The sequence below is a fragment of the Glutamicibacter sp. Je.9.36 genome (assembly GCF_051129975.1).
Classification (GTDB): Bacteria; Actinomycetota; Actinomycetes; order Actinomycetales; family Micrococcaceae; genus Glutamicibacter.
On record NZ_JBCPSN010000002.1, the window covers coordinates 57,672 to 519,044 of the forward strand.

At 61.0% G+C, this 461,373-nt stretch carries 420 protein-coding genes, 11 tRNA genes, 1 other RNA gene and 5 pseudogenes (2 of these 437 running past the window's edge); 192 read left to right on the forward strand and 245 right to left on the reverse strand.

Translation table 11 applies throughout. The features are described 5' to 3' along the window. From AAZQ98_RS04615 to AAZQ98_RS04625, 3 genes are all read right to left on the reverse strand, one after another. A protein-coding gene (locus AAZQ98_RS04615) for a hypothetical protein (RefSeq protein ID WP_434690184.1) crosses the window boundary here: on the reverse strand, nt 1-902 show its 5' portion. The gene continues 511 nt to the left of window position 1, outside the view; 902 of the gene's 1,413 nt are visible here — the first part of the coding sequence; it begins with the start codon at nt 900-902; the stop codon falls past the left edge of the window. Nucleotides 903-1,188: 286 nt separating this feature from the next. Further along, the gene (locus AAZQ98_RS04620) at nt 1,189-3,135 is read right to left on the reverse strand and encodes a heparinase II/III domain-containing protein (protein ID WP_434690187.1); all 1,947 of its coding nucleotides are present in this window, start codon (nt 3,133-3,135) and stop codon (nt 1,189-1,191) included. 1,001 nt (nt 3,136-4,136) lie between these two features. Beyond that, entirely contained in the window at nt 4,137-4,328 is a 192-nt protein-coding gene (locus tag AAZQ98_RS04625) for a hypothetical protein (RefSeq protein WP_434690189.1), read from the reverse strand. A 1,293-nt stretch (nt 4,329-5,621) separates the two neighbouring features. Here AAZQ98_RS04625 and AAZQ98_RS04630 point away from each other — a divergent pair. After that, entirely contained in the window at nt 5,622-7,469 is a 1,848-nt protein-coding gene (locus AAZQ98_RS04630; protein ID WP_400342293.1) for a hypothetical protein, read from the forward strand. Nucleotides 7,470-7,568: 99 nt separating this feature from the next. Here the strand turns inward: AAZQ98_RS04630 and AAZQ98_RS04635 are convergent, their stop codons facing one another. From AAZQ98_RS04635 to AAZQ98_RS04650, 4 genes are all read right to left on the reverse strand, one after another. Beyond that, a complete protein-coding gene (locus tag AAZQ98_RS04635) occupies nt 7,569-8,498 on the reverse strand; it encodes a hypothetical protein (RefSeq protein WP_434690192.1) in 930 nt (309 codons plus the stop codon). A 31-nt stretch (nt 8,499-8,529) separates the two neighbouring features. Next, nucleotides 8,530-9,654, reverse strand: a complete 1,125-nt coding sequence (locus AAZQ98_RS04640; protein ID WP_434690193.1) for an ATP-grasp fold amidoligase family protein — start codon at nt 9,652-9,654, stop codon at nt 8,530-8,532. Between the two features lie 8 nt (nt 9,655-9,662). Next, nucleotides 9,663-10,379, reverse strand: coding sequence for a DUF6270 domain-containing protein (locus tag AAZQ98_RS04645; protein WP_400342296.1), 717 nt, complete (start codon nt 10,377-10,379; stop codon nt 9,663-9,665). A 229-nt stretch (nt 10,380-10,608) separates the two neighbouring features. Next, nucleotides 10,609-11,466: a serine hydrolase domain-containing protein gene (locus AAZQ98_RS04650; protein WP_400342297.1), complete on the reverse strand. Its 858-nt coding sequence runs from the start codon at nt 11,464-11,466 to the stop codon at nt 10,609-10,611. A 104-nt stretch (nt 11,467-11,570) separates the two neighbouring features. On the opposite strand from AAZQ98_RS04650, the gene smc reads away from it, so the two are divergent. Together smc and AAZQ98_RS04660 are read left to right on the forward strand one after the other, a co-directional pair. Next, nucleotides 11,571-15,143 (forward strand): chromosome segregation protein SMC, encoded by a 3,573-nt coding sequence (gene smc / locus AAZQ98_RS04655; protein ID WP_434690198.1) that lies wholly within the window; start codon nt 11,571-11,573, stop codon nt 15,141-15,143. Between the two features lie 74 nt (nt 15,144-15,217). Beyond that, nucleotides 15,218-16,663: a glycosyltransferase family 2 protein gene (locus AAZQ98_RS04660; RefSeq protein ID WP_105657691.1), complete on the forward strand. Its 1,446-nt coding sequence runs from the start codon at nt 15,218-15,220 to the stop codon at nt 16,661-16,663. A 136-nt stretch (nt 16,664-16,799) separates the two neighbouring features. Here AAZQ98_RS04660 and AAZQ98_RS04665 read toward each other — a convergent pair whose 3' ends face one another. Both AAZQ98_RS04665 and AAZQ98_RS04670 read right to left on the reverse strand, forming a co-directional pair. Continuing rightward, entirely contained in the window at nt 16,800-18,869 is a 2,070-nt protein-coding gene (locus AAZQ98_RS04665; RefSeq protein ID WP_181148854.1) for a cell wall-binding repeat-containing protein, read from the reverse strand. 285 nt (nt 18,870-19,154) lie between these two features. Next, entirely contained in the window at nt 19,155-20,390 is a 1,236-nt protein-coding gene (locus AAZQ98_RS04670) for an MFS transporter (RefSeq protein ID WP_105657693.1), read from the reverse strand. Between the two features lie 176 nt (nt 20,391-20,566). Here AAZQ98_RS04670 and ftsY point away from each other — a divergent pair, with 176 nt between their 5' ends. Both ftsY and AAZQ98_RS04680 read left to right on the forward strand, forming a co-directional pair. Continuing rightward, entirely contained in the window at nt 20,567-21,748 is a 1,182-nt protein-coding gene (ftsY, locus tag AAZQ98_RS04675; protein ID WP_105657694.1) for a signal recognition particle-docking protein FtsY, read from the forward strand. A 440-nt stretch (nt 21,749-22,188) separates the two neighbouring features. Beyond that, nucleotides 22,189-24,321 (forward strand): acyltransferase family protein, encoded by a 2,133-nt coding sequence (locus tag AAZQ98_RS04680; protein ID WP_434690204.1) that lies wholly within the window; start codon nt 22,189-22,191, stop codon nt 24,319-24,321. A 64-nt stretch (nt 24,322-24,385) separates the two neighbouring features. Here AAZQ98_RS04680 and AAZQ98_RS04685 read toward each other — a convergent pair whose 3' ends face one another. Then, nucleotides 24,386-25,060 carry a DNA-3-methyladenine glycosylase gene (locus tag AAZQ98_RS04685; protein ID WP_133833471.1) on the reverse strand — a complete coding sequence of 225 codons (675 nt, stop codon included), beginning with the start codon at nt 25,058-25,060 and terminating at the stop codon, nt 24,386-24,388. Between the two features lie 378 nt (nt 25,061-25,438). On the opposite strand from AAZQ98_RS04685, the gene AAZQ98_RS04690 reads away from it, so the two are divergent. From AAZQ98_RS04690 to AAZQ98_RS04710, 5 genes are all read left to right on the forward strand, one after another. After that, complete coding sequence (locus AAZQ98_RS04690) at nt 25,439-25,753, forward strand: hypothetical protein (RefSeq protein ID WP_105657697.1); 315 nt, start codon at nt 25,439-25,441, stop codon at nt 25,751-25,753. Between the two features lie 220 nt (nt 25,754-25,973). After that, entirely contained in the window at nt 25,974-27,194 is a 1,221-nt protein-coding gene (locus tag AAZQ98_RS04695; protein WP_105657853.1) for an ammonium transporter, read from the forward strand. Nucleotides 27,195-27,428: 234 nt separating this feature from the next. Next, nucleotides 27,429-29,531 carry a catalase gene (locus AAZQ98_RS04700; protein WP_434690207.1) on the forward strand — a complete coding sequence of 701 codons (2,103 nt, stop codon included), beginning with the start codon at nt 27,429-27,431 and terminating at the stop codon, nt 29,529-29,531. 132 nt (nt 29,532-29,663) lie between these two features. After that, a complete protein-coding gene (locus tag AAZQ98_RS04705) occupies nt 29,664-30,794 on the forward strand; it encodes a YihY/virulence factor BrkB family protein (RefSeq protein WP_332727418.1) in 1,131 nt (376 codons plus the stop codon). A 102-nt stretch (nt 30,795-30,896) separates the two neighbouring features. Further along, a complete protein-coding gene (locus AAZQ98_RS04710; protein WP_434690209.1) occupies nt 30,897-31,373 on the forward strand; it encodes a pyridoxamine 5'-phosphate oxidase family protein in 477 nt (158 codons plus the stop codon). Between the two features lie 128 nt (nt 31,374-31,501). Here AAZQ98_RS04710 and AAZQ98_RS04715 read toward each other — a convergent pair whose 3' ends face one another. Beyond that, nucleotides 31,502-31,693, reverse strand: a complete 192-nt coding sequence (locus AAZQ98_RS04715; RefSeq protein WP_105657701.1) for a CsbD family protein — start codon at nt 31,691-31,693, stop codon at nt 31,502-31,504. A gap of 261 nt (nt 31,694-31,954) precedes the next feature. Here AAZQ98_RS04715 and AAZQ98_RS04720 point away from each other — a divergent pair, with 261 nt between their 5' ends. From AAZQ98_RS04720 to AAZQ98_RS04730, 3 genes are read left to right on the forward strand one after another with little or no spacing between them, the layout of a single operon-like run. Beyond that, a complete protein-coding gene (locus AAZQ98_RS04720) occupies nt 31,955-33,016 on the forward strand; it encodes an acyl-CoA dehydrogenase family protein (protein WP_434690212.1) in 1,062 nt (353 codons plus the stop codon). Beyond that, nucleotides 33,010-34,380 carry a PIG-L family deacetylase gene (locus AAZQ98_RS04725; protein ID WP_434690215.1) on the forward strand — a complete coding sequence of 457 codons (1,371 nt, stop codon included), beginning with the start codon at nt 33,010-33,012 and terminating at the stop codon, nt 34,378-34,380. Before AAZQ98_RS04720 ends, AAZQ98_RS04725 begins: the two co-directional genes overlap by 7 nt. Beyond that, nucleotides 34,373-35,107 carry a glycosyltransferase gene (locus AAZQ98_RS04730; RefSeq protein WP_434690218.1) on the forward strand — a complete coding sequence of 245 codons (735 nt, stop codon included), beginning with the start codon at nt 34,373-34,375 and terminating at the stop codon, nt 35,105-35,107. Before AAZQ98_RS04725 ends, AAZQ98_RS04730 begins: the two co-directional genes overlap by 8 nt. A gap of 106 nt (nt 35,108-35,213) precedes the next feature. Here the strand turns inward: AAZQ98_RS04730 and AAZQ98_RS04735 are convergent, their stop codons facing one another. The 7 genes and pseudogenes from AAZQ98_RS04735 to AAZQ98_RS04765 all read right to left on the reverse strand — a co-directional run bounded on the left by AAZQ98_RS04735 (nt 35,214) and on the right by AAZQ98_RS04765 (nt 40,330). Continuing rightward, complete coding sequence (locus AAZQ98_RS04735) at nt 35,214-35,540, reverse strand: hypothetical protein (protein WP_434690221.1); 327 nt, start codon at nt 35,538-35,540, stop codon at nt 35,214-35,216. A gap of 359 nt (nt 35,541-35,899) precedes the next feature. Further along, nucleotides 35,900-37,327 carry a phytoene desaturase family protein gene (locus AAZQ98_RS04740; protein WP_105657706.1) on the reverse strand — a complete coding sequence of 476 codons (1,428 nt, stop codon included), beginning with the start codon at nt 37,325-37,327 and terminating at the stop codon, nt 35,900-35,902. Then, nucleotides 37,324-37,854 (reverse strand): hypothetical protein, encoded by a 531-nt coding sequence (locus AAZQ98_RS04745; protein ID WP_105657707.1) that lies wholly within the window; start codon nt 37,852-37,854, stop codon nt 37,324-37,326. Before AAZQ98_RS04745 ends, AAZQ98_RS04740 begins: the two co-directional genes overlap by 4 nt. A 120-nt stretch (nt 37,855-37,974) precedes the next feature. Then, a pseudogene (locus AAZQ98_RS04750) lies at nt 37,975-38,515 on the reverse strand (flavodoxin family protein). Between the two features lie 118 nt (nt 38,516-38,633). Further along, a complete protein-coding gene (locus AAZQ98_RS04755; protein WP_105657708.1) occupies nt 38,634-39,269 on the reverse strand; it encodes a cyclodeaminase/cyclohydrolase family protein in 636 nt (211 codons plus the stop codon). Continuing rightward, the gene (locus AAZQ98_RS04760; protein WP_105657709.1) at nt 39,259-39,462 is read right to left on the reverse strand and encodes a DUF6480 family protein; all 204 of its coding nucleotides are present in this window, start codon (nt 39,460-39,462) and stop codon (nt 39,259-39,261) included. Before AAZQ98_RS04760 ends, AAZQ98_RS04755 begins: the two co-directional genes overlap by 11 nt. Nucleotides 39,463-39,604: 142 nt before the next feature. Beyond that, nucleotides 39,605-40,330 carry an alpha/beta hydrolase gene (locus AAZQ98_RS04765; RefSeq protein ID WP_286134214.1) on the reverse strand — a complete coding sequence of 242 codons (726 nt, stop codon included), beginning with the start codon at nt 40,328-40,330 and terminating at the stop codon, nt 39,605-39,607. Between the two features lie 917 nt (nt 40,331-41,247). On the opposite strand from AAZQ98_RS04765, the pseudogene AAZQ98_RS04770 reads away from it, so the two are divergent. Next, a pseudogene (locus AAZQ98_RS04770) lies at nt 41,248-41,571 on the forward strand (M23 family metallopeptidase); the annotation flags it as partial. 197 nt (nt 41,572-41,768) lie between these two features. Here the strand turns inward: AAZQ98_RS04770 and AAZQ98_RS04775 are convergent. Beyond that, nucleotides 41,769-42,215, reverse strand: coding sequence for a hypothetical protein (locus AAZQ98_RS04775; RefSeq protein WP_434691340.1), 447 nt, complete (start codon nt 42,213-42,215; stop codon nt 41,769-41,771). A gap of 22 nt (nt 42,216-42,237) precedes the next feature. On the opposite strand from AAZQ98_RS04775, the gene AAZQ98_RS04780 reads away from it, so the two are divergent. The 4 genes from AAZQ98_RS04780 (at nt 42,238) to AAZQ98_RS04795 (ending at nt 47,061) form a co-directional block, all read left to right on the forward strand. Beyond that, a complete protein-coding gene (locus AAZQ98_RS04780) occupies nt 42,238-42,798 on the forward strand; it encodes a hypothetical protein (RefSeq protein ID WP_434691342.1) in 561 nt (186 codons plus the stop codon). A gap of 194 nt (nt 42,799-42,992) precedes the next feature. After that, complete coding sequence (gene ffh, locus AAZQ98_RS04785; RefSeq protein ID WP_105661194.1) at nt 42,993-44,558, forward strand: signal recognition particle protein; 1,566 nt, start codon at nt 42,993-42,995, stop codon at nt 44,556-44,558. After that, nucleotides 44,545-45,768 carry a hypothetical protein gene (locus tag AAZQ98_RS04790; protein WP_434690228.1) on the forward strand — a complete coding sequence of 408 codons (1,224 nt, stop codon included), beginning with the start codon at nt 44,545-44,547 and terminating at the stop codon, nt 45,766-45,768. Before ffh ends, AAZQ98_RS04790 begins: the two co-directional genes overlap by 14 nt. Nucleotides 45,769-45,867: 99 nt before the next feature. After that, nucleotides 45,868-47,061: a hypothetical protein gene (locus AAZQ98_RS04795; RefSeq protein ID WP_434690231.1), complete on the forward strand. Its 1,194-nt coding sequence runs from the start codon at nt 45,868-45,870 to the stop codon at nt 47,059-47,061. Between the two features lie 78 nt (nt 47,062-47,139). On the opposite strand, the gene AAZQ98_RS04800 is transcribed toward AAZQ98_RS04795, so the two are convergent. Beyond that, the gene (locus AAZQ98_RS04800; RefSeq protein ID WP_434690234.1) at nt 47,140-48,852 is read right to left on the reverse strand and encodes an AMP-binding protein; all 1,713 of its coding nucleotides are present in this window, start codon (nt 48,850-48,852) and stop codon (nt 47,140-47,142) included. A 295-nt stretch (nt 48,853-49,147) separates the two neighbouring features. Between AAZQ98_RS04800 and AAZQ98_RS04805 the strand changes: the two genes are divergently transcribed. Next, nucleotides 49,148-49,951, forward strand: a complete 804-nt coding sequence (locus AAZQ98_RS04805) for an IclR family transcriptional regulator (protein ID WP_434690237.1) — start codon at nt 49,148-49,150, stop codon at nt 49,949-49,951. Between the two features lie 49 nt (nt 49,952-50,000). Here the strand turns inward: AAZQ98_RS04805 and AAZQ98_RS04810 are convergent, their stop codons facing one another. From AAZQ98_RS04810 to AAZQ98_RS04820, 3 genes are read right to left on the reverse strand one after another with little or no spacing between them, the layout of a single operon-like run. Continuing rightward, on the reverse strand, nt 50,001-50,963 hold the full coding sequence (locus AAZQ98_RS04810) for a hydroxymethylglutaryl-CoA lyase (RefSeq protein ID WP_434690240.1): 963 nt from the start codon (nt 50,961-50,963) through the stop codon (nt 50,001-50,003). After that, nucleotides 50,960-52,201: a CaiB/BaiF CoA transferase family protein gene (locus AAZQ98_RS04815; RefSeq protein WP_400342319.1), complete on the reverse strand. Its 1,242-nt coding sequence runs from the start codon at nt 52,199-52,201 to the stop codon at nt 50,960-50,962. The genes AAZQ98_RS04810 and AAZQ98_RS04815 overlap by 4 nt, the downstream gene beginning before the upstream one ends. 25 nt (nt 52,202-52,226) lie before the next feature. Beyond that, a complete protein-coding gene (locus AAZQ98_RS04820; protein ID WP_434690242.1) occupies nt 52,227-53,648 on the reverse strand; it encodes a GntP family permease in 1,422 nt (473 codons plus the stop codon). 684 nt (nt 53,649-54,332) lie between these two features. On the opposite strand from AAZQ98_RS04820, the gene AAZQ98_RS04825 reads away from it, so the two are divergent. Together AAZQ98_RS04825 and AAZQ98_RS04830 are read left to right on the forward strand one after the other, a co-directional pair. Next, complete coding sequence (locus AAZQ98_RS04825) at nt 54,333-54,497, forward strand: hypothetical protein (RefSeq protein ID WP_286172108.1); 165 nt, start codon at nt 54,333-54,335, stop codon at nt 54,495-54,497. Then, nucleotides 54,497-55,270, forward strand: coding sequence for a hypothetical protein (locus AAZQ98_RS04830; protein WP_133833451.1), 774 nt, complete (start codon nt 54,497-54,499; stop codon nt 55,268-55,270). The genes AAZQ98_RS04825 and AAZQ98_RS04830 overlap by 1 nt, the downstream gene beginning before the upstream one ends. 394 nt (nt 55,271-55,664) lie before the next feature. On the opposite strand, the pseudogene AAZQ98_RS04835 reads toward AAZQ98_RS04830, so the two are convergent. Beyond that, nucleotides 55,665-57,373, reverse strand: a pseudogene (locus AAZQ98_RS04835) (AMP-binding protein). Nucleotides 57,374-58,128: 755 nt separating this feature from the next. Here AAZQ98_RS04835 and AAZQ98_RS04840 point away from each other — a divergent pair. The 3 genes from AAZQ98_RS04840 (at nt 58,129) to AAZQ98_RS04850 (ending at nt 60,107) form a co-directional block, all read left to right on the forward strand. After that, complete coding sequence (locus AAZQ98_RS04840; protein WP_434690245.1) at nt 58,129-58,377, forward strand: type II toxin-antitoxin system Phd/YefM family antitoxin; 249 nt, start codon at nt 58,129-58,131, stop codon at nt 58,375-58,377. Continuing rightward, nucleotides 58,374-58,640 carry a Txe/YoeB family addiction module toxin gene (locus tag AAZQ98_RS04845; RefSeq protein ID WP_434690247.1) on the forward strand — a complete coding sequence of 89 codons (267 nt, stop codon included), beginning with the start codon at nt 58,374-58,376 and terminating at the stop codon, nt 58,638-58,640. Before AAZQ98_RS04840 ends, AAZQ98_RS04845 begins: the two co-directional genes overlap by 4 nt. 597 nt (nt 58,641-59,237) lie before the next feature. After that, entirely contained in the window at nt 59,238-60,107 is an 870-nt protein-coding gene (locus tag AAZQ98_RS04850) for a VOC family protein (RefSeq protein ID WP_434690248.1), read from the forward strand. Between the two features lie 78 nt (nt 60,108-60,185). On the opposite strand, the gene AAZQ98_RS04855 is transcribed toward AAZQ98_RS04850, so the two are convergent. Both AAZQ98_RS04855 and AAZQ98_RS04860 read right to left on the reverse strand, forming a co-directional pair. Beyond that, the gene (locus AAZQ98_RS04855) at nt 60,186-60,977 is read right to left on the reverse strand and encodes a CatB-related O-acetyltransferase (protein ID WP_434690250.1); all 792 of its coding nucleotides are present in this window, start codon (nt 60,975-60,977) and stop codon (nt 60,186-60,188) included. 78 nt (nt 60,978-61,055) lie between these two features. Further along, a complete protein-coding gene (locus AAZQ98_RS04860) occupies nt 61,056-62,864 on the reverse strand; it encodes a glycosyltransferase (RefSeq protein ID WP_434690253.1) in 1,809 nt (602 codons plus the stop codon). A gap of 358 nt (nt 62,865-63,222) precedes the next feature. On the opposite strand from AAZQ98_RS04860, the gene AAZQ98_RS04865 reads away from it, so the two are divergent. Continuing rightward, on the forward strand, nt 63,223-63,351 hold the full coding sequence (locus AAZQ98_RS04865) for a hypothetical protein (protein WP_286134218.1): 129 nt from the start codon (nt 63,223-63,225) through the stop codon (nt 63,349-63,351). A gap of 118 nt (nt 63,352-63,469) precedes the next feature. On the opposite strand, the gene AAZQ98_RS04870 is transcribed toward AAZQ98_RS04865, so the two are convergent. Next, complete coding sequence (locus AAZQ98_RS04870; RefSeq protein ID WP_434690256.1) at nt 63,470-64,477, reverse strand: ABC transporter substrate-binding protein; 1,008 nt, start codon at nt 64,475-64,477, stop codon at nt 63,470-63,472. Between the two features lie 253 nt (nt 64,478-64,730). On the opposite strand from AAZQ98_RS04870, the gene AAZQ98_RS04875 reads away from it, so the two are divergent. From AAZQ98_RS04875 to AAZQ98_RS04885, 3 genes are all read left to right on the forward strand, one after another. Then, complete coding sequence (locus AAZQ98_RS04875) at nt 64,731-65,678, forward strand: FecCD family ABC transporter permease (RefSeq protein ID WP_286134219.1); 948 nt, start codon at nt 64,731-64,733, stop codon at nt 65,676-65,678. Further along, entirely contained in the window at nt 65,675-66,730 is a 1,056-nt protein-coding gene (locus AAZQ98_RS04880; protein WP_402472936.1) for a FecCD family ABC transporter permease, read from the forward strand. Before AAZQ98_RS04875 ends, AAZQ98_RS04880 begins: the two co-directional genes overlap by 4 nt. Nucleotides 66,731-66,793: 63 nt before the next feature. Next, nucleotides 66,794-68,530 (forward strand): HNH endonuclease signature motif containing protein, encoded by a 1,737-nt coding sequence (locus AAZQ98_RS04885; protein WP_400342328.1) that lies wholly within the window; start codon nt 66,794-66,796, stop codon nt 68,528-68,530. A gap of 46 nt (nt 68,531-68,576) precedes the next feature. On the opposite strand, the gene AAZQ98_RS04890 is transcribed toward AAZQ98_RS04885, so the two are convergent. Beyond that, entirely contained in the window at nt 68,577-69,206 is a 630-nt protein-coding gene (locus AAZQ98_RS04890) for a LysE family translocator (RefSeq protein WP_400342329.1), read from the reverse strand. Between the two features lie 250 nt (nt 69,207-69,456). Here AAZQ98_RS04890 and rpsP point away from each other — a divergent pair, with 250 nt between their 5' ends. The 17 genes from rpsP to AAZQ98_RS04975 all read left to right on the forward strand — a co-directional run bounded on the left by rpsP (nt 69,457) and on the right by AAZQ98_RS04975 (nt 84,047). Further along, complete coding sequence (gene rpsP, locus AAZQ98_RS04895; protein WP_013348861.1) at nt 69,457-69,867, forward strand: 30S ribosomal protein S16; 411 nt, start codon at nt 69,457-69,459, stop codon at nt 69,865-69,867. A 2-nt stretch (nt 69,868-69,869) separates the two neighbouring features. After that, on the forward strand, nt 69,870-70,112 hold the full coding sequence (locus AAZQ98_RS04900) for an RNA-binding protein (protein WP_038991490.1): 243 nt from the start codon (nt 69,870-69,872) through the stop codon (nt 70,110-70,112). 154 nt (nt 70,113-70,266) lie between these two features. Further along, nucleotides 70,267-70,809 (forward strand): ribosome maturation factor RimM, encoded by a 543-nt coding sequence (gene rimM / locus AAZQ98_RS04905; RefSeq protein WP_133833441.1) that lies wholly within the window; start codon nt 70,267-70,269, stop codon nt 70,807-70,809. A 3-nt stretch (nt 70,810-70,812) separates the two neighbouring features. After that, a complete protein-coding gene (gene trmD / locus AAZQ98_RS04910; protein ID WP_105657732.1) occupies nt 70,813-71,637 on the forward strand; it encodes a tRNA (guanosine(37)-N1)-methyltransferase TrmD in 825 nt (274 codons plus the stop codon). A gap of 250 nt (nt 71,638-71,887) precedes the next feature. Next, nucleotides 71,888-72,247, forward strand: a complete 360-nt coding sequence (rplS, locus tag AAZQ98_RS04915; RefSeq protein ID WP_332489221.1) for a 50S ribosomal protein L19 — start codon at nt 71,888-71,890, stop codon at nt 72,245-72,247. Nucleotides 72,248-72,260: 13 nt separating this feature from the next. Further along, nucleotides 72,261-72,908, forward strand: a complete 648-nt coding sequence (gene lepB, locus AAZQ98_RS04920; protein WP_434690262.1) for a signal peptidase I — start codon at nt 72,261-72,263, stop codon at nt 72,906-72,908. A gap of 424 nt (nt 72,909-73,332) precedes the next feature. Continuing rightward, on the forward strand, nt 73,333-75,669 hold the full coding sequence (locus AAZQ98_RS04925; protein ID WP_434690263.1) for an LPXTG cell wall anchor domain-containing protein: 2,337 nt from the start codon (nt 73,333-73,335) through the stop codon (nt 75,667-75,669). Between the two features lie 173 nt (nt 75,670-75,842). After that, nucleotides 75,843-76,430, forward strand: a complete 588-nt coding sequence (locus AAZQ98_RS04930) for a hypothetical protein (protein ID WP_434690265.1) — start codon at nt 75,843-75,845, stop codon at nt 76,428-76,430. 164 nt (nt 76,431-76,594) lie between these two features. Then, a complete protein-coding gene (lepB, locus tag AAZQ98_RS04935) occupies nt 76,595-77,299 on the forward strand; it encodes a signal peptidase I (protein ID WP_434690267.1) in 705 nt (234 codons plus the stop codon). 10 nt (nt 77,300-77,309) lie between these two features. Next, nucleotides 77,310-78,035 carry a ribonuclease HII gene (locus tag AAZQ98_RS04940; protein ID WP_105661214.1) on the forward strand — a complete coding sequence of 242 codons (726 nt, stop codon included), beginning with the start codon at nt 77,310-77,312 and terminating at the stop codon, nt 78,033-78,035. Further along, nucleotides 78,035-78,355, forward strand: coding sequence for a DUF2469 domain-containing protein (locus AAZQ98_RS04945; protein WP_105657739.1), 321 nt, complete (start codon nt 78,035-78,037; stop codon nt 78,353-78,355). The genes AAZQ98_RS04940 and AAZQ98_RS04945 overlap by 1 nt, the downstream gene beginning before the upstream one ends. Before the next feature lie 161 nt (nt 78,356-78,516). Further along, nucleotides 78,517-78,879: a YraN family protein gene (locus AAZQ98_RS04950; protein WP_332595130.1), complete on the forward strand. Its 363-nt coding sequence runs from the start codon at nt 78,517-78,519 to the stop codon at nt 78,877-78,879. Beyond that, on the forward strand, nt 78,876-80,435 hold the full coding sequence (locus AAZQ98_RS04955) for a YifB family Mg chelatase-like AAA ATPase (RefSeq protein ID WP_434690271.1): 1,560 nt from the start codon (nt 78,876-78,878) through the stop codon (nt 80,433-80,435). The genes AAZQ98_RS04950 and AAZQ98_RS04955 overlap by 4 nt, the downstream gene beginning before the upstream one ends. An 8-nt stretch (nt 80,436-80,443) precedes the next feature. Continuing rightward, a complete protein-coding gene (gene dprA, locus AAZQ98_RS04960; protein ID WP_434690274.1) occupies nt 80,444-81,688 on the forward strand; it encodes a DNA-processing protein DprA in 1,245 nt (414 codons plus the stop codon). A gap of 33 nt (nt 81,689-81,721) precedes the next feature. Further along, on the forward strand, nt 81,722-82,717 hold the full coding sequence (locus AAZQ98_RS04965; protein ID WP_434690277.1) for a tyrosine recombinase XerC: 996 nt from the start codon (nt 81,722-81,724) through the stop codon (nt 82,715-82,717). 141 nt (nt 82,718-82,858) lie between these two features. Further along, a complete protein-coding gene (locus tag AAZQ98_RS04970; protein WP_105657742.1) occupies nt 82,859-83,362 on the forward strand; it encodes a DUF3145 domain-containing protein in 504 nt (167 codons plus the stop codon). A gap of 298 nt (nt 83,363-83,660) precedes the next feature. After that, nucleotides 83,661-84,047, forward strand: a complete 387-nt coding sequence (locus tag AAZQ98_RS04975) for a VOC family protein (RefSeq protein ID WP_434690280.1) — start codon at nt 83,661-83,663, stop codon at nt 84,045-84,047. A gap of 6 nt (nt 84,048-84,053) precedes the next feature. On the opposite strand, the gene AAZQ98_RS04980 is transcribed toward AAZQ98_RS04975, so the two are convergent. From AAZQ98_RS04980 to aceE, 6 genes are all read right to left on the reverse strand, one after another. Next, nucleotides 84,054-84,629, reverse strand: a complete 576-nt coding sequence (locus AAZQ98_RS04980) for a dihydrofolate reductase family protein (protein WP_434690282.1) — start codon at nt 84,627-84,629, stop codon at nt 84,054-84,056. Nucleotides 84,630-84,822: 193 nt separating this feature from the next. Beyond that, nucleotides 84,823-86,070, reverse strand: coding sequence for a beta-ketoacyl-ACP synthase II (fabF, locus tag AAZQ98_RS04985; RefSeq protein ID WP_105657745.1), 1,248 nt, complete (start codon nt 86,068-86,070; stop codon nt 84,823-84,825). Nucleotides 86,071-86,190: 120 nt separating this feature from the next. After that, on the reverse strand, nt 86,191-86,436 hold the full coding sequence (locus AAZQ98_RS04990; RefSeq protein ID WP_105657746.1) for an acyl carrier protein: 246 nt from the start codon (nt 86,434-86,436) through the stop codon (nt 86,191-86,193). Nucleotides 86,437-86,655: 219 nt separating this feature from the next. Continuing rightward, a complete protein-coding gene (locus AAZQ98_RS04995; RefSeq protein WP_434690286.1) occupies nt 86,656-87,579 on the reverse strand; it encodes an ACP S-malonyltransferase in 924 nt (307 codons plus the stop codon). Nucleotides 87,580-87,755: 176 nt separating this feature from the next. Further along, nucleotides 87,756-88,967, reverse strand: coding sequence for a PucR family transcriptional regulator (locus tag AAZQ98_RS05000; RefSeq protein ID WP_388021900.1), 1,212 nt, complete (start codon nt 88,965-88,967; stop codon nt 87,756-87,758). Nucleotides 88,968-89,123: 156 nt separating this feature from the next. Further along, nucleotides 89,124-91,868 (reverse strand): pyruvate dehydrogenase (acetyl-transferring), homodimeric type, encoded by a 2,745-nt coding sequence (aceE, locus tag AAZQ98_RS05005; protein ID WP_434690289.1) that lies wholly within the window; start codon nt 91,866-91,868, stop codon nt 89,124-89,126. A gap of 362 nt (nt 91,869-92,230) precedes the next feature. Between aceE and AAZQ98_RS05010 the strand changes: the two genes are divergently transcribed. The 8 genes from AAZQ98_RS05010 (at nt 92,231) to AAZQ98_RS05045 (ending at nt 96,326) form a co-directional block, all read left to right on the forward strand. Beyond that, the gene (locus tag AAZQ98_RS05010; protein WP_105657750.1) at nt 92,231-92,647 is read left to right on the forward strand and encodes a DUF3052 domain-containing protein; all 417 of its coding nucleotides are present in this window, start codon (nt 92,231-92,233) and stop codon (nt 92,645-92,647) included. Next, nucleotides 92,647-93,099, forward strand: a complete 453-nt coding sequence (locus AAZQ98_RS05015; RefSeq protein ID WP_434690291.1) for a redoxin domain-containing protein — start codon at nt 92,647-92,649, stop codon at nt 93,097-93,099. Before AAZQ98_RS05010 ends, AAZQ98_RS05015 begins: the two co-directional genes overlap by 1 nt. A 115-nt stretch (nt 93,100-93,214) precedes the next feature. Continuing rightward, nucleotides 93,215-93,290: transfer RNA gene (locus tag AAZQ98_RS05020), tRNA-Val, on the forward strand. Nucleotides 93,291-93,972: 682 nt separating this feature from the next. Further along, nucleotides 93,973-94,048, forward strand: a tRNA-Val gene (locus AAZQ98_RS05025). A 112-nt stretch (nt 94,049-94,160) separates the two neighbouring features. Further along, nucleotides 94,161-94,769, forward strand: coding sequence for a class I SAM-dependent methyltransferase (locus AAZQ98_RS05030; protein WP_434690293.1), 609 nt, complete (start codon nt 94,161-94,163; stop codon nt 94,767-94,769). Nucleotides 94,770-95,027: 258 nt separating this feature from the next. Then, nucleotides 95,028-95,690, forward strand: coding sequence for a hypothetical protein (locus AAZQ98_RS05035; RefSeq protein WP_332489097.1), 663 nt, complete (start codon nt 95,028-95,030; stop codon nt 95,688-95,690). Beyond that, on the forward strand, nt 95,677-95,970 hold the full coding sequence (locus AAZQ98_RS05040; protein WP_402734985.1) for a transcriptional regulator: 294 nt from the start codon (nt 95,677-95,679) through the stop codon (nt 95,968-95,970). Before AAZQ98_RS05035 ends, AAZQ98_RS05040 begins: the two co-directional genes overlap by 14 nt. Nucleotides 95,971-96,131: 161 nt before the next feature. Continuing rightward, the gene (locus tag AAZQ98_RS05045) at nt 96,132-96,326 is read left to right on the forward strand and encodes a CsbD family protein (RefSeq protein ID WP_332595170.1); all 195 of its coding nucleotides are present in this window, start codon (nt 96,132-96,134) and stop codon (nt 96,324-96,326) included. Between the two features lie 86 nt (nt 96,327-96,412). Here AAZQ98_RS05045 and AAZQ98_RS05050 read toward each other — a convergent pair whose 3' ends face one another. Beyond that, nucleotides 96,413-97,639, reverse strand: coding sequence for a methyltransferase (locus tag AAZQ98_RS05050; RefSeq protein WP_434690298.1), 1,227 nt, complete (start codon nt 97,637-97,639; stop codon nt 96,413-96,415). A 285-nt stretch (nt 97,640-97,924) separates the two neighbouring features. Between AAZQ98_RS05050 and argE the strand changes: the two genes are divergently transcribed. After that, the gene (gene argE, locus AAZQ98_RS05055) at nt 97,925-99,094 is read left to right on the forward strand and encodes an acetylornithine deacetylase (RefSeq protein ID WP_434690301.1); all 1,170 of its coding nucleotides are present in this window, start codon (nt 97,925-97,927) and stop codon (nt 99,092-99,094) included. Continuing rightward, nucleotides 99,091-100,365, forward strand: coding sequence for an MFS transporter (locus AAZQ98_RS05060; protein ID WP_105657759.1), 1,275 nt, complete (start codon nt 99,091-99,093; stop codon nt 100,363-100,365). Before argE ends, AAZQ98_RS05060 begins: the two co-directional genes overlap by 4 nt. Before the next feature lie 83 nt (nt 100,366-100,448). On the opposite strand, the gene trhA is transcribed toward AAZQ98_RS05060, so the two are convergent. Continuing rightward, nucleotides 100,449-101,138, reverse strand: a complete 690-nt coding sequence (gene trhA / locus AAZQ98_RS05065) for a PAQR family membrane homeostasis protein TrhA (RefSeq protein WP_434690303.1) — start codon at nt 101,136-101,138, stop codon at nt 100,449-100,451. Nucleotides 101,139-101,248: 110 nt separating this feature from the next. On the opposite strand from trhA, the gene AAZQ98_RS05070 reads away from it, so the two are divergent. Next, complete coding sequence (locus AAZQ98_RS05070; RefSeq protein WP_434690306.1) at nt 101,249-102,181, forward strand: zeta toxin family protein; 933 nt, start codon at nt 101,249-101,251, stop codon at nt 102,179-102,181. A 93-nt stretch (nt 102,182-102,274) separates the two neighbouring features. Here the strand turns inward: AAZQ98_RS05070 and AAZQ98_RS05075 are convergent, their stop codons facing one another. Next, nucleotides 102,275-102,535, reverse strand: a complete 261-nt coding sequence (locus AAZQ98_RS05075) for a GlsB/YeaQ/YmgE family stress response membrane protein (protein ID WP_434690309.1) — start codon at nt 102,533-102,535, stop codon at nt 102,275-102,277. Between the two features lie 323 nt (nt 102,536-102,858). Here AAZQ98_RS05075 and AAZQ98_RS05080 point away from each other — a divergent pair, with 323 nt between their 5' ends. Both AAZQ98_RS05080 and AAZQ98_RS05085 read left to right on the forward strand, forming a co-directional pair. Beyond that, nucleotides 102,859-103,365 (forward strand): gluconokinase, encoded by a 507-nt coding sequence (locus AAZQ98_RS05080; protein ID WP_434690311.1) that lies wholly within the window; start codon nt 102,859-102,861, stop codon nt 103,363-103,365. Nucleotides 103,366-103,431: 66 nt separating this feature from the next. After that, the gene (locus tag AAZQ98_RS05085) at nt 103,432-104,847 is read left to right on the forward strand and encodes a GntP family permease (protein WP_434690314.1); all 1,416 of its coding nucleotides are present in this window, start codon (nt 103,432-103,434) and stop codon (nt 104,845-104,847) included. A 90-nt stretch (nt 104,848-104,937) separates the two neighbouring features. Here AAZQ98_RS05085 and AAZQ98_RS05090 read toward each other — a convergent pair whose 3' ends face one another. Then, the gene (locus AAZQ98_RS05090) at nt 104,938-105,672 is read right to left on the reverse strand and encodes a FadR/GntR family transcriptional regulator (protein WP_434690316.1); all 735 of its coding nucleotides are present in this window, start codon (nt 105,670-105,672) and stop codon (nt 104,938-104,940) included. A 208-nt stretch (nt 105,673-105,880) separates the two neighbouring features. On the opposite strand from AAZQ98_RS05090, the gene gndA reads away from it, so the two are divergent. Beyond that, on the forward strand, nt 105,881-107,320 hold the full coding sequence (gene gndA / locus AAZQ98_RS05095; RefSeq protein WP_105657765.1) for an NADP-dependent phosphogluconate dehydrogenase: 1,440 nt from the start codon (nt 105,881-105,883) through the stop codon (nt 107,318-107,320). A gap of 500 nt (nt 107,321-107,820) precedes the next feature. Here the strand turns inward: gndA and AAZQ98_RS05100 are convergent, their stop codons facing one another. After that, entirely contained in the window at nt 107,821-108,399 is a 579-nt protein-coding gene (locus AAZQ98_RS05100) for a TetR/AcrR family transcriptional regulator (protein WP_434690319.1), read from the reverse strand. Between the two features lie 92 nt (nt 108,400-108,491). On the opposite strand from AAZQ98_RS05100, the gene AAZQ98_RS05105 reads away from it, so the two are divergent. Both AAZQ98_RS05105 and AAZQ98_RS05110 read left to right on the forward strand, forming a co-directional pair. Continuing rightward, entirely contained in the window at nt 108,492-108,884 is a 393-nt protein-coding gene (locus AAZQ98_RS05105) for a DUF1304 domain-containing protein (protein WP_434690322.1), read from the forward strand. A gap of 51 nt (nt 108,885-108,935) precedes the next feature. Then, the gene (locus AAZQ98_RS05110) at nt 108,936-109,946 is read left to right on the forward strand and encodes an NADP-dependent oxidoreductase (RefSeq protein WP_434690324.1); all 1,011 of its coding nucleotides are present in this window, start codon (nt 108,936-108,938) and stop codon (nt 109,944-109,946) included. Here AAZQ98_RS05110 and AAZQ98_RS05115 read toward each other — a convergent pair. From AAZQ98_RS05115 to AAZQ98_RS05125, 3 genes are all read right to left on the reverse strand, one after another. Beyond that, entirely contained in the window at nt 109,943-110,218 is a 276-nt protein-coding gene (locus AAZQ98_RS05115; RefSeq protein ID WP_434690327.1) for a hypothetical protein, read from the reverse strand. The two genes, AAZQ98_RS05110 and AAZQ98_RS05115, sit on opposite strands and share 4 nt — an antisense overlap. Nucleotides 110,219-110,358: 140 nt before the next feature. Further along, on the reverse strand, nt 110,359-110,859 hold the full coding sequence (locus AAZQ98_RS05120; RefSeq protein WP_434690329.1) for a GNAT family N-acetyltransferase: 501 nt from the start codon (nt 110,857-110,859) through the stop codon (nt 110,359-110,361). A gap of 2 nt (nt 110,860-110,861) precedes the next feature. Beyond that, nucleotides 110,862-113,123 (reverse strand): ATP-binding cassette domain-containing protein, encoded by a 2,262-nt coding sequence (locus AAZQ98_RS05125; protein ID WP_434690332.1) that lies wholly within the window; start codon nt 113,121-113,123, stop codon nt 110,862-110,864. A 129-nt stretch (nt 113,124-113,252) separates the two neighbouring features. Between AAZQ98_RS05125 and AAZQ98_RS05130 the strand changes: the two genes are divergently transcribed. Both AAZQ98_RS05130 and AAZQ98_RS05135 read left to right on the forward strand, forming a co-directional pair. Then, nucleotides 113,253-113,765: a hypothetical protein gene (locus AAZQ98_RS05130; protein WP_434690335.1), complete on the forward strand. Its 513-nt coding sequence runs from the start codon at nt 113,253-113,255 to the stop codon at nt 113,763-113,765. A gap of 297 nt (nt 113,766-114,062) precedes the next feature. Continuing rightward, the gene (locus AAZQ98_RS05135; RefSeq protein WP_400342347.1) at nt 114,063-115,343 is read left to right on the forward strand and encodes a dicarboxylate/amino acid:cation symporter; all 1,281 of its coding nucleotides are present in this window, start codon (nt 114,063-114,065) and stop codon (nt 115,341-115,343) included. Between the two features lie 182 nt (nt 115,344-115,525). Here the strand turns inward: AAZQ98_RS05135 and epsC are convergent, their stop codons facing one another. The 3 genes from epsC to msrA all read right to left on the reverse strand — a co-directional run bounded on the left by epsC (nt 115,526) and on the right by msrA (nt 117,843). After that, nucleotides 115,526-116,110 (reverse strand): serine O-acetyltransferase EpsC, encoded by a 585-nt coding sequence (epsC, locus tag AAZQ98_RS05140; RefSeq protein ID WP_105657773.1) that lies wholly within the window; start codon nt 116,108-116,110, stop codon nt 115,526-115,528. Nucleotides 116,111-116,252: 142 nt separating this feature from the next. Beyond that, nucleotides 116,253-117,188 (reverse strand): cysteine synthase A, encoded by a 936-nt coding sequence (cysK, locus tag AAZQ98_RS05145; protein ID WP_105661227.1) that lies wholly within the window; start codon nt 117,186-117,188, stop codon nt 116,253-116,255. A 127-nt stretch (nt 117,189-117,315) separates the two neighbouring features. Next, nucleotides 117,316-117,843 (reverse strand): peptide-methionine (S)-S-oxide reductase MsrA, encoded by a 528-nt coding sequence (gene msrA, locus AAZQ98_RS05150; RefSeq protein ID WP_434691310.1) that lies wholly within the window; start codon nt 117,841-117,843, stop codon nt 117,316-117,318. Nucleotides 117,844-117,975: 132 nt separating this feature from the next. Between msrA and AAZQ98_RS05155 the strand changes: the two genes are divergently transcribed. Further along, a complete protein-coding gene (locus AAZQ98_RS05155) occupies nt 117,976-118,929 on the forward strand; it encodes a Nif3-like dinuclear metal center hexameric protein (RefSeq protein ID WP_286172103.1) in 954 nt (317 codons plus the stop codon). Between the two features lie 12 nt (nt 118,930-118,941). Next, nucleotides 118,942-119,325, forward strand: coding sequence for a VOC family protein (locus AAZQ98_RS05160; protein ID WP_434691312.1), 384 nt, complete (start codon nt 118,942-118,944; stop codon nt 119,323-119,325). 74 nt (nt 119,326-119,399) lie between these two features. On the opposite strand, the gene AAZQ98_RS05165 is transcribed toward AAZQ98_RS05160, so the two are convergent. Continuing rightward, nucleotides 119,400-120,179, reverse strand: coding sequence for a YaaA family protein (locus AAZQ98_RS05165; RefSeq protein ID WP_434690339.1), 780 nt, complete (start codon nt 120,177-120,179; stop codon nt 119,400-119,402). A gap of 117 nt (nt 120,180-120,296) precedes the next feature. Between AAZQ98_RS05165 and AAZQ98_RS05170 the strand changes: the two genes are divergently transcribed. The 4 genes from AAZQ98_RS05170 to AAZQ98_RS05185 all read left to right on the forward strand — a co-directional run bounded on the left by AAZQ98_RS05170 (nt 120,297) and on the right by AAZQ98_RS05185 (nt 125,213). Then, entirely contained in the window at nt 120,297-121,739 is a 1,443-nt protein-coding gene (locus tag AAZQ98_RS05170) for a dihydrolipoyl dehydrogenase family protein (protein WP_434690341.1), read from the forward strand. Between the two features lie 72 nt (nt 121,740-121,811). Further along, nucleotides 121,812-122,167, forward strand: an RNA gene (gene rnpB, locus AAZQ98_RS05175) — RNase P RNA component class A. A gap of 219 nt (nt 122,168-122,386) precedes the next feature. After that, nucleotides 122,387-123,844 (forward strand): glyceraldehyde-3-phosphate dehydrogenase, encoded by a 1,458-nt coding sequence (locus tag AAZQ98_RS05180; protein WP_105657779.1) that lies wholly within the window; start codon nt 122,387-122,389, stop codon nt 123,842-123,844. Between the two features lie 322 nt (nt 123,845-124,166). Further along, complete coding sequence (locus AAZQ98_RS05185; protein WP_434690344.1) at nt 124,167-125,213, forward strand: winged helix DNA-binding domain-containing protein; 1,047 nt, start codon at nt 124,167-124,169, stop codon at nt 125,211-125,213. Nucleotides 125,214-125,225: 12 nt separating this feature from the next. On the opposite strand, the gene def (AAZQ98_RS05190) is transcribed toward AAZQ98_RS05185, so the two are convergent. The 8 genes from def (AAZQ98_RS05190) to orn all read right to left on the reverse strand — a co-directional run bounded on the left by def (AAZQ98_RS05190) (nt 125,226) and on the right by orn (nt 132,153). After that, on the reverse strand, nt 125,226-125,798 hold the full coding sequence (gene def / locus AAZQ98_RS05190) for a peptide deformylase (RefSeq protein ID WP_105657783.1): 573 nt from the start codon (nt 125,796-125,798) through the stop codon (nt 125,226-125,228). Nucleotides 125,799-125,822: 24 nt separating this feature from the next. Then, nucleotides 125,823-126,971: an acyl-CoA dehydrogenase family protein gene (locus AAZQ98_RS05195; RefSeq protein WP_434690347.1), complete on the reverse strand. Its 1,149-nt coding sequence runs from the start codon at nt 126,969-126,971 to the stop codon at nt 125,823-125,825. Between the two features lie 831 nt (nt 126,972-127,802). Next, nucleotides 127,803-127,878: transfer RNA gene (locus AAZQ98_RS05200), tRNA-His, on the reverse strand. Between the two features lie 1,451 nt (nt 127,879-129,329). Then, nucleotides 129,330-129,524: a hypothetical protein gene (locus AAZQ98_RS05205; protein ID WP_434690349.1), complete on the reverse strand. Its 195-nt coding sequence runs from the start codon at nt 129,522-129,524 to the stop codon at nt 129,330-129,332. A 549-nt stretch (nt 129,525-130,073) separates the two neighbouring features. Next, a complete protein-coding gene (locus tag AAZQ98_RS05210; protein ID WP_434690352.1) occupies nt 130,074-130,625 on the reverse strand; it encodes a site-specific integrase in 552 nt (183 codons plus the stop codon). 61 nt (nt 130,626-130,686) lie between these two features. Further along, nucleotides 130,687-131,208 (reverse strand): hypothetical protein, encoded by a 522-nt coding sequence (locus tag AAZQ98_RS05215; protein WP_434690354.1) that lies wholly within the window; start codon nt 131,206-131,208, stop codon nt 130,687-130,689. Between the two features lie 102 nt (nt 131,209-131,310). Then, nucleotides 131,311-131,383 (reverse strand) — tRNA-His (locus AAZQ98_RS05220). Nucleotides 131,384-131,541: 158 nt separating this feature from the next. Then, entirely contained in the window at nt 131,542-132,153 is a 612-nt protein-coding gene (gene orn / locus AAZQ98_RS05225; RefSeq protein WP_434690355.1) for an oligoribonuclease, read from the reverse strand. A 233-nt stretch (nt 132,154-132,386) separates the two neighbouring features. On the opposite strand from orn, the gene mptB (AAZQ98_RS05230) reads away from it, so the two are divergent. The 7 genes from mptB (AAZQ98_RS05230) (at nt 132,387) to AAZQ98_RS05260 (ending at nt 140,920) form a co-directional block, all read left to right on the forward strand. After that, complete coding sequence (gene mptB / locus AAZQ98_RS05230; RefSeq protein ID WP_286134545.1) at nt 132,387-133,886, forward strand: polyprenol phosphomannose-dependent alpha 1,6 mannosyltransferase MptB; 1,500 nt, start codon at nt 132,387-132,389, stop codon at nt 133,884-133,886. 5 nt (nt 133,887-133,891) lie between these two features. After that, nucleotides 133,892-135,367: a polyprenol phosphomannose-dependent alpha 1,6 mannosyltransferase MptB gene (gene mptB / locus AAZQ98_RS05235; RefSeq protein WP_434690358.1), complete on the forward strand. Its 1,476-nt coding sequence runs from the start codon at nt 133,892-133,894 to the stop codon at nt 135,365-135,367. Nucleotides 135,368-135,424: 57 nt separating this feature from the next. Continuing rightward, nucleotides 135,425-136,528 carry a VanZ family protein gene (locus AAZQ98_RS05240; protein WP_365946120.1) on the forward strand — a complete coding sequence of 368 codons (1,104 nt, stop codon included), beginning with the start codon at nt 135,425-135,427 and terminating at the stop codon, nt 136,526-136,528. A 130-nt stretch (nt 136,529-136,658) separates the two neighbouring features. Further along, a complete protein-coding gene (locus tag AAZQ98_RS05245; protein ID WP_434690361.1) occupies nt 136,659-137,429 on the forward strand; it encodes a DUF2637 domain-containing protein in 771 nt (256 codons plus the stop codon). A gap of 84 nt (nt 137,430-137,513) precedes the next feature. Beyond that, nucleotides 137,514-138,617, forward strand: a complete 1,104-nt coding sequence (locus AAZQ98_RS05250) for a GTP pyrophosphokinase (protein WP_105657790.1) — start codon at nt 137,514-137,516, stop codon at nt 138,615-138,617. Nucleotides 138,618-138,803: 186 nt separating this feature from the next. Continuing rightward, nucleotides 138,804-140,405, forward strand: coding sequence for an ABC-F family ATP-binding cassette domain-containing protein (locus AAZQ98_RS05255; RefSeq protein ID WP_105657791.1), 1,602 nt, complete (start codon nt 138,804-138,806; stop codon nt 140,403-140,405). A 68-nt stretch (nt 140,406-140,473) separates the two neighbouring features. Beyond that, the gene (locus AAZQ98_RS05260; RefSeq protein WP_434690364.1) at nt 140,474-140,920 is read left to right on the forward strand and encodes a hypothetical protein; all 447 of its coding nucleotides are present in this window, start codon (nt 140,474-140,476) and stop codon (nt 140,918-140,920) included. A 78-nt stretch (nt 140,921-140,998) separates the two neighbouring features. Here AAZQ98_RS05260 and AAZQ98_RS05265 read toward each other — a convergent pair whose 3' ends face one another. The 3 genes from AAZQ98_RS05265 to AAZQ98_RS05275 are packed head-to-tail and all read right to left on the reverse strand — an operon-like array spanning nt 140,999 to nt 142,575. Beyond that, nucleotides 140,999-141,907, reverse strand: coding sequence for an SURF1 family cytochrome oxidase biogenesis protein (locus tag AAZQ98_RS05265; RefSeq protein ID WP_434690366.1), 909 nt, complete (start codon nt 141,905-141,907; stop codon nt 140,999-141,001). Beyond that, on the reverse strand, nt 141,908-142,153 hold the full coding sequence (locus AAZQ98_RS05270) for an acetone carboxylase (protein ID WP_105657794.1): 246 nt from the start codon (nt 142,151-142,153) through the stop codon (nt 141,908-141,910). Then, entirely contained in the window at nt 142,153-142,575 is a 423-nt protein-coding gene (locus tag AAZQ98_RS05275; RefSeq protein WP_133833403.1) for a DUF3099 domain-containing protein, read from the reverse strand. The genes AAZQ98_RS05270 and AAZQ98_RS05275 overlap by 1 nt, the downstream gene beginning before the upstream one ends. Nucleotides 142,576-142,756: 181 nt before the next feature. Between AAZQ98_RS05275 and AAZQ98_RS05280 the strand changes: the two genes are divergently transcribed. Together AAZQ98_RS05280 and AAZQ98_RS05285 are read left to right on the forward strand one after the other, a co-directional pair. After that, nucleotides 142,757-143,515 (forward strand): beta-ketoacyl-ACP reductase, encoded by a 759-nt coding sequence (locus AAZQ98_RS05280; protein WP_434690370.1) that lies wholly within the window; start codon nt 142,757-142,759, stop codon nt 143,513-143,515. A 34-nt stretch (nt 143,516-143,549) separates the two neighbouring features. Next, on the forward strand, nt 143,550-144,299 hold the full coding sequence (locus AAZQ98_RS05285) for an SDR family oxidoreductase (RefSeq protein ID WP_105661240.1): 750 nt from the start codon (nt 143,550-143,552) through the stop codon (nt 144,297-144,299). 149 nt (nt 144,300-144,448) lie between these two features. Here the strand turns inward: AAZQ98_RS05285 and AAZQ98_RS05290 are convergent, their stop codons facing one another. Then, nucleotides 144,449-146,197, reverse strand: coding sequence for a VanW family protein (locus tag AAZQ98_RS05290; RefSeq protein ID WP_434690373.1), 1,749 nt, complete (start codon nt 146,195-146,197; stop codon nt 144,449-144,451). Between the two features lie 161 nt (nt 146,198-146,358). Then, nucleotides 146,359-147,279, reverse strand: a complete 921-nt coding sequence (serB, locus tag AAZQ98_RS05295) for a phosphoserine phosphatase SerB (protein WP_434690374.1) — start codon at nt 147,277-147,279, stop codon at nt 146,359-146,361. A gap of 187 nt (nt 147,280-147,466) precedes the next feature. On the opposite strand from serB, the gene AAZQ98_RS05300 reads away from it, so the two are divergent. The 4 genes from AAZQ98_RS05300 (at nt 147,467) to AAZQ98_RS05315 (ending at nt 150,321) form a co-directional block, all read left to right on the forward strand. Beyond that, nucleotides 147,467-148,252 carry an ABC transporter ATP-binding protein gene (locus AAZQ98_RS05300; protein ID WP_105657799.1) on the forward strand — a complete coding sequence of 262 codons (786 nt, stop codon included), beginning with the start codon at nt 147,467-147,469 and terminating at the stop codon, nt 148,250-148,252. A 28-nt stretch (nt 148,253-148,280) separates the two neighbouring features. Beyond that, nucleotides 148,281-149,078, forward strand: a complete 798-nt coding sequence (locus AAZQ98_RS05305) for a sulfite exporter TauE/SafE family protein (RefSeq protein WP_434690377.1) — start codon at nt 148,281-148,283, stop codon at nt 149,076-149,078. 4 nt (nt 149,079-149,082) lie between these two features. Further along, nucleotides 149,083-149,916, forward strand: coding sequence for a TrmH family RNA methyltransferase (locus tag AAZQ98_RS05310; RefSeq protein ID WP_434690380.1), 834 nt, complete (start codon nt 149,083-149,085; stop codon nt 149,914-149,916). A 147-nt stretch (nt 149,917-150,063) separates the two neighbouring features. After that, nucleotides 150,064-150,321 (forward strand): type B 50S ribosomal protein L31, encoded by a 258-nt coding sequence (locus AAZQ98_RS05315; protein ID WP_013348950.1) that lies wholly within the window; start codon nt 150,064-150,066, stop codon nt 150,319-150,321. 146 nt (nt 150,322-150,467) lie between these two features. Here the strand turns inward: AAZQ98_RS05315 and AAZQ98_RS05320 are convergent, their stop codons facing one another. Continuing rightward, nucleotides 150,468-151,622, reverse strand: coding sequence for an IS1249 family transposase (locus AAZQ98_RS05320; RefSeq protein WP_434690382.1), 1,155 nt, complete (start codon nt 151,620-151,622; stop codon nt 150,468-150,470). 751 nt (nt 151,623-152,373) lie between these two features. Next, nucleotides 152,374-153,972 (reverse strand): DUF222 domain-containing protein, encoded by a 1,599-nt coding sequence (locus AAZQ98_RS05325; RefSeq protein WP_434690383.1) that lies wholly within the window; start codon nt 153,970-153,972, stop codon nt 152,374-152,376. A gap of 172 nt (nt 153,973-154,144) precedes the next feature. On the opposite strand from AAZQ98_RS05325, the gene AAZQ98_RS05330 reads away from it, so the two are divergent. Beyond that, on the forward strand, nt 154,145-155,200 hold the full coding sequence (locus AAZQ98_RS05330; protein ID WP_434690386.1) for a lipoate--protein ligase family protein: 1,056 nt from the start codon (nt 154,145-154,147) through the stop codon (nt 155,198-155,200). Nucleotides 155,201-155,374: 174 nt separating this feature from the next. On the opposite strand, the gene pepN (AAZQ98_RS05335) is transcribed toward AAZQ98_RS05330, so the two are convergent. Together pepN (AAZQ98_RS05335) and AAZQ98_RS05340 are read right to left on the reverse strand one after the other, a co-directional pair. Continuing rightward, the gene (gene pepN / locus AAZQ98_RS05335) at nt 155,375-158,020 is read right to left on the reverse strand and encodes an aminopeptidase N (protein ID WP_434690389.1); all 2,646 of its coding nucleotides are present in this window, start codon (nt 158,018-158,020) and stop codon (nt 155,375-155,377) included. Between the two features lie 43 nt (nt 158,021-158,063). Continuing rightward, nucleotides 158,064-158,822 carry a FadR/GntR family transcriptional regulator gene (locus AAZQ98_RS05340; protein WP_434690392.1) on the reverse strand — a complete coding sequence of 253 codons (759 nt, stop codon included), beginning with the start codon at nt 158,820-158,822 and terminating at the stop codon, nt 158,064-158,066. Nucleotides 158,823-158,925: 103 nt separating this feature from the next. On the opposite strand from AAZQ98_RS05340, the gene AAZQ98_RS05345 reads away from it, so the two are divergent. From AAZQ98_RS05345 to AAZQ98_RS05385, 9 genes are all read left to right on the forward strand, one after another. Beyond that, nucleotides 158,926-160,536 carry an ABC transporter substrate-binding protein gene (locus tag AAZQ98_RS05345; RefSeq protein ID WP_434690394.1) on the forward strand — a complete coding sequence of 537 codons (1,611 nt, stop codon included), beginning with the start codon at nt 158,926-158,928 and terminating at the stop codon, nt 160,534-160,536. A gap of 108 nt (nt 160,537-160,644) precedes the next feature. Further along, the gene (locus AAZQ98_RS05350) at nt 160,645-161,601 is read left to right on the forward strand and encodes an ABC transporter permease (RefSeq protein WP_332488901.1); all 957 of its coding nucleotides are present in this window, start codon (nt 160,645-160,647) and stop codon (nt 161,599-161,601) included. A 2-nt stretch (nt 161,602-161,603) separates the two neighbouring features. Then, a complete protein-coding gene (locus AAZQ98_RS05355; RefSeq protein WP_434690396.1) occupies nt 161,604-163,625 on the forward strand; it encodes a dipeptide/oligopeptide/nickel ABC transporter permease/ATP-binding protein in 2,022 nt (673 codons plus the stop codon). Then, nucleotides 163,622-164,416: an ABC transporter ATP-binding protein gene (locus AAZQ98_RS05360; RefSeq protein ID WP_332488897.1), complete on the forward strand. Its 795-nt coding sequence runs from the start codon at nt 163,622-163,624 to the stop codon at nt 164,414-164,416. Before AAZQ98_RS05355 ends, AAZQ98_RS05360 begins: the two co-directional genes overlap by 4 nt. A 43-nt stretch (nt 164,417-164,459) precedes the next feature. After that, nucleotides 164,460-165,407, forward strand: a complete 948-nt coding sequence (locus AAZQ98_RS05365) for a dihydrodipicolinate synthase family protein (RefSeq protein WP_434690398.1) — start codon at nt 164,460-164,462, stop codon at nt 165,405-165,407. 11 nt (nt 165,408-165,418) lie between these two features. Continuing rightward, entirely contained in the window at nt 165,419-166,354 is a 936-nt protein-coding gene (locus tag AAZQ98_RS05370; protein ID WP_434690400.1) for an ROK family protein, read from the forward strand. Between the two features lie 12 nt (nt 166,355-166,366). Then, entirely contained in the window at nt 166,367-167,053 is a 687-nt protein-coding gene (locus tag AAZQ98_RS05375) for an N-acetylmannosamine-6-phosphate 2-epimerase (RefSeq protein ID WP_332498801.1), read from the forward strand. Between the two features lie 76 nt (nt 167,054-167,129). Beyond that, nucleotides 167,130-167,690: a hypothetical protein gene (locus tag AAZQ98_RS05380; protein WP_105661251.1), complete on the forward strand. Its 561-nt coding sequence runs from the start codon at nt 167,130-167,132 to the stop codon at nt 167,688-167,690. Nucleotides 167,691-168,031: 341 nt separating this feature from the next. Continuing rightward, complete coding sequence (locus tag AAZQ98_RS05385; protein ID WP_434690404.1) at nt 168,032-168,523, forward strand: hypothetical protein; 492 nt, start codon at nt 168,032-168,034, stop codon at nt 168,521-168,523. 182 nt (nt 168,524-168,705) lie between these two features. Here AAZQ98_RS05385 and AAZQ98_RS05390 read toward each other — a convergent pair whose 3' ends face one another. Further along, complete coding sequence (locus AAZQ98_RS05390; protein WP_434690406.1) at nt 168,706-170,109, reverse strand: PLP-dependent aminotransferase family protein; 1,404 nt, start codon at nt 170,107-170,109, stop codon at nt 168,706-168,708. Here AAZQ98_RS05390 and AAZQ98_RS05395 point away from each other — a divergent pair. From AAZQ98_RS05395 to AAZQ98_RS05405, 3 genes are all read left to right on the forward strand, one after another. After that, a complete protein-coding gene (locus tag AAZQ98_RS05395) occupies nt 170,108-171,052 on the forward strand; it encodes a DMT family transporter (RefSeq protein ID WP_402473053.1) in 945 nt (314 codons plus the stop codon). The two genes, AAZQ98_RS05390 and AAZQ98_RS05395, sit on opposite strands and share 2 nt — an antisense overlap. Further along, nucleotides 171,049-171,987 carry a dihydrodipicolinate synthase family protein gene (locus AAZQ98_RS05400; RefSeq protein WP_434690408.1) on the forward strand — a complete coding sequence of 313 codons (939 nt, stop codon included), beginning with the start codon at nt 171,049-171,051 and terminating at the stop codon, nt 171,985-171,987. Before AAZQ98_RS05395 ends, AAZQ98_RS05400 begins: the two co-directional genes overlap by 4 nt. Nucleotides 171,988-172,080: 93 nt before the next feature. Beyond that, nucleotides 172,081-172,527 (forward strand): VOC family protein, encoded by a 447-nt coding sequence (locus AAZQ98_RS05405; RefSeq protein WP_434690409.1) that lies wholly within the window; start codon nt 172,081-172,083, stop codon nt 172,525-172,527. Nucleotides 172,528-172,584: 57 nt separating this feature from the next. Here the strand turns inward: AAZQ98_RS05405 and AAZQ98_RS05410 are convergent, their stop codons facing one another. Together AAZQ98_RS05410 and AAZQ98_RS05415 are read right to left on the reverse strand one after the other, a co-directional pair. Next, nucleotides 172,585-174,600 (reverse strand): acyl-CoA dehydrogenase family protein, encoded by a 2,016-nt coding sequence (locus tag AAZQ98_RS05410; RefSeq protein WP_434690412.1) that lies wholly within the window; start codon nt 174,598-174,600, stop codon nt 172,585-172,587. 52 nt (nt 174,601-174,652) lie between these two features. Beyond that, complete coding sequence (locus AAZQ98_RS05415) at nt 174,653-175,312, reverse strand: TetR/AcrR family transcriptional regulator (RefSeq protein ID WP_105661260.1); 660 nt, start codon at nt 175,310-175,312, stop codon at nt 174,653-174,655. A 75-nt stretch (nt 175,313-175,387) separates the two neighbouring features. Between AAZQ98_RS05415 and AAZQ98_RS05420 the strand changes: the two genes are divergently transcribed. The 3 genes from AAZQ98_RS05420 to AAZQ98_RS05430 are packed head-to-tail and all read left to right on the forward strand — an operon-like array spanning nt 175,388 to nt 178,875. Next, a complete protein-coding gene (locus AAZQ98_RS05420; RefSeq protein ID WP_434690416.1) occupies nt 175,388-176,683 on the forward strand; it encodes an acetyl-CoA C-acetyltransferase in 1,296 nt (431 codons plus the stop codon). After that, complete coding sequence (locus AAZQ98_RS05425) at nt 176,683-178,020, forward strand: 3-oxoacyl-ACP reductase (RefSeq protein WP_332595399.1); 1,338 nt, start codon at nt 176,683-176,685, stop codon at nt 178,018-178,020. Before AAZQ98_RS05420 ends, AAZQ98_RS05425 begins: the two co-directional genes overlap by 1 nt. Beyond that, nucleotides 178,021-178,875, forward strand: coding sequence for a MaoC family dehydratase (locus tag AAZQ98_RS05430; RefSeq protein WP_434690419.1), 855 nt, complete (start codon nt 178,021-178,023; stop codon nt 178,873-178,875). It abuts the gene before it with no gap. A gap of 62 nt (nt 178,876-178,937) precedes the next feature. Here the strand turns inward: AAZQ98_RS05430 and AAZQ98_RS05435 are convergent, their stop codons facing one another. The 6 genes from AAZQ98_RS05435 to AAZQ98_RS05460 all read right to left on the reverse strand — a co-directional run bounded on the left by AAZQ98_RS05435 (nt 178,938) and on the right by AAZQ98_RS05460 (nt 183,626). Further along, on the reverse strand, nt 178,938-180,131 hold the full coding sequence (locus AAZQ98_RS05435) for a glycosyltransferase (RefSeq protein ID WP_434690420.1): 1,194 nt from the start codon (nt 180,129-180,131) through the stop codon (nt 178,938-178,940). Between the two features lie 67 nt (nt 180,132-180,198). After that, entirely contained in the window at nt 180,199-181,176 is a 978-nt protein-coding gene (locus tag AAZQ98_RS05440; RefSeq protein ID WP_332727066.1) for an alpha/beta fold hydrolase, read from the reverse strand. Nucleotides 181,177-181,308: 132 nt separating this feature from the next. After that, nucleotides 181,309-181,392: transfer RNA gene (locus AAZQ98_RS05445), tRNA-Leu, on the reverse strand. Beyond that, nucleotides 181,375-181,575, reverse strand: a complete 201-nt coding sequence (locus AAZQ98_RS05450) for a hypothetical protein (protein ID WP_434690422.1) — start codon at nt 181,573-181,575, stop codon at nt 181,375-181,377. The genes AAZQ98_RS05445 and AAZQ98_RS05450 overlap by 18 nt, the downstream gene beginning before the upstream one ends. Before the next feature lie 45 nt (nt 181,576-181,620). Next, nucleotides 181,621-182,265, reverse strand: coding sequence for an NADPH-dependent F420 reductase (locus AAZQ98_RS05455; protein ID WP_434690423.1), 645 nt, complete (start codon nt 182,263-182,265; stop codon nt 181,621-181,623). 80 nt (nt 182,266-182,345) lie between these two features. Further along, a complete protein-coding gene (locus AAZQ98_RS05460) occupies nt 182,346-183,626 on the reverse strand; it encodes an Nramp family divalent metal transporter (RefSeq protein WP_434690425.1) in 1,281 nt (426 codons plus the stop codon). A 243-nt stretch (nt 183,627-183,869) separates the two neighbouring features. Here AAZQ98_RS05460 and AAZQ98_RS05465 point away from each other — a divergent pair, with 243 nt between their 5' ends. From AAZQ98_RS05465 to AAZQ98_RS05485, 5 genes are all read left to right on the forward strand, one after another. Continuing rightward, nucleotides 183,870-184,538: a response regulator transcription factor gene (locus AAZQ98_RS05465; RefSeq protein ID WP_434691314.1), complete on the forward strand. Its 669-nt coding sequence runs from the start codon at nt 183,870-183,872 to the stop codon at nt 184,536-184,538. Then, on the forward strand, nt 184,535-185,971 hold the full coding sequence (locus AAZQ98_RS05470) for a sensor histidine kinase (protein WP_434690427.1): 1,437 nt from the start codon (nt 184,535-184,537) through the stop codon (nt 185,969-185,971). The genes AAZQ98_RS05465 and AAZQ98_RS05470 overlap by 4 nt, the downstream gene beginning before the upstream one ends. 4 nt (nt 185,972-185,975) lie before the next feature. After that, nucleotides 185,976-186,935, forward strand: a complete 960-nt coding sequence (locus tag AAZQ98_RS05475; protein ID WP_434690428.1) for a TAXI family TRAP transporter solute-binding subunit — start codon at nt 185,976-185,978, stop codon at nt 186,933-186,935. A gap of 84 nt (nt 186,936-187,019) precedes the next feature. Further along, the gene (locus AAZQ98_RS05480) at nt 187,020-188,336 is read left to right on the forward strand and encodes a M20/M25/M40 family metallo-hydrolase (protein WP_434690430.1); all 1,317 of its coding nucleotides are present in this window, start codon (nt 187,020-187,022) and stop codon (nt 188,334-188,336) included. A 47-nt stretch (nt 188,337-188,383) separates the two neighbouring features. After that, the gene (locus tag AAZQ98_RS05485; RefSeq protein ID WP_434690432.1) at nt 188,384-189,523 is read left to right on the forward strand and encodes an acyl-CoA dehydrogenase family protein; all 1,140 of its coding nucleotides are present in this window, start codon (nt 188,384-188,386) and stop codon (nt 189,521-189,523) included. A 65-nt stretch (nt 189,524-189,588) separates the two neighbouring features. On the opposite strand, the gene AAZQ98_RS05490 is transcribed toward AAZQ98_RS05485, so the two are convergent. Then, nucleotides 189,589-189,822: a DUF5703 family protein gene (locus tag AAZQ98_RS05490; protein ID WP_105657828.1), complete on the reverse strand. Its 234-nt coding sequence runs from the start codon at nt 189,820-189,822 to the stop codon at nt 189,589-189,591. A 44-nt stretch (nt 189,823-189,866) separates the two neighbouring features. Here AAZQ98_RS05490 and AAZQ98_RS05495 point away from each other — a divergent pair, with 44 nt between their 5' ends. From AAZQ98_RS05495 to mshC, 3 genes are all read left to right on the forward strand, one after another. Next, a complete protein-coding gene (locus AAZQ98_RS05495; RefSeq protein ID WP_105657829.1) occupies nt 189,867-190,076 on the forward strand; it encodes a hypothetical protein in 210 nt (69 codons plus the stop codon). Nucleotides 190,077-190,154: 78 nt separating this feature from the next. After that, a complete protein-coding gene (locus AAZQ98_RS05500) occupies nt 190,155-190,979 on the forward strand; it encodes an undecaprenyl-diphosphate phosphatase (protein ID WP_332486266.1) in 825 nt (274 codons plus the stop codon). Between the two features lie 127 nt (nt 190,980-191,106). After that, the gene (mshC, locus tag AAZQ98_RS05505) at nt 191,107-192,369 is read left to right on the forward strand and encodes a cysteine--1-D-myo-inosityl 2-amino-2-deoxy-alpha-D-glucopyranoside ligase (protein WP_434690435.1); all 1,263 of its coding nucleotides are present in this window, start codon (nt 191,107-191,109) and stop codon (nt 192,367-192,369) included. Nucleotides 192,370-192,402: 33 nt separating this feature from the next. Here the strand turns inward: mshC and AAZQ98_RS05510 are convergent, their stop codons facing one another. After that, nucleotides 192,403-193,311 (reverse strand): PAC2 family protein, encoded by a 909-nt coding sequence (locus AAZQ98_RS05510; RefSeq protein ID WP_332498551.1) that lies wholly within the window; start codon nt 193,309-193,311, stop codon nt 192,403-192,405. An 83-nt stretch (nt 193,312-193,394) separates the two neighbouring features. Between AAZQ98_RS05510 and AAZQ98_RS05515 the strand changes: the two genes are divergently transcribed. The 16 genes from AAZQ98_RS05515 to AAZQ98_RS05590 all read left to right on the forward strand — a co-directional run bounded on the left by AAZQ98_RS05515 (nt 193,395) and on the right by AAZQ98_RS05590 (nt 212,175). Then, nucleotides 193,395-194,108 (forward strand): HAD family hydrolase, encoded by a 714-nt coding sequence (locus AAZQ98_RS05515; RefSeq protein ID WP_402734839.1) that lies wholly within the window; start codon nt 193,395-193,397, stop codon nt 194,106-194,108. Then, nucleotides 194,105-195,232: a site-2 protease family protein gene (locus AAZQ98_RS05520; protein ID WP_434690437.1), complete on the forward strand. Its 1,128-nt coding sequence runs from the start codon at nt 194,105-194,107 to the stop codon at nt 195,230-195,232. Before AAZQ98_RS05515 ends, AAZQ98_RS05520 begins: the two co-directional genes overlap by 4 nt. A 42-nt stretch (nt 195,233-195,274) precedes the next feature. Continuing rightward, a complete protein-coding gene (locus AAZQ98_RS05525; RefSeq protein WP_133833378.1) occupies nt 195,275-196,336 on the forward strand; it encodes a tRNA (adenine-N1)-methyltransferase in 1,062 nt (353 codons plus the stop codon). Between the two features lie 220 nt (nt 196,337-196,556). Then, a complete protein-coding gene (gene arc, locus AAZQ98_RS05530; RefSeq protein WP_332498560.1) occupies nt 196,557-198,194 on the forward strand; it encodes a proteasome ATPase in 1,638 nt (545 codons plus the stop codon). Next, entirely contained in the window at nt 198,191-199,807 is a 1,617-nt protein-coding gene (gene dop / locus AAZQ98_RS05535; protein ID WP_105657837.1) for a depupylase/deamidase Dop, read from the forward strand. The genes arc and dop overlap by 4 nt, the downstream gene beginning before the upstream one ends. A gap of 66 nt (nt 199,808-199,873) precedes the next feature. After that, nucleotides 199,874-200,059 (forward strand): ubiquitin-like protein Pup, encoded by a 186-nt coding sequence (locus tag AAZQ98_RS05540; protein WP_133833376.1) that lies wholly within the window; start codon nt 199,874-199,876, stop codon nt 200,057-200,059. A gap of 78 nt (nt 200,060-200,137) precedes the next feature. Then, on the forward strand, nt 200,138-201,511 hold the full coding sequence (gene pafA, locus AAZQ98_RS05545) for a Pup--protein ligase (RefSeq protein ID WP_434690440.1): 1,374 nt from the start codon (nt 200,138-200,140) through the stop codon (nt 201,509-201,511). Between the two features lie 119 nt (nt 201,512-201,630). After that, complete coding sequence (locus AAZQ98_RS05550; RefSeq protein ID WP_332728099.1) at nt 201,631-202,566, forward strand: FKBP-type peptidyl-prolyl cis-trans isomerase; 936 nt, start codon at nt 201,631-201,633, stop codon at nt 202,564-202,566. A 16-nt stretch (nt 202,567-202,582) separates the two neighbouring features. Continuing rightward, nucleotides 202,583-202,978 carry an FKBP-type peptidyl-prolyl cis-trans isomerase gene (locus AAZQ98_RS05555; protein WP_013348985.1) on the forward strand — a complete coding sequence of 132 codons (396 nt, stop codon included), beginning with the start codon at nt 202,583-202,585 and terminating at the stop codon, nt 202,976-202,978. 93 nt (nt 202,979-203,071) lie between these two features. Continuing rightward, nucleotides 203,072-205,075, forward strand: a complete 2,004-nt coding sequence (locus tag AAZQ98_RS05560; RefSeq protein WP_434690443.1) for a helix-turn-helix transcriptional regulator — start codon at nt 203,072-203,074, stop codon at nt 205,073-205,075. Between the two features lie 102 nt (nt 205,076-205,177). Continuing rightward, complete coding sequence (locus AAZQ98_RS05565) at nt 205,178-205,438, forward strand: hypothetical protein (protein ID WP_133833372.1); 261 nt, start codon at nt 205,178-205,180, stop codon at nt 205,436-205,438. A gap of 32 nt (nt 205,439-205,470) precedes the next feature. Continuing rightward, nucleotides 205,471-205,686, forward strand: a complete 216-nt coding sequence (tatA, locus tag AAZQ98_RS05570; protein WP_105657843.1) for a Sec-independent protein translocase subunit TatA — start codon at nt 205,471-205,473, stop codon at nt 205,684-205,686. Between the two features lie 9 nt (nt 205,687-205,695). Then, a complete protein-coding gene (gene tatC / locus AAZQ98_RS05575; protein WP_105657844.1) occupies nt 205,696-206,562 on the forward strand; it encodes a twin-arginine translocase subunit TatC in 867 nt (288 codons plus the stop codon). A gap of 28 nt (nt 206,563-206,590) precedes the next feature. Further along, nucleotides 206,591-209,374, forward strand: a complete 2,784-nt coding sequence (locus AAZQ98_RS05580; RefSeq protein ID WP_434690445.1) for a DEAD/DEAH box helicase — start codon at nt 206,591-206,593, stop codon at nt 209,372-209,374. Nucleotides 209,375-209,430: 56 nt separating this feature from the next. Next, a complete protein-coding gene (locus AAZQ98_RS05585; protein WP_434690448.1) occupies nt 209,431-211,035 on the forward strand; it encodes an amidohydrolase in 1,605 nt (534 codons plus the stop codon). A 411-nt stretch (nt 211,036-211,446) separates the two neighbouring features. Continuing rightward, entirely contained in the window at nt 211,447-212,175 is a 729-nt protein-coding gene (locus tag AAZQ98_RS05590) for a polyprenol monophosphomannose synthase (RefSeq protein WP_105657847.1), read from the forward strand. Nucleotides 212,176-212,532: 357 nt separating this feature from the next. On the opposite strand, the gene AAZQ98_RS05595 is transcribed toward AAZQ98_RS05590, so the two are convergent. The 6 genes from AAZQ98_RS05595 to zapE all read right to left on the reverse strand — a co-directional run bounded on the left by AAZQ98_RS05595 (nt 212,533) and on the right by zapE (nt 217,181). Then, the gene (locus AAZQ98_RS05595) at nt 212,533-212,880 is read right to left on the reverse strand and encodes an RNA polymerase-binding protein RbpA (RefSeq protein WP_105657848.1); all 348 of its coding nucleotides are present in this window, start codon (nt 212,878-212,880) and stop codon (nt 212,533-212,535) included. A 184-nt stretch (nt 212,881-213,064) separates the two neighbouring features. Next, nucleotides 213,065-214,003 (reverse strand): SPFH domain-containing protein, encoded by a 939-nt coding sequence (locus tag AAZQ98_RS05600; RefSeq protein ID WP_105657849.1) that lies wholly within the window; start codon nt 214,001-214,003, stop codon nt 213,065-213,067. 55 nt (nt 214,004-214,058) lie between these two features. Then, nucleotides 214,059-214,535, reverse strand: a complete 477-nt coding sequence (locus AAZQ98_RS05605; RefSeq protein WP_105657869.1) for an NfeD family protein — start codon at nt 214,533-214,535, stop codon at nt 214,059-214,061. A gap of 104 nt (nt 214,536-214,639) precedes the next feature. Beyond that, nucleotides 214,640-215,491 (reverse strand): putative RNA methyltransferase, encoded by an 852-nt coding sequence (locus tag AAZQ98_RS05610; RefSeq protein WP_434690450.1) that lies wholly within the window; start codon nt 215,489-215,491, stop codon nt 214,640-214,642. Further along, nucleotides 215,491-216,132: a peptide deformylase gene (gene def / locus AAZQ98_RS05615; protein WP_434690452.1), complete on the reverse strand. Its 642-nt coding sequence runs from the start codon at nt 216,130-216,132 to the stop codon at nt 215,491-215,493. Before def (AAZQ98_RS05615) ends, AAZQ98_RS05610 begins: the two co-directional genes overlap by 1 nt. Then, entirely contained in the window at nt 216,129-217,181 is a 1,053-nt protein-coding gene (zapE, locus tag AAZQ98_RS05620; RefSeq protein ID WP_434690453.1) for a cell division protein ZapE, read from the reverse strand. The genes def (AAZQ98_RS05615) and zapE overlap by 4 nt, the downstream gene beginning before the upstream one ends. A gap of 318 nt (nt 217,182-217,499) precedes the next feature. On the opposite strand from zapE, the gene AAZQ98_RS05625 reads away from it, so the two are divergent. Further along, a complete protein-coding gene (locus tag AAZQ98_RS05625; RefSeq protein WP_434690454.1) occupies nt 217,500-217,862 on the forward strand; it encodes an ArsR/SmtB family transcription factor in 363 nt (120 codons plus the stop codon). A gap of 172 nt (nt 217,863-218,034) precedes the next feature. Further along, nucleotides 218,035-218,502 (forward strand): SRPBCC domain-containing protein, encoded by a 468-nt coding sequence (locus AAZQ98_RS05630; protein ID WP_434690456.1) that lies wholly within the window; start codon nt 218,035-218,037, stop codon nt 218,500-218,502. A gap of 55 nt (nt 218,503-218,557) precedes the next feature. Here AAZQ98_RS05630 and AAZQ98_RS05635 read toward each other — a convergent pair whose 3' ends face one another. Next, the gene (locus AAZQ98_RS05635; RefSeq protein WP_434690457.1) at nt 218,558-219,145 is read right to left on the reverse strand and encodes an HAD family hydrolase; all 588 of its coding nucleotides are present in this window, start codon (nt 219,143-219,145) and stop codon (nt 218,558-218,560) included. Nucleotides 219,146-219,372: 227 nt separating this feature from the next. Here AAZQ98_RS05635 and AAZQ98_RS05640 point away from each other — a divergent pair, with 227 nt between their 5' ends. After that, nucleotides 219,373-219,834 carry a DUF3817 domain-containing protein gene (locus AAZQ98_RS05640; protein ID WP_434690459.1) on the forward strand — a complete coding sequence of 154 codons (462 nt, stop codon included), beginning with the start codon at nt 219,373-219,375 and terminating at the stop codon, nt 219,832-219,834. 149 nt (nt 219,835-219,983) lie between these two features. On the opposite strand, the gene AAZQ98_RS05645 is transcribed toward AAZQ98_RS05640, so the two are convergent. Next, the gene (locus tag AAZQ98_RS05645) at nt 219,984-220,952 is read right to left on the reverse strand and encodes a bile acid:sodium symporter (RefSeq protein WP_434690460.1); all 969 of its coding nucleotides are present in this window, start codon (nt 220,950-220,952) and stop codon (nt 219,984-219,986) included. Nucleotides 220,953-221,100: 148 nt separating this feature from the next. Here AAZQ98_RS05645 and AAZQ98_RS05650 point away from each other — a divergent pair, with 148 nt between their 5' ends. Continuing rightward, nucleotides 221,101-221,475: a DUF3054 domain-containing protein gene (locus AAZQ98_RS05650; RefSeq protein WP_434690462.1), complete on the forward strand. Its 375-nt coding sequence runs from the start codon at nt 221,101-221,103 to the stop codon at nt 221,473-221,475. On the opposite strand, the gene AAZQ98_RS05655 is transcribed toward AAZQ98_RS05650, so the two are convergent. Then, the gene (locus tag AAZQ98_RS05655) at nt 221,464-222,006 is read right to left on the reverse strand and encodes a hypothetical protein (RefSeq protein WP_332486223.1); all 543 of its coding nucleotides are present in this window, start codon (nt 222,004-222,006) and stop codon (nt 221,464-221,466) included. The two genes, AAZQ98_RS05650 and AAZQ98_RS05655, sit on opposite strands and share 12 nt — an antisense overlap. Then, on the reverse strand, nt 222,007-222,603 hold the full coding sequence (locus AAZQ98_RS05660) for a sigma factor-like helix-turn-helix DNA-binding protein (protein ID WP_105661274.1): 597 nt from the start codon (nt 222,601-222,603) through the stop codon (nt 222,007-222,009). Nucleotides 222,604-222,767: 164 nt separating this feature from the next. Here AAZQ98_RS05660 and AAZQ98_RS05665 point away from each other — a divergent pair, with 164 nt between their 5' ends. Continuing rightward, the gene (locus AAZQ98_RS05665) at nt 222,768-223,049 is read left to right on the forward strand and encodes an Lrp/AsnC family transcriptional regulator (RefSeq protein ID WP_105658354.1); all 282 of its coding nucleotides are present in this window, start codon (nt 222,768-222,770) and stop codon (nt 223,047-223,049) included. An 85-nt stretch (nt 223,050-223,134) separates the two neighbouring features. Here the strand turns inward: AAZQ98_RS05665 and trpD are convergent, their stop codons facing one another. After that, nucleotides 223,135-224,202 carry an anthranilate phosphoribosyltransferase gene (gene trpD, locus AAZQ98_RS05670; protein WP_434690463.1) on the reverse strand — a complete coding sequence of 356 codons (1,068 nt, stop codon included), beginning with the start codon at nt 224,200-224,202 and terminating at the stop codon, nt 223,135-223,137. 286 nt (nt 224,203-224,488) lie between these two features. Here trpD and ctaE point away from each other — a divergent pair, with 286 nt between their 5' ends. From ctaE to qcrB, 4 genes are all read left to right on the forward strand, one after another. Further along, nucleotides 224,489-225,127, forward strand: coding sequence for an aa3-type cytochrome oxidase subunit III (ctaE, locus tag AAZQ98_RS05675; protein ID WP_105658353.1), 639 nt, complete (start codon nt 224,489-224,491; stop codon nt 225,125-225,127). Nucleotides 225,128-225,203: 76 nt separating this feature from the next. After that, a complete protein-coding gene (qcrC, locus tag AAZQ98_RS05680; protein ID WP_105658352.1) occupies nt 225,204-225,998 on the forward strand; it encodes a cytochrome bc1 complex diheme cytochrome c subunit in 795 nt (264 codons plus the stop codon). A 71-nt stretch (nt 225,999-226,069) separates the two neighbouring features. Continuing rightward, a complete protein-coding gene (qcrA, locus tag AAZQ98_RS05685; protein WP_434690467.1) occupies nt 226,070-227,119 on the forward strand; it encodes a cytochrome bc1 complex Rieske iron-sulfur subunit in 1,050 nt (349 codons plus the stop codon). Between the two features lie 2 nt (nt 227,120-227,121). Further along, nucleotides 227,122-228,792: a cytochrome bc1 complex cytochrome b subunit gene (qcrB, locus tag AAZQ98_RS05690; protein WP_332728100.1), complete on the forward strand. Its 1,671-nt coding sequence runs from the start codon at nt 227,122-227,124 to the stop codon at nt 228,790-228,792. Between the two features lie 1,057 nt (nt 228,793-229,849). Here the strand turns inward: qcrB and AAZQ98_RS05695 are convergent. The 6 genes from AAZQ98_RS05695 to AAZQ98_RS05720 form a co-directional block, all read right to left on the reverse strand. Next, on the reverse strand, nt 229,850-230,632 hold the full coding sequence (locus AAZQ98_RS05695; protein WP_434690470.1) for a GntR family transcriptional regulator: 783 nt from the start codon (nt 230,630-230,632) through the stop codon (nt 229,850-229,852). 113 nt (nt 230,633-230,745) lie between these two features. Continuing rightward, entirely contained in the window at nt 230,746-231,147 is a 402-nt protein-coding gene (locus tag AAZQ98_RS05700; protein ID WP_332504116.1) for a cytochrome c oxidase subunit 4, read from the reverse strand. A gap of 2 nt (nt 231,148-231,149) precedes the next feature. After that, a complete protein-coding gene (ctaD, locus tag AAZQ98_RS05705; protein WP_105658346.1) occupies nt 231,150-232,868 on the reverse strand; it encodes an aa3-type cytochrome oxidase subunit I in 1,719 nt (572 codons plus the stop codon). A 2-nt stretch (nt 232,869-232,870) separates the two neighbouring features. Further along, nucleotides 232,871-233,752, reverse strand: coding sequence for an aa3-type cytochrome oxidase subunit II (gene ctaC, locus AAZQ98_RS05710; RefSeq protein WP_105658345.1), 882 nt, complete (start codon nt 233,750-233,752; stop codon nt 232,871-232,873). A gap of 214 nt (nt 233,753-233,966) precedes the next feature. Continuing rightward, nucleotides 233,967-234,341, reverse strand: a complete 375-nt coding sequence (locus AAZQ98_RS05715; RefSeq protein WP_105658344.1) for a HesB/IscA family protein — start codon at nt 234,339-234,341, stop codon at nt 233,967-233,969. Nucleotides 234,342-234,475: 134 nt separating this feature from the next. Next, nucleotides 234,476-235,885: a dipeptidase gene (locus AAZQ98_RS05720; RefSeq protein ID WP_434690473.1), complete on the reverse strand. Its 1,410-nt coding sequence runs from the start codon at nt 235,883-235,885 to the stop codon at nt 234,476-234,478. A gap of 69 nt (nt 235,886-235,954) precedes the next feature. Here AAZQ98_RS05720 and AAZQ98_RS05725 point away from each other — a divergent pair, with 69 nt between their 5' ends. Further along, entirely contained in the window at nt 235,955-236,548 is a 594-nt protein-coding gene (locus tag AAZQ98_RS05725) for a DUF3043 domain-containing protein (protein ID WP_434690475.1), read from the forward strand. A 404-nt stretch (nt 236,549-236,952) separates the two neighbouring features. Here the strand turns inward: AAZQ98_RS05725 and AAZQ98_RS05730 are convergent, their stop codons facing one another. Beyond that, nucleotides 236,953-238,017 carry a quinone-dependent dihydroorotate dehydrogenase gene (locus AAZQ98_RS05730; protein WP_434690478.1) on the reverse strand — a complete coding sequence of 355 codons (1,065 nt, stop codon included), beginning with the start codon at nt 238,015-238,017 and terminating at the stop codon, nt 236,953-236,955. A gap of 60 nt (nt 238,018-238,077) precedes the next feature. Here AAZQ98_RS05730 and AAZQ98_RS05735 point away from each other — a divergent pair, with 60 nt between their 5' ends. Then, on the forward strand, nt 238,078-239,124 hold the full coding sequence (locus AAZQ98_RS05735) for an alpha/beta hydrolase (protein WP_434690479.1): 1,047 nt from the start codon (nt 238,078-238,080) through the stop codon (nt 239,122-239,124). Here AAZQ98_RS05735 and AAZQ98_RS05740 read toward each other — a convergent pair. From AAZQ98_RS05740 to AAZQ98_RS05775, 8 genes are all read right to left on the reverse strand, one after another. Then, nucleotides 239,121-239,927 (reverse strand): isoprenyl transferase, encoded by an 807-nt coding sequence (locus AAZQ98_RS05740; RefSeq protein WP_434690482.1) that lies wholly within the window; start codon nt 239,925-239,927, stop codon nt 239,121-239,123. The two genes, AAZQ98_RS05735 and AAZQ98_RS05740, sit on opposite strands and share 4 nt — an antisense overlap. After that, complete coding sequence (gene recO, locus AAZQ98_RS05745; protein ID WP_105661281.1) at nt 239,924-240,673, reverse strand: DNA repair protein RecO; 750 nt, start codon at nt 240,671-240,673, stop codon at nt 239,924-239,926. Before recO ends, AAZQ98_RS05740 begins: the two co-directional genes overlap by 4 nt. A gap of 49 nt (nt 240,674-240,722) precedes the next feature. Then, on the reverse strand, nt 240,723-241,304 hold the full coding sequence (locus tag AAZQ98_RS05750; RefSeq protein ID WP_434690485.1) for a serine O-acetyltransferase: 582 nt from the start codon (nt 241,302-241,304) through the stop codon (nt 240,723-240,725). 141 nt (nt 241,305-241,445) lie between these two features. Further along, on the reverse strand, nt 241,446-243,185 hold the full coding sequence (gene leuA, locus AAZQ98_RS05755) for a 2-isopropylmalate synthase (protein WP_434690486.1): 1,740 nt from the start codon (nt 243,183-243,185) through the stop codon (nt 241,446-241,448). Nucleotides 243,186-243,662: 477 nt separating this feature from the next. Further along, nucleotides 243,663-244,625, reverse strand: coding sequence for a GTPase Era (gene era, locus AAZQ98_RS05760; RefSeq protein WP_105658337.1), 963 nt, complete (start codon nt 244,623-244,625; stop codon nt 243,663-243,665). After that, nucleotides 244,618-245,904 carry a hemolysin family protein gene (locus AAZQ98_RS05765; RefSeq protein WP_105658336.1) on the reverse strand — a complete coding sequence of 429 codons (1,287 nt, stop codon included), beginning with the start codon at nt 245,902-245,904 and terminating at the stop codon, nt 244,618-244,620. Before AAZQ98_RS05765 ends, era begins: the two co-directional genes overlap by 8 nt. A 4-nt stretch (nt 245,905-245,908) precedes the next feature. Next, nucleotides 245,909-246,382, reverse strand: a complete 474-nt coding sequence (ybeY, locus tag AAZQ98_RS05770) for an rRNA maturation RNase YbeY (protein WP_434690487.1) — start codon at nt 246,380-246,382, stop codon at nt 245,909-245,911. Then, nucleotides 246,379-247,407, reverse strand: coding sequence for a PhoH family protein (locus tag AAZQ98_RS05775; RefSeq protein WP_105658334.1), 1,029 nt, complete (start codon nt 247,405-247,407; stop codon nt 246,379-246,381). The genes ybeY and AAZQ98_RS05775 overlap by 4 nt, the downstream gene beginning before the upstream one ends. A gap of 309 nt (nt 247,408-247,716) precedes the next feature. Here AAZQ98_RS05775 and AAZQ98_RS05780 point away from each other — a divergent pair, with 309 nt between their 5' ends. Next, the gene (locus AAZQ98_RS05780) at nt 247,717-248,628 is read left to right on the forward strand and encodes a GerMN domain-containing protein (RefSeq protein WP_434690490.1); all 912 of its coding nucleotides are present in this window, start codon (nt 247,717-247,719) and stop codon (nt 248,626-248,628) included. A 331-nt stretch (nt 248,629-248,959) separates the two neighbouring features. Here the strand turns inward: AAZQ98_RS05780 and AAZQ98_RS05785 are convergent, their stop codons facing one another. From AAZQ98_RS05785 to hrcA, 3 genes are all read right to left on the reverse strand, one after another. Beyond that, the gene (locus AAZQ98_RS05785) at nt 248,960-249,733 is read right to left on the reverse strand and encodes a 16S rRNA (uracil(1498)-N(3))-methyltransferase (RefSeq protein WP_434690492.1); all 774 of its coding nucleotides are present in this window, start codon (nt 249,731-249,733) and stop codon (nt 248,960-248,962) included. 2 nt (nt 249,734-249,735) lie between these two features. After that, the gene (gene dnaJ, locus AAZQ98_RS05790) at nt 249,736-250,860 is read right to left on the reverse strand and encodes a molecular chaperone DnaJ (protein WP_105658331.1); all 1,125 of its coding nucleotides are present in this window, start codon (nt 250,858-250,860) and stop codon (nt 249,736-249,738) included. 65 nt (nt 250,861-250,925) lie between these two features. Next, a complete protein-coding gene (gene hrcA / locus AAZQ98_RS05795; RefSeq protein ID WP_434690495.1) occupies nt 250,926-251,939 on the reverse strand; it encodes a heat-inducible transcriptional repressor HrcA in 1,014 nt (337 codons plus the stop codon). A gap of 127 nt (nt 251,940-252,066) precedes the next feature. Between hrcA and AAZQ98_RS05800 the strand changes: the two genes are divergently transcribed. Together AAZQ98_RS05800 and AAZQ98_RS05805 are read left to right on the forward strand one after the other, a co-directional pair. Continuing rightward, a complete protein-coding gene (locus tag AAZQ98_RS05800; protein ID WP_434690496.1) occupies nt 252,067-252,936 on the forward strand; it encodes a DUF3097 domain-containing protein in 870 nt (289 codons plus the stop codon). A gap of 90 nt (nt 252,937-253,026) precedes the next feature. Beyond that, nucleotides 253,027-253,428: a DUF4870 domain-containing protein gene (locus AAZQ98_RS05805; RefSeq protein ID WP_105658328.1), complete on the forward strand. Its 402-nt coding sequence runs from the start codon at nt 253,027-253,029 to the stop codon at nt 253,426-253,428. A 16-nt stretch (nt 253,429-253,444) separates the two neighbouring features. Here the strand turns inward: AAZQ98_RS05805 and hemW are convergent, their stop codons facing one another. Beyond that, nucleotides 253,445-254,674 carry a radical SAM family heme chaperone HemW gene (gene hemW, locus AAZQ98_RS05810; RefSeq protein WP_434690499.1) on the reverse strand — a complete coding sequence of 410 codons (1,230 nt, stop codon included), beginning with the start codon at nt 254,672-254,674 and terminating at the stop codon, nt 253,445-253,447. Further along, nucleotides 254,675-256,522 carry a translation elongation factor 4 gene (lepA, locus tag AAZQ98_RS05815; protein WP_105658326.1) on the reverse strand — a complete coding sequence of 616 codons (1,848 nt, stop codon included), beginning with the start codon at nt 256,520-256,522 and terminating at the stop codon, nt 254,675-254,677. A 112-nt stretch (nt 256,523-256,634) separates the two neighbouring features. On the opposite strand from lepA, the gene AAZQ98_RS05820 reads away from it, so the two are divergent. Further along, a complete protein-coding gene (locus tag AAZQ98_RS05820; protein WP_105658325.1) occupies nt 256,635-257,204 on the forward strand; it encodes a type II toxin-antitoxin system PemK/MazF family toxin in 570 nt (189 codons plus the stop codon). Nucleotides 257,205-257,374: 170 nt separating this feature from the next. Continuing rightward, nucleotides 257,375-257,635 (forward strand): 30S ribosomal protein S20, encoded by a 261-nt coding sequence (rpsT, locus tag AAZQ98_RS05825; protein WP_105658324.1) that lies wholly within the window; start codon nt 257,375-257,377, stop codon nt 257,633-257,635. Nucleotides 257,636-257,810: 175 nt separating this feature from the next. On the opposite strand, the gene holA is transcribed toward rpsT, so the two are convergent. The 5 genes from holA to leuS are packed head-to-tail and all read right to left on the reverse strand — an operon-like array spanning nt 257,811 to nt 265,202. Further along, on the reverse strand, nt 257,811-258,803 hold the full coding sequence (holA, locus tag AAZQ98_RS05830; RefSeq protein ID WP_434690501.1) for a DNA polymerase III subunit delta: 993 nt from the start codon (nt 258,801-258,803) through the stop codon (nt 257,811-257,813). Between the two features lie 34 nt (nt 258,804-258,837). Then, a complete protein-coding gene (locus tag AAZQ98_RS05835; protein ID WP_434690504.1) occupies nt 258,838-261,105 on the reverse strand; it encodes a ComEC/Rec2 family competence protein in 2,268 nt (755 codons plus the stop codon). After that, the gene (locus AAZQ98_RS05840; RefSeq protein ID WP_388022070.1) at nt 261,102-261,749 is read right to left on the reverse strand and encodes a helix-hairpin-helix domain-containing protein; all 648 of its coding nucleotides are present in this window, start codon (nt 261,747-261,749) and stop codon (nt 261,102-261,104) included. The genes AAZQ98_RS05835 and AAZQ98_RS05840 overlap by 4 nt, the downstream gene beginning before the upstream one ends. A gap of 15 nt (nt 261,750-261,764) precedes the next feature. Further along, nucleotides 261,765-262,703 carry a DegV family protein gene (locus tag AAZQ98_RS05845; RefSeq protein WP_434690506.1) on the reverse strand — a complete coding sequence of 313 codons (939 nt, stop codon included), beginning with the start codon at nt 262,701-262,703 and terminating at the stop codon, nt 261,765-261,767. A 9-nt stretch (nt 262,704-262,712) separates the two neighbouring features. Then, the gene (gene leuS, locus AAZQ98_RS05850; RefSeq protein ID WP_434690509.1) at nt 262,713-265,202 is read right to left on the reverse strand and encodes a leucine--tRNA ligase; all 2,490 of its coding nucleotides are present in this window, start codon (nt 265,200-265,202) and stop codon (nt 262,713-262,715) included. Between the two features lie 290 nt (nt 265,203-265,492). Here leuS and AAZQ98_RS05855 point away from each other — a divergent pair, with 290 nt between their 5' ends. Then, nucleotides 265,493-267,385 (forward strand): hypothetical protein, encoded by a 1,893-nt coding sequence (locus tag AAZQ98_RS05855; RefSeq protein ID WP_434690511.1) that lies wholly within the window; start codon nt 265,493-265,495, stop codon nt 267,383-267,385. Between the two features lie 111 nt (nt 267,386-267,496). Here AAZQ98_RS05855 and glpK read toward each other — a convergent pair whose 3' ends face one another. Genes glpK through AAZQ98_RS05870 form a run of 3 tightly spaced genes read right to left on the reverse strand, consistent with a single transcriptional unit; the run spans nt 267,497 to nt 271,502 of the window. After that, on the reverse strand, nt 267,497-269,017 hold the full coding sequence (gene glpK, locus AAZQ98_RS05860; protein WP_105658318.1) for a glycerol kinase GlpK: 1,521 nt from the start codon (nt 269,015-269,017) through the stop codon (nt 267,497-267,499). Between the two features lie 17 nt (nt 269,018-269,034). Continuing rightward, nucleotides 269,035-269,763: an MIP/aquaporin family protein gene (locus tag AAZQ98_RS05865; RefSeq protein WP_434690515.1), complete on the reverse strand. Its 729-nt coding sequence runs from the start codon at nt 269,761-269,763 to the stop codon at nt 269,035-269,037. Nucleotides 269,764-269,822: 59 nt separating this feature from the next. Continuing rightward, nucleotides 269,823-271,502, reverse strand: a complete 1,680-nt coding sequence (locus tag AAZQ98_RS05870) for an FAD-dependent oxidoreductase (RefSeq protein WP_434690518.1) — start codon at nt 271,500-271,502, stop codon at nt 269,823-269,825. Nucleotides 271,503-271,608: 106 nt separating this feature from the next. Between AAZQ98_RS05870 and AAZQ98_RS05875 the strand changes: the two genes are divergently transcribed. Then, the gene (locus AAZQ98_RS05875; protein ID WP_332486174.1) at nt 271,609-272,616 is read left to right on the forward strand and encodes a sugar-binding transcriptional regulator; all 1,008 of its coding nucleotides are present in this window, start codon (nt 271,609-271,611) and stop codon (nt 272,614-272,616) included. A 10-nt stretch (nt 272,617-272,626) separates the two neighbouring features. After that, complete coding sequence (locus AAZQ98_RS05880) at nt 272,627-273,523, forward strand: alpha/beta fold hydrolase (RefSeq protein ID WP_434690521.1); 897 nt, start codon at nt 272,627-272,629, stop codon at nt 273,521-273,523. Here AAZQ98_RS05880 and AAZQ98_RS05885 read toward each other — a convergent pair. From AAZQ98_RS05885 to AAZQ98_RS06015, 27 genes are all read right to left on the reverse strand, one after another. Continuing rightward, entirely contained in the window at nt 273,520-275,481 is a 1,962-nt protein-coding gene (locus AAZQ98_RS05885) for a primosomal protein PriA (RefSeq protein WP_434690523.1), read from the reverse strand. The genes AAZQ98_RS05880 and AAZQ98_RS05885 overlap by 4 nt on opposite strands. A 9-nt stretch (nt 275,482-275,490) precedes the next feature. Further along, entirely contained in the window at nt 275,491-276,696 is a 1,206-nt protein-coding gene (gene metK / locus AAZQ98_RS05890) for a methionine adenosyltransferase (RefSeq protein ID WP_105658312.1), read from the reverse strand. A gap of 76 nt (nt 276,697-276,772) precedes the next feature. Continuing rightward, nucleotides 276,773-277,999: a bifunctional phosphopantothenoylcysteine decarboxylase/phosphopantothenate--cysteine ligase CoaBC gene (gene coaBC, locus AAZQ98_RS05895; RefSeq protein ID WP_434690527.1), complete on the reverse strand. Its 1,227-nt coding sequence runs from the start codon at nt 277,997-277,999 to the stop codon at nt 276,773-276,775. Between the two features lie 102 nt (nt 278,000-278,101). Next, nucleotides 278,102-278,362, reverse strand: coding sequence for a DNA-directed RNA polymerase subunit omega (rpoZ, locus tag AAZQ98_RS05900; RefSeq protein WP_286134300.1), 261 nt, complete (start codon nt 278,360-278,362; stop codon nt 278,102-278,104). An 8-nt stretch (nt 278,363-278,370) separates the two neighbouring features. Then, complete coding sequence (gene gmk, locus AAZQ98_RS05905; protein ID WP_105658309.1) at nt 278,371-278,937, reverse strand: guanylate kinase; 567 nt, start codon at nt 278,935-278,937, stop codon at nt 278,371-278,373. 3 nt (nt 278,938-278,940) lie between these two features. Then, nucleotides 278,941-279,276, reverse strand: a complete 336-nt coding sequence (mihF, locus tag AAZQ98_RS05910; protein ID WP_013349055.1) for an integration host factor, actinobacterial type — start codon at nt 279,274-279,276, stop codon at nt 278,941-278,943. A gap of 147 nt (nt 279,277-279,423) precedes the next feature. Continuing rightward, nucleotides 279,424-280,266: an orotidine-5'-phosphate decarboxylase gene (gene pyrF, locus AAZQ98_RS05915; protein ID WP_434690531.1), complete on the reverse strand. Its 843-nt coding sequence runs from the start codon at nt 280,264-280,266 to the stop codon at nt 279,424-279,426. Continuing rightward, a complete protein-coding gene (gene carB / locus AAZQ98_RS05920; protein ID WP_133833340.1) occupies nt 280,259-283,537 on the reverse strand; it encodes a carbamoyl-phosphate synthase large subunit in 3,279 nt (1,092 codons plus the stop codon). Before carB ends, pyrF begins: the two co-directional genes overlap by 8 nt. Beyond that, nucleotides 283,537-284,706 (reverse strand): glutamine-hydrolyzing carbamoyl-phosphate synthase small subunit, encoded by a 1,170-nt coding sequence (gene carA / locus AAZQ98_RS05925; RefSeq protein WP_133833339.1) that lies wholly within the window; start codon nt 284,704-284,706, stop codon nt 283,537-283,539. The genes carB and carA overlap by 1 nt, the downstream gene beginning before the upstream one ends. Then, complete coding sequence (locus tag AAZQ98_RS05930; protein WP_105658305.1) at nt 284,707-285,213, reverse strand: hypothetical protein; 507 nt, start codon at nt 285,211-285,213, stop codon at nt 284,707-284,709. Then, nucleotides 285,206-286,510 carry a dihydroorotase gene (locus AAZQ98_RS05935; RefSeq protein WP_434690534.1) on the reverse strand — a complete coding sequence of 435 codons (1,305 nt, stop codon included), beginning with the start codon at nt 286,508-286,510 and terminating at the stop codon, nt 285,206-285,208. Before AAZQ98_RS05935 ends, AAZQ98_RS05930 begins: the two co-directional genes overlap by 8 nt. An 11-nt stretch (nt 286,511-286,521) precedes the next feature. Next, the gene (locus tag AAZQ98_RS05940) at nt 286,522-287,484 is read right to left on the reverse strand and encodes an aspartate carbamoyltransferase catalytic subunit (RefSeq protein ID WP_105658303.1); all 963 of its coding nucleotides are present in this window, start codon (nt 287,482-287,484) and stop codon (nt 286,522-286,524) included. Further along, on the reverse strand, nt 287,481-288,050 hold the full coding sequence (gene pyrR, locus AAZQ98_RS05945) for a bifunctional pyr operon transcriptional regulator/uracil phosphoribosyltransferase PyrR (RefSeq protein WP_105658359.1): 570 nt from the start codon (nt 288,048-288,050) through the stop codon (nt 287,481-287,483). The genes AAZQ98_RS05940 and pyrR overlap by 4 nt, the downstream gene beginning before the upstream one ends. 697 nt (nt 288,051-288,747) lie before the next feature. Beyond that, nucleotides 288,748-289,158 (reverse strand): transcription antitermination factor NusB, encoded by a 411-nt coding sequence (gene nusB / locus AAZQ98_RS05950; RefSeq protein ID WP_105658302.1) that lies wholly within the window; start codon nt 289,156-289,158, stop codon nt 288,748-288,750. Then, nucleotides 289,158-289,718: an elongation factor P gene (gene efp, locus AAZQ98_RS05955; protein ID WP_013349066.1), complete on the reverse strand. Its 561-nt coding sequence runs from the start codon at nt 289,716-289,718 to the stop codon at nt 289,158-289,160. The genes nusB and efp overlap by 1 nt, the downstream gene beginning before the upstream one ends. 110 nt (nt 289,719-289,828) lie before the next feature. Continuing rightward, entirely contained in the window at nt 289,829-290,359 is a 531-nt protein-coding gene (locus AAZQ98_RS05960; RefSeq protein ID WP_400342396.1) for a tetratricopeptide repeat protein, read from the reverse strand. A gap of 4 nt (nt 290,360-290,363) precedes the next feature. Further along, a complete protein-coding gene (aroB, locus tag AAZQ98_RS05965; RefSeq protein ID WP_105661293.1) occupies nt 290,364-291,455 on the reverse strand; it encodes a 3-dehydroquinate synthase in 1,092 nt (363 codons plus the stop codon). Between the two features lie 79 nt (nt 291,456-291,534). Next, nucleotides 291,535-292,023 carry a shikimate kinase gene (locus tag AAZQ98_RS05970; protein WP_105661294.1) on the reverse strand — a complete coding sequence of 163 codons (489 nt, stop codon included), beginning with the start codon at nt 292,021-292,023 and terminating at the stop codon, nt 291,535-291,537. Nucleotides 292,024-292,036: 13 nt separating this feature from the next. Next, complete coding sequence (aroC, locus tag AAZQ98_RS05975; RefSeq protein ID WP_332486132.1) at nt 292,037-293,236, reverse strand: chorismate synthase; 1,200 nt, start codon at nt 293,234-293,236, stop codon at nt 292,037-292,039. Between the two features lie 29 nt (nt 293,237-293,265). Next, nucleotides 293,266-294,105: a shikimate dehydrogenase family protein gene (locus AAZQ98_RS05980; RefSeq protein WP_434690539.1), complete on the reverse strand. Its 840-nt coding sequence runs from the start codon at nt 294,103-294,105 to the stop codon at nt 293,266-293,268. A 73-nt stretch (nt 294,106-294,178) separates the two neighbouring features. After that, nucleotides 294,179-295,630, reverse strand: coding sequence for an endolytic transglycosylase MltG (mltG, locus tag AAZQ98_RS05985; protein WP_400342398.1), 1,452 nt, complete (start codon nt 295,628-295,630; stop codon nt 294,179-294,181). 45 nt (nt 295,631-295,675) lie between these two features. Then, the gene (gene ruvX / locus AAZQ98_RS05990; RefSeq protein WP_219844133.1) at nt 295,676-296,149 is read right to left on the reverse strand and encodes a Holliday junction resolvase RuvX; all 474 of its coding nucleotides are present in this window, start codon (nt 296,147-296,149) and stop codon (nt 295,676-295,678) included. Continuing rightward, entirely contained in the window at nt 296,142-298,832 is a 2,691-nt protein-coding gene (gene alaS / locus AAZQ98_RS05995) for an alanine--tRNA ligase (protein WP_434690544.1), read from the reverse strand. Before alaS ends, ruvX begins: the two co-directional genes overlap by 8 nt. A 19-nt stretch (nt 298,833-298,851) precedes the next feature. Further along, a complete protein-coding gene (locus AAZQ98_RS06000; protein ID WP_105658293.1) occupies nt 298,852-299,061 on the reverse strand; it encodes a hypothetical protein in 210 nt (69 codons plus the stop codon). Between the two features lie 80 nt (nt 299,062-299,141). Next, entirely contained in the window at nt 299,142-299,513 is a 372-nt protein-coding gene (locus AAZQ98_RS06005) for a DUF948 domain-containing protein (protein ID WP_105658292.1), read from the reverse strand. A gap of 125 nt (nt 299,514-299,638) precedes the next feature. Continuing rightward, on the reverse strand, nt 299,639-300,265 hold the full coding sequence (gene rpsD / locus AAZQ98_RS06010) for a 30S ribosomal protein S4 (protein WP_105658291.1): 627 nt from the start codon (nt 300,263-300,265) through the stop codon (nt 299,639-299,641). Nucleotides 300,266-300,449: 184 nt separating this feature from the next. Then, nucleotides 300,450-301,856 (reverse strand): replication-associated recombination protein A, encoded by a 1,407-nt coding sequence (locus tag AAZQ98_RS06015; RefSeq protein WP_400289235.1) that lies wholly within the window; start codon nt 301,854-301,856, stop codon nt 300,450-300,452. 55 nt (nt 301,857-301,911) lie between these two features. On the opposite strand from AAZQ98_RS06015, the gene dtd reads away from it, so the two are divergent. Then, nucleotides 301,912-302,349: a D-aminoacyl-tRNA deacylase gene (dtd, locus tag AAZQ98_RS06020; protein WP_434690547.1), complete on the forward strand. Its 438-nt coding sequence runs from the start codon at nt 301,912-301,914 to the stop codon at nt 302,347-302,349. Here dtd and AAZQ98_RS06025 read toward each other — a convergent pair. The 4 genes from AAZQ98_RS06025 to hisS all read right to left on the reverse strand — a co-directional run bounded on the left by AAZQ98_RS06025 (nt 302,346) and on the right by hisS (nt 307,164). Further along, nucleotides 302,346-302,675, reverse strand: a complete 330-nt coding sequence (locus AAZQ98_RS06025) for a PadR family transcriptional regulator (protein WP_434690548.1) — start codon at nt 302,673-302,675, stop codon at nt 302,346-302,348. The genes dtd and AAZQ98_RS06025 overlap by 4 nt on opposite strands. Beyond that, entirely contained in the window at nt 302,668-303,789 is a 1,122-nt protein-coding gene (locus AAZQ98_RS06030) for a hypothetical protein (protein WP_434690551.1), read from the reverse strand. The genes AAZQ98_RS06025 and AAZQ98_RS06030 overlap by 8 nt, the downstream gene beginning before the upstream one ends. A gap of 163 nt (nt 303,790-303,952) precedes the next feature. After that, a complete protein-coding gene (aspS, locus tag AAZQ98_RS06035) occupies nt 303,953-305,752 on the reverse strand; it encodes an aspartate--tRNA ligase (protein ID WP_434690552.1) in 1,800 nt (599 codons plus the stop codon). A gap of 89 nt (nt 305,753-305,841) precedes the next feature. Further along, nucleotides 305,842-307,164: a histidine--tRNA ligase gene (hisS, locus tag AAZQ98_RS06040; RefSeq protein ID WP_434690554.1), complete on the reverse strand. Its 1,323-nt coding sequence runs from the start codon at nt 307,162-307,164 to the stop codon at nt 305,842-305,844. 143 nt (nt 307,165-307,307) lie between these two features. Between hisS and AAZQ98_RS06045 the strand changes: the two genes are divergently transcribed. Together AAZQ98_RS06045 and AAZQ98_RS06050 are read left to right on the forward strand one after the other, a co-directional pair. Then, entirely contained in the window at nt 307,308-308,666 is a 1,359-nt protein-coding gene (locus tag AAZQ98_RS06045; RefSeq protein WP_434690555.1) for a DUF349 domain-containing protein, read from the forward strand. 60 nt (nt 308,667-308,726) lie between these two features. Continuing rightward, complete coding sequence (locus tag AAZQ98_RS06050; protein WP_400289242.1) at nt 308,727-309,350, forward strand: hypothetical protein; 624 nt, start codon at nt 308,727-308,729, stop codon at nt 309,348-309,350. A gap of 26 nt (nt 309,351-309,376) precedes the next feature. Here AAZQ98_RS06050 and AAZQ98_RS06055 read toward each other — a convergent pair whose 3' ends face one another. The 9 genes from AAZQ98_RS06055 to pdxT all read right to left on the reverse strand — a co-directional run bounded on the left by AAZQ98_RS06055 (nt 309,377) and on the right by pdxT (nt 319,005). Continuing rightward, the gene (locus AAZQ98_RS06055; protein ID WP_434690557.1) at nt 309,377-311,644 is read right to left on the reverse strand and encodes a RelA/SpoT family protein; all 2,268 of its coding nucleotides are present in this window, start codon (nt 311,642-311,644) and stop codon (nt 309,377-309,379) included. Nucleotides 311,645-311,882: 238 nt separating this feature from the next. Beyond that, entirely contained in the window at nt 311,883-312,851 is a 969-nt protein-coding gene (gene secF / locus AAZQ98_RS06060; RefSeq protein ID WP_388022111.1) for a protein translocase subunit SecF, read from the reverse strand. Then, nucleotides 312,844-314,568, reverse strand: a complete 1,725-nt coding sequence (gene secD / locus AAZQ98_RS06065; RefSeq protein WP_388022113.1) for a protein translocase subunit SecD — start codon at nt 314,566-314,568, stop codon at nt 312,844-312,846. The genes secF and secD overlap by 8 nt, the downstream gene beginning before the upstream one ends. Nucleotides 314,569-314,628: 60 nt before the next feature. Next, nucleotides 314,629-315,039 (reverse strand): preprotein translocase subunit YajC, encoded by a 411-nt coding sequence (gene yajC, locus AAZQ98_RS06070; protein WP_434690559.1) that lies wholly within the window; start codon nt 315,037-315,039, stop codon nt 314,629-314,631. A 187-nt stretch (nt 315,040-315,226) separates the two neighbouring features. Beyond that, entirely contained in the window at nt 315,227-316,276 is a 1,050-nt protein-coding gene (gene ruvB / locus AAZQ98_RS06075; protein ID WP_105658278.1) for a Holliday junction branch migration DNA helicase RuvB, read from the reverse strand. Nucleotides 316,277-316,302: 26 nt separating this feature from the next. After that, complete coding sequence (ruvA, locus tag AAZQ98_RS06080; RefSeq protein WP_105661371.1) at nt 316,303-316,920, reverse strand: Holliday junction branch migration protein RuvA; 618 nt, start codon at nt 316,918-316,920, stop codon at nt 316,303-316,305. A gap of 108 nt (nt 316,921-317,028) precedes the next feature. Next, entirely contained in the window at nt 317,029-317,628 is a 600-nt protein-coding gene (ruvC, locus tag AAZQ98_RS06085) for a crossover junction endodeoxyribonuclease RuvC (RefSeq protein ID WP_105658276.1), read from the reverse strand. 3 nt (nt 317,629-317,631) lie between these two features. Further along, on the reverse strand, nt 317,632-318,390 hold the full coding sequence (locus tag AAZQ98_RS06090; protein ID WP_105658275.1) for a YebC/PmpR family DNA-binding transcriptional regulator: 759 nt from the start codon (nt 318,388-318,390) through the stop codon (nt 317,632-317,634). A 3-nt stretch (nt 318,391-318,393) separates the two neighbouring features. Then, complete coding sequence (gene pdxT, locus AAZQ98_RS06095; RefSeq protein WP_105661372.1) at nt 318,394-319,005, reverse strand: pyridoxal 5'-phosphate synthase glutaminase subunit PdxT; 612 nt, start codon at nt 319,003-319,005, stop codon at nt 318,394-318,396. Nucleotides 319,006-319,164: 159 nt separating this feature from the next. Here pdxT and AAZQ98_RS06100 point away from each other — a divergent pair, with 159 nt between their 5' ends. After that, nucleotides 319,165-319,998, forward strand: a complete 834-nt coding sequence (locus tag AAZQ98_RS06100; protein ID WP_434690562.1) for an aldo/keto reductase — start codon at nt 319,165-319,167, stop codon at nt 319,996-319,998. A gap of 43 nt (nt 319,999-320,041) precedes the next feature. Beyond that, nucleotides 320,042-320,677 (forward strand): DUF6226 family protein, encoded by a 636-nt coding sequence (locus AAZQ98_RS06105; RefSeq protein WP_434690564.1) that lies wholly within the window; start codon nt 320,042-320,044, stop codon nt 320,675-320,677. Nucleotide 320,678: 1 nt separating this feature from the next. On the opposite strand, the gene AAZQ98_RS06110 is transcribed toward AAZQ98_RS06105, so the two are convergent. Next, nucleotides 320,679-321,896, reverse strand: coding sequence for a CapA family protein (locus AAZQ98_RS06110; protein WP_434690567.1), 1,218 nt, complete (start codon nt 321,894-321,896; stop codon nt 320,679-320,681). A 76-nt stretch (nt 321,897-321,972) separates the two neighbouring features. Here AAZQ98_RS06110 and AAZQ98_RS06115 point away from each other — a divergent pair, with 76 nt between their 5' ends. After that, a complete protein-coding gene (locus AAZQ98_RS06115; RefSeq protein WP_434690570.1) occupies nt 321,973-323,985 on the forward strand; it encodes a M3 family metallopeptidase in 2,013 nt (670 codons plus the stop codon). Then, entirely contained in the window at nt 323,985-324,752 is a 768-nt protein-coding gene (locus tag AAZQ98_RS06120; protein ID WP_105661377.1) for a GNAT family N-acetyltransferase, read from the forward strand. The genes AAZQ98_RS06115 and AAZQ98_RS06120 overlap by 1 nt, the downstream gene beginning before the upstream one ends. Nucleotides 324,753-324,825: 73 nt before the next feature. On the opposite strand, the gene AAZQ98_RS06125 is transcribed toward AAZQ98_RS06120, so the two are convergent. From AAZQ98_RS06125 to AAZQ98_RS06165, 9 genes and pseudogenes are all read right to left on the reverse strand, one after another. Next, nucleotides 324,826-325,386, reverse strand: coding sequence for a dihydrofolate reductase family protein (locus AAZQ98_RS06125; RefSeq protein WP_434690571.1), 561 nt, complete (start codon nt 325,384-325,386; stop codon nt 324,826-324,828). 920 nt (nt 325,387-326,306) lie between these two features. Beyond that, on the reverse strand, nt 326,307-327,167 hold the full coding sequence (locus tag AAZQ98_RS06130; protein WP_434691343.1) for a tetratricopeptide repeat protein: 861 nt from the start codon (nt 327,165-327,167) through the stop codon (nt 326,307-326,309). Between the two features lie 15 nt (nt 327,168-327,182). Further along, a pseudogene (locus AAZQ98_RS06135) lies at nt 327,183-327,323 on the reverse strand (DUF4236 domain-containing protein); the annotation flags it as partial. Between the two features lie 161 nt (nt 327,324-327,484). Next, nucleotides 327,485-327,730, reverse strand: a complete 246-nt coding sequence (locus tag AAZQ98_RS06140; protein WP_434690573.1) for a hypothetical protein — start codon at nt 327,728-327,730, stop codon at nt 327,485-327,487. Nucleotides 327,731-328,007: 277 nt separating this feature from the next. Beyond that, entirely contained in the window at nt 328,008-328,910 is a 903-nt protein-coding gene (gene pdxS / locus AAZQ98_RS06145; protein ID WP_105658267.1) for a pyridoxal 5'-phosphate synthase lyase subunit PdxS, read from the reverse strand. A gap of 196 nt (nt 328,911-329,106) precedes the next feature. Next, on the reverse strand, nt 329,107-329,721 hold the full coding sequence (locus AAZQ98_RS06150) for a hypothetical protein (RefSeq protein WP_434690575.1): 615 nt from the start codon (nt 329,719-329,721) through the stop codon (nt 329,107-329,109). A gap of 154 nt (nt 329,722-329,875) precedes the next feature. After that, entirely contained in the window at nt 329,876-330,442 is a 567-nt protein-coding gene (locus tag AAZQ98_RS06155) for an HIT family protein (RefSeq protein ID WP_105661379.1), read from the reverse strand. 23 nt (nt 330,443-330,465) lie between these two features. Continuing rightward, nucleotides 330,466-332,481, reverse strand: coding sequence for a threonine--tRNA ligase (thrS, locus tag AAZQ98_RS06160; protein WP_105658264.1), 2,016 nt, complete (start codon nt 332,479-332,481; stop codon nt 330,466-330,468). A 120-nt stretch (nt 332,482-332,601) separates the two neighbouring features. After that, nucleotides 332,602-333,237: a winged helix-turn-helix domain-containing protein gene (locus AAZQ98_RS06165; protein ID WP_434690579.1), complete on the reverse strand. Its 636-nt coding sequence runs from the start codon at nt 333,235-333,237 to the stop codon at nt 332,602-332,604. Between the two features lie 80 nt (nt 333,238-333,317). On the opposite strand from AAZQ98_RS06165, the gene AAZQ98_RS06170 reads away from it, so the two are divergent. Both AAZQ98_RS06170 and AAZQ98_RS06175 read left to right on the forward strand, forming a co-directional pair. Continuing rightward, nucleotides 333,318-334,685: an MFS transporter gene (locus AAZQ98_RS06170; RefSeq protein ID WP_434690581.1), complete on the forward strand. Its 1,368-nt coding sequence runs from the start codon at nt 333,318-333,320 to the stop codon at nt 334,683-334,685. Nucleotides 334,686-334,944: 259 nt separating this feature from the next. Further along, the gene (locus tag AAZQ98_RS06175) at nt 334,945-335,385 is read left to right on the forward strand and encodes a VOC family protein (RefSeq protein ID WP_105658261.1); all 441 of its coding nucleotides are present in this window, start codon (nt 334,945-334,947) and stop codon (nt 335,383-335,385) included. Between the two features lie 45 nt (nt 335,386-335,430). Here AAZQ98_RS06175 and AAZQ98_RS06180 read toward each other — a convergent pair. The 3 genes and pseudogenes from AAZQ98_RS06180 to AAZQ98_RS06190 form a co-directional block, all read right to left on the reverse strand. Next, nucleotides 335,431-335,772 (reverse strand): annotated as a pseudogene (locus AAZQ98_RS06180) (nucleotidyltransferase family protein); the annotation flags it as partial. A 103-nt stretch (nt 335,773-335,875) separates the two neighbouring features. Then, nucleotides 335,876-339,331 carry a DNA polymerase III subunit alpha gene (locus tag AAZQ98_RS06185; protein WP_434690584.1) on the reverse strand — a complete coding sequence of 1,152 codons (3,456 nt, stop codon included), beginning with the start codon at nt 339,329-339,331 and terminating at the stop codon, nt 335,876-335,878. A 36-nt stretch (nt 339,332-339,367) separates the two neighbouring features. Next, nucleotides 339,368-339,676: a hypothetical protein gene (locus AAZQ98_RS06190; RefSeq protein WP_434691319.1), complete on the reverse strand. Its 309-nt coding sequence runs from the start codon at nt 339,674-339,676 to the stop codon at nt 339,368-339,370. A 414-nt stretch (nt 339,677-340,090) separates the two neighbouring features. Between AAZQ98_RS06190 and AAZQ98_RS06195 the strand changes: the two genes are divergently transcribed. The 5 genes from AAZQ98_RS06195 (at nt 340,091) to AAZQ98_RS06215 (ending at nt 346,104) form a co-directional block, all read left to right on the forward strand. Then, complete coding sequence (locus AAZQ98_RS06195) at nt 340,091-340,567, forward strand: hypothetical protein (RefSeq protein ID WP_434690586.1); 477 nt, start codon at nt 340,091-340,093, stop codon at nt 340,565-340,567. 847 nt (nt 340,568-341,414) lie between these two features. After that, on the forward strand, nt 341,415-341,624 hold the full coding sequence (locus AAZQ98_RS06200) for a hypothetical protein (RefSeq protein ID WP_434690587.1): 210 nt from the start codon (nt 341,415-341,417) through the stop codon (nt 341,622-341,624). Nucleotides 341,625-341,965: 341 nt separating this feature from the next. After that, nucleotides 341,966-343,147, forward strand: coding sequence for a hypothetical protein (locus AAZQ98_RS06205; RefSeq protein WP_434690590.1), 1,182 nt, complete (start codon nt 341,966-341,968; stop codon nt 343,145-343,147). Between the two features lie 246 nt (nt 343,148-343,393). Next, nucleotides 343,394-344,263 (forward strand): hypothetical protein, encoded by an 870-nt coding sequence (locus AAZQ98_RS06210; protein ID WP_434690593.1) that lies wholly within the window; start codon nt 343,394-343,396, stop codon nt 344,261-344,263. A 377-nt stretch (nt 344,264-344,640) separates the two neighbouring features. Continuing rightward, entirely contained in the window at nt 344,641-346,104 is a 1,464-nt protein-coding gene (locus tag AAZQ98_RS06215; protein WP_434690596.1) for a zinc-ribbon domain-containing protein, read from the forward strand. Between the two features lie 460 nt (nt 346,105-346,564). Here AAZQ98_RS06215 and AAZQ98_RS06220 read toward each other — a convergent pair whose 3' ends face one another. Next, nucleotides 346,565-346,894 (reverse strand): hypothetical protein, encoded by a 330-nt coding sequence (locus AAZQ98_RS06220; protein ID WP_434690597.1) that lies wholly within the window; start codon nt 346,892-346,894, stop codon nt 346,565-346,567. A gap of 120 nt (nt 346,895-347,014) precedes the next feature. After that, nucleotides 347,015-347,410: a hypothetical protein gene (locus AAZQ98_RS06225; protein ID WP_434690598.1), complete on the reverse strand. Its 396-nt coding sequence runs from the start codon at nt 347,408-347,410 to the stop codon at nt 347,015-347,017. 600 nt (nt 347,411-348,010) lie between these two features. Here AAZQ98_RS06225 and AAZQ98_RS06230 point away from each other — a divergent pair. The 3 genes from AAZQ98_RS06230 to AAZQ98_RS06240 all read left to right on the forward strand — a co-directional run bounded on the left by AAZQ98_RS06230 (nt 348,011) and on the right by AAZQ98_RS06240 (nt 350,334). Further along, a complete protein-coding gene (locus AAZQ98_RS06230; protein ID WP_434690601.1) occupies nt 348,011-349,096 on the forward strand; it encodes an S-(hydroxymethyl)mycothiol dehydrogenase in 1,086 nt (361 codons plus the stop codon). Then, the gene (locus AAZQ98_RS06235) at nt 349,096-349,725 is read left to right on the forward strand and encodes an MBL fold metallo-hydrolase (protein WP_105658255.1); all 630 of its coding nucleotides are present in this window, start codon (nt 349,096-349,098) and stop codon (nt 349,723-349,725) included. Before AAZQ98_RS06230 ends, AAZQ98_RS06235 begins: the two co-directional genes overlap by 1 nt. 96 nt (nt 349,726-349,821) lie before the next feature. Further along, nucleotides 349,822-350,334 (forward strand): hypothetical protein, encoded by a 513-nt coding sequence (locus tag AAZQ98_RS06240; protein ID WP_434690604.1) that lies wholly within the window; start codon nt 349,822-349,824, stop codon nt 350,332-350,334. Here the strand turns inward: AAZQ98_RS06240 and AAZQ98_RS06245 are convergent. Further along, nucleotides 350,331-351,059 carry an SOS response-associated peptidase gene (locus AAZQ98_RS06245; RefSeq protein ID WP_434690607.1) on the reverse strand — a complete coding sequence of 243 codons (729 nt, stop codon included), beginning with the start codon at nt 351,057-351,059 and terminating at the stop codon, nt 350,331-350,333. The genes AAZQ98_RS06240 and AAZQ98_RS06245 overlap by 4 nt on opposite strands. A gap of 127 nt (nt 351,060-351,186) precedes the next feature. Here AAZQ98_RS06245 and AAZQ98_RS06250 point away from each other — a divergent pair, with 127 nt between their 5' ends. Continuing rightward, the gene (locus AAZQ98_RS06250) at nt 351,187-351,465 is read left to right on the forward strand and encodes a glutaredoxin domain-containing protein (RefSeq protein WP_105658252.1); all 279 of its coding nucleotides are present in this window, start codon (nt 351,187-351,189) and stop codon (nt 351,463-351,465) included. Between the two features lie 59 nt (nt 351,466-351,524). Here AAZQ98_RS06250 and AAZQ98_RS06255 read toward each other — a convergent pair whose 3' ends face one another. Continuing rightward, the gene (locus AAZQ98_RS06255) at nt 351,525-352,262 is read right to left on the reverse strand and encodes a lipoate--protein ligase family protein (protein ID WP_434690609.1); all 738 of its coding nucleotides are present in this window, start codon (nt 352,260-352,262) and stop codon (nt 351,525-351,527) included. 95 nt (nt 352,263-352,357) lie between these two features. On the opposite strand from AAZQ98_RS06255, the gene AAZQ98_RS06260 reads away from it, so the two are divergent. Further along, the gene (locus AAZQ98_RS06260) at nt 352,358-352,972 is read left to right on the forward strand and encodes a uridine kinase family protein (RefSeq protein ID WP_332595147.1); all 615 of its coding nucleotides are present in this window, start codon (nt 352,358-352,360) and stop codon (nt 352,970-352,972) included. On the opposite strand, the gene AAZQ98_RS06265 is transcribed toward AAZQ98_RS06260, so the two are convergent. Both AAZQ98_RS06265 and AAZQ98_RS06270 read right to left on the reverse strand, forming a co-directional pair. Then, nucleotides 352,969-353,787, reverse strand: a complete 819-nt coding sequence (locus AAZQ98_RS06265; protein ID WP_332595148.1) for a thioesterase family protein — start codon at nt 353,785-353,787, stop codon at nt 352,969-352,971. The genes AAZQ98_RS06260 and AAZQ98_RS06265 overlap by 4 nt on opposite strands. Nucleotides 353,788-353,859: 72 nt before the next feature. After that, on the reverse strand, nt 353,860-354,435 hold the full coding sequence (locus tag AAZQ98_RS06270; RefSeq protein WP_434690612.1) for a helix-turn-helix domain-containing protein: 576 nt from the start codon (nt 354,433-354,435) through the stop codon (nt 353,860-353,862). Between the two features lie 76 nt (nt 354,436-354,511). On the opposite strand from AAZQ98_RS06270, the gene AAZQ98_RS06275 reads away from it, so the two are divergent. Both AAZQ98_RS06275 and AAZQ98_RS06280 read left to right on the forward strand, forming a co-directional pair. After that, nucleotides 354,512-355,447 carry an NAD(P)/FAD-dependent oxidoreductase gene (locus AAZQ98_RS06275; RefSeq protein WP_434690615.1) on the forward strand — a complete coding sequence of 312 codons (936 nt, stop codon included), beginning with the start codon at nt 354,512-354,514 and terminating at the stop codon, nt 355,445-355,447. Nucleotides 355,448-356,126: 679 nt separating this feature from the next. Next, a complete protein-coding gene (locus tag AAZQ98_RS06280; protein WP_013349123.1) occupies nt 356,127-356,330 on the forward strand; it encodes a cold-shock protein in 204 nt (67 codons plus the stop codon). A gap of 293 nt (nt 356,331-356,623) precedes the next feature. Here the strand turns inward: AAZQ98_RS06280 and AAZQ98_RS06285 are convergent, their stop codons facing one another. The 10 genes from AAZQ98_RS06285 to AAZQ98_RS06330 form a co-directional block, all read right to left on the reverse strand. After that, on the reverse strand, nt 356,624-356,842 hold the full coding sequence (locus AAZQ98_RS06285) for an FAD-dependent monooxygenase (protein WP_434690620.1): 219 nt from the start codon (nt 356,840-356,842) through the stop codon (nt 356,624-356,626). Between the two features lie 99 nt (nt 356,843-356,941). Further along, on the reverse strand, nt 356,942-358,213 hold the full coding sequence (locus tag AAZQ98_RS06290; protein WP_434690621.1) for an MFS transporter: 1,272 nt from the start codon (nt 358,211-358,213) through the stop codon (nt 356,942-356,944). 450 nt (nt 358,214-358,663) lie between these two features. Next, entirely contained in the window at nt 358,664-358,822 is a 159-nt protein-coding gene (locus tag AAZQ98_RS06295) for a hypothetical protein (protein WP_434690623.1), read from the reverse strand. A gap of 733 nt (nt 358,823-359,555) precedes the next feature. After that, nucleotides 359,556-360,530 carry a class 1b ribonucleoside-diphosphate reductase subunit beta gene (gene nrdF / locus AAZQ98_RS06300; protein ID WP_105658533.1) on the reverse strand — a complete coding sequence of 325 codons (975 nt, stop codon included), beginning with the start codon at nt 360,528-360,530 and terminating at the stop codon, nt 359,556-359,558. A 214-nt stretch (nt 360,531-360,744) separates the two neighbouring features. Beyond that, nucleotides 360,745-362,883, reverse strand: coding sequence for a class 1b ribonucleoside-diphosphate reductase subunit alpha (gene nrdE / locus AAZQ98_RS06305; RefSeq protein ID WP_105661397.1), 2,139 nt, complete (start codon nt 362,881-362,883; stop codon nt 360,745-360,747). Then, nucleotides 362,880-363,365 (reverse strand): class Ib ribonucleoside-diphosphate reductase assembly flavoprotein NrdI, encoded by a 486-nt coding sequence (gene nrdI, locus AAZQ98_RS06310; RefSeq protein ID WP_105658531.1) that lies wholly within the window; start codon nt 363,363-363,365, stop codon nt 362,880-362,882. The genes nrdE and nrdI overlap by 4 nt, the downstream gene beginning before the upstream one ends. 42 nt (nt 363,366-363,407) lie before the next feature. Beyond that, nucleotides 363,408-363,638, reverse strand: a complete 231-nt coding sequence (gene nrdH, locus AAZQ98_RS06315; protein ID WP_013349130.1) for a glutaredoxin-like protein NrdH — start codon at nt 363,636-363,638, stop codon at nt 363,408-363,410. Nucleotides 363,639-364,152: 514 nt separating this feature from the next. Continuing rightward, nucleotides 364,153-364,890 carry a YggS family pyridoxal phosphate-dependent enzyme gene (locus AAZQ98_RS06320; protein ID WP_434690626.1) on the reverse strand — a complete coding sequence of 246 codons (738 nt, stop codon included), beginning with the start codon at nt 364,888-364,890 and terminating at the stop codon, nt 364,153-364,155. Between the two features lie 75 nt (nt 364,891-364,965). Next, on the reverse strand, nt 364,966-366,690 hold the full coding sequence (gene poxB, locus AAZQ98_RS06325) for a ubiquinone-dependent pyruvate dehydrogenase (RefSeq protein WP_434690628.1): 1,725 nt from the start codon (nt 366,688-366,690) through the stop codon (nt 364,966-364,968). Nucleotides 366,691-366,927: 237 nt separating this feature from the next. Next, entirely contained in the window at nt 366,928-367,410 is a 483-nt protein-coding gene (locus tag AAZQ98_RS06330) for a hypothetical protein (protein ID WP_434690631.1), read from the reverse strand. 9 nt (nt 367,411-367,419) lie between these two features. Between AAZQ98_RS06330 and AAZQ98_RS06335 the strand changes: the two genes are divergently transcribed. Beyond that, nucleotides 367,420-367,779: a cupin domain-containing protein gene (locus AAZQ98_RS06335; RefSeq protein WP_434690633.1), complete on the forward strand. Its 360-nt coding sequence runs from the start codon at nt 367,420-367,422 to the stop codon at nt 367,777-367,779. Here the strand turns inward: AAZQ98_RS06335 and AAZQ98_RS06340 are convergent. After that, a complete protein-coding gene (locus AAZQ98_RS06340) occupies nt 367,776-368,837 on the reverse strand; it encodes a PLP-dependent cysteine synthase family protein (RefSeq protein WP_332488758.1) in 1,062 nt (353 codons plus the stop codon). The two genes, AAZQ98_RS06335 and AAZQ98_RS06340, sit on opposite strands and share 4 nt — an antisense overlap. A gap of 59 nt (nt 368,838-368,896) precedes the next feature. Between AAZQ98_RS06340 and AAZQ98_RS06345 the strand changes: the two genes are divergently transcribed. Then, a complete protein-coding gene (locus AAZQ98_RS06345; protein ID WP_434690636.1) occupies nt 368,897-369,685 on the forward strand; it encodes a hypothetical protein in 789 nt (262 codons plus the stop codon). A 117-nt stretch (nt 369,686-369,802) separates the two neighbouring features. Continuing rightward, nucleotides 369,803-370,150 carry a hypothetical protein gene (locus AAZQ98_RS06350; RefSeq protein ID WP_434690637.1) on the forward strand — a complete coding sequence of 116 codons (348 nt, stop codon included), beginning with the start codon at nt 369,803-369,805 and terminating at the stop codon, nt 370,148-370,150. A gap of 73 nt (nt 370,151-370,223) precedes the next feature. Here the strand turns inward: AAZQ98_RS06350 and AAZQ98_RS06355 are convergent, their stop codons facing one another. Next, nucleotides 370,224-372,767 carry an esterase-like activity of phytase family protein gene (locus AAZQ98_RS06355; protein WP_434690640.1) on the reverse strand — a complete coding sequence of 848 codons (2,544 nt, stop codon included), beginning with the start codon at nt 372,765-372,767 and terminating at the stop codon, nt 370,224-370,226. 178 nt (nt 372,768-372,945) lie between these two features. Between AAZQ98_RS06355 and AAZQ98_RS06360 the strand changes: the two genes are divergently transcribed. Further along, nucleotides 372,946-373,791 (forward strand): 3-hydroxyacyl-CoA dehydrogenase, encoded by an 846-nt coding sequence (locus tag AAZQ98_RS06360; protein ID WP_434690642.1) that lies wholly within the window; start codon nt 372,946-372,948, stop codon nt 373,789-373,791. Here AAZQ98_RS06360 and AAZQ98_RS06365 read toward each other — a convergent pair. Continuing rightward, a complete protein-coding gene (locus AAZQ98_RS06365; RefSeq protein ID WP_434690645.1) occupies nt 373,788-374,198 on the reverse strand; it encodes a hypothetical protein in 411 nt (136 codons plus the stop codon). The two genes, AAZQ98_RS06360 and AAZQ98_RS06365, sit on opposite strands and share 4 nt — an antisense overlap. Before the next feature lie 30 nt (nt 374,199-374,228). On the opposite strand from AAZQ98_RS06365, the gene AAZQ98_RS06370 reads away from it, so the two are divergent. Then, on the forward strand, nt 374,229-375,911 hold the full coding sequence (locus AAZQ98_RS06370) for an ABC-F family ATP-binding cassette domain-containing protein (protein ID WP_105661405.1): 1,683 nt from the start codon (nt 374,229-374,231) through the stop codon (nt 375,909-375,911). Here the strand turns inward: AAZQ98_RS06370 and AAZQ98_RS06375 are convergent. Both AAZQ98_RS06375 and AAZQ98_RS06380 read right to left on the reverse strand, forming a co-directional pair. Further along, entirely contained in the window at nt 375,908-376,528 is a 621-nt protein-coding gene (locus tag AAZQ98_RS06375) for an AmiS/UreI family transporter (protein ID WP_434690649.1), read from the reverse strand. The two genes, AAZQ98_RS06370 and AAZQ98_RS06375, sit on opposite strands and share 4 nt — an antisense overlap. Before the next feature lie 99 nt (nt 376,529-376,627). Beyond that, nucleotides 376,628-378,352, reverse strand: coding sequence for an FAD-dependent oxidoreductase (locus AAZQ98_RS06380; protein WP_434690651.1), 1,725 nt, complete (start codon nt 378,350-378,352; stop codon nt 376,628-376,630). 78 nt (nt 378,353-378,430) lie between these two features. Between AAZQ98_RS06380 and AAZQ98_RS06385 the strand changes: the two genes are divergently transcribed. Beyond that, nucleotides 378,431-379,351 (forward strand): LysR family transcriptional regulator, encoded by a 921-nt coding sequence (locus AAZQ98_RS06385; protein WP_434690654.1) that lies wholly within the window; start codon nt 378,431-378,433, stop codon nt 379,349-379,351. Here the strand turns inward: AAZQ98_RS06385 and AAZQ98_RS06390 are convergent. The 4 genes from AAZQ98_RS06390 to AAZQ98_RS06405 form a co-directional block, all read right to left on the reverse strand. Then, nucleotides 379,335-379,961, reverse strand: coding sequence for a pentapeptide repeat-containing protein (locus tag AAZQ98_RS06390; protein ID WP_434690656.1), 627 nt, complete (start codon nt 379,959-379,961; stop codon nt 379,335-379,337). The genes AAZQ98_RS06385 and AAZQ98_RS06390 overlap by 17 nt on opposite strands. 9 nt (nt 379,962-379,970) lie before the next feature. Beyond that, nucleotides 379,971-380,969, reverse strand: coding sequence for an epimerase (locus AAZQ98_RS06395; protein WP_434690659.1), 999 nt, complete (start codon nt 380,967-380,969; stop codon nt 379,971-379,973). Between the two features lie 10 nt (nt 380,970-380,979). Continuing rightward, nucleotides 380,980-381,855, reverse strand: coding sequence for a VOC family protein (locus AAZQ98_RS06400; protein WP_434690661.1), 876 nt, complete (start codon nt 381,853-381,855; stop codon nt 380,980-380,982). Nucleotides 381,856-381,930: 75 nt separating this feature from the next. Further along, nucleotides 381,931-382,779 (reverse strand): SDR family NAD(P)-dependent oxidoreductase, encoded by an 849-nt coding sequence (locus AAZQ98_RS06405; RefSeq protein WP_434690663.1) that lies wholly within the window; start codon nt 382,777-382,779, stop codon nt 381,931-381,933. A gap of 135 nt (nt 382,780-382,914) precedes the next feature. Between AAZQ98_RS06405 and AAZQ98_RS06410 the strand changes: the two genes are divergently transcribed. The 3 genes from AAZQ98_RS06410 to AAZQ98_RS06420 all read left to right on the forward strand — a co-directional run bounded on the left by AAZQ98_RS06410 (nt 382,915) and on the right by AAZQ98_RS06420 (nt 386,065). Beyond that, nucleotides 382,915-383,421 carry an Lrp/AsnC family transcriptional regulator gene (locus tag AAZQ98_RS06410; protein ID WP_400342431.1) on the forward strand — a complete coding sequence of 169 codons (507 nt, stop codon included), beginning with the start codon at nt 382,915-382,917 and terminating at the stop codon, nt 383,419-383,421. Between the two features lie 209 nt (nt 383,422-383,630). Next, nucleotides 383,631-384,692, forward strand: coding sequence for a histidinol-phosphate transaminase (gene hisC, locus AAZQ98_RS06415; RefSeq protein WP_105661417.1), 1,062 nt, complete (start codon nt 383,631-383,633; stop codon nt 384,690-384,692). Then, nucleotides 384,689-386,065, forward strand: coding sequence for an amino acid permease (locus AAZQ98_RS06420; protein ID WP_434690666.1), 1,377 nt, complete (start codon nt 384,689-384,691; stop codon nt 386,063-386,065). The genes hisC and AAZQ98_RS06420 overlap by 4 nt, the downstream gene beginning before the upstream one ends. Nucleotides 386,066-386,098: 33 nt before the next feature. On the opposite strand, the gene AAZQ98_RS06425 is transcribed toward AAZQ98_RS06420, so the two are convergent. The 15 genes from AAZQ98_RS06425 to AAZQ98_RS06495 form a co-directional block, all read right to left on the reverse strand. Next, entirely contained in the window at nt 386,099-386,773 is a 675-nt protein-coding gene (locus tag AAZQ98_RS06425) for a DNA alkylation repair protein (RefSeq protein WP_434690668.1), read from the reverse strand. 14 nt (nt 386,774-386,787) lie between these two features. Further along, nucleotides 386,788-387,447 carry a GyrI-like domain-containing protein gene (locus tag AAZQ98_RS06430; protein WP_434690670.1) on the reverse strand — a complete coding sequence of 220 codons (660 nt, stop codon included), beginning with the start codon at nt 387,445-387,447 and terminating at the stop codon, nt 386,788-386,790. Further along, nucleotides 387,429-388,448 carry a magnesium and cobalt transport protein CorA gene (locus AAZQ98_RS06435; protein ID WP_332488796.1) on the reverse strand — a complete coding sequence of 340 codons (1,020 nt, stop codon included), beginning with the start codon at nt 388,446-388,448 and terminating at the stop codon, nt 387,429-387,431. Before AAZQ98_RS06435 ends, AAZQ98_RS06430 begins: the two co-directional genes overlap by 19 nt. Before the next feature lie 179 nt (nt 388,449-388,627). Continuing rightward, nucleotides 388,628-390,364 carry a DUF222 domain-containing protein gene (locus AAZQ98_RS06440; protein WP_434690673.1) on the reverse strand — a complete coding sequence of 579 codons (1,737 nt, stop codon included), beginning with the start codon at nt 390,362-390,364 and terminating at the stop codon, nt 388,628-388,630. A 111-nt stretch (nt 390,365-390,475) separates the two neighbouring features. Then, a tRNA-Ala gene (locus tag AAZQ98_RS06445) sits at nt 390,476-390,548 on the reverse strand. Between the two features lie 72 nt (nt 390,549-390,620). Next, nucleotides 390,621-391,001, reverse strand: a complete 381-nt coding sequence (gene rsfS, locus AAZQ98_RS06450; protein WP_105658500.1) for a ribosome silencing factor — start codon at nt 390,999-391,001, stop codon at nt 390,621-390,623. Between the two features lie 57 nt (nt 391,002-391,058). Beyond that, nucleotides 391,059-392,435, reverse strand: a complete 1,377-nt coding sequence (locus AAZQ98_RS06455; RefSeq protein ID WP_434690675.1) for a hypothetical protein — start codon at nt 392,433-392,435, stop codon at nt 391,059-391,061. Between the two features lie 82 nt (nt 392,436-392,517). Beyond that, nucleotides 392,518-393,123 (reverse strand): nicotinate-nucleotide adenylyltransferase, encoded by a 606-nt coding sequence (gene nadD / locus AAZQ98_RS06460; protein WP_105658499.1) that lies wholly within the window; start codon nt 393,121-393,123, stop codon nt 392,518-392,520. A gap of 2 nt (nt 393,124-393,125) precedes the next feature. Further along, nucleotides 393,126-393,338, reverse strand: coding sequence for a hypothetical protein (locus tag AAZQ98_RS06465; RefSeq protein ID WP_105658498.1), 213 nt, complete (start codon nt 393,336-393,338; stop codon nt 393,126-393,128). A 118-nt stretch (nt 393,339-393,456) separates the two neighbouring features. Next, nucleotides 393,457-394,743, reverse strand: a complete 1,287-nt coding sequence (locus AAZQ98_RS06470; RefSeq protein WP_105658497.1) for a glutamate-5-semialdehyde dehydrogenase — start codon at nt 394,741-394,743, stop codon at nt 393,457-393,459. Nucleotides 394,744-394,759: 16 nt separating this feature from the next. Further along, on the reverse strand, nt 394,760-395,917 hold the full coding sequence (proB, locus tag AAZQ98_RS06475) for a glutamate 5-kinase (RefSeq protein ID WP_434690678.1): 1,158 nt from the start codon (nt 395,915-395,917) through the stop codon (nt 394,760-394,762). Between the two features lie 3 nt (nt 395,918-395,920). Continuing rightward, nucleotides 395,921-397,510 carry a GTPase ObgE gene (gene obgE, locus AAZQ98_RS06480; protein ID WP_434690680.1) on the reverse strand — a complete coding sequence of 530 codons (1,590 nt, stop codon included), beginning with the start codon at nt 397,508-397,510 and terminating at the stop codon, nt 395,921-395,923. A 124-nt stretch (nt 397,511-397,634) separates the two neighbouring features. After that, on the reverse strand, nt 397,635-397,889 hold the full coding sequence (rpmA, locus tag AAZQ98_RS06485) for a 50S ribosomal protein L27 (protein WP_013349162.1): 255 nt from the start codon (nt 397,887-397,889) through the stop codon (nt 397,635-397,637). A gap of 48 nt (nt 397,890-397,937) precedes the next feature. Continuing rightward, complete coding sequence (rplU, locus tag AAZQ98_RS06490) at nt 397,938-398,246, reverse strand: 50S ribosomal protein L21 (RefSeq protein ID WP_013349163.1); 309 nt, start codon at nt 398,244-398,246, stop codon at nt 397,938-397,940. Between the two features lie 228 nt (nt 398,247-398,474). Beyond that, a complete protein-coding gene (locus AAZQ98_RS06495; protein ID WP_434691323.1) occupies nt 398,475-401,318 on the reverse strand; it encodes an Rne/Rng family ribonuclease in 2,844 nt (947 codons plus the stop codon). A 606-nt stretch (nt 401,319-401,924) separates the two neighbouring features. On the opposite strand from AAZQ98_RS06495, the gene AAZQ98_RS06500 reads away from it, so the two are divergent. Then, nucleotides 401,925-402,548, forward strand: a complete 624-nt coding sequence (locus AAZQ98_RS06500) for a vitamin K epoxide reductase family protein (protein ID WP_434690682.1) — start codon at nt 401,925-401,927, stop codon at nt 402,546-402,548. Nucleotides 402,549-402,808: 260 nt separating this feature from the next. Then, entirely contained in the window at nt 402,809-403,396 is a 588-nt protein-coding gene (locus AAZQ98_RS06505; protein ID WP_332489126.1) for a GNAT family N-acetyltransferase, read from the forward strand. 75 nt (nt 403,397-403,471) lie between these two features. Here AAZQ98_RS06505 and AAZQ98_RS06510 read toward each other — a convergent pair whose 3' ends face one another. Next, a complete protein-coding gene (locus AAZQ98_RS06510) occupies nt 403,472-403,732 on the reverse strand; it encodes a hypothetical protein (RefSeq protein ID WP_434690684.1) in 261 nt (86 codons plus the stop codon). A gap of 201 nt (nt 403,733-403,933) precedes the next feature. Between AAZQ98_RS06510 and AAZQ98_RS06515 the strand changes: the two genes are divergently transcribed. Both AAZQ98_RS06515 and AAZQ98_RS06520 read left to right on the forward strand, forming a co-directional pair. Continuing rightward, on the forward strand, nt 403,934-405,223 hold the full coding sequence (locus tag AAZQ98_RS06515; RefSeq protein ID WP_434690687.1) for an AI-2E family transporter: 1,290 nt from the start codon (nt 403,934-403,936) through the stop codon (nt 405,221-405,223). Nucleotides 405,224-405,575: 352 nt separating this feature from the next. Further along, nucleotides 405,576-405,782: a hypothetical protein gene (locus AAZQ98_RS06520; RefSeq protein WP_402473329.1), complete on the forward strand. Its 207-nt coding sequence runs from the start codon at nt 405,576-405,578 to the stop codon at nt 405,780-405,782. Between the two features lie 63 nt (nt 405,783-405,845). Here AAZQ98_RS06520 and ndk read toward each other — a convergent pair whose 3' ends face one another. From ndk to ileS, 4 genes are read right to left on the reverse strand one after another with little or no spacing between them, the layout of a single operon-like run. Beyond that, complete coding sequence (ndk, locus tag AAZQ98_RS06525) at nt 405,846-406,262, reverse strand: nucleoside-diphosphate kinase (RefSeq protein WP_434690689.1); 417 nt, start codon at nt 406,260-406,262, stop codon at nt 405,846-405,848. Between the two features lie 40 nt (nt 406,263-406,302). Then, nucleotides 406,303-406,737, reverse strand: a complete 435-nt coding sequence (locus AAZQ98_RS06530) for a DUF4233 domain-containing protein (protein WP_434690691.1) — start codon at nt 406,735-406,737, stop codon at nt 406,303-406,305. Further along, nucleotides 406,737-408,032, reverse strand: coding sequence for a bifunctional folylpolyglutamate synthase/dihydrofolate synthase (locus AAZQ98_RS06535; RefSeq protein WP_434691325.1), 1,296 nt, complete (start codon nt 408,030-408,032; stop codon nt 406,737-406,739). The genes AAZQ98_RS06530 and AAZQ98_RS06535 overlap by 1 nt, the downstream gene beginning before the upstream one ends. 56 nt (nt 408,033-408,088) lie before the next feature. After that, nucleotides 408,089-411,349, reverse strand: a complete 3,261-nt coding sequence (ileS, locus tag AAZQ98_RS06540; RefSeq protein WP_434690693.1) for an isoleucine--tRNA ligase — start codon at nt 411,347-411,349, stop codon at nt 408,089-408,091. A gap of 428 nt (nt 411,350-411,777) precedes the next feature. Between ileS and helR the strand changes: the two genes are divergently transcribed. The 7 genes from helR (at nt 411,778) to AAZQ98_RS06575 (ending at nt 419,201) form a co-directional block, all read left to right on the forward strand. After that, the gene (gene helR, locus AAZQ98_RS06545) at nt 411,778-413,937 is read left to right on the forward strand and encodes an RNA polymerase recycling motor ATPase HelR (RefSeq protein WP_434690695.1); all 2,160 of its coding nucleotides are present in this window, start codon (nt 411,778-411,780) and stop codon (nt 413,935-413,937) included. A gap of 30 nt (nt 413,938-413,967) precedes the next feature. Further along, complete coding sequence (locus tag AAZQ98_RS06550) at nt 413,968-415,215, forward strand: sensor histidine kinase (RefSeq protein ID WP_434690698.1); 1,248 nt, start codon at nt 413,968-413,970, stop codon at nt 415,213-415,215. Then, complete coding sequence (locus tag AAZQ98_RS06555; RefSeq protein WP_434690700.1) at nt 415,212-415,829, forward strand: response regulator; 618 nt, start codon at nt 415,212-415,214, stop codon at nt 415,827-415,829. The genes AAZQ98_RS06550 and AAZQ98_RS06555 overlap by 4 nt, the downstream gene beginning before the upstream one ends. A gap of 112 nt (nt 415,830-415,941) precedes the next feature. Further along, a complete protein-coding gene (locus AAZQ98_RS06560) occupies nt 415,942-418,044 on the forward strand; it encodes an MMPL family transporter (RefSeq protein WP_434690703.1) in 2,103 nt (700 codons plus the stop codon). Then, nucleotides 418,037-418,480: a DUF2871 domain-containing protein gene (locus tag AAZQ98_RS06565; RefSeq protein ID WP_105658480.1), complete on the forward strand. Its 444-nt coding sequence runs from the start codon at nt 418,037-418,039 to the stop codon at nt 418,478-418,480. The genes AAZQ98_RS06560 and AAZQ98_RS06565 overlap by 8 nt, the downstream gene beginning before the upstream one ends. A 176-nt stretch (nt 418,481-418,656) precedes the next feature. Further along, nucleotides 418,657-418,782: a hypothetical protein gene (locus AAZQ98_RS06570; protein ID WP_434690706.1), complete on the forward strand. Its 126-nt coding sequence runs from the start codon at nt 418,657-418,659 to the stop codon at nt 418,780-418,782. Nucleotides 418,783-418,919: 137 nt separating this feature from the next. Continuing rightward, nucleotides 418,920-419,201 carry a BRCT domain-containing protein gene (locus tag AAZQ98_RS06575; RefSeq protein ID WP_434690708.1) on the forward strand — a complete coding sequence of 94 codons (282 nt, stop codon included), beginning with the start codon at nt 418,920-418,922 and terminating at the stop codon, nt 419,199-419,201. A 90-nt stretch (nt 419,202-419,291) separates the two neighbouring features. Here AAZQ98_RS06575 and AAZQ98_RS06580 read toward each other — a convergent pair whose 3' ends face one another. The 11 genes from AAZQ98_RS06580 to AAZQ98_RS06630 all read right to left on the reverse strand — a co-directional run bounded on the left by AAZQ98_RS06580 (nt 419,292) and on the right by AAZQ98_RS06630 (nt 430,445). Beyond that, nucleotides 419,292-420,746, reverse strand: coding sequence for an FAD-dependent oxidoreductase (locus tag AAZQ98_RS06580; protein WP_434690711.1), 1,455 nt, complete (start codon nt 420,744-420,746; stop codon nt 419,292-419,294). Nucleotides 420,747-420,763: 17 nt separating this feature from the next. Further along, nucleotides 420,764-421,543, reverse strand: coding sequence for a uroporphyrinogen-III C-methyltransferase (gene cobA, locus AAZQ98_RS06585; RefSeq protein ID WP_434690714.1), 780 nt, complete (start codon nt 421,541-421,543; stop codon nt 420,764-420,766). After that, a complete protein-coding gene (locus AAZQ98_RS06590; protein WP_434690716.1) occupies nt 421,536-422,393 on the reverse strand; it encodes an ABC transporter permease in 858 nt (285 codons plus the stop codon). The genes cobA and AAZQ98_RS06590 overlap by 8 nt, the downstream gene beginning before the upstream one ends. Beyond that, nucleotides 422,365-423,108 carry an ABC transporter ATP-binding protein gene (locus AAZQ98_RS06595; protein ID WP_434690718.1) on the reverse strand — a complete coding sequence of 248 codons (744 nt, stop codon included), beginning with the start codon at nt 423,106-423,108 and terminating at the stop codon, nt 422,365-422,367. The genes AAZQ98_RS06590 and AAZQ98_RS06595 overlap by 29 nt, the downstream gene beginning before the upstream one ends. Further along, nucleotides 423,108-424,205 carry an ABC transporter substrate-binding protein gene (locus AAZQ98_RS06600; RefSeq protein ID WP_434690720.1) on the reverse strand — a complete coding sequence of 366 codons (1,098 nt, stop codon included), beginning with the start codon at nt 424,203-424,205 and terminating at the stop codon, nt 423,108-423,110. Before AAZQ98_RS06600 ends, AAZQ98_RS06595 begins: the two co-directional genes overlap by 1 nt. Next, on the reverse strand, nt 424,192-425,487 hold the full coding sequence (locus tag AAZQ98_RS06605) for a sulfate adenylyltransferase subunit 1 (protein ID WP_434690722.1): 1,296 nt from the start codon (nt 425,485-425,487) through the stop codon (nt 424,192-424,194). The genes AAZQ98_RS06600 and AAZQ98_RS06605 overlap by 14 nt, the downstream gene beginning before the upstream one ends. A 1-nt stretch (nt 425,488) precedes the next feature. Then, nucleotides 425,489-426,412 carry a sulfate adenylyltransferase subunit CysD gene (gene cysD, locus AAZQ98_RS06610; RefSeq protein ID WP_105658472.1) on the reverse strand — a complete coding sequence of 308 codons (924 nt, stop codon included), beginning with the start codon at nt 426,410-426,412 and terminating at the stop codon, nt 425,489-425,491. A 10-nt stretch (nt 426,413-426,422) separates the two neighbouring features. After that, nucleotides 426,423-427,145 carry a phosphoadenylyl-sulfate reductase gene (locus AAZQ98_RS06615; protein WP_434690725.1) on the reverse strand — a complete coding sequence of 241 codons (723 nt, stop codon included), beginning with the start codon at nt 427,143-427,145 and terminating at the stop codon, nt 426,423-426,425. Further along, nucleotides 427,142-428,842 carry a nitrite/sulfite reductase gene (locus AAZQ98_RS06620; RefSeq protein WP_105661442.1) on the reverse strand — a complete coding sequence of 567 codons (1,701 nt, stop codon included), beginning with the start codon at nt 428,840-428,842 and terminating at the stop codon, nt 427,142-427,144. The genes AAZQ98_RS06615 and AAZQ98_RS06620 overlap by 4 nt, the downstream gene beginning before the upstream one ends. 67 nt (nt 428,843-428,909) lie before the next feature. After that, on the reverse strand, nt 428,910-429,650 hold the full coding sequence (locus AAZQ98_RS06625; RefSeq protein ID WP_434690728.1) for a sirohydrochlorin chelatase: 741 nt from the start codon (nt 429,648-429,650) through the stop codon (nt 428,910-428,912). A 30-nt stretch (nt 429,651-429,680) separates the two neighbouring features. Further along, a complete protein-coding gene (locus AAZQ98_RS06630) occupies nt 429,681-430,445 on the reverse strand; it encodes an SDR family oxidoreductase (protein WP_434690731.1) in 765 nt (254 codons plus the stop codon). A 458-nt stretch (nt 430,446-430,903) separates the two neighbouring features. Between AAZQ98_RS06630 and valS the strand changes: the two genes are divergently transcribed. After that, the gene (gene valS / locus AAZQ98_RS06635) at nt 430,904-433,525 is read left to right on the forward strand and encodes a valine--tRNA ligase (protein WP_434690733.1); all 2,622 of its coding nucleotides are present in this window, start codon (nt 430,904-430,906) and stop codon (nt 433,523-433,525) included. A 321-nt stretch (nt 433,526-433,846) separates the two neighbouring features. On the opposite strand, the gene AAZQ98_RS06640 is transcribed toward valS, so the two are convergent. The 12 genes from AAZQ98_RS06640 to AAZQ98_RS06695 all read right to left on the reverse strand — a co-directional run bounded on the left by AAZQ98_RS06640 (nt 433,847) and on the right by AAZQ98_RS06695 (nt 443,875). Then, nucleotides 433,847-434,854, reverse strand: coding sequence for a trypsin-like serine peptidase (locus tag AAZQ98_RS06640; RefSeq protein ID WP_434690735.1), 1,008 nt, complete (start codon nt 434,852-434,854; stop codon nt 433,847-433,849). Nucleotides 434,855-435,754: 900 nt separating this feature from the next. Then, on the reverse strand, nt 435,755-436,363 hold the full coding sequence (locus AAZQ98_RS06645) for a mycothiol-dependent nitroreductase Rv2466c family protein (protein WP_400342447.1): 609 nt from the start codon (nt 436,361-436,363) through the stop codon (nt 435,755-435,757). Between the two features lie 40 nt (nt 436,364-436,403). Further along, nucleotides 436,404-437,696 (reverse strand): ATP-dependent Clp protease ATP-binding subunit ClpX, encoded by a 1,293-nt coding sequence (clpX, locus tag AAZQ98_RS06650; protein ID WP_105658464.1) that lies wholly within the window; start codon nt 437,694-437,696, stop codon nt 436,404-436,406. Between the two features lie 167 nt (nt 437,697-437,863). Continuing rightward, nucleotides 437,864-438,523, reverse strand: coding sequence for an ATP-dependent Clp protease proteolytic subunit (locus tag AAZQ98_RS06655; RefSeq protein ID WP_105658463.1), 660 nt, complete (start codon nt 438,521-438,523; stop codon nt 437,864-437,866). Nucleotides 438,524-438,570: 47 nt separating this feature from the next. Beyond that, nucleotides 438,571-439,194, reverse strand: a complete 624-nt coding sequence (locus AAZQ98_RS06660; RefSeq protein ID WP_286134321.1) for an ATP-dependent Clp protease proteolytic subunit — start codon at nt 439,192-439,194, stop codon at nt 438,571-438,573. Nucleotides 439,195-439,417: 223 nt separating this feature from the next. Further along, nucleotides 439,418-440,749, reverse strand: coding sequence for a trigger factor (tig, locus tag AAZQ98_RS06665; protein WP_434690737.1), 1,332 nt, complete (start codon nt 440,747-440,749; stop codon nt 439,418-439,420). 87 nt (nt 440,750-440,836) lie between these two features. Next, nucleotides 440,837-440,911 (reverse strand) — tRNA-Pro (locus tag AAZQ98_RS06670). A 156-nt stretch (nt 440,912-441,067) separates the two neighbouring features. Continuing rightward, a tRNA-Pro gene (locus AAZQ98_RS06675) sits at nt 441,068-441,142 on the reverse strand. Between the two features lie 142 nt (nt 441,143-441,284). Then, nucleotides 441,285-441,359 (reverse strand) — tRNA-Pro (locus AAZQ98_RS06680). Between the two features lie 811 nt (nt 441,360-442,170). Beyond that, nucleotides 442,171-442,244 (reverse strand) — tRNA-Gly (locus AAZQ98_RS06685). Between the two features lie 186 nt (nt 442,245-442,430). After that, nucleotides 442,431-443,399, reverse strand: coding sequence for an Fpg/Nei family DNA glycosylase (locus tag AAZQ98_RS06690; protein ID WP_434690738.1), 969 nt, complete (start codon nt 443,397-443,399; stop codon nt 442,431-442,433). A gap of 2 nt (nt 443,400-443,401) precedes the next feature. After that, nucleotides 443,402-443,875, reverse strand: coding sequence for a ribose-5-phosphate isomerase (locus AAZQ98_RS06695; RefSeq protein WP_434691327.1), 474 nt, complete (start codon nt 443,873-443,875; stop codon nt 443,402-443,404). A gap of 289 nt (nt 443,876-444,164) precedes the next feature. Here AAZQ98_RS06695 and pepN (AAZQ98_RS06700) point away from each other — a divergent pair, with 289 nt between their 5' ends. From pepN (AAZQ98_RS06700) to AAZQ98_RS06710, 3 genes are all read left to right on the forward strand, one after another. Next, on the forward strand, nt 444,165-446,720 hold the full coding sequence (gene pepN, locus AAZQ98_RS06700) for an aminopeptidase N (protein ID WP_434690741.1): 2,556 nt from the start codon (nt 444,165-444,167) through the stop codon (nt 446,718-446,720). An 81-nt stretch (nt 446,721-446,801) separates the two neighbouring features. Further along, nucleotides 446,802-447,278 carry an OsmC family protein gene (locus AAZQ98_RS06705; RefSeq protein ID WP_434690744.1) on the forward strand — a complete coding sequence of 159 codons (477 nt, stop codon included), beginning with the start codon at nt 446,802-446,804 and terminating at the stop codon, nt 447,276-447,278. A 12-nt stretch (nt 447,279-447,290) separates the two neighbouring features. Then, nucleotides 447,291-447,809 (forward strand): globin, encoded by a 519-nt coding sequence (locus AAZQ98_RS06710; RefSeq protein ID WP_434690747.1) that lies wholly within the window; start codon nt 447,291-447,293, stop codon nt 447,807-447,809. A 56-nt stretch (nt 447,810-447,865) separates the two neighbouring features. Here the strand turns inward: AAZQ98_RS06710 and AAZQ98_RS06715 are convergent, their stop codons facing one another. Beyond that, entirely contained in the window at nt 447,866-448,525 is a 660-nt protein-coding gene (locus AAZQ98_RS06715) for a hypothetical protein (protein ID WP_434690748.1), read from the reverse strand. 173 nt (nt 448,526-448,698) lie between these two features. On the opposite strand from AAZQ98_RS06715, the gene AAZQ98_RS06720 reads away from it, so the two are divergent. Continuing rightward, on the forward strand, nt 448,699-449,592 hold the full coding sequence (locus AAZQ98_RS06720) for an acyl-CoA thioesterase (protein ID WP_434690750.1): 894 nt from the start codon (nt 448,699-448,701) through the stop codon (nt 449,590-449,592). A gap of 31 nt (nt 449,593-449,623) precedes the next feature. Here AAZQ98_RS06720 and AAZQ98_RS06725 read toward each other — a convergent pair whose 3' ends face one another. Then, a complete protein-coding gene (locus AAZQ98_RS06725; protein WP_434690753.1) occupies nt 449,624-451,360 on the reverse strand; it encodes an MOSC domain-containing protein in 1,737 nt (578 codons plus the stop codon). Between the two features lie 109 nt (nt 451,361-451,469). Continuing rightward, complete coding sequence (soxR, locus tag AAZQ98_RS06730; RefSeq protein ID WP_434691329.1) at nt 451,470-451,976, reverse strand: redox-sensitive transcriptional activator SoxR; 507 nt, start codon at nt 451,974-451,976, stop codon at nt 451,470-451,472. A gap of 132 nt (nt 451,977-452,108) precedes the next feature. Here soxR and AAZQ98_RS06735 point away from each other — a divergent pair, with 132 nt between their 5' ends. Further along, the gene (locus tag AAZQ98_RS06735; protein WP_434690756.1) at nt 452,109-452,615 is read left to right on the forward strand and encodes a flavin reductase family protein; all 507 of its coding nucleotides are present in this window, start codon (nt 452,109-452,111) and stop codon (nt 452,613-452,615) included. Nucleotides 452,616-452,683: 68 nt separating this feature from the next. Here AAZQ98_RS06735 and ettA read toward each other — a convergent pair whose 3' ends face one another. The 3 genes from ettA to AAZQ98_RS06750 all read right to left on the reverse strand — a co-directional run bounded on the left by ettA (nt 452,684) and on the right by AAZQ98_RS06750 (nt 455,896). Continuing rightward, nucleotides 452,684-454,366 (reverse strand): energy-dependent translational throttle protein EttA, encoded by a 1,683-nt coding sequence (gene ettA, locus AAZQ98_RS06740; RefSeq protein ID WP_105661447.1) that lies wholly within the window; start codon nt 454,364-454,366, stop codon nt 452,684-452,686. Nucleotides 454,367-454,479: 113 nt separating this feature from the next. After that, nucleotides 454,480-454,929, reverse strand: a complete 450-nt coding sequence (locus tag AAZQ98_RS06745) for a single-stranded DNA-binding protein (protein WP_434690760.1) — start codon at nt 454,927-454,929, stop codon at nt 454,480-454,482. A 91-nt stretch (nt 454,930-455,020) separates the two neighbouring features. Next, nucleotides 455,021-455,896, reverse strand: coding sequence for a lysostaphin resistance A-like protein (locus AAZQ98_RS06750; protein ID WP_434690763.1), 876 nt, complete (start codon nt 455,894-455,896; stop codon nt 455,021-455,023). A 126-nt stretch (nt 455,897-456,022) separates the two neighbouring features. On the opposite strand from AAZQ98_RS06750, the gene AAZQ98_RS06755 reads away from it, so the two are divergent. Both AAZQ98_RS06755 and AAZQ98_RS06760 read left to right on the forward strand, forming a co-directional pair. Then, nucleotides 456,023-456,096, forward strand: a tRNA-Arg gene (locus tag AAZQ98_RS06755). A gap of 306 nt (nt 456,097-456,402) precedes the next feature. Next, nucleotides 456,403-456,624 carry an HIRAN domain-containing protein gene (locus AAZQ98_RS06760; RefSeq protein WP_434691331.1) on the forward strand — a complete coding sequence of 74 codons (222 nt, stop codon included), beginning with the start codon at nt 456,403-456,405 and terminating at the stop codon, nt 456,622-456,624. Here the strand turns inward: AAZQ98_RS06760 and AAZQ98_RS06765 are convergent. From AAZQ98_RS06765 to AAZQ98_RS06785, 5 genes are all read right to left on the reverse strand, one after another. Then, a complete protein-coding gene (locus tag AAZQ98_RS06765) occupies nt 456,614-457,957 on the reverse strand; it encodes a tyrosine-type recombinase/integrase (protein WP_434690764.1) in 1,344 nt (447 codons plus the stop codon). The two genes, AAZQ98_RS06760 and AAZQ98_RS06765, sit on opposite strands and share 11 nt — an antisense overlap. 79 nt (nt 457,958-458,036) lie before the next feature. Beyond that, the gene (locus AAZQ98_RS06770) at nt 458,037-458,420 is read right to left on the reverse strand and encodes an ImmA/IrrE family metallo-endopeptidase (protein WP_434690767.1); all 384 of its coding nucleotides are present in this window, start codon (nt 458,418-458,420) and stop codon (nt 458,037-458,039) included. Nucleotides 458,421-458,524: 104 nt separating this feature from the next. After that, nucleotides 458,525-459,046, reverse strand: coding sequence for a hypothetical protein (locus AAZQ98_RS06775; protein ID WP_434690769.1), 522 nt, complete (start codon nt 459,044-459,046; stop codon nt 458,525-458,527). A gap of 5 nt (nt 459,047-459,051) precedes the next feature. Then, nucleotides 459,052-459,978, reverse strand: coding sequence for a hypothetical protein (locus AAZQ98_RS06780; protein ID WP_434690772.1), 927 nt, complete (start codon nt 459,976-459,978; stop codon nt 459,052-459,054). 1 nt (nt 459,979) lies between these two features. Next, nucleotides 459,980-460,588 (reverse strand): hypothetical protein, encoded by a 609-nt coding sequence (locus AAZQ98_RS06785; RefSeq protein ID WP_434690775.1) that lies wholly within the window; start codon nt 460,586-460,588, stop codon nt 459,980-459,982. A gap of 226 nt (nt 460,589-460,814) precedes the next feature. Between AAZQ98_RS06785 and AAZQ98_RS06790 the strand changes: the two genes are divergently transcribed. After that, on the forward strand, nt 460,815-461,084 hold the full coding sequence (locus AAZQ98_RS06790; protein WP_434690778.1) for a helix-turn-helix transcriptional regulator: 270 nt from the start codon (nt 460,815-460,817) through the stop codon (nt 461,082-461,084). A 92-nt stretch (nt 461,085-461,176) separates the two neighbouring features. Beyond that, a protein-coding gene (locus tag AAZQ98_RS06795) for a helix-turn-helix domain-containing protein (RefSeq protein WP_434690780.1) crosses the window boundary here: on the forward strand, nt 461,177-461,373 show its 5' portion. Its footprint extends 91 nt past the window's final position; the window shows 197 of its 288 coding nt (coding positions 1-197); it begins with the start codon at nt 461,177-461,179; its stop codon lies off the right edge, out of view.

Consider the following 461,373-nt stretch of genomic DNA (forward strand, 5'->3'; position numbering starts at 1 on the left):
TCGTCAGATCCGTCGTAGAGCACGTCTACTCCAGCTATATGGATATTTGGGAGAACGCGCACTGCTCGTATCGCGGCTTCCTTGATAGCATCAGGAATAGTCTCTGTTACGTCCTGGACATCGCCACCGGCAGATGCATTTGCAACCCTGCGTAATGTCACTTGTTGATTTTTCCGTGGAATAGTGTCAATGGTCAGTCCTTGGTCCGTCAGACACTTGCGGACCTCGTAATCAACTTTGATTAACCCAGAACCCAAAAATGGATTTCTGGTCCGACGGTTGTTTTTGATGGCGATTAGTTCTTCAATGGTGGATCTTCCATCACCAACAATATTGGCGGGTATCCGCTTGACCGCGCCGACAACACGATTTCCTATCACAAGTAGACGGTAGTCGTCTCCTCCATGATGACGCTCTAAAAGGATCGTATCTTGTTTAAGCATGACAGTCAGTTCATGGAAAGCATCCCGAAGTTCGTTCCAATCGTTGAGGTTCGAGAAGACACCACGGCCCATTGAACCTTGATTTGGCTTCAAAACGAGAGGATATCCCATTATTAAACCGAGTTCACGCAGCTGTTCGTATGTTGTGTTCGATGTCTCTAGCAGAATACTCCGTGGCGACGGTATTGCGTGTCTTGTGAGTATCTGGTTGGTTTCTCCCTTTCTATCGAGGCGAAGATAGTCTGCTCGTGGGGTAAGTGAGTCGGGCCTAGCGAAATTGAAGTCGATCTTAGTGGTGCCATCTGAAATGGAGTAGAGGTGTAGCTCGGGCGCCGTGAATGTCACTTCTAGTCCTCGTCGCCATGCTTCTAAAGCGATCGCGAAACTTGAAAGGCCACTACTCCCCAAGCGCCGGCCCATCAATCGAGATGAGAAGTGAACGGGCCAAACTACTACCATGCTTATCTCCTTCGAGGGGGGGGCACCCAACTAATCTATGTTCTCGTAATCATTGTTTCACGGATGGTCGTCAACTGAATCGTGACCCAACGCGTTCGTCTCCCCCGAGTTTGGCTGAAGATATTCTATTCGTAAGTGACACAGCTGCGCGATTTATTCTTCCTATATTTTTGATTGTAGAAGTGCGAATCTTAAGCTATCAGCTGGGGACACACATCGCCTATAATCAATAGTTCTACGCCACCACTTGCGCGGTGGAGAACCCGCATTCAACAATGTTGCTAACCTAGGGGACAAGAACCCAGTCGGACGTGAAAGCCTTCATGGCATGGTTTGCACCCTTAGGAAAAATTCTGGCTCGGTATCTACCTTTCCGCGTTACAGTGAAGGCCATACTTTTAACCAACCCTCGGTGCTCGTGTATTAGTTCGTTTTCGTAGTAAATACGGATCACTGCTCGTGTGTCTTTGCTGCAACGATCAAGTCGAAGAACATGGTTAAGGCAAAGCAGAGTACCAAACTGTGATCTTTGACGATCCTTCACTTCGACTCCTTCATGTGGAATGGAAGGGAGGGCGCTAGAAACCTTTGGAGTCTCCTGTAGGCTAGTTATTTGCTTTGGGGTGGAGTTTCCAAGCTTCTTCGCTTCAAAGTCGAAGGTTGTGATGAGGGTAGTTACACTTTCCGACCGGCCCTCGAATATAACTTGAATCTGTGAGCCAGGGACTTTGTGACCAAAACTCGGAAAGCGCCATCCTCGCGGACGAGATCCACTTAGCCCGGTAAAGCGAACGATCTTCTGGATATCGACGCCAGAAAAATCGAGCCTGATGACAGGTAAGGAATCGATACAACCTATGACATAATTCTCAAAGATTTCTACTCTGAGAAACGGAACAAAATTCCAAATTAATGAGTAGATATGGTTAGATTCTGAACTTAGTTTGTCTACCACTCGGATGCGTTGCAGATCATCGGACATGAATAATGATCGATTATGGGTAGTGCCGGTGAACCTGGGGTTTGATGCTCTTACATAAATTTCCCCGAGTTCTCCGACTCGGCTGCGAGTCATCGAAACATGGTCATATTTTCTGTCATGCCGGGGTAAAGATTTATAGTCCAGCGCAATTGAATTGTGTGCAAATTGACTGAAAGCATACTTTGTCATGGCATCTTGCATTTGATAGCCGAAAGGTCCAGCTTCAGTCAGTAATTCGTAGCCATATTTCCAAAGGTACACGTGGAGATCATCCGAATGTTTGTGGTAGGCCCCGTTGTATGCAGCTATAAACGCCAGATATCCAGCCGAACTATCGCTCCAAGACGTGCGATGAAAAAAGTATCCAGAGACCGGTTCCGACAATGTGCGGGTACCGGGTTCACTACCTCGCGAACCGCAAGAAGACACGTAAGCAAACTCCTCGCTATTGAAAACGTTGTTCCGTGCTCCTGAAAGAGCAACTTGCGCAGTATCACTTAGTGGGAGAAATTTCCCGTCTGGTTGAACACAATGAATCGTATGCGATTCGGCACTCGCGAGTATCTTGCTTAACTCAGGGGGAATAACACCGAAAGCAGCCTCCATGAACAATGAGTGTTCGTGAATATGTCTAGCTATCATTAGGTGATAGGACGGACTGTGTTCGATATGCACTCCTTCGGACGTGAAGGAATATGCAAAATACTCAGAAATACGCGTCAGGGAGCGGGCTAAGAAGTTGGATCGAGTGGCATGCTCTGCCCAGTCAGCATAGACTGCATAGTCTCGCAGAGACTTTGCCTGGAACATACCGTGATTGTTTTTTCCAGCATAGAAATCGTCTGTGTACAGGAGTGCCGCGGTTTGGTCCATTAAACGTTGTAGTTCACTGATCAAACGGGTTCTTTTATGCCTCATACAAAGGTGATGTAAATGGATAGCTGCAGCTAATCTTTGCGCGGTGGTTTCATCATGATAGACAGTCTTGTAGCTTAAATCGGATTCCTGCAATGAGCCATATTGTTCAATCCAGATTAGAACGAAATTTTCAACATGGTCGAAGTCTTTGGCGGAGGACTCCAAAGCTGCGTACCACCCAGAAAGAAATATCCACCCCTGTACAAAACGATTCACGCTATTGTTATTCGATAGTTGAATAGTTCCATTCACTAATATCTCCACAGATCCCCAGTTGGGATGTGAGAGCGAGCCGGACAGAGTAAAATTCTGGAGATTCCTGAGGGTGCTCATGGTTGAACTTGATTTAAAACGATTCACGATGTACTGACGAATTTGGATTTGGTCCAGAGAATCGAAGACGTCAGGATCGTTGATATTTCTCTCCAATGAAAACAACTTTCTACGTGATCCTCTGGAAGTTCAGGGAGGAGTGCTATCTAGTGAATGTAGAGTCAAATGCGAGATATTGACACTTCAATAAATTTTATCATTGAGTCACCAGCATACATATTTTTCTGAAAGTGATGGAGTACTATTTCCATTCAGTAATAAGTACCCGCGCGGAAACACTAAGGATTAATTTGGGCGAAAGAACTTCTCGAAGCTCACAAAAATCGAGAGGTGCTTGAAGGGTTGATAGCAGACTAGGGCGTCAAGATCTACACAAGATCACGAAAAGTCGACCACTGTTTACCGTACGCGGTTTGATGCCACTGTCTTTCGAGAGAAAGATGACACCATACCCAAGAAGTAGCCTTCCGAAGATCGTGACCGTGCCGTACAGCTGGTCCTGGATCGTCTCCCCGAACACCCATGCGTGCACGCGGCTTGCAAGGTCTTTGCTCCGATACTGGATGCCGGTCCCGAGTCCTTGCGTCGTTGGGTGTTCCCGACCCATGTTGACACCGGAGTGAAGGATCGGTCAACCACCGATTATCAGGATTAGCGCAAGCGCCAACCTGCCCAAAACCGGGATCTGAAGGAAGTCAATGAAACCCTGAAGATTACATCGATTCTCTTCGCGGTGAAGCTGGACCCTCGCCGACGCTGATCTGCGCCGTCCTCCGTCAGCAGGCGTGCGGGTCGATGCACGAACCAGCGGGTCTGGAAAACAAGACAGCGGGCACTGCGCGCCATCGAGGACGCCTAGATCATCGACTCGTGGCGCGGGCGCCGCGATCCAGATGCTGGGGGAGCGGCTTGGGCCGGAAATCCTCTACAGTCGTCAGAAGATTGCCGCATAGCTGCGCCGCAGCGGCTTCCCCGAGCTCTCCAAACACACGGTTGACCGGCTAATGCGGGACACGGGCACGAACGGCCTGGTCAGAAGACACGCCCTGCATCGCCACCCGTGACGGTGTATGTTCAAAAGTCAGCTCGGTGAGCTTTATCTGGTTAATTTCAGGTCGCAATCCAGCCCGTTGATCTGTTGTGCGCTGGACGTACAGCTTCACCGAGGGCGATACCAGTGCCAAGTGGCTCATCTCGTTCGCGCCATGTTGTCATACTCTTGCTCTGCATTGCGCTCAGCGGCTTGCGGGCATTCATATTTGAATCATTCGCCCGTATCAGCCTCGCCAGTGCGTTATTGACTCGAAGCCGATCAGTAATCATCTGGTCGCGCCTTACGCTATGTACTCTAAGCGCGGTCTGCACATCGCCTGCTCGACGGTCACACAGCTTTTCAAGATCCATTACTAGTGCCGATCTAGTTACTGTATTTTCGTCCAGATTGTCTGTGTTCCCTTGCCTCGGAGCCATTTGGCTGATGGAGCGGGTGCTTCAACCACACCACATATCTTTTCGGCGTTAGTCGTTCGGATATGTCGGCTCCGTAAGAACCGGTGGACTCGCCCATGATAAGAACAGAGTCGATATTGTCCTCGGTTCGGCGCCTGATCCAGGTTGCTACATGGGTGAGGCCGGTGGAACTGGTCGAGAAGGTTTCTTGAGCCAGAACCCGACCTGAAGCCGATTCGAAAATCGCGTATGCATGCGTTGCTGCGTGAGTGTCCACGCAGAAATTAAATTGCTAGTGATCAGCCGTAATTGGCATAAGATGCCGCCTTCTTGTGAGCCGTGTCGTGTCCGATATCGGCCCGGGAGAAGTTCACTACGAGGCAGGCCTGTATGGGGCCACAATCCACGAAGATTGGGTTGGCTTCTAGTCAGGCCGTCGCGGTAGGCGGGGTCGATGCCTGTCCGTCCAGCCAGACGGACAGATACCGGAAATGACACCCTTTAGGAGTCAATCGGTTCATGAGTCACATCGGGTCCGAAGAACCAATATCACCCTGCCAGCTAGTCCCAGGCCAGCCCCTACAAACAGTTACAGACGGTTCAGAAGGGATTGCGAGCCCTACTTTTCTTTCAGGTTCACCTCGCTATAAGTCGAAGAGGGCTTACCGCTAATAAACTAGTATTCTGCTGGCGCACCAGCAGTATTCGCTTCTATGATCCTATGGATAGATAAAGGCTAGACGTCGTGACACGGATGGATAGCCGAGAGTAGAAATGTCCCCTCCTTCAGGAAGTATGCAAGATACCGGAAACGTCTGAGAATACTTCGTTGTTCTCTGGAAATTTCCTGGTGCCTATCGAAACCTGCATTGCTGAAAGTGTTTCTAACTTTCAATAAAGTAAAATTCTGCTCGAAGTGGAGATGTTCTATGGATCGCAGATGGCCGGATGATGACTAATTTGTATAAGCAGCTGCTGCTGCTATGAACTTCAGGTGCATTTCGAAAGATAAGTTATCAAGGTGTTATATTGGGCGAATGGATAATATTTCTGTCCCAGAAGCTGCGGATTCCAAAACGATAACTGGCACCGTTGCGCCCGTCATCAGATATGACCCATTGCGACAAGACGGCGCTAAAATGGCTCTCCTGAACGGGCAGTCCACAAACGTTGTCGGAGATAGAAGATACACGATAGACGGAGCGGCTATATTCGACGGCCGCGTCATTTCGGCTCGTGAGAATCTAGATTCTCTCGTCCCGTTGATCGCTGGTAGTGATACCCTTCGGAGCACCGGAGCAAGCTGGATATCTCGGACCCGCAACCCCAATGCTCTATTTGTGGTGGACGAGACGAACCAAGAAGCCGTAGTGGTGCCAGACCCGCTCGGCGGCGCGATAGTCTACTACTACAATGTAGAAGGGAAATACTATGCTTCAACAGATATAGCTTCATTGAACAGCGCATTGCAAGCTGACGGTGTTCGAACGACTAAGTCATACAACTTCCAAGTCGAACGACTTTTAATTGGTAATTGTGGTACTACTGATTCTAGCTATGACGAGATTAAGACACTAGATTCATTTGAATTCATCCAGATCAAATCTGGAACATTCCAAATAGTTAATATGAGAAATGAACTTTTGGAAAGCAACTCAGACTCTTATTTCGAGTTGCTCAGGAAGACGCGGCAAGACATTATCGAGAACGTTGTTGCTGTCGCAGGGTCTCGTTCTCAGATGAAAATCGCTCACATTACCGGCGGGTTTGATTCGCGTCTGGTGCTAGGAGCAATCACCCACGCAGGAGTAAAGGATAAGTTCAGATTTTTCTGTTCCGGTCCCGAGAAAACTCGGGATCGAATCATCGCGGATGGCTTGACCGAGCAATACGGATTAAAAAGGACAACTGGTCCAGGACTTGTCCCTGGACCAGCGCATTCCATCACTGAGCGACTTTTAGGTCCGCTATTTCACAGTGGGGGAATTCTTACCACAGGTCCTAATGGTAGAGAGATCCCAGTCGATGTTGTTGCTGTCGGTGGTGGATACGGCGAAATGTACCGAACCGTCTATGCAGACCGATTCGCCGAAATTGACAGGAATGATCCGAATGCAGCTATGCGGTCGATGCTTCCATGGTCTAACAAAGATTCTACGTATATTTCAGAGGAAGCCTGGGCCTCCTTATCACGGTCGATCAACGCAAAATGGCAGTCGGTCGCCGATCAGTACGAAGAAAAGGATTTCCGGGGTGATGCCCTTTGGATACATCGTCGCGCTAGGTTTCACTTTGGACAAGGTTCGATGGCCTGGAGCCGCGTAGGGACCCGAATCGATCCGGCTTATTCCCTCCATGGATTCAGGCTCGCAATGTCAACACCAATTCTCCTACGTTCGGGTAATGCCCTAGGCTACGATCTCATGCAATCATTCGATCCGGATCTGGTTAGCTTCGAGTTTGATAAACCGCGCTTTGAATCTGACGAATTCCAGAACTTGAGACGATTCAATGGTGTGCGTTCGTTGCCTTTGGGCAGACCGAGTTCTTATGAAAATGCTCCCAGCACGCCTCATACCAAGAATCGTGTCATTCCTAACACGTTGGATCCATTTATTTTGGACGATAAGAATCCCACTGCCGCGGAGAGAGCACAATTCGTCGAGCAGGCAAACCGTCTTGGCGTTAATTTTTGGCAGTCCGCTAGCTATACTGATGCTCAATCTGTTTTGACCAGGATGTTAGCGGATAAACAAATTCGTGGAGCGGCACCGGACTTAAACTGGGCGTATGTAAACGACCTATTGAAAGACAAACCCTTAACTCGTGGACGAATCAGGGATATATATTCGGTAGTCGCCTTAATCTCCTGGCATGCATCATAACAAAACTGGGCACCGTTCTTTACCCCTTTTCTCGTATAAATCGTGGGGTAAAGAACGGTCCATGGCATATCAACCCAAAATATTTAATATTTAGGGTAGCTAGATAAATTCATCTAGAGAGGTCAAATCCTTAACCGCGAGGGTTGTATTCATCAACTCCCGTAGGACAGACCCAATGAGCGTCCCGGATGGCGGAGCATGGCCCAATGCGAACTCTGCTAGGTAGACACCATGGTCATCTCCCAATAGATTTTTCCCTTGTACCAACTCACGCGTTGTCGTCTTGAACCAAAGCGGCTGCAAATGTTCTATACGGTGTGAATCACCTAGATTTTGAAGGTAAACCAATCTGCGCGGTCTATGTAGAGTTGATTCAGTGACCACTGACGTTCGTGACGCACGATCAGTACGGATTCGGCAGTATTCTTTCCAATCATCGCGGCGCAAAGTGTCGTGCGAAAAATTGTATTGACTACGAAGATAGTCCTTGACGAATCTGGGGGAGTATTCGAATATATCTGTTTGTGGGTTCCAAACCAATGTCGTAGTTCGGCTCGAAGTGTCCAGCCCGGCGTTCAAAGCAGCATATCCACCACCGGATCCACCAACCAGAATCAGTTCAGTCTCTAAAATCTGATGCAAGGCATCGAGAGTTGCGGACAGGTTTTCTCCGAAATTGTCGGTTGCGTCCCCTAAGTACCAGGCCAGCTTGAGATCGCGATCAGCATCGAGAGCTGGATCCGCAATCGCAATCAATGGTAGCCCAAGCCTCTTAGTCATGCCGAGACCGGAAAAAAATGGTCCTAATTGAGTGGTTCGATTCGATATCGCTCCACTGAAAAATATCGGAGTAGCCTTATGAGTAGTCTCTTTAATATTTTCGTTGATGTAGAGGTCAATGTTTTTCTGCCCAGCGGCAAACTGGATAGTGTGAATTCCCGGAATGCGATTCCACGTATTCCTAAAATGCTCTAAAGAATCCCACAAATAGTGAAACTGTTTCCATTGTGCGTAGTTCGAATAGTTCATATTAAAATCTCACCATACCTAAATTTTTTGATTAAATATCAGTGCGATGTTTTTGGATCGATTTAAAATGCTCAAATTTCTTACCCGAAATGAGGTCCGTTCTCAATCGGGCATCTGCGCTCACCAAGTGGTTGCCTAAAGAATTGTCGATCGATGCAGCGAATAGATGTGCACCCCCAGGCTTGGGAGTAATTTCATTAACAACGGCACCGCTTGGTGAGGCCAACAAATCAACTCTGACAAATGGTGCTGGAATGCTATGACCTATTCGCTCAGCGATTTCGTAGAATTCTGGAGGAATCCCGTGCCCAACAAAAAGTTCCTTCGAGTATTTACCTGTGTTAACTAGGTTTGAATAGTTGTCGTACCAGCAACGTTGTACTTTAGGAATGCGAACGGTCTCCAGCGCAAGGAGCGGCTGACCGTAAAAGGTGTAGAATTTAATGTCGCGAGCAGGCTGGTCTACGACTTTATCATCAAGAATCAAACGTTCGCGGATCCACTGATCTTCCTTGATCTTACCGCTCGTTATAAGATTCTTCATACACTGGCGTAAGTCAGTGAAATTAGAAATTATATGATTATTAACAAGGTCTATGATGGAATCAGCGGTTATGAGAAATACGCCCTGCGACATGACTCCTGCGAGTGGCTTTACGACAGTATTTCGCTCAAGGGGTATTTGATCGTGGTTAAAACTCCTCAATTCTAGTGCAGGGCTAGACAGTCCAAGACTTTCAGCGAAGGCATAGGCATTTAGTTTCTCGTCCAATAGCCACGCACTATTCTCTCGGTGGCCGAAAGCTTTTCTGCTCTCCCAATAGAGTAATGAATGGAAAGAAGCAGGAGGCTGATGGGCAGGGCGTGGTTTTAAAGTCCGCGGCCTTATCATCTGTTTGTTAAGTCCGAAGTCAAAAGGTAGGCTCGAAACTACTTCCATGGAAGAATTGGTTCGAATCATGCACGTAAAATGGTATTTGCCAGGAGCTAGAGATGGTGGCGTTTCCCATGTGTTCGAACTGCCTGCTTTGGACGTCGCGGTGACCTCGTTGCCACGGTGCAGTTTGAACGTGTATTCGGCGTCGTCAGGTCCGCCCGTCAGCCGCGCGTTGACTTTTAGGCCCAAACCTCTTGTCAATAATTTATAATTAGTCATTTAGTGTCCTAGCCCTTAGCGAGTTCTTCAATTATTTTATTGTAGAAGTCGTTTTGGTAGTGGTATTGAGAAGGGCCCCATTTGTGATTTTTGTCAGATAGAGAAATCTCAGGTCCTGGTTCTATGGTTGCGAAACCTAATCCAGAAAGGTAATCGTAGTATCGTTGGTATAGGGTGTTCGCCGTTGCTGAGTCCATGCCCCTGAATTGCGGAGTTGGAGTTCCCTGTATCGTTATGTCTGTCCAATTTGCCTTGATTAAGCGCGATTTTTCCAAGAGCCCCTTAGCCTGCAATAGGATCTTTAGTTGATCCGCGGATTTTGACCAAATATCAAAATGCCTATCGCTACCAAATCGAATTAGCGTTCGTGGAATCTTAAACGTTGACAGTAGATTTGAGCTAACAAGTTCAGTGGAATTCGTTATATAAGTTCCGCCGTGTATGCGGTATGCGCCTAGGCGCTCACTCAATATATCGAACAGGAAGATATCAATTTCGTCACTGTTTTGGATGATTTTAGGGAAAAGGGAGGACTGGATGTCTCCTCTAACCATTCGAGAGTTAAAGTTTAGCGGCAATGACTGAACTGGAATTCGTTTTTCGGGCTTAGATGCCGCACTAATTAGCGATTGCCTCGCGACATAGTGCGTTAAGGAGTTTTCATTTTTTATTAGCTCGTATGTGTCGCGCGAAACGCAACCGCCGTATACGAAAAATTTCTTCATTTCGTCCTGGAAAGTCGTTTAGATATCGTAAACATTCATATCTCGTCTGTATTGGCATGTATTCTTGTTGCTATAATACCGGTATTCTGATGTGCGGTCGCGAAGGGGAGACTCTGTGTCAGGCTTGGACCTCTTGGAGGGATCCAGTCGGACTTGAGAAATTCGAATGTCACTTAACCTTAGGGTGTTGGAAGTACATCGGATTCAGAACCGCAGGAAGTACGGAAAACTACGTTAGCTCAGACAAGATTTGCTCATTGAACGGCGCCCAAGCGTCAACAGCCCACTGGCCAAAGCCTTTGTCGGTGAGCGTCACACAGGCCAGACGATGTTCCGGGTCCACCCAGAGGAATGTGCCGGACTGGCCAAAATGCCCGAAAGTGGTACCGGGATGGTTTGCACCTGTCCAGTGCGGCGCTTTGGATGAACGGATTTCAAACCCGAGTCCCCAATCATTCGGGTTCTGCCGGCCATAGCCGGGCAGAATTCCAGCCAGGTTCTCGAAATGCACACGCGTTGCCTCGCTCAATGTTTCTTGCGCCACGATAGTTGGTTGCAAAAGTTCGGCAGCGAATTTTGCTAGGTCCGCAGCGGTGGAGCGGCCATCCTTTGCGCAGCTGCCGGCAATTTCCGTATCAGCCATGCCCAGGGGAGCGAAGACCGCTTCCTGGGCATACTGGGCCATGCTGATTCCGGTCTGTTGTTCCAGATGCTCTGCGAGCTTTTCAAAGCCGTAGTTGGAGTATCCGCGTTTAGTCCCTACAGCAAAGCGGATGGTTTCCGAATCAAAATCGTAGCCTGCGGTGTGCGCCAACAGGTGGTGCACGGTTGAACCCTCTGGCCCTGCAGGGTCTTCGAGGGTGATGGCTTCTTCTTCCAGAGCAACCAAGAACGTGTAGGCACTGAGCAACTTGGTCACCGAAGCCAAGGGGTAAACACGTGCAGTATCACCGTGCTGGTCAACGATTGCACCATTGCCGTTCACCACCACGGATACCGCGTTGTCACTTGGCCACTGGTCAATCTGCGTCAGAATGCTCATAGAATGATCTATCCCTCGATTTTCTTCCTCGGATTTTGCGAGCACAACCAGATAATCCCCAGTGCGCTTCGCTAGAATTGCGACAAGGATTGGGTTTGATTGCCCAACCCAACTTTAGCGATTTGGCCCAAACATAGGAACTTCACGCCGTGCATCTCAAGACTCTCACCGTTCGCGGATTCAAGTCTTTCGCATCGGCGACCACTTTTGAGTTTGAACCGGGTGTCACGGCTGTTGTAGGACCTAACGGTTCCGGCAAGTCCAATGTGGTTGACGCGCTGTCCTGGGTCATGGGTGAACAGGGTGCCAAGACGCTTCGCGGCGGCAAGATGGAAGACGTGATCTTTGCTGGCACTTCTGGCCGCCCACCACTGGGACGTGCCCATGTGTCCCTGACAATCGATAACTCTGATGGCCAGCTGCCTATCGACTATGCAGAAGTCACTATCTCCCGCACGCTGTTCCGTACGGGTGGATCCGAATACGCCATTAATGGAAGTTCGTGCCGTCTTCTGGACATTCAAGAGCTGCTTTCGGACTCCGGTCTGGGTCGAGAAATGCATGTGATTGTCGGACAGGGGCAGCTGGACCGCATCCTGCACGCTACCGCTGAAGATCGGCGTGGCTTCATTGAGGAAGCGGCCGGCGTGCTCAAGCACCGCCGGCGCAAGGAGAAAACACTGCGCAAGCTGCAAGCGATGCAGGGAAATCTGGATCGTCTTGAAGATTTGAGCGCCGAGGTTCGCCGCCAATTGGCCCCACTGGGCCGGCAAGCGAAAATCGCTCGCCGTGCGCAGACGGTGCAGCTTGATGTCAGGGATGCAAAGTCCCGTCTTCTGGCAGATGATTTGGTAACACTGAACAACAAGCTTGCACAGGATATTGATGACGAATCCAAGATCCAAGCTCAGCAAGAAGACGCTGCGGCACGTCTGGAACGCATCAAGAAGCACATCGCTGAACTGACTGCCCAGATGGAAACCATTACCCCGCGCCTGGTTCAAATCCAGGAAACGTGGGTTTCGTTGAGCACGCAGGCAGAGCGTTACCGATCGCTTGCCGCGTTGGCTCGTGAACGCGGGAAATTGCTGGAAAGCAATGAAACCCATTTCGATTCCAGCCGTGATCCTGAGCGTTTGGAAGCTCAAGCTGAGCGAATGAGCGAAGAACTTGAGGAACTTGAAGAAGCTCTTGAAGACCGCCACGAGATTCTTGCTGAAGCTGTAGAGGCTAAAGAGCAGGCCGAGGAAGCATCACGCGCCGAACAGCAGCGGATGGCTGCCATGCTCCGTGCCGCGGCGGACCGTCGAGAAGGCATGTCACGGCTCGCCTCGCAGGTGGCTTCCGCACGCAGCCGTGTCGACGTGACCCGGGCCGAAATATCCCGACTCCAGGAAAGCGTCCAGTCCTTCGACTCGGACCTTGAACTGGATTTGCGCTCTCACGCAGAAGTTGCCAGTGATCTTGAAAAACAATTGGCTGGCGAAGCCCAACTGAATATCGATTTTGAGAGTTCAGATCGGGAACACGCAGCAATGTCAGAAGAACACAATGCCGATAGCCAGTGTGAACGCGAGCTATCTGTGCGTGTTTCCGGATTGCGTGCTCGCCTTGAAGCCCTGAAGTTGAACTCCAAACCAGATGATCAGTCGTCACAGCTTCTTGGATCAACATCCGGACTGCTCCTCGGTCGTTTGGGGGAGCTGATTACGGTTAATCCGGGATATGAACAGGCCGTCGCCGCGATTTTGCGTGACAGTGCAGAAGCTTTGGTAGCCAAGAACCTCGGTGATGCGTTGGATCTCATCGAAGACCTCCAACAGCAGCAGGCCAGCCAAGTATTCCTGCACGCCGAAGTTCTTCCAAGTGGTGCAAAGGCTCCTGCGATGCCTAATGCCGTCAGCGCTCGTGAAGTTGTAGCTGCCGATGGCCCGCTGAACAGTTTGCTTGATCAGCTTCTTGATGGCCATTACATCATTGAGGAAATGAGCCAAGCTCCTGCGGCTTTGGTGCAGAACCCATCTGCGCTGCTCACCACCTTGGATGGCATAACTGTTTCGGCAGTTCGCAGTTCCGTGGGGGACTCAGCAGTTGCTTCCCTGATCGCGCAGCAGGCCTTAGTGGAACAGACGGAAACTGAACTATCCCAGTGCCAGGAAGAACTTTCTACAGTCGAGCAACGATTGGCTCAGCGGGGACCAGAGCTTTCCATCGCTCAGCAACAGCGAGATGAAGCCCAGTCGGCGTTGGCTGAATCTGATGCCACCATTGATGAATTATCCACGTATCTGGCACGTCTTGGACAGAAACTTCGCAGCGCGCGATCGGACAAAGCCAAGCTGGAAGAAAAGCTCGAAGCAACGCTGGAGAAGCTGGAAATCGAGCAGGAATCTCTGGAAGAGATTACCGAGCGCATGGAGCTAGCTTCAACGGATCAAGATGAAGAAACCGTTGATGACGCGGCACGAGCAGCTCTTGCAGATGCTGCAGCCGCGGCACGACAGCAGGAATTAGAAGCCCGGCTTGCCTTGCGCAGTAGTGAAGAGCGCGTTTCTGCGTTGCGTTCGCGCGTTGAGGGGCTGCGCCGCACTGCGGCCGCTGAGCGCAATCACCGTGATGTTGCAGCTCGTCGAGCTGAGCAACGCAAGGCGCAAGCAGCCAATGCGATCCGTATTGAGCAAGCTGCTGAGCGCGTCCTGCGTTTCATTGAAGTATCGGTATCGATGGCTGGCCAAGAACGCGAAGAGCTGGCCGGAAAGAAATCCGAACTGGAATCCATGCTGGGCAGTCAACGCAAGGAAGCGGAGCAACTCTCCGCCGAGCTGGCCCGTCTTGCTGATGCTGTGCACCGTGATGAGATGGCCCGTGCGGAACTGCGGATGCGCATTGAAAATCTTGAGACCAAGGCCCTGGAAGAACTGGGATACACCCCTGATCACCTCATCGCCAACTACGGTCCAGACCAGCTGATTCCGGAGGCCCTCGACGAAGATGACAAGTGGGGCGCGCTGCGGCAGAACGTTGATGAAGAAGGCAATCCTGTCGGCACCCGGGCATATGATCGCGTCGAGCAGGAAAAGCGGCTGAAGAAGGCCGAACGCGACCTGGCGGCCTTGGGCAAGGTCAATCCGTTGGCACTTGAAGAGTTCGCTGCCTTGGAGGAACGCCATAAGTTCCTTTCCGGCCAGCTCGAGGATTTGAAGAAGTCCAGAGGGGATTTGCAGCAGATTATTGCCGACGTTGATTCCCACGTCGAGCGGGTGTTCACCGAGGCCTATAACGACACAGCCGTGCAGTTCAGGCGGATCTTCGATCGCCTCTTCCCAGGCGGCGAGGGCCAGCTGGTGCTCACCGATCCCGAGAATATGCTCACCACAGGCATCGAGGTGGAAGCGCGTCCGGCCGGCAAGAAGATCAAGCGGCTCTCGCTGCTCTCCGGTGGCGAGCGTTCGCTGACTGCTGTCGCGTTGCTGGTCGCCATTTTCAAGGCTCGCCCATCGCCGTTCTACGTGATGGACGAGGTGGAGGCGGCCTTGGACGATATGAATTTGGGGCGCCTGATCACGATCTTCGAAGAGTTGCGCGAGTCCTCGCAGCTGATTGTGATTACCCACCAGAAGAAGACCATGGAAGTAGCTGATGCCCTGTACGGCGTCACTATGCGCGGCGACGGGGTTTCTACGGTGATTAGCCAGAAAATGGAACGAGCTGTGACGACGTAGCTATTGCGGTAAAGTAGGGAATTGCAGGAGCGAGCTTGCTTGCTCTGTAATTCACTGTCTCTACTGAGGATGACATGGCATTTTTCCGTAAACGTATCAATGATAACCCTGCTGTTACGAAGAGTCCTGTGCATCGGGAATCAAGGCAGGAGGATGTCCTCCCGAGCGGGTCGGTGCTCCAGGGACCTTCTCCATTGGTGAGTGTGGTTATTCCCGTTTACAACGCCATGCCATTCCTTACGGAACTGCTTAATTCTCTGGAAGCCCAGGACCTGAAGCCAGAAGAATTCGAAGTCATTGCCGTTGATGATGGCTCGACGGATTTTGGCGGAGAGATTTTGGATGTCTATGCGAAGCGAAATTCGAACTTCATCGCCCTGCATCAAGAGAACAGTGGTTGGCCGGGCAAGCCGCGCAATGTAGGCATTGAGAATGCGCGTGGAGAATATGTTTTCTTCATCGACAGTGATGACCGGCTCGGGCCTCAAGCGCTAAGGCGCATGACTTCATTTGCGCTGGAGCACGACGTGGATGTCCTCGTGCCGAAAATGGTCGGTTTGGACGGCCGGAGAGTTCAAGCGAAGCTGTTTGAAAAAACAATTCTCGATGTCGACTACGACTTTATTCTGCGGACCCTTTCGCCGCAAAAGATGATCAGGCGACGGCTTCTCAATTCGCATGGCATCCGCTTTGTCGAAGAAAAAGTCAGGCTTGAAGATGGCATCGCCATGGTCGAAGCATATTCCGCTGCTCGGCGAATCAGCATCCTGGGCGACTACAACTACTACGAGATCCGGCTAAGGTCGGACGGCCAGAATATTAGTACGCAGCAAATCGATCCTGCCGGTTATGTAGGTTCCTTGACCAAGATCGCGCAGACTATCGCGACGTACACGGGGCCGGATCTGGAAGTGGCAAGGAAGCGCATTGCCGGATTGTTCGTTCGCAAGGGTTTGCGTTTCTATGACGGACAACGTTTCCTGCGTTATACCGCAGAACAGCGCGCAGCATGGGTGTCGAGCCACAAGAGTTTCTTGGAAACCTTCCAACTGGATAATTCTGCAGCGCTCTTCAAGCCGCAAGAGGCAAAGCTGGTCGATGCCATCCTCGCCGGCGACTTGGAATACCTGGAGCAGCTTGCCCAGAATAAAATGGAAGCTGAGAAAGCGCCTGCAGTTGTTTCGGTCGAGAATACTGCTGAACGCATCTGTCTGGTCGTCGATTTTCCAGTCTCGGGACCGTCGCCAATCGGCATTCATATAAGGGATCGAGACACCGAAACCGTGGCAAGAGGCGAGCTTGCAGTTGACGAAAGCGGATCGCGGCTCACTGCATCTTTCCCGCGTGCCGCCGTGCTTGAATCGATTTCTCGCTTGGGCAACATCTTCATCGAGTATCAGGGCGTTCCTGCAAAGCGGATCAGGATGGGGAAAAGCGTTGCGAGCCAGGAATTCTCGGGTTTGCTGGTCTACGCAACGGCCAATGGATATATGAGCATAGATGCTCGCCAAGCTAAGTAGCACCGCGCTATAGGGAGCCGGGGTGCCAGCCTTCCCTGGGACAGGCTCCCTCCTGCAGAACACAGAGAGGCTCGTAGTTGCCTCAAACAGCAACTACGAGCCTCTGTGCAGCTAGGCGAACCCTAACTCGCAACGCCTACGAACACGTATTGAGGATTCCGTCATTTCGGTAGGCAACAGTCTCGTCGAGAACCAGCGGACCACCTATGAGCACGTTAGTCCAACCTTCCATGCCGGTCAGCGCTGAGCCTATGGACTTAGGCAGGCAGGACTTTTTAGCCAGCAGCATTGGCGCGCCGTTGTAGCCTGCAGCAACGGCACCGCTCAGTCCGTCGGGGAAGCTCTTGCCGTTGGCAATGAACTGGCGCTGCGCACCATTTGGCCAGAAGGCCTTGGCGATGACAGCACTGGTGTCATAACGCGTTTCTCCGCCGTAGCGAGCGATCCTGGCATTCGGAAGCGCTTTTCGGATCTCGTTTTCCGCATTTCTGGAGATCGCCAGAGGTCCACCAGCCAAGTACACGGTGGAGGGATTCAGGCGCTTGAGCTGCTTCAAGATGGTGCTTGGCACGTATTTCTTGCTGCTCAGCAGCAATGGAGCCTTGCGGTCTGCCGCGACAGCTGCCATGGACAGGGCATCAGGGAACGAGCGTCCAGATGCCACAAACACGTTCTTTGCAGAAGACCAATTCGTAGCAATCTCTGCGCTGGTTCCATAGCGCGTGTTTCCTGCTTCTCGGGATACCGGTGCATACTTCTTCAGCTGCGTGAACGTCTTGCTGCTGACTGCGGTCGGGCCACCTGCAATGATGATGCGGGACGGATTGAGCCGCTTGATTTCCGCAGCCACTGCGCTCGGCAGATAGGCCTGCTTGGTCAGCAACAGCGGTGCATTGTGGCGGTTGGCCAGCGAGGTAACTGATAGTGCGTCAGCGAAGTGCTCGCCGGAAGCCACGACAACAGTTTTGGCCCCGTAGGGGAAGGTGCGCTTGGAGATCGCAACAGGCGTTCCATAGCGGTTGGAGCCAGACATGCGTGATGGGCCCAAGCGGGTCGGCCAGACATCCATATTGCCAAAGTAGCTGGTAGTCAGCTTGTACTGCGTGCTGCGGCGGTTCTTCGCAAAGTCGCGCAGCGACGTCAGATCGCCGTTCCACACGTTGGCATCCACATTCTTCGTTGACCCCAACAAATTGGAGTTGGAAGAATACTGCCAGACATTGAACGTGGTCCAGCCTTCAGGAAGTTCGCGGGGATTCTTCGCAACGTCAGCGGTGGGGAAGATCGAGACGTGCAGTGGCCAGGACTTGAACGCTACAGAATCGCCCGTGCACTCATCCCACCACGACTGGGCCGTGTAGATCATCGGCAGGCGACCGGTCTTGGCCTTGACAGTATTGCCGAAGTCCTTGATCCAGGTAACCAATTGGGAGGGCGTCATGCCGTAGCACATATCGCCCTTGCCCTGCGGATAAGCGGTCTTGTTGTACGGGTTCCACTCGATATCCAGCAGTGGGGGCATGGTGTACCCGTCATTGGTCCAACCGCCACCGTTGGCCATGAATTCCCTGGCCTGAACGGCACCGGAAGAATGGGCAGGCATGGCGAAATGGTACGCACCGCGAATCAGGCCGGCATTGCGCGACTTGGTGTAGTTCTGGCTGAAATTCGGGTCCTTGTACAAGGAAGAAGGCCACGACTGGGTGGCCTTGATGTAGGCGAAACGTGCCCCGTTTGTCTTGGCAGTGGACCAGTCCACGTCGCCCTGATGGCGGGAAACATCGATCCCAAGGGTGCCGGGTGGACGCCAGGTCCGCAACTCATCAAGTGAAGCCGGCGCACCCACCTGGAACGGAACGGATGCCGCAGAATCATTTGAAGACAGCTTCGCGAGATCCGCTAGCTCGTCCATGGTAGGGATCGTCGCGTCACCGGTTTCGGCAATTCGCTTGGCTCCCTGGCCCAGCTGGGCATCGAGGTGCTCGAGCTCCATTTCGGCCAGCGCCTTGTCGGCTAGCCGTACGCGTTCTTTCTTGGAAAGATCATCGTCTTTGGACAGTGCCTTGGAAATTTCTTCAGCTGCTGGAGTGGCAATAGCAGCCGGCGCACTTGGTGCTGGCGCCTCGGACTCAACTTCGCTGGTGCTGGTCCCAGTGGCCTCGGCCTCGCGAGACGGCGTAGACGATGGTTCCGGCGCATCAGCCACGGTAGCAGTGGGCGAGGGAGACTGAACAGTTTGAGCGGAGGGCTCTTCTGTTGGCGAGGCGAACCCCGGACCAGCAGAAAGCGGGATGGAAAGTGCGGCTATAACCGCAATTGATAGAGCTTTGGATCGTCGCGTCCGGATAGCCGGCATGGATTCCCCTGAATAATCGAGTGCAAGTGAAATGGCGAAAGCCTTTGCTAGTATATCTACCCGATGTTTCCCGGCAAGATTCCGGGAATTAATATCGCCGCCGATGCCAAGGGAAATCTAAAACTGCGGAATTGCTTAATCGGCCAATTCCACCGGTTTTATGGTCTTTGGAACCAACAGCCAGGCAATCACTCCGACCAGGCCCACGACAGCCGAAATGTTGAAGGCCAATTGGAAGCTGATCATGTCGGCCATGGCCCCGGCCAGCAGCGGGCCGATGATGGAGCCTAGATCGGTGCACATCTGGAATCCGGCCAGTGCCTTGCCGCCGTTGCGGCCGGAACCAATCACGTCAGCCACGGACGCTTGCTGTGCTGGGCCCAGCAGCCCGCCGCCAATGCCTGCCAGGACCGAGAAGACGATGAAGCCAGCCAGGGAGGTCGAATACCCCATCGCGCCAATGGACACGAGCAGGACACTCATGCCAATGACCACGGGGATCTTGCGTCCAATGCTGTCTGTCAGGCGACCGGAGAACACCAGTGCGCAACCATTGCCGATGGCAAACACCGTCATGGAGATTCCGGCGGCCGTGGCACCCATGGTTTGGCCGAACACGGCCAAGGCGAAAAGCGGGATCATGCTGTTGCGCACGCCGAACGCCAGCCAGCCGTAGCTGAACCCGGAGAACAATGCCGCCCGGTAGGCGGGGGAGACCAGCGCCTCGCGGGTGGTCACCACTTCAATATCGGAATGCCTTGATCGCGGGTTTGCCGCATCTGCATCCAGATCGCGGCGACGGCCCAAGGCCATGTAGACCACGCCTGCGGCAATCACCAGGGCGGTACCGTAAATCAAGAACGGAATACGCATGCCCAGCGGGGCAAGCAAGGTTCCAAGAACCGGGCCGAAGACGTTGCCCAAGAGGAATGAGCCGGCGTACAAGCCTGAGATGCGTCCACGGGATTTCTCCGGAGCCAGGCGCGCAATTAATGCCATCGCTGAAATGGTGAACATGGTCGAACCGAACCCGCCCAGTCCACGAGCAATCAATAGCTGCGTATAGTCCTGGACCACCGCGCAAAGCAAAGTCGATACCGCAACCAGCAGAACGCCAGTGACGTAGATCTTGGGCTCGCCGAGCTTGCCTACCAGAACGCCTGCTACCGGTGCGAAAATCAAACGGGTAAAGGCGAAAATGCTGACAATAATCGTGGCGGCCGCATTGCCGACATCAAAGCTCACTGCATACTGGGGCAAGATGGGGGCGATGAGCCCGAAACCCAATGCGATGATGAATGCCGCAACCAGCAATACGCTGATCTCTTGGGGGATGGGCGCCTTGGCAGCACGGGTGGTTTTCAATGCCATATCAATTGAACAGATGGTTCTGCCGCTCAGCGAGCAGTAACCCTCAGCCTTTCTGGAACGACGAGCGGGGCTAAGCAACCCACCTGCCAGTCTAGCCTTGAATGCAAAATGTGCTGATGCTGGTGCTGCCTGCCATATGATCCCTAAATCGTTGGAGATATGAGACGATTTAGAGCGTGTCTGATTCGCTTATATTAACCATCATCATTGTCGCGGTTGTTGCCGTGGTGGCCATTGGCGTCATTGCCTTCGTCACCAAGGGCCGCAAGCCCAAGACTCCGTATACGTCAGAGCGCGATGCAGACGACTTGCCAGCTGGCCAGAGCGCTGAGGGCGATACTGATGCCGCAGCGGACACTGCCGGTGCAAGCGATGCGCCTGTCGCGGTCCAAGAGCCTGCCGCACCTGCTGCGCCACAGCTCGATGTTCCAGAACCAGTGCAGGGCCGTCTGGCCCGGCTGCGTGCGCGACTGACCAAATCCAACAGCATGTTCTCCAAGGGCCTGCTGGCCCTGCTCAGCCAAGACTCGATTGACGAGGATGTCTGGGAAGAGATTGAAGAAAATCTGCTGATGGCAGACCTGGGTACCGAGCCTGCGCTTGAGCTTGTTGACGCACTGCGTGAACGAGTGAAGATTGAAGGCAGCAAGGACCCGGCTCGCGTCAAGGCAATGCTTCGCGAGGAACTGCTCAAGCTGGTGGATCCTAGCCTGGACCGCAGCTACCTGCCTGAACCGCATCCGGACCGCCCAAGCATCATCATGGTGGTCGGGGTCAACGGTGTTGGCAAGACCACCACCATCGGCAAGCTGGCGCGAGTACTCGTTGCGGAAGACAAGGACGTCCTGCTGGGCGCCGCCGATACCTTCCGTGCCGCCGCCGCCGAGCAGCTGGCTACCTGGGGCGACCGCGTGGGCGTGCCTACCGTGCGTTCCGAGATCGACGGCGCCGACCCGGCCTCCGTTGCCTTTGAAGCCGTTTCCGCGGGCATCGAGCAGGAAGTCGACATTGTCATGATCGACACCGCCGGCCGCCTGCAGAACAAGGTCGGCCTGATGGACGAGCTGGGCAAGATCAAGCGTGTGGTCGAGAAGAAGGCCACCATTGACGAAGTCCTGCTGGTGCTCGATGCGACTACCGGGCAGAACGGCCTGCAGCAGGCCAAGGTCTTCTCCGAGGTTGTCAACGTTTCGGGTATCGTGCTGACCAAGCTCGATGGCACGGCCAAGGGCGGCATCGTCGTGGCTATCCAGCGTCAGCTCGGTGTTCCGGTAAAGCTCGTGGGATTGGGCGAGGGCCCGGATGATCTCGCGCCATTCAATCCGGAAGACTTCGTGGACGCACTGCTCGAAGGCTAATCGATAATTCCATATTTTCTTGATCTCCCCGTCGTCTCCTGCGGCGGGGAGATCTTGTTTAAGCGGGCGCTGCGCATCTGCAATTCCTGCACAGAGCGGTTTTGTTCCTGTTGGGCCATGGGGCGCACACAGGGGTTGGAATCAAGGAAATCTTGCAGTGAGGTCAGTCACACCACTCGATCCCGGGTCCGAAACTCTCCTTGGGGCCTCCACGGAAAAGATCTAGTCAGTGAGTGAATGGAACTTTTCCGGCGCCTTCTGGCCGCAGGTCACCCAAGGAAGCAGTGACCAGCGCTACAGAAAACGTCCAGATTACTTGGGTAAAGATGTTTTCTGGGGAAGTGTGTCCCTTCAATCTGTACGCACTGCATGAGGGATACTCCGGTTGATTCTGGACACCCCCGTGCGGCCAGACCAGCCGGTAAAGGATCCATCCAGAAGTGTCGTCGAACCAAGACCTGCCCATACCAGTCAAGCAGGACCCTAAGCCCAGGGCTTTCCGCATGGACATCCAGGGCCTGCGCGCCATCGCCGTAGGTGTTGTTGTGCTGTACCACTTCTGGGGGCACTATCTGCCCGGCGGCTTCGTCGGAGTCGACGTGTTCTTCGTGATCTCGGGATTCCTGATCACTTCGCATCTGCTCGCCAAGCCGCCGAAGAACATTGGCGATGTCGTCAATTTCTGGATGAGGCGAGTCAAGCGGCTGATCCCCGCCTCCTTCTTGGTGATCCTGGCCAGCGTCTTGGGCATCTGGCTCTTCGCACCGTCCACGGTGTGGCAGGACTGGGGACTGCAAGCGATGGCCGCGACGTTCTACTTCCAGAACTGGTACCTGGCACTGACCAAGGTCGATTACCTTGCCGAAGGCGAAGCTCCAAGCCCCTTCCAGCATTTCTGGTCCCTGTCTGCAGAAGAGCAGTTCTATTTCGTATGGCCAATTCTGATCGGCCTGCTGATCTTTGCTGCCATCAAGTCCGGAATCAAGCCGGCAACCGCCGCGTTGGCCGGGATCAGCGCCGTCTTCTTGATTTCCTTCGGATACTCGCTATACGCAACCGCGACTGAACCGGGCAGCGCGTACTTCTCGACCTTTACCCGAGTCTGGGAATTCTCGGCAGGCGCCCTGGTGGCGGCTTTGGGAGCGCGTGCGCATGCGGCCAAGAAGGATGCGATGAGCTTGATCGGGTCGTGGGGCGGAGTCCTTGCCATCGCATTCAGCGCGGTGGCCTTTACCGGGCAGATGCCGTTCCCCGGATACATCGCAGCGATTCCCGTATTCGGCACCGCACTGATCCTGCTCTGCCATTCCACGCATAAGTACTCGCCGAACATGTTCTTGAGCAGCAAGCCGTTCCAGTTCTTCGGTGACAATTCCTATGCCATCTACCTCTGGCATTGGCCGCTATTGATCCTGATGCCGTTCATGGTGGATGACTTCAAATGGCCCCAGAAGATCATTGCCCTGGCCTTGACGCTGGTTTTGGCTGTTTTGACGCAGAAGCTTGTCGAGGTTCGATTCCGTAAGTTCATTGACGCCTCGGTACTGCTCACGGCGCCACGCTTCCTTGCCACGGGCAGCCTCGTCTTGGCTTTGGTTGCCGGAGCTTTCTACCTCAACACCGAACGCATTATCAATGACGCCCAAGACGTCGACAAGGCCTTGGCCCAGGTCGAAAAGGAGCTGGGCGAAGACTGCTTCGGTGCCGCGTCGCTCAGTGAATCATGCGGTGAAGCAGTGAATATCGAGACGGCCTACCAGCCGGTGGCTCCCGCCCCGGTAGTTGCGAAGACCGACAAGCCGGTTGTCTACAAGGACGATTGCTTCGCCAGCCAGGACGCCGACTACAAGGACCGCCTGGTATGCAACTACGGTGATGGCAAGATCAAGGTAGCACTGGTTGGAAACTCGCATGCAGGCCAGTGGATTCCTGCCTTGGAACCTATGGCGAAGAAGAATGGCTGGAGTATTGATACCTATTTGGCCAGCCGATGCGCCGTCATGGGCGAACCCCAGGTCTTTGACTCCAAGGCACGGGAAAAGGGCTGCGCTGATTATGGCAGCTGGGTGACCAAGCAGATCGAAAAGGAAGACTATGATCTGGTGATCAGCTCCAACCGCCAGTCCCTTCCGGTTTCCGGATACGAAATGGAAAACACCGCTGAGCCTGCCCAGAAGGCCTACGAAAAGATTCTCCAGGACTGGGCCGGCACCGGCGCCGCTGTAGCGGTCATCCGGGATACGTCCTTCCCGGGGGAGACCGTGGAGAATGTGCCTGACTGCGTGGCCTCCAGCGATGGCGAATTCAGCGAATGCAGTGGCGAGGCGAAGCAATGGATTCCGATGGATCCGCAAGCCGACGCGGTGAAGGCCCTGGATAAGCCGAATATTATCGACGTCGACATGAATGACCAGCTGTGCGAGGACGGACGCTGCTTTGCGGTAGTCGGTGGCATCGTGGCCTATTGGGACCACTCGCACCTGACCGAAACCTTTGCCGAGTCCCTGTCCCAGACCCTGGAATCCCGGCTGAAGAAGGAACTGGATTCGAAGGAACTGTTCCCGGCAGCATAGGGCTTTGCGGCACCTTGCTCGATAGGCTCTGGCTTCAACGCATTAATTGCGTTGCAGCCAGAGCCTATTTCTGATTCCTGATGCCCGTGACTGCCCCAGGAGCATCGCGGCCCGGGCGAAAAGCGGAAACGCTTGGCTCATCGGGCAGCCAGAATCGCCAGGGGAACTGCGGACCGCCGGCTATCCCCGCGACGCCAACACGGGGTCCGGTGCGCAAAGCCTCCGGGGGACCAGAGGCAGCATGGAGGGTAAAGGGTGCAGCGAACAGATCCAGCCCGTCATGTTCCAATCTCGTGAGTCCCAATGCGGTGGCCAAGTTCCCCGGTCCACGGGCCAGCTGGATTTCCGGGATGGGATTGCGGGCGTAGCGGATGGGCCGCTTCTCCAGTCTTCGTGCGTGGGCCAGGTCGGCGCCGGAAATAATTTCGCCAGAACGTATCAGCACCCCGGACGCAGCTCCTGGCGGTGAGCAAACGAAATTCAGGGCGTAATGCATTCCATAGGTGAAGTACACGTACGCGTGCCCGGGTTCCAGGAACATGGACGCGTTGCGATCGGTTTTCCTGTCCTTCGAGTGGCTGCCCGGATCATAGGGCCCTGCGGTTCCCAGGCCCATGTACGCTTCGGTTTCGGTGATGCGCACGCTGACCGGTCCATCACTGGAATCCACGGTGAGTACTGCCCCGAGCAACCGGGGCGCAACGTCCAAGGCATCGGGCAAGAAGAAAGATCGGTCCATGCTTCCAGTGTGCCTGCTCCAGCTAAATTGTCCCCGGCCCCTGTAAGGATCATGGTTACTTGAAACTTGGGGGTTCAAGCAACTCGCACTCGTGAAATGGGGAATGAGCATGAAAAGGTTCTTAGCAACTGCAACCGCACTGGCCGGAATTCTATCGATGGCTGACTGCGGGGTATCGGCAGAAGAGTTTGAGGCTGCGCAAACCTCGAGCGCAGCCATAGCTGCTGAAAAGGAAGCACTGCAAGCCCAGCTGGCAGAAGCAGAAGTGCAATTGGCCCTGGCCCCAAGGAAGAAGCAGCAGAGCTTCGCGCAGCCGCGGCTGAGAAAGCCACGGCCAACAAGGCCAAGAAGGTCACCAAGCGTGCTCTGGCGCACATCATGAAGCAACCGGACTCGCACATTGATCAGAATGTGATTCTCTACGGGCTGGTCACCCAGTTCGACTCCGCGACCGGTCCATGCACCTTCCATACCGAGCTGAGCCACGCGCAGGTGGGCAAATACGACTACGAGCACAATCCGATGTTCACTGCCGGTGACGGCCTGGCGGACTGCGAGGCGCCGGATGGCGTCGTGGCCGAGGGCATCGTCCAAATCACCGCCACGGTGACCGGATCCCTGAGCTACGACACGAGAATCGGCGGATCCCCTACGGTGCCGAAGTCCCGAGTCGTGAAGATCAAGCGGCTATAGCCGCTGCCGGCGTCCGCCCCGGGCTGTTCTTTTGACCGTCGGCCAGCAGCACCGTGAACTGTTCGAAACGGCGGCGAAACATTGCCGAGAAGCAAACGTTACCCCCGGCAGGAACTTGATACACAGCGGAAACGAAGCAGCGAGTGTTCGGAAACATCGGGCGCGTTAGATAGTCATAACACCACCGATACACCGAATACCTTGAGGGGAAGTGATCCAGATGGAGTTGGATGTAGCCAGCTTATGGATCCTGATAGCTGCCGCACTCGTATTGCTGATGACACCGGCACTGGGACTTTTCTACGGCGGCATGACTCGCGCCACCGGCGTGGTGAACATGATGCTGATGAGTTTCTCCGCCGCGGCGATCACCGCCGTTGTCTGGGTGCTCTGGGGCTACTCGTTCTCCGCCGGGGAACCAGCCATCGCCGGAATCGTCGGCAATCCAATCAGCGACTTTGCCATGCACAATACCGAGCAGTCCGAGCTGCTCGCCGCCGGATTCGCCGGTACCTTCGCCATGATCTCGGTAGCCATCATCTCCGGAGCCATCGCCGACCGTGCCCGCTTTGCGCCATGGCTGTTCTTCGTCCCGCTGTGGGTCACCCTGGTGTACGCACCGGTGGCCTTCTGGGTCTGGGGTGGAGGCTTGCTCTCCGCAGACGGATTCCTGGGCAGCATCTTCGGCGAAGCCATTGACTTCGCCGGCGGCGCAGTGGTCCACACCAACGCAGGTATCGCAGCCCTGGTCCTGGCCCTGAAGTTGGGCCAGCGCCACAACTTCCACGACCGTCCGCAGCCGCACAACACCCCGCTGGTCATGCTCGGTGCCGGCCTGCTGTGGTTCGGCTGGTTCGGTTTCAACGCCGGTGCGGCGACCACCGTCGAGCAGGCTGGACTCATCTGGGTCAACACCCTGGCAGCTCCGGGTGCGGCCGTCCTTGGCTGGATCCTGGTTGAGAAGCTTCGCGGTTCCCGCCCCAGCTCGCTGGGTGTCGCCTCCGGCCTGGTGGCCGGCCTGGTCGCCATCACCCCTTCCTGCGCAGATGTGGCCCCGTGGGCCGCGATGCTGCTGGGCGTACTGGCTGGCGCCGGTGCAGCCTGGGCAGTGAACTTGAAATGGAAGCTGGGCTACGACGACTCGCTGGATGTTGTCGGCGTGCACCTGGTCGCCGGCTTGATCGGAACCCTGTTCCTGGGCTTCTTCGCCCTGCCAACCGAGGAGAGCGCTGGCGGACTGTTCTACGGCGGAGGCGTCGCCCAGCTGATCGCCCAGGCAGCCACCCTGATTGTGGTCATGGTCTTCTCCGCGGTGATGACCTGGGTCATCGCCACGGTCATTGGAAAGTTCAGCCCATGGCGTGTCGCGGCAGATATCGAAATTGCCGGCATCGACGAGGCGGAGCACAACGAAAATGGATACCAGCTGGTTTCCAAGTAAGGAGCGGAATCTGGAAAATAACGCAGCACAAGCACGAGGGGCAGGGCGTTTCTGAAACGTCCTACCAGGACCGCCGGTGGGCCATGCAGCCACCGGCGGTCCTGGCGTGTTCACGCCCGGGGGCGGGCACATGTGTAAATCATGGGAATCGCCTAGTTCGCTGGCATCAGCGGTGCACCGGCCCCTAGCGTGGCATTCACCAGCCGATTATTCCCAAGCAGCTAGGAGAGTGCCATGGCCAGCGAACCACAACAGCAAGCAAGCCCGGGAGGGGAACCGGTCTTGTCCGGCCCCGGCCAGGACAGCGAATTCCTGACCACCAACCAGGGAGCTCCCGTCAGCGATACCGACCACTCGCTGAAAGCCGGAGAGCGCGGGCCCACCTTGCTGCAGGATCACCACCTGCGCGAGAAGATCATGCATTTCGACCATGAGCGGATTCCGGAGCGCGTGGTCCACGCCCGCGGGGCTGGCGCCCACGGCTCCTTCATCAGCTACGGCAACGCCTCCGAGCTGTGCCGGGCCGATTTCCTCAAGCCGGGAAAGCAGACCCGGGTCTTCGTGCGGTTCTCCACCGTGGTCGGTTCCCGCGGCTCGATGGACACGGCCCGCGATACCCGCGGCTTTGCCACGAAGTTCTATACCGAAGAGGGCATTTTCGACCTGGTGGGCAACAACATCCCGGTGTTCTTTATCCAGGATGGCATCAAGTTCCCGGATCTGGTCCATGCCGCGAAGCCGCACCCGGATACCGAGATCCCGCAGGCGCAATCGGCCCACGATACCTTCTGGGATTTCGTCTCCCTGCATACCCCTGCCCAAGCCCACGTGATGTGGCAGATGAGCGACCGCGCGATACCCCGCTCGCTGCGCATGATGGAAGGCTTCGGCGTGCACACCTTCCGCATGGTCAACGAGGCGGGCAAAGCGTCACTGGTGAAGTTCCATTGGAAGCCCAAGCTCGGCGTGCACTCGCTGGCCTGGGAAGAGTCCCAGCTGGCCGCCGGCGCGGATCCGGACTTCCACCGCCGCGATCTGGCCGAAGCCATTGATGCCGGAGCCTACCCCGAATGGGAACTGGGCGTGCAGATTTTCCCCGACGACGGTTCGGGGGTCTTCGAGGGCATCGACCTGCTGGATCCGACGAAATTCGTGCCAGAAGAACTGGCCCCGGTCCAGCCGCTGGGCAAGATGGTGCTGGACCGCAACCCGGAGAACTACTTCGCGCAGACTGAACAGGTCGCCTTCCACCCCGGGCATCTGGTTCCGGGCATCGATATCAGCGACGACCCGCTGCTGCAGGCGCGGCTCTTCTCCTACCTGGACACCCAGCTGACCCGGTTGGGCGGACCGAACTTCGCGCAGATCCCGATCAACTCGCCGGACTCTCCGGTCAACGACATGTTCCGCGACGGCTTCCACCAGCACCGGGTGCCCAAGGGCATCGCGCCGTACAAGCCGAACTCGCTGGATGGCGGCTGCCCGTACATGTCGCAGGTGGTTTCTGGCCAGCAGCCTCCGCTGGACTTCCCGCAGCCTGTGGCCTCCGGAAAGAAGGTGCGTTCCGAGCCGGCCAGCTTCTCGGACCACTACAGCCAGGCGCGCCTGTTCTACATCAGCCTCTCGGCCGTGGAGCGCGCCCACGTGCAGCAGGCCTACTCCTTTGAACTGGGCAAGTGCACCGATACCGCGATCCGCCAGCGGCAGGTGGAATGCCTGGCGAAGATCGATACCCAGCTGGCCGCCGGGGTCGCCCAGGCACTGGGCCTGCCGGCGCCGGCCGCAGTGCAGCTGGATGATCCGGTGGCCAGCCCCGTGCTGTCCCAGATCGGAAAAGCCTGGCCAGTGGACGGGCGCAAGGTCGGGGTGGTATTCAACAGCGGAAACCACCAGCACGTGCCGGCAATAGCCCAGGCGCTGGCCGAACGGGGCATGTCCCCGCTGCTCGTTTCGGCCTCCGGCGGCGAGGTGGCCCCGGACCTGCCCATTGACCGCACCTACCTGACGGCGCGCTCCATCGAATTCGATGCGCTGGTGCTCATCGGCCCGTTGCCGCCGGCCCCGGACGCCGCGGTTGCGCTGGATGCCAAGGCCGGCGCCTTGGGGGCAGGCGGGGTTCCCATCGACCCGCGCGTGGCGTTGCTGGTTGCGGAGGCCTACCGGCACAACAAGGCCATCATCACCCTGGACGGGCTCTCCGATGGCCTGCTGCAAGCGGTGGGCCTGGAAGATGACGCGCCGGGCATCGCACTGGTCGAGCTTTCGGCGGTGGCCGAAAGCGCGGAGCAGCTGCTGTCCACCCACCGCGCGTGGGAGCGTTTCCCGGTCGCCGAGTAGCAGCGCGGCCCAGCTGGCCTAGCAGGTGGCGCGGCAGGTGCATGATTCGATTTGCCTGCCGCGCCGGCCTGGCCCAGCAGCAGGGCCGGCGGCAATCAACTGGCACAGATAGCTGATGAAAAGAGGTGCAAGATGCCTTCAGGAACCGATAGTCATGCCGGGAACGGGAACGCGGCCGAAACCGCTGCCAAAGCCCGGCACGCTCCTGGACCCGATGCCGAATCCAAACCCGATTCCCCGCCGGATATGCACTCCAGGTCATGGAAATACGCGGCCAAGCGCTCCATCAGGGAATTCTCCCGGAAGAAATGCACGGACATGGCGGCCTCGCTGACCTATTTCGCGATGCTCTCCATTTTCCCGGCCCTGCTGGCGGTAGTCTCCCTGCTCGGAGTTGCCGGCCAGGCGGAGAACATGACCCGCAACATCCTCTCGCTGATCCAGGAACTGGCCAGCAAGGAAGTGGTCGAAACCCTGCGCCAGCCCATCGAGCAGCTGGCCTCGGCCCCGTCGGCAGGCCTGGCGCTGATTGCCGGTCTGCTCGGTGCGCTATGGAGCGCCTCGGGGTATGTCGGGGCGTTCGGACGGGCAATGAACCAGATCTACGAGGTGGCCGAAGGCCGGCCGTTCTACAAGCTGCGCCCGCTGATGCTGCTGCTGACACTGGTGCTTCTTGTGGCCGTGTCCGTGCTGGGGATGCTGCTGATCGTCTCCGGTCCGCTGGCCCAGGCGCTGGGCAACGCCATGGGGCTGGGCGAGGGCGCGGTGGCGATATGGAATATCGCCAAATGGCCGGTGATCGTGCTGTGCGCGATTGTGCTGGTGGCCGTGCTCTACTACGGTGCTCCCAATGTGAAGCAACCGAAGTTCCGCTGGATCAGCCTCGGCTCGGCCATCGCGCTGCTCGTGCTGGCGGTAGCGACCGTAGGCTTCTTCTTCTACGTTTCGAACTTCGGCAACTACAACAAGACCTACGGCGCCATCGGCGGGGTCATCGTGCTGCTGCTGTGGCTGTGGATCGCCAACCTGTCGCTGCTGTTCGGCGCGGTCTTCGACGCGGAAGCCGAGCGCGGGCGCCAGCTGCAGGCGGGGATTGCCGCCGAGCGTTCGGTCCAGCTTCCGCCGCGGGATACCAAGGCCAGCATGAAGCAGGAGGAAAAAGAAGAGCAGGACATCAGCGACGGGCGGCAGCTGCGTTTCGCCAGCGAGCTGGACGCCGAAGAGCAAGCGGATCCGGATTCCAGGCGGAACCCGGAAAGCTGAGCAGGAGCCGAAGCTGGCAATCGCCTGGGCGCCCCTTGGCGCGGGCCGGCACCTCGGTAGCGTGTGAAACGAACAGATCATTCCAAGACAAAGGAGCTCATCATGGCCAACGACGAAGCAAGCAAAGTCATCAGCATCATCAAGGACCTGCGGATCGCCATGGTCACAACCCTCAGCTCTGGACGGCTGGCCAGCCGCCCCCTGACGCTGATTGAAGCCACCGACGAAGGAGAGCTCTGGTTCTTCTCTGCCGCCGACGCCGGAATTGTCCAGGAAATCCGGGCCCAGGGACTGGTCAATGCCGCGTTCAGCGGATCCAAGGCGTGGGTGTCGGTCAGCGGCCACGCCGAGGTGGTGCTCGATGTCGCCAAGAAGAAGGAACTGTGGAACGCCGCGGTGGAGACCTTCGCCAGCGAAGGCCCGGAATCTGCGCAGACGGTGCTGCTGCGCATCGATGCCGACTCCGCCGAATACTGGGAGAATCCCGGCGGGGCGGCGAGCCTGGTGGCCGGCTGGGTCAAGCAGAAGCTCACCGGAAAACCTGCCGAGCCCGGGGACTCGAATAGCGTCGAACTCTAGGGCGCCGGAAACCAGCAACGGCCGCTGCTCCGAATTCTCGGAGCAGCGGCCGTATTGCTGTGCCCGTGGCCCGGCACAGAGCTATGCCCCATGGATTCGCATCCATGGGGCATAGCTGGTGGTGCGGTTTAGGACAGGTCGTCCTTGACATCCTTGGCGGCGTCCTTGACGTGTTCTCCTGCTTGCTTTGCCTTGGCGGCGGCCTGGTCCTTCACGCCTTCGGCTTGCAGGCGCTCATTATCAGTGGCATCGCCGTAGGCCTCCTTGGCCTTGCCAGATGCTTCCTGGGCCTTGTTCTGGATCTTGTCTCCAATTCCCATGATTCTTACCTCCTGTGTGGATCTGGTTACTGACAATTTGAACTATAGGGCAGATTGCAAATTGGGGTCCCGAAGCTGAAAGTTTGCTTGCGGCCAACTTTGCAGATCATCACAGTGCCGCCTTCGCGGCGGCCAATCCCATAAGCTGCCTCGCCGCGTTGCGTGGTCCTTTGCGGTTATCAGGAGTCATTCAGCTGGGGCCGGGCACGAATGGGCCGTGACCTAGACTGGCCAAAAGTTCCGCGCAGAGAAGGAGAGCCGATGGACCAGCGTCCGGTGTCGTTTAGAGCAGCCGAACCAGGATCCCGCCCCCGCAACAGCGAGTCATGGTGGGGCGCCGAAGAAGCGGTGCGCGCGGCCGCCGTGCGCTGCGAGGGCAACCCGGAAGCGATGCTGCGTACGCTGGAAAGTTCGGGGGAGGACCCTCCGGTGCCAGCGGCCGGACAGACCCAGCGCCTGTGGGAACTGCTGGCCTCCGTGGCCGCCACCGACCTGGTCGCGGCCAGGACGCTGGAACCGCATTTGGATGCCGCGGGAATCCTGAGCCAGGCGGGCATGTCGTGGCCGGCCGGCACTGCATGGGGCGTTTTCGCCGCGCAGCCGCCCAACGCCACCCTGGAAGCGGTTCGCCAGTCCGGCGGGGGATGGGAGCTGAACGGCACCAAGACCTGGTGCTCATTGGCCGCGCAGCTGACGCATGCCCTGGTCACCGCCCCCACGCCCGATGGCGGCCGGCTGTTCATGGTTTCCTTGCGGCATCCGGGCGTTGAACCGGCACCGGATGCTTGGGTCAGCCGCGGCATGGCGCAGCTGCCCAGTGGCAGCGTGAACTTCACCGGCGTGCCGGCCCAACCGGTGCAGGACGCCGGCTGGTACCTGTCCCGTCCCGGGTTCGCTGTCGGGGGCGTTGGCGTCGCCGCCTGCTGGTTCGGGGCAGCGGTGGGAATCTACCGCCATCTGCTGCGCAGCGCCCAAGCGCGCACCCCGGATCAGCTGGCCCTGGCCTGGCTCGGCGAAGCAGACCGCTTGCTGGCCGGCTGCGCCGCACTACTGGAACAGGCCGCCGGGCTGGCCGATGCCGGAGCGCTGGATGCCATTTCGGCCCATCGGATCCGCGGCCAGGTGGCCGGGGCGTGCGAGCGGGTTTTGCAGCTCAGCGGCCAGTCCACCGGCCCGGGCCCGCTGACCGCCGATGAGGAGCATGCGCGGCGCGCAGCAGACCTGGGCATCTATCTGCGCCAGCATCACGCGGCCCGCGACGACGCGGCGCTGGGCCAGTTGATTGCGGACCGCGCCGGCACGGAAGGCGGCAGCGCATGGTGAACTTCACGCATCAGGACCAGGGAACATCTGCAAGCTGCTGGCAGCAGGCTGGGTTAGAGCGGATCGCCGCACTGGATCCGGAGAAGCTCTTCCACGCAATGGCATCGGTGATTGTTCTGGCCGCCCACCCGGATGACGAGACGCTGGGAGCTGGAGGGCTGATCCGCATGGCGCTTGGCCGGGGGATCGATGTCCACGTGATCGTCTGCAGCTTCGGGGAAGCCTCGCACCCGGACTCCACCACACACTCCGCCGCCCAGTTGGCCGCGCTGCGCCAGGCCGAACTGGCCGAGGCCATGGACACACTGCGCGCACAGGGACCGCGCAGCGGAACGCTGCATCTGCACTGCTTGGGCCTGGGCGACGGGAAACTCGAAGCGCAGCAGGAGCCGATCCGCGCAGCCCTTGAGCAGCACGCCGGCGAGCGCTGCCTGATCGCCAGCACCTACCGCGGCGACGGGCACCCGGACCACGAAATTCTGGGCCTGCTCGCCGCGGACTGCGCCCTGGCGCACAATGCCTGCCATCTGGAATTCCCCATCTGGTTCTGGCACTGGGCGCAACCGGGCCGGCAGCCCAGCTTCAGGCATTGGCGCCGGCTGGCCTTGGATGATTCCAGCGCGAACGCCAAGGCCCGTGCCCTGGAGGCCCACCGTTCCCAAACCAGGCCGCTGTCCGCCTTGCCAGGAGACGAAGTCCTCCTTGACGAAGGCTTCCTGCAGCATTTTTCCCACGGCGCCGAGATCTTCCGCGCCACCTGGCCTGGCCACAAGGACGCCGCGTCGGCTCCGGCGGTCTTCGACGAGCTCTACGGGCAGCGCGAAGATCCGTGGGAGTACCGCAGCAGCCGCTACGAGCAGCGCAAGCAGCAAATCCTGCTCGCCTCCCTGCCCCGGGAACAGTATGCGGCGGTTCTGGAGCTGGGATGTTCCATCGGGGTGCAGAGTGCCGAACTGGCCCGCCGCAGCACCAGCCTGCTGGCGGTGGACGCCAGTGCTACCGCGTTAGCCCAGGCCCGGCGAGCCGTGGCCGGAATGGAGCACGTCAGCTTGCTGCAGGCCACGGTGCCCCGGCAATTTCCGCAGCTGGAGCCGGGAAGCGTGCAGCTGGTAGTGCTCAGCGAGATCGGCTATTTCTTGGCCGCCGACGAACTGGAACAGGTGCTCGCCGCCAGTGCGGCCGCACTGGAAGCCGGCGGAGAGCTGGTGCTCTGCCACTGGCTGCATCCCATTGAAGGCTGGCCGCTGGACGGGGAAGACGTGCACCGGATGGCGGGAGACCTGGGGTGGGAGCGCATGGTGGAGCATCGCGAGGCCGATTTCCTGCTTGAAATACTGCGCAAGCCCGCTGGTGCCCATGGGTAGGCAGCTGGCGGCCATGGCGGTCATCATCCCGGCCCATGACGAGGAAGAACGCCTGGGCCGGTGCCTGGATTCGGTGCGAGCGGCCATGGACCGGTTGGCGCGTGCCCGCCCGCAGGTGCAGGTCCGGGCCATCGTGGTTGCCGATAGCTGCACCGACCGCACGGTACAGGTTGCCCAGCGGCAGATCAGCGCAGATCAGCGGATCAGCTTGCTGCAGGCCAGTTTCGGCAATGTCGGAGCCAGCCGGGCTGCCGGGGCACGCCACGCCCTGGCCAGCTTCGGCGCGTACGCGGACCCGAGCGCCATCTGGCTGGCCAGCACCGACGCGGATACCTGCGTCGCCGAGCATTGGCTGGAGGGCTTTGCCACCCTGCACGCCGGCGGGGCCGATGCGGTGGCCGGAACCGTGGAACCGGACCGCGGCGAACTCGATGAGCATATCTTCGCCTTATGGGAGCAGGCCTACCAGCCGATCGAGGGGCATGGCCATATCCACGGCGCGAACTTCGGGGTGTGCGCTGCTGCCTATCTGGATGTTGGAGGCTTCGAGCCCTTGGCGGCCCGGGAGGATGTGGCCTTGGTCGAGGCGCTGCGCCGCGCCGGCTACCGGGTCCAGGCCACGGCCCGGCTGCAGGCGATCACCTCGGGGCGCTTGCGCGGGCGGTTGCGCGAGGGCTTCGCGGACTATCTTGCCGCGCTGGATCACCAGATGCTCCACGCCCGGTAGCGCCCAAGTAAGGGGTCCCGGTCCCTGGCATAGGAACAGCCCCCGGGGAATCTGCGCGGATGCGCGGTTTCCCTGGGGGCTGTGCCCGTTGCGGCGGTGCTTGCGGTTACACGCTGCTGCCGGACTCCTGTGTGGCGTACCTGTGTCCCAGCTTGCTGGCGTCGAAAGGTGGAACCGCGTGGGCGAGCGCAGTGTATTGCCAGTACTTCACACGGAATGCAGCCATTCCGCTGTGCTCGGCCTGGCCGAACAGATCCTTGATCTTGCTGCGCGGCGCGCTGGCCTGAACCACTTCCAAGACTGGAGACGGCTCGGAAATGTGCAAGAACTTCAGTTCCTCGCTCTGCGGTTCAACCATCGCGACCAGCACCGGCCGCTTGTGCACCGAGACCAGGCCCATCACATCATCGAGCGCTTCCAAAGGCTGTGTCATGACCACTGGCATTCCTTGGCTCCAGCCATAGCTGCTCAGATGCCTTCTTCCCTCGCGTGATCCCAGCAGCTCTGCTACGCGCAACGCGGTCTGGGACCTGACTAGCCTTCCTGGCATGTGAACTACCCTCCACTTCTAGACGATACTTCTCACTTCAACAATGCAGTTATCCGTCCCTCCGGACTGGGCAGCGTGGCCCTTAAAATACGCTGTGGACCATGCGGCCAGCGGTGGGGGACTCGATAAGAAATTATCATTGGCCCACCAAGTTGTTGCGAAGAGGCCGCGATTCTGAGGGAATTCCCAGACTTTATTCTCTACTAGTCAGTATCCCTATTCAGCTACCGTGATTGCGCGGCTCAGTCCCGCCCAAGATCACGCAGCGCCCGGTGCGCCGCATGCCAGCCGGCCATGCCATGCACCCCGCCGCCCGGAGGGGTGGAGGAGGAGCACAGGTACAGTCCCGGCACGCCCAGCGAATAGGGATTCAGCGAGGGCGAGGGGCGGAAGAACTGCTGGGTGCCGGCCAGTGATCCGCCGCCGATATCCCCGCCGACCAGATTCGGATTCCAGGCCTGCAGCTGAGCCGGGCCGGTGACTACCCGCTGCACGATCCGGTCCTTGAAGTCCGGCGCGAACCGCTGGATCTGCGCATCGATGAGCGCCCCGGCATCCCCGTCATAGCCTTGGGGCACGTGGGCGTAAGACCAGATGACCTGGCGGCCGGCCGGGGCGCGCGAGGCATCGGCGCTCGAAGGCTGGACCACCATCACGAACGGGCGTTCGGGCATTGACCCGGCGGCGACCTGGCGCTCGGCCCGGGCCAGCTCGGCGGCATCGCCGATCACATGCACGGTGCCGGCCTGCGCGGTGCGCGCATCCTTCCAGGGGATCGGTCCATCGAGCAGGTAGTCCACCTTGTAGGCCGCGGTGCCATAGCGCCAGCGCTCGAACCGCCGGCGCAGGCGTGCCGGGAGCTGGTCGCCGGCGAGCTGCACCGCTTGGCGGGGCGTGGCATCCAGGAAGGTGAGGTCCGCATCGGGAAGCTGCGCGAGGTGGGTGATCTGGTGCCCGGTATGGATCTGCACCCCCAGCCCGTCGAGCACCCGCAGCAGCGCGTCGATGATGCTGCCGGTGCCCCCGTGCGCCACCGGCCAGCCCCAGGATTGGCCCAAGGCCCCGAAGAGCGCGCCGAATCCCGAGGTGAACGGGTGGGAGAGCGGCAGCATGGAATGCGCGCTGGATCCGGCGAAGAGCGCCGCGGCCTGCCGGGTCCGGAACGCGGCGGAAGCCAGCAGCTTCGCCGGCGGCAGCGCGCGCAGCCCGAAGCGTGCCATGAGCACGGGATGCGGCGGGATGCCCAGCAGCGGGCTGGTGGCGTTGTCCAGGATCTCCTGCGGATGGCGCACCAGCGGGCCATGCAGCAGCTGCCAGATCTTCCGGTCTGCGGGGAACTGCGCCATGGTGGCTTCGAGGTCCTGGTGCAGGAAGACCGACTCGGCGTCGTCCAGCGGGTGGGCCAGCGGATAGCCGTGGAAATCCCACTGCAAACCATGTCCGGCCAGATCGAAATGCGCGAAGGCGCGGCTGCCATAGGCGAAGGGGTGGGCGGCAGCTCCCAGGTCCACAATGGTGCCTTCGCCCAGCGTGCTGCCGGAGGCCGCGGCACCGCCGGGACGGGCGTTGCGCTCGAAGACCTGGACGTCGAATCCCTGCTCGGCCAGGACCGCCGCGGCGACCAGCCCGTTGGGCCCGGCGCCGACAATGTTCGCTTTCCTGCCGGTCATGGGCGGTGTTCCCCCTGCTCATCGTTCACTGGCGGGGCGAAGCGCTCGGGCCAGGTTTCGTCGCTGAGCGCCTTGAGCTGGCTGATCTGCGACTCGGCCCGGTGCGACAGGTCCTGCAGCAGCGTCTGGTCCAGGCGCGGATCATGGGGCAGCATCAGCAGCAGCGTCTGCCACATGCGCAGCTTGGCATTGAGCAGCCCGGTGAGCACATCGAGCTGCACCTGCGCGGCAGCCAGCTTGCGCATGCGCAGCGGATTGAACGGGTTGACGTGCCCGGCCAGCTTGGCCGCCGGAGCGAGCAGGCGGGCCATCGGCCGCTTGGTGCAGCCCAGCCGGTCCATGATCCGTTTCAGGTCATCCTGATCCGCTTGGACCTGCTGGTGCAGCGATTCGAAGCGCTGGGCATAGGCGGTGTCCGCCCAGGTGCCGTGGGCGGCCTTGAAGTGGTTCAGTCCCGATTCGGAACCCAGCAGGTGTTCGCTCAGGTACCGGTGCAAGGTCGTCTGGTCGATGGTGTTGTGCGGCATGGGCCCGTCCTTAGTTCTCGCCTGGGGTCGCAGTCTTCTGCTGGCTGAAACGCTAGGGCACCGGCCGCCGCTGGCCAATGGCCGGGCACTGATCCGCAGGCTGCACCCAGCATCCGGCGGCTATCGGGCGGGGAAAGGCCGGGCTTCGAGCAGCCGCGCCAGATGCGCCGCGTTGCGCGTGGCGATCTGCGTGGCGTTCGCCGTGACCTGCGGGGTCTGGTCCAGATCCTGGTAGTCGGTGGTGTGCATGGCCTGCCCCACCCAATAGGTGGAGCCCTGGGCCGGCAGGGTGAACCCGACATCGGCCAGGCCCTGGCCCAGATCCGCAATCACGTGGTGCGCGCCGTCCTCATTGCCCACCACGGCCACCACGCCCACCTTGCCGAAGAGGATCGGGCGGCCCTGCTCGTCGGTCTGGGACAACTCGGCATCCAGCCGCTCCAGCACTCGCTGGGCCAGACTCGAGGGGTGGCCCAGCCAGATCGGGGGTGGCCAGCACCAGGATGTCCGCGGCCAGCAGCTTCTGCCGGATCCCCGGCCACTGGTCGCCGCCTCCCATGTCCTTGAGCACTCCGGGCCTCACGTCGAAATCGGCAATGCGCAGGATCTCGGAGTGGACCTGGTGCCCCGTGAATTCCGCCGCCACCTGCCGGGCCAGCAGATCGCTGCTGGAGGCTTTGGGCTAAGGGGAAAGGGTGCAGACCAGGATCAGTGCATTGATCGGTGTCTGGGCCATGGCTATCATTCCTTGTCATCGAGGGTGCTCCCGGGCAGCCGGATCAGCGCTTGATGCGTGCATCAACGCGTGCGGCCAGCTGCGTGGCGGTCTGCATCGCCCGCTCCAGCGATGCTGCGGTATCCCATAATCCGGAGTGCTGCGCGTGCGCCGGGCCGAAGGGCAGCTGGGACAGGTCGTAGCGCAGGTTGCTGCTGGCGGCCTGCAGCACTGCGCGGACCATGCCCAGCGCTGCGGCGACATCGGCCACCAATTGCGGTTTCGCATGCTGGTCAAGCCAGCGCAGGTCATTCACTGCGGTCATGGCCAGCGCGCCGAGTGCGGCTGAGGATTTCGCGGCCTGCAAGCAGGCCTCGGCGAGCTGGCGGTCGCGCTGCTCCGAGGGCGGTTGCGCGGAGGCTTCCCCGAAATCCGCGGAGGCCTTGGCATCCCGGTCGGCCAGGCCCAGCGCGTCGATCCGCAGCTGCTTGGCCCGGGCCTGCAGGCCGGCGAGCTCTGCGTGGGCGGGTCCGGAGGCCGAGACGTAGCCGGCGGACATGGACATCAGCGCGGCGGCAGCACCGAGCATTAGTGCCGCCGCCGCTCCGCCGCCCGGGTTCCCGTCCGATTCGGCCAGTTCTTCAAGCCAGCGTCCTATGCGCGCCTCGCTGATCGGACGCTGCGGGCCGCTATTCGCCATGCCCCTGGTCTTGGCTCATCGAGCCTTCACCGGGAGGGGTTTCGCCCGGCGGCACCGAACCGCCCGGCTCCAGTCCGGTAATCAGTTGCTGCTCTGGGTCGGGGTTGGATGTGGCTGCGGCTTCGCGATTGGCCTCTTGGGCTTCATCCAACTGTGCGTCGGGCTGCGACGCGGAGGATTCCTGCGGGTCCATCGGCTGCTCCTATTCTGCATCTGGGCTGCGGGCTGGGGATCCAGCCCTTGTCCGCTCACGCTAGGCCAGGGCCCCGGCGGGCTCAACAGCACCGGGCGATTCACACGGAACGCACGGATTGCGGTGCGCTGCCTGCCGGAATTCAGCTGGCCGGCGGCAGTCCAGGCGCCAAGTGCTTGAGCACTGCGGCGTGCAGGCGCGCATCGCCCAGCAAGCGGAAATGCCCCAGTGTAGGCAGCTTGATGTTGGTGGCTCCGGCCAGGTCGCAGCCGCCGGGGATGTGCGGGTCGAAGCTGCTGTAGATGGAGATGATCCGGGAATTCACGCTCAGGTTGGCCGAGAGCTTGAGCAGACCCTGGTCGTTGGGCGACAGGGAACGCAGGGAGCGGACCGGCGCATAGCGTGCATAGCGCGAACCGGAGAAGGGGGTGCCAATGGCGATCATCCGATTGATCCGGTAGCCCTGCGGCGAGGCGGACATCAGGTACTTGCCGATCAGACCGCCCTTGCTGTGCGCCACCAGCACCGCATCGTCGAGCTGCGCCCGGCCCAGGTAGCTGGAGACCACCTGGGACATCTCCGGCACCGTGCCGCGGTTGAAGCCGAGCTGCGGGATCACGTGCACCGGGTGGCCGGCCTGGTGCAGCGCGTCGGCCAGCGGGAGCAGGAATTTCCAGGATTCCCAGATACCCGGAATCAGCACCACCGGTTCGGCTGCCGGATGGCTGCCGGAGCGCAGCCGGCCGGCCTCCGTACCTGGCAGCAGCGAACGCAGCTGCCAGGCACCGGCATAGAGATAATCCTGCAGCCAGGCGCGGGACAATACCGCCCACCGCGATAGCCTGCTGGACAGGGTGCTGGTCTCCACCGGTGCTCCTTTGCTGCGTGTTGCGCTGTGGGACCGGTTGCGCCGCGGCGCGGTCCCAAGAGCATTATCACCACATGAGTAGGGCTGAGTCCGGCAGTGACATCGCCCGGCCTGGGAAATTCCGGGACTCGGGCCGCCCGCCAGACCGCTGCCGCGGCGAGCTGAAGCCCTCTTCACGGCCCATGCCAGCCCACGTGCCATGTGGGGGCTTGAAATGCTTCAGCCCGAATCGGGTTACCAGCAGGTGTTGGCTGGCCTGGCGAGGCATGGTGCTTTGGCGGATCCCGGGGTGCGTCGGGCCTCGCCCAGGTCCCGAAACCGCATCGGACCGGTGCGGGATTTCCACGCGCGTGGCGTGGCCGCGATGGCGCAGGGGGGAAAGCGGTGGTGCATGGAATCCTCACGCTGCTGAAGAGGCTTCAACTAGCCATGGATTAATCATCGTGCCGGGGCTATTCTGAGGTTCTGTTGAGTAGTTGCAGTTTTTGGGGGACTGGCAAGTTATGAAACGACAACATCATGGTTTAAGCAGCTCTGTGCCGCGCGGCGTTTTGGGGAATGGCCGGCGGCTTCCGTATGGGGCGCTGGCCATTGCCGCGGCTTTCGCTTTAAGCAGTGCATTGGTTTGGCCCGGGGCGGCCGGTGCAGTGCCAGCCAGAGCCCAATCGAGCACACTGGCCTTTCCCGCCGCGCCAGCGCTGGCGCTCGGGAGCGAGGCTGTCACCGCACCGGATCTGGGCGGAACATCCGCTATCCAAGTCCTCGGACTGAGTTCACTTGGCGGAAGGACCGGAGGGTCCGCGCCCGACCCGCTGGCCCACGTGGCCGCCAATCGGGCGGCGATGACAGCAAAGACAAGCCCTGGAGCGCTGGCACAGCCCGCGCCGCTAGCTGCCAACCAGGGCATTCGTCCGGCAATGCTGAGCCCTGGTCTGCTCTTGGAGCATCCAGTGGCCACCCGCCGGATTTCCAGTCCGTACGGTTGGAGGTTCAACCCGACCGGGTTCGGCCGCCAAATCCATATCGGCCAGGATTATCCAATTTCCTGCGGTTCGCCCGTGCGCGCCAGCGAGTCGGGCCGGGTGGTCGTCGCGGGCTGGGCCGGCCATTCGGGCCAGCGGGTCACCATTGACCACGGGCATGAGGTGCAGACCGGGTACAGCCACAACTCGCTCTTGCTCGTCAGAGTGGGCGAGCTTGTCGTCCAAGGCCAGATCATCGCCCTGGCCGGGACCACCGGCAACTCCACGGGGTGCCATGTGCACTTCGAGGTCATCGTCAATGGCCAATGGCATAATCCGCGCAACTACCTTCCTTCAGGCGGAGGGCAGCGCCAGGCGTTGTTCACTTCGACGCAATTTGCAGTCGATGCCGGCAGTGCGATGCGCCATCAACCGGCAACAGGAAGAAGCGGGCAGTACGACGGGGCGGCCAGGCATCACGGATCGACCCGAACGGAGAATCCAGCGCCGCCGAAGACCACGAGGCACTCCCACGCGGATCCGCTCCAGCGGCCAGCGGCGAGCAAGAAGAAACCAGCCGCGCCAGCCAAGCCGAAGGCCCAACCGAAAAAGGAAGCCGGCAAACTCCGCCCGACCCCGCGTCCCGCGCAACCGGCACCAGAGCCGAGCAAGAAACTCGAGCCGCCACAGAAGTTGAATACCGGAAGCCCGAAGGCCACGCCATCTGCATCAGCGTCACCGGCACCCGTTTCGGCCAAGCCGAGCGCGCCGAGCGTAGCGCCGACGCCCAGCACTGCACCAGTTGCTGAGCCGAGCCCGTCGAGGGCGCCGACCGCGTCGCCAAGTCCTTCGGCACTACCTTCCAGCGTGTCGCCATCAGCTCCGGATAGCGTTCCGGAGGCATCGGAATCGACCAACGCCACGCCAACCTCTGAACCAACCCAAGTGCCTGGACCCAGCGAGGAAACAGGCGTTGAACCCCGGGAGGACCAGGACCCAGACGGTAAGGATGCTCCAGCCAGCGAGGAACCCACGGACCCTGCGGCCCGCGTCGAACGCCAAATAGGTGCAGCCCAACCCAAGACCGTGGACTTGCAAGCACAAGAGCCGGAGAAGAAACCGCCAGTGGCCAAGGCCCTGCCGCCGGCCAAGTCCGCAACTGCGAAAAAGCCGGCCGCGAAGGAAGTACCGGCTGCGAAGCCCAAGCCAGAGGTTGCAGTGCCGGCTGCGAAAAAGCAGGCCAAGCCACCAGTGAAGCCCAAGGCCGCGGCCCCGGCCAAGCCTAAAGTTGCAGCGCCCGTGAAGCAGGTCGCCAAGACGCCGGTAGCAACCCTGCCCAAGCCCAAGCCTGCTATCGCAGCGCCGGCTGTGCAGAAAGTTGCCCCGGCACCGGCCAAGCCGAAGCCTCAGGCGACAGCCGCGGTGAAGCCCCAAGCGGCCGCCCCGGCCAAGCTCCCGCAGGCACCGGCAGCAGCCGCACCACCTGCCAGCGAGGGCAAGCCGTAGTCCGTGGCTGCCCGGTTCCCTGATGCTGCTCCCGTCCCTTTGGGCGGGAGCAGCGTGGCGCTGGGGAAGAGACAACTGGTGAAACGCTGCACAGCTGGTTAGTCCAGCGCCCGATTATTGATATTCTTGGGAGTTGAGTCCTGTGCGATTTTCCAATGCGCACCACAAGACCTATCGAAAGAAGTGCCCGGCACGTGTTTAATTCACTTTCCGATCGCCTGACAGCAACCTTCAAGAACCTGCGCGGCAAGGGCCGCCTGACTGAAGCGGATATCGACGGTACCGCACGCGAGATCCGCCGCGCCCTGCTTGACGCCGACGTTGCCGTACCGGTGGTCCGCGGCTTCGTGGCCCAGGTGAAGGAACGCGCTCTGGGTGCCGAGGTCTCCGAGTCGCTGAACCCGGGCCAGCAGGTCGTCAAGATCGTCAACGAGGAACTCGTTGGCATCCTGGGCGGGGAAACCCGCCGCCTGAACCTGGCCAAGAACCCGCCGACGGTGATCATGCTCGCCGGCCTGCAGGGTGCCGGCAAGACCACCCTGGCCGGCAAGCTGGCCAAGCACCTGAAGTCCGAGGGCCACACCCCGTTGCTGGTGGCCTGCGACCTCCAGCGCCCCAACGCCGTCAAGCAGCTGCAGATCAACGGCGAGCGTGCCGGGGTGCCGGTCTACGCACCGCACCCGGGCGTCTCCTCGGAATTCGACACCGCCACCGGCGACCCGGTAGCGGTAGCTCGCGACGGCGTGGCCGAGGCCAAGGCCAAGCTGCACGACATCGTGATTGTCGATACCGCCGGCCGCTTGGGCGTGGACACCGAGATGATGGCCCAGGCCGCGAACATCCGCGCCGCCATCAACCCGGATGAAGTCCTCTTCGTCATCGACGCGATGATCGGCCAGGACGCGGTCAACACCGCCCAGGCCTTCCACGAGGGCGTCGACTTCACCGGTGTCGTGCTCTCCAAGCTCGATGGCGATGCCCGCGGCGGTGCCGCGCTGTCGGTCGCCTCGGTCACCGGCAAGCCGGTCATGTTCGCCTCCACCGGCGAGAACCTGGACGACTTCGAGATCTTCCACCCGGACCGCATGGCTTCGCGCATCCTGGACATGGGCGACGTGATGACGCTCATCGAGCAGGCCGAGAAGAACTGGGACAAGACCGAAGCCGAGCGCATGGCGAAGAAATTCGCCGACCAGGAAGACTTCACCCTGGACGACTTCCTGGCCCAGATGGCCCAGATCAAGAAGATGGGCTCGATGAAGAAGCTGCTGGGCATGATGCCCGGCGCGCAGATCTCCCGCCAGCAGCTCGAGCAGTTCGACGAACGCCAGATCGACCGCGTTGAGGCCATCGTCCGTTCGATGACCCAGCACGAGCGCGTGGCTCCGAAGATCATCAACGGCTCGCGCCGCGCGCGTATCGCCAAGGGTTCGGGCGTTTCGGTCTCCGAGGTGAACCAGATGCTGGAGCGTTTCGCCGAAGCGCAGAAGATGATGAAGAAGATGGCTGCCGGCGGCGGCATCCCGGGCATGCCGGGGGCCGGCAAGGGCGCTGCCCGCAAGGCGAAGGCCAAGGGCAAGGGCAAGAAGCAGCAGAAGTTCGGCAACCCGGCCAAGGCCGCGCAGGCCGAGCTGGAGGCCAAGAACAAGAAGGCCGCCGCCCCGAGCGGTGCCGCCTTCGGGCAGGGCGCCAACCAGGACTTCGATCCTTCGAGCCTGAACCTGCCGGCGGGCTTCGAAAAGTACCTTGGCAACAAGTAGCAACCAGTCCTTGCAGGGCGGCGACCAGGAGCACACGCTGGTCGCCGCCCTGACTCTTTTCTTCGAAGAACCCCAGGCGCAGCAGGCCGAAGCCACGGTCCGCGAGCTGCTGGCCGGACGCGAAGTGATCTCGCTGGTCTCCGTGCCGGTGCCCTGGAACGGGCTGGCGATGATCGAGGCCAGCCTGGCGGTGAACCACGAGGGGCTCTTGCTGCTCGCTGGCGCCGCGGGCGCCATCCGGCTGGGCCAGCAGGTCGAGGACTTCGCATTGGCGCTGAAGCTGGGCACCGGTGCGCTGTACATCGACCAGGACGACGCCGAGGTGCAAACCGGGGAGCCCATCGAGGATCCGCGGCTCGATGCCATGCCGCCGGGGCGGACCGTGGCCATCGGCGCGCTGAACGAGCCGGACATGGGGGTGTGGGCCGCCTCGAGCAAAACCAGCTGGCAGCTCCTGCCGCCGGAATCCGCCGGCGCCGCCGTGGCCGTGCACGAAGGCTTCCTGGTGGGCGGCGTGCTGGCTGCCAGCCAGCATCCGGCGATCATGCTCAGCCGCACCGGCGCGCGCTTCACCGCGAGCTTCTGGTTCGACAAGCAGCCGGCCAAGCTCGGCGGGCACCCGGCCTGGGTGCACATCTGGCCGGTCGCGGCCAGCCCCGCCTTCTGGCCGCAGGCCTCCACACCCGCCCGGCGCGAACTGGACTGGCTGATCGCCAACCAGGACAGCGTGGATGGCCAGGAACTCGACGAGCTGGCCGGGCTTGTGGTCGGCGCCGAGAACATCGAGCGGCTCAAGCAGGCGCTGGTGGGCACCGGCAGCCTGCAGTCGGCCCAGCGGGTGCTGGAGACCTTCGGGCATCCACCGGTCCTGGCCCGCTATCTGGACGACGCCGATCTTCCCGAGGGCGCGCGGCGGATCGAACCGGTGTCAATGGCCAGGGCAGTGGGCCGTGCACTGATCGCCGAATCCCGCACCTCCGGTGCCCGGCCGCGATGGTACAACTCGTTGTCGTGGAAACCCGCCGCGCAGCTGGCGCTGGGGCTCATCGAGGCCCTGGTATTCTCGCTGGTGCTTGCGGCCACCCATTGGCAGCAGCCCTGGGCGCCGCCCTGGGTGATCGTGCTGCTGCTGGTGCTCGGCTATGTTGATGCCACCGGGAATACCGTCCTCGGCGCGGTCCGCTGGTTCCGCGCCCGGCGCCGGCGCTAGCGCCAGGCCACCGCCCGGGCGCTGCCTGCCAGGACGGCACGGGTTACCGCCTATGATTGACTTATCGTCATATCCAAATAACCAAAGGGGTCACTTTTCGTGGATTCAACCGGGTTCAACTACCTCAACCTAGAGTTCATTTTCATGGGCGACAAGCCTGAATCTGCACAACTGGTACGCACCGCGCTGGCCGATCGCCGCCTGCTGGGTTTCATCGGCGGAGCTGTTGAGCGCGAGAACTCCACTGAAGTAGCCGCCGAGGTGGCCACCGTGAGCGAAGCCCGCGATGCGGTGCTCTACCGCATCGATGCCAAGGGCAAGCTGCGCGAAGGCTCGCGCGTGACCAAACTGGTCCACGAACTGAAGAACTCCACCGGTGCCGACTACGTGCTGGTTGACGGGGATGAGATTGACGGCCCCAACCCGGATGACGAGCAGCTCGGCGAGTACGGCGGCACCAACGAGCTGCTGCACGGGCCAAAGCTCAAGGGTTCCGAGCTGGTGCTGGCAGCGGGCTTTGCCGAGAACGAGATCACCGTTTGGGAGAACGCATCCGGGCTGATGGCCATGCCCAAGGAACCGGTCTATGCCCCGAGCATCTCGCGCTCGAACCGCCCGTACCTGTCCTTGGACCGTACCGGCAATGCCATTACCGCAACCATCGAGGCCAAGGGCCCGCGCCGGACCATGTTCGGTTCGTCGGTGTCCATGGTGGTGGACCTGGAACGCACGGCAATCCTGGAACCGGAAGCCGGCTCGCCGGCAGCGGTGCGCCTGGACGAGCTCAACAGCTTGCTCTTTGGCTGGGACGAAGAAGAAATGCAGATCATCGAGCAGCTGATATCGGATCCGGCCGACCGCGCCGAGGCCCAGCAGCTGCTGTGCAGCAGCGGGGACCTGAAGGACATGAAGCGCCTGGTCGCGCTCTTCGGCTTCGACCCGCGCAGCATCGATTACCTCACCGGCCGTCCGCTGCCCGAAGACCGCAGGGTCATTGCCACCGGAGGCCCGTTCAAGACCTTGAAGTCCGCACTGGCTGAGCAGGAGCGCGAGGCCAAGGGCCTGGAACGGCTGCTGTACCGGCACAACTGGAATCCGAAAGCGCTGATGGGTTCGGGTGCCGCCGTACTGGCCTCCGGCGCGGCAGCGCACCTGGTCCTGGCCAAGAGCGGCAAGTTCGCCTGGCTGCCCAAGCCGGCGCGCCAGCTGCTGATGCTGGCCTGGTACGCCGATGGCGCCTTCTATCTGGGCAAGGGCATCGTCGATGCGCTGAAGGCCAGGAACAAGAGCTAGGCGCCCACCGCAGTCAAAAGGACAGCCCGGCGGGAAGCTGGATCCGCTTCCCGCCGGGCTGTCTTCTGCTTTTCGTTCCTAGCCGCGTTCCCTCAGCTCAGGGAAGTCGGTATCGCGGTATTCGCCGCTCGGGGTCGTGCCGGCCGCATGCTGCTCTTCCTCGGCCAGGCGCAGCTCCACGCGGCGGATCTTGCCGGAAATGGTTTTGGGCAGCGCGGAGAATTCGAGCCGCCGGATCCGCTTGTACGGAGCCAGGTGCTCGCGGCAGAAGCCGAGGATGTCCTTGGCGACCTCCGCGCCGGGCTCGACGTGCGATGCCAGCACCACAAAGGCCTTGGGCACCGAGAGCTTCAGCGGATCCGGCGAAGGCACCACCGCCACCTCGGCCACCGCGGGATGCTCCAGGACCACTGACTCCAGCTCGAAGGGGCTGAGCTTGTAGTCGCTGGATTTGAAGATGTCGTCGGCACGCCCCACATAGGTCAAGACGCCCTCATCATCGCGTTCGGCGATATCTCCCGTGTGGTACACGCCGCCACGCAGCGCCTCGGCGGTTTTCTCCGGATCGGCGAAATAGCCCTTCATCAACCCGGCAGGCCGGGGATCCAGTCGCAGGCAGATTTCCCCGATTTCGGCCAGCTGCCCTGTGGTCGGATTGCGCAGCTCCACCGCATAGCCCGGCATCGGGCGGCCCATCGCGCCGACCTTCACCTCGGTACCCGGCGAATTGGCAATCTGCACGGTGGTCTCGGTCTGCCCGTAGCCATCACGGATCACCTGCCCCCACGCGGTGCGCACCTGGTCGATGACCTCGGCGTTCAACGGCTCGCCGGCAGAGACCAGCTTGCGCGGGGGAGTCTGCAAGCTGCCTAAGTCCGCCTGGATCAGGTAGCGCCAGACGGTGGGCGGCGCGCAGAAGCTGGTGACCTTCTCCGTATCCATCTGGTTCATCAGCGCCAGCGGATCAAAGCGCTCGTAGTTGTAGACGAAGACCGTCGCTTCGGCGATCCACGGGCCGAAGAAATTCGACCAGGCGTGCTTGCCCCACCCGGGGGACGCCACATTCAGATGGACATCGCCTGGTTCCAGGCCGATCCAGAACATGGTCGCCAGGTGGCCGATGGTGTACGAGGTATGGGTGTGCTGGACCAGCTTCGCCAACGAGGTGGTGCCCGAGGTGAAGTAGAGCAGCATGTTCTCATCGGCCAGGGTCGGGGAGTCCAGGCGGAATTCGGCCGGCGCGTCGTGGGACTGGGCATAGTGCAAGGTCCCTTCGGCGGCCTGCCCGCGGACTTGCACGATCCGGTAGTCCCCGGGGACTGCTTCGAATTTGGCGACCTGGTCATGGCTGGTGATCACCCAGTTCGCGTTGCCGCGCTCGATGCGGTCGGCGAGGTCCGCGCTGACCAACTGCGTGGTGGTCGGGATGATGACCGCACCGAGCTTCATGCCGGCCAGCATCACTTCCCAGAGGGCCACCTCGTTGCCCAGCATGACGATGATGGTATCGCCGCGCTGCAGGCCTTCGTCGGAAAGCCAGCGGGCCACCTGGGTGGAGCGGCGCGAAAGCTCGGCCCAGCTGTAGCGTGCCGAGCTGCCATCGGGTTCGGTGAGGATCAGTGCCGGTTCATTGGCTCGCGCCGGGTCCTTGGCTACCTCGTCGAACCAGTCGTAGGCAAAGTTGAAATCGGTGAATTCCGGCCACGTGAACTCTGCCCGAGCCCGGTCGTAGTCATCGCGTGCCGCCAGCAGCAGATCGCGTGCTGCCCGGAACTTCTCGGTATTGCCCATGGGGGTCCTTTGCGTGATGGGCGCCTGCGCCCGGCAGAATTCTTCGGTCTTCAGGATTCAATATACTTCAGTGCACAGTTCTGGCGAATTGTTGCGCCACCATGCGTGGTGCAGGTGCTGAACTTCACGAATTTTGTCCAGTAGCTTCCAATACGGGCATGCATAGTGACCGAACGCCCGATCCGGCTGAACCCGCTGGCGGGGACGCTGCCGGTGGCAGGCTGGCCAAGGCGCCTGCGAGCAGTGCCGGGCAGGCAACTGGACTCGCAGTTGCCGATGGTCTAGCGTCTGGACTATGCCAAAGGAAGAGACCCCCGCCAAGAAGCACAACCCCCTGTTGGTCTTGGGAAAAATCAGTTCCATCCTCGATTCCTTTTCACTGCGCCAGCCCGTGATGTCCTTGGCCGATATCCGTGAAGCAACGGATTTGCCTGCCTCCACGGTGCAGCGTCTTGTCGCGAATTTGGTGGGGCAGGGTTTCTTGGACCGCGAGGATGACGGCTTCCGCATCGGGATGAAGATGGCCTACTGGGCCGCGCCGGCGACCCGGGGGCGGGAAGTGTTGGACGTCATCAGCCCGTCGTTGCGCGAACTGCGCGACTTCACCGGGGAAACAGCCTGCCTTTTCCGTGCCGAGCAGCAATTCCGCGTGTGCGTGGGCATCGCCGAAACGCGCCACGCGCTGCGCAGGGAAATGCACCTGGGCGAGCTCGCCCCATTGCATGCCGGATCTGCCGGCCGCGTGCTGCTGGCCTGGAAGCCCGAGCTCATGCAGCGGTTGCAGGAATCACAGCTGCAGCCGCTGACCGATGCCACGATTACCGGCATGGCCAGCCTGCAGAAAGCGGTTCAGCAGACCCGCGCCGATGGCTTCGCGATCACCACGGGGGAGCGTGAAAGCGGGGCCTCGGGACTGTCCGCACCGGTGTTCGATTCCGCGGCGGGCCTGGTGGCGGCGGTGACCATCAGCGGCCCCACCCTGCGCATGCCGCGGGAGATCTGCCAGAGCTGGATCGAGCCGTTGCTGGACACCGCTGAACGGATGACCCGGCTGATCGGCGGACGCTTCCCGGGCGAAACCCACCGGCCTTCCGCCTAGCGCCGCCCGCCCGGTCCGAGGGCCGCGGCGGCACCAGGCAGCAGCGGCACTAGAGGCTGGTGCCGCAATCCGGGGTGGCATCAGAGGGGATCACCCAGGCAAAGGCTTCTGCCTTGGAACGCGCCCCCTGGGCCGACTTGGAACGGTTCGGCTCGCCCAGCTCCTGCAGCAAGGATTCAGAGAGCCCGACGAGCCCGGCAAAGCGCTGCGGCGTGAGCCATGGCGGCTGGGTGGCGAACAGGATGTCCTCGCTGGAAGTGTTCCCGCTGGCCCCGGGGGCGAAGGGACAGCCTCCCAGGCCGCCGAGCGCTCCATCAACCAGGGTGGCTCCTGCCGAAATGGCTGCCAGCGTATTGGCAACACCCAGCCCCCAGGTATCGTGGCCGTGGAACACGATGCGCCGTTGCGGGGTTTCGCCGCGCACCCTGGAAATGAGCGAGGCGACCTGTGCCGGAACTGCTTGGCCCAGGGTGTCGCAGATGACGATGTCGCAGGTGCCCTCGGCCCGTGGATCATTGGCGATGTCCAGCACGCGCTCGGCGGGGACCTGCCCCTCGAAAGGGCAGGTGAACGAGGTGGCCAGGCACAGCTGGATGCGCCCGCCGGCTTCCTGGGCATAGCGCACGGCTTCTGGCAGGGCGGCAAGGCTTGCCTCCGTGCTGCGCCCGATATTCGCCTGGTTGTGCGCATCGGAAACAGAGAGGCAATACTGGAAGTTCCGGATGCCCGCCTTGGCCGCCTTGGCCACATGCCCCGGGGTCGCCACCCAGATCCAGCAGCGTTCCAGCTCGTCGGGGCGCAGCCCCCGGGCAACATCGAGGGTATTGGCCATGGGCGGCACCAGGTCGGCACGCGCCATGGAGCCGAGCTCGATTTCCTGGACTCCGAGCCGGATCAACTCGCGCACGGTCCTGATTTTCTCCGGGGTGCTCAAAAGCTTCCCGGTCAGCTGCAGCCCGTCACGCAGCGTGACGTCGCGCAACGCGGCTGCGGGGGTGAATGAGTAGCTCACGCGATATTCCTTTCGCCAGCCGAGGCTTGCGCAATTTGCGCATCGGTCATTCCCAGCAATCCGCCCAGTACCTGTTCGGTATGCTCCCCGAGGTCGGGGCCGAGATTCCGGATGGGCAGCGAGGTGCCTCCCATGACCGGCACGATGCCGGGGAAGCCGACACCGTGCAGGGTTTCCTCGCCGGTGGAGACATCCAGATGCTGGATCATGTTCCGGCAGATGTATTGCGGCTCGTTGGCAATGTCCTTGGCGGTGTAGATCGGGCCGGCAGGAACTCCTGCCGCATCGAGGATGGCCAGGGCCGTGCTCGAATCCACGCTTGCGGCCCACTGGCCAATGGCGGCATCCAGCATTTCCCTGGCCTCCCAACGCTGGGCATTGCCCTGCAGACGCGGATCGGCCCCGAGCTCCGGCCTGCCGATGGCTTCCATGTAGCGGCGGTAGATCCCGTCACCGTTTCCGGCGACCACAATGCTGGCCCCATCGGCGCAGACGTACGCATTGGATGGCGCAATGCCTTCCATGCGTCCACCGGTGCGGGTCCGGGTTTCGCCGTAGGCGCCGTGGTCAGGGAGCAAAGATTCCATCATGGAGAACATCGCCTCGTGCAGCGCCACATCGATCACGCGATGGTCCAACCCGAGGGAGGCCTTTTCCCCGCGCGCCATCTCCCGCTGGTAAAGCGCCATCACCGCACCGAACGCGGCGTACAGTCCGGCAATGGAATCGCCAATCGATACGCCGACACGAACCGGCGCGCGATCCGGATCGCCCACCAGATTGCGGAAGCCGCTGAAGGCCTCGGCCACGGCGGCAAAGCCCGGGCGCTCGGAGAGCGGCCCGGTCTGGCCGAAGGCCGAGATGCGGGTGATCACCAGGTCCGGATTCACGGCGCTGAGTTCTTCGGGGCCCAGGCCCCACTTCTCCAAGGTGCCCGGACGGAAGTTTTCCAGCAGCACATCGCAGTGCTTGGCCAGTTCCAGCACGGCCTCCCGGCCGGCGTCGCTGCGCAGGTCCAGGACGATGGACTTCTTGTTGCGGTTGATCGTCCGGTACAGCATCGAGACGCTGCCCTTCTTGAGCCGCCAATTTCGCAGCTCGTCCCCGGTTCCCGGGCGTTCCACCTTGATGACCTCGGCGCCGAAGTCCGCCAGGAGCCGGCCTGCAGTGGGGGCGGCAATGTAGTTGCCCAATTCGAGAACGCGGACACCCTTCAATGGGGCGATGTGCTCTGACATGTTCTGCCGTTCCTTTGCTGTCGCGCTAAATGAAGATGTTGAGGATCATGACCATTCCAAGGGCCACGATGGATGCGACCGACACGCCTACGCTGACGGTCTTCAGCGCACCGCGCACGGTCTGCCCGAACAACGACTGCAGGAGCCAGAAGGTGTTCGAGGTGACGTGGACCATGAACAGCGCTCCGGAACCTGCCGCCAACGCGATGAGCACCGGGTCGATGCCCAGGCTCGGGGCGATCGGTGCCAAGAGGCTTGCCGCAGTAATCCCGGAAAGGGTCACCGAGCCAACGGCAATGTGAAGCAGGGCCGCGATGCCCCAGACCACTACCAGTGGTGCAACGGTGCTGGCCGAGAAGAACTGGCCCATGATGTCGCCCAATCCAGCCGTGGAAACCGTGGCTGCCAAGGAGCCGCCGACACCGGTCAGCAGCAGGATCTGCCCGCTTTCCCTGAACCCGCTGGCCACGCCGCGGTCAATCGCCTTCTGGCCGATGGTGTAGCGTGCCACGGCAATCGTTCCGACCAGGCCGATGAGCAGGGCAACTACCGGATTGCCGACCAGCTGGATCCAGCTGGCCTCATAGCCGAGGATCTCGGCCAGCGCGCCGCTGGCGATGAGCAGCAAGGATGCGAGCAGCGGCAGGAAGAGCAGGAACAGGGGCGCCTCGCGGCGCTGCCCGGTCTGCACCGCGGTGGCCGCGGTGGCTGTTCCGGCGTTGCCGGTGCGTGCCGCATCCTGGCCGGTTCCTTCGCCGCGCTCCAGCTTGCGGGTACCCGGTGTCGGCTCGTCTTGCGCCAGCAGCTGCTCATCGCTCTCGGCTTTCCAGAAGCCGCGGTCGAAGAAGAAGGACATGATGGCGACGGAAATCAAGACCGTGGGCACGACGACCAGCAGGCCGAAGATCAGCATCTTGCCCAGGGGAACTTCAAGCATGCCGGCCAAGGCGACGGCGCCGACGCCAGGGACCATGAGGACGATGCCGACCTCGCCGGCGATGGCCATGGCCGTGGCAATGCGCGCGGTTCCGTGCTTGCCGATTTTCGGCGCCATGCGCCGGGCCAAGGGGGCCGCGATGACCAGCAGCACATCGAGGAAAATGGTCTGCAGCGCGGTGCTGACAGCCAACGCCATGGTGTAGGGCAGCCGTTTGGGGCCGAAGGTGTTCAGCAGGTGCTCGACCAGGCGGCGGATGGCGCCGGTCTCATTGAGGATGGAACCCATCAGCACGCCGAAAGCCACCAGGAGTCCGACTTCCACCATGATGTCGCCGAAACCCTGGGTGATGGTCTCGATGGTCTTGGTGACTCCCAGGCCGGTGGATAGGCCCAGGTAGAGCGAGCCAATGACCAAGGCGATGACTGGGTTGACCTTGAATCTCACGATAAGCACCACGGCGGCAAGCACGGCCACCGCGGTATTTATCAGAATCGCGATATCGGACATGTTGGATCCGTTCTAGAGGAATCGGGGAGCAGTGTGACATAAGCCACGGCATGAGAACTCATAGTATGAGTGTCAGCTCACGATGTAAACTATTGGCTTCTTAAGCGGGAAACCTCTGGAAATAAACCCGCGGCGAACCCTGGCGGCTTGACGCGAGGAAGGGGAGCGGTGATGGGCTGGCGGACGTTTCGAGGGAAGAGAAAAATCCAGGGCGCCTGCCGAAGTCATGTCCGGAATGCGCCCTGGATGCTCGATCCGGTTGCAGCCGCTGGCGAAGACGCTGCTGGTGGCGGGCTCTCGCAGCGGGCTTCGGGGTCGGAGTGCCGGTTGCCAATGCAGCAGCACCGGCGCTCATGTTGCGTCTTAGTCCCTTTGATGCAGGAGAATCATGCTTATTTTAGTGGTAAATCGGTGGTAAGGTCGTGGTATCAGGGAATCTCGGCGAGAAAGGCAAGGGGCCTGCAGGTGGGAATCACAACGACGATTGGAACGGCTCACGCGGAAACGTCTCGCATGGATTTCCGTGAGATTGTGCGGAGATTGAACGCATCCCTCGGAGCCGCAATGGTATCCGCGATAGCGGGCGCGAAGGACCCTAAAGCAAGCTACCGCTGGCAAAAGGAGAACGGAACGGTCCCCTCGGATGCGTCCCAAGCTCGTATTCTGCTAGCTCACCGTGCGTGGATGATGGTCTCGGATGTTGATGGAGAACAGGTAGCTCGCCAATGGTTCCTCGGCGCTAATCCCTGGCTCGACGAGATTTCACCCGTCGAAGCCATTTACCAGGATCGGTTCAAGGCTGTGATCGATGCAGCCGAGGCCATGTCCTCAGGTGGGTACAACGGATAATGAACGGCACATCGGAAGAAGTGGACGGTCAGCCGAGCATTGTGCGCGAACCCCTGGCCGGCTTCCGCATCGCAGCTGAAAGCTACGGTGCGATTAATCCCCCGAAGCGGGGTTACTTCTTCCCTGATGATGTCGGAGTATGGAACAGGTATGACACAACCGGCCGCACTCTGTACGCGGCGTCCACGCGCCAGGGCGCCTTTACTGAATGCCTTGACGGTTACCGGCTGGACCGTAAGTCCCGGACTGCCATCGACTTCATGGCAGAACTGTTCAACATCACACAGGCAGAGGCCCACGCTCTACACATCGAGGAGCAGAAAGCGCTGGGGCACGATGAACCCGGAACGTTTCCTAGAAATTGGCGCGAAGGCCGCCGGCTCTACGAACTGACGAGCAAGACCGACCTGCTGTGGTTCGACCTGAACACAGCGCATTCGCTGGCCTATATCGACCGGACCTTAGGCTCCGAAATAGCCAATACCTGTGGTGTGAACGCCGTTGACCTATCTCACCTGCTCGGAGCAGATCGCAAACTCACCACCTTGATTTCCACGAGATTGCGTAACTTGCGGCTCCGCGATGGTAGCTTCGCGGACGGGATCCGCTTCACTTCCCGCCACGGCGTCGGTACTTGTTGGGCGTTTTGGATGAGGCGTACCGATGACGGGCTCGACAACGAACTGGTCTTCGCAAGCGAGGGCCGGAAGATACGCGCAGACGATCGGGATCTGCTGAATGTCTCTGAACGGTTCAACATCCGTTTTAGCTAAACGGCTATTCTGCTTCTATGTCTTCTTCTGATCGTGCAGCCTGGGCCGTTAGCTTATCCGTGCTTTCTGATAGCGATCCCTGCAGTTTGTTGCACTGGTGGCCAACGTGCAGCACTAGAAAATGCCCTCACTCTCAGGGCTTTCGCGGCGGTTGCCATTGGACGCAATGTTTCAATGTTCTCGGAAGCTTGGCGTGGCGCGGCAGGCTATTTACTTCTGGTGCGGAAAAGCTCGGGAAACAAACCCATAGGAACCAGCATCGTCGACTCCGAATGAAGTGCACTGCCCTCGAACTTCGCGCGCAGACAGAATCTGTTGGATGCTCTCATCGCAAGGCGAATCCAGGGCACCTGCCGAAGCCATGTCCGGAAGGCGCCCTGGATGCTGGAGGTCCCTATCCCTTGAGATTCGGGAAGTCGGTGTCCCTGTATTCGGTGCCCGCGGGGGCGCCGGCGCGGTGCCGGTCCTCTTCAGCCTGGCGCAGCTCCACCCGGCGGATCTTGCCCGAGATCGTCTTGGGCAGGTCCGCGAATTCCAGCCGGCGGATGCGCTTGAAGGCCGAAAGGTGCTCGCGGCAGTAGGCCAGGATCGATTCGGCCAATTCCGGTCCGGGCTCATGCCCGCCGGACGCGACGATGTAGGCCTTGGGCACCGTGAGCCGCAGCTCATCCGGTGCTGGAACGACGGCCGCTTCGGCCACGCCCGGATGCTCAATCAGAACCGATTCGAGTTCGAAAGGGCTGATCTTGTAGTCGCTGGATTTGAAGACGTCATCGGCGCGCCCCACATAGGTCAGGACGCCGCGTTCGTCCCGCTCGGCGATATCCCCGGTGTGGTAGACCCCGTCCCGGAAGACCTCATTGGTCTTTTCCTCGTTCTCGAAATAGCCTTTCATCAGCCCCAGCGGGCGCTGGGCGGTGACCAGGCAGATCTCGCCCACATCGCCTTCTTCCCCGGTGGCCGGATCGCGCAGCACGATCTCGTAGCCGGGCATCGGGCGCCCCATGGCGCCGATGGTGATGGGCTCTGCCGGGGGATTGGCGATCTGCACCGTGGTTTCGGTCTGCCCGAACCCGTCGCGGATCACCTGCCCCCAGGCCTTGTGGACCTGGTCGATGACCTCTGCGTTCAGCGGCTCGCCGGCCGAGACCAGTTTCTGCGGCGGATGCTCCAGCGCACCGAGGTCGGCCTGGATGAGCAGGCGCCAGACCGTCGGTGGCGCGCAGAAGCTGGTGACCTGCTGGGCGTCCATCTGGTTCATCAGGGCCACTGGGTCGAAGCGGTCGTAGTTGTAGATGAAGACCGTCGCTTCAGCGATCCACGGGGTGAAGAAGTTGGACCACGCGTGCTTTGCCCAGCCCGGCGAGGCGACGTTCAGGTGGACATCGCCTGGTTCGAGGCCGATCCAGAACATCGTGCTCAAGTGCCCGACCGGATACGAGGTATATGCGTATGCTCGACCAGCTTGGCCTTCGAGGTGGTGCCGGAGGTGAAATAGCGCAGCAGCGTTTCATCGGCGCGGGTCGGGTGCTCCAGGGCGAAGGCCGCTTCTGCCGAGGATGACTGGGAGTAGTCGAGGATTCCGGCCGGTGGCTGCCCGCCGATCTGGATCAGCGTGTAATCGCCCGGCACCGATTCGAACTTGGGGATTTCGCCCTCGTTGGTGACGACCCATTGGATATGGCCGCGGGCAATGCGGTCGGCCAGATCGGTGGGCGTCAGCTGCGTGGTGCAGGGGACCATGACCGCACCCAGCTTGATGCCTGCCAGCATCGATTCCCAAAGCTCGACCTGGTTGCCCAGCATGATGGCGATTGAATCCCCGCGCTTGATACCCTGGTCACTGAGCCAGCGCGCAAGTTGGGTGGACCGGGTTGATAGTTCTGCCCAGGTCCGCTGGGTGCAGCTGCCGTCGGATTCGGCGATGACCAGCGCTGGGCGCTCGGAGCGCTGCGGATCCCGGGCGACGTGGTCGAACCAGTCGAAGCCGAAATTGAACTCGGTGAATTCCGGCCATGCGAACTCGGCGCGAGCCTGGTGGTAATCCTCCCTTAGCTCCAGGAGACGGTCACGGGCTGCTCTGAATTCTTCGGTAACGCTCACAACTAACCTTCCGTAGCTCTGGGTAAACCACCAAAACCCAAGGTGAGGTGGATCACCAGTCAATATACTTGGAAGTCCTAGCGAGTGGAAGATCGCCACCGATATAAAACCGTGCCACCCCATGATGACTGTGCAAAGTTCCCGGTCCCTGGTTACGCGGTGACCAGAGTCCAGCTAGCAGTTTATTGCCGATATCCCGTCTGCAGCGGCGGCGTGTGGCCTTGCATTATTTCTGGGGTCCGACTGCCCGGACGCAGGCTTCGTTGTTTTTGGCCTTTGAGGCCTTCGACCAGGGCTGTTAGGGGCTGGTCGTGCTGCATTTCCAGGGCAGTGGTTTTCTAATCCTCGCGGACGCAACCCGTACCGCCGGGGCAAAGGCATAGCGCAGTGGCTGCCGCGTGGCCCGGGGGAACCTGCGGAATCTGCCTGGTTGGCGAGCTCGTTTGCCTGTGCGATCGTTATCGCATCGGCGGTTTCGCTCGCGACCGTAGTAGTGGAAGCGGGTAGAAACGTGCTGTTGATCGATCTGGATCCACGAACAGTCCAGGCCTATCCGCTATAAGGTGCCGACCAAGAAATGGGACTGGGTGACCCATGGTTAAAGCCAGGCGGCTTTGTCCGGGTAGCCCATTTTCCGTGAAATCTGAGGATTAACTACGATGCCCCATGCAAACAGGGGTCGGGTTGTTCTTGGAGATAAAATCTCGCAAGGCCGACTAAAAGTGGTACCATATCCAGTACTGCTAAGGAGGGGTATGGCAATCACAGCGAGTGAGGCGCGCCGCGATCTTTTCGGCTTGATCGAACGAGTCAATCTTGACCATGCCGAAGTCGAGATCTTGTCAAAGCGCGGATCTGCAGTCCTCATGTCAAAAGAAGAGTATGACTCTCTGGTGGAAACGAGCTACCTCCTGCGCTCACCGAGGAATGCGATTCGCCTGCTTACTGCACTGGAAGCGGCACGCGGTGGCCAAGTGTCCGAGCGTGGACTTATTGATCCGTGAGCGAAAGACTGCTGACCTGGACGGCGGTCGGCTGGGAAGACTATCTCCACTGGCAGGCCCAAGATCGCAAAACGCTCAGACGCATCAATATGTTAATAGGGGATGTGCTGCGTGGTGACCCATTTGAGGGTATTGGAAAACCTGAACCGTTGAAGCATGCCCTGGCTGGCGCATGGTCGCGCCGCATCGATGAAGCTAATCGACTGGTCTATATTGCCGATGATCGCGCAGTGACAATCCTGCAGGCCAGATATCATTACTGAACGGTTTTAATCACACGGCCGCCTGGCAAGCGCGCGTTATCGCGGCGCTTCGAGGGGAACGTGCGGGCGAAATCTCTATTGATGGGCAGATCGCTTCCATGGATAGCTGCAAGGGTCCGGCACGCATGATCCGTGCAGGGCACGTTGTAATCCCAAGCTGACTCTTTGTCCTGCCGGCAGGGCGCGCTCAAGATATTCGGCAGCCGCTGGCCCGAGGCATTCGACCCCATTGCCCGGGTGAATGGCTTCGGGGATGTCGATGTTCAGCAGTTGGACTCGAGTTTCTGCGCCCGCCACCCTGGCGTCCATGGTGTCGCCATCGGCAACCCGGATGGCCGTACCGCGATTCTCCGATCCGCCACCGCTGGTGAGTTCTATGGCACAGGCAATCAGTGGCCCGGCCGCCGCATGGAAATCCAGATGGCCTTCGTGGTTTTGTCAGCGGGGTTCTTGATGTGCGAGTGGGCGAGGCTAACGCCATTCCGGAATAGAATTCGCTGTGAGCGGCTGAACACCCCAATTTCATTGAAGCATCAAGTAATTTGCGATAGGCTGTTAATCAATAGGGAATCGATGCACTTGGAAAAGGAGCTTGCCATGTCAGTACTCCAGCAAGACAAACTAGCGGCCAACACCCACATGAACGCAGTCCAGCTCAAGGTCGGCGACATGAAAACCATGAGCGAGTACTACCAGAAGGCCCTGGGCCTTGAAGTGCTGGCCGAATCAGCCGAAGGCACCCGCCTGGGCCGCGGAACCCAGGAACTGGTCAACCTGCAGAACGCGCCAGGACTGCAGCTCCCGTCGCGCAACGAAGCGGGCCTGTTCCATACCGCGCTGCTCTTCGACACCAAGGCTGATCTGGCTGCGACCGTCCTGTCGGCAGCCCAGTTCGACCAGAGCCGCTTCGTGGGCAGCTCCGATCACCTGGTATCCGAAGCGTTCTACTTCACCGACCCGGAGGGCAACGGCATCGAGCTGTACTGGGACCGCCCGCGCGAGACCTGGAGCTGGAACGGCGGCGAGGTGGCCATGGACACCATCTACCTGGATCCGAACAAGTTCCTCAATGAGCACCTGACCGAGCAGTCCATTGCCGGACAGCGCAAGGCCGCCGCGGATGTAGGCCACGTGCACCTGCAGGTGGGCGATGTCGCAACCGCCCGCCAGTTCTACGTCAGCACCCTGGGCTTTGACGAAACCACCACCCTGGGCGAGCAGGCACTGTTCGTCTCGGCCGGCGGCTACCACCACCACATGGCCATGAACGTCTGGAACTCGCGCGGAGCCGGCCCGCGCAAGGACACGCTGGGGCTGGGCGAAGTGCTGATCAACGTCCCGACCGAAGAAGAAGTCGGCAAGCTGGCCGAGCGGCTGGCCTACGCCAAGGTGGTAAACCACCACACCGGAGCCGAACTTCGCTTCCGGGATCCTTGGAACAACGAACTGCGCGTCGCCGTAGGCTAACGCGGATCCGGCACACCGAGGCTTCATTGCCCCCGGGCGCTCGCCGAATCGGCGAGCGCCCGGGGGCACTTCCTGTCTTCACCCGGTTCCGGTGCCCAGGGCCTCCAGGTGCTCGGCAATGGTCTTGGCGGTCAATGGACGCGTCCGGAATGGCCGAACATTCCCTGCCCCGGCCTGCTTGAGCACCTGCTGGGCGAAGGCGGCCGGGTTGGCCACGTCCAGGTGGGTCAGGTTCTCCGGGGCGTACTGCCACCACTGCGATGCCTGGAGGGCCTGGACGGTCGGCGCATCGAAGCGGTCGCGGATCTTCTTGGCCGGCAGGCCGCCGACCACGGTGTACGGCTCGACGTCGCTGGTGACTACGGAATTCGAGGCGATGACCGCGCCGTCGCCGATGGCGACCCCATGGCCCAGCGTGACCTTTTCGCCGATCCATACATCGTTGCCGATGGAGATCTTCCCCGGCGTGTAGCCGTACTTCGTCGTGCCCAGTTCCGCGCCGTGATCAGCCGCGTAGGTGCGCATCAGCAGCCGCTGGTTGTAGAACACCGGGCTGGTCGATGCCCACTCCAGGGGGTGCTTGGCTCCCATGACCGTCAGGCCCTTGGCGATCGAGGTGAACCGTCCGACGCTGATGGCCTTGTTGAGCTTTGAATGGGTGTAAGAGAACGCGCCCATGCGCGGAAGGGCTGTTCCGCTGGTTCCCCAGAAGGTGGTGTAGGGATCCAGCGCGAGGTCTTCCTGGTAGCTGATCCACGCCTCGGGATTGCAGGTGCTTCCGGTGTCCTGGAAATCCTTCATGCCCGGAACCGTCATCAGGATCCGGTGGCTTTTGAGCAGCGGTCGCAGTTGGGACATCTGAATTCGCATGCGATCGACTTTATGGGACCGGACTTGGAGAATTGTCAGCAAGTCCCGAACGCGCGCTGGATGCGAGCTGCTGCCCGGCTACTGCTTGGGGCGGAAGGAGAGGTTCTTGTGCGTGGTGAAGTACGGCAGGATCATTGTTTCGGGCAGACCCAGGCGCTTCATTTCCATGGCCTTGCCCACGCGCAGGCGCAGGTTCACGTCCACCGCTGCATCCTGGTCCTGGGTTTCGCCCAAGAGCTGCGGTTCCACATCGAAGACCGCCAGCTGCTCGTCCACACTGCTGCTGGCCACGGCCGCGATTTCTTCCTTGCTGTCCCGGTTGGAGAAGACCAGCTCGAAGGTTGCCGGTTCGGGCAGGTCTTCGGTGTGGGCCCGATGCTCCACCCGCACCTGCAATCCCTGGCCGTCGGGGAAGTCGACGCCCCGCAGCCTTGCTTCGAAATGCGGGACGCGGTTCTTCGCGCCCAGCTTCTTGAGCATCTTCGCCATGGACATGGTGTCCTCCCAAAGTGAGACTAGATCGCGAGCTTGGTACTCGCTGGCAAAAGTGCGGGCCTGCTGCGACATCCGGGCGGCCAGGGCGGGATCGTCCATGAGCTGCTGCACCCGGTCGGCCATGGCCTGGATATCGCCATGGCGGACCAGGAAGCCGTTATGCCCATCGGTGATGCTGTCGGCAGGGCCGAAGTTGATGTCGAAGGACACCGGGATGCATCCCTGGGCCTGGGCCTCGAGGATGACCAGCGCCTGGCCCTCGTTGGTCGAGGTGAATAATTGGGCCGTGCAGGAAGCGAAGTGGCGGGGGAGCTGGTCGGAGTAGCCGTGGAAGATGACCGACTCGCGCAGGCCCAGCTCGGCGGCCCGTTCCGCCAGCGCGGCGTGTTCGCTGCCCTCGCCCACAACGTGCAGGGTCGGCCGCTTGCCGCGAAGGGCCAGCTCGTGGAGGACATCCAGGGCGGCGGCTACGTTCTTGTTGGGGGTCAGCGAGCCGGCCACGACCAGGCTGGTCGAGCTGCGTTCCGGTACCGGCGGTTGCACGGTGGACGGGTTCAGCGGGTTGGGGATGACGAATGCCGAGTCGGCTTCGCCGAAGCGGTCGACATAGGCCTGGCGCTGGGCCTGGGTCAGGAAGACAAAAGCATCCCAGTTGGAGCGTTCTTCGATGATGGGTTCGTGGCCCTTGGAGAGCTGGCCGCTGGCAAGGTCCTGCCCCTTGGCCACATGGATGCTGTGGAACGCGAACACCTTGGGCACGTGCACCGGTTTCCAGGAAGCGAGCATGGCCGCGGTGTACTTGCTGTCGATGACCACCAAGGAGTTCGGGTGGTCGACGATCTGCGACAGCCAATGGCGGTAGAAAGCCGCCGCGCTGGGGAAGCGGGCCACCAGGGTTCCGCTGCGGTCAAAAGCCTCAACGATACGGCGGGCCTTGCCGTCGTGGAACTTCATATCGGACAAGAAGACGGTGCCATCGGCCCGGTAGTACGTGGTCTTCTTGACCCCGCCTTCGGGGCCGGCAACGCTGTGCTCGCAGAACAAGGTGGCATCCTGGCCGGGGTGGTGGACGGACTTGCGTACCGTGAAGTCCAGGCAGGCCGGTTCGGCCTTCCGCTCGGGGATACTGGCCTGCGGCTGCAGGTCATGCTCCGCCAGGTGGAGGTAGGGATTGAGCACCCGGACCTTGGGCGAAAGCTTGCCGCGCTCGACGAGTTCCTCGACAATCTGCGGGAGCTGTTCGTTGGGGCCGAAGGTCACCACCGCGGCAGAACCGTGCCGCTGGGCGAACGCGGCCGCGCGCTGGGTGCAGACGGTGGTCATCCCGCCGAATTCGCGCTCGAGCTTCCACGTGACCATGTAGGCGTCCAGCTGCTGTTCCCTGATATTCACGGAGAATGATCCTTAGTTTGACCACGGCAAAGTTAATTTCGCGCGAGGATATGCAGTTCCTCGCGCCACATTCCAGACTACGCGGTGAAGCTAGGCGGGCGCTGGGAAGACACCGTCGTGTCGGCCTCGATTTCCCTGAGCTGCACCGCAGGGCCGGCCCAGTGGCCAAAGAGGCGGCCACCGCGGATTCGAACGCATCTTCGAAAACGCCGTGGCGCTCGCCGAACGCCGTGGGGGAATCGCCGGGAAGGCTCCAGCCCTTGCTCTTCGGTGCGAAACTTCCTATGGTTCAGGTTATGGGGTACTCTCCCCACACTTGTTGGAGGCGCAGCGCGTCTCCGGTAAAGGACGGCACGTCATGTCGAGCAAATCCCCACGCAAGGGCGAAGCGAAAAAACCAGGCAAGAGCATCAAGGAAAAGCGCGCTGAGAAGCGGCTGAAGCACGCGGAGGTCGCTGTCGATCCGGTGCGCAAAGCTGCCAGATAACCACTGATTGGCATCGGCTCCCGCGCACGGAGCCGGTAAATGAATCGAGTCCCTGCCTACGGCGAATGACGCCGGGCAGGGACTCGAGTATTTTAATTGCCGGTATTCCGGGCGCCGCTTAGGGCAGCTGCGGATCGACCTCGAAGTGCTCGGCCACCTGGGTGATGACCTCATGGGCGCCCTGCAGCGACACCGAGGAGAGGAAGATCGAGTCGTCGACCTGCATGACCTCGCCTTCCAGCTTCTTCCACAACGGGTTGGAGGTGAACTTGTCTTCCTGGGCGCGCGACGCGTCGCCCTCGGCACCTTCCGGGGCCCAGGTGGACTGGAAGATCACTTCGGCGTCGGCCTTCAGGATTTCCTCCGGCGACAGCGGAACGAAGATCGACTCGGTGGTATCCGGGGCATCCTCCGGGCGCGGAATGCCCATGTCCACCATGATCTCGCCGATGAACGAATCGGTGGCGTACAGGCGCGCGGTGTCCTCGCCGGCGAAACGCACCAGCGAGTAAGTGGTCTCGGGCTTCTTCGCCAGGATTTCCTTGCCCACCGCGGCGGCGCGGGCCTCGTACTCAGCCACGGCCGTTTCCGCCTGCTCCTTCTTGCCCAGGGCCTCGCCCAGCAGCACCACGTTTTCCTTCCAGGTTGGTCCGGTGGACTCGGAGAAGATGGTCGGGGCGATCTTGTTCAGCTGGTCGTACATGGCGCCCTGGCGCACGTCGGCGGAGATGATCACGTCCGGCTCGGTGGCCAGCAGCTTTTCCAGATCCGGTTCGGTGATGGTGCCGACGTTCACGGCTTCGTCGGTCTGCTCGGTGATGTCGCCGAGGTACTCGGGGAAGGGGTTGTTGCCCTTGCGGTATTCGGTGTAGGCCACCAGCTCGGCTCCCAGCAGCATGGCGGCATCCACGTAGGAAGGGTCCAGTGCGGCGACGCGCAGCGGCCGTTCGGCCAGCTCGGTGGTGCCGCGGAAGTGCTTGATGGCCGCCGGGAAGCTGGAATCGGCTTCCGCGGTGGCGGCGGTTTCTGCTGGCTCGGTGCTCGGGGAAGAGCTGGCGCAGGAGGACAGGGCCAGTGCGGCCGCGGCCAGTGCGGCGCTCAGGGCGAGAATGCGGGGAGTGTGCATGCGAGTGCTTTCCATGAAGGTGATTGACTAATTAGCGCATGATGTATTTTTGCTTGCCCCACTTAGGCAAGGGTAAGGTTAGCGCGCGAGAAGAACAGTAGCATGGATCCGGCCGTCCTGGTCAAGGTCCTGCGACATCATTGCTTCGCATATCCTGCACGCACCCGCCGCGCACCGCGCGGCCCGAGAAAGGCCACCGACCATCGACCGCACCACACCGCGCATCAGCTCGCTGCTGGCCCTGGCCGCCGGCGTGGGCGCCGCCATCGGGCTCAGCCTGTGGATCGGCAGCACCACCTCCAGCTTCGCCGAGCTGCGCCACGCGCTGCTGGCCCCCGACGGCCAGGTCAGCGACATCGCCATCCGCGAGATCCGCTGGCCGCGCACCGTCACCGCGCTGGCCGCCGGCGCCGCTTTGGGGATGGCCGGCACGCTGATCCAGGGCCACACCCGCAACCCGATAGCCGAACCCGGCCTGCTGGGCATCAACCAGGGCGCGGCCCTGGCCATCGTCTCGGTCGCCGCTTTCACCGGCCCGCTGCCGGCGTGGACCCAGGCGCTGCTGGCCCTGGGCGGAGCGCTGCTGGCGGCCCTGGTGGTCTTCGGCATCGGGCGCATCGACGGGCGCGGGGGATCGCCCATCACCTTGCTGCTGGTGGGCGCGGCGGTCACCGCGCTCTGCGCCGGAGTGGTCTCGGCCATCGTGCTGCTCAGCGAGGCCGCCCTGGAAACCCTGCGCTTCTGGCAGGTCGGCTCCGTGGTCCAAGGCTACGAATCCTTCTTGTCGCTGTGGCCGCTGCTGGTGGCCGGCACCGTGCTGGCGCTGGCCAATGCCCGCGGGCTGAACGCGCTGACCCTGGGCGAGGATTCCGCCCGCAGCCTCGGGGTCACCGCCCTGCATGCCCGCGGGCTGGGGCTGGCGGCGATCGTGGCACTGTCCGGGCTGGCGGTCACCTTGGCCGGGCCGATCGCCTTCCTGGGCCTGCTGGTACCGCATATTTCCCGGCGCATCTTCGGCGCCGACTACCGCTGGGTGATTCCCGGCTCGGCCCTGTGCGGCGCGCTGCTGCTGTGCGTGGCCGATGTGCTCGGCCGCATGCTGGCCCGCCCCGGGGAACTGCCCGTGGGCGTGGTCATCGCGCTGCTCGGCGCGCCCTTCTTCATCTACGTGGCCCGGCGCCGCAAGGCGGTCACCGTATGAGCGCCCCGGCGATCCGCACCCCCGCTTCCGCGGTGCGCGCCCGGCGCGCTGTGGCTACCGGCCTGATCCTGCTGGCCGTGGCCCTCGCGGCCTTCTGCCTGCACCTGGCCATCGGGGGCACCCCGATCGCGCTGGGCGATGTGGTGGCCACGCTCTTCGGCGCGGCCCCGGATCCGCGCACCGAGCTGACGATCATCGAGTTCCGGCTGCCGCGCAGCGTGGCTGCGGTGCTGGCCGGGGCCGGCTTCGGAGTGGCCGGGGCGCTGACCCAGAACGTGGCGCGCAACCCGCTGGCCAGCCCCGACATCCTCGGGGTGACCAACGGCGCGGCCCTGGGCGCAGTGGCCGTGCTGGCCCTGAGCGTGCACGCCGGCGGGCGTTCGGAACTGCTGGTGCACTACGGGCTGCCCATTGCCGCCACCTTGGGCGGCTTGCTGGTCTCGACCCTGGTCTTCGCGCTGGTCTGGCACAGTTCCCTGGAAAGCAACCGGCTGGTGCTGGTGGGCCTGGGCTTCTCCGGGCTGTGCGCCGCACTGACCTCCTGGATGCTGACCCTGGGAGAAATCTACAACGCCCAGCAGGCGCTGACCTGGCTGGCCGGGACCATCAACGCGATCTCCTGGGCCGACCTGGCCTTCGCGCCGGTGGTCATCGTGCTGGGACTGGCCGCGGCCGCGCTGCTGCGCAACCAGCGCGAGGTGCTGGCGCTGGATTCGGATACCTCCCGCGCGCTGGGCATGAACCTGGGGCGCGACCGGGTCCTGATGCTCGGCATCGCCTCGCTGCTGGCCATTGCCGCGACCGTGATCGCCGGGCCGCTGGCCTTCGTTGCGCTGGCCAGCGGGCATGCCGCGCGGCTGGTGGCCCGCGGCACCATCCCGCCGGTGCCCCATGCCGCGCTGATCGGGGCGATCTTCGTGCTGCTGGCCGACCTGGTTGCGGCCCGGGCTTTCCCGGTGATCCTGCCCGCCGGGGTGGCCACCGCGGTGATTGGCGCCCCGTACCTGATCTTCCTGGTCATCCGCCAATCCAAGGTCCGCCAACGCGGCTAGCGGTTTATCCACAGCTGGCGATGGCTGCCAGCTCGGGCCTCTGGCCGCGCCCATGATGGGTCCATGGGCATCCACCAGCTAGCCGCAGCGATCCAGATCCTGCGCGAATCCATCACCGGGTCGCTCCCGCGCGGAGCGATCCAAGTGCTCCTTGAGCTGATGGCTTCCTGCTGCGCGCTGCTGGCCAAGCTCTCCTGCACCCTGCGCGAGTCCGATGACCCGCGGGTGGCGGCGGGGCATGCACGGCTGATTGAAACGCTCTACCGCTACACCCTGCGGGAGCAATTGCACTGCGCTATCCATCTCGAATCAACCGGCGCCCACCTGCTGGAAGACGATGAGCTGGCGGCCGTTTCCGCATCGCGGACCAGCTACGACCGCCCCGCCCGACAGCATTCAGGCCGCGCCCACTACCAGAACACCGGCGACTTCCTGGCCAGCTGGCTGGGGATCAACGCCCATGAGGGGCAGCACCGGGTGAATGACGCGCACCTGCTCATCGCCCGGCGCCTCATGGATGGCAGCACCGCCGCCCCGCGCTTGTCCCAGCTGGCCAGGCTCTACGCCGAAGCGCCGGATCTGGACCCGCGGCTGATTGCCCGCACGGCCCGCGCACTGGACAAATTCGAGCCGGCTGACACGAGCTTCCAAGGCCGGCCGCTGGAACCGGCCGCCCGCAATGAACAGGGCCAACTGCTCGATCACCAAGCCGCGGCCCTGCTGCAGGAACCTGACCGTGCCACCCGCGAGACCCAGCTCGCGGCGATGCTTTCCGCCGAGCGCAGGGCCCGCAAGCAAACCAGGAACCCGGCACCCGGAATCTATCCGCGAGGCACCGTGGGCGACTGCGACAAGTACGAGCTCTACATCGCCGGGACCCAGCGCGAGGAATTCCGCTCCACCCTGGCCCAGGCCGATAACCCGCGTACCAAAGCAGGCAAAGCCGCCCGTGCCGCCAAATCCGGTTCAGGCGCTGCCCCTGATGATGGCCAGAACGCCTCAGAGGACCAGCAGGAAGCGGATCCCGGGGCAAATGCCGGGCAATCAGCCACCGATGACCTGTTCAGCAGCAAGGAACCACCACCGCCATGGGCCCAGGACGGGCACGGGGAGGAAGAATCCTTGTCCGGAGCGCAGCAACAACCTGACAAGCTTGTTGATGAGCAGGAAACGCGCGGCGCAGGCGGAGCAGGCGAAGGCCTCCAAGCGTCCCTGCTGCTTGGCGATGGGGAGGTTCCGGTGGCCCAGCGCCGGCTCAACGCACTATTGGCCGCGCTGAGAGGGCGCACGGCAGGTGCCGCGCCCAATGGAATCATTCCAAGGATCGGCATCCATATCCAGTTGCGCGATCCGCAGGATCTTGGAGATCCGGCCAAGCTTCGCGCCACCTCCGACCACGGGGTGAAACTCGATTCCGTGGACACCGCACAGCTGATCTGCCAAGGCGAGATCTACCGGGTGGTCTTCGGACCCGATGGGCAACCGCTGGATGTAGGACGCAAGGAACGCTTCTTCACGGATGCAATGAAGCGCGCAATTTTCGCCCGCGACCGCGGATGCATCGTCCCGGGATGCACCGCACCGCCTGAAATGCTCGAATACCATCACGACAACTGGTGGGAACGTGGCGGGTGCACTTCATCGCGCAATGGCAGCTGCCTGTGCCGGAGGCACCACCATGCCATTCATGCAGGATTGCTGACCCTGGTTACCGTTGGGGGACTGGCTCACATCCTGCTGCCCAAGCACCTGGACCCGATGCAGGTACCGCGAAGAAACAGTGTTCCGGTGGCCGCCTGAGCACCCGGAGCCGCGAACTGCTGCACCTGCCGGCGTGGCCAAGATGCTATGGGCGCGAGAGCGCGACCTTCAGTCCGAAACCGATCAGCACCGTCCCGGTGATCCGGTCCATCCAGGACACCGACTTCGCTGAGCCCAGCCAGCGGCCAGCGATCCGAACCCCGTATACCAAGGCCACTGCCCACACCAGGGTCAGTGCAACATGCACCGCCGATAGCCCCATGCCCATGAATAGGGCGTTGGTGCCCGCCGGGGTGAACTGCGGGATCGCAGCGATATAGAAGACGCCGATCTTCGGGTTCAGCACGTTGGTCACCAGCCCGGTCAGGTAGGTTCGATACCTGCTGTGCGATACCGGGACATGGATCGTGGCCAACTGCTTGCCCCGCAGGCTCCGATGGATCATCTGCCCGCCCAGGAACACCAGATAGGCTGCGCCGGCATAGACCAGCACCTGGTAGGCCAGAGATGAGGCGGCCAGAATTGCCGAAGCTCCCGCGGCCGCGGCCACACCCCAAGCGAATACTCCCGTGCAGATCCCCAGCGCCGCCAGCAGCGCTTCACCGCGTCCCCGGGCAATGGCCGATCGCAGGATCAGCGCGGTATCGACACCCGGAATCAACGTCATCAGGGCGGCAACTATACTGAAACCCAGCAAGGCGGAAGCAACGGTCATGCACTCAATGCTAGAAGCTGCAGCTGGGCGCAGGCCCCAGGGTGAGCAAGCTCATGATCTTCGCCCGACGCGCGGGGCCAATTAGAGTTGGCCACCGCGCACGCTCTCTGGCATAATTGCAGGGTACTCGATTCGCAGTGGCCCCTCTCTCCGCTATGAGTCCTGTCCTTTTAGAATCCGACCAGTAAGGCCTGCCCCACAGGTGCTAAAAATTGGATTCGACCATGTTGAGAAACAGGAGACCACAAAAGTGGCCGTAAAGATTCGTCTGAAGCGCTTCGGTAAGATGCGCGCACCTTTCTACCGCGTTGTCGTCATGGACTCGCGCGCTAAGCGCGATGGCCGTGCCATCGAGGAGATCGGCAAGTACCACCCAACCGAGAACCCATCGGTTATCGAGATCAATTCGGATCGTGCACAGTACTGGCTGTCCGTTGGCGCGCAGCCAACCGAGCAGGTACACGCACTGCTGAAGATCACCGGTGACTGGCAGAAGTTCAAGGGCATCGATGGCCAGGAAGGCACCTACAAGGTTGCCGAGCCTAAGCCAGCATTCGTTGCTCCTGACAAGGGTTCGGTGATCCTCCCAGAGGCAATCACCAAGAAGGCTGAAAAGCCAGCTGCTGAAGAGGCAGAGGCCGAAGCTACCGAGGCTGAGTAACAGTGCTCGTTGACGCGCTAGACCACCTGGTACGCGGGGTTGTCGAGGAACCGGAAGACGTCAAGGTCGCCTTGAAGTCCACCCGCCGCGGCGACCTGCTCGAAGTACGTGTGAACCCTGAGGATCTCGGTCGTGTGATCGGACGCCAGGGACGCACCGCACGAGCACTGCGCACCGTAATGGCAGCGTTGGCCAAGGAGCCGGTACGTGTCGATGTAATCGACACCGACCGTCGCCGAGGCTAAGCAACTTAGAGGTCTGGCTTTTAAGTTGGCTTCGAAACGAAAGGAGTTTCCGTCCTAACTAGTGACGGAAACTCCTTTCGTGTTTACCCCTAGAATTTCCATTCCAGTCTCCCGGCACACGCCACGGAACACAGTGCAGAAAGAGCAGCAGACTATGCGATTGCAGGTTGCCCGCATCGGCAAGCCCCACGGCATCCGTGGCGAAGTCACCGCCCAGGTCATGACCGACACCCCGGAAGAGCGCTTCACCGCTGGCGAAGAACTCATCGTCGTCGACGGCCCGGTCAAGACGCTGACCATCGCCAATGCGCGCTGGAACAAGACCATCCTGCTGCTCTCCTTCAAGGAAATCGCCGACCGCAACCAGGCTGAAACCCTGCGCGGCGCGCGCCTTGAGATTGAAGTTTCCGACCAGCCGGAAGACGACTCGGACGAATGGTACGAGCATGAACTGCTGGACCTGAAGGTCATGCTCGATGGCGAGCAGGTCGGTACCATCACCGCACTGCGCACCAACCCCGCCCAGGACCTGCTGGTCTTCGAAGACGCTGACGGCCAGGAGATCTACCTCCCGTTCGTCGACGAATTCGTCCCAGAGATCGATCCGGAAGCCGGCATCGTGGTCATCACCCCGCCGGCAGGCCTGCTGACCTTGAACAGCGATGAAGACGGCAGCGACGAAGAGGGACAAAAGTAAGCCATGCGTCTTGACGTCATCTCGATTTTCCCTGAGTACCTCCAGCCGCTCTCGCTTTCGCTGATTGGCCGCGCCGCCGAAGACGGCATCCTGGATCTGAACGTCACCAACCTGCGCGACTTCACTGCCGACAAGCACCGCAAGGTCGACGACACCCCGTACGGTGGCGGCGCCGGCATGGTGATGATGCCGGAACCATGGGGACAGGCACTGGACGCGGTGCGCCCAGCCGATGCTGGCGGCCCCAAGCCAACCCTGATTGTCCCTTCGCCTGCAGGCGCCGTCTTCAACCAGCAGATGGCCTACGACCTTGCCGAGGAAGAGCACCTGGTCTTCGCCTGCGGCCGCTACGAAGGCATCGATGAGCGCGTCATCGAATACGCGCACGAGAACTTCAACGTCATCCCCGTATCCATCGGCGATTACGTGCTCAACGGGGGAGAAGTGGCCGTGATGGTGATGGTGGAAGCCATCGCCCGGCTGATCCCAGGAGTCATCGGCAACCCGGAATCGCTGGTAGAAGAATCCCATTCGGATGTTCTGCTGGAATACCCGGTGTACACCAAGCCGGCCTCCTGGCGCGGCCGCGACGTCCCCGAGGTGCTGCTCGGTGGCAACCACCAGCGGGTGGGACGGTTCCGCCGCGACGAGCAGATCAAGCGCACCGCAGAGCGTCGCCCCGACCTGATCACGCAGCTGGATGCCGAGAGCCTGAACCGCAGGGACCGCGATGCCCTATGGCACAGCGGATTCGCGCTCGTTGACGGTGCCATAACCCCCAAATCCGAATTGGACTGGGCTACCGGCGCTGGCACCGAGAGCGACTAAGAGTCCAAAATCACTCGAAAGCCATTTCGGGCAAACTCGCATCGGCTTCGCTGATACGGCATAATTGTTTCTTGGTGTGTTTTTGTTCGACTCCTGCCGCAGGGGGAAGTTCGAGCCACAGAAGACCACCGCACCGTTTGCTAGAGGCAATCGGTGGTACAACGTTCCGGGGATTTCACTGGTTTCGACCGGTGTCGGGCCCCGCTACGAGGATTCGGTGACCTGCGGCATTGATCCTAGGAGATGCACTATGCATATTCTTGACTCTGTTAACGCAGCCTCGCTGCGCTCCGACGTTCCAGCCTTCGGCCCAGGCGACACCCTGAAGGTTCACGTCAACATCATCGAAGGCAAGAACTCCCGTGTTCAGGTCTTCCAGGGCTACGTCCTTGGTCGCCAGGGCCAGGGTATTGGCGAGACCTTCACCGTTCGCAAGGTTTCCTTCGGCACCGGTGTTGAGCGTACCTTCCCAGTTCACTCCCCAATCATCGAAAAGATTGAGGTTGTGACCAAGGGTGACGTTCGTCGTGCAAAGCTGTACTACATGCGCGATCGTCACGGCAAGGCTGCTCGCATCCGCGAGAAGCGCGACTTCAGCGCAAAGAAGTAATCTGCGTTCTTCAATGAACCGGATTGCACGCACTGAGCGGGCAACAATGAAGCGCCGGGCCTTTTCATGGGTCTGGCGCTTCGCTGTACTCGCTATCATTCTTGGTCTGCTGGCCACCATCGTCATTCGCGCCACCCTGATCGACGTCTTCCATATCGAGTCGAACTCCATGGAATCCACGCTCAATCCTGGCCAGAGCATCGCCGTAGACCGCCGCGCTTACTCGGATGCCGAACCGCAACGCGGAGACGTCATCGTCTTCGATGGCCGCGGCTCGTTCCTGCCCTACGCCAAGGCCAGCTTCGCTGATGATCTGCTGGGGGCGTTCAGCCTCACCGGGAGCAGCAATAAGTACGTCAAGCGCGTCATTGGTGTTGGGGGAGACACCGTGGAATGCTGCAGCGCCGATGGGCGACTGCTCGTCAACGGCGAGCCTGCAGACGAGCAGTACATCTTCGCCGGGGATGCTCCGAGTGAACAGAAATTTTCCGTAGAAGTGCCGGTTGGCCGCTTGTGGGTCATGGGCGATCACCGCTCCACTTCCAAGGATTCGCGGGCATTGCTGGGCGCAAGCGGCGGCGGAATGATCAGCGTCAAGCGCGTCACGGGCAAAGCGACCGAGGTGATTTGGCCGCTCGATCAGCGGTCAGTAATCAGATGACACGCCGTAACAACCGGCGATTTTGATAGCGCCAGATGGGTAGAACTACCCATCTGGCGCTATTTTTCTAGGTTAATGGAATTAATTCGGACGGATTTCCATCCCACCCGATTTGCTGTGCAATTGGTGTGTAAATTTCGCGACAACACTCAGGATCCACCAAGCTGACTAGGGATTAGAAAGAGAAGTCCAATCTTAAACCAATACTACTGGCACGTAAGTTGTAACCAAGCTCGATGAGAGTAGAGCTATTTGACTAGGTGAAACGGGTTCTGGAATTTATATTTTTGTTGGATTCGATGGTTGAAAAGCTGTGTCGGAACCAAGTATTGTTTCATTTTGGTAACAACACCTGTGCTTACGCGCGCGCCCTTAGGTAAGGGGACGCGCGGGCACTCGCACCATAAATCTGGGAGAAGCATTAATGCCACATCCAAAAAAGAAGACTGCGCAACGCGGCATCGTTGCAGCAGCCGCGACCGCCTTGGTGGTCGGCTCTAGCTTCCTGCCTGCCGCGGCAGCTCCGACGGTGTCCGAATCGCCGTCGGCCGCGTCCGGCGAGAAGCCAGCCGTTATCGAAGGGCCGGTGGATACCGCTGGCCTGGCCGAAGCAATTGAGCGCGACCTGGGCGAGACTCCGGGAGAGTACCTGGAAGATGCCAAGGTGTCAGCCAAGGCCAGCAAGATCAAGACTGCTCTTCGAGCTGCCGAGATTAATAACAATGTGGTCGTCGAAGATGGCGTCGTTGTCGTACAGGTTGGAAAAGCTGATCTGAGCGCATCCAAGAAGATCATTGCAAAAGTTGAAGCAGCGGAGTCTCCCGAAGCTGGCGAAGATCCGGTAGCGGCAAGTGCAACTGCGACGGCAAAAGCTGAAGAGGCGTCTGCTTCCGCTACCGTTGCTCCAACTGAGACCGACAAGAAGGCGGAAGGTTCAGAGAGGCATTCAGCTGCACCTTCAGCAGTAAAGAAAACGGTCGAGAGCGCACCCGTCGAGTTGCAGACAGAAGACGTCTCAACCATTGATGAAGTACTGGTAGAGCTCAAGAACACTGCTTCGCCCGAGGCGCTGAAAGAATTGACCTCGGTCACTATTGATGAGGCAGGACTAGTTATTATCCGCGCGGGTGGAGCGGGTAAGACTAAGGGTACTGAAGCTTCCAAAGCTGCCTCGAAGAGCAACCACCCGCAGCTTTCTCTGAAAGACGCGGTTGAGCGCCTTGACGGTGCCAAGCTTAAGCTGTCGAAAGATGGCGGACCAGCTAAGCCAGCCGCACTTGAAGACGTATACGGTGGCATGGGCTACGGAACAACCCCTGACGGAGACTACTCGGGAAATATCGGCTTTTGCTCGGTAGGTCTCAACGCTTGGAACGCAGACGGCAAAGATGCAGTCATCACGGCTGGACACTGCACGATCGACGGTTCGATGAAGGACGTTAAAATCGTCGAACATGACGCTGTTGATGCGGCTGCCGGAATTGGTATTCATTTGGGTACCTTTGGATTTAGCCAGTTTGGAACCGCCGGCAATGGCGGACATCCTTGGGATCCAGAAAATGTAGCCGACTGGGAAATTGGCACTGATATCGCAGTAATTGATGCAATTAACCCGGATGCAAACCTCCTTCCAGGTGTTTCTAAGTGGGCAGAGGGCAAGGACGAGCGCGACGAAACCATTAACATCACCAGTGCTGGCGAGGGCGTTGTAGGTGAGTCTGCATGTAACTCCGGACGTACGACTGGCTGGCAGTGCTCTGAGCTCCTTGAAGAAGGAGTCTTCTTCGTAGCTGGTTTCGATGAGAACGGTAAGCCGAGCGAAGACAGTGTTCGTGCCGTTTGGGGCTACACGGGCGCTAACCCTGACGGAAATACTCTTCTTCCCGGTGACTCCGGTGGCTCGGTCGTCCAGGGAACCCGGGCAATTGGCGTTAACAGTGCTTACGGTGGAGGCGTAGCTTTGTATACCTCGTTGGTAGACGGACAGTCTAAGACGCCAGTTAGCGAATACGCTGTCAAACTCTTCATTTCAACTCCCGAAATTTCGGTGGCTAACGGAACTGAGGTTGAAGCTGGCGAAGCAATTACCGGTACTGTCCAAAGTGCAGTCACCGGTACCAAAGTAGACGTCATCGTTGACGGCAAGGTTATCGACACCGTATCCGTAAGTAATGGAAAATTCTCCTTCCAGGCGCCGGAAAATCTGGGTGATTTCAGCTTCGCTGTGCAAGCCAAGAAGGGCTTCGACAAGTCCGCAACTGCTAACGGCGCTGTGGTCATCGTGGCTGCTCCAATTCCGACTGAGGAACCGACTCCGACTCCAACCGAGGAACCGACTGTGGAGCCTTCCGAGGAACCAACTGAGGAGCCAACCGAGGAACCTACTGAGGAGCCAACCGAGGAACCTACTGAGGAACCAACTGAGGAACCAACTGAGGAACCAACTACGGAGCCTACCGAGGAACCAACTACTGAGCCTTCCGAGAGCACCTCGCCATCGCCTTCCGAGGATGAGAGCGACAAGCCATCGGAGAGCACCTCTCCTTCCGCTTCGGAGGACGACGACAAGTCGGAGGCTCCGAAGGACCAGAAGGACGGCGAGCCAAGCAAGTCTGCAACTCCAAAGGAAACTCCTAAGAAGGACGATCCTTTGGCAGATACCGGTTCGAACAGCGTTCCGCTGATCGCCGCCGGTGGCGCAATGGCCCTGGCCGGTGCGGCATTCCTGCTGTTCCGCCGCAACGCACGTCGCCACGGCTAAGGGATTCTGTTCCGGCGGGACTGGGTCCTGCTGAAAATGCCCCGCTACTTGAGAACAAGTAGCGGGGCATTTTTACTTGGCACACATGTAGCTCCTTGGTTGCTCTACGATTTCGGCACTAGTCTCAAAGCTAAGATCGTTGCGGCAACGTGAATATCACCGAGGTGTAAATTATGAATTTCAACGCTAGAACTTCACGCACGCCAATCATGCTGGCCTCTACTGCCGCCATGGCTGCCCTATTGCTAACCGGCTGCGGCCAGGGAACCGATCCAGGTGCGCAGGCCACGGCCAGTGCCACGGGATCGGAATCCTCGCAGCAAACAGAGAACTCGGGCGGGAACACCGTGGATCAAGACGCATTGCTCCAGACCAATGACCAGCTCTCCGAAGCCTTGGGCGATGAATACGTCCAGGGTTGGATCAAGGACGGGCAGCTGAATGTTTCGACGACCAGTGAAGAGCAGCTATCCGCTATTGAAGAAGCCGGGGCCATCGGGCACCTGGTCCAATTCAGCAGCGAGGAGCTTCGTTCGGCGATTTCCGAAATCATGAAGTGGCAGGGCAAGCAGGAAAACCCCGTGCGCACTGCCATCCATGCATACACGCTGAATCCTGAAACGGGAGGCATCACCCTGTCGGTGGATAAGAGCCAGCTGGACGAAGTCCAAAAGCTGATTGAAGCTGAGAAGCCCATCGGCGAAATCCCCGTGGACTTCAAGCAGAGCGGTGGCATCATGTCGCCTGCTGCCACCCAGTAGCCCGCAGTCCGCTTGTACGGACGCACCAATGGCGAGGCCCGGCGACGGACCTGGCCATTGGTGCGTTTCTGGGCAACTGGCCGTGGCTATGCAATGATCCGTTGCGCCTGGCAAGACACGTAAGATGGGGATTACACGCGACAATGGAAGGTACTAATCGAATCGTGAGCGCAGCATCAGCAGAGACTCCTCCAAGCAGGGGACCCCTATACAAAATATGGCGCTTCGTCCGCGAGATTGTCATCATTATCGCGATCGCGCTGTTGCTCTCGTTCGTGATCAAGACCTTCTTCTTCCGTGCCTACTACATCCCGTCAGGCTCCATGGAGCATACCCTCGAGGTCAACGACAGGATTTTCGCCAACCTCATGGTTCCCGGGCCGTTCGAGCTGGAACGTGGCGACGTCGTCGTCTTCCGCGATGACCAGGAATGGCTGCCACCGCTGACCGAGTACCCCACCGCGTTCCAGAATGTGCTCTCCTTTGTCGGCGTGCTGCCAGCGGCTGATGAGCAGTACTTGGTCAAGCGCATCATCGGCATGCCCGGTGACACCGTGGAATGCTGCACCGCGGAAGGCGCCATCACGATCAACGGCGAGCCCATTGAGGAGCCGTACATCTTTGACGGCGACAGCCCGTCAGACATGGAATTCAAGGCGACCGTCCCAGAGGGAAAAATCTGGGTGATGGGTGATCACCGGGGTGCCAGCGCGGATTCCCGCTTCCACGCCGATCGCCAGGGCGGTTTCGTCGACCTCGAATCCGTCCAGGGCCGCGCTTCGGTGATCTCTTGGCCAACCTCGCGCTGGGGCATCGTCGACTCGCACGAAGAAGTCTTCGCCAACGTCCCGCACGCAGTGGCAAAGTAGGGCACCGCCCATGGCCGTTTTGAAGAGCAAGGCAACCACGCTAGAACATGAGCGCGCCCTGGCAGCCAAGCATGGGTTCCGCTATATCGCAGCGGTCGATGAGGTGGGACGCGGCGCCTTGGCTGGTCCGATTACCGTCGGAATGACGGTGATAGATATTGAGCAGGTCACGGAGTTCCCAGCGCTGCGCGACTCCAAGCTGCTGAGCCCGGAAACCCGTACGGAACTGGTCGATCCAGTTCGCCAGTGGGCCGTGGGCTACGGCGTCGGGCATGCCTCTGCGGCTGAAATCGATGAGCTGGGAGTTACTGGCGCCCTGCGCCTGGCCGGATCGCGGGCCATGGAGCTATGCGCGGTACAGCCCGAGGCGGCGCTTCTGGATGGCAGCTACGACTGGCTGACCGCACCGGAACCGGACCTCTTCGACATCCTGGCCGATGACCGCGAACCCGTGGGCCTGCACATCCCGGTGACGACCATCATCAAAGGCGACATGACCTGCCAGGCGATCGCCGGAGCTTCCATTCTGGCCAAGGTCGAACGCGATGGAATCATGGTTGATCTGGCCACCGAGCATCCGGCCTTCGGCTGGGAGATCAACAAGGGGTATGCCACCGCTGCGCATCGTGCCGCGATCGTTGCGCAGGGTCCCTGCGACTACCACCGCAAGAGCTGGAACTTGACTTCGGGTGCTGATCAGGCCCAAGGTGAAGCCACGACAAAGAAAGCAAAGTGATGGCTGCCGACGACCTGGAAAACTACGAGTCCGACATGGAACTGCAGCTATACCGCGAGTACAAGACCGTGGTGGGGCTGTTCAATTACGTGGTCGAGACCGAGCGCCGCTTCTACCTGGCCAACCAGGTGGACGTGAAGACCCTGTCCAACGCCGGGGAAGTGTACTTCGAGTTGAACCTCACCGACGCGTGGGTCTGGGACATCTACCGGCAAGGGCGCTTCGTGAAGTCCGTCAAGGTGCTGACGTTCAAGGACGTCAACGTCGAGGAACTGAACCCTGACGAGTTCCAGATCCCGAAGGATGGGCTGGGCTCCTAGCACGAGTCACTGCGGCATTCGATCGCCGGCTCTGTTCCTGGAACAGCGCCGGCGATCTCGTTTAAAGCGAATTGTCCACATTCCGCGGCGGGCGCCGCCGCTGTGGACCATAATTCTCCGACGATGTTTCCATTACGGATCGCAGACATCGAGGAGCAAACATGCAGACCGCGAAGCAACGCCTAGGGGCCGATGGCGAACAAGCTGCCGCCGCATTTCTCACCGGGCAGCACTACGAAATTCTCGATCGCAATTGGAGATGCCCAGCAGGGGAGCTGGACCTGGTAGCAAGAGCCGGCAACGGCCAGATCACCGCCGTCGAAGTCAAAACGAGGTCCTCGCAACGCTATGGATCGGGCTTCGAGGCGATCAGCGCGGCAAAGTTCCGCCGGCTCAACAGGTTGCTGATTTCCTGGGCCCAATGCCATCGCATGTTTCTCGCCGAACTTCGCGTGGACATCGTCGAGGTCTATCTGACAGCAACAGGGTTCGAATGCCGGCTGCATGAGAACGTGCGCTCATGAGCACCGCCCGCACCAGCGCAGTGGCCCTGCACGGGGTCAGCGCCTCACTGGTGGAAGTCGAGGCCGACCTCGGCAACGGCATCCCAGGATTCGTGTTGCTGGGCTTGCCCGATGCATCTTTGAGCGAGGCCCGCGAACGAATCAAAGCCGCGGCAAGGAATTCAGGGATTCCTCTGGCAAACCGGAAACTGACGGTCAATCTTTCGCCAGCCACCCTGCCCAAGTATGGATCAGCTTTCGATCTGGCCATCGTCATCGCCGCCTTGGCCGCTGATCAACAGCTGTTCGCGTCACCGAGCACGATGTACATGGCGGAACTCGGCTTGGATGGCACCTTGCGGCCAGTACCCGGGGTGCTGCCAGCGGTGCAGCTGGCCAAGGTCCATGGTCTTGACCGGGTGATCGTGGCTGAGGCTAACGGTGCGGAAGCGAGGCTGGTGCATGGAATCGAGGTCATGGCGCTACGCCATCTGGGACAGGTCCTCACCTGCTGCGGTGCCCCAGCCGAACAGGTCACCACTTACCTGCGCCACCGGCAGCCGCAGGCGCCCACCGAATCTGCCGGCCCTGCCGCAGGAACTGCTGCCTCGGGCGATGCGGACCTGGGCCTGGTCAACGGGCAGCAGGAAGCTCGGCTCGCCTTGGAACTGGCCGCGGCCGGTGGGCACCACCTGATCATGGTCGGACCGGCCGGCGCCGGCAAAACCATGCTGGCCAAGTGCCTGCCATCGATTCTGCCGCCACTTGATGACCTGCAAGCGCTTGAAGCCACCGCGGTGCATTCCATTACTCGGGGCGGATCCGGGGAATTGGACCAGCTGCAACGCACCCCGCCTTTCGTGGCGCCGCACCACACCGCGTCCCGCTCAGCCCTGATTGGCGGCGGAACCGCACAACTCATTCCCGGGGCCATTACCCGCGCGCACCAGGGCATTCTATTCCTCGATGAAGCAGCGCAATTCCACACCGGAGTACTTGATGCGCTTCGCCAACCGATCGAGGAAGGCTATATCAACCTTGCGCGGATACGCGGCCACCAGCGGCTGCCGGCCCGTTTCCAACTCATCATGGCCTCCAATCCGTGTCCCTGCGGAAAAAACTTCGGCACCGGTACCGGGTGCACCTGTACGCCCATGGCCCGCCGGCGCTATTTCGCCCGGCTCTCAGGACCCATCCTCGACCGTGTAGATCTGCAAGTCAGAGTCAATCCGGTAGCGCAAGCACAGCTTCTGAGCGGGGTACCAAATGAATCCAGTGCACAGGTGCGTGAACGCGTCTTGGCCACCCGGGCACGCAGCAAGGAGCGGCTGGGAAAGTTCTCCATTGCTTGCAACGCGCAAATACCAACTCAGATCCTCAGGAATGAACTGGAATACCCGGCCAAGACCCGGGCGGCGCTTGAACAACTCGCCACACGACGCGGGCTCTCTGCGCGTGCCATCCACCGCCTCCTGCGGGTCGCGTGGACGGTTGCAGACCAGCAAGGGCATGCAGCACCTACCGAGGATGATCTGGCCATCGCCGCTCACCTTCGCCAGAACTTGGAAAATAGCTAGGTAAGGCCATGACTTTCAACGATGTGAACACTGCCGGAAAAGCCTCGGCTCCAACCAGCCAGGAGCGCCGGGTCTACGCCCATCTGAACCAACTTATCGAGCCCAACGACTATGTGGCCACGGCCTTGCTGGAACTGATGAGCCCACAGGAACTGCTGCGCCTGATCCAGCGGGAGGATTTCTATCCGGCCGCGCTCAAAGCGCCGGTCGACGGAATCCTCGGATTCCACCCGCCCGGGGATGGCGCACAAGACTTGAGGGTAGCCTTGGCCCGATGGAGAAAGCGCCTGTCGCTGAGCAACCCGGCGGGAGCCTTGGATGCCGCTGCGCGCGCGGGTGGCGGATTGCTGATCCCGGACGATGCTTCGTGGCCGCGACAGCTAGCCGACCTGGAACTGGGACGTCCCTTGTGCCTGTGGTGGCGTTCAGCGAACCCGCAGTTGCTCGAAGGCCAAGAGCTGGCCCGCAGCGTCTCGATTGTCGGCTCCCGCGATGCCAGTGACTACGGTGATCAAGTCACCTTCGATCTTGGCCGGACCCTGGCCCTGAACGGGTACACCATCGTCTCGGGTGGCGCTTACGGCATTGACGCCAGCGCGCACCGGGCCGCTCTGAGCGTGGACGATTGGCAGCATCCGAACCCGCCAACCATCACGGTTATGGCTGGCGGCATCGATCGGCTCTACCCTTCGGGCAACAGCAACCTGCTCAACCAGATTATTGCTCGCGGCGTGCTGATCTCAGAGGTGCCTCCCGGAACCACATCAGCACGCTTCCGCTTCCTGAACCGCAACCGGCTGATCGCGGCATTGAGCAGGCTGGTCATCGTCAGCGAAGCGCGCCACCGCTCAGGAGCGCTGAACACCGCCAGCCATGCAGTCGAGCTGGGACGCGATGTAGCGGCCGTTCCCGGAAGTGTTTTCGCGCCCAACTCCGCAGGGTGCCACCGATTGATTGCAGAAGGCAGTGCGGCCCTGCTCGCCAGCCCGCAAGATGCGCTGGGCCTGGTTGGCCACCACTGCCAAGCGGAGCCGCGGAGTGCCAAAGTTCAGCAACGCCCGACGGACATCCTGGGTAGGGACGAAGCAATGGTGTACGACATCATGTCCTTCATCAAAGGAATGCTGGTCGATGAGATCTCTGCCCGCAGCGGGGTGCCACTGATCCAGACGCTACGCGCCATCAACCGATTGGAGACACTGCAAATGGCTGCCACTGATGGCCTGGCATGGAAGTTGGTGCGCCAAAACTGACCGGTGACGCAGGTGAGGGTATCCTCAATAGTGATGAAGCAAGAATCAACGACGCACGCCAGCAATGCGATGTCAGCAAAATTCGCTGAGCCGGTGGCGGACTACCTGGAGTACCTGCAACGCGAACGCGGCCGCAGCACTAATACCCTGCGAGCCTACGAAGTGGATTTGCGGAACCTCGGCCAGTTTTTGCTCCACCATGCGCAGGATCCGAGCCTCAAGCAGATTTCAGTTGATACGCTCCGCGATTGGTTGGCGCAGCTTCATGAATCGCAGATTTCCCGCACCACCTTGGCCCGCAGGATCTCTGCGGTGAAGAACTTCTTCGCGTGGGCGCTGAAGCATCAGCTGATCGACGCGGATCCTGCCCTGCGGCTGGCCGCGCCCAAGAAGGAACGGCGTCTTCCGCATGTTTTGCAGCCAAGCCAGATCGACCGCTTGCTCTCCGAAACAGCCCAGCCGCCTGCTGGAAAAGAAGTCAGCGAGAGCAAGCCGGAACCTGCCCCCGATGCCAAGAGCCAGGCCGTAGCGGCACGCGATAAAGTCATCGCCGAGTTGCTGTACGCATCCGGCCTGCGTATCAGCGAGCTCGTGGCCTTGGACGTTGACGACATCGACTTCGAACGACGCACCGTCAAGGTTCTCGGCAAGGGCAACAAGGAACGGGTTGTTCCGTTTGGCAAGCCCGCAGAGCGCGTGATCATCGGGTGGATTCGGTCGCATCGCAAGGTCCTGGCCCGCCAGGAAGCTCAAGGCGCTTTGCTCGTAGGGGTGCGCGGTGCGCGCTTGAATGTCCGCCAGGCACGCGAGGTCATTTCCAAGGCGTTGCAATCGCTGGGGGATACCGCTGCCAGCGGCCCGCACGCGTTAAGGCACACCGTAGCAACGCATCTGCTGGATGGCGGCGCAGATTTGCGTGCCGTCCAGGAATTCCTCGGGCATGCTTCGCTGGCAACGACCCAGCTATATACTCACGTTTCGGTTGACCGATTGAGGCAAAGCTACCGCCAGGCCCATCCGCGAGCCTGACTATTTGGTACCAATCTACAAAAATAGCCTTTCTGGGTGGCGAAAGGCCTCTTCATCGGGCAAAATGGAAGTATCGGCGGCGATGGCACCGGAACGATGTTGACGTAGGGGAAGACGATCAACACCGCAACGGAGGATGGCATGTCTGCACCGATGTCCAGAGGCGTGATTTATATTCATTCCGCCCCTGCAGCGCTATGCCCACATCTGGAATGGGCAATCGGGTCCGTGCTCGGTACTCCAGTAAAAATGGAGTGGACCGAACAGCACGTCGCACCCGGATTTTGTCGCGCCGAAATCGAGTGGGTAGGTACGCAAGGTACCGGCGCTTTGCTGACCAGTGAGATGCATGGTTGGCAGCATCTTCGTTTCGAAATCACCGAAGACCCAAGCCCGGGTGCCGACGGCAGCCGTTGGTCCGTGACCCCTGATCTTGGCATCTTCCACGCCACCGTTGATTGCGCTGGCAACGTCATGGTCAGCGAAGAACGCATCCGGTGGGCCTATGAAAAGGGCGACGGCAATCCCTCGGTCTTCTACCAGGAGATGTCCATCGCTCTCGGCGAGCCCTGGGATGAAGAACTTGAACCCTTCCGTCACGCAGGCGAAGACGCGCCTGTTCGATGGCTCAACCAGGTGGTTTAGCAACTGGTTATCTAGTCCCTGAGTGACTTCTCAACAGGCACTCAGATACAACCCCGATGGTGCGGGGTTGTTACCCAAAAGAAGTGGGATCCCATGCCGGGGATCCCACTTCTTGCTTTAAAAACTGCGGTTGTGGAGAAGTGCCGAAGGGCAGTGCTATGCTCGATGGCGATGAAGACCAGTCAGGCCATATGCGGCCACTCCCGGAACGGCAAACTGGTCGTTCCCTGATCCGCGGCCCTCCCGTGCCAGATGCATTTCACCAAAGAACAGCACATCTGAACCACGAAAGGGAGACATGACCGCACAGTTCAACCACACCATCATCGCTTCACTCGACCCGCAACGCATGGCAAAGTTCTATCTTGAGCTGCTCGAAGCCCGCGCGGAATCAAGCTGGGGACCATTTACCAACATCAGCCTGGCCCACGGGGTGCTGCTTCAATTCGCTGCACCACCGATGGACTTCCCAGCGCAGCACTATGCCTACCTGCTCGATGACGAGCATTTCGACCGCGCCTACGCGACTATCCGCGAGGGGAATATGGAGCATTGGGCCGATCCCCAACGGCAGCTGCCAGGGCAGATTAATCATGAACACGGCGGCCGGGGAGTCTACCTGCTTGATCCTTCCGGGCACTACCTGGAATTGATCACCCGGCCTTACCTGTCCGCAGCCAGCTAGGACCAGCTAGCGCTGAACCTTGAACACGTTCTTCTGGATGCCGTTGGAGTAGACCTGCGAATCAATGAGGGCCAGCTTCTGCGCGTCCAGGCTCGCGTCGCTGAAAAGGCGCTTGCCTGCACCAAGCAAAACCGGGAAGACCAGCAGGTTGTACTGGTCGATGAGCTGATGTTCTTGCAGCGAGTGGACCATCGTTGCCGAACCATGGATGCTGATCGGGCCGCCGTCGCCGGCTCGAAGCCGCGCCACATCGGCGACCGAGCGCAAGATCGCAGTCTCGCCCCAGTTCCCGGCCAAGTCCTTTTCCTGCAAGGTAGTGGAGAGCACGTACTTGGGCATCGCGTTGTACTGCGGGAACTGCTCGGTCATCGAGGGCCACACCGCGCAGAAGGCCTCGTAGCTGTTCCGGCCCAAGAGCATGGCGCTGGCTTCTTCTTGCTCGGCGCCCTTCAGTTCGTAGGCAGCGGGGTCGAACTCGACCGAGTTTATCGTCCAGCCTGAATTGCGGTAGCCGGGTTCGCCGCCCGGGGCTTGGACGACACCGTCCAAAGAGACGAAGGAAGTGGCGATCAGGGTGCGCATGGGAAGGGATCCTTTGCTCGTGGCAAGTACCGGCAGTTGCCTCCGACATGAGGCGGTACTTGAGCTTAACGAACCTGTCAGGACCGAAGCAATGGCTCTGAGCCAATTCTTTCGGGGTTAAAGACCACTGGGCTGGTTGAAGAGTAATCTTCAACCAGCCCAGTGGCGCGCTCGCCTGCAGCTGCCGGAACGGCTAGACGCTGCGGATGGCGACCACGGCGTTATGGCCGCCGAAGCCGAAGGAGTTGTTCAGCGCAACGATGGAGCCCTCTGCAGGCAGCTGCGCAGGCTGGCCGGTGACGACCTTCAATGGGATCTCTGGATCCTGGTTGTCCAGGTTAATGGTCACCGGGGCCTTGCGGTTGTAGATGGCCAGTGCGCACAGCACGGACTCCACGGCACCGGAGGCGCCCAGCAGGTGGCCCATCTGCGACTTGGTCGCGGATACCCACACGTTCTCGAGGTGATCGCCCAGGGCGTTCTTCAGCGCAGCGTATTCCGGCTTGTCGCCAACTGGGGTGGAGGTTGCGTGGGCGTTCACATGGACTACGTCCTCTGGCTGGATGCGGCCATCGAACATGGCAGCCTTCAGCGCACGGGTTGCACCCATGCCTTCTGGATCCGGTGCGGTGATGTGGTGCGCATCGGAGGTGACCGAGGAGCCTGCCAGCTCGGCGTAGATGCGGGCACCGCGGGCGATTGCATGCTCTTCGGCTTCCAGTACCAGCGCGCCAGCGCCCTCGCCCATGACAAAGCCATCACGGTCGGTGTCGTAGGGACGCGAAGCCTTGGTCGGATCATCGTTGCGGCGGGAGAGTGCATGCATGGACGCGAAGGCGGCCATCGGCATGGGGTGGATCGCGGCTTCTGCGCCACCGACCATGACCACATCGGCCTTGCCCGAACGGATCAGCTCCAGGCCAACGTGCATCGCCTCGGTACCCGAAGCGCAAGCCGAAACCGGGGTATGCGCGCCACCGGCGGCACCCAGGTCCAGCGACACGGCAGCTGCTGGGCCGTTAGGCATCAGCATTGGCACGGTCATGGGCAGGACGCGGCGTGGGCCCTTTTCGCGCAGGGTGTCCCAGGCGTTGAGCAGGGTCCAGACGCCGCCGATGCCGGTAGCGAAGGCAACGGCCAGCTTGTTCTGGTCCATCTCTTCCTTGACCAGGCCGGAGTCGGCCCAGGCTTCACGGGCCGCAACCACAGCGAACTGGGTCGATGGGTCCATGCGCTTGGTCTCCGGGCGGGAGAGTACCTCGGTCGGCTGCACAGCAGCGCGGGCGGCGAAGGTGACCGGCAGGTCGTATTCCTTAACCCAGTCATCTTCCAGGGTTACGGCGCCGGAGACGCCCTTGAGGGCGTTTGCCCATAGGGTGGGGACATCCCCGCCGATTGGGGTGGTGGCTCCGAGACCGGTGATCACTACTTTGCGCGCCATCATCAAACTCTCTACTGTGCGAATAAGAACTGTGCTTGGAAATTCAGGGGGCCGGCTTGACGTACCGGCCGGTGTGCGCGGCTTGCCCGCACAACGGTGTGGCGAAAAACGCCGGGAAGCTTAGGCCTGTGCCGCAGCGATGAAGTTGACGGCGTCGCCGACGGTCTTCAGGTTCTTGACCTCTTCGTCAGGGATCTTGACCTCGAACTTTTCCTCAGCCTCAACGACGATGGTCATCATCGAGATCGAGTCGATGTCCAGGTCCTCGGTGAAGGACTTGTCCATCTGCACGTCTGCTTCGTCCAGGCCGGTCTCGGAGTTGACGATTTCGGCGAGGCCCGCCAGGATTTCTTCGTTGCTAGCCATGGATGGCTCCTTTTCTTCTTAGCCGGAGGACTCCGGTCATTTTTGTGGCTGGGCGCGGATCCTGTTTCCAGGAACCGGTTCCAGCCGGCTTAGTGAAACTTTGGTGGCGCATCAAGAATGCGCGGCACGTTTCGTCGGTTTAAAGCTTAGGCCAGAGACGCGCTCGGTGGACGCAACATGACGTTCCCGGCGTGCACAATCTGTGAACGGCGCAAAAGCCTAGTTGGCGGTGTGCTCGGCGATGAACGCCTTGGCAGCTTCCAGATCCGCCGGACTCTTCACCGCCAGGGTCTTCACGCCCTTGAGACCACGGCGGGCCAATCCCACAAGGGTTCCGGCCGGTGCCAGTTCCAGCACTCCGGTCACGCCAGCTTCGGCCAGCGTCTGCATGCACAGGTCCCAGCGGACCGGGCGCGATACCTGGGCGACCAGCGAATCGAGGTTCGCCTGGCCATCGGCTACGGCCCTGCCGTCGAAGTTCGAGAGCAGGGTTGCCGCTGGTTCCTTCGGGGTGATGGTTCCGGCCAGTTCCTCCAGGATGCCAACTGCTGGTTGCATGTGCGCGGTATGGAATGCGCCGGCAACCTTCAGTGGGATCACGCGAGCCTTGGCCGGCGGGTTCTCGCCCAGGGCCGCGAGCTTCTCCATGGTTCCTGCGGCCACAATCTGGCCGCCGCCATTGGCGTTGGCCGGGGTCAGGCCCAGTTCGTCGAGCTTGGCCAGGACCTCATCCGGGTCGCCGCCGAGCACTGCTGCCATGCCGGTCGGAGCCGCCGCAGCGGCTTCGGCCATGGCGTTGGCGCGGACCTTCACGAAATTCATGGCGTCAGCTTCGTCCAGCGCACCGGCCAGGGCCGACGCGGTGATCTCGCCAACCGAGTGGCCGGCCACCACGGCGCCTGCCGGCAGCGAGCTGCCAAAGAGCGCACGGGCGGTGACCAGGCCGGCGGCGACGATCAGCGGCTGGGCGACGGCGGTGTCCTTGATGGTTTCTTCATCGGAGGTGGTGCCGTGGGCGGTGAGGTCGCGCTCGGTGATCGAGCTGAGCGCCTCCAAATGCTCGGCCACGCCATCGACGTCGAGCCATTCGGTGAGGAAACCTGGGGTCTGGGAGCCCTGTCCGGGGCAAACGATTGCTAACACTCTTACAGCTTTCCAAATGTTGGGAGCTTTTGGCGCTTCATTTGAGTACCAAGCTCGTGGTGACTGTTTGTAGGATCTCTACAAAAGCCTAGCGTATCCAGAAGCTGAATTCCGCTGTAATGCGCGATCAACTCGGAAATATCGGTGTCGGGAGCTCGACGCTCTTTGGTTGAAGCCTACAAGTTCGATTCGTGAAGCCGTCCGAAAAGCAGCGCGGTTTGCAGGACGAAGGCATCCCGGGGAACCAGCGGATCCCAACCGGTGACTTCGCTGACCCGCTTGAGCCGGTAGCGCACCGTGTTTGCATGGACAAACAGTTCCCGGGCGGTGCCTTCGAGCGAGTGGCCGAGCGCCAAGTAGCTGGAGAGCGTTTCAGCCAGGCCATTGGAGGCCTGCTGCAGCGGCATGTAGACCTGGTCCACCAGCGCCGTGCGGGCCAGTTCATCGCCGTTGCAGGCGCGCTCTGGCCACAGGTCATCGGCACCGACCGGATTCGGTGCTTGCGGCCAGGCCTTGGCGGCGCTGAATCCGGCCACGGCTGCCACCGCGGCGTGGTGCATTTCCTTCACCGTCGGAGCCATGGGGGAGTAGACCAGCGGGCCGGGCCCGAAGAACCGGGTCAGCCGGCTCAGATCCGCTTCTTCGAATTTGGTGTCCGAAAGCATCAGCACCGAGCGGTCGCCGAGCACGCCCACCAGCGAATCGCGCGAGTAGCGGATGGCAATACGGCGCAGGGCCGAGACGAAGGTGGCCGGGTTGGACGAAGGGGTGGTGCCCACCAGGATGCGGATATTCTTCTGCGACTTCCAGCCAATGGCCGCAATGCGCGAGGAGAGCGAGTCGTGGGCCTCGCCGTGCAGCACCGCGTCGACCACGTGGGCCTCCAAGCGCGAGTCCCAGGCGCCGCGGGTTTCGGCGGCGCGGGCATAGACATCGGCGGCGGCGAAAGCGACCTCGCGCGAATAGCGCAGCACCGCTTCGCGCAGGGCTGCCTGCTCGTGCTCGGCGGCGATGTCGGGCACCTGGGATTCGACCACTTCCACGATGGTGCGCAACAGGCCCAAGGCCTTCTGCAGGGAGATGGAACGGGTCAGCTCCGTGGGAGCGGCGCCGAAGACGTCGGTCACCACCCAGGACGGGGTGGAGGAGGGATCCTCGTACCAGGTAACGAAGGTGGAGATGCCCTTCTGGGCGATCAGTCCCAGGGCGGCGCGCTCATTGGGCGCCAGCGATCGGTACCAGGGCAGTTGCTGGTCCAGGTACTTCAGCGCGGTGGTGGACAGGACGCCAATATGGCTTTTGAGTCGCTTGAGCGTTTCACTGCTGGGTGCCTGGGATCGGCTGGGACGGTTCTTCGGAGCTGCGGCGGCATCCATTTCAGGACTCATGGGTTCCAGCTTAGTTTCTTTTCTTCCCCCGCGCCCGGCACAGCAGGTAAAGGTGAGATTAAATGAGCCAGCTGCCCGGCAACGAGGAAATCCTCGTCATCGGGCAGCTGCTCAATGCTGCGCCGGAGCAAGCTCCGGGCACCTGGGCCTTGGGGCCTAGGCGTCGCCGCCAGCGTTGCCGGACTGGCCGGCGTTGGCGTTGTTCAGGTCGTACTTGGCGTGCGCCTTCACTGCGGTGTCCGCAGGGATTTCGCCGCGCTCAACCAGCGACTGCAAGGTCTGCACTACCAGCGAGTGCGCATCGATCTTGAAGAAGCGGCGGGCTGCGGCACGGGTGTCCGAGAAGCCGAAGCCGTCCGCGCCCAAGGTGTGGAATTCACCTGGCACGTACGGGCGCAGCTGCTCGGGCACGGCGCGCATGTAGTCGGTGGTCGCGATGACTGGGCCCGGGGTGGACTCCAGCTTCGAGGTCACGTACGGGGTGCGGCGCGGCTTCGATGGATCCACGAGCACGTCGGCGTCGGCGCGCTGGCCGTCGCGGGCCAGTTCGTTCCACGAGGTGACCGACCAGACATCAGCCGAAACGCCCCACTCCTCGGCCAGGATGGCCTGGGCTTCCAGCGCCCATGGCACGGCCACGCCCGAGGCCAGCAGCTGTGCGCGCGGGCCGTCGGTGGTAGCTTCCTTGAGCAGGTGGATGCCCTTGATGATGCCTTCGATGTCAACGTTCTCCGGCTCAGCTGGCTGGCTGATCGGCTCGTTGTACACGGTCAGGTAGTACATCACGTTCGGATCGGCGTGGGTTCCGCCGTACATGCGTTCCAGGCCGGAGCGCATGATGTGGCCGATTTCGTAGCCGTAGGCCGGATCGTAGGTGATCACAGCAGGGTTGGTCGAGGCCAGGATTGGCGAGTGGCCATCTGCGTGCTGCAGGCCTTCACCGGTCAGGGTGGTGCGGCCGGCGGTAGCGCCGATGATGAAGCCACGGGTCATCTGGTCCCCGGCTGCCCAGAACTGGTCGCCGGTGCGCTGGAAGCCGAACATCGAGTAGAACACGTAGATCGGGATCAGCGGTTCATCGTGGGTCGAGTAGCTGGTGCCGGCAGCGGTGAAGGCTGCGACAGCGCCGGCCTCGTTGATGCCCGGGTGGATCAGCTGGCCCTGAGGGGATTCCTTGTAGGCCAGGACCAGATCGCGGTCCACGGACAGGTAGTTCTGGCCGCCCGGGTTGTAGATCTTCGCAGTCGGGAAGAACGAGTCCATGCCGAAGGTACGGGACTCATCTGGCACGATCGGCACGATGCGGTGGCCGAATTCCTTGTCGCGCATCAGGTCCTTGAGCAGGCGCACGAAGGCCATGGTGGTGGCCGCCTGCTGCTTGCCCGAACCGCGCTTGGCGATCGCGTAGGTCTTCTCGCCTGGCAGGGACAGCTTCTTCGAAGCTTCCTGGCGGCGGGTAGGCACCGAACCGCCCAGGGCCTCGCGGCGCTCCATCATGTACTTGTACTCAGCCGAATCCTCGGTTGGGCGGTAGTACGGAGGAGTGTAGAGGTCCGCTTCGAGCTGCTCGTCGGTGATAGGGATGCGCAGGTGATCACGGAACTTCTTCAAGTCCTCCATGGTCAGCTTCTTCATCTGGTGGGTCGCGTTGCGAGCCTCGAAGTGCGAACCCAGACCGTAGCCCTTGACGGTCTTGGCCAAGATAACGGTCGGCTTGCCCTTGAACTCCGCGGCAGCCTTGTAGGCGGCGTAGACCTTGTGGTAATCGTGGCCGCCACGCTTCAGGTTCCAGATCTCGTCGTCGCTCATGTCGGCAACCAATTCCTTGGTTTCCGGACGCTGGCCGAAGAAGTGCTCGCGAACGAATGCGCCGGACTCGGCCTTGTAGGTCTGGTAGTCGCCATCCGGGGTCTGGTTCATGATGTCAACCAGCGCGTTGGTCTTGTCTGCTTCGAGCAGGGCATCCCACTCGCGGCCCCAAGCAACCTTGATGACATTCCAGCCGGCACCGCGGAAGAAGGCTTCCAGTTCCTGCATGATCTTGCCATTGCCGCGAACCGGGCCGTCAAGGCGCTGCAGGTTGCAGTTGATGACGAAGTTCAGGTTGTCCAGCTTTTCGTTGGCAGCCAGCTGCAGGAAGCCGCGCGACTCCGGCTCGTCCATTTCGCCGTCGCCCAGGAAGGCCCAGACCTGCTGGTCCGAGGTGTCCTTGATGCCGCGGTTCTGCAGGTAGCGGTTCAGCTGCGCCTGGTAGATGGCGTTAGCTGGGCCGATGCCCATCGAGACGGTGGGGAATTCCCAGAAGTCAGGCAGGGAACGCGGGTGAGGGTAGGAAGGAAGCGCGTGGCCTTCCTTCGACTTTTCCTGGCGGAAGCCGTCCATGTCCTCTTCGGACAGGCGGCCTTCGAGGAATGCGCGGGCGTACATGCCTGGCGAGGCGTGGCCCTGGAAGAAGACCTGGTCGCCGCCGCCTGGGTGGTTCTTGCCGCGGAAGAAGTGGTTGAAACCTACTTCATACAGGGTCGCTGCACCGGCGTAGGTGGAGATGTGCCCGCCAACGCCGATATGGGGGTTCTGGGCGCGGTGCACCATGATGGCGGCATTCCAGCGCATGAAGGCGCGGTAGCGGCGCTCGATGGCCTCATCGCCCGGGAATTCTGGTTCCTGGTCCACAGGAATGGTGTTCACGTAGTCGGTGGTGGTCACGTGAGGCACGCCCACGGACTTTGCACCTGCACGCTGCAGCAGCGAGCGGATAATGAACTGGGCACGCTCGGTGCCCTGGGTCTCTACGAGGGAGTCAAACGAGTCCATCCATTCCTGAGTTTCCTCAGGATCCCGATCGGACAGCTGGTAAGTCAACCCGCTACGGATCTGGGAGATGTGTTCCTCTACAGCCACGGAAGCTCCTTGATTGAATTGCGGCTCCGACGCTGTGCAGTTTTGCGCTGCGGTGCATCGGTATTGGGACAACGGGTGCAGTAGCACTGGAATGATGTGCACTGCCGGTTCATATGCAACTCTAGTGTTAAACGATCCAGTTTTGTGGCGCGTTTTCCAGCAAAAACCGGTTTAAATCAGATATTTGAAGTGACTTGCGCAACTAGGTACGGGAGCTAACTTCCCGATGGCCATGTCAATATGATGCGGGTCACTGGAATGTGGGTTATATTTGTTCGGCGTGTTATCGCTGTAGCGCTTGAACGGAGCGGCAAAACCGTGTTTCGTTGGTAGTAACGCTTTGCACCAGCAGGAGGAATGAAGTGAGCGACGCCGTATCGGCAAACTTGGAGCCCGCCAAAAAATTGGGCTTCGCTAATGAAGACCTTATTCAGGAACTGGGTTACGACGATGACGTGGATTACGATCTGCGCGAATCGATCGAGGACCTGATTGGTTCAGAGCTGCTCACCGAAGAGGACCATGACGTTGTCGACGCAGTCATTTTCTGGTGGCGCGACGGCGATGGAGATCTAGTTGACGCATTGATGGACGCGCTGAACTGCTTGGACGAGAGTGGCATCGTTTGGCTGCTTACTCCTAAGCAGGGCCGCGAGGGACATGTATCCCCAGCACTTATCCAGCAGGAGGCGCCAACCGCTGGCCTGCATGTAACTACTAGTGAAGGCGTTTCGGAGGATTGGTCCGCAATCCGCCTCGCCCCGCGTAAGAAGAACTAATGATTCAAACAGGTTCACGCCTGTTCGACTTCTCGCTGGAAAATCAGTACGGCGAAACGATAACCAGTACCGGGCTGTCTAGCGGCCGGGTGCTGGTTGTCTTTTATCCCTGGGCATTTTCGCGGGTATGCGGGTCGGAACTGGCAACACTCCAAGAGCACTACGAATTCTTCACGCAGCACCAGGTTCGCATCGTGGCCATTTCGGTGGACCATAAATTCACCCTGCGCAACTATGCGCAGTCGCTTGGCCTGGACTTCGAGCTGCTGGCCGATTTTTGGCCGCATGGAGCGGTGGCGCAACAAGCCGACGCCTTTGACCAGGAGCGAGGGGTCGCTGCCAGATTGACGCTGTATCTGGTTGACGGTGAAGTGCGCGATATTTTCCGCAGCGAGATGACGCAGCCAAGAAGCATTGATGATTACAAGGCGGCAGTGGAACGCGCCGTTTAGCGTGCCGATATGGGCTGTGCTCCAGTTCACGAAAAAAGTCGGCTCACCGATTTGCCCGGACGCAAAAACCTGTGTAGAGTTATTCCTCGTTGGCTTGCAAAAGCGAACATGGTAAGGGCCTTTAGCTCAGCTGGTAGAGCGTCACGTTTACACCGTGAATGTCATCGGTTCGATCCCGGTAGGGCCCACCAAATAAGAATCCTCGATCCATTCGGATCGGGGATTTTTTGTCTTCTGGAGGCGATTTTTGGGGCTTAATCCCGTTTTTCCACTCGGGCAAGTCCTGCGGTGCCCATAGTGCCGGCTTCATGGAATATTTGATCCCCGATGACGCTGGACTCCTGGCATTATCGTCCGAAGCCAGTATTGCTGAACCGGTGGCCCTTGCGCGGCACCGGAGGGTGTTTCGAATCTGCGAACCCGGTACAGCGATCTGGCATCGCTGTTTTCCATGGCCCTGTGGAGGGTGGCGGCACCGTCTTCGATCACCGCTTCTTGGTACGTGTCATCGCTCATCGGGTTGCTTCGCTTCCACCTGCCGGGCAGGTCCGCAGATCCGGGCGCCTCATGTTCTTACGCGCAGGACTGAGCTCGCGCCTCGGTGGCGCTGGTCCCAGCGGTGCAGCGTGGAATAAGTAGGCATGGGGGGCAAAGCTGGCAGTTGCGGATTGCCGATGCACGCGAACTACCTAGACCGTGCCTACGGCAGCACTGGAATGCTGGTTCCGGGATCCGCCGATGTGGTGACGCTCGGCACTCTTTCGCGAAAACCTCCATTTCAATTTGCCAAGTCAGTTCGGGATGCATTAGATTATTACTTGTTGCAGCGAAGGAATGACGGAAAGAAACTTCCCGATTTTACACACTGCAGGAGGGCCTTTAGCTCAGCTGGTAGAGCGTCACGTTTACACCGTGAATGTCATCGGTTCGATCCCGGTAGGGCCCACCAAAACGAAGACCGCTTCAAGCACTCTTTCCAGAGTGATTGAAGCGGTCTTCTTCGTGTTCCCGGCCGACACCAGCCAATCGCCGAATGCCAGCGAAAGTGCGAAACTGGATTCATGACTGCACCAGAAGAAAACCTTTGGCTCGCCACCGTTCGCAAGAACCCGGACCACTCGCAGAATTTCGCCGAGCGCTGGCGCACGCTTGCCGCCGAAGGCCAGGATATTTTCGGGGAAGCTCGCGCCGTTGACGCGATGGTTGCCCGGGGCAGCAGAATCCTGGATGCCGGATGCGGGACCGGGCGCATCGGCGGCTGGCTTTCCGAGCAAGGGCACCAAGTGGTTGGCGTGGACCTCGACCCGCATTTAATCGATGTTGCCCGGGCGGATTATCCCAAAGCCCAATGGCAGGTCGGCAATCTGGCTGACTTCACCATCGCTGACTCAGCGGGGGAGTACCAGGAGTTCGATCTGATCGTTTCGGCCGGCAATGTCGTCACCTTCCTCTCCGAGTCCGAACGCCGCCCGGCACTGCAACAACTGCGCAGGCATCTGGCCGCAGACGGGCGCGTGATCATCGGCTTCGGCTCGGGACGCGGCTACGAGTTCGATGACTTCGAGGCCGACGCTTTGGAGGCGGGGCTGGCACTGCAACAGCGCTATTCGACCTGGAGCTTCCATCTGCCTGCCGACGATTTCCTGGTCGCCGTACTCGGGCGCAAATAGCTCCAAGCGCGACCCGAACACTGCAGGAAAAAGGCCACTTCGCTTCCATGCGACGTGCAATTGCTCTTGAAAGGCCTCTGGCCTGCGGCTTCTTCCGTGGGTCGAAAACGGCGGGGTGCGATTAGGCGCAGCTGCCAGAATGCGCCTCTTGCGGTAAGCCGTCGTTAGCGCTATCTTGAACTTTGTAATGCAAAGTGGTTTTCATCACGTACTGCTTTGCGGCTCGGAGGCGGTGATCGCCGAAGGAGGCAGTGCGCCATGGACAACACGAACAGCAATGACATCGACCCGGCTCGCATTCTGCGTGGAATCGAATCGGATGCACAGCAAGCCCGCGAGGGCATGAGCCCGAACCAGCAACTGCTGTTCTCCATCTGGGGCGGTGCCTGGATCATTGCCTTCCTCGGGCTCTACTTGGCACTCGCGCCACAGGGCTCGCCGCTGCTGCCGCCGGCGGTTGGCATCGGCACCGCAGTTGCCTCATTCCTCATCGCGATCGTGACTTCCGGCGTGCATTCGGCCAAGCGCGGTTCGGGGACCAAAGGTCCGTCGATGGCGCAAGGGGCGATCTACGGCAACACTTTCAGCCTGGGCATGATCATCACCGCCCTGCTCGGGTGGCGGCTGCATGCCGAGGGGCTGAGCTCAATGGGCATGGCGACTTTTGCCCTCACCGGCCTGTGCCTGGTGATCGGCGTGCTCGTGGTTGCCGGCTCAGTGCTCTTCAACGACCGGGCCCAGCTGGTCTTCGGGTCCTGGATCCTGGCTATTGCCCTGCTCTCACTGGCCGCGCCGGCACCGCATAACCTCTTGGCCGGTGCAGTTGGCGGGCTGGGATTCATCGTGCTGGGCCTGCTGCACGGCAGCAAGCCGGAACTGGTCTCAGGAGCGTTGATCCGGGGTGGGCATGCAGGAGCTTGACCCGCTGATCCACGCCCAGGCACGGCTGAGGACCGTCACGGTCCTGGACACCTTGCGGGCCGGGGACAGCATCTCGTTTCCCAAGCTGCAGGGCCTGCTGTCGATGACCTCGGGTAATCTGGCCACGCATTTGCGCAAGCTGGAAGACGGTGACTACGTGAAGGTGGACAAGATCCTGGAGGGGCGCAGCCCAGTGACCTACATTGCCTTGACCCGCGCTGGGCGAACCGCCTTCGAAGAGTACAAGGAACAGCTTCGCGCATTGCTGGATACGGTGTGATCGCCGGACGAACGTGCAAGGCTACACGCAATTGCGCAGCCGGGGAGGAACCGGGAAAATCTGCCAGCTAATGCAGAGGCCCGTGACAGGTGAATCATCTGCGCGGCCGATTAGGCTGGAGAAGGTACGCTGTCGAATCAACTGCAGAAGGAGATTTTCCAATGGGCCTAGGCGATAAGATCCAGAACAAGGCGCAAGAAGTTTCGGGCAAGGCCAAGGAATCCGTAGGCGATGCGACCGGCAATGAGCGGCTGCAGGCTGAAGGCGTAAAGGACCAAGCCGCTGCGAAAGCCAAGCAGGCCGGCGAGTCAGTCAAGGATGCGGCCAAGGACGTACGCGACGGCCTGGACAAGTAGCAACCGGCACGCAGGAGCTTAAACGGCAAAGGTGCCCGCGAATACCGCGGGCGCCTTTGCCGATTCTGTCTGGAACGCACCCGGGGCTACTTGGCCTTGAGCCTCCACAATGAAGTGGTTTCCTTCGAACGGGCCGCATGCAGCACGTCCTGGGCATCCTGTGCGCGGTGGTGCCTTGGCGCGGTGTCGATCTTGTCGATGACTTCCAGGCCTGCCGCCTCGATGGCCTCCAGCAGCAACGCGCGGGTACGCAAGCCCAGCAGCTCGGCGAGATCCGAGATGATCAGCCATCCTTCGCCGTTCTCGGTCAGGTGACCGGGCAATCCGCGCAGGAACTGCATCAGCATCTTGCTCTCGGGATCGTAGATGGCCGCATCCAGGGTGCTCGGCGCGCTGCCCGGAAGCCACGGGGGATTGCACACGACCAGCGGGGCCCGGCCTTCGGGGAACATGCTGGTCAGTTGCGCACGGGCGGCGCCGGAAATGCCCAAGCGCGCGAAGTTGTCGTTGGCGCAGTCCACCGCGCGCTGGTGGATGTCGGTTCCGATGACCTGCTTGACTCCGCGGCGGGCCAGCACGGCCGAGAGCACTCCGGTTCCGGTGCCGATGTCGAAAGCCAGCGAGAGGTCCTCCAGCGGGGCTACCGCCACCAGATCCACATATTCCTGGCGGGTGGGCATGAACGTCCCGTAGGCCGGGTGGATCTTCGCTCCCAAAGCCGGAACGTCCACGCCGCTCAGGAACCACTGGTGGGCACTGAGCATGCCAGCTAGTTCCTGCAGGCTGGCCACAGCCCGGTGACCTGCCAGGTCCGCGGCCTGCTCGTAGCCGAATGCCACCGCCGGACCGACGATCGGCGCCCGGGGCAAGTCCAGGACGGCCAGGCCGTCCTCGGCCTGGAAATCCAAGGGAACCAGGATCAGCGACAGCATCCGCGAACGCTGGGCCCGGGCCTGCCGGATGGCGTAGAACTTCTGCGCATCATCCAGGACCTTTTTCTTGGCCTTCGCGCTGCTGGCCTTGGCCGCGTTGGCGGACGCCATGCGCCGGTCCATGGCGGCGAGCAGCTGCTTGGCGTTGTGGAAGTCGCCGGTCCACAGCATGGCCGTGCCGCGGGCCGCGTGGCGCATGGCCGCATCAGCGCTCAACCGGTCATCGGCCAGCACGATGTGTGCTGGTGCCCGGCGGGAGTTGGCAGACAGCCAGATGGCCGTAGTGCTGGTTCCTTCGTGGTCCCAGGAAACGGTCCCAGGGGCGGTGGCTGAATGGGAAGCGATGGGATGGCCCTGTCGATCAGCGTTGCTCAAGCGCATGGCAACCGCGCATGAGCTGTTCTGTTGCGAGGGGCTGGAGTTCCAATTCTACCGGTCCCGGCCAGGCTAGCTGGGCCGGTGCCTGGCGCCCAGCTGTTCGAGGATCCTCTTCACGGCAATCTGCTCGCCAGCAAGCCGCCTCCGGGAAAGCGATCCTGCACTATCTGCGTGGTGCCGGTGTTATTCCCCACTAGCCAGAGGCCATTCTTTGACATCTTCTAGGTGGCGCGGGAGCAATATGGAAACATGAATCCATAGCATCATCGCCTAGAACCAGGAGCTGAAATGCCCGCGCCCAGCGAAGCAAGCATGAAAGAAATCCACGAGCTCATCGCCGTGGACACCACTAGCCGCGACAGCAACCTTGCGCTGATCGGGAATGTCGTGAAGAAGCTGGACGCCTATGGCATCAGCTCCCAGCTGATCCACAACGAAGAGGGCACCAAGGCCAACCTGCTGGCCACCATCCCCGCCGCCGATGGAACCCGCACCGGCGGCATTGTGCTTTCCGGGCACACCGACGTGGTGCCAGTGGACGGGCAGAAATGGAGCAGCGATCCATTCGACGCCCAGGTGCGCGCAGACAAGCTCTATGGCCGCGGCACCTGCGACATGAAGGGCTTCCTCGGGGTGATCCTGGCCAAGCTGGACCAGTTCACCGGCGCAGAACTTGCCGAACCAATCCACCTGGCGCTGTCCTATGACGAAGAAGTCGGCTGCGTCGGCGCGGTGTCGCTGGTGCAGAGAATTGTTGACGAGAACCTGGCGCCTCGCGGATGCTTCGTGGGGGAGCCATCGAGCATGCGGGCGATCCGCGGCCATAAGTCGATGAACGTTTTCCGCGCCGAATTCAACGGCGTCGCAGCGCACTCCTCCCTGCCTTCCGAGGGAGTCAACGCAATTTCCTATGCGCTGCGCTTCGCGAATTTCGTCGAGGAGGTTTCAGCCGAGCTGCGCAACCACGGCCCGCGCGATGAAGCGTTCATCGAACCGACCACCACCATGAACGTGAACAAATTCGACGGCGGCATCGCGGTGAACACCATTCCCTCGCAGGCGGTCGTGTTCTTCGAGTACCGCTCGCTCGCGGTGGTGGACCGCGAGGCGCTGACCGCGCGCTTGCGCGAAGAAGCGGCCAAGCTGGAAGCCCAGATGCGCGAGCAGAACCCGAGCTGCTCCGTGGAGTTCTCCCAGCAGGCGGGCGCTCCGGGACTGGATACCGCTGCGGAGGAAGGGATCGTGTCCTTCGCGGCCGCCTGCGGCGCCATTGCCACCGATGAAAAGGTCACCTATGGCACGGAGGCCGGGCTGTTCGCCGCGGCTGGCATTCCCACCGTGGTGTGCGGTCCTGGTGATATCGCCCAGGCCCACGCTCCGGACGAATACATCGAGCTGGAGCAGATCGTGGCGTGCGAGAACTTCATCGATTCGCTGATTGCGCAGGTCAGCTCGTGAGCGCCGAGGTGAAGGCGACACCCGAGCAGATCGTCAAAGCCCGCAAGGCGGTCATCTCCAGTTCCATTGGCGCGGCGCTGGAATGGTTCGACATCATTGTCTATGCCACCTTCGCGACCACCATTGCCAAGGTGTTCTATCCCGAATCGGACGGCACGTTCGCGCTGATTCTCACCTTCGCCACCTTCGCGATTTCCTACCTGATCCGCCCCCTGGGCGGCATGGTGCTAGGCAGCTACGCCGACCGCAAGGGACGCAAGAACGCACTGACCCTCACCCTGGGCTTGATGATGCTCGGTACGCTGATCATGGCCGTGGCGCCGCCCTATGAGGTGGCGGGCGTAGCCGGTGCCTTGATCATCCTGCTCTCGCGCATGATCCAGGGCTTCTCTGCCGGTGGCGAGTTCGGCACGGCCACTGCATTCCTGATCGAAACCGCACCGCACAAGAAGGCGTTCTACTCTTCGTGGCAGGTCGCCAGCCAGGGTGCATCCATGCTGCTGGCTTCTGCCTTCGGCTACTTCCTGACCACCGGCCTGAGCCAGGAAGCCCTGGAGAGCTGGGGCTGGCGCGTGCCGTTCTTCGTTGGCCTGCTGATCGGGCCGGTAGGCCTGTACATCCGCGCCAAGCTGGATGAAACCGACGAGTTCGTTTCCGCCGCCAAGGAGAAATCGCCACTGGGCACGCTGTTCACCCAGCACTACGGCCGCCTGCTGGCCGCGGCGGCAACCATTGGCGTGGCCACGATTTCGGTGTACATGATCCTGTACATGCCGACCTTCGCCGTTACGAACCTGAAGATCCCTGCCGACGCGGCTTTCCTGGGCGGCATCTCGGCGGGCATCATCACGTTGTGCGGCGTCCCGTTGGTGGGCCATCTGGCTGACCGCATTGGCCCGGCCCGGGTGATGACCTACGCCGCGGTCGCGGCGTTCGTGCTGGCCTATCCGCTGTTCAAGCTGATGACCTCGAACCCGAGCGTGATCGTGATGGTGATCGTGATCGCGGTTCTCGGCGTGATCATGTCCTTCTACTTCGGTCCGCTGCCGGCGTTGCTGTCCAACCTCTTTCCGGCTGCCATCCGTGGTTCGGGCCTGTCGGTGGCCTACAACGTGGGCGTGACCCTATTGGGCGGAATCGCCCCGCTGGTACTGACGTGGCTGCTGGACCTGACCGGGTCGCTGGATGCACCGAGCCTGTACTACATGGCAATTGCCGTGATTTCCCTGATCGGCCTCGTGGTCGTGCGAAAGCGCTACGGCCAGCGCTAGTCCGGCCTGGGATTCAGCGAAAGATCGCCGCAAGCTTCCTCGTGGAGCTTGCGGCGATCGCTTTTTCCAGCGGGTTCGCGCGCTTACAGGGCCACCAGAAGCACAGCCGTCCAGTGGCACAGGAAGGCCATGACGGTGCAGGCATGGAAGAGCTCGTGGAATCCGAAAATGCTCGGCAACGGATTTGGCCGTTTGGTGGCGTAGAAAACCGCGCCGATCGTATAGGCCAGGCCACCAGCGAGAATCAGGATCATCACCGCGGGGTTCGCGGCCCAGAACGCTGGCAACTGCATCAATGCGCCCCACCCGAGCAGGATGTAGAGGCTGACTCCAACCCAGCGGGGTGCCGTGGGCCAGAATGACTTGATGGCAATGCCGGCCAGTGCACCGGCCCAGATGACGGACAGCACGATGATCGCCTGCGGACCGGGTAAGGTCAATGCCGCTACCGGAGTGTAGGTGCCGGCAATGAGCAGGAAGATGTTCGCATGGTCGGCCCGGCGGAAGAGCCCCATGACCTTGTCGGTCCAGTTGCCACGATGGTAAAGCGCCGAGGTGCCGAAGAGCAGGATCGAGCAGAGCGCGAAGACCGCGGTGGTCCATTCCGCCAAGCGTCCGTTAGCCAGCACGACCAGCACCAGGCTCATGATGATGATGCCCGGGGTGGACCAGGCGTGGATCAACCCGCGCCAGCGAGTGCGCTCGGTGCCGATGTGCGCGAAGGTTCGCCCGGCTCGGCCTTTGCCTGCAGATGGTAGCGGTGCGGTAGCCATGGGTCTCCTTAACGTCGTGCGCGGGCACTGGGCCCAACATCGAACTATACGATAACCGGCTGTCAGCGTGCTGTGGGGTCATCGCGATAATTCCCGATTAGGATTCGAATATGGCAGATGACCAAGAAATCACCGACCACCTGAAGACTATTGCTCAACTCAATGAGCCCGGAGAAGTGCTGGCCAATGATTCACCGTTCATCTCCGTGCGCAACCCTGACTGGTTCGAAGAAGTCGCCCCGGGCTCGTGGAAAGCGATCGGGGAACGCGATCAGTTGCACCGGCGGTTGATCGACCAGGAACTGCGGGCAGCGGGCAGCGCCCAAGCGCAGCGCCAAGCTGTTGTGCTTGCCGGGGCTCCGGGAGCCGGCAAGAGCAGCCTGCTGCGCGAACTGCTTGGCGGGCACGAGGATGACTATGTGGTGATCGATGCCGATGAATTCAAGGCGAACCTGATGCGCGAAGCGCAAGAAGATGGAACCTACGAAGGATTCTTCAAGCCTCGGGAAGTCAGGGAGCGCGAGCAGCGCGGTGAGCAGTTCTTCCCGATGGACATGGCGAGCCTGGTGCATGAGGAATCTTCCATGCTCAGCGAGAACCTGCGTGCCGCATGCTTCGAGCAAGGACTGAATGTCGTCATCGACAAGGTCCTTGCGTCCGAGGATTCAGCGCAGAAACTGGCCGCTCAGCTGCAGGAGGCCGGATACGAGATTCGGATCGTGGAGGCGTACGCGCCGCAGGATGTCTCGGAAGAACGGATTATTGAACGCTGGGAAAAGCAGCAGGAAGCGTCCCTGGATGGCGACGACAACCTTGGTGCACGCTGGGTTCCCGAAGGATTTACCGATATGGTCTTCGACGCCCCGGGCCAGCGCTCCCGGCCTGCTGCCGTGGCCCAGATGTTCGCACGCAACTGCCCCGCGGTACTGAGCTTCAAGGTGTTCCATACCGCGCTTGGGGAAGCCTCGGACACTGAGGGGAGCCTTCTGCTTTTCGAATTGCGCAGGGAAGCCGTGGGCGCTGAGCTGCTGCGGGTGAAGTAGCCAAGGCAAGAGAAAAACCCGCCGAGCAGCAGTTGGCACTGCTGCTCGGCGGGAATTCAAGATCCGCAGGATAACGATCCCTCGGGAGGTGCCTTAGGCCCGTCGTTTGGTGATGAAGCCCCAAATGACCAGGACGATCAGGGCGCCGCCGATGGCAAGAAGCCAACTTGAGATCGAGAAGAACTCATCCACGCCCTCTCCGAAGACAGCACTTCCGATCCAGCCTCCGAGTAGTGCGCCTACGACGCCGAGAACCAGGGTAGCGATCCAGCCGCCACCTTGCTTGCCGGGCAGAATGGCCTTTGCGATCGCTCCGGCAATCAAGCCCAAAACTATCCATCCAATGAATCCCATGATTCGCTCCAATGGTCAGACTGTGCAGTGGTCGGGTTCGATCCACTTAAAAACCGAGAGTACATGGCATTGAGCTGGGGTTCTACAACGACCTCGCAGAAATTCAGCATTTTCAAAGGCTGGGTTCAAGCCATGCTTGAACCTAGGGTCGATTAAGTCGGGAATTCGCTCTCTGGCCACATGCTTTGCAGAATCATCCGCGATGGACCAAATGCAACCTGTTGACAGCATCGGCTGCCGCTCCTACTCTAGTTAAATCATACTTTATGACTTTGGATACAGCATAAGTCATATATTAGGTTCACGTACGACGGAGTAAATGGATGAGTGAACAGGTCCCGCCCCTTGTCGTGATGGGTGTCTCGGGCAGTGGCAAGACCACCATCGGAAAGATGCTGGCTGACCAGCTGCATCACGAGTTCATCGATGGTGACAGCCTGCACCCCAAGGCCAACAAGGAAAAAATGGCCGGCGGACAGTCTCTGGATGACGCTGACCGCGAGCCGTGGCTGCAGCTGATCGGCACCAAGCTGGCCGAAAGCAAGCAAAGCCAGGCGCCGCTGGTGATCGCCTGTTCCGCACTCAAGCGCAGCTACCGGGATCTCATCCTCAGCTTGGAGCCAGCAACGATCTTCGTCCACCTCACCGGTGTTCCGACCCTGATTCGCGATCGGATGAACGCGCGCTCGCACGAGTACATGCCCACCAGCCTGCTCGACAGCCAGCTGGCCACGCTGGAGGCCCCAGATGCGGACGAGCCAGTGCTCAGCGCGGATATTGCCGATAGCCCCGAGGACATCGTTCGACAGCTGATCGCTAAACTGTCCTAGCGCAGTGCGCTGGCAGCAATCCACAGACCACCCATGGCATGAAGCCCCCATTGATCAAGGAAGACAATGACAACTGAGCTTGAACTGAACTGGACGTTAAGTACGCCCGGGCTCCTGATGCTGGCGGTCGGTGCGGTAGCGCTGCTGCTGGTGCTGATTATCCGCTTCCGCGTCCACGCGTTCCTCGCACTGGTGCTCACCAGCTTGCTGACCGCGGTCGCCTCCGGTATCCCTGCTGAATCGGTCTTTACCACGCTGACCAGCGGCTTCGGATCCACCTTGGCCAGTGTGGCCTTGCTGGTCGGCCTTGGCGCAATGCTCGGACGCATGCTGGAAACCAGTGGCGGCGCCGATGTGATGACCAGCTGGCTGATCTCCAAGTTCGGCGAGAAGCGCGCACCGCTGGCCTTGTCGGTTGCGTCGCTGCTCTTCGGCTTCCCGATCTTCTTCGATGCCGGGCTGGTAGTCATGCTGCCGATCATCTTCACCGTGGCCCGCCGCTTGGGCGGCTCGCTGCTGCTCTACGCCATCCCATCGGCCACCGCATTCTCGGTGATGCACGTCTTCGTTCCGCCGCACCCGGGCCCAGTGGCCGCCTCTGGCCTGCTGGAAGCCAATGTCGGGCTCGTGCTGGTGCTCGGCCTGGTCGTCGCGATTCCAACGTGGTTCGTTGCAGGCCATCTCTTTGGAAAGTTTGTCGGCAAGAAGTTCAACATCCCGGTACCGAATATCCTGGATGCGGCACTGGGCAACGGCGCATCGAAGGACGAGTTCAAGTCCTCTCCTTCCGTGGGCACAGTGTTCAGCCTGCTGCTGCTCCCGCTGCTGCTGATCTTCATGAACACGGGTCTGAACATGCTCGGCTCCGCCGGCGTCGTGGACCCGGAAACCTCCTGGGTGCGCTGGCTGCGCCTGCTGGGTGAAACTCCGGTGGCCCTGCTGATCACCGTGCTGCTGGGAATGTTCCTTCTGGGCTTCCGCAAGGGCAAGGACAAGACCCTGACCGAGACCATCGTGGACTCCGCGCTGGGCCCGGTCTGCTCGATCATCCTGATCACCGGCGCTGGTGGCATGTTCGGCGGCGTGCTGCGTGCCAGCGGCATCGGCAACGCCATTGCCACGTCGCTTGAATCGGTGGGCATGCCGCTGATTGTCGCCGGCTTCCTGATCGCGGCCATCGTCCGACTGGCCCAGGGTTCGGCAACAGTAGCACTGACCACTGCGGCCGCCATCGTCCAGCCGGCGGTACTGGCGGATGCCTCGCTGACCGCTTTCCAGATCGCCGCCATAGTGCTGGCGCTGGCAGCAGGCTCGGTCTTTGCCGGCCACGTCAACGACTCCGGCTTCTGGCTGATCTCGCGCTTCCTGGACATCGATGTGCCAACCACCTTGAAGGTCTGGACCGTTGGCCAGGCGCTGGTATCGGTGGTCGGCTTCGCCTGCGTCATGGTGCTCTACGGCCTGGCGACCGCGCTGGCCTAACTAAGGGCAGCGAGCAGGACAAAAAATCCGCCGGGGCAGCGATGCAGATCGCTGCCCCGGCGGATTCGCATTTAAGTCGGGAATGCCGGGTTACTGGGAGCTCTTGGCCGGGTCCACGAACAAGCGCGGCGCGCCGTCCCAGAGGCTGCAGATCTCGTTGTGCGTCCGGCGCATGATGCTTTCCATGTTCCTCCGCGCGCTGGCGGAGTCCGAATTGGAGATGGCATCGGCGACCGACTGGTGCCAGAGCAACGCTTCCTCGTGCGGGCGTTCAGGCATCAGGCCCAATTCGGTGCGGCCGCGCAAAATCGCTCCGATCGGGGTGGAGAGGTTCGCAAACATCTCATTGCCGGAGGCGGCCAGCACCACAGCGTGGAATCGGATATCCAGTTCCAGGAAACGTCGCAAATCGCCTTGACGCCCGTAATGGTTCATCTGCGCCGAGAGCATCATCAGCTCCTTGCGCATCGCTTCGGGGGCGAACTCGGCAGCCAGTTCCGCGGCCATCGGCTCTACGGAAATGCGCAGCTCGGTCAGCGAGCGCAGCTGTGCGCCCTTCTGGTCGCTGGCCAGCCGCCAGCGGATGACATGATCGTCGTAGGGGTTCCAGCGCTCCGCTCCCAGCACGCGGATGCCCACGCGCTTGGTGCTGGTGACTAGGCCGCATTGGGCCAGAACGCGGATCGCTTCACGGATCACCGAACGCGAGACCTGGAGTTTCTGCTCGAGGTCGGCGGCGAGGATAATGGAGCCGCGCGGAATTTGCCCGCTGATAATGCGAGAGCCGAGGTGCTCAACCACATGAGCGTGCAGACTAGTTGCCATGGGGTCAGTTTAGCCAATGACTTGCGCCAAATCAGACTATGGCGAGTCGATCCGCGAAATAAATATGCTTTAATTTACGCGATCCTCTGTAAAACACGGGCGTCGCCCTTGTAGGATGGAAAGGTCACGTGGCCGTGAACAGGGATCGTGACTCATCCGGTCTCTGCTTGGCGGTTCAACTCCCCGTAATCGATGGAGACTTATTTTTATGCCTGCACAGATTGGTGTCACAGGTCTGGCCGTCATGGGCGCAAACCTTGCCCGTAACTTCGCTCGCAACGGATACACCGTCGCCCTGCACAACCGCTCGGTCGGCAAGACCGATGCGCTGCTTGAAGCACATGGCGATGAGGGCGATTTCATTCGCACCGAAAGCCTGGAAGAGCTGGTAGCAAACCTCGAAACCCCGCGCCGCGTGCTGATCATGGTCAAGGCCGGTGGTCCAGTGGACTCGGTCATCGACCAGCTGGTGCCGCTGCTCGAAGAGGGCGACGTGGTCATCGACGCCGGCAACTCGCACTACACCGACACCCGCCGTCGCGAAGCTGCCCTGGCTGAAAAGGGCCTGCACTTCGTGGGCATCGGCGTCTCCGGTGGCGAAGAGGGCGCGCTGCTCGGCCCATCGATCATGCCAGGCGGTTCCGCTGAATCCTACAAATCGCTGGGCCCGATGCTGGAGAAGATCTCCGCCAAGGCCGACGACGGCGCACCGTGCTGCGCTTGGATCTCCACCGACGGCGCGGGCCACTTCGTGAAGATGGTCCACAACGGCATCGAATACGCCGACATGCAGGTCATCGGCGAAGCCTACGATCTGATGCGCAGCGCCGCCGGCATCGAGCCAGCCAAGCAGTCGGAGATCTTCAACGAATGGAACCAGGGCGAACTGTCCAGCTTCCTGATCGAGATCACCGCTGAAGTGCTCGGCCACGTCGATGCTTCCACCGGCAAGCCGCTGGTCGACGTCATCCAGGACTCCGCAGGACAGAAGGGCACCGGCCGCTGGACCGTGCAGTCCGGCCTGGATATGGGCTCGCCTGTTTCGGCCATCGCCGAATCGGTCTTCGCCCGTTCCCTTTCCTCGCAGCGCGATATCCGTGCCGTGGGCCAGAAGGTGCTGACCGGCGAAACTGCCGAGGTTACCTTGCCGGAGAACTTCGTCGAGGATGTGCGCCAGGCGCTGTTCGCTTCGAAGCTCGTCTCCTACGCGCAGGGCCTTGACATGCTCACTTCGGCTGCCGGCGAATACAACTGGGACCTGAAGCTCGACGAGATCGCTGGCCTGTGGCGTGAAGGCTGCATCATCCGTGCAGCCCTGCTCAAGGACATCACCGCTGCCTACTCGGCAGGCGAGAAGCCTTCGAACCTGCTGTTCGCTCCGGCATTCGCTGAAGCCATCAACAAGGCAGTTCCAGCATGGCGCCGCGTGGTTTCTGTTGCTGTCCAGCTGGGCATCCCTGCACCAGTGTTCTCCTCGTCGCTGGCCTACTACGATGGCCTGCGCCGCGACCGTCTGCCAGCAGCCTTGACCCAGGGCCTGCGCGACTACTTCGGTGCGCACACCTACCGCCGCACCGACAAGGAAGGCACCTTCCACACGCAGTGGAGCGGTGACCGCACCGAAATCGCTGCCGAGGACACCCACTAAACGGCGAGACTTGGCGCTAGCAGCTGCTGGCTGATCCGAAGCCCACCAGTTCAATTCGATTGAACTGGTGGGCTTCTGCCTTTTGAGCCCTGATGCACGCTGTCTTGCTCCGCTGGAACTGGCAGCCGTGGGGCGTGATCAGCAGAATGCTGGGTGGGACAGGCGCAGGTTCCGGCCGGTGCCATGCGTTCAGGGGCGAATGGATCCCAGAGGTGCGGAAAATCGGCGCGGCAGCCAAAGGCGGTTGGATTTTCCGTGGCGAGCGCGACGATTAATGCCTGCTGCGTGCAAACTGATCTGCCAAGCATGCGCCGGTGATTGCAGAACGACCTGCCGCTGGCAGCAGTCGGCGGAGCCCCCGCGCATCGAGCCGGCAGCCCTCCGCAATCCATTCACTGAATGGATCCGTGGATCAGTGCCTGGCTAGAAGCAATCCGGACAACAGGTGCCCCGGGGCTTGCGCCTTAAACCCGGAAAGGAGTAGGGGCATAAGGCCGGTCCTAGTCTTCCAGCAAGTTCTCGGCGCATTGCAACAAGCGAACAGCTTCGCTGGGGGAGATGCGCACCAGTGCGAAGGCCGCTACCACCAGACCGGTGATGGTGTCGCTCAGCAGGGCATGGCGTTCGACTGAAAGATCCGGACGAAGGGCATGCAAGCCGCGGCCCATGGCTTCATCAAGTTCTTCCCGGTACGCGGAAATGATGGCGGCGATGTCGTTCTCTGCTGCAATCGGTGCGCTGGCGGTGTTGATCAGCAGGCACCCATGGGCTGCAGGCAGGGACTCTGGCTTCGCGAAAACGGCAGCGAGCCCACGCAGATAGTCTCCCAATGCCTGTGAAGGTACTGGGTTCTGGAGCAGCGGACGCAACCGCGGGCGGACAATTTCATTAAGGTAGCTGTCTACTGCGGCATCGAACAGGCCGCGCTTGGAGCCGAAGGAGTTGTAGATGCTTGAACGGCTCAGGCCGGTGGCATTTTCAAGTTCGGGAATGGATGTGGCCTCGAAGCCCTTGGACCAGAACACCGATCGGGCGTTCTGGATAGCCGCTTCCTTGTCGAATGCAGATGTACGCGCCATCACACCCACCTCCTCTTTTCGTAACGACCATTCCAGTATATATTGAAATGGTCGTTACAGAATAGTTGCCTTCCCAACACCAAGGACTAGCCATGATCATCGCCGCGCAGATCTTCGCAACCGCCGCTGCCCTGCTCCACGTCTACATCTTCTCGATGGAGTCCATCACCTGGACCACTGGAAAAACCCGCGCTTTGTTCAAGACCAGCGAGGCTGAGGCAGAAGCAACGCGAGAAATGGCCTTCAATCAGGGCTTCTACAACCTCTTCTTGGCAGTTGCCGCACTTGCCGGGGTGATTGCCTTGGGCATGGGCCACTTGGCTGTGGGTGCCACGCTGGTCTTCGCCGGGGCCGGCTCCATGCTGGCCGCCGCATTGGTGCTGGCACTGGGGAGCCCGGGCAAAGCCAAGCTGGCCGTCAAGCAGGGGATTTTCCCGCTGCTGTCAGTTGCGCTGCTGGTCCTTGGCCTGGCGCTGGGCAACTAGAACGACACCGAGAGTTTCCAATATCACCGAGAATTGAAAGAACTGGTAACCATGACTGAAGCAACCAGCACGCAGATCCTGCTCGCCTCCCGTCCGTCCGGTTGGCCAACGCAGGAGAACTTCACCGTCCAGACCGTTGAGTTGCCGGAGCTGAAGACCGGTGAAATCCGGGTGCGCAACGAGTTCATTTCCGTGGACCCGTACATGCGCGGACGCATGAATGACACCCGTTCCTACATCCCGCCATTCAAGATTGGCGAGCAGATCCTCGGCGGCGCAATTGGCCGTGTCATCGAGACAGCGGACGAAGCGTTCCCGGCAGGCACCTTGGTCCAACATCAGCTGGGCTGGTCTGACACCGTGCAGGCCGACTCTGCCAATTTCAAGTCCGCACCTGATCTGCCCGGCGTTTCCTCGTCGCTGCGCCTGCACATCTTGGGCATGACCGGCTTGACCGCCTATGTAGGCCTGAGCGCAGTCGCCAATCTTGCCGAGGGCGAGACCGTCTTCGTCTCCGGCGCTGCAGGTGCCGTGGGCACCGCTGCCGGGCAGATCGCCAAGCTCATGGGTGCCAAGCGCGTCATCGGCTCGGCCGGCAGCGCAGAGAAGGTTGAACTGCTGACCAGCAAGTACGGCTACGATGCCGCCTTCAACTACAAGGATGGCGATGTGCGCGGGCAGCTGGCCGCCGCAGCTCCGGAAGGCATCGATGTCTTCTTCGACAACGTGGGCGGGGACCACCTCGAAGCTGCCCTGGCAGCGTTCAACGATTCCGGTCGTGCTGCCCTGTGCGGCGCTATCGCCAGCTACAACACCACCGAGTCGACTCCGGGCCCGAAGAACATGGCCAACCTGATCACCCGCGGCCTGAAGCTGCAGGGATTCACCCTCTCCAGCTACCTTGACCTCGCCCCGGAGTTCGGCGAGCGCATGGGCAAGTGGTTCTCCGAAGGCAAGATCGCCTACGACGAGACGATCGTTGACGGCATCGAGAATACCGTGGACGCCTTCCTTGGCATGATGCGCGGTGCGAACACCGGCAAGATGCTCGTGCGCATCTAATTCCGCCAACCCGAAGACTGCTCCGGCCCGACCCCCGATTCAGAGGCTAGGACCGGAGCAGGACCGGTTAAGGTGGTGGCTGGAGCGCGGGGCGGGGAATCCTGCTCTCGCTCGAAGCTGGATACCCGCCAGGCAATGGTCGCTGCGCGTGCAGTACCCCCATTGCCCGGCGGATGTCCCTTGGCATCACCGAGCAGAACGTCGGTACCTCGATGCTCGACCGGCTGCAAGGCCTCGGCGAGCTGCCCGAAGCCCGGGACAAATTGCGCCAACTCAACTCCACGGGAATTCGCCCACCCCCTGGCCCCGAATACGGCGCGCTGTTTCGCCAGGCGCAGCTGGTGCTGCAGATCGACGCGGAACTGGGCCGTGGGAGCGACCCGGACATCGTCGGGATCTGTCCGCTTGCTAACTACCTGAGCATTCGTGCGTCGGTAATTTTCGGAGCAGCCGGGTCGTCCTCGCTCACGCCGTCGAAGGCGAATCCGTTGCGTTCGTAGAATCGGATGGCACGCGGATTCTGGGCCGCCACCCACAGTACGGCCGGCTCATTGCCAAGGACTGCATCAAGCAGCGCCTGCCCTGTTCCGTCGCCATGGAAGTCTTCCAGCACATACAGGTTGTAGAGCTGGCGAGAGACGTTCTCCGGTATCCCGTCGATATTGCCGGTGGGAGGTGCGCTGAGGGCGAATCCGACAAGCTTCCCGTCCTCATTTTCCGCCACCGAAATCCTGAAGAGCGGATTCGGGTCCTCCAGAACCCTGTCCCACATGCGCAGCCGCTGCTCACTGTGGGCAGGGTCGAAGAAACCATCTGGCAGCAGCTGCGTGTAGGTTTCTTTCCAGCATTCGACATGCAGCCTGGCAAGCTCCTGCGCGTCGGCAGGCAGCGGTTTCCTGAGGTTCTGGGCCATGGCTATCCCTCGATGTAGTCGGACAGATGAACTCCGGTCAGGGTGCCGGAGGCGGCAAGGTCAGCCGGGGTCCCTTCGAAGACAATGCTTCCTCCTTCGTGCCCTGCCCCGGGACCCAAGTCAATGACCCAATCGCAGTGGGCAACCACCGCCAGATGATGCTCGATGACCACGACGGTATTGCCTTCATCGACCATCTCGTCGAGCAGACGCAGCAGGTTCTGCACATCAGCCATGTGCAATCCTGTGGTTGGCTCGTCCAGGATGTAGGTACCGGCGCCCTGGCCTAAACGGATAGCCAGCTTGATTCGCTGCCGTTCGCCGCCCGAAAGCGTGTTCAGCCGCTGTCCCAGTTTCAGGTATCCCAGCCCCACCTGGTTCAGGCGTTCGAGCACGGCCTTCGCCTTGGGCACTTTGAGCTGCTCCAACGCTTCTTCCATGCTCAAGTCCAGGACTTCGGCAATGTTCAACCCATCGAGGGTGTATTCCAGCACATCAGCGGTGAATCGCTTGCCGCCGCACTGCTCGCAAGGCAAGGCCACTCCAGCCATGGAAGCCAAATCCGTATAGGTGTATCCGACACCGCTGCACCCCGGGCACGCTCCGGCCGAATTGGCGCTGAACAGGGCAGGCTTCACGCCGTTGGCTTTCGCGAACGCCGCACGGATCGGATCCATGATCCCGGTATAGGTGGCCGGGTTCGAACGCCGGGAGCCCCGGATGGCGGTTTGGTCCACCACCGCCACGTCATCGCGTTTGGCGATCGTCGAATGGATCAGCGTGGATTTGCCGGAACCGGCGACACCGGTGATTGCGCACATCACGCCGGTAGGGATATCCACGGAAACATTCTTCAGGTTGTGCAAGGAGGCACCGCGCACTTGCATGGACCCCTGTGCCTCGCGCGGGTTCGCATTGAGCGCAGCACGCGTGGTGAATTGCTTTCCGGTCAGCGTATCGCTGGACAGCAGGCCGTCCACTGGACCGCTGTAGCAAATGGTGCCGCCATGGGTACCAGCGCCCGGGCCCAAGTCGATCACGTGGTCCGCGATGCCGATGACCTCGGGCTTGTGCTCCACCACCAGTACGGTATTGCCCTTGTCCCGAAGGCTAGCCAGCAACCCGTTCATCCGCTGGATGTCATGGGGATGCAATCCAACGGTGGGCTCGTCGAAGACATACGTGACATCACTGAGCGCTGATCCAAGATGCCGGATCATCTTCACGCGCTGGGCTTCGCCGCCCGAAAGGGTCCCCGCCGGACGGTCAAGGGACAGGTAGCCCAACCCCAAATCCACCATGGATTTGAGCACGGCCTTCAAATTGGTGGTCAGTGGCGCGGCATCCGGGATCTGGATCGTCTCCAGGGTTTCGAGCAGCTCGGAAACCTGCAGGGCAGTCATGTCCGCGATTCCCAAGGAATTGATCTTCGAAGCGCGAGCGGCCTGGCCGAGCCGTGATCCGGCGCAGGCAGAGCACGGTGCGGTCGTGGAGATGCGTTCGATCCAGGCACGAATATGGGCTTGCTTGATCTCCCTGCCCGAATGGATGTAATTGGACTTGATGCGCGTGACCAAACCGGAGTAGCTCATGTTGGCCCCATTGAGCTTGACCTTGCCTGCTTCCTCGTAGAGCAAGCGGTCCAGCATGGCACTGGGCATGTCCCTGAGCTTCATGTCCAGATCTGCCTGCGTGCCGGCAGTCAGCGTCTGCCACAGCCAGGAATCCGGGGCAAAGTTCGGCGCCTTGATGGCTCCCTCGTTCAGCGACTTGTCCCAATCCAGCAGCTCATCAAGGTCGATGCTCGCCTCGGTGCCGAAACCCTCGCACACCGGGCACGCGCCCTGGCCGAGATTAAACGAGTACGCGCCAGCGCCGCCGGCGCTCGGAGTGGAATAACGCGAATACAGAACGCGCAAGAGCGAGTAGGCGTCGGTCGCCGTGCCCACGGTAGAACGCGAATTCGCGCCCATGCGTTCCTGGTCTACCACGATGGCCGTGGAGAGATTTTCCAGCACTTCTACATCAGGCCGGGGCATCGAGGGCATGAAGCTCTGGATGAAGGTCGTATACGTTTCATTGATCAGGCGCTGGGACTCTGCGGCAATCGTGCCGAACACCAGGGAGGACTTGCCCGAACCGGAAACACCGGTAAACGCGGTAATGCGCCGTTTTGGAATATCGACGTCAACACCTCGCAAGTTGTTTTCCCGGGCTTGGCGTACTCGAATCGTGTCATGGCTATCGGCAGGGTGCTGGCTCATGCCCCAAGCCTACTGAGAAATGCCCCAACCGACACCTGCCATAGGACAGCGGACTTGCAATCGCTGCCGATTCGCGTGGAGTATCGAACCCACAAGGAATCAGTGCCCCCTGCGAGAACGGAGAAAGCCATGCCGGATAGAACTACGAAACGACTCAAGCTCAGCTCGGTGGCGGCACTGGCCGGCTGCCTTGCGCTCGCCGGTTGCGGCAGCACTGCAGGTGGCACCGCAAGCCAGGAGCCGTCAACTCCTGAAGCCAGCCCGACGCAGTCCGCGTCGCCAACGGCATCCACTCCGGGGGAGGCCGGGGAGTCGGAGCAATCCGAAACTATCGGGGGCCAAGAGCTGGGCAAGCTCCCATCGAGCGCCACGGAGTATGCAGATGCCCTGGTCGTTGCTTGGGGCAACGGAAATGAAGCCCAGATGAAGCAGCTGGCCACCGTTCAGGTGGTCGACTTGCTCACTGGCCATTCGGCGGCGGGCGGACCGAACTGGTCGCAAACGGGCAGCGATGCCGGAGCCGGGTCGGTCTTCGTGAGCTATGAAAATGCCGATGGCGGATCCGTGCTCAACCTCCGCGTGCAAAGCCAGGTGGTGGGCCAGGGCCAGGAGCAAGGCGTAGTCGAAGCGAACTTCGAATAATCAATGAATCCAAGCCAGGGCGGGACTGCTTAATGGGGCAGATCCGCCTTGCTGCCGTTAAATCGACGAATATTCAACTCCTGAACCCTTGCCGCACCAGGGATCGAACCTGATTGAACGTGTTGCGATTTACGGTAGAGAATATTCGGCAAGAGGGCGTATTCTCGTAACACTCAATCCATTCACAGGATTTCGGTGTAACAAAAATTACGTCTATCATGATTGAGGCGTGCGCCACGACACACTTGTGGCCCGTCCAACAGTGCGCTCCGATCCCTAACCGTTTAAAGGACATTCATGAAGCTGCTGAAATCTATCCCACTGCTTGGCTGGGTGCTCGTTGCCATCCTGCTGGGTATTCTGCTTGGCCCGGTTATGCCGGTGTGGCTAGGAAGCGTATTCCTGACCTACAACTCGATCTTCTCCGGATTCCTTGGGTTCATCGTGCCGTTGATCATCTTCGGCTTGGTGGCACCGGCTATTGCTGAACTCGGCAAGGGCGCAGGAAAGTGGTTGGGCATCACCGCGGTCATCGCCTACACCTCCACCCTGTGCGCGGGACTGCTCGCGTACTTCGTGAGCCGTTGGCTATTCACCAAGTCGCTTTCCGGCGGCGGCGTCGAGGAAGTTGGCGCAGGCGAAGGATCAGGTTTCGAACCGTATATTTCCCTGGTCGGCAGTGCGGGCGAATCGGCAACCGAAATCGTGCTGACTCCGCTGATGGGCGTCATGACTGCACTGGTACTGGCATTCATGCTGGGCCTGGGCCTGACGGCCTTCCGATCCACCGTGATCTTCCGCGGGACAGTGGAGTTCCGCAGCATTATCGAGATGGTTATCCGCCGTGTGATTGTTCCAGCCTTGCCGCTGTTCATCTTCGGAATCTTCCTGGATCTGTCCGCCGCCGGGGACGCCGTCACCGTGGTGCAGAAGTTCCTCTTCGTCGCCGTGGTCTCCTTCGCGCTGACCCTGGTTGTCCTGCTGGTGCAGTACTCCATCGCTGGGGCGATGAACAAGCGCAATCCGCTGGCCGCACTGTGGGGCATGCGCAATGCCTACTTCACCGCCTTGGGTACCTCATCCTCGGCTGCAACCATTCCGGTGACGCTGGAATCAGCCAAGAAGAATGGTGTTTCCGACACGGTAGCCGGCTTCGTCGTTCCGCTGTGCGCCACCATCCACCTCTCAGGCTCGATGGTCAAGATCACCTGCTTCTCCATCGCGGTGCTCCTGCTGACCGGTGGCGACGTTTCCTTCGGCACCTACTTCCCATTCATCCTGATGCTCGGCGTCATGATGATTGCGGCACCAGGCGTGCCAGGTGGCGCCATCGCCGCCGCTGCCGGACTGCTCGCACAGATGCTGGGCTTCGGCGAGGTCGAAGTCGGCCTGATGTTCGCAGCCTACATTGCCCTGGATAGCTTCGGCACCGCAACCAACGTGACCGGTGACGGCGCGCTGGCCATGATCATGCACAAGCTGACCCGTGGCAAGCTCGGCGCCCAGCCCCAGGATCCTGAGGACGAGGTCGTAGAGCTGGCCGATGGCACCGAAGCTGCGGACCACAAGCTGGCCTAAGCGGCTTCCATCACTCGCAGAGGCATCGATGCCCGGTACCAGACTCGCAATGGTACCGGGCATCGATGTTTTGCTTTGCCCGCAAATATCGGGGCCAAAGCGAAAACCCGCCCAGCAGGCGGACCGTGGCCGGTCCGTGTGCTGGGCGGGTTTGTTCTGCCGCAGTGGCAGGAGCGTAAATGCTAGATCCACATGGCCGGGTCGATGTACTCGGCCGGGTCTACAGCAGGCTTGCGCTCTTCGGGCCTGCGCGGACGGTTCTGTGCGGGGATTCCGGTGACAATCGAGCCTTCCGGGGCATCCTTGACGACCACGGCGTTCGCGCCGATGGCGGAATCCGCGCCGATCACGATCGGGCCGAGCACCTTGGCTCCGGCACCGATGACCACGCGATCACCGATGGTCGGGTGGCGCTTGACCTTGGCCAGTGAACGGCCGCCGAGGGTCACCCCGTGGTACAGCATGACGTCATCGCCGATTTCGGCAGTCTCGCCAATGACGATGCCCATGCCGTGGTCGATGAAGAAGCGGCGCCCAATGGTGGCGCCGGGATGGATCTCGATCCCGGTCAGGGCGCGGTTCGCCTGGGATAGCAAACGCGCTGGCCACTTCAGCGAGGGGTTCTGCCACATCTTGTGGGCCAACCGGTGCAGCCAGATCGCGTGCAGTCCGGAATACACGAAGAAGTTTTCCGGATCGCTTCGCGCTGCCGGATCGTGCTGGCGTGCGTTGGCCAAATCCTCACGCAGGCGGGAGAAAAAACTCATGAATACTACCTTAGGGGTTGCGGTTCGCTCGGGGACAATCCGCAGATGTCACACAGCAAATCGGCGCGAGCTGCACCGATACAGGTCTCTCAATAGACCCAACAGTGGCTCGCGCCGATTTATTCTGTTTCTGCAAATTTACTTAGCCGCGGATGTCGTCGAAGAGCAGGGTGGAGATGTAGCGCTCACCGAAGTCCGGGATGATCGCAACGATCTGCTTGCCGGCGTTCTCTTCACGCGCGGCGATCTGTACCGCACCCCAAACGGCTGCGCCAGCGGAGATGCCGCCGAGGATGCCTTCCTTGACGCCCAGCGCGCGAGCGGTCGATACCGAATCCTCGATGCTGGCATCCAGGACTTCGTCGTACAGCTCGGTGTCGAGCACCTCGGGGATGAAGTTCGCTCCCAGTCCCTGGATCTTGTGCGGGCCGGGCTTTCCGCCATTGAGGATCGGGGAATCCTTGGGCTCAACGGCCACGATCTTCAGGTTTGGATTCTTTTCCTTCAGGTAGCGGCCTGCACCGGTGATAGTGCCACCGGTACCGATGCCGGCAACCAGGACATCGATCTTGCCTTCGGTATCAGACCAGATCTCCGGACCGGTGGTCTCTGCGTGGACCTGCGGGTTGGCGGTGTTGGCGAACTGCTGCGCCCAGATAGCGTTCTCGGAAGTCGCAACAATTTCCTTGGCCTTCTCCACAGCCCCGCGCATGCCGTCGGCGCCCGGGGTCAGCACGATCTCGGCGCCGAAAGCGCGCAGCATCACACGGCGCTCGGTGGACATGGTTTCAGGCATGGTCAAGATGACCTTGTAGCCGCGGGCTGCACCGACCATCGCCAGTGCGATGCCGGTGTTGCCCGAAGTGCCCTCAACGATGGTGCCGCCTGGCTTCAACGCACCAGAGGCCTCGGCTGCATCAACGATGGCCACGCCGATGCGGTCCTTGACGGAGTTCGCCGGGTTGTAGAATTCCAGCTTCACAGCGATGTTCCCTGGCAGGCCCTCGCCGACGCGGTTCAGCTTCACCAGCGGGGTGTTGCCGACGACTTCGGTGACGTTGTTGTAGATCTTACCCATCTTGTATGCAATCCTTACGTGACTCTATGCGGCCGCAGTTAGTTGCGGCGAAATAATTGCCGGAATCTGGCGTAACCGCCGGAGACCTATGAGGTTCACAACTAACCCTAGTAGGCCAAAAGCGCGACTAGGCTTCGTTTAGCCATTGAGCGTAATATTTCCTGACTTTCGCGATCTTTGGATCGATAATCACGCGGCAATAGCCCACTTCCTGGTTTTCGGAGTAATAATCCTGGTGGATTTGCTCGGCAGGATAGAAATCTTTGGACTCTTCCAGCGTAGTGACGATCGGATTGGGGTATACGCGCGAGAACTTCTCGATGGCCTCCTGGAAGAGGCCGCGCTGCTGGTCATCGAGCGGGAACATCGCCGAACGGTACTGCGTACCCACGTCGTAGCCCTGGCGGTTCAGCGTGGTCGGGTCGTGCACGGTAAAGAACATATCCAAGATGACTTCGGCCGGAACCACTTGCGGGTCAAAGATCACGGCGACACCTTCGGCATGGCCAGTGGTGCCGCTGCAGACTTCGCGGTAGGCCGGATCCTTGGTGTGGCCACCGATGTATCCGGAAATCACGGCGTGGACGCCACGGGTTCGCTGGTACACGGCATCCAAGCACCAGAAGCAGCCGCCGGCTAGTACGAAGGTGCTCAGCTTGGTGTCCTGGACTTCCAGGATCGGGCTGAATTGATGAGGGGACTGAAGGCTGGGAATACTCACACAGTTCACAACGTTGCGGCGTTGCATTCTGTTCCATCCCCATACCCACCGCGTAGGGTGGTGGGTATGCAGAGCAAGGCAGATAACTCGCAAGACCTGGGGAAGAGCAGTGATTCCCTGGACGCCTCGACGCTCAAGCCCGTTACCGGAGAAACGCCAGAGCAACCGGTGGAAGACACCTCGGTTCCGCAGACCACCTTGGGTAACGTCCTTGAAGCAGCTGAGGAACTTTGGCCAAAATCATTGGCCGAAGATTGGGATGCCGTTGGCCTGGTGACCGGACGTACCAGCCAGCAGATTTCCAAGATCGTGATGGCTGTAGATCCAACGCTGGAGGTGATCGAGGATGCAATCGAGCGTGGGGCCGATCTGCTGATCACTCACCACCCGTTGCTCCTGCGCGGAGTCACCCAGGTTGCCGGCACCAATTTCAAGGGCGAAGCCATTCACCGCCTGATCGAATCCGGAACCGCATTGCTTACGGCGCACACCAATGCCGACAGCGCCATCGGGGGAGTCAACGATGCTCTCGCCGATGCCTTCGGGCTGAAGGACTGCGTGCCGTTGATCGAGTCCAAGGACGGACTGCCAGAAGAAGGCTTGGGACGAGTTGGCTTCTTGGAGAAGCCGATGAAGCTCGAGGATTTCGCTGAACGCGTTTACACCGTGCTCCCAGCGGTGGCTGGCGGTGTACGTGTCGCCGGAGACCGAACGGGCATCATCCGGAAGGTCGCCCTCTGCGGCGGTGCCGGCGATTCCCTGTTTGACGCGGTGCGCTCGCACCAGGCCGATGTCTACGTGACTGCTGATCTGCGCCACCACCCGGCAAGCGAAGCGCGCGAAGCTGCCAACGGCGGGTTCCCTTACCTGATCGATGTCTCCCACTTCGCTTCGGAATGGGTCTGGCTGTCGGCCGGTGCCCGCGCCTTGGGCAACGTGCTCAACGACCTTGGGCACACCGTGGAGATCGAAGTTTCCCAAGTGAATTCCGATCCATGGGACTTCGTGCTGACTCCTTAGTCAGTGAATTCCATGCTGCATCATCTGGAAATATGGGTTGAGGATTTGGCAGCCAGCACAGCTTCCCTGGGCTGGCTGCTCACTCGCCTTGGCTATGTCGTGGATTCCCACTGGGCTGATGGCATCAGCTATGCCCTCGACGGATTCCATATAGTCCTGGAATCCGGACCGGATGCCAAAAAACAACGGCATGACCGCCTGGCTCCCGGGCTGAATCATTTGGCTTTCCAAGCTGGCTCCAGGCAAGCGGTGGAAACGTTGGCATCCCAGGCGCTGGATCACGGATTCACCCTCATGTTCCCGGAGCTGCACCCGTACGCCGGGGGACCAAAGCACTACGCGGCCTATTTGGAAGATGCTGCCGGATTCGAGATTGAACTAGTCGCAGCGCATTGACGAAGCCGCATTAGCCATGCCAGCACCCTTCATCGACAAGGCGCCAGCCGCCTTCGGCGACTTGCCCAAGGACGCTAACTCACGGTAGTGAACTGGTGGTCCTCCGGCAGCAGGATGTTCAGCGCCAAGCCCTTCTTGTCTTCGACGAGGGACGCTTCCCACTTGGTCTGGACCAGCTCGAGCAATTCTCCAGGGTTTTCCGGTGCGACCGGTTGCTGGACCAGGAAACCGGCGACCTCTCCGCGGGTGTGCTTGGCAAAGTGCGAGACCACCTTCGGGACCCCATTGCGCATCTGGAAGACGTTGACCGCAACGGTGTTGCCATTGGCCGGCTTGTAGGCGGCCGCATAGGTGCTCGATCGCGCGTCCACGATCAGCTGGTCGCCGGCCACCGCATCCAGCACCGGAGCCAGGCGCTTCTTCCACCAGGTGGCCAGCTTGCCCAGCGGCGCGAGCTTGACCGACATGGACAAGCGGTAGGGCGGAATGCGATCGCCAAAACGCACGGCACCCCACAGGGCGGAGACCACGATGATGGATTCATCGGCGCGCCGCTGCGCTGCTTCATCCAGATTCGCGTAGTCCAGGGCCTCGAAGAGCACCCCCGAGTAGATATCCTGCGCCTTGGCTGCGGGCTCGGTGTGCAGATTGATATTCCGCGCTACTTCCTTGGCCAGCGACGCTCCGACTCCCAGCAGGTCCATGGCATCTTCGCGTGCTGAAACTTCAGCAAGGGCGTCAAGCACCAGGCGGCGTTCCCCGGAAAGCTCCGGAAAAGACAGATCCTCGATTTCGAACGGAGAACCTTCGGCGTGGACGGTCTTGCCTTCGGAAGGCGGCAACAAAATAAGCACGCGTTCCAGCTTATCGGAGTTCACCTGATCTTCTGCCCAGGGCATATACCCGCAGCGCAGATCTGGCTAGGCTGAACCCACGACCCAGCAGCGCTTCACGCAGAGCAAGGACAGAGCATGCCCCAGCAGAACTCAAGAGCAAGCCAAACTGCCTCCGGGCAGCACTGCGACTTCGACGTGATCGTGATCGGCGCCGGGCCGGCCGGGGAGAACGCCGCCGACTATGCCACCCGGCAGGGCCTGAAGGCGGCCATCGTCGAATCCGAGCTGGTGGGCGGGGAATGCTCGTACTGGGCATGCATGCCTTCCAAGGCCCTGTTGCGCAGCGGCGATGCGCTGCGCGCGGCACGCCGGGTTCCCGGGGCCCGCGAAGCGGTGATCGGTGCGCTGGATCCCGAGGCGGTGCTCGCGCGGCGGGACGCCTTCACCAGCAACTGGGATGATGCCGGGCAGGAACGGTGGCTGCGTTCGGCCGGCATCGAATTAATCCGCGGCCGGGCGCAGCTTGCCGGGCGCGGCCTGGTGCAGGTGGCGGATCGCGAGTACTCGGCCCGGGCCGTAGTCCTGGCCACCGGATCCACTCCGGTTCTGCCTGGGATCGAGGGTTTGGCTGAAGCCAGGCCGTGGGGCACCCGGGAGGCCACTGCGGCTAAGGCGATTCCGCCGAGGCTGGCCATCATCGGTGGCGGAGTTGCCGGGGTGGAGCTGGCCTTCGCTTTCGCCTCCCTCGGGTCCAAGGTCACCATCCTTGCCCGCGGCCAGCTTCTGGGCCGCGAAGAGCCGTTCGCCGGCGAGCTGGTGGCCCAGTCGCTGGCCGAGGCCGGGGTAGTGGTGCACCAGGACACCACGCCGTTGCAGGTCCACCGCGATGAGCACGGGATAGCCGGCCTCCAGCTGCCCGGAGGATCCCTCGTGGAAGCCGAGGAAGTGCTGGTCTCCACCGGGCGGCGGCCGGAGATCGGGAACCTGGGACTCGAAGCACTCGGGGTGGACCCGTCCCGGCGGCTGCAGGTCGATGACACGATGCTCGTGGCGGGTACCGACTGGCTCTACGCCGTGGGAGATGCCAGCGGGCGCAGCCCGCTGACCCACCAGGGCAAGTACCAGGCCCGGGCCGCGGGCGAGGCCATTGCCGCGAGGGTCAATGGAACCGGGGTTCTCGATGCGCCCTGGGGCAGGCATGCGGCCACGGCGGACCACCATGCGGTGCCGCGCGTGGTCTTCAGCGATCCGCAGATCGCCGCGGTCGGACTCACCGAACGCCAGGCCCGCGACGCCGGCTTGCAGATTTCGGTTATCGAGCACGATCTGGGTGCGGTGGCCGGGGCGAGCTTGCACGCCGATGGGTATTCCGGGCGGGCCAAGCTGGTGATAGACCAGGCGCGTTCGGTGATCGTCGGCGCCACTTTCGCCGGCCAGGATGCCGCGGAACTGCTGCATGCGGCCACCATTGCGATCGTCGGCGAGGTCAGCCTGGACCGGCTGTGGCATGCGGTCCCCGCCTATCCGACGATCAGCGAAATCTGGTTGCGGTTGCTTGAGGCGCAGCGGTTCGGGTGAAGCCGGCTGTGACCGAATCAGCGTTCGGAAGTGGTCTGCAGGCCGCGCCCAACGCATTAGACTGGTAGTGAATGGGATGGCCAGACGGTCGCGTGGCAAGCAATTGCCCCGAGGAACGTCCGGGCTCCGCAGAACAGGGTGGTGGGTAACGCCCACTCGGGGTAACCCGCAGGCTAGTGCCACAGAAAATAGACCGCCAGGTTTTCCTGGTAAGGGTGAAACGGTGGTGTAAGAGACCACCAGCACCCCAAGTGATTGGGGTGGCTAGGTAAACCCCACTCGGAGCAAGGTCAGACAGACTGCGTTATGAGGGCTGTTCGCCCCATGCAGTCGGGTGGACCGCTAGAGGCTGCCGGCAACGGCAGTCGTAGATAGATGACCGTCCCGCTTCGGCGCGACAAAACCCGGCGTATCGGCCATCCCATTCACACTCTTCCTTCCTGCGATTGCGCCGGCATCAGCCCTTGGTGCGCTGGTGAGATGATTCACAGTCCCCGATCCTCAGTTTTTCTGCGCACGGTCTAGAATGGATCATGTACTTACGAGGATGATCCTGTTACCTCGTGCCACCGCAAAAGCAATGGTGCTTCCCACGGTGCCAACCGACTTTATGGATCTGCGAGTCGGCTGAATTGGAAGGATTTTCTGTGACCCAGCAGTCTGTCGTTGCCCAGCAAGAATGGAGCGGGCGCGAAGAGCTCGCCGAGGCCATGATCCCACTGATCGGACGTCTGTACCGCAAAAACAATGTGGTGACCTCCGTCTACGGCCGCAAGCTGATCAACCAGTCCGCCATCGACATCATCAAGGCCCACCGCGTAGTGCGCCGCATCGATGGCGAAGAGCTCGACCTGAACGACACCAAGGCCATCCTGGATGCTATTGAGGCCCTGAACGTCGGTTCGGTAGCAGTTGACCTCGGCCGCGTGAACAAGAAGTTCAAGGAATCCGGTTCCGCTGATCTGAACGCTTTCCTGGCCGATGAATTGGGCGAGAAGGTTGGCCAGGCCGGCGCAACCGACGCTGAACCACAGGACGTTGTCCTCTACGGTTTCGGCCGTATCGGACGCCTGCTGGCCCGCATCCTGATCGAGCGTGGCGGCTACGGCCTGCGCCTGCGCGCCATCGTGGTCCGCAAGGGCTCGGATGACGACATCGTCAAGCGCGCTTCGCTGCTGCGCCGCGACTCGGTGCACGGCCGCTTCGAAGGCTCGATCACGGTCGACGAGGAAAACAGCACCATCCTCGCCAACGGCACCCTGATCAAGGTCATCTACTCGAATGACCCGACCACCGTCGACTACACCGAACACGGTATCGACAATGCCATCGTGGTGGACAACACCGGCCGCTGGCGCGATGAGGCCGGCCTGTCCCAGCACCTGGCCGCCAAGGGCGTTTCCCGCGTTCTGCTGACCGCACCGGGCAAAGGCGATCTGAAGAACATCGTCCACGGCATCAACGATTCGTGGATCACCGCAGAAGACAAGATCGTCACCGCTGCCTCGTGCACCACCAACGCCATCACCCCAGTGCTCAAGGCCCTGAACGACAAGTTCGGTGTCACCCACGGGCACGTCGAGACCGTTCACTCGTTCACCAACGACCAGAACCTGATCGACAACTTCCACAAGGGCGAGCGCCGCGGCCGTTCGGCAGCGCTGAATATGGTGATCACCGAAACCGGTGCCGCCAAGGCAGTGGCCAAGGCCCTGCCGGAGTTCGAAGGCAAGCTGACCGGCAACGCGATCCGCGTACCGACCCCAGACGTCTCCATGGCGATCTTGAACCTGAACCTGGAGAACGGGACCACCAAGGAAGAGCTCAACGCCTACCTGCGTGAAACCTCGCTGACCTCCAGCCTGCACAAGCAGATCGACTACATCGATTCGCCTGAGGTTGTCTCCACCGACTTCGTCGGCTCGCGCCGCGCCGGCATCGTTGACGGCCTGGCCACCATCGTGTCCGGCAAGAACGCTGTCGTCTACGTTTGGTACGACAACGAGTTCGGCTACTCCTGCCAGGTTGTCCGCGTCATCGAATCGATGGCCGGCACCCACCCGGCAGCAGTGCCGGCAGTGAAGGCTGAAGCCGTCACCGCCTAGGACCCCGCTGCTTGCAGCTGAAGGGACCATCCCAACGCATTGCGCGCTGGGATGGTCCCTTTTGCTATTCCATCCGGACGGCACGAAGCCCTCCAAAGGACCTTCCGGGTCCAGGGGGCCAACGAGAGCCAGCACCTGGCCAGCACCTGGCCAGCAAAGTCCAGGCAGGTCTCGACCTTTGCGCGCATCCGGGCTTGGAGGTCCGTTTCCACCTGCGCCGCCCCTGCATCAACGGCGGCTGCAGGTGCGCCGCTTCGCGGGCATCTCTGTACCTCCGCACTGCTAGGCTTTAGGCCATCAAGCATTGGATCGAGGTTGCTTAATGGACAGTACCCGGACGTTGGCGGCGCGCATGGCGAGCCAGCTGCTACTGGAGCCGGCAGAATCCGTACTGCAGGCCGCAGAACACATGCTCGCGTTCCAGTCCCAGGACTTCGCTGCAGGACGCTACGCGCTGGCTCAGCGCTCCGCAGCGCAAGAATCCCGCCAGCAAGTCGATGCGCTCTTCAGCGAAGGCCGGCTCGTGCGGTCATGGACCATGCGGGGCACGCTGCATATCTGCTTGGCCGAAGATGCGCGCTGGATGACTCGCGCAGCGCGTGAACGCACCTTGCGCTCCTCGGCCACACGGATGCGGGGACTGCAGGTCGGCACCCAGGACATTGACCAGGCAGCTGGCATCATCAGCGCGCATCTGCAGGAGCACGGGCAAGCCAGCCGCTCCGCGCTCTTCAAGGCACTGAACCAGAATGGAGTGGAGACCGGCCAGCAGCGAGGACTGGTTATCCTGCAGGTCCTCGTCCTGGACGGGGTGATCTGCCAGGGGCCCATTCCACGAGATGCGAAGCTCATCGCGCAGGACTTCGTGCTCGTGGATGAATGGATTGCACGTCACCGGGAACCAGAAGATCCGTTGGCGGAACTCTTGCGCCGGTACCTGCACTCGCATGGGCCAGCTACCCTTCGCGACGCAGCCTGGTACACGGGACAGACGCTGACCACCATGAGAACCGCCGCAGAAGCACTCGGCGGCTTGCTGGTGGACGCAGGAAGCGATGAGCGCGGAGAGGGCTACTGGGTCATCGCCGGCAGCCGCGCCCACCGGGAGCTTGAAGCGATGGAGCCCGCCGGGCTGCCACTGCGCCTGCTCGGTCCCTTTGACGAGTACTACCTGGGCTACGCGAATCGCACGCTGGTAGCCGACGAGCAGATGGCTGCGCAGATCCTGCCCGGCAAGAACGGCATGTTCCTGCCCTTCTGGCTAGAACAAGGCAGGGCTTCGAAGGTCTGGAACGCAGAAACAGCGCCCACCGGCAAAATCGGTGCGGCGCTGCATCAGCGGTATCTGGACTTCAAGACTGCCCGGTAGGCGGCGGGAGGCCTAGTGGCCGAATGGATCCTCATCGGTACCCGGCAACCAGGTATTGCCAGGCACGCCCCAACCCAGAGCTTTCTTGGCCTTCTTCCACTTCTTCTCCCAGCGTGGCTGCAACTTGTCCACGTAGAGGTAGCCATCAAGGTGGTCGTACTCGTGCTGCATGATGCGCGCGAACCAGCCGTGCGCTTCGAAAGAGATCGGATTGCCGAACTCGTCGAAACCCTCCACCTTCGCATAGTCGGCACGCTGCAGCGGGTAGTTCAGCCCGGGCACGGACAAGCAGCCCTCGGAGTCGTCATCAGCATCCGCAGGAGCCTGCGACACCTTTGAAAGGGTCAGCTTGGGGTTGATCACTACGCCCCGCTCGGGAGCATCGTCCTGGTCCGCGAAGACGTAGGTGAACATGCGCAGGCCCAAACCGATCTGCGGAGCCGCCAGGCCCACGCCGTGCGCTTCATCCATGGTGAGGTGCATATCGGCAACGAGCTCGCGCAAGGCGCCATCAAACTCGGTGACCTCCACCGCACGCTTGTGAAGTACAGGTTCTCCGTAAACAGTGATCTGCCGAATAGGCACGTGATCGGTTCCTTTCAAAAGTGCTTAGAGTGCTCGTCCAATAGTTTCACGCATGATCTCGCTTGTGCCACCGAAGATGGTCAGCAAGCGGGAAGCAGTGAAGGACTGGGCAATCGGGTACTCCATGATGTAGCCATAGCCGCCATGCAGCTGCAATGCCTGATCGGAAAGCTTTTTAGCGCTCTCACTAGCCCAAAGCTTGACCTCGGCAGCTTCGGAAGGATCCAGCTCGCCGTCGTTGAATGCCAGGACGGCCCGGTCCACGAAGCTCTGGGTGACATGCGCCTCAGTCTTCAGGTTAGCCAGCTCGAAACGGGTGTTCTGGTACTCGGTCAGCGCCTGGCCAAAGGTCGAGCGGTTCTTCGCATGCTCCAGCGCCTGCTCGAAGGACGCGGTGCAGATCGCCGAGGCAGCCACGGCAATAGCCAGACGGGCCTGGGGAAGCTGCGCCTTGACATAGGACAGGCCCTGTCCAGCCTCGCCAACAAGATCCGCAGCCGAGACGCGGACATCGTCGAAGAACAGCTCAGCGGTATCAGAAGCCCGCAGCCCGATCTTGTCGAAGGGGCTGCCGTTGGTGTACCCCTCGGAACGCTCGACCATGAACAGCGAGAATGACTGCTCGCCCGCACGTCCGCTCTCGCCATCGGTGCGCGCAAGCACCAAAGCGGCATCGCCAAACGCAGCATTGCCGATGAAAGTCTTCTGGCCGCTAATCAGCCAGTCATCGCCATCGCGTACCGCCTTGGTGCGCACCGCACGCAGGTCGGACCCCGCTCCAGGCTCGGTAAACGCGCAGGAGGTAATGGTGGAGCCATCGACCATGCGTGGAAGCCACTTGGCCTTGAGCTCGGCAGAGCCGTAGGAGAGCAGGTATGGCAGCACCAGGTCGTCGTGCAGGTGGAAGGCCAAGGCTACGGACAGATGCCCCGAACGCACTAGCTGCTCATCAAGCACTACACGGAAGCGGTAATCATCGATGCCCATGCCACCGAACTGCTCAGGCACGGCAAGACCCAGCAGGCCGTTTTCACCGGCAGACTGCCACACCTCGCGGGGGATCTGATGATCCTTTTCCCACTGAGCGTATTTACCGGAAATCTCCCGGGCGTTGAATTCCGTAGCCAGCTCACGGAACTGCTCGTGGTCCTCTTCAAAGAGCGCGCGTTTCACAGGGGGAGTACCTTTCGGTGGATGGAACGAAGGCATAAAGCTCACTGGCTTGCCGAAGTACATCATCCATTATGGTTGCTCAAGCCAATTCGTGCCTATTCGCCAGGGCAAACAACGATTCAAGTCACTAGATAACGCAAAAAGTCTCGAAAAACACGGGGATAGACCCCAAAACACAACCCATTCGAACATAGTTTCGAATCGGTGTTCCTAGCCACCGAAATATGACTTAACACCGCACCCGGGCAGCACTGCGCTCGCCGGTAGATTCGAACTGCCTGTTCAGCCGGTGCTGTCGGCGACGGGTCTGCAACAGGCATCCGCGCATAATGGCGTTGGCTTCACCGGAGCCAGCGATAATTCGGATCGGGGCCTAAGGGAGGCAAGTGGCCCGTTGTGCAGGGGCGGGCAGTGCCAATGATGCAACCCTGGAGCCGTCCCGCAGGTTGCGCATTCCTCAGCGTGGAATTGATTCCGTTGCCGCTTGGCGGAATCTGTTTGTTTCGAGACTGCTGGCAGGGTTGCGTGCGATCGCGTCGAGGCGCCCGACCTGTGCCATGGAAGCGATCTTTTCAGCGTCGGCACGGTGCCTGGGCATCTGATGGTTCCATGCGGTGGCCATGGCCGGCGGTGAAGTCTGGTTGGCGGCTAGCGGCGCGATGCTGAACGCCGTGGGGGATTCGCTGGCGGGGACTGGCGGAGTGTGCCTCTGGATTCCAGGTGTTCGTCTGGAATCAATGAGGCCCGGTGCCTTGCCGATTGCGATTCGGGGCATTGGAAACGAGAAAAGACCTGGTTCGGAATTTTCATTCCGAACCAGGTCTTTCGATCTGGGGTGAGTAACGGGGTTTGAACCCGCGACCTTCTGGACCACAACCAGACGCTCTACCGACTGAGCTATACCCACCATGTCTACTTCGTTACTAGTCAGAAGCTGTAGTGCTCATGATTTCGTACCGGGCAACGAGAAATACTATACACGTATCCAGGCCGGAAATACCAATTCGCACGGCGCCATCTCCGGGATTGTGACGGGATGCTCATTATTCGTGGCCTTGGGGCTGTTGCTCGCCGCTGAACTGCCACATGAGATGAATCCCCGTGCCGTGATCATGCCTTCGCCGGCAGTACCTGAGGGAAAGGCTTTGCCGCAGGTCCAGGGCGCTCCTGCGCTAGGCAGCGAGGGCAGGGGCGACATGGCTCGAGCCACTGTGAAGAATGGATGGTGAGGGAATTCTTGGGACTTGGTGATCTTCTGGAAGCCTTGAATGCTGGCCAGAGAATTACCGCCGGTTCGCCGCTGCATGCGCTCATGCATCGCTCTAGCCAGAACACGCTGCGCATAACGCCTACCGCAGCCCAGGGCAGGTGCGGGATTTGCTGTGGCAGCTGACCGGGACGAACGTTGTCGAGTCAGCGGTGCTATTCGCGCCGTTCAACTCGGAGTTTGGACGCAATATCGAACTGGGGAAAAGCGTCTTCATCAATGCTGGCTGCAAATTCCAGAGCCAAAGCGGTATCAGTATCGCGGATGAGTGCTTGGCATAACGTCGTTGTGGCTGCACTCAATCGCGATCTTGATCCTGCTCGGCGGGGGATATGATTCCGGCTCCAATGATCTTTGGGCGCAACGTCTGGGTTGGCGCGAACGCGACCATAATTTCCGGCGTCGCGATCGGCGAGCGGGGTTGTCGCTGCCGCCGCGGTCGTAACGAAAGACGTACCTGCAGGCGCTGTTTTGGTTGGCTCGCCAGCCAGGTGGTGCGCACGGTCTAATTCCGCGGCGCGCCAGCTGTGCGGCGGCGTTGCAAGGCGTGCGGGTAAAGCAAAAGGCTCGATCCAGAACTTTCGTTCTGGATCGAGCCTTTGTCTCTGGGGTGAGTAACGGGGTTTGAACCCGACTCATTTCCACCTAAAAACCCCGGAATTACACGGTTACTTGCCTAGGAAATCGCCCCTAGCTAACGCTGGGGGCGATTTTTCGTTTAAGTTCATCCGGACTTGGATACCATTTCCAACCGGTTTTTTCGTACCGGACAATTACCGGGGTCGGAGCAGATTCGAAATCGGAAAGATCGGCCAAGATTTCTTCCGCCACGATTTCGCCATCGCTGCCCCATTCAGGGGATCATTTCGGATTCCTCACGCTTGCCACCGAGCAGGGAAAGGCCAATTGTCATTGTTGCTTTAGTGGCGTGCCCGACTTTAGAACCGAGCTTTTCTCTTCGATTCGGTCACCGTAAATTGCGACGGTTGCGTTCTTGCCGGCGGTGAGTGACGTGAATTCGTAGATAGGCGCAGGCATGGGGAATTCCATTCGAATGATGATGAAGCTAATTGGGCGATGGCCAGCTTTGACTATCGACGGTAATCGCGTACTTGATACAACCGCGCCCGCGAAAGACCGGTTATTTCGACGATTTCTTTTGTCTTGATACTTTCTGATTTAAGCGCCGAACGTATGGCATCGTTCAACTCGACTTGCGCTTGATCTGCAATTTTCCGCGCCGTGGTGGCCTTATCCGCTACGGCGCGCAGTGTTTCAAGATCCATTATTCTTTTGACCTCCGAGTGATTACGGCATTTAGGATTCCAAGCACGGCCAAGACCGCCCACGCGAAGATCCAAGCGATGTTTGGGTTACTCAGGTTAGCCCAAGCCACGATCAGGACGATTATGGCGTACCCGATCCATAGATTCTTTACCCGGTTCATAGTGCGCCCTTTCGTTGATATTGTTGGGGTGAACCCCGGGAGGTTTTGAGATGCTAACGACTTCTCAAAACTCCCGGGGTTTTTCACTCCTTACGGTGTTTCCCGTTTCCCTTTCTGGCATTCCATCCGTTGATGGTCTGAATGATTCCTAGAATCAATGCCAGCGTTGCGATTACGTCTGCATATTGCATCTTCCCCTTTCTCTATTCTTTTTCGCTGTACCTTAAGTACAGCGCGCTTTACTATCTAGCGTCAAGCGCGCTACACTTAATTGTTTGAGCGGAGGGTGCGCCGATCATACGATTTCGGCCAGTCCGATTGGCGGTGGCTCGATGGCCATCGTTTCGATTCCCGGTTCGTTCAAGGCCGTCGCGACGGCGCCGTGCTGTTAGGTTCTCAATAGCAGGCGGGCATACGCATTGGACGTTGTGGCCAAGCTGGAATGCCCCATGCGCATTTGAACGACCTGCGGCGGGGTTCCTGCCATCAACTGCCATGACGCAAACGTGTGGCGCAGTGAGTGCGGGTTTAAGTGCTTGTTGATCCCAGCGCGTTCCATGGTTGGCCACCAGTGCCGTTCGTTGAACCGGTGCGGGTGGATTTGTCCGCCATGGGGCGCGACGAACGGCAGGTCCGACGGATCTCGACCGGCACACGGATCCGCGATTGCGGCCATGGTCTTGGAATCAACCATGACCACACGGCACGACCTGGCCGACTTTGGCGCGCCGATTACGCGACCTTTGGCCACCTTTTTCCATGCGCGCACCACGGAAACGGTGTTCGACTTGAAATTCAGATCACCGATTCGAACCGCTGTTGCTTTGCCGATGCGGCAGCCTGTAACCAACAGGAACGCCACGAATGGCTTGTAATAGTCGATCGTTGCCGAGTAGAACGCGTTCCATTCGTCGCGGGCAAAGATCGGCTTTTCTTCCACGACCGATTCCCTTGGCAGATCCACGCCCTTGGCCGGGCTGTTCGGGATTGCGGGCGGTTCCTCATGGGTCGCAGTTTCCAGTACGCGCGACAGTAGCGCGTGGGCGTTTTGGATCGTTTGCGGGGGAAACGCGCTTGATAGGCGAAGGCTTTTTCATGCCCGCCGATTTTTCCCGCACCCGACGCTGTTTCGAACGGTGCGTTTCCTGTTCAGCTTGCCAGCGCACCCAATCGTAAACGTCGGTGCGCGTGATCGCTTCGATAGGCAGATCACCAAGGCGACCCAACCATGTTCGTTCGGCTTCCGCTTGATAACCGGCAATCGTGCCAGCTTCCAGAAACAGCGATTTGCGTTCCAGGTATTTCGCGAACCATTCACGCAGTGTCACGGCATTGCTTTTGGGTTTTGCGCCGATTAGTCGCAACGCTGCTTCCGCGCCACGGGTGTCGACGATGTGCGCAATTTTTTCAGCGCCAGCCTTATTTTTGAACGTTGGCGTGAATTTGAGTTTGCCGTTTTCGTCGTAATATCCGACGCGATACGTTTCGCCCGTTTTGTTCTTTCGGGTTTGGATAGTTGCCACAATGTGCCCTTATGTCGTGTTGAATCCGACTAGGTACTACCATGTTGTGCTACCAAGAAACCCCTAGCCGGATCCTTGCGGATCTGACTAGGGGTTTTAGAGGGTGAGTAACGGGGTTTGAACCCGCGACCTTCTGGACCACAACCAGACGCTCTACCGACTGAGCTATACCCACCATGTTTGCTTCGTTACTAGTCAGAACGCTTTTGCGAACCAATTCCGTATCTGGCAACGAGAAATACTATACACACAATTCCGCGCTTGATGCCAATCGGAAGGCCCCTGGGGCACTGTGCAGTGCATCACCAATGCGCCGGGGCCTTCGTTTAGCGGCTAGCCGGCGCTTTGGGTGATCCCTACGGCGATCTTCCTGGCCTCATCGGAGGTTGGCCCCGGCGCCGGCACCATGATGGCGTCGCGGTAGTAGCGAAGCTCGTTGATCGAATCCTGGATGTCGCCCAGTGCACGATGGTTGCCGGTCTTGGCTGGAGCGCCGTAGTGCGCCTTCGGGAACCAGCGGCGGCTCAGCTCCTTCAAGGTCGACACGTCGATAATGCGGTAGTGCAGGTGCTCAATGACCTCGGGCATATCGCGTGCCAAGAAGTTCTTGTCCGTGCCCACCGAGTTGCCGCCCAGCAACGCCTTGTTCGGCTCCGGAACGTGCTTCTTGATGTAGTCGACCACCAGGCGCTGGGCTTCCTCCATGGAAATGCCGTTCTCCAGCTCGGGCAGCAGGCCGCTAACCACATGCATATTGCGAACGAAATCATCCATCTGCGCCAGAGCTGCCGGCTCGGGCTTGATGACTACCTGGATGCCTTCGTCGACGATCTCCAGATCGGAGTCGGTAATGAGCACTGCTACTTCGATCAATGCGTCGTTAACCAGATCCAAGCCGGTCATTTCGCAATCGATCCATACAATTTTTTCTGAGTTACTAGCCACGTAACCAATCTACACTTCAAGCAGCGCTGTGGGGGAGCGCACCCCCGTCACGGCGGAGGGACAGTGTTTCAACCGGCTTGGACGCGTGCTCGATGCTAAAATCGTCTGAGATTTCCGGCTGTTGAATTGCCTGCTTGCAAGGGCACGGCACATGCGACGCTGGCTTAATTACTCTCGAACTCATGTCCGTTACAGCCCGAGGTGTCAGTGTGTCAGCCAGCAAGCCAGCAGCAGTGAGCTCCCCGCCCTACGCTGGAGTGAATAGGACCCTTCTCAGCGGCGTCATCGGTTCCTCCCTGATCCTGTTCGGCTCCTTCGGTACCGGGTGGCTGGCCAGCGTATCCCCGCTGAACCGCGACCCGTTCTTCATCATGCTGCGCACCGAACCCGCCGGCGTGATCACCTGCGTGATCCTGCTGGCCCTGGGTTGCTGGGTCCTCTTCCGTTCCTGGTGGCGCCTGGGCCAGAAGCTCAAGGGCTGGGGCGAGGGTTCGCTGAAGGTGGTCCGCCGCGCGGTCTGGCTATGGAGCATCCCGATGTTCGTCACCCTGCCGATCATGAGCCGGGACGTGTTCGCCTACATCGGCCAAGGCCGGCTGGTGGATGCCGGGCAGGATCCTTATGTTGACGGAATATCCTCGCTGAATAACTGGTTCCAGCTCGGTGCCGATACCATGTGGGCGCAGGACGGCACCCCCTACGGTCCGCTCTACCTGAGCATCGAATTCCTCGTGGTCAAGCTGACCGGCCCTTCGACCGACGCGGCGGTCCTGGCCTTCCGCGCCATTGCATTCATCGGCGTGCTGCTCTGCCTGCGCTACGTGCCCAAGCTTGCCGAACTGCACGGTGTTTCCGGGGCCAAAGCCGCCTGGATGACCGTGGCGAACCCGCTGTTCCTGGTGAACTTCGTGGCCAGTGCGCACAACGATGCCCTGATGACCGGCCTGTCGGTCTGGGCCGTCTACCTGGCATGCAAGCGCTACGGCTTCTGGGCCATCGTGGTGCTGGCGGCCTCGGTGGGGGTCAAGCCGATTACCCTGGTGCTCCTGCCGTTTATCGGCCTGCTCTGGGCAGGGCCTAACGCTGCCTGGCCGCGCCGCATCCTCTACTGGTTCTACACCGGCATGATCTTCCTGGCCCTGATGACCGTGGTTGGGTGGCTCAATGGCTACTGGTTCGGTTGGCTGAAGGTCATGCTCTTCACCGGTACCGGATACTCCATCTTCTCCCCGGTAGGCATCGCGGTCATCGCGCTGAGCGGGCTGGTCTCCGCCATCGGGCTGTCCACCGAATGGATCCTGCCCGCGGCCAAGCTCTTCGGCCGCCTGGTCGGCGTAGCCATCGCCTTCGTCTTGATCTTCCGCGGAAAGCATTCGCACCTGGTGCAGCGCATGGCCATCGCCTTCGCGGCGATTGTCGTGCTCTCCCCGGTGATCCAGCCGTGGTACCTCCTGTGGCTGCTGCCGTTCTTCGCCGCTACCGGCCTGCGCGATGACTGGCAGATGCTCTGGCTGCACCTGACCACCATCTTCTTCCTGGCCTACCAGGCCGCTGACCAGATCTTCGTCTGGCAGTTCCTGCAGGATTCCCTGGTTCCACGCGTCCAATTGATTTCCTGGGGCATCTCCATCGCCTGCGCCCTGTACCTTGTCTTCTTCGATCCGAAGACCAAGAACATCTGCGCTGATCTGCTCAGCTCGACCAACTGGCTGAAGAAGAGCAAGAAAGCCTAGTGGCAGTGGAGCAGCCGAAGCTGGCACCGCAGCGCGCAAGCCTGCGGTCACTTTCTTGGCAAGGGTTCACTGCCTCGGCCATGATCACCGTTGCCTCCTGGGGGATCGGCTGGTTCCCGCGCACCCAGCTGTCCCCGCTGGCACGCAGCGGCTTCTTCATAGAATTCCGAACCGAAGTGCCAGGTGTCATCAGCTGCATCGTGCTGATGGCCGTGGGAATTGTCTGGTTGACCCGAACCTGGATCCTGGCCCGGCCATGGGTCCAGGCTGCCGGGGAGATCACCGGTCGGGAACTGGCCCGCGTGCTGGCCATGTGGTCTGCTCCGCTGATGCTCAGCTTCCCGATCCTCAGCCGCGACGTCTACTCCTACCTGGCCCAGGGCCGCATGCTGCACGCCGGCAAATCCCCGTATGCCGAAGGCGTGTCCGCGCTTCCGGGCTGGTTCGATGGCGGATCCGACAGCCTGTGGGCGCAATCGCCCTCGCCCTATGGCCCGTTCTTCCTCGTGCTCGCCCGCATCATCTACTTCGCCTCCAACGGCATTCCCGAAATCGGCGTGGGCCTGCTGCGCATCATTGCCGTGCTCGGTGTTTGGGGCTGCTATCACTTCACTGCGAAGCTGGCGCAGAAAATGGGGCAGAGCGCCAACTGGGCCAACTGGGCCATCGTGGGCAATCCGCTGTTCCTGCTGACCATGATCGGCGGCGTCCACAATGACGCGCTGATGATCGCCGGTGTCTTCAGCGCCTTCGCCTATGCCTACGATCGCCGTCCCATGGCCGCCACGATGGCGCTGGCCATAGCCGTGTCGGTCAAGCCGATCGTGCTGCTGGCGCTGCCTTTTATCGGCTTGGTCCTGCTGGGCAGGAGTCCGTCGATGCGCGAGAGGTGGAAAATCTGGGCCAAGGTCGCAGCGCTTTCCCTGACCTGGCTGCTTTTGATCGGTGCGGTCACCAACCTCTGGTTCGGCTGGCTGCTTGCCATGTTCACCGCGGGCGATGCGGCGTTCCCGTACGCTCCCGTGGGTCTGATCGGCTGGTCGCTGAGCAATCTGGCTGGCGTATTCGGCGCCGACATCTCCTTGGTGAATGCCATCGTGGTGGGCGTCTTCCAGGTCATCGCGCTGGCCATTGTGGCGCGCCTGGCGCTGGCCAAGGACACCTCCAGCCCGGTGCGCCTAGCGGCGTGGGCGCTCTCGGCGGTGGTGCTGCTGGCTCCGATTATCCAGCCGTGGTACATCCTGTGGCTGATGGCGCTGTTCGCCATTTCGCACAAGGTGTCCTGGGGATCGGAAAAGCTGATGATCTATGCATCCAGCCTGATCCTGGTGGCGGTTTTCGTCGACCAGCTCTCCATCGAGCAGTGGCACTCGGCCTGGGTGATGAAGACCCTGGCTGGAGTGCTCGTAGCGGGCTTGTTCATCGGCCTCTTCACTGCCGATGCCAGAACCAGGCAAGTGCTTCGCGGGCCGAAAGCATAGCCAAGGTCACATTCTGCAGCCCAGCTTTCTCCCGGAAAATTCCGCTTAGATAGAAATATGCAAACAATGTTCTGGCCAGCGGCAATCGCCATTCTCGGCGGCGCCCTCTTCTTGGCGTCCGCTGGCGTTTTCCTGCTGGCCGTGCAATACCGCCGGCATGGACGGTTGTCCTGGCGCCGCACCATCACCACCACAACCGCAGCCGTCTACGGATTCGGCCTGTTCAGCTACACCATGCTTCCGCTGCCGTCCACGCGCGACGAATTCTGCCGTCCCGGGGTGGCCATCCCGCAGCTGGTGCCCGGCCGTTTCGTCGATGATTTCAGGCTGGCCATCGTGGAACGCGGACTGAGCGGATTCGCCACCAGCTTCACCCTGTGGCAGGTGCTGTTCAACATCATCTTGTTCATGCCCCTGGGCATCTTGGCCGTGCGCTGGCTGCGCGGCAATATTTTCACCGGTGTCCTGCTCGGCTTCGCAGCCTCGCTGGCCATCGAGCTGACCCAGTACACCGCTATTTGGGGGTTGTACACCTGCGCCTACCGCGTGGCCGACGTCGATGACCTGATCACCAACACTGCCGGCGCACTGCTGGGCGCGATGATCGCCTACCTGCCGATGTTCCGCTTCCTGTCCGGCCCGGTGGAAGCGGACGCGGCCAATGCGCCGGCGCGGCCGGTGACCCGCGCCCGCCGTGCGCTGGCCAACATCTTCGATGCAGGCTTCACCGCCGGCGCGCTTCTTGTCATCGGCGCTGCCCTGGAACTGCTGGAGCGCTTGGGCGCCCCGGAGTTCGGCCAACAGTGGATGAACTTCTGGCTTCCGCTGTTCGTGGTCTTCTGCGTCTTCTGGCTGCCGAGCCTGGCGCCGGGACGGGCTACCCTCGGCCAGCGCTGCGCCTGGCTGATGCTCACCGACGGGCAGGGGCAACCGGCTCCGGCAGGCCGGGCCTTGCTGCGCAGCCTGCTCGGATTTGGCGGGATTAACTTCCTCTTCCAGATTTCCACCAGCATGGTCGACTTCACGCCATACCCGCTGCTGAACATGCTCGTTGTGATCTATATCGCGATCAGCGCCTTCTACTTCATCTTCGAGGCGAATCACCGGGGACTGGCCGGAAAAATAAGCGGTACCGGTTTCATCGACCGTCGCGCCCTTTGAGCCAAGGCACCCCAGCACCGCAAGGCGCACGCTAAAATGGAACGCGGTGGTCTGCGCCTCGGGTGCGGTCCAGCAAACTCGCGTTTGAAGACATACCGATAATTCCCAAAAGTTAGGTCTGCTCAGCAGCATGGAAGATAACAAACCAGAGGTCCCGGCCGAACCGCACCGCGCCGTCCTAGGCACGGCCGTAGGCGCGACGGTCCTCATTGCCATCGGCGCATTCGTGCTCTCGTTCGCTGCATTGACCGACCTGGCCGAGCGCTCGGGCATCAGCCCGCGCCTGGCCTGGATCTGGCCAATCATCATTGACGGCATGATCGTGGCCGCCACCGTGGCCATCGTGGCCCTGAACGGCTTCCATCGCAAGGCCATGATCTACCCGTGGTCGCTGCTGTTCTTCGGTGCGATCGTTTCCACCGCGGCGAACTCCACCCACGCAATCTTGACCGTGGACTCGATCGAAAACGGAGTGCCGCCGCTGGTTTCCGCGCTGGTTGCCGCCATGCCGCCTATCGTCTTGCTGGCCATCACCCACCTGACCGTGCACATGTACCAGAAGAAATCCGAAGCCGCGAAGCTGCGCGCTGAGCTGGAATACAACGAAGAGCAGGAAAACGCCGAGAAGTACGGCGTCGCTTATGATGATGGCTACAACGCTGCGCTGACCGACACCAAGACGGCCGAGGAAGAACGCCTATCGGTCCTGGAACAGGATCACCAGGACGCGCTGGCCCGAGCCCGCGCCGAAGGCATCGCGGCAGGCCGATCGGACTCGAAGGTCACCCCGATCAAGCAGAACGCGCAGCCAGCCAAGGAAGCCAAGCCTGCAGCGCAGAAGAAGACCGAGGACAAGGCACCATTGTTCGACGACATGGCTAAGCGCCTTTCCCGCCCATAAGGGCCGTCGACGCACCCGGCTGGCGCCAGGGCATGAGCATGAGGACAGCATTTTCAGGAACGCTTTAGCATCCAGGAGGCATCAATGATGGATCCGGCGCAGGGCCAGGCGAACGACGAGTTCTCCGAACAGATTGCGGCCGCCGTTGAGCAGTACAAGTCTGTGACCGGCGAACTCAATACCGTCATGTCGGCCATGAAGGCGAAGATCCGCCGGTTGTTCGCGAATTCCGAGGTGCAACCGCTGTTCATTACCGGCCGGGTGAAATCGCCGCAGTCCTTCGCGGCCAAGGCCTCGCGCCGGCTGCAGGAAAGTTCCGAGACCGCCCCGGTGCTGGAATTCCCCAACCCGCTGCGCGAAATCCACGACATGGTGGGCATCCGCATCATCGTGATGCTGCCCCATGAAATCCAGCAGGTTGCCAGCCTGATCAAGTCGCACCGCGACTCCTTCGACTGCCGCAGCGACCGGGAGAAGGACATCGGCTCGGTGGAGTCCGGCACCTACGGCTACTCCTCGCGCCACCTGCTGCTCAAGACCCGCAGCGAGCCGATCGTGCGCAAATTCCAGGAGGCCTTGGGCAAGCCGGTGGTAGCCAGCGGCAACTTCGTCTTCGAAGTGCAGATCCGCACCGTGCTGCAGCATGCTTGGTCCGAAATGGAGCACGACATCCGCTTCAAGCATCCCGGCGAGGCTGCCTGGAATCCGCAGATCGACCGCCACTTCACCGCCACCGCGGCGATGCTGGAAACCGTGGAGGACTACTTCACGGACATCGACGAGCTGTACCACCGCCTGAACGGCTACCACGACCAGCAGGGCGCCGGATCCGAGCCGTTGACCGGCGAGAAGATCGGCGAAATATGGCAGACGCTGTTGCCCCACGTCGACCGCAAGCGCGATGACGATTGGTCCTGGGCCGCCGAGCTGCTCGGCTCCCACGGCATCGACCAGACCTGGCAGCTGGCGCAGCTGCTGGATGCGAATGTGGTCACCGATGTGCGTGCGGCGCTGGACCACCGGTACTCGCCGGGCCCGGACCGCTTGCTGGACGATGTGCTGCTCTGGCGCTTCGGCAAGGACCACATCGACAAGACCAGCGGCGGGGACCTGCGCCGCGAAGCCTCCTTGCGCCGCCGCCTGATCCAGATGATGGATTACCGATCGCAACCCAGCGACAAGGAATAATTTCGATTCGAAGCCCGGATTTCCACTGCGGTGGAAGTGCGGGCTTCGATTCTTTAGCCAGCTCAACCCCAAACTGTTAGTTTGTGCACGTTCCGCAGGCCACGGCGTGGTTGGCCGGTAGAATAGTCAAGTTGCCCAATTTGTGGGCCGCACAATTCTTGTACCCGCATGAAAGGGCCACACCATATGATTTCCGTAGCCAACCTTGAGCTACGCGTCGGCGCCCGCTTGCTGATGGACGAAGTGAACTTCCGCATCGACAAGGGCGACAAGATCGGACTGGTGGGACGCAACGGTGCCGGCAAGACGACGATGACCAAGGTCCTCGCCGGCGAAACCCAGCCAGCCTCGGGTGAGGTCACCTTCAAGGGCTCCATCGGCTACCTGCCGCAGGACCCCAAGACCCCTGACATGGAGCAGCTGGCGCGCAATCGCATCCTCGGCGCCCGCGGCCTGGACGTGGTGGTCACCAAGTTGGCCCAGAACCGCGAGGACATGGCCAGCGAGGACGCTGCCGTCTCCGCCAAGGCCATGCGCCAGTACGACCGGTTGGAAGCAGAATTCATCGCTGCCGGTGGCTACGCTGCCGAATCCGAAGCGGCCGCCATCTGCGCCAACCTGGATCTGCCGGACCGCATCCTGGACCAGCCGCTGCGCACCCTGTCCGGTGGACAGCGCCGCCGCGTCGAGCTGGCCCGCATCCTCTACTCGGACGCCGAGACCCTGCTGCTCGATGAGCCGACCAACCACTTGGACGTCGATTCGATCATGTGGCTGCGCGACTTCATCAAGAACTACCCCGGCGGCGTGCTGATGATCAGCCACGATACCGGCCTGATGGAATCCACCGTGAACAAGGTGCTGAACCTCGACGCGAACCGCGGCGTGGTGGATGTCTACAACATGAACTGGAAGCGCTACAAGATCCAGCGCGAAACCGATGAGCGTGCCCGCAAGCGCGAGCGCGCCAACATCGAGAAGAAGGCTTCGGTCCTGCTGACCCAGGCGAACAAGATGAAGGCCCGCGCCTCCGGCGCCTCGGCGGCGCAGTCCATGCTCAAGCGCGTGGATCGCATGCTTTCCGGGCTGCAGGAAGAGCGTGCTTCGGATAAGGTCGCAGCCCTGCGCTTCCCGGATCCGGCTCCCTGCGGCAAGACCCCGCTCATGGCCGAAGGCCTGTCCAAGGCCTATGGCTCGCTGGAGATCTTCAACGATGTCTCGCTGGCCATCGACCGTGGTTCCAAGGTTGTCATCCTGGGCCTGAACGGTGCCGGCAAGACCACCTTGCTGCGCATGCTCGCCGGCGTCTCCGAACCCGATACCGGAAAGATCATTCCGGGCCACGGCCTGAAGATCGGCTACTTCGCCCAGGAGCATGACACCTTGGATCCGGAAGCCAGCGTGCTGGAGAACATGCGCCGCAACGCGCCTGACCACCTGAACGATGCCGACGTCCGCTCGATCCTCGGCTCGTTCCTGTTTGTCGGCGACGACGTGACCAAGCCGGCCGGTGTGCTCTCCGGCGGCGAGAAGACCCGCCTGGCCCTGGCCACCATCGTGGCTTCCAGCGCCAATGTGCTGCTGCTCGATGAGCCGACCAACAACCTCGACCCTGCCTCGCGCGCCGAGGTGCTGGGCGCGCTGTCCACCTTCCCGGGTGCCGTGGTCATGGTGTCCCACGATGAGGGCGCAGTGATGTCGTTGCAGCCTGAGCGCGTGGTCATCCTGCCTGATGGCGATGAGGACCTCTTCAACGAGGATTACCTGGAATTGGTTTCGCTGACTTAAATCCTGACAACGCGCAATAGCTCTCGTAGGCTTGGCAGATCACCATCATCAAGGGGATAGGCCAAGCCATGAGTGTTTTTGGACGCAAATTACCGCGGATCGCAGGCGCTGGGCTGCTGCTTGCCAGCGCGCTGGCCGGCTGCGCAGCACAGGTTCCCGATGAGATCAACGCCCAGTGGACGCTGCTGGACCCTGCCGGGGTGAACTCATCGAGCACCAGCCTCGAGCTCGGGGTCATGCGGCTTGCCTGTTCCTCCGGGGTCACCGGCGAGGTGACCGCCACCCAGGTGGAGCTGTCCAATGACCAGATCGCCATCGGGATCGTGGTTGAACCGCTGGACGGCGAAGCGCACACCTGCCAGGGCAACGAGACCGCGCCCTACACGCTGGAACTGCAGGAGCCGGTGGGGGACCGCACCCTCATCGATGCCTCCTGCCTCGAAGGCGAGGGGCACAAGGCTCCTGGGTGCAGCGACAGCGGGATCCGCTGGACTCCGCCGGCCAACGGCAGCTGAAAGAAAACTGCATTAAGCAGGGAACCGCGCGGCAACTGGAATATTCCAGCTGCCGCGCGGTTCCCTTGTTTCCCGCAGCTACTTCGGGAGGCCGCCTGGCGTGTGGTCGGCCTGGTCGAGCAGCGCATCCTCGATGGCTTCATCGGTCGGCGTGCCGTCACGGCGGAACTTCTTATCCGGCTTGGCGCGAATCTTGCGCACCTTGTGCAGCGGCTCGTCCAGGCCCAGCGCCTCGGCTTCGGCTTGCTCGGCGGCATCCTCGGCGTTCAGCTTCTTCTGCTGGCGAGCGGCGTACCAGAAGCCGATGAAGGCCAGCACGCCAAAGATGTACCACTGGATCTCGTAGGAAAGGTGCGGACCTTCGTCCATATCCGGAGCGTCCAGCTGCAGTGGCGCAGTGGCCGGGGCCGGATCCTCTTCGTACATCAGGCCGTAGGCGCCCTGGGCGATCTCATAGTCCAGGAGCTTGGCGTAGTCCTCGAGCTGGATCGAAGCCAATTGGCCCTCCGGGGCGCCGCGGTCCAAGCGGATTTCCGATGGCTTCAAGCGCACATCCACGGTGACTTCTCCGGCAGGCGGCGCTGGAACCGCGTCCGGGTGGCCGTCTTCCTGGTTGCCGATCGGCAGGTAGCCGCGGTTCACGACGACAGTTGCGCCCTCGGTGGTCCTGAACGGCACCAGCACCTCGTAGCCGGGGTTGCCGGCCTTAATGCGGTTGCGCACGATCATGGTATCCGCGGGGAGGTATTGGCCTTTCAGCTGCGCGGTCATCCAGGTCTTTTCCTCGTCCAGGTCCTGGAAATTTTCCAGGGCCTGCGTGCCGGTGACCGGCTCCGCGAAGTAGTTGCGGTTGACCCGTTCGATGCCCTCGAGGACATCGGCGCGGCGGTCGGCTTGCCAATTGCCCAAGCCAATGCACGCGGCGGCGAAGATCGCCACCAGAATGAGCCAGCCGACCCACCGGGTACTGGCTAGAAAACGATACATCTACTTGCTTTCTCCTTCATTGCCCGGCATCGGCAGCGTTTCCTTGTAGAGCAGGCGTTCCTTCAGGTACGTTTCGAGCCAGTCGCGATGCTCTTCGCAGGCCAGCCAGATTTTGCGCCGGTCCGGGGTGTGGATCTTCGGATTATTCCACAGCAGCTGGTGGCTGGCGGCGTTGCGGCAGCCCTTTCGCGAGCACTGGATTTCGGCGGCGGCAGGGGAGCCGCCGAGCGAACCTAGCAGATCCACTAGTCCTCCTTGGGAGCAGTTGTTGGCTGTTGCACCGGTTCAGCTTCTTCGGCGAAGCTTCCGTCGATCACTTCTGGCTCCGGTGCCTGCTGCGCGGCCGGCGCGGTTTCGTCCGGTGCGGCGATAGCCTGGGCGCCGGGAGCCTTGTAGAACTCGGCGGGCGGTTCGCGTTTGGTCAGATCCGCCCCGCCGTTGGCGATCACCACTGCGATATAGGGAAGGATAATTGCGCCCGCGAGCAAGACCCAGCGCAGCCAGCCATCGAAGAAGAAAGCGAGAACGAAGCAGATCAGGCGCACGGTCATGGAAATCGTGTATTTGCGCACACGTGAATCGCGCTCGGTGGTATGGGACTCGCGCGCTTCGGTAATGCGGTGAACTTCCGGTTGGCTGGAACCGTGATTCGTGGGCTGTGGGGACATGTAAAAGACTTCGCTTCGCAGTACGGGATCTGCTCCCATTGTCTCACCTGCGGCACGAAGAGTGTAATTTCTACGCGCTGTCGAAGCGGTAAAACTGGGTAGTAACTAATAGGATTGTTCACGGAGTAGCTACTTAACTAGGCAAAGTGCGCTTTTCGGCTGGCCCTTGGAGAGATTTACCATGCCAGGACAGCGAGCGCATGAACGGAGAAATACATTGACTACGGAACCAACCACTGGCCGCAGTGTCCTCGTGACCGGCGGCAACCGCGGCATCGGACTTGCTATTGCGCGCGCATTCGAAGCCAACGGCGACAAAGTGGCCATTACCTACCGCAGCGGCGAGGTTCCCGCCGGACTGCTCGGTGTCAAGGCCGATGTCACCGACGGCGAATCGATCGACGCGGCCTTCAAGGAAGTTGAAGCGGCCCACGGTCCGGTTGAAGTCCTCGTCGCCAATGCCGGGGTCACCAAGGACACCCTGCTGCTGCGCATGAGCGAAGACGACTTCACCTCGGTGATCGACACCAACCTCACCGGCGCCTTCCGCGTGATCAAGCGCGCGTCCAAGGGCATGATCCGGCTCAAGCGCGGCCGTGTTGTGCTGATTTCCTCGGTCGTCGGCCTTTACGGCTCGCCAGGGCAGATCAACTACGCGGCGTCCAAGGCCGGCCTGGTGGGCATCGCCCGCTCGCTGACCCGTGAACTGGGCTCACGCGGCATCACCGCCAACGTTGTGGCTCCGGGCTTCATCAACACCGAGATGACCGCAGTGCTGCCAGAGGACACCCAGAAGGAATACCTCTCCAGCATTCCGGCCAACCGCTTTGCTGAGTCTGAAGAGGTTGCCAACGTGGTCCGCTGGATCGCCAGCGACGAAGCAGGCTACATCTCCGGTGCCGTGATCCCGGTTGATGGCGGCCTGGGCATGGGCCACTAGAAGATTTAAGCAAGAAATCCAAAGGAGTACCACCATGAGTGAATTCAAAGGTGCCGTTGTAACCGGTTCCTCGCGCGGCATCGGTGCGGTGACCGCGCAGCTGCTGGCCGAGCAGGGCGTTGGCGTAGTGGTCAACTACCGCGCCAAGGCCCCGCGCGCCAACAAGATTGTTGCCGCTATTGAAGAAAAGGGCGGCAAGGCCGTTGCCGTGGGCGCCGACCTGACCACCGTTGAGGGTCCGCAGGCTCTGGTTGACGCGGCCGTTGAGAACTTCGGTTCGCTGGATGTCGTCGTGCTCAACGCTTCGGGCGGCATGGAAACCTCCATGGGCGAAAACTATGCGCTGCGCCTGAACCGCGACGCGCAGGTGGCCATGCTGGAAGCCGCGCTGCCCCAGCTGAGCGAAGGCGGCCGCGTGGTCTTCGTCACCAGCCACCAGGCGCACTTCATCAACGAAGTAACCACCATGGATGCCTACGACGCTGTGGCCAAGTCCAAGCGCGCCGGCGAAGATGCACTGCGTGAAATGATCCCGAAGCTGGCCGAGAAGAACATCACCTTCGTGGTGGTCTCCGGTGACATGATCGAAGGCACCATCACCGCAACCCTGCTCAACCGCATGGAGCCAGGTGCTATCGACGCCCGCCGCGAAGCTGCCGGCAAGCTGTACTCCGTCGAGGAGTTCGGCGCCGAGGTAGCCAAGATGGTCTTCGCCGACGTCGAGACCGGCCACACCGAGCTGGTTGGCGGCGCAGGCGACTTCCTGGAGCAGTCGGGCAAGTAAGCCCCCGCAGCAGCGCGCATCAGCTGGCGGCAGTTACCCCGTGCCGGGGTTCCGACCGCCAGCTTTTCCGTGCCTGGGGCAAAATGCGCCGGGTTAAGCGAAATCGCCGGGCACCTCCGAAAGGGAGGCGCCCGGCGATTTCGCTTGGATCAGTCCTTGGGCTTGTCGCCGCAGACGATCTTGTGCCATGGGCTGTAGGTCCAGCTCTTGGTTTCAGCTGGCAGCTTCTTGGAACCATCGAAGGCTTCCCGGTAGCGGGTGATATCGATGCTGAAGCCCTTCTTGCCACCAGATTCCGAGACGCACTTTTCGGCCGGGTTGTACTTGGTTTCGGGGTTGGTCTGGTTGTACTTGCCCGAGCTCTTCTGCGAGACGTCCCAGTACTTGGTGGACCACAGGCGGGTATTGACCTTGTCGCCCGAAACCCAGGCCTGGATCATCACGCCGTAGGGGGTGTTGTTCTCCCAGATCATGTCGATCTGGCCTTCCCACAAGGTGGCTTCGCGTCCTGCGGGGTAGCGCTCGAACCAGCGCGAATGCGGCTTGTGGGTGATGTCGTCGTATCCGGCCAGGAAGCCGACGTTGTACATCTGGGTGGAGATCTGCGAGAGTCCGCCGCCTACGGCTTCGGTGCTGAAGCCGCTTTCCACGACCCCGGAGCTGTAGTAGCCGTTGGCCACGGTGATCGGGCCCAAGGCCTGCAGCAGCGAGAAGCGTTCGCCGGGCTTGATGATATCGCCATTGACGCGCGCCGAACCGGCATGCAGGTTCTTGGTGCGCACGGTATCGGAAGCCGGGTAGGGAGTGGAGAAGGTGACGATCGGTTCCTTGATGCCGAGCTTCTTCGCATCTGCGGTGGTGAAGTCGGCTTCCTTCTCGGTCATCTCAACTTCGGCAGTGCGGTTCTTGGCAGCGGTGGCGGCCAGGACCTTGGCGCCCAGGCCCTTGGTCTCCAGCGAGATGCCCTTGGAGGACTTGATGATGGACGGCTTGCCGTCCTTCAAGACGATCTGCGCATCCTTGGCAGTGCTGGAAAGGTCGGAATTCTTCGTCGCAGCCTTGTAGAGCTTCTCGTCATCCAATGCGATCGCTGGGGCGCCATCCTTGGGCGCGTACTTTGCCGCCGCGGCAATCGACGCGGCCGAGATGGACGCCTTCTTGTCATCCGATGCCAGGATGACCTCGTCCTTCAGCAGCGCCTTGACGTCCTTGTCGTAGAACGCCTGCAGGGCGTCGGCAGAGATCGCCGGCTTGCTGACCTCAGCAGGAAGGTCGATCGCCGCGCCGGCAATTTCCCATTCCTCGCTGATCAGTGTGGCGGCTTCTTCGGTCTTCAGCGCTACGCCGTCGACGGGCTTGGTCAGCTTCGAGGTGCCATCCTTGAAATCGATGGTTCCTTCGGCGACCTCGGCATTGGCCTTCTTGGCCAGCGCTTCAAGCTGCGCGCCCAGTTTTTCCTGATCCACGTCTACCGCTGGGGTGACGTGGAATTCGCCGGTGAGCCGCTCGTAGAGCTTGACCGGGTTGATTTCGTAGGAAGTCAGTTCGTTGATGGTTTCATCAACGTTCAGTTCCAGGCCGGCCTTGGCCGGATCCAGGGTGTACTTTTCACCGTTGACGGTGACATCCATTGGCTTTTCAGCCAGGGGGAGTACCTCGCGTTCCAATTCGGCGCGAGCCTGGTCCTTGTTCATGGATCCGATGTTCACGCCCGCAATTGACGCGTTGGCTGGAACCTGGGAACTGACATAGGCGGCTCCGCCGAAATATGCTGCGGCTACGGCTGCAACACAAGAACCGGTAATGATCCAAGGCTTGGCCTTGCTCTTCGGCTTCTTCTTGTCTTGCGCGGAGTGCGTAGGCGTAGTTGAGGAACTGTCCGGGGAGGGGGTCTGCACTGGTCTGGTAGCTCTTTCGAAAGCGATAGGGGCTACGCGCGCGGCTAGGACTCATGCCGCCAGCCGTTAAACGCGTCAATAGAAATACTAACCGCTGGAACAACCGATCAAGTTACCGAAAGCCGCTATCGGCAGAATTGTTATGCAGTTGTTGGATTCCGCTAAGCCAAATCATTGAGTACTAGGTCGGCGATGACGTCCAGGCGCGAGAAGTCCAGGCGCACGTCCGCCTCATCACGCAGGGCAGGCTTCGCATTGAAAGCCACGCCCAAACCCGCGGCAGCAACCATGGCCAGATCATTGGCGCCGTCACCGGCGGCGACGGTCGCCGTCATCGGGATGTGATGTTCCTCGGCCCAGGCGCGCAGCTTCGTTTCCTTCATGCCGCGATCGACGATCTGGCCGTGAACGGTTCCGTCAAGAATTCCTTCGGAAATGCCCAAGGTGTTAGCCAGCGCATGGTCCAGGCCCAGATGGGCAGCCAGCGGATCCAGGATCTGCTGGAACCCGCCGGAAACTACGCCGACCTTGTGCCCAGCCGCGTGGAACCGCTTGACCAGGGCTTCGGCGCCGTCCGAGAGGACAATGCGCTGGCCTACCTCGGCAAGGACAGTATCTGGCAGATCCTTCAAGGTAGCTACTCGCTGGATCAAGGACTGGGCGAAATCCAGTTCACCGCGCATCGCGGCTTCGGTCACCGCAGCCACTTCTTCTTCCCGTCCAGCGTGAGCGGCGAGCAGTTCGATGACTTCCTGCTTGATCAAGGTGGAATCGACATCCATCAGCAAGAGCAGCTGCGGAGCATCGACGAGTTCGGCCGGTACCACCGCTACGCACATGTCCGCGTATTCCAGTGCGCCGTCGGCGACCTGCGCATCGACGAATGCCGCAGCGGCCTGCTGCAGCTTGGCCTGATCGGCCTGTTCAAGGCGGAACTTGGCGACCAGCCGCTCTTCGCTGGCTTTGATCTGGCTTTCGTCCGCGGCGGGAATGAGCCCGGCGGCGGCCGCTTGCTGCAATACAGCGTTGAAGTCGGTGCGGGAGAAAGCGGGGCGGGATGCGAAAACCAATGATGAAGCCATGCAACCATTTTTCATTGCTTCGGTGTTTACGACCAAACATGACGTGTTGGCGCAAAGTTGCTGACCAGGCCTGGGGGAGCGAACTAGTATTGCCGTTGGACGCAATACAGGTCAATCCGGCGATCTCAGGCCCCGTTCGGCATTTCCAATTAGTGAAACAGGGGCGAAAAGTCTAATCTTGAATACCATGAGCGAAGTGCTAACTTTCAAAGATGTCAGCGTTGTACGCGGGCGAAAAGACCTGCTCAAGGACGTGTCCTGGGAAGTCAAAGAAGGACAGCGGTGGATTGTGATCGGCCCCAATGGCGCCGGCAAGTCGACCTTGATGAACATTGCGGCCACCCGGCTGCACCCAACCCGCGGTACCGCGGATATCCTTGGCGAACGCTTGGGCAAGGTGTCGGTCTTCGATCTGCGTCCGTTGATCGGCCTGAGCTCAGCCCTGGTGGCCAACTCCATTCCAGCCAACGAAACCGCGCTGAACGTAGTACTCACCGCGGCTTACGGCATGACCGGTCGCTGGCGCGAGAAGTACGAGAAGCTCGATGAGCGCCGTGCTTTCCATCTGCTGCACAACTGGGGCATGTCCACCTTCATGAACCAGCCTTTCGGCAAGCTTTCCGAAGGCGAGCGCAAGCGCGTGCTGATCGCTCGTGCCTTGATGACCGATCCCGAACTGCTGATCCTCGATGAGCCTGCAGCAGGCTTGGACCTTGCCGGACGCGAAGACCTGGTTGGCAAGCTGGCGGAATTGGCAGCCGACGAGGATGCCCCGGCGCTGGTTCTGGTAACCCACCACCTTGAAGAGGTGCCAGCGGGATTCACCCACATCTTGATGATGCGCGACGGCGAAGTTGTCGCTGCCGGCGAGATCGAATCCACGCTGAACGAAGCGAACCTGGAAGCAACCTACGGCATGCCGCTGAGCCTGCGCCGTGAAGGTGGACGCTACTCTGCTTTCGCACGCAGCTAACAGCAATAACTAAAGGGGAAAATTCCACGTGATCGAATTTTGGCGCGAAGCCCTGGTCTTCATTGGCGGACTGTGGGCCGGAACTATCAACACCGTCGTCGGTTCGGGCACGTTGGTCACTTTCCCCATTCTCGTGGCGTTGGGCATGGCTCCGGTGAATGCCGTTGTCTCCAACGCCATGGGTCTGGTTGCTGGTGGCTTCTCCGGTGCCTGGGGGTACCGTCGAGAAGCTGCCAGCGTCAAGAAGACGCTGCTCAAACTCGTGCCGGTTTCACTGGTCGGCGGGTTGATCGGTTCCTTGCTCCTCCTGAACCTGCCGGAGTCCGTCTTCGGCATCGTTGCGCCGGTGCTGCTGGTTTGCGCGCTGGTGCTGGTGATCTTCCAGCCCCGTCTTGCCAAGTGGGCGAAGACCCGGCAGGCCGCTTCCGGCGGCACCGACCCGGATGATGCCGATCGCGCCCAGATTCCAATGGTCCTCTACATCCTGGTGTTCATCATCGGTGTCTACGGCGGCTACTTCACCGCCGCGCAGGGAGTCCTGCTGATGGCGGTATTCGGTGTGTTCTTGCAAGCATCCTTGCAGCAGTCCAATGCAATCAAGGTCATCCTCTCCTTGATCGTGAATCTCGTGGCGGCCGCGATGTACCTGATCATTGCGCCGGAACGCATCAATTGGCTCATCGTTCTGCTTATCGCTGTCGGCTCGCTGATCGGCGGATTTGCCGGCGCCAAGATTGGCCGCAAGCTCTCACCTGGGCTGCTGCGCCTGGTCATCGTCATCCTGGGCCTGGTCGCCCTGGGCAACATGCTCTACAAGTTGGTGTAGCTTCGTGGCTGAAATTCTCAACCCTGAACGGATCCTGCCGGTAGCGGATCTGGCTGATTCCCGCCTCGACGAGTACCTCCGGCTCTCCGAAGCGAACCTGCGCATGCGCAGCGACGTGGAAAACGGCCTTTACATTGCCGAGAGCACCAAAGTGGTTCAGCGTGCGATCAACGCGGGACACGTGCCGCGCAGCTTCTTGCTCGCCGAAAAGCATCTGGACCAGCTAACCGAGGAGTTCAACCGTTTCCCGGACGCACCGATTTTCATTGGAGATGATCGGCAGCTGCAGGATCTGGTCGGCTTCCACTTGCACCGCGGCGCCATGGCAGCGATGAATCGTCCCGAACCGCTGGATCTGGACGAGGTGCTTGAAGCCAGTTCGCGCGTTGCCATCTTGGAAGACATCGCCGATCATACGAACCTCGGCGCAATTATTCGTTCGGCTTCAGGGCTCGGCGTTGACGCTGTGCTGCTCACCCCCAAATGCGTGGACCCCTGGTACCGACGCAGCGCCCGCGTTTCTATGGGGACGGTCTTCGACCTTCCCTGGGTACGCATGCTGTCGTGGCCAGAGGACATCCAGACCTTGAAGAAGCATGGCTACGAGATGCTCGCCATGGAACTGACCGATGACGCGATCCCGCTAAACGAAGTAGAGATCAAGTCTGGCCAGAAGGTCGCCATGATCTTGGGCAACGAAGGCAGGGGAGTTACCGATGAAGCTCTGGCCGCCGTTGACCGGACAGTGATCATCCCTATGTACCGCGAAGTGGATTCCCTGAATGTTGGTGCCGCTAGCGCAATTGCATTCTGGCATTTGTGCTCCGCGCCACGCTAAGAAGGTTTCAGCCGCCGCCGCTTTTGCGATAGGATGGACTGTCTGTGCATTGAGGTCTCTTCATGGAGCCCTGAATGCGGGACACAATTTCCGAGTAAGTAGCTACTGGCAAAATCCAGTGGCCATAAACAAAAAAGGTGTATAGCTATGAAGGCTGATATCCATCCACAGTACGGCCCAGTTGTCTTCAACGACCTGGCATCCGGCGAGAAGATCCTGACCCGTTCGACCGCTAAGTCGGACAAGACCATCGAATGGGAAGATGGCAACACCTACCCAGTAATCGACGTCGAAATCTCGGCAGCTTCGCACCCGTTCTACACCGGCAAGCAGCGCATCATGGACACCGCTGGTCGTGTCGAGCGCTTCAACGCCCGCTTCAAGGGCTTCGGCGGCAAGAAGTAATACTTCGCCCCTAGCAAGCTTTCGCGGCGTGTTTCCAATTCTTGGAAACACGCCGCTGCTGCTTTAACGGGACACCTGTCCATCAGTGACTGAAAAATGTGGGTGATGTCCCAAAAAAGGTGTACAGATGTCGCGAGGAAGTGGATTCATCTACGTCCTCCCCAGCCTTTTCGGATGCCATTGCCGTCTCCCCAGCTGAAGTGCTGGCCGTAAACCGCTGGCCCGATCGGTTCCTCCGCCCGGGGTTTCGGCTTGGGTTTTTCTGCCCAATGATGTCGCTGCACGAACGACCAAGGATCTTTGGGGTTCTCGGCGTATCGATACAAATGCCAGCGCACCAGCGCCATGGAATGCTGCGGTGTCAGCCCTCGGTGCAGCCGTAGCTGTTCCTTGATTCCGGCGTTGATGCCACCTTCCAAGGGACTTGTGGTCTTGGGCAGCAGCTCTCCGGGCTGAGCGAGGTCAAGCCATTGGAACAGGTGGTCTTTCTTGAGCAGGTCATGCAATAGCCGCTCAGTGCGACGCAGCCCGATATGCGTGTACCACCAGGTCTGGTGCGGCTTGACTCGGGTGGGCCTGGACGCGGTGCGGTCCTTCGCGTAGGTGCGTTCCTTGAGCGTCACTTCGTGCATGGACTGCCAGTGGATGAACTGCTCGGACCAGTTCGCCGCTTCGTCTTTCGTACTGACTTTCATCAGTGCACGGGTGAGTGCAAGGAGCTGTTGACCTGGGACGGTGCGTGGATTCAAGGTCAGATGCTTGACCATGGACTGGCGGATGTGGAAGTAGCAACGCTGGATTTTGGTGTCGGGCCAGAGCGCGGTGAGCACGGATTCCAGGGCGCCGTTGCCGTCGATGAGCGCAATTTGTGGTGGGGTCATGCCTTGGAGCAGGTGGGTCCATGACGCGATCTTTTCACGGTCGCAGAATTGCCAGTCGATGATGTGCTTTCCGTTGAACGCGGTCAGTGCGCAGTAGCCGTTGAAGTAGGTGCCATCGAGCATGAGGTATCGATGTTGCTCGCCGGTTTGTTCCAGGTGTGGCTGGACTTGCCAGCACCATGCTGTGGTGCGGTGAAAGGTGCTGCGCGGGGTTCCCAGTTCGGCGATGCTTTGTTTTCCGGTGGCCCATCGGTGGAAACTGGTGAACTGTTTCTTGGCGGTGATGTCGGGGCGGGAAACGGTGGTGGACGCGCCGCAGTTCTTGCATCGCCAGCGGGTGCGTCCGGCACTGTTTTTGCCGTTCTTGACGAGCTTGTTTCCGCATACATCACAGCGGGGTTGATTTGCAATTGTTGCCACGGTACATGCTTTCAAAGCATGTGTTCGTGGTGTTGTTCCTAGTGGTTATATGTTTTTGGTGGGTTCTGTACACCTTTTTTGGGACTTAACCCAAAAATGTTTTCACGGAACCGTCTAAGAGGTCTCGTTTTTCGCGCCACGATGCGCATCACGGCATCTTGGCAGTTGCCTGGATGCGCCAGTGACTGAAAAATATTGTCAGCAGCGTTCGCCCCAGCGTCTTCCGGCGCAATAGCCGTCGGGGCGGCAGGAGATGACTGAAAAGTGTTCTCACTTAACTGACTAAGAGGATTCCTTTTTTCGCGCCACGATGCGCAAGGGGCATTTTGGTAGTCGACTCGATGCGCCAGTGACTGAAAATTATTGTCAGCAGCGTTCGCCCAGCGTCTTTCGGCACAATAGTTGTCGGGGTGGCCGGAGACGACTGAAAAATATTTTCATGGAACTGTCGAAGAGGTTTCGTTTTTCGCGCCGCGATACGCATCGGGCATTTTGGCAGTTGCCTGGAGGCGCCATTGACTGAAAAATATTGTCAGTAGCGTTTGCCCAGAGCTTTTCGGCGCAATAGCCGTCGGGGCTTCCCGTGGTGGCTGAATAAAGATTCGCTGACTCGTCGAAGCAGACCTCCTGGCCGCACGGCTCCAAGCAACAGGCTTTATCGCCGTTGCGTGAATGGTGTTATTGGTGGTGTGGAGGTGCTGGTGACTGAAAAATTCTGTCACCCAAAATCCGGTCAATCGGGATAGCGTCCTCAGCCTGTTTCCTTCTGGCCGTCATCTGGCGGCGATTCAGGACCGGGATCCTGGTCTGGAATTTCGACGCGAGGTTTGAGCCCAAGTACCCTGCGTACTTCTGCCGTGAGTCGAATATGCGGCAAAGGAATGACCTTAGGGCGCTCTGGGCAATGATCATTTACATGATCAAATTGGTCCACACGCTTTACGCTTTCCGGAATAACGAGTGCGCTCAGCCCGTGCGGAGTCACCCACATCTTGGATCCGTCAGGTCGCGGAACGACTTTCCAGCCCAATGCATGCTTGAACATTTGATGCTGCTTGCACAGCAGATGCGTATTGTCCCTGGTCGTATGCCCTCCGTGAGCCCAGCCATTTATATGGTCAATCTCGGAGCGGTCAGCTGGACGGCGACAGCCGGGGAAGCAGCAATGCTCATCGCGGTGCCGTAACAGATCCTTGAGGCTCTGTGAGGGCCGGTAGCGCCTGCGCTCGACATCTATCGCGGCGCCAGTCCATGGATCGGTCAGCACGCGCTGGAACGAAGGCGCATCCTTTGCCAACGCCAATGCGACCCCCAGTGGGATGGGGCCGTAGCCTTCCAAGTCAGCCACGGTCCTTGTAGGATCCGCCAGCATTTCCACCGCGGGAATCGTGATGGATACCCGTGGCTTGAGGGGCGTGCCTTCCCGGTCCGGCCAGCCGTTGAGGATGATGTCTGCAAAGGCGTCCGCTTCTATTTGCTCCCGGGTACGGGGATCCTGAGGATCGTTATGCTGATCAGCTAGCCACTTCACGGAGTTCTTGATGGAATGAATCACTGCGGCACTGTTGTAGTACTTGAGGGTGGACATGCCATTTTCGTTATCCCATAGCGTGAGCTTGCGATTCTTTTCAGACTTCTTGTGCCTTTGTTCGGCGGCCTCCGGGCACATCCGGTCATGGAACCGGCGTGCGCGTTGGTATATCGCGTCATCAGACGCAGTCTTCGCCATGGGCAACAGCACGCGTTGCATCTGCGTGATTTGTTCGGGGAGCAAGTCCTGCGAATGCTTCACGATGTCATGCGCTGCCTTGGGCGTGATCTCTCCTGCAGCCAGAGCCGTGAGAGTTTCCTTGCAGGCGTAGCGAAGACCCTTGGCATAGAACATCCGCTTGCCTACCATTCGAGGGGTCTCACGCAGCGCGACAGCCGCTTCTGCGATGAAGTTGGAGTTGATGACCTGGTCACTGCCGCGGTCAACGCCATAGTATTGAGCACTTTTCCGAGCTTCGCGTTCCTCCTCCTCGGTAGTGGTCCCCTCGGTGGCGATCATATCGGCAAATGATTCACTGACTTGTTCTACTGAATCGGCCAGCAGCACAGATGTCATTGCATCGAGGGTGCTCTGGATGCGCTGGATCTTCTTCAGCCGTTCGAGGGCGTCGCCGGGGCCATTGAGCGGGCCCGCGTCGTAGAGCTCATCTGCCAATTGCTTCAGCGGACCATGGAACAGGTGATGTTCGAGATGGTCGCTGAATAACGAATCCTTGTGGGATTCTGTGCGAGTGCCAGCTGGGAGTAACGGTAGACGATGTTCATCATCGTCGTCATGGATGAAATCGGGTATAGCCATAGTTAATTATCCTGCCGGCAACAGACAGTTTGGCCCGGAAATCCGCGGAATGTGGAAGTATTCTCGAATATTTATTCGATTGTTATCCCGGGTCGAATTTTGCCACTGCGAACCACCGAATCCGGGGGGCGCGTGGATTCGACTAGTGGGTGGCCGGGGATAGAATGAAACCATGAAGCATCATGGTGAATACAAGGTAGTCGGTGGCAAATTAGTCGTTGTAGATCTGGATACTTCCGATGGCGTGATCACCGAAGTGTCATTGAATGGCGACTTCTTCCTGGAACCAGATGATGCACTCGATGACTTGAACGATGCGCTACGCGGTTTGCCAGCGGACGCCAGCCACAGCACCATGCGCAATGCGGTAACCGACAATCTGCGTGAAGGCGCAGTGATGTTCGGTTTTGACGAAGACGCCATCGCGCGCGTCGTCCGCCGCGCGCTGGGACACGCCACCAAGTGGGAAGACCACGAGTGGGAAGTCCTGGGCCCGGAGATCATTCCAATCACGGAGCAAGTGGCGCTGGATGAGGTGCTGACCCGGCAAATCGCCAAGGGGACCCGTAAGCCGACCATCCGCTTCTGGGACTGGAGCGAAGGCGCCGTCGTGATCGGCTCCTTCCAGTCGCTGAAGAACGAAGTGGATATGGAGCAAGCCGAAAAGCACGGCATCCAGGTGGTTCGCCGCATTTCCGGAGGCGGCGCGATGTTCATGGAAGCTGGCAACTGCATTACCTACTCGCTCTACGCTCCAGAATCCCTGGTGGACGGCATGAGCTTTGCCGATTCCTACCCGTACCTGGACGCCTGGGTGATGGAAGCGCTGGAAAGCATCGGCCTGGAAGCGTACTACAAGCCGCTGAACGACATCGCGACCCCTGCCGGCAAGATCGGCGGCGCAGCGCAAAAGCGCCTGGCCAACGGTGCGATGCTGCACCACGTCACGATGAGCTACGACATCGACGCGGAGAAGATGACCCAGGTGCTGCGCATTGGCCGGGAGAAGATCTCCGACAAGGGGATCACCTCAGCGGTCAAGCGTGTTGATCCCCTGAAGTCGCAGACAAAGCTGGATCGCATGGAGATCATCAACGTCATGATGGACACCTTCGCCAAGCGCACCGGGGCCAAGCCGGCACAGCTGGATGCCGAATCCCGTCTGGCGGCGAAGGAATTGGCCGAGGCCAAATTCGCTACCGCGCAATGGACTGCGCGGGTTCCGTAGCGAGCCAAGATCCAAGGGCCTGTTCTCGATCAAGTTCGAGGCCAGGCCCTTGTTTGGCTTAAGGCCATGGTGCTGTGGCCCTGCCATCGCCGCTGCGCCGGCCGCGTGCTGCGGCACGGAAAAGCCGGCCCGCTGCGTGGATAAGCAGCGGGCCGGCCTTCGGAGGGCCAGCGCCTAGCGGCTGGTGCGGCTGTAGGCCTGGGCCTTCAGCGAGCGTTCCAGTTCTGCGCGTTCCTCGAGCAGGATGCGCTTGAGGGCGGCCGGTGCGCTCTCATGGCGTTCCAGCCATGCGGTAGCGGTAGCCAGTGCATGGTTCTGCTCGATGGCGCCCTGGAGATCCTGGTGCCCTGGATACAGCCCCTCGATCACGCGCGTGGCGAATTCCATGCCCATGGTCTCGAAGACCGGCAGGATCGCGGCCCAGTAGCGTTCCTCGAACGGTGCCAGCAGGGCGGAGGAACCCATGGTGAAGCCCAGTGCGGTGGCCGAGAGGGCATCGTTGGACAGCTCTCCATGCTCATCGCGCGCCATCAGCACGGTGTCGAAAGCGGTGTCCTTGGCCTGCGGATCCGGGCGCGCCGCCAGCGCGGTGCGGACCGAGTTCTGCGCCACGCTGGTGGGGTTGGCCTTGGCCGCTTCGTGCATGGACGCCTCGGCGGCCTCGTCGAGCCGGCCGGAAGCGGCCAGCGCGATGTAGGAACCCCACAGCAGCTGCTCATCGACGGTGACCTGGTAGGCATTGGGCTGCTCGCCCAGGAAGGCGTCGAGCACCTCCGGAGCCACGCCGGCACGGGCCAGGCGAACCAGGGTGCGCGCGGTGGTGGTCTGCTGGTCTCCGCCGGCCTCGAACCGGGTGAGCCACCCGGTGAGGGTTGCGGCGGCCTTATGGCGCAGCTCCGCGCGCAGCTCGGGGGCAACGTACTTGGAGATCGAGGTGGCCAGCTGGTCGGTGAGCACCCCGAAGACGCCCGCGTCGGTGACGGCGTGCGCGTGATCGAGGATCGCCTGCACGTAGCTTTGCGCATCCAAGGTGGCCGAACGCACCGCGTCCCACAGCGACGCCCAGCAGGTGGCGCGGGGCAGCGAGTCGCCCAGGCCCGAGAGGTGGCCGAGCAAGGTGGCACGCGAAACCGGGTCGAATTCGATCAGCGCATAGGTCTCATCGCCGTCGTTGGGCAGCAGCAGATCCGGGATCCGGCGTCCGACCAGGAAGTCCAGGGCCGCCGATTCGCCGGAGAGCTCCACGTCCACCGAGTCGGTGCGCACCAGCTGGCTCCCGTCCAGCTGGTAGGCGCCGACCGAAAGCACATGCGGGCGGGCGATCTTCTGCCCGGTGACCGGATCGGTGCCCGACTGGATCAGCGATGCCGCGGTGATGGTGCCGCCGGCGTCGGTGGTGTACTCGACGTGCAGCTTCGGCACGCCGCTGGTCTTCAGCCAGGCATCCGCCCACTGGCCCATATCGCGGCCGCTGGCCGCTTCGAGCGCTTCGAGGAAGTCATCCAGCGAGGTATTGCCGTAGGCGTGCTTGCGGAAGTAGGCGCGGGCGGCGTCGCGGAAGGCCTCGGCGCCGACAAAGGCGGCCAGCTGCTTGAGCACGCTGGCGCCCTTGGCGTAGGTGATGCCATCGAAATTCTGGTCCGCGGCCAGCAGGTCCGGGATGTCGGCCACGATGGGGTGGGTGGTGGGCATCTGGTCGGCCACGTAGGCCCAGGCCTTGCGGCGCGCCGCGAAGGTGGTCCACGCGGTGGTGAAGTCGGTGGCTTCGTCATTGGCCAGGGTGCCGATGTAGTCGGCGAAGGATTCCTTGAGCCACAGGTCATCCCACCACTTCATAGTGACCAGGTCGCCGAACCACATGTGCGCCATTTCGTGCATCAGGGTGTTGCCGCGCTGCTCGTACTGGCCTTCGGTGGCATGCGAGGTGAAGACGTAGCGTTCGGTGAAGGTGACCAGGCCCGGGTTTTCCATGGCGCCGAGGTTGTACTCCGGCACGAACGCCGAGTCGTACTTGCCCCACGGGTAGGGGTAGTCGAACAGCTGGTGGTAGTAGTCCAGGCCCTGGCTGGTCAGCTTGATGATCTCGTCGCCGTCGAAGTGTTCGGCCAGCGAGGCGCGGCAGGTGGCGGCCATCTCGATGCTCAGCTCTTCGCCGTCCTCCAGCCGCTGGAGGTGCTCGCCGCGCGCCACGTGGTACGGTCCGGCCAGCACCGCGGTGATGTAGCTGGAAATCGGGGGAGTCGGGGCGCAGGCCACGGTCTTGGTGCCGTCATCGTGCAGTACCTCATCGACGATCGGCTGGTTGCTGGCCAGGTGCCAGGAGGCTGGGCCGGTGAGGGTGAAGCGGTAGCTGGTCTTCAGGTCGGGCTGCTCGAAGCAGGCGAAGACCCGGCGTGCCTCGGAAGGCTCGAACTGGGTGTAGAGGTAGGTTTGCCCATCCTGCGGATCCACGAAGCGGTGCAGCCCCTCGCCGGAGCGCGAGTAGATCGCCCGCCCGCTGATCTTCACGGTGTTCGGCACGTCGGTGCGCAGCTGGTCGAGGTAGATGCGTGCATCGAGCACTGCGGATTCCAGGTCGATCGCGGTGCCGTTGACCAGTACCTCGTCCACGGATTCGTGGATGAAGTCGATGAAGGCTGCCGGATCCTTGGAGCTGAAGTTCAGCGTGGTGATCGAGCTGAAGCTGGTGGCTGTGCGATCGGTGGCATTGGAAAGATCGAGCTGGACCTCGGCGAAGTGCCATTCGATATTCCGTGCGCGCCAGGCCGCTTCGTCGCGCCTGAGGTTTTCATTGGGTGCATAGCGTTGAAGTGTGTCCACCACCCCAGCTTAGCTGTGAAAGGAATGCTTTAGGGTTCTTTTGCTAAACTTCCCGGCTCGCCAGCAGGGCGCGAATCCCATGGAAGTGCTCGGAGATCAGCTGCCGGGCGGTTTCCACATCCTTGGCGCGTACCGCGTCGAGGATATCGCGGTGGTCCTGGGCGGTCTTGGCCGGCTGGGTGATTTCCAGATCGGAGTCGATCGCATCGTAGATGGTGCGGTAGACATCCCAGAACACTCCGAGCAGGTTGGTCAGCAGCTGGTTGCCCAGCGGCTCGAAGAGGATGCGGTGGAAGGCCTTGTCCTGCTCGACGAAGGTCTCCTCGCGCGCCGCGTGCTGCTCCATCTGGATTACGCACTGCTCCAGGGCCTCCAGGTGCTCGTCGGTGACCGCGCGGATGGCCAGGCCGATCAGGCCGGTTTCCAGCGCCTGGCGGACGTCGACCAGCTCGCTGGCCTCATGGCCATGGTGGCGCAGCGACATCTGCCCGCGGAAGGCCAGGGAGTCATGCAGGGCGTTGAGGTTTTCCTGGGCCACGAACATGCCGAAACCGTGGCGGGTGTCGATGATGCCCAGGGCCTGGAGCACCTTGATCGCCTCGCGCAGGGAGTTGCGCCCCACACCCAGCTCGGCCATGAGTTCCTGCTCGGTGGGCAGCGGGTCCCCGGGCAGCAATCCGCGTTCCAGGATCAGCGCGGTGATGTCATTGGTCAGCGCGCGCAGGCGGGCACGGGCATCTGATCGGCGGGCTGGCATCGTGCTCAACGGATCCTGCTTTCCTCGGCGGTCGGAGAAGTTCATGTGACGCAGTTGACCATGCGGCGTGACGTCCACTACAGTCTAGACCATAGATCGGACATCCTACGTCCTACAACACTCACTCATTTTCCTGGAGGTGGCAAGAATGGCTTTGAACGAAGTAGCCAACAAGCCCTTTGCACGACGAGATTTCCTGAAGATCACCGGCATGGTTGGCGCTGCTGCGGCATTCTCGGCCAGCCTGGCCGCCTGCTCCCCAGGAGCCAGCGGCGGCGCGGGCAGCACCGCAGCTGCCGGCACGGGCACCATCGAGGCAGGCATTTCCTACGCCCTGTCCACCGGTTTCGACCCGATGACCTCCTCCGGTGCGACGCCGTTCGCCGCCAACATGCACATCTTCGAGGGCCTGGTGGACCTGCACCCGGCCACCCGCGAACCCTACCTGGCGCTGGCCGCGGCAGAACCGAAGCAGATTGACGACACCAGCTGGGAAATCACCCTGCGCGACGGGGCCACCTTCCACAACGGGGAAGCGGTCACCATCCAGGACGTCGTCTACTCCTTCGAGCGGGTGCTGGACACCGGCAACGCCTCGCTGTTCGCCCAGTTCATCCCCTTCATCAAGTCGGTGAAGGCCAAGGACGAGAAGACCGTGGCGTTCACCCTGAACTACGCCTTCCCGCTGTTCCCGACCCGCATCTCGGTGGTCAAGATCGTGCCGAAGGCCGTGGCTTCCAAGGACCAGGCTGCCTTCGACGCCGCGCCGATCGGCACCGGCCCGTACAAGCTGGTCTCGGCCACCAAGGACGACAAGATCGTCTTCGAGAAGTTCGAGGACTACAACGGCAAATACCCGGCGACCGCCAGCGGCATGACCTGGTTCCTGCTCTCCGACGCGGCCGCCCGCGTGACCGCCATGGAATCGGGCCGCGTGCAGGCCATCGAGGACGTGCCGTACCTCGACATGGACCGCCTGGCCTCGAAGGCCACGGTGAAGAGCGCCGATTCCTTCGGCCTGCTGTTCCTGATGTTCAACTGCGCCAAGAAGCCATTCGACAACGCCCTGGTCCGCCAGGCATTGCACTACGGCCTGGACACCGAGTCGATCATCAGCACCGCGCTGCTGGGCAACGCCAAGGCCGCCAGCTCCTATGTGCAAGAAAGCCACCCGCAGTACATCAAGGCGGACACGGTCTACGGCTACGACGCCCAGAAGGCCGAGGCGCTGCTGGCCGAAGCCGGCGTGGACAAGCTGGAATTCGAGCTGCTGACCACCGACACCTCGTGGGTCAAGGACATCGCCCCGCTGATCCTCGAATCCTGGAACAAGATCCCGGGCGTGAAGGTCACCATGAAGAACCTGCAGTCCGGCGCGCTGTACACCGACAACGTGGACAGCGGCACCTTCTCGGTGGTGGCCGCCCCGGGCGACCCATCGGTCTTCGGCAACGACCTGGACCTGCTGATGAGCTGGTTCTACCGCGGCGATGTCTGGCCGAAGAACCGCTTCCGCTGGAACGATACGCCCGAATACAGGCAGCTGCAGAAGCAGCTGGACGCGGCCATCCAGACCGATGATTCGAACAAGGCCATGGCGGCGTGGGGCAAGGCGATCAACATCGTCGCCGACCAGGCCCCGCTCTACCCGGTGCTCCACCGCCAGCTGCCATCGGCCTGGGACGAAAACGCGCTGGAAGGCTTCGCGCCGCTGCCAACCACCGGCATCTCCTTTGTCGGCGTGAACCGCAAGGCCTAGCCGGCCCCGGCCCCGCGCAGCAGGCCGGGAGGCACGGCACCCACGCCGTGCCTCCCGGCCCGCCCAGCGCAATGACCTGCACACTTCGATACTCGACGGAGCTACTCCATGGGGAATTTCCTCAACCTGCTCTTACGCCGCCTGGCCGCGCTGCCGGTGATGGTCCTTGGCATCTCCGCCATGGTCTTCATCATCATGAAGCTGGCCCCGGGCGATGAAGCCACCTCCGCGCTGGGCGAGGGCGCCTCCGAGGCCGCCAAAGAGGCCTACCGCGAGGAACGCGGCCTGAACGACGCGCTGGTGGTCCAGTACATCAGCTTCATCGGCCGGCTCATCCGCCTGGACTTCGGCCTGACCACCCCGCCAGCCCAATCGGTCTCCCAAATGATCGCCGGCGCATTCCCGCTGACCTTGCAGCTGACCTTCCTGGGCGTAGTCATCGCCGTGGTCATCTCGCTGGCCTTCGGCCTGCTCGGTGCACTGTACCGCGATGGCTGGCCGGACCAGCTGGTCCGCATCTTCTCCATCGCGGCGATCGCCACCCCGTCCTTCTGGCTGGGCATCCTGCTCATCCAGTGGTTCGCCCTGGGTTCCAGCCCGCTGTTCCCCTCCGGGGGAGCGGCCCCCGAAGGATCGGGCCCGGGCACCTGGCTGCTGCACATGGCGCTGCCGGCCCTGGCCCTGGCCATCCCGGTCTCCGCTTCGCTCACCCGCGTGGTGCGCACCTCGATGGTCGAGGAACTGGACCGCGACTACGTGCGCACCGCCATCGGCAACGGCGTGCCGCGCGGCGAAGTGATCTCCAAGAACGTGCTGCGCAACGCCCTGGTCACCCCGGTGACCGTGCTCGGGCTGCGCATCGGCTACCTGCTGGGCGGTGCGGTGGTCATCGAGATGATCTTCTCCCTGCCCGGCATGGGACAGCTGATCATGAACGGCATTACCAACAAGGACACCAACCTGGTCCAGGGCGTCACGCTGACCATCGCGATCACCTTCGTGCTCGTGAACATCATCGTCGACTTGCTCTACCTGCTGATCAACCCGCGAATTAGGACGGTGTAGGGATGAGCATCATGGCCCCACGCAACAACCTCGTGAACCGCCTTTCCGAGTCCGGCGCCCGATTCAAGGCGCTGCCGGCAGGCTCCAAAATCGCCTTGGCCTTCCTGCTGGCCATCGCCGCGGTGGCCCTCTTCGCCCCGCTGATCGCCCCGCATGACCCGCTGGCCACCGGAATCCCGGCGCAGAAGCCGAGCGCCGAGCACTTCTTCGGCACCGACCGGCTGGGCCGCGACATCTACTCGCGCCTGCTCTTCGGCGCCCAAGCCTCGCTGCTGGTCGGCCTAGGGTCGGTAGCGCTGGCACTGGTCATGGGCGGGCTGCTCGGCGCGCTGGCCGCCACCAGCGCCAAGTGGGCCAATGAGACGATCATGCGCATCATGGACATGGTGATGGCCTTCCCGGGCATCGCCCTGGCCGCCGCGCTGCTGGCTTCGCTGGGCAACACCTTGCCGGTGATCATCTTGTCCATTGCGATCATCTACACCCCGCAGATCGCCCGGGTGGTCCGTGCCAACGTGCTGGCCCAATGGGGCGAGGACTACGTGCGCGCCGAACGCGTGATCGGCGCCGGGCGCTTCTACATCCTGGGCACCCACGTGCTGCGCAACTGCGCGGCCCCGGTGATGGTCTTCGCCACCGTGATGGTGGCCGACGCCATCATCCTCGAAGCATCCCTGTCCTTCCTCGGTGCAGGCATCCAGGACCCGGCCCCGAGCTGGGGCAACGTGATCTCCTACGGCCGCACCCTGGTGCTCAACGGCGCGTGGTGGGCGACCACCTTCGCCGGCCTGGTGATCCTGCTGACCGTGCTGGCGCTGAACATGCTGGCCGAAGGCATGACCGATGCGCTGGTGAACACCAAGGGCTCGGCCAGGAAGCAGGCGAAGAAGAACGGCGAGCCGGCGCTGGCCAAGGCCAAGGCGGCCGCGGACCCGCAGGCCGCCGAGCGGCTGCGCGGGGAACTGGACCTGCTGGCAGCGGCCGAGGCCCAGCGCACCGACCGCCTGGTGCTCGATACCTCCCAGGGCGCGCCGCGCACCATCCTGGAGGTCAAGAACCTGTCCATCCGCTTCCCGGAGCGCTACGGGGACACCCCGATCGTGCAGGACGTCTCCTTCGCGGTGCGCGAGGGCGAAACCATGGCGCTGGTGGGCGAATCCGGCTGCGGCAAGTCCATCACCTCGCTGGCCATCATGGGCCTGTTGCCGGGGAGCGCCCAGCTCTCCGGTTCCATCACCTTCGAGGGCAGGGAACTGCTGCCGGCTACCTCCGATGGCGGCACCCGGGCCGGGGACGACAAGGTCTACAAGGGCCTGCGCGGCGAGCAGATCGCCATGGTCTACCAGGACGCGCTGTCCAGCCTGAACCCCTCGATGCTCATCGGCGACCAGCTGCGCCAGCTCACCCGCCGCGGCGGGCGCAAGACCCCCGAGGAACTGCTCGCCCTGGTCAAGCTGGATGCCAAGCGCACCCTGCGCTCCTACCCGCATGAGCTCTCCGGCGGCCAGCGCCAGCGCGTGCTGATCGCCATGGCCCTCTCGCGCAGCCCCAAGCTGGTGGTCTGCGACGAGCCGACCACCGCGCTGGATGTCACCGTGCAGAAGCAAGTGGTCGACCTGCTCAACGAGCTGCGCGAGCAGCTGGGCTTCGCGATGGTCTTCGTCTCCCACGACCTGGCACTGGTGGCCTCGCTGGCCCACCGGGTCACCGTGATGTACGCCGGCCAGGTGGTGGAGTCCGGTCCGATCAGCGAAGTGCTCTCGGACCCGCATCACGAATACACCCAGGGCCTGCTCGGCGCGGTGCTCTCCATCGAGTCCAAGGCCGAACGCCTGCACCAGATCCCGGGCACCGTCCCCAGCCCGTATGATTTCGCCGCCGGCGACCGCTTCGCCGAGCGTTCGCAGCGTGCCGGCGCCGACCCGGACCAGCACCTGTCCTTCGTCCCGGTGGACGCCGGCAGCGAGCACCGCTGGGCCAGCCACCAGGGCAATGGCAGCCACCTTCAAGGAGCCACCAAATGAGCAACGCGATCATCGAGCTGCAGGATATCCACGTGCACCACAGGATCCGCGGCGGCAAGCTGTTCTCCCCGCGCCTGATCAAGGCCGTCAACGGGGTGGACTTCGCGGTGCACCGCGGGCAGACCGTGGGCATCGTGGGCGAATCCGGTTGCGGCAAGTCCACCCTGGCCTCGGTGCTGGTGGGACTGCAGGAACCCACCAGCGGGCAGGTGCTGTTCAACGGCAAGCCGGTGGGCAAGCGCAACGCCGCGGGCCGCAAGGAGTTCGGGCGCAGCGTGGGCGTAGTCTTCCAGGACCCGGCCACCGCGCTGAATCCGCGCATGCCGATCATGGACACGCTCACCGACCCGCTGCGCGTGCATGGCATCGGCAGCGATGCTTCGCGCAAGGCCAAGGCGCTGGAACTGCTTGAGGTGGTGGGCCTGCCGGCTTCGGCGGCCTCGGCCCTGCCCAGCCAGGTCTCCGGCGGCCAGCGCCAGCGCGTGGCCATCGCCAGGGCGCTGGCCCTGGAACCTGCGGTGATCGTGGCCGATGAGCCCACCAGCGCGCTGGATGTCTCGGTGCGGGCGCAGGTGCTGAACCTGCTCACCGACCTGAAATCCGAGCTGAATCTGGGCATGGTGTTCATCTCCCACGATATCCAGACCGTGCGCTATGTTTCGGACACCATCTGCGTGATGAACTCCGGGCAAATCGTCGAGCGCGGCGATGCCGCACAGGTGTTCGACGCGCCCACCAATGACTACACCCGCACCCTGCTGGGTGCTGCCCCGGCACTGCTGGAGCACTAACCATTCGCCGCACTTGCGGCACCTAGAGAAAGACCGAATTCCCGTGGCTTACACGAACAACCCGAAGTACTCCGGCGTCATCCCGCCGGTCATCACCCCGCGCACCGCCGATGGCGCCATTGACGCCGCCGGCCTGGATGCCGTGGTGGAACACCTGATCGACGGGGGAGTGGCCGGCCTGTTCGTGCTCGGTTCCTCCGGCGAGGTGCCCTACCTGGCCACTGCCGAACGCGACGCGGTACTCGCCCGGATCGTGGCCGCCAACGCCGGCCGCGTGCCGGTCCTGGTCGGTGCCAGCGAGCAGACCACCGCCCGCGTCATCGACGAGGGCCAGCGGCTGATCGCCCTGGGCGCCGACGCGCTGGTGGTGACCACCCCGTTCTATGCCATCTCCAACGGCCCGGAGATCGAAGCGCACTTCACCGCCATCCACGACGCCCTGCAGGTCGACATCTTCGCCTACGACGTGCCGGTGCGCACCCACCACAAGCTGCCGCTGGATGTGGCCATCCGGCTGGCGCAGTCCGGCGCCATCGTGGGCGTGAAGGACTCCTCGGGCGACGACGTGTCCTTCCGCCAGCTGCTGCTGGCCACCAAGGACATCGAAGGCTTCTCGGTGTTCACCGGCCATGAGGTCGTCGTCGACGGGGCACTGCTGGGCGGAGCCCACGGCGTGGTCCCGGGCCTGGGCAACGTGGACCCAGCTGGCTACCGCCGCCTGTTCGACCTGGCCGTGGCCGGCGACTGGGCCGGCGCCGCGGCCGAGCAGGACCGCCTGGCCCGCGTCTTCGACATCGTCTACACCCCGGATGCTTCCCGGGTGTCGCCAGGGGCTGCGGGCCTGGGCGCCTTCAAGACCGCCCTGGTGGAACTGGGCATCATCGCCACTAACGCCATGAGCGCCCCGATGGCGTCGCTGGATGCCTCCGAGGCCGCCGCGATCCGCGGGATCCTTGCCGAAACCGGCCTGCTGCCGGTGGCCGCCAAGTAGGCCCTGGCCCAGTGCAAGAACAACTAGCAGGCGCCGGCGAGGTGCTCGCCCTGGATCTGGGCGGCACCAAGATCGCCGGCGCCGTAGTGCGCCGCGATGGCACCATCACCGCGCGCAGCCAAGCACCCACACCGGCCTGCGAAGGCTCTGCCGCGATCATCGCGGCCATGGCCGGCGTGGTGCAGCAGCTGCGCGGTGCATGCTCGGCGCGGCCGGCCGGATTGGGTATCGGCGCCGCCGGGGTCATCGACCCGGAAACCGCGAAGGTGGTTTCGGCCACCGATACCCTGGCGGGCTGGGCCGGCACCGACATGGCGGCCGAACTGGGACGGCTCACGGGTTTAGCGGTGCGCGCGGTCAATGACGTGCACGCCCACGGTTTGGGCGAGGCCCGCTTCGGCGCGGGCCGGGGAACCGGCCAGGTGATGCTGTTGGCCATCGGCACCGGAATCGGCGGAGCCTACCTGCACGGCGGCCAGCTGGTCACCGGCTTCCACCACGTGGCCGGGCATATGGGGCACATCGATTCGGCTTACGCCACCGGGCTGGAATGCTCCTGCGGACGCACCGGGCATGTGGAGGCGATCGCCGCCGGGCCGGCGATCCACCGGCACTACCAGCGACTGGCCGGCAACCCGCAGGTGCGCGACACCCAGGCGGTCACCGCGCTGGCCGAAGCCGGCGACGCCTTGGCCTATCGGGCATTGCATACCGGAGGCTTGGCCGCAGGCGCCGCCGCCGGATCGCTGGCCAACGTGCTGGACCCGCAGAAAATCGTCATTGCCGGCGGGATGGCCGGGGCGGGGAAGATCTGGTGGGAGGGTGTGCGCGAGGGCTTCGCCTCCAGCGCCATCGACCTGGTGCGCGGCACCGCGCTGGAACCTGCCCGTTTGGGAACCGATGCCGCCCTGATCGGGGCAGCCAGCCTATTCTGGCCACAAGACTAAGAGGAGAAAGACATGTTGCTTTCGGCAGCAGCACTGCAAGCCCTGCGCGGGCGGCTGATCGTTTCGGCGCAAGCCTATCCGGGGGAGCCGATGCGCCACCCGCAGACCATGGCGCAGGTGGCGGCCTCGGCGGTGATCGGCGGCGCCGGCGCGGTGCGCGTGCAGGGCATCGCGGATATCCAATTCACGCGTTCGGCCGTCGAGGTGCCGGTCATCGGGCTGTTCAAGGACGGCCATGAGGGCGTGTTCATCACCCCCACCATCCACCACGCCTTGGCGGTGGCCAACGCCGGGGCGCACATCGTGGCCCTGGACGGCACCCGCCGCGAACGGCCCGACGGCAAGAGCCTGGAACAAACCATTAGCGCGGTTCACGAACGGTCTGCCGCCTTGGTAATGGCCGACTGCGGGTCGCTGGACGACGCGCTGGCCGCCGCGCAGGCCGGGGCCGATCTGATCGGCACCACGCTGGCCGGCTACACCGGGGAACGGGACAAGACCGAGGGGCCTGACCTTGAGCTGCTGGAACAGATCGCGGCAGCGGGCCTGGAGCCGCCATTGATTGCCGAGGGCCGGATCCACACCCCGGCGCAGGCCAAAGCCGCGCTGGATGCCGGCGCGTTCGCCGTGGTGGTGGGCACCGCGATCACCCATCCGGCGAGCATTACCGGATGGTTCGACGCCGCCCTGCGAGGCTAGGCGTTTTCTTCGTGGCTGGCAACTGGCCTACGCTTAAGCGCAGAACCTAATTCCTGCAGAATCGGAGAATCACCCCGTGGACGTCTTTATCAAGGGCCCTTCCAAGCGCGATGTAGCCGGCATGAAAGCGGCCTTCGGCGAGGTGGAAGCCGGGGACGTGATCTCGGTGCTCTACAAGACCGCCCGCTTCGGCAACTTCCTGATCACCGGTGCCGCGCACGCCACCGTGCTCGACGACGTCATGGTCGGCGGGCTGAACGCGGCCGCTGCCAAGAAGAAAGCCAAAGACGCCGACGGCGGCGAAACCATGGCCCGCCAGCCTGATAAGGACGTGCGCGCCTTCCCCGCAGTCTTCGAAGGCGAGTTCGCCCCGGAAGACGTTGAAGTTTCCGAGCTGTCCCACGGCGATTTGGTTGCCGCATCCTTCAGCCAGGAACCCTACGGTGATTTCGTGATTACCGGCGTGGTCACCGAGGCCGAAAATGATCGCGGCTACCTGATGGTCGGTCCGTGGATCCTGCAAACCGCCGACGGGGCGCCGCCGCGGTTGCTGTCGGTTCAGCGTGTGGCGGCCAACGGCACGCACGTGGCCCCGGTGCCTACGCGCCGCGGCCTGGTCGAGGTAGACGGACTGTAGCCAGCAAAGAGTTCAACAGGCCCCGGTGGATGAAATTATTTTGAACTGCTCCCCGAAAGTTGGACTGTAAAAGTCAACAACTTTAGGGGAGCATTTTCATGCACGCACTAAGCACACTATCTGAGTACCAACGCGAGCAACTCACCGGGGCCTGTGCCCTTATTCGGGTCGTTGGGGTGCAGTGAACTGACTATTGCTTTCAAAACCTACGAGGCGCGCGCATGATTATGGCTAACTTAGCCAAGTGAATCGTCCCGCGTTTCGTGCCGCTTGTATCTTGGGCTTTCCAGACGGACTCAGGATGTGTCTTATTTGTCCTTCCTCATCGCTACGATCCGAATATGGATAAGGTGATGGACTCAATCGGGCAGCTGCGTTTGAGCAGGAAGTTCAACTGGTTTAACGCCATCGAGCTTGATGCCTTCTTGGAGGATGAAGTGGCTCCGGAGGAAATCTGGTGGGGCACCAGCCGGCATGACGAGCTGCATAAGCTCGAATCGGTGGCCCAGATCCCCTCAATATTGCGCATGGTCCGTGAATGGGGAGAAAACTATTCCTTTGAAAACGATCCGATGACCAAGTATGCCCAAGGCACCAAGCTTTCTGATGGGAACTACACTTTGGAGCTCTCTATCGTTGGCCATCAGGCATGCAACATCAGGGTCGGCTACGGTGCCGACCCGGACTCTCAGTCGAGCAATCCTGATACGGACGTGGAATTCGAAGGCCCACAATCCTTGAACATCGCCCAGGTCACCGAAGTGCTCGGCCAGTGGTTGCTAGGCCGAGGTCTTCCCGCCGGGTATGGCGGCAGCATCCATATCTACGGGTAGCCCACAACGCTGAAAACGGTACTGGGATGCCTTCTGGCATCCTGAGTACGAGGACCATGCCGCGACGCTGGCAAATGCCTTGCCGGTCCAAACGGAGTTGATGATCGCAGGCACTGTCCTCGACCAACGGACCTCGCAGCCCCACGAAGACCAGAAATGTTGGTTAGCTCTTCGCATTGGGCCTAGCCGCGCAGCACCTGGCCGATGGTCTCCACGCCCTGGCTGAAGGCTCCGGGATTCGGGCCGGCAAAGTTCAACCGCAAAAAGCGTCCGGTCGGCTCGGCAGGGAACCAGCTGTCGCCGGCCGCGATCGCTACACCGCGCAGCTCGCAGTCGCGCACCAGCTGCGCCGGATTAGCTGTATCGGGCAGCCGTACCCAGAGGTTCAGCCCGCCTCGGGGGATCTGTTCAACCTGGGCCTCGGGCAGATGCTGCGCCAAGGCATCCAGGACCAGATCCCGGCGGGTTGCCAGCTGCTGGCGCACGGAACGCAAATGGGTGCGCCACCCGGGTTGCGTGACCACATCCAATGCAACCGCTTGCAGCGGGCCGCTGACATACATCGATTGCGCTTGGTTGTCGGCCAGGATCCGTTCACGTGCCGGGCCCCTGGCAATTACCCCGGCCACGCGCACTGCAGGGGAAACGCTCTTGGTCAGGGATCGCAGATACACCACATGGCCGCTGTCATCACGGGCGGCGACCGGTGAGGAATCCACGTCGATCCCGAAATCCTTGGCCCAGTCATCTTCCACCAGGAACGCGCCGCGATGCTTCAGGATCTCCAGTACCCGCAGCGAAACCTCGGGCGACCAGCGGGCGCCGGTGGGATTCGCGAAATTCGGGTGCGCGTAGAAAGCGCGAGCCCCGGTTTGCTCGAAAGCACGGTCCAATACCTCGGTGTCCGGACCGTGCGGCCCAGCGGGAATGGGGATGAGCTGCACGCCGACCTGCGCGGCAGCCAGGATGGCGCCCCAGTAGGTGGGGGATTCGATGAGCATCGGCTTTCCGGACCCAACCAGCGAGCGGAAGATCGACCCCAGTCCGCTTTGGCTGCCCGGGAGCACGACAACCTCGCTGGCCGCCGGTGCGCTCAGTCCCGGCGCGGTGATCGCCCCGAGCTCGCTGGCGAACCAGCTTTGCAGCTCCGGCAATCCCGCGGCTTCGGTGCGCTGGAGCACCGCGTCGCTGCGTGCAACTCGGGCGAAGGCGCTGCGCACCAGGCGTTCAGGCAGCAGCTCGCGATCCGGGTATCCAGAATGCAAGGAGATGACGTCATTGGGTGTCGCCCGCTGGGCGGCGGCCAACTCCGGCAACGGGCGATGGACGACCCCCAGCGCGGCGGTTTGCCAGGCATAGTCGTGCGCCCGGGCTACCGGTTGCTTGCGGATGAAGGTGCCGATACCGGGGCGTGACTCGACGACGCCTTGGCCGATGAGCGTGCGCAAAGCCTTTTGCACCGTGACCGGGCTGACTCCGTGTTCCGCCACCAGAGCACGCGTGGAGGGCAACTGGCTCCCGGCAGGGGCTGCCACAATCCACTCTTGGAGTTTCGCAACCACACGCTCACTGCTACTGTTAAACATGAAGCTACATAGTACCGCTACTGTCAATAATCGACAACCGCTATCCACCCCGGGTGCCGGACTGCTCTGGGGGCTACTGGGCGTTCTCGCTTTCTCCTTCACCGTGCCCTTCACCCGCATCGCCGTAGAGCACGGCCACCTGCATCCGCTGTTTGCCGGTGCAGGGCGATCGGTGATCGCCGCAGCGCTAGCCATCGGCGCACTCTGGTTGACCGGCCAGAAATTTCCTACGCGGCCGCAATGCTGGCGGCTGCTTGTTGTCGCCGGGGGAGTCGTCGCCGGGTTTCCGCTGCTGACCTCTTTTGCAATGACCTCGGCTCCGGCCAGCCACGGTGCGGTAGTCATCGCCATTTTGCCTGCGGCGACGGCAGTTGCCGCAGTGCTGCGTACCAAGGAACGCCCGAGCACCAGGTTCTGGATTGCGGCAGCTGCCGGGGCACTGGCCGCCCTGGCTTTTGCCGCTGTGCAAGGTGGCGGGCTGGGCGGGCTGCACGGAGCAGACCTGCTGCTTTTCGGCGCCGTACTGGCTTGCGCTATCGGCTACGCGGAAGGCGGCCTGCTCTCGCGCGAGCTCGGCTCGTGGCAAACCATCTCCTGGGCGCTGGTTCTCGCATCTCCGGTGATGCTGACGCTCGCCACCGTCTCAGCGGTCCAGCACCCGCCCACGGCGACACCCGGCGAGTGGGCTGCGTTTGCCTATCTCGGTGTCGTGAGCATGTTCCTGGGCTTCATCGCGTGGTACCGGGGATTGGCCATCGGGCCGATGGCGCAGGTGAGCCAGGTGCAATTGGCGCAACCGGTGATGACCATCTGCTGGGCGGGCTTGCTGCTGCACGAACCCATCGGTTGGCCCACCGTTGTGGGCGGATGCGCGGTCATCCTCTGCGCACTGCTCGCCGTAAGATCGAGGAACCAGCGCATCACCAAGGAGAACGGATCATGAGCTTGGCAGCGAAGAACAACGCGGCGCCGGAAACTGCGTGGACCGGGCTCAGCGCCTTCCCGCTTACGCCCTTGCGAGATGACCGGCTCGACGAGCCGGCATTCATTGGCCTGGTGCAGCGGCTAGTGCAGGCCGAGGTGGATTCGATCACCGTGCTGGGCTCAACTGGCTCGTATATGTACCTGGATCGCGCCGAGCGCCGGCGCGTCATCGAGCTGGCCGTGCAGCATGCGGACCGGATCCCGGTGCTTGCTGGCGTGGGTGCACTGCGCACTTCCCGCGTCCTGGAACATATTGGCGATGCCCGGGACGCCGGTGCCGTCGGCGTGCTGCTCGCCCCGGTGGGCTATCAGCAGCTGAATGACGATGAGGTCTTCTCCCTGTTCAAGGCGGCCAGTGAACACAGCGAGTTGCCGGTCATTGTCTACGACAATCCCCGGACCACCCACTTCGCCTTCAGCAACCGGCTCTACGGGCGCATCGCGCAGCTGCCCGGGATCGTGTCAATCAAGATTCCCGGGGTTCCAGCCGATCCGGTGCAGGCCAAGGAGCACGTGGCCGCAATTCGTGCGGTGCTGCCCGAACACGTGGGTATCGGCGTATCGGGCGATGCTTTAGGGGCAGCTGGCCTGATCGCAGGATGTGACGCGTGGTTTACCGCGGTGGGCGGAACGATCCCCGGCCCGGTGGTTGAGATTACGCGTGCGGTGCAGGAAGGAGACCCGCAAAAGGCGCTGGCGATCTCAGCGAGACTGGAGCCGCTGTGGGAGCTGATGGCGCACTGCGGAGGCAGCCTTCGGATCAGTGCCGCCATCGCCGAGCACTTTGGCTGGGTAGCTGAAGATTGCTTGCCGCTGCCGGTTCAGGCGGTGTGCCCAAAGCAGCGGCGACTGGTAGCCAAGGTGGCGGACGAGCTTCGGCTCGCCGCAAGCTAGTTTGCTGGTGCCAAAAGGCAGCGGCGATCTGGTTCGCCGCCGTCCAGCGGAGTAGGCTGTGGCGTACCTTCGAGCGAAAGCGAACCGATTCCCATGCCGCGACCCATTCGATTCGACCATGTAGGCATCACCGTTGCCGACCTCGAGATGGTGACCGGCTTCTTTGCCAGCCTGGGGCTGGAAGTGGAAGGCCGGGCGAACGGGCTTGAAGGCGAGTTCCTGGAGACCGTCTGCGCTGTGCCCGACTCGCGCACGAATATCGTGATGCTCAAGGCTCCCGGATCCGATGTGGGAATCGAGCTGTCCAGTTTCGAAAGACCAGCGCACCTGCCGGGAAACCATGCGGCGATGGCCAATGAATTGGGATTGCGTTCGATCGCCTTCGAGCTCGATGACCTGCAGGCCACGGTGGATGACTTGAACCAGCGCGGCTATCCGCTGATCGGCGGCATCGGACACTATGAAGGCGTGTGGAAAATGGCCTACATTCGCGGACCTGAAGGGATCATTGTGGCGCTGGCCCAGCGCTTGAACGGTTAACCACCCGATGCCCGCACCCAGAATGCTTTGGGATGCGGGCATCGGCGTGGCTACGGGTTAGCCCTTGGCCTTCTGCAGCGACTTTTCGCTGACCGGCGCGTCATCGCTGGCGCGCAGCTTGCGGAAGTACTCCATAGCCTCGTCCTGGCGCTCGGCTTCGCCGCCCGAGGAGATGTCCGCGCGCAGGTGGTCCTGGGTGTAGGCGAAGGCCTCGACCAGGTCCTGTGCGTGCGGGCGCAGGCGGGCGAGCAGGCGGTTGAGGTAGCCGGGCAGGGTTCGGGCACGCTGCATGGAGAGCAAGCCGTGGGACAGGTACCAGCCCAGGTCGTCTTCGACCAGGCTCAGGGCGAAGACATCGCGCAGCCAGGTCAGCACCTCCTTGGTGGCAGCATCGCCGGTCTGCTCCAACGCGGCGGTGAACGCTTCCCAGCGCAAGAGCTGGCCGTGGTCGCGTGCCGCGGAGATCAGCAGGTCCTGGTTCTCGTTGAATGCCGCGGCGCCCTTGGCCTTGTCCTTGCCGGCAGCACGCAGGGCGCCGGCAACTTCGGCCACCTTGGCGTTGATGCGGTCGGTGAGCAGGGCACGCTGGTTCTCCGGGTCCTTGAAGAAGTTGGCGCTCTTGCGCTCGTCGGAGATATCCGCGAACGCCTGGCCGACGCTGCGCAGGCCCGAGCGGTGCAGGGCAGTGGTGCCCACCTGCTTGGCCACGTACAGGGCCATGGCCCCGGTATCGAGCTTGCGGAATTCGGCGGCATAGTCGGTGAGCAGGCGCTTGCCCACCAGCTGCAGCAGCACATTGTTGTCTCCCTCGAAGGTCACGTAGACATCGAGGTCTGCATAGAGCTGGGTGAAGCGGTTCTTGGCGATGAACCCGGCTCCGCCGCAGGCTTCGCGGCATTCCTGCAGGGTGTCCAGCGCGTCCCAGGTGCTCAGCGGCTTGAGCGCCGCGGCGAGGGTTTCCAGATCCTGGCGGTCCGTGTCGCTGTCCTCGCGCCCGGAGAACACCGCGTCGAACTTCTCCAGCAGCCCGTCGTGGGCGAAGGAGGACGCATAGGTGCGGGCCAGCCGGGTGAGCAGCCGGCGCTGGTGGCGCTGGTAGTCCAGCAAGGTGGTTTCCTCGGTGTCCGAGACGGAGTTGAACTGGCGGCGCTGATTGCCGTAGGTCACCGCGATCTGCAGGGCGATCTTCGAGGCGTTGGTGGCGGCGCCGTCCAGCGAGACGCGGCCCTGGACCAGGGTGCCGAGCATGGTGAAGAAGCGGCGGCCCGGGGAGGCGATCGGCGAGGAGTAGGTGCCGGATTCATCCACATTGCCGTAGCGGTTAAGCAGGTTGGTGCGGGGGACGCGCACATTGGTGAAGTGCAGCCGGCCGTTGTCGATGCCGTTCAGCCCGCCCTTGAGCCCGTCGTCCTCTCCGCCGATGCCCTCCAGGAAGTTGCCCTGCTCATCGCGGATCGGCACGTAGAAGCAGTGCACGCCGTGGTTCACGCCCTTGGTGACCAGCTGCGCGAAGACGGTGGCGGCCTTGCCGTGCAGGGCGGCGTTGCCCAGGAATTCCTTCCAGGCGGCCTTGAACGGGGTGTGGATGACGAATTCATCGGTGGCCTCGTCGTAGGTGGCGGTGGTGCCCACCGCGGCCACGTCGGAGCCGTGGCCGATTTCGGTCATGGCGAAGGCGCCGGGGGTGTCCAGGTTCATTGCGCCGGGCAGCCAGGCCTTGTGGTGCTCTTCGGTGCCCAGGTGCAGGATCGCCCCGGCAAACAGGCCCCACTGCACTCCGGCCTTGATCTGCAGCGACGGGTCCGCGGCGACCAGTTCCTCGAAGGCGGCGATGGATCCGCCGTGGTCGTTCTTGCCGCCGAATTCGGTGGGGAAGGCGCGCTGGACGGCTTCCTGCTGCACCAGGATGCCCAGCTGGCCCAGAACGCGTTCGCGGTGCTCATCCATGCCCAGCAGCGGGTCGCGCTGCAGCTGCGGGTCCGCGGCGCGGGCGCGGGAGGCCTTGCGGATTTCGGCGTAGGGGCCGAAGAGCTGTTTGGACAGGGCGTTGACGTTGATGCGGTTCTCGCTCATGACGTGTCTTTCTATTCGGTGGTGAGTCGGCTTGGGAGTGCACCTGGGTGCTTCAGTTGGTTTTCGGGGTCCGGGTGGAGGCGATGCCGTAGGCCAGCCAATTGGTCAGTTCCGCGGCCAGCGACGGCAAGGCCGGCTTGTTGGCGGAATCCGGTTGGCGCAGCCACTGTTCGCCGGCCGCGCGGACCATGCCCAGCGCCGCGCGCGGCCACAACTCCAGGGTCGCGGAAGTGGCGCGCTGGTCATAGAGCTTGAGCAGGCGTTCGCTCATCAAGCTGGATGCCTCTTCGAAGAAGGTGCTCAGGGCGCCAGCGGATTCATCGTCGGCGCAGCGCGGGGCCGAGGTCACGAAGAAGTACAGGTTCGGGCTATTGGCGGCCAGCTCCAGGTAGGAGGAAACCATGGCGTGCAGGGCGCTGATTTCGTCTTCCTTGGCCAGGCCTGCGGCGATGACGCGTTCGCGGAAGTCGTTGATCACCATGGCGCTCAGTGCCTGGCGCAGGCCCTCCTTGTCGCCGAAGTACCGGTAGTACACCGGTTTGGAAGTTTTCGCGTGATTGGCGATGTCTTCCATGGAGACCTGCGGACCGAGCTTGTGCACGGCCTTGCGCGCCAGCTTGAGCAGTTCTTCGTGGCGCGCGGTGCGATGCGCTTGCCAGCGAGCTGCCCGGCCGTCGGTCTCGCGGTCGATTTCCCCAGTGATCTTGTTCACGTAACTCACAGTATCATGTACTCTTGGTTACAGTAATACTTGTCACACCAGAATATTTGTAGGAGTTCAACGAACATGAGCCAGCCCTCTGTGCGCAATGCCGTGATCATCGGTGGCAACCGCATTCCCTTCGCCCGTTCCAATACCGCCTACGTCAATGCGTCCAACCAGGACATGTTCACTGCAGCACTTCAGGGCCTGGTCGCCCGCTTCGGGCTGCAGGGACAGCGCATCGGCGCCGTCGCCGGCGGCGCGGTGCTCAAGCATTCCAAGAACTTCAACCTGATCCGCGAATCGGTGCTCGGCTCCTCGCTGGATCACGCCACCCCGGCCTATGACGTGCAGATGGCTTGCGCCACCGGCATGGAAGCCATCGGCTCGCTGGCCAACAAGATCAAGCTGGGCCAGCTCGATTCCGCCATCGGCGGCGGCGTGGACACCACCTCCGACGCGCCGATCGCCGTCTCGGATGCTCTGCGCGGCATCCTGATGGAGCTTTCCCGCGCCCGCAGCACCAAGGCCAAGCTCGCCGCGCTGGCCAAGCTGCGCCCAGGCCATCTGGCCCCGGCCGCCCCCGGCACCGGCGAACCGCGCACCGGCCTGTCCATGGGCGACCACCAGGCAATCACCACCAAGAAGTGGGGCATCACCCGCGAGGCCCAGGATGAACTGGCCCTGGCCAGCCACCAGAACCTGGCCGCCGCCTACGACCGCGGCTTCTTCAACGACCTGGTCACCCCGTTCAACGGCCTGTCCAAGGACAACAACCTGCGCGCCGACTCCACCATGGAAAAGCTGGGCAAGCTCAAGCCCGCCTTCGGCAAGAACCTGGGCGATGCGGCGACCATGACCGCCGGAAACTCCACCCCGCTGACCGACGGCGCCTCGGCCGTGCTGCTGGGCAGCGAAGAGTACGCGCAAGCCAACGACCTGCCGATGCTGGCCAATTTCGTGGACTTCGAAGCGGCGGCAGTGGACTTCGTGCACGGTGCCGAGGGCCTGCTGATGGCTCCGGCCTACGCGACCGCCCGGATGCTGGAGCGCAACAACCTCACCTTGCAGGACTTCGATTTCTACGAGATCCACGAGGCCTTCGCGGGCACCGTGCTCTCGACGCTCAAGGCGTGGGAGGACGAGGAATTCTGCCGCGAGAAGCTGGGGCTGGATGCCCCGCTGGGCGCCATCGACCGATCGAAGCTGAACGTGAACGGCTCCTCGCTGGCCGCAGGGCACCCCTTCGCCGCCACCGGCGGGCGCATCATCGCCAGCACCGCGAAAATGCTGCATGAAAAGGGCTCGGGCCGCGCGCTGATTTCGGTCTGCGCCGCAGGTGGCCAGGGCGTCGTCGCAATTCTGGAGGCTCGCAGCTAATGGCGGACAAGTACATGGAACTGGTTAATTCCGGGATCACCAAGAAGCTGGCCACCCTGCTGGGCTTGCCGCGTCCTCCGCGCTTGCGCCGCTACAGCCCCGATGCGCCACTGCTGCCCGGCCCGGTGCTGGTGCTCGGTGCCTCGTCCAAGGCCCAGGACCTGAGCGACACCCTGGTCGCCTGGGGGCTGGATGTGCGCCGGCACGACGCCGGCGATGCCAAGCTCGGCGGCCTGGTGCTGCTGCTCGATGAACTCGAGCACCCCACCGAGCTGTCGCCACTGATGCTGGCGGCCGGCCAGGCGTTGCGCAAGCTGCTGCCAGGCGGCCGCGTGGTGGCCTTCTCCCGTCCCGCCAGCGATGACGATGCGCCGGAGCTTTCCGCCGTGCGCCAGGGCATCGACGGCATCGTGCGCTCGATGGGCCGCGAAATGCGCGCGGGAGCCACCGCCAACGGCATCGTGCTTGCCGAAGGCACCAGCGTTGCCAGCCCTAGTGCGCTGGCCGCGCTGCGCTTCTTCTTCTCCGGGCGCAGCGCCTACGTGGACGGCCAGTTCCTTTCCGTGCGCACCAATGACGGCGTGCTGCCTGCCGACTTCGCCAAGCCGCTGGCCGGCAAGGTCGCGGTGGTGACCGGTGCCGCTCGCGGCATCGGCGCGGCCATCGCCAAGACGCTGTCCCGCGACGGCGCGCAGGTGGTCGTGGTGGATATGCCTGCTGCCGGCGAATCGCTAGCCAAGGTCGCCAACTCCATCGGCGCCACCGCCTTGCAGTTGGATGTCACCGCCCAGGATGCCGCCCAGCAGATCATGGACCATGCGATCGGCCGCCATGGCTCGCTGGATCTGGTGATCCACAATGCCGGCATCACCCGGGACAAGCTGCTGGCCAATATGGATGCCGGCCGCTGGGACTCGGTGATTGCCGTGAACATCGCTTCGCAGCTGCGCATGAATGAGGCCTTCCTGGCAGCCAAGCTGCCCGGTTTGCGCATCGTTTCGCTGGCTTCCACCTCCGGCATTGCCGGGAACCGCGGCCAGACCAACTATGCGGCCTCCAAGGGCGGGGTGATCGGCATGGTGCACGCCAGCGCCAAGCTGTTTGCAGAAAATGGCGGCTCCATCGCCGCTGTGGCTCCCGGGTTCATCGAGACCGAGATGACCGCGAAGATCCCGCTGGGTACCCGCACCGTTGCCCGCATGGTTCTGCCTTCGCTGATGCAAGGCGGTCTGCCGGTAGACGTTGCCGAGGCGATCAGCTTCCTCGGATCCGATGCCGCGGCCGGGTTGAACGGCCAAGTGCTGCGGGTCTGCGGCCAATCGCTGGTAGGTGCCTAGATGGGTGCGCAGATCGTCACCGGGATTCCCTCGATGGCCTCGGTCTATGCCAGGGCCGTGAAGACCCTGAAGCGGAAGCCGAAGAACCCGGTGCTGCCCGAAACCGTCCTGGTCTTCCAGGGCGCCAAGGCCGATCCGGTGAAACTCGCCGAGTTCCGCCAGGCCGTAGGCGCGCCGATGAACGGCGTGCTGCCCAGCCTCTACCTGCACTCGCTGGCTTTCCCGCTGGCGATGTCCTTGATGGTGCAAGATGATTTCCCCTTGCCGCTGCTGGGCATGATCCACCTGTCCAACCAGGTCGATGTGGACCAGCCGCTGGGGGAGCACGAAGCATTCGATATCGAGGTGCACAGCGAGAACCTTTCGGCCCATCCCCAGGGGGTCACCTCCGACTTGGTGATGCGCCTCGTCGTGGACGGGCAGGACCGGGTGCTGCTGCGCAGCACGTTCTTGGCCAAAGGCGTGCGGCTCGAGGGCCGCACACCGGAGAAGATCGCGCATCCGGCCTTTGCCGCACCGCAGCGTACCGCGAGCTGGAAACTGGATCAGGGAACGGGACGTCGTTGGGCCGCAGTAGCCGGCGACTACAACCCGATTCACCTGTCCGCGGTCAGCGCCAAGGCGTTGGGCATGCCAGCGGCTATTGCCCACGGCATCTACCTGGCAGCCCGGGCATTGGCGGGGATCGAACCAGCCAACGGAACGTACCACTGGAGCATCGAGTTCAAGACCCCGGTAGTGCTTCCGGCATCGGTTGACCTGGCCTTCCAGCCGCAAGCCGATGGGTACAAGGTCCACGCGTGGAATGCACGCAAGTCCAAGCCCCACTTCGAGCTGGATCTGGTGCGCAGCTAGGCTCCACCGCTAGTGCCTTGGCCTTCAATGGATTTGCCTTGAAGGCCAAGGCACTATTGCATTCAACGTACTTGGCGCTCGGACTGGGCGACACGGTAGCTGGCCAGGGTGGCCACGGCCGCGCGTTCCCAGGTGAAGAGGGCCGAATGTTCCAGCGCCCCATGTCCGGCAGCGGTAATCTGTTCAGGATCCCGGGCCAGTTCAAGCAGCTTGGCGGCCCAAAGCTGGGCATCAGGCTCGGTCATGAGCCAACCGGATTCGCCGTCATTGACGGCGTAGGCCAACCCTCCCACCGCATTGGCCAACACCGGCGTGCCGCAGGCCTGCGCTTCGGCGGCCACCAACCCGAAAGTCTCGGAGAGCGACGGTACCGCAACGACATCGGCATTGGCGAAGACGAGCGCCAGCTTCTCGGGGGATAGCGGATCGAAGAACCGGACGACGTCCTCCAGGCCGTGGCGTTGGACTTGCGCTGGCAGGTCGTAGTCCGTTGCCCCGGACAGCGCGCCGAACAGCGATGCGGTAATGCGCAGGGCTGGATCCTCGCGACGCGCGATGCCCATGGCTTCGAGCAGAAGATGGGCTCCCTTCAGCGGTTGCATGCGCCCGGCGTAGACCAGGTGCAAGTCATCGTCGCCCAGAGGCCGGCGCAGCTTGTCCTGATCCGGGTGGAAGATGCGGTGGTTGACGCCCGGCAGGACGATGTCGAGCTTGTTCGAGTCCACGCCGTAGAAGCGCTGCAGCTGTTTCGCCTCGACGGGCGTGTTCGCGATGATGCGCGCGCAGTCGGCGAGCAGCTGCTTCTCTGCTTCCTTCCGCTTCCCCGGCTCGGGGAGACCTGATTCGTGTTCCTTGGCCGCCGCCGAGGTGTGCATCGAGACCAGCAAGGGAGCGGACCAGCGCTGCGCCAGTTGCAGCCCCACCATTCCGGAGAGCCAATAGTGCCCGTGGACGACATCGAACTTCACGCCGTGCAAGTGCGTTGCGATTTCCTCCGCGGCCTCGTCGATGATCGCCGGGAGCTGTTCCTTGGCAAGGTTCCGATGGGCAGCGATCTGCACCTGATGCATCCACACGCCCTCGCTGACCTGGAGCGACTCGGATTCGTTGGCGGTGCGCGTGAGCATGTGGACTTCGTGGCCCAGGGCGCCCAGCGCATAGGAAAGGTTCTGGATGTACACGTTCATGCCACCTGCATCGCCGGAGCCCGGCTGCTGCATCGGTGAGGTATGCAGGGAAAGCATGGCTATGCGCATGTTCAGTACTCCAGTAGTGCTGTGCTAGTGACGGAATTTTTCGTTCAAAACTCCGCCTCTGATGCTATCAAGAAGCCAGGTCGAGCATTTTCGCGTTTGCCGACGTCCAGTGATCGACCATTTCTGCTCCGCCGTGGCCATCGGTCTCGCAGATAACCAGTGAGGAAGCTGGCCAGAGCTGGTGAAGTTTCCATGCGGTCATTGAAGGTCCGGAAACATCGGCTCGTCCGTGGATCAAAACGGCCGGCAGGTGCCGGATCCCAGCCATATTCTCGATGATCGGCGGCTGGCAGAAACCATCATGGGCCCAGAAATGAGTGGTCAGCCGTGACATTGAATGCCGGAAGCGGCGGTCATGCCAGCGCGGATCGCGGATGACCTGCTCCGATCCGAGGGAAATGTGGGTATCCTCCCATAGCGCCCATTCGCGGGACGCCGCATCGCGAAGTTCCAGATCGGTGGAGCCGAGCAGTTGCGCGTAGGCCTCGACCAGTCGCAGTTCACCCGCCGCGTAGGCCGGAATGTGGCTGCTGGCGAATCGCGAGAAGCGGTCCCATGCTTCCGGGAAGAGCGCTCCAACAGTCTCGGTGATCCATTGGACTTCTTCACGGCTCGTTGTCGTGACGGCAAAAAGCACCATGCCGACGACGCGTTCGGGATGGGCCTGTGCGTAGGCGAGAGCCAAGGTCGAGCCCCAGGACACGCCATTGATAATCCATTTCTCGATACCCAGCCCGACACGCAGCGTTTCGATATCGGCTATCAGCCGCTGGGTAGTGAATTCTCCGATGTCCGTATCCGCAGCGGCTGCCGAGGGGAGAGAACGTCCGCAACCGCGCTGTTCAAAACCAATGAGGCGAGTACGGGACAGATCCCAGCGGTTCCGGTAGCCGCTCGCGCCGAGTGTTCCTCCTGGTCCACCGTGCAGGTGCAGTGCCGGGATTCCCCCGGGACTGCCGAACTCTTCCCAGTACAGCTGGTGGCCGTCATCAGTTGGCATGAGCCCCTGCTGGGCGGGGACGTTGCCCGGGGAAGAATCAGTCATATAAGCACTTTACGACAGCACACCTGCAAGCGCGGCGGAGGCAGGCGCCGCATCCTCAATCGAGGGCGGGGAGCTGTCCGGATTAAATAAAGAAATCCCCGGTTGACCGAAGTCAACCGGGGATTCTACCTGTGCGCGAAAGGGGACTTGAACCCCTACCCTCTTGCGAGGACTAGCACCTCAAGCTAGCGCGTCTACCTATTCCGCCACCCGCGCAGGTTGTCTGTTGTTCGCGTTGTTATCGCTGGCAACGAAGTAAAACTTTACCACCCCCAGCAGGGGATTTCCAATCGGGAAACTCTCCGCAACTGGAGAGTGAAAACCCCGGAATTCCGCGGGAAAACCGGGATTGATTAGAGGTTTAAGGTAAAAATTCAGGAAATCAGTGTCGAGCGTCACAGGAATATGATGTGATCTGCCTAGTGAAACGCGGGCTTAGCGGTTCTACTGCGAAGGTGGGCCGAGCCTGGCGGACAGCGTTGCCGCATCGAGTACTTCGTTGAAGATCGCGCCATCAGGTTCCAAGCCTCGGCCCGCGGCCAAGTTGGGCAGGAGGACCGGAGAGAAACCCAGGGCGAGGGTAAGTTCTGAAACCGTCTGGGCATCCTGCTTGTTATCCGAGGCGACGCCCAGGGCGCGTTGCGCGGATTGCTTGGTTGCCCGATCCGCGTCCATGTCCCAGTGGCTGATGTGATTGAGCGCTTTGACGACGCGAGAGCTCTTGAAATGGGTTGCAATGCCTTCGGAGCTGGACAAGCCGGCCTCAAGCGATGTTTCCAGCCAGTCGGGCAGCGGCTCGTCTTCCCAGCGATTGGTCGCATCCACCAGCAAGATGCCAGCCAGGGATGGGACATCAATGTCGTCGAGTTCCTCTTGCGGCACCATGAGCACCACCAAATCGACATCCTCGGCAATGTCTTCGGCCAGTACGGCGGTGGCATGCGATGCGTACTGCGCCAGGTGGTACTTCATCATCCGTGGAGGCCTGGAACCTGCGATGCGTACGTCGATTCTGGCCGATGCTGCTGCGCGGGCGAGGGCTGTGCCGGCTCGTCCCGCTCCAAGGATTCCGATCCGCTTGATGCTCATAGCCTCCAGCCTAAACGCGAAAGCCATGGTGGCATGCAATTCATTGCATGCCACCATGGCTTTTGCCTAGCGAAAGGCCATCAGCTCCAGAGCGGTGCCAGTGACTTGTACAGCTGCTGTACGCCCAAGACGATGAACAGCGCAGCGGTAATCGCCAGTGCGGTGTTGGTATGCCAGCGGTTGGCCCATGCCTTGGGGATGCGCTTGCCGTTGAGCAGGCCCAGGAGGGTGACTGCCAGGAATGGCATGAACAGCGCGCCGAGGACGCCGTAGGCCAGGATCAGGGCAATTGGCTTGTCCAGCAGGAACAGCACCATTGGCGGGAAGGTCAGCCACAGGACATAGAACTTGAAGTACTTGCCGCCGGTCAGGGTATCCGGGTGGTTTGCCGGCTTCTTGCGCATGTGGCCCCAGAAGTCCGCGAACATCAGGGAAACGCCGTTCCATACGCCGATGATCGACGAGAAGGACGCGGCCCAGAAGCCAATGAGGAAGCCGTTGCCTACGACATCGCCGTATTCGGCTTTCAGCACGTCGCCCAGTTCCAGCAGGCCCTTGTCGCCTCCGGAGATGCTCACGCCGGCGGCGCGAACAACTTCCGCGCCAACGATCAGCATGGCCAGCACGAAGATGCCGGTCATGACGTAAGCCATGGAGTTGTCGATGCGCATGACCCGCATCCACTTAGGGGTGTACCAGCCTTTCTCGCGCAGCCAGTAGCCGTAAGCGGCCAAGGTGATGGTACCGCCGACGCCGCCAGCCAACGCCAGGGTGTAGACCACGCCGCCTTCCGGGATCATCGGGATCAGGCCCTTGAGCATTTCCGGAATATTTGGCACAGCGATGAAAGCCAAGCCCACCACGGTTACGAACATGATGCCCACCAGTACAGCGGTGATCTTCTCGAAGAAGCTGTACTTTCCGAACCAGACCATCACGAAGCCCAGCAGGCCCATGATTACTGCCCAGATCTTCAGATCCACTGCCGGCATCAAGGCGGCCAGCGGCAATGCAGCGGAACTCATCGCTGTAGCGCCGTAAACGAAGCCCCAGATGATGATGTAGGGACCGAAGTACCAGGTGGTCCACTTGCCCAGGGTCTTCCAACCCTCGAAAATGGTTTTGCCAGTTGCCAGGGTGTAGCGGCCGGCGCCTTCAACCAGAACAATCTTCAGGATCACGCCGACGATCACTGCCCAGAGCAGCGCATAGCCGTACTGGCTGCCTGCTACTAGTGTGGCAACCATGTCGGCTGCGCCAACGCCGGTCGCCGCAACGACCAGTCCCGGGCCAATGACTTTCCAGCGCGGCGGGCCGCCACCGTCTAGGTCGGCGCGTTGCGCCTGGGTGTTTTCGCTCATTCGATTTTCCTTCTGCCACAGTGCGATGCCGCCGCGGAGTCGCATCGGCAGTGACGCGGACCACGGGGGTGTGAGATCGTATTCAATCTTGGTAGTGATCTTTCTTACTGGCAAACTCTCAGTCAAGTACTAACACTTTCTTAGGAATGCAGTGACGTGGAGAACACCGCGTGTTCCGAATTGCTAGAATTGATCAGTTACCCATGGGCGCCGAGCCCGGATCTGAACGTCGAGGATGATGCCGTGCAGCTGTTGATCGTCGAAGACGACCACGCCGTCGCCCGCGCCCTGATCGATGCCGTGAGTGCCGCAGGCCATCAGGCCGAGCATGTCAGCCGCGGCGCTGACGCGCTCTTGAAGCACCACAATGCACAGATGATCCTGCTGGATCTGGGCCTGCCGGATATGGATGGACTGGAAGTCCTGCGCAAACTGCGCCAAATCAGTGAAGTCCCCGTGGTCATCCTCTCGGCGCGCAATGACGAGCGGAGCGTTGTCCGGGGACTGCGCCAGGGTGCCGACGATTTCCTGGTCAAGCCCATCGGGCTGGCGGTTCTTCTGGCCCGCATCGAGGCGGTGGCCCGCCGCGCCAAGGTCCAATCCAATGACAACGGCGGTGTGCTCATCGCCGGCGGACTGCGTGTGGACACCGGGAAGCACGAAGCAATTCTGGATGGACGGCACCTCCAGCTGACCGCCAAGGAATTCGAGCTGCTGGCATTGCTGGCCCAGCATGACGGAGCGGTGGTTACCCGGGAGCAGATTCTTGACCGCTTGTGGGGCGACGCGTTCGTGGCGGTGTCGCGCTCTTTGGATGTGCACCTCACCGGTTTGCGCTCCAAGCTTGCTGCGCCCGGGATGATCGTGAACGTCCGCGGAGTCGGCTACCGGCTAGAGACGCCAAACCCGTGAGGCTGCGCGTACTGGGCATCCTGGGCACGCTGCTGCTTGCAATCGTCGCCATCGTCAGCGCGATGCTGTTGCAGAGCGTCAGCCGTGATGCCACCGCTGAAGTCCAGCTGAACCGGTTATCGGCATTGAACCGCTTTGTCCAGCTTGCCGCCCATGCTGATCTGGCAAATGACATGTCGCTGCTCCAGCTGGAGATGGACACCTATAGCGACCTCTATGGCGAAGGGCTGCTGATCAATCTGGGCCAGCGGCAACTGGTCTCGGGCAGTATCGATCCTGCGGATCCCGAGGTCGCTGGCACCGTGCGCGATTCAGAGCTGAATCTGGGACTGGTCCAGATCCCGCCGATCGATCCTCTCTCGGATGCCACCGCCTTGCTCTCGCAGCCGTTCGGCAATTCCGCCCAAGTGCTCGGCTCTGTCACGATGCAAGTGAACTTGGAAACTGCACGCGCCAAGGTGCTGGAAAAGTCCAGCCTGCTGTGGCTTGTTGTCATGTCCATTGGCGCTGGACTCCTGCTCTTGGCCGACCGCCTGACCTTCTGGGTGCTCCGTCCGGTGCACCAGCTCAATGATGCCGTCAATGACATTGCGCGGCATCAGGCACCGGTTCTCCTTGAAGAGCAAGGCCCACCGGAACTGCGCCGGCTATCGCGGTCGCTGGGCAGCATGGCCCGAACTATGGCCGAGAGCCTGAAGCAGCAGCAGGAGTTCATTGCTGAAACTTCCCATCAGCTCCGGAACCCCGTTGCCGCCTTGCGGTTGCGAGTGGATCTTTTGAAGATGCGCATGGGCGACCAAGCGGATCCCGCCGGAGTGCATGCGGTGGAAAACGAACTTCATCGGGTGGAAACCCTGCTGGACGGCGTCATGCGCTTGGCCAGCGCTGAGCATCGGCTAGCCGAGCAAAATGCGGGAGAGTCCTTGCCCGAGACAGCCGTGCACGGCCAACAAGTCGACGTCGGGCAAATGCTCGCCGAGGAAGTCGAACGCCAATCCGAGGTTGCCCGGCAACGGGGAAACCAGCTGGTGCTCGATGGCAGTGCCACCTCGGGGCCGACCGCCATGGTGTGGTGCAACGGATTCGATTTGCAGCAGATGCTCGCGGAACTACTGGAAAACGCGTTCAAGTACGCTCCTGGCAGCAAGATCGTCCTGGGCCTGCGGCTCGATCCGGGAACTGCCAGCATCCAAATACAGGATCACGGTGCCGGAATGAACGCTGCTGAACTCGCGAATGCAGGCGAGCGATTCTGGCGTGCAGAACGTGTACGGCACAGTCCGGGAACAGGTTTGGGACTGGCTATCGTGGATCGCTTGGCGCGCGCGAATGCCGGTGAGCTCACCCTTGAATCGGCTCCGGGCGAAGGGCTCAAAGCAACGATCAGCCTGCCCCTGCATGGCAGCAAGCCCGAGGTGCCCGATGAATCCTGAGCCCATGCCGTCGCGGCGGAACTTGCTTCGATATCTCCTGGCAGCCCCAGTCGCCGCCGGACTGCCAGCACTGAGTTCCTGCAGCTCGTTGCCCGCTGCGCATCGATTGGATATCGCCTCCGGTGAAGACGGGGGCATGTACTTCCAATTTGCCTCCTTGCTCTCCAACGCCTTGATGGACCACGGCGTCGCCGAGCATTCCACAGCCCTCAATACCCAGGCCAGCGCGCAGAATCTGGCGATGCTCGCAGAAAACAAGGCCGGGCTGGCTCTTGCCCTGGCCGATACGGTGGACCAGTACCGGAAGGACAACGCTCCACAGGCGCAGCCGCTGGCCCTGGGCCGCGTCTACCAGAACTATTTCCATTGCATCATCCGCACAGCAGCCGGGATTAGCTCGCTGCAGGATCTGGCAGGACGCACCATCGGCACCGGCGCGCCAGGGTCAGGTACGTGGGTGACCGGCCAGCGCATATTGCGGGCAGCGAAGCTGAAGAATCGCGGGATCGCGCCCAAGGAGCTGCAGTACGGGTACGTGGCAGGGCTGGAGGCGCTGGGCAAGGGAAGCATTGACGCGCTGTTCCTTTTCGGCGGCCTGCCGGTTGCTTCGCTGAGCCAGCTCGCTTCAACCATGGACTTGGGCCTGCTCGATGTTTCGGCGGTGCTGCCGCAGCTGCGCGAGCGGTACCCGGATCTCTACGACGGGGTAGTCATCCCGGAGGGAACCTACCGCGGAATCAAGTCCGTGGAGACGATCGGGGTTGGCAACCTCTTGATGGCGCGCGCGGACATGCCCGAGGAGCTGGCCGGAGCCGTCGTCAATCTCCTGGTCGCCCACGCTGATCAGCTGGTGCCAGAATCCAGTGCCGGCATCCAGTTCTTGACCCCCGAAACCTTGGTCAGCACCGGAGGCCAGCCCCTGCACCCGGGCGCGAGGAAGGCCTACCAGGAACTTCACGGCTAGAAATTGCGCACGTGCGCACACGACGGTGGGGGCTTTGCCCACTAGTGTGTATTGCAAAGCACTGCTACGAGAGGATCATTGGCGATGTCCATTGCTGGCGACATTCCACTCATGGAAAATGAAGCCGTAGAGATCTGCAGGAAACTGATTCAGATCGACACGACGAACTATGGAGGCAACAAGGGCGCGGGGGAGCTTGAAGCCGCCCGCTATGTCGCTGGGCTGCTCGAGGACGTCGGCCTGGATGCCACGATCTATGAATCCGCTCCCGGGCGGGCCAACGTGGTCACCCGCATCCCGGGGGCCAATCCGTCATTGCCGGCCCTGGTCGTGCACGGCCACCTGGATGTCGTGCCGGCTATCGCCGAAGACTGGAGCGTGGATCCTTTCGGGGCCCAGGTCATCGATGGGATGATCTGGGGGCGCGGAGCGGTGGACATGAAGAACATGGACGCGATGATTATCGCCGCCATCCGCCATCTGCAACGCGAGAACATCACCCCGCGGCGCGATCTGGTCATCGCCTTCTTCGCCGATGAGGAAGCTGGCGGGGACTATGGTTCCGGCTGGATGGTTCAGAACCATCCCGAACTCTTCGCCGGGGCGGCCGAGGCCATTAGCGAAGTCGGCGGGTTCTCGGTCGAAATCAACGGCCGCCGGGCCTACATGCTGCAGACTGCGGAAAAGGGCATCGCCTGGCTGAAGCTGGAATCCAAGGGCATGGCCGGCCACGGCTCGCAGCTCAACACCGATAATGCGGTCACCCATCTGGCAGGAGCCGTCCATCGCATCGGTGAGCATCAATGGCCGCTGTCCTACACCAAAACCACTCGCGCATTGCTTGAGCAGGTGGCCGAGCTGTCCGGACTGGACTTCGATGAAGCCGATCCCGCCCCGCTGCTCTCGGCCATGGGCAATGTCTCGCGCTTCGTCGGGGCTACCTTGCAGAACACCGCGAATCCCTCTGTCCTGGAAGCAGGCTACAAGCACAACGTCATTCCCGGGCAGGCCGCAGCGCTGATCGACTGCCGCACCCTGCCCGAGCAGCACGAAGCTACCTTGGAGACCCTGCGTGAACTGGCCGGGGAACACGTTGAGCTGTCCATGGTGCATGAGCAGGAATCCCTGGAGGTGCCCTTCGCCGGTGCGCTGGTGGATTCAATGATCGCATCGTTGCTGGCTGAAGACCCGGATGCCGTGGTTCTGCCCTATATGCTCTCTGGCGGAACCGATAACAAATGGCTGGCCAAACTGGGGATCACCGGCTACGGATTCGCGCCGCTGCAACTTCCTGCCGAGCTGGATTTCACCGGAATGTTCCATGGCGTCGACGAACGCGTGCCGGTGGACTCCATCAAGTTCGGCGTGCGGGTGCTGCAAAACCTCTTGCAGGAATACTAGAACCAGCGTTGGCCCAGCCAGCACAACAGAATCCAGGAGCAGAATCCTTGACCATCGAATCCATACTGAGCGACGAGCTGCTTGAGCGTTTCCGGGACCGGGCCGCCGGCTACGACGAGTCGAACTCGTTCGCCATCGAAGACTTCAACGAACTGGTGGAACTGGGCTACCTCAAGGCGCTGGTGCCGGCAGAGCGCGGGGGACTGGGGTGGAACTTCGAGACCCTGGCCCTGGCCCAGCGCCGCCTGGCCACCGCGGCACCCGGCACGGCCCTGGCGATCAACATGCACCAGGTATGGGCAGGCGTCGCGTATTTGCTGCAGGCCCGCGGGGACCGGCGCCTGGATATGGTGGCCGATTGGATTGCCGAGGGCGAAGTGATGGCGTTCGGGATCTCGGAGCCCGGCAACGACGCAGTGCTCTTCGACTCGAAGACCAGGGCGAGAACCGCTGCCGATGGCTCGGTGGAGTTCAATGGCGTGAAGATCTTCACCTCGCTGGCACCGGCGTTCACCCGATTGGGGGTGTTCGGCAAGGATGAGGAATCCGGGGAACTGGTTCACGGCTTCGTAGCCAGGGGCGAGGGCGTGCATTCCCTGAACGACTGGAACACCCTGGGCATGCGGGCCAGCCAGTCGCACACCACGAAGCTGGAAAATGCGGTGGCCCCGCGCGAATGGGTGCATAGCCGGCTGCCGGCCGGTCCAAACCAGGACCCGCTGGTCTTCGGCATCTTCGCATCCTTCCTGACCCTGACCGCAAGCGTCTACGTGGGCATCGCAGATCGTGCGGTGACCCTGGCCCAGGAGGCCCTGGGCCAGCGGGTGCACCAGGACGGGACCCGGTATGCGCAGGATGTGCGTGCCCGCGGGCTCTTGGCCGAAGCGGCGATGCGCCTGCTGGCCCTGGATGCCCTGCAACGCTCGGTGGCCGGTGATCTGGAGGCCAAGGCGGATCACCAGGGCGCGTGGTTCCCCAAGCTGGTGACGCTGCGCACCCTGGCCGGGGACACTGCACGGGAGAACATCCAGGTGGCCGGACAGCTGCTGGGCGGTGGCGGATATTTCCGGGGATCGGAGTTCGAACGGCTCTACCGCGACGTGCAGGCCAGCTGGTACCACCCGTCCAATGCCGCCTCGGCAGCCAATACGGTGGCCTCGTGGCTGGTAGGCCCGCTCGATAACTGAGGCAAGGACCCGCGATTGCCGTGAGGGCCAATCGCGGGCATGGAGCCATGTGCCCAGTTGCCGGTTCAGGGAGCCAGGGTGCTGCGAATGCGCATCACCCGGCGGCGCAGCCAGTACTTTTGGGCGCCGCCTTCATAGCGGCAGGTGCGCATGAGCTCCCATTTGCCGTTATCGGCGTGCTCCCGCAGGGCTGCGCGGGCGACATGCTTTGGTTCGCCCGGGAAAGAAGTTATGACCAGGTATTCAAAGCGCTGGTCATCGGGATGATGCAGCGGTGGCTTAATTCTTTCTTCGAGCATCCTGCCCCCTATCTAAAGAACGCCGTGCGTTGTAGCCTCATGCTATGAGTACTGAACCGAGTTTTGCACTGCAAGCATTTATTGCACGCCTGGAGCAGCACCTGGCAATTGTGTCGCAGAGCCGCGGTGCTGGCGAGGCATCCGTCGACGCGGCTTTTGGCGCGCTGGCCGATGCCTTCGAAGACTATGAAGACGCCCTCTACGATCAGTATTCCGAGTTATTGCCCTTCACCATACCCTCGGATGATGCGTGAGTACGACCACGGAGTGAATTTTTCCCATTCCGTGTTTCTGAGTCCGGATAGTCGCAATCGGTGAAGTAATGTCGAGGGGTGAATTGGTTTGAAGCAGCTTTCCTAGGATTGATCCAGGGCCTGACCGAGTTCCTCCCGATCTCGTCCTCAGCCCACTTGCGTATCGTTGGCGAACTCCTGCCCAACGCCCAAGACCCCGGAGCGGCATTTACCGCCATTACCCAGCTGGGTACCGAAACCGCAGTGATCGTCTTCTTCTGGCGTGACATCGTGCGGATCATCGGCGCCTGGTGCAAGGCACTGGCCGGCAAGATCCCGCATTCGGATCCGGATGCCAAGATGGGCTGGCTGATCATTATCGGCTCCCTGCCGATCGCGATCCTGGGCCTGCTGCTGGAAGACTACATCGACACGAACTTCCGTTCGCTGTGGATTGTTGCGACCATGCTGGTGGTCTTCGGCCTGATCCTGGCCATCGCCGACCACTTCGGCAAGCAGCAGCGCACCTTGGACAAGCTGACCGTCAAGCACGGCATCTTCTACGGCTTCGCCCAGGCCATGGCCTTGATTCCGGGCGTCTCGCGTTCGGGCGGCACCATCACCGCAGGTTTGCTCATGGGCTACACCCGTGAAGCCGCAGCCCGCTACTCGTTCCTGCTGGCGATCCCGGCGGTGTTCGCCTCGGGCCTGTACAAGCTGGTGAAGTCCTTCGACGAACCAGGTGTCTACACCCTGGCGCAGACCGGTGTCGCTACCGTCGTGGCCTTCGTTGTCGGCTTCCTGATTGTGGGCTGGTTCCTGAAGTTCGTTTCCACCCACTCCTACCGCTTCTTCGTCTGGTACCGCATCCTGCTGGGCCTGGCGCTGTTCGTCGCTCTGGGATTGGGCTTGATAGCCGCCTGATCCAGGTTTTCCAAGATGTCCGTGGACTGCTTCACGGGCATCTTGCAGTTAACGGGAATAAACCTCGCCTTGCTTCACTTGGAGTTAAAGGAAGAAATACGTCGCATCTGCGAAAGGATGTCCATAAGTGCACGCGTGGAATAACCCTGAGGTACCTCAGGTGGCTGGTTCAGCACCAACACTGGAACTTTTCAATACCGCCACCGGAGCCCGACAGGCCACTGCGCCAGCGGATGAAGCTATTGCGCCGGCCAGCATGTACGTTTGCGGTATCACCCCCTATGACGCCACCCATATGGGCCACGCCGCCACATATGTCACCTTCGACCTGGTGCAGCGCACCTGGCGCGATGCCGGTCGCACCGTGGCCTACACCCAGAACATCACCGACGTGGACGACCCGCTGCTCGAACGCGCCGCAGCAACCAACGTCGATTGGCGCGAACTGGCCGAGTCGCAGATCCAGCTCTTCCGCGACGACATGGAAGCCCTGAACGTCATTCCGCCGCAGAACTACATCGGCGCGGTGGAATCCATCCACTGGCTGGTCCCGGTGGTCGAGCAGCTGCTCGATGCGGATCTGGCCTACCGTGTGCCAGCTGGTGCCGATGGGGTGGAAGGCGACGTGTACTTCGACACCCTGGCCGCCCAGAACGATGCCTGGAAACTGGGCGCCGTTTCGAACTACGACCGCCAGACCATGCTCGGCTTCTTCGCCGAACGCGGCGGGGATCCGGATCGTGCCGGCAAGCGCGATGCGCTTGACCCGCTGCTGTGGCGTGCCGCCCGCGAGGGCGAGCCGTCATGGGATGGCGGCAAGCTCGGTGCCGGCCGCCCGGGCTGGCACATCGAATGCTCGGTGATTGCCCGCAAGACCCTGCCGGCCCCCTTCACCGTCCAAGGTGGCGGCTCGGACCTGATCTTCCCGCACCACGAGTTCTCCGCGGCCCACGCAGCTGCTGGCGATAACGCGGAACTCGCGCAGACCTACGTGCACACCGGCATGGTGGGCCTGGACGGCGAAAAGATGAGCAAGTCCCTGGGCAACCTGGTGCTGGTTTCCAAACTGCGCGAAGCTGGCGTCGAGCCGGTAGCGATCCGCGCCGTACTGCTCTCCCAGCACTACCGCAGCGACTGGTTCTGGACCGAGCAATTGCTGGCCGCAGCCCAGCAGCGGGTGGCTGCCTGGCGCCAGGCCTTGGCCACCACCAGCACCGAGGACGCAGCCAAGGTAGTGGAAAGCATCCGCAAGCACATGGCCGATGACATCGATGCGCCGTCCGCGCTGGAGGCACTCGACCGGTGGGCTGCCCAGCCGGCCGGCTCGAATGGCGACGGCGCCGAAGCGTTGCGCCACGGCATCGACGCGCTGCTGGGGCTCAAGCTCTAGGCAGCACCGCGCCAAGCATCCCGGGGTCCGGCTTCAGATATCGAAGTCGGACCCCGGGCTGTCTTTGCGGTACTTTCCCCGGCGGCGCAGATAGCGTTCGAATTCCCGGGCAATGGACTCGCCGCTGGCCTCGGGAAGCTCGCTGGTGTCCGTTGCCTGCTCCAGCTGTTCAACGTACTTGGCCACATCCGGATCCGCTGCCGCGAGCTCATCGACCCCATGCTTCCAGGCCAGCGCATCCTCGCGCAGTTTCTGGTCCGGCACGGAGACCGGGATGACTTCCTCCAGCAGCTCGATGATGGCCAGTTGCACCCGCGGGCTGGGGGACTGCGCAACATAGTGGGAGAGCTGCGCCCACAGCGACAGGCTCGGGATCCCGTACCGTTCGAACTCCACGCCGAGCACCGAGGGGATTCCGGTGGGCCCCTCGTAGGTGGAGGCGCTGATTCTCAGGTGCTCCTGGAACCGCGGATCGTCGCTGGCCAGCGAGGTCGGCACCGGCCGGGTATGCGGCACATCGGCCAGCAAGGCGCCCAGGGTGAGCACGGCATGGGCATTGTGGGATTGGGCCACCTTGATGATCCGCGAGCAGAAGGTCTGCCATTTGAATGTCGGCTCGACACCCAGCACCACCAGCAGATCGGCGGCCGCCTGGGGCAAATGGATCTTGAAGATCTCGGTGCACGGCCAGTCCACTACGCGCCCTGTCCCGGTGCGCCGGGTCTTGGGCCGGGTGAACTGGTAGTCGTAGAAATCGTCCTCGCCCACGGTGGCCACATGCTCATGGGCGTTGGACTCGAGCAGCAGGCGGACGGCGTCCGTGGCCGCCGAACCGGCGTCGTTCCACCCCTCGAAGGCAGCCAAGACGATGGTGGGGCGAATCTCATGCTGGGTCTTGGCGATATAGCTATTCAGCGTCGGGGCGTGGTATTCCTCGTTCATTGAAGACTCCTTGGCAGCACTCGATGCTCTCGGCGTGGCTCGCCGAAGCGGCTTAGCCCCACTCTTCCATCTAGAATGGACTCATGCCAAGCACCAGTTTTGACTTTGCCGCCGGAACCGAGCCCGCAACCCCGCAAGCTGTCCTGTGGGATATGGACGGTACGCTGATCGACACCGAACCCTATTGGCTGGCTGCCGAAGCTGAGCTGGTGGCTTCCCATGGCGGCTCATGGAGCCATGAACAAGGCCTGGCCCTGGTCGGCAACGCCTTGCCAGATGGCGCCCGGGCCCTGCAGCAGGCCGGGGTGAAGCTGGAGATCCGCGAGATCATCGACTGGCTCTCTGCCCGGGTGGTTGCCGGCATCCGCCGCGAGATCCCCTGGCGGCCAGGAGCCCGCGAATTGCTCGCGGCGTGCAAGCAGGCAGGCATCCCGCAGGCTTTGGTGACCATGTCCGAGCGCAGCATCGTCGATGAACTGATGCTCAGCATCCCCGAAGGCACCTTCCAGGCCAGCGTTACCGGTGAAGAGGTCGCCAACGGCAAGCCGCACCCGGAACCTTATCTGGCTGGACTGCAGCTGCTTGGCCAGTGCACCGGGAAAGAACTGGAAGCAGCCAGGTGCATTGGTTTCGAGGATTCCGTGCCGGGCATCGCCTCGGCGTCCGCGGCCGGGCTGCATGCGGTGCTGGTCCCCAACGCCACCGACCCGGGCGAAGGCAATTGGCGCCGGATCGACACCTTGGCATCCGTGGATGTACATGAAATGACTCGATGGTTGGTGCAGGTTAGCGCGTGAGCGACACTCAGGAAAAGTCCCCTGGAATCAAGCTGGGGCGTATCGGCGGCGTCCCGGTCTACCTCTCCAGCTCGTGGTTCATCATCACCGCGGTCATCACCTTCAGCGTTGGCATCCAGCTTTCGCGCGGCGGAATCATCCCACCGCTGAACGCCTACCTGATGGGCCTGGCCTGCGCGGTGGCTATTGCCGTGGCCGTGCTGATCCATGAGGTCGCGCATGCGATGACCGCGCGCGCCTTCAAGTGGCCCGATGCGCACATCGTGTTGACGCTGATGGGCGGGCACACCCAGTTCGGTTCCTTCAAGGCCAAGCCCGGCGCCTCGCTCTGGGTGGCACTCTCCGGACCGCTGTCGAACTTCCTGCTGGCCGGAATCGGCTGGCTGGTGATCGAGAACGCGGCCATGGGCGTGTACCCGAACCTGCTGCTGGACTTCTTCGTCTATGCCAACCTGCTGCTCGGCGCCTTCAACGCGCTGCCCGGGCTTCCGCTCGATGGCGGGCGGCTGGTCGAGTCGATCGTCTGGAAGGCCACCGGATCCCAGTTCAAGGGCACCATCGCTTCGAGCTGGGTGGGCCGGGCAATCGCCGTGGGCCTGGTCTTCTACTTCGTGATCTATCCTCTGGTACGCGGCGAGCAGCCCCAGATCATCACGGTGGTGGTCGGCATCATGGTGGCGATGTTCATGTGGCAAGCCACCACGCAGCTGATTGCGCACTCCAAGATGATGCTGAACCTGCCCACCGTGATCGCCACCGACTTGATGCGCCCGGCTTCGGCCATGGTTTCGCACGCAACCGTAGCCGACGTGCTCTCCCGCCAGAACGCGCGCGGGGGAGAGATCATCCTGGTCGACCCGAAAGGGATGCCGGTCGGGGTCATCGATGCGCAGGCGCTGTCCCGGGTGGACCCGAACCAGGCGGCCCAGGTTCCGGCCTTGGCCGTATCCCGTGCCCTGGGCCAGGGCGCGATCGTGGCTGAGGATTCCGATGGCCGCGCACTGATCGACTACCTGGCCAGCGTGGACAGCGTCGAATACGCGGTGATCAGCGCCACCGGGCAGGTGGTGGGCCTGCTGCACCAGCGGCAGATCGTCAACGCCGTCACCGGACGCCGCAAGTAAACTCTATACAGACTGAAAAGCACCAAGAAAAGGATCACATCAGTGAGCGAAGCTAAGAGCCAGGCGCCGCACGGCGCGGCAGCCCGTCGCGGCCCCTTCCGTGTCGGCGACCGCGTGCAGCTGACCGACGAGAAACGCCGGATCAACACCATCACCCTGCAGCACGGTGGAGAGTTCCACACGCACAAGGGCGTGCTGCCGCACGAGGCCATCATCGGCCTGCCCGAAGGCTCGGTCATCGAGAATATCGACGGCTTCCGCTACCAGGCCCTGCGCCCGCTGGCCAAGGATTTCGTGCTCTCCATGCCGCGCGGCGCCACCGTGGTCTACCCGAAGGATGCCGCGCAGATCGTGCAGTTCGGCGACATCTTCCCGGGCGCGCGCGTCGTCGAAGCCGGTGTCGGTTCCGGCGCGCTGTCCATCTCGCTGCTGCGCGCGGTCGGCGATGAGGGCTTCCTGCACTCCTTCGAGCGACGCGAGGAATTCGCCGATATCGCCCGCGGCAACATCTCCACCGTCTTCGGTGGCGAGCACCCATCGTGGCAGATCTCCATCGGCGACTTCCAGGACAGGGTCGTCGAGCTGGAAGCACCGGGCAGCATCGACCGCGTGGTCCTGGACATGCTCAGCCCCTGGGAATGCCTGGATGCGGTAGCTACCGTGCTGGCGCCGGGCGGCGTGTGGACCAACTACGTGTCCTCGGTGACCCAGATGTCCCGCGTGGTCGAGGCCATCCGTGCTTCGGGCCAGTTCACCGAGCCAGAGTGCTTCGAAACCCTGGTGCGCGGCTGGCACGTCGACGGCCTGGCTGTCCGCCCGGATCACCGGATGGTGGCGCACACCGCATTCCTGATCACCTGCCGCCGTCTGGCCGATTCCGCCGATGGCATCCCGAAAGCCAAGCGCATCAAGGAGCACTCGTACTCCGATGAGGACCTGAGCGCATGGACGCGCGATCACGCCGACGGCGAGTGGACCCCTGAAGCACTGGGCGAGCGCGGCTTGTCGGATAAGAAGCTGCGCCGGGCCGCCCGCGATGCCAACCAGTCCGTGCGCGTGCGTGCCGCTGAAGAAGACGCCGAAGGCGCTGGCGGCGAAGCCTGAGCTGCAACCATATATTGAGATATTGCGTCTCATTATGTGACATTGGGCCCCGAGTGTTCTGCACTCGGGGCCTTCAGTTCCTAGGATGGAAGCAAGACGGTGCGCCAAGCACCGGAAAAAACCTCATCAGGGCGCACGAACCGCCCCGGTGACGTTGGATGTTGGAGGTTGGAACGTGAACGATAATCGCGAGGCAGAACAATTGGCCGAGCGGCTGCAGATGACCGAACGCCAGGTCAACGTGCTGCGCGACAAGAATCGCAACCTCGACAAGCAACTCGCCGGGATCAGCGGCAATAACAAGCGCCTGGTGGCCCTGCTGGAAACCACCCGCGAGCAGATCATCAACCTGAAGTCGGCGCTGGAAAAAGACGGGGACACTCCCTTCAGCCACGGCACCATCGTGGCCAAGCACCCGCGCAAGCACCCCGAACCCGGGCTCGGCATCGAATCCACCGGCGCCCAGTCCGCAGATGTCATCTACTCCGGGCGCAAGATGCGCGTGGCCGTCAGCCCGCTGATGGATTTCGACAAGCTGGTCATCGGCCAGCAGGTGCTGCTCAATGAAGCACTGGTGATCGTCGCGGCCCTGGGATTCGAAGAGACCGGTGAACTGGTCACGGTCAAGGAACTGCTGGAAAATCACCACGCCGTAGTCATGGCCCGTGCCGATGACCAGCGCGTCGTTGAACTCGCTGGCCCGCTGCGCGAGATGCACCTGCGCGTGGGCGACCAGCTGGCCATCGATTCGCGTTCGGGCATGGCGGTATCCCGCGTCCAGCTCACCGACATGCAGTCCCTGGTGCTCGAGGAAGTCCCGGACATTGCCTACTCGGACATTGGCGGGCTGAACTCGCAGATCGAAGCCATCAAGGACTCGGTGGAGCTGCCCTTCACCCACCCTGAGCTGTACCGCGAACACGGGTTGAGCGCGCCAAAGGGGATCCTGCTCTACGGCCCTCCGGGCTGCGGCAAGACCCTAATCGCCAAGGCGGTGGCGCACTCCCTGGCCCAGCGCGTCGTCGAGCGCAAGGAAGGGGCCAGCAACCGCAGCTACTTCCTGAACATCAAGGGTCCGGAGCTGCTGGACAAGTACGTGGGCGAAACCGAGCGGCACATCCGCCTGATCTTCGCCCGCGCCCGGGAGAAGGCGCTGCATGGAGATCCGGTGGTGGTGTTCTTCGACGAGATGGAAGCGCTGTTCCGTACCCGCGGCACCGGTGTCTCCTCGGATGTGGAAACCACCATCGTGCCGCAGCTGCTGGCCGAAATTGACGGCGTAGAGCGCCTGGATAACGTGATTGTCATCGGCGCGTCCAACCGCGAGGACATGATCGACCCGGCGATCCTGCGTCCGGGACGCCTGGATGTCAAGATCAAGATCCGCCGTCCCGATGCCGAGGGCGCCACAGAAATCTTCAGCAAGTACCTGACGACCGAACTGCCGCTGCATGCCGATGAGCTCGATGCCGATGCCGGGGATGCCGGCGCCACCATAGCGCGCATGATCCGCGGAGCCGTCCAGGCAATGTACTCCACCGAGCGGATCAACGAATTCCTCGAAGTCACCTATGTTACCGGTGCCATCGAAGTGCTCTACTTCAAGGACTTCGCCTCGGGCGCGGTCATCCACAACATCGTGGACCGCGCCAAGAAGCATGCCATCAAGGCGCTGATTACGCAGAACGAACGCGGACTGAAAATGGAGTACCTGCTGCGTGCGGTGCGCGAGGAGTTCGCCGAGCACGAAGACATGCCCAACACCACCAACCCCGATGATTGGGCCCGGATTTCCGGCCGCAAGGGCGAGCGGATCAGCAACATCCGTTCCCTGGTCCAGCAGCAGGCCGGCAAATGAGCGCACGTCGGCTGGTCGGCCTGGAAACCGAATACGGAATTATCCGCCCGAACATGCCCAAGGCCAACGCCACGGTGCTTTCGGCGCAGATCGTTGACGCCTACGCGCAATTGGTCGCCGAGCAGGATTCGGCGGCCAAGGCAGCACGCTGGGACTACAGCGACGAATCCCCGCTGCAAGATGCGCGCGGATTCGCCATGGACCGGGCCCAAGCGCATCCGAGCCAGCTGACCGACCTGGAGCCGGGGCTGGACGACGAGGGCATCTGGACCGCCGAATCCATTGCGCTGGATGGCAACGACGCGCATCTGGGTTCAACGCTCTACCAGGAGAAGGAATCCACGGATGTCGTGATGAACATGGTCCTGGGCAACGGCGCACGCCTGTACGTCGACCACGCCCACCCGGAATACTCCAGCCCCGAATCGATGACCCCGCGTGATGCGGTGCTCTGGGACCAAGCCGGCGATGAAGTGATGCGCCGCGCCGCGGCCGCCGCCCAGCGCATGGGCAGCGGGGAACTGCTGCTGTACAAGAACAACACCGATAACAAGTCGGTCTCCTACGGCTCGCATGAGAACTACCTGATGCCGCGCGGCATCGAGTTCTCTTCGATTGTCCGCGGGCTCACCCCGTTCTTTGCCAGCAGGCAGATCTTCTGCGGTGCCGGCCGGGTGGGCCAGGGCATGCTCAACGAGCGCGCCGCCTTCCAGGTCTCCCAGCGTGCCGACTTCTTCGAGGCGGAAGTGGGCCTGGAAACCACGATCAACCGCCCGATCATCAACACCCGCGATGAACCGCACGCGAACTGGGACAAGTACCGCCGCCTGCACGTGATCATCGGGGATGCGAACCTCGGGCAGATCTCCACCCTGCTGCGCGTGGGCACCACCAACTTGGTGCTCTCGCTGATCGAAGCGGGGATGGCCCCGCAGCTGGAACTGGTCGAGCCGGTCCTGGCCTTGCAGCAAATCAGCCACGACCCCACCCTGAAGGCCAAGGTGCGGTTGCGCGGCGGGGTCCAGCTCACCGCCATTGAAATCCAGCGCCATTACCTGCATGCGGCAGAAAACTACTGTGCGGCACGCGGCATTGATGATCCGGACACCACCGAGATCCTCAGCCGTTGGGCGCAGATCCTGGAGTTGCTCGAGCGCGACCCGATGGACGCGGCAGACCAGATTGACTGGATCGCCAAATACCAGCTGGTCAACGGCTTCGCCCAGCGCCACCAGCTTGAGCTGTCCGATCCACGCGTGGCGATGCTGGACCTGCAATGGGCTGATTTGCGGACCGACAAGGGCTTGTACTACCGCATGGCCGAACGCGGGGCCATCCAGAGGATCTTCAGCCAGCAGGAGATCAACCAAGCCGTGGCCAGCCCGCCGGAAGATACCCGGGCCTACCTGCGCGGCATGACCCTGCAGCGCTATGCGCCCTACGTGGTCGCAGCGAACTGGGATGCGTTGTCCTTCGCCGTCCCCGGGGCGCGCAAGATCAGCCGCTTCCACATGCCCGAACCGCTGGGCGGAACCCGTGCGCAGGTTGGCGAGCTGTTCGACACGCAGCTGGAGATTGCGGAATTTATCGACGAATTGGCCAGGCGTCGCTAATCGGCGCAGAATAGGTATGAGTCTCGGCGCGTAATTCCGGGATTCACGACGACTTAGGAGAAAACGATGACTCAGGAAAGCTTCTCGGCCCGCCGCAGCATCCAGAACCAGCAGGCCGAAACGGAACAGGTCCAGGTGAACACCACCGGCCAGTCCGCCGGCGTGGATGACCTGCTGGACGAGATCGACTCGGTGCTGGAATCCAACGCTGAAGAGTTCGTCCGCGGATTCGTGCAAAAGGGCGGCCAGTAAGCCCCAACGGGCACACAGCTTTGGAAGTCGTGTTCTGGCCAATGTGGCGGAACCGCAGTTGAGGGGAAGTAGCTTCGCGTGGATCGCAGAATCTTTGGTCTGGAAACCGAATTCGGGCTGAATTATGTCCCGTCGGATGGGCGCCGGCTCACCCCGGAGGATGCCGCACGGCACCTGTTCAAGCCGGTAGTCAGCTGGGGGCGCAGTTCGAATGTGTTCCTGGAGAACGGCTCGCGCCTCTACCTGGATGTGGGCTCGCACCCGGAGTACGCCACCGCGGAATGCGACCAGCTCAAGCAGCTGATCGCCCACGACCGCGCAGGGGAGGCGTTCATGCTGGACCTCGTTGACCAGGCAGAGGACCAGCTGGCCGAGGAAGGCCACGAAGGCCGGATCTACATGTTCAAGAACAATGTGGACTCCGCCGGGAACTCCTATGGCTGCCACGAGAACTACCTGATTCCACGCAAAATCGAGTTCAAGCGCCTCGCTGACATGCTCATCCCTTTCCTCGTCACCCGCCAGCTATTGTGCGGTGCCGGGCATCTGATCACCGATGAAGAGCAGACCAAGTACGTCTTCTCCCAGCGCGCCGATCACATGTGGGAGGGGGTCTCCTCGGCCACAACGCGCTCGCGTCCGATCATCAATACCCGCGATGAGCCGCACGCCGATGCCGAGTACCACCGCCGGCTGCATGTCATAGTGGGCGACTCGTCGATGAGCGAAACCACCCAGATGCTGAAGATCGGCGCCACCGACCTGGTGCTGCGCCTGATCGAATCCGGCGAAATCTACCACGATCTGCGACTGGAAAACCCGATTCGCTCCATCCGCCAGATCTCCCACGATTTCACTGGCCAGACCGTGGTGCGGCTCATGGGCGGCGACGAACCGACCGCACTGCAGATCCAGTGGATCCTCTTCGAATCCGTCAAGGAATTCATCGCCCGCCACGGCGCGCACCACGACCAGGTGGATACCGTCCTGGAATTGTGGGAACGCACGCTGAACGCAGTGGAAAGCCAGGACTTCTCGCTGATCGACCGGGACATCGACTGGGCGATCAAGCACAAGCTGCTCACGGGCTATGCCCAGAAGAACTCCCTGGAGCTCTCGGCGCCACGGATCGCGCAGCTGAACCTGACTTACCATGACATCGACCCGCAGCGCGGCCTGTTCCACCTGCTCAAGCGCCGCGGCCTGGCCAGCGCAGTCGTCTCCGACGCTGAAATCAATCAGGCTGTGAACAACCCGCCAGCCACGACACGCGCGGCACTGCGAAGCAAATTCATTCGCGCCGCCCGCGCCAATGGGCGACGCTATAGCGCCGATTGGGTCCACATGAAGTATGAGGATGGCCCGGGCGGAATTGTGCTGTGCAAGGACCCGTTCGCAACCACCAATTCACAGATTGACGAGCTCATTGAGCTGATGGGCCAGCAGCTTTAGCTAGCTGGAAACAAGTATTTACACAGCAAAAACCTCTAAGCTGGACGCAGATCATTACGGCCCTTGCCCTGTGCAAGCCCGCAATGCATGACCAGCTAGTCCAACCGGAAAGAAGATTCGTGCGAAAAGTTTTGGCAGTATGCGCCACCGCGTCCATCCTTGCCCTGGCGTCCTGCGGTTCGGGTTCGTCATCCCTGAGCGGCATCGACGTCAAGCCAGCAGAAGATAGCAAGACCGCACCTGAGGTCAAATTCGATGCGCCGCTCCTGACCGAAAAGTCAGAAGCAGTCACCGTGGTGGAGGGCGAGGGTTCCGACATCAAGGAAGGCGACACCATCCAGATCCAGTCGGGCCTGTACAAGACCATCGACGGCCTGCTGACCAATGAGAACTTCACTGCTGATCCGGCTCCCATGAAGGTTGACGAGACGCTCAAGGAGCAGATGCCCGAGCTCTACGAAACCCTGCTGAAGTCCCAGATTGGCGACTGGATCGCTTACGCAGCCATCGAAGGCGTTCAGCAGCCGGACGGGTCCATCGCCGAACCGGCCGAAGGCTCGCGTGCCGAACGGCTGATCGTGATCAAGATTGCGGACTCCAAGAGCCCTAGCCAGACGATGGGCAAGGAAGAAGTCCAGCAGCTCAAGGACGACGGCAAGCTCCCCACCGTGAAGACCGGCAAGGGCGATCCGCAGATCACCATCCCCAAGGACACCGAAGCCCCGGCAGGCCTGGCAGTGGACGTCCTTGAAGAAGGCGACGGCCCAGCCGTTGGAGAAGCGTCCAAGGTCACTGCCCACTACCACGGCGTGCGCTGGGAAGATGGCAAGAAGTTCGACGGCAACTTCGGCAACGAAGAAGGCTTCGAAGCCGATATGGCCGGCGGAGTCATCCAGGGTTGGCTGCAGGGCTTCCAGGGCCTGAAGGAAGGCAGCAAGGTCTTGCTGACTGTCCCAACGGACTTGGCCTACGGTGAAACTGCTGAAGCCCAGGGGCGTCCTGCAGGACCACTGGTCTTCTACGTAGAATTAGACAAGGTAAGCGAAAGCAAGTAACAGAAAGGCCGTGACTATGTCGTTCGGAGAACGCAACTACGACCGCACCAAGCCGGAGATCGATTTCCCGGGCACCGACGCTCCTGAAGAACTGGTCATCACCGACCTGGTCGAGGGAACCGGCGCCGAGGTCACCCCAGGCACCACCGTTGAAGCGCACTATGTAGGCGTTGCCTGGTCCACCGGCGAAGAGTTCGACTCTTCCTGGGGCCGCGGGCAGACCCTCGACTTCCCCGTGGGTGTCGGAATGGTTATCCAGGGCTGGGACCAGGGCCTGCTGGGCATGAAGGTCGGCGGCCGTCGCCGACTGGATATCCCATCGCACCTGGCCTACGGCGAGCGTGGCGCCCCAGGCGCCATTGCGCCTAACGAAGCACTGATTTTCGTTGTGGATCTGATGGGCACCAAGTAATTCCAAGTGCTGGCAATGGCCCCGATTAAATAATCGGGGCCATTGCTGTCCCAGAAGTCATCCTTATCGGCGAAAGTTGGTTAGTCTAGGCACGTGAGCACAAAGCAATCCCCGGGACCCAGCAAGGCAGAACGCCTGACCAGCCTCATCTATGCGCTGGCAACTAAATCACGGAAGTTCAACGCCGACCGCATTGGTTCCTATTTGGTGCCAGGCGGTACCAAGGAGACCCGAGAGAAGGCGCTGGATCGTCTCAAGGACGATATCCGCAATGACTTCGGGCTGCAGCTGGACAAAGAAGTAATCGACGATGTTACGTACTACAGCATCGACACGACCGAGTGGTTCTTGCCGCCGGTGGAATTCAGCCCCGCAGAAGCCGGCCTGGTCGCATTGGCCGCGAGCCTTTGGAAAGACACCAAGCTCCAGTCATTGGGGCTCAATGCCGCGGCCCGAGTCACCGGCCATGATGGCGTGGCCTCGCCGGTCGCTCCGTTGGCCGGCTCGTTGGTCCCACGCCTTTCCATGGATGAACCGAACTTCCGCGAATGCGCCCTGGCGGTCTTCAACCGCAACACGCTCAAGTTCGCCTATACGTCCTCTGGCGGTGCGCAGAGCGAACGGATTGTTGATGTGTGGGGGATCGGGCAGCGCTACGGCAACTGGTACTTCACCGGCTATGACCACACGCGGAAAGATACCCGTGTCTTCCGCCTCTCGCGGGTTCAAGGCAAGTTCACGAATTACCGGCATGGCGGCGCTAACGCCGACGGGCACTACCACGCCCGCCCCCAGGATTTCGACATGACCCAGGTCTTGCAGGATTTCGACCTGCAGAATCCGGGACTGGTGGCAACGGTGCGGCTCTTGGGCGATGAAGCAATCCCGCTGCGCGCCCAGGCAGTAAATGGCCGCAGCGATCAGGACGAGCTGCAGATCGGCTATGCGGATCCGCATTCATTTGCCCAGCAGCTGGCAGCTTATGGTCCGACCGTGAAAGTCCTGGGACCCTCCGAGCTGGTGGCCCAGGTGCGCCGGATCCTGCGCGACGCGCGCAGCTCCCAGACCAGCCAGGGCAACCAGGATGCCTACGCAGAGGTGAAGTTCCGTCCGCATCGCGCCACCGGCCGTGGCACCACCACAACTCAGGTCATGCGAAATATCGACATGATCCAGTATGTGCACGCCCATGGTGCCGTAGAAATCGAAGCGCTGGCAGAACGCTACTCCATGAGCGTTGCCAAGGTTCGTGAAGAGCTGGCCATGATCATGATGTGCGGTGTCCCGTACGGCCAGCATGACGAACTGATCAACGTCAATGACGGCGACGTTGAATCCGATACCGTTACGATCTCCAATGCAGCCCTGCTGGCCGAGCCGCAGAAGCTGGCGCCGCTGGAAGCTGTAGCCGTGCTCGGCGGGCTCAACGCCCTGGCAAGCATTCCCGAGTTCGAGCACCAGCAGGTGCTCGACGCGGCACTGGCCAAGGTGAATTCCGCGGTGGCCCGTTTTGACGGCTGGAGCGGGGCGCTGGGCTTCGCACTGTCCAAGGCGCGCGAGAACGATATTCCGCAGCAGCTGATTCAGGCGATTCGTTCCCAAGACGTCGTGCGCATCGATTACTACTCGGCCCGTTCGCGAACTCACCAGGTTCGCGATGTGGAACCGATCCGGCTCATTGAAGACGGAGCGGTGCAGTACCTGCGGGCTTGGTGCCGAAAGCGCCAGGGCCTATTAACTTTCCGGGTGGACCGGATGTTAAGTGTGGAAACTGCCGGTGAACAATTCGAGCTGGCGGCTCGGCATGAAGACCAGCAAGATGTCCAGATCCGGTATGCCTCCAGCGACGATGACTTAGAGGTCATGGTCTATGTAGACGCCGAGATCTTGCCGGTTATCGAAGCTTTCCATCCTCTTTCCTGGTCCACGGGAAAGGTCGGTACCGGGTATCTGGCCAACGTCCGGTTCTCGGATCACCAGGTAGCTGCGCCGCTCGTGGCTCGCCATAGCGGTAAACTGACTGTGGTCTCTCCTGACGCTACGCGCGAACAGGTAGTGAACTGGTTGGACGAGGCTATCGCAATGTATGAGGATTAATAGATGCTTCCTTGGTGGTTTTGGGTACTTTTGTGGACTGTGCTCGTTTTGGCGACAATACTTGTTGCGGCACTTGCCGGCTTCCGTTTGTTCAAACGGGGAATGGCGGTCGTCGAGGGCCTGGGCGACGCTGCGGATCACATCAGCGCCGGTTTAAGCCAGGAGGGCACCGTCGTCGAGTACGCTGCGAACCCTCGTCGCTACCCGCACGGAACCGATGCCACGCACGCGGATCCGGAGAAGATCAAAAAGCTTCGCGATAAGGGCAAAGCTGAAAGAATCGAGGCGCGTCGAGTTCGCCGCGTCGCACGTCGCGCACAGCGCGGCCAAGCTCAGAACATGCGCGATCTTGGCTTGTTCTGACGTAGACTTTAGATAGAGAGAAGGGAATCCACATGGGTGGCTTACAGGGATGGCATTTGGTCATCATTATTGTGCTTGCACTGCTGCTTTTCGGCGCTCCAAAGCTTCCAGGCTTGGCTCGCTCGATGGGCCAGTCGCTGCGCATTTTCAAGTCCGAGGTTCGCCAGATGAAGGATGATGATCCTAAATCTGAGACCGTTGATGGCACCATCAATGATCCGAACCCCAACGAAAAGAACAACTCTTAGACCTCTTCAGTGGCAACAAATAAAGACAAGAACCCGCGCAGCAAAAAGAAGCGGGCCAAGGACGCAGAAGGTCGGATGGCTCTCAAAGAGCATCTGATTGAAGCACGGAACCGGTTATTCAAGTCGCTCATCGCGCTGACATTGGGCACGGTAGCCGGTTTCTTCGTATACGACTGGCTGCTTGCCTTGCTGATCGCACCCGTGAAAGCTGCCGGCGGCTCGGTAGTGTTCACCGCGGTGATGTCACCCTTCGACATCATGATCAAGGTGGCGCTGTTCGTCGGCCTGATCGTTTCCTCGCCGGTGTGGCTCTACCAGCTGTGGGCATTCATCGTGCCGGGACTGAAAAAGAACGAGCGCCGTTTGAGCTACAGCTTCGTAGCAGCCGCGGTTCCGCTCTTCCTCGGCGGCGTGGCGATGGCCTACTTCGTTCTTCCGTTTGCGCTGGAATTCTTCATTAGCCTGTCGCCGGAGAACTCGGATAACCTGCTGAACATTTCCGAGTACCTGCCGTTTATTTTCCGCCTGCTCCTGGCATTCGGCTTGGCCATGCTGGTACCTGTACTGATGGTTGGCCTGAACATGGTCGGCGTCCTGCCAGCCAAGCTCATCTTGAAGAACTGGCGTATCACCGTCTTCCTCATCGCCCTGGTTGCAGCTATGGCAGCACCAGGCGGCGATGCAATCACGATGTTCGCGCTGGCTGGACCGTTGTTCCTCACCTTCGCCGTTGCCACCTTGATCTGCCACTTCAACGACAAGAAGCGCGCAAAGAAGCTGGCGGCACGGGAAGCCGAGAATGAACGCCTAGCAGCTGGTGAAACTTCTGGCATTGAAACCCCTAGCTCGATTGACGAACCTAAATCCCAGCTCTGAACCAGGGCAAGAAAGTGAACGACCACAAGTGACTTCACCCGCGGAACGCTACGCGAATTCCAAGGCACGGCAGGTCGAAAACGGCACTGCACTTCCTGAATTCCGGGCAAGCATCTCCTTCGACCTGGATCCATTCCAGGCCGAAGCTTGCCAGAAGGTCGCAGAAGGGCACAGCGTACTGGTCGCTGCGCCCACCGGCGCCGGAAAAACTGTTGTTGGCGAATACGCCATCTACCAGGCTCTAGGCGAGAACCGCAAGGCTTTCTACACCACGCCCATCAAGGCGCTGAGCAACCAGAAGTATTCGGAACTGGTCAATCGCTATGGAGCGCAGAAGGTCGGGTTGCTGACCGGCGACACCTCCATCAACTCCGAAGCGCAGATCGTCGTCATGACCACCGAAGTGCTGCGCAATATGCTGTACGCGGATTCCCAGACCCTCGACGGCTTGGGCTACGTGATCATGGATGAGGTCCACTACCTCGCCGATAAATTCCGTGGTTCCGTATGGGAAGAAGTCATCATCCATCTGCCGTCCAACGTGCAGATCATTTCACTCTCGGCAACCGTGTCCAACGCCGAGGAATTCGGTGGCTGGTTGGATACCGTCCGGGGCCAGACCGATGTCATCGTCTCCGAGCATCGCCCGGTGCCGCTCTTCCAGCACGTCATGGTCGGCCCTAACGTGGTGGACCTGTTTGCCGAAGACGTAGCCTTCGACAAGGTGGCTGAAGACGATTCAAAGGCCTCGGTCAACCCCGAACTGCGAAAACTCGTACGCTCCCACAGCCCTGGCGGCCGAGTGCAGCGCGGCCGGGGTCGCGGCGGCCGTGGCCCCCAGCGCAGTTCCGGCATGGGGCACCGCATCAACCGTCCGGCGGTTATCGGGAAGCTTGACCGTGCTGCTCTGCTGCCAGCTATCTTCTTCATTTTCTCCCGCAAGGGCTGCGATATGGCCGTGCAGCAGTGCGCCATGGCTGACCTGCGCCTGACGACCAATGAAGAAGCCGCCGAGATCGCGCAAGCGCTGGATGAAGTCGCCTACCGGATCCCCAGCGAAGACCTGGACGTGCTGGAATTCTGGTCCTGGCGCGATGGTCTGGTTCGCGGCTTCGCTTCCCACCACGCCGGCCTGCTCCCGATCTTCAAGGAAATCGTTGAAGACCTCTTTGCGCGCAACCTGATCAAGGTGGTGTTCGCAACCGAGACCCTGGCCTTGGGAGTGAACATGCCAGCACGTTCGGTCGTGCTGGAAAAACTCGTCAAATTCAACGGCGAATCCCACGTGCAGATCTCTTCGGGGGAGTACACCCAGCTCACCGGCCGTGCCGGGCGCCGCGGCATTGATGTCGAGGGCCATTCGATTGTTGTCTGGAACCCCGACCTGGAACCGGAATCCTTGGCAGGACTCGCTTCGAAGCGTACCTATCCGCTGAATTCCTCGTTCCGTCCGACCTACAACATGTCCACCAACTTGCTGGCGCAGTTTGGCCGTGAGCAGACGCGTCAAATCCTCGAAACCTCCTTTGCCCAGTACCAGGCGGACCGTTCCGTGGTGGGCATGGCGCGCCAGGTGCGTTCCAAGGAAGAATCCCTGGCCGGCTACGCCAAGTCGATGGAATGCCATCTCGGAGATTTCACCGAGTACCTGAAACTCCAACGAAACCTGGCCCAGGTCGAGAAGAACGCTGCGAAGGACCGCCGCCACGAGCGCCGTTCGGCAGCTGAGCAGTCCCTGCAGGCCGTGATCCGCGGCGACGTGGTGGACCTGCCAGGTGGCCGCCGCTTCGGCCGCGCCGTGGTCGTCGAGCTTGATCAGGCCATGTACAACCCGCGACACACCGTCCTGACCGAAGAAGCGCAGCTTCGCCGGCTCTCGGTGGAAGACCTCAACGGTCCAGTGCAGATCATTTCGCGGATCAAGATTCCCAAGGGGTTCAACGGGCGCACGCCGAAGGAGCGCCGGGACCTTGCTTCATCCTTGCGCAACGCGATCTACGAGTCGCGTCCTCCACGCCAGGACGCACAGAGCTTCGATTTCGAGGGCTCGGATTCCTTCGAGCGTGAAATCAACGCGCTGCGCCTGGAGCTCAAGGACCATCCTTGCCACGCCTGCTCGGAAAAGGACCAGCACATGCGCTGGGCCGACAGGTACTGGAAACTGAAGAAGGACACGGACAAGGCCCGTCGCGCCATCCGCGGGCGAACCAATACCATTGCCACGCAGTTCGACAAGGTCTGCAAAGTGCTCGAGCAGTTCGAATACCTCGTGCCTTCCGAGGGCGGCGAAGATTTCGCGCTGACCGACTCGGGCCGCCGCCTGCGCCGCATCTATGGCGACCGAGATCTGCTCACCAGCCAGATCCTGGAGACCGGCAAGCTCACGCAGCTCAATGCGGAAGAACTCTGCGCGGTTGTCGCCAGTCTGGTCTACCAGGCACGCCGCGACGGGGACCGTGCCGACCCGAAGATGCCAACGGGCAAGATCGATGACATCTGGAATAGCACCATCAAGATTTGGGGCGAGCTATCGGACGCTGAAGAGGCCTTGGGCCTTGACCCGACCGCTCCACCGGAATCCGGTTTGATCTGGCCAATGTACAAGTGGGCCCGCGGTTCGAGCCTGAACAGCGCGCTGCGCGGTACCGACCTGGCACCGGGTGACTTCGTGCGCTGGGCCAAGCAGGTCATCGACACCTTGGACCAGTTCGCAAAGAATAGCGACCTTCCGCCATTGCTGGTTCGCAATGCCTACAAGGCAGTAGACCAGATCAAGCGCGGTGTAGTGGCCTACTCGAACGTGCTGGACTAGCCAGCAGGTCAAGCAGAAAAACTTAATAGCCAGTGCACGAGAAAAGGGAGACGCTGATGGCAAAAACACTCTACCGAAACGGGTCCATCTACTCGGCGGCCGATCCATTTGCTACCGCAATGGTGGTGGACGGCGACACCATTTCATGGTTGGGTGGCGAGGACGCAGCCGAGCGCCACGCGTCTGCCGTCGACGAAGTGATCGACCTCAATGGTGGTTTGATTACCCCGGCGTTCGTCGAATCCCACACGCACCTTGCCGCCTTGGGCCGCACCCTTTCGGGAGCCGATTTGGGTGCAGCAACCTCGGCTTCTTCGCTGCTTTCCCTCGTCGCCGAGCAGGCGCAGAAATCGACCAAGCTGGTCCTGGCTCAGGGGTGGGACAACTCGAACTGGGCTGACCAGCAGCTGCCCGCGGAAACCGACCTGACCAGTGCCGCGGAAGGCCGCGGCTATTACCTGGCGCGTCGCGATGTGCACAGTGCCCTGGTCAATCGGGAACTGCTGGATCTGCTGGACCTGGGCCACCTCGCCGCTGGCATCATTTCTGGTGCGGATCACGACGCCGTGCGTGAAGCACTCACCAATACGCAGAAGGCCGAACAGGAATACCAGCGCCTGGCATTGGAGCACTACGCCTCGCGTGGTTTCGCCAGCGTTGTGGAGATGGCGGCTCCGCATATTGAGGGCCGAGAGGCGCTGGAGCAGTTGCTGGCCATCGACAACCCTGAACTGCCGCAAGTCCATGCCTACTGGGGCGAACTGGTTAGCGATGCAGACATCGCCCAGGAGCTGGTCGCATCCTTCCCAACGGGAAAGGTGCTGGGCTTGGGTGGCGATCTTCGCGTGGATGGTTCGCTAGGCAGCCACACGGCGTACCTGCGCGAAGACTACAGCGATCAGCCGGGCGAACGCGGCACCCTGTATCTGAAGCGTGACGAAATTGCGGCCCACCTGGTCGCTTGCAGTTCCCGGGGGATCCAGGCCTCGTTCCATGTGATCGGAGACGGCGCCCTGGACGAGGTGTTGGCAGGTTTTGACCTGGCTGCTGAGCAGATTGGGGCAGCTAAGCTGCAGATGTGCCGGCACCGCCTGGAGCATGTCGAGATGGTTGATGAAGACTCGCGGGCCCGTTTACTGAAGTACGCCATCATGGTTTCGATGCAGCCGGTCTTCGACCAGGCGTGGGGCGGCTCGAACGGCATGTACGCGCAGCGCCTGGGGGAGCGCGCAGCTTCGATGAACAACCTCTCTGCCATGCTTTCGGCTGGTGTGCCAATGGTGCTTGGCTCCGATGCTCCGGTAACCGAGGTTGATGGCTGGCAGGTTGTTCGCGCCGGCATGAACATGACGAATGCTGAGGCTCGCATTTCGGCTCGTGCGGCCTTCTTGGCTCAAACCCGATCCACCTATCGCGCCATGGGCGAGATGAACCCGTTCGCCGGGCAGCTCGTGATCGGCGCGCCGGCGACTTTTGCAGTGTGGACTGCCTCTGAACTTGCTGTGCAAACTCCGGACGTCCGAATCAGTTCTTGGAGTACCGATGCACGAGCTGGAACTCCGATGCTTCCGGTGGTTGATGAGGAAATTCCGCAGTGCCTGCGTACAGTACGCGCTGGAATCACGCTTTTCAATACCCTTGAGCCAAGCGAATCGGCTTAAAGCGAAACAGATGCTCAATAAGCAGAATGATTTCGCAAATTTTGCCCTGACTAGTGGTGTCTAGGTAAAGAGTGAAGTCATTTGATGGTTGACAGCCTAGGTGGGGTACCCACTAGGCTGGTCTAAGCGCCTCTTCGAGATGCACATGCATTGCGTTGGAAACTACGCAATTTAAACAACGATCCTCAGTGACCTTAGATAACATTCTCTGTGCCTTTCGGCGTGGAGAATAGGGCCGAAGTCACTGAGGATCGTTCGTTAATGCGGTGTCTCCAGCGCGCTGATTGGCAAATGATGACTATACTTTGAGTTTGGATTAACTCTTTTCGACCCGGTGTCCTGCATAAGCCATGCAGTCGACGCCGAGCAGGAAAGAGGCTTTGTGTTGTATACCCAGAAAGGTGCCGCCGCGTGCGCGTCATTACAATCATTCCGACTTACAACGAACTGGAGTCGCTCCCGCTGACCGTAGGACGCTTGCGTACCGCAGTTCCTGACTCGGATGTATTGATCGTTGATGATAACTCGCCTGACGGCACCGGAGAACTAGCAGACAAGATGGCTGCTGAGGACTCGAATATCCACGTATTGCACCGTACCGGCAAGGATGGCCTGGGAGCCGCCTACATTGCAGGTTTCGAATGGGCGTTGGCTCGGGACTACGACGTACTGGTAGAGATGGATGCCGATGGCTCGCATATGCCAGAGCAGCTTCCACGCCTTTTGGAAGCCAGTGCCGCGGGCGCAGATCTCGTAATCGGTTCGCGTTGGGTCAAGGGCGGCGAAGTCGTGAACTGGCCAATGCTGCGCAAGATCATCTCGCGCGGCGGCAGCTTCTACTCGCGCACCATGCTGGGCTTGCCTCTGCGCGACATCACCGCAGGCTACCGCGCCTTCAAGCGCGAAACCCTGGAAGCAATCGATTTTGACGCCGTTGAGTCGCGCGGCTACGGCTTCCAGGTGGACATGACCTTCCGCGTGGCCATGCTGCGCAAGACGATCGTTGAAGTTCCCGTGACCTTCGTAGAGCGCGAACTGGGCGCGTCGAAGATGAGCGGCAACATTGTGTTCGAAGCAATGTGGAATGTCACCCGCTGGGGCTTGGGCGCCCGGTGGAAGAAGCTGACTTCCAAGAAGTAGTACCCGTGGTTAAGCGAACTGGCGTGCAACGATTGATCGTTGCACGCCAGTTCGTTTAACCAGGAATCATCATCAGGTCTCGGGCAGGCAGTGAAATACAAACCAGCCCGCCGCCCCAAAGGCGGACTGTGCAGGATGAAGATAGCTTCTACGAAGCTGCTTAGGCCGGCGGCGCTGGCCGCGCAATGTCATGCAGGCTCTTTGACGCAGTTGAAAATACTGGGCGTGGTCGTTGAGCCCATAGCAGCCAGGCAAAAGAGTGAGGGCTGGGTTTGATAACCATCGGTCATCAAACCCAGCCCTCAACCAAGCCCCTACGGCCATGCTAAGGCAGCATGGAACCGTGCGTGGGGGAGATTAGGCAGTTTCCCCGCGAGCAGCGCGCAGCTGCTGGAGGCGGTCTGCCAGAGTCTTTTCCAGTTCTTCTTCGGAACGGCGCTCAAGAAGCATGTCCCAGTGGGTACGGACAGGCTTTTCATTGCCCGGTTCTTCGGCCTTGGCTTCGCCGTGGACGAGCTTGGCTTCCTTACCGGTCTTGGTGTGCCAGGTTGCTGGAATTTCAGCTTCGGCAGCAAAGACGACGAAGACGGTCTCGCCCTCTTCGGTACGGTATTCCACACGCTGACGGGCAGCCGGCTCCACACCTGCCTCAGATTCCATGCTCTGTGCACCCAGGCGCATGCCTCGTAGGCTGCGATCGCTCATGTTTTCCCTCCGCGATGATTGAAGAATTCGCTACACGTACCAACGTTTGGCACTCGGAAATAATTCCCTCCGACTAGAGGTGAAGATAATTCTTGGTGCCAAAACATCCATTATACGCGTCTGCGGCGAGGTGCATTGTATGCACCTCGCCGCAGACGGCTAATCGGTTCTAAACCAGCTGTTGCTACAGGTTGCTACCTGGGGCCGATGGCGATTCCGGAGTGGCAGGCTTGCTGCCCGATCCGTTGCCGCCCAGCGCTCCGCCGATGCCCTTGAGTGCTTCGGTCAGTTCGCTTGGAATCACCCACAGGGTATTCGAAGTGCCTTCGGCAAGCTTCGGCAGAGTCTGCAGGTACTGGTAGGCGAGCAACTCATGGTCCGGCTTGCCGGCGTGAATTGCATCGAAGACCTTCTGGATAGCCTGGGACTCGCCGTCAGCGCGCAGAATTGCGGCCTGGGCATCGCCCTCGGCTTCGAGGATGGAAGCCTGGCGTGCGCCTTCGGCAGTCAGGATGGAGGACTGCTTGGTGCCCTCAGCGGTCAGGATGGCAGCACGGCGGTCACGCTCGGCGCGCATCTGCTTCTCCATCGAGTCCTGGATGGACAGCGGTGGATCGATAGCCTTCAGCTCGACACGGGAAACACGGATGCCCCACTTGCCGGTTGCCTCGTCAAGGACACCACGCAGCTGGCCGTTGATCTGGTCGCGGCTAGTCAGGGCTTCTTCCAGATTCAGGCCACCGACGACATTACGAAGCGTAGTGGTGGTCAGCTGTTCTACGGCCTGGATGTAGTTAGCGATTTCATACGTCGCGGCACGCGGCTCGGTGATCTGGAAGTAGACCACGGTATCAATCGAAACTACCAAGTTGTCCTCGGTAATAACTGGCTGCGGCGGGAAGGAAACAACTTGTTCACGCAGGTCCAGCAGCGGCAGCAAGCGATCCACAAAGGGGATCAGGATTGTCAGACCGGGATTTAGGGTTCGGTTGTACTTGCCGAGGCGCTCAACGATGCCAGCACGTGCCTGCGGCACGATGCGCACGCTGCGCAGCAGGACGACAATCACGAAGATTGCCAGAACGACAAGCACAATAGTCAAGCCAAAACCATCTGAATTCATGGTTCGTACTCTCTTTCCTTGTGCAGTAGTGATGAATTTGGGGGCGTCAGGCTAGCTAGCCGTTTGCAGGGTCAGGGGACTTCGCGGTGAGGTATGCAGTTGCCCCGTCGATACGTGAAACCACGGCATAGGTGCCGGGATTCATCGTCGGAACGCTGGATTCAGCACGGGCGGTCCAGATCTCTCCACGGATCTTGGCCGAACCCGACATGCGCGAGGTCGGCTCGAGAATAAGTGCATCCGCACCGATTAATCGCTCGATATTGGTGCGGAAGCCCTCGGGTGATTTCCGTAAATGTTTGACCGCAATAGGTCGAACCAGGAAGATCATCAACAATGAAATGACGCAGAATACAAGGACCTGCAACCACATGGGTCCACTGAGCAGTGCGACCGCTACACCACCAAGGGCACCTACGCCGAGCATGATGAAGTAGAGATCAAGAGAAAGCATCTCGATGATCGCCAGCAGCAAGAACAGTGCCAGCCAGATCACCCAAGCGTTGCTGATGATCCATTCGGCTGTTGTCATGGCATTCACCTAAATTCTGTTAGGACATTGACCAGTCGTAACTGGTCTTTCCTACATTCTGCCGTAGAAGGCAGATAAAAGGTGTAGTCATTTTGGGGTATCTTCTAGCCCTGCGTGACGAATGCGTGTACTCCAAAGGAAGCTGTTACAGGCTGGGAACCCAACGCCAGCGTCTGCTGATGAAGGATCTCAGGGGAGAGGTGGTGTCCGGACGGACCCATGAATGCAAGGTTATAGAGATCGTCCGCATTCAGGTTCATCCGATATGTCAGATTCTTGGATCCGAGATGATTAAGGCCTTCAGCCGCAAATTTTTCCACCAAGGCGGCTTGCTTGCCCTGTCCTACGGTGAGCATGCCCAACGGGTCGACGACTTCGTTGAGATGATCTGGTTCGCCGGTCACGACAATGCATAATCCACCAGTACGCAGTACACGTTGGAACTCTGCCGGGTTATGCGGTGCGAAGCAGTTGATCACCACATCGCGTGATCGGTCGGCAGTAGGCAATTTGCGCCAGACATCCCAGACCACAGCGAGCGTGCTTGGAACCTTCGCGGCACGACGCATGGCAAAGCGGGAGATGTCCAGAGCCAAAGCATCAAGTTCAGCAGCAGGAGAGTTCTCTAGAATCTTCCCCAGGTAGTAGCCGGTACCTGCGCCCGCATCCAGCACGTCAAGCGAATGTCCGTCGTGATGATCATTGATCAGCTCGGACAGCGCGCGCGCCAGTGGCTCATAATGTCCCTTTGACTGGAAAGCATCGCGGGCTTGGACCATGGCCGAGGTGTCTTCGAGGAAGTTCGTTCCTTTGCCAGTAAGGAAGTTGAAGTAACCCTGTTTGGCGGCATCAAAACGATGCCCGGCTTCGCAACTCAGGGTTCTATCCCGAGTTTCCTCGAAGCCAAGGGGTTGCTCGCAGACCGGGCAAGTAACGTTCGTGGTGCCGGAGAACATTAGAATTTCAGAACCTCTTGTGCCGTTGCAACGTCCATGCTTTCATGGCGCCACAGTTCGGATTCGTTAATCAAGGAGCGGGTAAGTGCTTTGTCGATATAGACAGTGCCCGACAGATGATCAGTTTCGTGCTGGACAATGCGGGCCTGCCAACCGGAGAAGCTTCGAGTTATTTCCTGGCCGTCCCGGTCCTTATAAGTGGCGGTGATATCGGCGGGCCGGCTCACTACGCCTTGGAATCCTTCGAAAGACAGGCAACCTTCGTAGAAGACTGCCGCGCGCTCTGTTGATGCCGTATATACGGGGTTGAAGATCTCGAAGTACTCCAGCGGCTCACGCTCTCTGTGCGAGGCAGCTTCTTCCGGAATGGGATAGAGATCTTCGAGCACGGCAATCTGCAGGGGGATACCCACCTGAGGAGCGGCGAGTCCTACGCCAGGGGCGTCGTACATGGTCTGGCGCATTGCTTCAAGGAGTTCTTCGAGCAGTTCCTGCGGAAGCTGCTGCTCGTAGGCCACCGCCTGCTGGCGGAGAACGGGATGTCCCAGCTGGACAATAGGCAGTATGAGGTTCTCATCTGCAGTCTCCAGGACTTCTCGAACGATATTCTCGATGTCCTGTGCGGTGTACTGGGTGTTCATCGGCAAGCGCTAGTCCGTTCGTATTCGTTGAGCTGAAGTTGAGCCAGGCGCGAGGTGAGTCGGGCCTTTTCAGTGTCATGCAGCATGTGTCCAAGATTGCCCAGATTGTCTGCGGCGTACAGATGAACTTCCACGTTCTTGTCGTAGAAGATATCGATAAGATTCGCCAATCGGCGTTCCTCATCCATTGGCATGGTGGCACTAGCTGGGATGCAGGTTACATGCCAGCGCGAATACCGGCTTGCCAAATCCAAATAGTCGGCAGTGTTGCGGCGGGTTCGGCAGATCTGCTCGAAGCTGATCCAGATCTCATCCGCATTCACATGGACTGGCCCGATTTCGTCGTAGCCGATCTGGATCATCGTATCGTGGACCGGCAGTTCGCCTGGTGCTTCGAAGAGATTTAGCGTGCCTCTCCGATACCCGTCCAAGACCTGCTCGGGATCGGCGGCGAGCTGTCGGTAGTCCACCGAATGATCCAGCGAGAATACAGTGAAGTCCCGTTGGATCCGGTCAATAATTGGCTGAACCAGGTGATGGAACGTGTCATCGTCAAGCAGCTTCTCCGGCCCGTAGTTCGACGTAGTGACCAGCTGGATCTCGTGTTCCGTGCAATGCCGAATGAGCTTGGCCATGAACATCGCGTCGCCAGGTTCGGTGCAATGGAACTCATCGAAGACCAGCAACTGCAGTCCAGCTAGCTCGCGCTCAAGCCCTTGCGAGAAAATCGCGCCCAGCGGCTGGCCGGGGACACGGTTGACCGGGGAATTCACGCGCTGGAAGAACTCGTGGAAATGGAAGCGCGCTGTCGTGGTTTCAGGCAGCACCGAGACCAAGGTATTGATGATGAGGGTTTTGCCTCGACCAGGAGGGCCATAAATGTAGACGCCAGGGTGCTTTGCCGTCATCGTCGTACGCAAAGTACGGCCTAGAAGGTCGATCAGATCACTCTGAACCGGGTCAACTTCGATACCTTGCAGCTTGAGAGTTTCGCGGATCTGAAGAGCGTACTTATTCCCGTGGGGAATGCGTAGCAACGGATTAGCCATATCTAAATTTTGCCACTGAGCGCAGACGCGGCCAATCTTCTGTGATGCAATCGCCACCATTCCAGCTTGCAGGGACGCCTTGCGGTGCCGAGGCGACGTTAGAGTGCCTAGTCAATAAGTCTTCGATTTATTTCGAAACGGATGATTTAAATAGGGGAGTGCTCCCCAAGATGGCTACGAGCCTGTTTAGTCTTGTGAATTTTGAGCATACCTATCGCTTTATCTTGATCCGTGGCCATAATGGACACACCCACAGAGCTGGGTTGAAGCAGTTGAATCGGACCAGGGCGGGCGAAATGCGGAGAGGGAGCGCGTGAGATGACCAGCGAATTCATTGTCCCAACGGCTGAAGACGAGATCGTCTCCAGCGATCTTTTGGACATGTCGGCAACGGTACTCAAAACCTTGTCGGATCCGGCAAGGCTCCAGATGCTCTGGGCGCTGTCCATGGACGATCTTTCCCTGTCCGATTTGGCGCAGCTGATCGGCGTTAGTCCAACGGTTGCCGGCCAATTGCTATCCAAGCTGCGGACAGCCGGTGTATTGCAAACGAGGAAGTCCGGCCGCCATGTCATCTACTCGATGCATGATGAACGATCGCGCGAGTTCATTCGGCAGACCCTGGACTTCGCGAGGCACCGGCTGGATTTGCAGGATCAGCGTCAACAAGCTGAGCAGTAAGCGGCCTTGGAGATCCGAGGCGTAAATGGACGAATAAGGCTACTTCCAGCGACATTGCAAACAAGCCGATAATCTACATTATGTAAAGTAGTGGAAATCTCCGACTCCCCACGCAGGGTCTCACTGCAGCCATTTGTGCTGGATGTCCAGTACATCGAAGTAGGCTCCTTTCATGCCCATCATTCGAAAGTTCGCTGACGCTTCGGCGGGATCTGTGGATCTCAGGTGGTCCTTCGGCGTATCGACCGACAGGCTTTGGCACGCAATGATCGATCGTCAGGCATTGCCGCTCTGGCTGGGAACTCACATCGCTGGCAGCCTTGACGTGGGTTCTACTGTGCAGATCGAGCATGCGGAAAACTACATCTGCGAGAGCCGGATTGAACAGGTCGAGCCAGCATCCGCACTCTTGATGTCCTGGAAGTTTCCGGAGGAATCTGTGTCGGAGGTTAGTTTGACTCTGCAGTCGAGCCTCTTCGGAGCTGAACTTGCGCTGAGCCACTCCAAACTCAGCGTTGGCGTCTCGAATTACCTGGCGGGATGGGAAACGCATCTCATGTATCTGGAGGCCGTCCTGCTTGGGGCTCCGCGTTCGATGGATCAATTCTGGGACGTTTATCAGGAGGTATTCGAGAACTAGGGCGATTTCCTCTTGCCACTCCCCTCGATGTTATTCCAAACGATGATCGATCCGGTTAGAGTACACCGCGCCTGGTCAATGCCGACCTCAAGTCCGTAGCGGAAGCAAAGTGATGTGTGTGGATCCCGAGATCGGTCGCCCCGACAAGTTTCCCGGCGGAATCGTCGGTAAAGAGGATCTGGTTTGCACACAGGTGCAGGGCGTTGATTACGTGCAGAAATGCTCGTCGGTCTGGCTTCGGATAACCGATTTTTGCTGAATTGAATACTCGGGCGACGTGGGTGGCGATTCCTTGCCGTTTAAGTTCGATGTCAATGGTGTCGCTGCCGTTCGTGAGAATGGCGGTGGTGATACCTGCACGTTGCAGATCGTCGAGTAGCTGCAGCACATCGCGATCTACAACGGGCTCTATGAGACCCCATGCGTTGGCGGCTTCCGTGGATCCAACGCTCTTCCCAATCTCCTTGATCCATGTCAAACGAGATATTTTACCTGTAGTGAGTCGTTCCAGGCGAGCAGGGTCGAAAGCCGCCGCGTTCAAAGTGCCCGATGGCAACCCATATTCCATTTCAACGTCAGCAGTGGCGGCCTCGGGAAAATTGCGGATCACTCCGTCCAAATCGAAAACTACTGCGTGGATCATGGGTGCCATCCTGCCAGATTCAGGCGCATTGGGGCACCTGGGTCCAAGTGCATCCGGTGCCTTTCCTGCAGCAAGGGCCTGCCTAGAAATCAAGCAGGTGCTGCGTCAACCGGGAACTCCATGTTCCAAGGCAAGATGTCGGCGGTATCCCTGGAGCCAGATAGGCTAGTACTTGACCGAGTTCCCGGACTACTCCCCTATCTACCTTCAAGGACAGAAAACACCCTATGTCTCCAAGCGCCCTGTACCGTCTTGTTGCCCGCGCTGAAGCTGTCACATGGACGATGCTGATCATCGCATTGATTTTGAAGTACGTCGTCAAGGTTGGTGATTGGCCTGTTTCCATTGCCGGCTTCATCCACGGCTTTGTCTTCCTGACTTATGCAACGATGGCTGTGCTCATTGGCATGAATCAGCGCTGGAGGAAGTCGCTGATCATTGGAGCTGCCGCGACCGCCGTCGTCCCGTATCTGACCATTCCTTACGACAAGTGGCTGGAACGCAAGGGAAAGCTGGAAGGTACCTGGCGTACCGAAGCAACCGATCATCCAGATGATCGCAAGTGGACCGACGCGACGATGCGTTGGCTTGTTGCCCGCCCGGCGCTGACCACGGTCCTGCTATTCGTCCTTATTGCCGGTATCTTCTCGACCATGCTTTTCATTGGCCCTCCAGGTGGCGAGCACTAATCATGGATTCTATGAGGAGCAGCCTGCTTTCGCCTGGGCATCACTGAATGCCCTGACTCCTCAATCCAATGTGCCTGGCCCGGACACTTCCATGTGTTCTTGGCCAGGCAAATTCTGTTTAATCCGGACATAGCAGGGTAAGGCTAGAACTACTTGGTGGTGCCTTGTTTAGGTGCGTAGTGAACCATCACCAACATTGCAATTAGCTCTACCAGGGTCTGGCTAACGACTACGGCAGAGGCTAGTTCCAGCTCCGCGGGCAAAGCCAAGGCCAGGGGAAGCACGACCAGAGAATTGCGTGTGACGCCGCTGAAAGTAACTGCCCGCCGTGAAGCGGTGGGCAGCTTGAAGAGTTTCCCCGCGGAGTATCCAAGGACATTCATGATGCAGATGAACAGGGCGAAAACCATAATGGCCAGCCCTAGTTGACCCAGGCCTGCTCTCACCGTGAAGATCTGTGAGCCGACCACGCTAAATAGCGTTCCCATCATCAACGGAACCATTAGATACTCGGCCCAATCCCCGATGGGCTCTGCCCAGGTAAATCGTTTGGCGAGTGCCTGGGTGAGTGCTGCTGCCAGTAGTGGGAGCACGATCAGTCCCAGCAGTGCCCCCAGGAAAGGAGCTGGCACGATCATGCCGATCGCCGAGGGGCCAGCAAATATATAGAGGTATGCCGGCACGAGCAGCATCTGCAAGATCAACAAGAGCGGTGTGGCCGCCAGCAGCCGTTGGCTGTCTCCCCCGGCTAGGCCGGTAAAGACGATAACGTAGTCGATGCAGGGCGCTAGCAAGACCAGCAGCACGCCGAAGAGCAGCGCCTGGTCCCCCGCCACTATTCGCGATAGCCCGAAGGCTACGAGCGGCACCACGGCAAAGTTGACCGCGCACAGTGCACCCATGAAGCGAATGTCCCGGAAGGCCTCCGGAAAACGGGTCAGCGGCATGCCCAGGAAAGTAGCGTAGAGCAGTAACCCAAGGAACGGGTTAACCGAGTTCTCGAGACCCTTGCTTGCGGCAGGCAAAGCCAGGCCGAGAACGCAACCGGCAGTGATCGCGGATAAATAGAGGGCGATCTGGTGCGTTTGCATCCATGCATTGCCAGGCCAGATCTTCATAGGACTAATGCTAGAACAATAGCTGCGGCCACCACGGCCGTGAGCTCATTCGGGCGAGCCTCGACGGCGACCTTCTGTGTCTGAACCGACAACGATCCAGCCAACGCCGAATTGCTCACGGACACCGGGGTAAACCTATGATGAGTACATGAAGGATTCTATTCGTAAGTGGCCGCTGTGGATGGCTGTCGACGTTGTTCTCATTGTTCTATTCGCCCTGCTCGGTCGACGTGAACACGAACATGCCTTGAGCATTGGCGGCATCCTGATGACCGCCCTGCCGTTCTTGGTTGCCTACGTCGTCGTGACCTTGCTGTCCAAGCCTTGGACCACGATCAACAATCTCTTCCCTGTTGGCGTACTGGTTTGGGTGGTGACCGTAGCAGCGGGCCTTGCGCTTCGCGTTGCCATGGATTCCACTGCGGCACTCCCCTTCATCATCGTCGCGACATTGGTTCTGGGCGCATTCTTGATGGGGCGTCGGCTGGTTACCTCAATGGTGGCTAAGCGGCTAGGTAAATAGCAGGCCGAGCCCGTAGGAACCGGCAGCGACGAGACCGCTGGCGAAAGTCCCCAGAATAAACTGTTCGGCGGCGCGATGGTTTTTCAGTTCAGAGAACCGGCCAAGACCCTTAACCGCCAAGACGACGGCAATGCCTTCCGGCCAACCGGCCCAGAGGCTTCCAACGATGGCCGTGCGCTCCAGGAGTCCGATCCACAGCCCGCCTCGAAGCGGTGACGGGTCGGACTCCTCCTTTTGGAGCTCGACATCATTCTTCGCAGCAAGCCGGAAAACGAGTTCCGTAAACGGGCCACCGAAACTAATGGCAAAGATGGAACTCAGGACGATCGCGTACACCGGCGAAAGCCCTTTCTGCTCCAACGAAGTTTGAGAAGCAACTGCCAGCAGGGCCGAGAGAATGGCGAACAGGGCAGAGCCCACAACTAGCCAGTCGCGGACACGAGCTCGTTTGCCCATGGCATAACCAAGGTAGGCAGCTATGCAAGAGACAAACGCCGCCAGGCTCAGACTCCCCCAAGCGATCCAAAGCATTTACTGCTCCTTTAGCATCTTCAGCTGTCGGTTCAGCGATTTGGCAGCTTCATCCATCATTCGGTTCGCCTCAAACCATAGCGCGGCCGACAGACGAGAAGAGACAGCCTGCTGGGTGATTCCTAATTCTTGGGCGATCTGCTGCTGGGTCAGGCCTTCGTCGGCCAGAGTGCCCGCTTCCCATGCCGTGGCCCGTCGCTTTGAAACTATGCAGGCAGTCAGCTGGAGCTCGGCTTCCAGACGGGTGGCTTCATGCGACGGTCCATGAACAGCTAGATGCGCATTGGTGTTCTTTGCCCGCTCAACTGCGACACGAGCATATTCAAAGGCAGGCCCCCGGCCGGCACGGGTTTCTTCGGGCAGTGGCGTTTCGACTTGCCCGAAGCCAATGCCGACACTCCAGTCCCCTGAAGCTGCCATCATCACTGCCAAGCGAATTGCTTCGTTGGCGTTATCCAAGACTGCTTGGACTTCATCGCCGGCGGTTCGCTGGAAGGGGCGAACCACTGGAACGGTAGCATTAGCTTGCTTGACTAGAGCCTCCACCTTATCTTCGGTGGAACGGGAACGCCGCTGGTCAATGGTCAACACAATCATGGAACAATTCTAAAACTTTGTATCCTAATCTACAAATTAAAATCATTGTAGTATGCGAAGTGGAGTGATGCGCCCATGCCTCTCATTCGCTGCTTTTCGACTAGAGTTGATTCCAGATCAGCCGCCGCCTGGCAGGCGACAAGTTAGAACCGAAAGGCACAGTGATGGTCACCGCATTCGTCATGATCCAGACTGCAACGGACAGTATCCCTGAATGCGCTAAGCAGATCTCCGCAATCTCGGGCATCAGCGAAGTCTATTCCGTAGCAGGCGACTGGGACTTGATTGCAATTGCACGAGTCAACAAGCACGAGGACCTTGCCGAAGTCATTGCCAATAAGCTTTCCAAGATTCCAGGCATCCGCGGCACCCAGACCCACATTGCATTCCGCGCATATTCGGAACATGATCTTGAAGCAGCTTTTTCCCTTGGCCTAGGCGACTAAGGACTTTTCACGAACAAAGCCGGCCTTCGGTTCAGCGATTGTACAATCGCGAACCAAAGACCGGCTTTGTTGGCATCTGACGGTGCTACGCGCCTACGATCGCCTGGGTCGTTGAGGACCAGGCTTCCAAGGTCGCCTTCGCCGCACCGGAATCGATGGAATGCGCCGCTTTCCCAATCGCCGCCCGCATGCGGTCTTCGAAACTGCCTTCAGCAGTATCGCTGTAAGCCACCATTCCGGCAGCCGCGTTCAGGAGGACCGCATCTCGAACGGGTCCGGGAGTCCCCGAGATGACATCTCGTACAACCCCTGCGTTATGTAGCGCATCTCCACCGCGCAGATCATTAAGCGTCGCACGGGCGAATCCCACGTCCTGGGCATCGAACGTGAACTCGGTGACCTTGCCGTCGCGTACTTCCCAGACGCGGTTAGCTGCAGTGGTGGTTAGTTCATCCAGCCCGTCATCCCCGCGGAAGACCAGGCCACGCACGCCACGGCTTGCAAGAACGCCCGCCATGATTGGTGCCATGACCATGTCGGAGCAGCCGATGGCGGATGCGCTGGGCAATGCGGGATTGGTCAACGGGCCCATGAAGTTGAAAGCGGTTGGTATGCGCAATTGACGGCGTGCTCCGGCAACGTGGCGCATCGAGGGGTGGAAGACGTTGGCGAAGCAGAACGCAATCCCAACCTTGTCGTACACCTCTACAAGGCGCTCGATTGGTACCTCCAGGCGGACGCCCAATGCTTCAAGCACGTCGGCGGAACCCGAGGACGAAGAGGATGCGCGGTTGCCGTGTTTAACTATGCTCACGCCGGCGCCAGCGCACACCAGGGTGGCCATCGTTGAGATGTTGACGGTGTTCTGGCGATCGCCACCGGTCCCCACAATGTCCAAAGTTTGTGCATCGATAGTCAAGGGGCGCGCATTGGCGACCATGGAGTCCACCAAGCCGGTCAATTCGGCCACGGTTTCACCCTTGGATCGCAGTGCAACCAGGAACCCGGCAATCTGAACGTCGCTCGCCTCGCCGGACATGATCTCATTCATTGCCCAAGCGGCCTGTTCGCGGCTGAGATCGCCACCGTTGATCAGGGTGGCCAATAGATCTGGCCACGTCGGGAACTTTTCGTTTACAAGGCTCGTTGACACATGGGAAAGCCTATCCAGACACCGGGGCGCTACCCAATTCATGTCGTTAGATGATGTGGCTCAGGTCGCTAAAATTGCCTAGTTTCTGGGGATAAATACGAAACACTTTCGTTGCATAAGTGATTGTTTCGTGAGACTCGCCGGATGAAGCTCTACGAATTGTAGAAAGAGTTTTCTCTGTACTTCCGCATGTTTCCGCGGATGTTGCCAAGATGTGGCGCAACAAACCTCTGCCAACCCGCTTTTGCATTGGTATCTGAGGGGCATTTAGAGACATAATGTCAGTGTGACAACTGCGACTCATGCCCCAAATACGACGGCGCCACATGCGCCGAACCGCCCAAACATGGTGTCGGTGGGAACGATGGTGTGGCTCTCCAGCGAGCTCATGTTCTTCGCCGCCCTCTTCGCCATGTACTTCAGCCTCCGGGCTGCCGCGCCCGAACTATGGGCGACTGAAACTGCCAAGCTCAACGTACCGTTCGCGCTGGTTAACACCATCATCCTGGTGTCCAGCTCGTTCTCGTGCCAGCTAGGCGTGTTCCGTGCCGAAGAATTCAAGCCTCGCCGTTCCGGTGGGCTTTTCAACTTCAAGGAATGGGGAATGATCGAATGGTTCATTCTTACCTTCATCCTTGGCGCGATCTTCGTTTCGGTTCAGGCCTACGAATACGCTGTCCTCGTTAGCGAGGGCGTGGCATTCGACTCGAACTCCTACGCTTCGGCCTTCTACATTACGACCGGCTTCCACGGCATTCACGTCGCTGGTGGTCTGATTGCATTCTTGCTGATCATTGGTCGTGCGATGCTGGCTAAGAAGTTTGGTCACTTCGAAGCAACCGGCTCCATCGTTGTGTCCTACTACTGGCACTTCGTTGACGTTGTTTGGATCGCCCTGTTCGCGATCATCTACTTCTTGAAGTAGCAACTTAAATTCATTAGTTGCCTCAACAAGAAGTACGGCAACACCACACCAAAGAAACTAAGTGAGGAACCAGCAAGTGAAGGCTCTTTCGAAAAAGCGCCGCCACCCGCTCGCCGCTGTGGCCCTGCTTCTGTTCGGATTGCTGATTACCGGCAGTCTCTACACTGCAGCCGGTAACATCAGCGAAGCGAAGGCAGCTGAGACCACTTCTGCATCGCAGGCCGATGTAGAAGAAGGTCAGAAGCTTTTCGTCGCCAACTGCGCTACTTGCCACGGCATGAATGCCGAAGGCTCTGACTCCGGTCCATCGCTGATCGGCGTTGGCGCGGCTTCTGTTGACTTCCAGGTCGGCACCGGCCGTATGCCGATGCAGATGCAGGGCCCGCAGGCCCAGGTCAAGCCAGTACAGTTCGACGACGAGCAGATCTCCCAGCTGGCAGCGTATGTTGCAAGCCTGGGTGCAGGCCCAGCGATCCCTGATGAGGAATACTTGGATACCACCCAGGGCGACGCCGCCCACGGTGGCACCGTCTTCCGTGTGAACTGCGCAATGTGCCACAACGCGGCTGCTGCCGGTGGCGCGTTGACCCGCGGCAAGTTCGCACCAACCCTTACCGGTGTATCCGAGAAGCACATCTACGAAGCGATGGCTACCGGCCCACAGAACATGCCAGTGTTCAACGACTCGAACATCACCCCAGAAGAGAAGCGTGACGTTATCACCTTCCTGAAGACCATTGAAGCAAATGGTTCCGCTGGCGGTGCAGCCCTGGGCTCCCTGGGTCCAGTTGCTGAAGGCCTGTTCACCTGGACCGCAGGTCTGGGTATCATCATTGCCTTCACCATTTGGTTGACCTCGCGTCCTTCCTAAGGCAAACCCGCGGCCTCGGCCGTAACCATCACTACGTACATAAATTCCTAACAGAAGGATGAGAGAGAAACATGGGCGACCATAGTCACGGCAGTCCCGAAAACTCGGGCACCGTTGCTAAGGCTGACGATGTAGCTCAGGATCGATTCCCAGATCCGGGCTTACCACCCCATCGTCCGCGTCTCGCAGACCGCGATCCGCGCGCAGCCAAGCGACATGAGCGTCAAGTAGCGCTCCTATTTACCATCTCCATCATCGGCACGCTCTTCTTCTTCGTGGCCTACTTCGTCCTGGGCCACCTGGGCGAGATGACCTTCGCTGAACTGCGTGTGCAGAACGCTGCACTGGGACTGGGCACCGCTTTCGCGATGCTCGGTATCGGTGTGGGTATTGTTCACTGGGCCAAGACCCTGATGCCGGATCACGAGCTCATGGAAATGCGCCACGAGATCCGCTCGGAAGAAGATCGCCAGGATGCCGTCGAAATCATCGATACCGTGCTCGAAGAGTCCGGCATCAAGCGTCGTCCGCTGATCCGCAATACCCTGATCGGTGCCATCGCCTTGGCGCCAATCCCAGCAATCTTCATGTTCCGCGACCTGGATCGCACCGGTAACACCGCGAACGAGATGATTGATTCCCTGCGCCACACCATGTGGGACAAGGGCATCCGTCTGACCCGCGACCCATCCGGTACCCCGATCAAGGCTTCGGATGTGCAGATCGGTTCCGCATTCCACGTGATCCCAGAAGGCCTCAACGAGACCGAGCACCCGCTGAACGAAAAGGCCAAGGCCGTCGTTCTGCTGATGCGCATGGATCCATCGGAAATGCAGATCTCCGAGGGACGCGAAACCTGGAACGTCGACGGCATCGTCGCATACTCCAAGATTTGCACCCACGTGGGTTGCCCGATTGCTCTGTACGAGCAGCACACCCACCACTTGCTGTGCCCTTGCCACCAGTCGACCTTCGACCTGACGCAGGAATGCAAGGTCATCTTCGGCCCAGCTGGCCACGCACTGCCACAGCTGCCAATTACCGTGGACTCCGAGGGCTACCTGGTAGCTCAGAGCGACTTCCACGAACCAGTTGGCCCGTCCTACTGGGAGCGTGGTTAATCATGACGACGACTAACGAATACCAGGCATCGACCGCTACCGGCCGCATCGCCAACTTCGTGGATTCCCGCGTCGGCGCTTCGGGCATGGTCAAGGAATTCGGTCGCAAGATCTTCCCGGACCACTGGTCGTTCATGTTCGGCGAAGTGGCAATGTACACCTTCGTACTGCTGCTGCTCTCGGGCACCTTCCTGACCTTCTTCTTCGATCCGTCGATGGCTCACGTCATCTACAACGGCTCGTACGTACCGATGAAGGGTATCGGCATGTCGACGGCTATGGCCTCGACCATGGATATCTCCTTCGACGTGCGCGGCGGCCTGTTCATGCGACAGGTACACCACTGGTCGGCCCTGCTGTTCGTCGCTTCCCTGTCCGTGCACATGCTGCGCGTATTCTTCACCGGCGCATTCCGTCGCCCACGTGAACTGAACTGGGTTGTCGGCGGCGTGCTGCTGATCATGGGTCTTGCTGCCGGCTTCACCGGCTACTCCCTGCCAGATGATCTGCTGTCCGGTAACGGCCTGCGCATTATCGATGGCGTCATGAAGGCACTGCCGATCGTCGGCACCTACCTGTCGATGTTCTTCTTCGGCGGCGAGTTCCCTGGCGATACCGTGATTCCGCGACTGTACTCGTTGCACATCATGATTGTTCCTGCGGTCATCATCTTGCTGATCGTTGTGCACCTGTTCATGGTCGTGACCCACAAGCACACCCAGTACCCTGGCCCAGGCCGCACCAACGACAACGTTGTTGGCTTCCCGGTTGGTCCGGTATACGCAGCCAAGGCCGGTGGATTCTTCTTCATCGTCTTCGGCATCGTGGCTTTCATTGCTGGCCTGTTCCAGATCAACCCGGTATGGAACTACGGTCCATATGACCCATCCCCTGTTTCGGCTGGTACCCAGCCGGACTGGTACATCGGTTTCGTCGATGGCGCGCTGCGCTTGATGCCAGGTTACCTGGGCAACTTCAGCTTCGAATGGATCATTCCATTCCCATGGGGCGATAACACCCTGGTGATGTCGGTACTGCTGCCAGCACTGGTTCCTGCAGGCGCACTGTTCGCAGTGATGTTCGCATGGCCGTGGATCGAACGCTGGATCACCAAGGACAACCGCGAGCACCACCTGCTCGACCGTCCACGCAACGCTCCATTCCGAACCGCAGTGGGCGCTGCCGGCGTAGTCTTCTACTGCGTCATGTGGGCTGCTGCATCCTCGGACTTGATCGCGACCCACTTCCACGTGTCGCTGAACGATGTCACCTACTGGCTGCGTACGCTGTTCTTCCTGGGCCCAATCTTCGCCTTCTGGTTGACCCGCCGTATCTGCCTGTCGCTGCAGCGCAAGGATCGCGAGATCGTCCTGCACGGCCGCGAAGCTGGCATCATCCAGATGTCGCCTGAGGGCGGCTTCTCGGAGAAGCACGAGGAAGTCGACGTCTACAAGCGTTACCTGCTGACCAACTACGTTGATCGCCAGTACATCCCGGCTCAGCCTGACGCAGCAGGACACGTCTCCGGTTCGGAGAAGCGTCGTGCAGCAATCTCGAAGTTCTTCTTCGAAGATCGCGTCGCCCCGGTAACCCCATCGGAGCTGGAAGCTGCTCATGCAGCCCACGGCCACCATGAGGTTGAGGGTGACACGCAGGACTCGATCGCCAAGTAATAGCGACCTGAGTTAGTCACAAAAGGAGGGACACACCGCAAGGTGTGTCCCTCCTTTCGTTAACCCGGCTTTCCCAAGGGTCCCAGTGAGCCTAGCGCCGGTGAGCGCTCCGAAGACGCATGCTTGACGCCCATCGAGATTCCAGTGGCTTAGAACGGCATCTGGCACTGCCGGGTGCTCAGGGTGGAAAGTCCGATGCTGCTCCCCCAGCCGCGTATCGAGCTGCGCTCCCCAGTGCGGAGAAGAAATGGCCATCGTGTTTGGCAAGGCAGTCAGAAATGCCGTTCGGGGCTGAATGCTACTGCCGGCCTGCAGTGCAGCCATTCCGGATTGGCTGGAATCGAATGCGGCACGCCAATGCCAGTTGCGACAGGCGCAGCTGCCCGGAATCGTCCCGGGCCGAACCGGAACGGAGAGCTGAACAGTGCATTCGTCTTTCCAGCGAAGGCCCTCCAGGCTGAGGACGAGCTCAGTTTCGCAATCACGTTCGCCAAGACTTCGGATGCAGCAGTTTCGACTCCCGTTTTGGCGCTCGGCATGGCCGAGCCGATGGCCGGGGCGTTCTTCCAATGCTGCTCCCCTGCCAGAAAGAATGCCCGGCAGGCACCATGCCCTCCAGTCCTGCTTCAGAATCGTTTGAATTGGATGACGGAATAACTCTGGACGCATCGACCGGATGGCAGAATCTCGCTGCAAACAGGACTGTGTGATCTAGGGATATATTGGATCTTCGCTGCGGCCTATCGCACCAGTGTGGCTGGTTTCCCACTGGACAGGGCGGCTGGAGTGTCCACTTTTCAACTTCCGTCGACATTCCATGTCCTGCTGCCTTGAAGGGGCTTTGAGCTTGGGCCGAGGTTTTCTTCCGTGTGCCGGAGACCTACTTGCTCCTGCTATAGCTCCATACCGGCGGACCAGGCTGCGGGAGTGCTTATTCAGTAGTTGATGCCCGGAACCACCTTGAACGGCAGATATGGCATCCCTGGGCATGGTTGGCGGGTTTGCCTGGTACTGGCCCGTTGAAATCGAAGCAGCCGGCCGCATGGCCAGGCTAGGCCTAGAAAGTATCGGTGTAGCGAGGCGTGCGTGTGCCCACTCGCTGCAACGGCACGAAGAGCTTGTAGCGGTCTGAGCGGTAGAGCGAGACCGAGTAGTCGGCTAGCCGATCGCCGATGTAGGCATACCGGGTGATCTGCAGGAGCGGGAAGCCTGGTTCTACGCCCAAAAGCACGGCTTGCCGCTTGCTCGCCGCAGTGCTTTCCACCTGGTCCTCACCCCATTCGAGCAAGATGCCATAGCGCTCGTGCAATGCCTGATAGAGCTTGGACGGCGGCTCGCCATCCACAAAGCCAGGCACGAGATCGGCAGGCATATAGTTCTCGTCCAGGCTCATGGGGGTGCCATCGGCCAGCAGCAGGCGTTTGAACTGGACGACTGCAGTACCCTCCTCCAACATCAGCTGCGAGGCCAAGGTGGCGCTGGCTTTGATCTCCGCGAATTCGAGTACATGGGCATCGGGAACCATGCCGCGGCGCATCATATCTTCAGAGTAGGAATGCAGGCGGACACGAAGGTCCAATTTTTCGGGCACGACGAACGTGCCGATTCCCACCACGCGTTTAAGCACTTGTTCATCCACCAAGGCATCGATGGCTTGGCGGATGGTCTTGCGGGCCACGCCGAAGTGCTCTGCCAGCACGCGTTCGGGCGGAAGCTTGTAGCCGGGTTTGCAGGCCTCGCGCGCATGGGTCTTGAGAATCTCTCGGATTTGCCGGTACTTGCTTTGCCGGCTGGCCGGATCAAGGTGCGCCTGGACATGTGGCTGCGGTGCGTGGCGCATGCTGCTTCTCCTTGATCTGAATATCCTGACGGCCTATCGCCATCGAGGAACCCCTATTAAAAGACTAACGGGACGACAAGCAAAATTGCTTGTCGTCCCGTTAGGGTTACTGCCTAGTGAGCGTGATCGCCACGGCTGTATTCGTAAACCCAGCCGGTCACGCCAACGACGGCCAAACCGGCGCCGATGAAGAAGACCCACCAGCCCACAGCGAGGCCAAGGAAGCCAATCGCTGCAGCCGAAGCCAGGACCAATGGCCACCAGCTCCATGGGGAGAACATTCCGATATCGCCGGCGTTCTCGTGGATTTCGCCATCCACGCGGTCCTCGGGCCTGTTGCCAACGCGCTTAGCGGTGAATAGCAAGTAGCCACCTACCATCGCGGACAATCCGACCAGCATCAGCAATGCCAGGAATCCGACCCATTCGCTCCAGTTGGTCATGTAACCGTAGACAATCGCTACTGGGGTGAAGAAGAAGACGCCACCCAGGAAAATCCAGGATTCAACTTTCATCGTTACACGTCCTTCTGGTCAGCCGAGCCGAAGATCTTCGCAACCGGAGTTTCGGGGGTTACCCGTCCACTCAGTTCCGGGTGGTGCAGATCCAGTGCCGGACGCTCGGAACGGATGCGAGGGATCGAGTGGAAGTTGTGTCGTGGTGGAGGGCAAGAAGTTGCCCATTCCAGCGACGCGCCGAAGCCCCATGGATCATCAACTTCGACCTTCTTGGCGTTTCGGTGGGTTACCCACACGTTCCAGAAGAATGGAATCATCGACGCACCCAGAATGAATGCGAAGACGGTCGAAACCTGGTTCATGGTGGTGAAGCCATCTTCAGGCATGTAGTCGGCGTAGCGACGTGGCATGCCCATAACGCCCAGCCAGTGCTGGATCAGGAAGGTGCCGTGGAAGCCGATGAACAGCAACCAGAAGTGAATCTTGCCAAGACGCTCGTTGAGCATCTTGCCGGTCCACTTCGGCCACCAGAAGTAGAAGCCAGCGAACATCGCGAACACAACGGTACCGAAGACTACGTAGTGGAAGTGAGCCACAACGAAGTAGGTATCCGATACGTGGAAGTCCAGCGACGGAGCCGACAGGATAATACCGGTCAGACCGCCGAACAGGAAGGTGATCATGAAGCCCATGCTCCAGAGCATTGGGGTTTCGAAGGTGATCGAGCCGCGCCACAGGGTTCCGATCCAGTTGAAGAACTTCACACCGGTTGGAACTGCGATCAGCATGGTCATGAAGCCGAAGAACGGCAGCATTACCGAGCCAGTGACGTACATGTGGTGTGCCCACACGGAAACCGACAGTGCGGCGATCGAGATGGTCGCGAAGACCAGGCCCTTGTAGCCGAAGATCGGCTTGCGGGAGAACACTGGGAAGATCTCGGAGACGATGCCGAAGAACGGCAAAGCAATGATGTAGACCTCAGGGTGCCCGAAGAACCAGAACAGGTGCTGCCACAGTACGGCACCGCCATTCTCTGGATCGAAGATGTGGGCACCGAAGCGGCGGTCTGCACCCAGTGCGAACAGCGCAGCTGCCAGTGGCGGGAAAGCCATCAGGACCAGCAACGAGGTGATCAGGGTGTTCCACGAGAAGATCGACATGCGCCACATGGTCATGCCAGGTGCACGCAGGCAGATGATCGTGGTGATGAAGTTGACGGCGCCAAGGATGGTACCGAAGCCCGACAGTGCAAGGCCGAAGACCCAGAGGTCTCCGCCGATTCCTGGCGAGAAGGTGGTGTTCGACAGCGGAGCGTAAGCGAACCAACCGAAGCTAGCTGCACCCTGTGGGGTGAGGTAGCCGGCCAGAGCGATCAGCGAGCCCAGCGAGAAGAACCAGAAAGCCAATGCATTCAGACGTGGGAAGGCCACATCCGGGGAACCGATCTGCAGGGGCATCATGACGTTGGCGAAACCTGCGAACAGCGGGGTCGCGAACATCAAGAGCATGACAGTGCCGTGCATGGTGAACAGCTGGTTGTACTGTTCCTTGGTCTGCAGGATCTGCATGCCTGGTTCGAACAGCTCTGCACGAATCAGCAGCGCCATAACGCCACCGACACAGAACAGGATGAACGAGCTGATCAGGTACATGTACCCGATCTTCTTGTGGTCGGTCGAAGTAATGTAGTCGACGAACAGACGACCCTTGGACTTCGGCACTACGGCTGGAGCAATCGACTTCACGTCGTCAGTTGCATATTCAAACGTTGTCATGATTACTCTCCTTCCCCGTGCTCTACTACGACGCCGTTAACAACATCTGGCTTACGGTCGTACTCTTCACCAATGTGTCCATCTTCCATCTTTGCCAGCTGAGCCTTGAACTCGGACTCATTGACAACCTCGACGTTGAAGAGCATCTCGGAGTGGTACTCGCCGCAAAGCTCGGCGCACTTTCCGTCGTAGCTGCCTTCAACCTGTGGAGTCAGGTAGATGTAGTTGGTCTTGCCTGGGATCATGTCCAGCTTCTGCAAGAAGGCTGGTACCCAGAAGGAGTGGATGACATCGCGGCTATTCAGCTCAAGGGTTACCGACTTGCCCGCTGGCAGGTACAAGGTTGGCAGTTCTTCGCGAACGCCTTCCGAGCCATCGGTGTTCAGGTGAGCCTGTTCGCCGGCGTAATACTTCTCGGTGCCCTGGTAGCTGTAGTTGAAGTCCCACGACCATTGCTTGGCTCGGACATCGACTACGACCTCAGAATCAACAGGGGCGTTGATCTGCTTTTCCAGGGTGTTGTTGAAGCTAAAGAAGACTAGAACAAGGACCAAAGGAATGGCCGTGTAGAAGATCTCCAATGGCAGGTTGTAGCTCAGCTGACGCGGGTAACCCGTATCGTTCTTGCGGCGGCGGTAGGCGATGACGCACCAGAGCATCAATCCCCAGGTCAATACGCCGACGACAATAACAGCGATCCACGAGTTAACCCAGAAATCCTGGATTGCCCCGGTGTGGTTGGTGGTGTCGCGCTCCACGTTTGGGAGCCAACCGCGTTTTGCCTCCGCTGTACATCCCGTCAACAGCAATGCGCCAGTGCCGACTAAAGCCAGTACTTTGGCTTTAGCGGACCCGCGACTGCCGGTTCGGTCTTGCGAACTCACAGACGGCCCTTCCTCTTTGTTGGTGCAGAATGTGGTCTTCATAAGTCACCTCGTGGTTTAAACGAGTTGCACGGTGAGGTGGCTCACGAAGGGAAACATAGTTTTACTACTTAATGTAGAGCTTACCCTCTTTGGGGTCAGAATGCCGAAAAACGCCGCTGTGCTAACGAGAAATTTCTTCAACGTTTGAACAGCGGCGTTTGTTCCCTACGGCCTAGTGGAAGGAATCTCCACAGGCGCAGGAACCCGATGCGGCCGGGTTGTCGATGGTGAAGCCCTGCTTCGAGATGGTGTCCTCGAAATCAATGGACGCGCCAGCGAGGTACGGGACGCTCATCTTGTCAACGATGACCTCAACGCCATCGAAGTTGCGTACCGCGTCGCCGTCGAGCATGCGCTCATCGAAGTAAAGCTGGTAGATAAGGCCCGAGCAGCCACCTGGCTGCACGGCGATGCGGAGACGAAGATCATCCCGGCCTTCCTGTTCCAGAAGCGAGCGAACCTTGTCCGCCGCCACGTCGGAAATCTCTACCTCATGGGTTGGCACCTCGGTTGGATCGCCCTTGGTCTGGTCAACAGATGCAGTCATGATTTTCCTCCCATACTGCTCGATGCGGCACCAAGCTCCAGATTTGTTACTGGAACCGGCACCTCTGTTCTTGCTTCTATCCTACGTCGCTACGCTGAAGAATTCTTCCCCTGCGTCTCTCCGTATGACACGGTTCATAGTCCCTTGGCGTTGATCCTCGCCAGCATGAGGGCTTCAGCCTCGATTGCGTGCTGGAAGTCGCCTAGATGCAGCGACTCGTTGGCCGAGTGCGCACGCGAATCGGGATCCTCGACACCGGTCACCAGGATCTGCGCCTTCGGGAAAACTTCCAGCAAATCTGCGATGAATGGAATTGATCCACCCAGGCCCATATTCACTGGTACAACGCCCCAAGCTTGTTCAAGCGCCCAGCGCGCAGTGTCATTTGCCGAAGCGTCCAGGTTCGCCTTGTAGGCGTTGCCTGCTTCGGTGGCGACAAATTCAACCTCGGCGCCGCGAAGGTCAACGCTTTTGACGTGTGCTTCAAGGGCCTTGAGCGCATTTGCAGGATTCTGCCCTGGGGCCAGGCGCATCGATACCTTGAAACGCGTTGCCGGCAGCAAGGTATTCGACGAGTGGTCGACACTCGGGATATCCATACCAATCACGCTCAGTGCTGGTTTATTCCACAAGCGGTCGGTGATCTTGCCGGTGCCGGCAAGCTGGAAGGATTCCAGAACGCCGGAGTCCCTGCGGAATTCGGCTTCGTCGAAGTCGACTTCAGCGATGTCGTTGGCAACCAGGCCGGCAACGGCAACAGAACCGTCTTCGTTGTGGAAGCTGGAGATCAACTTGGCGGCGAGGATCGGGCCATCGAGAACTGGTCCGCCAAACATGCCCGAGTGAACTGCATGGTTCAACGAGCGAACGGTGATCTCCGCTGCGCACATGCCGCGCAGCGAGCTGGTCAGTGCTGGGGTTCCAACCGACCAGTTGGACGAGTCGGCAACTACGATCACATCTGCTGCCAACTTGTCCTGATGGGCTTCGAGGAAGTTGCGGAAGGATGGGGATCCTGCTTCCTCCTCCCCCTCGAAGAAGTAGGTCACGCCGACGCCGAAATCGCCAATGAGGTCAAGCACGGCGCGCATCGCCGCGATGTGGACCATGATGCCGGCCTTGTCGTCAGCGGCACCGCGGCCGAACAGCCGGTCCCCTACCTTCGTGGCTTCGAATACCGGGGTGTTCCAGTCCGCCTCGTTGCCAGGAGGCTGGACGTCGTGGTGTGCGTACAGCAGCACGGTTGGCTTTCCGGGTGCCGCCTTGCGCTGGGCTACCACGGCAGGTGCGCCCATAGCGCCGTTCTGCGCAGGCTCGCGCAGGATTTCCACGGTCTCCATCCCGGCCGACTTGGCCAATTCGGCCACTGCCGCAGCCGATTTTTCCAGGTTCTGCGGGTCGAAGGATTCCCATGCGATGCTCGGGATCGCGACCAGGGAAGTGAGCTCTTCGAGGATCTTCTCGAAGTTCGTTTCGATGTGGCTTTTTAGCGCGGCAATATCGACGCCGCTTGCAACAGCGTCGAAGGTAGTATTTTCGGTCATGTCTTCAGCCTAGCAATTCCTCGCGTATCGAATGTCACGCCGATAACTATTTCCGGCTAGAATAGAGGGGTGTTTGGACGTAAGAAGGATGAACCTCAATCCCCCGTAAATGTGGAGTCTGCCCAGCAGGCCCCGGAAACAACCGACGGCCGCAAGACTGGTCCAACGCCCAAGCGCAATGCGCAGCAGGCGAACCGTCAGCGCCCGTTGGTTCCTACCGATCGCAAGGCCGCTAAGGAAGCCCAGCGTCAACAGCGTGTTGAAGCGCAGAATCGTTTGCGCATAGCCAACGAAACTGGCGATGAACGCTACCTGATGCCACGCGACAAGGGTGAGCAGAAGCGCTACACCCGTAACTTCATTGACTCTCGCTGGATGTTCGGCGAGTTCATGATGTTCATCATCCTGGCCTTCTTGGTTGTCTCGCTGGTGTTCCAGCGCAACCTGCAGATCCAGATGTTTGTGCAGGCGGCCCTCTGGGTTGTTATCGCACTGATCATCATCGAAGCAATTGTGACGACCATGCTCTTGAAGAAGCGCCTGGTCGCCAAGTTCGGCCACATGGAAAAGGGCGTACGCATGTACGCGGCAATGCGTGGAATGCAGTTCCGCAAATTGCGCCTGCCAAAGCCACAGGTCAAGCGCGGCGCAAATATCGACTAGTCGATACCGCTAGACCGCAAAGGGGCAAGCTCGCTGAGCTTGCCCCTTTCTAGTTAATTGCTTAATTGAATAACAATGTTCAAAGTTTGTGGATCCAAGTACAAGATGAAGCAAATTCGGCGATTGGAATATCGTTGCCGCGACGCATTTCTGCCAATCACTGTCCGTGCTCGCAGCATGCGGCCTTGTTGGCTCCGATACAAGGATTCATCCCGGTCGGCAACCGTTATTGCCACTTTCTCCCCTAGCGCAGCTGACCTTGCCTAGTCTCCTGATCCAAGTTGCGTTCGAAGCTGTTGCAGGCAGAACGTACGCAGGAGATGGGCCGAGTTAACGCGAAATGGCTCCGATTCTTTGCGAATCGGAGCCATTCCGGAGCATTTGGGAAATTCCACTCCAAAGAACTAGAGCATGCGCTCCAGGTCCTTATTGATCGAACGTGCCCAGAACGGACCCTCGTAGAGGAATGCGGTGTAACCCTGTACCAGGTCCGCGCCTGCGTCCAGACGTTCCTTCACATCCTCGGCATTTTCCACGCCGCCGACGGCGATCAGAGCCATTTCGGCCGGAACGAGTGAGCGCAGCTGGCGAAGAACTTCAAGTGACCGCTGCTTGAGCGGAGCGCCAGATAGCCCGCCGGCGCCAATCTCTTCAACCTTGGACGCATCGCTGGTCAAGTTCTCGCGACCGATGGTCGTATTGGTGGCAATAATGCCGTCGAGTTCAAGTTCCATGGCCAAGCGTGCAACGTCAGCGACATCCTCATCGCTAAGATCGGGAGCAATTTTGACCAGCAACGGAATATGGCGGCCGGCAACCTTGTCAGCCAACTGGCCGACTTCCGAAAGCAGCGGACGAAGAGAGTCAACGCTCTGGAGCAGGCGCAGACCAGGGGTGTTGGGGCTCGAAACATTGACGACCAGGTAATCTGCGTGGATCGCCAGCTGGCGGGTGGACGCGAGGTAATCCCCTACCGCGTCTTCCAGCTCTACGACCTTGGTCTTGCCGATATTCACGCCGATGACCGGGCGGGTTCCAGCGTAACCAGCCTTGAGCTCTAGGCGAGAACTGGCGACACGGGCAGCGACAGTTTCGGCGCCTTCGTTGTTGAAGCCCATCCGGTTGATTACCGCGCGGTCCTCGACCAAGCGGAAGAGCCGCGGTTGCGGGTTGCCGGACTGGGCCTGTCCGGTGACGGTTCCGATTTCAACATGGCCGAAACCGATGTCGCTCAACGCCAGGATTCCGGTGGCGCCCTTGTCGAAGCCAGCAGCCAATCCGAATGGGGACGGGAAGTCGATGCCCATAACGGTGCGCTTCAGCTTGGGTGCCGGAGCGAAGAACTTGCGAGCTGCCTTAGTGAGCCCTGCGCGTTGCGCAGTCTTGATCGCGTTGAATGCAAAATGGTGAGCCTGCTCAGGATCCATCTTGGTGAACACGTGCTTGAAGACCAGTGGGTATATGCGCATGGAACCATTTTCCCGTGAAGAACACGAAACAGACAACTTGAGATGGGTAGTATTCAAGATATGAAGCACTTCGTTGTTCCAGAAAGCAGCAGTTGGCCAGACTTTATGTCTTCAACTAGGCCGGGGCAATGGGTTGAAGATCCCCTCGGGCCTGATTTTGAGCACCAAACCTTGGATTTCGGCATCGATGCAGAAGGACCGGCCGTCGCGACCTTGGTCCGCTATTGCCCGGCTGGATTCAGGAATCGGCTCGGACGACGAGCCCAAGGAATTGTTCTGAGCGTGCATGGCTGGAGCGATTATTTTTACAATCGCGATCTGGCAGCTTTCTGGCATCACCATGGATACCATTTCTACGCACTTGATCTGCGCAGGCATGGACGCAGTCTGAGAGCCGAACACGCTTTGCCGGGTTATGTCGATGACTTGGCGGACTTCGATGAGGAGCTCAATGCGAGCTTGGAACTGCTGCGTAATGAGCATCCTCAATTACCGGTGGTTGCCCAAGGGCACTCGACGGGCGGCTTGATCCTCAGCTTGTGGCTTGCGCGCCAAGCCCCGGGCATTAAAGCTCTGGTCCTGAATGCTCCATGGCTTGAGTTTCAGGGAACGGCGTTCCTGCGCATTCCTTTTCACGGCCTTATGGAAGCGATCACTCGCACGAATCCGCGCAGGAAGCTCAACGGACCAGAATTCGATCATTACTGGCAATCGCTAAGTACTGATAGCCATGGCCAGTGGGACGTTCATCGGCTATGGCGACCACGGATCGCTTTTCCGAACACCGCGGGATGGCTGAAAACGATATTTGATGGCCATGCCCTAGTTGCGAAGGGGCTGAAACTTCAACAGCCGATCTTCGTCCTCACCTCGGATCGCACCCATATCGGCACGAGCTACTCCCCTGACATGCAGCACTGCGATTCGGTACTCGACGTTCAGCAAACGCGCTTGCGGGCGTTGAAACTAGGCAGTTTCGTTACCTTGTCCGAAATTCCTGGCGCAATGCACGATGTGTTCACCTCCGCTGAGCCCGCCAGATCCGCAGCATATCGAGACCTAAGTCTCTGGTTGCGATTGGTGGGAACAGCGCTGAAAACGTCCTAGGCCTGTGGCTTGTCGATAGCTCCGCCGTAACGGCGATCGCGTTTGGCATATTCTTCTACGGCGGTAAACAGCGTTCGCCGGTCGACATCCGGCCAAAGCTGGTCGAGGAAGACCATCTCTGCGTATGCCGACTGCCACAGCAGGAAGTTGCTTGTGCGTTGCTCGCCACTGGTTCGGAGGAAAAGATCCACATCAGGCAGTTCCGGAGCATGCAGGTATTTGGCGATAGTCTTTTCACCAACCGAGCTAGCGCGAAGCCTGCCGGCTGCAACATCCTGGGCAATCGAGCTGACAGCGTCGCCTAGTTCTGCGCGCCCGCCGTAGTTCACGCACATGGTCAGCTGGCAACCCAGGTTGTCTTTGGTGAGTTCTTCGGCTTCCTTGAGTTCATTGATAACCGATTTCCAGAGCTTGGGTTCTCGACCCGACCAGCGTATGCGGACGCCCCATGAGTTCAACGTATCGCGTTGGCGGCGCAGAACATCACGTGAGAAGCCCATCAGGAAGCGCACTTCCTCAGGGCTGCGCTTCCAGTTCTCGGTTGAGAACGCGTAGACAGAGACGTACTTGACGCCCAGCTCCACGGCTCCGGCCACCACATCAAGCAAAGCTGCTTCGCCTGCACGGTGCCCCTCGGTACGAGGCAATCCCCGCTGGTTCGCCCAACGTCCATTGCCATCCATGACGATAGCTACGTGTTCAGGGATGAGTTCCTGCGGAATGGCGGGCATCTGCGGATGATCCGGATGCGCATAAGGAGCAACGGGGCCTCGGCGGCCGGTGATCTTAGGAAGCTTCTTCAATTTCTCTCCACAAGACGTAGGGAATTCACGGCACGCTCAAGGTGCCACTGCAAGTAGTTGGCCACGATATCTGCTGCTTGCTTGCGCGCTCGAGGTCCTGCTTCTGCCACGGTGGACCAGTCCCCTTCCAGCAGCGCCTGCAGGTATTCAATGGTGACGGGGTGCGGCGATAACGATCCAGAGGGGCGGCATTCTGGGCAGACGACCCCGCCAAGCTGGACGTGGAGCGCTTGATGCGGGCCAGGCTTGCCGCAGCGCACGCAGTCGGTAAAGGACGGCGCCCAACCAGCAACCGAGAGGGCCCGCAAGATGTAGGAGTCCAGCACGGCTCCGGAATCGACTCGCTGCTTGGATAACAGGGCGATCGCACCGTGGAAGAGCTGATACTGCTGGAGGGCTGAATCGCTTTCTGTTTCCAGCAGTTTTTCAGCGATCTCCGACATGGCGTTGGCCACCGTGTAGCTCGGGTAATCCATGACCAGCAATTGGCCGTATGGATTTCGAAGTTGTGCCTGGGAGACGATATCGAGGTTGCGGCCCATCACCAGAAGCGCGTCGACTTCCATGAACGGTTCCAGCGTGGCACCCATCCTCGACGAGGTCCGGCGTACGCCTTTCGCCACCGCACGGACAATCCCATTGGGTGTCAGCAGGGTGATGATGCGATCGGCTTCTCCCAGCTTGTGGGTACGCAAGACCAAACCACGGGTGTGGTAGCTCTTGGAGGCGAAACCTGATCTGGACACGGACAATATTCTCCCACTTCAACTCCCAAAGTTCTGAATCCAACGATTCCTATGGGTGTCGATTCGTCCCTGGGCGCGGTAGCTGCAGGAGCAATCCGGCATCTACCGGGCCCGAGGAAAAGGGGTTCAAGGCGTCTCTTGACTTGAATTGAGCGGGAACACCGACAGCGACGCAGTTATCAGGCAGGTCAGTTGCGACCACGGCATTCGCTCTTATATTGCACCGGCTACCTACTTGCACGCCACGCAATACCGTGGCACCGGATCCAATCATGCAGTCGCTGCCGATGACGGTTGTAGCTGGACCGGCAGACCCGGCTGCCGCGATAGTGGCCCCCTGGTAAATCAATGTTCTGGATCCAATTACCGTATTAGGCCCGATAACGACACCAGTGCCGTGATCGATGAGAACGGGACTGCCAATAACAGCAGAGGGATGGATGTCGATTTGCGTCAATGATCGGGCAATGAGCCTGATGATTTTCGACAGACCCCTGGTTGTCTTGCGCTGCCACAGCTGGTGAGTAACCCGATGCATCCAGATCGCGTGCAAGCCCGTTGAAGTAGTTGCTGTGGCCAATAGTCCTTGTGCTGCCGGATCGCCCGCAATGACCGCGCGGATTTCATCCATGAAACGGGGCAAAGCTCTTCCCTTCCCTTGTCGACGCTTGCTTGCCAGCCTCCCTGGCAGTACATGCAAGGGCAAAACGCCACGGCCAGCGTGGTGAGGCTGGCCGTGGCGTCGAGCTGGCAACAAGGTGGTGCCGCAGACCTACTTGCTGTCGCGGATCGCGCGGTTGACGGCCGAAACTACGGCCTTCAGTGCTGCAATGTTGGTATTGGTGTCCAGGCCAATGCCCCACAGGATGCGATCGCCCACGGCGCATTCGACGAATGCGGCTGCCCGGGCGTTGCCACCTTCGCTCATGGCGTGCTCGGAGTAGTCCAGCACGCGCAGATCCACGCCATCATCGTTGAGCAGCTTGACCAGCGCGGAGACCGGACCGTTGCCCTGGGCGCTGCGCTCGTGGGCCACACCGTCGATGATCAGCTTGGTATCCAAGCGGAAGCTTCCGTCCTCGGCCGAAGCCGCGGTCGCTGAAGCGATCTGGTAGTAGCCCCAGGGGCTCATGCCCGAATCTTCGCTGACCGGCAGGTACTCATCCTGGAAGACGTCCCAGATGCGCTGCGAGGAGATCTCGCCGCCTTCGGTATCGGTCTTGCGCTGGATGACGCCGGAGAACTCGATCTGCGCGCGGCGCGGCAGGTCCAAGTTGTAGTCGTTCTTCAGCAGGTAAGCAACCCCGCCCTTGCCGGACTGCGAGTTCACGCGGATCACGGCCTCGTAGGAACGGCCGATGTCCTTCGGGTCGATCGGCAGGTAAGGAACAGCCCAGACCAGGTCGTTGATGTCCTTGCCTTCAGCCGAAGCCTTGGTCTCCATCGCTTCCAGGCCCTTCTTGATTGCGTCCTGGTGCGAACCGGAGAAGGCGGTGAAGACCAGATCTCCGCCGTACGGGCTGCGTTCTGCCACTGGCAGCTGGTTGCAGTACTCGACGGTGCGGCGGATGTGGTCCATGTCCGAGAAATCGATCTGCGGGTCGATGCCCTGGCCGAACATGTTCATGCCCAAGGTCACCAGGTCGACGTTGCCGGTGCGTTCGCCGTTGCCGAACAGGCAGCCTTCGATGCGGTCGGCGCCGGCCAGGTAGCCCAGCTCGGCCGCGGCCACTCCGGTGCCGCGGTCATTGTGCGGGTGCAGCGAGAGGATGATCGAGTCGCGGTTGGCCAGGTTGCGGTGCATCCACTCGATGGAGTCGGCGTACACGTTCGGGGTAGCCATTTCCACCGTGGCCGGCAGGTTCAGGATCATCTTGTTCTCTGGAGTTGCCTCCAGCACCTCGGCCACGGCCTCGGAGATGCGCTTGGCGAAGGCCAGCTCGGTCCCGGTGTAGGACTCTGGAGAGTACTCGTAGGTGATCTTGGTGCCGGTCAGCTGCTCTTCGTACTTCTTGCACAACCGGGCGCCCTGGACAGCGATGTCCACGATGCCGTCTTCGTCCTGGCGGAAGACGACTTCGCGCTGCAGGATCGAGGTGGAGTTGTACAGGTGGACAATGGCCTGCTTGGCGCCTTCCAGCGCTTCGTAGGTGCGCTCGATCAGGTGCTCGCGGGACTGGGTGAGCACCTGGATGGTCACGTCATCGGGAATGCCGCGCTCAATCAGCTGGCGGACAAAGTCGAAGTCGGTCTGCGAAGCCGACGGGAAGCCGACCTCGATTTCCTTGAAGCCCATTTCGACCAGCAGGTCGAACATCTTGTGCTTGCGCTCCGGGCTCATCGGATCGATCAGCGCCTGGTTGCCATCTCGCAGGTCGACCGCGCACCAGCGCGGGGCCTTGGTGATGTACTTGTCGGGCCAGGTGCGATCGGGCAGATTGACCTCGATCTGGTCCTGGAATGGAACATACTTGTGGATTGGCATGTTCGAAGATTTCTGCATGTTCTGCATTTCTGTGGGTCCCCTAGACAAAATTAGTGCTTAGTTTGTGGGGCCAGACAAGAGCTACTCCGCGACGAGGGGTCGGCCTGTAGACCACTAGCGGTCCTTTGGATCCTCGCAGCGGCTAAGTAGTAGTAGAAGCTCGAAATGCACGAAATGAGCATAGCACCGCGCTTTGGAGGCAAGTGAAACTTATGTCACTTGCGTGTCACATAGTGGACGTCCGCCTTGCGCAAGGCGGCGGACAGGATGCCCAAGCAGGCGAACAATGGGGCGCATGGAGCTAAGCGCCAGGGAGGTCCATGGATGGAGACGATCAGCATCGGCGCTGGAATCCATGGGCTGCGTACTGGCGTTTCTCCCGCGGAAAGGCTGGCCCGGGAGATCCAGAGTGCGGGCCAAGCAGCCGGTTAACCAGCTCGTCCCCCAAAACCGGTCTGGTCTTGAGGGACGAGCTACGCATTTTCCAGCGCTGGAGTACGCAGCCTAGAAGCCGAGACGTCCAAGCTGCTTCGGGTCGCGCTGCCAATCCTTGGCAACCTTCACATGCAGGTCCAGGTAGACCTTGGTGCCCAGCAGCTTCTCGATGCCCTGGCGGGCGTTGGTGCCGACCTCGCGCAGGCGCGAACCGCCACGGCCAATGATGATGGCCTTCTGGCTGGAGCGCTCAACGAAGAGCGAGACGTGGATGTCGATCAGGGGATTGCTTTCGCTGCGTCCTTCGCGGGGAACCATCTCTTCGACGACGACGGCCAGCGAGTGCGGCAGTTCGTCGCGCACGCCTTCCAGGGCGGCTTCGCGGATCAGCTCGGAAACCATCTTGGCTTCCGGCTCATCGGTCAGCTCGCCGTCCGGGTACAGCGGCGGGCCCACTGGCAGGTGCTCTGCCAGCACGTTGGCCACCTCTTCGACCTGGAATTCCTTGACAGCCGAGACCGGAACGATTGCGGCGAAGCCGTTCTCGCCGAAGTTCTGGGTACCCATCTCGGCCACCGCAACCAGCTGCTGCGCGAGCTGTTCACGGTCCACCAGGTCAGCCTTGGTGACCAGGGCGATGATCGGCTTGCGCTGCAGCTGAGCCAGCTGCGTGGCGATGTAGCGGTCGCCCGGGCCGATCTTCTCATTGGCCGGGATGCAGAAGCCGATCGCGTCCACCTCGGAGAGGGTGTCGGCGACCAGGTCATTCAGGCGCTGGCCGAGCAAGGTGCGCGGACGGTGCAGGCCCGGGGTATCGACCAGGATCAACTGCGCATCCTCGCGGTGCACGATACCGCGGATGGTGTGGCGGGTAGTCTGCGGCTTGGCCGAGGTGATGGCCACCTTCTGGCCCACCAGCGCATTGGTCAGGGTGGACTTGCCGGCATTCGGGCGGCCTACGAAAGAGGTGAAGCCGGAGCGGAAGCCCTCAGGCCATCCGCTGGATGCAAGCAGGTTGTGGTTTTCACTCATGTGAGGAATCCTCGTCGTTCTCAATATGGTCGGATGCATCTGTTTCCAGACGCTCTACATGGATTTTGCCGATACGGTTGCGGCGGCCCGCGAGGGCTACCACGGTCAGGCGCAGGCCGTGCACTTCAGCGGTGGAACCGAGTACCGGCACCGATTCCAAGGCCTTGGAGAGCAGGCCGCCGACGGTGTCGACGTCCTCCTCCTCGATGTGCATGTCGAAGTGGTCGGCAATATCGTCAATTGATGCCGCCGCCACGGCGAAAATCGACCCGTCAGGGTTCTGGATCAATTCGGCCCTCGAACGATCATACTCGTCATCGATTTCGCCAACGATTTCCTCAAGCAGGTCTTCCAGGGTCACCAGGCCCGCGGTGCCTCCGTACTCGTCGATGACGATGGCCAGGTGGATGGATTCCTGCTGCAGTTCCTGCATCAGCTCTGCTGCCGACTTCGATTCGGGAACAAAGCGGACCTTGCGCGCCAATTCGGCCAGGGTCCGGGCCTGCTGCAGGCCGTGGATCTCGCGGATCAGGTCCTTGAGGTAGATGATGCCCTGGATATCATCGGTGTCCTCGCCGATCAGCGGGATGCGGGAGAAGCCCGAGGCGATGAACAGGTCCATGGCGCTGTGGAAGGAATGATCCGCATCCAGCACCACCATGTCGGTGCGCGGCACCATCACCGAACGAACGCTGGTCTCCTCCAAGTCGATCACCGAGGAGATCAGTTCGGCCGATTCCTCATCCAGGTCTTCGCCTTCGGAGGCGCGATCCACCAGATCACGCAGTCGTTCCTTGCCCAGGTAGCCGTCTCCATCCACGCCGCCGGGGCTCAGCGCCTTGGCGATGGATGCCAACCACGTGGTGATGGGTCCGAGCACCAGGCGCAGGAAGCGGACCAGGGTGGCCGTGGACTGCACGACGTTCTGGGCGTTGGAACGCCCGTAGCGACGTGGCGACACGCTGACCAGGACGAATCCCAGGGCGGCCATCGCAATAGTGGAGATCATGCCGATCAGCCACACATTCTCGATCCACTGCGAAACCAGCAGGGCCACAGCGACAGCGGAAGCGGTCTCGAACCAGATCCGCCAGAACTTCACTGCCTGGGCGTGGGTTTCTGTTTCATCCAGAATTGCGGACAGCGATTTGGAATTGGACTCGGCGCGCAGGCGTTCAGCAGCGTGCCGGGATAATGCGTAGAAGGCTGAGTCTGCGGCAGTCAGCACGGCCGAGAAGGCCATGAAAACAAGGGCGAGAATCAGCAAAATTATTTCCACGGGGTTATTCCACCGTTTCCTTTGGCGCGGGGCGGCCGGTGTAGCTCTCTAGGAGCTGGCGTTGCAGCGCAAACATCTCTTCCTTTTCTGCTGGCTCCATGTGGTCGAAACCCATGAGGTGCAGCAGGCCGTGGGTGGTCAGCAACAGGATTTCATCGTGGGTGCTGTGGCCCCCGGCCTTGGCCTGTGCTTCGGCGACGGCAGGGCAGATGACGATATCGCCAAGGATGCCGCTCTCCCCCGGCGCACCGGCAGTTCCGGGGCGCAGCTCATCCATCGGGAAGCTCATCACATCGGTGGGGCCTTCGAGGTCCATCCACTCGACGTGCAGGGCGCTCATGGCATCCTCGTCGATGAAAACGATCGATACTTCGGTTTCCGGATGCAGGAACATTGCCCGCATCACCGATGCTGCCAAGGCGTTGACATCCTTGAGATCGACGTCGTATTCGGTTTCGTTATTTACTTCAATGCTCATTTGCTGCGGCGTCCCCGGTTGTGGTCTTTGCGTCGGGTGTCATCCCAACGGTCGTAAGCAGTAACGATGTCGGCAATCAGGCGGTGGCGAACCACATCCGAAGAGTCGAGTCGGCAGATGCTGATGTCGTCGATGCCTTCAAGGACATCGCTGGCCATGCGCAACCCGGAGGTCGCATTGTTGGGCAGATCCACCTGGGTGACATCCCCCGTCACTACCATCTTGGAACCGAATCCCAGGCGGGTCAGGAACATCTTCATCTGTTCACTGGTGGTGTTCTGCGCTTCGTCCAGGATCACGAAGGCGTCATTGAGGGTGCGTCCACGCATATAGGCCAGCGGAGCGACCTCAATGGTTCCGGCTTCGAGCAATTGCGGAATGGTTTCCGGATTGATCATGTCGTGCAAGGCATCGTAGAGCGGACGCAGGTACGGGTCGATCTTCTCGGTCAACGAGCCCGGCAGGAAGCCCAGCTTCTCCCCTGCTTCAACGGCAGGCCGGGTCAGGATGATGCGGTTGACCTGCTTGTCCTGCAAGGCGGCGACGGCCATGGCCATGGCCAGGAAGGTCTTTCCGGTACCGGCTGGGCCAATGCCGAAAGTAATTGTCGAATCCTCTATGGCGTCGACATAGCTCTTCTGGTTCACGGTCTTGGGGCGGATGGAACGTCCGCGCCCCGAGAGGATCTTCAGGCCCAGGACGTCGGTGGGTGCATCCGGATTGCCGGCGCTGAGCATCTTGATGATCTGCTCGATCGTTTCGGCGCTCATGCGCGAGCCGCGGGTGGCCAGCGAACGGGCTTCTTCGGTGACGCGCTGGGCCTTGCGGACTTGCTGCGGTTCACCTACCAGAGCCAGGGATTGGCCGTTGGGGCGGAAGCTCACCTGCGGGTAGGCGCCGGAGAGAATACGCAAGAGCTCGTCATTGGGACCGAGGGTGGCAATCATGAGCTCAGCTGTATCGAAACTGATGGTGAGCGATGCGGATCCGTTCTCCGCTGTCGCCTTATTCTGTTCAACCTGCATGCAGTGCGCGGCGCCCCTTTGCGAGCTTGGTGGTAATCGTGATTTGTCCTGCTTGCCATTCTATCGAGTCGCAGGCCAATCCGGAGAAAATTCAGGTCTCAGCGTAAGCAGCAGAACCTGAAAGTAGTCTTGAATGATGCTAATCGGGGCTAGTGGCGAACATATAGATTTGGTTACGGATTAGTAAGTTGGGCCATTTTTCTGCAGTTAGGCGCTTCTGATATGGCAAGCTTGAGAGCGGTTCCAATACGGCCAGGAGCCAAAACAGCTAACATCACCACGGATTGGTACGCAGTGCAATCAAGGATCTTGCGGAAGATTCCACGCCGATTCGGCGTTTTGGGAATCACTGCCGCTCTCGTCGTCGCCGCAGGATGCGGTCTGACGAATCGCGAGAGCTCCTATGAGATGCCATCGACCGCCGTGGCCGAATCGCTGAACCTGCCGAACGCCACCGACGCTGGCGAGGATGTCGGCATCGCGGCTAGCCTGCCCATCTACTGGCTGGAAAACACCGATACCGGCGTGTTCCTGTACCGCGAGTACATCGAGGACACCCGCCATCAGGAGCCCATCGGCGATGCGATCTGGACGCTGCTCTCAGCCGACCCGATGAAGCCGAAACGCTACACCCATTTGAAGCCCACCGATGAAATCGGCGTTTCAATCAATAATGCGAATGTCATCACCTTGGATCTGCCGGCCAAGGTCTTCAGCGCCAATCTCGACCAGGGCCTGTCGGAGCGCGCCATCCAGCAACTGGTCTTCACCGCTACGGCAGCTGCCGCCAGCGCCGGACTGGTCGTGGGCGAGCTTCCCGCCACAGTCCGGATCCTGGTTGACGGCCAGGCAAATGCCACAGTCTTCGACGGTTTCCGGCTCAAGGATGTCTACGAGCGCGATGCGGCGTTCATTGCACCGATCTGGATCATCGATCCGCAGTTCAACAAGACCTTGGCGGATGGCTCGATCAAGATTAACGGCCGAACCACCCAGTTCGACATCGGCACCTTCTACTCCTTGCAGCGCAAGGACGCCGACGGCAAGCTCACGGTGATGACCGCTCAGAAGCAGGTCAACCCCGGGCAGATCAATGCCGACGGTTCATTCACCCTGACCACCGATCTGCGTGCCGGCTCATACCGGCTGACCTTCTGGGGCGTTGAGACCGGATCGGACCATCAGGTCGGCAAGGTCACCAGCGACTTCCGCGTCGAGTAACGCAGCATCCAGCGCTGCCAGCCCCCGCCGGAAGTCCTGGACATGAACCTGGGCGCCCGTTGTCCGGGCCAGCTCCTGAACTGGTGGTGGCTGAGCATTCTTGGACTGCTGGCAGGATTTCCAGTGCCGTTGCCGTGGACAGCGTCCTTATCCGATCGGCTGCCGCATTCGCGGATCTGACCCGCAGCGGCTTCGCGTTCCCCGTCCCGAGGCCTTTTCTCGGCTCGAACCCGTTGCGCCGGCCGGAGACGAAATTGCTCCGCAGATCCTGGCAGGCACATGCCTGCTGGGATCTGCGGAGCAATTCACCTGCTAACCGGAATTCTGGAACCTAGATTTCGCCGATCAAATGGCGGATCAAGACCAGGGCCGCGGGGCCTGCGGTCGAGGCACGCAGCACATGCTGGCCCAGCAGGGCTGGTTGGGCGCCGGCATCGACGAAGGACTGCAGCTCCGTTTCGGAGATGCCTCCTTCTGGCCCGACGATCATGATGATCTCCTGGCCGGCCCGCGCATCGGCGAGCCACGACTGCACATGCCGGGCCACCGAGTCCGCGGCCTGCTCGTGCAGAACCAGAACCAGTGCGCCATTTGCGGTATCGGCCGCGATGGCCTTGGCCAGTTCCTTGGAACCCAGCGGGTCCAGCACCTCCGGCTCATAGGCGCGGCGCGACTGCTTCTGCGCCGAGCGCACCTGGGCGCGCCACTTGGCCATGGCCTTGTCGACCTTGGCCGCGTTCCAGCGCACGATCGAGCGGTCGGCCTGCCAGGGGCGTACCGACAGCACGCCCAGTTCCACGCCGGACTCGACAGCTTGCAGGTCGCGATCCCCCTTGGACAGCGCCTGGACCAGGGTGACCGGGTGATCGCTGACCGCTTCCTCGGCACGGCGCAGGACCTTCACGCTCAGCAGGTCCTTGGCGGTGCCGATGACCTCCACAGTCAGACGCAGGCCCTTGCCATCCAGCAGGTCCAGGTGCTCGCCCGCGGAGACCCGTTTAACGGTGACCGCGTGGTGCGCTTCGGAGCCATCCAGTTCAAGAATGTCCCCGACCGATGCGTCCTGGCCCTGCTGGGCGTCGATGACGAAGCTGTGGTTGCTCATGCCTAGCGCTGGTTCAGCTTGTCGCGCAGGCGGGAGAACATGCCGCCGCTGTGCTCCACGCGGCCGGCCGAGAGTTCTTCGCCACGCAGCTTGGCCAGCTGCTCAAGCAGATCGCGCTGGGCAGCGTCGAGCTTGGTCGGGGTCTCCACCTGCAGGTGCACGATGATGTCCCCGCGCTTGCCTCCGCGCAGGCGCGGCACACCGAGGCCCGGCAGGGTGACGGTGTCGCCATCCTGGGCGCCTGGCTCCACATTGATGGACTGGCCGCCGTCGAAGGTTTCCAGCTTCAGCTCGCAACCCAGTGCGGCGGCGGTCATTGGAAGGCTCATCTTGGCGTGCAGGTCGGTGCCGGCGCGCTCGAAGACCTTATGGCGGCGCACGTCGATCTCGACGAACAGGTTGCCGTTAGGCCCGCCGCCCGGGCCGGCTTCGCCCTGTCCGCGCAGCTGGATGCGGGTGCCGGAGTCGACACCTGCAGGAACGTTCAGCGACTTGGACACGTGCTCGCGCACCCGGCCTTCGCCGTTGCACTCCAGGCAGGGGTCCGGGATGGTGGTGCCGAAACCGCGGCAGGCCGCACAGGTTTCCACGGTCATCATCTGGCCCAGGAATGAACGCACTGGACGCTGGACCTGGCCTGCGCCATGGCAGATGTCGCAGGTGACCGGGCTGGTGCCTTCGCGCGTGCACGAACCGTTGCACGTCTTGCAGGTGACAGCGGTTTCCATTTCCAGCGGGTAGACAGTGCCCTTGACCGCGTCTTCCAGGTCGATGGTGATGGTGATCAGCGCGTCGCGGCCCGGCTGGGTGCGTGATGCCGGGCCCTGGGCCTGGCCGCCACCGAAGAACTGCTCGAAGATGTCGCCGAAGCCGCCAAAGCCCTGGCCGCCACCGCCGAAGCCCGGGTGGCCGTTGCCGTTCTCATCGCCGGTGGCGTCGTAGTTGGAGCGCTTGGTCTGGTCGGAAAGGACTTCGTAGGCTCGGGTGACCAGCTTGAACTGTTCTGCAGCGTCATCGCTAGGGTTTACATCCGGGTGCAGCTTACGCGCCAACTTGCGGTAGGCACTCTTGATTTCCTGCGGGGTCGCGTCCTTGGCGACGCCTAGGGTCTCGTAATGCGAGCTCACGTTATTCGCCGTGTCCTTTCCTGAGAATCTTGAAATTCGGTTGTGCCGGGCGGTGCCCAGCGAGGCTAGTTAGCCAAAATCTTCGACAGGTACCGTGCCACCGCACGAACCGAGGCCATGGAGGTTGGATAGTTCATCCGGGTGGGGCCCAGGACCCCGAGCTTGTTGCGCACATCGGTGCCGTAGGTGGTGGCGACCACGGCGGCTTCCGACAGCTGCCCGTAGTGGTGCTCGGTGCCGATGGCCACGGCCACGCCGCGCGAATCGGCTTCCAGCTCGGAGAAGAGCTTGAGCAGCACTACCTGCTCCTCGAGCGCCTCGAGCACCGGGGTTATGCTCAGCGGGAAGTCCCCTTCCACGCGGGCGAGGTTCGCGGTGCCTGCCATGATGATGCGCTGCGCGTTGGCCGCCTGGGCCATTTCTTCCAGCGCACCGATCACCTGGTCCACCAGGGGGTCGGCCTGCTGCGTCGAACTGCGCTCGATGCGGGTGAGCCGTCCGGCAAGTTCGGCAAGCTTCACTCCCCCGAAATTGTTGAGCAGCCACAGCTTCAGGTCATCCAGCTCATCATCGCTGTAGGAACGCTGGACCGGCATCATGCGCTGATCCACCGTGCCATTGGAAGCGATCATCACCATCAGCACCTGGGCCGAGCCCAGGCCGACCAGATCGAGGTTCTTCAACGAAGCGGTGTCGTAGTGCGGCACCTGGATCATTGCTACCTGGTTGGTCAACCGCGCCAGGAGGCGAACGGTGCTCTTGAGCATCTCGTCCAGGTCCGTGGAGCTGTCCAGGATCTTGTTGATGGCGTCGCGTTCAGCCCGCGACAGCGGCTTGAGCTCGCCGATCTCATCGACGAAGCGGCGGTATCCCTTTTCGGTGGGGATGCGTCCGGAGGAAGTATGCGGAGCGACAATGAGCCCCTCTTCTTCCAGCAAGGCCATGTCATTGCGGATCGTCGCGGCGCTGACACCGAGGTTGTGCCGGTCCAGGAGCGCTTTGGAGCCCACTGGCTCACGGGATTGGACGTAGTCCTCCACGATGGCACGCAGAACGTCTAGGCGTCGCGGCTCTGTCACAACAGCACCTCCTTGGATTCCCTGTGCCCGGCTTTGGCACTCTAACCTGTCAAGTGCCAAGTCTAATACGTTCAGCAGTTGCTAGCATTGGATTTCGAGCGTATTCGATCACAGCGAAAGGCAGTACGTGACTAATTACTCCTGGGGACCACGGGATCTGAGTGCACCGGCACCGAAAAAACTCCGCCAGGTCCCTGTTGAACGTGGCATGATTCTGGAAGATGCCACCTCAGGATGGGTAGGAGAAGTCATCCGTACCGAGAAATCCGGTGGCATGCGCGTGATCGTGCTCGAGGACCGCCACGGCAAGACCCGCTCCTTCCAGGCGGGCTTCGGGTTCTTCCTCGAAGGCGAAGCGGTGGAGATCATTGATCCCGTTGCCAAGGCCGCACCGCCCCAGAAGCTGGTCTCGGCTTCGGGTTCGCGTGCCGTTGCCGGGCTGAAGGCCCGGGAAGCCAGGGCAAGCCGCATCTGGGTAGAAGGCAAGCACGACGCTGAGCTGGTTGAAAAAGTTTGGGGCCACGACCTGCGTGTTGAGGGCATCGTCGTTGAACCGCTGCATGGCGTGGACGATCTCGCCGGGGCTATCCGCGACTTCGCCCCCTCCGCGCAGCGCCGCTTGGGAATCCTGGTTGACCACCTGGTTGCCGGCAGCAAGGAATCGCGCATCGTTGCCGAGGCGATGAAGGTCCCCGGTGCAGCGCAAAACGTGCTGATCCTCGGCCACCCGTACGTGGATGTATGGCAGGCGATCAAGCCTGCGACACTGGGCATCAAGGCTTGGCCGGTGATCCCCAGGGGCACCGATTGGAAAACCGGTGTGCTCCGGGCCTTTGGCTGGCCGCACTCCACCGCTGAAGACATCGGCATCGGATGGCAGCGGCTCTTGTCCACGGTGCAGCATTACGGGCAGCTTGAACCGCAGCTCCTGGGACGGATTGAAGAATTGATCGATTTTCTCACGACCGAAGATTACGGTTTCCTAACGATTGACTAATAGTTGGAGATTAGTCTGCGAATCTCCCCGTGCGCCCAGCCGCGGTCGCTATGATAAGAGGAACCACACTTAGCAAGACAAGGAAAAATAGTGACATCACGCCAGACGAAGCCATCGGAGAATTCCCGCTTCGAAGGTTCCAGGACCTCTGCGCTGCCGCTGACTCCTTCAGAAGATCGCCAGTGGGCAATGATGGCCCACTTCGGTGCCATCTTGGGTTGCGTTCCTTCGGCAATCGTCTTTGCCGTATTCCGGGACCGTGGCCCGTTCACTGCACAGGAATCGAAGGAAGCGTTCAATTTCACGTTCCCGCTGACCATTCTCGCCATCGTATTCAATGTGCTCATGGTTTTGCCGGTGATCGGCTGGCTTTTCGCAGTACTCGCCGTGGCCCTCTGGGTCTTCATGACGGTCTCGGGCGCCCTTGCTGCCATCCAGGCCAACAAGGGACGCCCTTACCGCTACCAATTCAATCTGCGGCTGATGAAGTAGCAGCGGTTTCCCAGTCTTAGAAATCGAGCAGTTCACGCACCACGAGGTCGGCCAGGAGCCGGCCTCGCTGCGTTAACACCAATGTCCCGGCGAACGCGGCCTTGGCATCAATCAGCTCGTCGGCGATCAAGCCGGCGACCTTCTTGCGTCCGGTCTCATCGAGCTCGCTAATCTTCATGCCCGAACCCAGCCGGGTCAACAGCATCGTGCGCTCAAGCTGCACGGCCTCGGCATCCGGGTATTCGCGGCCGTGGCCCGGGGAGATTCCAGCGTCAATCCGTTGCTGATACGCGGCTGGATGCTTCACATTCCACCAGCGCAGCCCGCCAACATGGGAATGCGCGCCGGGGCCTGCACCCCACCAGTCGCCGCCCTGCCAGTACGCGATGTTGTGCTGGCAGGCATTCGCCGGGGTCTTCGCCCAGTTGCTGACCTCGTACCAGGAGAAACCGGCCGCGGCAAACATGTCGTCGGCCAACTGGTACTTTTCGGCATGGTCGTCATCATCGATGTTCGGTACCTCGCCACGGCGAATCTGGGCCGCCAGCTTGGTGCCTTCCTCGATGATCAGCGCATACGCCGAAATGTGATCAGGTTCGTAGCTCAACGCGGCCTCGATGCTGGTGCGCCAGTCTGCCAGGCTCTCCCCCGGAGTGCCATAAATCAGATCGACACTGACATCCAGGCCGGCCTCGCGCGCCCACGCAACGGCTTGCGGAACGCGCTTCGGATCATGGGTGCGCTCAAGCACCTTGAGCACGTGGGGCACCGCGGACTGCATGCCGAAGGACACCCGGGTGAACCCGCCGTCGGCCAGCTCCTGCAGGCTTTCGCGGGTCACCGAATCCGGGTTGGCCTCCGTGGTGATTTCCGCGCCCGGCTTCAGGCCGAAGTCGTCGCGAATCCGGCCGAGCACCGAGACCAGGTCTCCGGCGGGCAGCAGCGTGGGAGTTCCGCCGCCGAAGAAGACAGTTTCAATTTCGCGGTGCGGTTGGCCCGAACGGTCCATCACCTCGCGGGCGAAGCTGATTTCCTTGCTGACGGTGGCAGCGTAGGTTGCCTGGCTGGAACCGGAGCCCAGCTCCGTGGCGGTGTACGTGTTGAAATCGCAGTAGCCGCAACGGACGGTGCAGAACGGAATATGCACATAAAAGGACATGGTCCGCCCCCGTGCCTCATGCGCGCATGAGGCAGGGAGCAGACCATCGGCCGGAGCCGGATCGCCGTCAGGCAGTACTGAAGGCATCTACTTCTTTTTCGGCTCGTCGGTGGACAGTGCGGCAATGAAGGCTTCCTGCGGAACCTCCACGCGGCCGACCATCTTCATGCGCTTCTTGCCTTCCTTCTGCTTTTCCAGCAGCTTGCGCTTGCGGCTGATATCGCCGCCGTAGCACTTGGCAAGAACGTCCTTGCGGATTGCGCGGATGTTCTCACGGGCAATGATGCGCGAACCGATCGCGGCCTGGATTGGAACTTCAAACTGCTGGCGAGGAATCAGCTCACGCAGCTTCGAGGTCATCATGGTCCCGTAGTTGTAGGCCTTGTCGCGGTGCGTAATGGCGCTGAAAGCATCCACCTGCTCGCCCTGGAGCAGGATGTCGACCTTGACCAGATCTGCCACCTGCTCGCCGTCGGCCTTCCAGTCCAGCGAAGCATAGCCGCGGGTCTTGGACTTGAGGTGGTCGAAGAAGTCGAACACGATCTCAGCCAGCGGAAGGTGGTAGCGCATTTCGACACGGTCCTCGGAGAGGTAGTCCATGCCGCGCATGGTGCCGCGGCGGGTCTGGCACAGTTCCATGACCGAGCCGATGAATTCGCTTGGCGCCAGGATGGTGGCGGCAACCATTGGCTCGTGGACTTCCAGGATCTTGCCATCCGGGAATTCCGAGGGGTTGGTCACCGTAATCATCTGCTTGTCTTCGCCCATGACCTCGTACACCACGTTCGGCGCCGTGGAAATCAGGTCCAGATTGAATTCGGATTCCAGTCGCTGGCGGGTGATTTCCAGGTGCAGCAGGCCCAGGAAGCCCACGCGGAAGCCGAAGCCCAGGGCCACGGAGGTTTCCGGTTCGTAGGTCAGCGCGGCATCGTTGAGCTGCAGCTTATCCAGCGCATCACGCAGTACCGGGTAGTCGGTGCCGTCCATCGGGTACAGGCCGGAGAAGACCATTGGCTTGGCCTCTTCGTACCCGCCCAGGGACTCGGTGGCCGGCTTGTGGAAGTTGGTGACGGTATCGCCGACCTTGGACTGGCGCACGTCCTTGACACCGGTGATCAGATAGCCCACTTCGCCAACGCCCAGGCCCTTGGTGGGCTCGGGGTTCGGCGAGGATACGCCGATTTCCAGCAGTTCGTGAGTGGTGCCGGTGGACATCATCTGGATCTTCTCGCGAGGAGAGAGATTGCCATCGACAACTCGAACGTAGGTCACCACGCCACGGTAGGTGTCGTATACGGAGTCGAAGATCATTGCGCGAGCCGGAGCCTTGGCATCGCCGACAGGCGGCGGGAGCTGCTTGATGACCTCATCGAGCAGTGCTTCAACGCCTTCACCGGTCTTGCCCGAAACCTTCAGCACGTCTTCTGGCTCGCAACCGATCAGGTTGGCCAGCTCGGCAGCGTACTTTTCCGGCTGCGCATTGGGCAGGTCGATCTTATTGAGCACAGGGATGATCGTCAGATCGCCCTCGATAGCCAAATACAGGTTGGCCAGGGTCTGCGCCTCGATGCCCTGGGCGGCGTCAACTAGCAGGATCGCGCCTTCGCAGGCGGCCAGCGAACGCGAGACTTCATAGGTGAAGTCGACGTGCCCGGGGGTATCGATCATGTTCAGTGCATAGGGGGTGCCATCTTCGGCTCCCCACGGCATGCGCACAGCCTGGGACTTGATGGTGATGCCGCGTTCGCGCTCGATGTCCATGCGGTCGAGGTACTGTGCCTTCATGTCGCGGGCAGCGACAACGCCGGTCAGTTGCAACATCCGGTCGGCCAGGGTCGACTTACCGTGGTCGATATGGGCAATGATGCAGAAGTTACGGATGAGCGACGGATCGGTCGCGGCAGGCACCGGAGCGGTGCGGGCCAATGGAGACACCTAAACAGACCTCACTAGCTGACTAAAAGACATAGTTGGATTAGCTTCCATTCTGTCATGATTTCCGCGTCTTCTCATATTTCGACAGCCTGAAACTGATAGTTTGTCGTCCATGGCACTGAATCCAGAGAAGATATTTAGCATCGTCATGCGCGCGCTGAAGGAAATCAGCAAGGTCCGCGCAAATTCGGCAAGCAAGCGCCCGGCCAGCAACCGCGGGGCCAGCGGGTCCCCGAGCACTGCCGGAAGCCGCTCTCGTGCCAACTCCATGCAGGATTCTCCAGCGGGTGCCGGCTACCCGGGTGACTACCGTGGGAAGATTCACTACGAGTACAACCCGGCGAAGGACGGCAACGCCGATCCGGGAGAAATTGTCTGGACTTGGGTTCCCTATGAAGAGGATTATTCGCAGGGCAAGGATCGCCCGGTGCTGATCGTCGGCCGTGATAGTGGCTGGCTGCTGGGGTTGATGCTCACCAGCAAGGACAAGAACAACTCGGATCACCGCGACCGCAACTACATGGACATCGGTACCGGGGACTGGGACCGCGAGCGGCGTCCGAGCGAGGTCAAGCTCGATCGCATTATCCGAGTCGGCGAGCAAGCCGTCCGCCGCGAAGGCGCCATCCTGGATCGCGAACGCTTCTCAAATGTGGTGAACGCCCTAAACGAACGCGCCTAAGCACTCGTTGTCAGGCTCCCTATCTGATAAAGTTAATCTTTGTGTGTTGCGCAGGTTGGGCAACACGCCCCCTTCGGGTCGCCATAGGTGCCCCACACCGCTCAGTCGATGGCCTGAAGGATGAACCCTCTACCGACCGTATAAAACGATAAACGAGAGAGTTTATTAAAGTGGCTAACATCAAGTCCCAGAAGAAGCGTATCCTGACCAACGAGAAGGCACGTCTGCGTAACGTAGCTGTCCGTTCCGAGGTCAAGACCGTGATCCGTAACGTCAACGAGGCAGTAGTCTCCGGTGACAAGGAAAAGGCAACCGAGGCACTGCGCCTGGCTGGCAAGAAGATCGACAAGGCTGTAAGCAAGGGTGTTCTGCACAAGAACAACGCTGCTAACCGCAAGTCGGCTATCGCCAAGAAGGTTAACGCCCTCTAAGCCGAGCTTAGACTTCATCAACTCCCCCGCACTCATCGAGTGCGGGGGTTTTGTTTTGCCCGGAACTGCTCGTCGAAGCTTCCCGGCAGACACGCATCGATGGCTAGCCTTCATTAAAGAGCAGTGGGAGCGCGCACGAGTGCATCGTGCCCGCCCCCACCTGGAACCTCAGCGGCTAGCGACCCGGAGACTTGCCTGCAATGAACATGATGGCGTGTTCCAGCGCGTAGCCCGGTGAACGGCTGCCGCCCTTGACCATGCGGTCGGTATTCGCTATTTCTTCGACGCACAGGGCAAGATCGCTGCGTTTCCAGCCGCGAGCCTGCTGCTGCGCCTGCTGAACTTGCCACGGCGCCATCCCCAACTCGGATGCCAATGAAGCTGCGGGTTCATTCACGCCTGCGACCTTGGCGATCTGGCGGACTTTCATCGCCAAGGTGGCCACAATGGGAATCGGGTCGGTTCCAGTACCCAGCGCATGGCGCAAAGTGCGAAGCGCCATCTGGGCGTTGCCGGAAATTGCGGCATCGGCCACCTTGAACGCAGTTGCTTCAACCCGGCCGCCGTAGTACCTGTCGACCGTATCCTGGTCAATGGTTCCCGTGGTGTCGGCAATCAGCTGGGAGCAGCTCGATCCAAGCTCTGCCAGCGAGTTGCCTACCGCCGCTACGAGGGCTTTGACCGCGTCATTGGTAATCCGGCGCTTGGCGGCTTTGAATTCGGACTGGACGAAGTCGACCTTCTCGGAGTCCTTTTTCACCGGTTGGCAATTGACGATCAGGGCACCGGCAGCTTTGATCGCGTCAATCAGCTTCTTGCCGCGCGTACCACCCGAGTAATGCATGATGAGCACATTCTCGGGAGCCTGGTCTTTCAGGTAGGCCAGGGCGTCCTTGAGGAAGTACTCGTTCATGTGGGCCAGTTCGTGGACCTCGACCAGATTGGCGCTGGAAAACAGCGAAGAGCTGGTGGCCATGAGCAGCTCTCCAGGCTCGTACTTTGCCGCATCAAGACGCGTGTGCTGGATATCGTCCCGCTGGGATGCCTGGGAACGCAGCAATTCGAAGGCGCGCGAAGCGAGGTAATCCTCTGAACCGGTCAACAGGATCAGTGGTTGCGGGCGCAGTTCCCGCCATGAGATACCCGGATTTGCTTGGGCGCGTGCCATCGAACTCCTTAGTGCATCGGTCGATATAACGATCCTACCGAACCGGCGTACCCAGGGCGGTACCCAGAACGCCCTGGCTGGTAAATGTGAGCAGTACGGTACCCGATTGGTCGGTGCGAATCACCGTCGCGCCGACCTGCTGCGCCATCGCCAGGGTCTCGGGGTGCGGATGGCCATAGGAATTATCTTTCCCCGCGGAAACCAGCAGGATCTGCGGACGGATCTGCTCGATGATTTCGGTTCCGCCGTTGCGTGCCCCATGGTGCGAGGCTTTCAGGATCGCTGCATGCCCTTGCGGATGCAGGCGCAGCAGGCGATCCATGGCTTCGGTTTCCATGTCCCCGGCCGTGAAGAGATCGATGGTCCCGGACCCGGTGGAAAAGCTGAACCGGATGACCAGCGACGTATCGTTGGGTTCGGCGTATTTCGCGAAGCGCGCCTCGGGGCCCACGACTTCGAAGCCCACCTCCCCTGCAGCCTGCCGCGTACCTGGCTCCAAGGCGCGTGCACCTGGCCATAGTTCAAGGTCGAACCCGGTCGAGACCAGGCGTTCGCCAATCTTTACGTGCGAATTCTCCAGCTCGCCCACGGCCCCGAAATGGTCGCTGTGGGTGTGCGTGATGAAGACCTTGCTCAAGGTGCTGATGCCCAGCCGCTCCAGGCACAGCAGCAACCCGCTCTCCGGTGGCCCGGTATCGATCAGCCAGCCCTCTGAATCCCCCAGATTGATGACGAAGGCGTCGCCCTGGCCCACATCGCACATGGCAATGCTCCACTGCGGGGCAATATCTTCCCGGTAGAACAGCGTCGCAGGCAGAACGAGCGCTACGGCGAATACCATGATCGCTCCCAGCACGCTTAGGGACACCTGCCTGACCCGGAGCCTCTCGGTTTCCCGGCCCAGCACCAGCAGGGTGCACAGCACCAGGGACAGCATCACTGCCAAGACGATTCCGGGTAGGCCCTCAGGCCACGGCCGGGCGGCACCGGGGAGCCCGGAAACGAAATGGGCCACCTGGCCAATGGCTTCTGCCGGCAGCCCCGGAACCCAGATCAGCACCGATTCCAGCGCTGGCCACGGCGTGCACAGCAGCAGGCAGGCCATGCCAAGCGCAGTAATCAAAGGCAGCAACGGCGCGACCACGAGGTTCGCGGGCAGCGAGTACAGGCTGAAATCGGAATTCAACGCGATGACCACCGGCAGGCAGGTGAACTGCGCCGCGCAGCAAATGGCCGTCAGCTGCGCGAACCAGGCCGGGAATATGTGGAGAAGGATTTCGGTCAGGGCCGGGGCGAGCATGATGATTCCCAGGGTCGCCAGCATCGACAGGGCGAAGGCCGGTTCGGCACCCAGCGAGCGATCGATGGCCAGCAAGGCTGTTCCGCTCAGGCACAGTATTCCCAGAGAGCCTTGGCCACGGCCCAGCAGCACCGAGATGACCGCAATGCTGCCCATCAGGCTGGCGCGCAGGACACTGGGATCCGGCCCGGCAAACCAGGCGAAGAGCCCGACCACGCCAATCATCAGGATCGCGCTGGGTGCCCGTGGCACCGAAAACAGCCGGAACAGCACCAGCACAATGGCCCCGATCAGGGCAATGTTCGATCCGCTCACCGCGGTCAGGTGGCTCAACCCGCTGGATCTCATCGCCTCGCTCAACGCTTCGTCCTGTCCGGAACGATCGCCATAGAGCATGCCAGGCAGCAGTGCCTGGGCATTGTCCGGCAGGCCGCGCAAGCCCTGGGTGAACCGTTCCTTGAGGTAATCCGCGGCGGTAGGCTCAACCCAGGAGCTCACCTGCGGTTCACTGGCGGCATGCGCCCACCAATCGAAGGCGCCGGCAGCTGCTGCTTCCAAGTCGAGGATGGTCTCGAACTCGCCCGCAGTGGCCGGCACCCCGAAATCAATGGTGAGGAAGACCGGCACCCGGCATGGCACCCATTGGCCGTTGGCCCAGTACCGCTGGATTTCCGCCCGGCCGGCGGCAGCCCCCTGGCCCTGGGCGGTAGCCGGGTCCTCGAAGCGGACCACGGCGCGGCGCTGTTGCTCGCCGGCTCCCGGCAGCTTGCACTGGGGGTCGGTGAAGGCCAGGCTGCTGACGGCCACCACCCCCAAGAGCAGGATAATGGGACCGGTAAACCATGGCGCCGCGTAGGCGCGGTCGTGCCGGGGCCGCAATAGCAGGAACAACAGGATAGCCATCAGCGCGGAAAGTACCCAGAGCAACCAGTCTGGGAGGGTGAAATAGGCGGCGGTCCACGCGCCGCCCAGCAGCCACAGGCCGCGGAAATCGGTGTTCACGGGATCACCAGTTCGCTCAGCTGGCCCAGCAGCGCCGGACCGATGCCCGGTACCGCATCCAGCTCTTCCACGGAGCTGAACGGACCGTTCTCGGTGCGGAAGTCGATGATCCGGGCCGCCAATGCCGGACCGATCCCCGGAAGCTCCTGCAGGGTCTGGGAATCGGCACTGTTGAGCGAAATCTTCCCGCCTGCCGCCGCGCTCGGTGCCGCGGCCGGTTCCGTGGCCGTCTCCGCGCCCGGAAGGACCACCTGCTGGCCGTCGACCAGCTTGGCCGCCAGGTTCACCATCTGCGCACGTGCACCCTTGGCCAGCCCGCCGGCGGCGTCCACCGCGTCGGCAATCCGCGAATCCACGGGCAGCTGGTAGACGCCGGGCTTCTTCACCGCGCCGACCACGTGGACCGTGACCTCGGGTGCGGCCGGGCTCGGGGACTGGCGGTCCGCCGGCGCCGAAGCGGACGGGTCGGATACCAGCGGAACTGTTTCAAGCTCCTGGGCGACCGGCGGTGGCGCGAGCAGGATGGAGATCGCAATCCAGGCGAGCACCACGATGACCAGCACCAGCACGGCCACGCGCGAGATCGCGAATCTCAGGCGACCGGGACGTGGCGCGTACTTGCTGAAGAAGTCGTGGCGGCCCATGGGCCACAGTCTGGGCTATGGTGCCGGCGGCCGATCCAGGATGGACGCCGACTGTGGATAGCTGGGGGCGACGCACACGGCGATCACGCCCAGACCGGTATGCGCGGCCAGCACCGCCGGAAGGGACTCGACCACGACCGGCATGGCGCTGAACGGCGCCAGCTCGGTGGCGATTTCCTCGGCCAGTTCCTCGGCGCCGAAATGCATCACCCCCAGCCGCACCTCGCCATTGGCGTCGCGGGCGTCGCGCAGGGCCAGGGCGACCAGCCGTGCGGTGGCGCGCGCGAAGGAGCGGGGCTTTTCCAGGGCGACGATCGAGCCCTCGGCAATCCCGAGGATCGGCTTGAAATTCAGCAAGCTGCCGACCACGGAGGACAGCGCGCTGATCCGGCCGCCGCGGCGCAGCTGCTCAAGGCTCGGCACCGCGAAGTACACGGTGTTGGCGGTGGCCGTGCCGGCGATCTGCTCGAGCATCTCCAGCGGGGCGCCGGCGGCGCGGGCGGCCAGCACATCGGCCACGGCAAATCCCTGGGGCAGGCACACGGTGCGCGAATCGACCACGGTGATCGGTGCCTCAAAGCTGCGGGCGGCCAAGCGGGCTGCCTCCACGGTGCCCGACAGCGCCCCGGACATGTGGATCGAGATGATCGACTCGCAGCCGGCGTCGAGCAGCTGCCGGTAGGCGCGTTCGAACTCGCCTGGCGCCGGGCGCGAGGTTTTCACCGCCTTGCCCATGGCCAGGCCCATCATCAGCGCCTGCAGGTCTTCTCCGTGCACATGGTTGTCCACGATGATCGGGATCGGCACTTCGATGAAGTCCGGATGCGGCCCGAAATGCCCGGGCAGGCAGGACGCCGAATCGGAGACGACCCCGATGCGGGTACGCGAAAGCCCACGCGGGGCCAGCCACTTGGGCAGCCAGCCCGCGCGCGAGCTTTTCTGGCGTTCAGTCATGAGCCGAGCTTACGGGGCGGGAACCACGTTCACGAGCTTCGGCGCACGCACGATGACCTTCAGCGGCTCCTTGCCATCGAGCATCCGGATCACCGACTCGTGGGCCAGGGCCTGGGCGCGCAGCTGCTCCTCGGTGATGTCCACCGGAACCTCCAGGCGGGCACGGACCTTGCCCTTGATCTGCACCACCGCGGTGATGGTGTCATCGACCAGCAGCGACTCGTCCACTTCCGGCCAGGCGCTGGTGACCACGGAGGGCGCATAGCCCAGCGCTTCCCACATGTCCTCTGCGGTGTACGGGGCGAACATGCTCAGCAGCTGGGCGGTCACCGTGGCGGCTTCGCGCACTGCCGGGTCCGTTGCCCCGGCACCGGAGTCGATGGTCTTGCGGGTCGCGTTGACCAGCTCCATGGTCTTGGCGATGACCACGTTGAACTTGCCCGAATCCAGCAGCGCGGCGGATTCATGCACGGTGCGGTGGGTGACCTGGCGCAGCGCCTTGTCCCCTGCCGCGTAGTCCACGCCGGCCTCGCTGGTGGTGTCCTGGGCGATGCGCCAGGCGCGGGCCAGGAACTTCTGCGAGCCCGATGGCGAGACATCGGCCCAGTCCACGTCGTCCTCCGGCGGGGAGGCGAAGACCATGGTCAGGCGCACCGCGTCGACGCCGAACTTGTCCAGCTGCTCGCCCAAATCCACGCCGTTGCCCAGCGACTTGCTCATCGCCTTGCCGCCGTTCAGGACCTGGCCCTGGTTCAGCAGCGCGGAGAACGGCTCGGTCGCGTCGATCAGGCCCAGGTCGTGGATGACCTTGGTGAAGAAGCGCGAGTACAGCAGGTGCAGGATCGCATGCTCGACCCCGCCGACGTACTGGCCTACCGGCATCCAGTCGCGCACGGCCTTCGGGTCGAAGGGGCCCTGCGTGTACTGCGGGGAGACGAAGCGCAGGAAGTACCAGGAGGAATCCACGAAGGTGTCCATGGTGTCGGTGTCGCGCTTGGCGGCGCCGCCGCACTGCGGGCAGGCCACGTTGACCCATTCCTCGGCGGCGGCCAGCGGGGAGGTGCCCTTCGGGGCCAGCTGCTCGCCGCGCAGGTTATCGGGCAGGCGCACCGGCAGCTGGTCGTCGGGAACCGGGACCTCGCCGCAGTCGGCGCAGTGGATGATCGGGATCGGGGTGCCCCAGAAGCGCTGGCGGGACAGCAGCCAGTCGCGCAGGCGGAAGTTGATGGTGTGCTTGCCGGTGCCGGCAGCTTCCACGATCTCAATGGCCTTGGCGATCGCCTCGGTCTTCTCCAAACCGGACAGCTGCCCCGAATTGACCAGCTGGCCTTCGCCCGCGGTAGCGGTGCCGGTTTCGTTCGGGTCTTCTTCACCGGTTTCGACGACCACGCGTACTGGCAGGTCAAAGGCCTTGGCGAAGTCCAGGTCGCGCTGGTCGTGCGCAGGCACGGCCATGATCGCTCCGGTGCCGTAGTCGGCCAGCACGTAGTCCGCCGCCCAGATTGGCAGCTTCTCCCCGGAGAGCGGGTTGATCGCGTAGCGGCCGGTGAATACGCCGGTCTTCTCGCGTTCGCTGGACTGGCGCTCGATCTCGGACAGGGCCTTGACCTGCTCCTGGTATTCCTCCAAGGCGGCGCGGTGCTCATCGGTGACCAGTTCGCCAGCCAGCTGCGCGTCGGCGGCGACCACCATGAAGGTAGCACCGTACAGGGTGTCCGGGCGGGTGGTGAAGACCGGGATCTGCAGCGCAGGCTTGTCCTCGTGCGCTTCGATCCCGAAGGTGACCTCTGCGCCTTCGGAACGGCCGATCCAGTTCTTCTGCATCAGCAGCACGCGCTCAGGCCAATGGCCCTTGAGCTGCTCCATGTCCTCAAGCAGGCGGTCGGCGTATTCGGTGATCTTGAAGTACCACTGGTTCAGCGACTTCTTGGTCACCGCGGTGCCGCAACGCTCGCAGGCGCCATTGACGACCTGCTCGTTGGCCAGCACGGTCTGGTCCTTCGGGCACCAGTTCACCGGGTGGTCCTTGCGGTAGGCCAGGCCCTTCTCGTAGAACTTGTTGAACAGCCACTGGGTCCAGCGGTAGTACTCCGGATCCGAGGTGTGCAGGCGGCGATCCCAGTCGGCGGAGATCGCGTAGCGCTTGAAGCTCGCGGCCTGGGTATCGATGTTCTTGTAGGTCCACTCGGCAGGGTGGGCATTGCGCTTGATCGCGGCATTCTCTGCGGGCAGGCCGAAGGAGTCCCAGCCGATCGGGTGCATCACGTCATAGCCGCGCAAGCGCCAGTAGCGCGCGACCACATCGCCCATGGCGAAGGCCTCGGCGTGGCCCATGTGCAGATCGCCCGATGGGTAGGGGAACATGTCCAGCACATAGCGGCGTTCGCGGCTGCCATCATCGGCGGGCTTGAACACCTGTAGTTCGTCCCACACCGGAAGCCACTTGGACTCGATGTCCTTGAAGTCGTAGGTCCTGGGTTCGTTCGTCGATGATGTCACGCTGCTCTTCTCACACGCTTTGCGGAAAAATTTCCGATAGGAAAAACTTGTTCTTGGTTCCAGACACAACAAAAGCCCCCAAATTTCCACTCGGGGGTACGGCCAACGGGCCGCGCTCAGGCTAGGTTGCGCTTCGGATTCATATCGCGATTCTATCGCATATCCCCTGCCCACGCGCGCATCGATGAAGCGCAAGATTGCACACAGCGGCAAACGCGGCGCCACCGCAGTTATCCACATCCCGCAGCAGCCTGCAGGGGCAGGAGCTTCCAGCGCCCGATCATGGAGCCATGAACGCGCCAGCCCTGATCGCCGCATTGCGCACCGCATGCCAGGCTCCGATGCACCTCGGACCGGCCTTGTCCGGTGCCATGGTGCTGCGCCTTGGCTACCTGTGCCTGGCCCTGTATGCCGCGCTGGGCAAGCTGGTGCGCGATGCGGGCGACCCGCGCCTGGTGCTGGCGCATCTGCAGCTCACCGAAAGGTTCGCCCAGCAAGTCCATTGCGAGCAACTCGCCGGCGCCCTGCATGCCGAGGCTACCGGCGCCCGGGCGCTGGCACTGGACAGCTACGCGGCCCTGCGTTTGCCTGCGGATGACCCCGACGCCATCACCGACGGGCTCTTTGCCGGGGAACCGGCCATTGCCCCGGGGCGTTGCTGCTACAAGGACACTGCCCAGCTGCTGGCCGCATGGCTGGGCATCAGCTACTTCGAGGCCCAACGGCGCATTGCCGACGCGCACCTGCTCATTGGCCGGCGCACCCCCGATGGCGGCATCTGCGCGCCGCGTTTCGAGCATCTGGCCGAACTCTACGGGCAGGGCGCTGCCAACCGCCGGGCCATCGCTTCCGCCGCGCGGCGCCTTGAACGGCTCGAACCGCAGGACACCATCTTTGACGGCGTGCCCGTGCCGCTGCTGGCTCATGGCACCGATGGCCGCAGCCTGGACCAAGCCGCGGCACAAGCCCTGCGGGAGCTGGGCCCTGCCGCCGCGCAGAAGCAGATCAGCACCTCAATCAGGACCTACAAGGAACTGCACGGCAAGCAGCTGCCGCCCAAGCTCGGCATGTTCATCGGCCCGGTGAAAAACGGCGTGCATTTCTTCTCGCTGCGCACCGATGCCACCGACGCGCAACTGGTTCATTCGGTGCTCACGCAGGCCGGCAATCCACGGACCAAGGCCGGCCGGGCCGATCGCCAGGCCCAGCAGCAGCGTCCTCCGGGTTCGGGTTCCAGCGCCAGCGCCGGCACGCGAGAGGGCCAGGACACCCAAGCGGACCAGGACACCCAAGCGAACCAGGAGTCCACGGCAGGCCAGAACGCTGGCAACGGAAGTGGAGCTGCACCCGAGCCGCCGTCGTGGCTGCGCAGCGATCAGCCCATGCCGCCGTGGGCCGAAGAGGGACCAGAAGCTCACGATGGCCAGAATCCCGATGGCGGCTGCACCGCAAAGCAGGCAGAGGCCCAAAGCGAACCGCAAGACGGGGCGCAAGACGAGCCGCACCTGCAGGACTCCCCCGCCGGGCAGCCCGATCTGCATCGTCGTCGGCTCAACGCGTTCATGGCGCTGTTGCGCGCACCATTTGCTGGCGGCGAGCGAAAAGTCGTCATCCCGAAGTTCGTGGTCTACCTGTGGCTCGCGGATCTGCAGAACCTGGCGGACGCGCACGGCATGACCGCAAACGGCATCGACATCCCGCCCGGAGAACTCCGGCAGCTGCTCGCCAGGGCGAACATCATCCCGATGGTCCTTGGCGGCAACAGCCAAGTGCTGGATATGGGGCGCAAGATGCGCTACCACAAAGGCCGGATCCGCGAAGCGATCATGGCCCGGGATCGCGGCTGCATCGTGCCCGACTGCACCGCGCCGCCGGATCATGTCGAAACCGACCACTACCAGAAGCCCTGGTCCGAAGGCGGCGAAACCAGTGTCTGGTCCGGGGCGGGAATGTGCACGTCCGATCACCACAAGCGCCATGCCGGACAGCTCGAGGTGATCGATGTCGATGGGCTGCCGCACGTGGTCATGCCTGCACATGTCGATCCGGAGCAAAAGCCCCGCCGCAATACCTATTGGGACGCCCGGCAAGCCGGCGAGTCCCCGGCGCGCCGAAGACCTGCCGCGCAGGAAACCGCGCGTCCAGGCCAGGAAGACACCCCTGAGGCCGCATCGGGCGATTGAGGCGATTGAGCTGCCCCGCGGGTTAAACCGGCAACGCCCGAACCACCCATTCGGGTGATTCGGGCGTTGCCGGTTGCGGCCGGCTCGGAGCCGGCCAAGCCACGGTTGCGCTTAGGCCTTGGTATCTTCGTCGACCCAGTCGAAGGTGCGGGTGACAGCCTTTTTCCACAGGCGCAAGCTGCGCTCACGCGTAGCCTCATCCATGGTTGGCTCCCAGCGCTTGTCCTCGGCCCAATTGTCTTCCAGTTCGCCCAGGTCCTTCCAGAAGCCAACGGCCAGCCCAGCAGCGTAGGCTGCACCCAGTGCGGTGGTCTCGGTGACCTTCGGGCGAACCACTGGCACGCCGAGGATGTCTGCCTGGAACTGCATCAGGGCTTCGTTGGCCACCATGCCGCCGTCGACCTTCAGTTCGGTGAGCGGAACCTCTGCGTCGGCGTTGACTGCATCCAGGACTTCGCGAGTCTGGAATGCGGTGGACTCCAGAGCCGCACGGGCGATGTGGTTCTTGTTCGCATAGCGGGTCAAGCCCACGATCGCGCCACGGGCATCCGAGCGCCAATATGGTGCGAACAACCCGGAGAAGGCCGGAACGATGTACACGCCGCCGTTGTCCTCCACCTTGGCTGCCAGTTCCTCGATCTCCGGAGCGGTAGCGATCATGCCGATATTGTCGCGCAGCCACTGGATCAACGACCCGGCCACGGCAATGGAACCTTCCAAGGCGTACACCGGTGCGTTCTCGCCCAGCTTGTAGGCCATGGTGGTCAGCAGGCCGTTGGTCGAATTCACGATCTCCGTGCCGGTGTTGAAGATCAGGAAGCAACCGGTGCCGTAGGTGTTCTTCGCGGTACCTGCGGTGAAGGCCGCCTGGCCGAAGGTCGCCGCCTGCTGGTCGCCCAGGATGCCTGCAACGGGCACCTCGCGCAGCAGCTGGTTGGTGTGCACGGAGCCGTAGACCTCCGAAGAAGAGCGGATCTGCGGCATCATCGAGCGCGGCACGCCGAAGTCAGCCAGGATCTTCTCGTCCCAGTCCAGGGTCTTGAGGTCCATGAACAGGGTACGCGATGCGTTGGTCACGTCGGTGACGTGCACGCCGCCGTCCACGCCGCCGGTCAGGTTCCACAGCACCCAGCTGTCGGTGGTGCCGAAGAGCAGGTCGCCTGCTTCGGCACGCTCCCGGGCACCTTCGACATTGTCCAGGATCCACTTGATCTTGGTGCCGGAGAAGTAGGTCGCCAGGGGCAGGCCAACGGTCTGCTTATAGCGTTCCAGGCCGCCATCGGCTGCCAGTTCGTCGACGATGTCCTGGGTACGGGTGTCCTGCCAGACGATCGCGTTGTAGACGGCTTCGCCGGTGTTCTTATCCCACACCACCGCGGTTTCACGCTGGTTGGTGATGCCGACGACCTCGATGTCGTGGCGGGTCAGGTTGGCCTTGGACAGGGCCTGGCCGATCACTTCGCGCACGTTGCTCCAGATTTCGGCTGGATCGTGCTCGACCCATCCGGCAGCCGGGAAGATCTGCTCGTGTTCCTTCTGGCCTACCGAATGCACCTCACCGGCGTGCGTGAAGACAATCGCACGGGAGCTGGTCGTGCCTTGGTCAATGGCGATGACGAATTTTTCACTCATGATTCACTGCTCTCTTTCTAGAACATTGGCGCGGCGGCAAGTCCGCCAAGGATACCGCCGATGGCTGGACCAGCCAACGGAACCCACGAGTAGGACCAGTCGGAGGAGCCCTTGCCCTTGATCGGCAGGATGGCGTGGGCAATACGTGGACCGAGGTCGCGGAACGGGTTGATGGCGTAGCCGGTGGCACCACCCAGGGACAGGCCGATGGCAACAACCAGCAGGCCGACAGCCAGCGGGCCAAGCTCGTTAGGAGTGTGGCCCAGGCCGGCGATCACGAACACCAGGACGAAGGTGCCGAAGATTTCCGAGACCAGGTTCCAGCCGTAGGAGCGGATGGCCGGTCCGGTGGCGAAGACGCCCAGCTGCGTGCCCGCGTTCTGCGGATCATCCAGGTGCTTCTTGTAGGACAGCCAGGTGCCCACGGCACCCAGGAAGGCGCCAATGAACTGCGCCGCGAAGTAGAGCAGCGTAGTGGCCATGGTCTTGGCGACGCCGGGGGCGTACTCGGCAACGTCCGGGTTGACCAGCAGACCCAGGGTGACTGCCGGGTTCAGGTGGGCTCCGGAGATCCCAGCTATCCAGACGCCGCAATAGACGCCCAGGCCCCAGCCGAAGCTGATGGCTACCCAGCCCGCGGCGCTGCCGAGGGTGCCTTTCAGGGCGACGTTCGCGCAGACGCCGCCGCCCATCAGCAGGAGAATGAAAGTGCCGGCTAATTCGGCGAGAAACACGTGAGTGGACAACGTTGACCTCTTAGTGGTTTCGAGTGCCAGCGGCGCCTTGCCGCCGGCCTGGATGCAGGTTAGACCAGGGTGACTCCGTGGGCTTCTGCGAGTACCGAGACCGAATGGTCGATCTCGGCTTGGGTCTGGGACTGGTCCCATCCCATCGGCTCTGCAAGGCAATTAGCTGCCTCGATTACCAAATCCTTCGTGACCAGGCCGCGGAAGGCCAGGTTGGTGCGGCGGATGAAGACATCGATCAACCGGCCCACCTGCTCATGGTTCGCCATGTAGGCCAACTCCTGGCAGGACAGCTCGTTGGTGTGCTCCAGCATGGTTTCGTTGCCGCCGATGATCTCCAGCAGGGCATCGGCTCCGGTGCCGTAGCGTTCGAGCAGCACGCGCAAGCGTTCGCGGCCGGCCTTGGACTCGCGCGCAGCATACCAAGCGGCGAGTTCGCCCTCGTTGGCCGGGAAGTTCTTTCCGCCACCGATGGCAACGCCGGCGGTGGACTTCACTTCACGGGCGCCGAGGAATTCCAGGGCCTTGCCGCCGAGGTTCTCGCTCAGTGCGCGGAAGGTGGTCCACTTGCCGCCGATCAGCGAGAGCATGGTGGTCGCGTCGGTCAGGCGGGTTTCCTTGACCTGGTAATCGCGGGATACGAAGCCTGGCGCGGTGTCGTCATGGCTGGGCAGGGGGCGCACGCCGGAGAACTTGTAGACGATCTGTTCCCTGGTGGCCTTGATGCCCGGGAAGACGTGGTGGACCAGCTCGAAGAAGTAGTCGACTTCCTCGTCGGTGCATACCGCTGGCTCGTTCATGTCGTGCTCGAGGTCGGTGGTGCCGACCAGCACGCGGCCGAGCATCGGGTAGATGAGCACGATTCGGCCGTCTTCATGCTCGAAGAAGATTTCGCGGCCTCCGGTAGCGGCGAGCAGTTCCGGGTGATCCAGCACGATGTGCGAACCCTTGGTGCCGCCGGTCCACTTGGTATCGCGGCCCAGGTCCTTGTTGGTCAGATCCACCCACGCGCCAGTGGCGTTGATGATGACATCGGCGTCGAAGTCGAATTCTTCGCCGGAGAGCATATCGCGCAGCTTCGCGGTGCCGCCGTCGACGCCGGCCAGCTCAACGTAGTTGCTGGCGCGGGCCTCGTCGTTGGCGTTCAGGCCTTCACGCAGCACATCCAGGGTCAGCCGCTCGGGGTTGTGCACCGAGGCGTCGAAATAGGTGGCGGTGTACTTGACGTCATCGCGCAGTGCCGGCAGATCCTGGCGGGCAGCCTTGCCTGCCTTGAAGTTATGCCAAGGGGTGTTGCGTCCGCCGATCCCTGCGAACACGTCGTACATGATCAACCCGGCCTTGATCAGCGCCGCCCCGCGTTCGGTTGGCTTGCCCGACTTGTGGGACAGGAAGCGCATCGGTGCGCTGAGGATGCCGGAGAAGGTGGAGAAGATGGGAATGGTGGTCTGCAGCGGCTTCACGTAGTGCGGAGCGATCTCCAGCAGCGAGTTGCGCTCCTGCACCGACTCGTGAACCAGGCGGAACTCGCCGTTCTCCAGATAGCGGATTCCGCCATGGATCATGTGCGAGCTGGCACCCGAAGCGCCCTGGCAGTAATCGCCGCGCTCGATCAGGGCTACATCAATCCCCTGCATGGCAAGGTAGCGGAAGGTCGCTACGCCGTTGATGCCACCGCCAACAACCAGAACCTGCGCCTGCGGACGTTCGCGCAGTTTGGCTAGCTGTTCCCGAATCACGATTTGTGCCCCTTATGTAAATATTGAATGAGTCTGAAGCTAGTCTTGTTACTGAACGGCAAAGCGGTCAAACAAAATGCACAAACGTGCAGAAGTGGTCTGAATCATGATGAAATCCTCGTCCGGGGGCACCTACAAGCGGGCAACGACTGGCACATCTGTGCACAGCACCCCCAAGGCCAAGGATGCGCTGCGCGCCGCCCAGCTGTATTACCTTCAGGATATGAAGATGGAAGTGATCGCCAAGGAGCTGGGCACCTCGCGGTCCACGGTCTCCCGGTTGCTCACCCATGCCAAGCGCACCGGCATGGTTTCGATCAGCATCTCCCCCAGCGCCAACATGTCGGCGCTGCTGGGAAACCAGCTCTCCGAGCACTACGGGATCAGCTTCAACGTCGTACCCACCGACGGCAACATGGATGACTCCGAGCTGCTGGCCCGAGTCTCTGCGCACGCGGCCTACCTGCTCGGCGGCATGGTTTCCTCCTCGATGACGGTGGGTGTTGCCTGGGGGTCGACCATGCAGTCGGTGTCCACGGCATTGGGCTCCCACCCGACCCATGACACGAAGATCGTGCAGCTCAATGGAGCGGCTAATCCGGTGACCAGCGGCGTGCGCTATGCCAGCGACATCCTCACGCGTTTCGGCCAAGCCTTCACCGCCCGCACCGAGCAGTTCCCGGTCCCGGCCTTCTTCGACCGGGCCTCCACCCGCGACGCAATGTGGGAGGAAACATCGATCCGCCGGGTGCTGCAGGTGCAGAAGGAGATGAGTCTCGCGGTGTTCTCCCTGGGCTCGGCCGGCTCCGCCGTGGCTTCGCAGGTCTACCGCGGCGGCTACCTGACCAAGGCGGAAACCCAAGAGCTCAACGAGATCGGCGTGGTCGGCGACGTGGCCACGGTGTTCTTCGACAAGGACGGGAACAGCTCGAACATTTCGCTTAATGCCCGCTCCACCGGCCCGAACCTCGATGCCCTTCGCAAGGTGCCGACCCGTTTCTGCGTGGTCGCCGGCCGCGGCAAGCTCCAAGCCGTGCGCGGTGCGCTCAAAGGCGGGCTGATCACCGATCTGGTGATCGACGAAGGCACCGCCCTGGCGCTGCTGGACGGGTAGGGTTAAAGCCATGGCCCCACGACAGCAGCTAGTGACCACCCACCATTTGAACGGTGCCGAGATCCGGGTCTACACCCACCCGGCCCAGCACCCCTCCCGCGGGGTGATCTACGCCGTGCACGGTTTCCGCGGAGACCACCACGGGCTGGCGCGCATCGTCTCGCACCTGGAGCACTACACGGTGATCGTTCCCGATCTTCCAGGCTTTGGCACTTCGACCTCGATGGCGGATCTGCCCCATGACGTCGAGGGGTACGCTGCGGTGCTCAATCAGCTGGCCGAAGAGCTGCAGCTGGAATCCTCCGTGCACCTGCTGGGGCATTCCTTCGGCTCGATCGTGGCCGCCAAGCTGGCCACCGTCCGCGGCTTTGCCTCGCTGGTATTGCTGAATCCGATCTCCGAGCCGGCGTTGGAGTCCGACCAGGCGCTGCTGGCCAAGCTCACCAGCGGCTACTACGAGGTGTGCGCCAAGCTTCCGGCCCGCATCGGCGAACCGCTGCTGCGTTCCAGGCTGTTCAGCGATGCCATGAGCCTGGTGATGACCAAGAGCAGGGACCCGGAAATCCGCCGCTACGTGCGCGAGCAGCACCGCGCCTACTTCGGCGGCTTCCACTCGCGGGCCACCTTGGCCCAGTCGTACCGCGCCTCGGTCAGCGCAACGGTCGGGGACTACTCCCCTGCGCTGGGCTTGCCGACGCTGATGGTCGGCGGCCTGCAAGACGAACTGGGCACAGCGCAGACGCAGGAGGCGCTGCGGGCCAGCTTCGCCAACGCCCAACTGGTCATGCTCGAGAACGTCGGGCACTTGATCCACTACGAGAAGGCTCCCGAAACCGCCGCCGCCATCGATGGCTTCCTGCAGCTGCTGGCGGCCGGCCAGGACGAGGATCCCGCGGACGGCTCCTAGAGCGCGTCGTCCGGGTCGATAGCGATATTCACGACCGGGTCCTTGGCCGCGGACATGCTCGCGCGCAGTTGGCGCAGGGCCTTGGTCACCGCCGGCCCGTCGGCGTAGGAGAAGAAGAGCACGTAGCGGTGCTGGGCCGGAGGCCCGTCTATCACCGTCGGGCCGTGGATTTGCACGCACTGCCGGGTCTGCGGATCCAGGTTCGCGACCAGTCGTTCGGCGCCCAGGCCCGAAATCACCGCGCTGCGCACTGCCGGAGGCAACCCCACCTCGCGGCGCTCGGCCAATTCGCGTTCGGCAAAGCTCGCCGGGTCGTAGCGCACCAGCGCGGCCCCGGCGGGGCTCGGATTGCCGGTGAGCACCACTACCCCGTCGGCACGCGCCATGGAAGCAGCGGTGAACCAGCGGGAGATGACTTCTTCGGGGTTGCGCAGCGAATCGTGGGCCATCATCTTGTCGGCATCGAGCAGCAGGACCGCGGCGTAGCCGGATTCGGCAAATGGTTCGACCCCTGGCGTAGCGACCACCAGCGCCGGTTTGCCGGGAATCTTGTCCACGGGCTTTGCTCCGGTGGAAGAAATAACGCTGACCTTGGGGAAGGCCAGCCCGAGTTCTTCGGCGGTGCGGTCGGCGCCGATGCTGGCGGCCCGGATCCTCGGTGAGGCGCAGTGCACGCACCGGTAGTCGTGGTACTGCTCGCCGCACCAGCGGCAAGCCACATGCGAGCCCTTGCCGGCGATGTGCAGCGGTCCTTGGCAGGCAGTGCAGCGCGCCGGGGTCCGGCAGTCCTGGCAGGCCAGCGCCGGCATGAACCCGGTGCGCGCCACTTGCACCAGCACCGGGCCGGATTCCAGCGCTTTGGTAGCTTCCCGCCAGGCCAGCGAAGGGATGCGGGCCCGGGCGAGCACCGGGTCGCGCTCGAGCTCGAAATCATTGGTGGTGGCCACAATGCGGGCGGTTTGCGCACGCAGCAGGTCGCGGGGAACCTTCAGTTCGGTGGCCCAGCCGGTCGCCACCAGGCGCTGGGCTTCGACCGAGCGCGATGGCGATGCGATCAGCAGGGAGATGCCTGCCTGCTGGCTGCGCAGCAACGCCACCTCGCGGCTGTGCTGGTAGGGTGCGCGCTGTTCGCGGTGCGACTGGTCCGCGTCCTGCCACACGATCATCAGTTCCAGCCCGGGCACGTGGCATAGCGCCGCCGAACGGGTGCCGATGACAATCTGCACATGCCCCCCGATGGCACGCAGGAAGTTGCGGTAGCGCGGAGTCGGCCCGTCGTCGGCCTGCAGCCGCGCATAGGATTCGGCGCCGAAGTGCTCATCGAGATAGCCACCCAGCAGCCGCAGGTCGCGCGCGTCGGGCACGATCAGCAGCACGCGCTTGCCGCGCTCAAGCACCGGGCGGGCCGCATCCATCAAGAACCCTGGCCAGGCACCGTGGAAATTCGGCACCCAGGTGGCAACGGCGCGCAGGGTTTCGCCGCTTCCCCAGGCGTCAAGCGCTTGGGCGCCGTGCTCGTAGCGGGAGAGCTGGTTCGGGGCGTCGGGCAGCAACGGCGCGACGGTGGCCAATTCCTCTTGTTCGACTTTGGCCGCGCGGGCGGGCACCGCAAGACGCACCACATCCCACAGGGTTCCGGCATAGCGGGTCGCGATCTCCTGCGCGGCGGCCACGATTTCCGGGTACAGCGCCACCTGGGTGCTGACCAGCTTGGCCAGCGGCCGCAGCTTCATCTCCGGGGCGTGGTCCTCGAGCACCTCAACGATGAATCCGGAGAGCAGCTGCGGCCCGAAGGGCACCTTCACGCGCACCCCCGCCACGGCATCCTGGGCCATCGAGGGAGGAATCTCGTAATCGAAGAAGCGGTCCAGATGCGGGACGGAAGAATCAATCAGCACCCGGGCAACCCGCTTGAGGCGGGCCGGCTCGGGTGCTGAGATGAGGGCGTCTTGCTGCACGCTCAGGTCCTAGGCGTTGAACCAGCTGCGCAGGGCCTCGACGCGGTCCAGCTTCTCCCAGGTGAAGTCGTTGTCCTCGCGGCCGAAGTGGCCGTGGGCAGCGGTCTTGCGGTAGATCGGGCGCTTCAAGTCCAGGTCTTCGATGATGCCCAGCGGGCGCAGGTCGAATACCTCGTTGATGGCCTTGGTGATCTTGGCCGGATCAACGGTTTCAGTGCCGAAGGTCTCCACGTACAGGCCCACCGGACGGGCCACGCCGATCGCGTAGGCCACCTGGACCTCGGCACGGCGTGCCAGGCCGGCGGCGACCACGTTCTTGGCCACCCAGCGCATCGCGTAGGCAGCCGAGCGGTCGACCTTCGAAGGGTCCTTGCCCGAGAAGGCGCCTCCGCCGTGGCGGGCGAAGCCGCCGTAGGTGTCCACGATGATCTTGCGGCCGGTCAGCCCGGCATCGCCGACCGGGCCGCCGATGATGAACGGGCCCGATGGGTTCAGGATGATCTTGGTGTTCGAGATGTCCAGTCCCGAACGCTCCAGGATCGGGGTGACAACCTCTTCGTGCAGGTCGGCCTTCAGGGTCGCCAGCTCGTATTCGGCGGCGTGCTGGCTGGAGACGACCACGGTGTCCACGGAGACCGGCTTGTCGCCGTCGTAGCCGATGGTGACCTGGGTCTTGCCATCCGGGCGCAGCAGCGGCATGCGGCCGTTCTTGCGGACCTGGGTCAGGCGCTCGGACAGGCGGTGCGCCAGGAAAATCGGGGTCGGCATCAGCGAGTCGGTCTCATCCGAGGCGTAGCCGAACATCAGGCCCTGGTCGCCGGCACCCTGCATGTCGCGGGGATCCTTGGCCGTGCCTTCGCGCGACTCCAGCGAGTTGAAGACGCCGTCGTGGATCTCCTGGGACTGCTGGCCGATCGACACGGACACGCCGCAGCGCGCACCGTCGAAGCCGTTGGCCGAGGAGTCGTAGCCGATGTCCAGGATGGTCTTGCGGACGATCTCCGGGATCTCCACGTAGCCATTGGTGGTCACCTCGCCGGCAACGTGCACCAGCCCGGTGGTGGTCAGGGTCTCGACGGCGACCTTCGAGTCCGGATCCTGCGCCAGCATGGCGTCGAGGATCGCGTCGGAAATCTGGTCGCAAATCTTGTCCGGGTGGCCCTCGGTCACGGATTCCGAGGTGAAAAGACGAAGTTCAGGGGTTGTTGAAGTCACCGTATAACTCTATCTGGTCTCTGGGACCGGTAAGCAGATCTGGTACGTTTCGTGAACAAGCGCCGTATGGCGCCACTCACTTTGTTACAGCTGCATGACTTTTTGTTGCATTCGAAATCTGTTCGATGACCACGCGGGCCACCTCGAGCTTGCTGCCCGAGGCCTGCACCGGGTCGGCGCCATCGGCGAAAAGAACCTGGATGCTATTGGTTTCCTGCCCGAAGGTCAGGGATGCGCCCACCTCGTTGACCACGAGCATTTCGCAGCCCTTGCGGTTCAGCTTGGCCTGGCCGTACTCCAGCACGGTCCCCTGCTCATCGCCGGTCTCGGCGGCAAAACCGGCAATGAACGGCGGCAGTTGCGGATTCTGTCCACGCGCGGCGACCAGCTCGGCGAGGATGTCCGGGTTGCGTACCAGTTCGATGACCGGCGCCGAATGCTCATCGCGCTTCTTGATCTTCGAGTTCTCGATTCTTGCCGGGCGGAAATCGGCGACCGCGGCATTCATGATCAGCACGTCTTGGCCCTCGGCGCAGTCGAAGACCGCCTCGCGCAGCTCCAGTGCGCTGGAGGCGTGCACCAGCCGCACGCCATGCGGCGCGGGCACTTCCAGGTGGGTGGCGATCAGCGTGACCTCGGCCCCGGCATCTCGGGCGGCCTGTGCCAGCGCGACACCCTGGCGGCCCGAGGAGCGGTTACCCAGGAAGCGCACCGGGTCCAGCGGTTCACGGGTGCCGCCGGCGGTGATCAGCACCTTGGCTCCGGCCAGCACCGGTTCGGTGAGCAGGTCCTGGATTGCGGCGAAAATTTCATCGGGTTCTGGAAGCCGGCCCGGTCCCGAGTCCTTGCCGGTCAGCCGCCCGGAAGCGGGTTCGATCACCCGCACGCCGCGATCCCGCAGCGTCTGCACATTCGCGGCAGTGGCCGGATGCTGCCACATTTCGGTGTGCATGGCCGGGGCCATCACTACCGGCGCCCGCGTGGCCAGCAGGGTTCCGGTGAGCAGGTCGTCAGCCAATCCCGCAGCGGCCTTGGCTAAGACGTCCGCGGTGGCCGGCACGACCATCACCAGATCGGCCTGCTGGCCCAGGCGCACGTGATTGACCGAATCCACGGAGTCGAACACGTTCGAGGTGACCGGATTTCCGGACAGGGCCTCCCAGGTGGCGTTGCCCACGAAGTTGGCGACGTTCCGGGTGGGGATCACGTCGACGTGGTGCCCGGCTTCGCGCAGCAAGCGCAGCAGGAGTACGGACTTGTAGGCGGCGATACCAGCGGAAACGCCTAGGACAATTCGCTTCACGAAGTACTTCCTCGAGGATTCGGTGCGGCAATGAGGTGGGGGCGGGAGAAAAAGGAGCTTAACGAAAAAGAAGGCGCCCGCTCAGGGGCGCCGACTTTTCGATTAGTCTTCGATGACCTCGGCTGCGGTTACCTTCAGCAGGTTATCGTCCAGCTCGCGCAAGGCGATGGTCAGCGGCTTCTCGTTCAGCTTGGTTTCCACCAGTGGGCCTACGTACTCGAACAGGCCTTCGTTCAGCTGCGCGTAGTAGGCGTTGATCTGGCGTGCACGCTTGGCCGAGTTCAGCACAATGGCGTACTTCGAGTCGTTGGTCTCAAGCAACGAGTCGATCGATGGGTTAATGATTCCCTCTGGGTTGGACACAGGACTCCCTATTTGTCGTTCTTTAGCCCCATGAGGGCTACAAGCTCTTCGGCGGCACGTGCGACATCGTCGTTGACGATGGTCACGTCGAATTCAGATTCCGCTGCAAGTTCTAGTTTAGCGGTTTCCAGGCGGCGCTGCTGTTCCTCGGCCGTTTCAGTGCCGCGTCCCACAAGGCGGCGCACCAATTCCTCCCATGATGGCGGTGCCAAGAAGACGAATTTTGCCTCGGGCATCGACTCCTTGACCTGGCGCGCACCTTGCAGATCGATTTCCAGCAGAACCTTCTTGCCATCTGCCACTGCATCTTCAACCGTCGATCGAATCGTGCCGTAGCTGTTCTGGCCATGGACAACAGCCCATTCCAGCATCTGGCCTTCCTCGACCAGGGATTGGAAGCGTTCGGGGCCCACGAAGAAGTAGTGGACTCCATCCTGCTCCCCTGGCCGGGCGTTGCGGGTCGTTGCGGACACCGAAAGCCAGACATCTGGATAGTTATCGCGGATGTAGGTAGAGACGGTGCCCTTGCCTACTGCCGTGGGGCCGGCTAGAACAGTTACCGACGCAGCGGTCATTGACTACACTTTCGTTTTTGGCGGGCTTTGCTTGAAGTGCTCGGTGATTGCAGTGCGCTGCTTGCGTCCCAGTCCGCGCAGACGGCGGGAAGGGGAAATGCCAAGTCGCTCCAGCAAATTTGCCGCGCGTACTTCACCTACGCCCGGTACCGATTCCAGAAGGTCCATGACACGCATGCGTCCCACGGCTTCATCTTCGTATACCAAGTCTAGTACCTCGGTGATGGAAATTTTGCCGGCACTGAACTCGGCCTTGATTTCTGCACGACGAGTGCGTGCGGCGAGTGCCTTGGCGCGGGCGCGGATACGATCTTCGTCAGAGAGTTCTCGCAGTACCATCGTTCAGCCATCCTTCAGTTGTAGTGGACTAAGGCTTATGTTGAGAAACATAGCGAGCTAACGCTGCTTTTGCAAGACTAAACGCGTTGTGGCTACTAGAAACTCTAATAGCCACAACGCGCCTATGTCACTTATTCGAATTTTTTGCTAGCGAGCTGCCAGCAATTCGTCCCTAACCCGCAGGGCTTTTTCCCTGAGAGCGGCCTTATCCGGCCCCGCTTTGAGGATGTCCCTGCTGCTCGTGCCCAGTACCTGGCCGTAGCTTGAGGCGAATGACTTGGCAATATCCGCGGCCGTGGCACCCTGGGCGCCGAGCCCTGGTGTGAGCAGCGGAGCCTTGGAAGCTGCCAGATCGATTCCGAGCTTGGACGGTGCATCCCCGATGGTCGCACCGACAACCAGCCCGACATGTCCTAAATCTCCTGCGTATGCATTATCCGCAGTGACTTGGTCAATAATTGATTTAGCAACCGAGTTTTCTCCGCCTACGTGCTGTACCGATGGCCCCTCGGGGTTGGAAGTCAGTCCGAGAACGAACACTCCCCTGCCGGTTCCAGCAGCCAAATCCAGTGCCGGACGCAGCGATTCATACCCCAGGTACGGGCTCAAAGTCACAGCATCTGCAGCCAGCGGAGAAGCATCATCGAGCCATGCGCTCGCGTACGCTGCCATGGTCGAACCGATATCCCCGCGCTTGGCGTCGGCCAGCGTGAGCAGTCCAGCGGACTTCGCAGCACTCAAGGTTTCTTCCAATGCGGCAAATCCCTTGGACCCGAAGCGCTCGTACAGAGCCACTTGGGGCTTGAGGATTGCCGCCGCACCGGCCATCGCTTCCACGACGGTCAGTGAGAAAGATCGCACGCCCTCGGCCGTATTCTCCAGCCCCCAGGCTTCCAGCAGCGCCGGGTGGGGATCAATCCCCACGCACAGCGGGCCGGAAGCCTGCATGGCTGAACGAAGCCGCTGACCGAATGGGATCGGCTCAGGCATTGCGCGCTGCGTTCAGGTTGGCGTCGTGCACCTGCAAGCTGGTGACATCCCACTCGTACTCGCGCAGGGCATCGATCGCCTGGACCGAAGCGTTGAACTCCGCCACGGTGGTGATGACCGGGGTGCCGACAGACGTCGCGGCGGCGCGGATCTCGTAGCCATCGCCACGTGCATCCGAGCCCGACGGGGTGTTCAGGATCAGGCCGATCTGGCCGGCTACGATCAAATCGACAATGGACTCCCCGCCTTCGTGCAGCTTGCCGACCACCTGGGTCGGGATGCCGTTGCGGCGCAGCACTTCTGCGGTGCCGCCGGTGGAGATGATCTCGAAGCCCTGGTCAGCAAGGTGCTTGACCGGCAGGACGATCGAGCGCTTGTCGCGGTTGGTGACCGAGACGAAGACCTTGCCGCCGGTTGGCAGCGGGTTGTTCGCTGCGGCCTGCGACTTGGCGAAAGCGGTGTCGAAGTACTTGTCGATGCCCATGACTTCGCCGGTGGAACGCATCTCTGGGCCGAGCAGCGAGTCGACGACCTTGCCCTCCGGGGTGCGGAAGCGGGCGAACGGCATGACTGCTTCCTTGACGGCGATCGCCGCCGATTCAGGCAGGTGCGCGCCATCGCCGGATGCTGGCAGGTAGCTGCCGCGCATCTCGGCCAGGGTCCGGCCCACGCCGATCAGCGCGGCGACCTTGGACAGCTGCACGCCGGTAGCCTTCGAGGTGAATGGCACGGTGCGCGATGCACGCGGATTCGCTTCGATGACGTACAGGATGTCGCTGGCCAGGGCGAACTGGATGTTGATCAGGCCACGCACGCCCACGCCTTCGGCGATCGCACGGGTTGCCGCGGCAACGCGGTCGCGCACGTCGGCGCCCAGGGTGATCGGAGGCAGGGTGCAGGCCGAGTCCCCGGAGTGGATGCCGGCTTCCTCGATGTGCTCCATGATGCCGCCGACGTACAGGTCGGTGCCGTCGAACAGGGCGTCGACATCGATCTCGATGGCGTCTTCCAGGAAGCGGTCCACCAGTACCGGGTGGTCCACGGTGATTTCGGTCGCGTTGGTGATGTAGCGCTCGAGGTTGGCCTCGTCGTACACGATCTCCATGCCGCGTCCGCCCAGCACGTAGGAAGGGCGAACCAGTACCGGGTAGCCGATGGAGTCGGCGATGGTCTTGGCATCGGCGAAGGACACCGCGGTGCCGTTCTTCGGCGCTACCAGCCCGGCGTTATCCAGTACCTGCTGGAAGGCGCCGCGGTGCTCGGCCAGGTCGATGGCCTCGGGCGAGGTGCCCAGGATCGGCACGCCGGCAGCCTTCAGCTCGGCGGCGAGCTTCAGCGGAGTCTGGCCGCCAAGCTGGACGAACACGCCCAGCACGCCGCCGGTTTCCTCTTCAGCGTGGATGACCTCCAGGACATCTTCCAGGGTCAGCGGCTCGAAGTAGAGGCGGTCGGAGATGTCGTAGTCGGTGGAGACGGTCTCGGGGTTGCAGTTGACCATGACGGTCTCGTAGCCCTCGGCGCGCAGCGCCATCACCGCGTGGACGCAGGAGTAGTCGAACTCGATGCCCTGGCCGATGCGGTTCGGGCCCGAGCCCAGGATGATGACCGACTTCTTCTCGTGGCGCTCCAGCTCGGTCTCTTCGTCGTACGAGGAGTACATGTACGGGGTGAAGGCCTCGAATTCGGCGGCGCAGGTGTCCACGGTCTTGTAGACCGGGCGCACGCCCAGGGCATGGCGGATGCCGCGGATGACCGATTCGGCCTTGCCGGTGAGCTGGGCGAGCTGGACATCGGAGAAGCCGTGGCGCTTGGCTTCGCGCAGCACGTGCTCCGGCAGGTGCTTGTTCGCCGCCACCAGCTGCGCGACCTCGTTGATCAGCTGCAGCTGGTCCAGGTACCACGGGTCGATCGCAGTGGTCTCGAACAGCTTCTCGATGGATACGCCGGAGAACAGCAGGCGCTGGACCAGCGACAGGCGCTCGGTCGAGCCCTTGACGATCGAGGCCAGCACGGCCTCGTGCTCGGATTCCGGGATCGGCTCGAAGGACAGCTCGGAGCCCTTCTGCTCCAGGGAGCGCAGCGCCTTTTGCAGCGCTTCGGTGAAGTTGCGGCCCAGGGCCATCGCTTCGCCGACCGACTTCATGGTGGTGGTCAGGGTCTTGTCCGCTGCCGGGAACTTCTCGAAGGCGAAGCGCGGGACCTTCACGACCACGTAGTCCAGGGCCGGTTCGAAGGAAGCCGGGGTCTTCTGGGTGATGTCGTTCGGGATCTCATCCAGGGTGTAGCCCACGGCCAGCTTGGTGGCGATCTTCGCGATCGCGAAGCCGGTGGCCTTGGAGGCCAGTGCCGAGGAGCGCGAGACGCGCGGGTTCATCTCGATGACCACGACGCGGCCGGTGTCAGGCTCGATGGCGAACTGGATGTTGCAGCCGCCGGTGTCCACGCCGACTTCGCGGATGACCGCGATCGAGATGTCGCGCAGCTTCTGGTATTCGCGGTCGGTCAGCGTCATGGCCGGGGCGACGGTGATCGAGTCGCCGGTGTGCACGCCGACCGGATCGAAGTTCTCGATGGAGCAGACGACCACGACGTTGTCGTTCTTGTCGCGCATCATCTCCAGCTCGTACTCCTTCCAGCCCAGGATGGACTCCTCCAGGAGCACCTCGGTGGTTGGCGAGTACTGCAGGCCGGCGCCCGCGATGCGGCGCAGGTCCTCCGGGTTGTAGGCCATGCCCGAGCCCAGGCCGCCCATGGTGAACGACGGGCGCACGACCACCGGGTAGTTCAGCTCCTCGACGGCGGCGAAGGCCTCGTCCAGGGTGTGCACGATGACCGAGCGGGCCGATTCGGCGCCGCAGCGCTCCACGACGCCCTTGAACTTCTCGCGGTCCTCGCCCAGCTCGATGGCTTCGATGTTCGCGCCGATCAGCTCGACGTCGTACTTCTCCAAGGCACCGGACTTGTCCAGGGCGATGGCGGTGTTCAGCGCGGTCTGCCCGCCCAGGGTCGGCAGGATCGCATCCGGGCGTTCCTTGGCGATGATCTTCTCGACGACCTCGGGGGTGATCGGCTCCACGTAGGTGGCGTCGGCGAATTCCGGGTCGGTCATGATGGTGGCCGGGTTGGAGTTGACCAGGATGACCCGCAGGCCCTCCTCCTTGAGCACACGCAGTGCCTGGGTGCCGGAGTAGTCGAACTCAGCGGCCTGGCCGATGACGATCGGACCCGAACCGATAACGAGAACTGATTTCAGATCGGTGCGCTTAGGCATTACTTGCTGTCCTTTTCTGCGGCGGAATCCAACGCGGTCATGAAGCGGTCAAAGAGGTAGGCGGCATCGTGGGGGCCGGATGCTGCCTCTGGGTGGTACTGCACGGAGAAGGCCGGGATGTCCAGGCAGCTCAGGCCTTCGACCACGTGGTCGTTCAGCGAATAGTGCGAGACCTCGACCTTGCCGAAGCGTTCGACCGGTGCGGTGACGGCGCCCTCGATGGGCGCGTCGACGGCGAAGCCGTGGTTCTGGCTGGTGATCTCCACGCGGCCGGTGGCCTTGTCCATCACCGGCTGGTTGATTCCGCGGTGGCCGAAGCGCAGCTTGTAGGTGTCGAAGCCCAGCGCGCGGCCCAGGATCTGGTTGCCGAAGCAGATGCCGAAGTACGGGATGCCGGCGTCGAGCACCGAACGGACCAGTTCCACCTGGGCGGTGGCGGTAGCAGGGTCGCCGGGGCCGTTGGAGAAGAACACGCCGTTAGCGCCGGTGGCCTTGATATCTTCCAGGGTGGCGTTGTACGGCAGCACGTGCACGCGCAGGCCGCGCTCGGCCAGGCGGTGCGGGGTCATCGACTTCATGCCCAGGTCGATCGCGGCCACGGTGTGCTTGGCCTCGCCGTCGTAGCCGTGGTCGGCTGGCTCGACGATGTAGGCGGTGTCCACCGAAACCTCGGCGGAGATGTTGCGGCCGGCCATCGACGGCTGCGCCTTGACCAGGGCCACCAGCTCGGCGTCGGTCTTCGCGGCGTCATCGCCGGAGAAGATGCCGGACTTCATCGCGCCGGCGTCGCGCAGGTGGCGGGTCAGCGCGCGGGTGTCCACGCCCTGGATGCCCACGATGCCGTACTCGACCAGATCTGCATCAAGGGTGCGCTCGCTGCGCCAGTTGCTTGGCCGGCGGGCGGCGTCGCGCACCACGTAGCCGGCAGCCCACATGCGGGTGGATTCCGGATCTTGCGAGTTCACGCCGGTGTTGCCGATGTGCGGGAAGGTCTGCACGATGATCTGGTGCGCGTAGGACGGGTCAGTCAGGGTTTCCTGGTAGCCGGTCATGCCGGTGGTGAACACTGCTTCACCCAGGGTGGTGCCCACGGCGCCATAGCTGCGCCCGCGGAAGATGCGGCCATCTTCAAGTACCAACACGGCTGGTAGGTTGCTCAGGGAATTCACTTATTTGTCTCCTGCTCGGCTTACGTCGTTGTGCGACGCCAGCAACTGATAGATCTTTGGGGTGTCCTCGTGGTAGCGGGGACGGAATCCGGTGTCGAAGGTGAAGCCGTCCTTGTTCCAGGTGATGACGATCAGGCCGTTCTTCTCCACGACCTTGCCGATCATCCCGTTGCTGCGCTTCACGTCCTCGTAGTGCTCCCACGGGATGTGCACGTCGCGCGCTCCGGAACGGATCAGGTGCAGCCCTTCGCGTCCCAGTTCCAAGGTGGCGTTGGTGCGCACTCCGAGCTCATGGACCGCGATGCGCGCCAGCCAGTCGTCGAACCGGGTGGTGACCACGTACATGCCCGCGAAATGGTGCTCCACCTCATCGGCGAAGTCCTCGAAGGGCTCGGGAATCGCTGACTGCCGGGCCTTGAGGTTCCGCCAGCCGAAAAGGATCAGGCCCACGCCTGCGACGATCGCGACAATCGTCCAGATCAACGGGGTCAGGGCTCCCTCAGGCATTGGCCGTCCTCGGGGTAGCCAGCTGGCCATCGAGCACGGTGGCATGGCCGTGGAAGAAGGTGGCGCGCACCGATCCGGGCAGCTCCATGCCGGCGAACGGCGAGTTGCGCCCCTTGGTGGCCATGGCGGTAGGGTCGACGATCCAGCGGGCTGCAGGATCGACCAGCACCAGGTTGGCAGGCTCGCCGATGGCGATCGGGCGGCCCTGGTCGGCAACGCGGCCGATCTGCGCGGGCACCTGCGAGGTAATGCGGGCCACGCCCTCCCAGCCCATCAGCCCGGTGTCCACCAGCGTGTGCTGCACGATGGACAGCGCGGTCTCCAGTCCGGTCATGCCCATGGCGGCCGCTCCCCACTCGCAGTCCTTGGCCTCGGAGGGGTGCGGGGCGTGGTCGGTGCCGATCACGTCGATGGTGCCGTCGGCAACGCCCGCGCGCAACGCCATCACGTCTTCTTCGCGGCGCAGCGGCGGGTTGACCTTGAAGACCGGGTCGTAGGTGCGCACCTTCTCATCGGTGAGCAGCAGGTGGTGCGGGGTGACCTCCGCGGTGACCTGGATGCCGCGGGCCTTGGCCCAGCGGATGATCTCCACCGAGCCGGCCGTGGACACATGGCACACGTGCAGGCGGGCGCCGACGTGCTCGGCCAAGAGCACATCGCGGGCGATGATCGATTCCTCGGCGACCGCTGGCCAGCCGGGCATGCCCAGGATGGCGGAGACTTCGCCCTCGTTCATCTGGGCGCCTTCGGTCAGGCGCGGTTCCTGGGCGTGCTGGGCGACGACCCCGTCGAAGGCCTTCACGTATTCCAGGGCGCGGCGCATCAGCAGCGGATCCCAGACGCAGATGCCGTCATCGGAGAACATCTTCACCTGGGCACGGGAATCGGCCATTGCGCCGATTTCGCTCAGCTGCTTGCCGGCCAACCCGACGGTCACCGCGCCGACCGGGCGGACATCCACCCAGCCTGCCTTGCGGCCCAGTTCGTAGACCTGCTCGACGACGCCGGCGGTATCGGCTACCGGGGTGGAGTTGGCCATGGCATGCACGGCGGTGTAGCCGCCCAGGGCTGCTGCCTGCGAACCGGTTTCCACGGTTTCAGCATCTTCGCGGCCTGGTTCGCGCAGGTGGGTGTGGGTGTCGACCAGCCCGGGCAAGAGCACGAGATTCTTCGCGTCAATCACCTGATGCTGGTCGGTGGCTTCAATGCTGCCGATCTGCGCGATCTTGCCGTCGACGATGAGCACGTCGGTTGGTTCGCCGCCGAGGATGGAGGCCTGCTGGATCAAGTAGTTCATGGGTTCTTCCTTCAGATCAGGTCGCCGGAGAGGAGCATGTAGAGGCTGGCCATGCGCACGGCCACGCCATTGGTGACCTGGTCGAGCACGGTGGAGCGTGGCGAATCCGCGGCAGCCGAGGAGATTTCCAGGCCGCGGTTCATCGGGCCCGGGTGCATGATCAGGGTTTCGGCGCCCGAGGCGTCCAACTGTGCCAGGCGTGCATCGTCCAGTCCCCAGTAGCGCGAGTATTCGCGGGGGTTCGGGAAGTACGCGGCGTTCATGCGCTCGCCCTGCACGCGCAGCATCATCAGCGCGTCAACGCCCGAGGCGATCACTGCATCCAGGTCGTAGCTGATGGCGCAGGGCCAGGAGCCGGCGCCGAAAGGCAGCAGGGTCGGAGGGGCCACCATCGTCACTTCGGCACCGAGGGTGTTCAGCAGCCACAGGTTGGAGCGGGCCACGCGCGAATGCAGGATATCCCCGACGATCGCGACCTTCAGTCCGTCCAGGCCGCGGCCTGCCGGGCTGGTGCCATCGCGCAATGCCACCTGGCGGCGCAGGGTGAATGCGTCCAGCAGCGCCTGGGTGGGATGCTCGTGCGTGCCGTCGCCTGCATTGACGATGGGCAGGCCAATCCAGTCCGTGGCCGCTAGCCGGGCCGGGGCGCCGGAATCCGGGTGGCGGATGACCACTGCGTCGGCACCAATGGCCAACAGGGTCTGGGCGGTATCCTTCAGGGACTCGCCCTTGGAAACGCTCGAGCCCTTGGCCGAGAAATTGATGACGTCCGCGCTCAATCGCTTGGCGGCGGCCTCGAAGGAAATCCGGGTGCGGGTGGAGTCCTCGAAGAAGAGGTTCACCACGGTGCGACCGCGCAGGGCCGGAAGCTTCTTGATGGCACGGGTCGAGGACTCGCGCATCTCTTCGGCAATATCAAGGATGGCGATGGCTTCTTCGCGGGTCAGGTCCGCGGTGGATAGCAGGTGTTTCACGCGGCGCCCTCGATCACGACTTCGTTTTTCCCATCGATTTCCGCCAAGTGCACGCGCACCTTTTCGCTCTTGGCTGTCGGCAGGTTCTTGCCCACATGATCGGCGCGGATCGGCAGTTCCCGATGCCCGCGGTCAACCAGGACGGCCAGCCGCACGATGCGGGGGCGGCCCCAGTCTGCCAGGGCATCCAGGGCGGCGCGGATGGTGCGACCGGAGTACAGGACGTCGTCAACCAGGACCACGACCTTGCCTTCGATGCCGCCTGCTGGCAGGCGCGTCGGCGACGGGGTGCGGGTGGTGGAGTGACGCAGATCATCACGGTACATGGTGATATCGAGCTGGCCTACCAGGGATGCCGGGTCCAGGTTGCCCGGGGCGGTAGCAGCGATTCGCGCTGCCAGCCGCTGTGCCAGCGGGAAACCCCGGCTGGGAATGCCCAGGAGCACCAGGTCGTCGGTGCCCTTGTTGGCCTCGATGATCTCGAAGGCTACGCGAGTGAGCACACGTTCGATGTCGTCGCCGGTTAATACCGTGCGGGCAGCATCTGGCACTGAATTTTCATTCATGCTGTGCACCTCTCCCTTCTCCGCCTCACGGGACGGGATTTAAAGGAATATTGCTAACTCAAATTATCACGAGCGGGAGCTGATTCCCTAGCGGAAACCTATGCATGACACTGAATAGGGCATGGGATCGGTCACAGCGATCGGCCGGCGGCTTCGTGCGACCGGCAGAACCACGCAGATCCCTGCAGTTGGCCCTGGCCCCGCGAGCAGATGTGTTGCGATCGACACACCCGCGAAGTGGCGTGGGCCCGGGATTCCTGGTGCATGATCGGCCCGCGCGCCCGGGCAAGGCTTTCGCGCGGCAGATCCGCAGGCCCGCTATGCCGCGCGTACTGCTCATCCAGGATTTGCGCCGCTCCGTCGAACTCGGGTCCCGGCGGACCCGAGTTCCTGCCCGCCGGATCAGCCCGGGAGATCCAGGTACGCCAGTTCCGTTCAGCTACACCCGGATGGTGCGGCAGGACAAGCAGTCCGAGCGTGGAAAGCAGAACCGAGCGCGTGGACAGCAGCAAAGCATCCAGCCCCCGGCATTCGAGCCCGTGGCCAGCCGGTTGCCGTGCAGGTGGCCCGCTCCGCCTGCTTCGCCGGGATCCTGCCCGGGGCCGAGCCGCGACAGGCAACGGCTTAACGCAAAAAAGCCCGGGCCGGAACCCCCTGAAAGGGGTTCCGGCCCGGGCTCGGAATGATGAGGATCGAATTAGTCGACCAGGGTGTCCTTGACGCTCTGGATGCGACCCAAAACGCCATTGACGAACTCCGGCGATTCATCGGTGGACAATTCCCGGACGTTCACCACGGCTTCAGCCACGGCTACTGCATCGGGAACGTCATCATTGTAAAGCAGCTCCCACACGCCGATGCGCAGTGCGCTGCGGTCAACCGCTGGCATGCGCTCGATGGTCCAGTCCTTGACGTAGCTCTCGAGAACTTCGTCAATGCGGTCCAGGTGTGCGGTAACGCCTTCGATGATCGTCAGCGAGTACTCGTTGAGTACGATATCCGAGTTTTCCCGTCGTGCGATGGCTACGGCCAGCGGATTGACATCGCGGGCTTCGGCTTCGAACAGGAACTCAAGAGCTCGGCGACGGGCTTTGGCGCGGGCTCTCACTAGTTGACACGACCCAGGTAGTCGCCGGTGCGGGTGTCGACCTTGACCTTGGTGTTCTGCTCAACGAACAGCGGAACCTGGATTTCCTTGCCGGTTTCCAGGGTTGCCGGCTTGGTGCCAGCCGACGAGCGGTCGCCCTGCAGGCCTGGCTCGGTGTAGGTGATTTCCAGGATGACCGAAGCTGGCAGTTCCAGGTACAGCGGGCTGCCATCGTACATGGCGATGGTCAGTTCCTGGTTCTCCAGCAGGAAGCCTGCTGCATCGCCAACGGTGGTGCCGGACACGGTGATCTGGTCGTAATCTTCCAGGTTCATGAAGACGTAGTCTTCGCCATCCTGGTAGAGGTACTGGTAGTCGCGGCGGTCAACGGTGGCCAGCTCGATCTTGGTGCCAGCGTTGTAGGTCTTGTCCAAGACCTTCCCGGACATGACGTTGCGCATCTTGGTGCGAACGAATGCGCCGCCCTTGCCTGGCTTGACGTGCTGGAAGTCAATGATGGTCCAAAGCTGGCCATCGATCTTGATGACCTGTCCATTCTTGATGTCAGTTGTATCCGCCACGGTTCCTCAATCCTCTATTTTCGCCAGCTAGCGCCGGCATTATCAAAAATCCATCTCCAAGTTTACCCTACGCACCATGCGGTACAAAGGGTTTCACACGGTGGCGCGCATTACTGCGCGGCGCGCTCCTCGGCAATTCGCATGCAGGTGCTTGCGGCGTTGACCAGGTACGCGTCGTCGTCCAGCGCGATGCGCAGATCCAGGGCCTTGCGGAAACGGGTTGCCGCCGCCTTGAAATCGCCCTTCGCGAAGAAGGACAGGCCAGCGTGGTGGTGGATCAGCGGCTCGTATGCGGTGCCGGCGAATTCCTCGGCCAGCTTGCGCAGTCGGTTGATCGCGCGATCGAAGTCGCCCTGCATGCGGGTCAGCTCGGTGTCCAGCACACGCAGGTGGGCGTTGGTTGGATCCACGAAACGCGATTCAGCGATCAGCTCGCCGGCTTTCACCAGCTCGCCACGCGCCAGCAGCACCATGACCTGGTCGGTAGGGGAACCGACCAGCAGCTGCTGGTCGGCCGCGGCCTCGTCGGCGATGTAGGGCTTCAGCGTTTGGGGGTCGATCAGCACGCCCTCTACGGCGGTGCCGACACCTTCGCGGTTTACCGATGCGACGTCAATGGCGTATGCGGTGTAGTCGACCATGTAGTTACTCCCCGATTTCCTGGTAGGCGGCGAAGAGCAGCGAGTTATCGGGGACTTCGTAGATGCGCGGCTTGCCGATTTCTTCCAGCACGACGAAGCGCAGCTGGCTGCCGCGGGCCTTCTTGTCGCGCTTCATGCCATCGAGCAGTGCAGCCCAGCGGTCATTGCGGTAGGTGGTCGGCAGGCCAAGGGACTTGAGGATCGCGACGTGGCGATCGGCCACCGCGTCGGAGGTGTACCCTACCGAGCGGCCCAATTCGGCGGCGAAGGCCAGCCCGATGGACACGGCGGCACCATGGCGCATCTGGTAGCGTTCGGACAGCTCGATGGCGTGGGCCAGGGTGTGGCCGTAGTTCAGGAATTCGCGGTCGCCGGCTTCCTTCAGGTCGCGGGATACCACGTCGACCTTCACCGCGATGGTGCGCTCGACCAGTTCGCGCAAGCGGTCGCTGGCCGGGTCGATGGCATCGGCCGGATCTTCTTCGATCAGTTCCAGGATGCGCTCGTCGGCGATGAATCCGCACTTGACGATCTCGGCCATGCCGGTCACCAGCTCGTTTTTCGGCAAGGTGGCCAGCGCGTCCAGATCGGCGAGCACGCCTGCTGGCGGGTGGAAGGCGCCAACCAGGTTCTTGCCTTCGGCGGTGTTGATCCCGGTCTTGCCGCCCACGGCAGCGTCGACCATGGCCAGCAGCGAGGTAGGGATATGGATGACCTTCACGCCGCGCAGCCAGGTGGCTGCGACAAAACCTGCGACGTCGGTGACGGCGCCGCCGCCCACGGAGATCACGGCATCGGAACGGGTGAAATCGTTCTTGCCCAGCACTTCCCAGCAGAAGGAGGCGACCTGGATGTGCTTGCCCTCTTCGGCGTCCGGAATCTCTGCGGTCAATGCTTCCAGGCCGGACTTCGCCAGCTCGTCGCGCACGACGTCGCCGGTGGCGCGCAGGGCCCGCGGGTGGATGACCAGGACCTTCTTGACCGCGGGGCCAAGCAGTTCGGGCAAGTGGCCCAGCAGGCCGTTGCCGACCATGACAGGGTATGACTCCCCTGGGGTGCTTCCGGTGACCTTCAGAGTGGTCGGTGCGATAGGCATCAGTCTAGTTCCTCCTGATGGTGGTGATTTTTCTAGCGTACGCGTGCGTTCGGCCAGAAGTTGCATCTCGTGAGGCTAATCACAGCGCTTCCAGCTGCGGCAAAAGCTCGTCGATAATTTGCGGAACGGACTTTCCATCCACCAGAACGTGCACGTCAGCGAGCATTTCGTAGATGGGGCGGCGTTTTTCGTAAACGGAGATCCAGCTGTTGAGGGCTTGGTCACCAGCCAGCAGCGGGCGGTGCCCGTCGCCCTTGATGCGCTCGGCTGCGGCCTGTTCACCCAGCTCCAGGTAGATCACCGTCCCGCGCGAAAGCAGCTGCTGGTTCTCTTCGCGCAGCACTGCGCCTCCCCCGGTGGCGACCACGCCGGTGCGCAGCCGGCACAGCGCCTGGACTTCCAGGTCGCGGAAATGCGCCTCGCCGTGCTCGGCGAAGATCTGCGCGATGGTTCCGTGGTGGGCGACGATGGCCGCGTCCGAATCCGCAAAGCTCGTAGAAAGGGCCGTGGCCAGTGACTTGCCCACGGTGGACTTGCCACTGGCCATCGGACCAATGAGGTAGATCATTGAAGCGCGCTTCCTAGACGCCGGTCGAACCCAGGTTGCCCGGGATGTTCGCCAGGTAGGACTCGATATTGCGCTTGGTTTCGGCCACCGAGTCGCCGCCGAACTTCTCCAGCAGGGACTGGGCGAGCACCAGGGCGACCATTGCTTCTGCCACGACGCCGGCTGCCGGCACCGCACAGACATCCGAACGCTGGTGGTGCGCGGTGGTGTCCTCGCCGGTGGCGGTGTCCACGGTGCGCAGGGCGCGGGGCACGGTGGCGATTGGCTTCATGCCGGCGCGCACGCGCAGCACCTCGCCGATGCTCATGCCGCCCTCGATGCCGCCGGCGCGGTTCGAGTTGCGCTTGATGCTGCCGTCTTCGGCGTGCACGATCTCGTCGTGGGCGGCCGAGCCGCGGCGGGCGGCCGTGGCGAAGCCGTCGCCGACCTCCACGCCCTTGATTGCCTGGATGCCCATCAGGGCCGCGGCCAGGCGCGCGTCCAGGCGACGGTCCCAGTGCACGTAGGAGCCGATGCCCGGAGGCAGGTTGTAGGCCAGGACCTCGACGACGCCGCCCAGGGTCTCCCCTGCCTTGTGCGCGTCATCGACTTCGGCGACCATCGCCTCGCTGGTTTCCTGGTGGAAGCAGCGCAGCGGGTCGTTATCCAGCGCCGCAACGTCGGTGGCCGTGGGAAGCGGCGCATCGGCTGGGGCAGCCACGGAGCCGACGGCGGTGGTGTGCGAAACGAGCTGGATGCCCAAGTCGTTCAGGAAACGGGAAGCCACGGTGCCCAAGGCGACACGGGCCGCGGTCTCGCGGGCGCTGGCGCGCTCCAGGATCGGGCGGGCGTCCTCGAAGCCGTACTTCTGCATGCCGGTGAAATCGGCGTGCCCCGGACGCGGCCGGGTCAGTGGCGCATTGCGCGCCATCGAGGCCAGTTCATCCAGGTCCACCGGATCCGCGTTCATCACGCGTTCCCACTTGGGCCATTCGGTGTTGCCGATTTCAATGGCTACCGGGCCGCCCTGGGTCTTGCCATGGCGGACACCGCCAAGGAAGGTGACCTGGTCCTTTTCAAACTTCATGCGCGCGCCGCGGCCATAGCCGAGGCGTCGGCGCGCCAGTGCCTCTCGCACTGCTTCGCTATCCACCGATACTCCGGCGGGTAGTCCTTCGAGAATTCCAACAAGTGCCGGGCCATGCGATTCGCCCGCGGTCAACCAACGCAACATGTCATCTATTTTGCCATGGCACGAACTGATTACTGGTGTCGGGCCAGACCCAAAGAGTCATACATCGCATTTGTGACGTCCATGCGACGCGATTCCTCCCATGCACCGGCGCTGAAGAGCCGCACTTGTTCCACCGCCTGGTGCACCAGCATGTGCAGCCCGCTGATCACGGTTCCCTGCCAAGACCGGGCCAAGGCCGAAGGCCACGGATCGTAGGCGACATCCAGCAGGATTCCGGTGCCTGCGCCGATCGCCGGCACCCAGTCATCGGCCGCGTGCGGCGGCAGGGTGGAGAAGACCAGCGGAATCTCGTTGAGCGTGGCGGCCAGCTCCTGGCCGATGCCCGAAATCTCGTGGACGGACGTTTCCATCCCGAGCTCGCGGGCCAATTCGACAGCGCGGGTGGCACGGGAGGCTGCGCGCACCACCAGCGTCAGCTGCCGGGCGCCGACTTCTGCGGCGGCCTCGATGGCGGCCAGCGCGGTGTTGCCCGAACCCAGGACCATCGCTTGCGCGCTGCGGGCGAGCCCGAAATCCGCCAGGGCCTGGACCAGGCCGTCGATGTCGGTGTTTTCCCCGTAGAGGGTGCCGTCTTCGCGGACCACCACGGTGTTCAGCGCACCAAGGCGTTGCACGCGGGCGGATAGCTCGTCCATCTGCGGCACGAACGCATCCTTCAGCGGCATGGTGACCGAGCAGCCCGCCCAGTTTCCTGCGCGCAGCGCGGCCGCGTGCCCGGCAGCATCCCCCGGCTCCAGATCGATCGCGCTGTAGCTGATCGGCACGCCGAGCAGCTGGTAGGCGGCGCGGTGCAGCACCGGCGACTTGGAGTGGCTGATGGGGTGGCCGAGAACGGCTGCCTGCTTCATGGCTTCATGGACTTTCTGCTTGTGGCTGCCCGCACAGCGGCAGCAGCGCGACTGGCAAGCACGGGAATCCGCGCTAGCAGACTCCTGGATTCTGGTTGCACCAGGCGCGGAATTCCGCCTGGTTCTGCCGGTGCTCAGCGTAGGTCGAGGCGAACTTGGTTTCACCGGTTTCGATGTTGACCGTCACCCAGTAGTAGTAGCCGTTGCTTTCCGGATGGGCAGCAGCCTCGATCGCGGAATTCGCCGGCGAGCCCAAGGGGGTTGGCGGCAGGCCGGTGTGCACATAAGTGTTGTACTTGTTCGACGCGTCCTGCTTCTCCTGGGCGCTGAACTGGAGCGAGTAGCGGTCCAGCCCGTAGATCACCGAGGAGTCGACCTGCAGCAGCCCGTGGGTTTCGCGGTTGCCCGGGTCCAGGCGGTTCTCGATCGCGCCGGCGACCGTGGCGTAGTCCGGGGTGCGTGCCTCGGCCTGCAGGATCGAGGCGACCTTCAGGGTGCGGTAGCCCTCTTCGAGGTCGGTGATGCCGGCCTGCTCCAGGGAAGCCTTGGTGGCCTTGACCAGTTCGCCCAGGACTTCTTCGGCGTCGGCGTTCAGCGGGAAGCGGTACTCCCCCGGGTGCAGCCAGCCTTCGAGGCTCGGCACCGAGGCAGGCAGGCCGAATTGCTGCGGCTTCTTGGCCAGCGCCTGCAGGTCCTTTTCCGCCAGTCCCGAGCCCTTGGCAATCTCCTTGATCGCCGCGTCCAGGCGCATATTGGCCTTCAGCCCGATGTAGAAGACCTTGTCCGGACGCTGGTTCACGAGGATATCTGCCGCGTCGGCCGCTGGCATCTGCTTCTTGAGCAGGTAGGTGCCGGGGTGGATCAGCTTGCTCTGCGCTTCGGAGTCCGCGACGGCGTCGGTGAACAGGCCGTCGCTGGAGACGACATCGAGCTCCTCAAGCTTGCGCGAAATGATCTTCAAGCCCCAGCCATCTTCCACTGTGAATTCCACCGCGGCGCCGCCTGGGCCTGGATAGTCGTCCGGGTTGAACTGCTTGAGCACGGACTTGACGAAGTAGACCGAACCGGCGACCACCAGTGCGAAGATCAGCACGGTGGCCAGCATGACCAGGTTGCGCTTGCGCTTGGAGCGCTTGCGCCGCTGGGCCTTGCCGGCGGCGGCCTGGGCAGTTTGGTCATCGTGGGGATCGCTGCTGAGCACCGCGGCCTGCTGCGCGGCGTCGGCCTCGTGCGGGTAGTGCTCCTGGGCGGCATCCTCGTGCCCGGCAAATGCTGGCGCATCGGAGGCGGCGGCTGCCTGGGCGGGGAGGAACCTGGTGTCGGTTCCTTCCCCGTCCGGGGCTTCGTGGTCTGCGGGCTCCTGCCAGCTGTCCTCGGCCGCCGCCAGCGATGGGCGGTAATGCCCGGTGCCGGTCAGTTCCGGTTCTGAGGGTTGTTCGATCGGCAAGCCAGTGCCGGCGGCAAAGCGTTCGTATAGCGCGCGATGCGTTTCGCGTTGCCGTTCATGGCGGGCTTCTTCTCGCATCAACTCTCATCTCTCGGGTCTTTGTGGTGCCCTAGCGGTTGTGGGCTAGCGCAGCACAATCCGGCTGGCTTGTACGCGCACATTGTTGCGTCGCATTTCCAGCACTTGCTGCAAGATCTCAGTGGCCGCGACCTGGTCGACCACCTTGCGGTGATCTTCCATCTTCTTGCCCGAGGCGTGCAACGAGCGATGCGCGTTCACGGTGCTCAGGCGTTCGTCGACCATGAAAACCTCAAGCTCGATATTAGCGCTTGCAGCTTCCTGGGCCAAGGCAATCGCGTAGTCACGTGCCATTTTAGTGGATTCGGTCGCGTTTCCAGCCAGTGATTTCGGCTCCCCGATGAATACCTCGGTGACGCCGCGATCGGCAATGATGCGCAGAAGCATCCGCAGATCCGAGTTCTTCTTCGCATCCCGGCGCAGGGTCATCACCGGAGTGGCGAGGATTCCGGAGGGATCAGATGCGGCGACGCCGACGCGGGCCAGGCCCACGTCGACGCCGAGAGCGGCATTAGCCATTGGCCAGTGCCGCCTGGATTGCAGCCAGTGCGTCATCGATCTTCGATGCGTCCTGGCCACCGCCCTGTGCCATATCGTCCTTGCCGCCGCCTCCGCCGCCGAGCACGCCGGTAGCGGTGCGCACCAGCGCGCCGGCCTTGAAGCCGTTGGCGCGGGCCTCGTCGTTGGTCACAGCCAGCACCAGCGGGCGGCCGTTGGCCACGCCGATCAGCACGATGACTGCGGCTTCGGAACCCAGCTTGGCGCGCAGGTCCAGTGCCATGGTGCGCAGGGCGTCAGCCGAGTCGATCTGCCCGGCGTTGTGGGCCAGCAGTCGGGTGCTGCCGATGGTGGCGACCTTCTGCAGCAGCGCTGCGGACTGGGCCAGCATGGCCTGGCTCTTGAGCTCGGCGATCTGCTTCTCGGCGGCCTTCAGCTTGGCAACGGTGTCGTTGACGCGCTCGCACACCTGGCTGGATGGAACGCGGAACAGGCCCGAGAGCTCGGAAACCAGGGCGCGCTCGGCGGCTCCGTGGCGGAAGGCTTCCATGCCGACCAGGGCCTCGACGCGGCGATTGCCCGAACCGACCGAAGCCTCCGAGAGCAAGGTCAGCTGGCCGATGCGCGCGGTGGTGTCCACGTGGGTACCGCCGCACAGCTCGCGCGACCAGTCGCCGTTCATCTCGACCACGCGCACGTCGTTGGAGTACTTCTCCCCGAACAGGCTCATGGCGCCCAGCTTCTTCGCCTCGGACAGTGCCATCTCATTGGTGACGACCTGGTAGTTCGAGGCGATGGCCAGGTTCACTACCTCCTCGACTTCGCTGCGTGCCGCGGCGGAGAGCGCCTCGGCCCAGGAGAAGTCGAAGCGCAGGTAGCCGGCCTTGTTGAAGGAACCGGCCTGGGTGGCCGTTGGGCCAAGCAGCTCGCGCAGCGCGGCGTGCACCAGGTGGGTGGCGGAGTGCGCCTGCTCGCCGGAGCGGCGGCGCACCGCGTCGACCTGGGTGCGAACCAGTGCTTCGGCTGGCAATTCGCCTTCGCGCACGATGACCTTGTGCACGTTCAGGCCCTTGATCGGGGCCTGCACGTCGGTGACTTCCAGCACGAAGCCGTCGCCGGTGATCAGGCCGCTGTCGCCTGCCTGGCCGCCGGACTCGGCATAGAACGGGGTTTCGTTCAGCACCAGGTCGATTTCCTGGCCCTGCTCGGCGAATGGCACAACCTGGCCATCGCGGATGATGCCGCGGATGGAGGATTCGCCTTCGAGGGTGTCATAGCCGGTGAAGTGCACGTTGCCGGCCTCGGCCAGCTGGGTGTACACCGAAAGGTCGGCGTGGCCGGCCTTCTTGGCCTTGGCGTCCTTCTGGGCGCGGGTGCGCTGCTCGTTCATCAGTTCGCGGAAACGCGACTCGTCAACGGACAGGCCTGCTTCGGCGGCGATCTCCAAGGTGAGGTCGATCGGGAAGCCGAAGGTGTCGTGCAGGGTGAAGGCGTCATCGCCCGAGAGGTTCTTGCCTTCCTCCTTGGCGTGGCCCAGTGCCTCGTCCAGGCGGGTGGTGCCCGAAGCGATGGTGCGGCGGAAAGCGCGTTCTTCGGCGTAGGCGATGCGGGCAATGCGCTCGAAATCGGCCTCCACCTCGGGGTAGACGCCCTTCATGGCGTCGCGCGATACCGGGAGCAGCTCGGGGAGCACCTCGGTGTCCACGCCCATCAGGCGCATTGCGCGCACGGCACGGCGGATCAGCCGGCGCAGCACATAGCCGCGGCCTTCATTGCCCGGGGTGACCTGGTCGGAGATCAGCATCAGCGAGGAGCGGATGTGGTCAGCGATCATGCGCAGGCGCACGTCGGTGGCGTGGTTCGGGTCGGCTGGATCCTCGGTGGAGGTGTAGGTGACGCCGGCAAGCTCGGCGGCCTTGTCGAGCACCGGACGGACCTGGTCGGTCTCGTACATGTTCTCGACGCCCTGCAGGATCATGGCTAGTCGTTCCAGGCCCAGGCCGGTATCGATGTTGCGCTTGGGCAGTTCGCCGGCCACATCGAAGTCGGTCTTGGAACGTACCGCGGAGAGTCGGTACTGCATGAACACGAGGTTCCAGATTTCCACGTAGCGGGTCTCGTCGACCGCTGGGCCGCCCTCGACACCGTAGGCGGGGCCGCGGTCGTAGTAGATCTCGGAGCATGGACCGCCGGGGCCGGGCTGGCCGGTATTCCAGTAGTTGTCTTCCTTGCCGGTGCCTACGACGCGCTCGGTAGGCATGCCGATCTCTTCTTCCCAGATGCGGCGGGCTTCAAGGTCCTTCTCGTCTCCGTCTTCGTAGACGGTGACCCACAGGCGTTCCTTGTCCAGGCCGTAGCCTCCGTCTTCGACGGAGCTGGTCAGCAGCTCCCAGGCGAAGTGGATGGCTTCGTTCTTGAAGTAGTCGCCGAAGGAGAAGTTGCCGCACATCTGGAAGAAGGTGCCGTGACGCGCGGTCTTGCCCACTTCTTCGATATCGCCGGTGCGGATGCACTTCTGCACGGAGGTCGCACGGGAGTACGGGGGCTCTTCGCGCGCGGTGAGGTAAGGGATGAACGGGACCATGCCGGCCACCGTGAACAACAGCGAAGGGTCGGCCGAGACCAGCGAGGCACTAGGTACCGCCGTATGGCCCTTCGAGACGAAAAAGTCGACCCAACGACGGGCAATTTCCTGCGTTTTCATCGTGTTACGGATGATCCCTTCACTTAGCGGCGTCCACGCCCAAGGCGGAACGTAATTCTTCTTCGCGGGAGCTCATTCCTTGGCGGAAGGCTTCCCAATATTCCGAGGCGCGGTCGGTGTACTTGCCGACCTGGCGGTTTAGCGCCGCCCCGGATGAAACTTCAGCGTATTTCTTGGACGCGAGCACGCCAACGCCCACTCCAATCGAAACCCACAAGAGCTTTTTCATTCTAGTCTCCTTGGCGGCCACCAGTTGGCCGTATCCTATTCAGCGCGCCGATACGTGTTCGATCAAACAGCGTTGCTTGCTTAGCGGCTGCGGCGAGCCTTGCCGCTTGGCTTGGTGTTCATCGCGACCTTCACGCCTTCGGTGAACGCGGCAACCTTGATCAGCGGTTTGCCAACGGTGGCTGCTACCAGCGAGGACAGCGCGGACACATTGGCGGTGGTGTCAGAAACGTTGCTGGTGATGGCATCGACCTTCTTGAGCTGGTCGTTGGTGGTCGCCACGGTGTTGGCGACTTCGCCGATCAGCGGAGTGGTTCCGTCAGCCAGGTCCTTGATCGATTTGCGCAGCTCGTCGAACACCTTGCCCAACTTCATGATCGGCACTGCCAGCAGCACAACTAGTACAACAAACGCGCCGGCGGCGATGAGCCCTGCAATATCCGAACCCGACATGTGCTTCCTCTTCTGCTTTGGGTTTTTGGTGCCAGTCCACCTTATCGAAGTCAGAGCCCAGATAGGTAGTTAAGCGACAAGCCCGCAACCGTTTCCGGTTGCGGGCTTGGAACTAGCGCACGGATTTAGCGTGCGTAGTACTCGACCACGAGGTTCTCTTCGCAGGTCACTGGGATTTCGGTGCGCTCTGGGGTGCGCACGAAGGTAGCCTGGAGGGCTTCCAGCTTTACGTCCAGGTAAGCAGGAGCGGCTGGCAGCACCTTCGAGTGCTCACCTGCTGCAGCCATCTGGAATGGAACCATCTTCTCGCTCTTCTCGTGTACGTGGATCAGCTGACCCGGCTGTACCTTGAAAGACGGACGGTCTACACGCTGGCCGTTGACCAGGATGTGGCGGTGAACAACCATCTGGCGTGCCTGCTGGATGGTGCGGGCGAAGCCTGCACGCAGAACCAGGGCATCCAGACGGGACTCGAGCAGAGCCAGCAGGTTACCGCCGGTTTCGCCGCCGAGGCGCTTAGCTTCCTTGAAGGCGCTCAGCATCTGAGCTTCGCGGATGCCGTACTGGGCACGCAAACGCTGCTTTTCGCGCAGACGTACTGCGTAGTCGCTGTCCTGCTTCTTACGGGCGCGGCCGTGTTGGCCTGGACCGTATGGACGGCGCTCCATGTACTTTTCAGCTTTTGGAGTCAATGCAAGGCCGAGCGCACGCGAAAGGCGTACGGTGCGGCGGGCACGGGCGTTAGCCATAATGTGTCCCTTTCGATTAGCGACGGTATCTACTGGCCTCCAGGTGGGAGAGTGTGTGGGCGTCGCGTCCCTGCTTCACTTCAACCCTGCCTCCACGCTCGATGACTCGAATGCGGGACAAGGCTTGCCAGCCAAAGATCAAGTTTACACGAAACGGCAGCAGCTTTCTCTGAGGCCTAGCGCACAATCAGCGCTTGCCCTTGGAGCGCTGCGGATCCTTGCCCCGGATGATTTCACGCAAACGGGACAGGCGGGACCCTATGGTTTTTTCCGCACCGTTATTGGTCGGCGTGTAGTAGTCGGTGCCCACCAGATCATCGGGCAGGTACTGCTGGGTTGCGATGGAGTGCGGAGCATCATGGGCGTAGATGTAGCCCACGCCATGGCCCAGCTGCTTGGCGCCGGGATAGTGCGCGTCACGCAGGTGGTCGGGAACCAGCGATCCCTTGCCTTCGGATACGTCGGCTAGGGCGGCGTTGATCGCATTGTACGAGGCGTTGGACTTCGGGGCCGTAGCCAGATGAACCGTTGCCTGCCCGAGCATGATCCGTGCTTCCGGCATGCCGGTGAGCTGCACCGATTGGGCGGCTGCTACGGCAACGGGAAGTGCGGTGGGATCGGCCATGCCGATATCCTCCGAGGCCGAGATCATCAGGCGGCGGGCAATGAACCGGGGGTCCTCCCCCGCAGAGAGCATTCGCGCCAGGTAGTGCAGGGCCGCGTCCACATCCGAACCGCGGACGGACTTGATGAACGCGGAGATGATGTCGTAGTGCTGGTCGCCATCCTTGTCGTAGCGCTGGACCGCCTGGTCCATGGCCAGCTGCACATGGTCGTCCGTAATCAGCACCGGTGGATCGATGCCGGCGCCCGCGGCGTTCCAAGCCACCGCGCCGGCTGCTTCCAGCACGGTCAGCGAGCGTCGGGCATCACCCTGGGCCAGGCGGACAATGGCGTCGCGCTGCTCCTCCTTGAGGAGCACCTGGCCGTCGAAACCCCGCTCGTCGGCCACAGCGCGCTCGAGCAAGGTGGACAGGTCGCCGTCGGTCAGCGGACGCAAGGTCAGCAGCAAAGAGCGCGAAAGCAGCGGCGAGATCACCGAGAAGGAGGGATTTTCCGTCGTCGCAGCTACCAGGACGACGACACGGTTTTCCACGCCGGGCAGCAGTGCGTCCTGCTGGGCCTTGTTGAAGCGGTGGATCTCATCGAGGAAGAGCACGGTGGTAATCCCGCGCAGATCGCGGTCATCCTTGGCCTGTTCGATGACTCGCCGGACATCTTTGACACCGGCGGTGATGGCCGAAAGTTCCACGAATTTGCGGTCGGTGGCGCGGGCGATCACGTGGGCGATGGTGGTTTTGCCAATTCCCGGAGGGCCATAGAGGATCACACTGGCAGGTCCAGCCAACCCGGTTTCAGGGTTTTCGGCCAGCTGCCGCAAGGGTGAACCCGGGCCTAGCAGGTGTTGTTGGCCGACGAGCTCATCCAAGGTCTTCGGGCGCATGCGCACCGCCAGTGGCGGACGGGGCCGGTTGACTTGGGGCTCACGCGCATCGCGTGGCTCATCGGACAGGGAATCGAACAAATCGCTCACCCCCTAAGCCTACCGATATTCTGGAAGCCCCACCGTCTTTTGAAAGGTTCGCCATATGCGCGCTGTCGTCCAGGTCGCTTCCACCGCCCATGTTGAGGTTGAAGGGCAGATTACCGGCCAGCTCGACTCCCCCGGTTTGGTGATCCTACTTGGGGTGACCCATGAGGATGATCAGGCGATCGCACGCAAGGTGGCCGAAAAGATCTGGCAGCTGCGGATCATGGAGGATGAAACCTCCGCCGCCGGGGTGAATGCACCACTGCTAGTGATCAGCCAGTTCACCCTGTACGGTTCGGTGCGCAAGGGCCGCCGCCCATCCTGGTCCAATGCGGCACCCGGTCCTCTCAGCGAACCGCTGTACGAGTACTTCGTGGAGTACCTGCGCGATTTGGGTGCGAGCGTTCAGACCGGTGTATTTGGCGCGATGATGAATGTCTCGCTGACCAATACCGGGCCGTTCACGATGATCGTAGACTCGGCAGACCTCCCCTAGTGGCCGGTGTTCTGCACCAGTTGGGTCAATTGTTCGAAGCTGGCTCGTTGCTCGGCTAGTTCTACCTGGCCGGTGGCGGAGAGTTCGTAGACCTTCCGGCCCGGGCCGCCTTGGCCTTCTTCCCAACGGGTTTCCACGAGACCCGCGGCTTCCAGCTTGGCCAATGCGGGGTAGAGCGTGGCTCCCTTCAGCGGGCCAAACCCACGTTCCTGCAGGGATTTCGCCAGTGCATAACCGTGGGCCGGGCCAGCCGAGAGTTCGGCGAGTAAGAGCATCGGCAACATGGCGCGTTGCCAGCTACCCGGAAAGCCTTCGGGCTTAGTCATCGTCGCGCTCCTGCAGTGCCCGGGCATGGGCTGCTCGTTCCTTGAGCTTCTCTTGGACGTAGGCCTTGCGGTCAGCCGGACGCAGCTCGTAAACGCTCACCGCGGCAAACACCAGCACTGCGACCCCAAAGAAAATATCCCCGCCATTTCGCGCTGGATCCATCAGGCCAGCGACCGCGCCGACCGCGAATAAAGCGACTACGGTCAAGGGGGCCATGCGGCGTAGAAGCCAACGACGCTTGAGCGCCTTTTCGGTGTTCACTGCCAGCCCAATCACGAATTCATTGGGCGTTCCGAATTCAACGTTTGGGTCAACTTTTTCGCCTCGGGTCGCCGCATCATCGAGATGTTCTCGCGCAGTACTCAGCGACTCGTTGGCTTCCTTGTGACTCATGCCGTAGCGTCCGCGCAGTAGTCTGGTGGTTTCCGCGAACCACTCTTCGGTGCCGAGAAGGATTTGTTGCCCGCCAGCGGCTTTCTGCGCTTTATAGGCAGGCATCAGATAGAAGCAAGCAACCACCAGCCCTGCGCCAAGAATTGGAGCTAACCAATTTGGCAGGGGCAGCAGATTATTGCTTCCTCCTATCTGCGCGATTAGAGCGGCAGCTCCAACCGACACGAGGATACCTACCGGTCCCAGTATCCAGGACAGGCCGAATTTCCCCTTCAATCGGTTAAACCACCACAGGTATCCCGATAGTGCGATCCCTGCCCCGGCAGTTAGAGCAGAAAGCTGCCAGTAGTGCCACGAACTCGAGGTCCACCCATCGCGGAACCCGATCCAGATTCCAAATCCAGTGCACAGCAGGCCAACAAGCATCCCAACAACCGACAAAAGCGCAGTACTTGATTCGACGGGAAGTTCCGCGTCCGCGCGCTGCTCTGGCGTCAATAGACATTGAGCCCGTGTCGCACCATATTCGCCCGAATGGCCGAAGAGTTCCTCGGCCCGCTGCCCGCTATCGTGAACCATGCTCAGGGTGCGCTCCAGTTCGAGCGCCACCTGCGCATTCGTGAGGTCGTTCCACACCATTGAAGCGAAAAAGGTTTTAGCCCATTCCTGGTCCGCTTCTGGGTAACGTTCGATGATATCGTGTGGTTCTTCTGCTGGCACGTATCGCTCCAAAGTGGTCGTGGGAACTGGTTCTGTAAACTAAGTCAAAAACCAACCTAGTATTAAAAATACTCATAGTCCACTAAAAGAGCTAATGCCAGGTTAAAAAGAAGCAGGATGAAACGCGTAAACGTTTCATCCTGCTTCGTAAGCCTGGAGAAGCCTACTTGGCTTCGGCCTTGGCTTCGGTCTCTTCGGCCTTCTTCTTCTCAGGCTTGAAGTCGATGCCGGCTTCCTTGCGCTGCTGCGGGGTGATTGGCGCAGGAGCCGCGGTCAGCGGATCGAAACCGCCACCGGTCTTCGGGAAGGCGATGACGTCGCGGATGGACTCCGAGTTGGTCAGCAGCTGCAGCACGCGGTCCCAACCCAGGGCGATGCCGCCATGCGGTGGGGCGCCGTACTTGAAGCCCTCGAGCAGGAAGCCGAACTGGGTGTCAGCCTGCTCCTGGGTTACGCCCATGAGCTTGAAGACGCGTTCCTGGACGTCGCGCTGGTGGATACGGATCGAACCGCCGCCGATTTCGTTGCCGTTGCAGACAATGTCGTAGGCGTAGGACAGGGCCGATGCAGGATCAGTGTCGAAGGTGTCCATGAACTCCGGCTTGGGGCTGGTGAACGCGTGATGCACAGCGGTCCAAGCGCCAGCGCCCACGGCTACGTCGCCCGAGGCGACAGCGTCAGAGGCAGCTTCGAACATCGGTGCGTCGACGATCCAGACGAAGGCCCAATCGCCTTCCTTGATCAAACCGGTGCGGTGGCCGATCTCGACACGGACCGAACCGAGCAGTGCGCGGGATTCGTTCTTCTTGCCGGCGGAGAAGAAGATGCAGTCTCCGGCGGCTGCGCCGGTAGCTGCGGCCAGTCCGGCCTTCTCTTCCTCGGACAGGTTCTTGGCCACTGGGCCAGCCAGCTCGCCATCTTCCTTGATCAGCACGTAGGCAAGGCCCTTGGCACCGCGCTGCTTGGCGAATTCCTGCCAGGCATCCAGGGTGCGGCGCGGCTGCGATGCGCCGCCAGGCATGACCACGGCGCCGACGTACTCGGACTGGAAGACCTTGAAGGAGGTCTTCGCGAAGTACTCGGTCATTTCGGTCAGTTCCAGGCCGAAGCGCAGGTCCGGCTTGTCCGAACCGTACTTGGCCATGGCCTCCGAATACGCCATGCGGCGGATCGGGGTCGGGACCTGCACGTCGATCAGGTTCCACAGTTCGGTGACCAGCTTTTCGCCGAGCTCGATGATGTCATCTTCCTCGACGAACGATGCTTCGATGTCCAGCTGGGTGAACTCCGGCTGCCGGTCCGCGCGGAAGTCCTCATCGCGGTAGCAGCGGGCGATCTGGTAGTACTTCTCGAAGCCGCCGACCTGCAGCAGCTGCTTGAACAGCTGCGGGGACTGGGGCAAGGCGTACCAGCTGCCCGGGGTCAGTCGGGCCGGCACGACGAAGTCGCGGGCGCCTTCCGGGGTGGAGCGGGTCAGCGTCGGGGTTTCGATCTCGATGTAGCCCTGGTCGTGCAGCAGGTTGCGTGCCACGCGGTTGGCCTCGGAGCGCAGGCGGATGTTGCGGGCCGGGGTCGGGCGGCGCAGGTCCAGGTAGCGGTGGCGCAGGCGCGCTTCCTCGCCGACCTCGACGTGCTCGTCGACCTGGAATGGCAGCGGGGCCGCGGTGTTCAGCACGGTCACGGTCTCAGCGATGACCTCGATCTGCCCGGTAGGCAGGTTCGGGTTCTCGTTGCCCTCCGGGCGGCGCTCGACGGTGCCCAGAATCTGCAGCACGAACTCATTGCGCAGCGGATGGAAGTCCTCTTCATCGCGCACGACGACCTGGGCCACGCCCGAAGCATCACGCAAATCCAGGAAGGCGACACCACCGTGGTCGCGGCGACGCGCGACCCAACCGGTGAGTGTGACCTGCTGTCCAATGTGCTCGGCGTTCAAGACGCCCAGCTGATGAGTGCGTAGCACTACGATCCTTTCGGTCGGTTGGGAAAGTTTCTTCCCATGAAGTTTAGTGCACCGTGATTGGTGCGCGGGCGGGCGATGACGCCCGAGAACTAGCTGATGGCGATCTTCAGGTCCGCTTCGGCCGGCATCCAGGTGGACGGATCCGCGGCGACCTGCTCGCCGGAACGGATGTCCTTGACCTCGTGGGCGCCATCGGCATGGGTGAACCAGACGAACGGAATCCCGCGTCGATCAGCGAATTTGATCTGCTTGCCGAACTTCTCCGCGCTGGCTGCTACCTCGCAGGCGATGCCGCGCTCGCGCAGCTGCGAGGCTACATCCTGCGCTTCGTGCCAGGACTCGTCGTTGGCCAAGGTGACATATACCACCGAAGGCACCGAACGGCTTGCGGTCACGGACTCTTCGGCAAGGATGCGCGAGACCAGGCGGGTGACGCCGATGGACAAGCCCACACCCGGGTAGTTCTTCTTGCCCTTGGAGGCCAGCGATTCGTAGCGCCCGCCCGAGCAGATCGAACCCAGGGATTCGTGGCCCACCAGCACGGTTTCGTACACGGTGCCGGTGTAGTAGTCCAGCCCGCGGGCGATGGACAAATCGGCCATGACCTTGCCCGGTGCGCGCTTGGATGCGGCATCGATGACCTGCGAGAGCTCATCCAAGCCGGTATCCAGCAGTTCGTGGCTGACGCCCAGTGCGCGAACCTGCTCCACGAAGGACGTGTCCATGGTGCGGATCTTGGCCAGGGCCAGGGCGGCGGCAGCCTGCTGCGCGGTGGCGCCGACTTCTTCGACCAGGATCCTGGCGACGGCGTCATCGCCGATCTTTTCCAGCTTGTCGATGGCGCGCAGGACCGCATCCGGATCTTCCAGGCCCAGGCCGCGGTAGAAGCCCTCGGCCAGCTTGCGGTTATTCACCCGCAGGCGGAAATCGCCGATCGGCAGGGCGGACAGCGCGTCGGCAATGGTCAGCGCCAGCTCCACGTCGTAGCTGAAGGGCAAGGTGCCATCGCCCACGACATCGATGTCGGCCTGGGTGAATTCGCGGAAGCGGCCATCCTGCGGGCGTTCGCCACGCCAGACCTTCTGCATCTGGTAGCGGCGGAAGGGGAAGGCCAGGTGGCCTGCGTTCTCCACCACGTAGCGTGCGAAAGGCACGGTGAGGTCGAAGTGCAGGGCCAATGCGTTGGGATCGTTCTTCTCATCCTCCGCGGCCAGCCGGGACAGTCCGTAGACTTCCTTGTCGATTTCGCCCTTGCGCAGAAGTTGCGCGCGGGTTTCCACCGCACGAGTCTCGATGTTGGCGAATCCATGCAGTTCGAAGACGTGGCGCAAGGTATCGAGCACATGCTGTTCAACTGCCCGTTCGGCGGGAAGCCATTCCGGGAAACCTGATAGTGAGGCCTTGCGTGCCATGAAACTCCTTAGTGCAAATTGGGCTACCTACCCATCTTATAGCCCGAAACCCGAGAAACCTGTGCACGTCGGCTTACTAAGAAGCGGAGGTCACAGGTAGAGTTGGCTAAAGCAAGTGCTCGTAAAGTGAAAGAGTTTCAGCGGTGACCACCAGTCAGCAATCCGACGACAGCCAGAAGACCCCATTGCCACAGGCCCAGAAGCCTGCCGCAAAGCCGGTTGTAGCGCCAAGCGTCGCACATACCACTCCCCTCGACGAAGCGGCAAAGTTCGCCCGTGTGACCGAGGACGGCCACGTCTTCGTGATCATTGACGGCGCCGAATTCCCAGTGGGCCAATACCCCGACGCCACCCAGGAAGAAGCCCTGGGCTACTTCGTGCGCAAATACGATGACGCGCTCTCGCAGCTGATGCTCCTGGAGCAGCGCGTCGTTGCCAAGGCCCCGGCCGGCGAGCTCAGCAAGGCTGTGCAGGCGCTCTCGGCCACCGTTGCCGAACGCCATATGGTCGGCGACATCCCGGCGCTGGAAACGCGCCTCGAGAATGCCCGCGTAGCCGTCGAGGCATTGACCAGCGAACAGCGCAAGGCCAACGACGAAGCTCGCGCGGAACAGCTCGCTGCCCGCGAAGCCATCGTCGAACAGGCTGAAGAGCTGGCCGGCAAGCGCCCGGAGCAGATCCAGTGGAAGACCGCTTCGGCGGCGATGAACGAGCTGTTCGACGCCTGGAAGGGTTCGCAGCGTTCCTCGGTGCGCCTGCCACGGTCCACCGAAGATGCGCTGTGGAAGCGATTCCGCTCCGCCCGCACCACCTTCGACCGCCATCGCCGGGCCTACTTCTCGCAGCTGGATTCGACCAACGCGGCCGCCAAGGAAGTGAAGGAAGAGCTGATCGCTCGCGCCGAGGTGCTGCAGGGGTCCACCGACTGGACCGCTACCGCCGCCGAATACCGCAAGCTCATGGACGAGTGGAAGAAGTCGCGCCGTGCCTCGCGCAAGGACGACGACCAGCTCTGGAGCCGCTTCCGCGCCGCCCAGGATGTCTTCTTCCAGGCCCGCGCCGCGGCCAACGCCAAGATCGATGAAGAGTACTCCCAGAACCTCGTGGTGAAGGAAGCCCTGCTGGAAGAAGCCCGCGCGCTGCTTCCCATCAAGGATCTGGCTGTTGCCAAGAACAAGCTGGATTCGATCCGCACCCGTTGGGAAGCTGCCGGCAAGGTGCCGCGCAACGACCTGCAGCGCATTGAATCGGCCCTGCGCCAGGTCGAGGACGCGGTCAAGGGTGCCGAGGACGAGCAGTGGCGCCGTTCCAACCCGGAGACCAAGGCCCGCTCCAACTCGATGCTCTCGCAGCTGCAGGACACCATCTCCGCCTTGGAAGATGATCTGGCAGCAGCACAGGCCAAGGGCAACGCCAAGCAGATCGCGACAGCCCAGGAAGCCCTGGATGCACGCCGCATGTGGCTGAGCACCTTGGAGAAGTCGGCTGCCGACTTCCAGTAAGTAATCCACAGATCGCTTGCACACCGCCAACGCGGCGGCGCGAACTGGTTCAGTAGCTCTATGGAAACGAGAAATTCCCCAGCTACCGGACCTCGCGCCGCCGCGTTGCGCATTCCCGGGGACCTGTGGATCGCTGGTGAGATGTTCACCCGCAACGAGCTGCACGCCATGGCCCACAACGGCCTGCTGCTCGAGGTCCTCGGTGATTATTTTTTGCCCAGCAGCATCCGAGTCAACGCGTCGGTGCGGGCACGGATTGCAGGTTTCGCCTGTGGCCGCGAGCTGGCCCGCGATGCGGTGCTAGCTCGCCAAACTGCAGCCTGGATCCATGGGCTCTTGCCGTCAGTGTCCACATTGTGCATCTACGCCAAGAGCTACCATCGGCCGTTCTACCCCGGGCACGGGCTGAGAGCCGAATTCGCCCAAATGCAGGTGCCGGATACGGACATGGTGTTCCGCAGCCGCATCAGGGTGACCACCGCATTGCGCAGCGCCTGCGACTGCGCGAAATACGATCCTTTGCCCATTGCCAGCCGCGTGCTGGGCACAGTCGCGGCCCTGGCAGATCCCTACCTGACTTTGGACGCCATCAAACAAGCCCTGGCATCGGAAGTTCCCTCACCCGAGCGCTCCCGGGCCCTGCGCCTGGTGCAGTCCTTCTCCGATACGGCGCAAGCGGCCTAGGCTGGACCGCGGGGTGCAGCGCGCAATTAGCGACGGGACCCTGCGGTGGTGCGGTAGACATCGTAGACGCCATCGATGCGGCGTACTTGGTTCAGCACGTGGCTCAGGAACTTGGGATCGCCCATTTCGAAGGAGAAACGGGAAATTGCCACACGGTCCTTGCTTGTCTGCACGCTGGCCGAAAGGATGTTCAAGTGGCTTTCGGAGAGGATCCGGGTGACGTCGGAGAGCAGCGACTTGCGGTCCAATGCTTCGACCTGGATCTCCACCAGGAACACGCCATGGTGCTTGGTGGCCCACGTGACATTGACCAGTCGATCCGGCTGCTCGGCGAGCTGCGTCAGATTCAGGCAGTCGGTGCGGTGCACCGAGACTCCGGCGCCACGGGTTACGAAACCCTGGATTTCATCTGGCGGCACCGGGGTGCAGCAACGCGCCAGCTTCACCAGCACATCCCCCAGGCCCTCGACGATCACGCCGGCGTCGTTGCCCGTAGCCGGGCTGGGAGCCACTGGGCGGACTACCGCTTCCTCATCGACCTGTTCGGCTTCTGGAGGGCCAATCAGGGCCGTTAAATGCTCAATGACGTTCTGTGCACTGGTATGGCCGTCGCCAACGGACTGGTACAGGGCCGAAATGTCCGTGTGGTGCAGTTCGTTGGCTACCGCCGTGAGCAGGTCGTGAGTCATCAATTTCTGCAATGGCAGCTGGTTGCGACGCAGTTCTTTGGTCAGCAGCTCCTTGCCCTTTTCGATGGCCTCCTCGCGGCGTTCCTTGGAGAAGTAACCGCGGATCTTTGCCTTGGCACGAGGCGAGCGGACAAAGTTCTGCCAATCCTGGGATGGGCCAGCGCCTTCGGCCTTCGAGGTGAAGACCTCCACCACATCGCCCTGCTTGAGCTCGGTATGCAATGGGACGAGCTTGCCATTGACGCGGGAGCCGATGGTGCGGTGGCCGACGTCGGTGTGGATCGAGTAGGCGAAATCCACCGGTGTGGCACCAACCGGCAAGGACATGATGTCGCCCTTGGGGGTGAACACATAGACTTCAGCGGAGCTGATCGTGTAGCGAAGGCCGTCCAGGAACTCTTCGGAGTCGGCGGTATCCGCCTGCCACTCCATCAAGGAACGCAGCCAATCCATATTCTGCTCCGGCGAAAGCATGGAGTTATCGGTCTGCCCATGCTTGTACTGGAAGTGCGCGGCTACACCGTATTCGGCGCGTACGTGCATATCGTGGGTGCGGATCTGGATCTCTACCGGCTTGCCTTCAGGACCCATCACCGTGGTGTGCAGCGACTGGTAGAGGTTCAGCTTCGGGATCGCAATGTAGTCCTTGAAGCGGTTAGGCAGTGGATTCCACTCTGCGTGCACGACGCCCAGGGCGCCGTAGCAGTCCTTGACGGTATCCACCAGGATGCGCACGCCCATGAGGTCATGGATATCATCGAAGTCCTTGCCGCGCACGATCATCTTCTGGTAGATCGAGTAGTAGTGCTTTGGCCGGCCGGACACCGAGGCATGGATGGCTACATCGCCGAGATCGCCCGAAAGGGTCTGGCGGATCGAGGAGAGGTACTTTTCACGTTCCGGAGTGCGATCGCCCACCATGCGGACGATCTCCTGGTACACCTTGGGGTGCAAGGCAGCGAAGGACAGGTCCTCCAGCTCCCACTTGACGGTGTTCATGCCCAGACGGTGCGCCAGCGGTGCGAAGATCTCCAGGGTTTCCTTCGCCTTGCGCGAGGAAGATTCCGGGGACACGTAGCGCCAGGTACGGGCATTATGCAGGCGGTCGGCCAGCTTGATCAGCAGCACGCGGATGTCGCGGGACATGGCCACGACCATTTTGCGCACGGTCTCTGCCGGGGCCGCGTCGCCATAGGTGACCTTGTCCAGCTTGGTCACGCCATCGACCAGCATGGCGATTTCCTCGGAGAATTCCTTCTTAACGGACTCCAGGGAGTAGTCGGTGTCTTCAACGGTGTCGTGCAGCAAGGCGGCGGCAAGAATCGAGCCGGTCATCCCCATCTCCGCCAGGATCGTGGCGACGGCGACCGGGTGCGTTATGTACGGGTCGCCGCTCTTGCGCTTCTGGCCTTCATGGTACTTTTCGGCGACCTCGTAGGCGTGGACCAGCAGGTCCAGATCCGCCTTCGGATGCTTGGACTTGACCGTACGCAATAGCGGTTCAAGGGTCGGCGATGTGCTCGGGGTGCTCCCCCGGCCAGCAAAGCGCACCAAACGAGAGATAGAGCGTCGTTTCGAATTGTTCAGGTTAGGCGTATTCGCCATGCCCCGCTCCTTCCCGTTGCCGTTGGATTCTTTCCCGAGCCTGCGTGAAGCCCGACGGAATCCAACGGTAGTTCCGGGCCACCAGATCACTGGCGGCCGTGCACTGAAAAAACACCTTCTTTAGTTCAAACGTTATAGCACGTTCGCGCGGTGACAACTAATTACGCATCTTCCCGCTTAAGCGAAATGGTGCCCCCAGCAAATGCTGGGAGCACCAAATTCAGATCTTCGGATCGGCTTAGGCAGCAGCCATCTTCTGATTGTGCGCTACCACGTCGTCGTCCTTGTGGCGGAGCCAATGGAACATGGGCGCCTGGACGAACAAGGTCGACAGGGCCGAGACGATGATACCGACGAACAGCGCCAAGGACAGGTCCTTGAGCGTACCGGCACCCAGCAGGTAGGAACCGATGAACAGGATCGCGGCCACTGGAAGCACGGCAACGACCGAGGTGTTGATCGAGCGAACCAGGGTCTGGTTCACAGCGAGGTTCACCAGCTGCTCGAAGGTGCGCTTGGACTGCTGGGTGTAGTCCTTGGTGTTTTCGCGGACCTTGTCGAAGACCACCACGGTGTCATACAGCGAGTAGCTCAGAATGGTCAGGAAGCCGATGATCGCGCTGGGCGTGATTTCGAAACCTGACAGCGAGTAGATGCCCGCAGTGACGATGACCACGGCGATCAGACCGGCAATCGCGGCCAGTGACATCTTCCAGGTTCGGAAGTAGGCAGCCATCAGCAAGCCCACCAGGACCACGAAGGCAACCAGGCCAACCAGTGCCTGGCGCGAAACGTCTTCGCCCCAGGTAGGGCCGATGAAGTTACTGGTAACTTCATCGCTGGAGACACCGTAGTTCTCCGCGAGCTGGCTGGCGATGGCCAAGGTCTGGTCATCGCTCAAGCGCTCGGTCTGCACGCGCATGGTGCCCGGCGCAATGTTGGTGACCGTTGCCGCCGCACCCGAAGCCACCGAGGCAACAGCCTTTTCACCAATGGAGATATCTGTTTCCTGCACATCCGAAACGGTGAATTCAGAACCACCGCGGAAGTCGATGCCCAGGTTGAATCCGCCCTTGACCACTGGAACCAGGATTGACAGGATCACCAGAATACCGGCGATCAGGAACCACAAGCGGTGCTTGGAGGTGAACGGGTAGGAACGCTTGCCGGTGTAGAGCTCGTTGCCCCAAGTGACTAGCTTATTCATTGTTCTCCTCCTGGGCCTTGGCCTGCGGGCTGGCAGGCTGCTCGGCCTGTGCACGGCGGCGCTCGGCAATTGTCATGCGCTTGGCGGCTTCAACCGAAGCCTTGGCATTCTTCTTGCCGCGGTTTGCCTCAACGTTTTCATCAAAGCGGCGAACCTTGCCTGCACCTTGGTACAGCGGCTTGACGCCAAGCAACGATGGGTCCATGCCCGAGAGCGGGTGGCCGTTGGCGAAGAACTTGGTGCGTGCCAGCAGGACCAGGGTTGGATGGGTCAGTCCGTACACCACCACGAGGTCAACGATTGCGGTCAGGCCCAGGGTGAAGGCGAAGCCTCGCACGTTGCCCACGGCAACGATGTAGAGCACTACTGCAGCCAACACGTTCACGGCCTTGGAAGCCAGAATGGTCCGCTTGGCACGCTTCCAGCCGATATCCACGGCGCTTGCCAATGGCCGGCCTTCGCGCAACTCATCTCGAACACGCTCGAAGTACACGATGAACGAGTCCGCGATCAGGCCGATGGCCACGATCAAGCCAGCCACGCCCGCCAGCGACAGGCGGTAGTTCATGCCCCAGCCAAGCAGGACCAGGCAGAGGTAGGTCAGCACACCGGCGACGAGCAGCGAAGCGATGGTCACCAAGCCCAGAGCGCGGTACTGGAACAGCGAGTAGATGAACACCAGGACCAGGCCGATAACACCGGCAATGAGGCCCGCGGTCAGCTGGTCAGCACCCAGCGTTGCAGAAACCTGGCGCTCTGACTGGATGTCGAAGCTGATTGGCAGCGCGCCGTACTTCAGCTGCTCCGCCAGCGCCTGCGAGGTGTCCTGGGTGAACCCGCCGGAAATCTGCGGACGGCCATCGGAGATCACCGCATTGGTGGTTGGCGCCGAGATGGTCTCGCCATCAAGCACGATCGCGAACTGGTTCTGCGAACCCTGCAGGGCAATCAGACGCTGCGTGGTGTCGGCGAAGATCTTGGTGCCTTCGGCATTGAACTCGATCACGACAACCCATTCGCCGGTGACCGAACCATTGACGCCGCGAGCGAGCTGCGCGTATGCGTCCTTGATCTTGTCGCCGGAGATTTCCTGTGGGCCAAGGATGTACTTGACGCCCATGTCCGTATCGCAGGAGATCATTGGCTTGGCTGGGTCCGCAGCGTCCCCGCCGCGGTCCTTGAGCTCGGTTTCGCAGTCGTAGCCTTCAAACTCCTGGAAGAGCTCTGCGGTGATCCAGTTGGTGTCCGATGGGTTCTCTGGCTTGCCCTCAGGCTTGGGCAGGTCTTCCTTGGGAGTGCGATCTTCCTCAGGGGTGGCTGCGTAGCCGCCGGTGATCAGCACCGGGCGGAACTCCATGTTGGCCGAAGCCTGGATCAAATCGCGAGTGGTCTGGTCCGGGGTGCCCGGCATCGAGACCACAACGTTGCGACCGGACTGGGTGGTGATTTCCGATTCGGTTACACCGGAGCCGTCCACACGCTGGCGGATGATCTCCACCGCTTGGTCCAGCTGCTCTTGGTTGATCGCTTCGTCGCCCTGGACCCGAGGGGCCAGGATCATCTCGGTGCCGCCTTCGAGGTCGAGGGCCAGCTTCGGTCCCCATCCGGTTTTACCGTTCGCTGCACCACCCACCAACACGCCGGCTGCGATGATGAAGACGATCAGCAACCACAGCAACGCCTTGCGCGCCTGCTTAACAGGTCTGATTGATGACATCTAATGTGCTTTCTCGTTTGAGTGGCTTGGCCTTCAGGCCACCGCTATGCTGCCCGGGACTTAGGCGTTGCGCTCGTCCTTGCCCTCATCGTTCAGGCGACGCAGGGACTCTTCCGGGGTTTCGGTGGTGCTGGCGGATTCTGCTGCGCCGTCGGCCACGGCCGGGGTTGCTGCATCCTTGTCCAGGAAGGTGGCAATGGCCTGGCGGTGCAGGTTCAGCACTACGCCCGGTGCGACCTCGACCTGGACGCGATCCTCTGCGTCAACGCCGACGACGGTGCCGAAGATACCCGAGTTGGTCATCACCTTGGCGCCTGGCACGGTGTTGTTCTTCAGCTTCTCCTGCTGGGCGGCCTGCTTCTTGCGGCCACGGAACATCATGAAGATCAGCACTGCGAACAGCGCGACCATCAGGATCAGCGAAGGGTTGAAGCCGCCACCAGCGGCCTGAGCGATTACGAGGGGATTCACGTATTTACCTGCTAACGAATTGTTGCGATTTGATCTGAAGTTCTGGGATGCTGTTGCGGCTATTTCTGGCGTAATACAGCAAAGACGCCCCACCTCGCCCCGAAACGGGCATAGGTCGGGCGTCTTTAGTCTAATGCGTCACGGTGAACCGGCAGACCATTTACGCGGGCAGTGAAGTAATGCTTGCCTAATCCTCATCGTTTTCATAGCTTTGCGCACTGGCGAAGATCGCATCCTTTGGCATCGCCAAGCCCAAATGCGCCCAGGCTCCGGGCATGGCAATACGACCGCGCGGGGTCCGGCCCATCAGCCCTTCACGCACCAGGTATGGCTCTGCGACAGTCTCGACGGTTTCGGTTTCTTCACCCACGGCGATGGCCAGGGTCGATAGCCCCACCGGTCCCCCGCCGAATTTGGTGCACAAGGCTTCGAGCACACCCCGGTCCAGGCGATCAAGGCCACGTGCATCGACCTCGTACATGTCCAAGGCGGCGGCGGCCGCTTTGGCATCGATCTCTTCGAGCTTATGCACCAGCGCCCAGTCACGCACGCGGCGCAGCAGGCGGTTGGCGATACGGGGCGTACCGCGGGAGCGTCCGGCGATCTCGGTGAACGCGGCCGAAGTGACGCTCAGATCAAGCATCATGGCCGAACGGCGCAAAACCAGTTCAAGCTCCTTGACCGCGTAGAACTCCAGATGGCCAGTGAAGCCGAAGCGGTCACGCAACGGGCCGGGCAACAGTCCGGCGCGCGTGGTTGCGCCAACGAGGGTGAAGGGCGGGAGCTCCAGTGGAATGGCCGTGGCGCCGGCGCCCTTTCCGACGATGATATCTACGCGGAAGTCTTCCATGGCCATGTAGAGCATTTCCTCGGCCGGCCGGGACATGCGGTGGATTTCATCGAGGAACAGCACCTCGCCTTCGGTCAGCGAGGAGAGGATCGCGGCCAAGTCACCGGCGTGCTGGATCGCTGGGCCGGAGGAAATGCGCAATGGCGCGTTCATCTCGGCGGCGATAATCATCGACAAGGTGGTCTTGCCCAGGCCCGGTGGGCCAGAGAGCAGAACGTGGTCCGCGGTGCGCTCGCGGATTTTCGCTGCTTCAAGCACCAGCGAGAGCTGCTGGCGCACTCGGGACTGGCCCACGAAGTCGTCGAGGTTCCGCGGGCGCAGGGCCGCTTCGATTACCCGTTCCTCGGGTTCGCTGCCGGCATTCGTGAGCCCGGTGGAGTCATTCATGATCAGTTGATCCTCTCGCAGACCGCTTAGGCGCGGGTTCCGCTGGACATGCTGCGCAGTGCAGCACGCAAGATTTCTGCGACGTTGCCGGTGGCAACGACATCTGGATCAGCCTTGGACAGCGATTTCAGGGTGCTGGTTGCATCCTTTTCGCTCCAGCCCAGGCCGGTCAGCGCCTCGATCACCTGCGGTTCCCAGACGCTCGCGTTGCCGCCGCCGGAAACCGGGGCCACTGGCGCGCCAGTCGGGATCAGCTTGCCGTTCAGTTCCAGCACGATGCGGCTCGCGCCCTTGGGGCCAATGCCCGATACCTTGGTGAAAGCGGCGGTGTCCTTGGTGTTCGCCGCGATGCGGACTTCCTCCGGAGAGTGCACCGCCAAGATGGCCAAGCCGGTGCGCGGCCCGATGCCCGATACGGAAACCAGGACCTCGAAGACATCGCGTTCCTCAGCGGTGGCGAAGCCGAAGAGGGTCATCGAATCCTCGCGGACCACCATGGAGGTGAATACCGTAGCCTCGCGTCCTGCCTGCAGGGTGGACAGCGTCCCGGGGGTGGCATTGACCAGCATCCCGAAGCCGTTAACGTCAATTACCGCGGTGTTCAGGGCTACCGCCTGCACGGTGCCGGTCAATGAGCTGATCATGCCACTCCTTGGGATATATGTTCGATCGAACCCAGTTTATCGAAGATACCTACGAATATCGATCCGCCGCGTTCCCCGGTGGGTCGAGGCCGCTGCCGTGCTGGCCGGCTAGCGGCGCACTGCGCGGCGCTTGGCCGACGCCTCGGCGGCAATCCACGCCTGCTGCGCACCGGTCAGCTGCGACGAACCACCGGCATTAGCCGCGGAGGCCGAGGCATTCGAGCCGGTGGCCGCACCGCGCCAACCGTGGGTAATCGCCAAAGCCACCGCATCAGCGGCGTCGGCAGGCTTAGGCGGTTCATCGAGCCGGCAGATCTTGGCAACCATCTTGCCGATCGCCGCCTTGGTGGCCTGTCCCGAACCGGTAACCGCCGCCTTGACCTCGGTCGGCGTGTGCAGGGCCACGGGTATTCCGCGTCGCGCTGCCGCGGTGATGACAACACCGGTGACCTGCGCGGTGCCGATGACCGTGGAGACGTTCGCCGAAGCGAACACGCGTTCCAAGGCGAGCACATCGGGCTGATGCAGATCCAGCCATTCGTCGATGGCGTTGGCGATCTTCAAGAGCCGGGCATCGAGCGGAGTGCCCGGAGGGGTGCCGGCGACGGTGACGTCCACCAGCGAAACTTGCCTGTTTGCAGCGACGTCGACCACGGCAAGACCGCAACGGGTCAGGCCGGGATCGACGCCAACAACACGTAAGGCCAAGCCTTACTGCTCTTCGTCCAGCGCGGCGCGAACCTCGTCGGACAGATCAGCGTTGGTGTAGATGCCCTGGACATCATCCAGTTCTTCCAGCGCGTCGTAGAGCTTGAGGAACTTGCGAGCTCCTTCAACGTCCAGGTCGACCTTCATCGATGGAATGAATTCCATTTCGTCGGACTCGTAGGCGATGTCCGCTTCATCCAGCGCAGCGGCCACAGCGCGCAGGTCCGAAGGGTCGCAGACGATGGCGAAGTTCTCGTCCTCGTCCATGATCTCGTCGGCACCGGCGTCCAGCACGACCATCAGCAGGTCGTCTTCGGTCAGCTCGCCCTTGGGCAGGCGGACAACGCCCTGGCGGTTGAACAGGTAGGCGACCGAACCCGGGTCGGCGATGGTGCCGCCGTTGCGGGTGATGCCCACGCGGACTTCGGAGGCCGCACGGTTCTTGTTGTCGGTCAGGCACTCGATCAGCAGGGCCGAGCCCTGCGGGCCGCGTGCTTCATAGATGATCTCGGTGTAGTCGACGACCTCGCCGGTCAGGCCAGCGCCGCGCTTGACGGCGCGGTCGATGTTGTTGATCGGCACGGAGTTCTTCTTGGCCTTGCTGACTGCAAGTTCCAGTGCCGGGTTGCCGGCCATGTCGGCGCCGCCGGCACGGGCGGCAACTTCAATGCCCTTGATGAATTTTGCGAAGGCCTTGGCGCGCTTGGCGTCGATCGCGGCCTTCTTGTGCTTGGTAGTTGCCCATTTGGAGTGGCCTGACATGCTTTAAGCGTCTCCTCGCGTGAGATTGATGAAAAATTGGTGGATAGCGGTGCTGCCGGTGACTTCCGGGTGAAAGCTGGTTGCCAACAATTTTCCCTGGCGTACTGCAACAATTCTACCCTGTTCGTGATCCGTCCCCGCTTGAACGGTGCTGATCACTTGGACGTCCGGGCCAATTTGCACGGCTTCCGGTGCGCGGATGAACACCGCCTCGAGATTTTGCCCGTTGAAGTCCAGCTGGTGCTCGAATGAGTCGATCTGGCGCCCGAACGCGTTGCGCTTGACCGTCATGTCGATGCCGCCGAAGCTTTGCTGTACCGCGCCATCTCGCGAGATTGCAGGGTTCTCGATGCGATCGGCCAGCATGATCATTCCGGCGCAGGAGCCGTAGGCTGGCATGCCTGCTGCGATGCGCTCCTTGATGGGACCAGCTAGCCCGTAGTTGCGGGACAGCCGATCAATCACCGAGGACTCGCCGCCGGGAATCACCAGCGCGTCAACCTGCTCCAAATCGACGACGGTGCGCACCATGTGCGTGCGCTGCCCGAGCCGTTCCAAAGAGGCCAGATGTTCGCGGAAATCCCCTTGCAGAGCGAGGACGCCTATTTTCGGCATGGTTCTAACCTTCATGGTGTTCAGTGGTTGGCAGCACGAAAAATGCGCCGAAATAACGTTAAACCCGAAGGCGCCGTGCGCCTGTTTTGTTTCCCGGTGTGTCGCGGATTCTTCGACGCCGCCTCCCGGCAAGGGGCGGAACTTGGTAGGTTCAAGAACATGATTGCTGATATTTCTTCCCTCGAACTTGCCGGCGGCGTGAGCATGCCCTCGATCGGTTTGGGCACGTGGCCCATGCGTGGACACGAGGCGGCTGCAGCGGTGCTGTCCGCCCTCGACGTGGGCTACCGCCGCATTGATACAGCGGAGAACTACGAGAATGAGGACGCCGTGGGCAAGGCCCTGGCACAGAGCCGGCTTCATCGCGATGAAATTTTCGTAACCACCAAGTTCAACAAGCAATGGCATTCGGCCCAAGGCGTGCGCCAGGCGTTGGAGAACTCCCTGGACCGCTTGGGTCTTGAGTATGTGGATCTGTTCTTGATCCACTGGCCCAACCCCCAGCAGAACACCTATGTCGAAGCGTTCACTGAGCTGGGCAAACTAGTAGACGAGGGCAAGATCCGGGCTGCGGGAGTCTCGAACTTCAAGCCCTGCCAGCTGCAGAACGTCCTGGATTCGGGGCTCGTGCCGGCGCTGAACCAGATCCAGGTTGATCCTGAACGGCAAAGCGTCGAATGGCAAGGTTTCAACACCGAGCATGGCGTTCGGACCGAAGCCTATTCCCCGCTGGGACGCAAGAAATCTGGATTCCTTTCACATCCTGCCCTGGTCCGGATCGCCCAAGCGCATGGGAAGAGCAGCGCGCAGGTGACCTTGCGCTGGCATGTCCAGTCCGGGCGGGCAGCGGCACCGAAATCGGCAGACCAGCGGCGGCAGAGCGAGAACCTGGACATTTTCGATTTCCAGCTCACCCAGGCGGAAATGGCCGCCATCAATGCCATGGATACTGGTGCTGGCCCCTTCACCGATTCGGATGAGTTCGGGCACTGAATTCCCGCAATACCTGCATGCTGCAGAAACGGAGAACCCAAACATGCTTCACGGCTACCAGCGCCCGGATATCGAAGTGGCGGATTACTTCGACGAGCACGGTGCGCTGATCCCCTATGGCCAGCGCTGGGATGAGCAGCCTCCAGCGGAGAGCTATTCGCTGACCTCCCATGTGCAACGCTTTGCCCCGGTGCCGCAGGTAGCCCAGGCGTTGCTGGATTGCCTGCGCGAGCAGTTCGAGGTGCGTTGCTTCGAAGATCCCGGGCTGGCCAGGCAAATGCGGATTCAACCGGGCCATGTGGTGCGCTCTGTTCGCGTGTTTCCGATGGATTCGCGCTGCGCGCCACTGGGCATGGTCTTCACCACGTTTCCCGCGGTGCACCTGGAGCTCGGCGCGTTGTACGGCGCGTCATTTCCGCCGTGTGGCTGCGATGGATGCGACGAAGTTGTCCCAGAAATCCTTGAGGAACTCGAGATCCAGGTGAGTGCCGCCGCGTCCGGAGGATTCGGCGAGTTCCTGGATCGAGGCATGGACCGCCTCGTGCACTGTTTCGACGTTGACGGGACAGGATTCGGCGAGCAGTCCCGCGGCCTCGAAGACATATCGCCGGCACGGCTAGCCAGAGCACGCGCAAATCTTCCCTCAAGCCGCGTGTGGGCACCTTGGCCATTGCGCTAGGTCAGTCCAGCGTCCACTCTCGAAGTCCGTCGTCGAATGCGCCATAGGCATTCACTGTGGCCTCGCTGCGCTTCAAGGAGGCTTTTGCTTCATCTTCCCGTATGCATCCAGCAGCATCGAAGACTTGGCACCAGGCCACAGGTTCATTTGAGAGCTGGTGCGGAACCCACCGCAATTCGCTGACATCCCATTCGCCGGGCGCTTCCTGGGTAAACGTTGCCTTTACGCTGATGCCTTCGCGGTTGAGAATGGTTGGTGTGGCGTGTTTTGCCACGGAATTGCCCAAACCGTAGACGATCCAGGTTCCGTCGTGCTTCTCAATGGGCAATACCGAGTGGGTGTGGTGCATGTAGATGAAATCGAAGACATCGGACTCTGCCAAGGCTCGACCGAGCCTTTTCTGGGACGCTGTCGGTTCGGTGCTGTATTCAGCCCCATCGTGCACGGCAGCCACGACGATGTCCGCTCCCGCCTTGCGCGTTGCCTTGCCCTTGGCGATCAGTTGCTGCGCATCCACCCCGCTATCGACTTGCCAGTCAGCTTCTTCCGGCAAGCCATTGAGCGAATAGGTGCTGGTGACTACACCGAGCTTCACGCCTTCCATGTCCAGGATCGATGGCTTCTCGGATTCTTTTTCACTGCGGTAGGAGCCGGTCGCGAAAAGCCCATTCGCTTCCAGGGCGTCCAGCGTTCGCTCTACTCCGGCCGTCCCGGCATCTACCGTGTGATTGGTGGCAGTGGTGCATCCGTCGTAGCCAATAGCGCCGAGGTCGGCCAGGATTCGATCTGGGACCGTGAACCGCGGATACCCCGAATACGGAGGGACACCAATCGGTGTTTCCAGATTGCATAGCGCCACATCTGCGTCCTGGACATAGGGTGCCAGGCCCGCAAGCAAGGGGCTGAAATCGTAGTCGCCGCCGTTGCCCGTTTCCGCTCCAGCCGCTTGTTTCGCTTCATCCAATAACTGCGGATGCAGCAGCACATCGCCGGTAACCATCAGCGATAGCTCTTCGGGCTCCGAGGGCGCGGCCGAGGCATCCTCTATCGCTGAACTCGGAGCCGGTTCCGGCGAGGCAGGAACGCTGGCCTGGACGGAGGGCTGCGGGGCTGCTGGTTCTGCGTTGTCGCTCGGGACTGCAGAGCAACCGCCAATCAGCAATGCGGCCAGCATCGTTGAGCTCAGCGGAAGAAATGCAGGTAGTGCACGTTGGGGCATGCATCGAGCCTAGCTCAGCTGGGCATCTGGGGTGTAAATGCAAGCTGAATCACGTTTTCCATGAAAACCTAGGCCTATGCAAAACCCGCTTCTGACTCCCAGTACCAGGCCCTACCAATGGCCAGCCTTCGACCAGCTCACCGCTGAGCATTACCTGGAGGCAGTCCGGCTCGGCGCAGCCGAACAGCGTGAGGAGCTGCAGCGCATCATCGACGATGCTCAGGCTCCCACTTTTGAGAACACTTTCTTGGCGCTGGAAGCCAGCGGGCAGACCCTGCGCCGTGCGCTCATGACGTATTTTTCGGTGATTTCCGCCCACGGCACCGAAGATCTGCGGGCGATTCAGTCGGAGATTTCTTCGATCTGGACTAAGCAAGAAGATGAGATTTACCTAAACCAAACATTGTACTTGCGTCTACAAACTTTGAATTATGAGGGTCTCCAGGGTGAAGATGCCCGCCTAGTGGAGCAAACGCTGAAGAATTTCCAATTGGCCGGCGCAGGCTTGGGCGACGCCGAGAAGGACCAGCTGAAGGCACTGAACGCCCAACTCGCTGAGCTTTCCACGCAGTTCGCTGACCTCGTCCTGGAAAATCAGAATGCCCACGCTGTGCACTTCGACGACGCTGAGGAGCTCGCAGGTCTTTCCAGCCAAGCGATCGAGTCCGCTGCGCAAGCCGCCAAGCAAGCAGGCCACGCATCGGGATACTTGCTGACGCTGGTTTCGCCTACCCAGCAACCGGTCCTGGAGTCGCTCGCGTCAAGCCAGTCCCGCCGCAAGGTGTTCAATGCCTCGATCAGCCGTGGCACCGAGGAAAACGCGACCATTCATGTGGCCGCCGAAATGGCACAGCTTCGCGCTGAGCGCGCCGCTCTGCTCGGATTCGCCAACCATGCAGAAACCGTGCTCGCCCAGGCCACTGCACCTTCCACCGCTGCGGTGGAAGAACGACTGGCCGAGCTAACCAAGGCCGCCACCGCAAATGCTCGCCAGGAAGCCGAGGTGCTGGGCAAGATCGCCGGTGCCGAAATCAACGCGTGGGATTGGAAATACTTCTCCAACCAGGTCCTGCGTGAGGAGTACTCGGTGGATTCCGAGGCACTGCGCAACTACTTCGAATTAGACCGGGTCCTGGTCGATGGCGTCTTCGCGACCGCTACCAAGCTGTTTGGCATTACCTTCAGCGAGCGGTTCGACCTTCCCGCCTACCACCAGGATGTTCGCGTCTTCGAAGTTTTCGACGCCGATGGCAAGCCGCTGGCGCTCTACACCGGCGACTACCTGAGCAGGGATACCAAGAAGGGCGGTGCATGGATGACCAGCCTGCGCGATGCCGCTTCGTTCCTGGATGAGCCGCCAATCGTCACCAACACCTTGAACATCACCCCGCCTGCGCCGGGTGATCCGGTTCTGCTGTCCATGGATGAGGCAAATACGCTGTTCCACGAGTTCGGCCATGCGCTGCACGGGATGTTCTCCAGCGGAAAGTACGCTTCGCTTTCTGGCACCTCGGTCCCCCGCGATTTCGTGGAGTTCCCATCGCAGGTCAACGAGATGTGGATGCTCCACGAGGATGTCGTATCCGGTTATGCTATCCACCACCAGAGCGGCGAAGTATTGGACGACGCGCTGATCGAGAAGATCCGCGCGGCTTCGCTATGGGGCCAGGGTTTTGCAACCGCTGAGTACCTTGCCGCCAGTGTCCTCGACTGGGCCTGGCACACCATCAGCGCCGGGACTGTTATCGAGGATCCGCTGCAGTTCGAACAGGACGTGCTTCAGGGCGCCGGCTTCGACTCCGCAATGATTCCGCCTCGCTACCGCACCGGTTATTTCCAGCACATTTTCGCCAATGGATACTCCGCTGGCTACTACTCCTACATCTGGAGTGAGGTGCTCGATGCCGACACTGTGCAGTGGTTCGAGGAAAATGGGGGCTTAATGCGCGAAAATGGTAATCGGTTCCGTGAGGAACTGCTTTCGCGCGGCAATACGCGCGATCCCCTTGAGTCCTACGAATTATTCCGCGGCCGCACCGCATTGGTTGAACCGTTGTTGCGCCGTCGAGGATTGGTGAACGCAGAATAATGACCACTATTGCCTCCGCACAGGAAGCACTAAGCCACTGGCATCAGGCACTTGCAGTCGCCACCGGCGGCAAGATCTTTACCACCCACGGATGCTCATGGGCATGGCAGCCAGTACGCAAGCGGCTGATCCTGCTGTTCCCCGAACAGCCAGAACAGGCGGGCCTGCGTCCGGCGCTAGCCGAAGGCCATCGGCTCGGCGCCCGGCGCGTGGAAGCTTGGGTTAACTCAGGCGCCCACGCAGATGAGCTGAGGGCGACCGGTTTCTCCGATAATGCCCAGGTTTCCTGGCATGCTGGCCCATTGGCCATTCCAATGGATCGTTGGACCGGCAAGATCCGCTTGGGCAATAACGTGCCTGAGGCCACGGGAGCTGATGCGGCCGAGCTGAACGTGACGAACCTATGGCGCGAGACCAGCACCCAGCTCTCCAGCGGGCATCCGGCATTGCGCCGCGTCGAGCATGCCTTGGCTCGTACCGACGAGGGAGAGATCGTGGGCCGGGGCTTTGCCCAGCAGGGCCTGAACGGCCAGCTCATGGTGCATTCCTTGGCCGTAGGCAAGGAACATCGCCGCCATGGCGTTGGCACTGCCTTGCTTCATGGCCTGTCGCGATCAATGATCAATCCGCTGTCGCCACCAGACGATGAGGTACCTCAGGAGCTATTGGCAGCAGCGACTCCGTCAAGTGCCGATTTCTTCAGCGCCAATGGGCTCAAGCTTCTTGGTCGCGGACGCCACATGGTCTTGCGCTCGTGGAACCAGTAGCCAGCCACTGATAACGAGAAAGCTCAGCCGGTCACGGGACGTTCCGTGACCGGCTGAGCTTTCTCGAATGGCCTTACCGCGATTTGTTGACTCGATAGACAAGCCGGGCGAACGGTCCGGCTTGTCGCGCTCCAACCAGTTCGAGGCGCTCGCTGGAAATAGTTCGTGGCAGTACGGGCGCACCAGACGATAGCGCGGCCGGGGCGATAGTCAATGCCAAGACATCGAGGGCATCGACATCCAGGAATTGCCCCAGCAGTTCACCGCCGCCAAGTACCCAAACATTCTTCTCCCCCGCGCTGTCGCGAATTGCCGGCAAGAACTGCGCAACGGGCCCGTTCACCAGCTGCACATCAGCCCCTTCTGGAATAGGCAACTCCCTCGAAGTGAAGACATAGGTCTTGACCCCCGGATAGTATTCATGCCACTTTTGCGGATTTTCCATGAGCTGTTCATTCTCGATCATCCACATATAGGTGTTCGCGCCTTCGACGTGCACACCAACGTTTTCAGGCAATAGTTCCGGATCAGGCTCTTGGGACCCCGGAACATCAAAGAGCCATTGCAGGCTATGGTTCTCGTCGGCCAAGTATCCATTGAGAGTGACCGCGGCATCGAAGATAATCTCGCTCATGGCACATAGTCTGCCACAGGAAAAATTGCTCGTGACTCCGGGGTGCACTTCGCTACCGGCATGACTGCTCCAGGGCTGCACCACCAGCAGGTCGCCATCGATGTCCCGCAGGCTCCGGTCGAGCAGTAAGTGGTCGGGGTGCGCCGAGGTACTCGCGATTCCAGGCAGCGAATCTGGTTGGGCGGGGCCGGAGACGGATTGCTGCTCGTAAACGCACCACCTGGAATCAGTTGATTCATGCTGGCTGGAAAGAACACTTGGAGGCAAAGGCTAGATCGCAGTCTCGTGTCGTATCGGGCCCCTGCATCACTACCGGCAGCGCAGAAGCAGCGAGGCCGAAGAAATTGGACTGATCTGTCCACTTCTTCGGCCTCGTCATCAGCTACTCAGCGCAGTTCCTACCTGCCGCGCTCCGAAAGGCGGTGAGGCACTGGCACGTCGGCGATGTTGATGCCGTGGTGCAAGATTGAGCGGTGTCCAGCCTAGTCTGGAATCCTGATCCACTGGCTACTTTGTATGTGAGCTATGTGCGACGCAAGGATATTTTTCTTGGATACGACTCACTATTACCCTTGCTCAGATCTCTTTTATGCCCACAGAACCGACGAGCCTGTCGATGGCAAGCCGATTGTCGACAGGAGCGTCGACGGCTGGCCACTGGGATCCGAGTACTGCGGCGCTGAGGTCGGGTTGATTGAAATTTGTCTGCCATGGCTCTCGTACACGAGAACTTATAGGCGTTCGAGTGTGCACAGGGTGTCCCCGGTCGGTGGTTGAGTCGCTCTCTGCACCCATGCTGGCATCACCAACGACCGCAGCGAGGGTTCACATGGGCCCATTCTGCAATGATTGGACTGCTCCGGTCGAACCTTGGAACGAGTCGACACAGCATCCCGCTCGGAACCGTCAGTCAATTCAACTTAGTTCGCTACCTGCGTCAGAAGGTCCATCAAGCCAGAATACGTAGAGTTCTCCGCTAGGACGCGCTCATAGTCTTTACGGGCCAAGGCCTTCTTCCCATCCGCGGCGTAGCTCATCCCTCGCCCCACCAGCGCCAGGTGCCGCAGCTCCGCTGGGCGCGACCTCATACGAAGTGCTTCTTTAAAAGCAGTACGCGCGGCCTCGTAGAAGCCTTGTTCCCGCAGCGCGGTGCCTCGTTGGATCAACAGGTAAGTGGACGGCTCATCATCGTTCGTGAGCCCGTCCGTCATGTTAATGATCTCTTCCCACCGGTCAGTCTCAGCGTAGAGTTCCGCGAGTGACACCGCCGCCACGGTAGTGGGTTCAAGGCCTTCGACGATGCTGATGGCTCGGTCTGCATTGCCTGCGTCCTGTTCCAACTCTGCCAGAATGAGGCCAAGCGTTTGGCGCTCCAACGGCAATGTGACGGTGACGCCCGTCGCAATCGGGACTGTGACCTCGCCGTCGGCCACATAGGAGATGAAGAACTTATCCGTTGCTGGGTCATAGCCTTCAGTCCACAGCCAGTCAAGAATCGCTCGCGATCGCTCGGCATCGCTGGCTGGTAGGCAGACTCGGTGTAGTTCAACCATTGCTACCGACGGAGCTGCTTCTGGATGGTCCTTGCCAATTTGCTGGAGCATCGCAGAGTTCGCAGCGCCCTCGACTTGCTTGTACAGCTTCTTCTCCCATGCCGGAGCAAAGAGCCCAGGCTTGGGCTTCTTCGGTTTAGCCAGGGCCTGTGTGGTACGAGCGGCGGCGGTGGTACTGGAGGAGGCCTTGCTGGCACGTGAGCGCCCGCCGGCTGGGACTGTTTTCACATGAGAGATCCCCGTTCCGGGGATTCCGACCGTCCTGGTGACCCGACCAGAACTATTGGCGCTGATCCGAGCGCCTTTCACACCGGCGGAGAGCCCGAGGCTCTTCGTCGAAACGTTCATCCGCACGCCGGGCGCGATCTTGAAAGACTTCCGCATTCTGAAACCCAAGGGTCCCCCATCAACTAGGTCGGAGTTGCTGCCCGTATTGCAATCAGCCACACTGAACTGTAATTGCTCGTAAGTAGCGCGACGGGCAGTGACTTCAATTCGATGGTAATACGCCTAAACAGGCTTACCTCCCTGCTGAGCAGAATATTTCAGGCGGTCTTTTTTGCTCGAGGCTGCTCAATCAATCTGGGGATAGTGCGGGGCATCATCAAGACCTCGAAGTACATGCCGGTCCTTGCTCGATCGCGATAGAGAATTTTGGCGATCTGTCTATGAGCTTCATCCGACAATTCCGCACGTGTCGCTAGGAACTGAGCGATCGACTCTTCAAGACTTCTTTGGATGTTCTTTCGGCGCTTTTTGATTTTCTTCGGCGCCGGGTCTGGTGCGGACACTAGTCGATGAGCATTTCAACAAACGATTCCAACTACGCCAGGCCTGGAAGAGTAGTTACATCCATTAACATGCGAGGTGTCATAGCCATCCGCGCCTCGCGCAATCTTGCCCAACGTCATGACCTCTATCGTATGGTTGTGGTCTCCAACTCTGGCCGTGACGGAGCACTTCTCAGTCTTAGTCCACGGCAGCAGCCCCAAATCGACCTCTAAAAACAAAGACCCACGCCACCAAATTCTCGGTGACGTGGGCCCGAATTGCCTGATACTTCAGGGCTTACCAGCCGCGCTCCGAAAGGCGGTGAGGCACTGGCACGTCGGCGACGTTGATGCCGACCATTGCTTCGCCCAGACCGCGGGAGATCTTGGCCAGCTCGTCCGGGTTGTCGAAGAAGGTGGTTGCCTTCACGATGGCCTCGGCGCGCTGCACTGGGTTGCCGGACTTGAAGATTCCCGAGCCGACGAACACGCCGTCGGCGCCCAGCTGCATCATCATCGCAGCGTCGGCCGGGGTGGCGATGCCGCCAGCGGTGAACAGTACTACCGGCAGCTTGCCGGTCTGCGCGATTTCCTTGACCAGCTCATACGGTGCCTGCAGCTCCTTGGCGGCCACGTACAGCTCATCTTCCGGCAATGCGGCCAGCTTGGCGATCTCTGCACGGATCTTGCGCATGTGCCCGGTGGCGTTCGAAACATCGCCGGTGCCGGCTTCGCCCTTCGAGCGGATCATTGCGGCACCTTCGTTGATTCGGCGCAATGCCTCACCGAGGTTGGTGGCACCGCAAACGAATGGAACGGTAAAAGGCCACTTATCGATGTGGTTCTCGTAGTCTGCTGGCGAAAGGACCTCGGACTCGTCGATGTAGTCGACGCCGAGGGACTGCAGGATCTGCGCCTCGACAAAGTGGCCGATGCGCGCCTTGGCCATTACCGGGATGGAGACCTCGGCGATGATGCCGTCGATCATGTCCGGGTCGCTCATGCGCGAGACGCCACCCTGGGCACGGATGTCCGCAGGAACGCGCTCCAGAGCCATGACGGCCACGGCACCTGCATCTTCAGCGATGCGTGCCTGCTCTGGGGTGACTACGTCCATGATGACGCCGCCCTTGAGCATTTCGGCCATGCCGCGCTTGACGCGGTCCGAACCGACGACGGAGTTCTGGTTGTTCGTAGACATGGTGAGGAGGGTTCCTTTCGACACTGCGGTGACTCGCTTTTGCCCCAGAATTTCGGGGAAATAAGCGAGGTGGTACGCCAGTAATCGTAGGATCGCTTTGCTTTATTACCTCGCGTGTTGCGTCACAATGATGTACCGGTAGACTTATCCACCGATCAAGGGTTAGTGCGTAACATAGCCTTTCAATCTTAAACCACTAGTCAGAAATGATTTTTGCACGCAGTTGAAGGTTTTCCTCCAGTAGCTCAGCGACAATGATTTTTGCTGGTTTTTCCTTGGCGTCATATGCGCCAGTTTCCATGCGCACCACTTCATTCGACATGTGCTTCACCAGGCGTACGCCCCTGCCAATCTTTTCTGCCACTGCCTGCAGCTGTTCGGCGTAGTCCAATAGTTGCGTGGTGTAGGCACGGGTGAAGGATGGATCGGGGTCGTCGGCGCGTTCGTGAATGCCGCTGAAGCATTCGGCCAGCTCATCAGTCCCAGGCTTCACCGCTTCCATCACTTGGAGCAGTGCGCGGTCATCTGCCCGTACTGTGCCTACGAGCCCCAGGCGGTAGTGGTGTTCGGTGGCCACAGCCGCCGCGAGCCGTTCCAGCGGATCCAGGGTATCGAGCCAACCGCGCAGGAACCTGTCGCAGTTGGCATCATGCTCGTAGCTCAGGTCTTCAAGCAGCTGATCAATCATGCCGATTGAGTAGCGGGCTGCACCTTGGATGGCGAAACGCATTTCATGCTCGGATCCGCTAATAATCCAGTCGCGGATTTCTTCGATGGTGCCGATTGGTTCAGGGGACCTGGGAATATTCAACGATGCTCATTTCAGGAAGAAGTTGCTCCAGCATGCCGCAACAGTCTATTTGGTCTTGCATTGCAGCAGGCCAACATCGTGGCTTTTGCATTAAATGACGTTGGGCCCGACAGAACATTTCCATGTTCTGCCGGACCCAAGTACCAGCTATTGCCTAGTTCGGGGTTTCACTGTCCCACGCTTCGGCAATGGCACTTCGAACCTCGGACAAGGTCTGCGGGATCGCCTTGGTCTGCGCGATGATCGGGAAGAAGTTCCCGTCCCCGTTCCAGCGCGGCACGATGTGCTGATGCAGGTGCGCGGCGATGCCTGCTCCCCCGGCTTCGCCCTGGTTCATGCCCAGGTTGAAACCGGCGGGGTTGGAGACCTTGCGCAGCACGCGCATTGACTGCTGCGCCAGCGCTGCCATTTCTGCCGTTTCCTCCACCGTGATATCGGTGTAGTTGGGCACATGGCGGTACGGGCACACGAGCAGGTGGCCCGGGTTGTACGGGAACAGATTCAGGATCACGTAGCAGGTTTTGCCACGGTGCACGATCAGCGCTTCTTCGTCGGTACGCCCAGGACCGGCGCAGAATGGGCAACTGGCCTCATCCTTGACCTGGTCCTGTCCGCCCTTGATATAAGCCATCCGGTAGGGAGTCCACAGGCGCTGGAACGAATCCGGCACTCCGGCGAGTTCAAAGTCGTCGGTGACGGACCGGTCTGCTTGTTCCTGCATGCTTGGTGGACTCCCTATCCGAACTAGTTGTTGTTGTCGCGGCTCTTGATGGCTTCAACGATGCGGGCTACCGCATCGTCGACTGGAACCTGGTTCTCCTGGCTGCCATCGCGGAAGCGGAAGGACACGGCGTTTGCATCGGCATCTTCGCCACCGGCGATGAGCACGAATGGAACTTTGTCCTTGGACGCGTTGCGGATCTTCTTCGGGAAGCGATCCGTCGAGTCATCCAGTTCCACGCGGACACCCTGCGCCTTGAGCTTGGCAACAACTTCACCGAGGTAGTCGTTGAAAGCCTCGGCCACTGGGATCGCGCGAACCTGTACCGGCGAGAGCCATGCAGGGAAGGCCCCTGCGTAGTGCTCGGTGAGCACGCCCAGGAAGCGCTCGATGGAACCGAACTTCGCAGCGTGGATCATCACTGGTTCCTGGCGGGAACCGTCGGCAGCCTGGTACTCCAAACCGAAGCGCGCTGGCTGGTTGAAGTCGTACTGCACCGTGCCCATCTGCCAGGTACGGCCGATGGCATCCTTGGCCTGGACCGAGATCTTCGGACCGTAGAATGCGGCTCCGCCTGGGTCGGCAACCAGTTCGACGCCGGATTCGGTGGCGACGCGCTCCAGCACGGCGGTAGCTTCATCCCACTGCTCATCCGAGCCGATGAACTTGTCCGACTCCGGATCACGGGTGGACAGCTCCAGGTAGAAGTCGTCCATGCCGAAGTCGCGCAACAGCGAGAGCATGAAGTTCAGCAGGTGCTCAACCTCGGCCGGCGCCTGCTCCTTGGTGACGTAGGAGTGGCTGTCGTCCTGGGAGAAACCGCGCACGCGGGTCAGGCCGTGGACCACGCCGGACTTCTCGTAGCGGTAGACGTGGCCGAATTCGAATAGGCGCAGCGGCAATTCACGGTAGGAACGTCCGCGGCCGCGGAAGATCAGGTTGTGCATCGGGCAGTTCATGGCCTTCAGGCGGTATTCCTGGCCCTGCTTGGTGATGTTGCCATCTTCATCGCGCTCTTCATCGATGTGCAACGCCGGGAACATGGTGTCCGCGTAGTACGGCAGGTGGCCCGAGGTGTGGAACAGCCCATCCTTGGAGATGTGCGGGGTGCCCACGTACTGGAAGCCTTCTTCGACGTGGCGGTCGCGCACGTAGTCTTCCATCTCGCGCTTGATGATGCCGCCCTTGGGGTGGAACACCGGCAGGCCCGAGCCCAGCTCATCGGGGAACGAGAACAGGTCCAGTTCGGCACCGAGCTTGCGGTGGTCGCGGCGCTCGGCTTCGGCCAGGCGCTCCTGGTAGGCCTTCAGGTCGTCCTTGGTTGGCCATGCGGTGCCGTAGATGCGCTGCAGCTGCTTGTTCTTCTCGCTGCCCAGCCAGTAGGCGGCAGCCGAGCGAGTCAGCGCGTAGGCGTTCTTGATCAGCTTGGTGTTCGGCAGGTGCGGTCCGCGGCACAGGTCCTTCCAGACAGTGTCGCCGGACTTGCGGTCCACGTTGTCGTAGATGGTGGTTTCGCCAGCGGCCACCTCAACGGTGACACCTTCGCCGGAAGTGTCGGCGGAGTCGGCCTTGGCCAACAGCTCGCACTTGTATGGCTCGTTGGCCATTTCAGCCTTGGCTTCCTCCGGGGAAACTTCGCGGCGGACAAAGAGCTGGTTCTGGTTGATGATCTTCTGCATCATCTTTTCCAGCTGCTTCAAGTCTTCCGGGGTGAATGGGTCCTCGACATCGAAGTCGAAGTAGAAACCGTCGGTGATGTAGGGGCCGATTCCCAGCTTGGAGTCCGGGCGCAGCTGCTGCACAGCCTGGGCCATCACGTGGGCGGTCGAGTGGCGCAGCACCTCCAATCCTTCTGGATCATTGATGGTTACGCGGGTGACAGTGGTTCCGGCTTCCAGTTCGCGGGCCAGGTCGCGCAATACGCCATCGACGTGCATGACAACCACGTCTTTATCATTGGCAAAATGCTGCAGACCGGTCGTTCCCGCGTCCACCTGTACCTGCTCGCCGTCAATGGTGAGAGTCAGCTGCTCGCTCATGAGATCGGATTCTACCTTTCAATCTGTGATGGCTTCATAGCTTGTGGCATACCTTGGCCACAGCCAGCCAGAATCCAGTTTAGTTCAGGACCCCACCTCAGCGTGCGCTTACCTCGGGTTTTACGAAGATTGATCGCCCTCTTGTGACTCGTTCAACAGCGAATCTGCATTGAACAGGCTCATGACATGCCAGATTTCACGATCGCCCGCGGGCTGCGAACTGGTGACTTTGCCGTTTTTCAGATCCTCGCGGAAAGCCGGAATCACTTCTTCCATGCGACGCATGAGTTCGTCGCATTCATCTTGGGTAAGCATCAGGTTGCTCGTTTGCATCTGCGCTTTAATCTCCCCGGACTCCTCGCCGCGATAGTGCCTTTCTGCATGCCGAAGCGTCGCTTGCAGGCGGCGTTGCTCGTCATGGACCACTTGGCTGAGGTAGGCATCCATGGCCGTCCCGGTCCGGTCCTCCGGGCGCTCTCCCACTTTGCCGGTCGTATAGCCGCGAGCCGCAGGCTTCCATACGCGGTCACGCCTATCGCGCGCCAGTTCCGGAACTTCAACGATCATGTCGGCTTTGGCCAGCTCACGCAGATGGAAACTGATCTTGTTCGCGGGTACACCAAGAGCCTGCGCGAGGTCTGCCGCGCGTGCGGTTTCCATTGCCGAAAGCGCGTCAAGGATTTGCCGGCGCAAGGGGTTTGCGATGGCCTTGAGCATGGGGGTGGTGAATGTGACCGGTGGCTCATGGTTGCTCATAAGCACAGCATAGCAATCCCACAAATAAAGTTGCGCAAATTCTATTGCGCAACTTTATTTGCGAATCTATAGTTGGTGCCATGACCAGCATCCAGGCCAACGATCCATCGGGCATCACAGCGATTATCACGGAGCCTTTGCCGCCTTTGCGCGTGCAGCGCAACTACCGGATGTGGCTGCTGGCGGACTCAACATCTTTGCTGTCGGGCAGTATTTACGGGTTCATCTTTCCTTTGATCTTGCTGTCTGCTACGGGGTCCCCGGTTTTGGCCGGAACCCTGGCCGCAGTGGGAATGGCAGCACGGGCGAGCGTAATTTTGGCCGGCGGAGCCATGGCGGATCGTACCGACAAGGCTCGGATGATTCTCATAGGAAGTTTCGCCGGTGCTGCAATCACGGCAGCCATGGCCCTGGGCAGCAGTGTCGGTTCACTGCCGGTTGCCTTCTTATGCCTTGCCCACGTCCTTATGGAATTTCGCAGCGGATACTTTGGCTCAACAACCAACGCCGCCCTAAAGGATCTCGTACACCCCAAACAGCTCGGCCGCGCGATGGCGGCGAATCAAGGCCGCGACTCGGTGCTGATGCTCGGCTCCGCTCCCCTGGGCGGCGTGCTTCTGGGCTTAGGCGGTGGCGTTGCCCTGCTCATCGTCAGTGTCCTGAATCTGATCGCTGCGGCCAGTGGATTTGCACTGCGTCATCCATTGCGGGCAGCCAAGCGATCTGGGCAAGATTCCAATGGCACCAGCAATGGTTCCGAAGAGGAAGTGGCCCACGGAATTCTGGCAGGCATGCACTGGTGCTTCTCCCGGCCACAGCTGCGCGCTCTGCTGATTTTGATTACGGTCGTCAACATCGGCGTCAACGGGCTGATGACAACGCTGATCTACGGACTTCAACAGCGTTCCGAAGAACCCTGGGTTATCGGGTTAACTTCTACCTTCATGGGCGTTGGAATGCTGCTCGGATCGTTGGTCGCAACGAAGCTCATCGATAAATTCCGCAGTGGTTTACTGACCTGCACCTGTCTCACCATTTTGGGTGTAGCCATGCTGCTCATCGGGTTTAATACGAACCTGCTCTGGATGGGGACCATGCTGATGATCAGCTTCCTCAGCGTTCCAGCTCTCAACGCTGCGGTGGGTGGATACTTCATGGCCTCCATTCCGAAGCAAATGTCTGGGCGCGCTAATTCCCTAATCACCTTTATGGCACTGGCCGCTTTGCCCTTATCTCCGCTGCTTACCGGATTTGGTCTGGAATCGGTCGGCATGGGACCAACGCTGATATTTTTCGGGGCATTCGTTTCCTTAGCAGCAGTCATGGCCTGGCTCTCACCGCAGGTACGGCGCATACCCCGTCCTGAGCATTGGATGGCGGCATCGCCCGAACTCACCAGCGCATCCGCCCCTCAACAATCCCCCGCCCCAGCGGCCTCCACCGAATAGGAGTATCCAAAGTGAATTCCGATCCCACGTCGCCCAGCGATTTCCGGCTCAAGCGATCAGCCCGGAAGCGAATCTTCAGCAGCGAAAAAAGATACCGCCATACTTCTGCATTGACGCACCAAGCCGACGATGCAGTTGCCCAGACGAGGTATCAAGCGCTGCGCAACGAGCAATGGATCTATTTATAAGGAGGCAGGAAAAGTCTTGGAAGATCCGCAAACCCATGGCTTTCATTTTCAACCCCTCCTACCCTAGGAATATGAACAAACCGGCCCCACCTGTCATCAGTGCCATTACCCTCGGAGTGCGCGATGTCGGTGCTTCCACGAAGTTCTACACCGAGGGCCTGGGGTTTGAGCTGGTCCAGCCAGCCCACCCGGAAATCGCTTTTGTCCGTGCCGGCTATGGCTTGATGCTCGCCCTCTGGGATGTGAAGCAGATGCCCAGCGAGTACGGCGACGTCGGGCACAGCCAGCTGGCGCCACCGATCTCACTGGGACACAACGTGCACTCTGACGCAGAAGTGGACCGACACTACCGGCGAGCGCTGGATGCGGGAGCGACTTCTGTCACCGAACCGACGGTGCAGCCGTGGGGTGGCAAGAGTGCCTGTGTGGCTGATCCGGATGGCTTCCGCTGGGATTTTGTGCACAACCCGTCGTTTGTCGTCGACGCCGATGGGCATGTTTCCTCGGTTTGAGAATTATCAGTCTTCAGTGATCTTCCTTGATGCCTCCCGTTCAGGTCAGGGTTCATAGGTGCTAATTTGCCCAGGCTCATCACTAGTGCCTGCAAAGCAGCAGGTCTTCGCTGCGAAATGGTCGATGGCGTCCGTGACGCTGAGGAATGGAATAGCCGGCGCCCCAAAGGGCTCTTCGTACCAAAGTTGGACGCATGCTCCGTTGCGTACTTCGATTTCTGGGTCCATCCCCTTGAAGAGTACTTTGGCTCCACGAATGAGCGCATCTTCGGCCTCCCAGGACGTATCTTCATCGAAGTAGATGAAGTCGTAGTCACGAATTCCTCTTTGCGGATCTTTGCCTTCGAGCACGTTCCAAACTGTTTGGGATAGTGCACCTGCAGTGAGCCACCAATCATCTGCGCTTACGCCCGTTCTCCCCTCACGTCAAGTAGCTCTCCTATTGGACCCGATGCACCTGTTAGGTAAACCCTGTCAGCGAACTAGCTCATCATGCCCCTCTCTGGTCCAGGCCTTCAGCTTCCATCCGTTTGGCAAGTTCCCCGACACTTTCGATCTTGCGTGCTCCCTCACCGAGGTTTGGCCGATAGCTTGGTCGCGGCCGGGTGAGCTCCGCGAGGTAGCCTGCAGCAGGCAGGGTCTCTGGCTGATGCAGGTCCCAGGCGTTCAACGCTTGGAGGGAGATGCCGCGCGGTCCGGTACGGCGCGTGACCCCGTGGATGAGCAGCATGCGTGTGGAGAAGAGCAAGGGCGCTGTGCGCTGCTGCGTGTCATCGAAGAAGGTGGCGTCGATGCAGCCAGTCCCATCATCCACGGAAATGAAGACCACACGCTTGCCTCCGCGCATGGGAGGAGTCTGAGTGGCCACCCGTACCCCGGCGACCAGAACTTCGGTTCCGTTGCGCAGGTGCAGCAGCTCGGCTGCCTGCGTAATGGGCAGGTGCGCCAGCCGTCGGCGGTACGAGGTGATCAGATGCTCGCTGGCGTCCAGATGCATGAGGTCCAATTCGGTACGTACTACTTCCGCGGGATCCAGTGCTTTGCCGGTCTGGTCGATATATTCGATCTGCCCCAGATCCAGGGCAAGTTGTCCGGGTCCCGGCCGGTATTTGGCCGGAAGGGAGCTGTGCGCCATGGATTGCGTGTGGGCGATCGTGTCGGCACGGGAGGTCCCGGCCAATAGGGAATCGAACACTCCGAGTGCTGCAAGGTTCTGGTAGGTGCGTCGCGAGAGTCCTGCGCGGGCGCGGACATCGGCGAGGTGCTCATAGGGCTGGCCTGCGACCAGGCGTTGTACTTCGCGTTCGCTCATCTGATGGATATCGCGGAAGGCCAGACGGATTCCATAGCGCCCAGGGCGCAGCGAGCTGGGTGCGCGGGGCACCACAGGAACCTTCACTGGAGCGGATTCGAATATTCGTTCGACTCGGTAGTGCCCGGTGGATCGGTTGATATCCAGCGGGAGGATGGGAACGCCCATTCTGCGTGCTTCGGAGACCAGCAGCCGCTTGGGGTACATGCCCGGGTCGTGCTCCCAGATCCCGGCAAGGAAAGCTTCGGGGTGGTGCGCCTTGAGCCAGGCCGAGTGGTAGGTGGGTACGGCAAAGGCAGCCCCGTGGGCCTTGCAGAAGCCGAAGGAGCCGAAGCCGGAGAGCACCTCCCAGACTTGGTCAATGGTTTCCTGGCTATAACCGCGCTTGGCCGCTTCGGCGCGCACATACTTCTCTACGGCTGGTTCCTTCTCCGGGTTGCCCAGCAGGCGCCGGTAGACATCGGCCATGCCCAATCCGCATCCGGTGAGCACATCAAGCATGCGCAGCACCTGTTCATGGAAGACGGTCACCCCGTGGGTTTCGGCGAGCGCCGGAATCAGATCCTCGTGCAGGTATTGGGCAGGGGCGAATCCGTGGCGGTGCTCCAGGTAGGGCTTGACCATATTCGACTGCATGGGACCCGGGCGGAACAGGGAAATATCGATGATCAGGTCGTTGAATTCGCGGGGCGCGAGTTTGCCGATCAGTTCGCGTTGCCCCGGGGATTCGATCTGGAAGCAGCCCAGCGTATGGGTGGAGCGGATCAATTCGAAAGTGGGTTCGTCATCCAGCGGCACCCTGGACAGGTCTATCACTCCGGTAGCGGAGATGTAGCTGTCGTCGGCGTGCCCTCCGGCGCGGGCGGCCGCTTGCTTATCCGGGTGCATGCGGGCGATCTCCTCGAGCGTGTAGGCGATGGCTGATTGCATGCGCACACCGAGCACGTCGAGCTTGATCAAGCCCATCAGGTCCATGTCGTGCTTGTCGAACTGGCTCATCTGCAGTCCAATGCCCGAGGGCTGGACCGGGGTGCGGTCCAGCAGGCTCGCGTCGGAGAGGATCACCCCGCAGGGGTGCATGGAGATATGCCGGGGCAGCCGGTCCAGGCGTTCGGTAGCGTCGATGAGGATATCGAGCTGGGTGTCATCGGTAATGCGTTCTGCCAATGCGGCCAGCTCCGGCTTCTCGGTGAGCGCTTCGCGGAAAGAGGATGCGGAGAAGCGCCAGAGCTGCTTCGCGATCTCATCCACCTGTTCCTGCTCTACCCCGAGGGCGGCTCCTGCATCACGGACCGCGCCGCGCGCACGGTAGGCGTTCTGCATGCTCATCAGGCTGACGCGCTCTTCCCCGAAGCTGGAGAAGATCTCGCGGTAGATCTCGTGGCGGCGTGCGGATTCCACGTCGATGTCGATATCCGGCAGGGTCGTGCGGGTATCGGAGAGGAAGCGTTCGAACACCAGGTCGTGGGCCAGCGGGTTCACCTGGCTGATGCCCAGCAGGTAGTTCACCAGCGAGGAAGCGCCGGAGCCGCGGGCGGCCACGCGGATTCCCATGCCGGTGATCAGCTTGACGGTTTCGGCGACGGTCAGGAAATACCCGGCGAAGTCCAGCCTATCGATCACCCCGAGTTCCAGAGCCAACTGTCTTTCAATGAGGCTGGGATTGGCGTGCGGCAAGAGCCCGGGCACCGCTGCATGGACTCGCTCGGTGAGTTCTTGCATGGCCGGACGGTGCAGGCCGATGATCTTCGCTTCGGGGATCACCGGCTGCTTCCATCCAAGATCGGCTACCGGGTCCGCCGCTGCCCATTCGGCGAGCGCTTCAGTTTCCCGCAAAAGCTGCTGCGCCCAGCTCCTTTCTGTGGCTTGGCCGATCTCCTTGGCCAGCTGGCGCATCTGTTGCGGGGTTTTCAGCCACCCCTGGCCATTGGGTTGGCAGGAGTCCAGGTTCTTCAGGCTATGCAGGGCGCGCGCTGAGTCCAGGATGTCTGCGGTAACCGCTCCATCGGGGTCCACGTAGCGCACGGCGTTGGTGAGCACGGCCCTGATCCCCCGCTCCTGGGCGTAGCGCAGCAAGCGGGCTGCTTCACCGAGGCTGTAGCGCGATCCAGGGCTGGAGAGGTGCGTGGTAATTTCCACTCGCAGCATCTTTCCCAGCCGCTTCTTCCAGCTGGCAAGCAGTGCCCGGGCTTGGGCGTAGCTTCCCTTGAGGATCGCGCGGGCCACGTCTGATTCGCCGCCGAGCAGGATCATCAGGTTCCCGGCAGCACCCAGGTGTGCCAGCTGCTCGGTTTTCAGCCCCGGAACCCCGTGCGCAGTGCTGTGCGCGAGGGTGATGGCTCGGCACAGCGCCGCATACCCTGCGCCATTGCAGCGCCCACGGGCCAGCAGGACAATCCGCCCTTGGGTTTCTCCGTGGTTATCGAGCACGGCAAGGTTCACCCCGAGAATCGGGTGCAGCCCTTCTGCCATACAGGCCGCCACATGCTTGACCGTTCCATAGAGCCCGTCCCGGTCAGTCAGCGCGAGCATCTGGGCACCCTGCGCTTTGGCCGCTTGGGCCAGCTGCTTTGGGTGCGAGACTCCGTAGTGGGCGCTATAGGAAGAACTGACGTTCAGGTGGGTGAAGCTCATGGAGGTCCTTCGAATATATGTTCCCCTGCAGGGGAATTAGGCGCTGCGGGCCAGCGACTCATGCACACGCACCAGACGCCACCGTTCGGTTTGCGCATCAAAACTCACATCAACGCTGTGCACTTGCCGGGATCCGCGCACCGCGACCAGTTGCAGGCGCCACATCTCATAGTCGGCAATCCCTGCACCGGCTCCGCGAGGAATCCGCAGGTTTTCATCCCACCATTTGCGGCGTTCGAACCAGCGCTGAGGCTCGGCCACCAAGTGATAGTCCTGCCCTTGCCAGCTCACGCGCAACGGCATTCCATCAGCTGCACGAGTAACCTCGATCGACTCGGTGAACATCCCCACGTGTGCACTCCTTACTTAGTAGAACCATTCTATTCGAACACGTGTTCGAATGACAGTTACACTAGTCAGAGCGACCGACAGTTTGGGTTGGCCGCGTATGTGGTGAGAGCAATGGAAAGCCTCAATCACAGAACACTTCCCTAATGGCGCTTAGTCCTATATGTGCATTATGCATAGCGCCATAAATTACAAAACGATGAAGCGAATGGAAGCTCATCGCAATACCTCGTCCGCGTTAGATTAATGAATTGACTGCTCGAAGTAACCCCAAGGGCGCGGAGGACACAGCTAATCCACACATTGAAAAAGGACCACAGATTCCTCCGGAGGCAGCCACCTGAACATCACCGTCATTGCGAGACCCAATCCGAAGAATAGTGGACTATCGGTGTTCCCGAAACAAGGCTCATGGCGCAAGCCAAACACCTCACTGAGCTTGATTCAACGGCCAGCACGCCAGCCGCAGATGTCCTAGAAATAGATCCAGAAAGTAACAATGTAACGATCAGTTTGAGTCAGCCGAAGGAAAACGCGAATGCGCTTGATGACGCGAAGCCAAAAATGCGTTCAGTTCAAACTGAACTTACGGCTGCTTCAAAAACCTCCCGAACGGCAGTCAAAGATTTACGCAAGACAGGGTTGACCGTTCGAGAACTCGCCAAACTCATGGAGCTGAGTCCCGGGCGCGTCACCCAGCTAGAACATCACGCTACCCCAGAACCACGACCTGGCCATTCCAATAGGCCACTTCCCTGCATTCCCTCAATCAGCAGTTTTGTACCATGCGGGGACTATTCATTCTCTATTACAGAAGGAATGCGCGGGGTTCGTTCTTCGCATAGCGGTGTGGACAAGAAACGAAACGAAGAGTCACTTAAGGAGTGAACCGGTTTCTGCGGTGGCAGAGCGCGTCGCTGCAAAGGTCGATATACCTCGCGCTTCTCGATTCGTTGCGCTCTCGAAATCCTTCGTTTCCGAAATCCCTTGGTGCTATTTGCTCCTCCGCTCCAATCGCCTCTTTGGTGGCCCCGTTTCTTCCGAAACGGACAGCGAAGGACTCATGCCCGTCTCCGCGAAGGGCCGATCAAGGATCGGATGCAGTCGACGCCGTGGCCATACTTGACGTCTCCCCACTGGGCTGAAGGACGCCGGGACCCGTAGGAGTCTTGGGTTCTTCGCCCACCCGGGGGACTTCATGTTCCACGTCGCTCAGGCACTCATACGTTTTCGATCAAGCTTCGTCGCTCAGTCCCATAGCCGAGGCCAACACAGGTAGTGCCAGTTCGATGCTCCTGTCCAGCAAGTCCGTGTTCTTTCCTTGATACTCGGCAAAGACCTGAAGCGTGGAAAACACCGCCACAATTGCCGGCGCTAGGAATGAGACAGCGTGTGAACGGCCTTCGAGCCCGAAGCCTATGTTGCCAACTGCTGCCGTTAGGAGAAGAGCGGGGCGTTCACGAACGCGCACCGCCGAGGACAGCCACCGCCAAGCATCGCACCCTCGTTCCCTCGACCATGACTTAAGTTCATCGGCGACCCTGACGAGCTGGCCTAGATCGACTGCCTGACCGACGACACCCTGGTGGTCACCAAGTTCGAATGCCTCGCTCGTTGCAGGACGCACGTGACATATTCGAGGACTTCGCTAAGCGCACCATCGATTTCTGCCTCGGCGAGTCCCATCCACGACCCCACCGACCCCGTCGACAAGCACCTCTTCAACGTCCTGACTATGCTCACCGAATTCGAATCCGACCCCACCCGAGCCCGCGAAGGCCAGCAGATCGCCAAGGTCAAGGGCAAGCTCCGCGACAAGCAACCCACGCTCTCCCGAAACAGTAAGTCGTTGCCCAACCAAGAACTCCACCAAATTTCCATCGCCAACACTATTTGTCAGATGGAAATCCAAGAATTTAAACTTCCAATGTCCGGATACAAGTAATTAACCCTTATCCTGACACCCTTTGAAAGGGGCTTCTTACGCTAGGTTGGGGTATTGCTTAATCTAACGGATCACAACGCCGTAAGGAGCGCTGGTCATTAGGATATTTAGACCACATCAATTGAAAGGAACGACTATTGAGATTCCAGCCTGCAGAGATTGAGTCAGCTCCCGTCTACGCCAGAGTCGAAGAATTCGACAGCGGAGAAGGGATCGTTCTCCTAGATTGCACGTCTGCGAATTCTCCGGAGCTTCAACAGCTCCTGGAGGAGTCGCATCAGCAATTGCGGCAACGATGGCGCCGCTCTTTCGGGCTCATCGACGATTCTGATAATCCTTCCATGAACCTCCTCAGCAATGTGCCTGCGGCCATTGTGACGGTACGTGTAAAAGATCTGAAAAATTTGCAGGCAACATTGGATTCTGCCACTTGGTTCCGGGTTCAGTTGCCTGCTCTGACATCTATTTCAGAGAATCCACCAACGATCAGCGCAACAGATATAGAAGTTGTTCCCCCTAAAGAAGCCAACAAACTGTCAGCCATTCTTGACATGGATAATTGGCCCCGCGTACCCGCCCCTCGACTTGCTGCGGTTCTCGATGCAATCCCCCCGGTTGACGGGGTGGTGGTGCACGACGTCGGACAGGGGTCTGCCAATGCGCTGTTCGACTCTTCAGGGGAAGCAGTCATCTATTTTGACACCGGACGTGCCGGGAAAGCCGGGGCCGGTATGGTCCGCGGTGGGATGGTCGGAAAGACGAAAGTGCCTTCCGCGCCCGCAGGGTTGCAGTTGTGTGCCTGTAGCAGTCCCCTTGTTGTGTTATCCCACTGGGATCTAGACCATTGGGCAGCCGCCAAGGATGGAAAACGCGAATTGCTAGAAAGTAATTGGGTGGTTCCAAGCCAAAAAATTGGGGGAACGCACTCGACATTCGCGGCACTGATCCTAAAATCTGGAGGGTCCATATTTGTCGTCAAACGAAGCTCCTCACCAAAGACAGGCATGGCCCTTAGCCAGAACGTGTACATCAAATATGGGAAGGGAAAGAATAAGTCTTTCAAGGACCGGAACGATAGCGGTTTGGTGCTCACCGCCACCATCAACTCATCTTCCGGTCGCCACACGATGTTCTTCCCCGGCGACGCCAGATACGACAAGTGCGAGACACCTCCCCGAGAAGTTGATTTATTGGTTGCATCCCATCATGGCGCTGATCCGGGAGGACCTTTGAATCTTCCCAAGCCAAAGAATGATAACCAATCTCGGCTGGTGTATTCCTTTGGTCATCCCAATGGCTATAAACATCCGACCCAAGCTGCCCTGAAAGCTCACCAGAGTCAAGGCTGGAACGACAATAACTTGAACCATTGCGGTCAGAACCAATCCTCGCCAGCCGGCAACGTCAGGGCCACTTACTCAGCATCCCGGAAGACATGGCAGAGCATAGTATTTCCAGCCAGTTCCCTCCCCACAGCAATAGGCCATTTCGGCAAGATCCACAAGGAGACCCTGTCCTCATAAATTTCATAATCGAGCCATCTTCGCCGCAGGATCATATGAAAGGATATCCTTGTTATTCTGATATCGAAATAATGGGGACATCCGTTCCTGCATTATGGTTCCAGCGATGGTTGCAATGAAAACAGGTCGAACCTCGGCGCAGGATCGCCAAGAGACTATGAATGAACCGCGGCATAACTGCTGTATTCTGACGCTGGCGGTCAAAAGACAGAGAGCAAGGAAACGTAGACCAACTAGGTGGCACAAATGGGTTTGAAATCGTGGTTTAGCAGGAGGGAAAAACCTGACGCAGCGGAAGCCTCACCCACCATAGATCTACCGCTGTTTCCTCTCGATCTGGGTCTCCCTTTCAACAAGGACGTAGAGGTCTCCGGAACCATGACGTTCGCCCACGATGACGTCCTTGCACTGATGAAACGCCGAAACATGACCAGCGAGCACGGTTACCTGGAAGCCGTGGCAACCCTGCAGCCAGACCCCGACAACCCGGTGGAAGCGAACGCAATCGAAGTTCTCGTCGACGGCATCCGTGTCGGCTGCCTGTTGACGGGGCTCGGCAAGTCGGTCCGGCAACACACTACGTCGCCGGTGAACGCCAGCTACCAGCTGCACACGTTTCGAACCGGAGACAAGGTCAAAGCCAAGGCCTTCGTCTGGCTCGATAACAGCCACCCGAGCTGGAGCTACAGCAAAAGCACGCCTGCACCCCTCATGTTGGACACAAGGGCAAAGGAAGCCGAAGCCGGCCACAAACACACTGTGCAAGAAGGCCTGAAGGCAGGCGGCACGCGGCAAAAAGAGTTCGAGAACGCGCTTGTCGGAGGAGTCCATTACTTGGAACTCGTGGAGCCGATCAAGCAGTTAAAGCGCGAAGGGAAACTGCGCGAAGCGCTCAAGCTTTGCTACGTGGCTATCGAGAGCGCCGAGAGGGGCAAAAGCGGCGGCTGCCCGGCGCCGTTCTACACCATCCAGGCAGCCATCGTGCACCGAAAACTCCGCGAACGAGACGAAGAGGTTGCTGTCCTGAAACGCTGGATGGCGGCTTCCCCAAAGCGCTTCCGCGAGGGTAGCAGAGTTGCCGAGCGGCTGGCCAAGATCGAGTTATCCAACAGGTAGGCAACCCTATAGGATAGTAGTGAGGCAGGCGGAGGCAGGCCCGGAATCATCAATAGGCGGCCTCCATGGGCAAATGGCAGGAATGTTCTACCAGCGACTGTTCGAACCGGGCTGCGTTCACTACCCGGACGAAACCGGCTTGGTGCTTACAATGTCTCGAATCTATCCTGCATAACATGGGGCTGGAAGCGGCAGAACCCTTCCCCGGGCGGAACGTTCGCTGGCTGACTCGGTGTCGGCTCTGCCAAGCAGAATGCCACTACCTGCTTAACTACCTTTTCGACCTCCAAAACCGAAAGGACGAGCCAGCGTGCCGGCGATGCTTCTTGGTTGATTGGTCCGCACACGCCAACCTCTTGTCTGGTACGAACAGGAACGTGAGCATCCAGGAACAGTTAGCGCGCCTCGAACAGAACAACTATGAGCCCGTCGAGTTGCTCTTCGTCCTACCTCGCGACGGATACCCCATCATCACCAGGTGCCGCTCTTGCGGACGACAAGTAGCCCATCGCATGGGTGATATCGGCTGGGGGTGCCCATGTGTGGCCAACCCCAATTCTTCGGCAGGGAAGCTCCCCGGTGCAACGAAGAAGAAAAATCTACTCATCGACTCCAGCTCCCCCGCTCTGGTGTGGTGGGACGTCGAAGCGAATAACCCTCAAGACCTGAACACCGTGACTTTGCTGGCCAACCGCGTCTGCGCTTGGGTATGCCCAAACTGTGGGCATCATTTCACCGCCAGCGTCCGATCCATCACCCAGTGTCTGGAGTGTCCAGAATGCGATGCTCGAAAGCGTGAAGGGCGTGCGCGTGAGCGTGCGATCCAGAAGGTGACGCCCATCACGTCTGTGCCGGAGCTCCTCGAAGCGTGGAACGACGAGGCCGACCCGAATCTGATCATGGTTGGGGATTGCAGGCTCAGGAAGCTCAAATGCCCCGAGGGGCACCACCCGCGGGTCACTCCCAGCCTATACCTGTATTCCGGTTGCCCCAGCTGCCGCTCTGCGCGAACACGCACCGAGGGGAACCGGCCCAAGCTGGCCAGTGAACTGCCGGAAATCGCAGGCCAATGGCATCCAAGCCGGAACGGTAAATGGACGCCTGAGAACGTAGGGCCGGATTCCAAAAGGCTGGTCTGGTGGCAGGCAAAGTGTTGCGGCCATGAATGGCAGGAAGAGGTCCGCCAGCGCAACAAGCGGCCACGGTACCTATGTCCGGAATGCCACACGATTCTGGACTCCCTCGCGTGGTTGGACCCGGGCATGGCCGCCGAATGGAGCCCAGAGAACCCTGCCACCGCATGGCAGGTACGCCCCACCGGCGCTACAGGGTTCATGCCGGTCTGGGTGTGCGCCGTGGAACCACTTCACCAATGGAAAGCATCGTTGGCCTCCCGATACGCCGGGTCCGATTGTCCAGAGTGTCGGCTGGTTGGAAAATCGAAGATCGAACTGGAACACTTCGAAGCTGCACGGGAGCAGTTTGGTTCCGCCCGATCCGGACCGAAGCTCATGGATTCGGCCTTCACCCAGCGCAGCCAGTGGACCGTTGACATTCTGGTCGAAGCCTCCGGGGTGAAGTTAGCCATCGAATACGACGGCTCATACTGGCACTCTCCCGAAGCGAAAAACCTTATCGATCTAGCCAAAAGCCGTGATCTGATGGCCGCTGGCTATCTGGTGGTACGCCTTCGGGAGAATGGCCTTCCGACCTTGGGCATCATTGACCCCCGTTACCTCGAACTTCAGGTCTACTCGGTCGCACCACGCCCCAAAAGCACGATGGCTGAGATCTCTCAATGGGTGACGTCACGAGCCCAGAAAAAATCAAAACGCTTCTGATAGCCAATGAACCTACGATGAGCGGTCCCTCTCATGTCTGGACGAAGTGAACCCTATTGGTAATCCTGCCGCCGTTTAGTGAAAGAACAGCTTTAGTAGGCGATTCCGGTCAAATGCCGATAACTTCACATTTGCACGAGTGTCCCGCTCACTGTATTGCTAGGTGGGTTCACAGCATCTGTAGACAAAGTGACGTGAATATCAACCAGGACCCCTAAGCGAGGGTCCTTTAGTCGTTTACCAACGCTGAGTGGGCCATGCCCTACACGGCGCGGCAATTTCGTCCAATGGCGACTCTCACCTCGACTCTGGGCGGCATCTCGATCCTCCGTCCACTGGTCGGCTCTCCGTGGGGCGGTTCGCACTGTCCTGCCCGAGACCTTCGGTAAGACACGACGTTGAATGGCACGTTACGTCTGCCCCATCGTGACCCGTCGTCTCTTAGACAATGCGGTAGCAACTAGCGTCTGCGCGAGTAGTGCCGCACCACGGTGACCACCATGACGTCGGAGTGGAAGCGCTGGTAGGCATATCTGACGACCAAGTCTCCAGACCCACTACACCGGCCATGGCTTGGCCGGATTCGATCAGCCCTCCTATCCACCTCGCACAATGCTGTCCCGGTCAGCAGCGCCGTCAGCGGTAACACGGTGATCAACAAGTCGACGAACGAGACAGAGCGGATTCTGTTGATGACGAAGGACATGGCCCGGTAGAGCCACGTGTTCGAGTACAGGTTTCCGCTCGCGGTCAGGTACATGTGCACGCCCAACGCGAATACCAGCAGCACCGTGAAGATGAATGCACCTCCAACCCTGATGACGGTGTCCAGTAATGCCTGGAATATTTCTGGCCAGCTAGCATTGGGCAGGAGCTTATCGAGGGCGCACCAACCTTGCCGAGCCGCGGATCAGGCCGCCGCATGGGACGGATCAACGCGGACGGAGTCCCCCAAGCTTTTCGCGCAGGCTTCCCGCGCAGTATTCCTCCTTGAAACGTCCGCAGTTTGAAGCTCGGGAACCAGCAGGTGAGAAATGTTGGCGGACGTTCCCGGCACAGCCGCGGCGGCGAGGTTAAAACCGTCCATATCCGTTTCCTCGGCCCAAGTTTCAAGTTCATAGACGACTTTCTCGGGTGAACCCCAGATGACCGGCCCGTCCCCGACCAGCTTGGCGTATTCGGTAATCTCCCCCACTGTCCATTCGCGTTCCGAATCCGCTTCGGTCATGGCCGAGACCACCGAGGAAAGGGCTTTGGGTTCATGGAAGGAGAACACCTCGTCCGGATTCAGCGCAGCAAATTCCATGCCCGTCCATCCGACATCAGCACAAACGCAATGGTGAGATCTGCCACTTACAGGTAGGAATCGAGCTTGGCCTATGCCTTGGCGTCGGTTTCCTCGACAACCACCAGTTTCTGGTTGAGCGCCGATACTTTGGAGACGTCGCCCACCGAAAGCAGAGACCGCCTCGTGCAGGGTGCGCACCTGGTTGCCTAGAACCCGTTTGCTGGGGACATGTACAAACACCGAATCGGCATGGCGGGCGACGAACTTCACCCCGCACGGCGAGGCACCGACCTAGAAAAGACGCCCAGCCCCAGCGCCGGGATCTCAAGTCCCGGTGCCAGCTCGATCGCGTGCTGTTCTTGCATCACGGCTCCCTCATCTCTGACGTGTGCTTTTACCCGCGGGGGCATCCCTTCTGATATTCATTCGCCCGCCTGTGAAAGTCCAGTCCAAAACGGCCTGCCATTAATCGGGAATCAAGCACAATGGCTGAGCCGGGACGAACTCGCGCCTTGTCCGCGCCACACTTGGTCATTCAGAGCGGGGCTCCTAGATTCCCGCCAGCTACACCGATAGCATCGAGAGAGCACTAGCCAATCGTTCCAGGAGCTAAATCCCATGTCCCATAAGGTCAAAGCCGTTATTTCCCGCGTCAAGGACGCACCCGTAGAGGTCGTAGACATCATCGTTCCGGATCCGGGTCCCGGAGAAGTAGTTGTCGATGTGCTCACCACCGGTGTCTGCCACACCGACCTGCACTACAAGCTCGGCGGAATTGGCGACGAGTACCCGTACCTGCTGGGCCACGAGTCCACCGCAGTAGTCAGCCAGATCGGCGAGAACGTCACCAACGTCAAGGTCGGCGACCGCGTGATTCTGAACTGGCGTGCAGTCTGCGGCCAGTGCCGCGCTTGCGCCAAGGGCGAGCCGAAGTACTGCTTCAACACCTTCAATGCCACCCAGAAGATGACCCTGGAAGATGGCACCGAGCTTTCCCCAGCGCTGGGCATCGGATCCTTCGCCGAAAAGACCCTGGTCCACTCCGGCCAGTGCACCATCGTGGATGAAGAAGCCGACCCGGCCGCAGTAGGCCTGCTCGGTTGCGGTGTCATGGCCGGCATCGGGGCAGCGATCAATACCGGCGAGATCAAGCGCGGCGAGTCCGTCGCAGTGATCGGTTGCGGTGGCGTGGGCGCTGCTGCCATCGCCGGCGCGCAGCTGGCCGGCGCAACCACCATCATCGCGGTGGACGTGAACCCGGACAAGCTGGAAGGCGCCAAGAAGTTCGGCGCCACCCACACCGTGGATTCCTCCAAGGTCGACGCCGTGGAAGCCATCCAGGCGCTGACCGGCGGCTTCGGCGCCGACGTCGTCATCGACGCGGTGGGCCGCCCGGAAACCTACAAGCAGGCCTTCTACGCCCGCGATCTTGCTGGCCGCGTCGTATTGGTAGGCGTGCCAACTCCGGAGATGAAGCTCGAGCTGCCGCTGCTCGATGTCTTCGGCCGCGGCGGCTCGCTGAAGAGCTCGTGGTACGGCGACTGCCTGCCAAGCCACGACTTCCCGATGCTCGTCGAGCAGTACAAGCTCGGCCGCCTGGATCTGGATGCCTTTGTCACCGAACGCATCACGATCGAAGAAATCGAAGACGCGTTCACCAAGATGCATGAAGGCACCGTGCTTCGTTCGGTGGTGGAGCTCTAATGGCCGCCCGCATCGAGAACGTCGTCACTTCCGGCACCTTCTCTCTGGATGGCGGGACGTGGGATGTCGATAACAACGTCTGGATCGTCGGCGATGATTCCGAGGTGATGGTCATCGACCCGGCACATGATGTAGCCAAGATCCGCGAAGCTGTGGGCGATCGGGAAGTCATGGCCGTGCTGCTTACCCACGGGCACGATGACCACATCCGCGCGGCTGGCGAATTCGCCGACGCCGTGGATGCACCGCTGTTCTTGAACCCGGAAGACCGCATGCTCTGGGAAGCTGTCTACCCCGAGCGCGATGTGGACGCAGAAATCAGCGAAGGCGATTCATTCACCATCGCCGGCACCACGCTGACCGCCCTGCACACCCCGGGGCACTCTCCGGGCTCAACCTGCTTCTACGCCGAAGACCTCGGTGTGCTGTTCAGCGGTGACACCCTGTTCAACGGCGGCCCGGGGGCTACCGGTCGCAGCTACTCCAGCTTCGAGACGATCGTCGAGTCGATCCGCACCAAGCTGCTGGTCCTGCCAGCTGAAACCGTGGTCAATACCGGCCACGGCGATGCCACCTCCATCGGTGCCGAAGCACCGAACCTGGATGAATGGATCAAGCGCGGCCACTAAGCACCACGCATCGAGCGGCAGCAGGCCTTTAGAGCCGGCTGCCGCTCGTGTTTAAAGTTGATGCGCAAAACATCTGGTGATGGCAAGATTAAATACATGCCTTCAGATAAACGCTACAAGTCCGCCACTGCCCTATTCCTGGGCGCAGCAGTATTCATCATCGTCGGCATCGTCGTGCTGTGGTGGGACAGTCGGCAAGAAGTAGTTTTCTACTCTGGATCCTATGTACCGCTGGTCGAAGACTCTGAAATCTACTTCGGCCCGGGTCCCACCGAAGTTCTCGGTTGGGTGCTGGCTTTGCTCGGCGTTGGCGCGCTGGGGGTTGCTGGCGGCTTATCGCTTCGCCAGCTCGCTCGGTTCAAGGCCTGGTTCCTGATCGCCGGGCTGCTGTTGGCAGCAGGTGGCATCGGAGCACTGCTATGGGACTACAACCAGGTTCGAACCTTCGGCTGGTTCGCCTATGCCCCGCTGAGCGAAGCAGCATTCGTTCCTGAAAGCGCAGCCCACGCCATGGGCGAGCTGGGACTTGTAGCAGGAACCCTGCTGGCCAGCAGCTACCTGGGGTTCCTGCACGGGTCCAAGCCCCGCGGCTCAGCCATCCGCGGCTAAAACAGCGAGTTGCTGTGCGCCTCAATCAGCTCCGGCGAATTATTGCGCACATTGCCAACAGCGGTATCGACCTCATGCATGGTCCATTGGGAAGCCACATCGAAAGCTTCGGCGCGAATCTGCTCGATCAGCCCTTCACCGTCTTCCTCGGCAGGGTTCATCCACCGGCCCATCATCTCCTTGCCCAACGGAATGGGCAGTCGATCATGCAGGCCCGCAAGTTCGCCGAGCACCCCGGGCTCTTCCGCCGAAGGTGAATCCATGGTCATGATCGAGGTGGAAAGAATCCAGGACCCGTCCTGGTCCTTCCACCATTCGTAGAGGCCGGCGAAGAAGATCAGCTTTCCATCCTCGCGATGCACGTAGAAGGGGCGCTTTTTGCTGCCTTCCTTTTTCCATTCGTAATACCCTTCCACCGGGACGACGGCACGGCGCTTCTTCACCGCCGAACGGAAGGTCGGCTTGGTGCTGGCCGTCTCGCTGCGCGCATTGAAGGCGCGCACCCCGACCGCCAGCTCCTTGGCCCATCCTGGCACCAGCCCCCACCGTGCTACATGGATCTGGCGGTGCAGCTCATCGTCGATCAGCCGCTCGAGCACAACCGGCACGTCGGCAGTCGGAGCAACGTTCCAGGACTGGCGCAGTTCCAGATTGGCGTCCGCTTCCGCCTCGGCCTCTGCCACCAGATCGCCGATGGCTTTGGCCATCACATATCGTCCGCACATCGCCTACCCCTTAGAACCGGCATCAAGGAAAATCTGCTCCCCAGTCTAGCGAGCGGAGCAAAAGAATCCAGCGAACTTTTTCTACCCCTCCGGGAACAAAGTAAACATCATTGCCGTTACACCATGTATGAGCAACGAATTGAAGCTTGACCAGTACGTTCCCGCTGCCGGCGGAGTCACCATGTTCACCACCAGCTGGTGCGGCTACTGCCGCAACCTCAAGCGCCTGATGGACCAGAAGGGTGTCGCATACACCGAGGTGAATATCGAAGAAGTCGAAGGCACTGCAGAGATCGTCGAGGCGTTCAACAACGGCAACCAAACCGTGCCAACCCTGATCTTCCCGGACGGCACCGCAGCCACCAACCCGCGCATTGACGAGGTTGTTGAGCGAGTCGGCGCCTAGATCCGGCCGCGAACCAAAATCGGCACCCGCATCGGGTGCCGATTCTTTTTTAAGCTGTGCTAGATGCCTTGCAGCGCGGCGTGCTCGCTATATTCGTCGAGCAGCGCTGAAATAAATGCTTCGGTGGTGACAGCGGCGAGCAGATCATTAGCCGCGCCTACCGTCGTGGGATCCATTGGAATGCCCATTGCTTGGTAGACCCCATCGAGGACTTGCCGCAATGGCGCGGAATCCTCGACAACAAAGACCGAAGAGAACAGCCATGCCCCGGAAACCACACGCTGAGCTGTGCCTACCAGCTTCACTGGATAGTTGCGCGGCGATTTCCCATCAGGGAGGCCATGCACCGAATGATCTCCCGGGCAATACTCCCCCGGGATTGGCCCGACTTGCGCATTCACGCCAAGGCGCTGGAAAGCGTTGGCATACACCCGCGCGAAGACCTCGAAGCGATTCTGCTGGCGCATCACCGCCTCGGCTTCGGGCTCAATATGATCAACGATCAATGTACCCCGGTGATACGCGGCGGCCCGGCCTCCGGCTTTGCGCACCAAAGGAGCAAATCCTTGCTGCTGCGCTACGTCACGAGCCGCCTCATAGCCCTCTAGCCGCACATCGCGCTGGCCGAAGGCCAGGGTCGGGTCCGGACGATAGAGCCTTAGCAGCGCGCCGCTTTCGCCAGATTGGACGCTGCGCAGCAGTTGCACTCCACGTTCTAGGTCAGCAGCCGGGTCTCCGCTAGGATTTTCGATTTCCACAGATAACGGCGCATCTGACTGGGGGTTCCACAAACTCATAAATCTGAGTCTAATTCAGCAATTCGCTCCGGGCGGAGTAGATGTCACAGCATCCGATTGCCGATGGCCGAGGTTTCTGGGCCATAATAAAAGGCGTGCCAAATTCTTCTACCCCTGTCATCCTGATCGGCGGACCGTCCGGCTCCGGCAAGTCCTATCTCGCGTCGAAATTCGGCCGACCCCACCTGCCGCTGGACGAGTTCTACCGCCAGATCAGCGAAGACGGGAATCCCGTTGATTTCCCCCGTACCGGTTACGGCGAAATCGATTGGGACAATTCGGCTACCTGGAATCAGGAAGCCGCACTGCAGGCTATCGATGATTTGCTCCACCGCGGTACCACTCTGGTCCCCAACTACTCGATCACGACCTCGAGCTACAACGGGCATCGTGAAATCGCTTGCGCAGACGGGCCGATTGTCGCCGAAGGCATCTTCCTCTACGAAATCCTTGAGCCGCTGCGCGCCAAGGGCATTAACGTCCAAGCGTATTACGTGGACGAACCGGCATTGGTAACTGCTCTTCGACGGTTCGTGCGCGATGTAGCACAGCGCCGGAAACCGGTCCTGTTCTTGGTCAAGCGCGGCTATGCACTTTTCCGGGCCCACGGTGCAGACCGGGAAAAGTACCGCCAGCGCCAGTTCACGCTGAAGTCCAAGCCAGAGCTCAAGAAGCTGCTGGCCAAGCTTTCAACCGGCGCATCGAGCTAGCGCGAACGGACCGTCAGGATCTGTTCAGCACGGCCGAAAGGGCCTGCTTCATCGTGCAATACCGTTGAGGTCAGGCCGATGCCGTCTGTGCCGAAGCTCTGCTGGACATCCAGGCCCAGCCACTTGCCCTCGGGCTTGCGGTACATGTGGATCTGCAGATCCACGTTCGGGTAGATCCAGGTTCCTTCCCCCGGATCCACGCGCGGCACCACACCGTTTGCCGTGTCGATCATTCCCACCAAGCTGGACAACGCTGTGGCGTCTCCTGTGTCGACGAGGTCATAAGGAGTACGCAGCCACGCAAAACCTCGACCCGGCCGCAGCTCATCATTGGCGCGCATCTCGATGGATTTGATGTAGCCGCCGGGCCACTGCTCACTGATTTCGCGCACCGCGCAGGCCTCTGGGCCTGGGATTTCCTTGTCTTCAACCCCTGCAACAGCACTGGTGTCACCCGTAATCACCCGCCACGCGCGCGCAACGATGCTGGTGCGGCCCTTGGCCGTCATTTCGGCCTCGATCAATTCGATCGTCCGGCCGGGACGGACCATTCGCGTTGAGATCTCGAATTCTCCGGCGTGAATAAGGCCATGGATCTCATAGCTGATCCGTGCGATGCGCATGTCTTCACGAGGCTGGAAATTTTCCAAGGCGTAGGCCAAGATTCCAGAGGCGGGACCCATGTGCTGCTCATGGGGATTCCACGCACCTTGGGAATGCCACGACGAGCGATAGCGGCCTTCACCGAGTGCTTCGAAATAGAAATCGCCATCAGCTAGGACCTGTTCAAGCTCCTCGTTGAGCTGGTGCGTCATCGTTGCCCTCCTGGCATCGCAGTGTTCAATACTCTGCCCTCAGGTTATCCAAGAGTAATTGAAATCACTAAACTAGCTGGCTGTGTCGTGCTCATGGGCTCGTTGGCCTGCATGATCCATGATTCCGAGCACCTCGGCAATGCCATTGACCGCCCACAGGGCATGAGGAGTCATTGTGTCGAACTGCGCAGATTGCCCCGCCTTCACGTGATAGGTGCGATCTCCTAGCTTTAGCTGGATTTCTCCGAGGAGCACTGTGAACCATTCCTTGCCCGGATGAATACGCAGCTCGGTGGGAGCAGGCGCCTGCGAAGGGTCGAAACGTATTTTCGACACATTCACCCCGTTAACTGCGTCATCGGTGGACAGCTTCCACATGGTTATCCCGGGCATCGAAATCGGCTCCGGGCGGATAATAATCTCGGCTTCAGAGGTCGATACGAGCTCATCCAAGCTGGTATTCAGTGCCTTGGCTATTGGAACCAGCTGGTCAAGGGCAATACGCCGGCCTCCCGTTTCAATCCTGCTGAGCGTGGAAACGCTCAGGGAAGCCTTGCTCGCCAACGATTCCAACGACCAGCCGAGGTTCTGCCGCAACGTTCTTATGCGCTGGCGGATAACTTGGTCAACTTCGAATTCTTGCGTCATGCGCAAAACGGTACACCCCGCAGCGCAAAACGTCGATACCGTGGACACAACATCACAAATAGCAGGGAGAGGAATCATGGAACATTTCGAAGCGATCATTATCGGCGGCGGCAGTGCCGGGCTCGCGGCCGCAGTCGCATTGGGCCGCTCACGGCGTACCGTCCTGGTCATCGACGAGGGAAATCCGCGGAACGCGGCAGCGCAGCATGCCCACAACGTTCTGGGAAACGAAGGCATCAACCCGCTGGACCTCCTGGCCCGCGGACGGCAGGAAGCGATTGGCTATGGTGCGCGGATCATCGAAGGCGAGGTGGAGAACCTCACCGGTTCGCTGGACACCGGATTCAGCGTCTCTGCTGCAGGGAATACCTTTAGTGCCGAACGAATCGTGTTGGCAACGGGCCTCATTGATGATTTGCCGTCGATTCCGGGGCTGGCCCAAGCATGGGGTGATACCGCGATCCATTGCGCATACTGCCACGGCTGGGAAGTGCGTGACCAGGAGATCCTGGTACTCGGAATCGGCCCCATGAGCACGCACCAAGCAATGATGTTCAGCCAGCTCAGCTCGAAGATCACCTTCGTCAACCACACCCCGGATGCATTGAACGATGAAAATCGCGCGACACTTGCCGCATTGGGAATACCGGTGGTTGAGCAGCCAGTGAAAGCAATCGATTTCGACACCCAAGGGACTCTGGATTCAGTCACGCTGGCAGACGGCCAGAAGATCAGCGCTCAAGCGCTGGTCGTTGCAAGCCGAATGAACGCACAAGCCTCGCTCTATCTCAAGCTCGGCGGACAGCTTGCCGAGCACCCGCTTGGCACCTTCATCCAGGTCAATGAATTGGGTGCCACGGCCCTGCCAGGGGTTTATGCGGCAGGGAATGCCAGCAACCTAGGCGCGATGGTCATGGCAGCAGCCGCAGCCGGAACGATCGCAGGAGCAGCCATAAATGCGGATCTGCTCGGAAATCAGCTAGCTAAGGTCCAGGCGCAAGCGAATCCGTAACTGCTGGCTCTACCCCTTCGGGCACCGGCCCAAACGGGGGGTAGAGCCAGGGCCGCCGGGTGAGCATGAAAATAGCCCGCATCAATTTTCCGGAAAAATAATATTTACTAAAATACTAGTCAACAGGCAAATAACGAATGTCGATGCAACGATTTGCATTGCCAAAACGCCCAAGTATCACGCATCACGCCCCACGGACCAGCGATCAATGGTACGCTTGATTTGTTACCTCAACGGTTGCAGGTGTGAGTCCCCGCCAGTAATTGTTAGCAGTAGGATTTGTAGCACAGCCAACAAATCGTCTGTGCTTTACAAATCGGCTCATCGATCTTCAGATCGAATGAGCTCCTATCGAAACGAATTCTTCATCTTCTCTTCTTCACTGCAGATAAAACATCTCGACGACTCCGTACGTCACTTTTCTGTGGATTCCTTGTTCTACTCCGCTAGCGTGGGGTCATTACCCGTTAGCAGCCTGGAATCCGACGATGTTTAAGCAAGTGCAGCGACCCCCGTTTTGGCCGATACCGGCAAAATCAGTATTCGATTCTCCGTATCGACGGCAGGCGAATCGTTCTCGGCAGCTCTGCGCGAGGTAACCCCTAAATTTTCCGATTCGGAACTTCGGATCGGCAACCAGGCCACATCGTGGCCAATCAATAAATAAGGATATAACACTATGGCCACTGGCACCGTGAAATGGTTCAACGCTGAAAAGGGCTTCGGCTTCATCGCTCCTTCGGATGGATCGGCTGACGTCTTCGCACACTACAGCGCAATCCAGAGCTTCGGTTTCCGTAGCCTCGAAGAGGGCCAGACTGTTGAGTACACCCTGGAAGCTGGTCCAAAGGGCCCACAGGCAACCAACATCCAGGCTCGCTAAGAGACTTTCTTCAAAGGTGTAGTTCCCCGCAAGGTTGGAACTGCACCTTTGTTGCTTTTAACCGGTTCTTAGCTGCAGGCTTCGACCGGAGGACGTTCCCGAAGAACCCCAACGCCAAGCAATCTACCTGGCAGTGCCGTTTGCTTCGGGGCAAGCGGAAAGCTGCAGCTATCGGCATCGGTAGCTGGAATTCGGCTCGGAATTCGACTGTCAACTGCACGGCTAGTAGATTGCGGAAACTCCACTGTGGGGCCACGGCAATGAATTGAAAAGGGAGCTGCATTCGCGACAGGTTAGGAACGGTTGCCGGCGATCCGTTGGAGTCCGACTACTTGCCTGGGTAACTTTGCTGAACCCGATTCTTCGAATTCGCCCACCAGTCCCAGTTCATAGAGCACGTGCAAAGTTGACGGACAGATGGTGCCACCGCGAAAGTCCCTGAGGAACTCACGGTGCTTGTCATAAACCGCTACTGGCACACCGCTGCGAGCAAGCATTAAACCGGCGGCCATTCCAGCCGGCCCTCCCCCAACTTTGATTCACTGCCTTCTGCCTGCCATGAATATGCTCTCCTTCATTCGAAGTGCCTATTACCGAATTGGATTTGCAGCCTACTCGTGAACAGTTCCGGCGCTATTAGACTTCATATTCACAGCGATCATGAACATCGCAAAAATCAACAGCACCACGGCCAGTCCGCGGAACCCTACAGCTGCCAAAATTGGGCCAGCGGTGAGACCGCCAAGCACACCAGCCAGATTCATGCAGAGGTCCGACGTGCCCTGCAACTTCGGACGTTCAGCAAGGCCAACTGATCCAGTAATCATCGTTGCGCCTGCAACCGTCGACGCCGACCAACCGAGGCCTAGACTAAGCAACGCCAAAGTTGTCACGGTATGGTTCTCTGCATTGCTCCATACCAAGATGCTTGCGGTAACTAGCAACGCCTGCCCGGTAAAGATGACCGTTCGTGGACCTAGCATATCTGTGAGCCAGCCAAAGACTGGTGAGAGCGCATACATCCCCGCAACATGGACCGAAATGGTGATCCCGATGAGCGTGAGGCTTGCCCCTTGATGCTGCATGTGAATTGGAGTCATCGACATCATGGACACCATATAAAGATGAGTCAAGGCAACGGTAAGCACGGCATGCCTGGCAGCAGGAGTGTTTCTTAGGATGCTCCAGCCGCGGCGGCGAAGCTGAACCTCGCTCGTTTGGGCAGCCGCCTGACGCTGTGCGATCTGCAACGGATCGGGACGCAAGCCCAGCCAATAAACAAGAACTCCTACCAGCTGGGCGCACATCGCAATAAGAAAGCCGCCGGTAAACGGTGGAAGGCTAATGAACTGCGCTAGCTCTTCTCCAGGTTCAAATAAATTCGGGCCGATGACTGCACCCGCAGTTGTTGACCACACAACCAGGGAAAGGTCACGGCCTCGTGTAGCCGTGGTGGACAAGTCGGTGGCAGCGAATCGAGATTGGAGGTTCATTGCCGAACCTGTTCCCAGAACCAGCATTCCAAGCAGCAGCAACGGCCAGTATCTCAGAAAAGCTGCGGCAATGATGACGACAACACCGCTGGCTGCCAGCAATGCGCCGGTCGACAGCGAAATACGCCGGCCGAACTTCTGGGCAAGCAATGCCAAAGGCAACGCCATGATGGCAGCACCTAAAGTATTCATGGTCGCGGCCATGCCAGCCAATGCATCGAGTCCGGAAATGCTTACGATCAGCAGCGACCCCAAAGTCAGGGTTGCGCCACCGCCTAGGCCTCCAAGAATTTGTCCCGCAGCGAGGACGGAAATCGACTTGCGTCGAATCCGCTGAATCTGCTGGTCATCCAATGAACGCTGTTCATCCGAAGTGGATTCGATCTGCACATTGACTCCCCCGCATTTATAGCTACCTGTACTGTCTAAGTATCTACTATTTATCTCCGAGCGTTGAGTGCGCCGCTGTGCATGACTATGGACCCACCGAAGCTGGGCTATAGTCGGAGTGGTCGCATCCCCATGAATTTCCAATTCAATGGGCTAGGTAACTCACCTTGGTTGCGGATCCGCATCTTTCGACGCTCGAATAATACTGGCGTATCGCTCTGCCGGGTCAGCAGGCAGTCCCACTTTAAGTTCACGGTTCACATCAACAGCGAACACCTCTGCGGCTCCGGATTGGAGTCCATCTCGCGGTCTTCAGACCCCAGTTTGGCTGAGCCGTCGGCGAAGGCGCAAAATTTCGGACCCGTATGTGAGATCGGTCCTTTCGAATAGGGCAAGGGCGACGCATGCTTCTGTGGAAGCATACCGAGATTGCTATTACGCCTACTCAAGTTACTCGTTTTCGCGAATCGCTGCCGCAGGCAGCTTACCCTTCACTGTCTCAAGACCACTGCCTCCAAAGCTCAAAATACGTGCCTTGTCCGGCGCAGTCTCGATCGTTTCCATAACGTGCACCGCGAAGAGCGCCACTTGAGCTTCAAATGGTTCCATTTGAGGCCAGAACTCTTCGCCACCAGATTGAACCGCGTGGTTGAGCACTTATTCGAAAGTGCAGTCGAATGCGTATAGCTCTTGGGAGTCCGCATACCGCAAGAATACGTATCCATCTTCAGCAGGAGGCACAATAAAGACCTCGCCAAGCCCCGATAATTGGTGCTTCAATCGCTCCAGTTTGCATGGCAAGCTAGGCATTTGGACCCCCATTCTTGCTTTGGCAGAGAACCATAATGATGCAGCGATCTGATTATTCGACCGCCGTGCTGAGGTCTGTCTCTTCTGCTTTTGTGGCCGAAGGAGTTTTTGCCTTAAGAGGCTGGACCCGCGTGGATGCTAGTCAAACCCCATTGCTCACGATACCTGCGAAATCTCGCCAGTTCGCGTTCATCTGCGGTTGCGGGCCAGGTTGCTTCCGCCCAAGCCATAATTCCCCGCGATCTGGCGGTTGTCCTTGTCTCAATGGGGATACTGCGAGAACGAGCTCCAGATTTCATAACCGCTGCTCACCGCGCAAACGGGACATTGGTCCACGCACCGGGTTCGCACGTGATAACCATTGGCGTTTCCAACACCACAGGCGCCCCAAGATCTTGCTCGGTCCACCGCTGACGTACCGTTAGCCCAGCCGGATACGTCAACTTCGGAACAGCTTAAATGCCAGCAGGCCCGGACTCTGCATGAGTCCGGGCCTGCTGGCCATCACCAATTAAGCTGAAGATTTTCTAGATTAGAAATCCCAGTCTTCGTCTTCGGTGTTCACTGCCTTGCCGATCACGTACGACGAACCGGAACCGGAGAAGAAGTCGTGGTTCTCATCAGCGTTCGGGCTCAACGCAGCCAAAATCGCTGGCGACACATCGGTCACGGTCGACGGGAACATTGCCTCATAGCCCAGGTTCATCAGCGCCTTGTTGGCGTTGTAGTGCAAGAACTTCTTGACGTCCTCGGACAGGCCTACCGGATCATAGAGATCGTGGGTGTACTGGACTTCATTTTCGTACAGTTCATACATCAGCTCGAAGGTGTAGTCCTTCAGCTCCTGCTTGCGCTCCTCGGTCTCGTTTTCCAGACCCTTCTGGAACTTGTATCCGATGTAGTAACCGTGAACAGCTTCGTCGCGGATGATCAAGCGGATCAGGTCTGCAGTGTTGGTCAGCTTCGCATGCGAGGACCAGTGCATTGGCAGGTAGAAGCCCGAGTAGAACAAGAACGATTCGAGCAGGGTCGAAGCAATCTTGCGCTTCAGTGGATCTTCGCCGTGGTAGTAGCTCTCAATGATCTGAGCCTTCTTCTGCAGGTTCACATTTTCAGTGGACCAGCGGAAGGCTTCGTCGATTTCCTTGGTCGATGCCAAGGTCGAGAAGATCGAGGAGTAGCTCTTTGCGTGTACCGATTCCATGAAGGCAATGTTGGTGTACACGGCTTCTTCGTGTGGGGTGATCGCATCTGGAATCAGCGAAACAGCGCCAACGGTGCCCTGCAAGGTATCAAGCAGGGTCAGACCGGTGAAGACGCGCATGGTCAGCAGCTTCTCGTCTTCGGTCAGGGTTCCCCACGACTGGATGTCGTTGGACAGCGGCACCTTCTCCGGCAGCCAGAAGTTATTGACGAGACGGTTCCAGACCTCTACGTCCTTGTCGTCCTGGATACGGTTCCAGTTGATTGCCTCAACCTTGTTGGTGAGCTGAATCTTCTCGGTCATTGCCCCTCATCGAAAAGCTAAATCGTATTAAGAACTTTGCTTACAACTCTACCGTTCTTTCGAACGCCACCTGTACAGCAAGGCCCCAAGTTATTGTCAGATCGCTGACACGATCTGAGGTCGTTTTGATATGCAACAGCTGCCGTTGGGCGAAACCATGCGGCAGCTGTTGCGTGATGCCATTGCCCGGCTAACCGGTCAATGGATCAAGGTCTTACAGTGCGCAGGAAACGCAGCCTTCAACCTCGGTGCCTTCCAGCGCAAGCTGGCGAAGGCGGATGTAGTACAGGCTCTTGATGCCCTTGCGCCATGCGTAGATCTGGGCCTTGTTGATGTCACGGGTGGTGACAGTGTCCTTGAAGAACAAGGTCAGCGACAGGCCCTGGTCTACGTGCTGGGTTGCGGCAGCGTAGGTGTCAATGATCTTCTCGTAGCCGATTTCGTAAGCGTCTTCGTAGAAGTCGATGTTCTCGTTGTTCATGTAAGGAGCCGGGTAGTAAACGCGGCCGATCTTACCTTCCTTGCGGATCTCGATCTTCGCTGCGACCGGGTGGATCGAGGAAGTCGAGTTGTTGATGTACGAGATCGAACCGGTGGGAGGAACTGCCTGCAAGTTCTGGTTGTAGATGCCGTGCTCCATGACAGAAGCCTTCAGCGCCTTCCAGTCTTCCTGGGTAGGAATCTGCATGCCGTCGAACAGCTCGCGGACGCGCTCGGTAGCTGGAACCCATTCCTGCTCGGTGTACTTGTCGAAGAATTCACCCGAGGCGTACTTCGAGTTCTCGAAGTTATCGAAGGTCTCGCCGCGCTCCATGGCGATCTTGTTCGATGCAGTCAGTGCATGGAACAGGATCGTGTAGAAGTAGATATTGGTGAAGTCGATGCCTTCTTCGGAGCCGTAGTAGATGTGCTCGCGGGCCAGGAAGCCGTGCAGGTTCATCTGGCCCAGGCCGATGGCGTGCGACTTGCTGTTGCCGTCAGCAATCGAAGGAACCGAGGCGATGTAGGACATGTCCGAAACTGCGCTCAGGGCACGGATGGCGATGTCTACCGAGGTAGCCAGATCCTTGCCGTCCATGGCCTTGGCGATATTCATCGAACCGAGGTTGCAGGAGATGTCCTTGCCGACGGTCTTGTAGCTCAGGTCGTCAGAGAACTCCGAAGCGGAGGAAACCTGGAGGATTTCCGAGCACAGGTTCGACATGGTGATGCGGCCGGCAATCGGGTTGGCCTTGTTCACGGTGTCTTCGAACATGATGTACGGGTAACCGGACTCGAACTGGATCTCGGCCAGGGTCTGGAAGAACTCGCGGGCGCTGATCTTCGTCTTCTTGATCCGAGCGTCGTCTACCATCTCGTAGTACTTCTCGGTGACGGAGATTTCGCTGAACGGTACGCCATAGACGCGCTCGACGTCGTACGGGCTGAACAGGTACATGTCTTCGTTCTTGCGAGCCAGTTCGAAGGTGACATCCGGAATAACAACACCCAAGGACAGGGTCTTGATACGGATCTTCTCATCAGCGTTTTCGCGCTTGGTGTCCAAGAAGCGGTAGATGTCCGGGTGGTGTGCGTTCAGGTAAACGGCACCTGCACCCTGGCGTGCACCGAGCTGGTTTGCATAGGAGAAGGAATCTTCAAGAAGCTTCATCACCGGGATGACGCCGGAAGACTGGTTCTCGATCTGCTTGATCGGCGCACCGTGCTCACGCAGGTTGGTCAGCGACAGGGCAACGCCACCTCCGCGCTTGGACAGCTGAAGCGACGAGTTGACTGCGCGGGCAATCGATTCCATGTTGTCTTCGATGCGCAGCAGGAAGCAGGAGACGAGTTCGCCACGCTGTGCCTTGCCGGCGTTCAGGAAGGTTGGGGTGGCAGGCTGGAAGCGGCCTTCGATGATTTCATCGACCAGGTGCATGGCCAGCTTTTCATCGCCACGTGCCAGGTGCAGGGCAACCATGCATACGCGGTCTTCGTAGCGTTCCAGGTAGCGCTTGCCATCGAAGGTCTTCAGCGTGTACGAGGTGTAGAACTTGAAGGCGCCCAAGAAGGTTTCGAAACGGAACTTCTTGCCGAAGGCGTGCTTGAACAGATCCCGGATGAAGTTCATCGAGTACTGATCGAGGGTTTCACGCTCGTAGTACTCGTGCTTGACCAGATATTCAAGCTTCTCATCGAGATCATGGAAGAACACGGTGTTGTTGTTCACGTGGTCCAAGAAGTACTGGCGAGCCGCGTAGCGGTCCACCTCAAACTGGATCTTTCCATCTGGTCCGTAAAGGTTCAGCATGGCGTTGAGGTCGTTGTAGCTCAAGCCCTGGAACTGGGCTGGGAGCTCCTTTGAGCTATTCATCGTTGCTGCCGGTTCTGCGACGCTGGTGTCCAAAAGGTTTCAAGCCCTTCTTTGACGTTGAGAACGTCTTCTGAGGTTCCCATAATTTCGAATGTGTAAAGCACGGGTACGTTGCATTTCTCGGCAATGCGTTTTGCCGCAATGCAGTAGTACTCGCCAAAGTTTGTGTTCCCTGCACCGATCACGCCGCGAAGATTCACGCGGTTCGCTTCATGCCGCAGGAACTTCATGATCTGCGGCATGATCGAGCGCTTGCCACGCTCTCCGCCATAAGTGGGTATGAGCAGCACGTATGGTGCAGTTGAGATCAGCTGCGGTTCGGTCGCATAGACCGGAATCCGTGCGGCATCCATCTCAAGTTTGTCCACGAAACGCTTGGTGTTCTCCGAAACAGATGAAAAATAGATCAGTTTCGAATCGGTGAGTTCCAGCGGTTCCTGGGCCTCAGCATTTTGCCTATCGGCAAGCGCTGCAGGTGACATTGCTTTTCGCCTCCACTACAAGCTAGCGGATGGAATTCTTGATTAGTTGGCTGGAGCCAGCAGCTCGATCTTGTCTGGGCGGAAGCCCGACCAGTGATCGTCATCGGTGATTACGACAGGTGCCTGCATGTAGCCCAAGCCACGAACGTGCTCCAAGGCTGCCGCATCCTGAGAGATGTCTACCTTGTTGTACTCGACACCCTTCTTATCCAGCGCGCGGTACGTAGCGTTGCACTGAACGCAGGAAGGCTTCGTGTAAACCGTGATGGCCATGTCCCTGATCCCCTTTAAAAAGTCTTTGTTTCGGCTAGGATCCCGGTTTTTCGGAAAAGTCCTAGCCATCCTCTCGGATGCCTCAAAACCACTGTTTCGAGGTGCTTCTGGTGCGAGCCGCACCGACGGGTTCAATACTACATCTTGTGTTTGGCGGGTCAAGCGGCCACAACATGATGTATTACAAGTATGTCATTCATCCACGGCAACGTCCACAGGAACTGTGGATATTAACCCCCGTTTAAACCGCGATTTCTCGCGGACTCGAGACCTTTGTCCACAGGTTGGCAGAAGTCCGCTGTGGGTTAAAAATTCTTCTTGTGAGATGTTCGTCGGCGTGTTCTGCACCCTCCATGTAGTTCGGGGTACACGGTGTGCACCACTACATGTAGTGTCGCCCCTGGCACCCACAGTTTGGCCGACGCACGACCGGCTGTGGAGAACGCGCAGCAAGGGCAGCTGGCGATTTGCCAGCTGCCCTTGCAACGAAGCTCAGTGGCGACGCAGAAGCGTCTTAGGCCGGGTAGGTGCGGGCACCGAAGATTCCCTGGCCTACACGCACGACGGTGGCCCCCTCGGCGATGGCCAGCTCGTAGTCGCCGCTCATGCCCATGGACAGGTGCTGGAAGCTTTCAGGAGCATCCTGCTGCAATTGGTCACGGGTTTCGCGCAGCAACGCAAAGCTGCCACGGATAGATGCTTCGTCCTTGGTATTTGCGGCCATGGTCATCAAGCCCACTGGCGTCAACCGATCCAGCGGCGCCAAGCCGCTAAGCAAGTCCGCTGCCCCAGCAGCTTCGATGCCTGATTTGCTTTCCTCGCCGGAGGTATTGACCTGGATGAAGACTTCAAGCGTCCGATCCTCTGCCTCCAAACGGCGTTGCAGGGTCTGTGCCAGTTTCAGCGAGTCCAAGGCATGGAATTCATCAGCGAACTTCGCCACGAACTTCGCCTTGTTGGTCTGCAAGGGACCGATAATCGCATAACGCAGGTGCGGGAAATCCTCGCAGAAGTGCTCGTACTTGCCTTGGGCCTCTTGGACCTTGTTCTCCCCCAGCGTGTCCACACCGGCAGCAATGGCCAATGCCAAGCGATCGAAATCGATGGTTTTGGTGACCGGCAGCAGCCGAACCGAGCCAGCGTCGCGGCCGGCAGCTAGTGCCGCCGTGGCGATCTTCTGGTTGACAGCAGCCAGGTTGCGGGTGAAATCCTCGATGGTGGCCGCGTGGGTAGCGGCAGGTTGCGAAGCCAAAGCGCCAACTTTCTTGATGTCACAAACGTGTTGCTGGTGCCAAGGGCACCAGCAACAAGCATAGGCATAAAAGGACTAGAACAATTGCCGCCAATTGGTTTTAGCCAGATTCAGCAGCTCGTCGCCACGCCCGGAGAGCACGGTGCGTATGGCATACAAGGCAAATCCCTTGGCTTGTTCCAACTTGATTTCCGGTGGCATCGACATCTCCTGGCGGTCGGTCACGACATCCAGCAGCGCAGGACCGTCATGGGCCAGGAATTCTTGCACCGTGGCTTCAAGCTGCGCCGAATCATCTACCCGGTAGCCCTTGAGCCCCGAGGCGGTAGCCACGGCCCCGAAGTCGGGGTTGTGCAGATCGGTGGCGTAGGTGACGAACCCGGCGGCCTTCATTTCCAGTTCCACGAAATTCAGCGAGGAGTTGTTGAACACCACGATCTTGATCGGCAGCTTGTTCTGCGTGGCGGTCAGCAGCTCACCGAGCATCATGGCCAATCCGCCGTCCCCGGCGAAGGCGATAACCTGGCGCTGCCGGTCAATTGCCTGGGCGCCCAGGGCATGGCACAGTGCGTTGGCCATGGAACCGTGGTTGAAGGAGCCGAGCACCCGTCGCTTGCCGGTCATGGTCAGGTAGCGGGCTGCCCAAATCACCGGGGATCCCACATCGGCGGTGAAAATCGCATCCTCATCTGCGTGCTGGTCGATCAGCCGGGCCAGATACTGAGGATGGATTGCAGCACCCGGCTTGGAGGGCGTGGCGAGCTCGTCGAGCTTCGTACGGGTCTTGCGGTAATGCTCCACCGCTGTCTCCAGGTGCTTGCGGTGGGTCTGCACCGGCAGCAGCGCATCCAGAGCCGCCGCGGTGTCCTTCACGGCGCCCACCAGCGGGATGTCCACCCGGGTGCGCTTGCCGATCTGCTCGCCGCGGATATCCACCTGGATGATGGTCGCGTCCTGCGGATAGAACTGCTGGTAGGGGAAGTCGGTGCCCAGCATCAGGAGCACGTCGCATTCGGCAATCGCCTTGGCGCCCGAAGCGAAACCCAGCAGGCCCGTCATGCCCACATCGAAGGGGTTGTCGTACTCGATATGCTCCTTGCCTCGCATCGCATGCACGATCGGCGCGCCGAGCTTGCCAGCCAGCGCGATCACCTCGTCATGGGCTCCTGCCACGCCCGCACCAGCCAGAATGGTGACCTTGCGCGAGCCTTCGAGGATCTCCGCGGTGCGCTCCAGCTCGTCTTCATTGGGCAGCACCCGCGGGTTGGTCTTGGTGATTTCCTGGGTGGGCGTGCGTTCCATCTCCGCCAACGCGACATCGCCGGAAATCACCAGTACTGCCACGCCGCGCTTCTCGATGGCCTCGCGCATCGCAATGCGCAGCATGCGCGGCATCTGCTTGGGGTCGGAAACCTGTTCGGCATAGACCGAGCAGCCACGGAAGACTTCCACCGGGTGGGTCTCCTGGAAGTAGTTGGAACCGATCTCCTCGGTAGGGATGTGCGCTGCAATCGCCAGCACCGGCACGCGCGAGCGGTTCGCGTCGTACAGCCCGTTGATCAGGTGCAGGTTCCCCGGACCGCAAGAGCCGACGCATACCGTCAGCTCTCCGGTGATTCCGGCTTCGGCCGCCGCGGCAAAGGCAGCGGCTTCCTCATGGCGGTGGTGGACCCATTCGATCCGCCCGTTCTCCCGCAATGAATCGGTCAAGCCGTTCAGGGAATCCCCCGGAAGGCCGTAAATCCGGCGCACTCCCTGGGTATCGAGCTGTTCAATCAGGTGGTCGGCTACGGTAGGCAAAACATTCCTCCTGCACACAATTTTCCAGTGGGTCTATTCTTCACCCTACTGCGCCAGCCACCTTGTGTCATGGGTTTTTGGCGCTGCCGAAGGTTCCTCCCAACACACCGGCAGGTGGCGCACGCAACGAGCGCTGCCTACCGGGCAACGCCGGCTACCCCGCACCGGTGCACCCAGGTCCACCGCGCCTACTTTCCCGGCATCCCGGGGCCTGTGGGCGAAGCGCGCCGCGGCGGATCATCGATGGGAGCCAGCCGTGGTTTCCAACAGCATGCACCGGCTCAGCACCATGGCCAAGAGCGCGGCCGCCGCCAATGCCGCGGCCGCGTAGAGCACCCGCGCAATCACGGTGCTGCCGGCGCCGAAGGCCAGGACACCCTGGATGAAGACAAGGCAGAGCAGCGCCATGGGATGCGACGCGGTCCAGGCCAACACGACCCAGCTGGCCAGCAGCAGCGGTCCTCCGGAGAAGAGCACCCGGCCCGGTCGCCGACCCGATACCCGCCCTGGGCTGGCCACGCCGGCGGTGATAGCCGCAACCGGCGCGATGAAGGCGAACGCAGCGTACGTGCCCCCGTTGACCAGCGCTCCCAGTGCCATGGCCAGGATGAGCGGCCGCGTGGCCAACTGGCCCAGTTCGGCACGCACCGCGTCACCGCCGGGTGGACCGGGGCGCTGCCCGCCATTGGATAGGCTGGAAGCTGCAGCAGAGAACTTCAAGGAGAGACAATGCCCGAACCGCGCCGCATGGCCAATACCACCGAGCTGGCCGCCGGAAAAACCAACGGAGCGATCTGGAAGCTGGAAGCCGGGCAGCGCGACCTCGACGCCAACGTGATCTCGCTGGCCCCGTCCGGAGAGATCGGGGAGCACCAGGGCCCGGAGCTGGACGTGGTGCTGCACGTCTTCGCCGGCTCCGGGGTCCTGCATACCGCCAGCGGATCCATCGAGCTGGCCATCGGCGACATCATCTACTTGCCCGCCCGCTCCCAACGGCGCTTCGTGGCCGGCGAAGCGGGCCTGGGCTACTTCTCGGTGCACCAGCGCAAGAAGCAGGCCGGGCTCATGCCCGCCCTGCGTGGCAGCTAGCTCCAGGCCCCGGTCTGGATGAAGCGCTCCAGCTGCGCGGCGTAGGGCTCCAGGTCCAGGCCCTGCTCGGCCACCCACTGCTCGTTGTAGTAGGTGTTCGCGTAGCGCTCGCCGGAGTCGCAGATCAGCGTCACCACCGAGCCCTGCTCGCCGCGCTCGAGCATCTGGGCGATGATCCCGAACGCCGCGTAGAGGTTGGTTCCGGTGGAACCGCCGGCAAAGTAGCGGGTCTTGGCGCGCAGGAAATGCATGGCTGCCAACGAGGCGGCATCGGGCACCTGCACCATCTGGTCGATCACCCCGGGCACGAAGCTCGGTTCCACGCTGGGCCGGCCGATCCCCTCGATGCGCGATCCCTGCCCCGTCGCGTAGCCCATGTCCCCGGTGCGCCATCCCCCGTAGAAGGAGGAGCCTTCCGGATCGCCCACGCAGATCCTGGTTTCGTGCCGCTTGTAGCGCGCATAGCGCCCGAAGGTGGCGCTGGTGCCGCCGGTCCCGGCGCCGACCACGATCCAGCTGGGGATCGGGTGGGCTTCGGCGGCCATCTGCGCGTACACCGACTCGGCAATGTTATTGTTCCCGCGCCAATCCGTGGCCCGCTCGGCATAGGTGAACTGGTCCAGGTAGTAGCCGCCGGTTTCGGCCGCCAGCGCGCGGGCCGCCTCATCGACCTGGCCGGCCGCGTCCACCAGGTGGCAGCGTCCGCCGTAGAACTCGATCAGCTCGATCTTCTCGCCGCTGGTGGACTTGGGCACCACCGCGATGAAGTCCAGCCCCAGCATCCGCGCGAAGTACGCTTCGGAAACGGCCGTGGATCCGCTGGAGGCCTCCACCAGCGTGGTGCCTTCGCCGATCTTCCCGTTGACCAGCCCGTAGAGGATCAGCGAGCGCGCCAGCCGGTGCTTGAGCGAACCGGTGGGGTGCACCGACTCGTCCTTCAAATAGAGCTCGATCCCCCAGTGGGCGGGAAGTTCGAAGCGATGCAGGTGGGTGTCGGCGCTGCGGTTCGCGTCAGCGTCGAGCAGGGAAATGGCACGGCGTACCCAAAGATCTGTCATGGCTCCACTCTAACCGTGGCGAACGGTTTTAACCCTGGCGGCGTGGTACCTTCGGAATCGTGAAAAGAAGGCTGGTTACCGGCGGTTATGCCGCCATCATCCTGCTCGGCTTGGGCTGGGCGGCGTGGGCGGTGCTTTCCGCCGCCGGGCTGGAAACACTCGCCGGCGGGTGGATGGGGCAGGACGCCACCGTCACCTCGGTGCCGCGCATCGGGCAGCTGCCCTGGTTCGGGCTGATGGCCGCAGTGGCGTTCTACGCGATCTGGCAATGCCTGCCGCAGGAACGCACCGGGTTCCATCGCCGGCTGCGCCTCTGGGTGCTCGGCGCGGTGCTGTGCAATGCGCTGTGGGTGGCGTTCTTGGAGCGCGACCGCATCGGCACCTCGCTGGTGTTCGGCCTGCTCCTGCTGGCACTGCTGATCCGCATCGTGGTGATGATCGGCAAGACCCCTGCCCTGCAGCAAGTGGACCGGTGGATTACCCGCGCCAGTTTCGGGCTGTTCACCGGGTGGCTTTCGGTGATCGTGCTGGCCGAAACTGTCGCCTTCGCCGCCCTGTCCGGGGCCGACGCCAGCTCCCTGATGTTCAAGGGCGCCTGCGCCCTGTCGGTGCTGCTCCTGGCACTGTTCCTCAGCGCCGTGAGCTTCAAGAACCCCATGGGGATCTACCTGAACGCCGGCGCGCTGTGGGTGATCGGCTGGATCATCGTGGACCGCTACACCGGCCACGCCACCTCTCCCGGGTTTGCCACGGTGCTTTCGATCGCGGCGATCCTGATGCTGCTGTGCCTGCTCAGCGCGCTGCGGACCCGCATTCGCAAGCTGCGCCCGCCCGCAGCCTCCCAGTAAATTCCCAGTTCGCAGTCAGCGCAACGGCGCGGCCTTGAGTGCCCACCCCCGGCTGGCTAGGCTGGGAGCTGAGACCTCAAGGTCCACCAGACTCAAGGTCCATCAGAGAGGAACAACATGTCGAAGACTGCCAAGAGCTTGAAGCAAGTTGAAAAGTCGCTGGCGAAACTCGCCAAGGCTGCCAAGGAAGAGCTGCCGAAGGAAATCCGTGGCGGCTGGAACGAGGCCGTCTCCGGTGTCAACACCGAAGCCATCAGCAAGGCCGGCGCCAACCTGATCGAGAATGTCGGCGGGAACTCCAAGGCCGCCAAGCGTGCCCGCGCCTCGGTGGAGAGCGCTGTGCAGGTCGCGCAGAAGAACCTCGCCGCCCAGGACAAGAAGTCCGGCAATGGCGGCAAGTTCCTGGTCATCTCGCTGATTATCGCCGTCGTGGCCGCGGTCGTGATTTCGCAGAAGAAGAACTAGCTTTCAATCCCGAAGGCGTGGCACCTGCATAGGTGCCACGCCTTCGCTGTTTTCCCGGTACCTTCCGCGCGGCCTACTTCGCGCGGGCCCGTGCGGTCTTGAGGGCCGCCGCGGCGCCGAGCAGCGCGATCACAGCACCCACCGGAATCAGCCAGAAGCTGTTCGCACCGGTGGCTGCGAGCTCTTCGCCGGCTTCCGGCCGTGCTGGCCGCGTCTCCTGCGGCGCCTGGGCCTGGGGTGCCTGGGACTGGCCGGCTTCCCGGGTCGGCTCCGGGACCTGTGCAGGGAATTCCCCGCTCGGCAGCGGCGAAGGGTTCCGGGTTGGTTCCGCGGCTAGCTCTTCGTCCTGGTCTTTGCCCTCTTCTTCGCCGGGCTCCTCGCTGGGTGCCTGGCCGGCCAGATCGAACACTTCATCCGCCGCACCGAGGTTCGCGAAGACGGTCTCGCCGGTGGCTTCATCCACCGCATCGTTATCGGTCACCACGTAGACCTGGCCATCGGCTACCGCCAGCCCCTCCAGCTTCTCCTGGGTCCAGCCGCTGGTTTCCTGCAGGACCGGCAGCACATCGGCCGCCAGCTTCTTCTGCACCAGCGGCACTTCTCCTGCCTGGGCCGGCGGAAGCCGGAACTGGTAGACGGCCTTGTGCTTGGCGTCCGGCCCCACCTGGTTATCGCGCTCGATCACCGCGTAGGAGCCATCGGGCAGCGCGGTGATTTCCGACAGTCCATTCCATGCACCGTCGGCTGCCGGGTCCAGCTGGTAGCCGTACCAGCTGAACTCGCCGGTGGACGGGAGGTATTTGCCCAGGCGGACGACGTCCTCGCCGGGCAGTTCGCGCTGCACCGCGAACACCACTTCTTCCTGCTTCCCGGACCCGGTCGCGGCGATGCCTTCCAGCCCGTGCTTGCCCAACCCTGACAGTGCAGGCAGCTCGATTTCTTCCTGCACCGCACCGGCCGCGTCGATGCGCACCAGCAGGTTCTCCGCCCCGGTTTCCCCTTCATGGGCGGCCCAGAATCCGCCGTCCGCGCGGGCGGCAATGCCTTCCAGATCCAGTTCGACGCTGGCCGAGGTGACCGCCATCGAGGATTCAACGGTGGCCGGGGTCCCGGTTTCCAGGGTGTAGATGCGCGGCTGGTACGCGTTGTCGCTGACCGCGAAGAGCTGCGAAGCATCGGCCGGGTTGGCCGACAGGCCGCTGAGCGCGCCGAAAGGCACCGGATCGGCGGCATCCGAGGACAGCTGCGGGAACTGCGGCGCGGCGGCGCCGAAGGAGTACAGGGACACCGCCGAACGCACCTGGCCCTCATCGGTTTCCGAGGCGATGGCCAGCAGGTTGCGCCCGGGGATCGGCAAGATCCCTTCCGGGCCGTTGGTAGTCGGCAAGCTTTGCAGATAGCGCGGGCTGGATGGTTCGGACAGGTCGTACACGGCCACGAAGTTCCCGCGTTCGGCCGCGATGAATCCGTAGTCCACGCCGCCGAATTCGGCGATGGCCAGCCCCTCGGGCTCAACGCCCTTCTTGCCTGCGCGCTGCTCCGGGAACAAGCCCTGCGAAAGCGCGAGGTGCTCGAAGCTATTGCCGGCATCCCACACCACGTCGCCGGTGGCGGAGTCGAAGATCGTGAATCCGCGGCTGCCGCCCTTCCAGTCGCCCTCATTGGCCGTGGCCAGATAGCGGTCCTGGATCCAGCCGATGGCATCGGGTTCGCGCGGCACGCCCTTCAGCTCCCCGCTGGGATCGAGCACGCCGTCCTTTTCGGTATCGATCCCCGCCAGGTCCACGGTCCCGGTGCTGAAGGCGCCGGTAATCCCGCCCGAGGCCAGGTCCACCAGCACCACGCCGTTGTTTTCCTGGAGGGTTGCCGCCAGCTGGTTCTTCTCGTTGATCGTGACGTACTCGGGCTCGGGGTCTTGCGGGGTGTCGAGACCGGCCGCGGCCAGCAGCGGCAGCGCAATCGGTTCGGTGCGGGAACCGGTGGTGAGCGGGACTTCGCGCAGCTTCCAGCCGGCCGGGTCCGCGCCTTGCAGGTCCATGATGGCGATCGATCCGGCCGGGGCTTGCGGCAGCGCGCCTTCGCCGGCATCCTCGTCGCGTTCATTCTCGATGGCGATGCCCGCGTAGGCGCCGTCGGCGGACAGCGCGATGGAATCGGGCTGGCCTGGCAGTGCAAAACTGTGCACCAGCGTGCGGTCGGCAATCCGCACCACATCCACCCGCCCCGAGGGGTCGCTGTAGCTGGCCGAGGTGTTCACCACCACGAACACGTAGTCGCCGTAGGCGGCCACGCTGGTGGGCTCGTCCTCGGCGCTGCCCAGCTGGTGCAGGCCCAGCAGGCCCAGGCCCTTCGGTGCGGCAGGGTTGGAAATGTCCAGGAAGCCGACGCTGCGCGAGAGCGCATCGGAGTAGATCAGCGTCTTGCCGTCCGCCGATACGGTGGAGATTTCTGCGGCGGTCTGGGCCGCGGCGCCCTCGGGATGGTTCTGGTAGACCGGGTAGGTGGCTTCGCGTTCGAAGTACTCCCCCGGGTCCGCGGCGGCGGCTAGCGGCGACAGGCTCGCGGCGATGACGGCGGCGGCCAGGATTCCCGGGGCCTTCTTGGATATGCGGTGCACGTAGTTCTCCCCCATGCTGGTTGCGGATGACTCCCCAAGAGTTCCAGCACCACCTAGCCAGAAAGTGAATCCTCGGCAACTGGCAGCCAACCAGCAGGTGTCGGGCGTTCTCCCGCTCACATTTAGTTGAAATCGCGCAACTAAAAGCGGAGAGTGAAGCTGTACCCCAAGGAGAATCATGGAACTGCAACGCATCACCGTTCTGGGCACTGGCGTGCTCGGCGCACAAATCATCTTCCAAACCGCCTACCACGGCTTGCCCGTCATCGGCTACGACATCAGCGAGCAAGCGCTGGCCGCCGCAAACCAGCGGCTGGATGCCCTGGTTGCGCAGTACGCCCAGTACTTCGGGAACCCGCAGAAGGCCCAATCCGCCCGCGAGTCCATCGAACTGACCAGCGATCTGGCCGACGCGGTGCGGGAGGCCGACCTGGTCATCGAGGCGGTGCCCGAGAATCTGGAGATCAAGGCGCAGACCTACCGGAAGCTGGCCGCGCTGGCCCCCGAACAGGCCATATTCGCCACCAATTCATCGACCCTGCTGCCCTCGGATATCGCCGAGTTCACTGGCCGCCCCGGACAATTCCTGGCCCTGCACTACGCCAACCACATCTGGTCCAACAACACCGGCGAAGTCATGGGCACACCGGCAACCACCCCCGAAGCCTACGAAGCAGTGGTCGACTTCGCCGAGCGTACCGGGCTGGTCGCGATCCGGGTGCTCAAGGAGCAGCCGGGCTACGTGCTGAACTCGCTGCTGGTCCCCTTCCTGCAGTCCGCCAGCCACCTGCTGGTCAACGGGGTCGCCGATGCGCAGACCATCGACAAGACCTGGAAGCTGGGCACCGGGGCTCCGCATGGTCCGTTCGAGATCTACGACATCGTGGGGCTGAACACCGCCTACAACATTTCCCGTGGAGGCGATGCAACCAGCCAGAAGTTCGCCGAGCTGCTCAAGACCCAGTACATCGACCAGGGCAAGCTCGGCGCAGCGGCCGGCGAAGGGTTCTACAAGTACAACTAGCCGCCGCGGGGCGCGCCACCAGGCAGGGGCGCGCCCTCATCCCAGTCGGCCAGCGGCGGAAGGCTCTTCGGATCCGCTATTTCCAGCCCCACCACGATCCAGTCGTGGTCGAAATCCGTGCCTTCGGGAACATGCAGGGTATCGACCACCGGGACAGGGTCATCTGCCAGTCCCCCGGCCTTCGCCGCACGTCCATGATCCCGGTACTGGATGCGCACCACCCGGGCGGCGACTGCTGCCACCGGCACCCCCGTGCCATCGAAGGTGCCGTGGTCATCGAGCTCGAAGGAGATTTCCCCGCGCCCATTGCGCACCTGGGCCAGCTGCCAGCGCACGTGATCGCCTACCGAAAACGCTGAATGGCAGCAGGCATGGAGCGCGCCGTAGATTTCTACTGTGATCTGCATGTTCGGCAATCTACCCGATAGGATTGCCAGGTGGCCCATATAGACGTGACAGACATCCAGTATTTCCTTTCCGACGGCACCCAGCTTCTGGGCGGCGCGGCCTTCAAGGTCACCGCCGGCTCCAAGACCGCGCTGATCGGACCCAACGGCACCGGCAAGACAACCCTGTTCAAGATCATCGCAGGAGACCTGAAGGCCGACGAAGGCTCCATCAACCGCACCGGCACCCTGGGCATCATGCGCCAGTTCGTCGGGCAGGTGCGCGACGACTCCACGGTGAAGGACCTGCTGCTGTCCACCGCCGCACCGGCTTTGGCCCAGGCCGCCGCCAAGGTCGCCGAGTACGAAGCCAAAATGCTCACCAGCGAGGACGAGAAAGTCCACATGCGCTACGCCGAGGCGATCATCGAGTGGGGCGACGCCGGCGGCTACGAGCTGGAAACCACCTGGGACAAGGTCTGCATGGCCGCCTTGGGCATCGGGTTCGACAAGGCCGGGGACCGGCTGGCGCGCACCCTGTCCGGCGGCGAGCAGAAGCGCCTGGTCCTCGAAGCGCTCTTCGAAGGCAACGACGAACTGCTGCTGCTCGACGAGCCGGATAACTACCTTGACGTGCCCGGCAAGCGCTGGCTGGAAGAGATCATGTCCCGCTCCAACAAGACCGTGCTGTTCATCAGCCACGACCGCGAGCTGCTGGACAACGCCGCCACCCGCATCGTGACCCTGGAACCGGGCCACGGCGGGGCCACCGCCTGGGTGCACGGCGGCGCGTTCGGCTCCTATGTGGAAGCCCGCAAGGAGCGCAACGAGCGCTTCGAAGAGCTGCGCAAGCGCTGGGACGAGGAGCACGCCAAGCTCAAGGAACTGGTCAACATGTACAAGACCAAGGCCGCGTTCCGCTCCGACATGGCCAACCGCTACCAGGCGGCCACCACCCGGCTGGAGAAGTTCCTGGAGGCCGGCCCGCCGCAGGCGATCCCGCTGGAGCAGAACGTGCAGATGCGGCTGAAGGGCGGGCGCACCGCCAAGCGCGCGGTCGTGGCCGAAAAGCTCGAGCTGACCGGGCTGATGAAACCCTTCAATACCGAAATCTGGTTCGGCGACCGGGTGGGCGTGCTGGGTTCGAACGGCTCGGGCAAGTCGCACTTCCTGCGCCTGCTGGCCTCCGGCGGATCCGACCCGGAGCGCGAGCATCTGCCGGTCTCCGATGTGGTGATCGCCCCGGTGGCGCATGCCGGCACGGTGAAGCTGGGAGCGCGCATCCGCCCGGGCTACTTCGCCCAGACCCACAGCCGCCCGGACCTGTTTGGCCGCACCCTGCTCGAAATCCTGCACCGCGGCGACGAGCACCGCTCCGGAATGCCGCGCGAGGCGGCGGCCGGAGCGCTGGATGGCTACGGGCTGGCCGCGCAGTCCGAGCAGAAGTTCGAATCGCTCTCCGGAGGCCAGCAGGCGCGCTTCCAGATCCTGCTGCTGCAGCTCTCGGGGGCAACCCTGCTGCTGCTCGATGAGCCCACCGACAATCTGGACCTGCACTCGGGCGAAGCCCTGGAGCGCGCCATCGACGCGTTCGAGGGCACGGTGCTGGCGGTGACCCACGACCGCTGGTTCGCCCGCGGCTTCGACCGCTTCCTGGTCTTCGGCTCCGACGGCACCGTCTACGAGTCCGACGAGCCGGTCTGGGACGAGGCCCGGGTGCAGCGCAAGCGCTAGGTTGCCTCCTGCATGGAGCGCCAGGTGCTGCGGGCTTTCCAGCAGCTGAATCCGGCGGCCGCGGCCAGCACGCAGAGGGCGGCCCAACCCGCAGCCGGCGACGTCGACCACCGCTCGTTCTGCGCGAACAGCGCCGGGATGGTGCTGCTCGGGATGCCGGCGCTGAGCATCAACCATGCGGTGGCCACGGGCACGTGGACCGGGCCGAGCCGGCGCAGCCCCAGCCCGTCGGAGAGGAACAGGCCCAGCCACATCAGCGCCCAGGCCAGCCAGATGACCGCGAACAGCGGGTCCGGGCCGATGGACAGCACGCTCTTGTAGAGCGCGATCGCGGCTACGAACGCACTGAACCAGCCCAGCGCGGCCGGGTCGAAACCGTACAGGGTGTTGAACCCGACCAGCAGATAGGTCATCCCGAACAGGTAGCTGGGCCAGGTGGCATTGACCAGTGCGATGTCGCTGCCTGCCTGGCTGAGTATCAAGGTCGGCAACATGATCTGCAGCGCGCCGACCATCAGGTTGAGCACCGCCGCCGAACGGGCCGGAATCCGGCCCAGCCCCACCAGCGCATTCACGCTCAGAATCAGTCCTACGAATACGAGCCCCACATGGGCCATCTCATCCTCCACTCGCGAAGGGCACCCACGCCTGGCCGGTCGCCCACTGAGCTCAGTTTCAGCGCAGCCGCCGGGCCTTGGCAAGTTCGCACCGGTTCATTACTCCACGAGCTTGCCTGCCTGCGATACCTCGGTGATCAGCGCGGCCACTTCCGCAGGCACCTCGGGGATCGGCTCACGGGTGATGCCCTCGGGCGACCAGATGAGATTCACCTGCAGCTGCGGATCGGTGTGCGGATAGTCGCTGCGGTTATGGCAGCCGCGGGTTTCCCGGCGCTCCAGCGCCGACTCCAAGGTGGCGCGCGCGGCCAGCACCGAGGACTTCAGGTCGAAGGCGTGGCACAGATCCTGGTAGCCGGCGATGTCCGGGTGGATGCCCACCCGCGCCATCCGCGCTTCGACCTCTGCCAGCTTCTCCAGGCCCAGCTTCAGCCCCGCCTCCTCGCGCACGACTCCGGCGTGCTGGGTCATGATGTCGCGGATCGCCCGCTGCAGGGATCGGACATTTTCCTGCCCATCGGCGGCCAGCAGCCGGTCCACTTCCCCGCGCGCCTTCTCGATGGCCGCCTGCGAACGCGGCTGGGAAGTGAGCGCACGCGAATACCGGGCAGCTCCCTGCCCGACGATCCGGCCGAAGACCAGCAGCTCGATCAGCGAGTTGCCGCCCAGCCGGTTGGCCCCGTGCAGGCCCGAGGAGGCTTCGCCGATCGCGTACAGGCCCGGTACTTCGGTTTCGTGGGTGAGCGGGTCCACCTGCACCCCGCCCATGGAATAGTGCGCCGTCGGGGCGATCTCGATCTTCTGCTCGGTGATGTCCAGCATCTGCTCCTCGAGCAGCGTCTGGTAGACCCGGGGCAGCCGTTCCATGATGGTGGCCCGGGGCAGGTGCGAGACATCCAGCCAGACCCCGCCCTTGGCGGTGCCGCGTCCGGCGGCGATTTCGGTGTAGGCGGCCAGGGCGACCCGGTCGCGGGTGGACAGTTCCATGCGCTGGGGATCGTAGCGCTCCATGAAGCGTTCGCCCAGGGCGTTGGTCAGGATCCCGCCTTCGCCACGGGCCGCCTCGGAGACCAGGGTCCCGGCCACCGATTCGGGTTCGATGATGCCCGAGGGGTGGAATTGGACGAGCTCGGCATCGCGCAGCCGGGCACCGGCCTCCACGGCCAGGCGGAAGGCGTCGCCGGTGTTCTCGTCGCGCCGAGAGCTGCTGCGCCGCCAGATGCGGGTGTGGCCGCCGGCGGCCAGGATGACCGCGTCGGCATGGATCAGGTACCCGGTGCCGTCGTTGACGTCGAAGCCGTAGGCGCCGAAGATCCGCCCCTCGGCGACCAGCAGCTCGGTGATATAGACCGAATCCAGGATCGGGACCTGCAGCTGCTGCGCACGGCGGACCAGGGTGCGCTGGATTTCCAGCCCGGTGTAGTCCCCGGCGAAGGCGGTGCGCCGGAATTTGTGGGCGCCGAAGAAGCGTTGGGAGATCCGGCCGTCGGTTTCGCGGGCGAAATTCATGCCGTAGCGTTCCAGGTCCTCGATGCCGCGGGCCGCGCCTTGGGCGACCACCTGCACGGTGCGCGAATCGGCCAGGTAGTAGCTTTCCTTGATGGTGTCCGCCGCGTGCTGCTGCCAGCTGTCCTCGGCGTCCATCGTGCCCAGTGCGGCGTTGATGCCGCCGGCGGCCAGCGCGGTGTGCGCGTCGTGGCGCGGGCGCTTGCCCACGGCCAGCACGTCGGTGCCCGATTCTGCCAGCTCAATGGCCGCGCGAAGGCCTGAACCGCCGGTGCCGATGACCAGTACGGAGGTGGATATCTGCTGTTCGTTTCTCATGGTTTCCAGCATCGCCCCGCACCCAGAATACGTCCAATGAATTATTGGCATGATGTTGATAGCAGTAGGCTATGCACCATGAACCTAGAGCAATTGCGCGGCTTCACCGCCATCGCCGAAGTGGGGCACTTCACCCGGGCCGCCGAGCAGCTGCATCTGGCCCAGCCATCGCTCAGCCGGCAGATCGCCACGCTGGAACAGGAATTGGGCTCCGAGCTGTTCCACCGGGCCCGCGGCAACATCACGCTCACCGCCGCCGGGCAGGCATTGCTGCCCCGGGCACGCCGGATGCTGGCCGACGAGGAGTCCATCCGCTCCGAAATGGCCGACCTGGCCGGGCTGCATCGCGGGCGGGTGCGCCTGGGCGCCCCGCCTACCCTGTGCGTGTCGCTGGTCGCCGAGGCGCTGTCCATCTTCCGCACCCGCTACCCCGGGGTGCAACTGCAGATTTTCGAAGCGGGCTCGCACAAGCTGCTGGAGCAGCTGGACGGCGGCGCACTGGATCTGGCGCTCATCGTGACCTCGGAGCATGCGGTGAACGACAACCATCTGGAGAACCTGCCGCTGCTCGAAGAGGAATTGGTGGTCATCGACGCACTGGAGCACCCGCACCTGGCTGGCCAGGAGCTTGATTTGCGCGCGTTGGCTCCGGTGCCCCAGCTGGCCTTCTCGCACAGCTACGATCTGCGCGCCAGCACCGCCCTGGCCTACAAGAACGCCGGCCTGGTGCCCAATATCGTCGTGGAAGGCGGGGAGATGGACGCGGTGCTGCGCTTCGTGCAGCGCGGACTCGGAGTGGCCGTGGTTCCGGCGACGGTGGCGCTGGACGCCCCGGGAGTGCGCTCCATTGCCTTGCGCGAACCGCTGGCCCGCACCATCGGGCTGGCGCACCGGCGCGATGTCTCCTTGACCCGCGCCGCCGCGGCCATGGCGCAGCTGCTGGCCGAAACCGCGCAGCAGCTGGCCGCCGGCCACGGGCAAATCAACTCCCTAGCTTGATCCCCAGGTGGCTGGCCATCGCCTCCGCGAGCAGGCCCAGCTGCAGCGCACTGATCCGTGCCCCGCGCAACCCGTCGACCCCCTCAGCCTGGGCGAAGTCCAGCCCCTGCAGGTCGACCTCGCGCAATTGCGCCCCGGCAGCGGTAATTTGCCCGGCCCGCGAATCGACGAAGCCCAGGCGCTGGATCTGCCCGCCCAGGTCGATCTCCTCGAATTGGCAATTGACGAAGAGCACATCGCGCACCGTCGCACCGCGCAAATTCAACCAGCCGAATTTGCAGTTCTCGAATACCACGCCATCGAGCTGGGCCTCGGCGAAATCCGCGGAACCGAAGCGGCTGTGGGTCACCCGCACATCGTTGAGGAACGCACCAGCGGCTTGCAGGGCGGGAGCCCCGGATTGGTCCAGTTCGCACTGCATCAGCCGGGCATTGCGCAAGGCCTCGATCTGCACGGAGCTGAAACGGCATTCCTCCAGCCGCGCGCCATCGGCCGCCAGCGGCTCATCGAAATCCCTGAAGTGCAGCAGTTCAACGTAGTCATCGCCCAGATCCCCGCGGTAGCCAGGGGCCAGTTCGGGCAGGGTGAAGCGTCGGAATCTCGGTGCCAATGCGCGTCCTTAAAGTGCTTGTTTCGCAGCCAGGTTCCCGGCCACGTCATCCAGTGCCGCATCCAGGTGCGGCCAGCGGAACTCGTACCCGGTCCCCTGCAGCACCCCGGGCAGCGCCCAGCGGGACTTGAGCAGCATTTCCGGTTCCACGCGCAGCACGAACATGGCCGGCTCCAGCATCCAACGATACGCGGGCAGCCCGAATTTCGCGCCAGTGGCGCGGCGCAGCGAGGCCATCAGCGCCCGGTTGGCAACCGGGTTCGGCGAGCTGAGGTTGACGGGGCCGGTGATTTCGGGGTGGTCGATGATATGCCCGATCGCGCCGATCGCATCATCCACGTGGATCCAGCTGAAGCGCTGGTTCCCGCGCGTGCGGTGCCAGCCGCTGCGTTCGGCTCCGCTCGGATCCGGGCCGATGCCGCGGTAGCGCCGATGCGCCGGCCACCAGCTATCGTGTTGCGCCCCGCCAAGCCCGAGCCGTGCAACGGCAAGCAGCTTGCGCGTGGCCGGGCCGTCGCCGAGCACGATGGCCATGCGCAGGGCGACCCGGCGCGTGGGCAGCTCGCCGCGGAAGAACTCGCGTTCCCAGTTGCGCGCCACATCCACCGAGAACCCTTCGCCGATCCGGCCGTCCTCGGTGTTCGGCGCATCCATGCTGTGCCGGTAGATGGTCGCGGTGGACGCGTTCAGCCACAGCGCCGGCGGATCAGCGGCCTGGGACACTGCCTCGTGCAGCGCGCGGGTCGTGTCCACGCGCGAGGCGAGGATCTCGTTGCGCGCCGCCTCGTGATAGCGGCAGCCGACATTCTTCCCGGCCAGATTGACCAGCAGTTCTGCACCATCGATGAGTGCCGCCAGCGCCGGGCCATCGCCCCACTGCGCATCCGCTGTACGGCCGCGGCCGATGACCGCCACCTGGTATCCAGCCCCGCGCAGCTGCGCGATCAGCCGTTCGCCAATGAACCCGCTGGCTCCTGCCACTACCGCCCGCCGTGCAGCGCTCTGCATCGTTCCCCGCTCAGAAGTCGTTGATCACTAGTTTCTTCATCTTCAGCATATGCTCGAATGCGCCGGGACGCTCCATCAGCTCACCCATGTTCGAAGGCACGATCTGCCAGCTCACCCCGAATTTGTCGGTCAGCCAGCCGCAGGCCTCGGCTTCCGGCACCGCGGACAGCGCCTCCCAGACGCGGTCGATCTCCGCCTGGCCATCGCATGGCCATTCCAGCGAGACGCCGGGAGTGAAGGTGAAGTCCTGCGGCACGGCCGAATCCATGGCCGCAACGCAATCCTCGCCGAGCGTGAATTGGGCGTACATCAGCGCTTCGGCGGTAGCGGATTCGGTCGGTTCCCCGTACGGGAAGGCGCTGTCCAGTTTCGCGCCGAGCACCTGGCTGTAGTACTCGATGGCCTCGACCGCGCGGTTCTGGGCCGCACCGCCGAACATCAGCGCAGGAAAGACCGAGGCGCGCGGCTCAACGGGCTCATCGGACTCCATCAGCTGCCAGGAGACACCGTACTTGTCGTTCACCCAGCCGTAGCGTGCGCTGAACGGGTAAGTGTCCAGCGGCATCAGCGCCGTGCCGCCCTCCAGCAGCGCGGCCCAGGTGGCATCGAGGGACTCGCGCTGGCCGGCGTTGAAGACCACGATGATCGAGATCGCCGGATTGGGCGTGAATTCCTGGCCCGCGTTGATCAGCGTGATCTTGGTTCCCCGCACCCACAGCGAAACGGTCAGCGCCTTGCCGGCGAAGGGTTCCTGGAATTCCAGCAGGCCCTCGGTGGGATAGCGCGATTCGACTTCGGTTTTTGCCTCCGGCAGGGCGCGGGCATAGAATTCCCCCGCTTCCTCTGCAGTGCCTTGCATCCATAGATTGACGGTGAGCTTTTGCATGACGGTCCTCCTAGCTGGGCGATGCTCCAAAGCTACCCCGCAGGGCCCTCCAGCAACAGATGGGCCAGCGAACTTTCAGCCCCGATTCATCTGCTCGTCCCGCGTTGTTCGCCCGGTGAACTGGTCCATCGAGCGGTATACGCCGATGACCTTGCCGGCCACGAAATCCCAGGCCGGTCGCGGCAGCACGCCGCGCAGCAGCTGGCCCAGCTTGCTGGTCCACGGCATCAGCACCAGCGGCGTGCCGGCAAGCATCGCCCGCCACGCCCGGTCCACCACGACTTCCGGCTCCAGGATCGGGGTCAGCAGCATCGGCTTGGCGCCCGCGAACATGCCGGTGCTGATATAGGTCGGGCAAATGGTGCTTACGGCGATCTGGTCGTTGCCTTCCAGCTCCAGCCGCAGCGAATCGCTGAAGGACAGGGCCGCGGCTTTGGAGGCCGCGTAGACGCTCATATTCGGGTTGGACACCAGCGCGGCCGCCGAGGCGATGGTCAGCACCCGGCCCTTGCCCCGTCGGCCCAGCTGCGGAAGCAGGGCGTGGGTCAAGTACATCGGGGCGAGCGCGTTCACCTGCATGGCCGCGGTGATCTGCGCGGTGCTGTGCTTCGCGAAGGAGGTGCCGGTGACCACCCCGGCGTTGTTGACCAGCACGTCGATTCCCCCGCCCTCCACCGCCGTGGCGGCGTAGCGCTGGATTTGGCCCTGGTCGGCAAGGTCCACCACATGGGTCTCGACAGTGCCGCCGAGCTGGCGCAGCTCTTCGGCAGCCGCGTCGAGCTTGGCCGCGTCGATGTCCCAGATGACCACCCGTGCCGCGCCCTCGAGGCAAGCTTGCTTGGCGAAAAGCAAACCCATGCCCTGCGCGGCCCCGGTGACAAGGACATGCAAACCGGCTACCGACTGGAGAGGTGTCTTGCCCATCAGTGAACTCCTTGAGGATCAGTATGGCAACAGCCTAGCCTGTGGCGCGGATTACACTTGGCTCATTTTCATCGAGCGCGCCCAGCAAACACCGCTAGCCTTGGATCATTGGACCGACTCGTCGAAAGGACGACCGTGCGCATTGACCGCCTGGACGCGGATTTGATCGAACTGCTCACCGAATCGCCGATGCTTCCGGTGATGGAGTGCGCCCGGCGCTTGGGTGTTGCCCGCGGCACGATCAGCAGCCGGCTGGCCCGGCTCCACGAGGCCGGCGTCATCCAGGGCATCGTCCCGCGGGTCAAGCCTGCGGGGTTCGGGTACACGCTGGTCGCATTCTGCCAGGTGGAGATCATCCAGCGCTATGGGCACGATCCGGTCGCGAGCGCATTGGAGGAATCCATCCCGGAAATCCTCGACATGTACACCGTGACCGGCAGTTCGGACTTGCAGCTGCGCGTTGTGGCCCGGACCCCCGAAGACCTGCAGGCGATTTTCAACCGCATCAACAAGGTGCCGGGTGTGGCAAGGACCTCATCCTCCTTCGCCCTGCACGAGCATTTCCAAGGAAGGACACTGCCACTGGTCGCAGCGTGCGCTAGGGCCGAGGCAGAAGTGGAAAAGACTGGGCAGATTGACTAGTAAAATGGGTTGATTGGCGGCGATTGCTATGCAGCCTGCATAGAAACAGGGGTTGCGATTGCGCCGGCAGATTCATTCAACCTACAGTCGATGCTTGTGAATCGCGACACGCGAGGATATGAGCAGGGCCACCGCTGACCACGCACCACGGCTTTGTCATACGAACGATTGCCAACCTCGTGCAGCTCTGGCAGTCAGAGAGGAAACTCATGACCCTTCACCAGCGCCCCTCCTTGCAGGAAGTGCCCGCTTACAAGCAGGGCAAGCCCGCAGCCGCTGGAGCCTCCAAGCTCTCATCCAACGAATCCCCGCATAGCCCGCTGCCCTCGGTGCTGTCCAGCATCCAGGAGGGCCTGGCCACCATCCACCGCTACCCGAGCATCGCGGCGCCCGAATTGACCGGCGCCCTCAGCTCGCAGTTCGGCGTCCCGGCGGAGCACATCACCCTGGGCGCGGGCTCGGTCGAGGTCGCGGCCCAGATCATCCATGCGGTTGCCGCCGAGGGCGACGAAGTCATCTACGCGTGGCGCTCCTTCGAGGCGTATCCTTCGCTGGTGCGGATCGCCGGAGCCACCCCGGTCGAGGTGCCCCTGGATGCCGATAGCCGCCATGATCTGCCCGCCATGCTGGCCGCGATCACCGATAAGACCCGATTGGTCTTCATCTGCAACCCGAACAACCCGACCGGCACGGTGGTGGAGGCCCGCGCGCTGGATGAGTTCATCAATGCCGTGCCGCGCAACGTGCTGGTCGTCGTCGACGAAGCCTACGTGCACTTCGACCGCTCGGCCGTGCGGGCCGATGGCATCGAGCTGTTCCGCAAATACCCGCATGTGGCCGTGCTGCACACCTTCTCCAAGGCCTACGGCCTGGCTGGCCTGCGCGTCGGATACGCCATCAGCCCGCTGGAAGTTGCCGGGAACCTGCGCAAGGTGGCCGTGCCATTTGGCGTCTCCGACTTGGCACAGCGCGCGGCAGTGGCCTCGCTGGCCGCCATCGGCGAGCTGTCGCTGCGCATCGAGGAAGTCGTCACCCAGCGCGAGCGGATGTACGAGGGCCTGGCTGCCGCCGGGTACCCGGTCGTGAAGTCGCAGGCGAACTTCGTCTGGGTGGATGCCGGCGAGGCAACCGAAGAGCTTGAAGCCAAGCTCGCCGCCGGCGGTGTAGTGGTTCGCGCCTTCCCCGGTGACGGGTTGAGGATTTCCTCCGGTACCGCACACGACGTCGATCGCGTGCTCGCGGCCCTGCCCGTCCAGGAGGCCACCGCGTGAGCGCAGTCAAAGCCCCCGAGCAGCTGCATACCGGGCTGACCCGGCGCCAGATCTCCATGATGGGCCTGGGCGGCGCGATCGGCGCTGGCCTGTTCGTCGGCTCCGGCCAGGCCATTTCCATCGCCGGTCCGGCCGTGCTGGTCTCCTACCTGATCGCTGGAACCGTCATCATCGTGATCATGGCCATGCTCGCGGAGATGGTAGCCGCCAATCCGTCCTCCGGCGCGTTCTCCACCTTCGCTGGCCAAGCCATGGGGCGCAGCGCAGGGTCCACCCTGGGCTGGCTCTACTGGATCCAGCTGGTCGTGGTGATCGCGGCCGAGGCAACCGGGGCCGCGGCCATTACCGCCGGCTGGGTTCCGGCCTTCCCGCAGTGGGCATGGGTGCTCGGCTTCGTGGTGGTCCTGACCGGAGCGAATCTGCTCGGCGTAAGGAATTACGGCCGTTTCGAATACTGGTTTGCCGTGATCAAGGTGGCTGCGATCATCGCGTTCCTGGTCTTCGGCGCCTTGGTGCTGACCCGGGTGATCCCGACGCCGGAACCAGTTGGCTTCGCCAACCTGGCCGCCCATGGCGGCTTCGCCCCCGGTGGCATGGCCGGCATCGCCGCCGCAGTCCTGATCGTCATCTTCTCCTTCGGCGGTACCGAAGTGGTGTCCATCGCGGCCGCCGAGTCCAAGGACCCGGCCGGCAACATCAAGCGCGTGGTCAAGTCCGTGATGATGCGCATCCTGTTCTTCTACCTCGGCTCGATCCTGGTCATTGTCGCCCTGGTTCCCTGGAATGATCCGGCGATCGTGGACGGCCCATTTGCGGCCGCACTGGATGTCATGCACATTCCAGGCGTGGGCTTCTTGATGAATGCCGTGGTCGTGGTCGCCTTGCTTTCGGCGATGAACGCGAATATCTACGGTTCCTCGCGCATGCTGTACTCGCTGGGCCAGCGCAAGCTCGCCCCGAGCGCCGTCACCCACGTGACCGGCAATGGCGTGCCGTCGAAGGCCGTGATCGCCTCCGTGGCCTTCTCCTTCCTGGCCGTGGGCCTGAACTGGATCTGGCCCGAGGCTGTGATGCCGATCTTGCTGAACGTGGTGGGTTCGACCATCATCTTCATCTGGTCGTTCATTGCCGTGACGCAGCTGATCCTGCGCCGCCGCGCGGACCGCGATGGCGGGCATCTGCCGTTGCGGCTGTGGGGTTTCCCGGGCCTGTCGATCGCTACGATCATCGTCCTTGCGGCGATTGTCGCCATCGCGATGACTGATCCCGCGGCGCGCACCCAGCTGCTGCTCACCGGCGGGCTGACCGCCGTGATCTGGGTGATCTCCAAGATCGCGCTGCGCGATAAGCGCGAGGAACCGGCGGACGCCTAGCTCCCGGAAGCCTAGGTCCAGCGATTGCTGGACCTAGGCTTTCCTTTTGGCCATTTCGGTGATCCAGATGGGAGCGAATGGTGAAATGCACCCGGCTGAGGTCGGGTAGTCCACCAGCACCTGCAAGGTCTCGCCGATGGCCAGGGCACGTCGGCGCAAATGCTCATGCTCGATGCCGATGTGCGCCAGGGTCGTATTCATCGCCCACTGCAGGCGATCCGGTGCGGCGCTCATTCGGGCTTCGATCGTGTCAAGCAGCTGTTCCAGGTCCAGCAGTTCCGGGGCCTTGACTACCTGGTGGGCAGTCAGCTCCCAGCCGGCAGCCAGCTGTACCGGGTCGCTCTGGCTCATGAGCAGCAGGCGGAGCTCCTCGAGCAGCTTGGATTTCTTGACGATGTAGCTCAGGAACCATGCTTGGACCTTGGGAGTGCTGGCGCCTTGGCTCCACACCTGCAGCTGTTCCAAGGTAAAGCTCCGTGGTTTGGCGATCAGCAGCGCGACCAGCCGGGTTGCGGTTTCGCCGGTAGCCCAGAGTTCGTCGGCAAGCTCCTGGTTGCTCTTCAACGACTTGGCCAAGGCGCGGAGCTTGCCCAGATTCACGCCGAAATCATCGCCGTGCTTCTCATTGACCGCGCGGTACTTGGGGTCTTCGAGCTCGGCCAGTGCCTGTTGCACTTGGGCAACTGTGCTCTGGGGTGCCAGTTCCATCTATTTTCCTCTCGCTAGTTGGGCTCAACGGGTTGGCGCAGGATCGTGCGAAGCTTTTCCGGTGCCACCTTGCGAGGGTCGCCGAGGTAGATCTCGTGGTGCTTGCCAGTCATGCGCAGTCCCTGGCCGGGTATGAATTCGTGGTGCATCGTTGCCAGGATTTCGGCTTCTGCATCGTAGGGGCCAATGTGCAGCGTCTGCACGCATTGGCCTTCAGCAAGCGACTGGAACCGGATGCGCCCAGGGCAAGGCAACGGCTTCTTCGCCTGGGCGGTTTCCAGAGCCCTCGCGTAGTCGTCCTCGTTGATCCACGCCGGGACCATCAGCATCATGGTCCAGCTCCACTGTTCCTTGTCTCTCCGTTCGGTAAAGACCGCCATATCCTCGGCCCACCACAAGCCTTCCAGCGGCGGGACGACATAGTCCTTGCCTTGCGCCTTGCTCGCGAATTTGAGTTTGTAGGCCACCGGATACAAGGTTTGCAGGGCTTGCTGGTACAAGTTGCTGGTATTCGGGTCACCTGATCCATCGAACATCAGGTAGCGCATCGCTGGCACCTGCAGGACACGGAACTGCCCGGCCACGGACCGATAGCTGTCCAGCGATTTCTTGAAGTCGATTTTCGCCGTCAATGTCTCCCCTGGAATCTTTCCGCTCAGAACCACTTGCGCCATTTGAATACACCATATAGTGCGGCAGCAAATCCCAGCATGAGGCCGGCAGCAATCGGGTAGCCGAAGGTCCAATGCAGTTCTGGCATGTTCTCGAAGTTCATCCCGTAAATCGCTGCAATCAAGGTCGGGGCGAACAGGATCGCTGCCCAACCGGAAATCTTCTTCATGTCCTCGTTCTGGCGCTGGGCTACGAGGGTGGAATTGACGCTCAAGATCTGCGATAGCGCATCCCGGTATTCCACGGCTTGGGTATGCGCGCGGGTGAGGTGGTCAGTGACATCCTGCAGGTAGGTTTCCAGCTCGGCGGGCACCGGGTACTTCTTGAACCCGTCGTCGAGCGATTGCACGACCTCCAGCAATGACGCGGTCGCATGCTGCATATCGATCACTTCTTGGCTCAGGCGGTAGATGCGTTCGGTGACTGCGGCATCGCCACTGAAGACTTGCCGTTCGATCTGCTCCTTGTCGATCCCCAGGCCGTGGAGCACGGGGGCGTATCCATCAACAATCGCATCAAGTATCCGGTACAGCACTGCTTCGGCGCCCAAGCGGAGCAGCTCCGGGTCTTTGAGCAGCACCTGGTCCTTGCGAAGCTTGCCGTTCCTGATTGACTCGACGAATTCCTCGCCGTCTGTGCCGTCGATCCACCGGTGGTCCTGGCAGAGCACCGCCACAGCGCCTTTGCGCATCAGGATGTGGAACTCGGACAGCTCGACTTCTTCGGATTCATCGAGGTACAACGCTGAGCGAACTACCAGCAGGAGCACCTCGCCGTAGCGTTCGAGTTTAGGCCGCTGGCGGGCGTGCACGAGGTCTTCGGCCAGCACTGGATGCAGTTCCCACGCCTCGGTGAGATCGTGGATGTCAGCTTCATCCGGCGTGGGATACAAGGACAAAGCAATGCGCTGATCACCAGTCTGGCCGAACGCCAGCGCATCGGCCGCGCTCGTGCCTTCCGGAGCGGATTCCACGTTGCCATCATCAATATAGCGAACAGCCATCGAGGTATGCGACGAATTCTGGGTACCGAAAAATGGTCGGGAATTCGCAGCCCGGCGTTGAACACGTGACATATTGCTCCTGAATGATCTTCGTTCATTCAAGTATCGCAACTCCGGCGAGAATACCGGCGCTGAAACGGTCCTCCGCTTGTCGGCGGCTGAATCTTGCTAGGGGGTTCTCAAGGTTCGACGATTTCTACGTCCAGCTCCCCCGCGCGCCACTTAGCTGTCGTTTCATCCGCCAACGCTTCAGCTTCCAATGCCTCTGCGGGAGTCATGAAATACGTATTGATCCGCAATTTCTGTTCCGGATCCAATTCTGGTGAAAGCAATACCATCGGTCTGCTCTCCGGAATCTTCACCGCGTGGAACAACCCGCAATGCCGGGCAGTGTGGTGTATCAGGCAATTCAACCCGGCAGACTTGATATCCGTTCGTCCACCCTTTTCCCACGCGTCCAGATGATCAATTTCGCACCGTTCTACGGGCATGCTGCATCCAGGATAGGAACAGCCCCGGTAGGCTGCCCGGATCGCACGGCGCTGGGACTTGGAATACAGCCGTTGCGTCCGGCCTAAATCGAGGGGCAGGCTCTTGCCATTGAGCACTACCGGATAAACTCCGGCATTGCACAGCGCAGTTCTGACTTCACCAGCAGACAAGGACATCCCACTGCTGTTGACCGCGTAGTCTTGTGCTTGCTCTTGCATCTTGTCCCAATTCAGAATGATGCTCACCTGCGGTGCGACCAACCCAGCACGTTGACCCGGCGGGTCACTGGTGCTCGTCCTGTCACTCATCAGCATTGCCATGAATCCAACTAAACGGCGTCGCTCGGGCTTCAAATCCTCCCATGGAGTGACAGCACCAGTGGTAGCTGATTCAGTATTGCGTTCTTCAGGATCTCCCGGTTGGCAACATTCTTCCTCGTCATCCGAGGTCTCCGAAACTTGTTCGTTGTTGTCTGCCGGCGGACTATCGTCTTCGGTTTCTTCGTCCGCCACCGGATCGTCTTTTGCCCAGTCCGGTTTGGACTCCGCATCGTCCCAACCGGAGCCCTGCTGACCCGTGAATTGAGCCTCGGCTTCTTTCAAGCCGTCCCTGTTCCCGGCCACGGTGGCAGGATTGTCCAGTTGCGCGAAGTAGGCCTCGATATACGCCGCCTGGGAGGGCAACACACGAAGCGTATACTCGATCAGGCCCTGGCGCATGCCCTTCTTGAAGATGCCAATGCGCTCCAGCAGAGCTTTCAGCGGGCGTTTGCCGGCTTTCACCTGAGCCACCAAGTCATTGATGTGCTTACGAGCCGATTTGGGTTCTGAGCGCAGGAAAGCGACTGATTCAGCTTCCAATCGCGCTTTCTCCGCCTGGCCGGCTTCATCGTCGCCGAAATCATTACGTGCAGAATGCAGCTTCAAGGCCGTAGAAGCTACCAAGCGCGGGTCCACATCCGGGGCTTCGAATTGCGCGGCTAACTCCGGGAGCCACGGCTCTACCGGTTGCCCTGCTTGATCGACACCACCTAGCAGGCAGTCGGCTTGGACTAGCCGAGTTCCTGCAGTGCCGCGCGGAATATTCAGCCAGTCGGTCATCATGCCTTTGGCATCTTTGAAATGGGTGCGCCCGGTAGTGGCATGTCCTTCGGCGGCTTCAAGTTGTTCCAGCGTGGGATCGACACCAGCATCGCTGATCGCTTGGAAGGAGGCATGATCAAGTTTGTGTGCACCGGTGCGGCGTAGGGCATGAGCTGCGTGGACCTGTGCTCGACTGAGCTTTTGGTTGAGTTCCTCGACATACAGCGCGAATATCGCAGCGTGGCCGGCCGGTACGTCGCCGGACAGGATCGAAGTAGCCAAGGCGATTAGCTTGCCCGCCTCGACCAGATTCGATAGTGCTTGTGCCGTCACTGTGCTCATGGGATACAGCATGCCGTGGGCATCGCGGGCACCGGCGGTGGGCAACACGGTTTGTGGAAAACAAAAAATCCTGAAATCCCGGACGAACCGAAATTTCAGGATTTTAATTTGTGGAGGTAAGGGGATTCGAACCCCTGACCTTCTGCATGCCATGCAGACGCGCTACCAACTGCGCCATACCCCCAAAAGGATTGCTGCCCTGATCAGGCAACTCCATAATCATAGATGACTACCTGATCAGGATGCAAATTGAGGGTTACTTCTGGTTTTCAGAAAGTTCCTCAGGCAGCTCGATGACTGGGCAGTCGGCCCACAGGCGTTCGAGCGCGTAGAAGATGCGGTCTTCCTGGTGCTGAACGTGGACGACTACGTCGCCGTAGTCCAGCAGGACCCAGCGGCCCTGGCCGAAGCCTTCACGGCGGATCGGACGCATGCTGTACTCGTCGAGCACCTCAGCGACGATTTCGTCGACGATTGCGTTCACCTGAGGTTCTGATCCACCAGAGACAATCAAGAAAGCGTCGGTGACGCCCAAGCGGTCGGCAACGTCCAGCGCGACCATGTTTTCTGCCATCTTCTCGGAAGCCGCGTGCGCGGCAACCTTCACGAGGGCAATTGATTCTGCGTGTGCTCCCATAGAGTGGGGTGTCTCCTTATAGAGGTGTAGATCGAGAACCTAATTGTCCTACGAAAACTAGTTGCCAAGCAACATGATCAAGCCAGCAATCAATGCTGCACCGCCCACGCTGAGGGCGACGATCATCGCGATCAGCATGTTATTGGCGCGGCGGAGGCCGTGCGCCTGCACGTCAAGTGGCTGCAAGCCCTGTGCATTGACCGCATCGATGCGTGGCATGTCAACGTCCGGGGCCGGTCGGGCCGTATGGGTTTTAGCCTTCTGATCCGCCGGCGCCTTTGGCGCAGGCTTAGCGGCTGGTTTTGCAACTGGCTTGGCTGCAGGCTTGGCCGGTGCCTTGGCCGCAGGCTTGGCGGGGGCCTTCGCTGCGGGTTTGGGCGCCGGCTTGGCCATAGGCTTCTTGGCTGCTGGTGCCGCTTCGTCCTTCTTGGAACTGAGCTTGCCGCCGGCGTTGAAGTCCAGCGAAACACTCTGCGTCTTGGGCCCTTGCACGCCGGTTTTGGCGATGCGGTCCTCGACCTCGCGAATGTTGCCCATGGCGCCGGTGAAAGGATCGGAGGCCTTGTCGTCCTTGCCCTGGTTGGCATTCTGGATGCGCAGGCGTTCACGTTCCGCGGCACGGCGGGAAATGATGGCCGCGCGGGCTGCCATTTCACGCTGGTGGGCGAGCACTTCGAGATCGATCTCGGAGTCGTCCTCCCCCAGCAGGTTTGGATCGACCGGGGTCTTCGGCGCGTGGGCACGGCGGGCGGCTAGCGCCTGCTCGACGCTCATGACCGTAGTCTCCGGGGCGTCTTCCTTGGGCGCAGGCTTCTTGGCGGCCGGGGCCTTCGGCTCGGCCTTGCCCTGGTCTGCCAGCGCCTGGAGGCGCAGTTGACGGCGGGTCAGCGGTTTAGGTTCCTCCGCGGGGGCGACCGTTGGAATATTAGTGGTCAGCGCGCCGACCTCTTCTTCCAGGCGACGACGCTCGCGCAAGGCCTCGCGGTCACGGGCACGGCGCAACGACGCCCGTTCGCCCAGGGACTCTTCGGACTGTGATGCGCTAGCTGGCTCAGCTGCAGGCTTTGCGCTGGGAGCCTTGGCTGGGGCTCCAGCAGGCTTGGCCGCTTCTGGCTTGGCACCAGCGGCCTTGGCGGCTGGCTGGGCCGGCTTGGCTGGAGCTGGTTTTGCCGGCTCTGGCTTGGGTGCAGGCTTGGCCGGCTGCGGCTTGGCTGGAGCTGGTTTGGCTGGCTCTGCCTTGGGTGCCGGCTTGGCCTTTGGGGTCGCGTCAGATTTCGCTGGCTTCGCCGAATCCTCGGCCTTTTCCGCGCTTTTCGACGCGTGCTCCTTGGCTGCCTGCTCGGCCTTGCTGTTGGCCAGCAAAGCTTCCATCTCAGCACGTCGTTTTTCGCGCAGAGCTCGCCTGCTTGAAACCGGCTGCGAGTTATCGCTCATCCTGATGCTTCTCCCGACCGCATAGACAAATACCGTCACCCTTACCTAGAGATTATGCCGTGCTACCCCACCTTATGTGAGGTTACGACTCGGTATACAGCCCATATTTTGCAATGTACTGCACCACACCGTCCGGCACAAGATACCAAACCGGCTTGTCGGCGGCGACACGCTCCCGGCAATCGGTAGAGGAAATTGCCAGTGCCGGAATTTCCAATTGCGAGACATTGTCGCGACCCACATCCGCGATGACATAGCCAGGGCGGCTCACGCCAACGAAGTGGGCGAGGTCGAAGACCTGGTCGATGTCGCGCCAGCTCATGATCTGGCTCATCGCGTCGGCACCGGTAATGAAGAAGAGCTCCGCATCCGGGCGCAAGGCGCGCAGATCGAGCAAGGTGTCACGCGTGTAGGTGGCGCCTTCGCGGTCGACGTCGACCCGGCTTACGGTGAAGCGCGGGTTCGACGCGGTGGCGATCACGGTCATCAGGTAGCGGTGCTCGGCGCTGGTGACCTGGCGATCGGCCTTCTGCCAAGGCTGGCCGGTGGGCACGAAAACGACCTCATCCAGACCGTACTCGGCGGCTACCTCGCTGGCAGCGACCAAGTGGCCATTGTGGATGGGGTCAAAAGTACCGCCCATCACGCCGAGGCGCAATGGGCGGTCTTGAGGCTTTTGCTCTGCCAAGACTAGTGGCTATGCGGTACGTGAGTCTTGAACTGGCGGTGGGTGTCCTCTGGTTCAGGCTTTGCCTCGTGGCGGTTGCCTACGTTGGTGTAGGAAACGGTAATCAGCAGCAGGACCATCAGTGCTGCGAAGATGCCACCACCGACGATCACAGCGAAAGTGTGAGGATCCATGCCGGTGGAAGCGGCTTCCGAAGCCAAAATCAGCGCGTTCAAGATAATTCTCCAGTCGTTTTCACGAGTTCGCTAAGCCAGCAACCTGGGCGGCTGGATCAGTAGCTCGAAAAGTAACGGTACGTTTCTTCTACATCGTACCGAAAAGGGCGGTCAGAAACTATTTGCGAATGTGCCCGTCGCCCTGGACGATCCACTTGGTCGTGGTCAGTTCGGCCAGGCCCATCGGTCCGCGAGCGTGCATCTTCTGGGTTGAGATGCCCACTTCTGCGCCCAGGCCCAGCTGCCCGCCGTCGGTGAACCGGGTCGAGGCGTTGACAATCACCGCGGCCGAGTCGATCTCCGCCACGAACTGCTCGGAAGCAGCCAGCGTGGAGGTGATGATCGCCTCGGTATGGCCGGTGGAGTAGGCGCGGATGTGCTCCAGGGCCTGGTCCATGCCATCGACGACCTTCACCGCGATGTCCAGGTCCAGGTACTCGTTGCGCCAGTCATCCTCCCCCGCCGGGATGGTCGGCAGCTGCGGAACCAGCGCGGCGGCACGGTCGTCCGTGTGCAATCTCACGCCGGCCGCGGCCAGGGCCTGCAGCACTGCCGGGGCCACAGCGGCATCCTTGTGGACCAGCAGGGTCTCCACGGTGTTGCAGACGCTGGGGCGGTGGGTTTTCGCGTTGAGCAGGATATCGACGGCCATTTCCTCGTCGGCGCTCGCGTCGAGGAAGATGTGCACATTGCCTTCGCCGGTTTCGATGACCGGGACCTTGGCGGTGGTGACCACGCGCTGGATCAGCTCGCGGCCGCCACGCGGGATGAGCACGTCGATCTTTCCGCGCGCGCCCATCATGGCGTCGGCACCGGCACGGCCGAATTCGTCGACCGAGATCACGATGTCGCGGGGCAGGGAGACGGACTCCAGCGCGTCGCGGATCACCGCGACCAGCGCCTGGTTGGAGTTCAGCGCCGCCGAACCGCCACGCAGCAGCACCGAGTTGCCGCTCTTGAGCGCCAGGCCGGCGATGTCCACGGTGACGTTCGGACGCGCTTCGTAGATGGTGCCGATGACGCCCAGCGGGACGTTGACCTGGCGCATGCGCAGGCCGTTGGGCAGGGTTTCCCCGCGCACCACGCGACCGACCGGGTCGGGCAGGCCAGCGAGTTCATGCAGCGCGGAAATCAGGCCGTCGATGCGCTTGCCATCGAGCTTCAACCGGTCCAGCAGGGCCTCGGAGGTGCCATTGGCGCGGCCGGCAGCCAGGTCCTTCTCGTTGGCGCGCAGGATCATCGCACGGTTCTGGTCGATGCGCGAAGCCATGGCAGCGAGGGCGCGGTCCTTCCAGTCGCGGTTGGCGCGCTTGAGGATCCGTGCGGCGCGGCGTGCACGGTCGGCCAGCTGGTGGACCGAGGTGGTGACGTCGGTGGTCGTTTCTTCGGTGTTTACGGCATCCATACTCATGCTCCTCATTCTAGAAAATGGGTTCGATCAAAGCTAGGTCGTCAACATGCACTACTGATCTGTCGTAACCTTCGCCCAGCTCTTCAACCAGATCCGTGGTGTTGTGTCCGAGCATCTCGGGCAGTTCATGGGAGCTGAAGTTCACCAGCCCGCGAGCGAAGGGGTTTCCTTCCGCGTCGCAGATCTCTACGGCGTCGCCAGCCTCGAATTCCCCACGGACTGCGGTAATGCCGGCTGCCAGCAGCGAGTTGGTTCCCTTTTCGATGGCCTTGACTGCGCCGGCATCCAGGATCAGCTTGCCTTCGATGGAAGCCAGGTAGGCCAGCCAGACGTCGCGGGCCGAACGGCGGGAGTTGCGGGCCGCGAACCAGGTGCCTACATCCTGTCCGCGCAGCGCCTTGGCGGCGTTGTCGGTGCTGGTCACCAGGGTGGGAATGCCCGCCGAGGAGCTCAGGGTCGCGGCATCGACCTTGGTGATCATGCCGCCGGTGCCGACTCCGGCTGCACCCGGGGTGCCCAGGTCTACCGCTTCGAGCTCGTCGGGGTGCTCGATGGTGGTGATGCGACTGCCGCCGTCATCAGGGTGCGCGTCGTAGACCGAGTCCACGTCGGAGAAGAGCAGCAGCGCGTCGGCCTTGACCAGGTGGGCCACCAGCGAGGCGAGGCGGTCGTTGTCGCCGAAACGGATTTCGCGGGTGGCGACCGCGTCATTTTCGTTCACGATGGGCAGCACGCCCAGGTTCAGCAAGCGAACCAGGGAACGCAGCGCGTTGGTGTAGGAAGAGCGGCGCATCAGATCGTCGGCGGTGAGCAGCACCTGGCCTACGCGCTGGTCGTACGCATCGAAAAGCTGGGTGTACTGCGCCAGCAGCAGACCCTGGCCAACGGCCGCCGCGGCCTGCTGGGTGGCAAGGTCCTTGGGACGCTTGGCCAACCCGAGCGGGGCCAGACCGGCGGCAATGGCACCTGAGGATACAAGAATGACCTCGGTACCGTTGTTGACAGTTTCAGCGAGAGTGTCCACCAGGAACTTCAACCGCTCGTGGGATATCCCGCCGCTGACCGTGGTCAGCGAGCTGGATCCAACTTTGACCACTAAGCGCTTGGCTTGAGGCAGTTGGTGGGGCGAGGTAATGGCTGAAATTGTTTTGGTGGCACTTTCACTCATACTTTAATTTTCCTCCTGGGTTGCCTTTGGTTCCGCAGTCTTTCGTCCGTACTTGGAGTCAACCGATTCGGTCCAGACGCCGGCCTTGCGTTCGGCTTCCAGCTCGGCGCGAGCCGATGCCTTGGCCGCCCGGCGCTCTTCGTGCTCGGCACGCTTTTCCTCGCGGGTCTTGCGATCGCCGCGATCCTCGAGGCGGATGTCCTCGCCGCGTCGGCTGCCGCCGAGCAGTTCGGCGCCGGCTGCCATAGTTGGCTCCCAATCGAAGACCACTGCGTTGTCCTCGGCGCCGATGATTACCGCGTCCCCTGGCTTGGCACCGGCCTTGAACAGCTGGTTTTCGACACCCAGCTTGGCCAGGCGGTCAGCCAGGTAGCCGACAGCTTCATCGTTGCGGAAATCGGTCTGCATAATCCAGCGTTCCGGCTTTTCACCGATAACTCGCCACATTGGCTCAAAGTTCTGCTCCTCGCGGCGGATGGTGAACTCGGCACGCTTGGTGGTACGTGGACGAATCACAGGCACCTCGACTACTGGGGCTTCAACAACCTGTTCAGCGCGTGCCTGCTCTACCAATTCAGCCATAGCGAAGGACAGATCACGCAATCCGTTACGCGAGAGCGCGGAGATCTCGAAGACGCGGTAACCGCGTTTTTCCAACTCAGGGCGCACGAATTCAGCCATGTCGGCACCGTCTGGCATGTCAACCTTATTAAGTGCGATCAGCTTCGGGCGCTCGATCAGCGGCACGATGGTGCCGTCGGTGCCGGCGAAGGTGGAGTCGGCTTCGTAGTTGGCCAGCTCTGCTTCGATGATGTCCAGGTCGCTGATTGGGTCGCGGTCCGCTTCCAGCGAGGCGCAGTCCAGCACGTGCACGATGGCGGCACAGCGCTCAACGTGGCGCAGGAACTCGTGGCCCAGCCCCTTGCCTTCGGAGGCTCCAGGGATCAGGCCAGGCACGTCGGCGACGGTGAAGCGGGTTTCGCCTGCTTCGACGACACCCAGGTTAGGCACCAGGGTGGTGAACGGGTAGTCGGCGATCTTCGGGCGTGCCGCGGACACGGCGGCGATCAGCGAGGATTTGCCGGCCGATGGGTAGCCCACCAGCGCGATATCCGCCATGGACTTCAGTTCCAGGACGATATCCTGGCCGGTCCCGGGAATGCCCAGCAACGCGAAGCCCGGGGCCTTGCGCTTGTCCGAGGCGATGGACGCATTGCCCAGGCCGCCCATGCCGCCCATTGCGGCGATGTATTCATCGCCCGGCTTGACCAGGTCGCCGAGGATGTCGCCGTCCTTGGTCTTGATGACGGTGCCGGCAGGTACGCCCAGGACCAGGTCCTCGCCGCTCTTGCCCGGATGCAGACCGCCCTTGCCCGGCTCGCCGTTGCCGGCCTTGCGGTGCGGCAGGTGGTGGAAGTCCAGCAGCGTGGTGACCTGGGGGTCGACGCGCAGGATGATGTCTCCGCCCTTGCCGCCGTTGCCGCCGTCGGGACCGCCAAGCGGCTTGAACTTCTCACGCTTGATGGACACACAACCGTGGCCACCATTACCTGCGGTGACATGAAGGGTTACGCGATCAACGAATGCAGCCACGGGGCCATCTTCTCCTAGTACGGGGTTGCGAGGGTTACTCGCTTAAAAGTCTAACTATGCACGCAAGGGGCGGACCGAAATCGGCCCACCCCTTGTGTACTAAAAAATTTGCCTGTTGCCTGAATTAGGCAGCAGCCACAATGTTCACCACGCGGCGACCACGACGGGTGCCGAACTCGACTGCGCCAGCAGCCAATGCGAACAGGGTGTCATCCTTGCCACGGCCTACGCCGGCGCCTGGGTGGAAGTGGGTGCCACGCTGGCGAACGATGATTTCGCCTGCCTTGACTTCCTGTCCACCATAGCGCTTTACGCCTAGGTACTGTGCGTTGGAATCGCGACCGTTGCGAGTGGAACTCGCACCTTTCTTATGTGCCATGCCTTTTAGCCTCTTTCGCTACAAAAATGGATTCTACGATTGCCTGAATTAGGCGATCGAGGTGACCTTGACCTTGGTCAGAGCGGCACGGAAGCCCTGGCGCTTCTTGTAACCGGTCTTGTTCTTGTACTTCTGGATTACGATCTTCTCGCCGCGAAGGTTTTCTACAACCTCAGCGGTGACCGTGACCTTAGCCAGATCGGCAGCTGCGGAAGTTACCTTCTCGCCATCTACCAACAGCAAAGCTGGAAGCTCGATGGAGCTGCCTGGGGCAGCCTGAAGACGGTCAACGGTGATGAGGTCTCCAACGGAAACCTTCTCCTGGTGGCCGCCTGCGCGGACAATTGCGTACACCACGTGGGTACTCACTTCTACTCGACGTTTATTGTCTTACCGGCGCAGATATCGACCCGAACACCCACAAAGTGGATGCGATCCCGGGGATCTCATGCGCTTGTGCCTTGACGCCGAGCGGACCAAAAGTCCGTGATCTTGGCGTTTAGCACCGATCAACTAGATTACGCTAGTCCACACCGCTGGAGCAAATACAAACTGCCCCAGCGAGGGAAGCGTGATCAAGTTCATCTATTTCAGTTCGCGTACTGGAACACCCACACCGAGCATTACCGGTTGCCCGGCAGGCTCAGCTGGCTTATCTTTCTGCGAACCGGAGGCATCCATCTGAACTACCGAACCGGTAGCGGCGGATACCTCTGCCACGAGAACCTCTGCAGTCGCATCGCCCTGGACCGAGGTGGCCCGACGACTGCGACGCTTTGGCTTCGTGGAATTCTGTGGGGCTGCCGCGGTGGCGGCTGCTGGGACGGAAGCCGCGGGGCTGCTGGACTCAGCAGGAGCGCTGGCAGCAGGCATGGCCAGGCCGGTAAGCACCGGCTGGTCCTGCTGTGCCGCTTCCTGCGGACGCGAAGCACGGCGTGAGCGCTTGCGCGGCTGCTCCTGGGGCGTCGAGGCGGCAACAGGCTCAGGAGCAGCATGCTGTTCCTGGTTGGCCTGAGCTTCCTCGTTGCCCGAAGCGTTTTCCTCGGACTGGTTGCGGCCGCGTCCACGGGAGCGTGAACGGCGGCGCGGCTTGCGGCTGCCGTCCTGCTCGTCGCTGGACTCATCCTGGCCCGGCAACGCTGCTTCCAGCGCTTCCAGGGTAACCGAGGCCTCGGCGGCCTGCGCAGACGCCGCGGACTTGGCCACAGGAATCTGTTCGCCCTCGATGCTCACTGCGTTTTCAGCAGCGGCATCCAGGTGCGAAGCGGCGGCAATGCTGGCCAGGGCGTTGCGCGTGGCTTCGTCCTTCTCCCCTGCTGCCGGCTCCTGCTTCTCAACTGGCTTCTGCTCGTCCTTCTCGCCGCCACGACGGCGGCGGGAGTTGCGGCTTGGCTTGTCGTTGAACTTCTTGCTGTGCGCTTCGCCCTGCGAGTTGAAGCTCTTGCGCGATTCAACTGGCTCTTCGTGGGTGATGAAGCCAGCACCTGCACAGTGCTCGCACTCTTCACCGAAGACTTCGAGCAGGCCGGTGCCCATGCGCTTGCGCGTCATCTGGACCAGGCCCAGCGAGGTCACTTCAGCAACCTGGTGCTTGGTCCGGTCGCGGCCCAGGCACTCCACCAGGCGGCGCAGCACCAGATCGCGGTTGGATTCCAGGACCATGTCGATGAAGTCGATGACGATGATGCCGCCGATGTCACGCAGGCGCAACTGGCGGACCACTTCTTCGGCCGCTTCCAGGTTGTTCTTGGTCACGGTCTCTTCGAGGTTGCCTCCCGAACCGGTGAACTTGCCGGTGTTCACGTCGATGACGGTCATCGCTTCGGTGCGGTCGATGACCAGCGAACCACCCGAAGGCAGGAAGACCTTGCGGTCCAGCGCCTTGGCGATCTGCTCGTCCACACGGAAGTTGGCGAAGATGTCCTCTTCGGCTTCCCACTTCTCCAGACGGCCCATCAGATCCGGCGCCACGTACATGACGTAGGCCTCGATGGTGTCCCAGGCGTGGTCACCGGAGACGATCAGCTTGGTGAAGTCCTCGTTGAAGACGTCGCGGACCACCTTGATGGTCAGATCGGGTTCCGAGTACAGCAGTTCAGGAGCCAGGGTCTTGGTGGAGTTGGCCTGCTCTTCGATGCCTTCCCACTGCGCACGCAGCCGGTTGATATCGTTGGTCAGTTCTTCCTCGGAAGCGCCTTCGGCGGCGGTGCGCACGATGACGCCCGCGTTTTCCGGCAGGTGGTCCTTCAGGATCTTCTTCAGTCGCTGGCGTTCGACATCCGGGAGCTTGCGCGAGATGCCGGTCATCGAACCACCTGGCACGTAGACCAGGTAGCGGCCGGGCAGGGAGATCTGGCTGGTCAGCCGGGCGCCCTTGTGGCCTACCGGGTCCTTGGTGACCTGCACCAGGACCGAGTCGCCAGCCTTCAGGGCGTTCTCGATGCGGCGCGGCGCGCCTTCGAGAGCGGCTACGTCCCAGTTCACTTCGCCTGCGTACAGCACGGCGTTGCGGCCGCGGCCGATATCCACGAAAGCAGCTTCCATGGATGGCAGCACATTCTGCACCTTGCCGACGTACACGTTGCCGATCAGCGAATCCTGCTGGGTCTTGGAGACGAAGTGCTCTGCAAGCACTCCATCTTCCAGTACGCCGATCTGGATGCGGTCCTCGCGCTGGCGCACGATCATCTTGCGCTCGACGGATTCGCGGCGGGCCAGGAACTCGGCCTCGGTGATCACCTGGCGGCGGCGACCGGTTTCGCGTGATTCGCGGCGGCGCTGGCGCTTGGCTTCCAATCGGGTGGAACCGCGCACCGAAGCGACCTTGTCGTTGACCGAGCTGTGGCTTTCGATGCTGCCACGCGGGGCTCGCACACGGGTAACGGTGTTCGGCGGATCATCCTGCGAGCCGCCCTCAAGTTCCAGATCCACTTCCCCGCGGCGACGGCGGCGGCGGCGACGCGAAGTCACGTCGTCGGCATCGGCGTCTGCCTCGGGATCTGCGGCAGCTGCGCGGCGAGCAGGTTCCTGCTTCTTCGCAACAGCCTGGGCCAGAACAGCCTGAGCTGTTTCCGGCACGGCGAAAGGATTCAAAATCATGGTGCTGCCGTGTTCGGCCAGCAGCATGCCGGTCTGGTCAACGTCGTTCGCTTCCTCAACCGGTGCAACTTCCTGCTCGGCCGGGGCAGCGATTTCAGCGCTCTGCTCCTGGACGTCTTCCTGCCTGTCCTGGACGTCTTCCTGCTTGGTCGCGGCGAGCTCTACAGCCTCGTCATTCGCGGTATTGCGCACTGCCTGCGCCCGGCGTTCGGCCTGGCGGCTGGCCCGCTTAGTGGAATCAGGGGTGGAAATCTGGGTGCGGCGGGTGGCCCGCCAGCGGTATGGGCTTTCTTCGACACCGGCAGCGGCATTGAGTTCGGCCAAGGTCATGGCGCGACGCAGTGGTCGCGCGGGTGTGGTTGAAACACTGGTACGGCGGGCTCGTGTTGAACGGTTGCCCCGCTTATTACCTTGCGTTCCGCCCTTTCGTTGATTTGCTGCGCTCATTTAAATTCGCGTACTCCTACTATGTCCCGCTCGGGCATCCTCCACAGACGGCGCCGTTGCTGAAACTACAATCATCACGTGTCGCTTGGCCTACTTATCTTCCAGTAGTCCGGACACAAAAGCTCGCTATTTTCCGCGGGTTCGACGCTGGTCCAAATTTCTGAACCAGGCGCAAATCCTGCGGATCAACGTGGCCTAAGAAAACCGGCTGCTTTCCTTTGCAGCCCTACGATCCGCGGTATTCCCCCGGGAGGCGCACATATTGGGCACTCAACCGAAGCGATGCATCGCCTGTCGATCTGTTGTTTCAAAAGTCTGTCGTCGGGTTGAAAGCAGACTGTGGATCCGCGAACAACCATTCCCATTCTCTCATATTTCGTTCACGCCTTGTTCATTGCTTCTCACCAGATGCACAGAAATGCTTCCTAGGATGAAAAAGGCCTTCGCGGAATAACCCGCTTTCCTATGAACTTATGGAATAGTCAAAACATGGTTTCATCACAAGAAAATAGCCACGGCTCGGGCGTGTTGCCCTGGTGGGCTAAGGAACGCGGCTTCGGGCTGTTCATCATCGTTACGGGATTGATCTCTTGGCTCGCCGCCGGAATCCTGGTTCTGGAACGCTTGGAGTTGTACAAGAACCCCGACTACATCACCAGTTGCGACGTCAATCCCTGGATCTCCTGTGGCACCGTGATGAAATCCGAGCAGGCAGGAATCTTCGGATTCCCCAATCCCTTCTTCGGGATTGTTTGCTTCGCTGTTGTTATCGCCATCGGCTTCGCCCTGCTCGCCGGCGCAACAAACCTGAAGCGCTGGTTCTGGCTGTGCTTCCAGTTGGGCATCACCGCGGCTATGGGCTTGGTGATCTGGTTCTGGTCCCAGGCCCTGTATGAAATCAACGCCCTGTGCCCTTACTGCATGGTCGTGTGGGCCATGACGATTCCCTTGTTCGTGTTCACAACCGCACGCAATGTGCTTACCGGCGTGATTCCTGCTGGAGCCGGCGTGAAGAAGTTCTTCGCCGAGTGGAGCTGGATCATTACCGCCGTCATCTTGGCGCTCGTTGCCGCATCGGTCGTCCTGCGTTTCCCGCTCGCCTTCTTCGGCTAGAGCCCGGCTTCCATGCCCACCTGCGGGGCCGCTACTTCGGTAGCGGCCCCGCAGTGCTGTTCCTGGCGCTCCCCCACCCCGCCGCCAACCAGGTCGGCCGGCCTTGTGCCACTGCTTGTTGCACCCCGGCGCGCCACCGGCGCCAAGACATCCCGCTTCGGCCTTCGATCCGCGTCAAAACGGCCATCGGCAAGGCCGGAAAGGGTTCGCCGTCAACGATCTTCCGGATACTGCCCAGCTAGACCCGGTAGATTAGAAGCATGGCAAGTGACATATGGAACACAGAAAATGCCCAGGACTACGGAATCAACCTGCTGATTTCCGAACACCTTCGGCTCCGTGAACTACAAGAGGAAGATCTTGCGTTCCTCACCCAATGGTGGAATAGCCCAGAATTCATGGCCCTGCAGGGCAACCTGGTACTTCCCCACCCGATCACCGAAGCCGCAGAACTCTTCAAATCGCGCAGCGTCAACCGTGGCACCACCGACGGCGTGGGACTTTCCATCACGCTTCCCGATGACACGCTGATCGGGCACACCGCTTTGTACGACTACAACGCGCCGGCCCGTTCGGCCGAATTGATGATCATGATCGGTGGTTCAAATGTGGGCCAAGGCTATGGCACCATGGCCACCAAGATGATCATCGACTACGGCTTCCGCGAGATGGGCCTGAACCGCATCGGCTTGAACGCCTGGGCGTACAACGAGCGCGCACTGCGCACCTTCAACCGCGCAGGATTCCGCGAAGAGGGCCGGGTGCGCCAGGCTGGATTCCACGATGGGTCGTTCCACGACAAGATCATCATGGGCCTGCTGGCCAAGGAGTACTTCAACGCCAAGTAGTCCGCACAGGCAGAGAACGAGACCTTAACAGAGCTGGGGCCGCGCATTGCGCGGCCCCAGCTCTGTTGCGTCAGTTCACTTCTGGACCAGACCCGCATAATCGGTCTGATAGCCCGTTACCGGCTGGTGAGGGATTTCTTCCCAGCGTTCTGGATCTTCTTGCTGGACTTCGCCCGATGCCATTCCGAGCAGCAATTCCTTGAGCGCAAGAACATTTTGGCGAATCAACTTGCCGCAGGACTTCTGACCGAGGCTTCCGTCACTGCTATTTCCACTGGTTTCAAAGAAGACCACCGGGTTTCGATGCCCATCGGCATTGAGCCCCCGGTAGTTCAAGCCCAGCATCATTGCAGAGACGACGCCGCAGGAATGCCGAAGAAATCAGCCCGTGGGTGCACGAATCAATGCCTTCGGGCACGAAAACGGGATAGTGGCCAGTGCGAACGCCAAAAAATCAGCATTTCGGTGTTGCCTTGGGACCTTGTCAAGTCGTTAGCCTATTGTTAGAGCTATCAGAACCAACTACAAGGAGCGACTATGGCTTTTTTCCGTAAGGTCAGGCCCGCCGCGTTGTTGAAAAAGCAACCTCAGGACGACAAGCCGACACCCGCCGAGCACCACCGTGTTCCGGCCAAGGACGCCAAACCAGATTTCACGGTCACCAGCCTGTGGACCGACTTGCTAGGACGCCTAGGCATTCGAAGCGCCCAGCTGCTGGTAGTTGGCGCGCTGGCAACATTCCTCATCATCGGCATGCTCCGCTTGACCATGATCGTGATCCCCACGTTGCTGGCCGTCATCATTTCCTGTGCGTTGTGGCCCCTGGTGGTCAAGCTGCGCAAGTTTGTTTCCCCGATGCTGGCAGCATGGATCGTTTTCCTCGGGTCCCTATTGGTCCTCGGAGGCATCGGCACCGGCCTGGTCTTCTCGGTCATCAAGGAATGGCCAAAGCTCGTTGACCAAGCTGTTGAAGGCTTCAACCAGCTCAATGACATGGTTCAGGGCTTCATCGGCACGATGCCTTTCAGCGTCGACCAGAGCCAGATCGATAATGTTGTCGAAACAGTAACCGGCTTCTTGACCAGTTCCCAGTTCGGCACCGGCGCCTTGAACACGCTGAGCGCAGCAGGCAGCTTCGTGACCGGCTTGGTCCTGCTGCTGGTGATCCTGTTCTTCTTCCTGAAGGACGGCGACAAGATCTGGGCCTTTGCCGTGTCGTGGACTCCACGCCACTACCGCAACAAGTGGATTCTTTCCGGCGACCGCGCGCTGCGCACCTTCGGCGGCTACATCCGCGGTACTGCCACCGTGGCCGCGGTGGATGCTCTGGGCATCACCGCGACACTGCTGATCGTGCAGGTTCCACTGGCCATCCCGCTAGGCGTCATCGTCTTCCTCGGCTCCTTCGTGCCGATGGTAGGTGCCACCGTTGCCGGCATCCTGGCCACGCTGATTGCATTGGTAACCAACGGACCTGTGGTGGCGCTGATCGTGCTGGCTGCGGTAATCTTGGTGAACCAGCTGGAGGGCAACTTCCTGCAGCCGGTCGTCATGGCCAACGCCCTGAGCCTGCATGCACTGGTCGTGCTGATGGCACTGACCGCAGGCACCGTCCTGGCGGGCATCGTTGGCGCCGTCCTGGCGGTGCCACTGGTGGCCGCTTCATGGGCGGTAATCAAGGTATGGACCGGGCGCGACAAATCCGATGCGGTGGCTGAAGCCAGCGAGGACATCAAGTCTGAAGTCGAGATCAGCGAAGAGCAAGCGGCTTTCGACAAACTCGAAGCCAAGGAACAGCACCAGGAATCCCTCAAGGACTCCGAGTAGCTGTTGCGGCTGGGGCGCTCCTGCACGTCAGGGGCGCCCTTCCTTTTGCCACTTAAATGCTCTTGATCGAATTATTTCCAATTAATTCTCAAAGAGTTCACGCCCTCATCCAGCCCCGGCTTCCCGGGGTTTTCACGCTGGGGACAAGACCGGTGGACCGGATCCCGCGTTGCCGTGGATGTGGTTTGTGTGTTTAATGTGACTGAAGTGATGGAAGTGGAGCGACGCGGGATGCGCAATCGCCTTGAGAAGTTTTGCTGCATGTCTTCGTTTTCCCCAACAGGGAAAACCCGCGCCACGCTTCGCCCGCAATCAATGCGCTAACGCGCACTGAAGACTGGGAGGTATCCACGTGCTGGAATTCAGCAATGACGGAGCAGATAAGTATCTTTCGCACATAGTCGGCCCTATCACCGACCACCACCAGGTGGTCAGGATCGGTGCTGCAGAGCAACTGCCGCTCGACTCGACTGCACAGGCGCTCGGAAGTTCGGTGCAGCAGGCAGCTAGCCCGCAAGGAGCTATGCTCGCCCGGGACAGTTTGGATGACTGGTTCTAGGACCCGCTTCCAGGCATGAAAAATCCCGGCAGTTTCCAGCTGCCGGGATTTTCGCGTTTCGACCTACTTGCCGAACCAGATGCCGATCTCGCGCTCGGCGGACTCGACGGAGTCCGAGCCGTGGACCAGGTTCTGCTGGACCTTCAGGCCCCAGTCGCGGCCGAAGTCGCCACGGATGGTGCCTGGAGCTGCGGTGGTCGGGTCGGTGGTGCCAGCCAGCGAACGGAAGCCGGGGATAACGCCCTGGCCTTCAGCCACGATCGCCACCACTGGACCGGAGAGCATGAACTCAACCAGCGGCTCGTAGAATGGCTTGCCTTCGTGCTCTGCATAGTGCTCGGCGAGCAGCTCGCGAGTAGCTTCCAGCTGCTGCAGCTTGGCAATGGTGTAGCCCTTGGCTTCAATGCGGGCAAGGATCTGTCCGGCCAGACCGCGCTTGACGCCATCTGGCTTGACCAGGATCAGGGTACGTTCAGTCATGTGACTACCTCTTCGTATCGTTGATGTACTTCTTAGGTTCTCAGGCTTGCTCGGGGTTCGCTTTTTCCCAGGCTTCTTGGGCGGCCGCGCGGCGCTTGTTCACTGCGTCGATTTCGCCGCCCTTGTTCAGCGCATACCACCAGCACAGGGCGAAGGCCGCTGCGAGGTAGAACATGTCCGGCAGGATGAAGCCGCACAGGAAGAACACTACCTGCAGGATCCAGCCGATGATGTAGCCGATCTTCTTGCCCAGCAGGGCGCAGTTGAAGATGCACAGCAGCGCCACGGCGCCTCCGAGGCTGAGCACGACCACCGGTTCTCCGCCACGCTTGAGCCCGAAGGCCGCCAGGGTGACGAACACCGCCAGCAGCGCCTCGCAGACCAGCACGGTTGATGCGAACATCATTTTCGTGGAGCGCTGCTTCTTCTTCATCCCAGGACGCCACTCGCGCTGGGCACGGGTGAGTTTAGCCATCAGGATTCGCCTCCCTTGAGCAACAGTGAAATCTCGCCCACCAGTGTAATCGAACCGGTCACCAGCACGCCGCCGGACAAGTCGTTGCCTGCCTCGGCGCGGCCCACCGACCACTCGATGGCATCTTCCAGGTCCTCGGTGACGTGGATGTCCTCTTCCGGCCAGCCAGCGTCGATCGCCATGGTGGACAGTTCGCCGGCCGGGATGGCCCGCGGCGAGGACGACTGGGTGATGCAGATGTCCTCAACCATGTCACCGTACTGCTCGCGCATGGTGTAGAGCATTGCTTCGGCGTCCTTCTCCTGCAAGATGCCAACCATCAGCACCAGGCGGGTGAAGCCGAAGGATTCCTTGATCGCCTCTGCGGTGACGCGGATGCCATCCGGGTTGTGGCCGGCATCCACCAGGATGCTCGGTGCCGCGCGGACCAGTTCCAGGCGGCCCGGGCTGGTGGCGGCCGCGAAGCCGTCGCGGACCAGATCGGCATTCAGCTCGCGCTGGCCGCCGCCCAGGAAGGCTTCCACCGCAGCCAAGGCCACGGTGGCGTTCTGCGCCTGGTGGGCACCGAACAACGGCAGGAAGATCTCGTCGTAGCGTGCTGCTTGGCCCTGGATGGACAGCAGCTGCCCGCCCACGCCATGCTGGCGTTCCAGGAGCTTGAAGTCCAGGCTGTCGAAAGCTGCCGGCACCTCAAGCTCGCGGGCGCGAGCCAGCAGCACATCGGCGGCATCCACCGGCTGCACCGAAGAGACCAGGTAGCCGCCGGGCTTGAGGATGCCGACCTTTTCTTCGGCAATCTCGCCCGGGGTATCCCCCAGCAGGTCGGTGTGGTCCAAGGAGATCGGGGTGATCACCGAAACGTCGGCATCTGCCACGTTGGTGGCGTCGGTGATGCCGCCCAGGCCGACTTCGAGCACCACGACATCCACCGGAACCTCGGCGAAAACCGCGAAGGCCAGGATGGTGACAGCTTCGAAGTAGGTCAGCTTGTTTTCGCCGCGCTCGACGAGCTCGGTGTCCACGATCTGAAGGAACGGGCTGATTTCATCCCACACGCGCACGAAGGTCTCGTCGTCTACCGGGGCACCGTCAATGGCGATGCGCTCGGTGACCGAGATCAGGTGCGGCGAGGAGTAGCGGCCGGTGCGCAAGTCGTGCGCCATCAGCAGCGACTCGATCATGCGTGCCGTCGAGGTCTTGCCGTTGGTGCCGGTGATGTGGATGACCGGGCAAGCCTTGTTCGGCTCGCCGAGGATCTCCATCGCGCGGAACATCGGATCCATGCGCGGTTCCATCTTGTTTTCCGGCGCACGGGAGAGCAGTTGCGCGTAGACGCGGTCCAATTCGCTCACTAGTTGGCCTCGACTTTTCCAGAATCCAGCTTGGCCACGGTGACCTGCTCGCCATCCACCGAATCATCGGCGACAAGTTCCAGCTGCGCGGTCAGGGTTTCACCTGCCACCAGCTCGCGGTTCGCTTCCAGTGCCGCGATGGCGGCCGTGCTGGCGGTGACCACGGTGCGGATGCGATCCGATACCTGCAGGTCCGCGTCCTTGCGGGCGGACTGGATGGAGCGGATCATGTCGCGTGCGGTGCCTTCGGCAGCCAGTGCCTCGGTGACCTCGGTATCCAGCACCAGGAAGCCGCCGTCGATGACTGCCGCGGCAATTTCGCCTGCTGCATCCACCACGGTGTCCAGGGTGTACTCGCCTTCGGCCAGTTCCAGGCCGCCGGCAGTGACTACACCGTCGGTGACCGACCAGTCCCCGGACTTGGCGCCCTTGATCGCCTGCTGCACGTTCTTGCCCAGGCGCGGACCGGCCGCACGGGCGTTCACTACCAGCTGCTGGCTGATGCCGTAGCTGGCGGCGTCGACGCCTTCGGCATCGATCAAGGTGACGGCCTTCAGGTTCAGCTCGTCCTTGATGATCGACGCGTAGGTGCCTTCCAGTCGGGCAGCGCCGGTGAGCACGACCTTCAGCTCGGCCAGCGGCAGGCGCACGCGCAGGTTCTTGGCCTTGCGCAGCGAGGAGCCCACGGAGCAGATCTTGCGGGTGGTTTCCATGGTTTCCAGCAACGCGGCGTCGGTTGGGAATTCGCTGGCTTCTGGCCAGTCCTCCAGGTGCACCGAACGTTCGCCGGTCAGCCCGCGGAAGATCTCTTCGCTGGCCAGCGGCAGCAGCGAAGCGGTGACCTTCACCAGGGTTTCCAGCGCGGTGTACAGGGTGTCGAAGGCCTGGGTGTCTTCATCGAAGAAACGCTGGCGCGAACGGCGCACGTACCAGTTGGTCAGGGTGTCCATGTACTGGCGTACGGCCTCGGTAGCATCGGAGACCTCGTAGGAATCCAGTGCCTCGGTGACTTCGCGCACCAGCTGGCCCGTGGCGGCCAGCATGTACTGGTCCAGCGGGTCGGTGGAGTCCATCGAGCGCTTGGCCTCGTAGCCGGCCCCGTTGTTGGCGGAGTTGGTGTAGAGGTTGAAGAAGTGCCAGACGTTCCACAGCGGCAGCAGCACCTGGCGCACGCCATCGCGGATGCCCTGTTCGGTCACGACCAGGTTGCCGCCGCGCAGGATCGGCGAGGCCATCAGGAACCAGCGCATGGCATCGGAGCCGTCGCGGTCCAGGACCTCGGTGACATCCGGGTAGTTGCGCAGGGACTTGGACATCTTCTGCCCGTCCGAGCCCAGCACGATGCCGTGGGAGATCACGTTGGTGTAGGCCGGGCGGTCGAAGAGCGCGGTGGAGAGCACGTGCATGGTGTAGAACCAGCCGCGGGTCTGTCCGATGTACTCAACGATGAAGTCCGCCGGGTGGTGGCCGGAATCGAACCATTCCTGGTTGTTGAACGGGTAGTGCACCTGGGCGTACGGCATCGAGCCGGAGTCGAACCAGACATCGAGCACGTCTTCCACGCGCTTGAGGGTGCCGGATTCGGCGCAGCCCTCATGGGCCTTGGTCAGCTCGTCGATGAATGGGCGGTGCAGGTCAGGCTGGCCTTCGTGGTTGACCGGCATGCGGCCGAAGAAGTCCTGCATTTCCTGCAGCGAGCCGAAGACCTCGCGGTGCTCGCATTCGGCACCGGTGCATTCCCACACCGGGATCGGCGAACCCCAGTAGCGGTTGCGCGAGATGGACCAGTCGCGGGCGTTTTCCAGCCACTTGCCGAACTGGCCGTGCTTGACGTTGCCCGGGATCCAGTTGATCTGCTCGTTCAGCTCGACCATGCGGTCCTTGAACTTGGAGACCTCGACGTACCACGAGGAGATCGCGCGGTAGATCAGCGGGGTGCGGCAGCGCCAGCAATGCGGGTAGGAGTGCTCGTAGGAGGCCTGCTTGACCAGCTTGGCCTCGTCCTTGAGCACATTGGTGATGGTCTTGTTGGCGTCGAAGACCTGCACGCCGGCGATCTCGGCCAGCGGGCCGTTGCCGAAGACCGGCAGGAACTTGGCGCCCTCGTCTACCGAGAGGATCACCGGGATGCCGTGCTCTTCGCAGACCTTCTGGTCATCCTCGCCGTAGGCCGGAGCCTGGTGCACGATGCCGGTGCCGTCGGCCACGGTGACGTAGTCGGCGGTGAGAATCTGCCAGGCGTTTTCGGTGCCGTACTTCTCGGTGTCGGTGTAGGTGTCCCACAGCGGCTGGTAGCGCACGCCGGCAAGCTGCTCACCGGTGTAGCTGGCGGTGATGGCCGCAGCGGCTTCCTTGGCATCCTTGTAGCCCAGGTCCTTGGCGTAGGAGCCGAGCAGGTCGCGGGCCAGCAGGAATGGCCCGGCGGCGGCCGAAGCCTTCACGCCGGCCTCGCCTGCAGGAACCACGACGTAGTCGATCGCCGGGTGCACGGCCAGTGCGGCGTTGGTTGGCAGGGTCCACGGGGTGGTGGTCCACGCCAGGGCCTGCACGCCGGCAAGTGCCTTGGAGGCTTCGGTTTCACCGGCAAGGATGGTGAAGCCCACGGTGACGGTCTGGTCCTGGCGGTTCTTGTAGACGTCGTCGTCCATGCGCAGCTCGTGGTTGGACAACGGGGTCTCGTCCTTCCAGCAGTACGGAAGCACGCGGAAGCCCTTGTAGGTCAGGTCCTTGTCCGAAAGCTGCTTGAAGGCCCAGATGACCGATTCCATGAACTCGACGTTCAGGGTCTTGTAGTCGTTTTCGAAGTCGACCCAGCGAGCCTGGCGGTTCACGTACTGCTTCCACTCATCGGCATACTTCATCACCGAGGTGCGGCAGGCGTCGTTGAACTTGTCGATGCCCATGGCTTCGATCTGCTTCTTGTCGGTCATGCCCAGCTGCTTCATGGCTTCCAGCTCGGCTGGCAGGCCGTGGGTGTCCCAGCCGAAGCGGCGCTCCACGCGCTTGCCGCGCTGGGTCTGGTAGCGCGCTACCAGGTCCTTGACGTAGCCGGTGAGCAGGTGGCCGTAGTGCGGCAGGCCGTTGGCGAAGGGAGGGCCATCGTAGAAGACGAATTCTTCGCCCTCGCGCTGGTCAATGGAGGCCTGGAAAGTGTCGTCGTTCTTCCAGTATTCGAGGACGCGCTTCTCAAGATCTGGGAATCGCGGTGAAGCCGGGGTCGAACCGGTTGGGTCTGTAGTGACCTTCGGGTAGAAGCTCATCGAATGGGCCGTCCTTCAAGCGTAGGGTCGATAAATCCTTGCCTACGAGGACGGCACGAATGCCGCGGTACCACCCCGCTTATCCCCCAACGCAATGATGGGGAATCGCTTATCTTCAGCTGTGACGGGCTGGTCCCGTTCGGTTCTACTTGGCGTTCATGATGCCCGCGGTTCTTCCGAAGACTCACCGGTGATAGCCGGATCAAAGTCGCAGTCCTTATATCCTACCGCGTGATGCCCCAGCTGAAAATTCCCGGCAGCCTTCGAAATGCAAGTGAGCGCAGGCTCACAGTACGCAGCTGGAAAACCGAAAACGGCATTCCCTGCATTTTCAGGATAGCGCGCCCAGGGGGCCTTGCCGCAAGGCCCCGCATAGGGTCCATAATCAATATCTTCCCCACGAGAACTAGCCAGACCAGGGAGCCCGCGTGCCTGCCAACATCGCAAACACCAGCTATTTCGATGCCATCGAGCACAGTCCAGCACCGGAGAACTCGGCCGAGACTGCCCAGGACCAGCAACGGCTCTGCGAAATTGCCCAACGGGTTGGGCAGCTTCGATCCGAAATCATGGAGCGCATTGCCCGACGAGGACAAGACCAGGCCGGCGTGCTGCAGCAATCCCTTGAACGCGATGTTGAACTCAGCGAATTAGCACAGCGGCTGCGCCAGCTGGACCGCATGGGTCCCTACGCCTGCTTAGGCTTCATGGAAATAGCCGGGACCGGCGAGCGCCTATACATTGGCCGCAGTGGCTTGAGCGACGACCAGGGCAAGCAGCTGCTGCTTGATTGGCGAGCCCCGGCAGCAGAACCATTCTTCGCCGCCACCCATGAGAAGGACCATGGGTTGGCCATGAGACGCCGCTACCGTTGGCGCCGGCAACGCATCTGCGACTATTGGGATGAAGTGTTTGATTCCTCCCAGCTGGCTTCCCACGCCCGCCTGGATGACCACTCTTCATTTCTCGCTTCCCTTGGCAGCAAGCGTTCACCAAAAATGCAGGACGTGCTCGCAACTATCCAGTCGGACCAGGACGCGATCATCCGGAGAAGCTCGCAAGGCGCGCTGGTGGTTGATGGCGGGCCGGGTACCGGCAAGACGGTGGTCGCTCTGCATCGAGCCGCCTATTTGCTGCATGCGGATCCACGGCTTCAACGCCAGGGCGGCAAGGTTTTGGTGGTAAGCCCGCACGAGGCCTATAGCTCCTATGTCGCTGACATTCTTCCGAATCTCGGCGAGGACGAGGTGCTCATTTCAACGCTTTCGAACATAGTTTCGATTGGCGATGATTTGCCCTCGGAACCGGATCACGGAGTCCACCGCATTAAATCCAGTCTGGCAATGCTGGATGCAGTCAAGAGGGCCGTGCAGGTCTTTGAAGAGCCTCCCTCCGTTGACGTTCAAATCGACTTTGGGGAAGCTCAAGCCACCCTGACAACGCAACTGTGGCGCACTGCGGTCACCATGATTGGCGAAGCAACGCCGCACAATGAAGCACGCATCGAATTGCGTGATGCCCTCATTGATCAATTGCTCCCCCAAGCCCTCAGAGGCGAAGACACGAAGCCACTGCCGCGCTCGGAGTGGGAGAGAAATCCAGCACTGAATGGGTTGCTAGATGAGCACTGGCCTGCCCTGGATCCATGCAAGCTGCTGCGGGCGCTCTGTTCAACCCCGGAGCTGCTTCGCTACAGCGGCAGAGACCTTAGCAACGAAGAGATCGAACAGCTACTGGCAAGTTCGGCTTCTGGCCGATGGACCACGTCGGATATTCCGCTGATTGACCTTGCGCGCTTTCTCATTGGCGACCCGCACAGCGAAGCGAAACGTCGTGATGAACAGTTCAGAGTGCACGCCGAGCGTACTCGATGGAAAAACGTCGTTGATGATCTGATGGACTCGGTTGACGACAGCGAGGATCTGGCATCCCAGCTCATCCACCACGATCTCCAAGAGCAGCTTCTCGCCGGAGCTCCGGCGAACAATTTGGCCTCGCTCAATTACGACGGACCCTTTTCGCATGTCATCATCGATGAAGCCCAGGACCTGACCGATGCGCAATGGGCAATGATCCAACGCCGTTGCCCATCAGGGAGCCTGACGATTGTGGGCGATAGGGCCCAGGCCGTTCACGGCTTCAACACGACATGGGAACAGCGTTTGGCCAGGATTGGCATTCGCGGCATCTCCGTATCCTGCTTGGGGGTCAACTACCGCAGCACGGCACAGATCATGGAAGCAGCCGCAGAACAGATCCGGGCACAGATGCCCGAGGCGAACGTGCCGCGATCATTGCGCACGGATGGTGCACCGGTGCGTTATGCCCGCCTGACCGAACTGGAATTAATACTCGATGATTGGCTAGGCGAAAATGCCGAGGGCACGGCGGCAGTTATCGGGGCCTCTGGCTTCCACGACTCTGGCAGGGTCCGCTTTCTTTCGCCAGAGAACGCCAAGGGCCTGGAATTCGATCTGGTGCTCGTCTGCCAGCCACGCTCCTTCGGCACCGGATTAAGCGCAGCCGTGCGCAGATACGTGGCCATGACCAGAGCGACAGCTCAACTGGTAATACTTGCCGATCAATAACCGGCAGCAGCCTTTAGTAGGCTGGCATTCATGAGTACTTCCGAGCCGCAGTGGTTGGACACCCAGAATCAGCAGCACTCGTTGGCCTCGCCAGTGGTGCTGCGCTGGGGGCAGCACCTGGTGACGGCAATCCTGCTTGCCATCGCGCTGCTGCGACAGGTTTCAGCGCAAGGAACTGTCCTGCCCGCGATCCTCGTCTCGGTACTCTTCGCCACCTGGTACAGCCTCGGCTTCGTTTCCCGTGCCAAGAAAGGAGTCTTCGCCAAGCCCGCGTGGTGGTTGGCGCTGCTGCTAGGGATCTGGATTGCAAGCCTCTTCGTTTCCGCTGAATTCATGTGGTTGGCCTTCAGCCTGTGGCTTCTCCTGGGCCACCAGCTGCCATTTCTTCCCTCAATATTGTGGTCAGTGGTCGTCTACGCCTTTACTTTGCTCGCTCCCTACCTGCACAATGCCGAGCTCAGCATTGCCGCCATTGCCGGCCCCTTGGTCGGCGGGCTGTTCGCCTGGGGCATCTCCCGGGGCTACCTTCAGATGGAACGCGATGCCGAAGTGCGCACATCCTTGGTGGATTCCCTGGTGCGAGCCCAGCAGGAAATGGCAGACCTGCAAGGAGAATTGGCCCGCTCCCAGCATGAGGCTGGCATCGCCACCGAACGCACCCGCTTGGCCCGCGAAATCCACGACACCGTGGCCCAGCAGCTCTCCTCCATCGGATTGCATGCCAAGGCGGCAGAAGCCTCCAAAGACCCGGAGTCTGCCTCGGCGGCCCTGAGCCGCATCGATGAGCTTTCCGGGCAGGCGCTGACCGATTTGCGTCGCATCATCGCCGCCCTGGCTCCGGCAGAACTCGATTCCCAGGCGCTCGCCGGAGCCTTGGGCCGCGTCTTGGAGAATTTCAAGGCCGATTCGAAGTTGGAGACCCGATTGGATATCGAGCCGGGGCTGCCCACTTTGGATCCGAATGTGCAGATCGCGCTGCTGCGGACCACCCAATCCGCCCTGTCCAACGTGCTGCGCCATGCCCAGGCCTCCACGGTGTCGCTCAGCCTGGGGTCCAGCGGCGACGAGGTACGTTTGGATATTGTCGATGACGGCATCGGCTTCGTTCCCAATACTGGTCGCGTTCAAACCAGTACGCACACCGGAGGCTTCGGCCTCACCGCAATGAACCAGCGCCTGCGCGAACTCGGCGGCGGTTTGGATGTCGAGAGCTCACCCGGTGAAGGCACCGCCCTGTGCGCCCACCTTCCGCTTCGCTTAGCAAAGGACAACTCATGATCCGGATCCTGCTGGTCGACGACCACCCCATCGTGCGGACCGGCCTGCGCGCGCTGTTCGAGAACTACGACGACATCGTTGTCATTGGCGAGGTTTCCAGCGGCGAGGAAGCGGTGGAATTCGTCAAGGCCAACACCGTCGATGTGGTGCTCTGCGACCTGCGCCTGGGTGCCGGGATGAATGGCGCACAAACCACCGCAGCGATCCGCCAACTGGCCAAACCGCCTTATGTGCTGATCCTGACCACCTTCGACAAGGACTCAGAGCTGCTCGCTTGCATCGAAGCTGGAGCCGCCGGCTACCTGCTCAAGGATGTCAGCGCCCAGACCATCGTCGAGTCCATCCGCCAAGCCTCCGCCGGGCACATGGTCCTGGCCCCGGAGATGACCCAGCGCGTTGTCGAGGGCATGCGCCGTCCCAAAATCGAGCTCACCAAGCGCGAAAAGGACGTATTGGTCCAACTGTCTACCGGTGCCGGCAACAGGCAAATCGCCAAGGCCCTGTTCGTCTCGGAGGCGACGGTCAAAACCCACCTGGTCCACATTTTCGACAAGCTCCAAGCAACCACGCGTACCGACGCGATCAACAAGGCCAAAGACCACGGACTGCTGTAGCTGATCGACAGAATCCCGGTGACACGCCGGGGTGTGTCTCAACCTTTCGGTTGAAGTTTTATTCACCCCTTTCCACGATGGCCTGACCTGCGAAATCTCGTTAACTGGAACTATGAAAGTTCCAGTTATCCCCCGGATCGGCGATTCGCTGACCAGCCGCCGCGGAGCCCGCATTTGGGCCGCCGGCATCTTTGCAGTAGTTCTCGTTCTCTTTGGTGCGCTGAGCAGCATCCAAGCCCCAACCCGTGCGGCCAGCTCCCTGGTCGAAGGCTCCGAATCGGCACAGGTCGCCGAAATCCTGGATGCCGACACCAGCGATTCCCAGAGCTCGGCACTGCTGGTGGCCAACCGCACCGATGGCCATGCGTTGAGCAATGCCGACACCTCTGCCTTTGATGAGCAGACCGCGGCGCTAGGCCACGACGCGGAGCTTTCCGCCGGCCCCACCATGGCCAGCGAAGACCAGCAGGCAGCCATGGTTCCGCTCACCTGGGATACGGTCTCCGATTCGGCCGACCGCCAGAAGCTGGATGAGATCCGCAGCTGGATCCAGGCCCACCCCATTCAGGGGCTGGCCGTGCAGGTCACTGGTTCTACCGCCTTCGCGGTAGATATCACCAATGCCTTCGCCGGGGCGGACTTCACCCTGCTGGCCGTCACGGTGGGCATCGTGGCAGTTTTGCTGATCCTCACCTACCGTTCGCCGGTACTCTGGCTGATCCCGCTGGTCGTTGTTGCCATCGCCGATCGCAGCGCTTCGCTGGTGGCGAACCTGCTGGGCAACGCCTTCAATCTGCACTTCGACTCCGGCGTGCTCAGCGTGCTGGTCTTCGGCGCCGGCACCAACTACGCATTGCTGCTGATCTCCCGCTACCGCGATGAACTGCAGAAGAATGCTGACCACCGCCAGGCGCTGTCCAAGGCGTGGGCGGCCAGCTTCGAAGCGATCCTGACCTCCAACCTCACCGTAGTGCTGGCCCTGCTGACCTTGGGACTGGCCGTCATGGAAGATACCCGCGGGCTGGGCATCGTCTGCGCCGCTGGCTTGCTGATCGCTGCGTTCTTCGTGCTCTTTGCGCTGCCACCGATCCTGGCCTTTGCCGGGCGCAAGGCATTCTGGCCGCTGGTCCCCCGCCCGGGTCAGGAAAGCAAGAAGGAAAACTTCTTCGGACGTGCTGCTCGTGCTGTGATGACCCGTCCGGGCCTGAACCTGGCAGCATTGGCGGTCTTGCTCATGGTTCTGGCCGGAGCGCTGACCGGTACCCGTATCGGCCTGGACCAGACCCAGCAATTCCGCAACGCCACCGAGTCTTCCAGTGCCATGCAGACCCTGGCCGCGCACTTCCCCGCAGGTGAAACCCAGCCGATCACCGTGTTGGCGCAGGGAACCGATGTCCAGGTCCTGCGAGATGAATTCTCCGGAGTCGAAAACGTCAAGCGTGTTGGCGAATCCTCCCAGCTCGGCACCACGCCATGGCAGCAGTTCTCTGTCATCTCGGCTGTCGATCCCGGCTCGGCCATGGCGCAGGACCTGGTAGCGGACCTGCGCGGTGCTGCGGCAACCGGCAGTACCGGGCAGGTGCTTGTTGGCGGGCAGAGCGCCGAACAGCTTGATTCGCACCAGATGCACCTGCGCGACCTGTTCGTGATTGCCCCGCTGATCATGGTCATCTGCTTCGTGATGCTCGGCTGGCTGACCCGTTCCTGGCGAACCGCACTTGCCTTGGGTCTGGTGAATTTGCTCAGCGCGGCCGCCGCCGTCGGCTTGGGTTCCTTGGTTTCCTCGGTGGTCTTCGAGGCCAACGCCTTGGATGTCCAGGTGCCGCTGCTGGCCTTCGTCTTCTTGGTCGCCTTGGGCGTGGATTACACCATCTTCTTGACCCAGCGAGTTCGCCAAGACTCGCAGGTGCTGGCGCTGGGCGACGCAGTGGTACTGGCCGCAAGCCGCACCGGTTCGGTGATCACCAGTGCCGGGCTCGTGCTAGCAGGTGTCTTCGCGGCACTGGCAACACTGCCACTCACGGTATTGGGCCAGCTTGGCCTGATCGTCGGACTCGGCGTCCTGCTGGACACCTTCGTCGTTCGCACCCTGCTGCTCCCGGCGCTGTTCGCAGTCCTGGGCTCAGGCAAGCATCCACTCTTCGGCACAACTTCCTCCGCTGCAGAAGCAACTGCAGAACCAACCGTTCAGAAAGAAAACAAAATCAATGCGTAAGCTCGTGAATTTCTCCTTCGCCTACATGGTCCTCGGTGTAGCTTCCGGTCTTTTCTACCGTGAATTCACCAAGATGAACGGCTTCCCTGAAGGCCAGTGGACCCAGCTCTCCGTAGTCCACACCCACCTGCTGGTGCTGGGCTTCATCATCTTGCTGCTGGTGCTCCTTCTGGAAAAGGCCTTCGGCCTGAGCCAGCACCGCAAGCTCTTCGCGTGGTTCATGGGCACCTACAACGCGGGCGTGATCCTAACCGCGGGCATGCAGCTTACCCACGGCATCATGACCGTACTAGGCGTTGAGTCGTCCAAGATGATCTCGGGCATCGCGGGCCTTGGCCACATGTCGATCACCGCAGGCATGATCTTGCTGTTCATCATGCTGCGCCGCAGTGTCGGCGCCCAGAAGCCAACCCAGAAGGTTGAGCTGGCCGGCTAGCCCAGCCAAGTACCATAGCGGAACTGAAAGTCGGTCCAGACGAAGATCGTCTGGGCCGAGTTCGCTCGCGCTTCTGGCACCCACTGCCAGGACCCCAAGATTGGCCACTTGCCTAAGGATAAAATGATCCGCTGCTGCTATAGATTGAACTAACAATCTTTCTCCCAGGAGCGGTCATGAGCGACGAATTCTTTGGAAAAGCTTGCCGCCCGGTTGCCGGAATTTTCGGGCACGGCAACGGAGGAGAACTACTTGGCTGTACTGGATTTAGCTTTGATGGACCGCTACGCATCAGCCCATGAAGAAGCCCAGTTGCTCCAGACCGCCAATGAAATTGGTTTGGATAAGCACCAAGCGCTGAGATTGCACGAATCTGGCGAAAGTCATCGGACTGCTGGGACTTCCGCCGCAGCTAATCGAGGTAGCCAAGGTGGCGCCGGTGGCTTCCCAAGATCATGAACCCATCCGGGAGCCTCAGGGCAATCATCAGATCGATCTTGACGCCATGGTGGTGCTCACCGGCGATATGACTCGTCCGCGTTCGGAGATTGAAGCTCAGCTTGCGTCCGCAGGATTCACCCCTCATCGCGCGATCACCAAGAAAGTAGCCTTGCTGGTGGCCGCGGATCCTGACTCGCTCTCCGGGAAAGCCAAGAAAGCACGCGACTACTGCATCCCTGTTGTCGGCGAAGATTATCTCTGGAACACCCTGCTCAGCTGACACCTGCGCCAGGTACAGCAATGGGCGATGTCCCCCAGCAATGATTTGCCGAGGGACATCGCCCATAGTTGCTAGAGCCCGGGGTGAAACTTACAGGCTCTCAACCAATTTTTTTGCCGAAGAGAATTCCATCATCGCTTCGCGCTCTACGACCTTGACGCGGTCGCGAGTGATCTCGCCGAAGCGAGTCGAAACGGTGCCGGCTGCGGCGCCCAGTTCCTTCTCGTGCGCGTCCAAGTTCTTCCAGCCATCCCAGTTGGAGAAGTTCACGCCGCGGCTTTCGAGCAGTTCCGAGATCTTCTGGGAAGAATCCGGCTGCGCCAGCTTAGTGAGGTCTTCAAGCAAGTGGGTAATGGTCTCCAGGGCGTCGCCCTTGGTGTGGCCAATCAGCCCAATCGGGCCACGCTTGATCCAGCCAGTGGCATACAGGCCGGGAACGTGAGCGCCGGACGCGTTCAGCACGCGGCCTTCCACGTTGGGCAAAACGCCCTTGGCCCCGTCGTATTCGATGTCGTTGACTGCCGAACCGAAGTAGCCGACGGCACGGTAGATGGCCTGCAGCGGGTACTCGACGAATTCGCCGGTGCCGCGTGCGCCGCCATTTCCGTCGAGCTCGTTGCGCTCCACCTTCAAGCCGGTGACCTTGCCGTCTTCGCCCAGTACCTCGACTGGCGACTGCAGGAAGTGCAGGTGCAGGCGGCGCGAGGCGCTTGGAGCTTCTTCGCGCTCTTCCTGCTCGATCAGCCAGTTGGTCAAGGTGGAGACCATGGTCTTGGTCTGGTTATTGGTCTTCATGGCTTCATCCGAAGCCTTGTCGAATTCGAAGTCCTCTGGGTACAGGACGATGTCAACATCCTTGGAGTGCGAGAGTTCGCGCAGTTCCAGCGGGGTGAACTTCACCTGGGCCGGGCCACGACGGCCGAAGACATGCACGTCGGTGACGGCCGAGTCATTCAGCTGCTCGTAGATGTGCTCAGGGATCTCGGTTTCCAGCAGCTGGTCAGCATGCTTGGAAAGGATGCGGGCCACGTCCAGGGCAACGTTGCCGTTGCCGATGACAGCAACTTCCTTGGCGGACAGGTCCCAGTTCTTGTCAACATCTGGGTGTGCGTCATACCAGGACACGAAGTCGGCGCCGCCGAAGGACCCTTCAAGATCGACACCTGGGATGTTCAGGTCTGCGTCCTTCTGGGCACCAGTGGAGATGATCACTGCGTCGTAACGGGTATGCAGGTCTTCCAGCGAGATGTCGCGGCCCAAGCCGACGTTGCCGTAGAAGTCGATCCAGTCGTTGTCCAGCACCTTGTGCAGGGCGTTGATGATGCCCTTGATACGCGGGTGATCCGGGGAAACTCCGTAGCGGATCAGACCGAATGGCGTAGGAAGCTCGTCAAAGAGATCAACGTGCAGCTTCAGTTCACCCGATGCGACCGGCTGGCTCTTGTTGAGCAGGTCAGCGGCGTAGATGCCAGCCGGACCGGCACCAACGATGGCAACACGCAGCGCCCGGGAATGGAGGTGCTCAGGGACGATAATTTCACTCATCAAACAACTTCTCTTTCTTAGTCAACGAATGAGGCCGGCGCGGTGGCATCGGCATTCTCTAGCGGCAGGAGGTCTACCAGTTGGTCGGAGGCTTCCGGGGCTAGCCGAACGACGTCACCAATAACGATAACGGCCGGATTCGCCACTGCGGCCTTGCGGGCGCGCTTTACTATCCCTTCTAGCGTACCGATAGTTGTGCGCTGCGTCTGTGAGTAACCTCGCTCAACTATCGCAATCGGTGTACTTGACGGTAAACCACGGGTAAGCAATGTCTCAACAATTTGTGGCAAATTCGATACTCCCATCAGCACCGCAAGGGTGTGATCGGAGCGGATCGGCACGTCCGCGAGTTCGCTGTGGCCACTGACTACGGTAAACCCGGCCGCAATTCCCCGGTGCGTGACGGGAATGCCAGCGGCCATTGGCACGGAGACTGCACTGGTAATGCCCGGAATCACACGCGTAGGGATCCCGTATTTCGCGGCGTGGAGCAGTTCCTCGCCGCCGCGTCCAAGTACAAACGGGTCGCCACCTTTGAGGCGAACTACCCGCTTACCTTCTAAAGCGTACTTGACCAGTAATTCATTGGTTTCATCCTGGGTTTTGACGTGGCAGCCTGGTGACTTGCCCACATCGATGACAACCACATCATCGGAAAGTTCCCCCAGCAACGCGGTAGGTCCCAGCTTGTCGGCCAAAACCACTTCCGCGGCAAGCAGTGCCTTATAGCCGGCGATGGTAATCAGCTCGGGATCCCCCGGTCCACCGCCGATCAGGGTGATATGCCCTTTAGCCATTGTTTTCTCCCGTTCGGGTCATTCCTCGATCGCGCAACAGCTTGCGTTCAATCGGAGCAAAAAATACCAATTCGATCAGCACACCCACCAGCAGGATGGTCAAGATCACCAGCATGACCAACGGCAGGTCTGCCAGATCGCGGCCCCGTTGCAGCAGTGAACCGACACCAAGGGCCAGCGAACCGCCCACCGCAATCAATTCGGCAGCCATCAACGAACGCCAAGCGAAAGCCCAGCCCTGACGCAGTCCGGCTACATACCCTGGCATGGCAGCTGGCAGCTCAATGTGCAGCACATGCTCCCACTTGGAGGCACCGAGCACCTTGGACAAGGACTTGTACTGCGCTGGAATCATGTCGATCCCGGCGAGCAGGCCATTGATGATGGATGGAATCGCGCCGAGCAGCAGAACCGTGTAGATGGTCGCATCGCTCAGGCCAAAAAGAATGATGGCTGCGGGAACCCAGGCAATAGAGGGCAATACCTGCATGGCCGATACCAGTGGCCCCACCCCCTTGCGCAACAGCGGCTGATGCGCCAGCAGCAACGCCAGCGGGGTGGAAATAATCACGGCAATCGCGAACCCGCTCACGGCGCGGAACAACGAATTGCCCACGGCCGCAACCAATGATCCATCTGCCAGCAATTGCGGAAGCTTAGCCGCGACAGCCAGCGGACCGGGGAAAAGGTCTTCGCGCAGTGGGCTTGCCCAGGAAATAATTTGCCACAGGCTCAGAAGCACAACCACAGTGAGCAAGGGGGCAACCCATGAATCGAGCTGGTTGTTCGGGCGTAGCTTGATAACGCGCGCGGGTTTGAACCTAGTTCGAGATTCTGTCAGTGAGCTCATGTTTCCGTTGCTCCTTTCTGAGAATCGTGGTTAGTTCATCGGCCAATGCGGCGGCCTCGGCCGGGTTATTGCGGAGTTCGCCGGTGATCCGGCGAGTCTCCAGGATGCGCCCAGGGTGCGAGGAGAGCACCAGAATGCGGCCGGAGAGGCGAATCGCCTCACGCACATTGTGGGTGACGAAGATGATGGTCTTGCCCGTTTGCCTCCACAAGGCCCGCAACTGCTCATGGAGCATGTCACGCGTGATGGCGTCCAGGGCAGCAAATGGCTCATCCATCAACAGAACCTGGCGGTCCTGAGCCAAAGCCCTGGCCAAAGCTACGCGTTGGCGCATGCCGCCAGAAAGTTCATGCGGCTTCTTGCCGCTTGCATGCCCCAGCTGAACGAGGTTGAGCAGTTCCTCCACGCGTTGCTGGCGTTCCGGAGCTGGCTTCCCCGCGAGCTTGAGCGCCAGGTCAACGTTCTCGCTGGCAGTCAGCCACGGCAGGAGGTTGGCATCCTGGAACATGAATGCCGCGCCGTCTTCAGGTACTTCAAGCCAGCCGGAGCTTGGCGCCAGTAGCCCAGCGATCATGTTGAGCAAGGACGACTTGCCGCAGCCTGAGGCCCCCAAGACAGCGATAAACTCTCCGTCTTCAATTTCTGCACTGAGGCGATCTATGACCAAGCCAGTGCCTGGGTAGCTCACGGAAACTTCATTCAGCCGTACTCCCATTACTTCTCCTGCTGTTCAAGAAAACGCGTATCCACGAGTCCGTCTGCGTTACCGCCAGACCCCACTCCTACGGCTAATGCGTGGTCCACGAGTGACTGGTAGGTTTCAGGCAGGGGGTCCTCGCTGAAGTGCACCTGCTTCAAGGCTTCAGCGATCACTGATTCGTCAAAGGAACTTCCGTTGGCTTCGACCAGAGCTTTCTGCACAGCGCCCAACTTCTGTTTTGCGTCCGCATGATTGAGCCAATCGATGGCTTGGGTATTTGCATCGACCAGCTTCTGCACGGTTTGCGGATGGCTAGCCATGAATTCCTTGGAGACCACCAGAACCGTTGTCGGGAACTTGCCGTCGGGCCAGAGCTCGGCTTCATTCACCAAGCGGTGTCCCCCGTTCTTCCCGACTAGCAATGAAGCGTAGGGCTCCGGAAGCCAAGCGCCATCAATTTCACCGCGGCCGAAAAGCTGTGCGACGGTTCCATTGGAGCTCGGGGTCACCGTGGCGTCCTGCTTCAAGCCCAGGCCCTTCAGGTAGCTGCGCAAGGCAACATCCTGGGTTCCGCCGAATTGCGGGCTGGCCAGATTGCTGCCGGCCAGTTCCTCGGGCTCAGTGATCTTCTTGTCGACAACCAGGCTGGCTCCGCCGTAGGCGACGCCGGACACCACGTTCAACGACTCGCCATCGCTGGACAGGTAGCTGTTCAACGCCGGGTTTGGCCCCAGATACGCGGCGTCGATGGCCCCCGAGTTCAAGGCTTCTACCGCTGCCGGTCCCGCGTTGAATATCTGGCTTTGGACACTGGTACCGTCTTCTTCAAGGTGATCTTGGAGAAGACCTTCGGACTGGGCGATCAAGGCCGGAGCATGGGTGAGGTTGGCGAAATAGCCAATCTTCAGCTCATCTGCCGGTCCGTGATGTGCCGCCTGCGCTGGTGCTTCATTTGGTCCCGGAAGAAACGTCGTCGCCACAGCAACTGCGCTCAATGCTCCGACCGCCGCCAGCCCGAGGAAGCGTCCTCGGAAGCCGGTCTTCTGCCCATGAGCCGTCAGCCGGACCCGGCCTTGGTTTCCTGTTGGCTGGCCAGCATCAGGCTGCTTCATTATTTTCCTCGATGATCCCCGCCGCAAGGGTGCGCCCCGTAGCTGGATCGATCAGCAGGAAGCTTCCGCCAGTGCGCGAGGTGGCGTACTGCTCGATGGCCAACGCTGCCTGGCTGCGCAAGGTGATCCGGCCCAGGTCGTTGAGCTCCAAGGAGTGGGCGGGCTGCTGCGAATAGTCGGCCACGTTGATGACATAGTCGATGGTTGACAGCTTGGCTGCGGCGACCTTGGTACCGTGCTTGATCAGCAGCCGTTGGCCGCTAGTGAGCTTCACTGGATCCAATACGCAGATGTTCGCCTGGAACTCCCGGTGCGCGGTTGGCAGTTCGCCGGCGACGATGGTGTCGCCGCGGGCAATATCCAAGTCGGTCTCCAGCTCGACAACGATGGCGTCGCCGGCCTGGGCGCTGTGCGCGGCACCAGCAGGGGTGCTGATGGCCTTGATCCGGCTGCTCACCGGCTGGCCGTTGGAGAGCACCTGCACGGACTCCCCCACGGCCAAGCTGCCATCAACCAGGGTTCCGGCATATCCGCGGTAGTCGCGGTACGCGTCCGGGTCCAGTCCTGGAGCCAAGGCGCCCTGCGGGCGGATCACGTACTGGACATCCAGACGGGCAGTGCCCCCGCCGAGCCGTGGCTCGATGTCCTCGAGCAGTCCGAGCAAAGTCGGGCCGGCATACCAGTCCGCCGAAGCCGAAGGATCGACGATGTTATCTCCCTGAAGCGCGGAGACCGGGATGACGGTGGTTGACTTCAGGCCGAGTTCTCCGGCGAGCGCGAGTACTTCGGTCTCGATCTGGCTGAAGGCAGCTTCGTCCCAGTCGATCAGGTCCATCTTGTTCACGGCGATGACCAGCTGCGGAACCCGCAGCAAGGCGAGCACGCCGAGGTGGCGCCGCGTCTGCTCCAGCACGCCGTGCCTCGCATCAACCAGCACGATCGCCGCGTCTGCGGTCGACGCGCCGGTGACGGTGTTGCGAGTGTACTGCACGTGTCCGGGGCAATCGGCCAAGATGAAGGACCGCTTGTCGGTGGAGAAGTAGCGGTAGGCCACGTCGATGGTGATGCCCTGCTCGCGTTCGGCGCGCAGCCCGTCGGTGACCAGCGCGAGGTCCAGGGTTCCGGCGCTGCCGCCGAAGCCGCGTTCGGCGCTGGTACGCGCCAGGTCATCGAGCGAATCGGCGAGGATGGCCTTGGCGTCATGGAGCAGGCGGCCCACGAGAGTGGACTTGCCGTCGTCGACCGAACCGGCGGTAGCGATGCGCAATAGTGTGGTGGTCATCTTAGAAGTACCCTTCGGTCTTGCGGTCTTCCATTCCCGCGGCGGAAATACGGTCGTCGGCGCGGGTGGCTCCGCGTTCGGTGATGGTGGCGACGGCCAATTCATCGAGCACCTTCGCCACGGTGTCGGCGGCGGAGAGCACCGCCCCGGTGCAGCTGGCGTCGCCCACGGTGCGGTAGCGCACCTGCTTGACGACGACCGGCTCATCGGCGTTGGGCTGGCTGACGCTGGTCAGTGCCCGCCACATCCCGTCGCGTTCGAAGACCTGGCGGCAGTGCGCGAAGTAGATCGGCGGCAGCTCGATGTTCTCGCGCTGGATGTAGGCCCAGATATCGCGTTCGGTCCAGTTGGAAATCGGGAAGGCGCGCACATGCCAATCCGGCTCGTGCCGCCCGTTGTACAGGCTCCAGATTTCCGGGCGCTGGTTGCGCGGATCCCAGACGCCGAACTCGTCGCGCAGGGACAGGATGCGCTCCTTGGCGCGGGCCTTGTCCTCATCGCGGCGCGCCCCGCCGAAGACCACGTCGAAGCCGTTGGATTCGATGGTGTCCAGCAGGACCCGGGTCTGCAGGCGGTTGCGGGTGCCGTCGGGCAGCTCGGCCAGCTCTCCGCGGTCGATGTACTCCTGCACGGAGCCTACGACGAGGTTCAGCCCGTACTTTTCCACGACCGCGTCGCGGAAGTTGAGCACCTCGGCGAAGTTGTGGCCGGTATCGATGTGCACCACGGGGATGGGCACGCGGCCCGGGGAGACGGCCTTGGCCAGCAGGTGCAGGACGACTACGGAGTCCTTGCCGCCGGAGAACAGCAGTCCGGGCTTGTCGAATTCGGCGAGCACTTCGCGGATGATGTGGATTGATTCGGCTTCCAGGGCGTCCAGGACGCTGCGCTGGGTGCCTGCAGGCGCGTTAGCGGTGATGGTCATGATTCGCTCCTTAGACGTGGATTCCGCATTCGGTTTTATTCAGCCCGGCCCAGCGGCCAGCCCGCGGGTCCTCGCCCTCGGCTACCGGCCGGGTGCAAGGCTGGCATCCGATGGACGGGTAGCCGTTGGACAGCAGCAGGTTCACGGGTACTTGGTGCGCGGTGGCGTAGTCGATCAGCTGATCGAAGCTCCAGGGGGCCACGGGATTGAATTTGACCAGTCCGTGCTTCTCGTCGAAAGCGACCAGGGGCGTGTTGATGCGGGTCTCAGCTTCGTCACGGCGCACCCCGGTGAACCACGCGCTGTATCCGGACAGGGACTTGGCCAGCGGGTCCATCTTGCGCAGCTGGCAGCAGGCGGCCGGATCCCGGGAGAACAGGTCCTTGCCGAACTTCGCATCCTGTTCGGCCACGGTCAAGGCAGGCAGCACGTCGACGATGTTCACGTCCAGCGTGCGGGCCACTTCGTCGCGGGTTCCGTGGGTTTCGGCAAAGTGGTATCCGGTTTCCAGGAACAGCACATCGACCTTGGGCAGCTGCGCGCAGACCAGGTGCGGCAGCACGGCATCGGCCATCGAGCAGGCCACCGCTACCTCGTCGGCGTCGAGGTGCTCAGCTGCGAAAGCGACGACCTGGTCCGCTGTGGCATCCCAGCCCAGCTCGGCGGCGCCCAGCTTGGCGATGCGCCGCAGTTCAGCCTCGCTGCGGGTACGTACTGGGGTCGGCTTGCTCATTTCAGCTCATCCTCTTCAGCTCGGTGGGCCCAGGCAGCGAAGGATTCCCCTTCGGCAGCCGAGGCCGAGTAGTTCTTCACTACCCGCTCCACGTATTCGGGCAATTCATCAGCCGCGACCTTGAGCCCGCGCACCGTGCGTCCCAGGGCGGCTTCGCCATTTTCGAAACCGGCCAGGGTGCCACCGAGGTGAACCTGGAATCCGGAGACCTGTTCTCCCTGGTCGTTGGTTATCAGCTGCCCCTTGAATCCGAGGTCCGCGGTTTGGATGCGGGCGCAGGAGTTCGGGCAGCCGTTGACGTGCAGGGACAGCTGGCGAGGCAGCTTGCCCTCGTGGTCGGCCAGGCGATCCTCGATTTTTGCTACCGCGTCAATCATGGTGTCTTTGGTGTCCACAATGGCCAGCTTGCAGAATTCGATACCGGTGCAGGCAATGGCCGAACGCTTGAACAAGCTGGGGAATGCCTCCAGGCCCAGGGCGCGGGCCGAAGCGACGAAGTCCTGCACCTGCTCTTCGGCGATGTCCAGGGCGATGATCTTCTGGTGCGGGGTGGTGCGCAGCCGGGTGGATCCATGGGCTTCGGCCAAATCGGCAAGGCCGGTCAGCGCGGTACCGGATACGCGGCCAGCCGGAGCGGTCAACCCGATATAGAACTTGCCGTCCTTCTGCTCGTTGACTCCGCTGTGGTCTCCTGCTTCGGTGGGCTGCTCCGGCAACGGGCCGTCGGGCAGCTCATAGCCCAGGTACTCATCTTGCAGCACCTGGCGCATTTTTTCCGTGCCCCATTCGGCCAGCAGGAACTTCAGGCGTGCGCGGTTGCGCAAGCGGCGGTACCCGTAGTCACGGAAGATGGAAACTACGCCTTCCCAGACATCCGGTGCCTGCTCTTCGGTCACGAAGGCGCCGAGGCGTTCGCCAAGGCGGGGGTTTGCCGACAGCCCGCCGCCGACCCACAGGTCGTATCCGGGGCCGAGCTGCGGGTGGACGGTGCCGATCAAGGCGATGTCGTTGATTTCGTGGACGACATCCTGGCTTGGGTGGCCGGTGATGGCTGTCTTGAACTTGCGCGGGAGGTTCGCGAATTCCGGCTTGCCGATGTAGCGGCGGGAAATTTCGGCGATCACCGGGCTGGGATCGATGATCTCGTCCTTGCTGATGCCCGCCACCGGAGAGCCGAGGATGACACGGGGCACGTCGCCGCAGGCCTCGGTGGTGTGCAGGCCGACGGCTTCCAGCCGCTGCCAGATCTCCGGGACATCGACGACGTCGATCCAGTGCAGCTGGACGTTCTGGCGATCTGTCAGGTCGGCGGTGTCGCGGGCGAAGTCGGTGGAGATCTGGCCGATGACGCGCAGCTGCTCGGTGGTCAGGGCGCCGCCGTCGATGCGCACGCGCAGCATGAAGTAGCGGTCTTCAAGTTCTTCTGGGCTCAGCGTCGCCGTCTTGCCGCCGGGGATCCCCTGGGCACGCTGGGTGTAGAGGCCCCACCAGCGGAAGCGGCCGTGCAGATCCTCGGGTTCAATGGAATCGAAGCCCTGCTTCGAGTAGATTTCCTCGATGCGCTGGCGCACGTTCAGGCCGTTGTCGGCGGCCTTCATCTCTTCGTTGGCATTCAACGGGGCAGGGCCGTCGATTTTCCATTGGCCGTTGGGTTTTGCCGCTCTTGTGGAGCGAACTGGTGTGGTTGTCTGCGTCATGTCCACCAGCGTAGGAACTGCCCCCAGGGGGTCGGCAACCTGCCGGTGTCACATGGCTACGCGTTGCCTAACGAGTTAGGACTTCGTCATCTGGAGACATGAAAAGCTCCTCTTCGAGCGCCTTTTGCAGTCGCACAAGGAAACATTGAGCAATCATTACGTCAGGAAGCAGGGGGCTTGTCACCACGCCTGCCCCCGTGCTAGCCAGCTTCTGCTGGAAGAATCCGTCGGCGAGCAGCGAGCTGAGCACGAGCACTGGACGCGCGGCAGCATTTCCCACGACGTCAGCGATCCGCGGCTGGGCTCCTGCGCAGTAGCCCACCTGCACTTCGCGCTCCAATAGGACAGCGAGCTGCTCGGCGAGATTCTTGACCTGGTTTTGCCCGACGTCCAATCTCGTGCCCGCCGCCGCCAAGACAACGAGCGGGTCGTTGGCCAGGTGCCCTGCGGCGCGTTGCGCCAGGACCTGGGCCAGCTCCGGCAGCGGACCCAATGGCAGGGCGGCGGAGGTTCCCGCGCGCGAGGCGACCGCCTGCGCAATGTCGTGCGTCGTATGAACGCCGTCGGAGACCAGCAGCGGCAAGACCACTGCCGGCTCGCCTTCAGGCAAACCGGCGATAACCGCTTCCAGCCGGGGCTCTTGGACATCCACATAGGCTTCGTGCCATACAAGCTGCACCGGGAATCGCTGTTCGCTCCGCCGTTCCAGATCGGCACGCAGATCATGGATTAGTTGCTGCCCGTTGGCGTTGTCCGTGCCGTGGGATGTTGCGACGACATGTATCTTCTGCTGGGTCGCTTGACTCATGAATTGATCCTCACCGATGTTGTTGGGCGCCTATTTGGCGCTGCGCACTAGCTTGTGGTTGGCGGCCTGCGCCTGCGGGCGGATGACAATCTCATCCAGATTCACGTGGGCCGGGGCGCTGACCGCATAGCGGATGACTTCGGCAACGTCTTCACCGGTCAAGGGATTCTCCACACCGGCGTAGACGTTGTCGGCGGCGCTCTGGCTTCCCAGGCGACGGAGCGCGAACTCTTCTGTCTGCACCAGGCCGGGCAGGATCTCGATTACCCGCAGTCCGTTCTCGACTTCTTCCAGACGAAGCGCCTGGGTCATGGCACGTTCAGCGGCCTTTGCCGCGTTGTAGCCGCTGCCGCCTTCGTAGCTGGCCAGTGCAGCGGTGGAGGTAACGTTCAAGACGGTGCCTCGCGCCTCGCGAAGCTGGGGCAGCAGTGCACGGGTCAAGCGCATGGTTCCCATGACATTGGCTTGCCACATGAAGTCCCAGTTTTCATCGACCGCGTCGGCCCAGGTTTCGGTTCCACGCGCACCGCCGGCGCAATTGACCAGCGTATCTGCGCCGCCTTGCGCGGTGACCGTTTCTACCAATGCGTCGACATCTGCCTGCACGCTGACATCTGCTGGCACCGCGATCGCACCGCATTCAGCGGCGAGCTTGTCCAGGCGGTCGGCCCGGCGGGCCACTGCGAAGACGGTCCATCCTTGTGCGCGCAACGCACGGACTGTCGCCTGGCCGATTCCGCTGGAAGCTCCGGTAACAACGGCCGAACGGGAAGAAGTCTTATCTGTAATTGTCATACGTCAACTGTAGAACCAGATCATTACCAGTTGGTAAGGCATGAATTTCTCTTACATTTCATGCGGCAAGATTTTCTTCCGGGCCAGGGCCTGGAATCCAGGGCGGCGCGCGTCGGCGGTGCCGCCAGGGCCATGGCCGATGCTGTCCCGCCTGCGCCTACTGCGCGGCGGCAACGTGCAGCTGGCGCGGCTGGCGGAGGAATGCAACCGGAGGGAATATCTTGCGTAAGCGGAGCCATGCAGGAATGCGCCAACGCCAGACGGCGCTGCTATGCCCGGGTGCACCGTGCCGCGGGTGCGGGCGACAAGGCGATTCGGCGTTCGTGGCAGGACGGCTGAGCCAAGGGCCGCCGGTCCGGCACAGGCTTTTGATCCAGCTGGTCCGGCTGGACAGCGGCGTGGTGCAAGCCATGGGCAACAATGACTGTGCGCCGGACAAAACATGGAAGAATAGACGCATGGCAGAAGAAAACTTGGGCACAGACACGCCCGCAACGGTTTCCGTTCCTGACAAGCCCGCTTTGGAAGGCTTGGAAGAACGTCTTTCGTCCCGGTGGCGCACCGAGGGCACCTATCACTTCAATGAGGACACGACTCGCGAAGACGTGTACTCCATCGACACTCCCCCGCCAACCGCTTCGGGTTCGCTGCACGTAGGACACATGTTCTCGTACACACAGACCGACGTGTTGGCTCGCTACCAGCGCATGATCGGCAAGAACGTGTTCTACCCACTTGGTTGGGATGACAACGGCTTGCCGACCGAGCGCCGCGTGCAGAACTACTTCGGCGTCCGTTGCGACCCGACCAAGCCTTACATCGAGGGCTACCGTCCACCGGAAAAGCCTGCGAAGAACCAGCGCGACTGGGATGTCATCAGCCGCAAGAACTTCATCGAGATCTGTGAAGAGCTGGCGGTCGAAGATGAAAAAGTCTTCGAGCAGCTGTTCACCACCCTGGGCCTTTCGGTGGACTGGCGCATGACCTACCGCACCATCGACGACAATTCGCGTGCAACTTCGCAGCGCGCCTTCCTGGACAACCTGGCAAAGGGCGACGCCTACATGGCTGAAGCTCCAACCCTGTGGGACGTGACCTTCCGTACCGCAGTGGCCCAGGCCGAACTCGAAGACCGGGAAATGCCCGGCGCCTACTACCGCTATGCATTCGACGCTGAAAACGGTGAGCAGGTCTTCATCGAGACCACCCGCCCGGAACTGCTCGCTGCTTGCGCCGCGCTAGTGGCCCACCCGGATGACGAGCGCTACCAGCACTTGTTCGGCAAGACCGTGACTTCGCCGATCTTCGGCGTTCCCGTCACCGTCCACCCGCACCCATTGGCCCAGGCCGACAAGGGTTCTGGCATTGCCATGGTGTGCACGTTTGGCGACTTGACCGACGTGACCTGGTGGCGCGAACTGCAGCTGCCAACCCGTCCGATCATTGGACGCGACGGCCGCATCCTTGCAGACACCCCCGAGTGGATCACCACCGAGGCCGGCAAGGAAGCGTACGCCCAGATTTCGGCAAAGACCGTGTTCTCCGCCAAGGAAACCGTCGTCGAGATGCTTTCCGACGCGGGCCTGCTTGATGGCGAGCCGAAGAAGATTTCCCGTCCGGTGAACTTCTTCGAAAAGGGCGACAAGCCGCTGGAAATCGTGACCTCGCGCCAGTGGTACATCCGCAACGGCGGCCGTGATGAAGAACGCCGCAACCAGATGATCGCACGCGGCCAGGAAATTGATTTCCACCCGTCGTTCATGCGCTCGCGCTACGAGAACTGGGTTTCGGGCCTGAACGGCGACTGGCTCGTTTCCCGCCAGCGCTTCTTCGGCGTACCAGTGCCAGTGTGGTACCAGGTCAACGAGCACGGCGAACCGAACTACGATGCGCCGCTGTTGCCAACCATCGACCAGCTTCCGGTTGACCCGGCAGCAGACGCGCCGACCGGCTACACCGAGGACCAGCGCGGCTCCGCTAATGGCTTCATTGGCGATGCCGATGTCCTGGACACCTGGGCAACCAGCTCGCTGACCCCGCAAATCGCTGGCCGTTGGGGCCGTGACGACGAGTTCTTCTCGAAGGTCTACCCCTTCGACCTGCGCCCGCAGGGCCACGACATCATCCGAACTTGGCTGTTCTCCACCGCGGTTCGCGCAGATTCCCTGCACGGCAACGCTCCGTGGAAGCACGCTGCGATTTCGGGCTGGATCCTGGATCCGGACCGCAAGAAGATGTCCAAGTCCAAGGGCAACGTGGTTGTACCTAACGAAATCCTGGATAAGTTCGGCGCGGACGCCGTACGCTACTGGGCAGCCAGTGCCAAGCTGGGTGCCGATACCGCGTATGAAATCAACCAGATGAAGATCGGCCGCCGCCTGGCCATCAAGATCCTCAACGCCTCGAAGTTCGTGCTGAACTTGGGCGCGACCGATGCCAACGTCCTGACCGATGACGCTTCGGTAGTCACCAACGGGCTGGATCGTTCGCTGCTCGCTCGCCTGTCGACCGTTATTGAAGACGCCCAGCGCGCTTTCGACAACTACGACTATGCTCGCGCACTGGATATCACCGAGTCGTTCTTCTGGTCGTTCACCGACGACTACGTCGAATTGGTCAAGGACCGCGCCTACGGCGGCCACGGCGAAGCCGAGCAGGCGTCGGTCCTGGCTACCCTGGCCACCACCCTTGATTCCGTGCTGCGGCTGTTCGCGCCATTCCTGCCATTCGCTACCGAAGAGGTTTGGGGTTGGTGGCGCACCGGGTCGGTGCACCTGACCCAGTGGCCAAGCACCGGGCACTTGTCCGCTGCAGTGGAGGGCTCCGACCCGGCGGTACTGCCACTGGTTGGCGTCGCACTCTCGGGCATCCGCAAGGCCAAGTCCGATGCGAAGGTCAAGCAGCGTACCGAAGTGCTCTCGGGCGAGATCCACGCTCCAGCGTCCCAGGTTGCGCAGCTCAAGGCAGGATTCGAGGACTTGAAGTCCGCGGCGAACGCCCGTGAGCTGACCCTGGTTGAAGCCGACGGTGAAATGATTGTCACCAACGTTGAATTGGCTCCGGCTGAAGAAACCGAATAGCAGTTGAACCAGAAAAACCGGTTGCCATCCCGTCATCGGGATGGCAACCGGTTTTTCTATTTCTGCCCTTGCTCCTCCCCCGCATCGGGGTCATCCGCCTCGGGTGGAGACTGGACGGTTTTCTCCATGGGCCGAGCCGCGCGTCGACGTTCGCCGGTGAAGTGTTCCAGTTGGTCTTCCGCGCTGGACTCAAGACGATGCCTCTGGACCGGGCCTCCTGACCCGGCAGCTGGCGAATTTCCGTCGGTCATCTTCTCTTCCCATCTACTTGCAGCCAGCAGCTGGATCCCCATCGATGTCCAGCTGCTGGGCTATTAGTGCTTAGTTCTGTGCGCTCTGGTATGCCTGCTGGATCACCGAGCCCCAGTACGGTCCGAACATGGTGTTGCGCACCGAGCTGTAGCCGAAGCTGTTCACAGAGTTCTGGTAGCCGTTCGATCCGCTCCCCAGGAACCATGGGCCACCGGACGAGCCGCCGGTCATGTTGCATGGAATGCCTTGGGACTGGGACTGGCCAAACGGATCGTCGCTGGAGTATCCGCTGCACGATTGCAAGGTCTCGCCGTTGAATGGCGAAGCAGCTGGGTAGCCGTAAGCAGTGTAGTACTCTCCGCGCGCCTGGTTGAAGGCGACCCCCGAAGCGCCAACGGCATCAGTCAAGGACGCACCACCGCTGGAGCTGACCACGGCGAAGCCTGTGTCATAGGTGATGTCCCCGCCATTTGACCATTCAGTCGGTGCCACCAGCTCGGTCGCTGCGAAGGAACCGTAGGGTGCTTTGCCGTTTTCATAGGCTGGAACGAAGACCCAACGGGTTGCGAATGAACCGGGTCCTTCATTCAGGCAGTGGCCAGCGGTGGAGACCGTCGACTCGTTGGCAGAGACGACAGCGTTGCCAGAGCACACGTAGTCTGATCCGCCGAGAGTGAAGAACACCTTGCCGATGTGCGAAACCGGTGTTTCCTGGGTAGCGCGAGTCTTGCCACCCTTCGTTTGGGCCTGCTTTCCGGCTGCCGCCTGCGCGCCATGACCGGCGACCTTGGCCGGCTTGCCGGCTTCAACCTTGGCAGCCGAACCTGACTTGCCAGCTACGAGTGAATCTGCGTTCTTTGCGGCTTTCATCCGATCCGCGGTCCAGTAGGATACCGCTGCGTCAGCCTTCTGTTCCGAGATCGTGATTGACTCTACGTCGCCACCAGTGGTCGTCGGCGCTGCCGAGGCCATCGGTGCCACGCCGAGCATCAGCGCGCCTGCAAGAACCGCGGCGCTTGCCAGCTTGCGGCGCCCCTTGCCCTTGGATGAATCCGTAATTAGAGAACGAATCTGCACGATTTAACTCCTTGTCCAGTGGCTTCTTTGCCACTATCGATGGGGGTGCTGTTGCACTCGTGGGAAACAGTCAAACACACACTTCAAGCATTTTCTACAGGAATAATTTCCTCCGCCCACCGCGTCGCCGACCTGCAACGGCCACCAAGTTGTGAAGCGAAATAGTTTTGAAACAGATACTTTCAATCGATTCCCCGGCGCCACGACTCCCCTTCGAATGAACCCGTGCATTTCTGGTGATTTCAAACCAGCCCCTAAATACCAGTGAGCCGAATCACACGCCCAGAGTCCGACCTTGCCGCGCGAGACCGGAGCAGCGTATGTGAATTTATGAAATAGAAGCTTCGGTAACAGATACTTTCCCGGCTCCGCGATGTCTGCCCTGTAGGAAAAAATATGCATTAATTAGGCTTTAAAATTGGACTTATTCGACACCCAATAGAGCCGGTTGCCGATGCCGACGGCCTACCTCCACGACTTGCCTTGCGATCCGATGACGCTCCTGCGCACTCTGCAAAGGCAGCTTGAACTGTCCGCCCGCCGCGAGCCGTTGCCCTGGATTCATGAGCCATCATCCGAGCCTAAGAAACGGAGGTTCGAACGACGCACCAATTGGACTGCGGAACCGTCTCTGGCCAATATGAACCGCGTGCTCCGCGATCAGACGAGAAGGTGAAGCACCGGTGCAACGAATGGCGGATGCACAGAATACTGGTCCGGCCCATGCGGATCGGCACCTTGATGGCGCGCCTTCCTCCGTCGGCGGATAGCCAATCGTCCCGTGGATTAGTGGCATCGGAGGGCGAACACCCGGCCCTCCATGCCAAGCGCCTTCACTGTTTAAAAACCAAGGACGCTGCCTCGCAATGAGACAACGTCCTTGGAACAGAAAATTCCCGCTTAGTCGAAAACCGGGCTTTCGGTACGAGTGCGTTTCATTTCGAAGAAGTACGGGAAGGATGCGAGCTGCGCCGCAGCGTCAAACATCTTTCCTGCATCTTCCCCAGTTGGAATACGGGTAATGACCGGACCGAAGAAAGCAACGCCATCAACGGCGACGATTGGCGTGCCTACATCCTGCCCCACCAAGTTGATGCCTGCCTCGTGGCTCGAGCGCAGCACGTCATCGTTGGCATCGGTATGCGCAGCTTCAGCGAGTTCCGCCGGCAATCCCGCCTTCTGCAGCGCCTTGGCGATGACCTCATCACGATCTTCGATCTTCTCGTAATGGAACAATTCACCCATGGCGGTGTACAAGCTGTCCTTGACTCCCTCGCCGTGTTCCTGGGCAGCACGCGTAACGACCCGCACCGGCCCCCATGAGATGTCCATCTTGGCGCGGTAGTCAGCTGGAAGGTCGCGGCCTTCGTTAAGCATCGAGAGGCTCATGACGTTCCAGTTCACGTCGATGTCGCGGACCTTCTCCACTTCCTTGATCCAGCGGCTCGTCGCCCAAGCGAACGGGCAGATTGGATCGAACCAAAAATCAACTTGCTGACGTTCAGCCATGAACTACCAACTTTCTTCCGAAGAGAATTTTTGAATACGGCTAGGCGGACTTCATATCGCGCTTGGCCACCATCGCGTGAGAGAGCAGCGTGGGATCTTCACGGTCAATGACGGTTGCCCGAGTAATAACCACTTCGGCAACGTCGTCGCGGCTTGGAAGGTCGAACATTACGCCGCCAAGGGTTTCTTCAAGAATCGACCGCAAACCACGCGCGCCGGTCTCGCGTGCAATAGCCTGTTCTGCGATTGCTTCCAGTGCCGACTGGTCGAAGCTCAAAGCCACGCCATCCATCTGGAACATCTTCTGGTACTGCTTGAGAAGTGCGTTCTTTGGTTCGGTCAGTACGCGCACTAGCGCGTCCTTATCCAGATGCTCCACCGTGGTGATCACCGGCAGGCGACCAATGAATTCTGGAATCAGGCCGAACTTGAGCAAGTCTTCCGGCCGAACATCCGAGTAGGAAGCGGTCTCCGACTTCAGCGCTTTCAGCGGAGCACCGAAACCGATGCCCTTCTGCCCTGCCCGTGAAGAAATAATTTCTTCCAGTCCGGCAAAGGCGCCGGCAACGATGAACAGGATATTGGTGGTGTCGAGCTGAATGAAATCCTGATGAGGGTGCTTGCGGCCACCCTGGGGCGGCACCGCAGCGACAGTGCCTTCAAGGATCTTCAGAAGCGCCTGCTGGACGCCTTCGCCGGAAACGTCCCGCGTGATCGAAGGGTTCTCGCTCTTGCGGGAAATCTTGTCGATCTCGTCGATATAGATGATGCCGGTCTCGGCCTTCTTGACGTCATAGTCGGCAGCCTGAAGCAGCTTGAGGAGAATATTTTCCACATCTTCACCCACGTAGCCTGCTTCAGTCAGGCTTGTAGCGTCGGCGACTGCGAAAGGAACATTCAGCTTCTTCGCCAGCGACTGCGCCAGGTACGTCTTACCGCATCCGGTAGGACCAATAAGCATGATGTTGGACTTCGAGACTTCCACATCATCCAGCGGGTCATCGTTAGTCAGCGCCGCAACAGGACCGTGGTCCTGGTTGCCGTGGATACGCTTGTAGTGATTATAGACAGCGACCGAGAGAGCACGCTTGGCGTTCTCCTGGCCGATGACGTATTCCTGCAGCGAGTTGAAGATCTCGCGTGGCTTAGCCAAGGAGAACTCTTCGTGCACCTGCTCTTCGGCGAACTCTTCAGCGATGATTTCGTTGCAGAGTTCGATGCATTCAGTACAAATGTAGACACCATGGCCTGCAATTAGCTTCTTAACCTGCTTCTGGCTCTTCCCGCAGAAAGAGCATTTCAACAGATCCGAGCCTTCACCCATGCGTCCCATCGCACCATTCTCCCGTTTACTTGAGTAGCTGTGGACTTACTCAATTCTAGGCTAGTAGTCCCCCAAATTAGATGAATATGGCGGTTTACCTGTGTTGTGCCGTCTGCCTTTGGACAGACCAACAACTAGGTAAACCGCCATTCATCATGGATTATTCCAAGTATGCGCTAGCTTCCCAGCTGAGCACGGTTCAGCTTACGAGGAGTCAATACCTCGTCTACGATGCCGTACACCTTTGCTTCGCTAGCAGTCATGAACAAGTCACGCTCCACGTCGCCGCGCACCTTCTCAACGTCCTGGCCGGAGTGGGAGGCAATGGTCTCTTCCAGCCAGCTGCGCATGCGCATAACTTCCTCGGCCTGGATCTGCAGGTCAGTCGCGGTGCCGCGTTCGCCGCCACCCATTGCTGGCTGGTGGATCAATACGCGCGCGTTAGGCAGGGCCAAACGCTTGCCCGGGGTACCAGCTGCGAGCAGTACTGCTGCTGCCGACGCCGCCTGGCCAAGGCACACGGTCTGGACCTCTGGGCGGATGAACTGAATCGTGTCGTAGATTGCAGTCATCGCGGTGAAGGAACCACCTGGCGAATTGATGTACAGGGTAACGTCGCGCTCAGGGTCCATGGATTCCAGGACCAGCAGCTGGGCCATCACGTCATCGGCCGATGCGTCATCAACCTGGGCGCCGAGGAAGATGATGCGATCTTCGAATAGCTTTGCGTATGGGTCCTGGCGCTTGAAGCCGTATGGGGTGCGCTCTTCGAACTGTGGCAGGATGTAGCGGGCCGACGGCATCTGACCGCTAACGGCTTCCGGATTGAAGTTCATGGTTTTCTCCTAGGACAAATCTTTGGGTATCAAGCGATGCGGTGCGACTATTTGTTGTCGTCGCCTACGAAACCGTTGACCGAGCCTGCGTGGGTTGCGATCTGATCGAAGAAGCCGTACTTCAAGCCATCTTCTGCGGTGAACCACTTATCACGCTGGTTGTCGATGAGGATCTGCTCCACGGTCTGACCGGTCTGTTCTGCAGTCAACTCGCTCATGACCTTCTTCATGTGCATGATCAGTTCAGCCTGGATCTTGATATCCGAGGCGGTACCGCCGATGCCGCCCGATGGCTGGTGCATCAGGATGCGGGCGTTCGGCGTAGCGAAACGCTTGCCCGGGGTGCCCGAGGACAGCAGGAACTGGCCCATCGATGCGGCCAGACCGGTTGCTACGGTCACGACGTCATTCGGGATGAAGTTCATGGTGTCGTAGATGGCCATGCCAGCGGTGATCGATCCACCTGGCGAGTTGATGTACAGGTAGATGTCCTTCTCAGGATCCTCTGCCGAGAGCAGCAACAACTGCGAGCAAATGGCATTCGCATTGTCGTCGCGGACGTCGGAGCCCAGCCAGATGATGCGCTCCTTGAGCAGGCGGTTGTAGATGTAGTCATCACGGCCGGCCGGCTCTGCGGCTGCCATAGTGGGAGTGCGCGAATCATTTGACATGTTCTCTACCTCTTCCAAACGTGTAGATCAGTTTCTGGAATCTCTGTTTCTAATCCCATAGCTACAACTGGTTACTTTGAGATTACTTACTTCAAGCCATTCTTGGGCCGTTTCATGCCCCTGTTTCGCTCACGGCGCATGATGCACGCCCGCAGCGAACAAAAATGGCCATCGGCGGCTTGTTTTGAACAAGCGGCCGATGGCCATCAGAGTTTAGTGAAGACTACTTGGCCTCTTCGGCCTCAACCTCAGCAGCTTCTTCTTCACCGGCTGGCTTGACGAAGGAGGTCAAGTCAACTGCGGCACCGTTGGAATCGGTAACCGTAGCGAACTCGAGAACCTTTGCAAGTGCCTTGCGGCGGCGAACTTCGCCCATGAGCATTGGAACCTGGCCTGCGCCATCCAGCATCTGTGCAAACTGGTTTGGCTCCATGCCGTACTGGCCTGCGGTCTGAACGATGTAGTCGATCAGCTCGGACTGCTCGACGCCAACTTCTTCAGCATCTGCAACAGCGTCGAGGATGATCTCGTTCTTGAAAGCACGCTCGGTGTTCTCGCGAACCTCTGCGCGGTGCTCTTCGGTGTCGTGGTCTGCTTCAGCGTCTGGTGCGTTGAAGTGCTGCTCGATCTGCTCGTCGATAACCGATGCAGGAACAGGAACCTCAACCAGTTCAACCAGCTTGTCCAGAACCAGCTCGCGAGCCTCTACGCCCTGCTCGACAACCTTGCCCTCTGCAGCGTCCTTCGACAGGTTCTCGCGCAGTTCGGCGATGGTGTCGAATTCCGAAGCCAGCTGAGCGAAGTCATCGTTAGCTTCTGGCAGTTCGCGCTGCTTCACAGCGTTGACGACAACCTTAACGGTTGCGGTCTTGCCGGCGTGCTCGCCGCCAGCCAGGGTGGTCTCGAAGGTTGCGTCTTCGCCGGCGGACAGGCCGGTAACAGCCTCGTCCATGCCCTCAAGCATGTTGCCGGAACCGATCTGGTAGGACAAGCCCTGTGCGGAGTCGACTTCTTCGCCTTCTACAGCAGCGGTCAGGTCGATGGTCACGAAGGAGTCTGCAGCTGCTGGAGCTTCAACTTCCTTCAGGGTGCCGAAGCGGCCGCGCAGATCGTCGAGAGCCTTCTCGATGTCCTCGTCAGCAACTTCCTTGGCCTCAACAGAAACTTCGATGCCCTTGTAGTCCGGAAGTTCAACCTTTGGACGTACGTCTACCTCGAGGGTGAAGACCAGCTGGCCTTCGCCTTCCTTTTCGAGGGATGGCAATTCGGTGATGTCTACCTCTGGGCGGGACAGCGGGGTGAGTTCGTTCTCAACCATTGCCTTCTGGTAGTACTCGTTCAGACCTTCGTTGACGGCAGTCTCGATGACATGGCCGCGACCGACGCGCTGGTCGATCATCTTTGCAGGAACTTTGCCCTTGCGGAAGCCTGGGATCTGAATCTGCTGAGCGATGGTCTTGTACGCCTCATCGACGCGGGGCTTCAGTTCCTCGTAAGGAACTTCAACGGTCAGCTTAACCCGGGTCGGGTTGACGTTTTCGACGGCGCTCTTCACAGCGTTGTACTCCTGAGTTGTCTAATATTAGGTCTAATCTGCAAAAAACCCCGCAACATGGTGGCGTTGCGGGGTTGTTCGACAGAGTCGGGGTGACAGGATTCGAACCTGCGACCTCACGCTCCCAAAGCGCGCGCTCTAGCCAAGCTGAGCTACACCCCGATTAGCAGTGAACAGTCTAACCCGAGTTATCCTGTATCCACTAATCGTTTGTGATGCTTACTAGTTACTTTTTACGGTTCTTAGTGATCACAAGATCTAAATTATATTTAGCTCTCAAATTTCACGAGCTGAATCCGAAGATTTTCACTCGTAAAGTCGGGGTGACAGGATTCGAACCTGCGACCTCACGCTCCCAAAGCGCGCGCTCTAGCCAAGCTGAGCTACACCCCGATTAGCCAGGAAGCCGCATCAAGCGATGCTTTGCTCCAACTAACCGTTTTGCTTGAATACCGAGAATTTTTCAATTTCCGCCACTCACGAGGACTGATCTCTCAGTTCTCAATTCTACGGCTGAATTGCTTCAGCCATAAAGTCGGGGTGACAGGATTCGAACCTGCGACCTCACGCTCCCAAAGCGCGCGCTCTAGCCAAGCTGAGCTACACCCCGGTAAAGTTCAGAAGAAAGCTTGTTTCATCTGGACTAACCGTTTTGCAATCGGTCCGGGAATGTTTTGTTTCCCGTGCTGATCACAAGAAACTAAGTTACACGGGTTCGAACCAAAAGCAAAATCGAGGATTTTGCATGTTGCAGAAAGACATCCGCATGATTTGGCGGTTTTCCTCGTTTCACAAGCCAGAATTTAGCCAAAACTCGCTTTTTCGTGAGTTGAATTACAGGTAGATTTTCGAGCGACCGCAACACCAGTGCCGCCGGCCGACTGGAAGACAAGATCCACCCATTCTCCTTTGAAGCATTGACTGGGACCCAGATGCGGCCGATTATTTTTTTCCAGGTGTTCAAGCAGCGACTGTTGCTTTGCTCGGCGACCCGGCACATAATCCGTGGCTGCTGGACTGAACCCCGGTCGAAACCAAGCGTCACGCTTGCAAACCTGACGCCATGCCAACAGCTCCCAGGTAGGCGTTAGGAGGGTGCGAGTTTGGCACATTTGAAAGCGGGAAACCGCCATTTCCCGAAGCTGCACCCCGGAACCCGAGGCTCATCGAATCAATTAGCGACGTTCGGCGACGACTCTTCTCCGCCGCTGACGAAGTGAAGGGGCTTGGGAAAAACGCTCCCCGCCGATGCATAAGAATGCGATTTGACGTCCAGGAGCAGAAAAATGGAAGCCGCAAACATTCTCGGAGCCTCATTTCTGTAGTGACCCGAAATGGCTGCACTATGCGGAGGAGGCCAGGAAAAGAGAGGCCTTCGTCCAGATACGCGAAAAGGCCCCGCACGGCGGGACCTTTTCATTTGGAGGGGATGACGGGAATCGAACCCGCATCATTAGTTTGGAAGACTAAGGCTTTACCACTAAGCTACATCCCCATTTCGAAACTTCTGCGCTTCGAACAAGATTCAGTCTAGACCATAAAACTCTTGCTTTGCAAATCGGGGATTCCATGTCTCACTTGGCACCTCTCCCCTATCACTGCCGTGCGGTGATGGTTAGCAAAACACGCCGACGAGCCTGAACGAAAAGAATTCCGCTCGTCCCATCGACGAATCTGCAGCTTATGGCTTCACACGTTTGCGCGGAAGCTTCTGGCAACGAGGGCACCAGTACAGCTTGCGGGCCGCGATTTCGGCCAGGGAAATCTGCGCCGAACATTTCCGGCACCCCATTCCCTGCCGCTGATAAACGTAGTACGCGTTATCGGGCCAAACCACACCCTGTGGGTCGCGGTCTTCGGGCAAGGTAGTGATGATCTTGCCATCGCGAACCCCGTCTTCCATTACCGATACGATGTCCCACCAAAGTGATTTGGCCTTTTGAGCACTGAGTTCATTCGCCGGCAATTCCGGAGCGATTCGATTCCGGAATAGGGCTTCCGCTCGGTAGATATTGCCGACACCAGAAATGAGCGCCTGGTTCATGAGCACGATGCCAATGGCTGTCTTGGTCTTCATCAAGTTCGCCCGGAATTCCTTGAAGCCCGCTTCAAGCCGAATATCTGCGTCCGCTAAATCAGCCTGGCCTTTGGCTGCCCTGAAACGCACTGCCGACCCAATCAATGGATCCGGGCCGAGCTTATCCAGATGAATCTGGACCTGTTCGTACTCCAGAACCTCGCATGCAGTTGGCCCGCGCAAATCAGCCCAGCCGTGTTCGGAAACGATCCGCGCTCTAACTGCTCCTACCGGTGCGGGCGGGCCGGTGTAGTTCTCAGCATCCGTACTGGCACTGGCTTCGATTTCACCAATCTTCCGAGGGGCGCCAATCGAGGAAGCACCCGTAAAGTAGCTGTCTCCCCCGAAATTGAACGCGCCGTAGAGCCCCAGATGCACTCGCAGATAGAGATCGTTGGAAAAGCGGCAGAAGAGCTGCTTGCCCTTGGCAAAGGCCTGTTCCAGCTGATGGCCGTCGATGCGCGCGGCATCGGAGCTGAAACGGCCCTGCGGAGAAGTAACCAGGACCGTTTGCCCGCCAAAGACATCGTCGAACTGGCGGGCAAGACGGTGAAGGGAATGACCTTCAGGCACGACTAGTCGATGACCTCGCCGGTCGTTTCATACGTGGCGATCTTGCCGATGCGGCGTACGTGGCGCTCCGCTTCGCTAAATGGTTCAGCGAGGAAGGCCTCGATAAGTTCCGCAGCTTCTGCTACTGAGTGCTGGCGCCCGCCAACGGCTATGACGTTGGCGTTGTTGTGCTCACGGGCCAATTTCGCGGTATCCATGTTCCACGCCAGTGCGGCGCGAATCCCTTCGACCTTGTTGGCAGCAATTTGTTCGCCGTTGCCGGAGCCGCCCAAGACGATACCCAGTGCGTCCACGCCCGCGCGCTGGTCATCAACAACAGCTTGTGCCGCGTTGATGCAGAATGCCGGGTAATCATCCTCCGGGTCGTAGGACTTCGGGCCGTGGTTGACCATTTCGTAGCCCTTGGCGGTCAGGTGCTTTACCAGGTAGTCGCTGAGCTCAAGTCCTGCATGGTCAGTAGCGATATGCACGCGCATAGTCGATTGCCTCATTTACTAGGGAGGGTTCTTTTACTGTCCTATCTAGGATAGCGACCGCGGCACGCGCTCCGGCTACTTCTCAGCTGCGCATCACGGAGTATGAACCGAATAAGTCTCCGAGGCGTCCCAAAGCGTGCAATTTCGGGACGCTATTGGAAAATTGAGTAAATTGTTCGGCCCGATGACTTGCGCAATGCCCGGTCAAAGGTGACACAATAGACAGATATTCAATATTCATTTCACAACTTCCACCGGTGGATAGCCATCGCCAAGAATTGGAGAACCCATGCCAGGAATGAACCTCACTCGCGCCGAGGCCAGCGAACGCGCAAATCTGCTCAACGTTGACAGCTATGAGGTAAGCCTGGATCTTACTCGCGGTGAGCGCGTCTTCACTTCCAAGACTACGGTGCGGTTCTCCGCCACCGCCGGCGCTTCGACATTCATTGATGCAGTCACCGATTCGGTACGCTCCATCAATCTCAATGGCGTCGAGCTGGACCCAGCGCAGCATTCAGATGGCATCCGTATCCAGTTGCCGAACCTCGCCGCAGAAAACCTCCTCGTGGTCGACGCGGACGCGCTGTACATGAACACCGGCGAAGGCCTGCATCGATTCGTGGACCCAGTGGACCAGGAAGTCTACTTGTACACCCAGTTCGAGGTCGCGGACTGCCGGCGCATGTTCGCCGTCTTCGAGCAGCCTGATTTGAAGGCCACCTTCCAGTTCTCGGTCACCGCGCCAAAATACTGGAACGTTGTTTCCAACGCCCCGACTCCTGCGCCAGAGGAAGACGGCGATTCAGCAACTTGGGCCTTTGCCCCAACCCAGCGCATCTCGTGCTACATCACCGCCCTGATCGCAGGCCCCTACCAGGTCGCCCGCGATTCGCTGGTTTCCTCCAGCGGCCGCACCATCGAGCTGGGTGTCTTCGCCCGCGCATCCATGATGCAGTATCTGGACGTCGAGAACATCGTCACCGTGACCCGTCAGGGTTTCGAATTCTACGAGAAGAACTTCGGCACCCCCTACCCATTCGAGAAGTACGATCAGTTGTTCGTTCCCGAATTCAACGCAGGCGCCATGGAAAACGCTGGAGCGGTGACCTTCCTCGAGGAATACATCTTCCGTTCCCGTCCAACCGGTGCCATGATTGAGCGCCGCGCGATCACCATCCTGCACGAGCTGGCACACATGTGGTTCGGTGATCTGGTCACCATGAAGTGGTGGAACGATCTGTGGCTCAATGAGTCCTTCGCAGAATTCATGTCCACTCTGGCGGCCGCGCAGAACACCGAGTTCACCAGCGCTTGGACCACCTTCAATACGTTGGAGAAGAACTGGGCCTACCGCCAGGACCAGTTGCCGTCCACCCACCCCATTGTCGCGGAGATCAATGACCTTGAAGACGTAGAGGTCAACTTCGATGGAATCACCTATGCCAAGGGGGCCAGCGTTCTGCGCCAGCTGGTAGCTTTCGTAGGCCAGGAAGAATTCATGGCTGGCGTACGCGAGTACTTCGCCAAGCATGCCTGGAAGAACACCGAGCTGCCAGACCTGCTCAAGGAACTGGAAGCCGCCAGCGGCCGCGATCTCAGCGGCTGGGGCGCATCCTGGCTGGAAACCGCTGGTGTGAACACCCTCAAGGCCGAAATTGAAACCGGCAATGACGGCGCTATTACGTCCTTTGCCATTCGCCAGTCCGCCGTTGCCCAGTTCCCGACTTTGCGCCAGCACCGACTTGCGGTTGGCTTCTACTCGCTCGATGAGGCCGGAACGCTGCAGCGCGTGCACCGCGAAGAACTTGATATCGATGGCGAGCTCACCTTCGTTCCCGCGCTGGCCGGCATGAAGCGCCCGGATTTGGTTCTGCTCAATGACGATGACCTGACCTACGCGAAGATCCGCCTGGATGAAGTTTCCTTGGCGACCGCAACCGAGCACCTGAAGGACTTCCAGGAGTCGCTGCCGCGCACTCTTGTTTGGTCAGCCGCGTGGGACTCTGTACGTGATGCCGAAGCCCCTGCAAGCACCTACGTCCAGTTGCTGCTGAACAATATTGGCCACGAGGTGGATTCCACGGTGATCATGGTGCTGTTGCGCCAGCTGAACACCTCACTGGATCTTTATGTTGCTGCAGAACGCAGCGAAGAACTTTCGGTGCAGGCTGCCGACCAGCTGTGGCAGCTGGCTTCCAATGCTGAAGCAGGCTCCGACGCGCAGCTGCAGTTCGTCAAGGCCTTCGCGCACCGCTCGCGCGCCGCCGCCCAGTTGGATCGCGTCAGGAACTTGTTCGACGGCTCGGCAAGCTTGCCAGGCCTGGCCATTGACACCGATTTGCGCTGGTCCTTCGCAATCGCGCTGAGTGCCGGCGGCTACCTGAGCGATGCTGATCTCGACGCAGTTCTGGCCAGCGACGACACGGCCAAGGGCAAGGCCTCGTGGTACACCGCGCGAGCTTCCCGCCCAACTGCAGAAGCCAAGGCAGAGGCATTCGGGGCGGCAACCGCTGCTACCTTGTCCAACGATCAGCAAAGCGCCGTCATTTCCGGTTTCAACAACGTGCACCAGAACGCGTTGATCTCCGGATACGCCGAGGACTACTTCGGGCTGCTGGTCAACGCGTGGGAATCCTACTCGCATGAGATGGCCAAGCAGATTGTGATCGGCTTCTACCCCAGCTCCAACGTCTCGCAGGAAACTTTGGACCAGACGGATGCATTCCTGGAATCCCTGGGATCCAAGCACACGGCGATGCGCCGTCTGCTGGTGGAATCGCGTGCCGACGTGGTCCGGGCTCTCGCTGCGCGTCAGGCGGACGCCGAGGCACTAGAAATCTAGCGTCGCTCGTATGGTGGCGGTGGCTTCTGCTCAATGCGGAAGCCGCCGCCACCTTTCGGTTAAAAGTGGGAGAATAGACCTATGGACCTCTCGCAACATGAATATCGGGTAGGGCTCGAATGGACAGGCAATCGTGGAACCGGAACGGAAAGCTACCGCAGCTACGGCCGGGACCATGTATTGCGCGCATCGGGCTTGCCAGATTTGCCGGGCACCGCGGATCCAACATTCCATGGGGATCGCGATCGCTGGAATCCAGAACAACTCCTGCTTGCTGCCCTGAGCCAATGCCACATGCTCTCGTATCTGCATGTAGCAGTTACCCGCGGCGTGAATATCACGGGTTATACGGACGATGCTTCTGGAACACTGCGTCTCAATCGGAATAACAGCGGTGAATTCACCCAAGCCATCTTGCGGCCCGTCGTTTACCTTGCCGATGAATCCCAACGAGAACTTGCCGATTCGCTCCACTCCCAGGCGAACAAGGTTTGCTTCATCGCCCGGTCCGTCAACTTCCCGGTTCTCCACGAGCCGGTATCCCCTAGCTCCTCCTGAGGATTTTTACGAATGACTGAAAACCTGCCACTTGCACATGACCCGAAAAAGGATCCCTTCAGCAATCCCCTGGTTCTAGGCCGATCCAGCCAAGAATTCTTGGATGCCGCCGAAACGCAGATCGACGTTGCCAACTATCCCGGTACCTTCTACGCAGAGGTTGGCGGTCGCGAGATTTTCGCTCAGCTGACCAAGAATTTCTACAGTTCCGTTGCCGAAGACGAGGATTTCCGTCGGATGTATCCAGAGAAGGAGCTTCGGGCTGCCCAAGTTCGCCTCCAGCTGTTCCTGGAACAATACTGGGGTGGTCCGACAACGTTCTCCGAGCATCGTGGCCACCCTCGGCTCCGCATGCGTCATGCAAACTACCCGGTGAACGGCCACTACCGTGATGTCTGGCTGGGCCACATGGACAAGGCTATCGACCAGCTAGAGCTGCCAATGCTGCAGGCCGAAACCCTTCGGGACTACTTTGAGCGTGCGGCTCACTCGTTGCTGAACACTCCGGATGAACACCGGAATCTGCTCTAAGAATTTATGGACTAGAACCGCCACGGGCGAGTTCTAGTCCATATCCTTATTACTGCTTAGCCGAGCAAAGAGGCTTTGCGGACAAGGACATGCCCTCGCTCGTTGCTCAGTCGAGTCCAACTGCCATTGCGGAATACTCGGCTTTGCCCGCCAGGCGCCAGGAAACCCAAGGCATGCATGGCAAATGCGGAGCCCATAGGAATCTTCAAATCTTCTCCTGGCACATCCGCAGCCCAAATTCGCTGCCGTATCTGCACAAGCACAGGCAATCCCGGGTTTTCCGGCAATGCTTGGGCGACGGCGTCGATGCCGTTTTGAGCTGAGGAAGTTAGCATGTCGTTCGCTACGGCTCCTGCATCTTCCCAGCCTGAGACCGGCACGGAGATCCCAGCCCATTTAGGGTTCTCTTCAACCGGTGGGAGCGCGAAGTCGACGGTTGACTCCCCCATGCGAGCAAGGCGATCCTGGATCGATGCCAAGGAATAGCTGGCCTTGAGATCTGCAGGCTGCGCCAAGCGATGAACTCGCATTCCGAGGATGGTATAGCCGCCTTGACCGAGGTCGGAAGGGACCAAAACAGGTACATAGACAGCCAAGGCCGTATTTCGAGCGACGAATTGGGCCGCATCATCTTCAATTGTTTTCGCCCGGCTAATAAAGTTCGCTAAGTCGCTTACTGAATTACTGTCGTCGAAAATCACCGCATCACTAGCCATATATTTATCGTCTCACGGAGCGGCTACTACGCGTGGCGACTTTGCTCATGGCGTGATGCTGCTCCGTGAAACGTATAGTTTTCCTATGAGTCCGAATCTCAACTGAACATATTACTTTCGAGTAGCATTAAATTTGGTTTTGTTCCGCTATCGCATTCCAAGGAGCCCGCACAGTGACCGAAGACCTAGGCACCACCCAGATCCTGCTGGATCTGTTGAATCTGGATGGAGAAGACCAGGCGCGCACGGATGAGGATATCTTCATCGGCCATACCCCTGGGCAGACTCGACCTCGCGTCTTTGGCGGGCAGGTTCTGGCCCAATCGATCATGGCCGCCACGCGTACAGTTGAAGCGACCCGTGCGATCCATTCCCTGCACGGTTACTTCCTGCGTCCGGGAGACCCGAACCAGAACATCACTTTCGGCGTACAGCGCCTGCGCGATGGCCGCTCATTTTCCGCACGTCGAGTGCACGCCTACCAAAATGGCGAACCGATCCTGTCAATGATCACCTCGTTCCAGGAACCGGCAAACGGCCTCGAACACCATGATCCAATGCCTGCCGGAATCCCGGATCCCGAGTCGCTTCCGACTACTGCAGATCTCGTGGGGCACCTGGACCATCCAGTGGCAAAGGAATGGGCTTTCGAACGGCCTTTCGACGTCCGGCATGTTTCGGAACCGATCTACCTTCCAGGAAATTCGGCCAAGCTTGCCGATAGTGCTGTTTGGCTGCGCACCACCTCGGCAATGCCCGATGAGCCCGCCCTGCACCGAGCTGCCTTGGCTTACGCGAGCGACTACATGCTTCTTGAGCCTGCCCTGCGAGCCCATGGAGTGCCATGGGTACATCGTGGCTTGAGCATCGCCAGCCTCGATCACGCAATGTGGTGGCACCGGGATTTCCGAGTCGATGAATGGCTGCTCTACGTACTTCATTCGCCATCGGCCTCGTCGGCCCGCGGGCTTGGTGCGGGAAAGTTCTACAACAAGGCAGGCGAGCTCGTCGCGACCGTCGCCCAGGAAGGCATGATCCGCCTGCCTGAGTTCGCAGAGGGGCACTAGCCCTCAATCGATAGCGCACCGCCCGCGTGGTTCATGCGTCCAGTTCAATATCGCCTGCTGGTACGGCCATACAGGTGAGGATCTGGCCCGGTGCTACGCGGGCGCTCGGCTCCAACGGGTAGGAAATCCTGCCCCTGAGCAGGCTAACGGCGCATTCGCCGCAAGAACCTGAGCGGCAAAGACTAGCCGGTTCAAGCCCTTGCTCTTCCAGCGCATCAAGCAGCACTCCATTCTCCGCACTCCAGGTGAAATTCTTTTCGCTCCCGCGACAAGAGACTTCTGCGGGCGGATAGTTCTCAAAAAGGCGTTCCAGATCGGTCGCCGGTGATGCGAAGGTTTCGCTGTAAATCTGCGAAGCAGAAATTCCCGCTTGCTCGCACGCCTCGAATACCATCTTGGTGAACTCTTCAGGCCCGCACACCACCACCCTGCTGCAACCGCGTAGCCGTGCTGCGATCGCAGCAGCCGCTGGCCGCCCCTCGGAGGTGTCGATGCGATCCAAGCTGATTGGCGCCTTCAGCCCGGCAACCATCTGTTCCAGCCGGGTGTACAAGGCACTGGCTCCGCCACGTTCGACATGGATGAACCTCAGATCTTGGCTGCCATTCACCGCTGCAGCATCCCCGAGCAGCCCCAAAGCAGGAGTGATGCCAATTCCAGCGCTGACGATGGCAGTGCTGGACCCTAGTACATTAGCCGAGGTCAGCACTCCGTACGGCCCTGAGACAAGAAGCTGATCGTCCTCCTGCAGCTGTGCTATTTTCGCTGAAGCTTCACCTTGGATGCGAACGGCGATACTTATCCCCCGGTCGCTCACCGATGTGATGGTGTAATTTCTCCACAGCGGATCTGGCAAGTGAACCCTTAGATGCATGCCCGCTTCATACTCCGACTTAATCCATCCGTAAGGATCGTGAAGCAGCAGTTCGACTACTCCTGAGCCCAAGTCCTCGTTTCGAAGTATGGTCATGAACCGTGGAGAGATCTTCACTGGAACCAGTTCTTCGGCCTCGGTTGTTTCGTTTTCTATTTCAATTGAGGCACCAGTCTCTAAGACCCCGGATTCCAGAACGGTTCCATAAATGCCACAGTGAACGTGGCCAAAGTGCGTTGCCAGCAAACGGGGACCGTTGGTATCGACTTCGGTAGTATCCGGATTTACCGAGGTTGCTGAGCAACGGGCGATTGATTTGGTAATGGCAATACGGGTTTCGCCTATGCGCAGCACTTTGCCAATAAGCCCATATTCCGAGTATGCGGGCAGGCCTTCCACCAAAAGGTTGCCTCGATACCGCCGGGGATCCAAGTGCACCCCGGATACTCGCGACAGCTCCGCAACCGTATTGGGGTTAATAATCGAAATGCCCGACAGTCGCGAATCGAACATTCCTTGCGGTGCAGACACCAATCTTCGCGGTTTTGGCCCCTGCGCCGGCAAGTGATTCGACAGATAGGCGCTGGCGGCATCCCTGCCATGCTGGCTACTGGCATCAAAGGTCAATGGTGCCGCACCTGTAGATGCTGGCGCGGTCATGGTGATAAGTGGAAAACTGGATTCAACTTGCCACTTTTGCAGGCTCTTGTTGTTCTTGAGAATAGTGAAGCTTAGGCAGCTCTGCCACTGCCCGTCTTGGTGCTCAATTGTGCCGTTTCCGAAGGCGACACAGCGATCGCCTTCTAGCCCGCTTCCCTTATTGGCTGCGACCGGACTGACTGCTTCGCCTGGTAGCCCTTTAACAGGAAAGCGATATATTTGAGCAATTTTCATGATTACATTCTAGTAAGTGCCGAGTTCAGTACGGGAGTTCCAGGCGGCGCCAACCGAAGGCGCCAGAGGATATCGGAATTTCAAAACAGGTAATGTTCTGCCCCTCCGGCTACATGGACTGCTCCCCGACATCTGCGGGTGCTTCCAATCGCCGCGCGCCCACACCTTCACGCGCCAATTGGTCTTCCGGATTCAGGAGGCTGCAGGCCTGCATCGACAGGCAGCCGCATCCAATGCATCCCATAAGCCGATCTTCTAATTCCTCGATGGCACGCCGCCTCGCTTCGAGTACTTTCTTCCATTCCTCTGTCGCGCGAAGCCAGTCTCTTTCCTCGGGGATTTTTCCCATCGGCACTGGTGCCAAAGCACGCTTGATGTCGCTGAGTGGGATACCCAACTTACTGCCGACACTGATCAACGAGATACGACGCAGCAAGTGGCGAGGATAGCGTCGCTGATTCCCAGCTGTCCGCATGGAAGCGATCAGCCCAATATCTTCGTAATAATGCAGTGCAGATCTGGCCACACCAGTGCGTTCGCTAACCTGCCCGATGCTTAGAAGTTCACGCCCGGGAAAATCTTTTTCGCAATCCCCAGATTCCGCTGTGTGAAGCATCACCACCCCTTTCCTTGACCTCAAGTTTACTTGAGGTCTTAGGGTGGAAGTATTCAAAGTTGTTGGCAAAAGCTCGGGCTTTTGCATCAGTCACTGGAGTTTCATTCCAACTCCAGGCAGAGGAGCGGCTCAGTGAGCGAATTATCAGATGGATTCCGTGCAGCCTTCCGTCACCATCCTGCTGGAGTAGCAGTGATTACTGCAGCGGTCGACGGGGCATTCTACGGTTTAACTATCTCTTCCCTCGCTTCGCTTTCCATTGATCCCGTTGCCGTTTCGTTCTCGCTGGCCAAAGAATCCGGCGCTGCCGGCGCTGTGCTAGCAGCACCGAGTTTCGTGATCCATATGCTCGGCGAAGACCAGCACGAGCTGGCAAATAATTTCGCGCGCCCGGGTGCCCCACGATTTACCAGCGATCAACATTTCCGGGTCTTGCCCACCGGCGAGCCACATTTCATCGAGGCTCCCGTTGCTTTCCGCGCCAGTATTCACTCATCCATCAGCGTTGGAGGCTCCCGCCTGATTGCTGCTGAAGTCCATGAGGTACTCTTCGGGCATGCGCAACAGCAACACCTGCTCTACCAGGATCGCGAGTACCTGAAATTGTCCGGATTGCGTGCCGATTCGACGACGAGCTAACTGAACGATGCCTCCTGCGGCATAAAAATAGCCGCCACAAATGTGGCGGCTATTTTCATGCCCGTGGATTAGTCGCGGGTCAGGCGACGGTGGGTAACACGGTGTGGCTTAGCCGCGTCGGCACCCAATCGTTCAACCTTGTTGCTCTCGTAAGAGTCGAAGTTGCCTTCGAACCAGTACCAGTTCGATGGGTTCTCTTCAGTGCCCTCGTACGACAAGATGTGGGTCGCGACTCGGTCCAGGAACCAACGGTCGTGGGAGACCACTACAGCGCAACCCGGGAACTCAAGCAGCGCGTTTTCCAACGACGACAGGGTTTCAACGTCCAAGTCGTTAGTAGGCTCATCGAGCAGCAACAGGTTGCCACCCTGCTTGAGGGTCAGTGCCAGGTTCAGACGGTTGCGCTCACCACCGGAGAGAACACCTGCCTTCTTCTGCTGGTCTGGGCCCTTGAACCCGAACGCCGAAACGTAGGCACGCGATGGCATCTCAACTTGACCGACGTTGATGTAATCGAGGCCGTCAGAAACGACCTCCCACAACGACTTCTCTGGGTCGATATTTTCGCGATTCTGGTCGACATAGGAAATCTTGACCGTGTCGCCGACCTTCAGGGTGCCACCGTCAAGCTCTTCCATGCCAACGATGGTCTTGAACAGGGTCGACTTGCCGACGCCGTTGGGACCAATGACACCCACAATGCCGTTGCGTGGTAGCGAGAAGGACAGACCATCGATCAATACACGATCGCCGAATCCCTTCTTCAAGTTTTCGGCTTCGATTACCAGCTGGCCCAGGCGCGGGCCTGGCGGAATCTGGATTTCTTCGAAGTCCAGCTTGCGGGTACGCTCGGCTTCCGCAGCCATTTCCTCGTAGCGCGCCAGACGCGCCTTCGACTTAGTCTGACGGCCCTTGGCGTTCGAACGAACCCACTCGAGTTCTTCTGCCAGACGCTTAGCAAGCTTCTGGTCTTTCTTTCCCTGAACTTCCATGCGCTCGCGCTTCTTCTCCAGGTAAGTGGAGTAGTTGCCCTCGTATGGGTGCAGGCGACCGCGGTCAACTTCACAGATCCATTCGGCGACATGGTCCAGGAAGTAGCGGTCGTGGGTTACGGCCAGCACAGCGCCCGGGTAAGATGCCAGGTGCTGTTCCAGCCACAGTACGGACTCTGCGTCCAAGTGGTTAGTAGGCTCATCGAGCAGCAGCAAGTCCGGCTTCTGCAAGAGAAGCTTGCACAGCGCTACACGTCGACGTTCACCACCGGAGAGGTGGGTAACTTTCTCGTCGCCTGGTGGGCAGCGCAGCGCGTCCATTGCCTGTTCGAGCTGATTGTCGATGTCCCAAGCGTCGGCAGCGTCAATCGCTTCCTGCAGCTTGCCCATTTCTTCCAGGAGCGTGTCGAAGTCGGCACCGTCCTGTGCCATCTCTTCCGAGATTTCGTTGAAGCGAGTGATCTTTTCATAGATCTCGCCAACACCTTCCTGGACGTTGCCCAGGACGGTCTTTTCTTCATTCAGTGGGGGTTCCTGCAGCAGGATGCCTACCGAGTAGCCCGGTGAAAGACGCGCTTCACCGTTGGAGGGAGTATCGATCCCCGCCATGATCTTTAGGATCGTTGACTTACCAGCACCGTTGGGTCCCACGACGCCAATTTTGGCACCGGGGAAGAACGACATGCTGACATTGTCAAGGATGACTTTGTCGCCAACGGCCTTGCGAGCCTTGGTCATCGTGTAAATGAATTCCGCCATGTTCTTAAGGCTAGTCTGTTGCGGGGGTCATTTCCGAATCCACACACCACTATTTTGGGTTGGTGGTGCCCGGATTCACACGAAACCCTCAAACACCACCAGAACACGCGTCTTCAGGCCGCTTCCCCATCCTCGCTTTGCCAGTTCGCTTCAGTGTCGGACGAACGTGACGGGTGCTGCACACGCTCCATTTCGCCGGTATCTGTCCGTACACGGTTGAAGGAACTCGTTCCAAAACGCAGATCGTGACCAATTGAATAAGCCTCGATATCTGCACTGTTCCCTCGCGAGCCATCTGCTCGTTCAAATTCTCGGATCAGCAATTTTCCGAAAATCATTACATGGTCGCCTTGCCCCAGGGATTCCATGGAATTCTCTGCCAGGGCACGGAACGCCGAGACCGCATACCAATTGGTTGGCCCGTCGACCCACTGCCCTGTTTCAAGATCGCGTTTTCGCTCATGCGTCGCTACTCGGAATTTCAAGATGGAAACACCCTTGGGCGTAATGCTGAGTTGAGGTTCCGTTCCGATAATTCCGCGGATTGTCACAAGATCGCTCATTGGACTGCCTCCTATTGGATACAAATGGCAGAAGCCCTTTCTGCCATTGAATCCGATGATGGCGCACCGCAAGATCCGGTCGGACGCAAAGTCAACGGTCTGTGGATAAATCTTTAGCCCATTGCGGTTTGAATGCGCCTTTCAATAGCATGGCGGCTATGACGATTCCTGGCAGGATCCAGCCGGACCAACCCAAGATTGATGCTCTTGTTGCGTCCAAAGGAACTCCCATCACCATAAACAGTGAAACCAATCCCACGCTGGCGTTGAAGGCTCCATGCGCTAAAGCCGCTGGCCATACGGAATCGCTGTAGGTACGCAACCAGCCAAGGAAGGCGCCAAATACGGTGCACATGCCGCACATAGCCATGACTCCCCACGCGCCCGTAGCCATCGGATAGTTGTAGCCCAGGAGAACCAGTGGTGCATGCCAGATCCCCCAGACGACGCCGGATACAAGAATTGATGCAAGCTGCCCATAAGGCTGCAGGCGAATCCAAAGCCATCCCCGCCAACCAATCTCCTCTCCTAAGGCAAACAAGGAATTCATGAGGCCAGCGACAACTATCAACCCCGCCTGTCCGAGAAGATAGATTGTCGGACCTTCTTGGCCGGAGACAACGCGCAGTACGGTGAAATTCTGCAGATCACCAGGGAAGACCCCTAGCCATGTTCCGATGAAGGGCGCTTGAAGTATGAGCCCGAGCGGAATCACATAGGACAGCACCAGTGCGATGGCAAACTTCCCCGGACGCTTGATTGGCCAGAGCCCAACCTCGGAGGTGAAGCTCGTTAGCCGGCGTTCGACAATGGCAATCACTAGAGCAGCGATGGTCGGGGTAAACATCATTGCCATGGCGATTCCCGGAAGCTTGGCATCGTTTATGCCTTCTCCCATCCAAAGCGGCAGCGCTACGGCCCAAGCTAAAACCACGCTGAGCACACAGAAGCACACGATGCTCAACACGCTACCGATTCTCAATTTCGGCAACTTAACTACTCCTAATCAGATGATGATCTACATTCGTTTCTCCACCCTATCGGCCTCAAGTCGTATTTTTGGTGATCAATGAGCTAAACTATTTTCGGTCATGCCTCCGTAGCTCAGCTGGATAGAGCAAGAGCCTTCTAATCTCTAGGTCGCCGGTTCGAATCCGGCCGGGGGTACAAAATAAAGAACCGCCGTTCACTTGGTAAAACAAGTGAACGGCGGTTCTTTTTTATGCTCATTACCGGGTCGGATTCATAGAAATTACCACAGTTTTACCACAGTTTAGTTTTTGAGCGGGTCGTTGAGACACCAATAGTAAGCGACTTTGGACAGTAAGATCGGGCTCAGGAAATGCTGCAAGTAATTAGGAGCGAAGCAAATTGGAATACTTCCCGGATCTAACTAGCCGATCAACGAGATGCGTGGGAATGTCGCACTACATGAGCGACTAGAAACGAGAGGCGTTCGATCCTACTTACGTCATCGCCAAGGTGGAACCGCGAAACAAGATTGATCCCAACGCAGTGAAGATCATGACGCTGGAGGGAAAAAAGATTGGCTATTTGCCCGCAGGGCTGGCGAAGAACTATTCACCGCTGATCAAGCAGATTGGCGAACTTCGTCTGGATTGCAGAATGGTAGGCATCCAGCTCTGGATGGACGTTCCGCATCTGGTCTCCCTCCGCAAGCAGCTTAGTAGTTAGCACCTCGCTTTTCCTTGCGGGCATCGGCAAGAGAAATGACATTGCTCTCCGGCTCGGGTTCAGGGGTCCAGTGGCTGGTGAGTTTCTTGGCAACGTCATCGTGCATCTCGTCTAGTACATGCTGGTACCTGGCCAGCATTGCGACTTGCGACCATCCAAGAATCTCCATGACTACCCGCGGATCAATGCCCAGTAGTAACAGCGTCGTGGCCGCAGCATGCCGGCCATCGTGGACTCGTCCATCTGGAACCCCTGACGTCGCCAGGAAGTCCTTCCAGGCTTGCCAATCGGCTCGGTGATCTATCGGCTGGCCGTTGGGCCGGCAGAACACCAATTCGTGGGCCACTCCTGCTTGATCGGTGTAGGGTGCCCAATCTGCTGTGCGCTGCAGAGCTTGGACTTTGCGGTGTTCCTTCAAAGCGGACATAAGTTGATCCGGCATTGGCACACTTCGGTTTCCCGCAGCACTCTTCGGCGGACCTGTAAAGAATCCGCCACCCTTCCGAGCAGGACAGTTCGAACCGTACCTACGTCCGCACTCGGAGCCCTCGGCGCAACCATGCTTCCAAGGTAGAGAGAAGACCTCACGCACAATCTTGAAGCGTCCGGTCTCGAAATTGATGTCCGACCAGGAGAGGCCGAGCGCTTCACCCTGCCTAGGGCCAAGTGTCAGATTCAGAATCCACCGAGCGCCATCGTCCAACTCGCCAGCGGCAGCAAGCATCTTCCGCACGTCCCCGGTCGTGTAAACCTGCGGCTCAAAATCAGACCGTCCAGCAACATCAACACGCAAAACCGGATTGCTACCCAGAACACCACGATTCACAGCCACGTTCAGCGCTCGCCGTAAGACTCGGTGCAGGCCAAGGATAGTGCTTGGTGACAGCGGGTCCGCCGTTGACCCCTGCTTGGTGGATCGCTTCCTGCTCCCCCGCGCATCTTGGTAGAGAATATCGATGTCGGTCGGGGTGAGCTTATCTAGGCGCTTAGACGCGATCCTGTGGCCGCGCACGTAGTTGTCGATCTTGGAGCGATGCGCGTTGATGGTGCGTTCCTTGATGTCGTTTGGGGCGATCACGTCGAGATAGTGATCCAGCCACTCAATCAGCCTCGGCGCACGAGACAAGGCCACCGAGCCGCCGGACGCCTTGTTGATCGCAGCGCGTAGCTTGGTAGCGCATTCGGCCTTGGTCTTGCCGTAGACGGATTTGCGGACGGGCTTGCCGCTTGGGAGGTAGCCGGCAACGTAGTTCGATTGCCACTGGCCGTCTTTCCGCTGGCGGGGCACCGTGCCTTCGTTGTTGCTGCGCCTTGTTTGGCCTGAGGTAGTCATGGCTCTTCCCTCCTTGGGGAAATTGTGCGCGCCAAATAGACCCCCTTGGCGCGGTTGGTTACGAGATGTGGATAAGTGGTTAGGCAATGTGTTCGCTTGGCGGCCAGAGAGCCTGGATCTGGTCGCCATCTAGCGTGGCCAGACGGTCCAAGAGTACTTGCTCGGTAACACCGAGCTCCTCGGCCATTTCAATCGGGCAGCGCGACCAGCCAGCAACATCCTGCAGGCTCTCAAAGGAGACGAGGAAGCGTGCCACTTCCAGGCAGACTTGCCGTTCGATGGCCGGCGACTGGCAGCCGTTGTGGCCGTGCTGGATATGGATGGCCTCGTGCGCCAGGAAGCACTTGCGCTCAATTGACGTGAGTTTCGGGTCAATCCAAATGCGCCGGCCATCCGTGGCCGCGACTATGTCCGGGTACGGACGATTCCAAATAATCATGACGTGCGCGAGTGAGCGCAGCATGCCCCATACATTCTGCATAAGTTCGAATATATGTACTAGTAGAACTGTGTGCGACTATGAAGGGTCAAGGAGTCAAACTGTCGGGAAGAAATGCTAGGGGGAAGCTACCTCTTCTCAGAATCCCCGATTATGCGATCATGTCTAGCTCGAACCGTTGCTTGCATCATTACACTTCTGGCAAGAGCAACGACATCAATTACATTCCATGCGAATGAGATCGAAGTTACCCAAAACAAGACGAGTTCGGTAACCCAATCTAGACTGGCTCCAAGCGACATATGGAAAACAGCTAGAAACAACAGGATGCACTGCATGCCGATAGCAATCATGAAGGGCCGGAAAAATTTCTTGACGCCTTCCTCGGATTGATCCAGGAATGAAAGATATTTTGGGGAAAGAAAAGCCACTACCATGGCGAATCCGGCGAAAATAATACCGAGTAGTGCCGTGATGATGGAAACGAAAGCAGTCGTGGTGGAAACCCTCAACTCTGTTGTTCCCCAAGCCGTTTGTGCACTGGCAAGCAATATTCCGACAGGTACACCAACAAGAAACTCAGATGAAGCGAAAACATCCTTGAACTTCAGGGCGCCCACCGCTGCAAGGAATCCATGTTCTCGCCTCATGCTACTCATCCTATTTTTCTCCTACCGCGAATTGTGGCATCAATTAGACCCTCGATAAAGACCGGCCAAGAAGTTACCTTCCTGGTTATCCTCTCAGAGGCTACCGACGATTCCTGCGAGTAGGTAACCTTCTGATCGTCCTTGACCCCCTTGGCCGAAATCATTGCCCAAGACTTCTTGGCAGCAGATACTTTAGATTCGAAGGCTTGGTCTTGCTTGAGGGCAGATTTGTTTAACCCAGCTTCTTGGTCGCGGGCCTTTAGAGTTTCAGTAATGCTAGCGGCTTCAAGAGCGTCCAATCTCGCCATCTCGCTCTCCCAAGCTTCTGCCCCGTCCGGATTTGGCCTCGCAAACACGGTCTTGATTTCAGTAACCCGCGAAGTCTCGTTGATCCATTTCCAGAACGCGACTTCATCCATCACGGGGTCAACATGCCAATCCGTAACGGGGACAGGAAGCAATTTTTCGCCGTCGTTGAGTGCCTTGGCGAGAACGCGAGCGATTGATTTCGCTGACACGCCGGGCATCGGGGCAATGCCAACGACTCGACGTGATTCAAGTACGGCGATACCAGTTACCGAAGTTCGCGTTATTTCTGTTGGTCCGTCCTTCCAAGCCTTGGATTCATCGTCAAAGTCTGATCGAACAGTCTGCTCGGTCGAGATACTTCCTATGCGCGCAGTCAAGGCTCCGTCGTCCGGGTGGTTCACGAGGTTGCCAATATTCCACTTACGCCCGTCCTCTCGCATGCTGATGGTGCCCGACAATTCCAGGACAGCGCGCAAGTGAATCAATAGCTCTTCCGAGTAGCGAGGAATTATTGTCGGTCGCTTCGGATCAAGTTCTCGACGGTTGATGCGGAACAAGGTTACGTCTATTGGCTTTTCGCTAAACCACTGATGCGGTAGAGGATCCCCAAAGTTCTTATTCAACTCAGAACCTGCCTTCTATGTCACCATCGCGCTCGCCAGTTTCTTCGTCGAGCTGTTCACTCCTGGTCTTCACCTTCGGGTGTGCTGCGAGTTGCTCGCGTGGTGGTACTGGGATGTTCCTGGCTTCGTCGCCGTGGAGTTCTGTGATGCCGTGGTCCGGTTCGGTCTTCTGTCCAGGGCGAGTGTCACTCGTGGGCGCCACCGCTCGCAGGGTGCGGGGCGTTGCGTCTTCTGGGTCTGAGGTGCGTTGCTCATTATTACCTGCTTCAAGGTCGACGAGGACCCGAACCATGTCAACAACGGCCTTCCGCGATTTTGGCGAGAGGTTGTCTGCGCCTGGCGGAAGTTCGTCAGCTAGTGGCGGGCCTGGGACTGGTTGTCCCGCTGCTGCGAAAGCCAATGTCTCGTCCACCCCAGCCAACCAGGCAATCGCGGCCAGGGTCTCCTGGCTGGGCTTTGACTTGTAGCTGCCATTGCGAATTTGGTTGAGAGTCGTAGCGGTAACCCGGTACCCATTTTTCTGGGCAACAAAACTCATTTGCCTGACGGATGTCTTGTGCTTGGACACCGCTAGGTCAATAAGCTCTGGTAGCGAGTTCGTTGGTTTCACAACTCAAACCTTCCTCGGATCGTCGTAACTTGAGCAACAAGAGAAAACGAATCTCTGACAAGTAACTAGTCAATCATCCCAGTTACTTTAGGGGTTTTGCTACTTATCGTCTTGACAAGTAGATGAAAGATGATTCATGATGTACTTGTCATAGTGAAAAAAGGAAGGAATACTAGTTATGCGTAAGGGATCAAGGCATCTGCACCTCGTTCGAAAGGAGAGTTGGATGCGAGTAAAGAACCCGAGCGGCCTCAAGAGGAAGCGGATCAACCGGCACTATAGCCAGCGAGATCTAGCAATGCTTGTCCGTCGCTCACAGACAACCATCTACCTGATTGAAACCGGGCAGATGAAGACTCTGACGGAGGACCTTGCACTGCACATCGCCGCACGACTCGACGTGGACTGGGAGGACTACTTCGAACTTGAAGAAAACGAAGTCATGCCCAATGTGAAATCTGATTCACGAATCACAAGCCAAAAGGCCGTGGCATGAGCAATACCCAGGACAAGAAAATGCCCCCAGCAGGTGCAACTGCTGAGGGCAACGAAACCAAACATTCAAACGGTAAGTAAGGAGTGATTTCAATGACCAGTGTAGTCAACTTTCCGCAGACTCGCAGGGGCGAGCGTGTAGTGGATGTTGAACCAGGGGTGCCGACTGAGACCAGACCGGTCCGGTTGCTCTACTCGGTTGTCGAGGCTGGTGAGCTTCTCTCGGTGAGCAAGCAGACCATTTACGACTTGATCGATCTAGGTGAACTGCCCAAGGTGATGATCGGCCG

Coding starts and splice junctions, on each gene's coding strand:
- AAZQ98_RS06115 (WP_434690570.1), top strand. CDS start 321,973: ATGCAAAACCCGCTTCTGACTCCCAGTACCAGGCCCTACCAATGGCCA.
- AAZQ98_RS06775 (WP_434690769.1), bottom strand. CDS start 459,046: ATGAGGCGAGAACATGGATTCCTTGCAGCGGTGGGCGCCCTGAAGTTC.
- AAZQ98_RS06165 (WP_434690579.1), bottom strand. CDS start 333,237: ATGAGCAACCATGAGCCACCGGTCACATTCACCACCCCCATGCTCAAG.
- AAZQ98_RS04690 (WP_105657697.1), top strand. CDS start 25,439: ATGAAGCAACCGGACTCGCACATTGATCAGAATGTGATTCTCTACGGG.
- AAZQ98_RS04925 (WP_434690263.1), top strand. CDS start 73,333: ATGCCACATCCAAAAAAGAAGACTGCGCAACGCGGCATCGTTGCAGCA.
- AAZQ98_RS04695 (WP_105657853.1), top strand. CDS start 25,974: ATGGAGTTGGATGTAGCCAGCTTATGGATCCTGATAGCTGCCGCACTC.
- AAZQ98_RS05120 (WP_434690329.1), bottom strand. CDS start 110,859: ATGGCCCAGAACCTCAGGAAACCGCTGCCTGCCGACGCGCAGGAGCTT.
- AAZQ98_RS06580 (WP_434690711.1), bottom strand. CDS start 420,746: ATGAGTGAAATTATCGTCCCTGAGCACCTCCATTCCCGGGCGCTGCGT.
- hemW (WP_434690499.1), bottom strand. CDS start 254,674: ATGCCTTCAGTACTGCCTGACGGCGATCCGGCTCCGGCCGATGGTCTG.
- AAZQ98_RS05125 (WP_434690332.1), bottom strand. CDS start 113,123: ATGAGCCAGCACCCTGCCGATAGCCATGACACGATTCGAGTACGCCAA.
- AAZQ98_RS05400 (WP_434690408.1), top strand. CDS start 171,049: ATGAGCTTGGCAGCGAAGAACAACGCGGCGCCGGAAACTGCGTGGACC.
- AAZQ98_RS06495 (WP_434691323.1), bottom strand. CDS start 401,318: ATGACCTTGGCCGAACTCAATGCCGCTGCCGGTGTCGAAGAAAGCCCA.
- AAZQ98_RS05090 (WP_434690316.1), bottom strand. CDS start 105,672: ATGGCAACTAGTCTGCACGCTCATGTGGTTGAGCACCTCGGCTCTCGC.
- AAZQ98_RS04660 (WP_105657691.1), top strand. CDS start 15,218: ATGGCATTTTTCCGTAAACGTATCAATGATAACCCTGCTGTTACGAAG.
- AAZQ98_RS05240 (WP_365946120.1), top strand. CDS start 135,425: ATGCAAACAATGTTCTGGCCAGCGGCAATCGCCATTCTCGGCGGCGCC.
- AAZQ98_RS06625 (WP_434690728.1), bottom strand. CDS start 429,650: ATGAGTCAAGCGACCCAGCAGAAGATACATGTCGTCGCAACATCCCAC.
- AAZQ98_RS06190 (WP_434691319.1), bottom strand. CDS start 339,676: ATGTTCACCGAGTCGATCGAGGTTACTCGTGCAGCTGATGGAATGCCG.
- AAZQ98_RS05250 (WP_105657790.1), top strand. CDS start 137,514: ATGATGGATCCGGCGCAGGGCCAGGCGAACGACGAGTTCTCCGAACAG.
- qcrA (WP_434690467.1), top strand. CDS start 226,070: ATGGGCGACCATAGTCACGGCAGTCCCGAAAACTCGGGCACCGTTGCT.
- AAZQ98_RS05460 (WP_434690425.1), bottom strand. CDS start 183,626: ATGAGCGAAAACACCCAGGCGCAACGCGCCGACCTAGACGGTGGCGGC.
- AAZQ98_RS05350 (WP_332488901.1), top strand. CDS start 160,645: ATGGGGAATTTCCTCAACCTGCTCTTACGCCGCCTGGCCGCGCTGCCG.
- AAZQ98_RS04625 (WP_434690189.1), bottom strand. CDS start 4,328: ATGAGCCACTTGGCACTGGTATCGCCCTCGGTGAAGCTGTACGTCCAG.
- AAZQ98_RS04640 (WP_434690193.1), bottom strand. CDS start 9,654: ATGACTAATTATAAATTATTGACAAGAGGTTTGGGCCTAAAAGTCAAC.
- AAZQ98_RS04865 (WP_286134218.1), top strand. CDS start 63,223: ATGTCGAGCAAATCCCCACGCAAGGGCGAAGCGAAAAAACCAGGCAAG.
- AAZQ98_RS06005 (WP_105658292.1), bottom strand. CDS start 299,513: ATGTCGGGTTCGGATATTGCAGGGCTCATCGCCGCCGGCGCGTTTGTT.
- AAZQ98_RS06765 (WP_434690764.1), bottom strand. CDS start 457,957: ATGACTACCTCAGGCCAAACAAGGCGCAGCAACAACGAAGGCACGGTG.
- AAZQ98_RS04710 (WP_434690209.1), top strand. CDS start 30,897: ATGGCCAACGACGAAGCAAGCAAAGTCATCAGCATCATCAAGGACCTG.
- AAZQ98_RS04730 (WP_434690218.1), top strand. CDS start 34,373: ATGGGTAGGCAGCTGGCGGCCATGGCGGTCATCATCCCGGCCCATGAC.
- rimM (WP_133833441.1), top strand. CDS start 70,267: ATGCGATTGCAGGTTGCCCGCATCGGCAAGCCCCACGGCATCCGTGGC.
- AAZQ98_RS06725 (WP_434690753.1), bottom strand. CDS start 451,360: ATGAAAATTGCTCAAATATATCGCTTTCCTGTTAAAGGGCTACCAGGC.
- alaS (WP_434690544.1), bottom strand. CDS start 298,832: ATGAAAACGCAGGAAATTGCCCGTCGTTGGGTCGACTTTTTCGTCTCG.
- AAZQ98_RS06380 (WP_434690651.1), bottom strand. CDS start 378,352: ATGAGAAACGAACAGCAGATATCCACCTCCGTACTGGTCATCGGCACC.
- soxR (WP_434691329.1), bottom strand. CDS start 451,976: ATGCTTCACACAGCGGAATCTGGGGATTGCGAAAAAGATTTTCCCGGG.
- AAZQ98_RS06570 (WP_434690706.1), top strand. CDS start 418,657: ATGAGCGACGAATTCTTTGGAAAAGCTTGCCGCCCGGTTGCCGGAATT.
- AAZQ98_RS04820 (WP_434690242.1), bottom strand. CDS start 53,648: ATGTCCGATATCGCGATTCTGATAAATACCGCGGTGGCCGTGCTTGCC.
- AAZQ98_RS04885 (WP_400342328.1), top strand. CDS start 66,794: ATGGGCATCCACCAGCTAGCCGCAGCGATCCAGATCCTGCGCGAATCC.
- AAZQ98_RS06745 (WP_434690760.1), bottom strand. CDS start 454,929: ATGAGCGATCTTGTGACAATCCGCGGAATTATCGGAACGGAACCTCAA.
- gmk (WP_105658309.1), bottom strand. CDS start 278,937: ATGACCGCTGCGTCGGTAACTGTTCTAGCCGGCCCCACGGCAGTAGGC.
- argE (WP_434690301.1), top strand. CDS start 97,925: ATGCCCGCGCCCAGCGAAGCAAGCATGAAAGAAATCCACGAGCTCATC.
- AAZQ98_RS06295 (WP_434690623.1), bottom strand. CDS start 358,822: ATGGAACCATTTGAAGCTCAAGTGGCGCTCTTCGCGGTGCACGTTATG.
- AAZQ98_RS05205 (WP_434690349.1), bottom strand. CDS start 129,524: ATGGATCTTGAAACACTGCGCGCCGTAGCGGATAAGGCCACCACGGCG.
- AAZQ98_RS06185 (WP_434690584.1), bottom strand. CDS start 339,331: ATGAGCTTCACCCACCTGAACGTCAGTTCTTCCTATAGCGCCCACTAC.
- AAZQ98_RS06205 (WP_434690590.1), top strand. CDS start 341,966: ATGAACCTCCTCAGCAATGTGCCTGCGGCCATTGTGACGGTACGTGTA.
- AAZQ98_RS06270 (WP_434690612.1), bottom strand. CDS start 354,435: ATGACGCAAGAATTCGAAGTTGACCAAGTTATCCGCCAGCGCATAAGA.
- ettA (WP_105661447.1), bottom strand. CDS start 454,366: ATGGCGGAATTCATTTACACGATGACCAAGGCTCGCAAGGCCGTTGGC.
- AAZQ98_RS06535 (WP_434691325.1), bottom strand. CDS start 408,032: ATGGAACCGCGCATGGATCCGATGTTCCGCGCGATGGAGATCCTCGGC.
- AAZQ98_RS04700 (WP_434690207.1), top strand. CDS start 27,429: ATGGCCAGCGAACCACAACAGCAAGCAAGCCCGGGAGGGGAACCGGTC.
- AAZQ98_RS06425 (WP_434690668.1), bottom strand. CDS start 386,773: ATGGAACTGGCACCCCAGAGCACAGTTGCCCAAGTGCAACAGGCACTG.
- AAZQ98_RS04720 (WP_434690212.1), top strand. CDS start 31,955: ATGGACCAGCGTCCGGTGTCGTTTAGAGCAGCCGAACCAGGATCCCGC.
- AAZQ98_RS06155 (WP_105661379.1), bottom strand. CDS start 330,442: ATGCAGGAACAAGCAGACCGGTCCGTCACCGACGACTTTGAACTCGCC.
- AAZQ98_RS05775 (WP_105658334.1), bottom strand. CDS start 247,407: ATGCAGGTTGAACAGAATAAGGCGACAGCGGAGAACGGATCCGCATCG.
- AAZQ98_RS05695 (WP_434690470.1), bottom strand. CDS start 230,632: ATGCGCCACGCACCGCAGCCACATGTCCAGGCGCACCTTGATCCGGCC.
- AAZQ98_RS04715 (WP_105657701.1), bottom strand. CDS start 31,693: ATGGGAATTGGAGACAAGATCCAGAACAAGGCCCAGGAAGCATCTGGC.
- AAZQ98_RS06110 (WP_434690567.1), bottom strand. CDS start 321,896: ATGCCCCAACGTGCACTACCTGCATTTCTTCCGCTGAGCTCAACGATG.
- AAZQ98_RS05630 (WP_434690456.1), top strand. CDS start 218,035: ATGCCCATCATTCGAAAGTTCGCTGACGCTTCGGCGGGATCTGTGGAT.
- nrdI (WP_105658531.1), bottom strand. CDS start 363,365: ATGTCACCTGCAGCGCTTGCCGATAGGCAAAATGCTGAGGCCCAGGAA.
- AAZQ98_RS05170 (WP_434690341.1), top strand. CDS start 120,297: ATGCCCCAGCAGAACTCAAGAGCAAGCCAAACTGCCTCCGGGCAGCAC.
- AAZQ98_RS05345 (WP_434690394.1), top strand. CDS start 158,926: ATGGCTTTGAACGAAGTAGCCAACAAGCCCTTTGCACGACGAGATTTC.
- AAZQ98_RS06335 (WP_434690633.1), top strand. CDS start 367,420: ATGCCCGAACCGCGCCGCATGGCCAATACCACCGAGCTGGCCGCCGGA.
- carB (WP_133833340.1), bottom strand. CDS start 283,537: ATGCCTAAGCGCACCGATCTGAAATCAGTTCTCGTTATCGGTTCGGGT.
- AAZQ98_RS06620 (WP_105661442.1), bottom strand. CDS start 428,842: ATGACGCAGACAACCACACCAGTTCGCTCCACAAGAGCGGCAAAACCC.
- AAZQ98_RS06100 (WP_434690562.1), top strand. CDS start 319,165: ATGATTGCTGATATTTCTTCCCTCGAACTTGCCGGCGGCGTGAGCATG.
- AAZQ98_RS05625 (WP_434690454.1), top strand. CDS start 217,500: ATGACCAGCGAATTCATTGTCCCAACGGCTGAAGACGAGATCGTCTCC.
- nrdH (WP_013349130.1), bottom strand. CDS start 363,638: ATGGCCATCACGGTTTACACGAAGCCTTCCTGCGTTCAGTGCAACGCT.
- AAZQ98_RS06265 (WP_332595148.1), bottom strand. CDS start 353,787: ATGACGCACCAGCTCAACGAGGAGCTTGAACAGGTCCTAGCTGATGGC.
- ctaD (WP_105658346.1), bottom strand. CDS start 232,868: ATGACAACGTTTGAATATGCAACTGACGACGTGAAGTCGATTGCTCCA.
- AAZQ98_RS04825 (WP_286172108.1), top strand. CDS start 54,333: ATGATGGTCTCGGATGTTGATGGAGAACAGGTAGCTCGCCAATGGTTC.
- ruvA (WP_105661371.1), bottom strand. CDS start 316,920: ATGATCAGCTCATTGACCGGCACCGTGCAGGCGGTAGCCCTGAACACC.
- AAZQ98_RS06280 (WP_013349123.1), top strand. CDS start 356,127: ATGGCCACTGGCACCGTGAAATGGTTCAACGCTGAAAAGGGCTTCGGC.
- hisS (WP_434690554.1), bottom strand. CDS start 307,164: ATGGCACGCAAGGCCTCACTATCAGGTTTCCCGGAATGGCTTCCCGCC.
- AAZQ98_RS04670 (WP_105657693.1), bottom strand. CDS start 20,390: ATGGCATTGAAAACCACCCGTGCTGCCAAGGCGCCCATCCCCCAAGAG.
- lepB (WP_434690262.1), top strand. CDS start 72,261: ATGAACCGGATTGCACGCACTGAGCGGGCAACAATGAAGCGCCGGGCC.
- AAZQ98_RS05785 (WP_434690492.1), bottom strand. CDS start 249,733: ATGAGCAACCACAGCTTCGTCATCGACGCCCAGCAGGGCCAGGACGCA.
- AAZQ98_RS05640 (WP_434690459.1), top strand. CDS start 219,373: ATGTCTCCAAGCGCCCTGTACCGTCTTGTTGCCCGCGCTGAAGCTGTC.
- AAZQ98_RS04760 (WP_105657709.1), bottom strand. CDS start 39,462: ATGGACCCGCAGGAATCCTCCGCGTCGCAGCCCGACGCACAGTTGGAT.
- AAZQ98_RS06210 (WP_434690593.1), top strand. CDS start 343,394: ATGGGTTTGAAATCGTGGTTTAGCAGGAGGGAAAAACCTGACGCAGCG.
- AAZQ98_RS06255 (WP_434690609.1), bottom strand. CDS start 352,262: ATGAGTTTGTGGAACCCCCAGTCAGATGCGCCGTTATCTGTGGAAATC.
- AAZQ98_RS05395 (WP_402473053.1), top strand. CDS start 170,108: ATGAAGCTACATAGTACCGCTACTGTCAATAATCGACAACCGCTATCC.
- AAZQ98_RS06715 (WP_434690748.1), bottom strand. CDS start 448,525: ATGGCTAGTGATGCGGTGATTTTCGACGACAGTAATTCAGTAAGCGAC.
- AAZQ98_RS04980 (WP_434690282.1), bottom strand. CDS start 84,629: ATGCGCACCCTGATCGCCACTTCCTTCGTCTCTTTGGACGGTGTCGTC.
- AAZQ98_RS05820 (WP_105658325.1), top strand. CDS start 256,635: ATGGCACTGAATCCAGAGAAGATATTTAGCATCGTCATGCGCGCGCTG.
- ruvX (WP_219844133.1), bottom strand. CDS start 296,149: ATGGCTAATGCCGCTCTCGGCGTCGACGTGGGCCTGGCCCGCGTCGGC.
- AAZQ98_RS04930 (WP_434690265.1), top strand. CDS start 75,843: ATGAATTTCAACGCTAGAACTTCACGCACGCCAATCATGCTGGCCTCT.
- AAZQ98_RS05245 (WP_434690361.1), top strand. CDS start 136,659: ATGGAAGATAACAAACCAGAGGTCCCGGCCGAACCGCACCGCGCCGTC.
- AAZQ98_RS05490 (WP_105657828.1), bottom strand. CDS start 189,822: ATGCTCGAAGAAAGAATTAAGCCACCGCTGCATCATCCCGATGACCAG.
- arc (WP_332498560.1), top strand. CDS start 196,557: ATGACCGAACGCCAGGTCAACGTGCTGCGCGACAAGAATCGCAACCTC.
- AAZQ98_RS05300 (WP_105657799.1), top strand. CDS start 147,467: ATGAGCGAAGTGCTAACTTTCAAAGATGTCAGCGTTGTACGCGGGCGA.
- AAZQ98_RS05160 (WP_434691312.1), top strand. CDS start 118,942: ATGCTGCATCATCTGGAAATATGGGTTGAGGATTTGGCAGCCAGCACA.
- AAZQ98_RS05595 (WP_105657848.1), bottom strand. CDS start 212,880: ATGAGCGATCGCAGCCTACGAGGCATGCGCCTGGGTGCACAGAGCATG.
- AAZQ98_RS04830 (WP_133833451.1), top strand. CDS start 54,497: ATGAACGGCACATCGGAAGAAGTGGACGGTCAGCCGAGCATTGTGCGC.
- zapE (WP_434690453.1), bottom strand. CDS start 217,181: ATGGCTAATCCGTTGCTACGCATTCCCCACGGGAATAAGTACGCTCTT.
- AAZQ98_RS06530 (WP_434690691.1), bottom strand. CDS start 406,737: ATGGCTAAACTCACCCGTGCCCAGCGCGAGTGGCGTCCTGGGATGAAG.
- AAZQ98_RS04950 (WP_332595130.1), top strand. CDS start 78,517: ATGCAGACCGCGAAGCAACGCCTAGGGGCCGATGGCGAACAAGCTGCC.
- AAZQ98_RS04945 (WP_105657739.1), top strand. CDS start 78,035: ATGGCTGCCGACGACCTGGAAAACTACGAGTCCGACATGGAACTGCAG.
- AAZQ98_RS05440 (WP_332727066.1), bottom strand. CDS start 181,176: ATGACTGATTCTTCCCCGGGCAACGTCCCCGCCCAGCAGGGGCTCATG.
- cobA (WP_434690714.1), bottom strand. CDS start 421,543: ATGGCTAAAGGGCATATCACCCTGATCGGCGGTGGACCGGGGGATCCC.
- AAZQ98_RS05735 (WP_434690479.1), top strand. CDS start 238,078: ATGAAGCACTTCGTTGTTCCAGAAAGCAGCAGTTGGCCAGACTTTATG.
- dtd (WP_434690547.1), top strand. CDS start 301,912: ATGCGCGCTGTCGTCCAGGTCGCTTCCACCGCCCATGTTGAGGTTGAA.
- AAZQ98_RS06515 (WP_434690687.1), top strand. CDS start 403,934: ATGGCTTTTTTCCGTAAGGTCAGGCCCGCCGCGTTGTTGAAAAAGCAA.
- AAZQ98_RS06705 (WP_434690744.1), top strand. CDS start 446,802: ATGGACCTCTCGCAACATGAATATCGGGTAGGGCTCGAATGGACAGGC.
- AAZQ98_RS05100 (WP_434690319.1), bottom strand. CDS start 108,399: ATGGCGCGTACATCTGCATTCGACAAGGAAGCGGCTATCCAGAACGCC.
- cysD (WP_105658472.1), bottom strand. CDS start 426,412: ATGACCATCACCGCTAACGCGCCTGCAGGCACCCAGCGCAGCGTCCTG.
- AAZQ98_RS04755 (WP_105657708.1), bottom strand. CDS start 39,269: ATGGCGAATAGCGGCCCGCAGCGTCCGATCAGCGAGGCGCGCATAGGA.
- AAZQ98_RS06435 (WP_332488796.1), bottom strand. CDS start 388,448: ATGGCTGTTCGCTATATTGATGATGGCAACGTGGAATCCGCTCCGGAA.
- AAZQ98_RS05015 (WP_434690291.1), top strand. CDS start 92,647: ATGATTCAAACAGGTTCACGCCTGTTCGACTTCTCGCTGGAAAATCAG.
- def (WP_434690452.1), bottom strand. CDS start 216,132: ATGAACACCCAGTACACCGCACAGGACATCGAGAATATCGTTCGAGAA.
- AAZQ98_RS06245 (WP_434690607.1), bottom strand. CDS start 351,059: ATGTGCGGACGATATGTGATGGCCAAAGCCATCGGCGATCTGGTGGCA.
- AAZQ98_RS06000 (WP_105658293.1), bottom strand. CDS start 299,061: ATGAAAAAGCTCTTGTGGGTTTCGATTGGAGTGGGCGTTGGCGTGCTC.
- AAZQ98_RS06175 (WP_105658261.1), top strand. CDS start 334,945: ATGAACAAACCGGCCCCACCTGTCATCAGTGCCATTACCCTCGGAGTG.
- AAZQ98_RS06050 (WP_400289242.1), top strand. CDS start 308,727: ATGGAAACGAGAAATTCCCCAGCTACCGGACCTCGCGCCGCCGCGTTG.
- epsC (WP_105657773.1), bottom strand. CDS start 116,110: ATGAGTTTTTTCTCCCGCCTGCGTGAGGATTTGGCCAACGCACGCCAG.
- AAZQ98_RS06360 (WP_434690642.1), top strand. CDS start 372,946: ATGGAACTGCAACGCATCACCGTTCTGGGCACTGGCGTGCTCGGCGCA.
- AAZQ98_RS05650 (WP_434690462.1), top strand. CDS start 221,101: ATGAAGGATTCTATTCGTAAGTGGCCGCTGTGGATGGCTGTCGACGTT.
- AAZQ98_RS05600 (WP_105657849.1), bottom strand. CDS start 214,003: ATGAATTCAGATGGTTTTGGCTTGACTATTGTGCTTGTCGTTCTGGCA.
- AAZQ98_RS05875 (WP_332486174.1), top strand. CDS start 271,609: ATGATGAAATCCTCGTCCGGGGGCACCTACAAGCGGGCAACGACTGGC.
- AAZQ98_RS05255 (WP_105657791.1), top strand. CDS start 138,804: ATGATTTCCGTAGCCAACCTTGAGCTACGCGTCGGCGCCCGCTTGCTG.
- AAZQ98_RS06405 (WP_434690663.1), bottom strand. CDS start 382,779: ATGGGCAAGACACCTCTCCAGTCGGTAGCCGGTTTGCATGTCCTTGTC.
- AAZQ98_RS05730 (WP_434690478.1), bottom strand. CDS start 238,017: ATGCGCATATACCCACTGGTCTTCAAGCACGTGTTCACCAAGATGGAT.
- holA (WP_434690501.1), bottom strand. CDS start 258,803: ATGGCACGCGCCCAAGCAAATCCGGGTATCTCATGGCGGGAACTGCGC.
- AAZQ98_RS06430 (WP_434690670.1), bottom strand. CDS start 387,447: ATGGCGCAAGTGGTTCTGAGCGGAAAGATTCCAGGGGAGACATTGACG.
- AAZQ98_RS05480 (WP_434690430.1), top strand. CDS start 187,020: ATGTCCATTGCTGGCGACATTCCACTCATGGAAAATGAAGCCGTAGAG.
- AAZQ98_RS05935 (WP_434690534.1), bottom strand. CDS start 286,510: ATGAACTACTTGATCCAGCAGGCCTCCATCCTCGGCGGCGAACCAACC.
- AAZQ98_RS05130 (WP_434690335.1), top strand. CDS start 113,253: ATGCCGGATAGAACTACGAAACGACTCAAGCTCAGCTCGGTGGCGGCA.
- AAZQ98_RS06025 (WP_434690548.1), bottom strand. CDS start 302,675: ATGACTAAGCCCGAAGGCTTTCCGGGTAGCTGGCAACGCGCCATGTTG.
- secF (WP_388022111.1), bottom strand. CDS start 312,851: ATGAATAAGCTAGTCACTTGGGGCAACGAGCTCTACACCGGCAAGCGT.
- gndA (WP_105657765.1), top strand. CDS start 105,881: ATGCCTGCACAGATTGGTGTCACAGGTCTGGCCGTCATGGGCGCAAAC.
- secD (WP_388022113.1), bottom strand. CDS start 314,568: ATGTCATCAATCAGACCTGTTAAGCAGGCGCGCAAGGCGTTGCTGTGG.
- serB (WP_434690374.1), bottom strand. CDS start 147,279: ATGGCTTCATCATTGGTTTTCGCATCCCGCCCCGCTTTCTCCCGCACC.
- AAZQ98_RS05375 (WP_332498801.1), top strand. CDS start 166,367: ATGTTGCTTTCGGCAGCAGCACTGCAAGCCCTGCGCGGGCGGCTGATC.
- AAZQ98_RS05960 (WP_400342396.1), bottom strand. CDS start 290,359: ATGGTCGACTACACCGCATACGCCATTGACGTCGCATCGGTAAACCGC.
- cysK (WP_105661227.1), bottom strand. CDS start 117,188: ATGGGTAAGATCTACAACAACGTCACCGAAGTCGTCGGCAACACCCCG.
- AAZQ98_RS04805 (WP_434690237.1), top strand. CDS start 49,148: ATGCCAAAGGAAGAGACCCCCGCCAAGAAGCACAACCCCCTGTTGGTC.
- trhA (WP_434690303.1), bottom strand. CDS start 101,138: ATGGCTACCGCACCGCTACCATCTGCAGGCAAAGGCCGAGCCGGGCGA.
- AAZQ98_RS05540 (WP_133833376.1), top strand. CDS start 199,874: ATGACTCAGGAAAGCTTCTCGGCCCGCCGCAGCATCCAGAACCAGCAG.
- AAZQ98_RS04850 (WP_434690248.1), top strand. CDS start 59,238: ATGTCAGTACTCCAGCAAGACAAACTAGCGGCCAACACCCACATGAAC.
- AAZQ98_RS06170 (WP_434690581.1), top strand. CDS start 333,318: ATGACCAGCATCCAGGCCAACGATCCATCGGGCATCACAGCGATTATC.
- AAZQ98_RS04990 (WP_105657746.1), bottom strand. CDS start 86,436: ATGGCTAGCAACGAAGAAATCCTGGCGGGCCTCGCCGAAATCGTCAAC.
- fabF (WP_105657745.1), bottom strand. CDS start 86,070: ATGGCGCGCAAAGTAGTGATCACCGGTCTCGGAGCCACCACCCCAATC.
- AAZQ98_RS06790 (WP_434690778.1), top strand. CDS start 460,815: ATGCGAGTAAAGAACCCGAGCGGCCTCAAGAGGAAGCGGATCAACCGG.
- AAZQ98_RS05930 (WP_105658305.1), bottom strand. CDS start 285,213: ATGCCTGAGGGAGCCCTGACCCCGTTGATCTGGACGATTGTCGCGATC.
- AAZQ98_RS06250 (WP_105658252.1), top strand. CDS start 351,187: ATGAGCAACGAATTGAAGCTTGACCAGTACGTTCCCGCTGCCGGCGGA.
- AAZQ98_RS04630 (WP_400342293.1), top strand. CDS start 5,622: ATGGATAATATTTCTGTCCCAGAAGCTGCGGATTCCAAAACGATAACT.
- AAZQ98_RS06120 (WP_105661377.1), top strand. CDS start 323,985: ATGACCACTATTGCCTCCGCACAGGAAGCACTAAGCCACTGGCATCAG.
- ileS (WP_434690693.1), bottom strand. CDS start 411,349: ATGAGCTTCTACCCGAAGGTCACTACAGACCCAACCGGTTCGACCCCG.
- AAZQ98_RS04645 (WP_400342296.1), bottom strand. CDS start 10,379: ATGAAGAAATTTTTCGTATACGGCGGTTGCGTTTCGCGCGACACATAC.
- AAZQ98_RS05275 (WP_133833403.1), bottom strand. CDS start 142,575: ATGTCCCCACAGCCCACGAATCACGGTTCCAGCCAACCGGAAGTTCAC.
- AAZQ98_RS06660 (WP_286134321.1), bottom strand. CDS start 439,194: ATGTCAAATGATTCGCGCACTCCCACTATGGCAGCCGCAGAGCCGGCC.
- AAZQ98_RS05080 (WP_434690311.1), top strand. CDS start 102,859: ATGAGTGAACAGGTCCCGCCCCTTGTCGTGATGGGTGTCTCGGGCAGT.
- AAZQ98_RS04855 (WP_434690250.1), bottom strand. CDS start 60,977: ATGCGAATTCAGATGTCCCAACTGCGACCGCTGCTCAAAAGCCACCGG.
- nrdE (WP_105661397.1), bottom strand. CDS start 362,883: ATGAATAGCTCAAAGGAGCTCCCAGCCCAGTTCCAGGGCTTGAGCTAC.
- AAZQ98_RS05555 (WP_013348985.1), top strand. CDS start 202,583: ATGTCGTTCGGAGAACGCAACTACGACCGCACCAAGCCGGAGATCGAT.
- AAZQ98_RS05040 (WP_402734985.1), top strand. CDS start 95,677: ATGCAGGAGCTTGACCCGCTGATCCACGCCCAGGCACGGCTGAGGACC.
- AAZQ98_RS04940 (WP_105661214.1), top strand. CDS start 77,310: ATGGCCGTTTTGAAGAGCAAGGCAACCACGCTAGAACATGAGCGCGCC.
- AAZQ98_RS05035 (WP_332489097.1), top strand. CDS start 95,028: ATGGACAACACGAACAGCAATGACATCGACCCGGCTCGCATTCTGCGT.
- AAZQ98_RS05660 (WP_105661274.1), bottom strand. CDS start 222,603: ATGATTGTGTTGACCATTGACCAGCGGCGTTCCCGTTCCACCGAAGAT.
- AAZQ98_RS05360 (WP_332488897.1), top strand. CDS start 163,622: ATGAGCAACGCGATCATCGAGCTGCAGGATATCCACGTGCACCACAGG.
- AAZQ98_RS04880 (WP_402472936.1), top strand. CDS start 65,675: ATGAGCGCCCCGGCGATCCGCACCCCCGCTTCCGCGGTGCGCGCCCGG.
- AAZQ98_RS04745 (WP_105657707.1), bottom strand. CDS start 37,854: ATGCCGCACAACACCATCGACCAGACGACCTTGCACCGGTACCTGAGC.
- AAZQ98_RS05645 (WP_434690460.1), bottom strand. CDS start 220,952: ATGAAGATCTGGCCTGGCAATGCATGGATGCAAACGCACCAGATCGCC.
- dprA (WP_434690274.1), top strand. CDS start 80,444: ATGACTTTCAACGATGTGAACACTGCCGGAAAAGCCTCGGCTCCAACC.
- proB (WP_434690678.1), bottom strand. CDS start 395,917: ATGAGTGAAAGTGCCACCAAAACAATTTCAGCCATTACCTCGCCCCAC.
- AAZQ98_RS05085 (WP_434690314.1), top strand. CDS start 103,432: ATGACAACTGAGCTTGAACTGAACTGGACGTTAAGTACGCCCGGGCTC.
- AAZQ98_RS05980 (WP_434690539.1), bottom strand. CDS start 294,105: ATGAAGCAGGCAGCCGTTCTCGGCCACCCCATCAGCCACTCCAAGTCG.
- AAZQ98_RS06400 (WP_434690661.1), bottom strand. CDS start 381,855: ATGCAAAAGCTCACCGTCAATCTATGGATGCAAGGCACTGCAGAGGAA.
- AAZQ98_RS06275 (WP_434690615.1), top strand. CDS start 354,512: ATGGAACATTTCGAAGCGATCATTATCGGCGGCGGCAGTGCCGGGCTC.
- AAZQ98_RS05135 (WP_400342347.1), top strand. CDS start 114,063: ATGAAGCTGCTGAAATCTATCCCACTGCTTGGCTGGGTGCTCGTTGCC.
- AAZQ98_RS05720 (WP_434690473.1), bottom strand. CDS start 235,885: ATGACCGAAAATACTACCTTCGACGCTGTTGCAAGCGGCGTCGATATT.
- pdxT (WP_105661372.1), bottom strand. CDS start 319,005: ATGCCGAAAATAGGCGTCCTCGCTCTGCAAGGGGATTTCCGCGAACAT.
- dop (WP_105657837.1), top strand. CDS start 198,191: ATGAGCGCACGTCGGCTGGTCGGCCTGGAAACCGAATACGGAATTATC.
- glpK (WP_105658318.1), bottom strand. CDS start 269,017: ATGAGTGAAAAATTCGTCATCGCCATTGACCAAGGCACGACCAGCTCC.
- AAZQ98_RS06340 (WP_332488758.1), bottom strand. CDS start 368,837: ATGACAGATCTTTGGGTACGCCGTGCCATTTCCCTGCTCGACGCTGAC.
- AAZQ98_RS05840 (WP_388022070.1), bottom strand. CDS start 261,749: ATGGGCCGCCACGACTTCTTCAGCAAGTACGCGCCACGTCCCGGTCGC.
- AAZQ98_RS04620 (WP_434690187.1), bottom strand. CDS start 3,135: ATGAGCACCCTCAGGAATCTCCAGAATTTTACTCTGTCCGGCTCGCTC.
- AAZQ98_RS05045 (WP_332595170.1), top strand. CDS start 96,132: ATGGGCCTAGGCGATAAGATCCAGAACAAGGCGCAAGAAGTTTCGGGC.
- AAZQ98_RS05315 (WP_013348950.1), top strand. CDS start 150,064: ATGAAGGCTGATATCCATCCACAGTACGGCCCAGTTGTCTTCAACGAC.
- AAZQ98_RS06500 (WP_434690682.1), top strand. CDS start 401,925: ATGGTTTCATCACAAGAAAATAGCCACGGCTCGGGCGTGTTGCCCTGG.
- AAZQ98_RS06090 (WP_105658275.1), bottom strand. CDS start 318,390: ATGTCAGGCCACTCCAAATGGGCAACTACCAAGCACAAGAAGGCCGCG.
- AAZQ98_RS05070 (WP_434690306.1), top strand. CDS start 101,249: ATGGCAGATGACCAAGAAATCACCGACCACCTGAAGACTATTGCTCAA.
- AAZQ98_RS06235 (WP_105658255.1), top strand. CDS start 349,096: ATGGCCGCCCGCATCGAGAACGTCGTCACTTCCGGCACCTTCTCTCTG.
- AAZQ98_RS05425 (WP_332595399.1), top strand. CDS start 176,683: ATGGCGGACAAGTACATGGAACTGGTTAATTCCGGGATCACCAAGAAG.
- AAZQ98_RS05665 (WP_105658354.1), top strand. CDS start 222,768: ATGGTCACCGCATTCGTCATGATCCAGACTGCAACGGACAGTATCCCT.
- AAZQ98_RS06285 (WP_434690620.1), bottom strand. CDS start 356,842: ATGGCCGCCGGTTTAATGCTTGCTCGCAGCGGTGTGCCAGTAGCGGTT.
- AAZQ98_RS06055 (WP_434690557.1), bottom strand. CDS start 311,644: ATGGCGAATACGCCTAACCTGAACAATTCGAAACGACGCTCTATCTCT.
- AAZQ98_RS04705 (WP_332727418.1), top strand. CDS start 29,664: ATGCCTTCAGGAACCGATAGTCATGCCGGGAACGGGAACGCGGCCGAA.
- thrS (WP_105658264.1), bottom strand. CDS start 332,481: ATGAGCGAGCAGCTGACTCTCACCATTGACGGCGAGCAGGTACAGGTG.
- AAZQ98_RS05355 (WP_434690396.1), top strand. CDS start 161,604: ATGAGCATCATGGCCCCACGCAACAACCTCGTGAACCGCCTTTCCGAG.
- AAZQ98_RS04725 (WP_434690215.1), top strand. CDS start 33,010: ATGGTGAACTTCACGCATCAGGACCAGGGAACATCTGCAAGCTGCTGG.
- AAZQ98_RS04840 (WP_434690245.1), top strand. CDS start 58,129: ATGGCAATCACAGCGAGTGAGGCGCGCCGCGATCTTTTCGGCTTGATC.
- AAZQ98_RS06395 (WP_434690659.1), bottom strand. CDS start 380,969: ATGCAGAGCGCTGCACGGCGGGCGGTAGTGGCAGGAGCCAGCGGGTTC.
- AAZQ98_RS05515 (WP_402734839.1), top strand. CDS start 193,395: ATGCCAAGCACCAGTTTTGACTTTGCCGCCGGAACCGAGCCCGCAACC.
- AAZQ98_RS06770 (WP_434690767.1), bottom strand. CDS start 458,420: ATGCTGCGCTCACTCGCGCACGTCATGATTATTTGGAATCGTCCGTAC.
- AAZQ98_RS05330 (WP_434690386.1), top strand. CDS start 154,145: ATGAAGCATCATGGTGAATACAAGGTAGTCGGTGGCAAATTAGTCGTT.
- AAZQ98_RS05285 (WP_105661240.1), top strand. CDS start 143,550: ATGAGTGAATTCAAAGGTGCCGTTGTAACCGGTTCCTCGCGCGGCATC.
- AAZQ98_RS05510 (WP_332498551.1), bottom strand. CDS start 193,311: ATGAACGAGGAATACCACGCCCCGACGCTGAATAGCTATATCGCCAAG.
- AAZQ98_RS06240 (WP_434690604.1), top strand. CDS start 349,822: ATGCCTTCAGATAAACGCTACAAGTCCGCCACTGCCCTATTCCTGGGC.
- AAZQ98_RS06200 (WP_434690587.1), top strand. CDS start 341,415: ATGCTCACCGAATTCGAATCCGACCCCACCCGAGCCCGCGAAGGCCAG.
- AAZQ98_RS05155 (WP_286172103.1), top strand. CDS start 117,976: ATGCAGAGCAAGGCAGATAACTCGCAAGACCTGGGGAAGAGCAGTGAT.
- AAZQ98_RS04800 (WP_434690234.1), bottom strand. CDS start 48,852: ATGGGCAATACCGAGAAGTTCCGGGCAGCACGCGATCTGCTGCTGGCG.
- AAZQ98_RS06565 (WP_105658480.1), top strand. CDS start 418,037: ATGCGTAAGCTCGTGAATTTCTCCTTCGCCTACATGGTCCTCGGTGTA.
- AAZQ98_RS06440 (WP_434690673.1), bottom strand. CDS start 390,364: ATGAGCACAGTGACGGCACAAGCACTATCGAATCTGGTCGAGGCGGGC.
- clpX (WP_105658464.1), bottom strand. CDS start 437,696: ATGGGACGCATGGGTGAAGGCTCGGATCTGTTGAAATGCTCTTTCTGC.
- AAZQ98_RS06365 (WP_434690645.1), bottom strand. CDS start 374,198: ATGCAGATCACAGTAGAAATCTACGGCGCGCTCCATGCCTGCTGCCAT.
- AAZQ98_RS05340 (WP_434690392.1), bottom strand. CDS start 158,822: ATGAACTTCTCCGACCGCCGAGGAAAGCAGGATCCGTTGAGCACGATG.
- AAZQ98_RS06195 (WP_434690586.1), top strand. CDS start 340,091: ATGGCGCAAGCCAAACACCTCACTGAGCTTGATTCAACGGCCAGCACG.
- AAZQ98_RS06695 (WP_434691327.1), bottom strand. CDS start 443,875: ATGCGCGTGCATATCGCTACTGACCATGCAGGACTTGAGCTCAGCGAC.
- tatA (WP_105657843.1), top strand. CDS start 205,471: ATGGGTGGCTTACAGGGATGGCATTTGGTCATCATTATTGTGCTTGCA.
- AAZQ98_RS06595 (WP_434690718.1), bottom strand. CDS start 423,108: ATGGGAGTACGGCTGAATGAAGTTTCCGTGAGCTACCCAGGCACTGGC.
- AAZQ98_RS04890 (WP_400342329.1), bottom strand. CDS start 69,206: ATGACCGTTGCTTCCGCCTTGCTGGGTTTCAGTATAGTTGCCGCCCTG.
- AAZQ98_RS05750 (WP_434690485.1), bottom strand. CDS start 241,304: ATGGATGAAATCCGCGCGGTCATTGCGGGCGATCCGGCAGCACAAGGA.
- AAZQ98_RS05855 (WP_434690511.1), top strand. CDS start 265,493: ATGAACGCGCCAGCCCTGATCGCCGCATTGCGCACCGCATGCCAGGCT.
- AAZQ98_RS05715 (WP_105658344.1), bottom strand. CDS start 234,341: ATGACTGCATCTGTTGACCAGACCAAGGGCGATCCAACCGAGGTGCCA.
- AAZQ98_RS05265 (WP_434690366.1), bottom strand. CDS start 141,907: ATGTATCGTTTTCTAGCCAGTACCCGGTGGGTCGGCTGGCTCATTCTG.
- AAZQ98_RS05635 (WP_434690457.1), bottom strand. CDS start 219,145: ATGATCCACGCAGTAGTTTTCGATTTGGACGGAGTGATCCGCAATTTT.
- AAZQ98_RS04740 (WP_105657706.1), bottom strand. CDS start 37,327: ATGACCGGCAGGAAAGCGAACATTGTCGGCGCCGGGCCCAACGGGCTG.
- AAZQ98_RS06600 (WP_434690720.1), bottom strand. CDS start 424,205: ATGAAGCAGCCTGATGCTGGCCAGCCAACAGGAAACCAAGGCCGGGTC.
- AAZQ98_RS05655 (WP_332486223.1), bottom strand. CDS start 222,006: ATGCTTTGGATCGCTTGGGGGAGTCTGAGCCTGGCGGCGTTTGTCTCT.
- AAZQ98_RS05385 (WP_434690404.1), top strand. CDS start 168,032: ATGGATAAGGTGATGGACTCAATCGGGCAGCTGCGTTTGAGCAGGAAG.
- AAZQ98_RS04735 (WP_434690221.1), bottom strand. CDS start 35,540: ATGACACAGCCTTTGGAAGCGCTCGATGATGTGATGGGCCTGGTCTCG.
- AAZQ98_RS05700 (WP_332504116.1), bottom strand. CDS start 231,147: ATGAAAGTTGAATCCTGGATTTTCCTGGGTGGCGTCTTCTTCTTCACC.
- AAZQ98_RS04975 (WP_434690280.1), top strand. CDS start 83,661: ATGACCGCACAGTTCAACCACACCATCATCGCTTCACTCGACCCGCAA.
- rplS (WP_332489221.1), top strand. CDS start 71,888: ATGCATATTCTTGACTCTGTTAACGCAGCCTCGCTGCGCTCCGACGTT.
- AAZQ98_RS06655 (WP_105658463.1), bottom strand. CDS start 438,523: ATGAACTTCAATCCGGAAGCCGTTAGCGGTCAGATGCCGTCGGCCCGC.
- AAZQ98_RS04685 (WP_133833471.1), bottom strand. CDS start 25,060: ATGGACCGATCTTTCTTCTTGCCCGATGCCTTGGACGTTGCGCCCCGG.
- AAZQ98_RS05075 (WP_434690309.1), bottom strand. CDS start 102,535: ATGGGATTCATTGGATGGATAGTTTTGGGCTTGATTGCCGGAGCGATC.
- AAZQ98_RS04635 (WP_434690192.1), bottom strand. CDS start 8,498: ATGAACTATTCGAACTACGCACAATGGAAACAGTTTCACTATTTGTGG.
- AAZQ98_RS05585 (WP_434690448.1), top strand. CDS start 209,431: ATGGCAAAAACACTCTACCGAAACGGGTCCATCTACTCGGCGGCCGAT.
- AAZQ98_RS06385 (WP_434690654.1), top strand. CDS start 378,431: ATGAACCTAGAGCAATTGCGCGGCTTCACCGCCATCGCCGAAGTGGGG.
- AAZQ98_RS06350 (WP_434690637.1), top strand. CDS start 369,803: ATGTCGAAGACTGCCAAGAGCTTGAAGCAAGTTGAAAAGTCGCTGGCG.
- aroB (WP_105661293.1), bottom strand. CDS start 291,455: ATGCCTATCGCACCGACCACTCTGAAGGTCACCGGAAGCACCCCAGGG.
- leuA (WP_434690486.1), bottom strand. CDS start 243,185: ATGCAGAACATGCAGAAATCTTCGAACATGCCAATCCACAAGTATGTT.
- AAZQ98_RS05605 (WP_105657869.1), bottom strand. CDS start 214,535: ATGACAACAGCCGAATGGATCATCAGCAACGCTTGGGTGATCTGGCTG.
- AAZQ98_RS04815 (WP_400342319.1), bottom strand. CDS start 52,201: ATGTCAGAGCACATCGCCCCATTGAAGGGTGTCCGCGTTCTCGAATTG.
- AAZQ98_RS04970 (WP_105657742.1), top strand. CDS start 82,859: ATGTCTGCACCGATGTCCAGAGGCGTGATTTATATTCATTCCGCCCCT.
- AAZQ98_RS05880 (WP_434690521.1), top strand. CDS start 272,627: ATGGCCCCACGACAGCAGCTAGTGACCACCCACCATTTGAACGGTGCC.
- ruvB (WP_105658278.1), bottom strand. CDS start 316,276: ATGAATGACTCCACCGGGCTCACGAATGCCGGCAGCGAACCCGAGGAA.
- AAZQ98_RS06710 (WP_434690747.1), top strand. CDS start 447,291: ATGACTGAAAACCTGCCACTTGCACATGACCCGAAAAAGGATCCCTTC.
- AAZQ98_RS06605 (WP_434690722.1), bottom strand. CDS start 425,487: ATGACCACCACACTATTGCGCATCGCTACCGCCGGTTCGGTCGACGAC.
- rsfS (WP_105658500.1), bottom strand. CDS start 391,001: ATGGGAGCACACGCAGAATCAATTGCCCTCGTGAAGGTTGCCGCGCAC.
- AAZQ98_RS06225 (WP_434690598.1), bottom strand. CDS start 347,410: ATGGAATTTGCTGCGCTGAATCCGGACGAGGTGTTCTCCTTCCATGAA.
- AAZQ98_RS06615 (WP_434690725.1), bottom strand. CDS start 427,145: ATGAGCAAGCCGACCCCAGTACGTACCCGCAGCGAGGCTGAACTGCGG.
- trmD (WP_105657732.1), top strand. CDS start 70,813: ATGCGTCTTGACGTCATCTCGATTTTCCCTGAGTACCTCCAGCCGCTC.
- AAZQ98_RS05495 (WP_105657829.1), top strand. CDS start 189,867: ATGAGTACTGAACCGAGTTTTGCACTGCAAGCATTTATTGCACGCCTG.
- mltG (WP_400342398.1), bottom strand. CDS start 295,630: ATGCGAGAAGAAGCCCGCCATGAACGGCAACGCGAAACGCATCGCGCG.
- pyrF (WP_434690531.1), bottom strand. CDS start 280,266: ATGCCTGAGCCGATCCCATTCGGTCAGCGGCTTCGTTCAGCCATGCAG.
- AAZQ98_RS05390 (WP_434690406.1), bottom strand. CDS start 170,109: ATGTTTAACAGTAGCAGTGAGCGTGTGGTTGCGAAACTCCAAGAGTGG.
- AAZQ98_RS05610 (WP_434690450.1), bottom strand. CDS start 215,491: ATGTTCTCCGGCACCACGAACGTTACTTGCCCGGTCTGCGAGCAACCC.
- AAZQ98_RS06555 (WP_434690700.1), top strand. CDS start 415,212: ATGATCCGGATCCTGCTGGTCGACGACCACCCCATCGTGCGGACCGGC.
- AAZQ98_RS05475 (WP_434690428.1), top strand. CDS start 185,976: ATGCCGTCGCGGCGGAACTTGCTTCGATATCTCCTGGCAGCCCCAGTC.
- AAZQ98_RS05325 (WP_434690383.1), bottom strand. CDS start 153,972: ATGGCTATACCCGATTTCATCCATGACGACGATGATGAACATCGTCTA.
- AAZQ98_RS05455 (WP_434690423.1), bottom strand. CDS start 182,265: ATGAGCATCAAGCGGATCGGAATCCTTGGAGCGGGACGAGCCGGCACA.
- qcrB (WP_332728100.1), top strand. CDS start 227,122: ATGACGACGACTAACGAATACCAGGCATCGACCGCTACCGGCCGCATC.
- AAZQ98_RS05430 (WP_434690419.1), top strand. CDS start 178,021: ATGGGTGCGCAGATCGTCACCGGGATTCCCTCGATGGCCTCGGTCTAT.
- AAZQ98_RS05970 (WP_105661294.1), bottom strand. CDS start 292,023: ATGATCTACCTCATTGGTCCGATGGCCAGTGGCAAGTCCACCGTGGGC.
- AAZQ98_RS05050 (WP_434690298.1), bottom strand. CDS start 97,639: ATGCGCTTGAGCAACGCTGATCGACAGGGCCATCCCATCGCTTCCCAT.
- AAZQ98_RS05565 (WP_133833372.1), top strand. CDS start 205,178: ATGGCGGTCGTCGAGGGCCTGGGCGACGCTGCGGATCACATCAGCGCC.
- ybeY (WP_434690487.1), bottom strand. CDS start 246,382: ATGAGCATTGAAGTAAATAACGAAACCGAATACGACGTCGATCTCAAG.
- era (WP_105658337.1), bottom strand. CDS start 244,625: ATGAGTGAAAACCACAACCTGCTTGCATCCAGCGGATGGCCTGAGGGC.
- ndk (WP_434690689.1), bottom strand. CDS start 406,262: ATGACTGAACGTACCCTGATCCTGGTCAAGCCAGATGGCGTCAAGCGC.
- pepN (WP_434690741.1), top strand. CDS start 444,165: ATGCCAGGAATGAACCTCACTCGCGCCGAGGCCAGCGAACGCGCAAAT.
- AAZQ98_RS05420 (WP_434690416.1), top strand. CDS start 175,388: ATGAGCCAGCCCTCTGTGCGCAATGCCGTGATCATCGGTGGCAACCGC.
- AAZQ98_RS05185 (WP_434690344.1), top strand. CDS start 124,167: ATGGACAGTACCCGGACGTTGGCGGCGCGCATGGCGAGCCAGCTGCTA.
- AAZQ98_RS06230 (WP_434690601.1), top strand. CDS start 348,011: ATGTCCCATAAGGTCAAAGCCGTTATTTCCCGCGTCAAGGACGCACCC.
- valS (WP_434690733.1), top strand. CDS start 430,904: ATGGCAGAAGAAAACTTGGGCACAGACACGCCCGCAACGGTTTCCGTT.
- AAZQ98_RS06470 (WP_105658497.1), bottom strand. CDS start 394,743: ATGGATGCCGTAAACACCGAAGAAACGACCACCGACGTCACCACCTCG.
- AAZQ98_RS05030 (WP_434690293.1), top strand. CDS start 94,161: ATGACTGCACCAGAAGAAAACCTTTGGCTCGCCACCGTTCGCAAGAAC.
- AAZQ98_RS05260 (WP_434690364.1), top strand. CDS start 140,474: ATGAGTGTTTTTGGACGCAAATTACCGCGGATCGCAGGCGCTGGGCTG.
- hisC (WP_105661417.1), top strand. CDS start 383,631: ATGACCCTTCACCAGCGCCCCTCCTTGCAGGAAGTGCCCGCTTACAAG.
- AAZQ98_RS06560 (WP_434690703.1), top strand. CDS start 415,942: ATGAAAGTTCCAGTTATCCCCCGGATCGGCGATTCGCTGACCAGCCGC.
- AAZQ98_RS06455 (WP_434690675.1), bottom strand. CDS start 392,435: ATGAGCGATAACTCGCAGCCGGTTTCAAGCAGGCGAGCTCTGCGCGAA.
- pdxS (WP_105658267.1), bottom strand. CDS start 328,910: ATGTCTACGAACAACCAGAACTCCGTCGTCGGTTCGGACCGCGTCAAG.
- AAZQ98_RS04870 (WP_434690256.1), bottom strand. CDS start 64,477: ATGCACACTCCCCGCATTCTCGCCCTGAGCGCCGCACTGGCCGCGGCC.
- AAZQ98_RS06630 (WP_434690731.1), bottom strand. CDS start 430,445: ATGACAATTACAGATAAGACTTCTTCCCGTTCGGCCGTTGTTACCGGA.
- AAZQ98_RS05435 (WP_434690420.1), bottom strand. CDS start 180,131: ATGCGCATAGCCATGCTTTCCCTGCATACCTCACCGATGCAGCAGCCG.
- pyrR (WP_105658359.1), bottom strand. CDS start 288,050: ATGAATGAAAATTCAGTGCCAGATGCTGCCCGCACGGTATTAACCGGC.
- mihF (WP_013349055.1), bottom strand. CDS start 279,276: ATGGTACTGCGAGAACTCTCTGACGAAGATCGTATCCGCGCCCGCGCC.
- AAZQ98_RS05845 (WP_434690506.1), bottom strand. CDS start 262,703: ATGACTGAACGCCAGAAAAGCTCGCGCGCGGGCTGGCTGCCCAAGTGG.
- AAZQ98_RS05110 (WP_434690324.1), top strand. CDS start 108,936: ATGACTGAAGCAACCAGCACGCAGATCCTGCTCGCCTCCCGTCCGTCC.
- AAZQ98_RS06505 (WP_332489126.1), top strand. CDS start 402,809: ATGGCAAGTGACATATGGAACACAGAAAATGCCCAGGACTACGGAATC.
- AAZQ98_RS06105 (WP_434690564.1), top strand. CDS start 320,042: ATGCTTCACGGCTACCAGCGCCCGGATATCGAAGTGGCGGATTACTTC.
- AAZQ98_RS06125 (WP_434690571.1), bottom strand. CDS start 325,386: ATGAGCGAGATTATCTTCGATGCCGCGGTCACTCTCAATGGATACTTG.
- AAZQ98_RS05280 (WP_434690370.1), top strand. CDS start 142,757: ATGCCAGGACAGCGAGCGCATGAACGGAGAAATACATTGACTACGGAA.
- AAZQ98_RS06645 (WP_400342447.1), bottom strand. CDS start 436,363: ATGGCTGAACGTCAGCAAGTTGATTTTTGGTTCGATCCAATCTGCCCG.
- AAZQ98_RS05405 (WP_434690409.1), top strand. CDS start 172,081: ATGCCGCGACCCATTCGATTCGACCATGTAGGCATCACCGTTGCCGAC.
- AAZQ98_RS04955 (WP_434690271.1), top strand. CDS start 78,876: ATGAGCACCGCCCGCACCAGCGCAGTGGCCCTGCACGGGGTCAGCGCC.
- AAZQ98_RS05105 (WP_434690322.1), top strand. CDS start 108,492: ATGATCATCGCCGCGCAGATCTTCGCAACCGCCGCTGCCCTGCTCCAC.
- AAZQ98_RS06550 (WP_434690698.1), top strand. CDS start 413,968: ATGAGTACTTCCGAGCCGCAGTGGTTGGACACCCAGAATCAGCAGCAC.
- AAZQ98_RS06590 (WP_434690716.1), bottom strand. CDS start 422,393: ATGAGCTCACTGACAGAATCTCGAACTAGGTTCAAACCCGCGCGCGTT.
- AAZQ98_RS05000 (WP_388021900.1), bottom strand. CDS start 88,967: ATGAGTCCTGAAATGGATGCCGCCGCAGCTCCGAAGAACCGTCCCAGC.
- AAZQ98_RS04965 (WP_434690277.1), top strand. CDS start 81,722: ATGAAGCAAGAATCAACGACGCACGCCAGCAATGCGATGTCAGCAAAA.
- AAZQ98_RS06375 (WP_434690649.1), bottom strand. CDS start 376,528: ATGGCCCATGTGGGGCTCGTATTCGTAGGACTGATTCTGAGCGTGAAT.
- aroC (WP_332486132.1), bottom strand. CDS start 293,236: ATGTTGCGTTGGTTGACCGCGGGCGAATCGCATGGCCCGGCACTTGTT.
- AAZQ98_RS05410 (WP_434690412.1), bottom strand. CDS start 174,600: ATGAGCGAGAACCGCATCAACGTCAACGCCCTGTCCAAACAGCTCTTC.
- nrdF (WP_105658533.1), bottom strand. CDS start 360,530: ATGACCGAGAAGATTCAGCTCACCAACAAGGTTGAGGCAATCAACTGG.
- rpmA (WP_013349162.1), bottom strand. CDS start 397,889: ATGGCACATAAGAAAGGTGCGAGTTCCACTCGCAACGGTCGCGATTCC.